The 349,196-nt window shown below is 35.0% G+C and carries 281 protein-coding genes, 6 tRNA genes, 3 rRNA genes and 2 pseudogenes (1 of these 292 only partly in view); 133 read left to right on the forward strand and 159 right to left on the reverse strand.

Features of this window, described 5'->3' with window-relative positions:
• Together M9897_09870 and M9897_09875 are read right to left on the reverse strand one after the other, a co-directional pair.
• Nucleotides 1–924 carry the 5' portion of an FAD-binding dehydrogenase gene (locus M9897_09870; protein MCO5269189.1) on the reverse strand. Its footprint begins 708 nt before the window's first position, so only the first 924 of its 1,632 coding nucleotides appear in the window; its start codon is at nucleotides 922–924; its stop codon lies off the left edge, out of view.
• A gap of 57 nt (nucleotides 925–981) precedes the next feature.
• Entirely contained in the window at nucleotides 982–1,341 is a 360-nt protein-coding gene (locus M9897_09875; GenBank protein MCO5269190.1) for a YraN family protein, read from the reverse strand.
• A 97-nt stretch (nucleotides 1,342–1,438) separates the two neighbouring features.
• Here M9897_09875 and M9897_09880 point away from each other — a divergent pair, with 97 nt between their 5' ends.
• Together M9897_09880 and M9897_09885 are read left to right on the forward strand one after the other, a co-directional pair.
• On the forward strand, nucleotides 1,439–2,158 hold the full coding sequence (locus tag M9897_09880) for a 3'-5' exonuclease (protein ID MCO5269191.1): 720 nt from the start codon (nucleotides 1,439–1,441) through the stop codon (nucleotides 2,156–2,158).
• Nucleotides 2,121–2,600: a hypothetical protein gene (locus M9897_09885; protein MCO5269192.1), complete on the forward strand. Its 480-nt coding sequence runs from the start codon at nucleotides 2,121–2,123 to the stop codon at nucleotides 2,598–2,600. Before M9897_09880 ends, M9897_09885 begins: the two co-directional genes overlap by 38 nt.
• Nucleotides 2,601–2,604: 4 nt before the next feature.
• Here M9897_09885 and lnt read toward each other — a convergent pair whose 3' ends face one another.
• Nucleotides 2,605–4,212: an apolipoprotein N-acyltransferase gene (lnt, locus tag M9897_09890; GenBank protein MCO5269193.1), complete on the reverse strand. Its 1,608-nt coding sequence runs from the start codon at nucleotides 4,210–4,212 to the stop codon at nucleotides 2,605–2,607.
• Nucleotides 4,213–4,280: 68 nt separating this feature from the next.
• A complete protein-coding gene (locus M9897_09895; protein ID MCO5269194.1) occupies nucleotides 4,281–6,650 on the reverse strand; it encodes a choice-of-anchor L domain-containing protein in 2,370 nt (789 codons plus the stop codon).
• 169 nt (nucleotides 6,651–6,819) lie between these two features.
• On the opposite strand from M9897_09895, the gene M9897_09900 reads away from it, so the two are divergent.
• The 3 genes from M9897_09900 (at nucleotide 6,820) to M9897_09910 (ending at nucleotide 9,961) form a co-directional block, all read left to right on the forward strand.
• Nucleotides 6,820–7,686 (forward strand): M23 family metallopeptidase, encoded by an 867-nt coding sequence (locus M9897_09900; protein ID MCO5269195.1) that lies wholly within the window; start codon nucleotides 6,820–6,822, stop codon nucleotides 7,684–7,686.
• Nucleotides 7,687–7,738: 52 nt separating this feature from the next.
• The gene (locus M9897_09905; GenBank protein ID MCO5269196.1) at nucleotides 7,739–8,434 is read left to right on the forward strand and encodes an inorganic pyrophosphatase; all 696 of its coding nucleotides are present in this window, start codon (nucleotides 7,739–7,741) and stop codon (nucleotides 8,432–8,434) included.
• 72 nt (nucleotides 8,435–8,506) lie between these two features.
• Nucleotides 8,507–9,961 carry a VWA domain-containing protein gene (locus tag M9897_09910; GenBank protein ID MCO5269197.1) on the forward strand — a complete coding sequence of 485 codons (1,455 nt, stop codon included), beginning with the start codon at nucleotides 8,507–8,509 and terminating at the stop codon, nucleotides 9,959–9,961.
• 34 nt (nucleotides 9,962–9,995) lie between these two features.
• Here M9897_09910 and nadE read toward each other — a convergent pair whose 3' ends face one another.
• Both nadE and M9897_09920 read right to left on the reverse strand, forming a co-directional pair.
• Complete coding sequence (gene nadE, locus M9897_09915; GenBank protein MCO5269198.1) at nucleotides 9,996–10,778, reverse strand: NAD(+) synthase; 783 nt, start codon at nucleotides 10,776–10,778, stop codon at nucleotides 9,996–9,998.
• Nucleotides 10,779–10,781: 3 nt separating this feature from the next.
• On the reverse strand, nucleotides 10,782–11,591 hold the full coding sequence (locus tag M9897_09920; GenBank protein ID MCO5269199.1) for a PorT family protein: 810 nt from the start codon (nucleotides 11,589–11,591) through the stop codon (nucleotides 10,782–10,784).
• Nucleotides 11,592–11,643: 52 nt separating this feature from the next.
• On the opposite strand from M9897_09920, the gene M9897_09925 reads away from it, so the two are divergent.
• Nucleotides 11,644–12,645 (forward strand): hypothetical protein, encoded by a 1,002-nt coding sequence (locus tag M9897_09925; GenBank protein ID MCO5269200.1) that lies wholly within the window; start codon nucleotides 11,644–11,646, stop codon nucleotides 12,643–12,645.
• Nucleotides 12,646–12,647: 2 nt separating this feature from the next.
• Entirely contained in the window at nucleotides 12,648–12,995 is a 348-nt protein-coding gene (gldC, locus tag M9897_09930; GenBank protein MCO5269201.1) for a gliding motility protein GldC, read from the forward strand.
• 25 nt (nucleotides 12,996–13,020) lie between these two features.
• On the opposite strand, the gene M9897_09935 is transcribed toward gldC, so the two are convergent.
• Complete coding sequence (locus M9897_09935; protein ID MCO5269202.1) at nucleotides 13,021–13,635, reverse strand: sigma-70 family RNA polymerase sigma factor; 615 nt, start codon at nucleotides 13,633–13,635, stop codon at nucleotides 13,021–13,023.
• The gene (locus tag M9897_09940) at nucleotides 13,626–14,756 is read right to left on the reverse strand and encodes a glycosyltransferase (GenBank protein MCO5269203.1); all 1,131 of its coding nucleotides are present in this window, start codon (nucleotides 14,754–14,756) and stop codon (nucleotides 13,626–13,628) included. The genes M9897_09935 and M9897_09940 overlap by 10 nt, the downstream gene beginning before the upstream one ends.
• Nucleotides 14,757–14,832: 76 nt before the next feature.
• Here M9897_09940 and tgt point away from each other — a divergent pair, with 76 nt between their 5' ends.
• From tgt to M9897_09955, 3 genes are read left to right on the forward strand one after another with little or no spacing between them, the layout of a single operon-like run.
• Nucleotides 14,833–15,963: a tRNA guanosine(34) transglycosylase Tgt gene (gene tgt / locus M9897_09945; GenBank protein ID MCO5269204.1), complete on the forward strand. Its 1,131-nt coding sequence runs from the start codon at nucleotides 14,833–14,835 to the stop codon at nucleotides 15,961–15,963.
• Between the two features lie 49 nt (nucleotides 15,964–16,012).
• Entirely contained in the window at nucleotides 16,013–17,101 is a 1,089-nt protein-coding gene (locus tag M9897_09950; GenBank protein MCO5269205.1) for an LptF/LptG family permease, read from the forward strand.
• Nucleotides 17,102–17,151: 50 nt separating this feature from the next.
• Nucleotides 17,152–17,760, forward strand: a complete 609-nt coding sequence (locus M9897_09955; GenBank protein MCO5269206.1) for a hypothetical protein — start codon at nucleotides 17,152–17,154, stop codon at nucleotides 17,758–17,760.
• Between the two features lie 6 nt (nucleotides 17,761–17,766).
• Here the strand turns inward: M9897_09955 and M9897_09960 are convergent, their stop codons facing one another.
• Nucleotides 17,767–19,698, reverse strand: coding sequence for a hypothetical protein (locus M9897_09960; protein MCO5269207.1), 1,932 nt, complete (start codon nucleotides 19,696–19,698; stop codon nucleotides 17,767–17,769).
• Between the two features lie 136 nt (nucleotides 19,699–19,834).
• Here M9897_09960 and guaB point away from each other — a divergent pair, with 136 nt between their 5' ends.
• From guaB to M9897_10000, 8 genes are all read left to right on the forward strand, one after another.
• Nucleotides 19,835–21,307 (forward strand): IMP dehydrogenase, encoded by a 1,473-nt coding sequence (guaB, locus tag M9897_09965; protein MCO5269208.1) that lies wholly within the window; start codon nucleotides 19,835–19,837, stop codon nucleotides 21,305–21,307.
• A 16-nt stretch (nucleotides 21,308–21,323) separates the two neighbouring features.
• Nucleotides 21,324–23,279: a peptidylprolyl isomerase gene (locus M9897_09970; protein ID MCO5269209.1), complete on the forward strand. Its 1,956-nt coding sequence runs from the start codon at nucleotides 21,324–21,326 to the stop codon at nucleotides 23,277–23,279.
• On the forward strand, nucleotides 23,272–24,129 hold the full coding sequence (locus M9897_09975; GenBank protein ID MCO5269210.1) for a hypothetical protein: 858 nt from the start codon (nucleotides 23,272–23,274) through the stop codon (nucleotides 24,127–24,129). The genes M9897_09970 and M9897_09975 overlap by 8 nt, the downstream gene beginning before the upstream one ends.
• A complete protein-coding gene (locus M9897_09980; GenBank protein MCO5269211.1) occupies nucleotides 24,095–25,471 on the forward strand; it encodes a peptidylprolyl isomerase in 1,377 nt (458 codons plus the stop codon). The genes M9897_09975 and M9897_09980 overlap by 35 nt, the downstream gene beginning before the upstream one ends.
• A 24-nt stretch (nucleotides 25,472–25,495) precedes the next feature.
• The gene (locus M9897_09985; protein ID MCO5269212.1) at nucleotides 25,496–26,449 is read left to right on the forward strand and encodes a MoxR family ATPase; all 954 of its coding nucleotides are present in this window, start codon (nucleotides 25,496–25,498) and stop codon (nucleotides 26,447–26,449) included.
• A gap of 128 nt (nucleotides 26,450–26,577) precedes the next feature.
• Nucleotides 26,578–29,157, forward strand: coding sequence for a TonB-dependent receptor plug domain-containing protein (locus M9897_09990; protein ID MCO5269213.1), 2,580 nt, complete (start codon nucleotides 26,578–26,580; stop codon nucleotides 29,155–29,157).
• A gap of 202 nt (nucleotides 29,158–29,359) precedes the next feature.
• Entirely contained in the window at nucleotides 29,360–33,229 is a 3,870-nt protein-coding gene (locus M9897_09995; GenBank protein ID MCO5269214.1) for a choice-of-anchor L domain-containing protein, read from the forward strand.
• 130 nt (nucleotides 33,230–33,359) lie between these two features.
• Nucleotides 33,360–36,806 (forward strand): gliding motility-associated C-terminal domain-containing protein, encoded by a 3,447-nt coding sequence (locus tag M9897_10000; protein MCO5269215.1) that lies wholly within the window; start codon nucleotides 33,360–33,362, stop codon nucleotides 36,804–36,806.
• Nucleotides 36,807–36,902: 96 nt separating this feature from the next.
• Here M9897_10000 and M9897_10005 read toward each other — a convergent pair whose 3' ends face one another.
• From M9897_10005 to M9897_10020, 4 genes are read right to left on the reverse strand one after another with little or no spacing between them, the layout of a single operon-like run.
• The gene (locus M9897_10005; protein ID MCO5269216.1) at nucleotides 36,903–38,261 is read right to left on the reverse strand and encodes an aldehyde dehydrogenase family protein; all 1,359 of its coding nucleotides are present in this window, start codon (nucleotides 38,259–38,261) and stop codon (nucleotides 36,903–36,905) included.
• Nucleotides 38,262–38,292: 31 nt separating this feature from the next.
• Nucleotides 38,293–39,186, reverse strand: coding sequence for an alpha/beta hydrolase (locus tag M9897_10010; protein ID MCO5269217.1), 894 nt, complete (start codon nucleotides 39,184–39,186; stop codon nucleotides 38,293–38,295).
• Nucleotides 39,183–39,914 carry a hypothetical protein gene (locus tag M9897_10015; GenBank protein ID MCO5269218.1) on the reverse strand — a complete coding sequence of 244 codons (732 nt, stop codon included), beginning with the start codon at nucleotides 39,912–39,914 and terminating at the stop codon, nucleotides 39,183–39,185. Before M9897_10015 ends, M9897_10010 begins: the two co-directional genes overlap by 4 nt.
• A gap of 18 nt (nucleotides 39,915–39,932) precedes the next feature.
• Nucleotides 39,933–40,640 (reverse strand): hypothetical protein, encoded by a 708-nt coding sequence (locus M9897_10020; protein MCO5269219.1) that lies wholly within the window; start codon nucleotides 40,638–40,640, stop codon nucleotides 39,933–39,935.
• A gap of 515 nt (nucleotides 40,641–41,155) precedes the next feature.
• Between M9897_10020 and M9897_10025 the strand changes: the two genes are divergently transcribed.
• The 3 genes from M9897_10025 (at nucleotide 41,156) to M9897_10035 (ending at nucleotide 43,172) form a co-directional block, all read left to right on the forward strand.
• The gene (locus tag M9897_10025; protein ID MCO5269220.1) at nucleotides 41,156–41,431 is read left to right on the forward strand and encodes a hypothetical protein; all 276 of its coding nucleotides are present in this window, start codon (nucleotides 41,156–41,158) and stop codon (nucleotides 41,429–41,431) included.
• Nucleotides 41,407–41,688: a Txe/YoeB family addiction module toxin gene (locus tag M9897_10030; GenBank protein MCO5269221.1), complete on the forward strand. Its 282-nt coding sequence runs from the start codon at nucleotides 41,407–41,409 to the stop codon at nucleotides 41,686–41,688. The genes M9897_10025 and M9897_10030 overlap by 25 nt, the downstream gene beginning before the upstream one ends.
• 209 nt (nucleotides 41,689–41,897) lie before the next feature.
• On the forward strand, nucleotides 41,898–43,172 hold the full coding sequence (locus tag M9897_10035; GenBank protein MCO5269222.1) for an integrase core domain-containing protein: 1,275 nt from the start codon (nucleotides 41,898–41,900) through the stop codon (nucleotides 43,170–43,172).
• 669 nt (nucleotides 43,173–43,841) lie between these two features.
• Here the strand turns inward: M9897_10035 and M9897_10040 are convergent.
• From M9897_10040 to mutS, 4 genes are all read right to left on the reverse strand, one after another.
• Nucleotides 43,842–44,069, reverse strand: a complete 228-nt coding sequence (locus tag M9897_10040; GenBank protein ID MCO5269223.1) for a hypothetical protein — start codon at nucleotides 44,067–44,069, stop codon at nucleotides 43,842–43,844.
• A gap of 330 nt (nucleotides 44,070–44,399) precedes the next feature.
• The gene (locus tag M9897_10045) at nucleotides 44,400–44,816 is read right to left on the reverse strand and encodes a hypothetical protein (GenBank protein ID MCO5269224.1); all 417 of its coding nucleotides are present in this window, start codon (nucleotides 44,814–44,816) and stop codon (nucleotides 44,400–44,402) included.
• A 257-nt stretch (nucleotides 44,817–45,073) separates the two neighbouring features.
• Nucleotides 45,074–45,580, reverse strand: a complete 507-nt coding sequence (locus tag M9897_10050) for a hypothetical protein (GenBank protein MCO5269225.1) — start codon at nucleotides 45,578–45,580, stop codon at nucleotides 45,074–45,076.
• Nucleotides 45,581–45,621: 41 nt separating this feature from the next.
• Nucleotides 45,622–48,198 carry a DNA mismatch repair protein MutS gene (mutS, locus tag M9897_10055; GenBank protein ID MCO5269226.1) on the reverse strand — a complete coding sequence of 859 codons (2,577 nt, stop codon included), beginning with the start codon at nucleotides 48,196–48,198 and terminating at the stop codon, nucleotides 45,622–45,624.
• Between the two features lie 132 nt (nucleotides 48,199–48,330).
• Between mutS and M9897_10060 the strand changes: the two genes are divergently transcribed.
• Nucleotides 48,331–48,864 carry an RNA methyltransferase gene (locus M9897_10060; protein MCO5269227.1) on the forward strand — a complete coding sequence of 178 codons (534 nt, stop codon included), beginning with the start codon at nucleotides 48,331–48,333 and terminating at the stop codon, nucleotides 48,862–48,864.
• A gap of 54 nt (nucleotides 48,865–48,918) precedes the next feature.
• On the opposite strand, the gene M9897_10065 is transcribed toward M9897_10060, so the two are convergent.
• From M9897_10065 to M9897_10095, 7 genes are all read right to left on the reverse strand, one after another.
• A complete protein-coding gene (locus M9897_10065) occupies nucleotides 48,919–50,535 on the reverse strand; it encodes an FMN-binding glutamate synthase family protein (protein MCO5269228.1) in 1,617 nt (538 codons plus the stop codon).
• A 128-nt stretch (nucleotides 50,536–50,663) separates the two neighbouring features.
• Nucleotides 50,664–52,295 (reverse strand): M1 family metallopeptidase, encoded by a 1,632-nt coding sequence (locus M9897_10070; protein ID MCO5269229.1) that lies wholly within the window; start codon nucleotides 52,293–52,295, stop codon nucleotides 50,664–50,666.
• A complete protein-coding gene (locus tag M9897_10075) occupies nucleotides 52,296–53,237 on the reverse strand; it encodes a GSCFA domain-containing protein (GenBank protein MCO5269230.1) in 942 nt (313 codons plus the stop codon).
• Between the two features lies 1 nt (nucleotide 53,238).
• Nucleotides 53,239–54,507: a polysaccharide deacetylase family protein gene (locus tag M9897_10080; GenBank protein MCO5269231.1), complete on the reverse strand. Its 1,269-nt coding sequence runs from the start codon at nucleotides 54,505–54,507 to the stop codon at nucleotides 53,239–53,241.
• Entirely contained in the window at nucleotides 54,507–55,652 is a 1,146-nt protein-coding gene (gene wecB / locus M9897_10085; GenBank protein ID MCO5269232.1) for a UDP-N-acetylglucosamine 2-epimerase (non-hydrolyzing), read from the reverse strand. Before wecB ends, M9897_10080 begins: the two co-directional genes overlap by 1 nt.
• A 28-nt stretch (nucleotides 55,653–55,680) precedes the next feature.
• Nucleotides 55,681–56,613: a TerC family protein gene (locus tag M9897_10090; GenBank protein MCO5269233.1), complete on the reverse strand. Its 933-nt coding sequence runs from the start codon at nucleotides 56,611–56,613 to the stop codon at nucleotides 55,681–55,683.
• 124 nt (nucleotides 56,614–56,737) lie between these two features.
• On the reverse strand, nucleotides 56,738–56,884 hold the full coding sequence (locus M9897_10095) for a hypothetical protein (protein MCO5269234.1): 147 nt from the start codon (nucleotides 56,882–56,884) through the stop codon (nucleotides 56,738–56,740).
• 196 nt (nucleotides 56,885–57,080) lie between these two features.
• On the opposite strand from M9897_10095, the gene M9897_10100 reads away from it, so the two are divergent.
• The 6 genes from M9897_10100 (at nucleotide 57,081) to M9897_10125 (ending at nucleotide 59,125) form a co-directional block, all read left to right on the forward strand.
• On the forward strand, nucleotides 57,081–57,296 hold the full coding sequence (locus tag M9897_10100) for a DUF2892 domain-containing protein (GenBank protein ID MCO5269235.1): 216 nt from the start codon (nucleotides 57,081–57,083) through the stop codon (nucleotides 57,294–57,296).
• Entirely contained in the window at nucleotides 57,289–57,522 is a 234-nt protein-coding gene (locus M9897_10105) for a hypothetical protein (GenBank protein MCO5269236.1), read from the forward strand. Before M9897_10100 ends, M9897_10105 begins: the two co-directional genes overlap by 8 nt.
• A complete protein-coding gene (locus M9897_10110) occupies nucleotides 57,506–58,117 on the forward strand; it encodes a DUF3365 domain-containing protein (protein MCO5269237.1) in 612 nt (203 codons plus the stop codon). The genes M9897_10105 and M9897_10110 overlap by 17 nt, the downstream gene beginning before the upstream one ends.
• Nucleotides 58,118–58,124: 7 nt before the next feature.
• Entirely contained in the window at nucleotides 58,125–58,331 is a 207-nt protein-coding gene (locus M9897_10115; GenBank protein ID MCO5269238.1) for a DUF6132 family protein, read from the forward strand.
• Between the two features lie 86 nt (nucleotides 58,332–58,417).
• Nucleotides 58,418–58,804, forward strand: a complete 387-nt coding sequence (locus M9897_10120; protein ID MCO5269239.1) for a DUF302 domain-containing protein — start codon at nucleotides 58,418–58,420, stop codon at nucleotides 58,802–58,804.
• 6 nt (nucleotides 58,805–58,810) lie between these two features.
• Complete coding sequence (locus tag M9897_10125) at nucleotides 58,811–59,125, forward strand: rhodanese-like domain-containing protein (GenBank protein ID MCO5269240.1); 315 nt, start codon at nucleotides 58,811–58,813, stop codon at nucleotides 59,123–59,125.
• On the opposite strand, the gene M9897_10130 is transcribed toward M9897_10125, so the two are convergent.
• The 3 genes from M9897_10130 to M9897_10140 all read right to left on the reverse strand — a co-directional run bounded on the left by M9897_10130 (nucleotide 59,122) and on the right by M9897_10140 (nucleotide 62,407).
• The gene (locus tag M9897_10130; protein ID MCO5269241.1) at nucleotides 59,122–61,137 is read right to left on the reverse strand and encodes a TonB-dependent receptor; all 2,016 of its coding nucleotides are present in this window, start codon (nucleotides 61,135–61,137) and stop codon (nucleotides 59,122–59,124) included. The two genes, M9897_10125 and M9897_10130, sit on opposite strands and share 4 nt — an antisense overlap.
• Before the next feature lie 9 nt (nucleotides 61,138–61,146).
• Nucleotides 61,147–61,932: a FixH family protein gene (locus M9897_10135; protein MCO5269242.1), complete on the reverse strand. Its 786-nt coding sequence runs from the start codon at nucleotides 61,930–61,932 to the stop codon at nucleotides 61,147–61,149.
• Nucleotides 61,933–62,032: 100 nt separating this feature from the next.
• Nucleotides 62,033–62,407 (reverse strand): hypothetical protein, encoded by a 375-nt coding sequence (locus tag M9897_10140; protein MCO5269243.1) that lies wholly within the window; start codon nucleotides 62,405–62,407, stop codon nucleotides 62,033–62,035.
• 140 nt (nucleotides 62,408–62,547) lie between these two features.
• Here M9897_10140 and M9897_10145 point away from each other — a divergent pair, with 140 nt between their 5' ends.
• From M9897_10145 to M9897_10160, 4 genes are read left to right on the forward strand one after another with little or no spacing between them, the layout of a single operon-like run.
• Nucleotides 62,548–63,195: a TetR/AcrR family transcriptional regulator gene (locus M9897_10145; GenBank protein MCO5269244.1), complete on the forward strand. Its 648-nt coding sequence runs from the start codon at nucleotides 62,548–62,550 to the stop codon at nucleotides 63,193–63,195.
• Nucleotides 63,195–64,544 carry a TolC family protein gene (locus tag M9897_10150; protein ID MCO5269245.1) on the forward strand — a complete coding sequence of 450 codons (1,350 nt, stop codon included), beginning with the start codon at nucleotides 63,195–63,197 and terminating at the stop codon, nucleotides 64,542–64,544. Before M9897_10145 ends, M9897_10150 begins: the two co-directional genes overlap by 1 nt.
• Before the next feature lie 19 nt (nucleotides 64,545–64,563).
• Nucleotides 64,564–65,598 (forward strand): efflux RND transporter periplasmic adaptor subunit, encoded by a 1,035-nt coding sequence (locus tag M9897_10155; GenBank protein ID MCO5269246.1) that lies wholly within the window; start codon nucleotides 64,564–64,566, stop codon nucleotides 65,596–65,598.
• A 12-nt stretch (nucleotides 65,599–65,610) separates the two neighbouring features.
• Nucleotides 65,611–68,679 (forward strand): efflux RND transporter permease subunit, encoded by a 3,069-nt coding sequence (locus tag M9897_10160; protein ID MCO5269247.1) that lies wholly within the window; start codon nucleotides 65,611–65,613, stop codon nucleotides 68,677–68,679.
• 215 nt (nucleotides 68,680–68,894) lie between these two features.
• Here M9897_10160 and rrf read toward each other — a convergent pair.
• The 5 genes from rrf to M9897_10185 all read right to left on the reverse strand — a co-directional run bounded on the left by rrf (nucleotide 68,895) and on the right by M9897_10185 (nucleotide 73,921).
• Nucleotides 68,895–69,008: ribosomal RNA gene (gene rrf, locus M9897_10165) — 5S ribosomal RNA — on the reverse strand.
• Between the two features lie 68 nt (nucleotides 69,009–69,076).
• Nucleotides 69,077–71,949: ribosomal RNA gene (locus tag M9897_10170) — 23S ribosomal RNA — on the reverse strand.
• A gap of 174 nt (nucleotides 71,950–72,123) precedes the next feature.
• Nucleotides 72,124–72,197 (reverse strand) — tRNA-Ala (locus M9897_10175).
• 7 nt (nucleotides 72,198–72,204) lie between these two features.
• Nucleotides 72,205–72,278: transfer RNA gene (locus tag M9897_10180), tRNA-Ile, on the reverse strand.
• A gap of 116 nt (nucleotides 72,279–72,394) precedes the next feature.
• Nucleotides 72,395–73,921, reverse strand: a 16S ribosomal RNA gene (locus tag M9897_10185).
• The 16S, 23S and 5S rRNA genes sit together here with 2 tRNA genes alongside, the layout of an rRNA operon.
• 518 nt (nucleotides 73,922–74,439) lie before the next feature.
• Here M9897_10185 and M9897_10190 point away from each other — a divergent pair.
• The 5 genes from M9897_10190 to M9897_10210 all read left to right on the forward strand — a co-directional run bounded on the left by M9897_10190 (nucleotide 74,440) and on the right by M9897_10210 (nucleotide 79,553).
• Nucleotides 74,440–75,327 (forward strand): T9SS type A sorting domain-containing protein, encoded by an 888-nt coding sequence (locus M9897_10190; GenBank protein ID MCO5269248.1) that lies wholly within the window; start codon nucleotides 74,440–74,442, stop codon nucleotides 75,325–75,327.
• A gap of 66 nt (nucleotides 75,328–75,393) precedes the next feature.
• Nucleotides 75,394–76,866 carry a DUF5687 family protein gene (locus M9897_10195; protein ID MCO5269249.1) on the forward strand — a complete coding sequence of 491 codons (1,473 nt, stop codon included), beginning with the start codon at nucleotides 75,394–75,396 and terminating at the stop codon, nucleotides 76,864–76,866.
• Between the two features lie 10 nt (nucleotides 76,867–76,876).
• Entirely contained in the window at nucleotides 76,877–77,572 is a 696-nt protein-coding gene (locus tag M9897_10200) for an ABC transporter ATP-binding protein (GenBank protein MCO5269250.1), read from the forward strand.
• A 77-nt stretch (nucleotides 77,573–77,649) separates the two neighbouring features.
• Nucleotides 77,650–78,894: a DUF1015 domain-containing protein gene (locus M9897_10205; GenBank protein ID MCO5269251.1), complete on the forward strand. Its 1,245-nt coding sequence runs from the start codon at nucleotides 77,650–77,652 to the stop codon at nucleotides 78,892–78,894.
• Nucleotides 78,891–79,553 (forward strand): YggS family pyridoxal phosphate-dependent enzyme, encoded by a 663-nt coding sequence (locus M9897_10210; GenBank protein MCO5269252.1) that lies wholly within the window; start codon nucleotides 78,891–78,893, stop codon nucleotides 79,551–79,553. The genes M9897_10205 and M9897_10210 overlap by 4 nt, the downstream gene beginning before the upstream one ends.
• Before the next feature lie 5 nt (nucleotides 79,554–79,558).
• Here the strand turns inward: M9897_10210 and M9897_10215 are convergent, their stop codons facing one another.
• The 7 genes from M9897_10215 to lpxK all read right to left on the reverse strand — a co-directional run bounded on the left by M9897_10215 (nucleotide 79,559) and on the right by lpxK (nucleotide 87,248).
• Nucleotides 79,559–80,341: a UDP-2,3-diacylglucosamine diphosphatase gene (locus M9897_10215; protein MCO5269253.1), complete on the reverse strand. Its 783-nt coding sequence runs from the start codon at nucleotides 80,339–80,341 to the stop codon at nucleotides 79,559–79,561.
• 5 nt (nucleotides 80,342–80,346) lie between these two features.
• Complete coding sequence (locus M9897_10220; protein ID MCO5269254.1) at nucleotides 80,347–81,459, reverse strand: TlpA family protein disulfide reductase; 1,113 nt, start codon at nucleotides 81,457–81,459, stop codon at nucleotides 80,347–80,349.
• Nucleotides 81,460–81,594: 135 nt separating this feature from the next.
• Nucleotides 81,595–82,707, reverse strand: a complete 1,113-nt coding sequence (locus M9897_10225; protein MCO5269255.1) for a TlpA family protein disulfide reductase — start codon at nucleotides 82,705–82,707, stop codon at nucleotides 81,595–81,597.
• Nucleotides 82,708–82,713: 6 nt separating this feature from the next.
• A complete protein-coding gene (locus M9897_10230; GenBank protein ID MCO5269256.1) occupies nucleotides 82,714–83,937 on the reverse strand; it encodes a TlpA family protein disulfide reductase in 1,224 nt (407 codons plus the stop codon).
• A 4-nt stretch (nucleotides 83,938–83,941) separates the two neighbouring features.
• A complete protein-coding gene (gene gatB / locus M9897_10235) occupies nucleotides 83,942–85,402 on the reverse strand; it encodes an Asp-tRNA(Asn)/Glu-tRNA(Gln) amidotransferase subunit GatB (protein ID MCO5269257.1) in 1,461 nt (486 codons plus the stop codon).
• Nucleotides 85,403–85,414: 12 nt separating this feature from the next.
• Nucleotides 85,415–86,227 (reverse strand): purine-nucleoside phosphorylase, encoded by an 813-nt coding sequence (locus tag M9897_10240; protein MCO5269258.1) that lies wholly within the window; start codon nucleotides 86,225–86,227, stop codon nucleotides 85,415–85,417.
• Nucleotides 86,211–87,248, reverse strand: a complete 1,038-nt coding sequence (gene lpxK / locus M9897_10245; GenBank protein MCO5269259.1) for a tetraacyldisaccharide 4'-kinase — start codon at nucleotides 87,246–87,248, stop codon at nucleotides 86,211–86,213. Before lpxK ends, M9897_10240 begins: the two co-directional genes overlap by 17 nt.
• Nucleotides 87,249–87,528: 280 nt before the next feature.
• Between lpxK and M9897_10250 the strand changes: the two genes are divergently transcribed.
• The 4 genes from M9897_10250 (at nucleotide 87,529) to gcvT (ending at nucleotide 90,182) form a co-directional block, all read left to right on the forward strand.
• Nucleotides 87,529–87,936 carry a hypothetical protein gene (locus tag M9897_10250; GenBank protein ID MCO5269260.1) on the forward strand — a complete coding sequence of 136 codons (408 nt, stop codon included), beginning with the start codon at nucleotides 87,529–87,531 and terminating at the stop codon, nucleotides 87,934–87,936.
• 1 nt (nucleotide 87,937) lies between these two features.
• The gene (locus tag M9897_10255) at nucleotides 87,938–88,204 is read left to right on the forward strand and encodes a Txe/YoeB family addiction module toxin (GenBank protein MCO5269261.1); all 267 of its coding nucleotides are present in this window, start codon (nucleotides 87,938–87,940) and stop codon (nucleotides 88,202–88,204) included.
• 92 nt (nucleotides 88,205–88,296) lie between these two features.
• A complete protein-coding gene (locus tag M9897_10260; protein ID MCO5269262.1) occupies nucleotides 88,297–88,455 on the forward strand; it encodes a hypothetical protein in 159 nt (52 codons plus the stop codon).
• Nucleotides 88,456–89,096: 641 nt separating this feature from the next.
• Nucleotides 89,097–90,182 carry a glycine cleavage system aminomethyltransferase GcvT gene (gene gcvT / locus M9897_10265; protein MCO5269263.1) on the forward strand — a complete coding sequence of 362 codons (1,086 nt, stop codon included), beginning with the start codon at nucleotides 89,097–89,099 and terminating at the stop codon, nucleotides 90,180–90,182.
• 74 nt (nucleotides 90,183–90,256) lie between these two features.
• On the opposite strand, the gene M9897_10270 is transcribed toward gcvT, so the two are convergent.
• The 18 genes from M9897_10270 to M9897_10355 all read right to left on the reverse strand — a co-directional run bounded on the left by M9897_10270 (nucleotide 90,257) and on the right by M9897_10355 (nucleotide 109,489).
• Nucleotides 90,257–91,114 carry a hypothetical protein gene (locus M9897_10270; protein MCO5269264.1) on the reverse strand — a complete coding sequence of 286 codons (858 nt, stop codon included), beginning with the start codon at nucleotides 91,112–91,114 and terminating at the stop codon, nucleotides 90,257–90,259.
• 133 nt (nucleotides 91,115–91,247) lie between these two features.
• Entirely contained in the window at nucleotides 91,248–92,387 is a 1,140-nt protein-coding gene (locus tag M9897_10275) for a glycosyltransferase family 4 protein (protein ID MCO5269265.1), read from the reverse strand.
• Nucleotides 92,384–93,493 (reverse strand): glycosyltransferase, encoded by a 1,110-nt coding sequence (locus tag M9897_10280; GenBank protein MCO5269266.1) that lies wholly within the window; start codon nucleotides 93,491–93,493, stop codon nucleotides 92,384–92,386. The genes M9897_10275 and M9897_10280 overlap by 4 nt, the downstream gene beginning before the upstream one ends.
• A gap of 8 nt (nucleotides 93,494–93,501) precedes the next feature.
• Nucleotides 93,502–94,320, reverse strand: coding sequence for a glycosyltransferase family 2 protein (locus M9897_10285; GenBank protein MCO5269267.1), 819 nt, complete (start codon nucleotides 94,318–94,320; stop codon nucleotides 93,502–93,504).
• Nucleotides 94,321–94,327: 7 nt separating this feature from the next.
• Entirely contained in the window at nucleotides 94,328–95,383 is a 1,056-nt protein-coding gene (locus M9897_10290) for an iron-containing alcohol dehydrogenase family protein (GenBank protein MCO5269268.1), read from the reverse strand.
• Nucleotides 95,380–95,796 carry an FAD synthase gene (locus M9897_10295; GenBank protein MCO5269269.1) on the reverse strand — a complete coding sequence of 139 codons (417 nt, stop codon included), beginning with the start codon at nucleotides 95,794–95,796 and terminating at the stop codon, nucleotides 95,380–95,382. Before M9897_10295 ends, M9897_10290 begins: the two co-directional genes overlap by 4 nt.
• 5 nt (nucleotides 95,797–95,801) lie before the next feature.
• Nucleotides 95,802–96,941, reverse strand: coding sequence for a CDP-glycerol glycerophosphotransferase family protein (locus M9897_10300; GenBank protein ID MCO5269270.1), 1,140 nt, complete (start codon nucleotides 96,939–96,941; stop codon nucleotides 95,802–95,804).
• Nucleotides 96,942–97,032: 91 nt separating this feature from the next.
• Nucleotides 97,033–98,310 carry a CDP-glycerol glycerophosphotransferase family protein gene (locus M9897_10305; GenBank protein ID MCO5269271.1) on the reverse strand — a complete coding sequence of 426 codons (1,278 nt, stop codon included), beginning with the start codon at nucleotides 98,308–98,310 and terminating at the stop codon, nucleotides 97,033–97,035.
• Nucleotides 98,310–99,743, reverse strand: coding sequence for a lipopolysaccharide biosynthesis protein (locus tag M9897_10310; GenBank protein MCO5269272.1), 1,434 nt, complete (start codon nucleotides 99,741–99,743; stop codon nucleotides 98,310–98,312). Before M9897_10310 ends, M9897_10305 begins: the two co-directional genes overlap by 1 nt.
• Before the next feature lie 22 nt (nucleotides 99,744–99,765).
• Nucleotides 99,766–101,148, reverse strand: coding sequence for a nucleotide sugar dehydrogenase (locus tag M9897_10315; protein ID MCO5269273.1), 1,383 nt, complete (start codon nucleotides 101,146–101,148; stop codon nucleotides 99,766–99,768).
• Nucleotides 101,149–101,220: 72 nt separating this feature from the next.
• Entirely contained in the window at nucleotides 101,221–102,033 is an 813-nt protein-coding gene (locus M9897_10320; protein MCO5269274.1) for an SDR family oxidoreductase, read from the reverse strand.
• Nucleotides 102,034–102,120: 87 nt separating this feature from the next.
• Nucleotides 102,121–103,419 carry a hypothetical protein gene (locus tag M9897_10325; protein ID MCO5269275.1) on the reverse strand — a complete coding sequence of 433 codons (1,299 nt, stop codon included), beginning with the start codon at nucleotides 103,417–103,419 and terminating at the stop codon, nucleotides 102,121–102,123.
• Between the two features lie 61 nt (nucleotides 103,420–103,480).
• The gene (locus M9897_10330; protein MCO5269276.1) at nucleotides 103,481–105,556 is read right to left on the reverse strand and encodes a helix-hairpin-helix domain-containing protein; all 2,076 of its coding nucleotides are present in this window, start codon (nucleotides 105,554–105,556) and stop codon (nucleotides 103,481–103,483) included.
• Nucleotides 105,556–106,395 carry a hypothetical protein gene (locus M9897_10335; protein MCO5269277.1) on the reverse strand — a complete coding sequence of 280 codons (840 nt, stop codon included), beginning with the start codon at nucleotides 106,393–106,395 and terminating at the stop codon, nucleotides 105,556–105,558. The genes M9897_10330 and M9897_10335 overlap by 1 nt, the downstream gene beginning before the upstream one ends.
• A gap of 46 nt (nucleotides 106,396–106,441) precedes the next feature.
• Nucleotides 106,442–107,116: a hypothetical protein gene (locus M9897_10340; protein MCO5269278.1), complete on the reverse strand. Its 675-nt coding sequence runs from the start codon at nucleotides 107,114–107,116 to the stop codon at nucleotides 106,442–106,444.
• A 103-nt stretch (nucleotides 107,117–107,219) separates the two neighbouring features.
• Nucleotides 107,220–107,981 carry a hypothetical protein gene (locus tag M9897_10345; GenBank protein MCO5269279.1) on the reverse strand — a complete coding sequence of 254 codons (762 nt, stop codon included), beginning with the start codon at nucleotides 107,979–107,981 and terminating at the stop codon, nucleotides 107,220–107,222.
• Nucleotide 107,982: 1 nt separating this feature from the next.
• Complete coding sequence (locus M9897_10350; protein ID MCO5269280.1) at nucleotides 107,983–108,525, reverse strand: HAD-IIIA family hydrolase; 543 nt, start codon at nucleotides 108,523–108,525, stop codon at nucleotides 107,983–107,985.
• Nucleotide 108,526: 1 nt separating this feature from the next.
• Nucleotides 108,527–109,489: a glycosyltransferase family 2 protein gene (locus M9897_10355; protein ID MCO5269281.1), complete on the reverse strand. Its 963-nt coding sequence runs from the start codon at nucleotides 109,487–109,489 to the stop codon at nucleotides 108,527–108,529.
• Between the two features lie 194 nt (nucleotides 109,490–109,683).
• Here M9897_10355 and M9897_10360 point away from each other — a divergent pair, with 194 nt between their 5' ends.
• The 4 genes from M9897_10360 to M9897_10375 all read left to right on the forward strand — a co-directional run bounded on the left by M9897_10360 (nucleotide 109,684) and on the right by M9897_10375 (nucleotide 116,781).
• Nucleotides 109,684–111,645 carry a T9SS type A sorting domain-containing protein gene (locus tag M9897_10360; protein MCO5269282.1) on the forward strand — a complete coding sequence of 654 codons (1,962 nt, stop codon included), beginning with the start codon at nucleotides 109,684–109,686 and terminating at the stop codon, nucleotides 111,643–111,645.
• Nucleotides 111,646–111,971: 326 nt separating this feature from the next.
• A complete protein-coding gene (locus M9897_10365) occupies nucleotides 111,972–114,734 on the forward strand; it encodes a S8 family serine peptidase (protein MCO5269283.1) in 2,763 nt (920 codons plus the stop codon).
• A gap of 371 nt (nucleotides 114,735–115,105) precedes the next feature.
• Nucleotides 115,106–115,975, forward strand: a complete 870-nt coding sequence (gene sucD / locus M9897_10370) for a succinate--CoA ligase subunit alpha (GenBank protein MCO5269284.1) — start codon at nucleotides 115,106–115,108, stop codon at nucleotides 115,973–115,975.
• 224 nt (nucleotides 115,976–116,199) lie between these two features.
• Nucleotides 116,200–116,781, forward strand: a complete 582-nt coding sequence (locus M9897_10375; protein MCO5269285.1) for a thioredoxin family protein — start codon at nucleotides 116,200–116,202, stop codon at nucleotides 116,779–116,781.
• Nucleotides 116,782–116,815: 34 nt separating this feature from the next.
• On the opposite strand, the gene M9897_10380 is transcribed toward M9897_10375, so the two are convergent.
• The 10 genes from M9897_10380 to paaA form a co-directional block, all read right to left on the reverse strand.
• Nucleotides 116,816–118,705: a LysM peptidoglycan-binding domain-containing protein gene (locus M9897_10380; protein MCO5269286.1), complete on the reverse strand. Its 1,890-nt coding sequence runs from the start codon at nucleotides 118,703–118,705 to the stop codon at nucleotides 116,816–116,818.
• Entirely contained in the window at nucleotides 118,705–120,237 is a 1,533-nt protein-coding gene (gene guaA, locus M9897_10385) for a glutamine-hydrolyzing GMP synthase (protein MCO5269287.1), read from the reverse strand. Before guaA ends, M9897_10380 begins: the two co-directional genes overlap by 1 nt.
• Nucleotides 120,238–120,289: 52 nt before the next feature.
• The gene (locus M9897_10390) at nucleotides 120,290–125,281 is read right to left on the reverse strand and encodes a gliding motility-associated C-terminal domain-containing protein (GenBank protein ID MCO5269288.1); all 4,992 of its coding nucleotides are present in this window, start codon (nucleotides 125,279–125,281) and stop codon (nucleotides 120,290–120,292) included.
• A 16-nt stretch (nucleotides 125,282–125,297) separates the two neighbouring features.
• Nucleotides 125,298–125,642, reverse strand: coding sequence for a hypothetical protein (locus M9897_10395; GenBank protein ID MCO5269289.1), 345 nt, complete (start codon nucleotides 125,640–125,642; stop codon nucleotides 125,298–125,300).
• Nucleotides 125,643–125,767: 125 nt separating this feature from the next.
• The gene (locus M9897_10400; GenBank protein ID MCO5269290.1) at nucleotides 125,768–126,748 is read right to left on the reverse strand and encodes a pyruvate dehydrogenase complex E1 component subunit beta; all 981 of its coding nucleotides are present in this window, start codon (nucleotides 126,746–126,748) and stop codon (nucleotides 125,768–125,770) included.
• 167 nt (nucleotides 126,749–126,915) lie between these two features.
• Entirely contained in the window at nucleotides 126,916–127,125 is a 210-nt protein-coding gene (locus tag M9897_10405) for a hypothetical protein (protein MCO5269291.1), read from the reverse strand.
• Between the two features lie 37 nt (nucleotides 127,126–127,162).
• Entirely contained in the window at nucleotides 127,163–127,657 is a 495-nt protein-coding gene (gene paaJ / locus M9897_10410) for a phenylacetate-CoA oxygenase subunit PaaJ (GenBank protein MCO5269292.1), read from the reverse strand.
• Between the two features lie 10 nt (nucleotides 127,658–127,667).
• Complete coding sequence (gene paaC / locus M9897_10415; GenBank protein ID MCO5269293.1) at nucleotides 127,668–128,426, reverse strand: phenylacetate-CoA oxygenase subunit PaaC; 759 nt, start codon at nucleotides 128,424–128,426, stop codon at nucleotides 127,668–127,670.
• 9 nt (nucleotides 128,427–128,435) lie between these two features.
• A complete protein-coding gene (gene paaB / locus M9897_10420) occupies nucleotides 128,436–128,723 on the reverse strand; it encodes a 1,2-phenylacetyl-CoA epoxidase subunit B (GenBank protein ID MCO5269294.1) in 288 nt (95 codons plus the stop codon).
• Nucleotides 128,724–128,768: 45 nt separating this feature from the next.
• Nucleotides 128,769–129,722 carry a 1,2-phenylacetyl-CoA epoxidase subunit A gene (paaA, locus tag M9897_10425; GenBank protein ID MCO5269295.1) on the reverse strand — a complete coding sequence of 318 codons (954 nt, stop codon included), beginning with the start codon at nucleotides 129,720–129,722 and terminating at the stop codon, nucleotides 128,769–128,771.
• A 622-nt stretch (nucleotides 129,723–130,344) separates the two neighbouring features.
• Here paaA and paaK point away from each other — a divergent pair.
• The 5 genes from paaK (at nucleotide 130,345) to M9897_10450 (ending at nucleotide 136,083) form a co-directional block, all read left to right on the forward strand.
• On the forward strand, nucleotides 130,345–131,433 hold the full coding sequence (gene paaK / locus M9897_10430; protein MCO5269296.1) for a phenylacetate-CoA oxygenase/reductase subunit PaaK: 1,089 nt from the start codon (nucleotides 130,345–130,347) through the stop codon (nucleotides 131,431–131,433).
• 4 nt (nucleotides 131,434–131,437) lie between these two features.
• Nucleotides 131,438–132,532, forward strand: coding sequence for a 2Fe-2S iron-sulfur cluster-binding protein (locus M9897_10435; GenBank protein ID MCO5269297.1), 1,095 nt, complete (start codon nucleotides 131,438–131,440; stop codon nucleotides 132,530–132,532).
• Nucleotides 132,525–133,214: an SDR family oxidoreductase gene (locus M9897_10440; protein ID MCO5269298.1), complete on the forward strand. Its 690-nt coding sequence runs from the start codon at nucleotides 132,525–132,527 to the stop codon at nucleotides 133,212–133,214. The genes M9897_10435 and M9897_10440 overlap by 8 nt, the downstream gene beginning before the upstream one ends.
• Before the next feature lie 66 nt (nucleotides 133,215–133,280).
• Nucleotides 133,281–134,339, forward strand: a complete 1,059-nt coding sequence (gene aroB / locus M9897_10445; protein MCO5269299.1) for a 3-dehydroquinate synthase — start codon at nucleotides 133,281–133,283, stop codon at nucleotides 134,337–134,339.
• 175 nt (nucleotides 134,340–134,514) lie between these two features.
• Nucleotides 134,515–136,083 (forward strand): T9SS type A sorting domain-containing protein, encoded by a 1,569-nt coding sequence (locus M9897_10450; GenBank protein MCO5269300.1) that lies wholly within the window; start codon nucleotides 134,515–134,517, stop codon nucleotides 136,081–136,083.
• Between the two features lie 6 nt (nucleotides 136,084–136,089).
• Here the strand turns inward: M9897_10450 and M9897_10455 are convergent, their stop codons facing one another.
• The 5 genes from M9897_10455 to dnaK all read right to left on the reverse strand — a co-directional run bounded on the left by M9897_10455 (nucleotide 136,090) and on the right by dnaK (nucleotide 142,199).
• Nucleotides 136,090–137,073, reverse strand: a complete 984-nt coding sequence (locus M9897_10455; GenBank protein MCO5269301.1) for a DUF481 domain-containing protein — start codon at nucleotides 137,071–137,073, stop codon at nucleotides 136,090–136,092.
• A 36-nt stretch (nucleotides 137,074–137,109) separates the two neighbouring features.
• The gene (locus M9897_10460; protein ID MCO5269302.1) at nucleotides 137,110–137,988 is read right to left on the reverse strand and encodes a bifunctional 5,10-methylene-tetrahydrofolate dehydrogenase/5,10-methylene-tetrahydrofolate cyclohydrolase; all 879 of its coding nucleotides are present in this window, start codon (nucleotides 137,986–137,988) and stop codon (nucleotides 137,110–137,112) included.
• A gap of 151 nt (nucleotides 137,989–138,139) precedes the next feature.
• Complete coding sequence (locus M9897_10465) at nucleotides 138,140–139,216, reverse strand: hypothetical protein (protein MCO5269303.1); 1,077 nt, start codon at nucleotides 139,214–139,216, stop codon at nucleotides 138,140–138,142.
• A 34-nt stretch (nucleotides 139,217–139,250) separates the two neighbouring features.
• On the reverse strand, nucleotides 139,251–140,156 hold the full coding sequence (locus M9897_10470) for a hypothetical protein (protein MCO5269304.1): 906 nt from the start codon (nucleotides 140,154–140,156) through the stop codon (nucleotides 139,251–139,253).
• Nucleotides 140,157–140,285: 129 nt separating this feature from the next.
• Nucleotides 140,286–142,199 (reverse strand): molecular chaperone DnaK, encoded by a 1,914-nt coding sequence (gene dnaK, locus M9897_10475; protein MCO5269305.1) that lies wholly within the window; start codon nucleotides 142,197–142,199, stop codon nucleotides 140,286–140,288.
• 704 nt (nucleotides 142,200–142,903) lie between these two features.
• On the opposite strand from dnaK, the gene M9897_10480 reads away from it, so the two are divergent.
• Both M9897_10480 and M9897_10485 read left to right on the forward strand, forming a co-directional pair.
• Complete coding sequence (locus M9897_10480) at nucleotides 142,904–143,359, forward strand: leucine-rich repeat domain-containing protein (GenBank protein ID MCO5269306.1); 456 nt, start codon at nucleotides 142,904–142,906, stop codon at nucleotides 143,357–143,359.
• Nucleotides 143,360–147,979: 4,620 nt separating this feature from the next.
• The gene (locus tag M9897_10485; protein ID MCO5269307.1) at nucleotides 147,980–148,162 is read left to right on the forward strand and encodes a T9SS type A sorting domain-containing protein; all 183 of its coding nucleotides are present in this window, start codon (nucleotides 147,980–147,982) and stop codon (nucleotides 148,160–148,162) included.
• Between the two features lie 244 nt (nucleotides 148,163–148,406).
• Here the strand turns inward: M9897_10485 and M9897_10490 are convergent, their stop codons facing one another.
• Nucleotides 148,407–148,670, reverse strand: a complete 264-nt coding sequence (locus M9897_10490; GenBank protein MCO5269308.1) for a type II toxin-antitoxin system PemK/MazF family toxin — start codon at nucleotides 148,668–148,670, stop codon at nucleotides 148,407–148,409.
• A 50-nt stretch (nucleotides 148,671–148,720) separates the two neighbouring features.
• Nucleotides 148,721–148,969 carry an AbrB/MazE/SpoVT family DNA-binding domain-containing protein gene (locus M9897_10495; protein MCO5269309.1) on the reverse strand — a complete coding sequence of 83 codons (249 nt, stop codon included), beginning with the start codon at nucleotides 148,967–148,969 and terminating at the stop codon, nucleotides 148,721–148,723.
• A gap of 355 nt (nucleotides 148,970–149,324) precedes the next feature.
• Between M9897_10495 and M9897_10500 the strand changes: the two genes are divergently transcribed.
• From M9897_10500 to M9897_10510, 3 genes are read left to right on the forward strand one after another with little or no spacing between them, the layout of a single operon-like run.
• Complete coding sequence (locus tag M9897_10500) at nucleotides 149,325–152,903, forward strand: gliding motility-associated C-terminal domain-containing protein (protein ID MCO5269310.1); 3,579 nt, start codon at nucleotides 149,325–149,327, stop codon at nucleotides 152,901–152,903.
• Complete coding sequence (locus tag M9897_10505; GenBank protein MCO5269311.1) at nucleotides 152,904–153,902, forward strand: PorP/SprF family type IX secretion system membrane protein; 999 nt, start codon at nucleotides 152,904–152,906, stop codon at nucleotides 153,900–153,902.
• A gap of 47 nt (nucleotides 153,903–153,949) precedes the next feature.
• Nucleotides 153,950–156,139: a DUF1573 domain-containing protein gene (locus tag M9897_10510; protein MCO5269312.1), complete on the forward strand. Its 2,190-nt coding sequence runs from the start codon at nucleotides 153,950–153,952 to the stop codon at nucleotides 156,137–156,139.
• 363 nt (nucleotides 156,140–156,502) lie between these two features.
• On the opposite strand, the gene M9897_10515 is transcribed toward M9897_10510, so the two are convergent.
• Together M9897_10515 and M9897_10520 are read right to left on the reverse strand one after the other, a co-directional pair.
• Nucleotides 156,503–158,275: a hypothetical protein gene (locus M9897_10515; GenBank protein ID MCO5269313.1), complete on the reverse strand. Its 1,773-nt coding sequence runs from the start codon at nucleotides 158,273–158,275 to the stop codon at nucleotides 156,503–156,505.
• A 77-nt stretch (nucleotides 158,276–158,352) separates the two neighbouring features.
• On the reverse strand, nucleotides 158,353–158,952 hold the full coding sequence (locus M9897_10520) for a hypothetical protein (protein ID MCO5269314.1): 600 nt from the start codon (nucleotides 158,950–158,952) through the stop codon (nucleotides 158,353–158,355).
• Nucleotides 158,953–159,181: 229 nt separating this feature from the next.
• On the opposite strand from M9897_10520, the gene pfkA reads away from it, so the two are divergent.
• Nucleotides 159,182–160,162: a 6-phosphofructokinase gene (gene pfkA / locus M9897_10525; protein MCO5269315.1), complete on the forward strand. Its 981-nt coding sequence runs from the start codon at nucleotides 159,182–159,184 to the stop codon at nucleotides 160,160–160,162.
• 19 nt (nucleotides 160,163–160,181) lie between these two features.
• Here the strand turns inward: pfkA and rocD are convergent, their stop codons facing one another.
• Together rocD and M9897_10535 are read right to left on the reverse strand one after the other, a co-directional pair.
• Nucleotides 160,182–161,426 (reverse strand): ornithine--oxo-acid transaminase, encoded by a 1,245-nt coding sequence (gene rocD / locus M9897_10530; GenBank protein ID MCO5269316.1) that lies wholly within the window; start codon nucleotides 161,424–161,426, stop codon nucleotides 160,182–160,184.
• Nucleotides 161,427–161,547: 121 nt separating this feature from the next.
• Complete coding sequence (locus tag M9897_10535; protein MCO5269317.1) at nucleotides 161,548–162,063, reverse strand: GNAT family N-acetyltransferase; 516 nt, start codon at nucleotides 162,061–162,063, stop codon at nucleotides 161,548–161,550.
• 329 nt (nucleotides 162,064–162,392) lie between these two features.
• Here M9897_10535 and M9897_10540 point away from each other — a divergent pair, with 329 nt between their 5' ends.
• From M9897_10540 to M9897_10565, 6 genes are all read left to right on the forward strand, one after another.
• Nucleotides 162,393–164,036, forward strand: a complete 1,644-nt coding sequence (locus M9897_10540; protein MCO5269318.1) for an acyl-CoA carboxylase subunit beta — start codon at nucleotides 162,393–162,395, stop codon at nucleotides 164,034–164,036.
• A gap of 16 nt (nucleotides 164,037–164,052) precedes the next feature.
• Nucleotides 164,053–164,505, forward strand: coding sequence for a GNAT family N-acetyltransferase (locus tag M9897_10545; GenBank protein MCO5269319.1), 453 nt, complete (start codon nucleotides 164,053–164,055; stop codon nucleotides 164,503–164,505).
• A gap of 6 nt (nucleotides 164,506–164,511) precedes the next feature.
• Nucleotides 164,512–166,557: a M13 family metallopeptidase gene (locus tag M9897_10550; GenBank protein ID MCO5269320.1), complete on the forward strand. Its 2,046-nt coding sequence runs from the start codon at nucleotides 164,512–164,514 to the stop codon at nucleotides 166,555–166,557.
• Nucleotides 166,541–167,461, forward strand: a complete 921-nt coding sequence (gene miaA, locus M9897_10555) for a tRNA (adenosine(37)-N6)-dimethylallyltransferase MiaA (GenBank protein ID MCO5269321.1) — start codon at nucleotides 166,541–166,543, stop codon at nucleotides 167,459–167,461. The genes M9897_10550 and miaA overlap by 17 nt, the downstream gene beginning before the upstream one ends.
• Nucleotides 167,462–167,582: 121 nt before the next feature.
• Complete coding sequence (locus tag M9897_10560) at nucleotides 167,583–168,218, forward strand: metallophosphoesterase (protein MCO5269322.1); 636 nt, start codon at nucleotides 167,583–167,585, stop codon at nucleotides 168,216–168,218.
• 21 nt (nucleotides 168,219–168,239) lie between these two features.
• Nucleotides 168,240–168,869 (forward strand): carboxypeptidase-like regulatory domain-containing protein, encoded by a 630-nt coding sequence (locus tag M9897_10565; protein ID MCO5269323.1) that lies wholly within the window; start codon nucleotides 168,240–168,242, stop codon nucleotides 168,867–168,869.
• Nucleotides 168,870–168,957: 88 nt separating this feature from the next.
• On the opposite strand, the gene M9897_10570 is transcribed toward M9897_10565, so the two are convergent.
• The 5 genes from M9897_10570 to lpcA form a co-directional block, all read right to left on the reverse strand.
• Entirely contained in the window at nucleotides 168,958–170,496 is a 1,539-nt protein-coding gene (locus M9897_10570; GenBank protein ID MCO5269324.1) for a YifB family Mg chelatase-like AAA ATPase, read from the reverse strand.
• Between the two features lie 109 nt (nucleotides 170,497–170,605).
• Nucleotides 170,606–171,781, reverse strand: a complete 1,176-nt coding sequence (locus tag M9897_10575; GenBank protein MCO5269325.1) for a SpoIIE family protein phosphatase — start codon at nucleotides 171,779–171,781, stop codon at nucleotides 170,606–170,608.
• Nucleotides 171,782–172,051: 270 nt separating this feature from the next.
• Nucleotides 172,052–172,858, reverse strand: a complete 807-nt coding sequence (locus M9897_10580; GenBank protein ID MCO5269326.1) for a hypothetical protein — start codon at nucleotides 172,856–172,858, stop codon at nucleotides 172,052–172,054.
• A 4-nt stretch (nucleotides 172,859–172,862) separates the two neighbouring features.
• On the reverse strand, nucleotides 172,863–173,756 hold the full coding sequence (locus M9897_10585; protein ID MCO5269327.1) for an ATP-binding cassette domain-containing protein: 894 nt from the start codon (nucleotides 173,754–173,756) through the stop codon (nucleotides 172,863–172,865).
• Nucleotides 173,757–173,780: 24 nt separating this feature from the next.
• Entirely contained in the window at nucleotides 173,781–174,344 is a 564-nt protein-coding gene (gene lpcA / locus M9897_10590) for a D-sedoheptulose 7-phosphate isomerase (protein ID MCO5269328.1), read from the reverse strand.
• A gap of 100 nt (nucleotides 174,345–174,444) precedes the next feature.
• On the opposite strand from lpcA, the gene M9897_10595 reads away from it, so the two are divergent.
• From M9897_10595 to M9897_10605, 3 genes are all read left to right on the forward strand, one after another.
• On the forward strand, nucleotides 174,445–174,894 hold the full coding sequence (locus M9897_10595) for a hypothetical protein (GenBank protein ID MCO5269329.1): 450 nt from the start codon (nucleotides 174,445–174,447) through the stop codon (nucleotides 174,892–174,894).
• A gap of 90 nt (nucleotides 174,895–174,984) precedes the next feature.
• Nucleotides 174,985–175,416: a transposase gene (locus M9897_10600; protein ID MCO5269330.1), complete on the forward strand. Its 432-nt coding sequence runs from the start codon at nucleotides 174,985–174,987 to the stop codon at nucleotides 175,414–175,416.
• Nucleotides 175,417–175,430: 14 nt separating this feature from the next.
• The gene (locus M9897_10605; protein ID MCO5269331.1) at nucleotides 175,431–176,276 is read left to right on the forward strand and encodes an IS3 family transposase; all 846 of its coding nucleotides are present in this window, start codon (nucleotides 175,431–175,433) and stop codon (nucleotides 176,274–176,276) included.
• A gap of 26 nt (nucleotides 176,277–176,302) precedes the next feature.
• On the opposite strand, the gene M9897_10610 is transcribed toward M9897_10605, so the two are convergent.
• From M9897_10610 to M9897_10620, 3 genes are all read right to left on the reverse strand, one after another.
• Nucleotides 176,303–177,094: a S1/P1 nuclease gene (locus tag M9897_10610; protein ID MCO5269332.1), complete on the reverse strand. Its 792-nt coding sequence runs from the start codon at nucleotides 177,092–177,094 to the stop codon at nucleotides 176,303–176,305.
• 4 nt (nucleotides 177,095–177,098) lie between these two features.
• Nucleotides 177,099–177,785, reverse strand: coding sequence for a (d)CMP kinase (gene cmk / locus M9897_10615; protein MCO5269333.1), 687 nt, complete (start codon nucleotides 177,783–177,785; stop codon nucleotides 177,099–177,101).
• Nucleotides 177,786–177,870: 85 nt separating this feature from the next.
• Nucleotides 177,871–179,907: a T9SS type A sorting domain-containing protein gene (locus M9897_10620; protein ID MCO5269334.1), complete on the reverse strand. Its 2,037-nt coding sequence runs from the start codon at nucleotides 179,905–179,907 to the stop codon at nucleotides 177,871–177,873.
• A gap of 179 nt (nucleotides 179,908–180,086) precedes the next feature.
• Here M9897_10620 and ade point away from each other — a divergent pair, with 179 nt between their 5' ends.
• Both ade and M9897_10630 read left to right on the forward strand, forming a co-directional pair.
• Complete coding sequence (ade, locus tag M9897_10625; protein ID MCO5269335.1) at nucleotides 180,087–181,706, forward strand: adenine deaminase; 1,620 nt, start codon at nucleotides 180,087–180,089, stop codon at nucleotides 181,704–181,706.
• 3 nt (nucleotides 181,707–181,709) lie between these two features.
• Nucleotides 181,710–182,591, forward strand: a complete 882-nt coding sequence (locus M9897_10630; protein MCO5269336.1) for a cation diffusion facilitator family transporter — start codon at nucleotides 181,710–181,712, stop codon at nucleotides 182,589–182,591.
• Between the two features lie 16 nt (nucleotides 182,592–182,607).
• Here the strand turns inward: M9897_10630 and pyrF are convergent, their stop codons facing one another.
• The 4 genes from pyrF to M9897_10650 are packed head-to-tail and all read right to left on the reverse strand — an operon-like array spanning nucleotide 182,608 to nucleotide 186,377.
• Nucleotides 182,608–183,429 (reverse strand): orotidine-5'-phosphate decarboxylase, encoded by an 822-nt coding sequence (gene pyrF, locus M9897_10635; protein MCO5269337.1) that lies wholly within the window; start codon nucleotides 183,427–183,429, stop codon nucleotides 182,608–182,610.
• Between the two features lie 22 nt (nucleotides 183,430–183,451).
• The gene (prfA, locus tag M9897_10640) at nucleotides 183,452–184,540 is read right to left on the reverse strand and encodes a peptide chain release factor 1 (GenBank protein ID MCO5269338.1); all 1,089 of its coding nucleotides are present in this window, start codon (nucleotides 184,538–184,540) and stop codon (nucleotides 183,452–183,454) included.
• 7 nt (nucleotides 184,541–184,547) lie between these two features.
• On the reverse strand, nucleotides 184,548–185,714 hold the full coding sequence (locus M9897_10645; protein MCO5269339.1) for an AIR synthase-related protein: 1,167 nt from the start codon (nucleotides 185,712–185,714) through the stop codon (nucleotides 184,548–184,550).
• Between the two features lie 57 nt (nucleotides 185,715–185,771).
• Entirely contained in the window at nucleotides 185,772–186,377 is a 606-nt protein-coding gene (locus M9897_10650; GenBank protein ID MCO5269340.1) for a hypothetical protein, read from the reverse strand.
• A gap of 36 nt (nucleotides 186,378–186,413) precedes the next feature.
• On the opposite strand from M9897_10650, the gene M9897_10655 reads away from it, so the two are divergent.
• Nucleotides 186,414–188,531, forward strand: a complete 2,118-nt coding sequence (locus M9897_10655; protein MCO5269341.1) for a DNA mismatch repair protein MutS — start codon at nucleotides 186,414–186,416, stop codon at nucleotides 188,529–188,531.
• 159 nt (nucleotides 188,532–188,690) lie between these two features.
• On the opposite strand, the gene M9897_10660 is transcribed toward M9897_10655, so the two are convergent.
• From M9897_10660 to M9897_10680, 5 genes and pseudogenes are all read right to left on the reverse strand, one after another.
• Nucleotides 188,691–190,736: a M3 family metallopeptidase gene (locus M9897_10660; protein MCO5269342.1), complete on the reverse strand. Its 2,046-nt coding sequence runs from the start codon at nucleotides 190,734–190,736 to the stop codon at nucleotides 188,691–188,693.
• Between the two features lie 188 nt (nucleotides 190,737–190,924).
• Nucleotides 190,925–193,951, reverse strand: coding sequence for a PKD domain-containing protein (locus M9897_10665; protein ID MCO5269343.1), 3,027 nt, complete (start codon nucleotides 193,949–193,951; stop codon nucleotides 190,925–190,927).
• Between the two features lie 37 nt (nucleotides 193,952–193,988).
• Entirely contained in the window at nucleotides 193,989–194,423 is a 435-nt protein-coding gene (locus tag M9897_10670; protein ID MCO5269344.1) for a hypothetical protein, read from the reverse strand.
• A 272-nt stretch (nucleotides 194,424–194,695) separates the two neighbouring features.
• On the reverse strand, nucleotides 194,696–198,409 hold the full coding sequence (locus tag M9897_10675; GenBank protein MCO5269345.1) for a PKD domain-containing protein: 3,714 nt from the start codon (nucleotides 198,407–198,409) through the stop codon (nucleotides 194,696–194,698).
• Between the two features lie 24 nt (nucleotides 198,410–198,433).
• Nucleotides 198,434–200,689 (reverse strand): annotated as a pseudogene (locus M9897_10680) (PKD domain-containing protein).
• A 1,069-nt stretch (nucleotides 200,690–201,758) separates the two neighbouring features.
• Here M9897_10680 and M9897_10685 point away from each other — a divergent pair.
• The 3 genes from M9897_10685 to M9897_10695 are packed head-to-tail and all read left to right on the forward strand — an operon-like array spanning nucleotide 201,759 to nucleotide 203,509.
• The gene (locus M9897_10685; protein ID MCO5269346.1) at nucleotides 201,759–202,271 is read left to right on the forward strand and encodes a hypothetical protein; all 513 of its coding nucleotides are present in this window, start codon (nucleotides 201,759–201,761) and stop codon (nucleotides 202,269–202,271) included.
• Between the two features lie 46 nt (nucleotides 202,272–202,317).
• The gene (locus M9897_10690) at nucleotides 202,318–203,040 is read left to right on the forward strand and encodes a hypothetical protein (GenBank protein ID MCO5269347.1); all 723 of its coding nucleotides are present in this window, start codon (nucleotides 202,318–202,320) and stop codon (nucleotides 203,038–203,040) included.
• Between the two features lie 4 nt (nucleotides 203,041–203,044).
• Nucleotides 203,045–203,509, forward strand: a complete 465-nt coding sequence (locus tag M9897_10695; GenBank protein MCO5269348.1) for a DUF4268 domain-containing protein — start codon at nucleotides 203,045–203,047, stop codon at nucleotides 203,507–203,509.
• Between the two features lie 13 nt (nucleotides 203,510–203,522).
• On the opposite strand, the gene yaaA is transcribed toward M9897_10695, so the two are convergent.
• On the reverse strand, nucleotides 203,523–204,287 hold the full coding sequence (gene yaaA, locus M9897_10700; GenBank protein ID MCO5269349.1) for a peroxide stress protein YaaA: 765 nt from the start codon (nucleotides 204,285–204,287) through the stop codon (nucleotides 203,523–203,525).
• Between the two features lie 80 nt (nucleotides 204,288–204,367).
• Between yaaA and M9897_10705 the strand changes: the two genes are divergently transcribed.
• On the forward strand, nucleotides 204,368–205,675 hold the full coding sequence (locus tag M9897_10705; GenBank protein ID MCO5269350.1) for an NAD(P)/FAD-dependent oxidoreductase: 1,308 nt from the start codon (nucleotides 204,368–204,370) through the stop codon (nucleotides 205,673–205,675).
• Nucleotides 205,676–205,680: 5 nt separating this feature from the next.
• Here the strand turns inward: M9897_10705 and M9897_10710 are convergent, their stop codons facing one another.
• From M9897_10710 to M9897_10730, 5 genes are all read right to left on the reverse strand, one after another.
• Entirely contained in the window at nucleotides 205,681–206,154 is a 474-nt protein-coding gene (locus M9897_10710) for a hypothetical protein (GenBank protein MCO5269351.1), read from the reverse strand.
• A gap of 105 nt (nucleotides 206,155–206,259) precedes the next feature.
• Nucleotides 206,260–206,332: transfer RNA gene (locus M9897_10715), tRNA-Arg, on the reverse strand.
• A 9-nt stretch (nucleotides 206,333–206,341) separates the two neighbouring features.
• A complete protein-coding gene (locus tag M9897_10720) occupies nucleotides 206,342–207,964 on the reverse strand; it encodes an ATP-binding cassette domain-containing protein (protein MCO5269352.1) in 1,623 nt (540 codons plus the stop codon).
• 53 nt (nucleotides 207,965–208,017) lie between these two features.
• Nucleotides 208,018–209,529: a DEAD/DEAH box helicase family protein gene (locus tag M9897_10725; protein ID MCO5269353.1), complete on the reverse strand. Its 1,512-nt coding sequence runs from the start codon at nucleotides 209,527–209,529 to the stop codon at nucleotides 208,018–208,020.
• Between the two features lie 240 nt (nucleotides 209,530–209,769).
• Entirely contained in the window at nucleotides 209,770–210,150 is a 381-nt protein-coding gene (locus M9897_10730; GenBank protein ID MCO5269354.1) for a hypothetical protein, read from the reverse strand.
• Nucleotides 210,151–210,313: 163 nt separating this feature from the next.
• Between M9897_10730 and thyA the strand changes: the two genes are divergently transcribed.
• The 4 genes from thyA to M9897_10750 are packed head-to-tail and all read left to right on the forward strand — an operon-like array spanning nucleotide 210,314 to nucleotide 214,499.
• Nucleotides 210,314–211,195 carry a thymidylate synthase gene (thyA, locus tag M9897_10735; GenBank protein ID MCO5269355.1) on the forward strand — a complete coding sequence of 294 codons (882 nt, stop codon included), beginning with the start codon at nucleotides 210,314–210,316 and terminating at the stop codon, nucleotides 211,193–211,195.
• A 2-nt stretch (nucleotides 211,196–211,197) separates the two neighbouring features.
• On the forward strand, nucleotides 211,198–211,698 hold the full coding sequence (locus tag M9897_10740) for a dihydrofolate reductase (protein ID MCO5269356.1): 501 nt from the start codon (nucleotides 211,198–211,200) through the stop codon (nucleotides 211,696–211,698).
• A gap of 2 nt (nucleotides 211,699–211,700) precedes the next feature.
• Nucleotides 211,701–213,818 (forward strand): DNA topoisomerase 3, encoded by a 2,118-nt coding sequence (locus M9897_10745; GenBank protein ID MCO5269357.1) that lies wholly within the window; start codon nucleotides 211,701–211,703, stop codon nucleotides 213,816–213,818.
• Nucleotides 213,819–213,824: 6 nt separating this feature from the next.
• The gene (locus tag M9897_10750; GenBank protein MCO5269358.1) at nucleotides 213,825–214,499 is read left to right on the forward strand and encodes a hypothetical protein; all 675 of its coding nucleotides are present in this window, start codon (nucleotides 213,825–213,827) and stop codon (nucleotides 214,497–214,499) included.
• Between the two features lies 1 nt (nucleotide 214,500).
• Here the strand turns inward: M9897_10750 and M9897_10755 are convergent, their stop codons facing one another.
• The 3 genes from M9897_10755 to M9897_10765 all read right to left on the reverse strand — a co-directional run bounded on the left by M9897_10755 (nucleotide 214,501) and on the right by M9897_10765 (nucleotide 217,665).
• Complete coding sequence (locus M9897_10755; protein MCO5269359.1) at nucleotides 214,501–215,433, reverse strand: formylglycine-generating enzyme family protein; 933 nt, start codon at nucleotides 215,431–215,433, stop codon at nucleotides 214,501–214,503.
• Nucleotides 215,405–216,991 (reverse strand): sulfatase-like hydrolase/transferase, encoded by a 1,587-nt coding sequence (locus tag M9897_10760; protein ID MCO5269360.1) that lies wholly within the window; start codon nucleotides 216,989–216,991, stop codon nucleotides 215,405–215,407. The genes M9897_10755 and M9897_10760 overlap by 29 nt, the downstream gene beginning before the upstream one ends.
• Before the next feature lie 107 nt (nucleotides 216,992–217,098).
• The gene (locus M9897_10765; protein ID MCO5269361.1) at nucleotides 217,099–217,665 is read right to left on the reverse strand and encodes a caspase family protein; all 567 of its coding nucleotides are present in this window, start codon (nucleotides 217,663–217,665) and stop codon (nucleotides 217,099–217,101) included.
• A gap of 227 nt (nucleotides 217,666–217,892) precedes the next feature.
• On the opposite strand from M9897_10765, the gene M9897_10770 reads away from it, so the two are divergent.
• The gene (locus M9897_10770; GenBank protein MCO5269362.1) at nucleotides 217,893–218,051 is read left to right on the forward strand and encodes a T9SS type A sorting domain-containing protein; all 159 of its coding nucleotides are present in this window, start codon (nucleotides 217,893–217,895) and stop codon (nucleotides 218,049–218,051) included.
• Between the two features lie 213 nt (nucleotides 218,052–218,264).
• On the opposite strand, the gene M9897_10775 is transcribed toward M9897_10770, so the two are convergent.
• The 4 genes from M9897_10775 to M9897_10790 form a co-directional block, all read right to left on the reverse strand.
• Nucleotides 218,265–221,762 (reverse strand): WD40 repeat domain-containing protein, encoded by a 3,498-nt coding sequence (locus tag M9897_10775; GenBank protein ID MCO5269363.1) that lies wholly within the window; start codon nucleotides 221,760–221,762, stop codon nucleotides 218,265–218,267.
• A gap of 228 nt (nucleotides 221,763–221,990) precedes the next feature.
• Nucleotides 221,991–222,224 carry a hypothetical protein gene (locus tag M9897_10780; GenBank protein MCO5269364.1) on the reverse strand — a complete coding sequence of 78 codons (234 nt, stop codon included), beginning with the start codon at nucleotides 222,222–222,224 and terminating at the stop codon, nucleotides 221,991–221,993.
• A 26-nt stretch (nucleotides 222,225–222,250) separates the two neighbouring features.
• On the reverse strand, nucleotides 222,251–223,018 hold the full coding sequence (locus M9897_10785; GenBank protein MCO5269365.1) for a hypothetical protein: 768 nt from the start codon (nucleotides 223,016–223,018) through the stop codon (nucleotides 222,251–222,253).
• A gap of 207 nt (nucleotides 223,019–223,225) precedes the next feature.
• Complete coding sequence (locus M9897_10790) at nucleotides 223,226–227,212, reverse strand: CHAT domain-containing protein (protein MCO5269366.1); 3,987 nt, start codon at nucleotides 227,210–227,212, stop codon at nucleotides 223,226–223,228.
• 490 nt (nucleotides 227,213–227,702) lie between these two features.
• Here M9897_10790 and M9897_10795 point away from each other — a divergent pair, with 490 nt between their 5' ends.
• The gene (locus M9897_10795; GenBank protein ID MCO5269367.1) at nucleotides 227,703–228,869 is read left to right on the forward strand and encodes a phosphatidylserine decarboxylase; all 1,167 of its coding nucleotides are present in this window, start codon (nucleotides 227,703–227,705) and stop codon (nucleotides 228,867–228,869) included.
• Nucleotides 228,870–229,095: 226 nt separating this feature from the next.
• Here the strand turns inward: M9897_10795 and M9897_10800 are convergent, their stop codons facing one another.
• Nucleotides 229,096–231,147, reverse strand: a complete 2,052-nt coding sequence (locus tag M9897_10800; GenBank protein MCO5269368.1) for an acetate--CoA ligase family protein — start codon at nucleotides 231,145–231,147, stop codon at nucleotides 229,096–229,098.
• Nucleotides 231,148–231,351: 204 nt separating this feature from the next.
• Between M9897_10800 and M9897_10805 the strand changes: the two genes are divergently transcribed.
• The 4 genes from M9897_10805 (at nucleotide 231,352) to lpdA (ending at nucleotide 235,369) form a co-directional block, all read left to right on the forward strand.
• Complete coding sequence (locus M9897_10805) at nucleotides 231,352–232,293, forward strand: PhoH family protein (protein MCO5269369.1); 942 nt, start codon at nucleotides 231,352–231,354, stop codon at nucleotides 232,291–232,293.
• 37 nt (nucleotides 232,294–232,330) lie between these two features.
• Complete coding sequence (fabD, locus tag M9897_10810; protein MCO5269370.1) at nucleotides 232,331–233,218, forward strand: ACP S-malonyltransferase; 888 nt, start codon at nucleotides 232,331–232,333, stop codon at nucleotides 233,216–233,218.
• Between the two features lie 28 nt (nucleotides 233,219–233,246).
• Entirely contained in the window at nucleotides 233,247–233,813 is a 567-nt protein-coding gene (locus M9897_10815; GenBank protein MCO5269371.1) for a hypothetical protein, read from the forward strand.
• 164 nt (nucleotides 233,814–233,977) lie between these two features.
• A complete protein-coding gene (gene lpdA / locus M9897_10820) occupies nucleotides 233,978–235,369 on the forward strand; it encodes a dihydrolipoyl dehydrogenase (GenBank protein MCO5269372.1) in 1,392 nt (463 codons plus the stop codon).
• A 279-nt stretch (nucleotides 235,370–235,648) separates the two neighbouring features.
• On the opposite strand, the gene rpsT is transcribed toward lpdA, so the two are convergent.
• The 9 genes from rpsT to holA form a co-directional block, all read right to left on the reverse strand.
• Entirely contained in the window at nucleotides 235,649–235,900 is a 252-nt protein-coding gene (gene rpsT / locus M9897_10825; GenBank protein MCO5269373.1) for a 30S ribosomal protein S20, read from the reverse strand.
• A gap of 44 nt (nucleotides 235,901–235,944) precedes the next feature.
• Nucleotides 235,945–236,016: transfer RNA gene (locus tag M9897_10830), tRNA-Glu, on the reverse strand.
• A gap of 70 nt (nucleotides 236,017–236,086) precedes the next feature.
• Nucleotides 236,087–236,158, reverse strand: a tRNA-Glu gene (locus tag M9897_10835).
• 437 nt (nucleotides 236,159–236,595) lie between these two features.
• On the reverse strand, nucleotides 236,596–237,834 hold the full coding sequence (locus tag M9897_10840) for an IS4 family transposase (GenBank protein MCO5269374.1): 1,239 nt from the start codon (nucleotides 237,832–237,834) through the stop codon (nucleotides 236,596–236,598).
• A gap of 421 nt (nucleotides 237,835–238,255) precedes the next feature.
• Nucleotides 238,256–238,726 carry a hypothetical protein gene (locus tag M9897_10845; GenBank protein MCO5269375.1) on the reverse strand — a complete coding sequence of 157 codons (471 nt, stop codon included), beginning with the start codon at nucleotides 238,724–238,726 and terminating at the stop codon, nucleotides 238,256–238,258.
• A 175-nt stretch (nucleotides 238,727–238,901) separates the two neighbouring features.
• Entirely contained in the window at nucleotides 238,902–239,945 is a 1,044-nt protein-coding gene (locus tag M9897_10850) for a hypothetical protein (GenBank protein MCO5269376.1), read from the reverse strand.
• Nucleotides 239,942–240,601, reverse strand: coding sequence for a DUF4159 domain-containing protein (locus M9897_10855; GenBank protein ID MCO5269377.1), 660 nt, complete (start codon nucleotides 240,599–240,601; stop codon nucleotides 239,942–239,944). Before M9897_10855 ends, M9897_10850 begins: the two co-directional genes overlap by 4 nt.
• Nucleotides 240,594–241,328, reverse strand: a complete 735-nt coding sequence (locus M9897_10860) for a 16S rRNA (uracil(1498)-N(3))-methyltransferase (protein ID MCO5269378.1) — start codon at nucleotides 241,326–241,328, stop codon at nucleotides 240,594–240,596. Before M9897_10860 ends, M9897_10855 begins: the two co-directional genes overlap by 8 nt.
• Nucleotides 241,328–242,320: a DNA polymerase III subunit delta gene (holA, locus tag M9897_10865; GenBank protein MCO5269379.1), complete on the reverse strand. Its 993-nt coding sequence runs from the start codon at nucleotides 242,318–242,320 to the stop codon at nucleotides 241,328–241,330. The genes M9897_10860 and holA overlap by 1 nt, the downstream gene beginning before the upstream one ends.
• Before the next feature lie 330 nt (nucleotides 242,321–242,650).
• Here holA and prpB point away from each other — a divergent pair, with 330 nt between their 5' ends.
• Genes prpB through M9897_10880 form a run of 3 tightly spaced genes read left to right on the forward strand, consistent with a single transcriptional unit; the run spans nucleotide 242,651 to nucleotide 246,133 of the window.
• Complete coding sequence (gene prpB, locus M9897_10870; GenBank protein MCO5269380.1) at nucleotides 242,651–243,517, forward strand: methylisocitrate lyase; 867 nt, start codon at nucleotides 242,651–242,653, stop codon at nucleotides 243,515–243,517.
• Complete coding sequence (gene prpC, locus M9897_10875; protein MCO5269381.1) at nucleotides 243,501–244,655, forward strand: 2-methylcitrate synthase; 1,155 nt, start codon at nucleotides 243,501–243,503, stop codon at nucleotides 244,653–244,655. Before prpB ends, prpC begins: the two co-directional genes overlap by 17 nt.
• Nucleotides 244,656–244,681: 26 nt before the next feature.
• The gene (locus tag M9897_10880) at nucleotides 244,682–246,133 is read left to right on the forward strand and encodes a bifunctional 2-methylcitrate dehydratase/aconitate hydratase (GenBank protein ID MCO5269382.1); all 1,452 of its coding nucleotides are present in this window, start codon (nucleotides 244,682–244,684) and stop codon (nucleotides 246,131–246,133) included.
• A 50-nt stretch (nucleotides 246,134–246,183) separates the two neighbouring features.
• Here M9897_10880 and M9897_10885 read toward each other — a convergent pair whose 3' ends face one another.
• Nucleotides 246,184–247,029, reverse strand: coding sequence for an IS3 family transposase (locus tag M9897_10885; protein ID MCO5269383.1), 846 nt, complete (start codon nucleotides 247,027–247,029; stop codon nucleotides 246,184–246,186).
• A gap of 14 nt (nucleotides 247,030–247,043) precedes the next feature.
• On the reverse strand, nucleotides 247,044–247,475 hold the full coding sequence (locus M9897_10890) for a transposase (GenBank protein ID MCO5269384.1): 432 nt from the start codon (nucleotides 247,473–247,475) through the stop codon (nucleotides 247,044–247,046).
• A 192-nt stretch (nucleotides 247,476–247,667) separates the two neighbouring features.
• On the opposite strand from M9897_10890, the gene M9897_10895 reads away from it, so the two are divergent.
• The 21 genes from M9897_10895 (at nucleotide 247,668) to M9897_10995 (ending at nucleotide 275,961) form a co-directional block, all read left to right on the forward strand.
• Entirely contained in the window at nucleotides 247,668–248,021 is a 354-nt protein-coding gene (locus M9897_10895; protein ID MCO5269385.1) for a helix-turn-helix domain-containing protein, read from the forward strand.
• Entirely contained in the window at nucleotides 248,015–249,301 is a 1,287-nt protein-coding gene (locus M9897_10900; GenBank protein ID MCO5269386.1) for a type II toxin-antitoxin system HipA family toxin, read from the forward strand. Before M9897_10895 ends, M9897_10900 begins: the two co-directional genes overlap by 7 nt.
• 363 nt (nucleotides 249,302–249,664) lie before the next feature.
• Nucleotides 249,665–250,033, forward strand: coding sequence for a cation transporter (locus M9897_10905; GenBank protein ID MCO5269387.1), 369 nt, complete (start codon nucleotides 249,665–249,667; stop codon nucleotides 250,031–250,033).
• 102 nt (nucleotides 250,034–250,135) lie between these two features.
• On the forward strand, nucleotides 250,136–250,981 hold the full coding sequence (locus M9897_10910; GenBank protein MCO5269388.1) for a transketolase: 846 nt from the start codon (nucleotides 250,136–250,138) through the stop codon (nucleotides 250,979–250,981).
• A gap of 11 nt (nucleotides 250,982–250,992) precedes the next feature.
• Nucleotides 250,993–252,345 carry a VWA domain-containing protein gene (locus M9897_10915; protein MCO5269389.1) on the forward strand — a complete coding sequence of 451 codons (1,353 nt, stop codon included), beginning with the start codon at nucleotides 250,993–250,995 and terminating at the stop codon, nucleotides 252,343–252,345.
• A complete protein-coding gene (locus M9897_10920) occupies nucleotides 252,345–253,301 on the forward strand; it encodes a transketolase family protein (GenBank protein ID MCO5269390.1) in 957 nt (318 codons plus the stop codon). Before M9897_10915 ends, M9897_10920 begins: the two co-directional genes overlap by 1 nt.
• Nucleotides 253,302–253,313: 12 nt before the next feature.
• Nucleotides 253,314–254,501, forward strand: coding sequence for an aspartate aminotransferase family protein (locus tag M9897_10925; protein MCO5269391.1), 1,188 nt, complete (start codon nucleotides 253,314–253,316; stop codon nucleotides 254,499–254,501).
• A 123-nt stretch (nucleotides 254,502–254,624) separates the two neighbouring features.
• Entirely contained in the window at nucleotides 254,625–255,254 is a 630-nt protein-coding gene (locus M9897_10930; GenBank protein ID MCO5269392.1) for a response regulator transcription factor, read from the forward strand.
• Nucleotides 255,255–255,279: 25 nt separating this feature from the next.
• Complete coding sequence (locus M9897_10935) at nucleotides 255,280–257,307, forward strand: tetratricopeptide repeat protein (protein MCO5269393.1); 2,028 nt, start codon at nucleotides 255,280–255,282, stop codon at nucleotides 257,305–257,307.
• Between the two features lie 58 nt (nucleotides 257,308–257,365).
• Complete coding sequence (locus tag M9897_10940; GenBank protein ID MCO5269394.1) at nucleotides 257,366–257,761, forward strand: hypothetical protein; 396 nt, start codon at nucleotides 257,366–257,368, stop codon at nucleotides 257,759–257,761.
• A 75-nt stretch (nucleotides 257,762–257,836) separates the two neighbouring features.
• A complete protein-coding gene (locus M9897_10945; protein MCO5269395.1) occupies nucleotides 257,837–258,094 on the forward strand; it encodes a hypothetical protein in 258 nt (85 codons plus the stop codon).
• Nucleotides 258,095–258,114: 20 nt separating this feature from the next.
• Nucleotides 258,115–258,603, forward strand: a complete 489-nt coding sequence (locus tag M9897_10950; GenBank protein MCO5269396.1) for a YfbM family protein — start codon at nucleotides 258,115–258,117, stop codon at nucleotides 258,601–258,603.
• Between the two features lie 90 nt (nucleotides 258,604–258,693).
• Nucleotides 258,694–259,806, forward strand: a complete 1,113-nt coding sequence (locus M9897_10955) for a hypothetical protein (GenBank protein ID MCO5269397.1) — start codon at nucleotides 258,694–258,696, stop codon at nucleotides 259,804–259,806.
• 86 nt (nucleotides 259,807–259,892) lie between these two features.
• A complete protein-coding gene (locus tag M9897_10960) occupies nucleotides 259,893–260,453 on the forward strand; it encodes a hypothetical protein (GenBank protein ID MCO5269398.1) in 561 nt (186 codons plus the stop codon).
• 25 nt (nucleotides 260,454–260,478) lie between these two features.
• Nucleotides 260,479–261,324 (forward strand): hypothetical protein, encoded by an 846-nt coding sequence (locus M9897_10965; GenBank protein MCO5269399.1) that lies wholly within the window; start codon nucleotides 260,479–260,481, stop codon nucleotides 261,322–261,324.
• 70 nt (nucleotides 261,325–261,394) lie between these two features.
• The gene (locus tag M9897_10970; protein MCO5269400.1) at nucleotides 261,395–262,702 is read left to right on the forward strand and encodes a hypothetical protein; all 1,308 of its coding nucleotides are present in this window, start codon (nucleotides 261,395–261,397) and stop codon (nucleotides 262,700–262,702) included.
• Nucleotides 262,703–262,745: 43 nt separating this feature from the next.
• The gene (locus M9897_10975) at nucleotides 262,746–264,257 is read left to right on the forward strand and encodes a DUF4431 domain-containing protein (protein MCO5269401.1); all 1,512 of its coding nucleotides are present in this window, start codon (nucleotides 262,746–262,748) and stop codon (nucleotides 264,255–264,257) included.
• A 35-nt stretch (nucleotides 264,258–264,292) separates the two neighbouring features.
• Nucleotides 264,293–265,126 (forward strand): hypothetical protein, encoded by an 834-nt coding sequence (locus tag M9897_10980; GenBank protein MCO5269402.1) that lies wholly within the window; start codon nucleotides 264,293–264,295, stop codon nucleotides 265,124–265,126.
• Nucleotides 265,127–265,228: 102 nt separating this feature from the next.
• The gene (locus tag M9897_10985; GenBank protein ID MCO5269403.1) at nucleotides 265,229–266,944 is read left to right on the forward strand and encodes a hypothetical protein; all 1,716 of its coding nucleotides are present in this window, start codon (nucleotides 265,229–265,231) and stop codon (nucleotides 266,942–266,944) included.
• A gap of 10 nt (nucleotides 266,945–266,954) precedes the next feature.
• A complete protein-coding gene (locus M9897_10990; GenBank protein ID MCO5269404.1) occupies nucleotides 266,955–273,743 on the forward strand; it encodes a hypothetical protein in 6,789 nt (2,262 codons plus the stop codon).
• A 16-nt stretch (nucleotides 273,744–273,759) separates the two neighbouring features.
• Entirely contained in the window at nucleotides 273,760–275,961 is a 2,202-nt protein-coding gene (locus tag M9897_10995; GenBank protein MCO5269405.1) for a hypothetical protein, read from the forward strand.
• A 14-nt stretch (nucleotides 275,962–275,975) separates the two neighbouring features.
• Here M9897_10995 and M9897_11000 read toward each other — a convergent pair whose 3' ends face one another.
• The 5 genes from M9897_11000 to M9897_11020 all read right to left on the reverse strand — a co-directional run bounded on the left by M9897_11000 (nucleotide 275,976) and on the right by M9897_11020 (nucleotide 282,196).
• Nucleotides 275,976–276,578: a hypothetical protein gene (locus M9897_11000; GenBank protein MCO5269406.1), complete on the reverse strand. Its 603-nt coding sequence runs from the start codon at nucleotides 276,576–276,578 to the stop codon at nucleotides 275,976–275,978.
• A 423-nt stretch (nucleotides 276,579–277,001) separates the two neighbouring features.
• Nucleotides 277,002–277,694, reverse strand: a complete 693-nt coding sequence (locus tag M9897_11005) for a Crp/Fnr family transcriptional regulator (protein MCO5269407.1) — start codon at nucleotides 277,692–277,694, stop codon at nucleotides 277,002–277,004.
• Between the two features lie 159 nt (nucleotides 277,695–277,853).
• On the reverse strand, nucleotides 277,854–279,371 hold the full coding sequence (gpmI, locus tag M9897_11010; GenBank protein MCO5269408.1) for a 2,3-bisphosphoglycerate-independent phosphoglycerate mutase: 1,518 nt from the start codon (nucleotides 279,369–279,371) through the stop codon (nucleotides 277,854–277,856).
• Nucleotides 279,361–280,257, reverse strand: a complete 897-nt coding sequence (locus M9897_11015) for a HAMP domain-containing histidine kinase (GenBank protein ID MCO5269409.1) — start codon at nucleotides 280,255–280,257, stop codon at nucleotides 279,361–279,363. Before M9897_11015 ends, gpmI begins: the two co-directional genes overlap by 11 nt.
• Before the next feature lie 55 nt (nucleotides 280,258–280,312).
• Nucleotides 280,313–282,196, reverse strand: a complete 1,884-nt coding sequence (locus M9897_11020; GenBank protein MCO5269410.1) for an amidophosphoribosyltransferase — start codon at nucleotides 282,194–282,196, stop codon at nucleotides 280,313–280,315.
• 293 nt (nucleotides 282,197–282,489) lie between these two features.
• Between M9897_11020 and M9897_11025 the strand changes: the two genes are divergently transcribed.
• The 5 genes from M9897_11025 to rplI all read left to right on the forward strand — a co-directional run bounded on the left by M9897_11025 (nucleotide 282,490) and on the right by rplI (nucleotide 288,135).
• Nucleotides 282,490–286,362 carry a gliding motility-associated C-terminal domain-containing protein gene (locus M9897_11025; protein MCO5269411.1) on the forward strand — a complete coding sequence of 1,291 codons (3,873 nt, stop codon included), beginning with the start codon at nucleotides 282,490–282,492 and terminating at the stop codon, nucleotides 286,360–286,362.
• 3 nt (nucleotides 286,363–286,365) lie between these two features.
• The gene (locus tag M9897_11030) at nucleotides 286,366–286,938 is read left to right on the forward strand and encodes a pseudouridine synthase (protein ID MCO5269412.1); all 573 of its coding nucleotides are present in this window, start codon (nucleotides 286,366–286,368) and stop codon (nucleotides 286,936–286,938) included.
• A gap of 76 nt (nucleotides 286,939–287,014) precedes the next feature.
• Nucleotides 287,015–287,371, forward strand: a complete 357-nt coding sequence (gene rpsF, locus M9897_11035; protein ID MCO5269413.1) for a 30S ribosomal protein S6 — start codon at nucleotides 287,015–287,017, stop codon at nucleotides 287,369–287,371.
• A 25-nt stretch (nucleotides 287,372–287,396) separates the two neighbouring features.
• The gene (gene rpsR, locus M9897_11040) at nucleotides 287,397–287,657 is read left to right on the forward strand and encodes a 30S ribosomal protein S18 (GenBank protein ID MCO5269414.1); all 261 of its coding nucleotides are present in this window, start codon (nucleotides 287,397–287,399) and stop codon (nucleotides 287,655–287,657) included.
• 31 nt (nucleotides 287,658–287,688) lie between these two features.
• Nucleotides 287,689–288,135 carry a 50S ribosomal protein L9 gene (gene rplI / locus M9897_11045; protein ID MCO5269415.1) on the forward strand — a complete coding sequence of 149 codons (447 nt, stop codon included), beginning with the start codon at nucleotides 287,689–287,691 and terminating at the stop codon, nucleotides 288,133–288,135.
• 50 nt (nucleotides 288,136–288,185) lie between these two features.
• On the opposite strand, the gene xseB is transcribed toward rplI, so the two are convergent.
• Both xseB and xseA read right to left on the reverse strand, forming a co-directional pair.
• A complete protein-coding gene (xseB, locus tag M9897_11050; GenBank protein MCO5269416.1) occupies nucleotides 288,186–288,389 on the reverse strand; it encodes an exodeoxyribonuclease VII small subunit in 204 nt (67 codons plus the stop codon).
• Entirely contained in the window at nucleotides 288,376–289,764 is a 1,389-nt protein-coding gene (xseA, locus tag M9897_11055; protein ID MCO5269417.1) for an exodeoxyribonuclease VII large subunit, read from the reverse strand. The genes xseB and xseA overlap by 14 nt, the downstream gene beginning before the upstream one ends.
• A 367-nt stretch (nucleotides 289,765–290,131) precedes the next feature.
• Between xseA and mnmH the strand changes: the two genes are divergently transcribed.
• From mnmH to M9897_11070, 3 genes and pseudogenes are all read left to right on the forward strand, one after another.
• Entirely contained in the window at nucleotides 290,132–291,151 is a 1,020-nt protein-coding gene (gene mnmH, locus M9897_11060; GenBank protein ID MCO5269418.1) for a tRNA 2-selenouridine(34) synthase MnmH, read from the forward strand.
• A gap of 3 nt (nucleotides 291,152–291,154) precedes the next feature.
• Nucleotides 291,155–292,114: pseudogene (selD, locus tag M9897_11065) on the forward strand (selenide, water dikinase SelD).
• An 81-nt stretch (nucleotides 292,115–292,195) separates the two neighbouring features.
• Nucleotides 292,196–292,888 carry an SDR family NAD(P)-dependent oxidoreductase gene (locus M9897_11070; GenBank protein ID MCO5269419.1) on the forward strand — a complete coding sequence of 231 codons (693 nt, stop codon included), beginning with the start codon at nucleotides 292,196–292,198 and terminating at the stop codon, nucleotides 292,886–292,888.
• Here the strand turns inward: M9897_11070 and M9897_11075 are convergent.
• The 4 genes from M9897_11075 to M9897_11090 form a co-directional block, all read right to left on the reverse strand.
• On the reverse strand, nucleotides 292,885–293,856 hold the full coding sequence (locus M9897_11075) for a transglycosylase SLT domain-containing protein (protein ID MCO5269420.1): 972 nt from the start codon (nucleotides 293,854–293,856) through the stop codon (nucleotides 292,885–292,887). The two genes, M9897_11070 and M9897_11075, sit on opposite strands and share 4 nt — an antisense overlap.
• Before the next feature lie 140 nt (nucleotides 293,857–293,996).
• Nucleotides 293,997–295,034 carry a thiamine-phosphate kinase gene (gene thiL, locus M9897_11080; protein MCO5269421.1) on the reverse strand — a complete coding sequence of 346 codons (1,038 nt, stop codon included), beginning with the start codon at nucleotides 295,032–295,034 and terminating at the stop codon, nucleotides 293,997–293,999.
• A gap of 4 nt (nucleotides 295,035–295,038) precedes the next feature.
• Nucleotides 295,039–295,656 carry a polysaccharide deacetylase family protein gene (locus tag M9897_11085; protein ID MCO5269422.1) on the reverse strand — a complete coding sequence of 206 codons (618 nt, stop codon included), beginning with the start codon at nucleotides 295,654–295,656 and terminating at the stop codon, nucleotides 295,039–295,041.
• A gap of 3 nt (nucleotides 295,657–295,659) precedes the next feature.
• Nucleotides 295,660–299,646, reverse strand: a complete 3,987-nt coding sequence (locus M9897_11090) for a DUF2723 domain-containing protein (protein MCO5269423.1) — start codon at nucleotides 299,644–299,646, stop codon at nucleotides 295,660–295,662.
• A 203-nt stretch (nucleotides 299,647–299,849) separates the two neighbouring features.
• Between M9897_11090 and M9897_11095 the strand changes: the two genes are divergently transcribed.
• Nucleotides 299,850–299,922, forward strand: a tRNA-Gln gene (locus tag M9897_11095).
• A gap of 199 nt (nucleotides 299,923–300,121) precedes the next feature.
• Here the strand turns inward: M9897_11095 and M9897_11100 are convergent.
• From M9897_11100 to M9897_11120, 5 genes are all read right to left on the reverse strand, one after another.
• On the reverse strand, nucleotides 300,122–300,970 hold the full coding sequence (locus M9897_11100) for a hypothetical protein (protein ID MCO5269424.1): 849 nt from the start codon (nucleotides 300,968–300,970) through the stop codon (nucleotides 300,122–300,124).
• Between the two features lie 308 nt (nucleotides 300,971–301,278).
• The gene (locus M9897_11105; GenBank protein MCO5269425.1) at nucleotides 301,279–302,958 is read right to left on the reverse strand and encodes a PKD domain-containing protein; all 1,680 of its coding nucleotides are present in this window, start codon (nucleotides 302,956–302,958) and stop codon (nucleotides 301,279–301,281) included.
• Nucleotides 302,959–303,063: 105 nt separating this feature from the next.
• A complete protein-coding gene (locus tag M9897_11110) occupies nucleotides 303,064–303,273 on the reverse strand; it encodes a heavy-metal-associated domain-containing protein (GenBank protein ID MCO5269426.1) in 210 nt (69 codons plus the stop codon).
• A gap of 100 nt (nucleotides 303,274–303,373) precedes the next feature.
• Entirely contained in the window at nucleotides 303,374–304,429 is a 1,056-nt protein-coding gene (locus M9897_11115; GenBank protein ID MCO5269427.1) for an alpha/beta hydrolase, read from the reverse strand.
• A gap of 159 nt (nucleotides 304,430–304,588) precedes the next feature.
• A complete protein-coding gene (locus M9897_11120; protein MCO5269428.1) occupies nucleotides 304,589–305,524 on the reverse strand; it encodes a malate dehydrogenase in 936 nt (311 codons plus the stop codon).
• A 408-nt stretch (nucleotides 305,525–305,932) separates the two neighbouring features.
• On the opposite strand from M9897_11120, the gene M9897_11125 reads away from it, so the two are divergent.
• The 6 genes from M9897_11125 to M9897_11150 all read left to right on the forward strand — a co-directional run bounded on the left by M9897_11125 (nucleotide 305,933) and on the right by M9897_11150 (nucleotide 311,525).
• Nucleotides 305,933–306,241 (forward strand): helix-turn-helix domain-containing protein, encoded by a 309-nt coding sequence (locus M9897_11125; GenBank protein MCO5269429.1) that lies wholly within the window; start codon nucleotides 305,933–305,935, stop codon nucleotides 306,239–306,241.
• A 3-nt stretch (nucleotides 306,242–306,244) separates the two neighbouring features.
• Nucleotides 306,245–307,606, forward strand: coding sequence for a DNA (cytosine-5-)-methyltransferase (gene dcm / locus M9897_11130; protein ID MCO5269430.1), 1,362 nt, complete (start codon nucleotides 306,245–306,247; stop codon nucleotides 307,604–307,606).
• Nucleotides 307,607–307,608: 2 nt separating this feature from the next.
• The gene (locus M9897_11135; GenBank protein MCO5269431.1) at nucleotides 307,609–308,673 is read left to right on the forward strand and encodes a hypothetical protein; all 1,065 of its coding nucleotides are present in this window, start codon (nucleotides 307,609–307,611) and stop codon (nucleotides 308,671–308,673) included.
• Between the two features lie 51 nt (nucleotides 308,674–308,724).
• Entirely contained in the window at nucleotides 308,725–309,414 is a 690-nt protein-coding gene (locus M9897_11140; protein ID MCO5269432.1) for an HNH endonuclease, read from the forward strand.
• Between the two features lie 282 nt (nucleotides 309,415–309,696).
• A complete protein-coding gene (locus tag M9897_11145; protein ID MCO5269433.1) occupies nucleotides 309,697–310,668 on the forward strand; it encodes a tetratricopeptide repeat protein in 972 nt (323 codons plus the stop codon).
• A gap of 278 nt (nucleotides 310,669–310,946) precedes the next feature.
• Nucleotides 310,947–311,525 (forward strand): hypothetical protein, encoded by a 579-nt coding sequence (locus tag M9897_11150; GenBank protein MCO5269434.1) that lies wholly within the window; start codon nucleotides 310,947–310,949, stop codon nucleotides 311,523–311,525.
• Nucleotides 311,526–311,550: 25 nt separating this feature from the next.
• On the opposite strand, the gene M9897_11155 is transcribed toward M9897_11150, so the two are convergent.
• Genes M9897_11155 through M9897_11170 form a run of 4 tightly spaced genes read right to left on the reverse strand, consistent with a single transcriptional unit; the run spans nucleotide 311,551 to nucleotide 314,612 of the window.
• Entirely contained in the window at nucleotides 311,551–312,225 is a 675-nt protein-coding gene (locus tag M9897_11155) for an HAD-IIIA family hydrolase (GenBank protein MCO5269435.1), read from the reverse strand.
• A complete protein-coding gene (gene aroF / locus M9897_11160; GenBank protein MCO5269436.1) occupies nucleotides 312,225–313,223 on the reverse strand; it encodes a 3-deoxy-7-phosphoheptulonate synthase in 999 nt (332 codons plus the stop codon). Before aroF ends, M9897_11155 begins: the two co-directional genes overlap by 1 nt.
• A gap of 4 nt (nucleotides 313,224–313,227) precedes the next feature.
• Complete coding sequence (locus M9897_11165) at nucleotides 313,228–314,229, reverse strand: CBS domain-containing protein (protein MCO5269437.1); 1,002 nt, start codon at nucleotides 314,227–314,229, stop codon at nucleotides 313,228–313,230.
• Nucleotides 314,226–314,612: a hypothetical protein gene (locus tag M9897_11170; protein MCO5269438.1), complete on the reverse strand. Its 387-nt coding sequence runs from the start codon at nucleotides 314,610–314,612 to the stop codon at nucleotides 314,226–314,228. The genes M9897_11165 and M9897_11170 overlap by 4 nt, the downstream gene beginning before the upstream one ends.
• Nucleotides 314,613–314,817: 205 nt before the next feature.
• On the opposite strand from M9897_11170, the gene M9897_11175 reads away from it, so the two are divergent.
• On the forward strand, nucleotides 314,818–316,335 hold the full coding sequence (locus M9897_11175; GenBank protein ID MCO5269439.1) for a redoxin domain-containing protein: 1,518 nt from the start codon (nucleotides 314,818–314,820) through the stop codon (nucleotides 316,333–316,335).
• 111 nt (nucleotides 316,336–316,446) lie between these two features.
• Here M9897_11175 and dinB read toward each other — a convergent pair whose 3' ends face one another.
• The 3 genes from dinB to M9897_11190 form a co-directional block, all read right to left on the reverse strand.
• Nucleotides 316,447–317,517 carry a DNA polymerase IV gene (gene dinB / locus M9897_11180; GenBank protein MCO5269440.1) on the reverse strand — a complete coding sequence of 357 codons (1,071 nt, stop codon included), beginning with the start codon at nucleotides 317,515–317,517 and terminating at the stop codon, nucleotides 316,447–316,449.
• 188 nt (nucleotides 317,518–317,705) lie between these two features.
• A complete protein-coding gene (locus M9897_11185) occupies nucleotides 317,706–318,464 on the reverse strand; it encodes a DUF1295 domain-containing protein (protein ID MCO5269441.1) in 759 nt (252 codons plus the stop codon).
• A 13-nt stretch (nucleotides 318,465–318,477) separates the two neighbouring features.
• Nucleotides 318,478–319,449: an NAD-dependent epimerase/dehydratase family protein gene (locus tag M9897_11190; GenBank protein ID MCO5269442.1), complete on the reverse strand. Its 972-nt coding sequence runs from the start codon at nucleotides 319,447–319,449 to the stop codon at nucleotides 318,478–318,480.
• A gap of 93 nt (nucleotides 319,450–319,542) precedes the next feature.
• On the opposite strand from M9897_11190, the gene M9897_11195 reads away from it, so the two are divergent.
• Nucleotides 319,543–320,850, forward strand: a complete 1,308-nt coding sequence (locus M9897_11195; protein MCO5269443.1) for a glycosyltransferase — start codon at nucleotides 319,543–319,545, stop codon at nucleotides 320,848–320,850.
• On the opposite strand, the gene M9897_11200 is transcribed toward M9897_11195, so the two are convergent.
• From M9897_11200 to xerD, 5 genes are all read right to left on the reverse strand, one after another.
• Nucleotides 320,828–321,229 carry an OsmC family protein gene (locus M9897_11200; protein MCO5269444.1) on the reverse strand — a complete coding sequence of 134 codons (402 nt, stop codon included), beginning with the start codon at nucleotides 321,227–321,229 and terminating at the stop codon, nucleotides 320,828–320,830. The two genes, M9897_11195 and M9897_11200, sit on opposite strands and share 23 nt — an antisense overlap.
• Before the next feature lie 22 nt (nucleotides 321,230–321,251).
• Nucleotides 321,252–321,767: a hemerythrin domain-containing protein gene (locus M9897_11205; protein MCO5269445.1), complete on the reverse strand. Its 516-nt coding sequence runs from the start codon at nucleotides 321,765–321,767 to the stop codon at nucleotides 321,252–321,254.
• A 79-nt stretch (nucleotides 321,768–321,846) separates the two neighbouring features.
• Complete coding sequence (locus tag M9897_11210; protein MCO5269446.1) at nucleotides 321,847–322,305, reverse strand: gliding motility lipoprotein GldH; 459 nt, start codon at nucleotides 322,303–322,305, stop codon at nucleotides 321,847–321,849.
• Between the two features lie 9 nt (nucleotides 322,306–322,314).
• Nucleotides 322,315–323,526, reverse strand: a complete 1,212-nt coding sequence (locus M9897_11215; protein MCO5269447.1) for a hypothetical protein — start codon at nucleotides 323,524–323,526, stop codon at nucleotides 322,315–322,317.
• A 369-nt stretch (nucleotides 323,527–323,895) separates the two neighbouring features.
• Entirely contained in the window at nucleotides 323,896–324,798 is a 903-nt protein-coding gene (gene xerD, locus M9897_11220; protein ID MCO5269448.1) for a site-specific tyrosine recombinase XerD, read from the reverse strand.
• A gap of 80 nt (nucleotides 324,799–324,878) precedes the next feature.
• Between xerD and aroQ the strand changes: the two genes are divergently transcribed.
• Nucleotides 324,879–325,289, forward strand: a complete 411-nt coding sequence (gene aroQ / locus M9897_11225; GenBank protein MCO5269449.1) for a type II 3-dehydroquinate dehydratase — start codon at nucleotides 324,879–324,881, stop codon at nucleotides 325,287–325,289.
• A gap of 784 nt (nucleotides 325,290–326,073) precedes the next feature.
• Nucleotides 326,074–329,925: a gliding motility-associated C-terminal domain-containing protein gene (locus M9897_11230; GenBank protein MCO5269450.1), complete on the forward strand. Its 3,852-nt coding sequence runs from the start codon at nucleotides 326,074–326,076 to the stop codon at nucleotides 329,923–329,925.
• Nucleotides 329,926–329,984: 59 nt separating this feature from the next.
• On the opposite strand, the gene yidD is transcribed toward M9897_11230, so the two are convergent.
• The 5 genes from yidD to M9897_11255 form a co-directional block, all read right to left on the reverse strand.
• A complete protein-coding gene (gene yidD, locus M9897_11235; GenBank protein ID MCO5269451.1) occupies nucleotides 329,985–330,227 on the reverse strand; it encodes a membrane protein insertion efficiency factor YidD in 243 nt (80 codons plus the stop codon).
• A 27-nt stretch (nucleotides 330,228–330,254) separates the two neighbouring features.
• Entirely contained in the window at nucleotides 330,255–330,944 is a 690-nt protein-coding gene (locus tag M9897_11240; GenBank protein ID MCO5269452.1) for a glycerophosphodiester phosphodiesterase, read from the reverse strand.
• Between the two features lie 119 nt (nucleotides 330,945–331,063).
• Nucleotides 331,064–331,534: a hypothetical protein gene (locus M9897_11245; protein MCO5269453.1), complete on the reverse strand. Its 471-nt coding sequence runs from the start codon at nucleotides 331,532–331,534 to the stop codon at nucleotides 331,064–331,066.
• A 104-nt stretch (nucleotides 331,535–331,638) separates the two neighbouring features.
• Nucleotides 331,639–332,031, reverse strand: coding sequence for a hypothetical protein (locus tag M9897_11250; GenBank protein ID MCO5269454.1), 393 nt, complete (start codon nucleotides 332,029–332,031; stop codon nucleotides 331,639–331,641).
• Nucleotides 332,032–332,055: 24 nt separating this feature from the next.
• A complete protein-coding gene (locus tag M9897_11255; protein ID MCO5269455.1) occupies nucleotides 332,056–333,387 on the reverse strand; it encodes a PKD domain-containing protein in 1,332 nt (443 codons plus the stop codon).
• A gap of 213 nt (nucleotides 333,388–333,600) precedes the next feature.
• Between M9897_11255 and clpB the strand changes: the two genes are divergently transcribed.
• The 6 genes from clpB (at nucleotide 333,601) to M9897_11285 (ending at nucleotide 339,359) form a co-directional block, all read left to right on the forward strand.
• On the forward strand, nucleotides 333,601–336,225 hold the full coding sequence (clpB, locus tag M9897_11260) for an ATP-dependent chaperone ClpB (GenBank protein ID MCO5269456.1): 2,625 nt from the start codon (nucleotides 333,601–333,603) through the stop codon (nucleotides 336,223–336,225).
• 109 nt (nucleotides 336,226–336,334) lie between these two features.
• The gene (locus M9897_11265) at nucleotides 336,335–337,237 is read left to right on the forward strand and encodes a histone deacetylase (protein ID MCO5269457.1); all 903 of its coding nucleotides are present in this window, start codon (nucleotides 336,335–336,337) and stop codon (nucleotides 337,235–337,237) included.
• Nucleotides 337,238–337,346: 109 nt separating this feature from the next.
• On the forward strand, nucleotides 337,347–337,604 hold the full coding sequence (locus tag M9897_11270; protein MCO5269458.1) for a type B 50S ribosomal protein L31: 258 nt from the start codon (nucleotides 337,347–337,349) through the stop codon (nucleotides 337,602–337,604).
• 150 nt (nucleotides 337,605–337,754) lie between these two features.
• Nucleotides 337,755–338,246 (forward strand): thiol peroxidase, encoded by a 492-nt coding sequence (gene tpx / locus M9897_11275; protein MCO5269459.1) that lies wholly within the window; start codon nucleotides 337,755–337,757, stop codon nucleotides 338,244–338,246.
• A 38-nt stretch (nucleotides 338,247–338,284) separates the two neighbouring features.
• Nucleotides 338,285–338,872 carry a hypothetical protein gene (locus tag M9897_11280; GenBank protein MCO5269460.1) on the forward strand — a complete coding sequence of 196 codons (588 nt, stop codon included), beginning with the start codon at nucleotides 338,285–338,287 and terminating at the stop codon, nucleotides 338,870–338,872.
• A 10-nt stretch (nucleotides 338,873–338,882) separates the two neighbouring features.
• Nucleotides 338,883–339,359 (forward strand): hemerythrin domain-containing protein, encoded by a 477-nt coding sequence (locus M9897_11285; GenBank protein ID MCO5269461.1) that lies wholly within the window; start codon nucleotides 338,883–338,885, stop codon nucleotides 339,357–339,359.
• Nucleotides 339,360–339,363: 4 nt separating this feature from the next.
• Here M9897_11285 and M9897_11290 read toward each other — a convergent pair whose 3' ends face one another.
• From M9897_11290 to M9897_11300, 3 genes are all read right to left on the reverse strand, one after another.
• Nucleotides 339,364–340,749, reverse strand: a complete 1,386-nt coding sequence (locus M9897_11290) for an FAD-binding protein (GenBank protein ID MCO5269462.1) — start codon at nucleotides 340,747–340,749, stop codon at nucleotides 339,364–339,366.
• Nucleotides 340,750–340,817: 68 nt separating this feature from the next.
• Complete coding sequence (locus M9897_11295) at nucleotides 340,818–342,872, reverse strand: OmpA family protein (GenBank protein MCO5269463.1); 2,055 nt, start codon at nucleotides 342,870–342,872, stop codon at nucleotides 340,818–340,820.
• 36 nt (nucleotides 342,873–342,908) lie between these two features.
• Nucleotides 342,909–344,000 (reverse strand): tetratricopeptide repeat protein, encoded by a 1,092-nt coding sequence (locus tag M9897_11300; GenBank protein MCO5269464.1) that lies wholly within the window; start codon nucleotides 343,998–344,000, stop codon nucleotides 342,909–342,911.
• A 156-nt stretch (nucleotides 344,001–344,156) separates the two neighbouring features.
• Between M9897_11300 and M9897_11305 the strand changes: the two genes are divergently transcribed.
• Entirely contained in the window at nucleotides 344,157–345,377 is a 1,221-nt protein-coding gene (locus M9897_11305; protein MCO5269465.1) for an S-adenosylmethionine:tRNA ribosyltransferase-isomerase, read from the forward strand.
• Nucleotides 345,378–345,391: 14 nt separating this feature from the next.
• Here M9897_11305 and fabG read toward each other — a convergent pair whose 3' ends face one another.
• Together fabG and M9897_11315 are read right to left on the reverse strand one after the other, a co-directional pair.
• Nucleotides 345,392–346,138, reverse strand: coding sequence for a 3-oxoacyl-[acyl-carrier-protein] reductase (gene fabG / locus M9897_11310; protein ID MCO5269466.1), 747 nt, complete (start codon nucleotides 346,136–346,138; stop codon nucleotides 345,392–345,394).
• Nucleotides 346,139–346,187: 49 nt separating this feature from the next.
• Entirely contained in the window at nucleotides 346,188–347,228 is a 1,041-nt protein-coding gene (locus tag M9897_11315; protein ID MCO5269467.1) for an acyl-CoA reductase, read from the reverse strand.
• 97 nt (nucleotides 347,229–347,325) lie between these two features.
• Between M9897_11315 and M9897_11320 the strand changes: the two genes are divergently transcribed.
• The gene (locus tag M9897_11320) at nucleotides 347,326–347,679 is read left to right on the forward strand and encodes a 4Fe-4S dicluster domain-containing protein (GenBank protein ID MCO5269468.1); all 354 of its coding nucleotides are present in this window, start codon (nucleotides 347,326–347,328) and stop codon (nucleotides 347,677–347,679) included.
• Nucleotides 347,680–347,861: 182 nt separating this feature from the next.
• Here M9897_11320 and M9897_11325 read toward each other — a convergent pair whose 3' ends face one another.
• Nucleotides 347,862–349,100: an IS4 family transposase gene (locus M9897_11325; protein ID MCO5269469.1), complete on the reverse strand. Its 1,239-nt coding sequence runs from the start codon at nucleotides 349,098–349,100 to the stop codon at nucleotides 347,862–347,864.
• Nucleotides 349,101–349,196 lie beyond the last annotated feature (96 nt).

A 349,196-nucleotide genomic window follows, 5' to 3' on the forward strand; every position in this document is an offset into this window, starting at 1 on the left:
AAAAGCAGTGATTAATGGGATAGGTCCTATACGTTCTCCTGCATAATTCAACCATAAAGCGGAACGAGGTGGCACTAAACTTAATCCATCATCCTTTTGCGTCGGTCTTGGATGATGAACCCCAGCAGCATACGGCCATGTTTGATCCAAATGAGTTAATTTTCCTTTTACCTTCTCTACTGCAAAATGAACAGTTCCGTCTGCATAAGGATGTGCACCATTCAAAATGATTTCAGGGGCTGTCCCCCAGTCTTTATGCCAATTCTTTTTAACTTGTTCAATATCTCCTCCTAAACCTCCAGTTGCAACAATAGTATTGTCGGCAATTGCTTCAAAAGGTTCATTTTCTAATTCTATGATACCCGAAACACCGCTCACTTTACCTGCCTGTACCAAAATTGTTTCAACTTTATACCCAAAATGAATTTCAAGATGTGTTTTAGCTTTAGGATGATGTAACAGATGATATTTGATTCGTTCAGAAAGTTCATATCCTGTTCCCCACACCATGTGAAAACGAGGTAGAGAATTTCCTCTTTTAAACATTCCGCGTTCTACCCAATGAACTATCGGAAAGAAATCTACCTCCTTCCCTTTTAAATAGTGAAAAACGTGTTCAGTCGTATTCTCTACAAAAAGTTTTGCCCATCTTTTAGGGAGATTATCTTCCTCCCCAAATTCAGCTACTGATTGCCAGTCTTTCCAAGCAATATCAGGAGAATCTTTAATTCCTCTTTTACGTTGAATGGGCGAATCCACAAAGAACATCCCTCCAAAAGAAAGTTTAGCCAAACCTCCCATTTTACTTTCTATATCTCTATCTAAAAGTAATACTTTTTGTCCAGCATTCAATAATTCAATTGCTGTTACCATTCCAGCAATTCCAGCCCCAACAATAACGTGATCTGCTTGATAATTTTTCATAAGGTTAAATTTAATAATTTAGACATAGAAAAAAATTATCTAAGCTGTTTTTTCATATCATCTCATTGGATAAAATGCATCTTCTATATGCTCAATATTTGTTCCATAAGAATTATGTACAATGGAGATAATATCAAATTGAGCTTCCTCTTCCAAATCATGAGAGACTAGATATTCATGAGCGCATTTAATAATCTGTTTTTGTTTGCTTTTGGTTACAGCTTTCCAGGGAGGCCCAATCTCATTAGTTTGTCTAGTTTTCACTTCTACAAATACATACTTATCAGATAGTTTATAGATAATATCTACTTCATTGTGATGAAATCTATAATTGGTACACACTATTTCTAATCCTTTTTCTCTTAAAAATTGGATTGCGATTTTCTCTCCTAAATCGCCTAATTCTTTGGTGGTCATATTTTCTTTTTTAGGTTTATATGAAGTTCAGAATTATTTTCAGATTTTCAAAATTATTTTCAGAATTTCGTTTAACTTAGATGAAAATAAAATATATATGCTCGAAAAAGTAAACCTTGAAAAAGTCTTGTTTCTCGATATTGAGACAGTACCTCAATATTATACTTATAGTGAATTAGATGAAACTTCTGCCGCTCTTTTCAGTCACAAAACACAATCCCTTCAGAAGGAAAACTACACCGTAGAAAATGCCTATGCAGATAGAGCTGGAATTTTTGCGGAATTTGGAAAAATCATTTGTATCTCTGTTGGTTTTGTAAGGGAAACTCGTACAGACAAGGAGATACGTTTAAAGTCCTTCTATCACGATGATGAAGAAACATTACTCAAACAATTTGCAGGTTTACTCAACGAACACTACAACACACCATATCATATACTTTGTGGTCATAATGCGAAAGAATTTGATTTTCCTTACATAGCCAGAAGAATGCTTATTCATGGTATTAAATTGCCAAATGCATTAGATATTGCTGGAAAAAAACCTTGGGAAGTAGCACATTTAGACACCTTGGAATTATGGAAATTTGGAGATTATAAACACTTTACATCCTTAGCTTTGCTTTGTCATATTTTCCATATCCCTACACCAAAAGATGATATCTCTGGTGCAGATGTAGCGAAGGTGTATTATGAAGAACATGATTTGGAACGTATCAAAGTATATTGTGAAAAAGATGTAATAGCTTTGATTCAACTATTTTTAAAAATGAGAGGTGATGCATTGGTTCAAGAAGGGAATATTTTACATGCTTAGTGGTTTTTGGCTACTTTCAGGATGCGACAGCAATGACACCGTTGCTATCAAAGGAATTACTGAAACGAACGAGGTGGAAGCAAATATAGAAGAGATTACCTTAAATTCATTTTTTAGCTTCATCCAAGATGAATGGACCCCTGAGAATATTCAACAAATAGACAATGCTGGAATTAAGATCGCAGAAATTGAAAATGACATTTTTTTTCTCCCATATTCCAATGAATATGAACCTTCCACTTTTATTTTCTATACAAAAACACAGGAAGAGTTAAAGCTATTCGAAAATCACGAATTTTTAGGTCAACCTCTCCCTTCCAATAGCCCAGAATACAAAATATGGAGGAAAGAGAATATGGGGCAAAAAATATTAGATATTAGCATAGAACCTCATCCTATTTTAGGTTGGATATGTCAAATACGTTTGCGGGAAGGAGAATAACTATTTATTTCCCTAATAGTTTCTTTACTCTTCTCACTAGCATTAATACAGTTAAGAGCACAAAAACAAAAGCAGATAATCTACCAAACACATCCCCATAGGTTACATAAAATGTTGGCTTATCATTCAGTTGTATCGTTTCTCTAAAAGCGTCTTGAACCCAGTATTTAGTAGCCTTTACTACATCTCCTCTTTGATTAATTACACAAGAAATACCCGTATTAGCTGAACGAACAACATATCTACCAGTTTCAATGGCTCTAAGTCGTGCGAAACTTGCATGTTGTTTATGTCCTGCAGAATTTCCCCACCAGCCATCATTGGTTATTACAAAAATCACTTCTGCCCCCATTCTACACTGTGTAGCAATCATATCACCGTAAACGGATTCATAACAAATAATAGGTGCAAAAGTAAAACCATTTGTAGATAAAACTCGAGGTTCAGCTTCGACTCCCAGAGTTCCAGACGTACCTCCATTCTGAATGGATAGTTTTTCCAAAAATGGGAACCATTTAGTAAAAGGAATACGTTCTACACCTAAAACTAATTGTGATTTGTGTACAAACTGAGGAGGTTCTCCATTTTGCATAAGCATAGATGAATTATACGACTCATAATACATATCAGAATTATGTATTGGTCGTGCAGCAATTCCTGTATTATGATCAAAAATTTTATACGTAGATGCCCCCATAAACAAAGAGGTATTTCCCCAATTCTTGATATGATCAATCAAATAATTATACGCTTCATCTTCGTTATATTCCTCTTCATCAAAAGGTTGAGGTATCGCTGTTTCTGGAGCTAATACAACAGCTGTATTCGGAGTAATTAAGGCATCAGCTTTTTCTAAAAACTTATCTAATTGAGGAATTTCATCAAAATAAAATTTCTCATTATAAGGATCCACATTAGGCTGTGTAACAACAATCTCAATTGGATTTTTGTTTTCTTTAAATGAAAAGTAAGACCAAAGAGATAATAAAGAAGGAATAATTATTAATAGAAAGAATAAGATAAGCAAAGGTGTTTGCACCTTGAGTGTCTCTTTTTTCAGAAGTATATTAGCTACAATCTTAAAACCTAGCATATTCAGTAATAAGATCCAGAAAGCACCTCCCGATGTTCCTACATATGAATACCATTGTACAATTTGTGGAGTAATTGCGAATGTATTTCCTATACTTAGCCATGGCCAACTCAATTCCCAATGATAGTGCACATATTCAAATCCTATCCAAAAGAAAATCAGCCCAATATATCCTTCTTTCTGACCAACATATTTCTTTGTCCAATGAAAGAACATAAAAACAAGTGCCATAATAAATCCATTAAGAAGATATGCCAATATGGCTGCAACTTCTCCTCCAATAGAATAGTATACCCAGTAGGAGGCACCCGCATTATAAATCACAAAAGTGATATAGGCATGAAGTAAAACTTTAGAAGATCTATACTTTTCTAGATAAATAGTATGTTCAACCAACAGTAAAGGAATCCATGCTATGAAAACCAAAGGGAATAAACTACCTGTATGAGGGAAGGAAATCACCATAAGAAGTCCACTCAATATACTTAACAGGTAGCGATGTAAACGAGATAATTTCATAAACTCTAACTAATGTTTACAAAGATAGCATAGGAAAACAAAGAGAAGCGAGATAATCGAATTTTTTACTATCTCAGTAGATTTACGTGACCAACAATATGCTGGTCTTCTACATCATGAATAGATCGATAATCAATTTCCCATACATACGTTCCATCGCGAGACATCTTATTATCATATATTCCATCCCATTCAAAATTTACATCTTTAGCTTCAAACAAGAGCTCTCCCCAACGATTGAAAATTCGTATTTGAAAATCAACTACACCAATAGCACTAACTTTAAACGTATTATTAAATCGGTTACCATCAGGTGAAAATGAGTTTGGAATATAGAGATAAAATTCTTCCAAAATACGAATAGGCTTTGTAATAGTATCACGACAACCATTCACATCTTCTACAATTAAAGTTATGATATACGTTCCTGTATCTGTATATACATTATTTGGGTGTATATCACTAGATGTTGAACCATCACCAAAATCCCAATAATAGGTATTTCCACCTTCACTCATATTCTCAAAAGTAATAGGTAAATCTTCGAATTTTGGGTTTGTTAATATGGCAAAGTCAGCAGTAGGCTGAACCACAACAACCGTTGTATAAGTAGAAACTTGGAAAGTTTGACAATCATCCTTAACGATTACATTATAACGCGTTGTTTCAGTTGGATTAACCCAAACGCTAGCCGTTGTTTCCCCAGAATGAGGCCAGAAATAGTAATAATTACCAAAACCACCAGTAGGATAAACCGTTAATTGTACAGAATCTCCTGGGCAAATTTGTTGTTTTGGGGTAATATCTAATAACAGTGGTGGGCTCAAAATGGTAATTGTAACAGCTGCTGAATCCATTTCTCCACATTTATCCGTAACGTACACCATATAAGTGGTAGTCGTACCTGTTTTAACTGTTACAGACGGATCTATACTAAATTTCTTTCCATTTCCATCTATCCATAGATACGTATAATCACCTGCTCCGCCCATAGCTTCAACTACTAAATCATGCTCTATAAAAGGGCATTGTTCTGTTATGTCTGGAGTTAAATTAATTGTTAAAGGAGCTAAAACAGGAACTGTTACAGTAGCAGTTGCAGACACAGTCTGATTTAAACAATCATCTGTTACACTCACAGTATATGTTTGGGTGGAAGTAGGATTAACCGTGATTTCTGGAGTTGTTTCATTTGTGCTCCATTGATATGTATAGCTTCCTCCTCCACCAAGAGCATTAGCGGTTAAAATAACTTCATCATCTTTACACATTTTCTCAACATCATCTACAGTTACCGTTACAGGCTCTAATGGTTTTATAAATAATTCAACTGTCTGATATTCTTCATTACCACATGGATCTTCAATAAGGAATTTGAGAAGAATATTTACAGTACCCGTCAATCCAGGGTTACTTAAAGCATTAATCGTAAAAGAAACTGTTGTTTGACCTGGTGCGAAATAAATACTTGTCGGAATAGAAGAGTAATCTAATCCTTGAATAGCTGTTCCTGAGATATTTATGGGAATAGTGAGTGGTTGATTAATGTTATTTCCACTTCGAGTAACAGTAACAATAGCTGAAGAACATCCTTGGGCCATTGTAACACCATCTCCATAGGGATCTTCTACCAAATGATAGCTTACTTGCACAGGCTGAATACTATTTAAACTATTTTTCTCTAAGAATATTCCTGAATCATAAATAGCATCACCAACATCTGCAATTGCTATGACTAAGTGATATGTCTCCCCGCATTGAACTTTAGAAACTGCTTCTAAAGGTTTGGTAAATCCATCGTATTGGATATAATACGGATTTGAGTTGTAAGGAGCTGTATTTCCATCACCGTTATATTGGAAATAGGCTGTATTCTGCATGTGATTAACATTATTAATCGTAACAGGCAAACTCGTGCCTGGAATAATGGCCATATTTTTCATTCCACTTATACCTGGTCCGGAAATAAAAAAGGCAAACACATCATTAAACTGAGAGCCAACGTATTCGAGGTATTCTTCAGATGCAAAAACATATTTAAAACGAACTGTATCTGAATAAGGGATAAAGTCAAATTCCAATAAAGCTGCATTATATGTATTTGTTCCAACTAATTGACTCAGTTTAGAATATCCAGAAACATTATTATCTTTCCCAGCCTTCTCACTATTATTGGGTCCAAGAGGTCCTTGCGCATTGGAAGAAATCGTACCAGTTGTCATAATAATCCCTTCTGTGATACCCACATTCGCATTGGTTGAGTTAAACGTACCGATAGCCTGGGATGAACCTGAATAAGATACATTAAACACATCTACACCTTGCCCGAGCAACACATTCTGTACAAGTTGTGAGGCACTCATCCCTCCATTTGTCACTAACTGTGCAAATGAGGAAAAAGTCAACAGACTCAGAATGGATATCAGGAAAAATTTCATATTCACTTATAAAACGTAAAAATGTTAAAATAGTTGTGCTTAATGCAACATATTTATTACAAAATATAAGCCAAATTTATGGAAATCCAAAGAATTGGGTCTTATTTATTGTCATTTTTTAACATTCTAATCCAAGCAAATCCTAATTTTCAATTAAATTTGTAATTAGATGAAAAAGCCCAGAAAGAAAAAAAAGAGGAACTGGTTCAGAAAATCTATACGCATTGTAGGTATGAATCCCCATTCATTTGAGGAATGGTGGAGAATCAAAATTAATAATATTCAAATTATAAGTGTTTCTCTTATACTTTTTGTACTCCTTTTAATTTTGAGCTATGTCATATTCTCCTATACTCCTATTGGGTATCTTTTACCTGAGACAGTTAAAGATAAAGACAGAATAGAAATTGAATCTGCCGCTGTAAGAGTGAATGATTTAGAAATCAAATTAGCTTCTCAAGATAAATACATAACAAATCTTCAATTAATTATACTTGGAAAAATTCCAATTGATTCTATCTATACAAATGAGCCAAACGATTCTCTTTTTGATGAAGGAAATATTAAGTTCGATACAACCTCAACAGAAGCTGAGCGAGAATTAAATAGAAATATTAAATTGCAGATAGAAGCCAGAAAAAATCAGAAGCAAGATATTATCAGCCATCTTTTTCTGTTTGACCCTATCAGTGGAGAAATAAGTCAAAAATTCAAAAAGCCTGAACATATTGGTGTAGATGTAGTAGCTCCAAAAGATACTCAGATTAAATCATGCTCTAGTGGAACAGTCATCCACTCTTCATATGATACTAAAGATGGTTTCACCATTATCATCAGTCATGAAAACAATTTAATTTCTGTATATAAACACGCAAAGACAAGTTTTGCTAAAGTAGGCGATCATGTGAACACTGGAGAAGTTATTGGTATTATTGGTAATAGTGGAGAACGTTCTTCCGGTACACACCTACACTTTGAATTATGGAGTGATATGGGACCCGTTGATCCGCTGGAATATTTTTCATTTGGAAAATAAGAGCAATCCTGATAAATTTCCTATTTTTGCATCACTTTAAAAGACTAAAAACATGAAAGAAGAAATCAACAAATTGGCAAATGCCCTAAAAAATAGATTTGTATCACATCCTTGGCATGGAATCAATATTGGAGAGAAACAACCTGAAGTTGTAAATGCATTTGTAGAAATTATACCTTCTGATGCTATTAAATATGAAGTAGATAAGGCTAGTGGATACATCATTATTGATAGACCTCAAAAATTTTCAAATCATATGCCATGTATGTACGGTTTTATTCCTCAAACCTATTGTGATACTCAAATAGCTGAATTTTGTGCTTCAAAAACAGGGAAAACAGGAATCGTAGGAGATCACGATCCGCTAGATATATGTATTTTATCTGAAAGAGAAGTTGATAGAGGAAGCATCATCGCTGAATGTATTCCTGTTGGTGGTTTTAGAATGATTGATGGTGGAGAGGCTGATGATAAAATCATCGCTGTATTGAAAGATGATCAAGTTTATGGTGAAATGCGTTCTGTAAATGATATTCCTAAAAAAGTTTTAGACAGAGTAAAACATTTCTTTTTGACCTATAAAGATTTAGAAGGAAGTTCAAAGAATGTAGAAATTACACATACATATGATGCTGATGAGGCTAAAGAAGTAATTAAAAGAAGTTATAACGACTACATCAACAAATATGGTGATGCAGATCAACATCTTTTAGAGGCTTTGGCAAACCTTATTAAAGAGAATGCTTAATATTTGCATGATTTATGCGTTACAAAAAGGAAAGGGTATCTTTCCTTTTTTTGTTTATTTATAATATAAGTTATGCGATTTCTGATTATTTTATTGTTTCTATACTTAATTCCATGGAGTGGAATAAGTCAAATCGTATTTGATAAAACATCCTACGATTTTGGAGATATTTATGATAATGACACGCGTTATGTTGATTTTTACTTAAAAAATAAAACAGGTAAAGATGCTTTCATTTTGAGCGTAAAACGTCCTATGGATGTGGTTTATATTCAGAAATCCGCGCTTATTCTTCCAGACAGTTCAGGAATCATACGTTTCCAAATATCCAAGAATAGTAAAGGAAGTTTTTCATATACTATTCCTGTATTTACAAGCGATAAAAACGAGCCTACCAATATTACGTTAAAGGGAAAGATTGTAAGTTTACCTACACAAGACGTACTCACTGCGTGTCCAGACTTCAATCAACGTCCTGGAGAAGGGAATCCATTGGATTTTATCCTAACTGTAGAAACTATTGATAAAGAAACCCGTGAACCTATTGGGAAATCGGATGTAGCCATACTCCAAAATGGAAAAGCCTTAGGCAAATGGCAAACTAATTCAAAAGGAACTTTAAAGGTGAAAGTGCCCCTAGGTATCGCATATTTTTATGGAAGTCACGAAGGTTATTCACCGGATGAAAAAGGACTATACATCAATTTTAAGCAAAACCACGTGATTTTGGAGTTAGCCCGTGAGAAAGGAATTCCTCAAGAAGAACTTATAGTTGATAATCCTCCAATTAAGGAAGAATTTGAAGAACGCGTTATTGAAATTCCAAGCGACCCAATAAAAGAGGATAACATTGATTTAACCAGTATCTTCAAAAAAGATAAGGAAGATATTCCTATACAAACAACCGAAACTACAGATATTCCTATAGGTTTATCTGAGTTAGATGAAAATAACTTTGACGATACTTATTTCGATCCTATTAATGTTGTTTTTGTGATTGATGTATCTTCTTCTATGGCGCAAGGGAATCGTTTAGATTTGCTTAAATACTCCCTAAATCAACTAGTGGAAATGATACGTCCCCAAGATAAGATTGGATTAGTTTCTTATGCTGACAATGCGCAAATTCTTCTAGCGCCAACCAAAGGTGATCAAAAAGAAAAAATTATGGAGAGAGTAAAAGACTTAAAAGCATCAGGTTTTACTGCGGGTGAAGCAGGAATCAAATTAGGCTATAAACAAGTTTCAAAAGCCATGATTAAGAACGGAAGAAATCATGTAATCATTATTACTGATGGAGCATTCAATCGAAATTCTGGAAATTACAAAAAATTTATTGAGAAGAATTTTAAAAAGAAGGACATAACCTTAAGTGTTGTAGGAATCAAGAGTAATCCAAATGCCGAAGCGAATATGACAGAAGCTGCGCTACTTGGTAATGGGCGCTTCATCCTTATAAATGGATTAGAAGATGCTCAAAGAAAACTAAAACAAGAAATTCGAATTACTTCTTATAAATACAAATAGTTTATACCGACAAACTATTTTTTCAATACAACAATTATCTTTCTATCAAACAAATAGGAATAGGCTTCATCTTATGTTGATTAATTCTATGCATTCTATCATAAATAGCTTTAACCTCTCTTTGTCTTGCAGTAAGTTCAGATATATTCGTGTCAATTGAAAGATTCATAATAAATTCTAGCTCCTCATAACTAGCTCCTATTTGATCTTCATCCGATTTCTCATCTCCCCATAATCCATCTGTAGGTTTTGCATTTAGAATTTCAGGAATAATCCCTAGAAATTGGGCTAATTCAAACACTTCTGACTTATACAAGTCTCCAATTGGACTAATATCCACTCCCCCATCTCCATATTTGGTAAAAAATCCTATTCCGTAATCTTCAATTTTATTCCCTGTTCCTGTCACCAGCAATTGGTGTTCTTGTCCAACAGCATAGAGTGAAAGCATACGTAATCGAGAACGAGTATTCGCCATAGCTAATTGATTCACTCTTACATTTGAAGGGAAAACCATTTCCAATGCTGAGAATGGAGAATCCAAATTCAATTCCATCCCACGAACATTAGGATACATGTTTTCAATTGTTTCTATTTGCTTTTTGGCTCTATCATACTCAGAACTTGCTTGACGGATAGGCATATTTAACAAAATCACCTGTTGTCCTGTGCGAGCACAAAGCATAGCAACCAATGCCGAATCAACTCCTCCTGAAACTCCAACGATAAAACCATTTATAGAGGGAATATCGGCAATGTAGTGATTTAACCAATCTACGATATGATGTGCAACCCGACTGCAGTCAGATAAAGCCATAATTTAGAATAATACTGCTATTTTGAAAATTAATTGACCTTGTTTTAAGCTAGGAGCATAATATTCTCTCTCTCCCTTTTTATTATAATTATATAAAGACATTGCTTTTTCTTCATCACCAAAAACAGCTCCTTTTTGTTGGAATATTTCGGTAAATCCATAGTAATAACCTATCTCGCCAACAATAGTGGTTGTTCCTGACACATTATATTCCACACCTCCTGCCAAACCAACAGAACCTTTATAAAAATTCATTACTCCTTTGGAGCTCATAGCTTTTAATTCATTCTTATTATCTACCGCTCCATCTTTATCATATCCAATACCTTGATTGTCCATGCGGGTGCTTAATAATAAGCTATTTCTAATACCAAATTTCCCATAATATCTCATATAACCCATAAAATTAGTTTGGAACTTCAACATTACAGGAATTGACAGATAAATGCTTTTTGCTTTTCTTTCCTCTAACAAGAAACTTGCATAATCTTTACCATCCATATCTTTATAACGCAAGATATTTTTATCATTATAACTGAAATACACACTATCATTATACGTTGTTTTAAAGCTATTGAAATCAAATTCAATTCCTCCGGCTAATCCAACATTCTTTGAGAAACTCCAATCTAAAGCCATTCCTGCGATAAAATCACCACCTGGTTTAGCTTTAATAGTTGTTGTTTGCGGGATATTAAAATCCACAGCTCCACCTATAGTTATTCCAGCTAAAAATTTTTTATCTGCTGCCTCTTGGCTAAATCCCATCCAAGCAATACAAGATACAAAAACAAACGTTACTATTTTTTTCATACTTTTGAATTCTATTTTAAACAAAATTAAAAAGCAAAAATAAATATATTTTATGAGAAAGCATATCTCCTTGTGGTTAATTCTACTTCCTATCTTTTTTCTTTCTTGCCAGTCTAATCCAATTGATATTCCAATTCCAAAAAATGAGATTAATATTACGTACACTAACGTAGATCAAGTATTATCTAATGTAGGGTTGGAAGAAATTAAGAATGAAATCCCTACATTCGAAAACCAGTTAGGAGATTTGTTTTATTATGAACTAAGTCAGAATATTCAACAACAACTCAATGACTCTTCCTACATTGCTGTATATAATTTTTATCAGCAAGAGTATGTTAAGGATATAGAGATAGAAAAAAGCAAATTAGTCAAAACACTGCCCCAACACGAAGAGCAAATTAATAATGCCTTTCACTACTTTAAATATTATTTTAACTCCACTTCTATTCCCAACAACATATTCTATATCAATAAATTATTTAGCAAGATCAATTGTACAGATGCCGAAATATCTATTGGTTTAGAGAATTATATCTCACCAGAATCTTCTGTTATCAAAGCAATACCAGAAATGGAATTGCATAATTGGCAACGTCAGCGTATGGATATTCAATACCTTAAAAGAGATGTTCTTCTAAGTTGGATACAAGTTCAACTATTTGAAGAAATAGATGGAAATTTAGCCGAACATCTCATCCAAGCTGGTAAAATATTATATGTATTAAATGCCGTATTTCCGAAAGAATCCGAAGCATATATTTTGCGTTACAATGAGAAAGAATACAAATGGGCCATTGAAAACGAAGCGATGACATGGGATTACCTTGTGCGAGAAGAAATGTTATTTAGCAATAATCTACAAACAAAGATGAATTTCTTAAATGAGGGACCAAAAACTGTAGGATTACCAGATAGCTCTCCTGACCGAATCGGACAATTCATCGGTTATCGTATTGTAAAAAACTATATGCTTAAAAACAAATCATTATCTTTGCAGCAATTGTTAAAAACGAAATACAACAAAATATTACAAACATACGAGATTCAATAGTTATGAGTGATGATAAAATTGTAAAAACATCTGAGATATCTGTTAAGGTTGGAACAAATGTAAATAATGTTCCCTTGAGAATGATGTGGTCTGCCAGCGATGCAAATATTGAAAATAGCGAGGCTGGAGCTATGTTCTTATCTATTTGGGATCCAAAAGAAAAGAATACCTTGAAGGTGGACTTATGGACAAAAGATTTGACTGTAGATGAAATGAAACAATTTTTTCATCAAACACTCATGACAATGGCTGATACTTTTGAAAATGCAACTGGAGAGAAAAATATCACGGAAGATTTACGTGATTACTGCTTCCATTTTGCTGAAAAAATGGATTTACTTCCTGAATAGAAAGAAGATTTTTTCTAACAGATACTTAAATATTATCTTTTGTATTTTCCATAATGTTTGCGAGAAATTCGCGCGCACGGAAAAGTTGGGCTTTCACTGTTCCTAAAGGTAAATCAAGTTCTTCTGCTATTTCTTCATAAGACAATTCTAGGAAATAGCGTTTTACAATTAAATCTTTATAGCGTGGTTTCAATTTATCTACCACAGCCCTCATTGCTTTTACTTTTTGATTCTTAATATATTCTTCTTCTGGATCTGGAGTATCACCTGCAATATCAATTTGAACACTATCTCCGTCATGGTTAATATAAGCATTATCTATAGAAAGCAAATTGATTCTTTTTTTACGTATAAAATCAATACAATTATTAGATGCAATTTTAAATAACCATGTACTAAATGCATAATTAGGAGAATACTGATGAATACGATGAAAAGCCTTTCCAAATGCTTCTATTGTTAAGTCTTCTGCATCATTCGGATTCTTCACCATTTTCAAGAGCATAAAATAAACAGACTCGCGGTATCTACCCATTAATTCAGCAAAAGCCATTTGGTCACCTGCTTTTGCTCGATCAACTATAACGAGATCTTTTTTCCCTTTTTCGGATAGGTTATCTTCTGGTTCTGTTATTTCCATTTCTTTTTGGTAGTTTTATTTGCTTTAAAATAGATGATAGGGGCAAAAAAAGCGTAGAAAAAATCCCAAAATAAGATACTTCCCATAAATGATTTTTGCTCTAACCTTTTAAATGCCATTCCTAAAACAATCCATTTTACACTAATTAGTACACCTATTAAACCAATTGTAAACCAATTAAACCAGTTTAACACTAGCAAAGGAACAAAAGAAAGAAATAACAAAATCACTGAAAGTGGATATATTCCTAACAATAGTTTTTTAATAAGTGGATAACGAGGAGCTGTTGTAAGGTGTCTGCCTTTTTGACTCATCCAGTTTTCCCATGTGATTTCAGGCTCTGAATAACAGAATGAATCAGGCGATAAGGAAATTGTATAGTTTTTATTTTTAACTACTTCTTGGATAAATAAATCGTCATCTCCTGAAGCAATGGTATAATGCATTTTAAACCCACCATTTGTCATAAACAAATCCTTGGTATATGCTAAATTCCTCCCAACTCCCATATATGGAATTCCTGCCTTCGCATAAGAAAGATAATTTAGCGCAATAAAAGTAGTGTCTATTCGTATCCATTTATTTAAAAAACCTTCCTTCTTTTCATAAGGCGCATATCCTAGCACAATCGATTTCTGTTCTGAATACTTAGCAGCCATTTCTCGAATCCAGGAAGAAGAAGTTGGTCTGCAATCAGCATCTGTAAATAAAAGGTTTTCATATTTAGCCCCTTTTACTCCAAGGGTGATAGGCAATTTCTTTCCATACATTAAATGCGTACTATCCTGAATGTCAATAATTCTTAAATTAGGATAACGTTTTTCAAAATCTTTGAGAATGTATAATGTACTATCCCTCGATTGATGGTTAATTACAATTACTTCAAATTCGGGGTAATTTTGCTCTAAAATAGCTGGAAGAAATTCTTGCAAATTCTCTTCTTCATTTTTTGCTGCAATAATCACACTAATAGGAGGTAAAGTTTCATTATTTTTTTCTTTATGAATTACAATTCTCAAATAGAAGAAAAGCAACCAAAATAATTGCACAAATACTAACAACCACACCACGTAGTTCCCTACACTTTGATTTAAATCTGAAAAATCAGGAAAGATTTCCATTCGTTTACTTTTATACAAAGATGGGAACTTGATTAAATACAATTATCTTTGTGCCTTTCATTTTTTCAACATATTTATGCACTTTGAATTAATTCATCAAAATAAAGACACAAAAGCAAGAGCGGGAAAACTTGTAACAGATCACGGAGTGATTGAAACGCCAATCTTTATGCCAGTAGGAACAGTGGGGTCTGTAAAAGGCGTTCATCAATTTGAAGTAGAGAACGAAATTAAAGCTCAAATAATTTTAGGTAACACCTACCATTTGTTTTTGCGCCCCAGAACTGATATTTTAGAAGCAGCTGGAGGTTTACACCAATTTATAAACTGGAATAAGCCAATCTTAACAGATAGTGGTGGTTATCAAGTATATTCCATGTCTAGCAGTCGAAAAATCAACGAAGAAGGAGTGAAATTCCAATCCATTGTTGATGGTAGTTATCATTTTTTTACACCTGAAAGAGCCATTGACATTCAACGTTCTATTGGAGGCGATATTATCATGGCTTTTGATGAGTGTACTCCTTTCCCTTGTGACTATCAATACGCAAAAGATTCGATGAAAATGACACACCGTTGGTTAGATAGATGCGTGCAACGCATGAAAGAAACTGAACCTAAATATGGATATGAACAAACTCTTTTCCCTATCGTTCAAGGAAGTGTTTATAAAGATTTAAGAGAAGAATCTGCCAAGTATATAGCTGATACTGAAGCTATCGGAAATGCAATAGGAGGATTGTCTGTCGGTGAACCAGAAGAACAGATGTATGAATTTACCGAAATAGTGTGTGACATCCTTCCAAAAGAAAGACCTCGCTATCTAATGGGTGTAGGAACTCCAGTTAACTTATTAGAAGGAATCTCTCTTGGGATCGATATGTTTGATTGCGTGATGCCCACACGTAATGCGCGCCATGGCATGTTATTCACTTCCCAAGGTATCATTAATATCAAGAATAAAAAATGGGAAAAAGATTTCTCACCTTTAGATCCAAACGGAACTTCATTGGTTGATCAGTTTTATACTAAAGCCTATCTTCACCATTTGGTGAAAGCAAAAGAAAACTTAGCCATACAAATCGCCTCGATACATAATCTAGCATTCTATTTAGCTTTAGTTAAAGAAGCTAGGGAAAGAATATTAAATGATACATTTGGTGAGTGGAAAAAACAAAAAGTGAAGATTTTAGCGGAAAGATTGTAAATTTGGATATTAGATTTCTATATGCTATTGAAATGATTATGTAAAATAGATGCTCAAGATTTTAGATCGGTATATTATTAAAAAGTATTTAGTTACATTCTTCTTTATGTTGGGTGTAATTATGTTATTAGCTATGGTCTTTGATTTAGCAGAACGACTTACTGAATTTCTAGAGAAAGGCGCCTCAATCAAAGCGATAATTTTTGAATACTACCTCAATTTTGTCATTTATTTTGGAAATTTATTTTCTCCTCTTATTGTATTTGTTTCCGTAATCTGGTTTACTGCCAAATTAGCTCAGAACACCGAAATAATCCCCATGTTAAATAGTGGACGCCCTTTCAGAAGAATCTTGCGCCCCTACATGATTGGTGCTACCATTCTCATGTTAATTTCTCTCTTACTCAATCACTACGTATTACCCATTTCCAATAGAGCAAGATTGGCTTTCGAAGAAGATTATTATAGAAATATCCGAACTGTTAATGATTATTTTGCTGAGTATCCTGGGCATCAAATTGTTTATTTTGATTCCTATCGATCTGACATGAACAGAGCGTTAGGCTTTATTATTGAGCAACGTGATGAAAAGGATAATTTAATATCTATTTTAAAAGCAAGTGAAGCTATCAATACAGACAGCACAAATTCATGGAAATTAATCGGTTATCACATCCGATACATAGGGAATCCAAATGACAAACTAGTTTATCCTGAAATCTCTGGGCAAGAATTAGATACTGTATTTCCCTTTAAACTCAATGACATGGCTCAACGTGAATCTGTAGCTATGACGATGGGATATAAAGAACTTAAAGAATTTATTCGAAAAGAGAAACTAAAAGGATCTGCAGAAATCCCCTTCTATGAGATAGAACTTTATCAACGTACTTCCTTTCCTTTTGCCACGTATGTACTTACATTAATTGGCATGGCTGTCTCTTCCAAAAAGTCCAGAGGAGGAATAGGGGCAAATATTGCCGTAGGGCTATTCTTGGCTTTTACCTTTATTTTTGCAATGAAAGTGTTTACTGTTGCCGCAGAGAATGTTGGATTCCCTGCTTTCATTGCCGTCTGGATTCCTAATATCATTTTTGGCATACTCGGACTTTTCTTATATCGCTTGGCTCCAAAATAGTGTTTGTAACCTTTTCTTCACTCATCTCTCTAATTGTGAAAACAATTAATATGAAAACAACATTTACACTTCTGATTTTGCTTATTTCACTAACTTCAACTGGAATAAATGCACAATATAAATATGAAACCAATTATGATTTTCTTGTGAAGAAACAACAAATTGGAAAAAGCGGTATGATTGCATATACCTCTTGGTCTAGTGTTAATATGGCAGGAGGAATAGCCGCTTGGGCACTAGGCAAGGGAGAAGTTAAATATTTTGGTCAGATGAACGTGCTATGGAGCGCTATCAACATAGGAATAGCTATTCCTGGATTATTAGGTTCTTACAAAGCAGTAGATGCAAATGTTCCAACTGGAAAAATGATAAAGATGCAATATTCAAGTGAACAAACATTTCTTATCAACGGAGGACTTGACTTTTTATATGTTGGAACTGGGGCTTTTTTACGTGGAATAGCTAGTAAATATCCGAAACATCAAGATATGCTAAATGGTTATGGAGATTCATTTTTAATTAATGGAGCTTTTCTACTTTTCTTTGATTTTATTCAATATTTTCGCCATAGTCATCAACGAAAAAATGCCGATAATTTATTTTTAGATAAAATATCCTTAAGCGATACAGGAATAGGCTTAAAATACAGTTTCAACTAAAGAGTTCTATATTTTCTTACCAACAAACTGAATAATCAAATAAAGCATAAGTATTCCTATAGTTAAAGTAATCCAGACAGGGACACCTAAGGCAACAGGGATAATTCCTATAAATAAAGATATTAATCCAACGGTAATAGCATAAGGCATCTGTGTTTTTACATGCTGAATATGATTACAAGAACTAGCCATACTACTCAAAATAGTCGTGTCTGAGATAGGAGAACAATGGTCGCCCAACACCGAACCTGCTAAAACAGAAGCAATAGTTATATGTAAAATCATCATTTCTGAATAATTTGGATCATTCAATGCTACTGTATAAGACAATGGAATCACCAAAGGATACATCAGAGCCATAGTACTCCACGAAGAACCTGTCGAGAAAGAAATAAATCCAGATAGAATAAAAGTCAATGCTGGAATCACCCACGTATGCGAAAAATCAGCATCGAAGAAGGTTTGTAAATATTGAGCTGTAGAAAGTGCCTCAGTTGTACCTGCTAAAGACCATGCTAAAATTAAAATAATCATAGTAGATAGCATAGAATTAAATCCAACAACTACCGTTTCCATTGTGTCCTTTAGAGTCATTATTCGTGGAATCACAGTAAGTAAAATAGCTACACCTAAACCTGTTAAAGAAGCCCATAGCAAAGCTACAAATGAATTAGAATTACCTATAACCAATCCTAATTTGGTGAAAAAACTAGCGTACGAACCATCAGCCATCGTAATAGCGCTCCATGTTCCTTTACTAACATCCACCCCATTTGCAAGCATTTCTGTGTGCATAGATGACATTCCAGTATATAGCAAACCTACTAAAGTTCCAAATACAATGATAGCAATAGGAATAATTGCATTATATGATTTTGGTTTAACAGAATCTGCTGGCTCTAATTTTTGTAACTCAGAGCTTGATATAGTTTCTTCATTAATCCCTTCCTCTTTAGCTTTTACCTCAGCTTTATACATAGAGCCATAATCTCGCTGTCTATATATTAAAATAAACATAAATACAAGAGTAAATATTGAATAGAAAGCATATGGTAATGAGTTCATAAAAATACTATATGCACTTTCTACGAATTTAACTCCCTTAGCAGCTTCTATTTCTTTTACTCCATCAGAAATATACGTTAGCTCAGCTCCAATCCATGTAGTAATAAAGGCAGTAGCAGCCACAGGAGCAGCTGTAGAATCTACGATATAGGCTAATTTTTCACGTGATATTTTTAGTTTATCTGTAATAGGTCTCATCGTATTACCGACAACTAATGTGTTTGCATAATCGTCAAAGAATATGGCAATACCTAAGATATAAGCAGTCATCGATCCTGATCGGCGAGTTTTAGCAAACTTAGCCAAGTGACTCACCACTCCTCTCATACCACCATTTTTAGATATAACAGCTACAATAGAGCCAATGAGCATAGAGAATAAAATAACTGCTAAATGTTCTTCATTAAAAAGCGCATTCAAAATATAAGTATCCAACACAGATAGAAAAGCTGTAAAAAAGCCCGATGCTCCATCTGCATATACACCGATAATTGCAGCACCAACGAAAATACCTATAAATAATGAGGATATAACTTCTTTAAAAATGAGTGCCAACGCAATTGCAATTAAAGGAGGCAAAACAGATAACCATCCAGGTATTAAAAGTGGATAATTATAGGAAGTAGAACTATCTTTAAACTGAATCTTATCGTCTTTTAGCGTTATAGTTCCTTTATAGAAACCATCTCTTTCTATTAACGGTATTATTTCATTATTTAAGGTAATAACCTCCAATGTATCTTCCGTATAAACCCGAATATCTGTTGGGACATTTTTTAATACAACCTGTGGGAACTCAACTTGTGTAGCATAGACTGGACTATTAAAAACAAGCACCATTACAGTGATTAGTAGTAAAAAGTAATTTTTCATTGACACTAATTTCAGGTTTCGAATATAAGAATTATCACAATTTAACAGATTTTATCAATAGAAAATATTTGTAATAAGCACATAAGAATTTAATTTTTGTATTTTTGCACGAATTTATTCATTAAAATAAGTTCAAATGGCATTTCGAGACATAAACAGCATAAGAGAAGCACTAACATTTGACGATATCCTACTCGTCCCAGCTCATTCTGAGGTATTACCAAAAGATGTATCTTTGAAAAGCAGAATCTCCAAAAACATTACAGTAAATACGCCTATTCTTTCTTCAGCAATGGACACGGTTACAGAATCAGCCATGGCAATAGCTATAGCTCAAAATGGTGGAATTGGTGTAATTCATAAAAACATGAGCATCGAAGAACAAGCTTTTGAAGTTAGAAAAGTAAAACGTTCTGAGAGCGGAATGATTATAGATCCTATTACTTTAGATGAAAAAGCATTGGTAAAAGATGCTTTGGCTTTAATGAAAGAATATAAAATTGGAGGAATTCCTGTAGTAAACGAAAGTAAAAAGTTAATTGGAATCGTTACTAACAGAGATTTACGTTTTGAAAAAGCAAAAGAACGCCCAATTATTGAAGTAATGACAAAAGATCGATTGATTGTAACTACAGATTCAACCGATTTACATACGGCAGAAGAAATTCTCCAAGAACATAAGATTGAGAAATTACCTGTTGTAGATAAGGATTATAAGTTAATAGGCCTTATCACATACAGAGATATTATCAAAGTAAAAGAGCATCCAAATTCTTGTAAAGATGACTTAGGTCGCTTACGCGTTGCAGCAGCCGTTGGGGTTACAACTGATACCATGGAAAGAGTAGATGCCTTAGTAGCTGCTGGTGTAGATGCTATTGTGATTGACACCGCTCATGGGCATACGCAAGGCGTTGTTGAGAAATTAAAAGCAGTAAAAGCTAAACATAAAAATATCGACGTTATTGTAGGTAATATCGCTACTGGTGAGGCCGCTAAATTTTTAGTAGATGCTGGTGCTGACGCCGTGAAAGTAGGGATCGGACCTGGTTCTATTTGTACAACACGCGTAATTGCAGGTGTAGGTGTACCTCAAATTACAGCAATCAATGATGTAGCGAAAGCTCTACTTGGTACTAATATTCCAATTCTCGCTGACGGAGGTATTCGCTATACAGGAGATATTGTAAAAGCTATTGCTGCTGGAGCTGATGCTGTTATGCTAGGTTCTATGTTCGCTGGAACAGATGAATCTCCAGGAGATACTATTATATATCAAGGAAGAAAATTCAAAACATACAGAGGTATGGGATCTTTAGAAGCCATGGAAAAAGGGTCAAAAGACCGTTATTTTCAGGCAGATCAAGCTGATTCAAAAAAACTAGTTCCAGAAGGAATTTCAGGAAGGGTTCCATACAAAGGAAACGTAGAAGAAGTAGTATATCAAATCATTGGAGGATTACGTGCCGGAATGGGATACTGTGGAGCTAAAAATATCGAACATTTAAAAGGCGCAGAATTTGTAAGAATCACCAACGCCGGTATGGTTGAGTCGCATCCACACGATGTATCAATCACTAGAGAAGCACCTAATTATAGTATTAAATAACATTATCAAATCAATTATGTATTTTAAATTATTATTTTTTATTGCAGCTGGATTTATCTCCTTCCATGCGTTTACTCAAAAAGTAAAAGAACCTATTGTAATGACTATCGACGGAAATTCAATCACTAAAGAAGAATTTCTTCGAGTTTATCTTAAAAATAACGAGCACCCTAAATACGACCAAGCTTCTTTGGATGAATATATGGAGTTATTTAAAAACTTTAAACTAAAAGTAGCAGAGGCTGAAGCTTTAGGTTACGATACTCTACCTGCATTAGTTAAAGAATTAAAAGGGTACGATGAGCAGCTAGCAAAACCATACTTAATTGATTCTTCTAAAACTAATGATTTGGTCAAAGAAGCATACAACCGTATGAAATATGAAATCCGCGCTTCACATATTTTAATAAAAGTAGCTCCAAACGCATCTCCTGCCGATACATTAAAGGCATATAACAAGGCGATAGAATTAAGAAATAAAATTTTAAAAGGAGAAAATTTTGGAGATGTTGCAGCTCGCTTTTCTGAAGATCCTTCTGCAAAGGATAACAAAGGAGATTTAGGATTCTTTACAGTTTTTCAAATGGTATATCCTTTTGAATCTGCAGCTTACAGTCTAAAACAAGGAGAAATTTCTATGCCTATACGTTCTAGTTATGGATATCACTTAATACAATCAACTGACAAAAGAGATGCTAGAGGAACTATAACTGCCGCTCATATTATGATTGCTTTTACTAAGAATCCAGAAAGATCTGAAATAGAGCAGGCAAAAGCAAAAATCGACGAAGTCTATCAAAAACTTAAAGAAGGAGAACCTTTTGAGAAACTAGCTAGATTATACTCAGATGATCAGGGAAGTAAAAATAGTGGCGGACAATTGCCAGCATTTGGAACAGGTACTACCCAACGTATGATTGGAGTATTTGAAGACGCTGCTTTCGCCCTTAAAAATGACGGAGATTATTCAGAACCTTTCCAAACAGATTTCGGCTTTCACATTGTAAAACGTATAGAATATAAACCTTTAGATAGCTTTGAAAATTTACAAGCAGATATCTTACAAAAAGTAAAAAAAGGTGACCGTGGAAAATTGTCTGAAGAAGCATTCATTTCAAACCTAAAAAAAGCAAATAAGTTTAAAGACAATAGCAAAAAGAACTTAACTTGGTTCTATAACAACATTGACAGTACCATATTTACAAAAGGATGGAATGCTCCTACCCTATCAAAAAACAGCTGGTTATTCCAATACAATAAAAAGAAATATGATATGCAATCATTCTTAGATTATTTAGCAAATGGAACATACCGCAATAAAATGCCTATCCACTCCTTTGTAGATTACTATTATGAACAATGGCAATCTCAACAAATCATGAATGATGAAAAGGATAAATTAGTTGAAAAATATCCAAGTTACAAAGCTTTATTACAAGAATATCATGATGGTGTACTATTATATGAAATAATGAAAGACAAAGTTTGGGATAAAGCCATTAAGGACACCACAGGCTTGCAAGAGTTTTATAACAAAAATATCAGTAAATACCAATGGCCACAACGTGTGAAAGCTATTATTTATTCGTCTGATAAAAAAAGTATGGTTGAAGAAGCTAATAAACTAAGTGCTATAGATACTCTGACTATGAGCGATATCAAGAATCAAATCAACACCGATTCACAGTTAAATATTGCTGCAGAAGAAGGGAAGTATATCCAAAACAACAATAGTATTCTCTCTTCTGTAACATTAAAAGAAGGTGCTAATGAGATTTTCCAATCAGGGGATAAATACTACTTTATTATGGTAGAGGAAATTATACCCGCGGGACCAAAACAATTGAATGAAGCAAAAGGTGAAATTATTCAAGATTATCAAAAATATTTGGAAGATTCTTGGTTAAAAGAACTAAATCAAAAACATAGTGTTACAATTAATAAAGATGTTCTTTACAGTATAGGTGAATAATCTTTTACCATATCGATCTTTAAAGGTTGCTTTTTTAGGCAGCCTTTTTCTGTTTTTTACTTCTTGTACAAACGGAAATGATTATCCTATCTGCAAAATTGGTAATTCAGTTCTAACCATATCAGAATTAAATAAACGTATAGAACTTTATTACCCTAATCTAGAAGAAAATGAAGCTCAAAAATTGGCAATTGAGCAATGGGCAAATCAACAGCGAATTTTACTCGAGATGGAGGATAATATGCCTAAAGAACTCATGGAACAGAAAGTGAAATTAGATGAAGACCTTTTACAATTGAATCTATACACGCTTGAAAACAAATATATTAGCGAAAATCTAGATACTGTTATCTCAGAAAAGGCCATTCAAAACTATTATGATCAGCACCGAGACAATTACAAAAGAGAAAGCTATATAGTTCGTGCTCTTTACATGAAAATTCCAGATACCATCGCTAAAATCATTAATGCTGATAAATATTACCTTTTAAAAGATAGCAAAGACTTTAATGAAATTAATAAAATTGGTAATTTATATGCTACCAGTTTTTACCTTGAGCAAAACAGATGGATTTATTTTGAAGATTTGATGCGAGAAATCCCTATCTCAACTAGCCAAAAAGAAGATCTTATCCGCAATCAACGTCATGCCATCTTTTTTGAAAATGGAGAAACTCACTATGTAAATATTTTGGATTATAAAACAAAGAGTATTACTTCACCGTTACAAGTTGAGCGTGCAAAGATTAAACAACATATTTTAACAATACGTTCCAATCAATTACGAGAAGAAGCTAAAGTAATAATATTAAATAATGTCAGAAAAAAGTATCCTATTGATTTTTATTAGTCTTATTTCTATTCAGTTAGGAAAGACTCAAATTATTGATGACAACACTTCCAAAGGAGGTAGTGTAATTGATAAAGTTATTGCCCAGGTGGGCAATCAACCTATCTATCTTTCAGAAATTGAAGCAGAAAAGATTCAACTAAAAAATGAAGGTCAAACAATAAATGAAAACTCTAATTGTACAATATTAGAAGAGAATTTATACCAAAAACTGCTGCTTAATCAATCTAAGATTGATAGTATTAAGATCACTGATGAGCAGGTAAATGCAGAGATGGAGAATAGATTAAGAACCATTGAGCATCAAATTGGAGGTCGTGAAAAATTAGAAAAATTTTATGGTAAAAGTTATACACAAATAAAGGATGAATTTAGAGAAGATATTCGGAATAGAATGCTTGCTCAAGAAATGGAACGACAAGTAGTAGAGCATGTAGAAGTGAGCCCAAAAGAAGTTGAAGAGTTTTTTAATAAAATACCTGAAGACAGTCTCCCATTCATAAACGAAAACATTTCTATTCAACAAATTGTGATTTACCCTAAAATTTCACAAACTAGTATTGATGCTGTAATTACAAAGCTTAGAAAATGGAGAGAGGAGGTGATTTCTGGTGAAAAGTCTTTTGCAACGCTTGCAACTGTTTATTCCGAAGATCTAGGTAGTGCTCGAGATGGAGGAAAGATTGAAGCAACTCGTGGAATGATGGTAAAACCTTTTGAAGCAGCCGCATTTGCTCTTAATCCAGGAGAAGTATCAGATGTCGTTCAAACTCAATATGGATACCACTTGATACAATTGCTTGAACGCAAAGGTGATGATTATACTGTTCGTCATATTCTGCTATCTCCTGAAATTGGAAGAAAAGAATTAGGTGATGCTGCTACATTACTGGATGAATGTCATGCTAAATTAATGAAACATGAAATCACATGGGATCAAGCTGTAGCAGAATATTCTGAAGATGAAGAAACAAAACAAAACCAAGGAATCATAACTAATCCATATACGGGTGAACAGTTTTGGGACGTTGCTAATATCAACCAAATAGACCCTCAAATTTTTGAAATAACAAACGGACTAAATGTTGGACAAATTTCTAACCCTGCATTATTCACAGATATGATGAATCGAAAAGAAGGAGTTAGAATTGTACGAATTAAAAACAGAACAAACCCTCACAGAGCAAATCTTCTGGACGATTATAGCTTCATCAAAAAAGCAGCCGAAAATCAAAAGAAAACTACCACAATTACTGATTGGGTGAACAAGAAGATTAAAAAAACATATATTCGTATTGATAAAAACTATGTGGATTGTGATTTTATTTACAATTGGAAATAAATAATAAACTATAATTCTTATACCATGTCTGATGTTGAAAAATTGAATCAATTAATTGCAAAATCAAAAGAACTTAAAACAGAAGTTCATAAAATCATCGTAGGTCAGGAAGAAGTAGTTGACCAAGTGCTTATTTCTATATTCTCACGAGGACACTGTTTATTAGTTGGTGTTCCTGGACTTGCGAAAACTTTATTAGTAAACACCATAGCGCAATCTCTTGGCTTAAGTTTTAACCGTATCCAATTTACTCCAGATTTAATGCCTTCTGACATTATTGGTTCTGAGATTTTAAATGAAAACAGAGCATTTCAATTTGTGAAAGGACCTTTATTTAGTAATATTATTTTGGCGGATGAGATTAACCGTACTCCTCCTAAAACACAATCGGCATTATTAGAAGCCATGCAAGAAAGAAAAGTAACAGCAGCTGGTAAAACCTATCCGCTTCCTCAACCTTTCTTTGTATTAGCTACTCAAAATCCAATCGAACAAGAAGGTACTTATCCATTACCAGAGGCTCAGCTTGACCGATTTATGTTTAATATTTGGGTAGATTATCCCACTTTTGAAGAAGAAATTCAAATTGTAAAAGGAACCACACAAGATAAACATATTGAAATTAAACAAATCATGAGTGGAGAGGAAATTATGCAATTACAATCTCTCATCCGAGAAATCCCAGTTGCCGATAATGTATTGGAATATGCAGTTCGCTTAGTCGCTAAAACACGTGTTAACGATGCTTCTTCTCCTAAAATAACCAAAGACTTTATCTCATGGGGTGCAGGACCCAGAGCTTCTCAATATCTAATTATTGGGGCTAAGTGCCATGCTGCTCTAAACGGAAAATATGCACCTGATATTGAAGATGTAAAAGCTGTTGCAAAGCCTATATTAAGACATCGAATAGTCCGTAATTACAAAGCAGAGGCAGAAGGGTATTCTATGGATAGAATTATTGAAGAACTTTTATAATTCATGTACATACCATTTTTGACTTCTCAACGTTAATTGGATAAACTCAACTCTACATGCGGGGATTTGGAATAGTTATTTTATTTACATTTTTCACAGTATTTAGCTTTGCTCAGATGGGCACTGTTATGGGGAAAATTGTAGATAAAACGAATAAAGGTTTCCCCAATATTCAAGTTACAATCATTACACAAGACAATAGTAAACACCAAACTACAACCAACATAGAAGGAGATTTCTCACTCAAAGTTCCTCCAGGCAAACATCAATTAATCTATAAAGAAGATGAGAGCAATAAACTTATAGATATTGAAGTTCAAGAAGGTCAAATTCTAAAGCTTGATAAAATCAAATTAAATATACAATACCTTGAAGGAGTTGATGTCTCAGGTAAAAGCAAAGATTTATCCATAAATGAATTGCCTGTTATTGAAATACACCAAATTCCTGGCCCCACAAATAGTGTTGAAAAGTATATTACTTATACAACAGCAGCATCTTCAAACAATGAATTAACAAGTAATTACAATGTTCGTGGAGGTAGTTATGACGAAAATCTTATCTATGTAAATGGTTTTGAAATTTATCGACCATTTTTAACCCGTAGCGGAGAGCAAGAAGGAATGAGTTTTATCAATCCAAACTTAGTTGAAAGTATTGCATTTAGTGCTGGTGGATTTACAGCTAATTATGGAGACAGATTAAGTTCTGTACTAGATATTACTTACCGCTCTCCTACTGCATTTCATGGCTCTTTTGACGCATCAATGCTCGGTGTAAGTGCGCACGTTGAAGACAAGGTAGGAGCTCGTTTTAATTTTTTAGCAGGTGGTAGATACCAGAATAAAGGGTATTTGCTTAATGCACTTCCCATTAAAGGAACTTACAAACCTGTTTTTTATGATTTTCAATTACTTACTAATTTCTATATTAAAGAAAATTTGGTTTGGAGTGTATTAGGTCATTTCTCTTCCAACAATTATAATTTTGCTCCCGAAACACAGGAAACCAAACTAGGAACAATAAATAATCCCTTGAGTTTTAAAGTTTATTTTGAAGGGCAAGAAAGAACAAAATTCCAAACAATCACAGGAGCTACCTCATTAAAATGGCAGGCTAATAAAAGAACCAATATTGCTTTATATGCTCAGATATTCAACACAGATGAACGTGAAAATTTTGATATCTTAGGTGAATATTATATCAATGAACTTGAAAAAGATCCTGCTAAAGAAGAATACGGAGATTCTATAGGAACGCTTGGTGTTGGAGCTTATCTCAACCATGCTAGAAACCAATTAAAAGCTACCATTTATTCTCTCCGCTTAGAAGGTGGGTACCAATTCTTAAAGATTAGCGAAGATGGACTAGATCATGATAAAAAAGGAAAAATAGACTGGGGAATAAATGGACAATATGAGGACTTTAAAGATGTTATAAGTGAATGGGGACTTATAGATTCAGCAGGATATAGTTTACCACAAACTAATCCTTATGAAGTTACTCTAAAAGATGTGATTAAAGCAAACAATACTCTATCAACATTCAGAACTAGTGGATTTATACAATACAGTCAAACTTTTGATAAAGTCAAAGAATTATATCCTATCTCAATCAAGGTCAAGAAGAAAGATGAATCAGGTACCAAAGTAAAATATACATTTAAAGACACTGTTGAAAATTCTCGTTCTCAATTTGCATTCAACACAGGTGTACGTATGGGATATACTGCTTTTAACCATGAATTTTATGTAACTCCTCGAGCCATGGTAAGTTATTTTCCAAGAGTTTATTATTTAGATAAAGAAGAAACATTAAAGAAAAGATATATCCGAATCTATGCAGGAACTGGATTATATTACCAACCTCCTTTTTATCGTGAATTACGTCGTTTTAATGGTGAATTATATACTGACACTAAAAGTCAAAAATCCTTCCATTTTGTAGCTGGTACAGAGTTTACCTTTAACATGTGGGACAGAAAAACTCCATTTAAACTTACGAGTGAATTGTTTTACAAATATATGTGGGATGTGAATCCATATTACATTGATAATGTGCGTTTACGCTACTTCGCTGAAAATAATGCTATTGGGCATGCATACGGTATGGATTTTCAATTAAACGGTGAATTTATTGATGGTGTACAATCCTTCTTCAAATTAGGTCTATTAAGAAGCATAGAAGATCTTAATAATGATGATTATTATACCTATTATAATTCTGATGGTGAAAAAATTATCCCCGGATACACTTTTAACAATGTACCCACTGATAGTATATTAAATTCTCCTGGATTTATTCCTAAACCAACTGATCAATGGGTAACATTTGCTACCCTATTTCAAGATAGAATGCCTAAACTCGAACAATTAACCGCTCAGTTAGGGCTACATTTTGGATCTAAATTACCGTATGGTCCCCCTGGTCATGAACGCTACAAAGATGTTCTACGTCAGAAAGCTTATTTTCGTGTAGATATAGGTTTTGGATGGGATTTTCTTTATAAGAAACCAAATCGGGAAACAAGAAAAAAAATGTTTCGCCCTTTTACCGATATACGACTTAATTTTGAAATTTTTAATCTTCTCGGATTTAAAAATGTACTTTCTCAACAATGGGTACAAGATACAGAAGGAAGATATATTGCTATCCCTAATTATCTTACGCAAAGAAGGTTTAATTTAAAATTAATAATTCGTTGGTAACAATCTAAAGCCAATTAAAAATAAAATATCCCATTTACCCTTCTATTTAGCCTTTCATCAATTTGTGATTTTAAAATCTTATTAACTACATTCAAAATCATATATTTAGAATAATTTTTAAACGAAAAAATAAATAAAATTGACCCACCATTTGGGCAACCAATTAGAATGAATTTCGTTTTAAGAATATATTACTAAAACCATGAGAAAAACTATAAACTATTACATTATACTTATTTTATTTTGTATAAGCACACTCACACATGGACAAACCATTACTCTCACTAACACTTCTCCAACTAACGCTATTCAAAATGTATTGCTAGGAGGGGGATTAACTGCTACCAATGTCACTTATAATGGTTCTGCACCAAACGCTAATATAAATCAAGATCCGGTTAAAATATTTGATGCTACTAGTACATCTTTTCCTATGAGCAATGGAGTCTTAATACGTACAAAGAATGCCCCATCTATCAATGATCCAGATTTAGTTGCTATTGGAGGGGACCCAACAAATGGAGTTATCATAGAATTTGATTTTATTCCTACGGGAGCCACACTAACATTTAATTATATTTTTGGTTCTTCAGAGTATAATCTTTATACTTGCTCAGACTTTAATGATGTATTTGGATTCTTCTTATCTGGACCTGGTATTTCTGGCCCTTATTCTAATAATGCCATTAACTTAGCTGTTGTTCCTGGTTCTCCCAATATTCCTGTTGGAATTAATACAGTTAACTCTGGTAATGCTGGATGGAACGATCCGAACTACTGTTCAAATATGGATCCAAATTGGCAAGCAAATTCAGTTTATTTTACGACTGCTTATAATACTCTCTTTACCAATTCTCAAATTGTTGGTGAATTACTTTTCGGCATGCCTATTTTAGATGATTTGAATGGATGTACTGTTGTCCTACCAGCAAATGCACCCTTACAATGTAATCAAACCTATCATATTAAAATTGCTATTTGTAATTCAGTTGATACCGGTATGGATTCTGCCGTATTCCTACAAGCTGATTCTTTTGAATCTGATCCAGATGATGTTCAAGTAAATCCTGCCGCTTCTACAATTTGTACAGGTGGATCGGTTAACTTGACTGCTAGTAGTGGTAGTGGAAATTACGACTGGTCACAATCTCCTAATGCAGCTGACATTTCCCCGCAAACAGGTGCTAATGTTACAGTTACTCCACCAGCAACACCTGGTACATACATGTATGTTGTCACGGATGTAAATAGCTGTGGATATGTATCAAAAGATACTGCCTATGTTACTGTACAAAGTTGTCAATCTTGTCTAATTAACAACTTCGAAGCAAACATCGCTGCTTGCGATGGTCCAACCAATACATTCACTATATCAGGTATAGTGGAATTTACGGATGCTCCAACAACAGGACAACTTATTGTGTCTGATTGTAACGGTCACCAACAAACATTCAACGCACCATTTACTAGTCCAATCAGTTATTCTATCTCTGGAATTCCCGCAGATGGTGCGAACTGTAGCATCACCGCTCAATTTTCTGCTGATCCTACTTGTACATCAACTATTTCCTATACCAATCCTTCCGATTGTTCTTGTATTGTTAATATCGGAACCTTTGATATTAACTTAATTGGTGATGGCCAACAAAATTATAAGCTTTGCTATGGAGATATCTTAACCATTGATCCTAATGGTGGATTTGTTCCTTCGGCAGATTTAGGAGGAGATCCTATGCTGCCTGCTGTATATCTTCCGGGTGTTGGTTATATGGTATATTCTTGTCCTCCAACTGTCTTTCCTCCTGCTGATTTGCTTACAGATCCATGTTTTGTGGGGTGGGTTGCTTCCAGTGGCGGAAATGCCGGAGACCCTGGAATCTTTATTCCAAACCAAAATGGTACACCACCTAATTTTGGTACTCCTTTTACTAATAACACACTTTATATAGTTCCTATTACCATGTATGATACCTTAAATGGATGGTATTCATACACAAACAGTGGAGATAACTGTTACGATATGGGAGCTGCTATTGCTATTCAATATTTGCCACAAGTGATTAGCTCTAACCCGGTTGAAGATTGTGCCGCTGGTACTTTCTCTGTTTCTGTTTCTGGTGGATTACCTCAAATAGACGGCTCAAACTTCACAGCAAGCAACTTATTACCAGCAACAGCATCATTTAGTACAGCTACTTGTGCTAATGGAGGAACAATTACCGTAACTGGACTACAAAATGGGGATATGTATAGTTTTGAAATAACAGATGATAACGGATGCCCTATTACCATTTCAGGTGGACCTTTTGTAGGTGGGCCAACAGCAGATGCTGGTTCTGATGCAACTGCAGCATGTGGAGTGATGACATATACATTAGCAGGAAGCATGAGCGCTGGAGCAACAGGTACGTGGACTGGACCAAGTGGGGTAACATTTAGCAACGCTAGTTCTCCAACTTCTACAATAACGGCATCGGCAGCAGGAACATACACATTAACCTGGACAGTATCAAACGGCTCTGGTTGTAATACGGTAAAAACGGTAACGATTACTTTTATTGAAAACCCAACATATACGACTAACAATACAGGTTCTACTTGTGGTAATTCGGATGGTAGTTTAGTAATTACTGCAAGTAGTGGCGTGGCTCCCTACACATATTCTATTGATAATGGTAGCTCTTCACAAGGGAATGGAACTTTCTCCAATCTAGCTGCAGGGATATACAATATTTTAGTAACTGATGCTAATGGTTGTTCAGCCTCTGGTACAGAATCTATTAGTAATAGCAATGGTCCTGTAATAAATAGTGTTACACCCACTAATCCTTCATGTTTTGGTATGTGTGATGGTAATATTACTGCAAACGTATCTAGTGGTGTAGCACCTTACACTTATCAATGGACGACAAATGGAAATCCAACTGGTTCCAATAGTGACAACATTTCAGGGTTATGTGCTGGAACATACAACTTAAAGGTAACTGATGTAAACGGATGTGATGTATCCTACAACGATATTGTACTTACACAACCAGCGGATATCAATCCTTCTTTTGCTCTTACTGATTTTTGTGAAGGTGCAATAAATAGTGCGAGCAATATTGCAACCCCTGGAGGTGTGTTTACTTTTAATCCTTCTGTAAGTGATGGGGCGACTATCAATGCTTCTACAGGAAGTATTTCAAATGGTGTAGGAGGCACTACATATACAGTTGAATACACTGCGACAGTAAACGGATGTTCAAAATCATCTACACAAACTGTAAAAGTAAACGCCAATCCTCAGCCTAATTTTGTTGGAGATGATTTAATGGGATGTGAACCTCACACAGTTACATTTACAAATACGGGTACAGGAAATAATGGGACTTGCACATGGAACTTTGGTGATGGATCAACAGTAAATGACTGCGGCACTACCGTTTCCCATACATATAATTCAGCTGGTACATATAGTGTTTCATTAAATGTTACCTCCGCACAAGGTTGTACCGGTTCCTTCTCTATTGCAGACTATATTTCAGTTACCCAACGACCTATAGCTGATTTTTCAGCAACACCAATGGTTACAAACATAACCGAAACAGAAATTACATTCACTAATCACAGCATTGGTGCAACAGATTATATATGGGATTTTGGTGATGCATCTCCCTACACTTTCGATATAAATGCTGTTCATACATATCCAGAAGTCCCTGCAAATTATACGGTAACCTTAATTGCATCCAATGGGCAAGATTGTGCTGATACTGCTCGTTTAGTTATAATTATTCGTGACGAATTGATTTACTACGTACCAAACACATTTACACCAGATGCAGATGGATTTAACGATGAATTCAAACCAATATTCACCAGTGGTTTTGACCCACAAGTTTATACTTTATCGATTTATGATAGATGGGGAGAAATTCTGTTTGAATCACATAATGCTGAAGTAGGATGGAATGGTACTTATGGTGGAAAAGTTGTAAGAGATGGGACTTATATTTGGAAAATTGAATTCAAGGAAACCATGTCCGACCAACATCATACAGAGGTAGGACATGTGAATGTTTTAAGGTAATTATCTGACTATCATACAAATATTAAACTATTAAACAAGCTTCTTTTGAAGCTTATTTTTTTTTATACAGAAATGAGATGTAGTAGATAAATTATTTTTGTACTTTTGACGTGTTAAACACAGCTATATTATGAACTATAAAATAAAACTATTTTATATTACCTTATTGGTAATTATACCCATTCATATATTTTCTCAAAACCTAGTTGTAAATCCTAGTTTTGAAATTACAAATACAAATTGTAGCCAAATGGGAGGAGAATCTTTCCGTCAAGATTTGGATCCTAGTTGGGATAATGCAAACTCTAATATTCCAGGAGACAGTTGTAGTTCTTCCGACTTATTCTCTGCTTGTAACGTGATTCCAATACTCAATACTCCTGCCCCCACTCACATGCCAAATTCTGTATTAGGTTGGCAAATGTCACGAACAGGAACGCGACACGCTGGTATTATTCTTTATGATGCTCCTTTTGGAATATCAAGTAATTATAGAGAATATCTACAAGGGCATACAACAAGTCCATTAGTAGCTGGTCAAACTTATTGTGTATCTTTTTATATCAGTCTAGCAAATGAGGTCGCTTATGCTACAGAAAATATTGGCGTATATTTTACCAACACCCATTATTTACGAGATGCTTGTGCTCAAGGCTCTCGTATTAATGTCACTCCCCAACTGACAAATACTTGTGGTATCATAACTGATACGATGGGCTGGAAGAGATTACAATGGGACTATACTGCAACAGGAGGAGAACAGTATTTCATTATTGGAAATTTTGACAATGATGCGAATACTAACCAAATAACTTTTGGATCAGGTCAAAGTGCCTTCATGAATCCATACGCCTATTATTATATAGATGATGTTAGTATTATAGAAAACTCATGCTGTTATGCCGAAATTAATCCTGCTCCGTCTCCATGTGTTAATGATGCACCATTTAATTTATCTGCTGGTTCTAATACACAATGTGCCAATACTATAATTGGGACATGGAGTGGACCTGGAATTACAAATGCTACATTAGGAACATTTGACCCCAGTGTTGCGGGTGAAGGAACACATTCTATTTCGTTTACACTTGATTGTGGATATATTGCCAAAATCGATATTACAGTTAAGGCTTGTAACTTAAATGTATGCGAGGATAATGGTCAGTTGACTGTTTCAGGTGGGACTGGACCTTATACCTGGAGTGAATGGGTTTCTGGGTCAACGATTCCTATTACAGACCAAGCATCATGTGTACAATGCGGTGGAACTTGGACATTTGGAACTTGTTTAGGCGGAGGCCTTCCTCCTATGCCTATAACATCTTGCTCTACCCCTCCTGGTTATGATGTTTTTGCTACTGGAACAACAGTAACACCACCAAGCAATCTACCAATCATTGTAGTAGATGCTTTAGGTGATACACTCACAATAAATTCATTGGCAGGTATTCCTCAATGTACAGGCTGTAACACAAATAATGCTACCGTTGCTAATATCACTGAATCATCCTGTAATAGCCCAATCAATTTATCAAATGCGGTATCAAATGCAAGCGGATTTACAATTACATACTACGGCACACAAGCAGATGCTAACAATGCCACAAATGCTATTTCTTCAAGTGTTTCAACTCCTGGTACCTATTGGGTAAGAATAGAAGATCCAAATGATCCTACTTGTTTTAGTGTTCAACAAATCCAAGTTACTATATCTACACTAACCCATACTTCCTCATTTACAGATGAAAATTGTAATGCAGGAGATGGTTCTATCACTCTTACTGCTTCAGGTGGAGTTTCTCCTTATCAATATTCTATAGATGGTGGAAACACGCTACAAAGTAATGGTGGTTTTCAAAATCTAGGAGCTGGGACTTATTCAGTATATATTGTAGATTCTAAAGGATGTGAAAGTACAGAAACAATAACTATTAGTAATATAGGAGGACCTGTAATTGATAATGTAATTACGACTAATCCATCTTGTAATGGCATGTGTGATGGTGAAATTGAAATCACAGTTTCAGGTGGAAACCCTCCTTACACCTATATATGGAAAGACGGTAATGGGAATGTTGTAGGAGGAAATACTTCTACGCTATCTAATATATGTGATGGCAATTATTCCGTAGAAGTAATTAATGCTGGAGGCGGAAGTGGAGGAACTGGTACAACTACCTCTCTATTCTATGAAGATTTTAACTCTGGAGCAACTAACTGGAATCTCAATGTTTCGTTAGCACCAGAAGGATCAGACGCAAATTTCTTCACCGTAAGTGATGCAGAAGGCGGTGTTTCACCTGGTGGTTGTGGTGTTGCTAATAACGGAGACGCTACACTTCATATAACCAGTGTATTTATGCCTAATGGGGGTGCTGCATATGATGCGGGCGGTTTATGTGGAATTCTATTCTGCCCTGAAACACATCGTAGAGCTGAATCTCCACTAATTAATACGGTTGGATACACTGGACTCTCACTAAACTTTGATTACATAGCTAATGGTGCTATACCGAACGATCAGGCTACCGTTTGGTATAATGATGGTAATGGCTGGACGCAGCTAGGTAACGCTCTTAATTCAGGGACATGCCCTAACACTCAAGGTTTATGGTCTGCTTATTCACAAGCATTACCTGTCTCTTGTGAAAACATCAACAACCTTCAAATTGCTATTCGCTGGGATAACAATGATGATGGTGTGGGAACAGATCCATCTGTAGCTATTAATAATTTAGAAATTATCTCTTCAACTGGAGGTGGAGGAGCTCCATGTAGCGCTAGTCAGACTTTTACTTTGACTACCAATACACCCGACGCTTCTTTTACAGGATTGAATAACGATTACTGTAAGAGTGATACAAGCATCATATTAGTTCCAACGCAAGCCAACGGTACTTTCTCAGGTCCAGGAGTAAATGGCAATACATTTAATCCTCAGATTGCTGGTAATGGAACCCATACGATTACTTATATTGTTTCATACGGTGCAAATTGCGCTGATACAGTAACAAAAACCGTAATTATTTCAGGGCCAAACGTATCATTCACTGCAGACCCAACACAAACTGATCTAGATAATACAGTCATTAATTTTACAAACACATCTACGGATGCTGTAAATTATATCTGGGATTTTGGCGATACAACTTCAAATGAATTTACCACCAATGCGACCCATACTTATTCTGACTCAGAGTCTGGAACTTACACCGTAACATTGGTAGGATATGATGCAAATGGTTGTATGGATATTGCTCAACTTGTAATCACCATCCTAGAGCCAGAATCTCGTTTTGATGTTCCAAATGTTTTCACTCCAAACGGAGATAATGACAATGATTTCTTCAAATTAATTTATGCAGAAAACATTAAAAGTTTAAACATATTTATTGTAAACAGATGGAATAATACAGTATTTGAAAGTGATGAAGTTCAATTTGCTTGGAATGGAAAGGTAAACAATGTGGGTGCAGATTGTAGTGAAGGAGTCTATTTTTATGTTATAAAAGTCACCTCCTTTAGTGGAAATGAGATTGAAAGAAATGGATATATTCATTTGGTAAGAGGGAAATAGTTTGTCCCATATTCATTCCTTTAAAAACTCACTGGACACTTAACTAGAATTATCAGGTTTTTAACCGCGAAGGATACTATGCTTTGCGGTTAGAAACTATCTAACCAATAATTTCCCCTCTAAATAATCCATCATCGCGTAGCGAACCCCTTCCCTACCAAATCCTGAAGCTTTAATTCCTCCATAAGGCATATCATCTACTCTAAAAGTTGTGGATTTATTATGGATTACAGCTCCTACTTTCAATTCGTTAAATGTTTTATCGCGAATCGATATACTATTCGTAAAAATAGCCGCCTGTAAGCCCCAATCTGAATCATTCACTTGTGTAATAGCTTCATCAATTTGGGAATATTTCTCGATGACTACTACAGGACCAAAAACTTCTTCATCTCTTACCTTTTGTCCCTTAGCAACATGGGTCAAAATAGTTGGCGGATAAAATGCTCCTTCCCGTTTACCTTCTAACAAACTTTTTGCCCCAGCTTGAATCGCTTCGTTTACCCAAGACTCGATACGAATAGCATTATCTTCATTAATTAGCACACCAAATTCTGTAGTTTCATTCTTAGGATCACCAATATTTAATGCTTGCACCTTCTGTATATATTTTTGAGTGAATGAATCAAACAATGAAGCATGTACGTAAATACGTTGCGTATGAATACACACCTGTCCCGAATAGGCAAAACCTCCTACTAACAACTCCTCAATTGCCAAATCCAACTCGGCATCTTGGTGAACAATGGCAGCTGCATTTCCTCCTAGTTCCAACACTACTTGCTTTCTACCTGCTGCAGCTTTAATATCCCATCCGACTTTCGCAGAACCTGTAAATGAAACTAGCTGTATATCCTTATTTTGTACTAAGGTTTGTGTCACTTCATTCTTACAGTGCAATACTTGAAAAGCTCCTTGAGGTAATTTCGTTTTAGCTATTATTTTCGCAAGTAATTCAGCCGTTAAAGGAGTTTTCTCGGAAGGTTTAAGAATAATTGGACAAGCTGTAGCTATAGCGGGTGCTACTTTATGAGCTACCAAATTAAGAGGAAAATTAAAAGGAGAAATTCCAAGAACCACTCCTTTAGGGAAATATACATATTCTCCTTTCAATCCTTTTCCTTTAGCTGTTGCGTCTAAATCAAATAATTCATGTGGTAAACGTTTACTCTCTTCCGAAGCAATAGTAAATGTTTGTATCGCTCTAAGTACTTCGCCTTTCGCGTATTTATATGGTTTCCCACTTTCTTTAACAATGGTATTTACAAAATCATCAAAATGAACAGTTATTCCATCCACTATGTCTTTCAAAATTTCAGCACGTTCCCCTGAAGTTAAATTAGCACAGATAGGTTGAGCTTTTACAGCATTTGCTACTATTACATCTGCTTCTTTCTGAGAAGACAAAGAGATTTCTCCTACTTCTTTTTGGGTGTATGGATTATAAATTTTCATAAGCGAAAGTTATGAAAATGCCTATCCAAAATCAATCTTTTGTTATAAAATCTTGAATCTTTTGCTTATAGTTGTTCAAACCCATAAAGGTTGGCACTGTGGTATGATTAGCACCTGCTACCTCACTACTTTGCTTCCAGCTATGCGTATGGTTTTTATAAACAATTCTTCCATGAGTTTCTATGGACAAAAAGTCATCATCAATTCCATGTAACCAATAGAGTGGCACTTCACATTTCTTCATTTGTTCTGCGTTCTCAATTTTCAAATCTACAAAGAAAGACGAAGGCATGGTTAATGCGGAGCCATCTTGTACCATCACAGCTGAACTAGCAAAAGGAGCTTCTAATATCACCTTACTTGGCTGTAGTACAAACGATTTGTCTCCTACCGATTTAGAAGCTGGCGCACTTCCCATAGAATAACCATATATAATTAAACGATCATTTGTTAAACCATTATTTTTCAGCCATTTCATAGCCCCATTTGTTGCCTCATACATATTATCTTCTGTGGGTTTTCCTTGCGACATTCCATAACCTGGATAATCAAACATCAATACCCCATAACGACCAAAACCTCCAACATAACTTAGCAACTTCTGACGAGGCCAATAATGATCCATGTGGTCTTTATTACCGTGGCAATATAGAATAATGGTATCTGTTTGAATTTGTGCAATATCACCTACATAAATTGCGTACATTTTCAAATTCTCTCCTTTATCATTAATAGTATAACTAAATAAGTGAATCTTGTTTGAGGGAACATAATAGCTTTGCGGTAAATCTAAAGCTAATTCACCTCCATACTCATCTAATTTATAGGAAGTTAATTCACTATTATTAAACAGAAAACTATCTAATCGCTTTCTACATCCAGTTATTACAACTACTATAATTATTAAAAATAATATCTTTTTCATCGCTTAAATCTATACATAAATCCTAAATACACACCCGTTGCTCCCGTTTTTCCCGTGATACTTTTATACTCAACAACAATATCTTTATTGGAAGTAAAAGGAGCAATCAATCTCAACTCCAATTTAAACGTCCAACGTTTCCAATTCAAATCATGACCAATATCAAAAGATGGGATTACTATATTTTTCTGTTTTTCACCATGTGCTTTAATTCGCCCTAATTCATACCAAGTAGAGAAACCAACATAAAACAAATTAGCCCTTTTAGAACCATTGGTGAGTAATTCATCCTGTGTTTGCTGTTTAAAATTATATTTTAAATAATAATGCGCATTTAGTTGAGGCCAGAATTTAAAGCTCTTTGTTTCATATACATCTAAAGCGGTATTAAAACCCAACATACCTGAAAAGCCGTGTTTTTCATCTTTACTTTTCCAAAAGCCATAGGTAGCTCCTAGATCAATTTGAGCAATTCCAAAAACTGAGGCGGTAGAATACCAACTACCATGGAGCGTTAAATCATTTGTAATTCCTCGTCCATACATAATAGAAGTAAAAGGAAGAGGTGCTGTAATAGAACCTGGTATTTTAATTAAAGGTCCTCCCAACTCAACCGCAATGGCATTCTCATTTTTTCGAAGCGGCTCAACTAATTTAGAAGAACCACAAGACGAAAAAATCAATCCCAATACAAAAAGAATGATTACGTTATATTTTTTATTTTTCATAGTTCAAAGTGCTAATATTTATTTTTCACAAGGTAATTTAGAATCCCAGTAAAAATCTTTAAAGGTAATTCGGTATTTATAAATGATGGTTTCTGCATCAACATGTAAGGTATCATTTTGAGTAAATGATACACGGAGAGAAGCTTTTGTTAACATCAAATTACTATGAGAAAAATCTACCTTTCCTGTTTTTCTTAAGTCATTTAAAATATGATTTGGGTAAGTATCTGCCAAACCGCTTGCCTTACACATTGTATATTCAGAATTATCAATATATACCAAAGAAGAATCAGAAGGGAAATGCACCATCTTTCCCCATCCCTTAAGTTGTTTGTATGCGGATGCTTTCTCTCCTTCTTTTAATGGGTGAACAATGCTTATGTAACTATCCTCATATAAAGAAAACTGTACTCTCTTACGGGTATTTCCATCAGTTAGTTCTAGCACATATGCCTTAGGATATACCGTAGGTTTTTTTACACTTTCACTAAAAAGGATTTTACCGTGAGTGATTATATCAGAAATATTTTCACCCGATATACCCATAGCATTTAGCGCATCGAGTTGATCCTCCGGAAAAACAATCACTTTACCTAAGATGTCTTCTTTGATTCTATGGCCTGGAAGCCAAGAACATGCCCTATCACCAAAAACGACTAAAACGAAGATAGTTCCTAAAACTAAACCAATTGAGAAATAGCGGAATTTTGCCCAGAATTTTTTCATATTCTAAATATTAGGGCAAAGATAGTGTTTTTAAAAAGTAAATAGTACGTTAACTCATTGTGCATTTACAAAAAATTATGGAATCGTATGGCAACTATCCGTAGGGACGTATGACAACCCTTTAGTTTCATACTCCCCCTTTGGAGGGGGCTGGGGGGAGGAGGACTAGGCTACTCAAAAAAGTATCGGAAAATTATTCTTTCCTTACTTTTTTCTTGTCAAAAAAGTAGCAAAAAGACAAGACAAAAAAATGCTACCTCCCCGCTCTGGCAAATGCCCGTAGGGACGTACGGCCGTACGTATCTACGGGTATTTACCGTACGACCCATACGGGCATTTGCCATTCACGCGCGCTGCTTCCCGCTTTTTTGTCTGGCCTGCACGCTTTGAGATGGCTTTTCATGAGGAGATTGGGGAACTTTAATAAAATTATAACTCTTATTTTATAAATAACTAATAAACAACTCTTTCTATCTCATACTTCATTGGATTGAAGGCTTTTATTTACTTTCACCTTGCAAAAACAACTTTTCTCAACGAAATACGTTATCTTTGAAGAAACAATAGGGATTATGGAGACGATTACATTAAAAATCAATACAAACAGTAAAGCAGGAAAAGCTTTAAAGGCAATGCTTGAAATATTTTCTAAACAACCTGGAGTAGAAATAGTGGAAGAAAAAAGTCCTTATAACCCTGAATTCATAAAAAAAATACAGCACGCAGAAAAAAGAGGCGATTACAAAGAAATTAATCCAGACGATATATGGGGAAGTTTAGGGTTAAAGTAGAAAAATTAGCTGAAAATGATATTAAAAAACATTTAAAGTCTGGTAATAAATCTTCTATCAAGAAGATCGAAACCTTTCTCCTTGAACTTTCAGAACATCCATATACAGGAGCTGGACAACCCGAACCACTTAAATATGAATTACAAGGAAAATGGGCGCGTAGGATTAATTCAAAAGATAGATTAATTTATAAAGTAGATGAAAAAGTAGGTACTGTTTTCGTAATTTCTGCTATGGGTCATTATTTAGATAAATAACTCGACGTACTTTAAACTGACCTTCAACAAACGATAATCCCAAAGTAACGCATACATTTAAAGCTTAGTTTTACCAATTCCGTCTTCAAACTTTAGTTACCTCAAAAAACAAGCTATATACAATTTACTACTGAGTAAAATACATTTACTTCAAACAATAAACCTATATTTGAAGCCTTAATGTGTTGAAAACATAAAAAGCTACTACTATGAAACGAAAGAAATATGATTCTTTCCTGATTTGGCTGTACAACCAAAATAAAGAGTACTTAATTCCTGAAAATATTAGAAAAAACATTCCTTATTCAACCATATCTACATGGAGAAATTTAGACTACTCCTGCTATGTGGGTCATCAAATAAGCGCGATACAAAAAGAAGCCATCGAACAGTTTGAAGTTTTTCAAGAATATCAAAAATTGAAGTTTATTGTTTTAAATATAATTCGTGTATGGAAAAAAACATCTAACTATTTTTTACCCATTATCAAAGAAAATAAAAAAATGAGATCGCTTATGATTGATTCAATGCAACTCCTATTTACCGCGATACCAAAAAAAATAGTACTCGATATTTATAAAATTTCTCCAACTACCTTTTATGCTTGGCTAACAAGCGAAAAGGTAAATTGCGGTATCTCTCCACTAAGTCTCTGTTTTAAAAGACATCCCTTCCAACTTGCTAAAAAAGAAGTAGAAACGATAAAAAATCTATTTAGAAATCCATCCTTTATTTGCTTGCCTGCTTCTTCTATTTATTATTATGCATTAAGGAATAATATGCTCTCGATTTCTTTAAGCACATTCTATAAATATGCTAACTTACTTGGATTGAAAAGAAAATTTAAGAAAATCGATATCGAAAACTATCATCCACTAAAAACATCAAAACCAAACGAGGTAATTCATATCGACACTACATTTTGGGAATTAACTATCGGAATAAAAGCTGCAATTATTTTAATTTGTGATAATTTCTCAAAAATGATCATAGGGTGGAATATTGATTTACGAAAAAATGGAGAAAATGCTAAAAAAGCATTAAAAAAAGCCTGGGAAACAATACGTTATTATCATCCTCATCTTAAAAGGACAACCCTGATTACCGATGGCGGTGCAGAAAACAACAATCTCATTATCCAAAACTTTATTGAAAAATCTAAAATGCCTGAACTCAATAAACTCTTGGCGTTAAAAGATGTAAGGTTTTCTAACTCCACGATTGAAGCAGTTAATAAAATAATAAAAAGATACCTTAGAGTAAAAAGACCTACAAATTTAATAGAATTAAATCAGTGCTTAAAAGACATTATTTATGATTATAATGCCGTACGACCACACACCTCTTTAAATGGATGTACTCCTCTTGAGGTATATACACAACAAAAAATAAATCTCGATTTTTCTAAACAAAAAGCAAACGCGAAGAAAATAAGAATTGCACAAAATAAAGAGATTAACTGCTGTATTGACTATGAACTCTAACCTACCTCCCTGTAAATCGAAGTCAAATGAATTACTTAAATAACTCCTGAAAACTATAACCGTGGAGCATCTTGTTTCCATTCACTAAAATAGAAAGCCAGCAAAAGAACTCATTCTATCTTGCCATTGTAGTTACATAATGAAACTCTTAAAAGCCTTAGACTTTTTATTTTGTAAAAGACTATCAAACAACTCATTATATCTTATACTTCGTTGTAACGAAGGTTTTTATTCGCTTTTACTTCCCGTTGGTCAGTGAGCTTCGCTTTGCTACGGTTGTCTCGGAAGTAGCGGGTGAGCTTTGCTTTGCTTCGGTTGTCTCAGGAATTGCCTGTCAAAACATAAAAAAATCCGTACAACAATGCACGGGTGGGTAAATATTTTTTTGAAGGCTATTTGGTTAGTTTTTTCTTTACTCGTTTGGAAGGAACAAAATACATGACTTGTAACTCTTCCTTTTGCAAATCGATTCTAAAGAAAATTGTATGTTTCTCAATGATGAAGCGTTGTAAGTTTTTGGAGTTCCGGTAGTGTACTTTTTGTGAGAAGTGTTTTTTGTTAATTTGTATTTCCTTTAATTCCCCATTTATTCGATCAATAATACTTTTTGCATGTTCAATATCTTTCAGATTTTTTGATTTAAAAACAAAATAACTAATTACAGCTTTTTCAAAGGACAGGCTTGGCTTTAACCTTAGTGGTTTTGTTGTACTCTTTAATAATTTCATTTTTAAGATGTTTGCAATAATTATCGGTTTCTAATAAATAAGGATGTACTTCCTTTTTAGAATAAACCTTGCTCGGTTCTGATTTCACAACTTCAGCACCGATTTTTTTTATAAAAGCATTAATTTGCTTTAATTGTTCTGGCGTTGCCTGTATTCTTATTGTTCTCATGACGTTCCCTATTATTGATTTTGATAAATATAAACAAATCTTTCTACAAAGATAACGTATTTCACTTTAAAAAGTTGTGTAAAAAGTCAAAACTGGTAACTATTAGTAATAATTGGCAAGAAGAGTAGTCTATTTCATTTCCAACATTCATCCAGGGCTTCGTTTAGATAACCTGCACCGCTTAGGTTGTTAATCATTTTAGAACCAAACAAAACCAAAACAAAACCAACAGGCTTCACATTCCCTTTGTCAATTTTAATATCAGTGCCGTTGACGGTTTAAAGGTTTTAGAACTTGGTAATATTTCAGAAATAACCGTTTGTTTATACTTCATTTTACCATCTTTTCACTCTCGTTTTCACTGCTATCACTTGTTTTTAAGCTGTTAACAAAACTGTACGCAGTGTTTTCAATCTGTTTGCCATCCAGCGGTGCACCAAATGGAGAGTAGTCAAATACATGGGAAATACCAGTTTGATAACTCGTTATCGTTCCGTTATCCTCTAGCGGATATTTGATGTCATTAATCACCGTTTGCACGTTCCCTCTGTGGTCTGAAAGCTCATAGTTTCTATTTCCTAAAATACCGTAGCTTGGTAATAAACTAGGGTTTTGCATATTTACTGCCTCTTTCGTTGCTCCAAGTCTGGAACTTCCATAGATGTTCCACACCAAAAACTCTTTTTGATAGGGTTTTCCCATCGGAGAAAAAGTATCGAGTATGTGATTTTGAAGTGTGCGTTTCATAATCGAAAGATACAAATTTTAATTTATTTCCTTACTTTTTTCTTGTCAAAAAAGTAGGCAAAAAGACAAGACAAAAAAATGCTGCCTCCCCGCTCTGGCAAATACCCGTAGAGACGTACGGCCGTACGTCTCTACGGGCATTTACCGTACGTCCCACGGGCATTTGCCATTCACGCGCGCTGCTTCCCGCTTTTTTGTCTGGCTGACGCGCTTTGGGTTGGCTTTTCAAGAGGAGATTGGGGAATGTTGATAAAATCTTATTCGCTTGGGACTCGGAGGTAGAGAACCCATTTACAGGGTTTTATATATTTCTCAATTTCAGCTTCTTCAGTTTCTATATCGGATGTTGTCCGTTTGCAAATATTCGTATATAGAAATTTTCCTACCTGCTCTCCTTTGCTATAATATTTATTTTCCCAATTTGCATACACGATATATTCCTTTCCCTTCTCAAACCTAAAGCCACAATCCCCGTTACCTATCCCTGTTATAATAACAACTTCCTGTTCATGATGTTTTTTCTTCCCTTTGTAAATACTTTGTACTTTGAATTTGTATTTCGTGTTGTAAACGTAACGGTCTCCAAATAGTGTATCAATTACAAAAGTAGAATCCTCTATAACCGTCCCCCGAAAAACAAAATCAGATGACTTTAGTTCTTGTTTAGTAGTTGCTTTACCAATACAGCTACAAGCATAGGAACTATTCCAAATAAAAAGGGAACAGTACACTAAGAAAAGTATATTTATTATATTATTCTTCATCTTTTTACTTCTTTGATTTTAATCTTTTGATATCGTATCCACTACCCCTTCCCTACTTTTCGTTGTATCTCATTTAGTTTAAATAAAGCTTCAACTGGGGTTAGCGTGTTTATATCAATATTTTTGACTTCTTCACGGATTTCTTCTAGGATAGGATCATCTAACTGGAAAAAGCTTAACTGCATATCGGGACTGTTAGCGGCTTCTTTTACTTTCTCTTTGTCTGTAGTTCGATTAGATGATTCCAGTTCTTTTAACATCTTTTCTGCGCGAGAAACAACCATACTAGGCATACCTGCAAGTTTGGCAACATGAATTCCAAAACTATGCTCACTTCCTCCGGGCACTAGCTTGCGCAGGAATAAAATCTTATTGTCAATTTCCTTAACAGAGACTGTATAGTTTTTAATGCGTGAGAATTTATTGGTCATTTCATTCAACTCATGATAATGTGTTGCAAACAAGGTTTTGCATTTAGCTTGGGGAGATTCATGTAGATATTCTGCGATAGCCCACGCTATAGAAATACCGTCATAAGTACTGGTTCCTCGACCTATTTCATCTAATAAAACCAGGCTTCTGGCAGATAAATTATTCAGAATACTTGCTGTTTCATTCATCTCGACCATAAAAGTAGATTCACCTGATGAAATATTATCTGAAGCGCCAACACGTGTGAAAATCTTATCAACTACACCTAATTTAGCATGAGTAGCAGGAACAAAACAACCTATTTGTGCCATTAATGAAATAAGAGCTGTCTGTCGCAGAATTGCACTTTTACCTGACATGTTAGGTCCGGTAATCATAATGATTTGCTGAGATTCATTATCAAGAAAAATATCATTTGGAATATACTCTTCACCAATACCCATACATTTTTCAATCACTGGATGACGCCCTCCTTTGATGTCTATCTCAAAATGCTCATCAAGCATTGGCTTATTGTAATTATTTTCTTTGGAAACTACAGCAAATGAAGCTAAACAATCTAATTGTCCGATAAGAAAAGCATTTAATTGAATGGTTTGGATATAGTCGGCAATAGATAGAATTAATTCTGTAAATAATCTTCGTTCTATTATTTCAATTTTCTCTTCTGCCCCTAAGATTTTACTCTCATATTCTTTGAGTTCTTGGGTAATATAACGTTCGGCATTAACCAGCGTTTGCTTACGAATCCAATCATCAGGGACTTTATCTTTATGTGTGTTTCTAACTTCAATATAATAGCCAAAGACATTGTTAAAAGAAACTTTTAGACTAGGAATACCAGTACGATCAGCTTCTCTTTGTTGCAACTCCTCCAAGAATTGTTTTCCAGAAGAAGACAAGGCTCTCAATTCATCTAATTCCGAATTAAATCCATCTGCTATTACCTTTCCCTTTCCAACTTGTATAGCCGCGTCCTCATCTAACTGTTCTTTGATCGTTTTAATTAAATCTACACATGGATTTATCCTATCCACAATTCCTTGTAATGACTTTGCTTTTGATTTTTTGAGTAAATCCTGGATAGCTTGTAATTCTTCCAATGTAATCTTTAATTGATTCACTTCTTTAGGATTTACTTTCCCTACCGCTATTTTGGAAGCCAATCGCTCTAAGTCGTATACTCCTCCTAAACGCTGGCGCAACTCATAGGTTAAATCATCTTGTTCAATTAAATTTTCAACTCCTTCCAAACGCTGTTCAATGGCTTTTAAATCTTTCAAAGGAAGTACTAACCAACGTTTCATCAAACGCCCTCCCATTGGTGTTAGAGTTTTATCTAGGACAGACAATAAAGTTGTACCATTTTCATGGGGAGAATGAATCAATTCTAGATTTCTAGCAGTAAAACGGTCGAGCCAGACGAATTTATCTTCTTCTATCCTGCTAATTTTTAGAATATGCCCTAACTTATCATGATGGGTTTCAGACACATAATGTAGGATAGATCCTGCTGCTATAAGCCCTTCTGTTAGCTCCTCAATTCCAAATCCTTTTAGGTTTTTAGTTTGGAAATGCTTATTTAAAATTTCTGTTCCAAAATCTTCTGTATATACCCAATCTTCTAAACGAAAAGAATAGTATTGTGTCCCAAAAAGTTCCTGAAACTTACTTTCTTGTGTTCTACAATATAGCACTTCACTAGGTTCAAAACCTTGCATGAGTTTATCTATATAATTGTAATTTCCTTGAGCTAGTAAAAATTCACCTGTAGAAATATCTAAGAATGAAACTCCAATCAGTTTCTTACCGATAAACACAGAAGCTAAAAAGTTATTTTTCTTTTGTTCTAATACTTGATCGTTTAATGCTACTCCTGGAGTAACTAACTCTGTTACACCTCTTTTGACAATGGTTTTAGTCATTTTAGGATCTTCCAATTGATCGCAAATAGCCACACGTTGACCTGCTCTCACCAATTTTGGAAGATATACATCCAATGAATGATGTGGAAAGCCAGCTAACTCCATATCACCGGCTGCACCATTTTTTCTTTTAGTTAAAACTATCCCTAATATCTTGGATGTCTTCACTGCATCTTCTCCAAAAGTTTCATAAAAATCTCCCACTCGAAACAATAGCAAAGCAGAAGGATGTTTTGCCTTGATATTATTGTATTGCTTCATAAGTGGAGTTTCTCCAATCTTTTTCTCGTTATCCGTCGCCAAAATGAAATAGTTTGTGTTATTTTGCAAACGATAAACTTAAGGTTTACCTCCGAATTTACAAGGTGAATTTTCAATCAATTATCAAAATTTATGAACAGAAAACTAAAATTATGGGAATTACAACGACCTAGCGTTGAAGAGTTCAAACAGGCAGATAAATTTCCATTAGTAGTCGTTTTGGACAATATACGTAGTCTAGCAAATGTGGGAACCTTTTTCCGTACAGCTGATGCTTTTAATGTCTCTAAAATAATTTTAGGAGGGATTACCGCCCAACCGCCTCATAGAGAGATACAAAAAACTGCTTTAGGAGCTACAGAGTCTATAGATTGGGAATATTATGAAAATTTAAAGGAGGCTATCCAGAAATATAAAACAGAAGGTTATATCGTTTATGCAGTTGAACAAACCGAGCATACTACTTTCTTGCAGAATTTAAAAATGGATACTACTGGTAAGCATTTACTCATTTTTGGAAATGAAGTAGATGGAGTACAACAAGAATTGGTAGATATTGCTGATGTTGTTCTAGAAATCCCTCAATTTGGAACGAAGCATAGTTTGAATGTATCCGTATGTGCTGGAGTCACATTATGGGAATTCGTTCGTGTTCTTGCAAAATAGCACACAAAAAAAGGACGCATAGAAACGTCCTTTATCTATATTAGTTTACATCATTTATTCAGGTAATTTACACCCATTTGGATGAATACCCCATGCATGTATATTGGCATTTTCGAAATCTTCTTTATATCGGTCTGGAATATTTCCATCCAACATACAACCTACCTTATACGTAGGGAATAATTCTTCATAAGTTATCATTTCATTCAATGAAATTCTACGATAAATATGTGATCGTGTTAATTCTCTAGCATCATCCAGACCTGCAGCACCAATCAGTTCTACAAAGCTTTTTACTGTTTCTCTATGGTAATTAGCAACACGCACTTTTTTATCTTCTACAACAAGTCCTTTAGTTAATTTAGGATCCTGTGTAGTGATACCAGTAGGGCATTTATTTGTGTTACATAATAAAGCCTGAATACAACCTAAAGAGATTTTGAAAGAACGAGCAGCATAACATGCGTCAGCACCTAAAGCAATTGCTCGTGCTATATGAAATCCATGAGATATATGGCCAGAAGCAAAAAGTTTAATGTGCTTTCTAATTCCAAGACCTCTCAAGATATTATTGACAAAATCTAACCCATCAATCATTGGTGCTCCTACATAATTTGTAAATTCGGGAGGCGCTGCACCTGTTCCCCCTTCTCCTCCATCAACAGAAATATAATCAGGATAAGTATCTAATTCTATCATTGCTTTACAAATCGAAATAAATTCACTCTTCAAGCCGATACACAACTTGAATCCCACAGGCTTTCCTCCTGATAAATCTCTTAATTTTTTTATGAATTGAACCATTTCATAAGGAGTATTAAAGGCTGTATGATATGGTGGTGAATCAATTTTTGTGTGAGGCTCTACGTGACGAATTCGTGCGATTTCCTCTGTATTTTTTGCAGCTGGAAGAATTCCTCCATGCCCAGGTTTGGCACCTTGAGAAATTTTCAATTCAATCATTTTTACATTAGGATGCTGTGATTTTTCTGCAAATAATTCAGGGTTAAAATTCCCATCTTTATCGCGACACCCAAAGTATCCTGTTCCAACTTGCCAAATTAAATCTCCTCCGTGTTTTAAATGGTAATCACTTAAACCACCTTCTCCTGTATTGTGTGCAAAATTATCCAATTTAGCTCCAATATTTAATGCTTCAACTGCATTCGCACTTAATGCACCAAAACTCATAGCTGAAATATTCAAAATACTACAAGAATAAGGCTGTTTACAATCTTTATTTCCCACCATAACGCGTGGATCTTGGTCCATATCATCATGTCTTTTAGGAGAAATGGAATGACTTATCCATTCATATCCTTCTGCATACACATCGTATTGAGTTCCAAAAGGTATAGTATCTCGCACTTTCTTCGCACGTTGATAAATTGTAGATCTATCAATACGGTTGAAAGGTCTTCCATCAATATCAGATTCAACAAAATACTGATACATCTTAGGTCTTAACTCCTCTAATACATACCTAAGTCTTCCAAATAGTGGGTAGTTTCTTCGGATTGTATGATGTGTTTGAACCATATCAATATACCCCATAACCGTGAAAACAAGCACTGCCGCAAAAAGCACATACCAACTAGACCCTAAATAATAACCTAATCCGAAGGTTCCAAGCATTACCAAGGTCGAAATAATTACAAAAATCTTGCGCATATCTACTTCCAATAATTATAAATACAAAGATAAAAGTATTCAATATATTATGAAAGAAAAGCTGTTTTTGATTTTATTTTTATTAAGACAAAAGTGTTTATTATTTTGAATAGGTTAAAGTAGCTGATTTACAAATTATAATAAAAATATTTTTGATTAAAAATAACTTTCATCATGTCAGTTACTTCCACCTTAGTATCTTTCCACCGTCTAGTAATTGATTCTATCCTAAATTCTCTGTTATTCGCCTTAAATATTACAGGCATTTCAAATCCTTTAACAACTTTATCCCATTTTAAATACAAATTGTGTTTCTTCACTTTGTATTTTAATACAGGAACATCTATCCTAGTTATGTATTGATTAAAAACGGAGGTTAAATCTCGTTTTAAAAAGGTATTAAAAAAGTTTATAACCTGTTCTTTATTTATGGTTTGATAAGAAAATTGTTTCACAAAAGATCGAATTGCCTCCCACCACAATTCATCATCATTGACGATAAAGCGAATCGTATTCCACATATTAGAACCTTTGTAATACATATCGCCAGAGCCTTCTCTATTGGTTCCATAAACTCCTTGCATAGGAGCGTCATTTTCAATTTCAGCGCGTATGCCGACGATATAATCTAAAGCTTCTTCTTTGCCATATTGACATTCCACAAAAACAGCTTCTGAATAGGAGGTAAAACTCTCATGTATCCACATATCAGCAATATCAGCTGTAGAAATACTGTTTCCAAACCATTCATGACCAGATTCATGAATGATAATAAAATCCCACTTCAGTCCTATGCCTGTGCCAGACAAATCAGTACCTAAATACCCATTCATGAATTTGTTTCCATAAGCTACAGCACTCTGATGTTCCATTCCTAAATAAGGAGCTTCAACTAATTTATAGCCATCTCTCGCAAAAGGATATGGACCAAACTTTTCTTCAAAACATTGCAACATAGGTTTTACTTGTTGGAATTGCTCTTTTGCAGCCTCAAGATGATCTTCCAAAACGTAATAATCAATAGAATATGCATTGTTAGGTTCATTGAAATGCACATAATCCCCGATATAGAATGTAATATTATAACTGTTAATAGGGTAAGTTACTTGCCAAGTGTAAGCTTTATAATTATTCTCAAGTGGTTCTTCTTGTATCAATTTACCATTTGACACTCCTATTAAGTTATCCGGAATTTGCATTCTAAAATACACATTCTCTACCTCATCAGCTGGGTGATCTTTACACGGAAACCATAAACTAGCCCCGTCACCTTGCACAGCCACAGCTACCCAATCAATTCCATTATTATCCGTACTATATACAAAACCACCCTGCCAAGGAGGATTGGTGGCAACATGAGGTTCTCCCGAAAACTTCATACGCAAAGCTAAAGTATCTTTACTCTTAGTTAATTCAGTAGGGAAGTCAATAAAAACAGCATTATACTCTCTTCTAAATGGGAGTTGTTTGTTATGAAAAAACACAGCATCCATCTGCATATTCTCATACAAATCGACTTGGATTTCTTTCGTATTCTCAACAACTACAAACTTCATCGTATTCGTTCCAACAATCCTATGATTTATAATATCAAAACGCACATCTAAATAATAGCTCTTTACATCATAACACGTACGTTGAGGGCGCAAGGCTCCCATTAAAATATCAGCCCTGTTGGGTTTTCCTCCTTTTAACAACTGAGCATTCAAGAAAGTATGCAAAAACAAAACAAATACTATGATTATACTCCATTTCATCATTTACCAACTAGGTTTAATTGTAAGGTGTTTTTCCTGGAAATCTTTCCATTTTTGATTTCTCTGTTCAATGAAATTTATAGATTCTTTAGATTCAGGATGTTGTAAACGATGTGTAAATAGTCCTTTTATTCTAAGATAATCTTGATTAATTTTCTTCGTGTCTTCTGTGAAATAATTTTCTTTAAATCTATCCCAAATAATATCCACAGCCAATTCATTTGGATGTAACCCATCTCTATCATAATAGGCATAGTCACGCAACTCATCTAACATAATCTCATACGCTGGAAAGTAATGAATCTGTGGGAGTTGTTCTTTCAGTTTTGAAATTAATTCAATGAGTCTTCCTTTGCTACGTGTATTTTCTATTAATCCATCTTTTACATGTCTAACAGGGCTCACAGTAAAAATTATTTCTATATTTTTATTAATTGAATAGATCTTTTGCTCTAAAATGTTTTTCCAAAGTATAAGCATTTCATCAATAGAAAGCATCTTCCGATTAAATTCATTTTGATTGATTTTATGGCAATTCCCTACTACTTCTTGTATATCTTTTTTTTCATATACCCAAGAGGTTCCAAAAGTTATACATAGTATCTTGCTAGTCTTTAATCTTTCAAGGAACTCCTCTCGTAATTGAATTAAACGTTGTACAAACACATCTCTCTCATAACCAAAACACGTACTATTTGCAAACCAAGAAAGACATACCCCACTTCGTTCAAATACTGATTTATCCAATTCATTATCTGATTTAGTAAATAAATGAGCCAGAGATACCGGATTAAAAAGTACACCGAAAGGATTGGAAAACATCTGAAATCCTTCTTCTTCCATTTTTTGAGAAATATTTTCAGAAAAACAGCTACCTAAGAATAAGTAATCTGACTGATAATCAATACATGGAGATGGGTTAATATGTACCGGTGTCTTTTTCATTTTAGTTTTGTAAACTTACATCCAGTACTTCCCTCCATCCTTTCCATTTACCGTAATCACCTATAGTTTCATTATGCCACAATGGAATAAATTCACCACCATACTTTTGAACTTCTTGTTTGAGGTCTAAAACAATTTTCTGTGCATCTTCAATACTTAATCCTAAATATTCATTCAGTGTTCCATCCATATATGAAATTGAGTGTATAGTTAAGTTTGAAACCTTATTTTCTTTTAAATTAAACCATTTAAAAGGTCGAGCTATTCCCGCACGGAAACCATAAACATCAGCATATCCTAATGAATAATCATCGGTGAACTCTAGTTTTTCTAATCTTTCATAAGTAGTGGGTAAATGTACTTTAAGAAAATGTTGTCGTGATATATTTACTTGTTCTGACAGAATGTTTTGCAATCTATTTTTTTGTACTTGCAGTTTCTTTATACTCTCATTTGAAGCATAGCTTGGATGTAAACCTATATCTGCGTATGAAACAGCATCTTGTATTAATTTTTGCTGATAGATATTATCATACGGTAAATTTGTATCATACTTTCCATAATCACCCAATAACCAAAATAGTTTAATATTCCAGTTACTAGCGTATTCCTTTATTCGATCAAAAGTATCGTAAGGGTCTTTTGTTTTCTCAGCTAAAACGGCTTGTCTTTCTTTTAATCGTTTACCATTTTGAAAAACTGTATCCTTGGCAATACTTAAAAAATTTCTCCATCTGCTTTTATACTTATAAGCGTAAGCGTGGTCAATATCAAATGTAGGAATAATTTCAAAGGGTATTGGTGTTGGATTAAGTTTGCAATCACTGACTCTCTCTACATACTGGATAAATGCCTCTGACCATCTCTCAACAACGAGTGTATTCAGCCAACCGAATTTATAGAGTAAAGAGTGTTTTCCTTCATTGCGTTGATGAACGTCTAATCTATTTTGCAAATAATCATCATAGAGAGATATTACATAAAAGATACTCCCTAACACATCCTGAATACCATCAAAACGAAGTATTTCAACTCCCTCCCATTCAATTTTATCTATGTGATATTTTTTTATTTTATCATCAAATAAAATCATAGAGGCGTTGAAAGAGGTTTCATCTGAAGAATTTCCATATAATATCTTTGGTTCTGGTGCTTCTTTATATTGTTCAAAATCATCTGTCAATGCATAGGCTATTTTTCTATCATCAAATAGGATAGATAAAGTATATTTTAATCGTTCTGTTATTTTTTCAGAATATACAAGCAGCATTAGCAGTGTTTTAAAATTTCAGAAGCAATAAATTCAGCAGCATGACCATCACCATATAATGGAGGGAACTCTATTTGCTTATTTTCTAATTCATGTACTCCTTGCAAAATTTTGTTTGTATCAGCGTTCACAATTAGTGCTGCACCTTGCTCTACAATTTCCAGCCATTCTGTTTCCGTTCTTAAAATCAAACAAGGTTTTTGGAAGAAATAAGCTTCTTTTTGTAATCCACCACTATCTGTTAGAATCAAACTGCAATTTTTTTCTAAGGCAATAACTTCTAAAAAAGAAACAGGAGGAATAATGAGCAAACGTTTTTCCTGTGCAATTTCATCTAGTAATTCTTTGCTAAGATTAGATTGCATACATCCTTTTGTACGCGGATGTAGTGGTAAAACAATTGATAAATCACCATCTTGCTTTAAGAGTTGTAAAAATGCTTTAAATATGGATGATAAATTTTCTGAATCATCCGTATTTGCAGGACGATGAACTGTAGCTAAATAAAAATGTTTATTTTCTAGTCCTAACTGCTGTATAATCGTAGTTTTTTGTTCTGCTATCTTTGAGAAATGCAAACTATTATCATACATAATATCTCCACAATGATATACCATGGGATTATCAATAGAATAAGGGCTTTGGTTAGCTAGTTTAAATCCTTCTTTTTGTAAATTTTCAACACCTATTTTCGTAGGTGAAAAGAGCAAAGTCGATACATGGTCGCACGTAATACGATTTATCTCTTCAGGCATTTGTTTATTATAACTACGTAAACCTGCTTCAATATGAACTACATCAATTTGCATTTTAGAAGCAGCAATTGAGGCAGCCAACGTTGAATTAGTATCTCCATAAACAACAACAGCATTTGGGTTCTCTTTTTGAAGAATTTGCTCAATTCCTTCTATCATTTGTGCCGTTTGAACACCGTGTGAATGAGAACCTATATTTAAGTTATAATCTGGTTGTGGTAATCCTAATTCATCAAAAAAAACAGAAGACATCTCTTTATCATAATGTTGACCTGTATGGACAATCACCTCTTTAAGTTGTGAAGAGAAATGATTTTGAATAGCACGAGATAATGCTGCCGATTTAATAATCTGAGGTCTTGCTCCTATGATAGTGAGTATCTTTTTCATCGGAGCGAAAATACAAATTTATAATGAGTTATTTACTAGCTTTCCATTTTGAAAATAAAACTCCTCCTAAAAGCGCTAAAATAATCACAGCTAGAGATGCTAATGAAGGAATGTGATATATTTCAGCTATAAGCATCTTAACTCCAACAAAGGCTAAAATAACAGCCAAACTATATTTGATATAATGAAATTTTTCTAAAGCTCCTATAATCAAGAAGAACATAGATCTTAAACCTAAGATAGCCAAGATATTAGAACTAAATACAATGAACTCATCTTGTGTGATTGCTAAAATAGCAGGAATGCTATCCAATGCAAACAATATATCCGTAAACTCTATAATTACCAACGCTACTAATAGCGGTGTAGCATACGTTTTATGATCTTTTTTAATGATAAAATCATGTCCATGTATCTCACTAGTTATCGGTAGTATCTTAGAAACCAAACGATAAAACCAAGTATCATGTGGATCTTTATCACTATCTTTTTTCAACATACCTGCTGCTGAAATCAATAAAAAGGCACCAAAAACGAAAATCATCCATTCAAATTTGGTGATAAGTGCAACACCGAAAACAATCATAACTGCACGGAAAATAATAGCTCCCAAAATCCCCCAGTACAAAACCCTATGACGATATTCAGGTGGAATCTTAAAGGAATTAAAAATGATAGCTATTACAAAGACATTATCAATACTTAGTGATAATTCCATTAAATACCCTGTAATATAATCTAACACGGCTGCTCCAGGTGTTAAATTGGTATGATTATTAACTAAGCCTTCTTTAAATAACCACCAAATTACACCCGAAAACAAAAGTGCTAGTGACACCCAGAAGGCAGTTAGTTTTCCTGCTTCTTTCGTTGAAATAACATGATCCTCCTTGTTAAATACTTTTAGGTCAAGTACTAAACAAAGTAAAATAAAAATTATAAAAGAAGTCCAAACCAACATATGAGGAATTTAAAATACAAATGTATTTAATTTTATCAGAAGACTTCTCTAAAAAAAAATATTAATCTAAATGAACAACGAGTAAATGTTAAATAAAAAAGCCCTTTTTCAAGGGCTCGTTTATTTAGTTTAAGTGAATCAATAAAGATTCTTTTTTAATTTTTTTTGCTTCAACACTTTTTGAATAATTAAGAAGAAATTGAAGTACTTTAATGGATGGTTCTACTTTATCCTCTTGAACCTTGGGAGCTATTTTTGTAAAATTTGCCATAAGCATCTGATTTGGAGTTCTTCTTTAAAAACGTAGATTAAAAAGGATTATTTTATTTGTGTAAAAATAAATGACTTGACATACAAAAACTCTTGAAAGTAAAGCAATGAGTGCTTCATTTTTTTCAATGTAACATTTGTTACGCATTATTTATTTTGTTTTATCGATATTTGTAATCATCAGAAAACAAATTATCATGAAATTAAAAAATTTAGGAACAACTGATAAAATCATTCGTGTAAGCTTAGCCATCATCATAGCTGTATTATACTTTACCAATGTAATCTCCGGTACATTGGCTATCGCCTTAGGAGTATTAGCATTAATATTTATAGTAACTTCGTCTATTAGTTTTTGCCCATTGTATTTTCCTTTTAAAATCAGTACACTAAAAAAACAAAAAGATGAATAAATTAGTCACAGGCTGGAATTTTATGCGAGTATTCCGTCTATTATTGGGAATATTCATTCTCATTGAAGGGATACGTTCACAAGAAAATGCAGTCCTATTATTTGGAGGCTTATTTACTCTCATGCCTTTATTTAATATTGGCTGTTGCGGTCCAGCAGGTTGTAGTACACCTATCTCAAAAGATAGCAACTTAAACAAAGAAATAGAATATGAAGAAATTAAGTAAAGTGTGGGGGATATTTGTACTACTAACCTTTGTAGGTCTATCTTTCCTTTCTTGCACGGAAAACACACACGAAGAAGAAACGCTGATAAGCGAACAAACAGAAACATTATCTCAAGACGAGATTAAACATTATCTTCATCTTGGAGACAGCATCTCAACTCACATGCAAAAAACCTTGCTTGAAAATGTATCTCAAGCAATGCAAAAAGGCGGTTCAGATTACGCAGTGGAATTCTGTAATATTCAAGCAATCCCTTTAACTGATTCGATTTCGAATATGCACCACGTCAGCATCCAACGTTTAAGCGATAAGAATAGAAACCCAAACAATGTACTGGCACTTGAAGAAGATTTATCCGCTTTTGAAAAACTCAAAGACTCTACTTTACCTGTTGATTTTATTCAGAACAATATGGGTGAAATCACCTACTATAAATCGATTAAGCTAGGCATGCCAACCTGCTTAAAATGTCATGGTGGAAAAGAAGATATTTCAGAAAGCACATTGGCAATCATTCAAGACAAATACCCTAACGATAAAGCGATTGAATATCAGATTGGAGAATTAAGAGGAATGTGGAAGATTAAATTTTAATAAATTTATGAAGGCACTTTTAACTAAATATAAACTAGAGATTATCGGAGGAATAGTTGGTGCTATCGCTGGATTTCTTTATTGGAAATTTGTCGGGTGCAGCTCAGGAACTTGTGCTATTACCTCTAAGCCATTTAACAGTACTTTATACGGAATTTTGATGGGAGGATTATTATTCTCTATGTTCAAAAAAGAGAAAACAACAAGTAAATAAATGCTATGTAACAAAAGTAGCTAATAATGATTTCAATCTGAATTACTTTTGAAATCAAGATTTTTAAAACATCAAAATTTAACATTATGAGTTATTATTTTTCAAAAACAATATCAGGTGATTTCGATACAGCAGTTGAAAAAGTTACCGAGAAACTAAAAGAAAACGGATTCGGAGTTTTAACTGAAATAGACATGCAAACCACGCTTAAGAAGAAACTAGATGTGGATATCAGAAAATATAAAATATTAGGAGCTTGCAATCCTCCTTTTGCATATAAAGCTTTTCAATCTGAAGAACACATTGGGTTAATGCTTCCTTGCAATGTATTGGTGCAAGAAAATGACAAAGATGAAATAGTTGTTTCGGCCATTGATCCAGTTGCTTCCATGATGGCTATCAAAAATGATGAATTAGGTACTGTAGCTAATGAAGTAAGAGAAAAATTAAAAACAACTATTGAAAATTTATAAAGAAATATGTTTGATTCATTTAAGAAATTATTGGGACTAGGTCCTAAAAAGAGTTATAAAGAGATGTGTCAAGAAGGCGCTATCATTCTAGATGTTAGAAGTAAAGGAGAATTTTCATCTGGTTGTATCAAGAAATCCGTCAATATTCCTGTAGAACAACTCGAAAATAATCTATCCAAATTAAAAAATAAAGATCAAGTTATCATTTGCTGTTGTGCTTCTGGAATGAGAAGTGGAATGGCGAAAAGAATCTTAAAGTCGCACGGCTATCAGAATGTATATAACGGTGGAGGTTGGATGTCATTAAGAGGAAAGATTTAAAACTCCCAAGTTACTCGCATAACCGCATTAAATCCTTGTCGCTGGATTTTCATTACATCCAAATGCTCATAATACGGAGTATCAAAGATATTCTCAAATTCTAAACGAGCGTGGATACCTTGATTATTTTTAAGCTCAAAATGCTTATGGAATGATATATTGAATAAGCTATACCCCGGAGTTCGAGTTTCTCCATAACGTTTTTCACTTACATTATTTTGTGCTAAAGCCCCAACATATTCTACCGTGATGTGATAACCTTTTAAATCATACTCCAATGAGTTTCTACTTCTAAATGGAGGAATTGTAGGTAAATAATTATTCTCAAAATCGATTCCATAGACATAACTATTAATTGTTTGAAAATGAAGTTGTTCAATGATTTTCCATTGGAACACAAACTCTCCACCTGTTAGTAATGCACTTTGAATATTTTGATATTGTTTCACTCCACTTGATCCAAAAGCCATTCCTGAATATCCTTCCATAAAGATACCGGTTATATAATCTGATAAATGATTTACAAATCCTTCTAAAGAAATAGACACTTTTTTATACCTCCATGTAGCCCCAATATTCCCTCCTACTGATTTTTCATTCAGGTTATTAGGATTTCCGATATAATCGTAATTATCCATACGATTAAACAAATAAAACCCATACAATTCCTGTAAGGAAGGAGGTCGTTGGGCATAATTACTTTCCAAATAGAAGCTTACATTCTTATTTAATTGATAATCTACTTTAACAGAAACATTCCCTGATAATCGTGTTTTATTAGCTTCGCCTTCATAAAAACTGGTTAAGGTTTGTCTCCCGAGCTCTGTTGTTATTTGAGAGTTATTTGTTTCTATTCTTCCCCCAACTGTCAACTTCCACTTTTGAGAAATTCTCCAGACATCATTAATGCTCACACCAAGCGTTTGACGTTGTGCATCCGGAATAGTCAACATAAACATTTCACTCCCTTTGTCGGGATACATCGTCATTTCAGCATGTAGGAAATTTTGAAACGTATTCACTTTGGCATTCAACATGTGCTTTTCTCCAAGAACAAATAATGCATTGCTATACATCCCAAAGGTGCGAGAGATTCCCGGCATATCCATGTGCATAGGCACCTCTTCTTTGGGACGCTTGGTGTCATCCATCGTATGATCAATATAATTAAAGAAGAATTTAGTCTCCACCTTTCTCATGATTCTATTCGAATTTGAATATACATGTGTTAGTGCAGACACATAAGCCTTTGCATAGCCAACATCCATTGTTAGAGCGGGATAACCAATGTTGTAGCCTTCATCCTGAAGATAATCCAAATATAACAAGTGATTTTCATTTAATTGAAAACTCAGGCTTGCTCGGGCATTCCACTTTTCAAATTGAGAATACTTAATTTCCTTTCGACGCGCAGCATAATAGTTGTCTGCCTTCTTATAAACACCATTTACCAAGAATGCCCATCTTTTACCACTGTATTGAAGAGCCCCAAGACCTTGAAATAATTGTGCATTTGTTTCATATCCTACTCCTACTCTCCCACTCCACTTTCTATCTGCTCCTATTTTAGCTTTTAGCATAGAGAAATTAATCCCACCTCCTGTAGAACTTCCCGTTTGCTTACTATCAGAAGCTGAACTTAGTTGTATCTCTTCTAAGTTTGTTGGTTCTACATACGAACTGATAGGATCCATTCTGTCGGTACACGCACCAAACATTTGCATCCCATCAATCGTAGTAGTAATTTGTCCAGCCTGCATTCCCCGAATAGTTGGTTCCAAAGCATAATTTCCTCTTTTAATAAGGCTTAGCTTTGGTATTGCATTCATCAAATTATCCGTAGATTCTTGTATGATCAAGGAAGGTTCCACTTTTTGTTGTCTTGCTCCTTGGATGGTCACCGAATTCAACTCTTGAATAGTAGACAGACTATCCGGCTCTTGAGAATTTACAAAAAAGGGAATAATAAGGATTGCTATACCCCAAACTATATGTAACAAGGACTTTGGCATCTATTTCCTTTAGAATTTAATATCTAAATAAGCATTAACAATAGTGTCATTATTTTTAACTAAATCGAGATTCAATCTCCAATCTCCTGTCATAGTAAAATTCACATTTCCTTTATAAGAACCATTTCCTGTGCTTACAGGAGAGACATTATTTGGAGAACCATGTCCCATAGAAGTCATTTGAGGATTTAAAACCACTTCAAAATCATCAACAGGAGGGAAAGATATGTCTGATTGTTTCCTATGTACCATGATAGAGAAATCATTCATTCCTTGTTTCCATTTAACAGGTTTCACAAGAGATACAATATACTTCTGACCATCAGTCCCAGAGTAAGAACCAATGTATTTGAGTCCTGAAGATACAGGCTGAACAGTTATTGGAATATGCACTTCCTCACCAGCAACAGCCACAACAAAATCCCATTCTCCAGCCATCGTAAACATGGATATACCGTGATACATTTTTGTAGATGTTTTATATGTAGGTTGAATGACTGGACAAGCATGTTGCATACTTCCCATATCCATAATTGGACGGAACTCAAGCGCTAAATCTTTAATTTCTTTGCCATTAAAATCTTTAATCTTAACAAACAAATGGGTGTATTCATTATAAATCACATTAGATTCCGCATAAAGAGAAACCACCCGATCATCAGAGATAGTATCTGTATGCATCAATTTATATTCAACAACATTTTGATTGTCTTCTGATTTAATTTCTATTTCATCTTTTTTACAAGATGTAAATATTACAAGTCCTAGTATGGACACTAAAAATATCTTTTTCATAACTTATTTAATTTTTTTTTAATTCATGCTTTGGGAAAACACCATAGCATGAGGAATATATAATTACTCAATGAGTACGAATCCCGAGAGGATACAGAAATTAAATAAGTTGCCGAGGAGGCGGATAGGTAGCATCTACATTCTCATTTGAAAAGAAGCCTTTATAGAGATAAGTATGTTTTATTACCTCATTAATATTGGGATTACTAAAGAGTTCAATTGGAGAATCTTCTACAAAAAGATTGATTTCGGGCATGATTTGTAAATCTTTATTCTCTTTTTGTTTTTCTTGTTGAGCTAATTCTTTTACGAGGTGGCATTTTCCATTACAGTGAAGCGTAGGCTTATCTTTATTTACACAAAACTGTTCTGTATATCCTTTGATGTCTTTCACATAATTAAAAAAAATTCCAATCTGGAAAAAGGAATAGTAGAGGATAACTGACAAAAGTAATATGCTAATAATTCTCTTCATTCTTTAATTATTGGTACAAAGATAAGGTATGAATAAAGAAATGCAAATGATATTTATCAGGAAAGAATATGAATTTTACTAAAAATTTAATTTCTTTATTTATTTACTTAACAGTGTTAAGTTTTTATTAAATTTGCATTATGAAAGAGGTAAAAACAAAAGTAAAACACAAGGAAGATATTAAACTTTCCATTTTGAACGCTGCAAAAACACTATTTACAGAAAAAGGGTTTGAAGCAACATCCATTCGTAATATAGCATCTGAAATCGGATATAGTCCAACAACTATCTACTTATATTACAAGGACAAAAATGACATTATATATACGCTCCATCAGGAGGGGTTTGATATTTTAAGAAACAAATTAACAGTGTTAGCTTTTGTAGAAAATCCTTTTGAGCGATTAAAAGCTTTAGGAAAAGCATACTTGAAATTTGCTAAAGAACATCGTGATTATTACGAACTTATGTTTATCCAAAAAGAGCCTATGAATTTTCTGGATCAGGATCCAAACAAAGAAATTTGGGAAGGTGGGAGACAAATCTTTTCATTTATAGTTGGAACAATTTCAGAATGTCAAAACATGGGATATTTCAATGAAGATAGTCCAAATGATATCGCCTTGCACTCTTGGGGCTTTGTTCATGGGCTCTGTTCCTTATACCTAACTACACGATTGGAAAAGGTAGCTTGTGAAAATTTCTCTACTGAACCAGCAGAGGTCTTATTAGATAGCGCCTTTAACGCATATATCCGATTTGTTGAACAAGCTAAAAGAGATATTTAATGAAAAACAGTATTTTATATATTTTACTTTTCTTCTTCCCTATAGCAATGCTTGCACAAAACAGTGTTTTAGATAACTATATTAAAGAAGGTTTAGAGAGCAATCTAGCTATCAAGCAACGAAATCTCTCCTTAGAAAATGCTATTTATGCACTTAAATCAGCACGCCGTAATTATATTCCTACATTAAACTTTGAAGGGATATACACAACAGCAGAAGGGGGGAGAAGTTATGAAATCCCGGTTGGAGATTATTTGAATCCACTACTAAATACAGTAAATCAATTCTTGAGTACTCCCATTCCAAACTTAGATAATGAAAAAATCAATTTCTTACCAAAAGATTATTACGATGCAAAAGTACGTTTGGCTGTTCCTATTTTAAACATGGATATTATCCACAACAATGAAATAAGACAGCAACAAGCTAAATTATCAGAAAATGATGTAATCATATTTGAACGTGAATTGGTTAAAGAAATCAAAATCACATATTACAATTATTTAAGTGCAAAAAAAGCTGTTGAAATCTATCAAAATGTAATTGATTTAGCAGAAGAAAGTAAACGTATGAATGAACGTTTAATGGAAGCTGGAAAAAGTGTATACGCATATACACTTCGTGCTGAAACTGAAATTGAGCAAGCAAAAACTAAACTAAAGAATGCTGAATATCAAGCTCATTCTGTACAGCTATATTTCAATGCACTATTAAATAGAGAGTCTAATGAGAATATAGTGATAGAAGAGAGTGTTCAGAATATTCCATTAATTGATCGTAATGAAGTTAGTGTAGCTAACCGAGAGGAGATGACCTCTCTAGAAAATCTAATCTCATTACGCGAGTCCATTCTCAAAATGAACAAACAAACTTTTATCCCAAAATTAAGTGGATTCGCTGACGCAGGTGCTCAAGCAGAAAAAATGCGTTTTAATAAAGAAGCGCTATATTATATGGTAGGACTCCAATTAACTTTTCCAATTTTTAATGGAACAAAAAATAATTTAGCTATCAAAGTTGCAAAAAATGATATTGAGATAGCAAAATATCAGAAACAAGAAATTGAGCAAAAATTAAATCTATCCGTTCAAGTGGCATATAATAATGTGTTGACAGAACAAGCAAATTATGAGGCTGCTTTAAAACAACTTGAACTTGCCGAAACCTATCACAGATTAATCAACAAAGGATATGATTCGGGTATAAACACTTACATTGAAACAGTTGATGCAAGAACTCAATTGTCTTCTGCAAAAATAGCTACTAATGTTAGCTATTATCAACTTTTAATTGCCCAAGCAAAACTAGAACGTGAAACTGCAAGTTATTCACTACCCAATAAAAATTAATATGAAAAAATTAAATTCCATGAAATACATATACCTCTTTTTTATTAGTATTCTCTTAGTTTTTTCCTCTTGTAAAGGAAAAGAGAAAAATGATGCACACATTGGAAATACTATTCCGGTAACTATTTTACCGCTAGAGAAAAGCAAAGAAAAAACAACTATAGAAGCTACGGGACTATTCTCAACAGATGACGAAACGCTTCTTTCATTTAAAAATGGAGGAATTATTGAACGCATTTATGTTAAAGAAGGTGATTTTGTAAAGAAAGGGCAATTACTTGCCTCATTAAACATGACGGAATTAATGGCCAAAGCAGAACAAGTAAAGGCTGCTATACAGAAAGCTGAGCGAGATTATAATCGAGCTGAAAAATTATACAAAGATAGTGTTGCGACGCTAGAACAATTTCAAAATGCGAAAACACAACTAGATGTCATTGAACAAGATTGGAATACACTTCAATTCAACTTGCGTTATTCTGAAATCAGAGCTAATTCGGATGGGTATATACTTATAAAATTAGCCAATGAAGGACAAATCATCGGCCCCGGAATGCCTGTTTTTCAGATGAATGGTGCAGGAGCCGGAAACTGGCTAGTAAAAGTAGGTGTATCTGACTATCAATGGGCAAATATTCATTTAAAGGATTCGGCAACAATCAGTACAGATGCATTTCCTGATATATTGATAGCTAGTGTGATACGAAAAGCAGAAGGACTAGACTATCAATCAGGAACATTTACGGTACATGTGCAACCAACTAAAAAACCAACTGTTCCATTGGCTTCAGGAATGTTTGCGAAAGTTAAAATTTACGGCGAAACAAATGAAACTTGGAAAATACCTTACAGCGCTTTAATCGATGGAGACAGAGATAAAGGTTATGTATTTATAACAGAAGATAAAAAGACAGTTTCTAAAGTTGAAGTTAAAATTGCATCTCTTCAAGCAGAATATGCGCTTATTAGTTCAGGTCTCGAGAATCATAAATTTTTAGTGGTTTCGGGTAGTCCATATTTACGAGCCAACTCAATGATTGAAGTAAAAGAATAAAATTTTCCTCCTATGAATCTCATTAAATACCCTATAAAGAATTACCAATTCACCTTTATCATTTTACTAATGATTATGATACTAGGTGGTAGTTTAATTTTTACTATGCCTCGTGCAGAAGATCCTGATATGGTCGCTCCATACTTTCCCATTGTTGTCATTTATCCCGGTGCTAGTCCAAAAGACATGGAACAATTGGTCGCTAAACCATTGGAAGCACGTTTTGGTGGACTTGACAATATCAAAAGATTAAAAGTAAAGATAGATAATGGTTTAGTTCTAATGGTGGTTGAATATGAGTATTCATCCAATTACGATTCTAAATATCAGGAAGTCATACGAGAATTAGGTGCAGCTCAACAGGAAGATTTACCTGAAGGTATTTATAGAGCGCAAGTAATTGAAATCAATCCTACTAATGTTAGCATACTACAAGCTGCACTTGTATCAGAAAATGCATCTAAGAATACTATGAAAAAGCTTTCTGATGAATTAAAGGCCGAGCTTGGTAAGGTTAAGGCTATTAAAGATGTTACGATACATGGACTCACAGACCCTTTGATTCGAGTAGATGTGCATCCGGGAAGACTAGCACAATTAAATATTCCCATTAAACAAGTAATGGATGCCATTGGGAGTGAAGCTATGAACATTCCAGGTGGTAGTGTTCATGCTGGAGAGAAAACTTTTAGTGTTAAAACCAGTGGGAATTTCCAAAGCATAGACGAAATCAAAAAAACCATTATTTCAAGCGCAGACGGAAAGAACATAACCTTAGAAGATGTAGCCGACGTTTATCAGGATTTTGCGCCAGAAACACATATAACACGACTTAATGGATATAAAGGAATAATTATTACCGCCACCCAGAAGAAAGGAATAAATATTAGTGATACCCAACAAGAATATCAGAAAGTTATTGAAGAATTCAAAGCAAAACTACCAGCCAATGTCGATTTAGTTGTCAACTTTGAACAAGCAGATAACGTTCAAGGAAGATTAAGTAGTTTAGGAATAGATTTTTTAATAGCTATTGGCTTAGTCTTAATTACTTTACTACCATTGGGATATCGTGCTTCTTTCGTTGTCATGATTGCTATTCCACTATCACTTGCTATTGGAATTATCATTTTAAATGCTGCCGGTCTATCGCTCAATCAGCTAAGTATTGTTGGGTTTGTTGTGGCACTTGGTTTAGTAGTCGATGATAGTATTGTTGTTGTGGAAAATATTGAACGTTGGATTCGAGAAGGGTATACTAAACATGAGGCGGCTATAAAAGGAACGAAACAAATTCTATATGCTGTTATTGGCTGCACAGCTACTTTAATAGTAGCCTTTCTTCCCTTAATGTTTTTACCAGAAATGGCTGGACAATTTATCAGGAGTCTACCTGTTGCTGTAATTGGGTCTGTTGTTGGGTCTATGTTTGTTGCTCTTCTTGTGGTACCACTCTTAGCAAAAAAAATTTTAAAACATGAAAAAGGAGAAGGAGGAAATTTTATCTTAAAAGGCTTACAGAAAGTTATTCATCTAACCTACGCAGTGTGGTTGGATAAAGCATTAAAAAAGCCTGTCATGACTGTTATAATAGCAGCGATTATCTTTGGAGGAGCTTTATTAATGATTCCAAAATTAGGTTTTCAGTTATTCCCGTCATCTGAAAAACCAATGTTTATGGTGGAAATAACCCCTCCGCCACAATCCAATATTTATCATTCAGATTCTATCTCTAAAATTATTGAGAAAGATTTGTCTGAAGTAGACGAAATTAAATATTATACTACAAATGTTGGTAAGGGAAATCCACGTATCTATTATAACATTGACCAAGCAAGTGAAAAAGAAGATTTCGCACAGATTTTTGTACAACTACAAGATAATGTGAAGGCTAGCGAAAAACTTAAGATCATGGAAGAATTGCGTTTGAAATGGCTAAATTTTATGGGAGCTCGTGTGGAAGTAAGGAATTTTGAGCAAGGTGTACCTATTTTATCTCCTGTAGAAGTTCGTTTATTTGGCGATAACATAGATACACTCCAGATGCTTGCTGAAAGAGTTGAAAAACTGTTAGAAAATACAGAAGGGACACAAGATGTTAACAACCGATCTCGCTTTACCAAAATGGATTTAAAAGTAGATGTAAACCGCTATAAAGCTTTAGCTTTTGGTGTTCCAACTGCTTTAATTGACAGAACCATACGCATGGCAATATCAGGGTTAGATGTAGCTTCTTTTTCAAACCCAGAAGCTGGCGGGGAAGACTTGCCTATTCGAGTGAGTGTTCCTCGTGGCGATTATGCTGATTTACACATATTAGATAACATTTTTGTAGATAATGTTAAAGGTATGAGTTTCCCCATTAATCAGTTTGTCACATTAAATCTAGAAGCATCTCCTGCCTCTATAAACAGGATAGATCAACAACGTGTGGTTTATGTAAATTCATTTGTACAGAAAAATTATTCAAATAGTACTGTCATCAATGATGTAGAAAAACAAATGCAAAAGATGAATATGCCTCATGGGTACCATTTTGAAATGGGAGGAGAAGTAGAGAGCAAACAAGAATCATTTGGAGGATTTGGAACCATTGTAATCATCACAGCCTTTTTATTTATCGCTATATTAGTATTAGAATTTAAAACTTTAAAAAGTACACTAATTGTCTTATCTGTAATTCCATTAGGAATTGTTGGGGCTGTTGTGGCTTTATGGATTACAGGTCACCCTCTCTCATTCGTTTCAACTATTGGATTAGTTGCACTTGCGGGAATTGAAGTCAAGAACACCATACTTTTGGTGGATTTTACGAATCAACTCCGAGAAGAAGGTATGGATATTACAGAGGCTGCTGAAAAAGCATCTGAAATACGCTTTTTGCCCATAATTTTAACCACATTAACAGCAATCGGAGGTTTGTTGCCCATAGCTTGGTCTAGCAACCCCATGATTTCTCCTCTAGCTGTAGTAATCATAGGGGGGTTAATTAGTTCTACTTTATTGTCAAGAATCGTGACTCCTGTTGTATATAAACTGATACCACCAAAGATTGAGAAAAAAACAGAGATATATGAATAAATAGGCTATGTTCCTATTCACTTTCATACTTTAATAAGTATACAGAGTATCAGTAGCAGGAAATGAGTTATAATACTTGTCATGATTAATAGGGAGGTATTAAACCTAAATAAATATAACCTGTTGTGCATTTAGAATAAATATATCTTTGAATAAATTTTTGAGGGTATTAAACAAAAAAAATCCTCTTGAGTATTTCAAGAGGATTTTAAAAAAAGTGGCGTCAACTTACTCTCCCACCGGTGAGCCGGCAGTACCATCAGCGCGGGCAGTCTTAACTTCTCTGTTCGGGATGGGAAGAGGTGGACCCTGCCGCAATAGACACCGAAAATCATAAATGTTTTTTGGTCTATGCAAAATATTGGAATATTGGGCGATTGAAGTAGTAACAACAGAATACTATAAGTTTACGGGTAATTAGTACTACTCGGCTTTGATGTTACCATCTTTACACCTGTAGCCTATCAACGTGGTAGTCTTCCACGGCCCTTAAAAGATTTCTCATCTTGAGGTGAGTTTCGTGCTTAGATGCTTTCAGCGCTTATCTCATCCATACTTAGCTACCCTGCAATGCAGCTGGCGCCACAACAGGTACACCAGAGGTATGTCCTCCCCGGTCCTCTCGTACTAGAGGAAGGTCCTCTCAAAAATCTAACGCCCACAACAGATAGGGACCGAACTGTCTCACGACGTTCTGAACCCAGCTCGCGTGCCACTTTAATGGGCGAACAGCCCAACCCTTGGGACCTTCTCCAGCCCCAGGATGTGACGAGCCGACATCGAGGTGCCAAACCACTCCGTCGATATGAGCTCTTGGGAGTGATAAGCCTGTTATCCCCGGAGTACCTTTTATCCTTTGAGCGATGGCCCTTCCATGCGGAACCACCGGATCACTATGCTCTAGTTTCCTACCTGGTCGACTTGTCGGTCTCTCAGTCAAGCACCCTTATGCCATTACACTCTACGCACGGTTACCAAGCGTGCTGAGGGTACCTTTAGGAGCCTCCGTTACTCTTTTGGAGGCGACCACCCCAGTCAAACTACCCACCACACACTGTCTCCCGATTAAGGGGTTAGACATCAGACAATTTAAGGGTGGTATTTCAACAACGACTAATCTACGCCTAGCGACGCAGCCTCAAAGTCTCCCACCTATCCTACACATAAAGTGTCCAATGTCAATGTGAAGCTATAGTAAAGGTTCACGGGGTCTTTCCGTCCCGTTGCGGGTAATCGGCATCTTCACCGATACTACAATTTCACCGAGCCCATGGCTGAGACAGTGCCCAGATCGTTACACCATTCGTGCAGGTCGGAACTTACCCGACAAGGAATTTCGCTACCTTAGGACCGTTATAGTTACGGCCGCCGTTTACTGGGGCTTCAATTCAATGCTTCGCCGAAACTAACATCTCCTCTTAACCTTCCAGCACCGGGCAGGTGTCAGGCCTTATACTTCAACTTACGTTTTCGCAAAGCCATGTGTTTTTGATAAACAGTCGCCTGGGCCTATTCACTGCGGCCCCGATTGCTCGGGGCGTCTCTTTTTCCGAAGTTACGAGACAATTTTGCCTAGTTCCTTAGCCATGATTCACTCGAGCACCTTAGGATTCTCTCCCCAACTACCTGTGTCGGTTTGCGGTACGAGTAATTATAACCTGAAGCTTAGAGGATTTTCTTGGGAGCCCTTAGGGTCATTATCCACGCATCCGTAGACTTGTGGTACTATCACCTTGGCCATTCAGTACGGATTTACCTATACCGAATATAGCTACCAGCTTTAACGTACTATTCCGTCAGTACGCAGACCTTTCATCACTCCGTCTCCCCATCGCAGTTATAATTAGTACTGGAATATTAACCAGTTTGCCATCCACTACCCCCTTCGGGTTCGCGTTAGGTCCCGACTAACCCTGAGCCGATTAGCGTCGCTCAGGAAACCTTAGTCTTTCGGTGTGCAGGTTTCTCGCCTGCATTATCGTTACTCATTCCTACATTTGCTTTTCTATGCGCTCCAGCATACCTCAAAGTACACCTTCTACGCCCATAGAATGCTCCCCTACCAGTCCATATTACTATGAAATCCACAGCTTCGGTAATATGCTTATGCCCGATTATCATCCACGCTCGATCGCTCGACTAGTGAGCTGTTACGCACTCTTTAAATGAATGGCTGCTTCCAAGCCAACATCCTAGCTGTCTATGCAATCAAACCACGTTATACCAACTTAGCATATATTTTGGGACCTTAGCCGATGGTCTGGGTTCTTTCCCTTTCGGACATGGACCTTAGCACCCATGCCCTCACTGCCGAGTATATTTTATAGCATTCGGAGTTTGTCTGGGTTTGGTAGGCGATGAAGCCCCCTTACCCAATCAGTAGCTCTACCTCTATAAAACTTAACCTCGACGCTGCACCTAAATGCATTTCGGGGAGTACGAGCTATTTCCCAGTTTGATTGGCCTTTCACCCCTACCCACAGCTCATCCAAAAACTTTTCAACGTTTACTGGTTCGGTCCTCCATTTTGTGTTACCAAAACTTCAACCTGGCCATGGGTAGATCACAAGGTTTCGCGTCTACCACCACTGACTATACGCCCTATTCAGACTCGCTTTCGCTTCGGCTCCGGACCTGAAGCCCTTAACCTTGCCAGTGACGGTAACTCGTAGGATCATTATGCAAAAGGCACGCCGTCACCCGTAGGCTCCGACCGCTTGTAGGCACACAGTTTCAGGTTCTATTTCACTCCTTTATTCAAGGTTCTTTTCACCTTTCCTTCACAGTACTAGTTCACTATCGGTATTTGAGGAGTATTTAGCCTTACCAGATGGTTCTGGCAGATTCAGACAGGATTTCACATGTCCCGCCCTACTCAGGATACTACTAGGTATAAACGCCATTTTAAATACGGGACTATCACCCCCTATGGTCAAGCTTTCCAACTTGGTTCTTCTATAACGTTTAAGTCCACATTGTAGTCCTACAACCCCGGCCTTGCCGAAACAAAACCGGTTTGGGCTATTTCGGGTTCGCTCGCCGCTACTACCAAAATCACTTTTGTTTTCTCTTCCTCGGGGTACTTAGATGTTTCAGTTCGCCCGGTTAGCTCTCTTTCGAGTGTTATGTCTTCAACATAACGGGTTGCCCCATTCAGAAATCTACGGATCACTAGATATGTGCTCCTCCCCGTAGCTTATCGCAGCTTATCACGTCTTTCTTCGCCTCTCAAATCCAAGGCATCCCCTGTGTGCCCTTAGTAACTTATTAGTTTTCTTACTCTTTATTACTACTTCAATCAATTTCCAATATTTCAAAGAACATTATTGCTAAGAATAGATATTCAATCTATCCCCCTTTCTTTTTTTTTGTGGAGAATATCGGTCCCGATTGCTATCGGGACGAACCGATGACGTTTCATCTGTTCTCCTTTCAATTTTTTTGTGGAGAATATCGGAGTCGAACCGATGACCTCCTGCGTGCAAGGCAGGCGCTCTAGCCAGCTGAGCTAATCCCCCAAACATGTAGTCCCGAGCAGATTTGAACTGCTGACCCCTACATTATCAGTGTAGTGCTCTAACCAACTGAGCTACGGGACTATTTGTCTTTCATCCCTCCTCTCTCTCTGCTTAGTCTCCCTCTCAATTGGGAGAGATTAATAATGTTTTAAATTAAGAAAATAGAAACAGCCTTAAACAAAATCGGAGCACTCTAGAAAAGAGATATTCCAGCCGCACCTTCCGGTACGGCTACCTTGTTACGACTTAGCCCCAGTTACCGGTTTTACCCTAGGCAGCTCCTTGCGGTTACCGACTTCAGGTACCCCCAGCTTCCATGGCTTGACGGGCGGTGTGTACAAGGCCCGGGAACGTATTCACCGCGCCATGGCTGATGCGCGATTACTAGCGATTCCAGCTTCATGGAGTCGAGTTGCAGACTCCAATCCGAACTGAGATCGGCTTTCGAGATTCGCATCCCCTCGCGGGGTAGCTGCCCTCTGTACCGACCATTGTAGCACGTGTGTGGCCCAGGACGTAAGGGCCGTGATGACTTGACGTCGTCCCCTCCTTCCTCTCAGCTTGCGCTGGCAGTTTCTCTAGAGTCCTCAGCTTTACCTGCTAGCAACTAAAGATAGGGGTTGCGCTCGTTGCGGGACTTAACCCAACACCTCACGGCACGAGCTGACGACAGCCATGCAGCACCTTGTAATCTGTCCGAAGAAAATTCTGTTTCCAAAACTGTCAGACTACATTTAAGCCCTGGTAAGGTTCCTCGCGTATCATCGAATTAAACCACATGCTCCACCGCTTGTGCGGGCCCCCGTCAATTCCTTTGAGTTTCAACCTTGCGATCGTACTCCCCAGGTGGATTACTTATCACTTTCGCTTAGACACCAACTGTATATCGCTGATATCGAGTAATCATCGTTTACGGCGTGGACTACCAGGGTATCTAATCCTGTTTGATCCCCACGCTTTCGTCCATGAGCGTCAATTTAAGCCTAGTGAGCTGCCTTCGCTATCGGTGTTCTGTGTCATATCTATGCATTTCACCGCTACATGACACATTCCGCCCACTTCGACTAAATTCAAGACCTGTAGTTTCAAAGGCAGTTCGACAGTTAAGCTGCCGGCTTTCACCCCTGACTTACAAGTCCGCCTGCGGACCCTTTAAACCCAATGATTCCGGATAACGCTTGGACCCTCCGTATTACCGCGGCTGCTGGCACGGAGTTAGCCGGTCCTTATTCATTTAGTACCGTCAGCCCTCTACACGTAGAGGGGTTTCTTCCCAAATAAAAGCAGTTTACAACCCATAGGGCATTCTTCCTGCACGCGGCATGGCTGGTTCAGAGTTGCCTCCATTGACCAATATTCCTCACTGCTGCCTCCCGTAGGAGTCTGGTCCGTGTCTCAGTACCAGTGTGGGGGATCACCCTCTCAGGCCCCCTACCTATCGCTGTCTTGGTAAGCCGTTACCTTACCAACTAACTAATAGGACGCATGCCCATCTTCTACCGCCGTAGCTTTCTTCTCTAAAACTTGTGTTTAAAAGACCGTATGGGATATTAATCCGAATTTCTCCGAGCTATCTCCCTGTAGAAGGCAGGTTGCATACGCGTTACTCACCCATTCGCCGGTCGCCACCAAAATAGCAAGCTATCTTTGTGCTGCCCCTCGACTTGCATGTGTTAGGCCTGCCGCTAGCGTTCATCCTGAGCCAGGATCAAACTCTCCATTGTATAAAGACGTTGAATTGTTTATGTGACTCTTCTTTTATTTACGCTGTTTCCTTATTTTCTCAATCTTTCAAAGAACTTCTTATGCTATATAAATCGATACCATCGCTTTATATCCTATCCCTTCCAAATTACCCCCTCTTTTTATTCGCCGTTGCGTTTTCGGGAGGGCAAAGATAATCATTATTTTTACTTTCCAAATGTTTTTTCATTTATTTTTAAAATATTTTCTGAACTATTCTAAAGTAAATACCGCTCGTTTGCGGCGGGCAAAGGTAATATATTTATTTTCGTATTACATTACTTTTTTGAAATTATTTTTGAAAATTCTTCAAAACAGATGTTTTCTTGTATCAATCTTATTAATTCATAGACGAATTTTACAGGATTAGTTAATGGAATAAATGACTCTTCTATAATATAACGACAATACATATAATATACATCTGCTAAAAATTTAACAAATATTTTTAGTATCTTTAAAAGATATCTCATATTTTAGCGAATTAAACAAATATCTTATGAAAAAAATATACTATACAATCTTAAGCGTTCTACTAATAAATGGAGCTGCTGCTCAAATGAATAATTCAAGTTTTGAAAATTGGACGGGAAATAATCCAAACGGATGGAGTACAAACAATAACTCAGTAAATGTGGCTACGGTAAAAGATGACGGAGGAAACGCTGTTGTTCCTGTTGCTAAAGTTTCTTCTGGAGCTATACATGGTTCAAGTTATGCTAAATTAACTACACATAATATTACAAATTCAACTATTCCTGCTGTTGTAAATGGTGATCATGGCGCAACATTAGAACAAAATTTCCCTACTACCACCCAATATGATAGCGTTGTATATTATGTGAAGTATAACATCAAAACAGGTGATCAGGCTGTTGTTAGTTTAACTTCTATGCCTTCTTCAGGATATACTCCTTCTGCAAGTGCTTATAAATATTATAGTGGAACACAGGGTTCATGGAAAAAGGAAGTTGTTCCTTTAACCTATACAGGAGCTTCTGCTTCGTTTACTTTCTTATCAGCAAGTAGTGAAAAAGAAATTAATCCTATAACCGGGAGTGATATTAAACTTGGTTCATCTATATCTATAGACAATATTCAGTTCTATAAAAATGGGGCGACGGCTTCTTTAGATCAAATCATTGCAAAAAATCTTAAAGTTTATCCAAATCCAGCAAAGAATACGATACATTTTGATGTTAGCTTTTTAGAGAATGGTTCAATCAGTATTTGTTCTATACTTGGACAAGAAATTATTTCATCTCCTATTTCCAATGGCTTAAATACAGTTTACCTTGATAAATTAACAAATGGAGTATATATTTATATCTTGAAGAATAACAATGGAGAAACTATAAAAACAGATAAATTCATTGTTAATAAATGAATGACTCACAATTTCATTTATCCATACTTTAATTATATAATACCATATTGATATATCTTATTTAATATGATAAGAAAATTTATTTATCTTGAATGGAAGCAGTTTTTCCGTTCTGCTAATTTTAGTCAGAGTCTAGCTGTTAAGATATTCACCATTATCGGGGTGCTCTATTTCTCCGCTTTATTTACACTAATGGGAATATCTACCTTTTTTATCATTCAAGAGGAATTACCCAATGAAGATCCTTTTATCTTAGTAAATAACTATTTGATCTATTGGTTTCTCATTGATCTAACATATCGTTTCTTCTTTCAAAAGATGCCTACGGTTCGTATAATACCATTAATGACGCTACCTATTTCAAAAAAGAAGATAATACATTACTTACTTGGGAAAACAATTTTCTCTGTATTCAATATTCTACCTGTAATGTTTTTTCTACCTTTTATTGTTGTTCTAATCATTATGGATTATCCAGCCATTCACGTTATTCCTTGGTTTTTTGCCATCATGATTATGGAGGCATGTATTAATTTTATTAATTTCTTAATTGATAAATCCACTGTTTGGTTTGCTTCTTTTATAGTGGTATTAGCATTACTGATAGGTTTTCAGAAGTTTGAAATTATAGATTTTACAGAATATTTTGGAACTATTTTTTATACAATCTACCTATATCCCTATCTCTTGATATTGATGCTGGGGTTATTATATTTTATTTACCATTTGAATTATACATTCATTCGAAGAGATTTTTATATCGATACGCGTCTATCTCATAAGAAAAAAGCTATTAGCACACACACTCTAAGTTGGTTAGACAGATTTGGAACCATGTCTATCTTCTTAAAGAATGATATTCGTTTAATCTGGAGAAATAAAAGGCCTCAACAGGTATTACTTATTGCCGTGTTTATGCTTTTTTATGGGCTTATTTTCTTTACGAACGAAACTTATGATGACTCCACTTTAATGAAAGTATTTGTTGCACTCATAACAACAGGTGGCTTCTTGTTTTCATTTGGGCAATATGTTCCTTCTTGGGATAGTGAATATTATAAATTATTAATGAGTCAGAATATTCTTTATCGAAAATACATTGAATCTAAATGGTGGTTAATGATTGTTTCTGTGATTTTATCGCTTATCTTGACTACTCCATATATTTATTTCGGATGGGATATATATTACCTATTTATAGCTTGCGCATTCTTCAATATGGGAGTTAACTCCTACATAACCATTTTAGGAGGAGTATATAATAGAATTCCAGTAAAACTCAACGTGAAAGCCAAAGCATTTGAGAACATGAAAGGATTTAGTTTTATCCAATTGTTTATAGGTTTACCTAAACTCATTGCTCCATTAATTATCTTTTATCCGTTTTACATTTTTGTAAGTTTTAATGCAGGTATATTTGCATTAATAGTAGTAGGAATTATTGGACTCTTGCTAAAAAATATATTGCTAGATCAAATAGTAAAGATTTATCAGGAAGAAAAATACGATACTATCCAAGCTTATAGTGAAAATTCATAAAAAATCATGTATGATACAAGTTCAAAATCTTACAAAAGTTTATAACGAAACTACTGTTTTAAATATCGAAGAACTATCCATTTCAAAAGGTCAAAGTTTTGGATTAGTTGGAAATAATGGTGCTGGAAAAACTACTTTATTTAGTTTATTGCTAGACTTAATTGAGGCAACAACTGGACAGATCCAAATAGATAATCATATTGTTAGCGAGAATGAATCATGGAAGCCAGTAACATCTTCTTTTATTGACGAGAGTTTTTTAATTGGATATTTAACCCCTGAAGAATACTTCTATTTCATTGGTGACTTGCGGGGACAACAAAAGGCAGAAGTTGATGCATTTGTGGCTCAATTCGAAGACTTCTTTCATGGAGAGATTTTAAATCAAAAAAAATACTTGCGTGATTTATCCAAAGGGAACCAGAAAAAGGCTGGAATCATAGGTGCATTAATAGGAAACCCAGAACTTATTATTTTAGATGAGCCTTTTGCAAATTTGGATCCTACAACACAAATAAGACTTAAAAAATTACTAAAACAATTAGCCGAAGAACAAAAAGTGACTATTCTGATTTCAAGCCACGATTTAAACCATGTAACAGAAGTATGTGGTCGAATCGTAGTGCTAGAGAAAGGCGTACTCGTTAAGGATATTCAAACCAACGAAAGCACCTTAAAAGAATTAGAAGCATATTTTGCTGGATAAAAAAATAGTCCTTCTAATTAATCAAACAAATTTCTATCTTTGTTCTCTTGTATTTTCATTCGTGAATTGCTAATACCATGACAGAAATTAAAGCATTTAAGGCTATACGTCCAACTCGTGACAAAGCACATTTGGTAGCTTCCAGAGCAGTTGCTACCTACAAACAATCTGTTTTAGATGCAAAATTAGAATCTAACCCATATACGTTCATTCATATTATCCATCCAGAATATTTTGAAGACGACAATAATCGTACTGCTCCTAACACAAGAGAGCGATTTCTAAAGGTTCGAGCTAAATACGACGAATTTAAAGAAAAAGGATATTTATTTCAAGATAAACAAGATGCATTATATATCTATCGTCAATCCTCTTCCCTACACTCCTATTTAGGTATAATTGGTGGCGCTAGCGTTCAGGAGTATAAAGAAAATAAGATAAAAAAACACGAAGCAACTTTAACTTCTCGTGAAAATATGTTTACTAATTATTTAAATATAGTTGGATTTAATGCAGAACCTGTATTGCTTTGTCATCAAAAGAGTGAAGAATTAGATGCCATCTTATCAAAAATAATACAGACACGACCAGAATATGAATTTGCTACAACAGACGAAATGACTCATGAATTATGGGTTGCAACTCCAGAGGAAGTAAAAACTATTCAAACAGCTTTTGGCCATATTCCTGCTTGTTATATTGCAGATGGGCATCATCGATCCGCATCTTCAGTGCGTTTACATGATTTAAAACAACAAGAAGGGAATTATGATACGCAAAAAAATTACAACTTTTTCCTGAGCTTTTTTATTGATTATGAACGCTTAAACATATTGCCTTTTCACCGCGTTTGTAAATCTTTGAATGGCTTATCACACAACGAATTAATTGCACAGATTTCTACTCATTTTGAAGTATTCCCCTTGAAAAAAGAAGCTTACCCTCAACAACTACATGATTTCCACATGTATGTAGATTCAAAATGGTATCTATTACGTTTAAAAGATGATGTCAACATTTCTCAAAATGCTGTAAGTTCGATAGATGCTGAAATTTTGACAAAATACATTCTCTCACCTGTATTAGGCATTCATGATTTAACCACAGATGAAAACATTTCCTTTATTGGAGGAGAAAACAAATTACCTGCCGTAAAACATTCTATAGATGCAGGTGTTAATAAAATAGGATTTGTGTTATATCCTGTAACAACCAAGCAATTAATTGCTGTTTCCGATGAAGGAGCAACCATGCCTCCCAAATCGACTTGGATAGAACCCAAAATGCGTAGTGGATTAACAATTTACAATATTGAAGAATGATTCAGGAGAATTTAGCAAAAATCAAAGCTACCTTACCTAAAGGTGTCGAACTTGTTGCTGTTTCTAAAACAAAACCTAATGAAATGATTTTAGAAGCATATCATGCAGGGCAACGTATCTTTGGAGAAAATAGGGTGCAGGAATTAGTTCCAAAATACGAAGAACTCCCAAAAGATATTCAGTGGCACATGATTGGGCACTTACAAACTAACAAAGTCAAATTCATTGTTCCTTTTGTATCGCTTATTCACGGAGTTCACAAATGGGAATTACTTAAAGAAATTAATAAAGAAGCGGCAAAAATCAATCGTGTAGTTGAAGTTTTAATTCAATTTCATATTGCTGAGGAAGAAACTAAATTTGGTTTTGACTTTGAAGAAGCAAAGGAAATGCTAGAAAGCGAGGAATTTCACGATTTACAACATATCCAAATTCGAGGTGTAATGGGAATGGCTACATTTACAGAGGATATTGATAAGGTAAGAGATGAATTCCGAACTTTACATAATTATTTTCAAGTTTTTAAAAGTCATTTCTTCAAGTTTAATGACCAATTCAATATTATTTCCATGGGAATGAGCGGTGATTATCAAATTGCTATTGAAGAGGGGAGCAATATGGTTAGAGTAGGAAGCGCTATTTTTGGCACAAGAGGATAGTGTTATTATTTACACTTGTATTCCTCGTTTGATGGATAGGTCTTTAGATGGAATTCACCATTATCTAATACTCCGTATGTATAGTATCTCAACCAATCTCCCAAATTATAATAGCGACTACTATCAGACAAAGCAATATTAATTGGTAAATGGCGATGACCAAATACAAAGTAATCAAAATGCTCTTTTTGCAAGATTTCTTTAGAATAAATAGCTAGCCATTCATTCTCATCTCCCAAATATTTTTCATCTATCGTACCTGTAGCCGCTCTGCTTGATCGCGAAAAATAATTGGCTATTCCAATACCAAAGTTAGGATGTAAGCGCGCAAAACACCACTGAAAAAATCGATTTGCAAAAATTTTCTTAATCATTTTATAACCCTTGTCGCCTGGTCCTAATCCATCTCCGTGACCAATATAAAGTTTCTTTCCTTGGGCTTCAAAAGTTATAGGTTCACGATGCATAGTAATCCCTAATTCTTTCTCATGATATCCAAACATCCACATATCGTGATTACCCGTAAAGAAATGAATTTGAATCCCTTTATCTGTAAGTTCAGCTATTTTCCCTTGTAAGCGTACGAATCCTTTGGGAATAGCATGTTTGTATTCGAACCAAAAATCAAAAATATCGCCTATCAAGAAGATAGTCTCAGCATCTTTACTTACCTCATTGAGCCATTGTACTAATAGATCTTCCCTTTTTCGACTTTCTTCGTACGAAGGAACTCCTAAGTGGAAATCAGATGCAAAATATATTTTCTTCGAGTTAGATTCCAATTTTATTTTTCCTATTTAAAAATTTCTTTCAATGTATTTTCTAAATCCTCTCCCCTCAAATCTGTCGCTATGATAATTCCATTTTTATCAATTAAGAAAGAAGCTGGGATGCCTTCTACTTGATAATCTTTTGCTGCTTGAGACTGCCAATATTGTAAATCAGACACGTGAGTTTTCCAAGTTAAACCATCTTTCTTAATCGCTTTTACCCAATCTTCTTTATTTTTATCCAAAGATACAGAAAAAACAATAAAACCTTTCTTTTTATATTTCTCGTAAGCCGCTACAACATTCGGATTCTCGTGGCGACAAGGTCCACACCAAGAAGCCCAGAAATCCAATAAAACAACTTGCCCTCTATAATCTGATAATTTTAAAATTTTCCCGTCAGGATTTGGAAGTTCAATTTCTATAGCTTCATCTCCTATTTTAGGTACTGAATTTAGTTTATTGAAAGCATTCTCAATAAATTGATTATATGATTCAACAATACGTTGGATAGTTGGACTCTCATTAAAACAAGAATCTAATTCCAAGATAACACGTTGTAAAACATCCCATTCTTCATCTGAATCTATAGATGCAAAAGTTCCTATTAAAGCAGGTGTAAACTTATTATCTTCAAGAAATTGATCTCTTTTAGTGATAAATTCTCCGTATATCTCATTAAAATAAGCCACAATTTCATCTTGGTTTTCTGGGTGAAGCTGCAATTCTTTACCCAATGAATCCACCTGACTATCTAAGGCATTACTCAATCTTTGAAAGTCTAATATTTTCATGGAATTATCTGAACCATGTATTACAGCCGTATTTATCAAATCATTAGCATCACCAAAAATCTCAATCGTTTGAGAGCCTTCAACTACAACATCTAAAGAGATAGAATCATTTAAAAAGAAAACATAATAATCTTTATAAACTAGGGAAATATCTTGGGCAAACTCTCCTTGGGAATTTATTTTTATATTCTCAATTATTGGTTTCAGTTCTCCATCAGTTCGTTGCCACAATTCTATATTTCCATCTTTGGCATTAGTTAATTTTCCTTTTAAGGTAAGTTCAATTTGGGCATTCACAGTAAATGTACATAGTAAAAGGAGGAAGGTTATTGACTTTTTCATAACATATATTTTAGGATTTATAACAGCATTACGTTATCTTCTTATAACTCTTTTTATTAGACAAAAAATAAGCCAATAATTTCTAGATGGCTAAAAATACTATTTTCTATAGAAAAAAGAAGGAAAAGAAAAATATTAATCTAATAACTCGTGTAATTTCTGAGCCAATGCTTCTCCTCTCAGATTGGAAGCGATAATTTTCCCATCTTTATCAATAAGGACTGTAGTAGGAATAGAATTTACATTATACGCTTTAGCTGCAATAGATTGCCAGTATGCTAAATCAGAAACATGTCCTTTCCATACCAAACCATCTTGTTGAATCGCTCCTATCCAGGCGTCTTTTGATTTATCTAAAGAAACTGAGAATATTTCAAATCCTTTATCCTTGTATTGTTGATAAAGTTTAACAACATTTGGGTTTTCTCTACGACAAGGTCCACACCAAGAAGCCCAAAAGTCAATTAAAACTATTTTTCCTTTATAATCTGACAAACGTAAAGTATCTCCCTGCGGATTCGGTAGTGAAATTTCCTTAGCTTGATTACCTGGCATTAGAGGAGTTCTAGCCATCATTATTTGTTTATTATTCTCAAATTCTTTTACCAAACGCTGAACAGTAGGACTTTCACTAAAACATCCTTTTAGTTCATTAATGATTTGCTCATACGTACTCCATTCTCCATCCAAATTCAAATTAGAGATAGCACCAATTAAGGCAGGAGAGTAATTATTACTACGGATAAATTGTTGTCGTTGCCCTACATAATTTTGATATACCGGTGAAAAATCTTGTTGTATCTGTTTTTGCTGACTTAAATTTTGTTGTAAATATTGGTTGGCAGAATCTAATTTTCGATTATACACTGCTTGGATTCTCAAAAAATCTAATAATGCGACTGTTTCTGGAGAACCTATTACATTAGTAAATTGAAAGAAATTCTTACCATCTCCATAAATTTTAAGTGTATCGTTAGTTCGGATAATGATAGTGATACTTTGATTATCTTTCAAGGTTAATGTATAATAATCTTTATCCCTTAACTCTACCTTTTGTGAAAAAAAACCTTTTTTATCTAATGGAATTTGAGCTAGTGTTTTAACTGCTGTTCCGTCGTTCTGTTGTAAACTTAATACTTCATTTTGTGTATTGAAAATTTGTCCTTTTAGCACAACAGAAAACTTTTCTTGCGCAAACATCGTTGACCATAGCGTCACACAGATTATTAAAACAAAACTCTTTCTCATATTCATTTATTTTCCAAAAATCTCCTTTAATTTATTCTCCAAAGCTAAACCACGCAAATCTTCTGCAATAATCTTACCATTTGGGTCAATCAAGACTGTATGTGGGATAGAATTGAAATGATATTGCTGAGTTAAGGGTGTTTGCCAATACATCAAATCGCTTACATGATACTTCCATCTTAATCCATCAGCAGCTATTGCTTCTATCCATTTTTGTTTGTCTTTATCTAAAGAAACACTAAAAATTTCAAATTTTTCTTTCTCATATTTATCATATAATTTAACCACATTCGGATTTTCCATACGGCAAGGAGCACACCAAGATGCCCAAAAATCAATCAACACATATTTTCCACGTAATGAAGAAAGCTTCATTTTTGTTCCTTGTGGATTGGGTAATTCAATTTCTGGAGCGATTCCTTTTTGTTTAAAATCAGTATATTCTTTCACTTCTTTGGCTAACTGAACCACTTGCATTTCTAGTTCTTTCGTGGCAATATTATCTGGATATTTCTCTTTGTATGCGGTCAACATCTTATTTAATACATCTACATTCTTAGGATCATAATGATCTAACCCCATCAAAGGCATAATATTCGTCATCATCAAAATATTGGCAGGATTTCCTGGGTCTTTATTGATATTATCTACAATAAATTTATCCATAGGTGCTTTATTTTTCAGTATCATATCCAACAAAACATCTTGCTGATAAGCTTGTGGGTTAGTAATCGTTTTTTGCCATTCTATGAATTTATTCAACTCATGCATGTAACCATTCATCGTTGCGGACCACTCTGTTCCATTATAAACAGGAGTATAATTGAAATTGCTTGCATCTAATTCTAATTGAAGATGATCTCCAGGCACCAAAGTCATAGGAATTATTTTTGGGTCACTCGATTGCTTATCATCCAAATGTAGCTGATACAAACCCATATCTAAAATAGCTCCTTCTAATGCGAACTTACCTTCTTTATCAGAAATTGCTTTAGCAATAATCATAGGGCCTTTATCTGTATTGGCTTCCAAAACTAATGTAGCTCCCTCACCTCCTTTAATCACACCTTCAAGAATCACATTGGGATCTAAGTCTTGATTCATATACATTTCTGTATTAGTAGTATCGTTTACTTCAACATCCTTATCTATCACTGGTTCTTCCTCTGATGAACTACATGAAAACAACACTAAACTAAGCATCAACAACAGATATAAACTCTTCTTCATTATATTATTTTTCTAAATATTCTCTTAACAAACCACTAGCAGATTTAGGATCTGCTTTCCCTTTTGATGCTTTCATCAAGGCTCCCATAAAGAAACCTGTCAATTGTTTTTCACCGTCTTTATAACGTTGTACTTCCGCTGGATGTTGCTTCAACACTTCCTCTATCACAGAAAGAATTGCATTTTCATCGCTCACTTGCACCAAATTCATATCTTCTGCCAATTTTTTAGGGGAAACTGTCGGTTGCTCCAGTAAAGCAGGAAATATTTTTTGAGCTGCCACCGTATTTGAAACCACATTTTCATGAATGATATCTACCAACTCTGCCAAGATCTTTGGGGAGATTGGAAATTCTTCAATAGTTTTTCCGTGATGGTTTAAATACGAACGAACTTCACCATTCATCCAGTTAGAAGCTGCTTTGTACTGATTCGTATACTGAATCATTTCTTCAAAATAATTAGCAAAAGCCTTCGAAGAGATCAGGTTATTCGCATCGTAATCCGATAATTGGAATGTTTGTGTGTATTTCTCGTATAAAGCCTTAGGCAAAACTGGCATCATCTGTCGGACCTTCTCCACATACTCTTTTGTTACCACTAAAGGCTGTAAATCTGGTTCTGGGAAATAACGATAATCATTTGCATTTTCTTTTGCTCTCATAGAAATTGTACGCATATTAGCTGCATCAAAAGTTCGAGTCTCTTGTGTTACCTGTTGACCATTTTCAATCAACTCAATATGTCTATCAATCTCATAGTTAATAGCTTTTTGCACGTGACGCATAGAGTTCATATTCTTCACCTCTACCCTTCTCCCATACTCTGTAGCTCCTTTTTTACGTACTGAAACATTGGCATCACACCGTAGGTTTCCTTCTTCCATGTTCCCATCACAGATATCGAGATACCTAACTAAACGTCGGATTTCATTCAAATAAGCATACGCTTCATCACCACTTCTAAAATCGGGATCAGTTACGATTTCCAACAAAGGTGTTCCAGCTCTATTCAGGTCAACAAGAGTATCATAAACATCTACATCGTGAATACTTTTCCCCGTATCTTCCTCCATGTGAATTCGTTGAATTCGAATGGTTTTAACTACTCCATTCTCCATATTCAATTCTATCTTTCCTTGTGAACAGATTGGAGTTTCATCCTGAGTTATCTGATACCCTTTTGGAAGGTCAGGATAGAAATAATTCTTTCTATCAAAATGTTGTTTTTCTGCTATTTTGCAATCCAAAGCCAAACCTAACTTAATCGCATATTCGATGGTTTTTTTATTCATCATTGGCAGCGTGCCAGGTAGTCCAAGCGTAATTGCACTCACATTTGTATTTGGACGTGCACCATATTCATTCGGATCACTTGAATATGCTTTAGTTTTTGTCAACATTTGCGCATGGACTTCAAGTCCAATGACAGCTTCATACGTTGCTTTAATTTCTTCTGATACCATTCAATTATTCAATTATACACGTGCAATCAATTCTCTAATAATTTGAGTCATTTTTGGCTCTTGTTGGTTGGCTACATCAATAACATCCTGAGCAGAAACTTCTACAATTCTTCCTTCTACACCTATATCTGTAATGATAGAAACTGCAAAGCATGGAATATCCATGTGTCGTGCAACAATAACTTCAGGTACGGTTGACATACCCACCGCGTCTGCTCCTAAAATACGAACCATTTTATATTCAGCAGGTGTTTCTAAGGTTGGACCTGTCAAACCAAGATAAACTCCTTTAGCGATTTTAATATTTAACTCTTTTGCTATTTCTTCAGCCAATGCAATCATACCGTGATCATACGTTTCACTCATATCAGGGAAACGGGGTCCTAATTCATCATAGTTTTTCCCAATCAAAGGATTTGTTCCAAAGAAATTAATATGATCTGAAAGTACCATTATTTCACCAATTTCATAATCAGGATTCACTCCTCCCGAAGCATTACTCACAACCAAACGCTTAATTCCTAGGGCTTTCATAACACGAACAGGAAAAGTTACTTGTTGCATTGTATATCCTTCATAGAAATGAAATCTACCTTGCATTGCCATCACGTGCTTTCCGCCTAACATTCCAAAAATTAATTTCCCAGAGTGTCCTTTAACCGTAGAAACTGGAAAATTAGGAATTGATTCATAAGGGATTTCATTGATGATATCAATTTCATTAACCAAACCACCTAAGCCAGTACCCAAAATAATTCCAACCTCTGGTTGAAGTGATATTTTAGATTTCAAATAATCTGCTGATTCCTTAATTTGAGCTAACATATTTTCCTATTTTTTCTTTAAATTCTTCTTTCTTATCTATTTCAACTTCCATAGTTTGATAATACCATGGATACTTTTCTACATAACTTTTAAGACTTGAATTCAGTAATCTTACTGCATCTTTCTCTGTCGTTACTATCACTTTATCTTGACCTGCAAAGGTATCAAATAAATTATGAATTTTATCTATATCTTCTTTCGTATAATGATGGTGGTCACCGAATTTAACAATTTTTACATCCGAAAAGGCTTTTAGATAATTTTGTAAAGGTTCCGGATTCCCAATTCCAGTGACCAACAGAACAGATTTTGGTATTTCAATTACCTCATCGCTTTGGATATTTCTTAAAGCTCCATATCGAATCGTAGAGAAATAAACAGGAGTTTCTTTTTGTAATTGAAGTTTTTTGGTGAAATCAGATTTTTGTGTTTCAGATAAATCAGTTGGACATTTGGTCACAATGACTATATCCGCACGTTTTTTCCCTGCTTTAAATTCTCTTAGTTTACCTGAAGGCATTACCCAATCATTAAAAAATGGGGCTTTATATTCTGTCAATAAAATATTGCAATCACGGTGAAGATAGCGGTTTTGATAGGCATCATCTAGGACTATTAGCTCCAGAGAGGGGTTACTTTCTAACAGTTTTTTAGCACCCTCGACTCTATCTTCAGAAACAGCCACATCCACATTTTGGTGAAATTTGCGTGCATAGGAAAGCGCTTCATCTCCCACTAAATTAACAGCTATATTTGGAGTGACTTTCACAAATCCTTTCGATTTCCGTCCGTAGCCACGAAGTAGAATAGCTGTTTTATATTGTTCTTTCAATAATTCTACGATATAAATGACATGGGGAGTTTTTCCGGTGCCACCTACAGATAAATTTCCAACAGAAATAACTGGTACGCTTACTTTTGAAACTGGTAGAATTCCAATAGTAAACAACATATTTCGCATAGAAAGAATCACCCCATACAAGAGTGACAATGGAAATAGTATGATGCGGACTATCTGCATGGTTCAAAAATACAGAAAAATGTGGAAGGGAAGGTAGGGGTAGGAATAATTAATTGAAAATTGAGTATCGATAGGAAAATGGGGTTCCATACTCCCCCATTGGAGGGGGCTGGGGGGAGGACTACACTACTCAAAAAAGTAGGCAAAAAGACAAGACAAAAAAATGCTGCCTCCCCGCTCTGGTAAATACCCGTAGGGACGTACGATCGTACGACCCTACGGATATTTGCCATTCACGCGCGCTGCTTCTCGCTTTTTTGTCTGGCCGACGCACTTGGCGATGGCTTTTCAGGATGGGGATGGGGGAATGTTGATAGTTTTTGTTTGCTTGTGCTTACTGTTGGTCAGTGAGCTTCGCTTTGCTACGGTTGTCTCGGAAGTAGCGGGTCTCAACTTAAGAGGTGAAAACAATTTTTGGAGAATAATTATATTCTCATTATATTTGAGTAAAATAATTTTCATGTCTGAAAGAAAAAACATAATTACTATAGAGCAACCAAAAGATAATGAAAAGTGGGCTGCTTTAGAAGCTTTCTTGAAAGCTCTTAAAATTAATTTCAATATTAGTAATGATGAAAGCTATAGTCCTAAGTTTGTTGAAAAAATCGAAACGAGCAGAAAACAAGCTAAAGAAGGAAAATCAACGAGAGTAAAAAAAGAGGATTTAAAAGAGTTTCTAGGATTATAGCATGTCTTACTACATAGAATTTACTGATCTAGCAAAACAAGATATTATATTTCATCAAAAGTCTGGAAATAAAGCTGTCCTCAATAAATTACTTTCTTTGTTGGAAGATATTTCTGAACATCCTTTTTCTGGAACTGGCAAACCAGAACCACTTAAATATAGTCTATCAGGGACCTGGTCTAGGAGGATCAACAAAGAACATAGGTTAGTTTATGAAGTAAAAGAAAATGTTGTATTTATTCTTTCTGTCAAAGGACATTATCTATAGAGAAAACAGTTAACACATGTAATCCTAAAACTAAATTTAAAGCCAATAAAAGAAAAAGTGTTCCAATGGAGATGATTAATTAAAAGAATACGGTGACAACAAAGGATAAAGAAAAACAACTGAAAGAATTAGAAAATAAGATTCTAAAGGGTCTTAAACTCACCTATAAACGCTTGCTTCAATTTAAAAAGGAAAAAAATAGTGAACTTGTGGTGATGCGAGGCGACAAAATTGTACGAATTAAACCGTAATAGTTTTCGGTCTTTAAGTCTTCTATCTTCACTAAAACAGAAGCCCCCCGAAAAAACTCATTCACTTTTTTTGTTGTAGTTACAAAATTAAACCTCAAAAAGATTATAATCCTTATTTCATAAATAACTAATAGACAACTCTTTACACATCATACTTCGTTGGATCGAAGGTTTTTATTCGCTTTTACTTCCCGTTGGTCAGTGAGCTTCGCTACGGTTGTCTCGGAAGTAGCGTTGTGGTTTTGAAGTGTGCGTTTCATAATCGAAATATACAAAAAATTAATTCTTCCTTACTTTTTTCTTGTCAAAATAGCAAGGCAAAAAAAATGCTGCCTCCTCGCTCTGGCAAATACCCGTAGAGACGTACGACCGTACGTCTCTACGGGCATTTACCGTACGTCTCTACGGGTATTTGCCGTACGTCCCCACGGGCATTTGCCATACTACATTTATCGAACAAAAAACCCTTTATATCTCACGACATGTTGGATTGAAAGTTTTTATTTGCTTGTATTTCGGCTGGTCAGTGAGATTCGTTTTGCTATGAATGAATTTTGCCCATTTATGACATTTAAAAATTCGTGTTAACTAATTTTGAAAGATTAAAATATTAAGTTTGTAAAAAATAACTAAATAGAGACATGAAAGAAACAGCATTAACAGCGGTACATGTACAATTGGGTGCCAAGATGGTTCCTTATGCAGGATATAATATGCCTGTTCAATATGCAGGATTAAGACACGAGCACGAAGTAGTTCGTAATGGAGTAGGCGTTTTTGATGTGTCCCACATGGGAGAATTTTACATTAAAGGCGATAATGCAGAAGCTTTATTACAAAAAGTAGTAAGTAATGATGTAAGTAAACTTGTTATTGGCAAAGCTATGTATTGTTATTTCCCTAATAATACAGGCGGAATTGTAGATGACTTAATCATTTATAAAATTTCAGATACCCATTTTATGATGGTAGTGAATGCTTCTAACATTGAAAAAGACTGGGAATGGATGAATAAGCATAATGACTTAGGAGTAGAACTTATCAATGCTTCTGACAATATTGGTTTATTAGCTATTCAAGGCCCAAAAGCTGCAGAAGCTATGCAATCATTAACTTCCGTTGATTTAACAAACATGCCTTACTACAGTTTTCAAATTGCCGAATTTGCAGGAATTAAAGATGTTTTCATATCTGCTACAGGATATACTGGTAGTGGCGGCTTTGAAGTGTATGTGAAAAACGAAAATCTAAAACAACTATGGGATAAGGTTTTTGAAGCAGGAAAAAACTATGGAATTGAACCTATTGGTCTAGGAGCAAGAGACACACTTCGTTTAGAAATGGGATTCTGCTTATACGGAAATGATATTGATGAAACTACTTCTCCGATGGAAGCTGGATTGGGTTGGGTAACAAAATTCACAAAAGAATTTGTAAATAGCAAAGCACTTCAAGCTGAAAAAGAAGCAGGAGTTAAAAATAAATTAGTCGGATTTAAGCTAATCGACAAAGGTATTCCTCGTCATGAATACACTATTCAAGATGCAAATGGAAACAAGATTGGGTATGTAACTTCTGGTACTATGTCACCATCACTAGATGAAGCCATCGGAATGGGATATGTTCCTGTTGAATATGCACAAGAAGGAAGCAAGATTTACATCGAAGTAAGAAATAAACCTTTATTAGCGGAAGTGGTTAAGACTCCTTTCTACAAGAAGAATTAAACGGAATTATAAAAGCATATAGAAACAAAAAGGCGGTTTAAAAAAACCGCCTTCTTTAATGAGTACATATTTTCTTAATAGTTAATGGTATAAGTATGCCCATCAACTGTTACTGTAAATTGACTATCACATGCTCCCGTTCCATAATCAACTGTACGAGTTGAATATCCTTCTGGAGTATAATCAAATGTTCCTTTCGTGATATAAGGACAAAGTACTTTCACATGAAGAGGTGATGTAATAATCGCTGTATATTTTTGGGAACCTACAATCTCTGCATCTGCTGTTCCTGTAATGTCATATTCATCATCCAAGAAATTAAGTTGTGTATTATATCCGTTTGTGAAAGTTCTCACTCTATCTGAAGTATAGTTAACTACCTCTCCTGAAGTAAAGGTAGCTGTACCATCGACATTTACATTGTAAAACGGTTGTCCATTTGAATTATTCCCCATGTTTTCTACAGTCATAACTCCCTCAACCTTAATATCATTTACATAATAATCTACGGGCACATGTTTGATGATAGAACCTTGTGCATAATAAGAACCTGTCCAAGTTGTGATAATTTTTCCTCGACGTTTATTTCCATCATTACATGTACAATTAGTAGAGCCCCAATCTACAATCAACGTATTTACAGACCCTACTGTATCAATCGTAATCACAACATTACAATTTGATTTATCCATCATGTATGCAGAAGAAGCAGATTCATAACGAACAGTAACTTGATCCATTCCATACACGGGCAAACTTCCATCCTTAGCTTGGTTAGAGATATTGGACATATCGCTATACGTTCTTTCAATAATAGAATTGAAAATAAGAGCTTGGCGATCAGCATCCCATTTATTATCATCTTTTTTACAACTATTTATAGCAAAAACAATTACAATAGCTGATACTGTTAAAAAGGTTATTCTTTTCATAATTTAGAGTTTTACAGATTTACATCTAGTTTATATATTTAGCAACGTTAAAATTATTGAAATTATTTTAAAAGACAATAAAGTCTTTAAAAATCCTATGTTTTTGAAGTATATTTTTTGCCTGAAATATCAGCTAATCTGAATACAAATCTTGATATTCCTGCGCTACCTTACTCCATGCATGATTCACTGCTATTTGGGTAACATCTATATAATAATCAGCATATTTTGTATAAAGTAGTTTTAATTTTTGGGCAATTTCCTCCTTTGTTCCATATACAACCTTCTCACCTACACTATCCTCATAAATTCCATCAATTCCCTCATTCTGTGTATATAAAATAGGTAAACCTTGCAACAAAGCCTCTACATACACTAATCCAAAAGTCTCCTTCATAGAAGGCATAGCAAAAACGGCACATTGTGCAAAGATTGCTTGAAGTTTTTCTTTTTCATAAATAGCTCCGTGAAATTTGCATATTTCGGGGTGTTGGTTCATAAATGCTTTGACTCGTTTATCATCTCTTCCTCCTCCACCTACGACATGTAGAAATGCAGGGATTTGATATGCTTCATTCAATTCTTCAACTGCTTGAAGTAGCGCATAAACATTCTTTCCTTTGGCAAATTTACCGATATATAACAGATTAAATTGAGAATCTATACGCATATCCTTCTTCTTTGAAGCGGCATTTTCAATCCAAAAATCATCTACTCCACTCAATATTACTTGGAGTTTTTGCTGTATCTCTGAATAATGTTTTTTGATTCCTTGCAAGTTCAATACACGCTGTTGATAAGCAGTTGACATCAATACAATCTTTCGAGCATGTAAAAGAATGGATAGCCCAAATGGACGTGCATAAATAAGGTATTTATGAAAAAAATTAATGTCGGTATTTTGTATGGTAATATAGTAGGGAATTTTATACTTCTTAGATAATTGATAGGCTGCTCCTCCATCACTATACCATGTATGAGCGTGAATAACATCTATTTCACCTACATCAACTTTATTCTCAATATCGTGTATAATCTTCTTTATTTTAGCTGGATAAAGAATTCTATCCGTAGTAACATTTAAGATAGGCGCATAAATTATCTTAGAAGAAGAGTTTTTGAATTCAAATTGGTTTTTCCCTATTCTCTTTTTATCGCGGATGGGATGATAAATAATTTGTGTATATCCCAACTCGTCCAAGCCTTTACATAAGTTCATGTAAATAGTTGAACCCGAGTAATCATTCATAATATGGAGAATTGTTTTACTCATACTTGAAATAAATAATTATAGTATTCAGGTTCAATTTTTTTCACAGAAAATTCAACAGCACGTTGCTTCAAAAAATTGGAATCTACTGTTTCTTGTAAAGAAGATAATATGGCTTGGGATAATTGCAAAGAATCTCCAACTGGAACAAGCTTTCCATATTCTCCATCTTTTAAAATTTCTCTGGGTCCACTTGGACAATCTGTAGAAACCACAGGCACTCCCACATCTAACGATTCGACAATGACTGCAGCAAACCCTTCCCATTTTGAGCTCAACACAAATAGCTTAGCAAATTGTATGTAAAACGAGGGAATTTCGACATATCCCATTAAAAATATCGATTCTTCTAAGTTTAACTCTTTGATTTGTTGTTCTAAACTTGCTCTCAAATGCCCTTCTCCTAATATAACTAATACAGCATCTGTTTTTGCTCTTACCATGCCAAAAGCATGTATCAATGTAGAGAAATCTTTCGCTTCAGTAAGTCGCCCGGCAGAAATAATGATTTGCTTTTTCTCTTCTACTAGTTTTTCAAAAACAGGATGTACCTGAACTGGCTTTGTTCCCTGATATGTTGGAATAGGATTATAAATAACTTGGATCTTTTCAAGTTTTACTCCTGTTCGTTTGGAAAAATCTTCTTTAACACCTTGCGACACAGCAATAAACTTTTGAGGAATCCTATACATCAATTTTGAAAGAAATGGATACATCTTACTTGCATTACTTTTACTTTCTATTTCCATCGACAAATGAGTGTGTACTGTAATTACAGGCTTGGTTCTCAAAAAGGTCAAAAGGCAGCATAAAATATTGATGATATCTAAACGTTGTCGTGTAGATAAAGAAAACATAGGTTTTTCCTTCCACAAATATGCTGTATATGCGAATAGTCTTTTGATCGGATTTCCGGTAGAGACAAACACACGGGCTTCTTTTGGAACTTCTTTCAAATATTCTCCCCCTTCTTTTAACAAAAACAAATCAATGCTTATATCATCCCGTTGGATAAGTTCAGGAATTAAATTCATGTACACACGTGATATTCCTCCAAATTCAAGAGAGCCAATAAAAAAACATATTTTATGTTTACCTGTAGTGTTCATACTTTGTTTTAGTAACGCAGCAAATAAAATCCAAATTTACTTATTAAATACATACTGTTTTTAAGCTCTTTTCTCACCAAGAAAAATTTCAACTGATGCCAAATCCAGTAACGGTAAAACTTCTTCTCTTCTATAGTTTTCATTTGTCTAAACTGAATAAACTTCAGAAATGATTTTTCCATATTATAAGTTCCGATATCACTTCTATTTTCAGCATTCAAACGATAAGTTGCAGTAATTGCACAACTTTTTACAATACTTGTTTTTTGAGTGATACGCGCCCATAAATCCAAGTCTTCTCCAATTGCTATTTTCGGGTTAAAGCCTCCAATCTGGAGCAATAAATCTTTATCGGCTACAATCGTAATCGTGCATAAAAGATTTGGGAAAGTTAAATATCGTTTGAAATATTCGTTAACACCTAATGTGAAAACAGTTGAGGGTTCCATTCCTCCATTCATTTGTCGTCCATTAGTTTCTTCAAAAGAAGATGCAAACACTTTCTCACTTGGATAAGTATCAATTAATTGCTTCATCAAGCTCAGATGATTTGGCTTCCACAAATCATCTCCATCTAAAAAGGCTATCCATGAATAGTTAGCAGCTTTAATTCCTGAGTTCCTAGCTGCTGAAACACCTTGATTTTCTTGTTGAATAACTCGAATTCGTGCATCTGTAAATTCTTGCACTTTACGTAAACTAGCATCGATAGAACCATCATCTACCACAATCACTTCAAATTCATTATAATCCTGATTAAATACAGAATGTAGCGTGTCCGTGATACTATTTTCTTTGTTATATAGAGGAATAACTACTGAAAACATTTCTGAATCATTTAATGGCTATAAACTGTTTAAACGCCAATAATTTTCTATAAATCTCAGGAGTAGAAAAACAATCAAGAACGGTAAAACGTCCAGGGCGCATTTCGCGAGCTGTATCTATCAATTTGCAAAACAAATTTTCCGATAAATCAATTGTTAAGTCTGTAAAATCAAGAGGTATTTCTGATTTCTTGGCATAAATAATATGTTTTTCTTCTAATTTATCTTGAAGGTAAAGCGTAAACAAACTGATAGAAGCTACCTGAGTGCCGTGTAGCGTATTTTTGCCATAGTCCAAATGATCGATAGCATGGCTAATTAAGTGCTCACTTCCCGAACACGGTCTGGAAGTTCCTGCCAAAGACATGGCAATACCCGAATTGATTTGCCCTTGTACCACTAATCGAAGAAATGGCTTTGATTTCAAGTTGATTTCATCAAAATGAATCAAAGAATTTGCTGCACTCTTAGACAAATGAAACGCAATATCATTCATTTTTTCTTTGTTATTTTGAAAAGCTAATATCCAATCATTCGTAGCTGAAACATTAGAAAGAATATCTCCGGCTGCAGAACGAATAAATTTAATTGGAGAATCTTTGATAATATCTATATCTATCACTACCCCCATCGGCATCATACCAGGTAAACTGTCAGTTTTTCCAAATTTATTTTTAATCACTGAAATAGGTGAAATCAAACCATCATTGGAAATAATAGTTGGAACAGCTAAATTATTCACCTGAATGAGTAAACTCACACGTTTGACCGCATCAATTACTTTCCCTCCTCCCACGCTGACAAATAATTCGATATTTTCTTGAATAGCTTTCTGCTTTAGTTGTTCTATATCTGCTTCTGTATTATCTGCCAACTCATATAACTGCCATTGATTTCGTCGTGCAATTTCCTCAGCATATTTCTTAGAGAATGATTTTCCAGATACCACCAAAACTTTGTTAAACAACAACATATTTCTTTTCAGGTATTCACTTATATCATAAATAATACCCTCATCCACTTGGAAAATTATAGGCAAATAGGATTGTTGTCTATATATCATGCTTCTTTAATCTTTTTAATTAAATCAGAAGTACTAACCCCTTTCGTGTAAGGTAACAACACCAACTTACAGTTGTTTTGTTTCAAAAAATCCGGAGTAACGCAAATTTGGTTCATATAACTATTTTCTTCCCAATCATCGCCATGCACAATTTGTGTAATCTTATACTTTTGAATATACTCTTTATTATCATATTCTCGGATAATAAAGGCTTCATCTACATACTTACAAGATTGAATAATCTTAAGTCTATCCTCCTCCTGAAAGAATGGTCTTCTTTTATATGAGGCTACCATATCATCTCCATTAATTGCAACTATTAATTTATCACCTAATTCTTTGGCTCTTCTTAAAAGCTCAACGTGACCAGCATGAAATAAATCAAAAACTCCAATAACATAAATGTTCTCCATATCTTTTAACTCTCACTAAATTGCTTAATCATATCCCAAATTCGTTCAGACGACTTTGCATCTTGATAGGTATTAAAATTATTTCTAAAAGTATGATAACTTTCGATATAAATAGCATCTTTCATCCAAGAATCATTCTTTATCCTTTCTAAAAGTTCCCATTCGTCAGCTATAAACGGTTTGGGCAGTATCTCTTCTAGTTTGTAATAAATACTTCTACAAGTTGAAATATAAGCATCTAAATCATAGGTATAAGCCAATATTGGTTTTCCCGTTAACACAAAATCTGTAAATACAGAGCTATAATCTGAAATCAACAAATCAGTTATCATAAATAACTCCTGAGGAAAAATAGAATGAGTAACATCCTTGATATGGCTATAATTATTTGGGATTTCGATATATTCGTCCCAAGGATGCTTTTTAACGAGAAACAAACTATTCGTTTTGATTAAAAATTCATTTAATGATGCCCAAAATTGCTGGGAGAAAGGTTGTTGTGTAGGTTGATCTCTAAAAGTAGGAACATAAGATATGATCCGTTTATACTCTGAAAATTCAAATTCTTTCTGGGTATTTTCTTTGAAATCTTCCCACCTAACAAGTTTATCATTGCGAGGATAACCAGTAATTTGAGTAGAAGTTATACCAAAAGATTTATTTTGTTTTTCCACATCCATCGGACAAGTAGAGGCAACCAATTTATAACTTCGATAATGCTTTTTCAATTCTTTTATTTCAGCAGGAGAAGTGGTTTCATTTAATAAACCTACATTTTTAAAACCTACACCATGCCACAGTTGAACTATGGCATAATTCCCCCTATACTTTGGCGCAGAAGCATCTAATATTATGATTTCGGCACGTAATTCAGACCACAACGCTGAAAAAACACCCCGAACAGTATGTTTTATATTGCTTTGTATAGCTTGTTTTTCGAATATTGGATGCATTGTTATCAAACGATACGAAACCTCTGGTTGGTTGTCAATCAAATAACGTAAAAAGGCTTTTAGATTACCACTTAATCTTTGTGGATTGTGTATAGGAACAAATACTAACAAGCCTTTCTTTTTGGGAACAATATAAGACAAGGCATTACGCAGATGATTAATGAATCTGTGTTTTAGTTTTTCTTTAGACATGGCGGGAAGTTTCTGCACATGTCACAAATCTAACAAAAAAGAAGAATTTTCACAAGTATGATTAGAAGGAATAGTAACAGAATGGGAGATTTTACCCCTTCAATTCTTCACAGAGAATCTGATAAATATTTTCAGATGCCAAACGCGTGTTTCCGGGTGCCAGCACTTCACGCTGAAATTTGCGCCGTTTCAACATAAATTCATCATTCCCTTGAACAACAACATGCTCTATAAAATGAATGATATCTTCTTGATTATACCCTAAATACATATTCTGTAAAGCTTCTTTACCCAATTGGTTAAACTGTTGGAACGACTTTTCATTATTTACCAAAAACATAACTGGTTTTTCCGTTGCAAAATATTCCAACACAAAAGAACCACTATCATGTATCATGGCATCAGATCCCAAGAATAAGTCGATGTAATCTCCCTCATTGAGTTGAGTATTCTCTCCTTCTTCCCATTGTTTAAAATAGGAATCCGTTTTTTCTTTCCCCCACACTTCAGGTTTATTTAATTTTACACGTAAATTAGGATGTGGTTTAAAGCAAAACTGCACCTCATCTTTGAATTTCTCTGTCAATTCCCAAAACAAATCAGCATAGGTCAAGAATGTTGCATAATCTAACATATTATCTTTCTCCGGCAAGGTATGATGCGGAGCCCAGATAATATGCTTTTTAAGTTTGGTTTGGGGTTTCCAAACTTGCTGGGGAACATAACTTTTATCTATCAAGTTGTCTATTCCAGGAAAACCTGTCACCACCGTATTATCTCCTTTCCGCAGTGAATATTTGCGTGCTAATTGTTGATGAAAATCTGTTTCTACAAAGTATTTCCAGCAGAAATTTTGCATATCTTCGTTGTAATGCGTTTGATATAAATCACAGGAATTAAATCCATACGGCACATAGCAAGAAAGTGTATCAAGATAATGATGAATATAGTATTGATTTAAAGAGATTTTCCAAGGACTTGTGAAGAAAACGATATCAGGTTGAAACGATTCTTTCACATCTAACCAACTTCCATTTTTAAGTTGTGTAGTTTGTACTTCATACCCTTTTTGAATGAAAGACTCATAGGCTCTTTTCATTTCAATTTGCATATTTTCTTCGCCATAAGTTACAAAAGGGCATACAAAAACAATAGGCTGAAAACGAGAATCATTTTTCAGTAAGAAATAAAGGTGTTCATATTTCCAAATAGATTCTAAAACTAAGAAGAATGCTACTTTAATAGGTTGATGCGTGCGAACAGAAATTAAAGCATTTGCATGTGCATTTTTTACCTTCTTGATTTGTATTTGAATCTGGAAAGCTTTTAATTTTCTTTTGATGCTCAATGGAATAAATCGCTTCAACATTATCTCTGAATCACTTTTTTCAATAATTGAATTGTCTGCTTCTCAAACAAATATATCAATATTAGGTATAAAATGCTATACAAAAGTGCAATTGCCACCAAGATAAGAAAGGCACTATCTGTCCATAAAACAAGTTGTTGATGAAAGAAATATGTCACCGTTAAGCAAATAATTCCAATAATATAAATACCTACCAAATCTTTAAGTTGGTCCCAGATATAATATTTAATATATCGACCACTAAAGATCATGTTAATAAACATAAATGTATGTCCCACAACAAAATAGGTATAAATCAAAACATCCATTCCAAAATAAACAGAGGTGAAAACAGCAATAAAGCCAATACTTTTCTTAATAAATTCTACAATTAAAACCATATCACTCCTCCCCTTCACTTTCAAAATATTCAGATTATACGCACTTAAAGGAGCTGTAATAGAAATAAAAGCCAAAACTTGGAAGAAAGGAACAGCAGGAAGCCATTTTTCTCCGAATAAGAATACAAATAATTCCTTCCCTCCCACAATCAAAATCATCATCATAGGAACAACGGCAAAGAAAACGAGTTTCATTGTAGTGCGATAAGCATTTTTTAGCGCGATATCTCCTTCAAGATTAGCAAATAAGGGATAGGTTACCTTTTGCATAACGGCAGATAATTGTTCTACAGGGAATTTACGCATGGTTTCAGCTTGGTTAAAATAACCTACAAGTGTAGGGGAAAAGAATTTTCCTACTACAACATTATAAATATTGACATAAGCTGTGTCTATAAAACTTGCCAAAGTCATTTTATAACCAAAAGTAAAATGGAATTTAAAACGTGTTTTATCAAAAGAAAAAGTAGGTTTCCATTTTAACATAGTCCAGCATTGGATAGTATAAACCGTTGTTTGTGTAAGATTTAACCACACTAAACTCCAAACTCCATAACCTAAATAAGCGGTAAGTACTCCAACGATTCCTCCTACTATCACTGAAGGCATCTGGAGTTTCATTTGTGTTTTAAAATCCATTTCCTTGGTGAGTCGCGCAATATGTACCGCAATAAATGAACTAATCACAAACGCCAACGCATACACACGGAGTATATTTTTTAATACTTCTTGTCCATAAAAATCAGCAACATAAGGTGCGCCAAGATAAACCAATCCATACACAAGAATACTCACAAGAAAATTGGTGACAAAAACGGTAGAATAATCTAAGTGATCTGGTTTTTTAGTTCGAATCAAGGAAGAAGTCATACCTCCATCCATCAACATTTGTCCCACATCAATAAAAATACGGAGCATGGCTATCAATCCAAAAGCTTCCGGCAATAAAAGTCGTGCAAGAACAATCTGAACACCAAAATTGATTAGTTGTACACTAAACTTTTGGGCAAATGACCATATAACGCCGTCAATAGCTTGTTTTTTCAGACTCATTTGTCCTTACATTACAACACTACTATTCTCCAATAGCATAATAATCGAAACCAAGTTCCCGCATAGTAGTACGATTCAATAATTTCCTACCATCAAACACAAATGCAGGCTTATTCATATTTTCTTTCACTTTCTTCCAGTCGTACTCTTTAAACTCATCCCACTCAGTAAGTATTGCCACAGCATGTGCTTTATCCATTGCTTCATAAGGAGTTTGGGCAACTTTCACCCATTTTCTATTTAATTCCGGAGAGCGTGTTCCTAAATAATCCAAGTCGGCATAGATCTGCGCTGCTGTTACTTTGGGATCATACACTACAATTTCGGCTTCCTCTTCCAATAAATAATCTGCCACATAAATAGCAGCTGATTCACGTGTATCGTTGGTATCTTTCTTAAAAGCCCAACCCAAAATTGCAATTTTTTTGCTGTTGACTGTGTTGTACATCGTTTTGATGATACGTTCAGCAAAACGTTCTCTTTGGTGATTATTCATTATGATAACTTGTTCCCAATAATCTGCAACCTCATGTAAATTATAGGAACGTGCAATATATACCAAATTTAAAATATCCTTTTGAAAACAAGAACCTCCAAAACCAACTGAAGCTTTTAAGAATTTTGAACCAATACGGCTATCTCTTCCAATGGCATGAGCCACCTCATTCACATCTGCACCAGTAACTTCACATAATTCCGAAATAGCATTAATGGAAGAAACACGTTGTGCTAAAAAAGCATTAGCTACCAATTTAGATAATTCGGAAGACCATAAATTAGTTGTTATAATCCTATCTTTTGGTACCCAAGCGCTGTAAATATCAACCAATTTTTGAATTGCTTCTTCATTTTCCCCGCCTATCAACACTCTGTCGGGGTTATGTAAATCTTGTATTGCAGTACCTTCTGCTAAAAATTCAGGATTTGAGAGTACTTGAAAATTCACCCCATTTCCTGTATGCTTTAAAATACTTTTAATAGCGGCTGCTGTACGCACTGGTAAAGTAGATTTTTCTACAATAATTTTATCATCTTTAGATATCTCCGCAATTTGGCGAGCACATAATTCTATATACTTTAAGTCAGCTGCCTGCCCTTTACCTCTTCCATAGTTTTTAGTTGGTGTGTTTACAGAGATAAAAATCATGTCTGCCTCATCAATAGCTTTTTCGATATCTGTAGAAAAGAACAAATTTCGACCTCTAGCTTCTGCTACTACGTTATCCAATCCTGGCTCAAAAATGGGCAACTTACTCAAATCAGTATGATTCCATAAGTCAATACGTTTTGCATTCAAATCCACGACTGTCACCTGAATTTGTGGATTTTTTTGGGCTATAACAGACATTGTAGGACCTCCTACATATCCCGCTCCAATACATGTTATTTTCTTAATTTCTCTCATTCTGTCTTCTGCCTTTAATAAAGGAAAAAGGACACTTTATGCAAGCGTCCTTTTAAAAATTCAATTTTTAAATTATTCTGTAAACTTATCAATTACTTCTTGGGTTACTCCCGTAGAACTAAATCCTCCATCATGGAAGAGATTTTGCATCGTTACATACTTCGTATAATCTGAGAACATCGCAATACAGTATTTTGCGCAAGCCTCTGCCGAAGCGTTACCTAGCGGACTCATTTTATCGCTGAATGAAACAAACTCATTAAACCCTTTAATTCCCTCACCTGCTGTAGTGGGAGTTGGCGATTGAGATATAGTATTGATTCTCACCTTCTTTTTAATTCCATAATGGTAACCAAAGCTTCTAGAGATAGACTCTAATAATGATTTAGCATCTGCCATGTCATTATAATCTGGGAAAATACGTTGTGCTGCAATATAGCTTAAAGCTAATACAGAACCCCACTCGTTTATAGCATCCTTTTTCATAGCAGTTGCCAATACCTTATGTAAAGAAGCAGCAGAAATGTCTAAGGTTTTATCATAAAATGCGTAATTAATATCTGTATAATGGAAGCCCTTACGAACGTTTGGAGACATTCCTATGGAGTGTAAAATAAAATCGATTTTCCCACCTAATATCTCCATAGATTGGTCAATTAAATTGCTCAAATCTTCTTCACTCGTAGCATCTGCACCAATAATCTGACTTCCTGTTTGGGCAGCTAATTCATTGATTTCTCCCATGCGTAATGCAACTGGTGCATTTGTTAATACAAAAGTAGCTCCTTCTTCATGAGCCAACTCAGCTACTTTCCAAGCGATTGACTTATTATTTAAAGCTCCAAAAATGATTCCTCTTTTTCCTTTTAACAAATTATTTCCCATATTCATAGATTTGATTACAAATTTATAATTTTAATTGGATTTTGAAGTAGTAAGGTAATTATTTCACATGGATAGAGCTAAAATTCCCTATGGAACAAAAATGCGTGTTATTTCCATAGTTGTTTGATTTTGAACATAAAAGAATCCTTGCTTATCAAAATATACATCATCACTTGCTTCCAGCACTTTACTTCCTTGCAGTGAATATACAACATATTGTTCATTAGTTGGCAGTAATAACATCTTCGATGCAATGTGATATCTCACATCCTGTCTATCAATTAGCAAAGAGATGATATTAAATTCTTCTTCCTTTCCATCAAAATCAACTTGTTTCAATTTAAAATAATGCACTCCATTCCCTCGAAGTTTATATTGAAAATCATATCTATTTTCCTCCAAAGAATTTCCTGCACCTTGTATGGTATCAATAGGAATGAATGAACTATTATAGGCATGGTAAAGTACGAAATAATCACAGTTATGTTCAGATTCTGTAACCCAACTTATATGAGAAAATTCTTCTTCTTGAACAACTGAAAATGAGACTAGCTCTACTGGTAAAACTGTTTGACATACTAGACTTGCACTTCGAACGGAATCTATCCATAACTGATTATTTGCATTATTAGCCTGACCCGGAGTATCACTCGTGTAGCTGCCAATTGACCAGTTAGTTATATCTCTAAAATTTCCTGCAGAAAAGTATCCATTCTTATTTGCCATAGTACTTCCTGATAATTTAGTATTGTCAGGTCCTACCGTCATCGCGCTCCCATAAGAAACTCCGAAATAATAACTCCCATCCGGATACCTGCTTTGAACAGCATCATTCACATTTGCAAGAGCTATGGTTCCCCAACGATCTTGAGCTCCCGAAAAAGGGACACGAACATTATATAAAGGGTTAGAAGTAGAAGGTTGTGTACTATATACCTTAAGTAAATTAGAAGTTATAGGACTTGATGCTTTTCCTAGTGGCAATACATAAAGACTATCCGTAATTATAAGTGCATCATTGGATACTAATCCAGCATTATTAGTAAATAAGGTACTTATAGCATCATTCACGTCATTGTTGTTATAAATAACGATGATACTCCCTAGTTTTACATTACTCCAAGTGCTAATACTATCTAACATCACAAAACCAGATGCTATCCCCACTCCTGTTCCCGTCCCAAATTCTCCATTATTATCATCCATAATCCATCCACGAACATCTACTCTCTCACAGTCACACGGACCTCCTACTATATACTCAAAATACTCTTTACTACCACTAGCTCCATTTGAGAACTCATTAAGTATTAGAGTCCCTACACATTGAGAGCATGAAATATTTAAAATAAATAAGAAGAATATGGTTGTTAAAGTTTTGTACATAAAACAAGAATGATTTCTATGAATAAAAGTAAACTAAAAAAAATGGAATTGAAAAATTTTTCTAAAATTTAAATCTCAGTTGTGCTCCAAATTCACTTTTTACATTTCCGTTAATTTTTTCGGAACCACTACTAATATAACCTGGTCCGTCATATACAAATACGGCATAACGTAACCACACATCAAAATGATCTTTAAAGAAGCTATATCGCAATAAGATATAAGCCCTACTACCCTTTCCGTAATATGTTGGAATACTAAAAACATTTTGTAAGTTATACTCATAGGCATAAATACGAGTATCGTAGCTATCTGTGCTAAAAATAGCATATCTTAAAGAAATTTCAATGGGTAATTTATTTGGTCTATATAAGATATCTTGAGATAATGCAAATCCTTTTTGTAATCCTTTGCTTGGACGATTATCTGTTACAAAATCAATACGCGATTTCCACCACCAACCTCCAGATAGTTTAACAGATAAGCCCCATTGGTATTTCATTTGTCGATATGTTTCTATTGGGCGTATATTCCCTACGTATTCACTCGCATTTTGCATCTTATTCTTTTGGCGAACTCTAAGATATGTTTCAAAACGTGTGTTAGGTTTATATTTCAATTGAGCAAAGACTTCATTCCCTTTACTTGGGCCATCAACACGATACTTTAACCAAGGAGAACTGAATAAATCCATATAAGCATTTAATATCCATGCTTTATGTAATCTAAAGGTTCCCCCAAAATAAAATCCTGACTCATTTATCGTGTTTCCTCCATCTCCAAAACCGGTAGAATAGAATGTATGGTAATCTTTAGGGTAATTTCTGTACAAAGCAGAAAGAGTTATACCTCTTCCCACTGCTAAGTCCATCCCTTGCAACACTGCTAATTTGCGTGTATCAGCACTCATAGCAACCTCTCCAAATAAACTCAAATTACGAATTATCACAGAATAGTCAGCGCTTAAATTGAGTAGGTTTTTGCCCTCAAATTGATATTTATTTATCAAACTTTCCTCTCGTTTGAAATACGTGTTATAGCTTTGCTGAATTGCATTTAAACCTATATGGAACACACGTGTTTGATATTTAGCAACAGCTCCATAAATCAATTCGTGCATACTATTTTTACGTGCTAATTCTGAAGTTGTTCGGTGATACCCAGATTGATTGATTGAGGAAGCCAAACGAGCTTCTTCATTTTCCAATGTATCTAAACTCTGGATGGAACCATCGACCCCTTTATAAGAAACAAAGGAAGTAAAAGAAAAATTTCGATATCCCAACTCTAAACCTGCCCCACGAAGAAAACGTGCTTCGTCTGTAGAATTATAGGGTTTAATACCACCTGCATTTTTTTTAACCGTAGATGCATCAGCAGTTTTGCTAAATCCATAACCTGTCCAAAAAGCCAAGCCTTGCCCTATTTGTAACTGATAATCACCTAATACTGCTTTACGTATTATTTTTCCTCCTCCATAATACGCATGGGCACTATAAAAATCAAAGCCATAAGGTTGTGTTTTACCAAACAGTTGTTCTCCCGGGTCTTTCTCCATAGTCACCCCAACACTTAGATCTTTTTTATGCGTATAGCGAAAACGAGAATATATTTTACTCGGGTCTCCCCAATAATATTTATTGCTTGCCTCTTTTTCTTCGTCAGAAACACGTTGATACCCATCTTTACGCTCAATGTTTTGGATGTAACGCATATACCCTTCTATTTTTCCTTCTTTAAGATATTCTTTAAAATTGCGTTTTTGCTTTTCTTTTACTTCTGAAACCCGTACAAACGGCATTATTTGTTCTAAAGTGAGTAAATCCCAATAATCTATTTCAGTAAGTTCATATAAAGTTTTAAACAAACCCTTTTCATCTCTCCATTTCAGTAGGGATTTAATTTGAAAATCATTTAATAGCATCAAGGATTGCATTTCTTCTTGAGTGGCTGTATTCAAGTTCAACGGATGATCATAGTAATCATTGAGCACTTCAAAGATATCCTCCATAGAAATATCTTCCACCTCCATTTCTTGAGCTAAAAACTCTATTCTTTCTTGAATGATTTCTGCTTTACTTTGTGCGTACATCTGGAAACAAACACCCACTAACAATATGGAGAGCAACCATTTCATTATTCCTTTGGAGAAGATTTAGGTTTGTAAAAATTAACAACCAAAGATACCACTGGTGACCAACCAAGGCGTTGATTATATTGTGATGAAAGGTCAATCTTAACACGCCCAAACACCAAACCAAATCCAAAAGCAAAATCCAAAGGTGCACCTTGCACACCAGCGCGGATAAATAACAGAGGAATGGGAGCATATTCAATCCCTAAACGCAAACGAGTAGGTTTGGAGATTTCTTGTTCTACTTCTCCTGTCAACATCAGATTATCTAAGATGTAATAAGCAGCACCTAATCGCAAAATGGTACCATATCTATCATCTTGATATGAAGACAACTTTGTTCGTGTTATATTCGATGCGGAAACCCCTAAAGAAATCTTATTATTCAATCTAGCTAAAATCCCTAATTCTGCACTTACTGTATTTTTTCTGCCATAATATGTATTCCCGAGACTCATTCCTAAATAATTAATCTGAACTCCAGCAGAAATATTTTCGGCTAATTTGATACTATACCCTACGCCTGCTCGCGTAGTGCGATAAGAATCATATCCATAAAACTGACCTCCAGCAGAAATTACGCCTACTTTTAAAGGCACCGCTAAAGCAATACTTTGTTGCTGTAATTCTTTTAGTGCATATTTTGCCTCATACGATAATCCAACCAAGCCTTCTTTTAAATACCCCAATGCTCCTGGGTTATGGTGATAGGAATAAATATCAATGAGTGCAACTCCACTATTTGCTAATGCACTGCTACGTGCTCCTTGAGACAACCAACCTTGTGAAAAACCAGTACAGGTTGTACAAAGAATTATAAGAATAGAATGTAGTGTCTTCATGAGTACAAAACTAAGATTCTGCTATAAACAATCATAAAAAAAGAACTTATTCTTTTCCATAATCTATTAACAGATAATGGAGTTCTGTTCCTTTTCTAATATTGAGTGTATCAAAATTATTAATAGCTAAATCCTTAAAGCTTCTTTTCACTAATCCAACTTCTTTGGCATATACTTCTGAACTTTTTTGATAATCTACCAAAGTAAAATAGTCTTTATAAAATACTTTGGAAGTCGCATCAAATGAAAAATTATTGATAATGCGTGCTTTATCTTTATCCGCATAACTAATTTCAAGCGTAGGATCTGTATTATACGCATTCAAATCCCATTTTTTTCCTGTTCGGACAGCGAAAACCATTCGAATTTTACGTTGATTTTCTTCAATCACTTCTCCCTTCCCTTGGTCAATAAGAGTGGTCCAAACACGTCTTTCCAGAGTGTCTCCCGTTACAACATTCGTATATGTAAGATATAATTTATGTGCTTTTCTACCTATATTATCAATATATTCCTCTCCTATTTGACGCTTAAGAATATATGTAATTGTATCGTGTTGAGGAATCAAATCTTTATCGTGAAAAATTTCTTGTACTCTATACGTGACATAAGTCCCTTCGGTTAGTGGGAAATAATCATATCCCATATCCATTTCCTGGTCATCTTTTTTACAAGCACTTAGAAATAGTAATAACACACTGAATATCACAAAGAATTTCATCCGTTTTCTTTAGAACAAGTCAAAGATAAGAAATAATTATGATTTGTTAGTGGAAAGTTGAATACACAACAAATTAAGAAACTCTAATAAATATATGTGTATCTTAATTATTGGGATTTACTCCTTTTGCCTTACATTCTTGCAGATACTTATCTAGCTCTTCCCCTTCTAATTCTTGGCCTTTCAGGTAGAATTTTTTTCCGAGTAAAGTTCCATTTATATCGTAGGTTTCCCACCAACCATGTTTATTACGATATTTCCAACGTTCGCGAATCATAACCTTACCATTGGGGTGATTGCGGACAACCGTACCGTTTAATCTACCATTCAGATAATTCCCTTCTGCGCGAATCACACCGTCCGGAAAGTATTCAACAAAAGGTCCATTCAACTGGTCGTTTTTATAATTTTCTTTACGTAAAATAATAAGTGTTTTTCCATCCTCGGAAACTTCTTCCCCGTAATAGGTAATGCGCTCCCCTTCTAGTTTGCCATTATTAAAAGTTTCTTTGGTAGAAGGCCATCCAGACGGCAAGAAATTCACCCATACACTATCCTTATTTTCTCCACGATAAATACCAACAGAAGCTAAAGTATCATTTTCAAAATAGTAAAATGCTTTGGACCTATCTCCCACTTTATCATGTGTGATAATTGCTCTTACTTTACCTGAAGGATAATAATATATAAATTTCCCTATAGGTTTATCATCTTTAAACTCTCCTTCATAACGTTTATCTTTAGAATTGGCATAATACCTAATCCATTTCCCTTGCTTCTTTCCTTTCGCATCCGTTTGATTAACCTGCCCGAACAATGAAGCGCTCAATCCCATAAGGAAGATAAGCAAAAAGCTTCGACACATATTATATTTGAATTTCATTAGCTAATTCTATAAGGTTATTAACGTATAAATCTGAATTATGTAACACTCTTTCTTCAGATTTTATCAATACGGTTTTCATACCAAGTTTTGTTCCAAATTCTATATCTGAATCTGTATCACCTACCATAATGGATTTTCGAAAATCTATTTCAGGGAAGTCTAATTTTGCTTCTATCCCCATCTTAGAATGAGGCTTTCTTCGGTCATTGATATCTCCTTTCAGATTGGTTGCCACATAAATTTGGTCGATATGAATTCCATTTTTTTCAAATTCAAGCAACATATATTGATGAATAGCATCCAATTGTTCCAAAGAATAAACGCCTTTTGCAATACCTTGCTGATTCGTGACTATAATAATACGTGCAAACATTGGGCGAAGTCTTTTTAATCCCGAAATAACATGTGGTAAGAATTCAAATTCTTCGATGGATTCAATATACCCTCCCATTTTCCTATGATTAAGTACACCGTCCCTATCTAAAAACAATGTCCAAGTTGAATCTATATGAAACACTGGCATATTATATTTCCTGTTCAATTAAATAAACATTACGCGTAGAGGAGTTCCTACCTATCAACTCAGCTAAAAAACCAGCTAAAAAGAATTGACTCCCTAAAATCATAGAGGTCAATGCTATATAAAATTCAGCGCGTGTAGCCAACAAAGGTGCTCTATGCGTTGAGTATAGACTGATAAATTTATCAATTCCTAAGTAAAGTGCAAAACCAAAGCCAATAACAAACATAATAGCTCCAATGGTTCCAAAAAGGTGCATTGGTTTTTTGCTAAATTTTCCCATGAAAGCTACAGACAGTAAATCAAGGGGTCCATGTACGAAACGATTCAATCCAAATTTAGAAACGCCATATTTACGAGCTTGGTGCTGTACCACTTTCTCTCCTATCTTATGAAAACCAGCATATTTTGCTAAAGGTGGAATATAGCGATGCATATCTCCATAAATTTCAACACTTTTCACTACCACTAATTTGTATGCTTTTAAACCGCAATTAAAATCATGTAAATATATCCCTGTCATCCTACGCACAGTCCAGTTATATAATTTCGTTGGAATAGTTTTGGAAATTGGATCAAAACGCTTCTTCTTCCATCCAGAAACCAAATCATAACCATCCTCTTCAAGCATACGCACCATTTCGGGAATTTCTTCTGGAGAATCTTGTAAGTCGGCATCCATCGTAATCACGAATTTACCTTTAACTACCTCAAAACCTTTTTGTAAAGCAGCTGATTTTCCATAATTCCGTTGAAATTTAATTCCCCGAATATTTGTATCTATTTGTTGTAACTCTTCAATCTTATTCCACGAACCATCTGTACTTCCATCATCTACAAAAACTATCTCATACGTATAATTGTGTTCCTTCATCACTTTAATTATCCATTGATGAAGTTCAGGAAGTGACTCTACCTCATTAAACAAAGGAATAACAATAGATATTTTTAGTTCGTTTTCTTTCATGTCAAGCAAATATAAAAATTCTTTTGTTTGTGTGGTAGTTGCTTAACCATTTTTAAAAAAATAGCTGTTATTTGTTTATAATTGATATTTTATTTTAAATGCACAACGGGTTTTTCTACAAAATTCATAAAATTCCTTTGTATTTTTTCAATCTTTCTCAAATTCATTTATCTTTATGCAAAATAAACTATACCATGAAAAACTATGTTTTAAGTTTTCTTGCTTCAGTAGGAATGTTTACCTCTTTTGCTCAAGAATATTCTTGTCAACATGCAAAATCCACACAATCAAATGTATATAATAAGTCTGGATTGCTTTCACCGCACGAAATAAATCTTACTGAAAAATATGATGTTTATTATTATAAATTAGATGTAAATGTAGAACGCACTTCGGAAGATATAGATGGAACGGTAGAGATGCGTGCTAAAGTTAGAAACAGCTCCATGGACACAATTTTATTTGAGCTTCATCCTTTTTTAACAATTACAGATATACGACTCAATGGAAGTACAATTGCATTTGATAGAGTAAATACAGCAGTCATCGTAAAAACTAATCTGGCTGCTGGAACTGATTTTAAATTAGAAATTGACTATGGAGGTACTCCTCCAAATAGTGGTACAGACCCAAATTCTGGCGGAGCTATGTCAAATGAAACATCACCATATTGGGGTGGACAAGTAACTTGGACCCTCAGTGAACCTTTTTATGCGTATGAATGGTTTCCTTGTAAACAATCTTTACGTGATAAAATTGATTCGGTAGATATTTGGGTTACGACAGACATCAGCAACAAAGTAGGATCAAATGGATTATTAGCAAACATCACCGACATGGGCAATGGGAAACATAGATATGAATGGAAAAATAGATATCCCATCGATTATTATTTAATTTCTATAGCTGTTTCTGATTATCAGGAATACTCCTACTATGTTCATTGGCCAGAAGACTATAACGATTCTATGCTAGTTCAAAATTACTTATATAACAATCAATATATTTTAAATTTCTACAAAACAAAAATTGACAACACAGGAAATTATATTTTAGCTCTTTCACAAAAATTTGGAAAATATCCATTCTGGAATGAAAAATACGGTCATGCCATGGGTGAATTTGGTGGTGGTATGGAACATCAAACAATGACTACTCTCATTGATTTTGGCAAATCTTTAGTGGTGCATGAATTAGCTCACCAATGGTTTGGAGATTTAGTAACTTGTTCTTCATGGGCTGATATTTGGGTAAACGAAGGGTTTGCAGCATACGCAGAATACCTAATGGAAGAGGGAAATCCAACTAATGCAGCAAGTTTACTAACTGATTTACATGATGCAGTCATGCAACAACCAGGTGGTAGTGTTTGGGTAGAAGATTCATTAAATATGTCCCGGATTTTTAGTGGACGTTTAACATATAACAAAGGAGGTGCTATCATCCATACTATGCGTCATATCATCAACAACGATTCTTTGTTCTATGCAGGATTACAAAATTATTTAGACACCTATAAATATGGAACTGCGTCTGGGTTAGAATTACAAGCTATTATGGAGACAACAAGTGGTGTATCTTTGACAAACTTCATGCAAGAATGGTATTTTGGAGAAGGGTATCCTACCTATTCTGCAAGATGGAATCAAATTAATGATCAGCTTTTTATAGAATTATCACAAACAACATCTACTCCAAGTGTTACTCCACTATTTACCACTCCCGTAGAGTTTCAATTCACGCGTGATTTAGGTGACACGATTATCAGAATGAATATAAATAACAGTACACAATTTCTACAAATTCCTATCCAAGGCGTAGTTACTAATTTAAGTAAAATAGATCCTAAAAACTACATTATTAATGATATTGGAACTATCACTCATGATCCTTCACTTAGTGTGGCTTCTGAAGTTAAAACAGATTCTGAAATAAAAATTTACCCAAATCCAACGGATGGCCCTTTGAATATCGAATTTCCAACTTCAGGCAATTATACAATAAAAGTAGTTAATGCTGAAGGAAAACTAGTAGAAACATACACGCTAAACAATACCAACAAGGCCTTTATACAATTAGTTGATAAAGGATGGTGCATGCTACAAATTGAAGATGTAGATCAAAGAATTATTACTCGTAAGATTATAAAGCGATAATCTTAATTTAAACCCGTTGTACATTTAGAATAAAATACCGATTATAATCATAGACCCCGACATTCCTTCGTCTGTCGGGGTGACAATACAAAGAGAGGGTAAGGCGGTCGGCAAAATCGACCGATAGTAGTCCCTCACAATTGTCACCCCGAGAGCCTTGGTTTCTCGGGGTCTGTTTTTTTTTTGATAAATCCAATTTCTTACATCTCTACAATTCAATACAATCCATAATACAGTAGAAATTATTAATTATATTTATTTTTATAAATGCGTAACAGGTTATTTTGATTTTTTTTTGTATTTTTCGGATATTAAACCAAGAAATTATGAAACTAATTAAAATAATATTTTTAGTGCTTAACTTATTGATATCATATATTTCAATAGGTCAACTTGCCAAAACAGAGCCACCTCGTTCAGTAAAAGGAGATGTCATAATTCGTATGGAAAAAGGAGGAAATCCATACACTTTGGTAACACGTATGCCTGCATATCTGGATTTCAAAGTAACTCAATCTCTTGCTGAAAAATCTGACATTTGGTTGCTTCACTTCAATGAAGATAATTCTACAAAAGAAAATGCAATTAATTTATTGTTACGGGACAGAACCGTTCGCATTGCACAGCCCAATAGATTTGTGGAATTAAGAGCCATTCCTAACGATCCAAATTATGGAAATCAATGGCAACACACCAAAATAAATTCTCCGGGGGCTTGGGATATTACCACTGGGGGAAAAACCACTAATGGGCATGATATCGTGGTTGCTTTAATGGAAAGTGCTGATGTTATTAACCATAATGACTTAAAGGATAATCGTTGGATTAACACGGCAGAAATACCGGGAAATGGCATAGATGATGATGGAAATGGTTTTGTAGATGATTATAACGGTTGGAATTCTTCATCAAATAACGACAATATCGGAACTGGAAGTCACGGAACAAGTTGCGCTGGAATGATAGGAGCGAAAGGAAATAATAGCTTAGGCGTTGCAGGTATTAATTGGGATGTAAAAATCATGGTAATTAATTTGTCATCTGGCACAGAGGCTGGTGTTATTGCTGGCTATAACTATGCTTTACAGCAACGACTCCTTTGGAATCAAACCAACGGGGCAAGTGGCGCTTTTGTAGTTGCTTCAAGTGCTTCTTGGGGTTATGATGGTGCCAATCCAAATGATTATCCTATTTGGTGTGGTTTCTACGATGATTTAGGTCAAGCCGGAATTTTAAATGTAGGAGCAACCACAAACCAAAATTGGAATGTGGACCAAACAGGAGATGTGCCTACTGCCTGCCCAAGTGATTACATGGTTTCTGTGACTGCAACAAATTCAAGTGATATTATTGATTTTGCTGGATATGGTTTAACCACAATTGACATAGCTGCTCCTGGATCATCTATTTATACAACTGCCCCTAACAATGGATATACTAGCACCTCAGGCACTTCTTTTGCTTGTCCACTAACCGCAGGGTTAATAGCACTGATGTATAGTTCTCCATGTGAAAGTATTGAATCATTAGCTATGTCAGACCCGCAAGGAACTGCCGACATTGTACGCAAAGCATTATTTGATGGAGTAGATAAAACTACTTATCTTCAAGGAAAGGTTAAATATGGCGGCAGAATCAATGCGAAAAAATCCATTGATACCTTAATGGCAGTAATTTGTAATTCGTGTTTACCTCCACTCAATATTCAAACGGCAAATATCCAAGAAAATACAGCTGAAGTTACATTTGATGGAGATGGAGATAATTACACTATTTACTATCAGGCATCTGGAGACATAAATTGGCTGACTTCAACTTCCAGTACTACCTCCTTCTCTCTTGCTGGATTAAATAGCTGTACAGAATATGCCTATTATATTAAATCTGAATGTAGCGGTGAAGATAGTAATCCAACAGCTATTAAAACATTCACTACGAGCGGATGCGGAAATTGTGTGGATTTAAATTACTGCACAACAGGTACTAACGACCCTGCAACTCGCCTTATTGTTCACAATCCCGCATCCATTGCTGGAACTTATGCGTACGAAGCAGCAGGATTTGGAGGAAACGTTGGAAATGGGTATGTCTATGGCGAATTAGTATTGGTAGATGACGGAAGTGCGAATCCAACTGAAGGTTGTAACACACTTATAAATTCAGCCCAACTTAATGGCAACATTGCCGTTGTAAGAAGAGGTACATGCCCCTTCACACAGAAAGCTATCAATGCACAAAATGCAGGTGCCAAAGCTATTATTGTAGTAAACAATGTTGCCGGAGCTCCAATATCCATGGGCGGAACAGATCCCAATGTGACAATCCCAGCAATTATGATTTCTCAGGCAAATGGAAATACGCTTATAAATGCTATTAATAACAATGATCATCCAATGGCTTTATTAGGAGCGCAAAAGGAATGGATAGAATCTATTACCCTAAATGGTAATGTTCATAGCACGGGAAATAACAATGGATATTATTTCGGCAGTGCATCTACGGCTATTGAAAGAGGAGCTCCCTATAGTTTGAAGATACAACCGGGTTTCGCAGGAGATACTCTACTAGAATATTCAAGAGTATGGATAGATGTAAATCAAGACGGTGTCTTTGACGCAAGTGAAATTGTATTTGATCAAAGTAACGCTAGCTTTGGAGTGGTAAATGGTAACTTTACGCTTCCATTATCTACTCCATTAGGAAGTACACGTATGCGAGTACAGATGGCTTACCAAGGGTACGGTTCATCCGCTTTACCTGCAGTTTGTGGCACTTATACAAGTGGAGAAATAGAAGACTATTGTATAGAGATAATTGAACAAGGTACATCAGGAATAGAGTCAGCCATATTAAATGCTGTTACGCTATATCCAAATCCAGCAAATACGCAACTTACTATCTCAAATAAGAATTTCGATCCAGTTTTAGTAGATATCTATAGTTCAAATGGTCAGCTTTTACAATCTCTTTCTACACAAAGTGAAAACACCATAATTTCTACTGAAAATTGGGCAACTGGAATTTACCTCATCAGAATCTCAGATTCAAAAGCATTCTCAGTAACTAAGAAAATTACGATTATTCATTAAAAATTTCTCAACTATAGAAAAGCCTCCAAATTGAGGCTTTTTTTATTTTAATTTTGCATTAAAAAGAAAAAGAGGGATAAATGCTAGACACTTATTCCTCTTTTGCTAAACCATGCTAAAACTATAAAACCGATTATTTACTAATACCTAACAAAAATAATCTGGTACAAAGGTATAGTATTTATTTAAATATAAAAATAATTTTTATTTTTTTTTGAAAATATTTTCATCTTTAAAATAAAAAGAAGAGTTAAATACCCTATTAGTCTTTCTAGGGAACAAGAACTTTTTAAAAACATTTTAGATTTTCCTTGTCAATCAATCTTGAAAAAGTTACTTTTGGCAAGTTATTAAAGAAACAAACTGCAAATATGAGTGTATTAGTAAATAAAAATTCAAAGATTATTGTACAAGGAATCACAGGAGGTGAAGGTACTTTCCATGCTGGTCAAATGATTGAATACGGAACAAACGTAGTAGGAGGTGTAACTCCGGGAAAAGGAGGAACAACTCATTTAGACAAACCCGTATTTAATACTGTACAAGATGCAGTGAAACAAACAGGAGCCGATGTTTCCATCATTTTTGTACCTCCAGTTGGAGCTGCAGATGCTATTATGGAAGCTGCTAATGCAGGAATTAAAGTTATTATCTGTATTACAGAAGGTATTCCAGTAAAAGACATGATTAAAGCAAAAGAATATATCTCAAATTATAATTGTAGATTAATTGGGCCAAACTGTCCAGGTGTCATTACAGCCGATGAGGCAAAAGTAGGTATTATGCCTGGCTTTGTGTTCAAAAAAGGAAAAATTGGTATTGTTTCAAAATCTGGAACATTAACATACGAAGCAGCTGACCAAGTTGTGAAAGCTGGTCTAGGTATTACCACTGCTATAGGTATCGGTGGAGATCCAATAATCGGAACAACAACCAGAGAAGCTGTAGAATTATTGATGAATGATCCTGAAACAAAAGGTATCGTGATGATTGGAGAAATTGGAGGAAACCTAGAAGCTAATGCAGCTCGTTGGATAAAAGAAAATGGAACGAAACCTGTGGTTGGCTTTATTGCTGGTGAAACTGCACCTGCAGGAAGAACTATGGGACATGCCGGAGCAATCGTTGGTGGTTCAGAAGATACCGCTCAAGCCAAAAAACAAATTTTAAGAGATTGTGGTATTCATGTAGTTGATTCTCCTGCCAAAATTGGGGAAACTATGGCAAAATTGCTTTCATAACACATCCGAAGGTATTTTAACAGATAAGAAGGTAGGGGCTCACTCCTACCTTTTTTATTTCTATCTTTTTATCTTATTATCCTCAATGTAACAAATGTTGCATTTGGTTTCAATACATGTCGTATCTTTGCATTGCAAAATAAAATACAAAAAAGTCTTTTATGTCATTTACTGAAAACTTTTTAAAAAAATATTTGTAATAACAGTATAAAAAAGAACGCAAAATGGAAAAAGAAGTAAGCCTTGAAAACATGACTACTTGGAATGGACTCCTAGATAGATTTGATGAAATAGTAAGCAATCCAACACCTGAAACTCCTTATGATGATCAGACCTATTTAGAATATACCAAACTAAATAGAAGCAGAGTAAAACGTTGGATAAAGACTGCACAAATCAATCCAAAACTCATTCAAGTATTAAATAATATTCAAGAAAAACAAACGTGGAATTTAATTTTAGAGCCTTGGTGTGGAGATGCTGCTCATATTGCGCCATTTATACATTTGATGGCAGAAGTTAATCCTAATATCACACTTAACATTGTATGGAGAGATACTGCTCCTTTTATGATTGATGATTATTTAACCAATGGAGGAAAGTCAATTCCAAAACTAGTGATTAGAGATAAAGAAGGAAAGGATTTATATGTGTGGGGTCCTAGACCAAAGAAATGTCAAGATTTCTTTTTAGGACTAAAAGAAAAAGGAATGGATCACGATCAAACCAAATTAGAACTCCAAGAATGGTACAACAAAGACAAGGGCGTTGCCATTCAAGAAGAATTCATTCAAATGCTAGGTTAGTCCTAGCATTTTTTATTACTTTTAATAAAATAGATTATTCAGCAGATTGAATTTCTGCTTCCATCATTGGGATACTCTTTTCTTTAGTCTCAATTTCCATTAACAGCAAATCGAAATCTTTTTGAGCAGAAATAAATACACTAGAATTTTCTTTCCCGTGACTATTTCCTACACTATCCATACTGAAATAACTAATCAAACCTTTATTTCTATCCATTCCTAGCATAATAGAAGCAACTTGGGACAATACTACATCAAATCCATGGAAAGAATATTTAGAAGGATCTGAACCATAACGAGTACGATAATTTACGGTGAAATCAATGATATTATTCAAATCATAATTCAAATAAGAAGTAGATGGGAAATGGAAATTAAAACGATTTTTATAATATGCATTAAGTGCAATAAAATCATTCCATTCTCTCAAGCCAACCATCACAATTTCAGCATTATTATATTTAGGAGAAGTATTTTTGGCAGCGTTCAATGCATTCACAAAACGCATAACTTGCTGCACATTATCTGAAAGATATACAATGTAATTCTTCTTATTCAAATCAATATATCCTAACAAAGTTTTACCACTTGCATCGCCAATTGTTCCCATACGGATAGATCCAGATTTACCCGTAGGAATATGCTTCTCAAACATATTCTTAAAATGTGTATTTTTTGAAGTTAATGCCGTATTATCTCCTTGAATCATAACAATATTGTCTGTTGCATGATTAATAGCAAGATATTTAGCCATTCCTCCTATAAGTGTAAGGTCTGAAGGCACTACAGATAGCGCATACGGATTGTTTTCCAAAGTTTTAGTTGCTACCTTGGTCACTGCTATTACAGGCACCTTATTATTTTTACCCCATTCCGCAGCATATTCATACAAATTTGGATAGAATGGTCCAATTATCATGTCCCATTTTGCGCTATTCTCTGTTCCTAAAAACTTTTTAAAAGCTTCAAAATCCGATTTGGTGTCAAAAAATTCAACATCTGCTCTTAGTCCTAATTTTTCTAATGAATCTAAGGCCATTTGAGCTCCCATTAGGAATTCTACAGACAACTCTGTCAGATTATTCAGATGTGTATTCTGAGTAAACATACCAGACAACACATCAGGATTTGATTCTACTTTTAAGGGTAAAGCAATTAAAATTTTATATTTTTCTTTAGAACTTGTATAATTTACTTCCTGTGTTCTTATCCTATCTGATGGTCTATCTATATCTTTCATTTCAGCAGAAGTTGCTTGTTCTTTTTTCAATGGAATTTGAATCACTTGCCCTTCTTGGATACTATTTGACTTCAACTTATTCACTGCTATTAACGTTTCAACAGAGACCATGAACCTTTTTGAAATTGAATAAATAGTTTCTCCTTTCTGAACAGTATAAGAAACAATACTATCTTCAACTAACGTTTTTGTATTTAAGTCAATAGTTGCTTGAGGAACAGTTTCCGTAGGAGTCTCTGTTTTTGCACCTGTTGATTTAGCACCATCTTTAGAAGGTATCTTTATAGTTTGCCCTGCTTGAAGCCCATCTTCTACACCTGGATTTAATTGAATTAATTCTTCTACAGTACAACCATATTTTCGGGAAATACCATATAAAGTTTCCTTTTTATCCACCTCATGTACAATATAATTTTGTTGATTAGGATTTTCTTCAGATGAAGTTTCTTTTATTGGAATATATAGTTTTTGTCCTGTTTGCAAGCCTTTTTCAGCACTAGGGTTCGCCTTTATGATATCTTCTACGCTAACACCATATTCCTTTTGAAGGCTATACAGCGTATTTCCAGCTTTCACTACATATATCTTATATGTTATACCATCTCTAACTTCTTCTCCAATTTCTTGTGAAAAAGACAGGAAAGAAATCCCCCATAAAAGCAAAAAAACTATACTCAATCTCATTATTCCCATTCTATTGTTGCAGGTGGCTTAGAGCTGATATCGTAAGTCACACGATTTATACCTTTTACTTCATTGATAATTCGATTAGAAACTTTTCCTAAGATTTCATAAGGAATATGACACCAATCAGCAGTCATTCCATCAATAGAAGAAACAGCTCTGAGTGCAACAGCATTCTCGTAAGTTCTTTCATCCCCCATAACACCTACGGTATTTACAGGCAATAAAATAGCTCCAGCCTGCCAAATTTTGTCATACCAACCAGAAGCTCTTAATTCACTAATATATACAGCATCTGCTTCCTGAAGTACTTTTACTCTCTCAGGCGTAATCTCACCCAAAATACGAATTCCCAACCCTGGTCCAGGGAAAGGATGTCTTCCTAATATATTTTGAGGCACTCCCATTGATTTTCCTACTCTTCTAACTTCATCTTTGAACAACATCTTTAGTGGTTCTACAACTTTAAGTTTCATGTAATCAGGTAAACCTCCTACATTATGGTGTGATTTAATCGTTTTAGACGGACCTCCCGTTGTACTCACTGATTCAATCACATCCGGATAGATAGTACCCTGACCTAACCATTTTGCATTTTCCACTAGTTTTGATTCTTGGTCGAACACATCAACAAATATCTTGCCGATTGTCTTTCTTTTATGTTCCGGGTCTGTTATTCCCTTCAAAGCATTATAAAATTGTTGAGAAGCATCCACTCCTTTTACATTCAATCCCATATGCTCATAGCTTTCTAAAACTTCATTAAATTCGTTCTTTCTCAATAAGCCATGATTCACAAAAATACAGTAAAGATTATCTCCAATAGCTTTTTGAAGAATAGCGGCCGTTACAGAAGAATCCACTCCTCCTGACAAAGCTAGTATTACACGATCATCACCAAGTTGTGCTTTTAATTCTTGAACAGATTTATCTACAAAAACATCTGGAGTCCAATTTTGTGGACATTTAGCAATTTTTGTGATGAAATTAGAAATGATAGTTCCTCCATCTAATGAATGAAAAACCTCTGGATGAAATTGTAAACCATACGTTTCTTCTCCTTGGATAAAAAAGGCAGCATTAGATATATTTTCTGTTCCTGCAATATTTTTAAACCCAGCTGGTAAACTCTCAATAGTATCTCCATGAGACATCCATACTTGAGAACCAGATTTCACACCTTCTAAAAGAACATTATTGCTATCCACATTTGCAAGATTCGCTTTTCCATACTCTCTTTTCTCAGCATTGGAAACAACACCGCCATTTTTGTATGCGATATATTGAGCACCAAAACAAATTCCCAACAAAGGAACTTTACGTTGAATTCCAGAAAGGTCAAATTGAGGAGAATTCTCATCTTTAACCGAAAAAGGACTTCCTGATAGAATCACTCCTTTTACATTTTCAGTAATTTCAGGGCATTTATCCCATGGATAAATTTCACAATAGGTGCTGTGTTCACGTACTCTACGCGCGATTAATTGCGTGTATTGTGAACCAAAATCAATAATTAATATCATATCTCGCATGCTGCAAAGATAATAATCAATTTTTCTGTAGATAATATGTGAGAATAATTATTTATCTTTTTATATAAACAAATCCTTTAAATAGCTCTCCTGCCTTGGGAGTTTCTTTCTCTCCACCTAGTTTTACTAAATAATAATAGGTTCCTTCCGGCAAAGCTTCTTTACCTACATTTAAATTGCTTTGCGAAGTGCCGTCCCAATCATTTTGATAATCTTCATCATGGTACACTTGTAATCCCCAACGTGTATAAATCCATACTTCCGTATTTGGATATGCTTCTAGATTCTCAATATGAAAGAATTCATTGACACCATCTCCATTTGGTGAGAAGGACTCTACGATAATTATATCACACACCTTAATTGTTAAATCAATAGTAGCCGCTAACGCTGAACATCCAAAACCATTTTCAGCATATACATAATATGTTCCTGTATGATTTGTAGTTCCTTTATCAATCTGATAAGTAGTCCCCTGACCTACCACTTCATTATCATAATACCATGTATAATTTAATGCGTTAGGGTTGCTAATTGATAACAACACTGGTGTACCACTACAATAACTTTCTTGACTATATGTAGAATCTACTATCGGAAGCGGATTAACAAAAATTGCCAATGAACCATTTCCTATACATCCATCTTCTGTAGTAACTGTAACATTATACATACCATCATTAATCGATTGAGCATTTATCACAGAAGGGTTTTGTTCAGTGCTCGTAAAGCCATTTGGTCCTGTCCATTGATAACTAGGATTATTACCCACATTATTCATACCTAACACTATGGTAATATCTTCCCCTTCACACAAAGCTGCATCTTGCGGCGAAATGATAAATGGGGTAGGATTAATAACAATACCAACTGTATCAGCAGCAGAAATACAACCTTGATCTGTTGTTGCCACAACCGTATATACACCTTCATTATTTTGTGTAGCTGATGTTATAGTAGGGTTTTGCGAAGTACTAGTATATCCGTTAGGACCAGACCAAGAATAAGTGGTAGTAGTTCCTCCATTGGTAGTTGATGCATTCAATTGAATCACATCCCATTCGCACACACCATTTTGTAAAGCAGAGCCTATTACTTCCGGTGCTGCATTTATAAAGGTGATAGTTACTGATTGACTAATAGAACAACCAGCATCATCTGTTACAACCACTGTGTAAGAGCCTGCAGTTAAATTTGTGGCAGTTGCATTTGTTCCTCCTGATGGGGTCCAAGCATACGTATAATTTCCAGAACCACCCGATGCACTCACATTTGCACTACCGTCAGTACCATTTTCACAGGTAACATCTGTAACACCATTAATAGTTGCACTTGGCGCTGCTGGGTTACTAACTACCACTGTTGCTGATTCTGAACATCCTTTAATATCCGTTACAGAAACATGATAAGTTCCTGCACCTAGACTAATAGCAGTTGAACCACTTTGACCGTTTGAATCATCCCATTGGTATGAGTATCCTCCATTTCCACCTGTAACCCCCACTGATGCTGTACCATTATTAGCGGAACAATCTGAATTAGTAGAACTTGGTGTTAAAACAATAGCTGCCGGCTCAGTAATAACAACACTTTGCGTATTTTGACACATATTAGCATCAGTTACTGTAACCGTATAAGAATTAGGGCCTAAATTAGATGCAGTTGCTGCATTTCCTCCAGAAGGACTCCATGAATAACTAAAAGGACCTGATCCAGATGCTGATACAGATGCTGCTCCATTATTATATCCATTACATAACACATCTGTTTTAGAAGATAGACTAACGGATGGTAAGGCGTTTACCGTAACATTCACACTACCTTGTGCAGAAGGACAAGAACCTGCTCCTGTTACAGTTACTGTATATATACCACTTGCTGCTGTACCTGCATTAGAAACATTTGGATTAGCAGAAGTGCTATTAAATCCATTTGGCCCATTCCATGTATAAATCGGATTTGTTCCTCCATCTATTGCATTTGCGTGTAACTGAATGTTACTACCTGCACATAAAGTTATTGCATCAGCTGTAGGAGCTACCGTTGGAGTTGGGTTTAATTCTGTAACAGTATATGTTTCCAAACTTGAACAACCAGCACCATCAGTCACCTTTACCGTATAAGAGCCTGCGGCTAAACTAGTAACACTTGCGCCCGAGCCAACATTAGGTGTCCATTGGTATGTATATGATCCTGATCCACCCGAAGCATTAACCGCAATGCTTCCTGTACTATTTCCTGCACAATTCACATTTTGAAGGTTATTCAAAGTAATGGAAGGACTAGCTAAGTTACTCACATTTGCTGTAGCAGTTTTGGTACAACCCTTACTATCTGTAACGGTAACCGTATAAGTATTTGCTCCTAAATTAGTAGCCGTTTGTGTAGTTTGTCCACTAGGATTCCAAGAGTATGTATATCCCCCATTTCCTCCCGAAGGGTTTGCTGTAACAGTACCCGTATTTGATGTACAAGATGACTGAGTAGCACTTGTTGTAACAGCTAATACAGTAGGTTGAGAAATAACCACACTCGAAGTATTTATACAGCCATTTCCGTCCGTTACCGAAACTGTATAAGTGCCTGGGGCTAAACCACTAGCTATAGCTCCATTCCCACCTGAAGGACTCCAAGTGTATGAAAAAGGTCCATTTCCAGAGGCTGTGGCTGTTGCTGTACCATTATTTGCGCCATTACATGTAACATCTGCTTTTGTTCCAATATTTACAGTAGGTTTGGCATTTACGGTTACATTCACTGATGCAGTATTTGTACATCCATTTTGACTACCCGTTACTGTATATGTCTGATTGCTAGCAGGAGTAACTGTAACAGAAGGATTAGATCCCAAACCACCGCTCCAAGTATAACTAGTAGCGCCACTAGCAGTAATGGTAACAGATTGACCAGTACAAATCGCAGTATTATTTCCAGTAGATAGCGTAATAGATGGTTTTTGTTTCACAACAACTTGAACCGTTAAACTCTGTTTATGATCACACAAACCAGTTACCACACAAGTATAAGTTGTCGTAGATGACGGTGTAACAGTAACACTTTGAGTAGTTTCCCCACTATGTTGCCATTCGTAACTAGTTGCTCCTGGAGGTGCTGTTAGCACAACGCTTCCCCCTTGACAAATAGGAGAAACTGGATTTATAGATGGAAACTGAACTCCTGAATTAGCACTAATTGTATAATTACAAATATCCCCCGCAAAGCCATCAATCATTAAAATATAATCATTTCCGACGGTCAATCCATTGGCTGTAAGTGTAAATTGGCTCGCACTTTCTTTAAATTCAGAAACCGGAGTAAAACTTGCGCAATTATTTGCAGCAAAAACTTGCATTTGAATTCCCTTTCCTCTATAACAATCGCCAATATTCACATTTAAGACAGCAGTAGTTGCAGCTGCTGTAAATCGTATCCAAGAGTTATTATCAATTTGAACATCAAGATTTGGAGATTTGTACAATGGATTAGTCCAAAGTCCAAAAATACCTCCTTGGTCAACTCCAGGTGTATATGTATAAGTTGGTGGATTATTAGTTTCGCAGTTTCCTCTCATATTTCCAGGTCTATCAGCCGTATAATATGCACCTGTTGTTCCTTTATATCCATTAATATCGCAGATATAAAGTGCATCCGAACAATTATCATTCGTGGCATCGGTAACACATAGTCCAAATTGTCCTTTACTAGACGAACCCCAATTCCAAAAACGAATATAAACTGTTGAACCCGGAGTTAATCCTGATTTTGTAATAAAAGGCATTAATTTAGAATTGGGAGAAGCCAGAGATGTTGGGTAACAAGAATGGTCATTAGAATATGCAATTTGGGTCAAACTAGAACAAGTTCCTGTATATAACGCCATTACTCCATCGGTAGCAGCTCCTGTCCCAATATTCGGTTCCATAGTAACATGAATAGTTCCAGAAGGAGGCACAACAACTTTAAACCAAACGTCACCAGCATTAGTTGTATATCCTGTTGTAGAACCTGTCTCACATCCTGGGTCTGTAGGTGTATGAGTAGGTGTAGGTGCATTTCCTACAGGTGTTTGCGTTGCCCCAACATTTGTAAATCTTGAATAATTACATGCAGAAGTTACCGTCGGTAAACTAATTGCATTACACGGTTCATCGTTGGTAGGTGCAGGCGAGGCTGCTCCCGTAATACAAATACGAAATGCATCTGTCCAATTTGTATAATAATCATAGACACGGATATAATATACTTGACCAGGTATCAAACCAACGGCATTAATAACCTCTTGATCACCAAACCATCCATTATCAGAACAAATAATCGTATTTAATGTCGTACAACTACCACTAAACAACTCAACTACAGGATCCATTAAACCTGTTCCAACACCAGAAGGGTCTACCGTGATAGTCTGAACAGAGTTTGTAGCTGTAAATTTAAACCACACATCGTCGTCAGCAGTTCCAGCACATCCCGGATAGGATTGTGTAGCCCAATCATTATTAAAGGTGGAATAGCTACAGCTCGTGTTTACATTTAAATTTATTGCATTTCCGCAAATATCATTTGCTGGTGCTGTAGGAGCTTGGGTAACACATATTGTAAATGTTCCTGAACCTGAACCAGCTAAGTAATGATACACACGGACTCTATAAACTTGACCTACCACGAAATTTGTTCCGTTATAAATTTCAGTACCTCCACTCATGGTATTATCCACACACCCCATGCTTGCTAGAGTAGAGCAAGAACCTGAAAAAACCTGTAGTACAGCATCGAATCCAGCACTTCCCACCACTTTAATTTGTTGTGATGTAGATGTGGCAGTAAACTGATACCACACGTCATCGTCAGCATTTCCTACACATCCGGGTATATTTTGAGAGGCTCCAGTAGTATTTCCTGAAGTATTGACACAGTTGTTATACGAATTAACATTCAATGTTTGGGCATACGAACAATTATCATTAGATGGCTGCGCAAATGAGTTAACTGAAAAAACAAATACGGATAATAAAGCTATAAATAATTTATACACTAATCGTTTCATAAGAAGGTTGTTCATTTTATTTAATACGTCTAAGGTCTTTAGGTTCTAAATTGTTTCTGATTAACAAATTCTTTAAATCAGCAACATTGAAAGGGTCTTTTAAATCTTCTCTACCTATAATTTCTTCATAATTAACATAAATCATGATAAAACCTTCTCCTTTTTCTTTTTTGTAAAATCCTTTGGTTTTAGTTATACCATCGAGTTGTGCCACCTGATCGGCAATACTCGTAACCAAAGCCGAATCAATATCTGCCACAAAACTATACCCATAGACACGTTCCTCAACGGTTATATCTTGTTTTTGAGCAATTAATATAGTAGGAAGAAGAAGTAATAGTATCACACAATATTTTCTCATATTGTAGTAGTTTAAAATTTATTCCTACAAAGTAACAGAATAAATTTAAAATCACAAATTTTATTTAACAAAAATGGCGAAAATATTCAATCTCCGCCATTTAATATTCTCAAAATTATTTGCGTTTAATTTCTATATAGCGTTGCTTTTACAGCTTTCACAATTCTATCCACATTCGGTAATGCTTCTGCCATTAAAGAGGGAGAAAATGGGAATGAAGTATCAGATTGTGTAACTCTCATTACCGGGGCATCTAAATAATCAAATGCATAACGTTGTAAATGGTACGCAATTTCAGAAGATATAGACGCTAATGGCCATGCTTCTTCAACGACAACACATCTATTAGTTTTCTTCACAGATTCAACTACTGCTGGATAATCTATTGGACGAAGAGAACGAAGGTCTATAATTTCACAATCAATCCCTTCATTTTTCAAAACTTCCGCAGCTTTATGCGCTTCTTTGATGATTTTTCCAAAAGAAACAATAGTCACATCTCTTCCTGGTCTTTTAACATCTGCTACTCCAATAGGAATCAAATATTCCCCTTCAGGAATCTCTCCTTTATCACCATACATTTTTTCAGATTCCATTACCAATACTGGATCATCATCACGTATAGCCGATTTAAGCAAACCTTTAGCATCAGCCGGTGTGGAAGGTGTCACCACTTTTAATCCTGGCACATGTGCATAAAAAGATTCAAAAGCTTGAGAGTGAGTTGCTGCCAATTGTCCAGCTTGACCATTTCCTCCTCTAAATACAATAGGAACGTGATATTGACCACCTGACATTTGTAGCATTTTAGCAGCACTATTAATAATCTGATCTGATGCTAATAAGGCAAAATTCCACGTCATAAATTCAACAATAGGTCTCAATCCATTCATTGCGGCTCCAACACCAATCGCTGAAAATCCTAATTCCGCAATGGGAGTATCAATAACTCTTTCAGGTCCAAACTCATCCAACATTCCTTTGGAAACTTTATATGCTCCATTGTAATTAGCAACCTCCTCACCCATTAAGAAAACATTCTTATCGCGACGCATTTCTTCAGTCATCGCTTCATTTAGTGCCTCTCTAAATTGAACTACTCTCATTGTTTACAATATTTTAAAATAGGAAAAATTATTTCCAAGGGGTAAAACTATTAATTTTTGTTATTAAATAAAAGAAAGAAGAGATTTTTCTTATTCCAACAAACCGAATAGGCACAAAAAAATCGGAGTAAAAAATTTACTCCGATTTAAAGTCATTTTGTAAAAGATTATTTCTCTACTTTTTCTAAGTCCATACCACATACAGGGCATTGACCTACCTCGGTATATGTTTTACCATCTTCGCAATCCATTGGACAAGCCCAAGTTTCTGCTACCACTTCTTCTTTTACTTCAGCTTCTTTGTTACCAGAACAACTTGTAAATGTACCTGCTAAACAAAATACTGATAATACTACTAATGTCTTTGCTATTTTCATAATTCAAATTTTATACAAAGTTAAGTATTTTTTTGAATTATCTGTGACATTTAAAGTATTCAAAAGGCTCATGACAGCTATTACATTTATACATGGACTTACAAGCAGTAGCTCCAAATTGAGAAACAAGCTCAGTATCAACAGATTTACATTTAGGACAAGGTACTTCCGGTCCTTTTCCAAAAAGTGCATATTGATCTCCACCTTCTTGAGGAGGAGCTATGCCATATTCTTCTAATTTCCTACGACCTTCTTGAGTCATCCAATCTGTTGTCCAAGCAGGCGCCAACACGGTTATCACCTCTGCTTGAACTCCTTTCTCTTTGAGCTTCATACGAGTGTTTAGCTCCATGATATTCATCGCAGGGCAACCAGTATAAGTTGGAGTCATGGTGACTTTCCATGTACCATCTCCTTTTTTTTCGACTTTACGAATAACCCCTAAATCCACCAAAGAGAGTACAGGAATTTCAGGATCTATAACTTCCTCAAGTATTTCCCAGATATAATCTTCTGTTAATTCTTTAACCATTCTTATTTTTCTACCACTTTAATCCTGGATAAGTTCTTTGCATATACTGTAATTCAGTGAGCAAATACCCTAAATGTTCAGTATGTGTACCTTTTCTTCCAATACCAAACTTCCATGAACCTTTGTTCCAAGTCAAAGTAGCTTCGTCTAAGATACCTTTCACATTTGCATCATACGCTGTACGAAGTTTAGAAACATCTGGAACGATTCCCTCTTTTATCAATAATTCATCTACCTCATCCATATAGAATAATTCATCCACAAAGCGAGCTAATTCATCTAAAGAAGTCTGAACACGTTGATGAGACTCTTCAGTTCCATCTCCTAAACGTATCATCCACTCTGCAGAATGTTTAGCATGGTATTTTATCTCCATGAGTGTTTTAGCAGCAATAGCAGCAACTTGGGCATCAGAACTTTTAGTCAATTCTTCATATAACAATAATTCGAATTGATCAAAGAAAAACTGGCGAACAATAGTTTTTCCAAAATCGCCATTAGTTTGTTCGACAAGTAATACATTTTTATATTCGATCTCTCTTCGTAGATATGCAAAATCATCTTCCGTTCTACCTCTATTCTCAACCTGGGCTGCATATTTATACAGCTCAGTTGCTTGTCCAATTAAGTCTAAGGCTAAATTTGATAGTGCAATATCTTCTTCCAAAATCGGTCCATGTCCGCACCATTCTGAAAGACGGTGTCCTAAGACAAGACTATCATCAGCCTTTCTTAGTAAATATTCAATTAAAGCTTCTTGTTTTGTCATCGCGCAAGTTTACATGTTTTTAACTCCTTCTGGAACTTCATAGAAAGTAGGGTGACGGTAGATTTTTGTTTCTGCCGGATCAAATAGAGGTCCTGACTCAGCTGGATCTGTTGCAAAAACATTTTTAGATTCTACCACCCAGATGCTAATACCTTCATTTCTTCTAGTATATACATCACGTGCGTTATTAACAGCCATTTCAGCATCAGGAGCACGTAAACTTCCTGCATGCTTATGGTTTAAACCTTGTTTACTTTGGATAAATACCTCCCATAGAGGCCATTCATTATTACTCATTTTAGTATGTTTTAAATTTTATAAATCAATTTTATTTTTTGTTCATTATGATACCATCACTTTGCGAGCTGATTTCTTCTTAGCATAAGCTAGCGCAGCATCTCTCACCCACGCTCCATCTTCTTTTGCTTTGGTACGAGCTGCTATTCTTTCTGCATTACAAGGTCCATTACCGGAAATAACTTCTTTAAATTCTTCCCAATTAATAGGTCCATATTCATAATTACCTGTTTGCTCGTTGTATTTCATATCCTTATCCGGAACAGTTAAACCAGCATATTCAATTTGTGGAACCACATTATTAATAAATTGCTGTCTTAACTCGTCATTGGAGTGGCGCTTAATCTTCCACTTCATAGATTGTTCTGAATGTTTAGAGTCTTTATCTGATGGGCCAAACATCATAATAGAAGGCCAAAACCATCTATTTAACGCATCTTGAGCCATCTCCTTCTGCTCAGGAGAACCTTTAGCTAAACCTAAAATAATTTCATAACCTTGTCTTTGGTGAAAAGACTCTTCCTTACAAATCCGAATCATCGCTCTGGAATAAGGTCCATAAGAAGTACGACATAAAGGAACTTGATTGACAATTGCAGCTCCATCAACTAACCATCCAATTGCTCCCATATCTGCCCAAGATAAAGCCGGGTAGTTAAAGATACTGGAATATTTAGCTGTACCTGCGTGTAATTTATCAATTTCATCTTCGCGGCTTGCTCCTAAAGTTTCCATGGCACTATAAAGATAAAGTCCATGTCCAGCCTCATCTTGTATTTTTGCCAATAATGTAACTTTACGCAACAAACTAGGAGCTCTAGTTACCCAATTTGCTTCAGGTAGCTGCCCTACAGTTTCAGAGTGAGCGTGCTGAGATATCTGACGGATAAGCGTTTTTCTATACGCTTCCGGCATAAAATCCCTTGGCTCAATTTTGATTTCTTGATCGATCTTTTCTTGGAAACTCTTCTCTAGAGCTTCTAGATCTTTCGGATCCATGCTTGTTTTCTCCATTATTAGTAAAGGGTTTTAAGTTTTTTTAAATTCTGTCGTAACAAAAATAGACAATTTTATCTTTTTTTTTATAAAAAATTTAAAAAATGTTTGCGATTTAATTTTAACATTCTGATTATCTATGACTTATGAGACAATTCATTCAAGTAGGAGTAAACCCTTTAAAAGACTTAACTGGAATATCAGAATAGCCAAGTGTGTCATAACCCGTTGTGCATTTACAAAAACTAATAAAATCAATAATCTCTATTATATCTGGATTGTTTTTAATCTGCGATGATGTAAGAAAATAGAAATTATTAAAAAAAAATAGACCCCGAGCAACCAAGGTTCTCGGGGTGACAATTGTTGGGGGCTACTATCGGTCGGCAAAGCCGACCGCCTTACCCTCTCTATGTATTGTCACCCCGACGGACGAAGGAGTGTCGGGGTCTAATACTATTAATTTATATTTTCTTCTAAATGCACAACGGGTGTCATAAACTATTTTCTTCTAACCATTCAAGCACAAATTTGTCCTCTTTATCCTTATAATTGTTTTATTATCGAATTATAGACTAAATTCAGGCAGATTTTATTATTTTTGCGGTCAAAATTTACAAAGAACATGAACCCAAGATTCCATACTTTAAAAATTAAGGATATACGAAGAGAGACAAATGATGCTGTATCATTTTCAATAGAAATCCCTAGTGAATTAAAAGCAGATTTTCACTACAAACCAGGGCAACATCTTACTTTTAAAAGAATTTTAAACGATGTGGATGTAAGACGTTCTTATTCTATTTGTTCTGCTGAATATGAAAATGAATTACGTGTGGCTGTAAAGAAAATTCCAAATGGAAAGTTCTCTTCTTTTGTAAATGACCAACTAGCCGTGGGAGATGAAATTGAAGTAATGAACCCTATGGGAAACTTCACTACTGAAATCAATGCAAATACAACTAAAAATTTTGTGTTTTTTGCTGGTGGTAGCGGTATTACTCCAATTATGGCTTTAACCAAAACTATTTTACATACGGCTAAAAATAGCACTGTCTCTTTAATTTATGGGAATAGAGGATTTAGTCATATTATCTTTAGAGAAGAAATTGATGCGTTGAAGAATATGTATATGGATCGATTGAGTGTAATGCATATCTTCAGTGATGAAAAAATTGGGAATGAATTACAAGAAGGACTTTTAAACAAAGAGAAAGTCACAGAATTATACAATGCAATCCTCGAAGGAGATCAGGTAGATGAGGTATTTGTATGCGGTCCACAACCTATGATTATGGCGGTGAAAGAAGTTTTTGAAGAAAAAGGTATGAATCACCATCAAATTCATTTTGAACTATTTACAAATCCTGATCAAGAAGCTAAAGAAGCAGCACAACATCCTACCGCAGCACAACATATTGGTGAGAGAGTAACGGCACAAGTTTCAGCGATTATTGATGGTGAAATGATGACCGTAGAACTTTCCACTGATGGAAAATCTATCTTAGATGCTGTCAACGACGCAGGTGGCGATGCCCCATATTCTTGTAAAGGAGGTGTTTGTAGTACTTGTAAAGCAAAAGTATTGGAAGGAAAAGTATTCATGGATAAGAACTACGCCTTGGAAGAGGATGAAGTAGAAGCAGGTTATATATTAACTTGCCAATCTCACCCACTTACTGAAAAAGTTACAGTTTCTTACGACGAGTGGTAACATCATGGGGTTATTCAATAAACTATTTGGAAAGGACAAAGCTGTACCTAAGAAAAAGGAAACATCTACAGCTCTGTTGAAAATAAAAGAAATTCAACGACTTACATCAGATGCTGTAAAAGTTATTTTTGATATTCCGACAACATTAAATGATTCTTTCCAATTCATTCCAGGGCAATATCTTACGCTTATTTTAAAGATAAATGGCAAGGAAGAACACCGCTCCTACTCTATCTGTAGCGGAATAAATGAAGATTTAGCCATAGGAATCAAGCAAATTCCAAATGGAATAGTTTCAACGTATTTTAACACACAAGCCAAAGCTGGAGATGAAATCGAAGTTGTTTTCCCTACCGGGAGATTTACTTTAACAAACTCCGAAGGAAATTATATAGCAATTGCCGGTGGAAGTGGTATTACCCCCATTTTATCTATTGCAAAATCTATCCATAATTCTTTGAGTGGTAAACTCCATATTTTATATGGAAATAGAGATGAGACTTCTATCATGTTTGCAGAAGAAATAAATCAATTAGACACTTCAAAAGTTAGTGTTACTCATATTTTTTCTGAACAAGAAAAGGACGGGATATTATTCGGAATGCTTACAGAAGAAAACATTACTTCTTTCTTCAGAAACAACTTAGCTTTATTAAAAGCGGATGGCTTCTATATTTGTGGTCCTGAACAAGTGATTCTCAATACACAAAATGCTCTTAAAACATTTGGTGTCTCTGAAGATAAGTTACATTATGAATTATTTACCACTCCTGTAAATCTAAAATCAACAACTGCAACAACTCCTTCTGATTTTCAAGGAATTGCTCAAGTAACAATCATTTTAGACGAAGAAAAGGAGACATTTGAATTAGCCTCAGACGGTAGTTCCATTCTAAGTGAGGCGGAAAGTTATGGCATGGATGCTCCTTACTCTTGCCGAGGAGGTGTGTGTAGTACCTGCAAAGCCAAAGTTCTTGAAGGTTCTGCTAGCATGGATAAGAATTTTACCCTAACTGATAAAGAAGTGGCTGAAGGTTATATATTAACTTGCCAGGCACATCCTAGCAGTCCAAAAATAATAGTTAGCTACGATGAATAAAATTATTGTTGTCATAGGAGCCAGTCGCGGAATTGGAAAAGAAATGGTATTACAGTTTGCAAAAGAAACAGAAAATACAGTCATTGCCTTAGCTCGCAACGTGGAAATCATGCAACAAACATTTACTGCTCCAAATATTCATGCAGGTTATATCGATTTGAGTTCAGAAGATTTACACGCGCAATTGGATAACGTGCTACATGCTTATCCAAGAATAGATATTGTTATCAATAACGCAGGAACTATAGTTAATAAGCCATTCATTGAATTAACCCGCACTGAAATCAACTCGTGTTATCAAGTGAATTCTATTGGAATTATGCACGCTACGCAGTATATGGTTCCTAAGATGCTAGCAAATGGGGGACATATCGTAAATATCTCAACAATGGGAGCTTTTCAAGGGAGTGTAAAATTTCCAGGCTTAGCTGCCTATTCTAGTTCCAAATCTGGGATTGTTACATTTACAGAGCTTTTTGCAGAAGAATACAAAGAAACGTCAATCAAGATGAATTGCCTTTGTTTGGGAGCTGTACAAACTGAAATGTTGGAAGAAGCATTTCCAGGCTATAAAGCACCTCTAACACCCGAACAAATGGCTAATTACATAGTAGATTTTGCATATAATGGCCATCTGTTTTATAATGGAAAAGTGCTACCAGTGAGTAGTTCTACTCCATAAGATAGTATATCATTCTTAGCGATATTCTAAAAATTAATGATAGATTTGTGAGAAGAATTTAACCCTATGACTCTGCAAATTCACAATACGTTCAACGCTATTTCTATTGGAGATATTACCCAATCTGAATTTGCAAATATCTTAAAAAGTTACAAAAACGCCCAAAAAGTTGTCATCACTGATGAAAACACTCACGAATTGTCTTGGCCGTATATTTTAACAAGCTTTGAAGAACTCAATACAGCCGAAGTGATTGTTTTACCTAGCGGAGAGGAAAATAAAGATATAGAAATTTGTGAACAGGTATGGGATACACTGTTAGATTATGATATTCAACGCAGCGATTTGATTATTAATTTAGGAGGTGGAGTGATTACCGATTTAGGTGGGTTTATTGCTTCCGTTTATAAAAGAGGTATTCGCTTTATCAATATCCCTACATCTTTACTTGCTATGGTGGACGCTTCAGTTGGTGGAAAAACTGGGGTGAATTTCCGAGGATTTAAGAATCAACTTGGAGTTTTTGCATTGCCTCAAGCTGTCTTTTGTGACCCTATTTTTCTGAAAACTCTCCCTGAAAATGAAGTTTTGTCAGGAAAAGCAGAAATACTAAAACATGGCTTGATTGCTTCTGCTCCTTTATGGAAAGAAATGTTGAAGTTTAAAGAGAATCTTCCTGACAAACAACTCTTACACAAAGCTATACTCATTAAATCAGACATTGTAGAACAAGATTTTAATGAAAAAAATGAACGTAAGAAGTTGAATTTCGGTCACACCATTGGACATGCATTAGAAAGTCATTTGTTGAACAAAGATAATCCTACAACACATGGAGAATGCGTTGCATGGGGAATGCTAGTCGAATCTTATCTGTCGGTAAAACACAATCATCTTTCTGAATCAGAGTTTGAAATGGTGAAAGATCTCATCTCTTCTTGGTATGCACCACTACCCATTTCCAAGGATGATTTCCCCGTACTTCTTCAACTCATGAAGCAGGACAAAAAAAATAAAGGAGATTTGATCAATTTTACCTTATTAAAAGAGATTGGCAACGCTGAAATTAATAAGGAATTGAAAGAGGATGAAATTGAGAAGGGGTTACAATATATTTTTGGATAAGGGATAAAGCACTGAAATCTTTTAATGAAAGAAAGCTCAATTTGCGGTGAATAAGACATTATTAACCGCAAATTATGCGGAGATTAATTTGTTTTTGCGGCGAATATGATGTATAATTTCTTCCAACTCTTTAAACTATCTCATCGTTTGTTATATTAACCACAAACAAAAAATGATGAGAATTACTATATTATTCATATTGATATGCTATCAGTTATTTGGTCAGGTTAAATCTACTCAAATTGATTACAATAACGTTTCTGCTTTTATATCTGGCGAAGGAACATTCTTCTATGATTTTGAAAATCAAGTAAAAGGGTATGAAGTGCCTAAAGGATTGGGAGTGCATGCATTAAAAGACATGCAATTTTGGTTTGCGGCTAAGGATATGAATGGAGAAATTTATTTTTCTCAGGGAGGAACTCCATTAGAAAAAGATGTTTTTAATGGTCCTATTTCTAATTTAAGTGTTTACAACACTCAAGCTTATTTAAACAGTTGGGAGAAGCCAATTTATATTATCAATCAAGCAACTATTGATAAATACCTATCAAATTACAACTGTAGTCAAGATCCAGATTGCGTTGATAATTATCCCATCTCAAATGAAGAAATAGATCAAATAAATAACTGGCCAGCACATGGCGATATTTCAATGGGACAAGCTTTTAATTTAGCACCTTTTCTTGATAATCAAGAAGATGGAATTTATGGCCCAACACAAGGAGATGTTCCACTAATAAAGGGATGCTACGCAGCTTATCTTATTCAGAATGATGAAGCAATGCCGCATACCCTAACCAATACAAATCCGATTGGTATCGAACTACGGATTATGTTTTATCAGTATCATACTTCCGATTATTTGAATAACACATTATTGGTAGATGTAGAAGCTATTAATAGGAGTAACATAGATTATCCCGAATTTATGCATAGTGTTGCTATCAATGGAGCATTAGGAAATGAAACGGATGATTTTCTTGGTTGTGATTCTTTATCCAATATCATATACTTCTATAATTCTGACAATATAGATGAAGAAAGTTCTTCTTCTAGTGGATATGGAGAAAATCCACCAGCTATTGGAATAGTTGGTTTACATCAAAAATCAAGTTCATGTGTTCCTTTTTCTGGGAATGAAACAGTAGAAGAAAAATGGAATTTGATGAAGGGATATCAAAGTAATGGTGATTCTTGGATACATCCAAATGGTTACGAAACAAAGTATGTATATTCTGGAAATCCAAACAATCCAGCCGAATGGAGTCAGTTAAGTCAAGGCAATACACCTGGAAACGTCAACGGTTTACTTTCTATGGATTTTGGAATGTTTCATAAAGGTGATACCTTACGTCAATCCTATGCGATTATTTTCACACAAGATGGAAATCATTTAGAGAATGTTGAGTCTTTGATTGAAAATGCGATGGAGCTTAAAAATACACTTGATAATGAAGGTACTATTCTCTGCACGGATGAAGTATTGAATATAGTTGAAGATGATAAGTTAGACGTTGAAATCTTTCCAAATCCCTCATCAGGAATTTTCCAAATTAAAAATCCAATTGATCATATACATACAATTTTAATATCTGATTCTCAAGGAAGAATTGTGAAAGAAGAGTCAATACAAAATAACGAAATGATAGAGATCGATTTACGTGGAAAGCAAGCAGGTATATATTTTGTGCAAGTTACATCGAATAATGCGATGATGGTAAAAAAGATTCTAATTCATTAAACATCCCTATTCCCGAATTATCTCAAATTCATCTGCCTTTTGCTGCTCATGCATTTTCTCTTCTTCTTGTAGTTTTCGAATCATTTCCTTATATCTTTCTTCGTCAATCTTGAAGTTATCGAGTTTATAGACAAAACCAACACGCACTGACCAAGTGTCACGAGTAACCGTTTCTGGCGGCATGGAGTCGAAGAAATGAGAATAGCTAATGCGTATGCTAAAAGGATTTGACACTCTAAATAATACCGAATATTCACCAGAATACCTTACATCTTTAAAACGCATAAGATTCGGTTGAAAATAAGTGGTAGAAGTTAACTCAAATTGCTTGAAATTGAGGTAAGTTGATATATAGCTACTCCATCTGAACGCATTTTCAAATCCCATAGGTCTGTCACTATAATTGATCTCTTCGTATTCGTAGAATACTGAACTTCCTGCGAACATTCGTATTTGACGATTTATATATTGTCCTTCTTTTGGTTTTATATCAAAAATACCTACACGTAATCCAGTACCTAAAATATAACGTACTTTCTGCAATAACAATTTATTGTACTGAATTTGGGAGTAAGACTCCCATTCCCAGACAGAATGAGCAATGCGGTACGAATAACGCAAATGTGACATTCCAAAATCTGAATATTTAACTCCTTTTGCTGCGGTATAAGTTAAATCGTTAATCAATAAAAGAAGGTGTTTGTATTCCTTCTCATTTTTCACTTGTGAAGCATCCTTTTGCAAAGAGTCTTTACTGTTGGAAGTTTCGGAACTATTCTTTTTTTCTCGCCAATTAAACTTATATTGAATCATTGGTTTGAAATTCAACGACATCAATACGTCTTTTTGTTTTTGTGCTGAAAATGATAAATCTAAGGCCCCACTGAACCCATAAGAGCCATCACCTAATCTTCTATTTTCAATGTTTACAACCTGTGTAAATATGAAAAATGGTAAAAAGATAAAATATAGAATTAATCGGCTTTTCATAGTCAGATTAATGAGGGTATATTTGAAATGATTGGCTTACTTCCCTCTTAATTCTAAGGATTTCAACGTATTGATCATTAAAGAAGCAATGGTCATAGGACCTACACCGCCCGGAACAGGAGTAATATATGAGGTTTTAGGAGCAACGTGTTCAAACTCCACATCACCAACCAATCTCCATCCTCTTTCACGTGTTGCATCTTCCACTCTGGTTGTTCCTACATCAATAACAACTGCACCTTCTTTAACCATTTCTGCTGTGATAAAATTCGGGCGACCTATTGCTGCGATAATAATATCAGCATTTAGACAAACCTCTTTTAGATTTTTTGTTTTACTATGAGCTAAAGTAACTGTACAATTTCCAGGATATGTATTTTTAGATAATAAAATACTCATGGGTGAGCCTACAATGTTGGAACGTCCAACTACTACGCAATTTTTACCCGATGTTTCAATTTCATAATGCTTTAGAAGTTCTAAAATCCCTGCAGGTGTAGCAGACACAAAACTAGGTAAACCTAGAGTCATTTTCCCTACATTCTCAGGATGAAACCCATCTACATCTTTAGCAGGGTCAACAGCCATTAAGATTTTATCTTCATCAATATGTTTCGGTAATGGTAATTGAACAATATATCCATCTATTTCAGGATTATTATTAAGTTCTATCACTTTATCTAGCAATGTTTTTTCAGTAACATCTTCCTCAAATTGAATCAATGTACTTTTAAAACCACATTCTTCACAAGCTTTGATTTTATTAGCGACATAAGTAAGAGATCCACCATCTTTTCCTACAATTACAGCAGCTAAATGAGGGATTTTCTTTCCTTGAGAGACTCTCTCTACTACTGCTTTTGCAATTTCTTCTTTTACTTTTTTAGCTGTAGCCTTTCCGTCTAATAATATCATGATAAAAATTTTGTTACAAAGATAACATTGTAAGTGTAAAGAGAGAAATGAAAAGTAAATTTTCAGGGTTGTTATAAGCCAGAATTAACCGCAAACCGCAAAGTGTTTTCGCAGAGGTCGCAAAGCTTTGTATACTTTGCGGTTAAAAAATCTATTCTACAACTCTTGAGTCAGTGAATATAACACCAGTAGAGGTGCAGAGATAAACTCTCTTCCCATCAGGGGAGAAGTAAATAGCATTAAATTTTGCGTTTTTTCCGTCATATTGACGCTTATTGAAATCGGTAATGGTTTTATCGGCTCCTACATCAATAAACTTTTTACCAGCATCTTTACTAAAGAAAACTTTAGAACCTGCACCCCCTGCAAGCCCAAAATTCGGATTGCTGATTCCCCAAATTTCTGATGGATTCGTAGGATTGTACTTAATGTCTCTATCTATATTTGATCCTGTTGAAGATGGATTCCAAGTTTCACCGCCATCGGTACTCATAAACACCCCTCTTAAATTTGCTGCTAATAGAATCACATTAGGTTGTGCTGGGTTTATAGTTATACCGAGTACATTAGGCATTTGAGAAAGATTCTCATCTTTACTTGGTTTTTTACTTCTCCATGTTAATCCCCCATCATTTGATTTTTCCATATTTCCTGTATTGGTTCCTGCATACATCATTCTAAAGTCAGTTGGATCCACATCGACTGCTTGAACAGTTCTATTTTTTAATTTCTGCTCCCATGTTTCACCACCATCTTTACTGATATACACACCTCCCGATCCTCCTGCTTGTGCGCTTCCGGCAACGAGTTCCTTCTTATTGTTTGGATTCATATATAAATTACATATCCCTGGTGCTACTTTCTTTTTGTCCCATGTTTTACCTCCATCTTTACTTATTGAAACTCCCATAAGGTGCCCTAAATAAATAATATCAGAATCATCTGGGTCTATTATGATTGGTAATTTATTCATCCAACCCATATATTTTCCCGCTTTTTCATTCATGACTACCCACGTTTTACCATCATCTGTACTTTTATAAAATACAGTCTTGCTAATCGCATAATGGATGTTAGGGTCTTTTGTGCTAATTGCATAACCATGAGCAGGTGTAGCTTTTTGATTGTCCAAATAAACCACTTGCCAAGTAATTGTATTATTCTGTGCTACTGATAGATTTCCTAGTAGAAAAAATACAGAGAAAAAAAGAATCATTTTTATTTTCATAGATATTGATTTTATTTGATTAGTAAAATTTTAATTAAGGTTCTGTTTTTATTTCTTTACCAAAGCCATTGCAGAAACCACATTCCATTTTATAGGTAACTGTCCCATCTCCACAAATTCCGTCAAAGCCAGTACATTTTGCATATCCATTCTTACAACCAGGACAAGTTGTTTTACCTTCTCTATCACAGAGGTGACAGTCGAGTTTTCCAGATTTACAATGCAGTGTTGGACAAGGCCCTGTATATCCTGCTCCATCACAGGAACGGCAAGGATCTTTAACTTTCTTGTATCCATTACATGAACGACAAGTAGCTTTCCCAGTACTATTGCATACTTTGCATTTCTTTTCTCTTCCTGTTCCTGCACAATAGCGACATGAGGCGCGTTCTATTTGTGGTGAAACAAGATTCTCATTTCGAGGTTCATGTCCACTTCCTCTGCAATGAGAACAAGTTATTATTATAGAATTACTACACTTATAACAATTAACTTTCCCAGTTGCTAGACATTCCTTACAATCTTTCACAAAGTATCCTTTACTTTTGCAATTTGAACAAGCTTTTTTCCCAGTGCCTAAACAAACTGGATCATCGTATACATGCATCCTATTACACTGTGGGCAAGTTATTTTAGCTGAACCTGAACAAACATTATGTTTTACAGTTCCAGCTCCTCTACAGCGCTTGCAGCTCGAACTCACCATGTAATAAAGTGTACCTTCACATTTATTACATACTTGAATATATTGAGGAGAAGCTGTTTGAATACTGTCTAATAACTTTTCTAGTTTTTTGACTCTTTTCTTATCTGTGCTATTTAGGATAACATCATATCTATCCTTTAATCGTAAAGATTTATTAGCGTCAAATGTTTGAGCCACTATTAATTTTGGCAATACAGATACCATGATTATGAGTAGAATAGGTTTAAGATTCATTTGCCTTTTTTTGTGCTTGTAAATGCAAAAAAAAAATGATAAAAAACGAAAAGTCAATGGATTATGATTGAATTAAATATAAAAAAAGCCCTAACAAATTGTCAGGGCTTTCTCATTCTTTTATGAAGTTTATTTATTATCTGTCACTTCTTCAAAGTCAACATCCGTTACTTCATCTGAGTTGTTTCCTTGAGCCTGATCTGCACCTGCTCCAGCACCTGCGTCTGGTCCAGCAGCGCCTCCTCCATTTTGATACATCTCTTGAGAAGCAGCTTGGAATACATTATTTAATTTCTCAGAAGCAGCATTGATACCATCAATATTTTTAGCCTCAAATGCTGATTTTAGCTCAGCTAAAGCATCCTCGATAGGTTGCTTTTTATCAGCTGGGATTTTATCTCCGTATTCTTTTAGCTGACGTTCTGTTTGGAAGATTAAAGAATCTGCTTTATTAATGGCTTCAACCTCATCTCTTTTTTTCTTATCTGCATCTTCGTTTGCTTTTGCCTCATTTTTCATTCTTTCGATTTCAGCATCGCTTAATCCTGAAGAAGCTTCAATTTTGATAGATTGTTCTTTACCAGTTCCTTTATCTTTTGCAGAGATATTCATGATACCATTAGCATCGATGTCAAAAGTTACTTCAATTTGAGGAACTCCTCTCGGTGCAGGTGGAATATCTGTCAACTGGAATCTTCCTAAGGTCTTGTTATCAGCAGCCATTGAGCGCTCACCTTGTATTACGTGGATATCCACAGAAGGTTGGTTGTCAGAAGCTGTTGAGAACACTTGTGATTTCTTAGTTGGAATCGTTGTGTTTGCATCAATTAACTTGGTCATTACACCTCCCATTGTTTCAATACCTAAAGAAAGTGGAGTTACGTCTAATAAAAGTACATCTTTTACTTCTCCTGTTAACACACCTCCTTGGATAGCAGCTCCAATTGCAACTACTTCATCTGGGTTTACACCTTTTGAAGGAGCTTTTCCAAAGTAATTTTGTACCGCATCTTGGATGATTGGAATACGTGTAGAACCTCCTACTAGGATTACTTCATCAATATCTGAAGTTGATAATCCTGCATTTTTCATTGCCTTTTTACAAGGGGCAATAGTTCTTTCTACGATATCACTAATCAACTGCTCGAACTTAGAACGCTGTAAAGTACGTACCAAGTGTTTTGGAACGCCATCTACCGGCATGATGTAAGGTAAGTTGATTTCTGTTTGTGAAGAAGAGGAAAGCTCAATCTTTGCTTTTTCTGCAGCTTCTTTCAAACGTTGCAATGCCATAGGATCTTTTCTTAAATCCAAACCTTCATCATTCTTAAATTCATCTGCTAACCAGTTGATGATTTTATTATCCACATCATCTCCTCCAAGGTGAGTGTCTCCATCTGTTGATAACACTTCAAAAACACCATCTCCTAATTCTAGGATAGACACGTCGAAAGTACCACCACCAAAGTCGAAAACAACAACCTTTTGGTCCACATTCTTTTTATCCAAACCGTAAGCTAATGCAGCAGCGGTTGGTTCGTTAATAATACGTTTCACTGTTAATCCTGCGATTTCTCCAGCTTCTTTTGTAGCTTGACGTTGTGCATCGTTAAAATATGCAGGTACAGTAATAACTGCCTCAGAAACATCTTGTCCAAGATAATCCTCAGCCGTTTTCTTCATTTTTTGAAGAATCATGGCAGAAATCTCTTGTGGCGTATATGTTCTGTCGTCAATTTTTACACGAGGTGTATTATTGTCCCCTTTTACAATTTCGTAAGCCATTCTCTCTTCATCATCATGCATTTCGTCGAAAGATGTACCCATAAATCTCTTAATAGAGTAAATCGTTTTGTGCGGATTGGTGATTGCCTGACGTTTTGCAGGATCTCCCACTTTTCGCTCTCCTCCTTCTACAAAAGCTACAATAGAAGGCGTAGTACGCTTTCCTTCAGCATTTGTAATTACTACCGGCTCATTACCTTCCATTACTGATACGCAAGAGTTGGTAGTTCCTAAGTCAATTCCAATTATTTTTCCCATATCACTTTAATTTTCTGTTTTAATTCAAAATTTGATAGTCATTTGTCAATTCCTATGCCAGCCGAAAAAAGGCAGAATTTTAGTTTTTTTTGTCAGAATTCTCTGACTTTTGATGAATCTAAACTGACAAGCTGGCAGAAAACTAGATGAATTGGCTTCAAAAAGTGGGATACTGATAGCGAACGGAATTTAATTTTTCTAATAGATAGCTATTGCCATAAATAGGCTGTAAATTCCGTTCGCTGGAGGCTAACAATCACCGTTACGGAATAGGAGGTTAGATTCCGTTCGCTGCGCTCCGGAATGACAACCATCAACGTAGTTAGAGGGAGAGGGGGCGGCGAAGCCGCCCCCTCTCCTTTATTATTATAGGCTTAAGTGTCATTCCGGAGCGCAGCGATCGGAATCTGTTTTTCATCCATAATTATCGTTTGTAGCATACACAAAGCGAATGGAATCTGTTCTTCAACCGCAATTCGATAATCAGAGTATAGCGAACGGAATCTAAAAATTCTCAATTTTCACACCGATAGCTATGGTACTCACCTAATTATTAGTTTAAGTAAGTGACAAAGGGGTTGTTTTATCTATTTCAACTCACAGCAAATAAATAGTTAAAAAAAATATTCCAATTTATTATTTTGTATTACATTTGTACTAGTAACAATTGTTACTAGCAAAAAAAAACGTTTATCATAGTACTTATGAAACTTCATGCAATTTTATTATTTGTAGGATTCTGTATGTATCTTACAGTTGGATTTTCTCAACAATCTGGCACTCAAAGAGATATGAGTTATCAGAAACAAGCACCTGCAAATGAAAAAGGAGTTCAGTTGGCTTATCTAGATGATTCAACTGTAAAGGAATTCAAGAATTTGAATGAACTTTTGCCTATCAAAAACAAAATAGTAGGAATTTCTATTCAAAACAAAGATTTAACTGCTGTACCTGCAGAATTAAAGAATTTCTCGCATTTAACTACGATTGATTTATCTCATAACAAGATTACACATTTGCAAACGAATGATTTTTCGAAATTTCCTAAGTTACAAAAACTATACTTGAACGATAACCCTATCTCAAAGAGTGAAATTGAAAAGTACCGCAAAGAAAACCAGAAACACGAAGTTTACTTTGATAAAAACCAATTCCAATAAGTACTACTAAAAAATTAGATTATGAAGAAGATTTTAACACTTGCAGTACTTATTGCAGGATTAACGTATAGTTTTTCCCAAAACGTATTCTACGAAATAGATGTAGATCAGTTGTATTATTCAGAACCAGGTTGTGGAGACCAATTTGGTGGACCTGACCCGGTTTGGAAACCTCGTTTCAATACAAATGGTTCTCAATATGATTGGACAAAGGCTTTAAGTGACATAACTTCTTGTGGATGGCAAGCTGGAACAAACAATTATTCTATGACTCCCACCATTTATGGTAGTGCTACAAATAATATCGTTTTTTCTTTTGATGGTTATGAAGATGATGGTTGGTTTCCAGATGACGCAAAATGTAATGGATATGCCGTTCTTAGAACTATTCCTAATATTTGTGATTATCCTCCCTATATTTGGAATTACTTTACTGATTCGAGAAATTGTACAAGTGATGGAACAACTGGAACCTATCAGGTTAAATGGAGTTACTACTGGGGATATAATCAAGCACCGACTATCGTAACGCAACCTGTTGCAAACACAGTTGTCTGTAACGGAAGTAGTGTTACACTTACAGTAGAAGCTGGCACCGATGCTTGTGGCAGAAATATGGGTTTACACTATCAATGGGAATACAGTAACAATACAAGTTGCATAGGAGCTACCAACTGGCAACCCGTTCCATCTTCCGATAATGCAACATTGACAATTCCTCCGGGATCATTCACGGGCACGCGAGTTTATAGAGTTTTGGTAACCAGTAATAATACTGCATCTTTCACAACAAATACAACGATTTCTAATTGCGTGGTAGTTACCATTAATCCGATGGCAATTCCACCTTCTATCATCAGTGCTATTTGTGGAGGAACAGTTTTACCGGGTGGAACATATCCATTAGGAACCTTACAACCACCTGCAGTAGGTGCGGTAACTAACATTGATAATTATAGTTGGACAGCAACTGGAGGAACTTTCTCTCCAGCCTCATCAGGAGCAAACTTAACCAATGTTTCTTGGACAGCTCCATCAACTCCAGGGAGTTATACCGTTACAGTTGAGTATCAGGATAACTGTGGAAATGTATCTTCGGCAGATTGCCAAATTAACGTAGCAGAAAGCAATTGTGATTTTACGTATGTGTCTCCCAGCGGTACTGATAATCCAGGTTGTGGTGGGCCTGGCAACCCCTGTAAAACTTTAACAGGAACGGATGGCGCCCTAGCAAAAGGCGGCAAATACATACGTATGGAAAATGGAAGTTATACAGAATCCAAAATTGCAGATATCACTGAAGATATGATAATTGAGGGACGTTATGTAAAAACAGGAAGTACCTGGGTAAAAAATTCAAATACAGCTTCTACAACCTCACTCACCTTTAGCGGAGAGGAAAGTCCTGCAGGTGTACGCCACCGCATGGGACTGAAAGCAGATGGTGTAAACAATTGGAAATTAATTGATCTAGATATTACCACAACTAATATTACCGGACAAGATGCTAATCACCGAGGAGCATCCAACTATGGAGTTTGGATTAACAACAGTTCCAATTACGAGATTTCAAGATGTAAGATTACAAGCGGAAATGCGGGAGATGGACAAGGAAGGAATAACGCAAGTGGGTTTGATGGAAGTAATGGAGGAAATGGCAGCAAAGGAAGTGTAGGAACTGCTGGAGGTTCCTCTTGTGGTTATGATTCAGGTGGGAATGGAGGGGCCGGAGGCACTGGAGGATCTGGAGGTGCGAATGCAACTGTAATGGGAGGAAGTGCATCAAACGGATCAAATGGGGGATCAGGGGGGCATGGTACTAATGATAATGGTAATACAGGTTCTGCAGGAGCAGGTAGGACTGGTACTTGTTCAGGTGGCGGTGGTGCTATCGGACCAGCTGATAATGGAAATAATGATACTCCTTACGGTTACGATGGCGCTAGTTGTACAACAAATGGAGCGAATGGAACAAATGGTACAACAAACGTAGCTTCCTATTCTGTAAACGATTATTATACACCAGGTGATGGAACTAATGGAACCGCTGGTCAAGGTGGCGGTGGTGGAGCTGGCGGTGGTGGAGGCGCAAATGATGAAGGAGGTTGTTACTCTGGAGGTAGCGGTGGATCAGGTGGTAGTGGCGGCGGCGGTGGCGGTGGAGCTGGTGCCGGTGGTAAAGGTGGTGGTGCCTCTTTTGCTATATTTATCAAAAGCAATGGGAGCGGCTCAAATATTTATGACACTGAATTAAATTCTGGTGCAAAAGGATTAAAAGGAATTGGTGGTAATGGAGGTGTTGGCGGAAATGGTGGTGCTGTTTCTGATAGAGGTCCTACTTCTGGTGACGGTCAATCGAACAGAGGTGGTTTAGGAGGTGCAGGATCAAAAGGTGGTAATGGTGGAAAAGGAGGTGATGGGTCTGATGGAGTTAATTATGCAATTGTAAATATTTCATCCACAGGAAATTTAACTCTAACAAATGTACCTAATATTAGCCCGGCTATTTCTGTAAATTCTGTGGCTTCCGGAGGTTCTATCCCCAACTCTCCTATCGTACAAATCAACTACAAGAACACAAAGATTTGTTCCAACTCAGTAGTGGAGATTGAAAAGAACACAGGAAACTGGTCAATTACAAATCCATGGAGCTTTGTAAAGTATGAGAATACAGTATTAGCTTCCCAATATACAAATGCAAGTAGCCCGGCTGAGATTTACACGACCAACACAAGTGGTAGTTCAAATTTAGTGACAGATGGTGCAACCTATCATTCATACTTGACAGTATTAGAGAACAGACCTGCTCCAGTTATTACAATTAAAGCTCATGACGGCTCTACATTAACGCCTGCTGCTACTATCTGTGATGGAGGTACCGTACAATTAACGGCATCTTCCTATGGTAACGAGATTGAATTCCAGTGGGACGTATATGCAGGAACTAAAGCAGATCAGAAAGGAGCTGCTTCTACAGCTATTTTTAGTTCACAACAACAAGCACCTGTAACTACAGGACTTCCTCAGGGAACATATTTTGTACGTTATCAAGTGCGTGAGCAATGTTGTGGATGGAGTATTCCTGTATTTGCTACTATTACAGTGAATCCACAGCCAACTCCTCCAACAAATTTCAACTTAACGGCAGGACCGGTTTGTGTGGGAACAACTATTAATGCTTCTAATGCAGTTGGTGGAACTGGAGGTGTGCCAAGTTATACCTACGAATGGGATTACGAAACCAATTTACATCCATTTAGTAGTTTCTCTACTACTCCACCTAGCTTCCCGGCAGAAGAAGGAGCGAATGTTGTTGTAGTGCGCATTGCCGCAGACGGTATCAAAGGATGTAATGCAAGTGATACTATCCAGAAAATCGTAATTGGAGAAAATGGATCAACTAGTGTTGCTTCCGTTACAGCTGATAGCCCAACTTATTGTGTAGGAAATAATGTTACACTAACTGCAAATGGAGGTATGTTAGGAACCAATGCTGTGTATAATTGGTATGCAGGTGCAACTTGTACAGGTACACCATTAGCCTCAGGAACATCTAATATTTATACCACGACAGCACAACCAGGTTCAACAACCTATTCTGTGACGATTAGTTCCAATGCATGTGGAGCTACAGCTTGTGAGTCGATTATCATTAATAATCAAGCACCAAGTAACACCTTGGCTATTAACCTAGATGTGGCTACTTGTCCTGTAAACAATAACAACTGGATACATTTCTACAACAATAATGGTCGTTTATTGGTGTCCGTTAATTCTCACGGTCAGGATTTAGGAAATGTTTCGGCTACATGTTATGCACAAACTCCTCCTATCAATGTAAGCTCATGTGACGGTTCTATTTTTACAGATGTATTAGGACGACGTTGGGTAATTACACCGGAATACCAGCCAACTGGAAGTGTAGATGTACGTTTATACTATGACGAACCAGAATATCAGGCACTCGTTCCAGTTGCCAACTCAAATGCCAACATGTACGATGATGTAAGTGGTTATAGTAGTTTACAGTTGACTAAATTTACTGAAAATACTGCCGGTCACGAAAACGGAAGTTTCACCGACGATTGTGGATTTGGTAGCTTTACCTTATATAATCCTGTAGCTGTACCTACTCATGTGATTGCAACAGATATTCCTGATTTAAGCTTGTTTGCACCTAATGGCAGATATTCTCAGTTTGCAATTGGCAGTTTCTCTGAATTTTGGTTACATGGTTCATCTGAGAACTCTCCACTACCAATAGAACTAACTTCCTACTCTGTAGAATGTTTGGATAAAGGTATTTCACTCACCTGGAAAACACTAACAGAAACTAATGTTAGTCATTTCGAGATTCTACGCTCTCGAGATGGAAATACGTGGGATTTTATGAAAAAGATAAACGCTGCAGGTAATTCAACTTCACCAAAAGCATATTCTTACCTTGATGCAAACATCAACGGTTTATTGTATTATAAATTAGTATCAGTTGACTTCGACGGTGAGCGCAATGAATATGGACCAATTTCGTCAAACTGTATGCCTACAGAGCCTTATTGGAACATTAAGCCTATACCAGTAGTTGATAATGCAACCATTACAATTGTTTCCATGGAAGAAATGCAAGATGTAATGGAAATCTATGATGCTACAGGAAGAATCGTAAAATCTCAAAAAGTTCAATTAACAGTAGGAGAAAACTTATTCCAAATGGATTTAAGCCATCTGAATACAGGAACGTATGTGATTCGTCTAAAAGATTACAAAAACATATACAAACCAATACGATTTGTGAAGTTTTAATTGCATGGAATGCTGATAGTCCCATTGATATAAAAGGAAGTTAGATTCCGTTCGCTTGGGGCTGAGAATAACAGTTACGGAAAAGGGTAAGATTCCGTTCGCTGCGCTCCGGAATGACAACTGCAAAAAAAAATATAGTAAGAGGGAGGGTGGCAAAGCCACCCTCCCTCTTATCCTTTTAAAAGGATAATGTGTCATTCCTGAGCGAACGGAATCTGTTATACATCCACAAAAGGCGGTGGTTTTATTCTACTAAAGTTTCATTAATTACTAATTTAACTTGTTTGATTTCTTTATCTGTTAGTCTGTCAAATCTTTTAACAATCCTTCTTCTATCTATTGTTCTAATTTGATCAATAACAATCCATCCTTTTTGTTGATTATGATTTACTTCAATTCTTGTAGGATAAGGTTTTGAACTACTAGTCATGGGGGCGATGATTATGGTTTGTAGGTATCTATTCATCTCATTTGGAGATAACACAACACAAGGTCGAGTTTTCTTCATTTCGCTACCAATCGCGGGTTCTAGATTAACCAATACAATTTCATATTGATTTATTTGCTCCATTCTTCAAAGTTTTCATCATCAAATACATCATCTATAAAAAGCTGGTCATCACCATTTTCACTCATCTTTTTAAATGCTTTATCCCAACCACTTCTGGGTTCTGCTTTAGGTTTTAAAATAATGAATCCTTTTTCAAAAACTAATTCAATTTTATCGGTAATACTATAACGCTCAAGAATTGTCTTAGGGAGTCTGATTCCTTTCGAATTTCCAATATTTATCACAGATATTTCCATTTTATCATTTTTTGTTATTACAAAGTAATTACATTTTAAAATAATAACCAAATAAAAGTGAAACTTTTTATTTTAGAGAGTATTTTGCTAGAGTTATTACTAATACGGTAAACAGAGCGTAGCGAACGGAATCTAAAACACTTTCAAATGTCAATATTTGTTTGCGAAAGGAGCTTTCCTGATTGTTTTGAGAGTATTATACCATTTTTTTTTTAGTGTCCTCCCCCCACCCCCCCTCCAAAGGGGGAGTTGGGTAATCCTGTACTTTGAAACCAACAGCTATCGGTATTTCATTTTCAACTTTTATTTTATCCATAGCAATCCTTTTATCTCTAAAATTCGTTATCTTTATATCATGTACCGAATTTTATTTATATTTTCTATACTGATAGTACTACTTCCTATTCATGCGCAAGAAGTAATACACGAGCACAATTCCTTTTATTCTTTCATTGAAAATAAAGGGCAATGGCCTGACCGCGTATTTTTTAAAAGTAAATTTGAAGGAGGAAATATGTGGGTTGAACAAGACCGGATTTTGTTTCATTTACAAGATTATTCAAATATTGAAGCCGCCCACTTTGGAAATAAGGAAGTTACAGAACCATTCTCCTTTCGTGAAAAAGTAGTAGAACTTAAATTTTTAAATACACAAAAAGTTGTTCGTACAGAGAAAAGTGGCAAGACTTCTCATTATTACAATTATTTTATCGGTAAGGACCCAAGTAAATGGGCAAGCGATGTGCACGGATATGCTGAATTTACTTTACAAGAATTATATCCGGGAATTGATATGCGTTTTATTGAAAAATTACAAGAAATCAAATATGAATTTTTGGTAAAAGCTGGTACAAATCCTCAACAGATAGCCCTGCAATATAATTATCAGCAAAAATTAACTATTGATGAAAAAGGAAATTTAGTGATAGATACTGAATTAGGGAAAATCATCGAACAAGCACCTTATGCTTACCAGATAGTTAATGGGAAAATAGTAGATATCCCTTGCTCTTACCAACTAAATGAAAACATCCTCACCTTCCAATTAGGTGAATACAATAAACGTGTGGACTTAGTAATCGATCCAACGTTAGTTTTTGCTACTTACGATGGTGCTTTATCTGATAATTTTGGAATGACCGCCACTTATGCCTACGACGGTTCAGCGTTTACTGCCGGAACAGTTTATGGAAATTCCTATCCAATGCCCGATCCGAATACATACGACGTTACCTCCAACTTAACAGTAATTAATGTTAATGTGGCAACCACAGATGCTTTTCTTACAAAATATTCTCCTGATGGCACCACTATGTTATGGGCAACTTTCTTTGGCGGAGGAGATAATTATCAAGGAACAGATGTGACCCATTCTTTAATTTGCGACAACAACAATAATATTTATGTCTTTGGAACTACTTCTTCTACAGATTTCCCAATTGTAAATGGTTTTCAGTCCTCATTTGGTGGTGGGTCGAGTATTGCTATCAACTACAATGGGACAAACTTTGGTACAACGGGAACAGATATGTATGCTGCTAAATTTAGTGCAAATGGACACAATTTATTAGGTTCTACATATATTGGAGGAAGTCAGAACGACGGAATCAACTATATCTTAAGTGCGGGGAACTACAATACAGCAGCAGCTTATGACAGTTTAACTACAAACTATGGTGATCAGTTTCGGGGTGAAATCATGCTCGATAAAAACAATAATATTTTGATAGGTTCATGTACACGTTCTCCTGATTTCCCTACAGTAAATGCTTTTCAACCTACAATAGGGGGGCAACAAGATGGTGTTATCTTTAAGATTAAAGATGATTTCTCCTCTCTCCTATTCTCAAGTTATTTTGGAGGCTCAAAAGCTGATGCAATCTATTCTGTTAAGATAGATTCGAGCTATAATATTGTTTTTGGTGGTGGCACCACTTCATTGGATTTGAATATTACACCGGGAGCTTATCAGTCAACAAATGCAGGAGGACAAGCAGAAGGTTTTATAGGTAAATTATCAACAGATGGTTTAACTCTTTTGAATACTACATATTTAGGTACTTCCAACTATGATCAAATATTCTTTATTGAGATTGATAGAAATGATAAGATTTTTGCATTGGGTCAAAGTAATGGAGGTGCCTTCCCTGTAATTAACGCTCCTTACTCTAACCCGAATTCTGGGCAGTTTATCGCTCGTTTAGATGAAAACTTATCTACCATAGAAGCATCTACCGTATTTGGGCGAGGTATCCCTAAATTTGATATTTCACCATCGGCTTTCTTGGTAGATATCTGCGGTAATATGTATGTTTCCGGATGGGGAGGAAGTGTATTGGCAGGCGGAACTCCCCTGAATGGAATGCCTATAACACCAGGAGCGTTTCAATCCACTCCACCGAATGGTTTTGATTTTTATTTGATTGTACTAGAAAGAGAATTTGGGGGCTTACTCTATGGCTCTTATTTAGGAGGTGGAATTTCAAAAGAACACGTGGACGGCGGAACTAGTCGTTTTGACAAAAACGGAGTGGTATATCAGGCAGTATGCTGTGGTTGCGGTGGAAATAGCGATTTTCCAACATCCGCCAATGCTTGGTCTGGATTAAACTTATCTACAAACTGCAATGCACTGACATTCAAATTTGACTTCAACTTAATTCCACATGCAGAATTTACAGTCAATCAATCTATTGGCTGCACACCCTTTGAAGTGCATTTCACCAATTTCTCTTCCCAATCAGATAAATACGTATGGGACTTTGGCAATGGCAACTTGGATTCCACCACTTTTGAACCCGTTATTACATACACTACTCCCGGTTCATACGACGTATGGTTATTTGTAACAGACTCTGTATGTTTAATTACAGATTCTGCGTTATTGACTATTCAAGTTTACCCAGATATTGTACTGGATCCAATTGCTAACATTGACTTATGTGTTCCTGTTCCTATTAGCATGACTGCGTTCACACATGGAACAGCAAGCTCTTTTATATGGTCAACAAACTCAAATTTTTCAGATACCCTCAATACAAGTATAGCTGATTCTGTAGTGAATATCAGTAATCCAACAGGTGGTTATTACTACATCAAAGTTTCCAACAACGGATGTAGTGTCATAGATAGTGTCTTAGTTGAATTTACTAGCGGAAATCTAGATTTGACTGGTACCAACAACCTTTGTATAGGAGATAAAACAGTTATATCCGCCACTAGTACAAATCCAAATATCACATTTAGTAATTATGATTGGGAGGCTGATTCTATTATCGTATCGGGTGATGGCAGCGCTTCAGTGACAGTTCAACCAACAACCACACAATATCTTTATGTAACCGCCTCTGCTAGCAATGGATGTACTGTAACTGATTCTATTTTGATTGCCGTAAGTAATATTGATGCAAGTCTGGTAACTGCGTCAGTTTCTGACAACCAAGCTCCCGTAGGCAGTGAAATCACTTTGACTGCAGAGCCTTCTGGATATTCATATTCGTGGACTCCAGCGGATAACTTAGCAGATCCAAACGCACAAGAAACCACAGCTCTCATCAATGAGTCAACCACTTATACCGTTTCTGTTTCAGACGGAATTTGCACCAAATCTTCTTCTGTTTCCGTTTCTGTTTTTCCATATAAATGTGCTGAACCATATATCTACGTTCCAAATGCATTTACACCAAACGGAGATGGAGACAACGATATGGTATTTGTGCGTAGCAAGGTGATTTCTTCAGAAATAGAGCTCACATTCCGTATTTACGACCGTTGGGGAGAAAAAGTATTTGAAGGACATACGACTCATGATGGATGGGATGGAACTTTCAGAGGAAAACCACTCAAACCGGATGTATATGATTATTACCTCGAAGGCGAGTGTATCAACAACGAAAAATTTATTATCAAAGGAAACATTACACTGATTCGCTAATTGAAGAAACTAGGACATATATTCGTTTGGCTTTTGGTGTGTAGTGCAACCTATGCACAAGACATACATTGGTCTCAATTTGACTATAATCCGGTGTTTCAAAACCCAGCCAATGTAGGTCGTTTCAACGGAGATTATCGTTTCTTTGCTAACTACAGAGACCAATGGAGAAGTGTTACAAAAGCATTTTCAACGATTTCTGTTTCTGTAGAGGCAAAAAATCTCTATAAAGGAATCAGTGTAGGAGCCTTCTTTTTTCATGATGTAGAAGGAGATGGAAAGATGAGAACTATAGAATTTCAACCATCAGTTTCCTATACCTTGAAATTATCAGCAGATTCGACTCATTTATTTAGACCCGGACTCCAACTAGGAATCAATAATCGTTCGTTAGACCCCACTAAATTCTATTATGACAATCAGTGGGATGGAACTAAGTTTGATCAAAATTTACCTAATAATGAGGTATATCAAACGCGCAAAAGAACAAATTTCACCATTGGCATAGGTGCTGCTTATGAATTTCAAAAAAGTAAACGAGAACGCATCAATGTAGGAATAGGTGTATTCAACTTAAATCGACCCAATCAAGGTTTTTTTGGTCAAAAAATGAATCGGGAAATACGTTTGAATGTATTCGCTCAAGCTGAATACAAAATTGGATATGATTGGGATATTTTACCTAGTTTACAAATGAATTTTCAAGGAAAATACAGAGAATTTATTTTAGGCTCCCAAGTTAGATACATTCTAAAAGACCGATTAGGCGAATATATGACAGTAATGGGAGGATTGTATTATCGTGCACAAGATGCTCTATATTTATTAGTAGGCATGGAATACCAAAGTTGGTGGGCTGGAGTTTCGTATGATATCAATGCGTCTTCTTTAGTTCCGGCAAGTACAGCCCGAGGTGGTATCGAATTAAGTGTGCGTTATATTTTCTTTAATTTTAAACCAAAAAAGATTTTTCACAGAGCATGTCCAGATTATATATAGGTTTCATATTGTGCTTTATTTCCTTTGCTTCATTTTCCCAACAGGACTTGAAACGCTACCTCGATTTTGCGCGTGAAAAATATAAGCAAGGAGATTATGTATATTCCTTGGAATATTATCAAAAAGCAATGCAGTTGGACTCCAATACAGTAAACACCTTGTGGGAATATGCGGAAGTGCTCAGAGCCTACAAGGATTACCGAAAAGCAGCGTATTATTATGGAGAAGTATATTCTCGAGAAGAAGGTGAAATGTACCCAAACAGCTTACTTTATTATGGCCTTATGACCAAACAAACAGGGGATTATGAAAAAGCAATTGAAATATTTAAAAAAGCAAAAAAACTTTACCGAAGACTAGACGCCCGAGGTTATGCATATAAAAAGAGTCGAGTAGAATTAGAATCATGTATTTGGGCAAAGGCAAATCAAGGAGATTTCTCCGATTTGATTATGGAACCTCTACCCGATTATATCAATACCAAAAATGCCGAATTTGCACATCGTGTCGAAGGAAATACCTTATATTTTTCTTCACTCCGTGCTGATTCTATCAGTGCAGCCGAAGAGGTATATTCAACCACCTATAAAACTCAAATCTATTCGTCAGAAATAAAAGAACAATATGGAAAAGATGAGTTGGTAGATGGCGTGAATTGGGATCATAGTAACAGTGGGAATGGTACTTTTAGTTTAGATAAAAAACGCTTCTACTTTAGTCATTGTAGAGAAAATGGACACAATTACCAATGCAAGATTTTGGTAGCATACGTTGACAAAGGAAAATTTGTAGATATAGATACTTTAGGTGAAATCATTAATTATCCAGGAGCTAACACAACCATGCCTTTTATTGGTGAGTGGGATGGAGAAGAAGTACTTTTTTATGCCTCTGACCGAATTGGGGGAAAAGGAGGAATGGATATTTGGTATAGCTTTATTAAAAATGGGAACTCTTTTAAGAAACCAATCAACATCAAAATGCTTAACTCAGAAGACAATGAATTATCCCCTTTTTGGGATTCAGCAGAAAAGACATTGTATTTCAGTAGTTCTTGGTATGATGGCTTTGGCGGATACGATGTATTTAAATCTACTTATACATCAGCTTTTGGTGAACCTGAAAACCTTTTGGAGCCGATTAATTCTCCAGCTAACGACTTGTATTATTTTAAAACTTCTACTAAAGATTCCGCGTATGTCAGTTCAAACCGATTGGGAAGTAATTACAGTAAAAACCCAACTTGTTGCAGTGATATCTATTTATTCCGGAAAGAAATACAACCAGAACCTCCTACGATAGAAGAAACTTTAGAAGATTTGAATAAACGCTTACCCGTAACACTCTATTTTCATAACGACATACCAAATCCACGGTCTTGGGATACAACTACTACTGTAAACTACATTGATAGTTACAATGATTATATTGGAATGCTAGACCAATATAAAAAAGAATATTCTGCAGGTTTGAAAGCAGAAAAAGCCGAAGATGCAAAAGAAGATATTGAGGATTTCTTTATTGAATATGTAGAACAAGGCGTGAAAGACCTTAATCAGTTTATCAAATTACTTACTGTAGAACTAGAAAAAGGTCATAAAATTGAAATGACAGTAAAAGGGTTTGCCAGTCCCTTAGCAAAAACCGACTATAACGTTAACCTTGCTAAACGAAGAATCACTTCCTTAAAAAATTACTTACGCAATTACCAAGATGGTTTGTATATTCAATATCTCGACAAAACTGCTCCTAACGGAGCGGAACTCAGAATTAAAGAAATTCCTTACGGAGAATATGTAGCCAATCAATTAACTAGTGATAATCCCAATGATGTGAAAAATTCAGTATTCTCACGTGCTGCTGCAATTGAGAGAAAAATTGAAATTCAAAGTGTAGATATTATACGTCAGGAAGATACATTAATAACATTATTATCATCCGACAACATGATTCATGTTGCCGGAAAACAAAAAGAAGGAACCGAAATTGAAACATTTTTCACTATCAAAAATGAAGGTGAAACTCCCATACAAATGACAGATTTTATAATCACAGATAATAACCCCAATGTAATTGTATCCTATTCTACCACCCATTTAGAACCGGGAGAGAGTATCCCTATCAAATTATCTTTTGACACAACAGGTTTTAAAGGACACCAAATTGCAGAGGTAGAAATCCGCTACAATGGTGTGGAAAAAGGATTAAAGCTTGCTATAGTAGCAGAGATTGAATAATGTAGGGAAGTTGAAGATGTTATAGATTCTGCCTGCTTTATACCATTACATCTAACTTTATAAAAGGGTATAAGATTCCGTTCGCTATCATAGTCAACATAGAATTCATAAAAGGAGGTTAGATTCCGTTCGCTGCACTCCGGAATGACACTTAATTCTTGAATAATAAAGGAGAGGGGGCGGCTTCGCCGCCCCCTCTCCCTCTAACCACGTTGTCGGTTGTCATTCCTGAGCGCAGCGAACGGAATCTAAAAAAACTCTCAACTGTCAATATTTGTTTGAGTAGAGAAATTCTTTAATTCTCCTTCAAGTGTTTTGTAGAGTCTTTCCCTTAGTTGTTATGAACTGTGCTAATCCTCCCTTCTACACAAACAGTTCCATTTGTCCGCTTTTCATTGGTATCATTTCGTTTATGAAGTCGCTCCATAAGTCTAAAGTTAAATCGAAATTGTATGTCTCATTTATATAAATCAACTCTCTTTGTAACTCCGATTTGTCAATGAGGCAAGCCAATTTTAAAAGGTCAATACGCATTAAAACGTCTTTGGTAAAAGTCCGTTTTGCGTCTGAAAAAGTTATTGATTGCAGAAACTGCATTGTCATTTCAGCATTTAAAAGTATCAACGAATAGACCGTAAATTCTAATTTGTCAAAGCCCAACATATAGCAAGTGTCGTCAAGCATTACAGGTTTTTCATTTTGTGGAAGAACAAGCGTAAAATGAAAAGTCTTGTAAAGTCCTGAAATAGCAACTTTATAAGGTTTGAATGAATAATCGCCTATGCCAAAGATAGAAAATGGTGGTTTGTTCTTGTAAATACTAGATTTTCTCGCATTAAAAATGTCTTGATGTTGACTTAAATACTTGTAGGTTTTCGGGAAATTGTATTTTATATAATTGGTTTCCTGTCCAACTTTTTTTTGTGTTACAATGGTGTGTTTTCTCGTTTCTCTTATAACTGAATTTTTCAAGTCAGAACTTTTTAGAATGCCATAAACCAAATCATCTTCCAATTTGATATCTTCTTTAAATCCGTTTACAAAATGTCCGTTTACTTTATCTAATTCCATAATGGATGAACAATCGTGCTTTATGCCTTGTCGCCATTTAAAAGGGCATTTTCCATCAATTTGTTTGGCATTGGAATAAGTGTCTATATTTGAAACAAATTTGTCGGTTAACCAACCAAATTTTAGTCTTGCGTTTGAATTATTGTAAAAATCAAATTCTGCACAATTAAACGCCGAATTTGAGTTTAAGCGACAATAAAACAGCGAAGCCTCAACAGAAACATTAAACTCCTTTTTGCTGTCTATACAATGTTTTTCAATATCAGAAATTCTATATTTTTTTGAGAGCTGGGCAAAGACAATATTTTTAATTACGCTGTTTTTAACCAATAAAGCAATGTTGCCTTTTTGATGTTGAAAGGTTTCAATCATCATCAAAGTAATGTATTCAGCAATGTCAAAATTACCTTTTCCCGTCATTGCCTCTAATCCATTATGATTTTTGAAGTTTGTTTTCTTAGGAAGATTAGACGAATTTAAACTGCCTAATTTTGAGTTAGTAACCCAAGGTGGGTTGCCTATAATTAAAATTTCTTTTGTACCACTTTCTTTGGCAATAGGTTTAAAATCAAAGTCAAAAACGCTATTGTGAATGATTGAAATTTCGGGTTTGTTATTGGTCGGATTGCTCAAATAAAAATCAATGATATTGAATTTACTTTCCCAGACATAAGGTTTGTATATTTCAATACCGAAAATTTTTTTTATACCTGTAAATTGTTTCAAAGAAGCAACAATAAAATTGCCTTTTCCACAAGTTGGCTCAATGACAATTTCTGGCGAAACGGTTTTTGTTGTTAGATGAAAAACAACTTTGTTTGCTAACTCTTTATTAGTTTGAAAATCGCCATATTCGGCTCTATCAGGTTCTGAAAGGATATTTTGAGAAATAAAAATTGTTTCTTTAAGTATTTGCAAATTTTCCGAATTATCAAAAAAATGTATGAAGCCAAAGGCTTCATACATTTTTTGATTAGCCTTTTCAACAGACATCACATCTTTCAGATTATCCCTCAAATAATCCGAAACCTGATGAGTGATATTTGCTTCAAATACTTTCATCATTTTTTCCTTTTCTGAACAATTTTGGTAATTCCTTTAACCGTTTCACTCAAATCAACAATTCGTTGATACTGTAACCTCTATTGCAATGCGTTTGAGATAGTTAAATAACCTTGTTTAGGTGGACTTTTTAAAATTTGTTTAGCTAATAGAGAAAGCGTAATTTCATCAGCAGGAATATTTTTATCCTGCAAATAAGCAATGATATCTGTTTCATTTGCTTTATCCTTAACCATTTCACGCAAGCGGAAAGTTGTTGTATAATCGGATGTTCGTTCTTTGTCAATAAACGAGCAACTAACAAAATTTAAGGTTGTTGTTTTAGTTTTTGGGTCATCCGTTTTGTCGTAAACGAAAACTAAAAGATTGTATCCAAGTCCAAAAATCTTTTGTTTAGCATCTTTGAAAGGACAAGATGATTGCGGTTGCTTTATTGATGTTACTTTGATGTCAGTTTTAATATCTTCAGAAGGTAAATCAATACCACTGGCAGAAGAGCCAATTTTTAGAGTATATTTGCTATCTAAATGCTTTTGAAATTTATGCTCAATGTGAGTTCCAACAGCTTTTCCATCAGTTATGCCATAAAGTTCCTTGTTTTTATGTTTCGACTCTGAAATACAAAAATTGTTAGCTTCTTCTATAAGCCTTTTTATAGTTAATTTTTCTTTTCCTGCCATTCTGTAAATTTACAATTTTATTTTGTTATTTGGCTATACATTGCCTAATTTAATTCGTTTGTGATGGTTTGAATAATCGCTCGTAGCATTGTGCATAACTTGGTAATCATAGTATAATGAATAGGATATACATTCCACTTTCCCTACCGAGGACTGATATCATAATCTGTAAGTTATTCTACCAATACAATAAAGAATCTTCCTTATCTTTGTCTTTCAATATTACACCATGAAAAAAATCGGTTTACTCACATCCGGAGGAGATGCACCGGGAATGAATGCTGCCATACGGGCTATCACGAAAAGTGCTATGCATTACGGTATTCAAGCAATTGGAATTAAGGATGGTTTTGAAGGACTTATGAACGGCACCTTCATAAACATGAAATATACGGATGTAGACAATATCATTCAGCGAGGAGGAACAATTTTAGGTTCTCCACGTTCTCAACGATTTAGAGAAATTGAAGGAAGAAAAGAGGCCGCTCAAAAAATCAAAGATGCTGAAATAGATGGTTTGGTAGTTATTGGAGGTGATGGTTCGCTTAGAGGTGCTTTAGCGCTTCAGGAAGTTATTGATATTCCAATTATTGGTATTCCTGCAACTATTGATAATGACTTATATGGAACAGAAGCAACTATTGGATATGATACGGCATTAAATACAATCGTTTCAGCAGTTGATAATATTCGCGATACAGCATCTTCCCAAAATAGTATTTTCCTTGTAGAAGTAATGGGGCGAAACTCGGGTTTTTTAGCTTTAAACTCAGCCATTGCATGTGGCGCAGAATCTGTCCTTATTCCTGAATCTATTTCTGATATCAATGGTTTAGCAGATCAGATACGCACTCAAAACAAAGGGAGAAGAAGTAGTATCATCATTGTTGCTGAAGGCGACGAAGAAGGTGGAGCGATTGAAATCAAACGGAAACTACAACCTTTATTAGAAGGATACAACCTAAAAACTACCATTTTGGGACACATACAACGAGGTGGCTCTCCCTCATATTTTGACAGAGCTTTGGCAACACGATCTGGTGTTCTTGCTGTTGAATTGCTTCTGCAAGGCGTTTCCAATCAAATGATAGGAATTCAAAATGATGCATTAACGACTTTAGACATCTCAAATGCAGTCACCAAAAAGGCTATCCCTGACCTAGATAAGGAAGAATTATTAAAGAAATTATTGACACACCGTTCGTTATAAGTTATCCTATCTATTCAACTTATTTGCGGAATTCTAATATTGTCTTTTCAATAATGGCTACACACTCCATCAATTGATCCTCTGTCATTACTAACGGAGGTGCAAAACGTATAATATTTCCATGTGTTGGCTTGGCTATCAACCCGTTCTCTTTCATTGCAACACATAAATCCCAAGCTGTTGAACTTTCAGGGGTATCATTAATCAAAATGGCATTTAGCAATCCTTTTCCACGTACCTTGGTCACCAAATCTGATTTTTCAATAATTCGGTTCATTTCTTTACGGAAAAGTTGTCCCATTTTTTCTGCATTTTCAACCAAATTCTCGTTTTCTATTACCTCTAAAGCCGCTATAGACACACGTGCTGCTAATGGATTTCCTCCAAAAGTAGAACCATGTTGACCCGGTTTAATAACCAACATAATGTCATCATCAGCTAAAATAGCAGAAACGGGATATGCTCCGCCAGAGAGTGCTTTTCCTAAAATCAAAATATCAGGACGTACATTTTCATGATCACATGCTAACATTCTACCAGTTCGTGCAATTCCTGTTTGTACCTCATCTGCGATAAAAGTCACATCATATTTAGTACATAATTCACGTACCTTAGCTAAATATCCTTCATCAGGTACGTAAACACCAGCTTCTCCTTGAATAGGTTCTACAAGAAATCCTGCCACATTTTTTTGTTGCAATGCTTGTTCTAATGCTGCTGTATCATTATAAGGAATTTTAATAAATCCTGGGGTATAAGGGCCGTATCCCTGACGTGCATCTGGGTCGTTTGAAAAGGAAATAATGGTAGTTGTTCTTCCATGAAAATTATTCTCACAAATAATGATTTTAGCTTCTCCCTCCGGGATACCCTTTTTATCATACGCATGTTTACGGCACACCTTAATAGCTGTTTCAACAGCTTCTGCACCTGAATTCATTGCCAATACCTTATCGTACCCAAAAACACTGGTTACTTTTTTCTCAAAAACACCAAGTACATTATTGTAAAAAGCACGAGAAGTTAAGGTTAAAGTTTCGGCTTGCTCTTTTAACGCTCCAATAATATGAGGATGGCAATGCCCTTGATTTACAGCAGAATATGCCGACAAAAAATCATAATAATGTTTTCCTTCTACATCCCATACGTGTACCCCTTCACCTCTTGCCAATACCACTGGCAGTGGATGATAGTTATGTGCTCCATATTTTCCTTCTAAATCTATATAATTTTGTGATGTCTTTTTTTCCATTGTTGCACTCATATTATTATTTTTTAAGTCTGATTTATATCTAATTACTGGATAGACTACAAATATAGTCTTTTTTGATGGATAATGTATAATTCATTATGGACAATCTGTGTTTAAATTAACTACTTTTAACCTACCGACCATCGTCTTTTAATTCTTTGAGCATCCATACTGTACAAGCAAAATGGCCAGAATTACCTAAAGCCTTTGGCATGTATCTATATCCAAGTTTTTCATACAAATGAATGGCTTCTTTTAAACTTGGAAAGGACTCTAAATACAGGTGTGAATAGCCATTTTTTCGAGCAAATTCTTCCGCTTTTTGATACAGAAGTTTCCCTATACCTTTTCCTCGAAATTCCGGTTTAAGATAAATCTTTACTAATTCAGCGTACTTGTCAGGCAAACCTATAGTAGGATATATACCACTCCCTCCTATCACTTCACTTTTGTATTCTGCAATGAAATATTGACTTTTAGGAACATCATGAAAAGATTCATAAATAAGATTAGTTGTAGGATCTGTATAAACCGTTCCTTCTTTGTTTTCTCCATATTCCTCTAAAGTAGATTTTATCACTTGAGCAATAGCAGAATTATCTTCTTTGCGGATTGCACGAATTTGTAATTTTTCAATATCCAAACACATTGTGTGATTTTGCTACAAATATACTCACTTTAGAAGGAAGAGAAAAATTACTTACTGATTTTCATTTTCCCTATTGAGTGATTTTTAGATGGTATTTGTACGAGTGGAGGAGTTATTAAGTCCTCCCACCAAATTAGTTTGTAGTGTCCTTCCCTAAAAAAAATGGTTTGAAGTGTCCTCCCCCCTGCCCCCTCCAGAGGGGGAGTTGGGAACCCCACAGTTTTCTATCAATAACTTTCCATTTTCATCCTAGTAAACCAAAAAAAACATGCATTTAAAATATTATTCAGACTAAATCTATTAACTTTATCGCACAATAATTTGTAACCATGGCAATAAAAAAAGAAGATTTAGAATTTAACAAAAATGATGACGCAATGCGTCTTAAGATTTCACAATTAGAACGCGAATTAGCTCAAATATATTTAGGTGGTGGAAAATCAAAAATTGTAAAACACCACGAAAAAGGAAAACTTACCGCCCGTGAACGTATTGATTTACTTTTTGACAAAGACACATATAGTTTTGAAGTAGCTGCTTTTGCTGGAAAAGATATGTACAAAGAGCATGGTGGTTGCCCATCAGGGGGAGTAGTAGTAAAGATTGGTTATGTTTCAGGAAGACAATGCATTGTTGTTGCAAACGATGCTACTGTGAAAGCTGGCGCATGGTTTCCAATAACAGGTAAGAAAAATCTGAGAGCACAAGAAATTGCAATGGAAAACCATTTACCTATTATTTATTTAGTGGACTCAGCTGGAGTGTATTTACCTATGCAAGACGAAATCTTTCCAGATAAAGAAAATTTCGGTAGAATCTTTCGTAACAATGCGATTATGAGTTCAATGGGCATTCCACAAATTGCTGCTGTAATGGGTAGCTGCGTAGCAGGTGGAGCGTATCTTCCTATTATGTCTGACGAAAGTTTAATTGTCAACAAAACAGGAACCATCTTTTTAGCAGGGTCTTATCTTGTTAAAGCTGCCATAGGTGAATCTATTGATAACGAAACATTGGGTGGAGCCACGACGCATACTTCTATTTCGGGAGTCTGCGATTATAAATCTGAAAATGACGAAGAATGTATCTCAACTATTCGTGATTTAATGGATCGAATTGGAAAAGTAGAATCGGCAGGATTTGACAAAATAGAAGCAATAGAACCAAAAGAGGATACCAAAAAAATATATGGCATTATGCCCAAAGATCGTACAAAACCTTATGATGTACGTGATATTATTAAATGTATCGTTGACGAATCTAAATTCACAGAATACAAAAAAGAATATGGGCAAACTATCGTTACAGCATACGCAAGAATCAAAGGATGGAGTGTTGGTATCGTTGCTAATCAACGTGTTGTCGTGAAAAGTGGGAAAGGAGAAATGCAATTTGGTGGAGTGATATATTCTGATTCCGCAGACAAAGCATCCCGATTTATTATGAACTGTAATCAGAAAAACATTCCACTTGTATTTTTACAAGACGTTTCAGGATTTATGGTAGGTTCCAAAAGTGAGCAAGGAGGAATTATTAAAGATGGTGCGAAAATGGTAAATGCCATGGCTAACTCAGTAGTTCCTAAATTCACAGTAATTATGGGTAACTCATACGGCGCTGGAAATTACGCCATGTGTGGAAAAGCGTATGATCCTCGTTTAATCGTTTCATGGCCTACCGGAGAATTAGCTGTAATGAGCGGTGCTTCTGCGGCTAAAACTTTACTTCAAATTGAAGTAGCTTCCCTAAAAGCTAAGGGAGAAAAAATCTCGGAAGAAAAAGAGCAAGAATTATACAATATGATTAAGAATAGATACGATGAACAAATAAGTCCATACTATGCGGCAGCTAGAATATGGACGGATGCTATTATCGATCCGGCTGAAACTAGAAATGTTTTAGCCCTTGGAATTGAAATGGCAAATCATAATAAATCGGACAAAAGATATAATGTGGGAGTAATTCAAGCATAAACTTTAATTATTACGTATGTTAAATTGGCAATTCAAACATTTTAATGATTTATCACTGAGTGAGTTTCATGATATCATTTCTCTCAGAATCAAAGTTTTTGTAGTGGAGCAAAACTGTCCCTATCAAGAATTAGATGGAAAAGACAAAAAGAGTTACCACTTAATTTGTAGAAATGGTTCTGGTGAATTAGTAGGAACTATGAGAATAATGCCTGAAGGTGTTTCTTTTGAGCATGTAGGAATCGGTCGAATCGTGTTAGAAGAACAAGAAAGAGGAGCACACGAGGGAGATCAAATGATGGTGGAAGCTCTTAATTTCTGCCAAGCTGAATTTGGAAATGTTCCTATCTGCTTATCAGGCCAAAAACATTTAGAAAAATTTTACAATAAACATGGCTTTATTTCAACTGGGAAGGAGTACTTGGAAGATAATATACCACATGTTGAAATGTGTCGAAAATCTAAATAATAATTTATGAAAACTTTAAACAAAGCTCTATTGTTATCTGTTGCTGTCTTTACGGTAGCTTGTAATAATGAAAAAAATAAAGACATGAAAGAAGATTCAAATACTGAGAAATATACAATAAATTCAGCTTGGATGGATACAACAGTCTCTCCAGCTACTGATTTTTACCAATATGCAAACGGAATTTGGTTGGCTGAAAATCCAGTTCCAGCTAGTGATGCCAATTGGGGTAGTTTTAACATCTTGGATAAAGAAAATAAGAAGAAATTAACTTCTATTCTAGATGAATCTATTGCTTCCGAAAATGAAAAAGGAAGTTCACGCCAATATATTGGTGATTACTACAAAGCCATGAAAGACATGGAAACACGTAATCAAGAAAGTGAGGCCCATATTCAAGCTATCAAAGAAGAAATTGCATCCATAGACAATAAAGACAAGATTGCAGATGCCATTCGCAAGATGAATACAAAAGGAATTAAAGCATTCTACAACATATATGTTGAGCAAGATATGAAGGATGTTCAAAAGTATGTTTTGTATTTGAGTCAAGGTGGACTCGGATTACCTAACCGCGATTACTATTTTGATGCTGAAAAAGAAGATATTCGTAAGGCATACAAAGCATATATGGAGAAGGTGTTTAAAATGTTCGGATATTCTAATGCTAATCAAATGGTTGAGTCTGCTTATACTATTGAAGAAACAATGGCTAAAACCATGATGAAGCCAGCCGAATTAAGACAACCAGAAAACACTTATCATCCTACTCCTGTTGCCGAAGTAAGCAATCTAAAGAACTTTGTAAATATTCAAGGATATATCGCTGACTTCGGAGATGCAACCACTCAAATCGTGGTAGTAGAACAACCTGAGCACCTAGCAACTGTTTCTAAAATGATTGAAACAACTGATTTTCAAACTCTACAAAACTACATTGCATGGAAATATCTTAACAAATATTCTACCGCACTAAGCGAAGATTTACTTCAAGCTAGTTTTGATTTCTACGGAAAAACGCTTTCTGGAAAGACTGAAATGAAACCTATCAATGAAAGAGCTATTGACGAAATGACTGGAAACCCAGTAAATGTAGCTTTAGGTCAAGAATTTGTAGCTCACTATTTCCCTATAGAAGCCAAAGAGAAAATCAATCAGTTGGTAGATAATTTATTTATTGTTTATAAGGAAAGAATCGGAAAACTCACATGGATGAGCGAGGACACTAAGAAAATGGCATTAACTAAATTGTCTGCTATTACCCGAAAATTAGCCTATCCAGACAAATGGAAAGATATATCCTCATTAACAATCGTTCCAAACGATTACATGGCTAATATAGATGCATGTAATACTTTTGATTACAATGAAAACATGTCGCGCTTAACCAAACCTTTAGATCGAGATAATTGGGAAATGCCTGCGCATCTTGTGAATGCTTATTATCATCCATTATTGAATGAAATCGTGTTCCCAGCTGGAATTATGCAAGCTCCATTTTTTGACATCCATGCCGAAGATGCTTTAAATTATGCAGGAATTGGAATGGTAATAGGTCATGAATTAACACATGGATTTGACGATGAAGGAAGTAAATTTGCAGCAGATGGGACTTTCCAAAACTGGTGGAGTGAAGATGATAGAGCTAATTTTGAACTTAGAACGAAAAAATTAGGAGCTACTTTCGCATCCTTCTGCCCTTTCGATGGACTTTGTGTAAATCCAGATTTAACTATGGGTGAAAATATTGCCGACTTAGGTGGTATCCGCATGGCATATTACGCATATACTTTGACGGATGAATTTAAAAAAGGAGAAGTTAGAAATGGTTTTACTCCTGCACAACGTTTCTTTATTGCGTATGCTCAATTATGGAAAATAAACTATAAAGAAGCTGAATTGAAAAAACGCCTGGCAACAGATCCTCATAGTCCAGGAAAATACAGAGTAAATGGACCTCTTATGAATACTCCGGAATTTATTCAAGCATTTGGATTAAAAGAGGGAGATTACATGCGAAAAAGCGAGAAAGAAATTGCTGAAATCTGGTAATCCCATAGGAAACAAAAAAATTATTGTCATTGCAGGACCAACAGCGAGTGGAAAAACTTCACTCGCTGTTTCACTTGCAACCCATTTGAAGTGTTCCATTATTTCTGCTGATAGTCGCCAGTTTTATAAAGAACTCTCCATTGGCACTGCCAAACCTACCTCTGATGAAATGCAAGGAATTCCTCATTATTTCGTCAACTCCCATAGTGTAGAAAAGCCACTTAGTTCTGGGCAATTTGAAATTGAGGGTAGAAAACTCGTTGCTCAATTATTTGAAAAGGAAGATGTGCTTATTGTTGTGGGAGGTTCGGGAATGTTTATTGACGCTCTTTTATATGGTACAGATCAAATTCCACACAGTCCGAAGGCACGTGCTCATTGGAATCAAGAATTTGAGCTTCACGGGATTGCAAAATTGCAAGAACACTTACAAACTATCGACCCCGATTTTTATAAGGAAGTGGATATTTACAACCCTGCCCGACTAATTCGTGCCATTGAAGTGTTTGAATCTACAGGTATTCCTTTTTCATTTTGGCGGAAAAATACAGAAAAAAAAGCACTCTACCCTTTGTTTTACTTTGTTATCGATTTACCCAGAGAAGTGCTTTATAATCGAATTAACCAACGCGTAGATGAAATGATACAAAAAGGCTTACTTGAAGAAGTAAAAGAGAATATGAAGTTTCGCCATTTACAATCTCTCAACACAGTTGGCTACAAAGAATTATTCGATTATTTGGACAACAAAAAGACATTAGAAGAAGCAATTAATCTAATCAAACAAAATACGCGTAATTACGCTAAGAGACAGCTTACCTGGTTCAGAAAGAATAAAGATGCTATTTATTTAAACGCTACATCAACAGATGAACAGTTGAGAACTATTTTAACTAGTATCTAGCTATTTATTAGACTCATATACTTTTACATCATAATGGAATCAAACTCATCCTTACACCATTCTCAATGTTGTAGATGAAAATTACAAGCTAATTATTGCAAGTGACATACACGTTGGTGCAATCAATACAAATGATAACTTTACTCAATTATTAAACCGAGGAAAACAAGGTGACATAACTGCTATGGCTTTCCTTGGAGATCTCGGTACAGCGCACAAATATGATCTTGAAACATTTAAAGAAATGATTTCAGATAGCGCTTTACCTACTAGCTTTTCAATCATGGGAAATCACGACTTATTTTTTGATAGCTGGTCAGCCTTTAAAGATATATTTGGTACTGCTGTCTATTGCTTTGTTGTCAAAACTCCTACTAAAAAGGATTTGTATCTCTGTTTAGATTCTGCAAGTGGAACTTTTGGAGATGACCAAATTGAATGGCTTAAGAACATGCTTAAAAATGCCCGAAGCAAGTATGATAAATGCATTGTGATGACACATAGTAATTTCTCCCGAATACATCATACAGCCTCTACTAGTCCGTTAACGGAAGAATTACTGGAAGTAATGGATCTATTTACAGAATACAATGTCAATTTGGTTATCACCGGACATGATCACAGAAATAATGTAAGTTATTTAGGCAATACTGATTACATCATATTAGATGCGGTAAGAGACGACGAAAAACAAACTTCATATTTGCTTCTTCAAAAAGACGGTTCAAATTTGAAATATGATTTTATAAAGTTTTAACTTTGTATAAACATAGATACAATGAAATTAACTGGGTTATGTCTATTTATCTGCCTGTTAGGTATAGCTTCTTGTAAGAAAAAAGAACTCTCTTTTACCTTCAAAGGAAAGGTTACAGCTGCTTATACAAATCAAGGGTTGGAAGGAGTACAGATTTATATCTATGCTTCTAATTTGGCTAATAACACCAGTAAATCTGCTACTGCTTACACCAATGCAAATGGAGAATATGAAATAGTATTAGAGCGTTTGAAATTTGATAAAGTAAGTATAGAAGCTAGTAAAAATCTTCATTTTTCTGAAAAAAAACTGATAAAATTTGACGATTTAAGTACCCAAAACGATAACATAGTCAACTTTACTATGAATGCAAAAGCATGGGCACGCATCACTGCTCAAAACCTTAACGATCCACAACCTGGAGATAAATTTAAAATCCTAAAACTTGGAGGAAAAGTTGACTGTGAGGAATGTAGCCCAAATGGGAAATATACATTTTGGTACGATGCCTTTAACTCTTCTTATATCTTCATCAACGATGGACAAACCTATTTCAAATACTACTATTGGTATAATGACACAGTTGTTCATGGATTAGATAGTATTCTCACAACTCCTTTTGATACCATTACCAAAACTTATACGTTTTAGTGGATAGTTGAAAGTAGAAAATTGAAAGTTGGTTAGCAGTATGTCACTTTCAATTTTCAACTTTCAATTTTCAACTTTCAACTTTCAATTACTTCGCCCAATTATCTCTATCTAGACTCCTAAAATTAATCGCTTCAGAGATATGATGTACTTGGATATTTTCTGATTTTTCTAAATCAGCAATTGTCCGTGCCACTTTAATGATTCGGTCATACGCTCTCGCTGATAATCCTAACTTATCCATTGCTTGTTTTAAAACAGCATTACAATCCTCACCAATTTTACAATATTTTCGCAATTCTTTGCTCGACATCTGTGCATTGCAATGCGTTATTTCTGATTCTTTGAAGCGTTCTTGCTGTATAAGACGCGCTTCTACAACTCTTTTACGGATATCCACACTACTTTCTTCGGGTTGATGATACGCTAATTCATCAAAACTAACGGGTGTCACTTCCACATGTAAATCGATCCTATCCAACAAAGGTCCACTAATCTTATTGAGATAATTTTGGACTACTCCAGGAGCACATACACATTCTTTATCTGGGTGATTATAATATCCGCACGGACAAGGGTTCATGGCAGCTACTAACATAAAACTAGCAGGATATTCAACTGTAAAACGAGCCCTAGATATCGTTACGACTCTATCTTCTAAAGGTTGTCTCATAACCTCCAATACCGTACGTTTATATTCTGGTAATTCATCTAAAAATAGTACGCCGTTGTGAGCCAAAGATATTTCTCCTGGTTGCGGGTAACCTCCTCCACCTACGAGCGCTACGTCGGAAATTGTGTGATGCGGTTTTCGAAATGGTCTTTCTGTAACTAAACCTGCACCAGCATGTACTTTCCCTGCTACAGAATGAATTTTAGTTGTTTCCAATGACTCTTGAATACTCATGGGAGGAAGAATAGTAGAAAGACGTTTGGCTAACATAGATTTCCCTGCACCTGGAGGTCCAATAAGTACTACGTTATGTCCACCAGAAGCAGCAATTTCAAAGGCACGTTTGATGTTTTGCTGACCTTTAACATCCTTAAAATCAACCTCTAACTCGTTAAGTTTATCATAAAATTCTTGATGAATATCTATACGGGTAGGCTCTATTTTTCTTTCATTATTTAAGAATTGTACGACTTCCATAATTGTATTTGCCCCATACACCTCTAATCCATCTACTATAGCTGCTTCACGCACATTTTCTTGCGGTAAAATAATTCCTTTAAATCCTTCTTCTTTCGCTTTTAAGGCAATAGGAAGTACTCCTTTAAAAGGTTTCAAACTCCCATCTAAGGACAATTCTCCTAACAGAATATAATCTCCAAGGCAATCCATTTTTATCTGTTCGCTGGCTGCCATAATACCTATCCCAATGGGTAAATCAAAGGTAGAGCCTTCTTTGCGGATATCAGCTGGTGCCATATTAATAGTAATTTCCTTCAAAGGATATTTATACCCATTGTTGCTTAATGCAGCTTTAATACGCTGTTGACTTTCTTTGACTGCATTATCTGGTAAACCAACTAAAATAAAGTTGACTCCCTTGTCAATATTGACCTCAATAGTGATGGTGGTGGCTTCAATACCGAACACGGCAGAGCCATAAGTTTTGACTAACATTTGATTTAAGTTTTTAAGTTATTACCCTTAAGTTAGTAAAATAATTGATTTAAAAAAAGAAAAATAAAAAAATTAGGGCAGCTACTCATTGCAACCCTAATTCTATTTCTCATATTTTAATCCCAATGACCAAAATATCATCTAATTGAGGTTCATCTTGTTTCCAGTTATTAAACACATATTGTAAATACGCCTCTTGTTCTTCTATTTCCATATCCTGAACTAGCAATAGCAACTCTTTAAACTGTCGCTTATTGAATTTTTTGCTTTTTCCAGTACTCTCTTCCCTTCCCCCAAACTGATCGATATATCCATCTGAAAAGAGATAAACCGTATCATTGGGTTGTATCGTGATTGACTGTGTTGTAAACTTCTTTCGAACATCTCCATATTGACCAATTGGAAAACGATTTGGAGCAAACTCAATCAACTCATTATGGCGAATTAAAATAGCTGGTCGAAAAGCTCCCGAATATGAAAAAACTTGATTTTCAAAATCGAAAACAGTCATAGCCACATCCATCCCATCTGAAGAAGTGATTTGATTTTCTTTTTTCTGCAATACTAACTTTAATTCCTCATCAAGCGCATATAAAATTTCTGAAGGCTCCTCTATTCCTCTCTTAACAATTACTTCCTTAAATAAACTGTTTGCTATAAAACTCATCAAAGCGCCTGGCACACCATGCCCCGTACAGTCAATACCTGCCACAAATGTTTTATTTCCTCTTTCAAAGAAGAAATAAAAATCACCGCTCACCACATCTTTCGGTTGGTAATAAACAAAAGCATCTTGGAACGCATTTTTTATTTTCTTTACATCTGGCAATAAGGCTTCTTGTATTCTACTTGCATACTGTATGCTATCTAATATATCTTTGTTCTGTTGAGCTAATTCTGTATTCTTTTCTATTAGTTTTAATTCAACTTTCTTTCTATCAGTAATATCATGTCCAATGCCCACCAATCTATTATCCGGACCTTTGGAAGTATTCCATAACACCCAACGTTCACCACCTGTTGCTGTTTTCAGTAAACGTTCTTGCGGAACAGTTTCTATCATAGAATCCTGTTTAATTTGCTGGCATATCAAATCCCTATTAGCTAAACCTTCTACTTTATCCATAAAAGTTAAATCCCACCAAGCATTTCCTAATAAATGAGTGGGTTCAAAGCCTAAAATTCGTTTTACAGAAGGACTCACATATTCAACCTTTCCTACAGGGTTTACTACTACGATTAAGCTATTTAACTTTTCTAATATTGCATCATTAATTAATGACATAACTAAGGTTTTAAAAATAAAAATTGAAAAAATTGGAGGTTGCTTCTAAGAAGCGGCGACTTTAATTATCTACAAATAGTCGCAAGATGGAAATGCATTCGCATCATAGAATATGAAGGGCACCAATAGGATTTGGCGTCCATTAAAACTTTACTATTTTTTGAAGTTTTATTCATATCTCGTTAAAGTGTGGCAAATCTAGTACTATTTTGAAAGAATCAAAATAAATTTTTATTTTTTTAAAAAATTTAAAGGAGCAATCGTAAAGAACTATAAGTCTCTTTTCTTTAGTACCCAGCCAGAGATAAAAGCAAATAGTCCAATATATAAAAGGGCCATAATATACACACTCCAACTCATAGAAGAAATTTTAAAGGCACTTTGCCCCATTACAAAATCTACTATTTCAAAATCAGGAAAAGGAATCAATCTCCCTGAAATAGACAAGGGAAGATAGTCCGAAAAAACAAATTCAGCTTTAATTAATAACTTATCAATACTCGAAAGTATTCCTTCAATTATCCAGTAGGCAATCAAGCCTAAGAAGGCATAAGAGGTTTTTCGTAAGAGAATAGAGAAAGTCGAACAAATGGTAAAGAAAAGAATCATCTTTATAAAGTAAGCTAATATATAGTTCATTCCACTATAAAAGGTTGTATCAGATTGGGAGAAAGTAAAACCTAAAACCAGTGCAATTATCCAAACGACAGCAGTTGAAATAACAGCTAAAACAATATTGCTCATTAATTTCGAAACTAGGAATTCTTGTTTAGTTAATCCATCAATCAAATTTTGTTTAATCGTAGAATTCTCATATTCAATTGTAATATTAGAAATAATGATTACGGCTAAAAATATCTTAGCAATAGCTAATACATACGCCACATTCTGCCATACCACTGGGAAATCAAACATTCCTAATTGAACTAAATTTAATTTTAGACCTCCAACTTCTGGTTTTATCATTGCCATAATAGCACCTATAACTAGTAAAATCAGAAAATAAATAATCGTGAAATTCCGTGTTGTCTTATTATAAAACAATTTGCTCCACTCTATCGCTAATAACCTTTTCATATTTCTAATTCTGTTTTATAATATGTAAAAATTTATCCTCCAAACTTTCTTTCCCTTTGATGAGGTGATTGGCTACAATTCCTTTTTCAAATAACAGCTTATTTAATACCTCTGGTTGTGCTTCTTGTTTAAGAATTGCCTTGAAATAAGTAGGATACTCTACCACCTTTTCTATGAATTCGATTTCATTCAGAATGGTTTTCAATTGCGTCATATCTGCTGCACCTACTTCAAAGTAGCCAAAACTAGCATTCATGGCATCTACTGCACCATTGTATAGCGTTTTTCCTTTTTCAAGGATAATTACATGGGAACATACTTTTTCCACCTCATCTAATAAGTGACTCGCAATAATAATGGTCGTTCCGGATGCAGCTATTTCTCGAATAATCTCTCGAATTTGGATAATACCTTGTGGATCTAAACCGTTGGTTGGTTCATCTAGAATCAATATTTCGGGATCATTTAGCATAGCAGAAGCAATTGCCAAACGCTGCTTCATTCCTAAAGAAAATGTGCTGAATTTATCATTCTTTCGTTCAAAGAGTCCAACCAACTTAAGTTTTTCATCTATTTTATTTTCGGCTACTCCTTTTATTTGTGCTACAATCTTTAGATTCTTTTCTGCACTTAAAAACGGATAAAAATTAGGATGTTCTATAATTGCTCCTATTCGCTTTAAGGAGTGAGAAGAATGCGTTTCATCAAACCATTTCCAGTCTCCTGATGTTGGATTAATTACATTCAAAATCATACCTAATGTAGTTGACTTCCCACTCCCATTAGGACCTAACAATCCATAAATATTACCTTTTTCAACTGTTAAATTCAGATCATTTACAGCAGTTAAATTCCCAAAACGTTTGGTCAGGTGATTTATCTCTAACACATTTGACATACAATAAAATAGTTTATTCTTTCATTAAATATTTCGCTCAATGAAATCTATCATAGTATGGATTACTTTGATATGAATTTCTTGTACACGATCAGACCAAGTGGATTTGGGTGCTCTGATTTCCACATCACATAAAGCAGCCATTTTTCCACCGTCCTTTCCAGTAAGTCCAATTACTTTCATTCCCTTTTGACGAGCAGCCTCTATAGCATTCAGCACATTTTGAGAGTTTCCACTTGTTGAAATAGCTAATAACACATCTCCTTTTCTAGCACATCCTTCAATATATCTAGAAAACACATAATCGAATCCATAATCATTACTCACGCATGACATGTGAGCCGGATCCGAAATAGCAGTTGCGCCAAGTGCTTTACGATTTTCACGGAAACGACCTGTAAGTTCTTCTGCAAAATGCATAGCATCGCTCATAGAACCTCCGTTTCCACAGCTAAAAATCCGTCCTTCACTTTTCAAGCTTTCCACCATGATTTTACCAGCAGATTCAATACGTTTGAAATTATCTTCTGTATTAAATGCCTTTAAAATTTCTAATGCCTCAATAAATTGGTCTGCTATTTGTTTCATCCGAGATTAAATTTGAATAACAAATCTAAAAAATAAACTGCAATATAACTTGAGAATAAAAGCAATTTATTATATTTGGGATTCTGCTAAAATGAAAAGGATGAGAAAAGTTTTACTACTAATGATGGCAAGCGCATTAATCTTGGGAACAGGAAACAGTTTTGCGCAGAATAATAAAAAGGAATTAAATTGCTTTGAAAAATACGAACAAGCATTTAAAGAAAGAGGTGCTTATACCATTTCTGACAATATATATAGGAACGTTATGATTTCTTTCTTTGAAGGAAATGAAGTTTACTGTATTCGTGGAAAAGTAAGAGTAGAAGGTGGATATATCACTTCAATATTCTATTACTATGATGATAACACCGAAGAATTATATGATAAAAAATTCTATGCAACAGCTACTGGTGAGCCACCTGCAATAAAGAATGGAATTTCCGATTTAATCACAAATGCTGATAGAGAAAAACTACGAATTGTTTTTATTGATCAATTAAGACCGAAGAAAAAACAGCTTCAAAAGATGAGTGTTCCAGATGACTTATAAAATTAAAAAGGGCAATTAAAAATTGCCCTTTTTTTTATCCGTAAATTTTGTCTTGTCCTAACATAGCGTTACACTAAAAAAAGTAATGTTATGGATAAATCTAAAAATCAGTACATTAAACGTACACAAAAAGATTACAGCATGTCTTTTAAATTAGCTGTAGTTAAAGAAGTTGAAAGCGGAGAAATTAGTACCGAAGCAGTAATGCGAAAGTACGGTATACAATCTCATAGTACAATTTTAAATTGGAGAAGGAAATTTGGTATCTTTGATTTAAAAAACAGTTCTAATTCTATATTTATGAAAACACCACAACAAAGAATCCAAGAGTTAGAGCAGAAATTACGGTTATTGGAATCAAAGAATGATTTCTTAGAGGAACAATTAATGAAAGCCGAGGATAAAGCTTATATTTTGGATAAGCTTATAGACATAGCAGAAAAAGAATATATGCTTCCTGTAAGAAAAAACTCCTTCCCCGATCAATCAAAGAAACAAACAAAGAAAGGCAAAGGTCAATAGGCTATCTTTGTGGATTGGTCGGGATAAATAGACAATACTATTATCGTAGTTTCTGGCTTATAAATGAAAAACGAGAAGTCGCTAGCCAAGTTATTGAAATGGTTAATAATGTACGTATAAAAATGCCTAGAATAGGTACTAAGAAGCTTTATTTTCTTTTAAAAGAAGAATTAAAAGGTCTTCATGTGGGTAGAGATAAACTTTTTGATATTCTTAGAGCAAATCATATGTTAGTAATTCCAAGGAAAAACTATCATATCACAACTAATTCTCATCATCGATTTCATAAATATAAAAATATTGTAGAGAATTTAGAAATAACAAAACCAGAACAAGTATGGGTATCAGATATAACTTATATTGAAGGAAGAGGTAATGGTTATTTAGCTCTAGTAACGGATGCTTATTCAAAGAGGATAATGGGGTATGATTTATCAAATAGCCTTGCAACAGAAGGTGCTTTAAGAGCTCTTAAAATGGCCTGTAAAAATCGTATATATAAGAATCATCCTTTGATTCATCATTCTGATAGAGGAATACAATATTGTAGTAATAAATATCAAGAATGTCTTAAAAGGAAAAATATTCGACCTAGTATGACTGAAAGCTATGATCCGTATGCAAACGCGGTAGCTGAAAGAGTAAATGGAATATTAAAGGATGAGTTTTTATTGGAAAATTATAAAGCTGATATTCAAACAATGAAAAAAATTGTAAAAGAATCTATTGAAATCTATAATAACCAAAGACCACATCTGTCATGTGAATTGTTAACACCAAGTAAAATGCATATGCAAAGAACTATAAAAAGAAAAACTTATAAAAAAACTTCTGTGAAGCTAGCTTCACAGAAGTTTTAATTATTTTTGTTTAAAATATGTAACGCTTATTTAGGACGATACATTTCGTTTAGAATACCTGCTAACCGAACCCCTCCTTTTTCTAATTGTAGTTTCATTGCTTCCCAATTCAGGTAAGTATAAGCATATTCCCAATACTTAACATTTACATCAAAGGTATATATGTTTTTTCGTAAAGCTACATTTTCCTGAACCCATGTATCAATAGAGTCTTGCTGCCATTTTACCACCTGCTCAGTTGTAGCGCAACAATTCACAATGCTTGTAAGTTCGGTATAGCTATACTTCTTATGATCTAATATATCGCTATCCCAAATGGTATGAAGATTCGTCTTTTTACCAAACCAAGTAGCTGAGATAGTGTTTCCTCCTCTATCCTCACCTACACCCACATGTAAAGGTTGATGAATATCACCTAAAAAATGGATAAGCATTTTTAGATAAATCACTTCCATTTCAGGAGTCAATTTTCCACTTTTTAATTTCTGTATAGCTATCGAAATTCCTTTAATCACGTCTCCTTTTGGGTTTTTATTAGATTCCTCATACGTCAGCCCGGTTGGAATAGTAACATAATGATACGCACTTAAGGTATCCCAATCTGGGTTTGGATCTGATTTAATATCATCCATCCAATTAGCAATCTCAGCCATTGGGTGTCCTCCTAAGATTTGATTGATTCGAGCTTGCGCCTTATCATTTAAATGTTGTTGTGCTACTTCTGCCACCACTCTGTGTCCGGTTACTCCCCATGCAAAAGTATAGGAAGATGCTATTATGATGCAGTTTATAAGTAATATAAGAAAGGATTTTTTCATGAGATTATTTTGTCAAATTTCTTACTAATTGGAGAGCCAGTTCCAACTGTTCTTCTTGTGTCAAATTGGAGTTATCAATTACAATGGCATCTTCCGTTTGGATAAGGGGACTTTCTTCACGTGTAGCATCCATTTCGTCGCGTTGCTGAAGATTTTCGCGCACCTCTTCTATGGTAATTCGCTCACCTTTATCGAATAATTCCTTATACCTACGCTGTGCTCTAACCTCAGGGTCTGCTGTTATAAACAACTTAAGTTCTGCATGAGGAAAGACAACTGAACCAATATCTCTTCCATCCATAACCACTCCTCCAAGTTTACCCATGAGGCGTTGTTGTGCCACTAAAAATTGTCTAACCTCTCTAATTTTAGCAATTGAACTTACAACATTGGAAACTTCCATAGCACGAATTTCAGCCTCTACATTTTCTCCATTCAAGAGTAAATCTGCTTTCCCATTTTCATTCTGTGAAAACGACACTGTAATATTGGTAAGTTCTTGGATGATTTGCTCTATATCCACATGGGAAGTTGAAACTAATCCTTTGCGCAACATATACAAGGTAACACCTCTATACATAGCTCCTGAATCTACATACACATAGTGAAGTTCTCTTGCTAATGCTTTGGCGAGTGTACTTTTTCCACATGAAGACCAGCCATCAATGGCAATGGTAATATTCTTACCCATGTTGTTGGTTTTGTTAATGCTTCCCAAAAATACAAAAAAAGCCCTCCAAATGGAAGGCTTTTCATTTTAATTCAAAATTTATAGATTATTCGACAATCAATCTCTTAGAAACTAGTTGATTATTAATGCGAACATTTACTAAATAAATTCCAGCATCTAAACCTAAAGTAGGTAAAGTTATTTGCTGACCACCATCAAGCATACCATAATCTCTAGATCCAATAACTTTTCCTGTCATATCAACTAAATCTACCTGTACATTTTGTTGACCCTTTAAGTTTAATACAATGTTAGTAAAGTTTTGTGCAGGGTTTGGATAGATTTTAACAGCAGCATCTACTTGCTCCATTATATTGCTTTCAACAGATGCAGGTGTTCCATCATTAAAACCGTTAGCAATAGCTTCAGAAAGTGTAGCAGTACCTGCATTTTCAATTCTATTATTTGGTGCTTTTAATAAACCTATAATATGTATTTTATTTTCATTCCATTCAGCAGGAAGAGTCAAAGTGAAACTCAATACATGGCTCTCCCCAGCATTTGCTCCACTTGGGTAAGAATTTGCATCTCCGGCAAAAGATGGTAATATTGTTCTTGCAACGTGATCATATACCATCATAGATGCTGGTACAGGATTCGGTAAAGATTCATATCCTCCCATCACTCCGTTACTTCCGCCTGCATAGGAATTTATTTGTGCATATCCAGAAGTTGTTCCAGTAACACCATCTTCAGCAATAACGAGGGATATCTTATACCCATTCGTTATATTAGCGATGATATCACTTGTAATAGAAACTTTTAACTCTCTTGTAGTAGCATTCCATTCAGCCCCTGGTGTTAGAACCGCTTTAGGAGCCACGCTCAATCTGGTCATGATATCACTTTCAATAGCTGAAGGATCTTTACCGGCGCCTCTATCTACTTTTGCATTCGGAAATGAAGTAAATCCCATACCTGTATCATACGCAGGTACCACCATTGGATCTCCGTTATGCACTGCTATAGGAGCAATAGCCCCTGCGTATTTTTTTGAAAATTCATCCATAAATACAGCTCCTCTAGGACACCATGTACACCATGTTCCTGTTCCTTCTTCTACAGCCACCACTTTTCCAAAAGCTGGAGTAATTGTAGTTACCATCCAATTTTTAGTATCATTTGCAGTATTATCATCCGCACCAGCTCCATTTACATTAGAAATAGTAGCAGAATATGGTTCAGTGGTTGTAGCCAAAACAAGAGAATCTGTAAAAGTAACTGTATATTCAGCCATTGTTGCTATATTAACTCCTGTAACTGATTTATTGAAATTCATACCATTATAACTAGTGGCTAAATCAAAAGAAGTAATTGCTGAATTTCCAATATTTCTAACTGTCACAGAAGAATTATGTTTTGAACCTGCAATCACACCATTTATGTTGTATTTAGTTACTGCTAAATCTTTTGCTAAAGGAACAAATGGAGTATAAGTATATGTAAAATCATCTATATAATAACCAGCTTGATTTGGTGCTACAGAATTGTATGGGAAAATATCCATACCCCAAACTTGATTATCTGCCACTGAGAAACTACCTTTAGATGTTCCATCAATTAAAACCTCCCAATCATTTATAGTTAAATCAATATTCAGATTAAATTTAAACCATGTACCTGTTGGGTAAGTTCCAGCCAATAAAGTACCATCAGTAGTATTACTAATTTCAAAAGTTCCATCTGAATTCCAGTAATATTCAAAAACAAACATATCTCCAATAGGTGCCTTTCCTTGTATATTAAAGTAAGCTCCTTTATTAGATTCTATCTTCATCCACATTTCAAGATTAAAATTACCTGTTTGGTAAGTTCCTCCGAATTGTTTAACTAAATCGGTTGGTCCACCATTAGCAGAATTACTTGATAAATAGATAGAATTTGGAGACGAATGTGAATCTGCATTAGATACCTTCACATCTTCTGTTGTTCCTGGCGCATTTCCCCAAGTAGTCCATGCACTAGACTGTTGAGCCAAATAAGCACCTGCAGTATAAGTATCAAAATTATCTGTAAATGTTTGTGCATTAGTTAGACCTATAGATAAACAAAGTCCAAGCACTAAAGAATAAATATGTTTCATGTTTTATAATTTTAGGATGTTCAAATATAAAATTAAATTGAATAATAGTATAATTAACTGTCGTCATTTTTAATTTATTATTGTATTCCTAATTATTCTATCTAACTCTTTGAGTTTTTATGAATAAATAAGTTTGAGTAGATAGTGAGATTCTTTATTTTTACATCAAATATTTACTCATGCAATATAAAGGAAATATAATAGACATTGTAAATCGCAAAATATTTGCCGGTGAAGTAATAGTGGATAAAGGAGAAATTATCGCAATTAATCCTTGTAAAGATGTCCCCTCACACTATATTATTCCTGGATTTATTGATGCCCACATACATGTTGAAAGTTCAATGCTTGTTCCTACTGAGTTTGCACGAATGGCTGTTCGTCAAGGAACCGTAGCTACGATTTCAGATCCTCATGAAATTGCCAATGTACTAGGTAAAAAAGGTGTTGAGTTTATGGTAGAGAATGGTTTACAAACTCCATTCAAGTTCTATTTTGGCGTTCCTTCATGCGTCCCAGCAACTAATTTTGAGACTGCTGGTGGAGAAATTGATTTAGTTGATATAGAAAAATTATTCCAGCTACCAAACGTTAATTATCTTGCTGAAATGATGAATTATCCAGGTGTTTTATCAAGAGACCCACTTGTTATGGATAAGATTCAGTTGGCACTGAAAATGGGGAAAAGAGTGGATGGTCATTCGCCCGGATTGCGCGGGGAAGATGCTAAAAGATATATTGAGGCAGGCATTGAAACAGACCATGAGTGTTTTACAAAAGAAGAAGCATTAGATAAACTTAAATATGGCATGAAGATTCTAATCCGAGAAGGAAGTGCTGCTAAGAATTTTGAAGCTCTCTGGACCTTAATCGATGAGTTTCCAAACCAAGTAATGCTTTGCTCCGATGATAAACACCCCAATGATTTTGTGCATGGGCATATCAATAAACTCGTAGCCCGCGCTATAGCTAAAGGATGTGATTTGTATAACACTTTACAAGCTGCCTGCATTAATCCAATTGCTCATTACAACATGCAAGTAGGACAACTACAAGTAGGAGATTCAGCTGATTTCTGTATCGTTGATAATCTGACAGATTTCAATGTGCAGGAAACTATCATTCAAGGGAAAAGTGTATTCAAAAATGGAGAAGTATTATTCTCCCGAGTCAAAGCGGATACTCCAAATAATTTCAATAGAACTCCTATAACGTTAGCTGAATTGAAGATTCCAGCAAATAAGCAAAAAGTATGCGTTATTGTCGTCGAAGATGGACAGCTAGTAACCAAAGAAACGGAAGCGATTTTAGAAGAGATAAATGGAGAATTAAAATCAGATATCACTAATGATATTCTCAAATTAGTGGTAGTTAATCGCTATGACAACTCTCCTATAGCAATTGCATATATAAAGAACTTTGGATTAAAACAAGGTGCGATTGCCTCCTGCGTAGCTCATGATAGTCACAACATCATTGCAGTTGGTGTAAATGATAAAGATATACAATTAGCTATCAATTTAATCATTCAAGAAAAAGGAGGTATTTCACTAGCTCAAAATGGAATAGGAGAAGTATTAGCGCTACCTGTTGCTGGAATCATGAGCAATGAAAACGGAGAGGTAGTAGCTGAACGATACGAAGCAATGGATAAAAAGGCCAAAGAATTAGGTTCTACCCTCACAGCTCCTTACATGACCTTATCTTTTTGTGCTTTATTGGTAATTCCTCAATTAAAATTATCGGATAAAGGGCTTTTTGATGGAAATACATTTAATTTTGTTTCACTCTACAAATAGAATATGGGGCATCATCACCATCATCATGAGCATACTTCTACCAAAAACTTAAAACTTGCTTTTTGGGTTAACTTTCTATTCGCTATTTTTGAAATATTCGGTGGGTTATATGTTAACAGTGTGGCTATAATCTCTGATGCTATTCATGATTTAGGAGATAGTTTTTCATTAGGTGGCGCCTATTTTTTAGAAAAATTTTCAAAAAAGAAAGCAGACAAACGCTATTCATTTGGATATGGACGTTATTCTCTTTTAAGTGCACTTTTGAATAGTGTTATACTGGTAACGGGCTCCGTATTTGTAGTGTATGAGTCCATTTTAAGAATCATACATCCTGAATCATCTGATGCCCTAGGAATGGTTGTGTTTGCTTTTTTCGGAATAGCCATAAATGGAATAGTCATGCTTCGTTTACATTCTTCTCGCACATTAAATGAAAAGGTAGTGTATTGGCACATGATGGAAGATGTATTAGGTTGGGTCGCCGTTTTAATTGCAGCTCTCATTATGTTGGTATATCCCAGTCCGTATATAGATCCTATTCTTTCATTGCTAATTACCTCTTATATACTCTATGGAGTGATAAAGAGATTAAAGGAAACATTATATTTTTTCTTACAAGGAGTACCTGAAGAATTAGATTTAGATGGCTTAAAAGAAGAAATTTTAGCTGTGCCTTGTATTGCATCCATACATGATGTGCACGTATGGACATTAGATGGAGATCATCATGTATATACCGCACATATCACCTTAAAAAACATTGATTCATTTGACCAAATCTGTGAAACGAAAAATAAGGTAAAAACTATTTTAGAGGAACATCACTTTAAATACTACACCATAGAGACAGAACTAGATAATGAACGATGTACGTTCCGCTAGTTTGCTAGAAACTGACTTATATAAATCCTTTTTCTTCTAATATTTTTTGCATTTTATCTTGGATTTCTTTTGCTTTTTCTCTCGCTTTTTCTGCAAAGTCATCTCCTTGGGAAGCATAAATAATACCACGAGAGGAATTTACTAATAAACCACAATCTTTATTCCATCCATATTGAGCAGTTTCTTCTAAACTACCACCTTGAGCTCCTATACCTGGTACTAAAAAGAAATGATCTGGAACAAGGTTTCGGACAGTGGCAATACCTTCTGCACGCGTAGCACCAACCACATACATTATGTTTTCAGGAGAGCCCCAAGAAGACGTTTTCTTTAAAACTCTTTCATACAGCTTTTCCCCCTGAATATTAGTCATGAACTGAAAATCTAAAGCCCCTTTATTAGATGTTAATACCAATATAATAGCCCATTTATTTGTGTGTTCTAAGAAAGGAGTTACTGAATCTTCACCCATATATGGTGCAATTGTAACGGCATCACAATTTAGGTATTCATAAAAAGTTTTTGCGTAATATTTTGAGGTATTCCCGATATCACCACGTTTCGCATCTGCTATGATAAATCTGTTCTCAGGAATATAGTCAATTGTTTTCTTTAGAGACTCCCATCCTTTTGGACCCAAACATTCATAAAATGCGATATTAGGTTTAAAGGCTACGCAGAAATCTTTTGTAGCATCAATAATTGCTTTATTAAATTCAAAGATGGGGTCTTCCAATTTCAATAAATGGGATGGAATCTTCTCCAAATCTGTATCTAATCCTACACATAAGAAGGATTTAGTAGATTTAATCTCTTGTATCAACTGCGCTCTATTCATACTCATTTACTTCTTAGGAAAGTTACACATTTGCTTCTTGCCCTTTTAGCTTTTCCGCATTTTCCGCCATTTTTAACGCATCAATCATCTCTTGGATGTCTCCATTCATAAAATTCACCAAATTATAAATAGTTTTATTGATACGATGATCGGTAATCCTACCTTGTGGATAGTTATAAGTTCTAATCTTAGCCGAACGATCACCAGTTGACACCAAAGTTTTTCGCTGTGCTGCTCTTTCTTCGTGCGCCTTATCCAATTCGATTTGGTACAAACGAGAACGCAATACCTGAATTGCTTTTTCTAAATTTTTATGTTGAGAACGACCATCCTGACACTCAACTACCATTCCCGATGGTATATGTGTCAAACGAATAGCCGAAGACGTTTTATTGATGTGCTGACCACCCGCACCAGATGCTCTAAAAGTATCTTTACGTACGTCGTTCATATCCAATTTGAAATCCACTTCCTCCGCCTCAGGCAAAACGGCTACAGTGATAGCGGAAGTGTGCACACGTCCCTGTGATTCTGTTTCTGGCACACGCTGTACGCGGTGTACACCCGATTCAAATTTCAAAGTACCATATACACCATCCCCTTCAATCTCTAATGCAATCTCTTTAAACCCTTTTGTGCCACCTTCGTGAGAGTTTAAAACATCTACCTTCCACCCTTTTTCTTTGAAAAACATAGTGTACATTCTATAGATATCTTCCACAAAGATACAAGCCTCATCACCTCCTGTTCCTGCCCTTAATTCCAAGATAGCATTCTTATCATCTTCCGGGTCTTTTGGAATTAAGAGATATTTGATTTCATCTTCTAATTCGGGTAATTTATCTTGTAATTCTTCCAATTCCATTTTAGCCATCTCCTTCATTTCAGGATCTTTTTCTTCGGCCAAAATTTCTTTGGAGGATTCGATGTTTTCCAATACGTTTTTATAGTCTTTGTAAACTCTATCCAACTCCTCTAAGTCTTTGTATTCTTTATTCAACTTCACATAGCGATCCATATCGGCAATAATATCCGGGTCAACTATCAATTTTCCTACTTCTATAAAGCGATAATGAATCGCTTCTAGCTTTCCTAATAACGAATTATCCATAAATTAGCTAATATTCGAATGTTCCAAATTCTGACTGAATAGTCAATCTTTTTTGAGCGCTTTCCTCTACTCTACCTACTATTTGAGCATCCACATGAAAGGATTTTGAGATGGCAATAATATCTTCCGCAATAGACTCAGGAACGTATAATTCCATACGATGTCCCATATTGAAAACTTTATACATTTCTTTCCAATCTGTTCCTGATTCTTCATGAATTACCTTAAACAAAGGTGGAACTGGGAATAAATTATCTTTAATAATATGTAAGTTATCCACAAAATGTAGCACCTTAGTTTGTGCCCCACCACTACAGTGTACCATTCCATGAATAGATGCTCTGTGCTTATCTAAAATTTTCTTAATGATAGGTGCATACGTTCTGGTTGGAGAAAGAACTAATTTCCCTGCATCTAACGGACTTCCTTCAACAGGATCAGTTAAGCGATAATTTCCACTATATGCTAATTCTTCTGGAATACTTGCATCAAAACTTTCTGGGTATTTCTCTTTCAGATACTTATGAAATACATCATGACGTGCAGATGTTAGTCCATTTGAGCCCATTCCTCCATTGTATTCCTTTTCATAAGAAGCTTGACCCGAAGAAGATAACCCTACAATGACATCGCCTGCTTGAATAGTATGGTTGGAAATTACGTCCGAACGTTTCATTCTACACACTACTGTAGAATCCACTATAATTGTACGCACTAAATCACCCACATCTGCGGTTTCGCCTCCTGTAGAATAAATTCCAACTCCCATCTCTCTTAACTCTGCTAATAATTCTTCCGTTCCATTGATAATGGCCGCAATCACTTCTCCTGTAACCAAATTCTTATTTCTGCCTATAGTTGAAGAAAGCAAAATATTATCTGTAGCTCCGACACAAAGTAAATCATCTACATTCATAATTAAAGCATCTTGTGAAATCCCCTTCCACACAGAGATATCCCCTGTTTCCTTCCAGTACATATAGGCTAAAGAAGATTTAGTGCCTGCGCCATCAGCATGCATCACTACGCAATAATCTTCATCTCCGGCTAAGAAATCAGGAATAATTTTACAGAATGCTTTGGGAAAAATACCTTTATCGATATTTGCAATAGCATTGTGTACGTCCTCCTTTCCCGCGGAAACTCCTCTTTGATTATAACGATTATCTGACATGAACTGCTTTAATTGAAGGTGCAAAGATAGGAAAAAAATACGATTTATAGGTATCTTTTAATTCTTTCTCCAATCAAAAAGGTAAATCGGTTTTCCTCTAGGAATACGATGCTGTATAGTATTACTTCCTTGCTTTTCACTTAGGTTTCTACCTTCTAAAATAAAATAATAGTCTTTCTTCCCATCTGTATGCAGCATTTCCTCAAAATCATACACCATAAATTGATAATCCCCTACACTTATATGTTTAACACCTCTAAATTTTGTTTTAACACCATCTGAAAAATGAAGTGTTAATTCATCTTTGATTTTATTATATTCACCATTCTTTAATTGGATAGATTGAATAATTTTATCTGTAGAAATTAAATAGATATTTCCTCTCAAGGATTCTAATTTCATGCAGAAATCTGCTGGTTTTACTAATATTTTTCCTAATTCTATTGACGGATAATGCAGGATGTTGTCCTTTCTCTTCTGATTAACTTGAAATTTTGAGATACGCGTAAAAACCAACATAGCAAGCAATAGCCCAATCATCACGATAAACACATTCAGAATCACTATCGGTGTGGATCCGAAATGACGATATAAAACCCAAGTAAGTCCAACAAAAAGACTTAACACCAGAAATCCCGCAAGTAAACCTATGATTTTTTTCATAGCACAAATGTAATGATTTCTTAGCTTTGCAAACACATGTTAACATGCGATCGACAAACATATCAGGATTTAAGTTTTGACAAAGTTCAATCTTTGTTAGAAGAATTTTGTATAGGTCCTACTGCCAAGAAATTAGCTCTGCAGCTAAAACCAGTTGGCAAGCGTGATGAATTGCTTAAGTTTCTGAATCAAACAAATGAATTAACTCAAATAAAGAGGATAGGACTTCCTTTCCCACAACTAGAGTTTGAAGAACTAGAAAAAGAAATCCGTTTATTATCTATCAAAAATGCCAGTTTACCTGAAGCAAGTTTTAGCAAAATTCGCTTAGCATCTGGCATGAGCAATGATATCTTACATTTCCTTGAGAAACACGCTAACAACTATCCCCAACTCAAAGAATTATTTACAAACGTTAAGATTACAAAAGAAATCATACAACTTATAGATGAAGTATTTGATTTACACAATCAGATACGTGATAAGGCCTCACCTACTTTATTTGAAATACGTCAAAACTTAACACACGTTCACAAACAAATCAATACAAGTTTTGACAGATGTGTACGTAAATACTTAAAGAAAGGAGTGCTTAATGAAATTAAGGAGAGTTTTATAGACGAACGCCGTGTATTAGCAGTAATCTCATCCTATAAGAAGGAAGTAAACGGACGTATTTTAGGGAATTCAAAAACTGGAAATATTACGTTTATTGAACCGGGAGAGGTGCTACCACATAATAAAGAATTAGAGCAATTAAAGGATGATGAACAGAAGGAAATATTTATTATTCTTCAACAATTAACCAAGAAATTATCGAACCACCTTCCATTGATTAAAGAATATCAGCACGTGCTCACTAAACTGGATTTTATCCATGCAAAAAGTCGCCTTGCTTTACTTATGAAGGCCAATTTACCGGCTATTCTGAAAGAACAAAGGATGGATTTAATTGATGCTTACCACCCCCTATTAAGACTCAACAACGATCTTATTAAGAAAGAAACAATTCCACAACATATTGCAATGCATAAAGGAGCTAGAATGCTTGTTATTTCAGGTCCTAATGCAGGAGGGAAAAGTATCACACTCAAAACTGTAGGAATACTTCAACTGATGCTACAATGTGGATTATTAGTTTCTGTTCATCCAAATAGCAAGATGTGTCTTTTTGATATTTTGCTTACGGATATTGGAGACAACCAATCAATTGCAGATGAATTGAGCACGTATTCTTATCGCTTGAAAAGAATGAAACATTTTCTAAATGTTTCCAATAATAAAACCCTTTTGTTGATGGATGAATTTGGAACAGGTTCTGATCCTGAACTAGGTGGTGCATTAGCTGAAGTGTTTTTTGAAACACTTTATCATAAGGGCTGTTTTAGTGTTATTACAACACACTACAATAATATCAAATTCAAGGCAGATGAATTACCAGAAGCTACGAATGGATCTATGTTGTTTAATACGGAAAACCTACAGCCACTTTTTAAACTATCTATTGGTCAACCTGGAAGTTCCTTCACTTTTGAAGTTGCACAAATAAATGGAATTTCTAAAGATTTAATAGCTAAAGCAAAGACTAAATTAGATAAAAAGAAGGTTAAATTTGACCAATTACTGCACGAATTGCAGAAAGAGAAATCGTACTTAACACGGTTAACCCAAGAGCATATCACCTCACAATTTAAAGCAGAAGAAAGAAGAGAATTCTACGAACAATCACGAGATAAATACGAAGAGAAATTAGCACAATTACGAAAGAATGCAGAAGAGGCTAATAAATTTGTAAATCTTGGCAAAAAGATGCAACAATTCATAGATGCATATACCGCACGTTCTCGCAAGAAGGATGTAAATCAAGCTTTATTAGAAGAGGTTAAAAAATTTATAGCCGTAGAAAAAGCAAAAATAGAATCTGTAAAGAATGAAATTCGCTTAAAAAACAAAGAGAAGCGTTCTAATAAAGCACCTACTAAACAAGAGGAATCATATGCTCAAGACAGAATTAAAGTAGGAAGTAAAGTTAAACTCATCTCCACCAAGCAAGTGGGAGAAGTAGAAGAAATAAAAGGAAAGGATGTGGTAATTTCCTTTGGCTTTGCACGCATGAAAGTAAAACTCCAGCAGCTTAGTTGGGTCAAGGATTAGTTTAATACATCCATTATGTATAAAAAAATAGGTCAGCCTCTCTAAAGTTAACTGGGAAAGGTTACAAATTTGTTTGGGTAAGGAAGTCCCCATCATTATTTTACAGGGTCCTCCCCCCAGCCCCCTCCAAAGGGGGAGTTGGGAAGTCCTATTTTTTTTTTATTTCAATCCTCTTGCTTTTAGCAGAAACTCAGGAGAAGGAGCTTTTCCTCTCCAGCGTTCATACATTTCTTCATAGGATTGTGTATTACCTTTAGAAAGAATCATCTCTCTTAAACGTTGACCATTAGCACGCGTCATACCTCCGTTCTCAACAAACCAGCCATAAGCATCGTGATCTAACATTTCTGTCCAGGAATACGCATAATATCCAGCTCCATATCCACCACTAAAAATATGAGCAAAATAGGTAGATCTATAACGAACCTTAACTGCATTGACTTTCCCTAATCCGACTTTTAGGATAGCCTCATTCTCAAAAGTGGACACATCATCCTTAGTAATTATTTTTGAAGCTGGAATCATATGCCAAGCCATATCTAAATTAGCTGCTGTAATATTTTCAGATAGTGAATACCCTTGATTAAACGTCTGTGAAGCTTCAATCTTATCCAACAATTCTTGTGGCATAGGTTCACCTGTTTGGTAGTGTTTTGCATAATTCTTAAACACTTCTGGATAAGTAGCCCAATTTTCATTAAACTGAGATGGAAACTCTACAAAATCTCGTGCGGTATTTGTACCAGATATACTCTCATATTTCTGCGATGCAAAGAAACCATGTAATGCATGACCAAATTCGTGGAACATAGTAATTACATTATCAAATGACAGTAAAGCTGGTTCTCCTTTAGCAGGTTTTGGAAAATTGCATACGTTATAAATCACAGGTTTTGTTTTATTGAGATAAGATTGCTCAATAAAATTCCCCATCCATGCACCTCCACTTTTACTGTCTCGCTCAAAGTAATCAACATAAAACAAACCTAATTCCGTTCCATCTTCCTCAAATAATTCATACACTAACACATCCTCATGATATACCGGAATATCTTTTCTTTCTTTAAAGGTAATACCATACAACTTGTTGGCAGCATAGAACACTCCATTCTGTAGAACAGACATCATATCGAAGTAAGGCTTAATTTCTTCTTCATTTAAATCGTAATCTCTCTTTCGGACTAATTCTGCATAATAATTCCAATCCCATGCTTCTAAATTTCCTTGAACGCCTTTACTATGCATCATATCTTCAATTACTTTGCTTTCTTTAGCAGCTTTATCCATTGCGGCAGGGATGAGGCCATCAAAGAAAGTGCGGACATTCTGACTATTGCCCGCCATCGTTTTTTGCAAACTCCAATCTGCATAGTTATCAAAGCCTAACAGTTGTGCTTTTTTAGCTCGTAAATTCACGATATCAGCAACTAAGTCTTTGGTGTCAAACGCAGTACCATCAGCTCTCATCCATGCATTTTCAAACACTTTTTTACGCATTTCTCGATTATTCAATAACTGGAGTACATCTTGCTGCGTATAGTTATTCATTGGAATCTTATAATTCCCATCTTCAGTTTTAATGGAATTTAAATAAGAATCACTTAGTCCGTCTAATTGTGCTACATCATTTTTATCAATAACTAGCGCACCATCTTTCATAGCCTTTAAAACCTTTTTCCCAAATTGAGTTGTCAAGGTTGCCAATTGAGAATTAATTTCTTTTAATTGATCTTTTTCTTTTCCCTCTAGTTTAGCCCCTGCTATCACAAAATCAGTATAATACTCTTCTAATAATTTTAAATCTTCAGCATCTAACTTCAGATCTTCTTTCTGATCATAAAGAGCTTCTATTCTTTCAAATAACTTTGAATTCAAATACATTTCATCTTCTAGCGCAGCCATGAGAGGTGCAAATTCCTCCTCTAATGCTTGCAATGTATCATTTGTATGAGCGGATGATAGCGCATAAAACACACTAGTTGCTTTTGACAATTGATTTCCACTTTGTTCCAATGCGATAATTGTATTCTCAAAAGTAGGCACTTCGATAGAATTTGCTATTGCATTAACAATTTCTTTTTTAACACGAATACCCTCTATGATAGCAGGCTTAAAATGCTCTGTCTTAATTTTAGAGAAATCAGGTGCAGAATATGGTAATGCACTTTCTTGCACAAGCGGGTTAGAAGCTAATTCATCTTTCATCTTATCATTCTTTGAATTCTTTTCTCCCTGACATCCAAACAATAAAACTGAGGAAGCCAAAAGAAGTATATTAATTTTTTTCATAAATAGATTTTTGAGTGCAAGGTACTAATTCTTGCTAAAGATATTATACTTATAAAACAAAAAAGAGAGGGTCTCCCCTCTCCTTATCATATAAACTTAAAAAATTATCTTAACAAATTCACATGTCCCATTTTGGTGTAATGCTTATCTGACATCGTTTCTTTATAATCCACTTTCCATAAATAGGTGCCATCAAGTTCAACTTTTCCTCCATAGGTTCCATCCCAGCCTATATTTGTATCATGAGACTCAAATAGGACCTCACCCCAACGGTTATAGATAGTCAATGTGTACATCATTGGGTCAAATCCTGAAGTAAATACGGGTTTAAATGTATCATTAAATCCATCATGATCAGGAGTAAATGTATTTGGAATATAATATATCAAGATATCTTGGATTCTAATTACTGCTCTCATAGTATCTTGACAATTTTGATCACTTGATACAATCAAAGTTACAATATAATCTCCTGGTTCATCATTTGGATAAATATGCATTGGATGTTCTGTTGTATCAACAGGAGACTCATCTCCAAAATACCAAGCATATTGTGTTCCAAATTTGGATTGATTCACAAAATACACCTCTGGATCACTAATACTAGTTACCATAGGGGTAACTTGGAAATCAGCGATTGGGCTAGGAATCACATGGATATAATCTAATTTAGTTGTTTTACCCTCGCAGCCTTCTGGTGTTTTAATAGTAAGTGTAACTGTATAAGTGCCACTGGTTAAATAATTGTGGGTTACATCTCCACAAACATTGCTAGTTTGACCATCACCAAATGCCCAAGTACAATCGCTTCCTGTAGGAGTCGTAGTATTATTCACAAATGTTACTGCCAATGGTTTACAACCCTGGAATTTATTTGCATCAAAATCAGGAGTAGGAGTTGAAATCACTCTAACATCCACTTGATCTGTTGCACTACAACTTCCAACAGTAGCTATTACGGTATAGGTAGTATTACCCACATTCGCAGGAACAAATGGTACTGTGTTCGTTACTCCATTATCCCAAACAATTTGTGCTCCTGAAGGTGCATTTGCAGTTAGAGTTACTGGTAATCCTTGGCAAATCACTATATCATCAGGTGCTTGAACAAAAACAGGAGCTGGTTCTGTCAACACAATATTATTTTGAGTTGCCATACAGTTATTAGCATCAGCTACTTCAATAGAATATGTACCATCACACAATCCTGTGATTTGATCTGTTGAGCCAACCGCGTTTCCATTTTTCTTCCATGTATATGTATATGGTAACGTACCTCCTGTTGCAGTTACTGCAAGTTCTCCGTCACAAACACCATTACAAGAAGGGTTTTGTGGTGTGACCTGTGTAATAGTTGGACCACCAATACTTCCTACAGTTTCAGTTCCTGTAATTTGACAACCTGAACCATCCTTAATCACGATATTATATGTTCCAGAAGTAAGTCCAGTAAAGTTACCACTAGATTGGAAGGTTCCTCCATTATTAGTTGAATAAGTGATAGGAGCTACTCCTCCATTTAATGTTAATGAAATAGTACCATCACTTGCTCCACAAATCTCATCTGTGGTTGTACCAGTATAAGTTAATGTAGTAACATTTACTGTAATTTGGTAAGTGCTATAACAAGTAGGGTCATTAGTTTTTGCAGCCCTTACCCAATATGTTCCTGATGCATTAACAAGATTGCTAATTGCATTAGTTGCAGCATCCGCATCTGCTTGAGAGTTATAGAAAGTATTCGTAGATGGATCGGAAGGAGTTCCAATTGCACTATTTAAATCAACTCCTGTTGCACTACATACATTGATTGGATTAATCGTTAATACAGGAGGCACACATGAACAGTTGGAAGGGTTTGTATAAGAAGCTGATATTTTCTTACACAATGGTTCATCAGAGAAGTAAGCTGTAATTTCGCAAGTCTGTCCGTTTGTTGGAATATTCGGAATCGTGTATGATATTGGACTCACAAATGGTGCAGGAATACTTACTGAATTCCCATTACAATCTTCAATGATTAAGTTACCAGTTGTTGGTTGGTCAGAAAATTCGACTGTTCCAGTTACTGAAAAAGTATTTGTTTGGTCATCGCAAGAAGATGGGGTAGCTGTCAATGAGGTAATGTCACATGGCACTAAAATAGAGCAGTCAGTCGATCCCGTACCTGCGGTTTGGTTTAAGCTAATATTTCCTTGAGCCCCATTATAGTTAGTCATGACAACTATATAATATTCACCCGCTTGAGCCATGGGTGGAGTGCTTTGTCCTGTGCTATATCCTCCAGTCATTCCTATACCAATCGTTTCAGTAGCAGATGCAGAATAACTACATTGTAGAGGAGATGCACCTCCCATTACTGTGTTACAACCAACAGATAAATTATTAAATGGCCCCCACATCGCAAAGTCAATATCAATTCCTGATCCTCCTGTATTGGTTTGTGACAATCCCAACTGGATAGGTCCAGATTGTGCAATCTTTAAGTAATACCAGATTGCATTAGGTTGAGAATATAAACATCCATAATTTGGGCCTGATGGAGCATCATTAGAGTTTCCAAAATTATTTGGAAAGAAATAACTTTGATCTGAGCAAAAAGGAACAGCCTCAAAACAATTATCTCCTGTTTCAGGTGTTGGTGGCTCTGTACAAGTGATGTTAGCTGTCCAGCCAATTCCTCCAGGGTTACTAGAACAACCCAATCCTCCTTTATTTTCTCGTATAAACTCAAATGTTAAACACCCTGATGATCCTTCTATGATACTTCCTGCCGAATTTAAATCTGTTCCAGTAAAAGTTCCAATTAAAGGAGAAGCTGTGCTCGGTCCATTATATATTTTTAATTTATCAATAGAGGCTCCCCATACACAGCTGTTTTTCCATAAGTTAAACTGTGTAAACACAGCCCAAATTGGACCAGTACCCGAGTTACAAATCGTATGAACAACTGTTTGTCCATTAGAAGAAGGAGCAGGATAATTCCCTGTACCACCTATATCGTAGAATGTAGCATCACAAGTAGAGTTGTTCCCTCCATTCGTCATGGTTATAGGGGTCTGTGCACTTACTATAGCAGACATCCATAATAATACAGCTGATCCAGCAATAATTTTTCCTATATTTCTCATAAATATCATATACATCTATTTAATCAACTTAATAAGTTTATAATTTATTAATTTTTAGAACCACATTTGTATTGTAAATTCTAAAATAGCGATCTGTATTATTATAATAGTCAAAACGGTATTTAAGAATATTGAATTTTGTTTCATCAAAAACAGAAATATTATCATGCACAATCACATTTGGGTTATATTTTTCCAAAAGTTCTAAAATAGAAATATTATCAATCCCTTCAGGGGCATTATCTATAGATAAATACTCACATCGTTTATAGAAATTACTATAAAATTCTAGTTGATCTGGTTTACCCTCGATATACATGGAGTAATATTCTCCAAAAACCTCTTTGAGTTGTAAATCAACTTTTTGATTAATCTCCTGTGAAGTCATATTTTTGGGTGATGTTTGAGCAAAGGACAGCATGCTCAACACAGATATTAACATGGATAAAAAAGTGATTTTCAATAACTTCATGGTTTTATTTTTTTTAATATCTTGCAAAGATACTTAATTATTAGCTAGACGAGTCTTATTCTAATAAAGTTGCCTTTTAAATTTATTTTTTTATAGAAAAGTTAACAGGGCAATTATGGGAATTAATAACCTCGTTTTATAGTGCCAAAGACTCTAAATAGATTATGACATTACAAAAATATAAGTTCTAAAACTCTTTGGTTTCTATGCAAATTTGACAACAATCGTGAAAACTGTGGCGCAACAATACTATAATCAACGTTTTTTTTTAGCTATCTAATTAAATTTACATGACCAGTAAAGATATTACGTTTATCTGACATTGTTTCCATGAATTCTACCTTCCACACGTACGTACCTTCTGGTGCTTCTTTTCCTAATCCTCTTATACGGCCATCCCATCCTTCATGAACGTCATTAGTCTCAAAAACTAACTCTCCCCATCGATTAAAAATCAACAAATTATAGTCAGAAGCCTCAAATCCACTTGTAAAAATAGGGTGAAAAACTTCATTGTACACATTACCATCTGGTGTGAATGTATTGGGAATATATAGAATTAATTCATCTTTGATTGTAATCAATTTTCTAATTGTATCAACACAATCATTATTTGTCTTTGCTATCAGTGTAATAATATATGTTTCAGGTAAAGGTGGAAACTCATGTGTGAAACTAATATCATTTGTTGTACTTGAATCATAAAACCAAGTAAAGTCATTACTATAGATAGAAGTATTCAAGAAGGAAACAACTGGATCTAATACAGTTGGTTCTTCCGGTAAGAAGTAAAAATCAACTATCGGATTATGATAAACAGAAACATACTGATTCTTTATCATTGTATCTTTACACCCATGATCTGTTGTAACAATAAGTGTTACATCAAAATATTGATCTTGTCCACTATTATTTTCAAAACAATCACCAATAGAGGGACTTGCATTTTGATAATAACTTCCATCGCTAATTTCCCAATAATAATTAGTTACCTGTGAGTTCCCACTTACCGTAGATATTGAACTAATTTCCGAACAAAATGGTGAGCATCCTTCTAAATTTAACCCAATGAAATCTGCATGAGGTAATGGATATATTGTAACGGATTTATTGATAGAATTCTCACAACCACGATTTGAAATAATTGTTAGGACAACGTTGAATACTCCGTCCTGATTATACAAATAAGTTGGGTTTTCTTCGGTAGAAAATGATCCATCACCAAAGTCCCAATTCCATTGTGCAATAGAATTTATTGTATTCGCATTACTAATAGACAAATTATTTGTAAAAACCGTTTCCAAATTCAAACACCCATCTGAAAAAGAAAAATCAACTTCAGGAAGAGGATAAACTTCAACAGATTTTATCATAGTATCTTTACAGCCATAATTTGTTGTTACAATTAATTGTGTATTATAAATACCCTCAACCCCATAAGATATTATTGGATTTTGTAGATTAGATTGGGTATTATTTCCAAAACTCCACGCATAATTTGTAATATAATCTCCATCTACAGGAGTAATTGTGGATAAATCTGTAAATTCAGTTGACTCATCTTCACATACTTGAGTTGCAGAAAAATCAGTAAGAGGCAAAGCATATACTGTAACCTGATGTGAAACTGTATCTTTACATCCATTCGCATCTTCAACCATGTGATTTACTACATAGAAACCATCATTAGGGAATATATGTGATACCGTGTTACCCATCTGTTCAATAACTCCATCTGCATTAAAATCCCATCCATAATTAGTAAATCCATTTGCAGAGGTTGTTGCAGTAGTATTCATAGTTATAGGACTATTATCACAAGCATTTACAAAATTAAAATCGGCGACAGGTAATGCAAATATTTCTACTTGATCCGTACTGTAACAAATAGTATAGAAAGATATATCATCTACTATGAAGTCATGACCACCACACGCACCTGTATATTCGCGTAAACAGATATCAGCGGTGGAATTAGTTCCTGAATTCCAGATATACGCTAATTCTTCATAAACACATCCAGGCGAAGTAACATTAAGTGTTGTTAAATTAACTCCATTAATTTCTAAAGTTACATTCGGAGGAACACCACCTATTCCTGCATCTGCTATAAAAGCTGAAAAATAATAATCTGTATTGGGCAGAATCGGAACGGTCTGACACCAAAATTTATAACCAACGCTTCCTGTTTGTCCAGTAAGACAATCAGCATCAATAATCATCATATTTCCACTTCCACTTGTATGATCTCCACATCCTGCAAACCAACCATTGGAGCTATAGGTATTAACTAAATAGGTTCCTTGTCCTGTACAAGCATCTCCAGGTGGATTATAATATTGAGTTGTAAACCCGGTATTCCCCAATTCAAAATCACCATTAAAAATCAAATTATCTCCTAATTTACCAACAGTACAAGAATACACTCCCGGTTGATTAACTTGGAAAGTCTGATTAGTAGAACCATCTTGCCATTCGTAGAAATCAAAAATATTTCCGGCATTTAATACAATATTATCTTCATAACATCGATCGATGCCTAAGTTAACTGTATCATAATTTTGAATAACGAAAGTTCCCTGAACACTATCTGTAAAGCAATTATAATCTAACAACACTTTCACATCATACGAACCTGGTGAAAGATTTTCAAAAAAATTGTCATTTAAAGAATTTGGTGTACTTGAAAATGGATTTCCACTTGTTGTAACAAACCATGACTGACCATATAAATCATCATAATTAGATAAATTAAAATGAGCATCAAAAGAATTACATAATTGAGAGAACATTATTTCTTTTGGCTCTTTTAGAAAGAAATTCGGAAATGAAGGAAGCCCTAAAATAACAGATGTATTCAATCCATTATGAATATTAACTCCTCCAATATTCACTGCATAATCTATATAATTTGCTGCAATTCCATTCAAATTAGGCTGGTCTATAACCCCTAAGTAGGTTGTTGAAATTAAAGCTAAATATATTTTTCCGTTTGGTGCCAATTGTAAAGCTCCTAATCTATAGTTATGATTCGTGTTTGCGGTAGCACCTATAATTACTCGAGAATTTATAAAATCAGTTTGATTAGTTGCATTCAAATCTAATTGATATATATTGGGATCACTTAAACGAACAAAATATATAAACCTCCCATTAGGAGAATATTCAAGTGAATAATGCCCTACTCCTAAGGTTTGATCTGAATATTTACTAGTTAATTGCCCCGTAGTTCTATTAAAATTAAATACTTGAAGCCCTGTATAATGATTTACCATAGAAATCAACTCACTATTCGGAGAAGCTTTGATATATCCATACGTTGGAGGGGTAATACTCCCAACAGTACTAACAACAGGAGTTGCTCCAACCCCTGCGGATGTTACTGGAAACACCTTCCAAACAGCATTATTTTGTTCTTTAGTAATTAACCAATAATCACAACCATTATCATGAACGGCAAAGTTGGCAGCCTCTACTGTTCTTGTATCAATAAGATGTGTGTTTTTAGTCGCTACTACAATATCCCCAAAACCCCCATTTAAAGACATATCAACTTCTGACCAACGCACTCCATTTGGTCCTCCTTCATAATCAATTGTGCAGATGATATAAGCCCCATAACTTCCTGCGCTTGCAATCCAAGTTCCAGGTTTAGGGCAAACAACAGAAGACATCGCAGAACTAGAATGTCCTAACAATCCCATTCCATTAGGCATTACATTATGGTTTCTATCATAGACAGTCATTCCATCCGTATAAAAAAGGAGATTTCCTTGCCTATCCGAAACACTAGAACATCCCTCACCTGTTATAAGTTTTCCATCATAAGCCGGAACAGGAGATCCTGACGTGAAATCTAGTCCAGCATAAGAACCAAAATACCAATGAGCACCTTCCAATTGTGCATTTAAAGTAGTGCTATTAGATAAAAATAGCATTGCTGCAAGAAGCAAGCTCTTGCAGCAATAGTGGTTTACATAATTCATTTTTTATTCCAACGTTTTTTTTTACTATCTAATTATATTCACATGACCAGTATATGTATGATGCTTATCTGTCATGGTTTCTTTAAACTCGATTTTCCAAAGGTAAGTTCCATCTCTCACCAACTTCTTAGAATCAACTCCATACGTTCCATCCCAACCTTTATCTACATTATGTGATTCAAAAAGTAATTCTCCCCATCTATTAAAAATATATAAGGTATATGTTTGAGGGTCAAAACCATTTGCGAATTTAGGAGTAAACACTTCATTAAAATCATCATGATCAGGTGTAAATGTATTTGGCACATAGAATATTACTCGATCGGATATATTTACAATTCCCCTAATAGTATCAGTACATCCCATGTTGGTATAAGCTATTAATTCAACAGGGTATTTTCTAGGTTCAAATGGAAATGTAATTGTTGGATTCACATCCATAGTGGGCGCATAGTATCCTATATTCCATAAGTAAGAATCTGCATATAAACTTGTGTTGTGAAAGAAAACTTCTGGGTCCATTACATTCGGGTCTTCCGGAGTCATAAAGAAATCAGCTATAGGATTATGATATACTGTGATATAATTATTTGCAGTATAATCACTCACACACCCCATATTAGAAATAACTTTAAGGTTTAAACCATAGGTTATATCATTTCCTGTTAGATTATCATAACAATCCATAAATGAACTTCCTGTATAAGTTCTACCATCTGAAAGCGTCCAAATAAATTGATCTAATGTGGATGGAGAATTTATGGTAGAAGTAGATGTTATTGTAGGGCAAACTGGAGCACAACCTTCTAAATTTTGTCCAACAAAACTAACCACAGGAAGCGGATGTACTGTAACCACAATGGTCTTGCTACTTACGCATCCATGATTGGTTGTAACAGTCAATATGGAATTATACGTTCCATCCGCACCGTAGGTGTGAGTCGGATTTTGTAGAGTAGATGTGGTTCCATCCGCAAAATCCCATGCCCAAGCTACTTTTGAATTTGTTGTATGCGCATTGCTTACTGTTGTCTGATCTTGGAATTGAGTCACAAAATTCAAACACACATCTGTTGGAGTAAAACTCACATCTGGCAAAGGATACACTTCTACAGGGTGAGAAATTGAATCTTTACATCCATAGTTGGTAGTTATAACCAATTTTGCGTTATAAACATTTTCTGTCCCATACGCATGAGTTGGATTTTGTTGATTGGATGTATTTCCGTTGCCGAAACTCCAAGCATACGTGGTTACATTATCATTATCTACTGGATTGATACTTGAAGTATTCGTAAAAGCAGTCGTTGCGTCTTCACATACAGAGGTTGATGTAAAATTTGCATGAGGAAGTGCATATACGGTAATTTGTTGTTCAACCGTATCTCTACAACCATGTAAATCTTCTACGATATGACGTACAGTTTTAAAACCATCATTTGGAAATACATAACTCGCAGGATTACCTGTATAATCTACTACGTTATTCACATCATAATCCCAATAATAAGCATTAAATCCACCTGCAGGAGAAGTAGCAGTACTTGTCATAACAATTGGCTCATTATCACATGCATTTACTTGTGTAAAACTAGCTACAGGCAAATCATAAACTGTAACAGCCAAAGTTGCTTGATTTGAACATCCATTGTTTGAAGTAACTAACAAAGTTGTATTATAGACACCTGCTGAAGTATAAGTATGAGCTGGATTCTGTAGAGTAGATGTAGTTCCATCATCAAAATCCCAATCCCACTGGACATTCGAATTGGTTGTATAGGCATTACTAACAGTGGATAAATCCGTAAAGTTAGTCGGGAAATTCAAGCAAACAGTTGTTGGTGTGAAATTCACAACCGGCAATGGATAAATCATCACATCATGATTTACAGAATTTGAACAACCATTGTTAGATGTAACTGTCAAAGAAATATTAAAAGCACCTTCGGCAGGGTAAGATGGGTTTGAGGAAGGGGTTTGTCCAGTAGCTGTCTGACCATTGCCATAATCCCAATTCCAAGAAGAAATCACGTTTCCATCGACGTTATTGATGGTAGATTGATCGGTAACTCCAACGGGGGTTCCCGAACATACCGAAGCAGTAGTAAAATCTGCAACCGGCATAGGAGATATTTGTATAGGACCTGTCAAGACGTTATCACAACCATTGGAAGATGTAACTGTTAGCGATACGGTATATGTTCCTGGACTTGCATAACTATGTGTAAGACCAGATCCGCTCGAAGAAGTTGTTCCATCTCCTAAATCCCAGGCCCAGCTGACTATACTCTCGCCAGGGGTTGCTGAAGAATTATCCGTGACGACGACGGGTTGTGCATCAAAACAAATTGAACTACCATTCATCCCTGGTGCTGTAAAAGCAGCGGTTGGTGCGGGTCTAATAATAATTTGGAAGGTTGTCGTTCCACAAGAATTGGACATAGTAATAGTTGCAGTTTGCGTTAAATTGCTTGCAGGTGGAGTAAATGCAGGAATATTCCCATTTCCACTAGCTGGCAAACCAATTCCAGGATTACTATTTACCCAATGATTGTCAACTGGAGCTGTTACTGCAGGAACAGTATATCCAGGACCTCCACAGCTAATCACATCTGGATAAGAAGGTGGATCTGGAATAATAATAACACCAGTAGAAGCGGGGTACATACCACATCCATCTTCAGTAAAAACAGTATTTCCAGAAAGAATCGTAATAGTAATAGGTACGTTAGCAGGCATGGAAGGAAAGTCATAAGCTACCCAATCATTATACGTGTTTGCCTGCCCAGGACAAGATGCAAATATAGTGATTGGATTGGTACAGCCTGGTAAATTTTGTCTCGGTGTATTCATTACAGAACTCGTTGGCGATCCTGTATGATTTGTAGTATTCCCTGCTACCGTTACAGACAATGTCATAGTCGTTGTACTTGGATCCTCTGCTCCATGCCAATGCTCTACCCATATTCGTAAGTCTCCATTACAATTAAAACAATAGCCAACCTGAACAGAGTGTGCTAATGCTTTTGATCCCCACCAACAGGAGATAATTCCGACAATTAATAATAATTTCCAAGCTTTCATAGTCTATTAGTTTGTATTCTTAATTTAAGCAACAATAAAGTCTCTCTATTTTTAAAACGCTCCATCTTTTTATATGGTTGCTATTTTTCAAAAAAATATAATTTTGATTTTTTATATAGTAAGTAAGCCTATAAGCTAATAAATTTGTTATATATTTATAATAGTAGTAATTGATCATGGCATGAAAATACAAATTAAAATCCTAATGTGCACTACAATTTTATCATTTTCTTATTTATTCACTGGATGTCAGTCAAATAAAGTAATGAAAGAAGAGGAAATATATACTTTTCTTGAAACATGCTTCGAGAATTATTATAAAAATTACGATATTAATATCCACCAAATACTGCATGATTTTGAAAAAGAACTCATTGCAGAAGGACATTTAAAAGATACTTCAGGACAAGCATATAAAGATCTATTGGCGTATCTCAATGAAAATCTATATTTTCAAACTCCTTTAAAGAAAGGAGATTTTAATAATGTAGTTTTATACAAGAATCCTACTCAGGTTTATGATTGTGCATTAGATATATTTTCTCTCGACTCAACCTCCATCATGGATACTCACTTTGCGAAAATTCAGAGAGAAATTCAACAGACAATCACTTCTCAACCTGAAGTTTCTATTCATTATTTTTTTGATTTATACACATCACGTTTAACCAATGAAGAGTTGGAGAGTCCTTACATCAAACAAACAATACAATTACTCCTTTACCGTTGGTACTTTAAGAGTAAATACGATCGTGAAATACCGATTGATCAAGAATAGAATAGGCATTTCATTCTTTTAAGAATAAATTAATCTTTTTATCTTTGTGAAAAATAGTATTATGAGACTCGTCCAAATATCCCGGAAATTAGATATACAACCCAGTTATATTGCTAAATATTTAATCGATACAGGCGATGCAAGTATAAATTTCGGTCCAAATACAAAAATTTCGGAGGAACAGGTTACGCAAATTATATCCCATTTTAGTCATTTAAACCCAGAAAACGATCCAAAATCTACTAATTTAAATGACCTTGAAACTAAAAAAATAGATTATAGTTATTTTGAAACCCAATTGGATCCTGAGCTGGAAACTATTAAAGCTCCAAAAGTTGATTTACAAGGTATCACAGTTATTGGAAAAATAGATTTACCTCAAAAGAAACAAGCAGCACCTTCCGAACAAACGGAGGAAACTTCTTCTGAAAAAGAGAATACAACAAATAATGAAAAGAAAGTAACTAGAGTACATAAAAAGCATACTAAAAAACAACATCATAAAAAAATACTTTCTTATGAAGAACAGCTAAAACAAGAACAAGAGTCTTATCAGAAATCTCAAGAAAAAAAGAAGAAACAGGAAAAACATAAAAAGAAGGAGTATTATAATACTATAGTAAAAACTCAACAAGCCAAACCTACAACACCTAAGAAAAAAACAAAAGCCCAAATCAGAAAAATTGAAATTCAACAAATAAAACGTAAGGAAGAAGAAAATAAACCTACAACACTATGGGGTAAATTCATGAAGTGGTTGAACACCTAAGGTTATGCTTACCAAAGAAGAACGAAAGGAAATTAATACGGAATTTTGGGCAAATTTCAAGGCGTTTTCCAAAAAACACAAAGGAATTCGTACCAAACAGATTAACTGGATTAACTACCCTACCTATGTGAAACAACTATACATACGTTTAACTTGTGATACTGAATCGGCACGATTTGCTATAGAAATACAGGATAAAGACGAAGGTATTCGCGATTTAATTTGGGATCAACTCGAAGAACTCAAAAAGGTGCTTGAAAAAGAGATGATAGAACCAGGAGTTTGGGAGAAAAAAGCATTTAATATAGCAGGACATTCTATTTCACGAATTTCATGGACGTTACCAGGTGTTAGCTATCTCTCTAAAAAAGATGAAGAAAAAATATTCCCTTTCTTTATGCAGTATTTAGTGCGTTTTGACAAATTCTATTCCGAATACGACGAAATTTTAATTTCCCTAACACATTAGCAAATTAAGTCTTTTACCTTATAAATACCCATTCATTCTCTGTGGATGCTTTTTCATCAAATGAATATTGGTCCATATTATACCCTTTTAAATCTTGAACTTTATTTATTTTATGCTGAATAATATAGCGAGTCATAGCTCCACGCGCATGCTTTGCATACATCATTACCACCTTAAACTCTCCATTTTTATATTCTTTAAAAACAGGAGTGATAATTGGGTTATCTATCTGTTTTGTATTTAAGACTTTAAAATATTCACTAGATGCTAGATTAACAATTACCTCATCTTTTTGTAGATCTTTCTTCAGATAAGTTGTGAGAGTATCACTCCAATAACTATATAAGTTTTTATGTTCTGCAGAAATTTTCCATTTGGTTCCCATTTCCAATCGATAAGGGTACATCAAATCTAAGGGCTTTAATATTCCATATAACCCCGATAGAATTCGAACGGACTCTTGTGCTCTTTTGAAATCATCTGAAGAAAATGTTTTGACATCCAGTCCCTTATAAACTTCTCCATCAAAAACAGTAAGCGCAGGTTTTGATTCTTCTCCATAGTGCAAAGGCGTTTTCCATTGCTGATAGCGTTGGTAATTCAAATCAACTAAATTCTCAGAAATTCCAAATAACTTTTTTAATTCCGATTTAGGGAGCGATTTAATTTTCTTCACTAATGACTCTGTTTCCTTTAAGAAATGAATCTGTGTATATTCCGGCACTTTGATTTCTTTAGAAAAATCTAACATTTTAGCGGGAGACAGTAGAATTTTCATCGTTTTAAATTTATATTCAAAAATAGTGAAAATTTAAACAAATAGTTATCAATTTTGTTGTATTAATAGATACAAAACAAATGGAAACAAATAAAATTAGAATTCCGGAGAGTAACTATAAAAAAGTGGTAGTTATAGGAGGTGGATTTGCAGGTTTAAACTTGGCTAAAAAATTAAAAAACAAGCCTATTCAAGTAATCTTTCTAGACAGAAATAATTTCCATCAATTTCAACCTTTATTGTATCAAGTGGCAACTAGCGGTATTGTTCCTGACAGTATTACATTCCCATTTCGTAAGGAATTTAATCATTTTAAAAATATTTTCTTTCGCATGGCAAATGTACTAAACATAGATACCCAAATTCAAACTGTATTTTCTGATATTGGTTCTATTGAATACGACTATTTAGTCATCGCAACAGGTAGTGATACAAACTTCTTTGGTATGGAGAATGTGGAACGAAACAGTTTTGGAATGAAATCCATACAAGAAGCGTTAGACATTCGCAGTCTTATTTTAGAACACTTGGAAAGAGCCGTTGTTACCACAGATCTTATCGAACGGAAAGCACTTATGAATTTTACTATTATCGGGGGAGGTCCAGCTGGTGTCGAAACCGCAGGAGCTTTAGCTGAATTTAAACGATTCATCTTGCCGAAAGATTATCCTGATTTAGATGCTTCCAATATGTCTATACACATTGTTGAAGCTAGTGATAAATTATTAGGAACCATGTCTAAGACAGCTTCTGAAAAATCTCAAAAATACCTAGAAGAATTAGGGGTTAACATTTATCTCAACACAGCCGTTACTTCCTACGATGGATTTAATATTGAGACAAATGGAGTGGTTGGGTTAAAATCAAAAAGTGTTATTTGGACTGCTGGAGTAAAGGGTAGTTCTCCAGAAGGTCTCACTTCCGAACAGTACACAAGAGGTAATCGGATCTTGGTAAATGAATTTTCTCAAATTAAAAACTTAGAAAATGTATTTGCAATCGGTGATGTTGCATGCATGATAACAGAATCTACACCCAAAGGACACCCTATGTTGGCTCAAGTAGCTATACAACAGGGAAGATTACTTGGTGAAAATCTACTGCGTAAGATAAATGGAAAAGAAATGCAACCCTTCACATATAAAGACAAAGGATCTATGGCAACTGTTGGGAAAAGAAGAGCTGTAGCAGATTTAGGTCGTTTTAAATTTGGTGGATATTTTGCTTGGCTTTTATGGTCTGGGGTGCACTTAATTTCTATCAGTGGATTTAAAAATAAGTTACTCGTAGGAATTAGCTGGGTATGGAGTTATTTCACTTTTGATAAAGGAAACAGATTAATTATCAGAAGATATCAAAAGAAGAAAGTAGAAGAACTTATTGATTAGCAACTTTATTTACCCTGAGGTATTATAAGTGTATTAATCATGATAAGATTATTATCTTCCTCTACCTTATAGATAGAGAGAAATTTCATATTATCCGAATATTTGAAATATATCGATACTGTATTTTCAAGAATTTCTTTCGCTTGTGCTTTACTAGTATTCATGTCATCCTGAGGCTGTAATGGATGTTGGATTATAATTGTATCTATCACTTGGTCATTTTCATCCAACACAAAACATACGAAATCATTTTGTTTCCATCCTGATTTGGCTCTATCTATTTGAACTCTAGTTTTTACGACAGACCAATTCACATATTTTACTTCGTATTTATCATTCGATTTAACGATATGAAGTGAAACAGAGGCATATTGTTTATCTAAATTCTTGGAATAATTGAATGCAATATCTTGAGATTCTTGTGCATATACAAATATTGCAACGCACCATACTAATAGGGATAGAAGTATGTTTTTCATAGTAAATCATGTAATTAGTTGATGCTAAATTACATTCTTTCTGACTATTATCAAAAAAAATTAATAAAAAAAGAAGTGAAATAATAGATTTTTCTAATCTAATTGTGACCCCAGCAGGACTCGAACCTGCATCTTCAGTTTAGGAAACTGAAGCTCTATCCCGTTGAGCTATGGGACCAAATAAGATTTAAGCATATAATGCTTCTTGTTGTTGGATTATTTTCTCATCATTAAGGTAATCATCATAAGACATTAATTTATCGATAATTCCATTTGGAGTTAATTCAATAATACGGTTAGCTACTGTGTTTACCAACTCGTGGTCATGTGATGTGAACAAAATAATTCCTTGAAAATCTTTCATACCGTTGTTTAAGGCTGTAATAGATTCCAAATCCAAGTGATTGGTAGGTTCGTCCATCATCAATAAATTAGCTCTCATCATCATTTGTCGAGACAACATACATCTCACCTTCTCTCCTCCAGACAGTACAGTTGCACTTTTTAAAGCTTCTTCACCAGAGAACAACATTCTTCCTAAGAAACCACGTAAGTTCACTTCTTCTCTTTCTTCATCTGTTTTTGCATATTGACGTAACCAATCCATCAAGTTAATTTTCTCTTGAAAGAAAGTACTATTATCTGTTGGTAAATAAGAAGTAGTAATCGTTGTTCCAAAAGTAAAGTTACCCGTTTTAGGTTTTACATGCCCATTTAGAACTTCGAATAAACCAGTAATTGCCTTAGAGTTCTTAGAAAGAAATACAATTTTATCATTTCTTCCAACATTGATATTTACATCAGAAAACAACAATTCCCCATCTTGTTCGTAAGATAAATTGTTGATATGTAAAACTTGGTCACCAGCATCTCTCTCTTGTTCAAAAAAGATTCCTGGATATCTTCTAGAAGAAGGTTGAATCTCATCCAAATCCAATTTTTCTAATAACTTTCTTCTACTGGTAGCTTGTTTTGACTTGGAGGCGTTCGCTGAGAAACGAGAAATAAAATCTTGCAATTCTTTTTTCTTATCTTCTGATTTCTTCTTTTTATCGGCTAACTGACGTGCTGCTAACTGAGAGGACTGATACCAGAAAGTATAATTTCCCGTAAATAGCTTAATTTTAGAATAATCTATATCACAAATATGTGTACACACAGTATCTAAAAAGTGACGGTCGTGAGACACTACAATCACCGTATTTTTAAAATCCAATAAGAAATCTTCTAACCAATCTATGGTCTTAATATCTAAGTCGTTGGTAGGCTCATCCAAGATAAGTAAATCGGGGTTACCAAACAAAGCTTGTGCTAATAAAACACGAACCTTCTGGTCATTTGGCATATCCTTCATCAATGTATAATGCTTAGATTCATCAATTCCAAGATTAGAAAGCATGGTTGCAGCATCTGCTTCTGCATTCCAGCCTTCCATATCCGCAAATTCAGCTTCTAATTCTGAAGCTCGGATACCATCTTCCTCTGAAAAGTCAGGTTTTGCATACAAAGCATCCTTTTCTTGCATGATTTCAAATAAGCGATGATGACCTTTAATCACAGTCATAAGTACTTCAAAATCGTCAAATGCATGGTGATCTTGTTGAAGCACAGCCATTCGTTTTCCAGGTTCAAGTTCCACCTTTCCTTTGGTCGGATCCTGATCACCGGTTAAGATTTTCAAGAATGTTGATTTACCTGCGCCATTTGCACCAATCACACCATAACAGTTTCCATGAAGAAATTTTAAATTTACCTCATCAAACAAAATACGTTTCCCAAATTGCAGGGTTAAATTATTGACTGTAATCATATTAATCTAAAATTTTGGCAAAGATAGTTCTTTTATTTGTATTATTAGGATGGTTATTCGTCATCAAGGGACATCCGTAATTTTTGTCTCAATTGTCTGTTATAAGATTCTAATAAATACGCAAAGTAATTCTTCGTGCTTTTTGCTATACACTTTGTGTATTGTTTCAATCGGTGTTCTATATGTTCTTGGATAGCCTCTTGTAATTCTAAACCATCATAAAAGTTGGTACATTTAGAACAGATGGCATGAAAGTGATTATCTACAGAGTCATCAATAGCTAATTTTCCCTTTTCTCCTTTTTCAATATAATTCTCATATACTTCTTTCATACTAAATTGAGACAGAATTTCCATATCAATTTTATCTTGTATATGTCGAGGTAATTCATAGTCCGTTTCAAACAACAGGTCTTCTTGTTCAGAGATACGTGATTCCAAGAATCTATCCGGATACATAAAAGCATCTTGCCAGTTAATGTAATCTTGCCAGATTCCAAAACGACGTACATTGTTTCCTAGGTCAATTAATTTAAAAGTATCTTTATTAGGCAATCTTCTAGAACCCCTACCAATCATTTGATGATATAGCGTTAAAGAACGAGTTGCTCTATTTAAAATAATTGTCTCAACTGTTGGTTCATCAAATCCTGTAGTTAAGATTCCAACAGAAGTCAAAATAGCATCTGGAGTTTCCTTAAACCAAGCGAGTACATCTTTTCTATCTCTATCGGAGAATGTACTATCTAAATGTTTGATTTTAAACCCTCTCTTTTGGAACGTTTCAGCAACACGTAAACTCGTTTCAATTCCAGAATTAAAAATAAGTGTTTTCGTTTTCACGGCAACTTCTTCATAGGCAAACAAAAGTTTTTCCTGCATAAAAAAGTTACCATAGACCATTTCCGAACTACTTACCGTAAAATCTCCGTTAGATCCAATTTTTAACCCATGCAGATTCACATCATACGTGTAGGTTTCCGCATTTGATAAATATCCTTTTTCTATAAGTGAAGAAATACTTTCCCCAATTTTTAGTTTATTGTAATGATCGTTTAGGGGCAAAGCTTTATTAGAACTCAAGGGAGTAGCGGTAACACCCAAAATATTAGCTTCTTTATAATATTGAAATATCTTTCTAAAACTATTGTAGTGTGCTTCATCTACAATAACTAATCCCACCCCATCAATGAAATTCTGATTATCCTGAAGACGATTATTCAGGGTTTCAACCATAGCTATAAAACATTCAAATTCTCCTTGATCTTCAAGTGATTTTACATCGCTATTTATAATCTTGTTTTTTACACCAATAGCATGTAATTGTTTAGACGTCTGAACAGAAAGTTCAATCCTGTGAGTGAGAATTAATATTTTCTTTTTCCATATTTCAATATATTTTTTGGCTATCTCAGAAAAAATAACTGTTTTACCACCTCCTGTAGGGAGTTGATATAATAAATTAAAGTCAGGATTCTTTCCTTTAAATTCTTCAATAATCTCCTCTACTGTCTCTTTTTGAAATGGATATAATTTCTTAGGTTCAAAAAGGGCTTCGTCTATCATACTTCTATTCTTCAAAATTGGGCAACAAAAGTACGCTCTTTTTAATGAAAAAAAAAATATTCTGTAATTTAATTAAAAAACCCGTTGGAAAGTTGAAAGTGGAAAGTGGATAGTGGAAAGTGGAAAGTTGAAAGTGGAAAGTTGAATGCTGATAGCTATCGATAGGAAAGTTGAAAATTTTTATTTCAAATCAAACTCTATATAACCTAACTTTCCATTCTCCACTAAAAAGTATGTGTATTACTTCTTTTTCAAGAAAATTATGCTCGGTTCTGGTTTGATGGGTTCTCGAATAAGGCGAGTCCCTTTTTTCCACAGTTTCCAATCTTCGGTAATTCCATTATCTAATTTCACTTTCAGGGAAAGATACATTTTAGTTTCCGCCACAATATCATACGTTCCAGATATTTTTTGTTGTTGCGTGGTGAGCCACAATTTACCATTATCCAACAATAGTTCATAGGTGGATTTTTTTACTTCAACGGTAACTCCATTTGCAGTAATATCATATGATTCTTGCGTTCCCTCATAATTTCCAAGGTATTTTTTAGGGATAAGACCTTTACTATTTCCACACGCATAGCCTAGTAGAATAAGTATTATAAATATGATATTTTTCACAGCAAAATAATTTTGATACGAAGATAGTGCTTTTTTATGAGTATGCTTTATACCCTGCGAAAAGAGATCTTCTAACTTTTCAAAAGTTATCCACTTTTGATATTTCGTCTTTATTATCTCCTAAAAAAGCCGTAATTTAGCGCTCCGAACAACAAAAAAAAACATGGAACAATATCACAAACTTTTACAACATATACTCGATAATGGAGTGGATAGAGGCGATAGAACAGGAACGGGTACTCGCTCTGTTTTTGGATATCAAATGCGATTTGATTTAAGTAAGGGATTCCCCATGATGACCACCAAGAAATTACACCTTAAATCAATCATACATGAGCTTTTATGGTTTATTGCAGGTGACACTAATATACAATATTTAACTCAAAATCAAGTGCGCATCTGGGATGAATGGCCTTTTGAAATTTACAAGAAAAGTACTGAATATCAAGGTGAAAGTATTCGTGAATTTGCAGAAAGAGTTGCCAATGACACTGCTTTTGCAAAGAAATGGGGAAATTTAGGTCCTGTATATGGACACCAATGGCGCTCTTGGCCAGATGGCAATGGTGGTACTATTGACCAAATCACACAGTTGGTTCATGGAATCAAAAATAATCCAAATTCAAGAAGACATATTGTAAGTGCCTGGAATGTAGCTGATGTCGATAAAATGGCTCTTCCTCCATGTCACTGTTTGTTTCAGTTTTTTGTTGCCGAAGGTAAATTGAGTTGCCAACTTTATCAACGTTCTGCGGATACTTTCTTAGGTGTTCCGTTTAATATTGCGAGTTATGCCGTATTTACCATGATGTTAGCTCAAGTATGTGGCCTCGAACCAGGTGATTTTGTACATACTTTTGGAGATGTTCACTTGTATTCAAATCATTTTGAGCAAGCTAAATTACAATTGACACGTACTCCACGCACTTTACCAACTATGAAAATCAATCCGAATGTAAAGGATATTTTTTCCTTTAAATTTGAAGATTTTGAATTGGTAAATTATGATCCTTATCCACATATTAAAGCAGAAGTAGCAGTATAAATATGAAGTATATAATCATTGTGGCTATTGGTCAACATAGAGAAATTGGGAAAGACAATAACCTACCTTGGCATTTACCGAGGGACATGCAGTTCTTTAAGGAAACGACTAGCGGACATGTCGTAATGATGGGACGAAAAAATTGGGAATCTATCCCCGAAAAATTCCGACCACTTCCTAATCGAAAAAATATAGTTCTTACCCGAAATAAAGCATATCAAGCAGAGGGAGTTGTAGTTATCCATGACTGGAGTGAACTGGACCAATACCTAGAAGAAGATAAAATCTGTTTTATTACAGGGGGAGCAGAAATATTTAAACAAGCACTAGACTTAGGAAAAGTGGACGAAATGTACATCACACACATAGATGCTACCTTTGAAGGATCTGACGTATTCTTCCCTTTTGTAAATTGGGAGGATTGGAATGAAGAAGAAATTTTAACTTATACTAAAGACGAAAGAAACGCGTATTCGTTTACCATTAAAAAGTATGCGAAATAACTATGAAAGTTTGTATTGCGGAGAAACCAAGTGTTGCCGGAGATATTGCTAAAATAATTGGTGCTAATCAACGGAAAGATGGCTATTACGAAGGTAATGGCTATCAAGTCACATGGACCTTTGGGCATTTATGCACTCTGAAAGAGCCACACGATTATCTGGATAAATGGAAATACTGGGATTTAAGGGAGCTCCCCATGATTCCTTCTAAATTTGGAATTAAACTCATCGCAAATCAAGGAGTTGAAAAACAATTCAGAGTCATAGAACGATTACTACATTCTGCTGATGAAATCATAAATTGTGGGGATGCCGGGCAAGAGGGAGAAGTTATACAGCGTTGGGTATATCACAAAGCAAAGGCAACTGCTCCTACCAAACGTTTGTGGATTAGCTCCTTGACAGAAGAGGCAATCAAAGAAGGTTTTAACAACTTAAAAGATGCCTCTAAATACGACAATTTATATGCCGCTGGAAGTACGCGTGCTATTGGTGATTGGATTCTGGGAATGAACGCCACACGTCTATTTACAAAAAAATTCGCACAACAAAAACAAGTATTATCTATTGGTCGGGTACAAACTCCTACCCTAGCCATGATCGTCAACAGACAATTAGAAATAGACAACTTCAAACCAGAAGATTACTGGGAGTTGAGAACCATATACCGAGAAACAGAATTTAATAGTGTACTTGGAAAGATACAAAAGAAGGAGAAAGCTGAGTATGCACTTAGCAAAATAAAAGAAGAGGAATTTGAAATTACTTCTTTTGAACAAAAGGAAGGAACAGAAAAACCCCCACATCTCTTTGATTTAACTTCTTTACAAGTTAATGCCAACCGGAAATATGGCTTTTCAGCAGACATGACGCTAAAATTGATTCAAGGTTTATACGAGAAAAAATTGGTTACTTACCCACGTGTGGACACTACTTATTTGCCTGATGATATGTACCCGAAGATTCCGGATATTCTAAAAAACTTGGATTACTATCAGGAATTGACACAGCCGCTTTTAGCAGAAAAAATCAAAAAGAGCAATCAAGTATTCAATAATAAGAAAGTAACCGACCACCATGCCATAATTCCTACAGGTGTAAAAATGAGTGGGGTAAGTCCAGATGAACAGAAGATATATGACATGGTGGTACGACAGTTCTTGGCAGCTTTTTACCCTGATTGCAAAGTGAGTAACACCACTGTTTTGGGAGAAGTGCTGAAATTAGAATTTAAAGCCACTGGAAAGCAAATTCTATCACCTGGTTGGCGTGTGGTTTTTCCTAAGACTAAATCCAGTGAAGAGGAAAAGAAAGAGGGAGAAGAAAATATTATGCCTGTGTTTGTGAAAGGTGAAAAAGGAAAACATGAACCTCGTGTGGATCAGAAACAAACTACTCCACCCAAACCTTATACAGAAGCGACTTTGTTACGAGCCATGGAAACCGCTGGAAAACAAGTAAAAGATGAAGAGACTCGTGAATTGATGAAAGATAATGGCATCGGGCGACCATCTACGAGAGCCAACATCATTGAAACGCTTTTCCGAAGAAAATATATTCAACGAAAGGGAAAATCTATTGAGGCAACTGAGACTGGTATCGATTTGATACGTGTAATAGAAAATGAAACTTTGAAATCTCCCGAATTAACAGGAGATTGGGAGCGTAAATTACGACTTATCGAAAAAGGTGAGTACCAACCTGAACAGTTTAAAAAGGAATTAATTGAAATGGTAGTGGATTTAACCAATGAAGTATTGTTTAATTCACATCATAAAAATGTTCGGATTATTGAAGATAAGCCAAAAGAAGAAAAAGCCAAAAAAACAACTAAGAAGCAAGAATTGGATTTAAATTCAATCACGTGTCCAAGTTGCAAAAATACAGGGTTTATCAAAGGAAAGTCAGCTTATGGTTGTGCTAATTATAAAAACGGTTGCAAACTGATTATTCCGTTTGAATTCTTAGGAAAGAAGCTTACTGATAAACAATTATCTGACTTATTAATCAAAAATGAAACATCTGTTATCAAAGGGTTCATCATACTGGGAAGCAATGAAAAAAAGGATGGAAAACTTACTCTGACTCCAGATTTTAATATAACTTTAACTGAGAAATAAAAAAATATGAAACGCTTTATCCCACTTCTGATTTCCATTTCCATTTTAGCTGGATTAATATACTACCACAAAGATATCGTGTACTGGTGTATCAACGCCAAGCTTTCTTTTTCTATGTCTATGATGCTACCTTATTCACTTGAATTAGCCGCCATTGTAGCTATTGTAGTAAGCATAAATAGATTGTTTTTAAAAAATGTAAGTCACAACATCCGTCGCTTGGTGAGTTTAGCTGTTTTGCTCATAGCCGGCGGGATTGCTTTTGCTATGCATCCCATCTATGATGGTGATTTTAACAACACATACCGAAAAATTTATTACTCAGGTGAGTACGAAAATGAATTTAGAAAAGGATTAAATATGGTGGTTTTACCCGGCTGCCCTTTTTGCCACATGCGCTTAAATGAAATGAATAAGCTGAAAGAATTATATCCTGCTTTACCAATAACCGTGTTAGTTGTGCATGAAGATACTTTGGCGTTACAAGATTATAAGGAAAATAGCGGTGCGGGAATTGAAGTAAACTTCTTATCTCAAGATGTTGTAAGAATTCTTCATATTGATAGTTATCCTACGATTTTTTATAAAGAAGAAGTAGGAGACAAAGATATGAAGATGTGGGACAACAATGGTTTTGGTAGTGCCGCTTGGGATTATGTATTGGATGAAGAAGATTTATAAACTATTTCTTCCCTTTTACACACCGAAATCCGATATGAGAAAAAGTCATCTCAACAGAGGAACGCATACGCATTCCTAATGCATAACCGCGACACGAATTCTCTGCACATAAGAAAGAACCTCCACGAATAACCTTTGTTTCCTCGTTTTGAAAATAGGGATCAAAACCTGTTGGAACTAGCGGTTTATAAGATAGAATTTTAGACTCACTCGCATAGTGATACGCATGTGCATGGTAGGAATCTAAACACCACTCCCATACATTTCCTTGCATATCATAAAGTCCAAGTTTGCCCGCAGGGTAATTACCTACAGGTGCTGCCTCCATAAAACCATCTGATAAAGTATTTTCGTACGGGAAATTCCCTTGCCAATTATTAAATTGCGTAACTTCTCCATTTTGTCGAGCCGCATATTCCCACTCCACCTCCGTTGGCAAACGCATCTCCAACCACGCACAATAAGCACACGCATCTTCGTATGCGATATGTATGGCAGGATAATTTTCTTTTCCTTGAATAGAAGAATTTGCTCCTTGTGGATGCTTCCAATTCGCTCCTCCCGTAAATTCCCACCAAGGTGAATTTTCCAGTTCGGTCGAATCTTTTGGAAAATCTAGTTGAAAAACAAAAGAACCTCCATTTTTCTCCGCTAAGGTTTGATAATTCGTTGCAGCTACAAATTGAGCAAACTGTGCGTTGGTAACTTCATTTTTTTGTATTTGAAAACTATAAACCTTTACTTGCAACAAAGGTTGTGCATCTTCAAAATTGGCATTACCTATTGTGGTTTTCCCTCCTTTAATTTTTACTAATTCTCCGAGATTATCTAAAGGAGTATATGTTTGACCATAAAAATCATACGATATTAAAAAACATACACCTATGAAAATGATACGAAACATATTATACGGCCCAACGATAGATTTTACCATTAATTTCTACCTCATAATTCATGATACGAGGCCAATACATACGAGGCATTAAATTTTTCCAAGTTGTTAACTGAGCTTTTAATTTTTCAATTTCCTCCTGATTATTCGATAGGTTATTTTTCTCGTAAGGATCTGTTTTGAGATTATATAAGTCAACTGTATTGTCCAAATCGTTAATGATTAACTTGTAATTTCCCACGCGAATAGCAGAATTATAATCCGAATACCAATAGATAGCTTCTCGCTGTCTTTCCAATTCTATCGAATCCCCTAAAAAACAATTACTCAATGAAACCCCATCATACTCCCGATCTGTAGGCATCTTAGAATGTGTAAAATCTGCTATGGTTGGAAAAATATCTAACAAACTGACCGGTTGACTAATTTCTAAATGTTCTTTGATGGCACTCGGACAAGACATCATAAACGGAATATTAACTCCTCCTTCAAATAAGGTGAATTTACCCGCATTAAGAGGTTCATTATTCACCGTACCCGAGTACAAAGCCGCGCCATTGTCACTTGTGAAAATGATAAGCGTGTTTTCATATTGATTGGTTCTTTTTAGATAATCAACTAAATCACCAATAGCATTGTCCAGTGCAACAATCATCGCATAATACACACGCTTATTATGCTCAGATATATGGTCTAGTTTATCATAAATATCCTTTGGAGCTTGATAGGGAGTATGCGGCGCATTTACAGGTAAAAACACAAAGAATGGTTGTTCATTCTTTTCGCCAATAAATTCTTTAGCTTTTCGGAAGAAAGCATAAGTCAAATATTCTTTTTCTTCCACCTCTACTCCATTTTCAAAGATGGCACATGCACCTTTTCTTCCACCTTTCCAAATCACTTTATCCGTAAATTCTTTGATGCGTGCATTGACAATAGTTGGATCTTTCGGATCTGCAAATAAAGAATAGGCCTCATTAAAGCCATAGCGATAGTCAAAGCCAAAATATTCAGGTAACAAAGGTGCATTGTAGCCCAAATGCCATTTTCCACAAAGTGCCGTGCGATATCCATTCATCTTTAGCATTTCGGCGATCGTAATTTCAGATTGGGGTAAACCCATCTTTGATTTATTCTCTTTATTGGGATATTTCGCCCAGCCTTCCGGATGTAAGGAATTAGTATTAATTAAATTACGGAATGCCCATAACTCAAACTTATTCTTTGGATAGCGTTGATGAGGTTGTACGTGAAAGCCAAAACGCTGTTGATACCTCCCTGTAATAAATCCAGCACGCGACGGACTACAAACAGCTGCCGTTGCATAACCAGCATTAAATAAAATCCCACTTTGAGCAATGGCATCAATATTTGGCGTCTGGATGTACGGATTACCGTATATAGAAAGGTCAAATTTACCCATATCGTCCGCGACAATCAGGATTACATTTTTTTGAGCTGTATTTGTTTTATTTTCTACAGTCAAATAATACTGCTTCCCCTCATATAAAGCAGAATCAAAGGGCACTGGTGGGTAATATTTTTGAGCAGAACTCATTTCTACTAAAAACAAGAATAGGATAAGTAGTTTCCAATGCATACGGCAAATGTAATAGAAAATGATTTTGAAAAGTCGAAATTAACTCACTAATTTTTGACAGAGAATAAGCCTAATTACTTTGCTCTTTCATAAACTTAGAAAGCTTCTTATTCTTTGATAATACGTGCAATATCAAAAGAGCGACAAGCATCAATGATTAACAGTACTTGTACCCCATTCTGGTACATAGGTGCAATAAAATTTCGTTTTACTTGTAACATTGGAATACCACCCGACATAAAAATATTGGCCGTATTAAACTCCTGAATAGTATTATAGGAAAGTAAATATGCATCATTATTTCCAACTGATATTCCATGTCCTGCAAAGTAGATAATCGCTCTATCTCCTGGTTTTACTTTATCGTATAACCAAGTCATTCCATTTTCTAGGATATCTCCATTCTTAGCATGGTTATTTAACAGTAAACGAATGTTCTCTTTTGGAATATTTGCGCCCCATTCTCCCGATAAGAAGTCTTCCATTGCCAAGGCATCTTGATCAGCAAATTGAAGAGATTGTAAGTTTTCATAATCAGAAATCCCAATGATGAGTGCATAGGTATTCTTAATTTCATCTTCATGAGTAGGCACAGCCCGCGAGCCTCTATCCCCCTGTGCAAACGTCAGAACTGCAATTGTGCAAAAAACAATAAATAGGAGAAAATTTCTCATGTAAGACTGCATTAATTATCCAAATTTACAAAATTTCAGGGAAGTGCTTGCATAAATAATGCCTAAGAAAGTAAATCGTAGATAGTTAGAAGATTTGATAACAGTTTAGAGGATGCTTTAGAGTCTCTCGTCTTTTTAAATTTAGGCATTTAGAATGTTAAAAAGGGAAAGATTTATAAGATAAATTAAATATTCATGTAGAAAATCAAAAAGTTCAGAGTATTGAATTGATAAACACTTTAGGGGAGGTTATTACAAATGAACTTCCAACTCCATCTTCAGATAATAATTATGTGATTGACGTGAGAGATTATGAGAAAGGTATTTATTGGTTAAGAGTTCAAACTGAGAGTGAGAACTTTACTCAAAAAATAATAATAAATTAATTGTAGATTAAAAAAATAAATTTATTAAGGGTGTTTGAATTTCAAACACCTTTTTTTATAGATATTGCTTTATTATATTAATGTATTCTAGTTCAGCGATTTTATATTGAGATGAGGCTATTTCTCTTTCAACTCCAACTTATTACCACCACTTATTTCAAAAGGAGTATAGCTATCACCACATTTATTCTTTACTTTTTTCTAACATCATTCCTACCACACCCTCCAATCAAACTCCAAGTTCTCGTTTCTACTCGTCGGTTTTTGCAAGCCTTTGGTTAATTCCAATACCTTTTCTCCAACTTTTTCTTTCAGTTCTCCAACATGAATAGCATCTTTTGTATCCATTAAGGAAATAATGCTATGTGTAAAAACGCCATTCTTTACTCCCTCATTCTCATAGGCAAACTGCGTTCCTCCGGCAGCGGAAATTACAGTTGCTCCCGTTCCTCTTCCCACATTTACAAAAATCTCCTGCATCAGTTCAAAGCTGTTTTTCAATCCCAAACCAGAGCCTTTATACTCAACCGGTTCAATCCCTTTGATTCCAGATTGCTTATTAACTTCCTGGATAGCTACCAAATCCTCCTTATCCACCTCTCCACTATTACAAGCATCAATAAGCAGTAGTTTTTTGCGAGCAGGAATACTGTCTAATAAATCTTCCAATGCTTCATACGGCAATCCTTTCTCTTTGGGGTTGTTAAAGTCAATTTCATGTGTGGATAGGTAGTAATCAAACTCATCGTCTAATAGTCCGTGACCAGAAAAGGAAACAATCACTTTGTCATTAACCGTGCTATTCATTAATTTCTTTTTGAGATTAGCCACACTTTCTTTGGTAACTTCTTCATCTAAAAGCGTAATGATTTCACAGTTGTCACCATATTTCGCTTTTAGGGCTTGCGATAAATCTTGGATGTCTTTCACCGAATATTTTAAATTGTAGTTTGATTGCTCATATTTATCCACCCCAATTCCTACATAATACAGCTTTTCTTTGGCTGGGGTTTTAGGTTCGTAGCGCACATAAAGTGGCTGGCGATAACTCTCGATACCATTGACGTTCAGAATAGATATTTCTATTTTATTTTCTCCATCGGAAAGGGTGATAGCAACCGTTTCATTGATTTCATTTAAATTTTGATTTCGAATGTTCACTCCTCTATCTCCATAGACAGGCACGCCATTTACCCAAACGTTGTAACGATCGAGCTTATAATCGTTGTCTTTTCCCCAAATGTTGAGGGTGAGTTGATTGGAATTTTGGTCGTAGTTGATATTATTTCTGTTTTTAAAATCACCTTCAGGCACAGAGTAACCACTATCGAAACTGGAGGTGTCTATTCCGAGCTTTTTGATGCGTTTGAGGTAGGCATTTTTGTAGGATTTAATTAATTCTTCGTCAGGATTTCCGAAGGCATCTCCAAGATCTTGAAGAACTTTGTCAGGACGATTGTATTTGATGTCTAATTGTTCAAAACCGATGATTTTATCATTGTCTTTGATGTAATAGAGAAGTTTTGCGGCTTTAGGAGATGCCATGTAATAACCGTTGGGTAAAAGGGTGAGAGGTTTGTCATTATCAAAGAAAAATTGACGGATGATTTGTTGGCCGGTTTTGGTGTCCCAGATGATGAAACTACCATCACGGGATGCTGTCAACACTTTTGTACCGTCTGAACTGAATACAGATGACGACATCTCGTTAGTATGCCCTTCAAAATTCCGTATCAATTCCCCACTTTCAGCATCCCAAAGTTTGGCAATTTTATCCCAAGAACTCGTCAACACTCCCCTACCATCTGGACTAAAAACAGCTGAATTCACAAGTAATTTATGCCCTTCAAAGCTATGGATTAATTTTCCACTTGCGACATCCCAAAGTTTAGCAGTTTCATCAGAAGATCTCGTCAATATCTTTATACCATCTGGACTAAAAATAGCTGAAATGACAACCCTAGCATGTCCTTCAAAACTATGGATTAATTTCCCACTTTCTACATCCCAAAGTTTAGCGGTTTTATCCGAAAATGTCGCTAATACTTTAGTACCATCCGGATTAAAAATACCTGAAGTAACCTCAGCTGTACTTACTTCAAAACTATGAATTAATTTTCCACTTCCCACATCCCAAAGTTTGGCGGTATTATCCTTAGATATTGTCAATACTTTGGTGTTATCAGGACTAAAAACAGCAGATCTTAGCCACTTGGTATGTCCTTCCAAACTATGAAGCAATTTTCCATTTTCCACATCCCAAAGTTTGGCGGTTTTATCACTAGATGCTGTCAACGCTTTCGTACCATCCGGACTGAAAACAGCTGAATTAACTTGATCGGTATGCCTTTCAAAACTATATATCAGTTTTCCACTTTCAACATCCCAAAGTTTGGCAGTTTTATCGTCTGATGCAGTCAACACTTTTGTACCATCTGGACTATAAACAGCTGAGTTGACATAATCTGTATGTCCTTTTAAATTTCGTGTTAAACTTCCATGTTGAACATCCCAAAGTTTAATGGTGTTGCTATTCCCTGATCTCGTCAATACTTTAGTATCGTCTGGATTAAAAACAGCAAAAAGGATTTCATCGGTATATCCTTCAAAATTTTGCAATAACTTGCCGCTTTGTGCATCCCACAATTTGGCAGTTTTATCACTTGACGCTGTTAAGACTTTTTTGCCATCTGGACTAAAAACAGCTAAGTTGACATACTCTGTATGTCCTTCAAAACTATTTAATAATTTTCCGCTTTTGACATCCCAGAGCTTAACTGTTTTGTCTTTCCCTGACCTCGTCAATATTTTTGTACCATTTGGACTAAAAACAGCTGAATTGACTGCACCCATATGACCTTCAAAACTATGAAGCAATTTTCCGCTTTTGACATCCCAGAGTTTTGCAGTTTTATCAAACGATGCCGTTACTATTTTTGTGCCGTCTGGACTCACAATAGCTGAAACAACATCATCAGTATGTCCTACAAAATTTAATATTAAATTTCCACTTTGAGCATCCCATAACTTGGCGGTTTTGTCATCTGATGTTATTAACACTTTTGTGGCATCTGGACTAAAAACAGCTGAGTTGACAGAATTATTTTGTCCTCCAAAACTATGGATTAATTTTCCGCTTTGGGTATCCCAGAGCTTAACAGTTTTGTCAAAAGAAGATCTAGTTAACACTTTTGTGCCGTCTGGGCTAAAAACAGCCGAATTGACTTCATCTGTATGCCCCTCAAAAGTTTGTACTATTTTTTTACTTTCAATATCCCATAGCTTGACAGTTTTGTCAAAAGATGTTATTATTAATACTTTGGTGCCATCTGGACTAAAAAGGGCTGAACGTACCTCATTATTATTCCCTTCAAAACTACGTACTAACTCTCCACTGTAAACATTCCATAATTTAACAGTTTCGTCATCTGATGCTGTCAACACCCTGGTACCATCTGGACTGAAAACTGCTGAATTGACCCCACTAGAATGTCCCTCAAAACTATGGATTAATTTACCGCTTTTAGCATCCCAGAATTTAACAGTATTGTCATAAGATATCGTCAATATCTTAGTGCCATCTGGACTGAAAATCGCTGACTGGACATTCCTGGTATGCCCCACAGGCAAGCCTAAGCGTATTGAATTCTGTTGGGCGTTGGCATTCCACCCCAAGCAAAGCAGTAAGATAAAAAGCACAATCTTTTTCATATCAGGTAATTACGGTTTATAAATATAATAAAATCACCTCACCAACAAAAAAAACCACCCAATTCTATAATCATTGAGCGGCTTTATAACTTTTGTAAAAATGGCATAAGTCTAATATTATGCACTCAGATAAAGAGTTATTCTCTGTTCACAAGATTTCTTATACGTAGAAATTGGGATATATCAGCTAAAAGTAGTTAACCGTATGCATCCTTTCCACATTAGAATTTAATCATTGATTTTTGCTGTACAAAACATATCATTGTTTTTGTTCAGCTTGCTATTGCATTTTTCTACTGCTTCATTATTGTTATCAGCAAAAACAGTTGCAGAGGTTTCTTTTGAACCATTTAGAACCACACCGTTTGAACAATGACAAATCCACGACTTTTTACATGAGGAGAAGGTAAAGGTCATAAGGAATAGACCTGCAACTAGGATGATTTTTTGTTTTGTATGCATACTATTTTGATTTTTATGTTAAGTTATTAAAAAGTAAAGTTTTGTTCTGTCAACATTTCTTCTAATGTTTGTACGTAAATGTCTATGATAGTTGTGATAGGAACTCCAGAGTAGATTTTTGTCTCCCATATTGAATTCATCAATTCGTCATAGTGCTTGCTTTTTATAGTGATTTTATCAACTTTACTGAATTTCTTTGTATGCTTATACGTATTAATTTTCTTACCATTTCTGTCATATAGCGTAAGTGTAATCTTGCAAGTAGGTTTAACGAAATTCTCTAAAATCTCAACCTCTGAATCCATAATTATTCCAACGGATTCATCGTATGTTAAAAAACTTTTCTTAGTCCAATATGGGAAGTTATCAAATCCATCTTTTCCATCTCCAAATAGCATCGTGTTGGTAGCTGGACTCATTCCTAATTTATTTTGGACAAAATCTGGATCTGCAACTATTACCGTTTTACCTGTTTTTTCAGATAAGATTTCTTCCGTAATTTTAAAAACAGAATACTTAGCATAATATGATAAACTAACCTTACCTGAAACGCTTGAAAGAACCTTGCTATCTCTTTCACTTTCGAATCCTGTAGCGTAGCTTTGAGGTATTGCAAACTTAAACTTAAAAATACTTGCATCACGTGTTTTAAAGTTGTCCCACTCTTTACGTATTTCCGTTTGATCGTCTGCATAAGAAACGTCAATTAATGCATTATTTTGGGCATAGCTATGGGAGACAAATACTAGTGCTATACTTAAAATTCCTCCTAAAATTTGTAGTTTTCTTTTCATCGGTTGTTTTTTATAATCATTTTTTTAGTTGCCAATTTTAACAAGCTTTATACCAAATGAATATATCAGGATAAAAGTTTTTGTTTTCAATCTATCTTTTACAGTTGAATAAGTTCCTTTGGTAGTAATTCCTATACTGTTTTGAAGAAGTTTAACAAATAAGAAATAGAAATGTTCATGGATAGTATATCTAACAGAACTTAAAGACTACCTCACCAACACAAACGCCGCCCACTTATACGGCTCCTCCGCATACTTCCCTTTCATATACTCCTGCGTAGCTTTATAACTCGCTTCAATATCGTTATTTTCAAACAATTTACCATAAAAATACTCCATAAATTCCGCTGTTTCTTTATCCGGTACTTGCCACAGACTCATCAAGAGATATTTTGCTCCTGCCATCTTAAACGAACGTTGTAATCCATACACTCCTTCACTCCCTTTGATGTCGCCCAATCCTGTTTCACAGGCTGAAAGTACAACCAATTTCGTGTTGGGTAAGGCTACGTTTGAGGCTTCGTAAGCAGTCAAAATTCCATCTTCCAAACCTTCGGGAATAGCTTCTCCTTTCCAGGTGTGGTTTGCTCCAGCAAATAATAATCCCGAACGGTTGAGTGGATTATCAGAGAGTTTAAACATGTTTTGTTGCTCTCCTATGCGTTGCATTCTTTCTAGGTCTTCTTTTTTAGTTTCAGGATCTGGGAAGAAAAAACCGTGGGTAGCAATGTGCAAGATTTGTGGGGAGTTTTTACCGTTTAGTGCTTTAAATTGCTCTTCTGTTGCCTTATTTCCTGTATAATAATTCACTTTTGCTTGACCCTTTTGAGCTACAGTTTGGATGCGTTCTACTTCGGTAAGTGTCCCTTGAAGATAACTCCATGTCTCCCCACCTCGGTTTAAATCTTCGCTTAATGAACGTGAAACAAAATCATCTTTTCCTGCTATATTTTGAACAGACTGGGCAATTGTTTTACTATCTTCATCGTAGTTAACACCTCCGAATAAAGCAATGTCTGTAAACTTCTCCGTAGAGGTTTCTTCTAACAATTTAGCTGTGGTACTAACTTGGTGTAAATCGTATATATCCGAAAGATATTTACCATCGGGAGTGGTAATGGCCGAAAAGGCAATTTGGTTAAGCGTACCGCTTGGTGCAAAGTAGATGGTTTCGCCTTCTTTCAGGTATTGCGCCATTGGTTTCCAAACGAGGTCGTACATTTTAGCTAAATCGGGACCCGTAGCAACTTCGGAGATTCCACGGTAGAGATTGGAGACTTGGTTGACTCCTTTACCGGAATTTGCTAAAAGTTCATCCATTTCTGCTTGGGTAAAGAGAGGAACAAGTTGTGGTTGTGGGGCGTTTTTGCGGAGAATGAGTGCCGTATATTGGGTGGTGTCTGTCCATCTGCTCCCTGTAAAAACGCGAAAATTTGAAAATTCAATGGCTACTTCGTTGGGTTTTAGTTTCTGCTGAACATCTTGCCAAGTGGTTTTACCCACTTGGAAGAGCAAACCTGAATTTTTCGTGAGTTGAATCAATTTTTTTTCTAAATTTTCAGCTTCCAATTCCCATTCTTTCAAGTGTTCGCTTCGATTTACAATAGGTAAAGAATATTGTTTAGCTAGGGTAGCCTTTTTTTGTGACCATTCTTCAAATTTTTGCAACACTTCAGGATTATCACTATTCTCGATGTTATTACGCATATTTTGGCTAGAAGCTAGTATCAAACCTTTGGTTAACAATTCCATGTCAAAAGCAGGTTTAGCGGTTGAATTATCTCGGGCATAATAAATTGAAAAACCACTCTGATATCCTCTAATGTAGGGACTTATGGATTGTATAAATTTTTCCTTTTCATCTTCAGACAAAAAACTAAAATTTTGATTGATTTGACTTTTAATATTCTCTAGAGATTCAGTAATATATGGATACGCTTTTTCAAATTCATCTTGTTTTAAGTAAAAAGAAGTAATATTACTAAGTTGTAATCCATAATTAGAATGTTCGACTCCCAACGTATTTTTAAAACCTTCAAGTGCTTCTTTGTATAATGAAATAGCCTTGTCATTTTCTCCGATATCGCTATATAACAAGGCTAAATTCCCAATAAACAACATATAATCTGGATTGTCTTTTCCATGATACGTAAGCACATTTAGAATAGCCTCCTGAATCAAAGGAAGTGCCTTATCATATTGTTCTATCAGAAGATACATCGTTCCAGCATTATTCAAAATCATATTATAAGAGGATTGTTGTTTTTCCAAACTCTTACGGGCGCTTTCCAATACTTCTTCTATTACTTCCAATGCTTTATCGTATTGGCGTAAATTCTTATAGATTATAGATAGATTATTCAAATATTGTATATAAGAAGGGTGATTTTCCCCCAAAATTTTCTTTGTCTTGGCCACAGCTTCTAATTCCATTTCTAGTGCTTTCTCATTTTGACCAAAACTTTGATAAATCGTAGCTAAATTATTCAATACTAAACTATATCCCGGATGGTCTTTACCAAAAGTTTTTTCTACATTCTCTAAGGCTTGCTCACAATATTGCACCGCCTTATCGTATTTACCCATCTTATTATACAAATCCGATAAATTGGAAAGTAAAGTGTTATAAGTTTGATTAACTACATGATTTTCTTCTAATATTTCTTTGAGTTCTAAATACCGTTGCTGTGCTTTTTCATACTCACCAAACTTGGCATAAGCTAAGGCTTGATTATTAACTATTTTGAAATAAGGGTCATTTATTTTACCTGAATTAGTTTCTATGTTTATAAGGGCTTTATCATAATACTCAAAAGCGGCGTCAAATTCACCCAAACTCACATACTGGTCTGCAACATTACCTAAATAAATACCATTATAAGGATGATTTTCTCCCAAGAGGCGTGCAACATTAGAAAGTACTTCCAATTGAATATTCAACGCTTTTCTATTCTCTCCTTTATCCGCATACAGAATACTCAAATTATTCAGTAATTGATAATAATCAGGGTTGTCTTTACCGTATCTCTGAGAAGCAACTTCAAGCATTTCATTATAAGTATCCTCCGACTCTTGATATTTTCCTAAGCAACGATAAACATCTGCTAGAATGCTTAATTGTAGCGGATAGTTTGCAAAACAAGTAGTTAAATTTCTATTGGTTAATTCAATAGCTTCTTGAATATACATTAAAGTCATCTTATAGTTCTCTATATCTCTATATACTCCTGCTAAATTACTTACGATTGTGTTGTAATTAAAATTGTCCTTCCCATACAGAAGTTCCGTAGAATCTTTGACATTAAAGAAAATTGACAATGCCTTTTCATAATCTCCCAAAAATCGGTAGGTCATCGCTATATTACTTTGGATAAGGAAATAGTTTGGGCTTTGATTCCCCAATGTTTTGCGTGTATATGCTAGAGATGTTATATAAACAGGAATTGCTTTTTGATATTCTCCTAAACTTCGGTATGTTTCAGCAAGATTTCCGAGATAGATACCATAATTTATATCCTGATCGGCATTTCCTTGTGTATTTTCCACAGCTTGTAAGAATAATTCTTGTGCATCTTTATACAATCCTTCTCCTTGATATAACATACCTAAATTATTAACCAATAGATTATAACTAGGATCTTCTACCCCAAGGTTTTCACCAAGAAATTCAATACGTGTCAACAGCACTTGTTCGGCCTCTTGCAGAAGTCCTAAAGATTTATACATATTAGTAACCGCAACAATGTTGGAAGCATATCTAGGGTGAGTTGCTCCAAAATATTTCTCCGAATTTACAATCACATCAGAATACACAGAATCCGCTTCTTCATAGCGTTCTAATTCAGCATACTCATTAGCCAAGAAAGCTTGATATAATATAAAATCCTCATCATCTTCTCCTAAAACGGGTTTTAGAATTTTGATAGCTTCTTCAAATAAAGGAAGGGCTTCTGTATGATCTCCTAAGGTATGTTTGATATTGGCTACGTTAAATAGAGAAATCCCATAGTTGCCTGATTTCACACCAAACTCTTTTTTAGCTGCTTTCACGGACTCTTGTGCATAGGTTAATGCTTCTACATAGTTACCCTGTTGAAAAGAAGAAACAACTTTGTCATTTAATTCTTCAAAATTCTGACTATACAAAAGGGTTGTAGCGAGAAGAAATAAAAAGGTAAGAAAAGAAGATTTCATCCTAATAAGATTTTGGGTTACACAAGAATACAAAAAATATTCCTCTTTTATTTGCGTAAATTCTTTAAATAAAAAAAGCTTCCTTAATAGAAAGCTTTTTATTAAAATCGATTAACAAATACTATCCATTATTTAGGTATAAGTGAAACCATGGAATAATTTTGACTTTCTTAACACGATTATTCAAGTTTTTTAATACATTTACTTATTGTGTATATATAAAAGGCTAATAAATTCATGATTACCTATGTATTTGGCTTGTAATAGCTTAAAAAATAGAAAACAATTTATAAATAGACCCCGAGCAACCAAGGTTCTCGAGGTGACAATTGTGAGGGGAAGCTATCGGTCGGCTTCGCCGACCGCCCTGTCCGCTCTATGTATTGTCACCCCGACGGACGAAGGAGGGTCGGGGTCTAGCACTACATTTTATACTAAAAATACAACGAATTACATTTATCTTTAATTAAAAAGTGTTTAAACTCCAACCATGAAACCATACTACGGAAAAACCACCCAAGCACTCATCGCTCTTGTTGAGGGGAATTCTATCATCAAGAATTTACTTATTCAATCGATTGAGCAAGCTCGAAAAATAAATTCTGATAGAAATACTAATCCAGCCCAAAATCTGGAGGAATATTATGATTTTATTACTTGGGCAGAAAAAGCTCTTCCATGGAACGTTTTACCCAATGTTAAGATAAGTACAATGTATGAACAGATTGATCAATGCTTGTGCTATTTCTATTTTATCAACGATCAACCACTTCGTGAAATAAACGATCAAAGTTTGTATAATAACTCTCTTCAATACATGGGGCCTTATACTTCTTGGATGGTAGAATTCAACAAAACATTAGGAGCCTTTCTAGACACAGAGGAATCTTGGAAAGAAGAATATTATCATTTGTTATATGACGATAAACGATTTGGATTAAACAAAGATTGGTACGAGCATCCTTCCAACTGGAAAACATTTAATCAGTTTTTTAGCCGTTATTTAAAATCTCCAAGCAAACGACCCATCTTTGAGATGGAAAATGATTCTGTAATCGTATCTCCAGCTGACGCTGTTCCTCAAGGCGTATGGGAAATAGATGAAAATGGATATATCATACAACAAAATGAAACCATTTTTATTAAATCAGCAAAGCTGAATTCAATTGAAAGTCTCATTGGTGAAGGGAGTGCTTATCAAACTGCTTTTAAAAAAGGAATATTCACGCATGCCTATTTAGGTGTATCTGATTATCATCGCTATCATTTTCCTATCAGTGGAATCGTCAGAGAAATACGCATCATTCCTGCTCAATGTGCTGCCGGATGTTATATTACATGGGATGCACAACAGCAGAAATACGTGTATGATGCCTCCATTCCTGGATGGCAATCTGTTGAAACACGGGCTTGTGTTATAGTCGAGAATGAACATCTGGGTCTAGTAGCGTTATTACCTGTAGGTATGTCACAAGTTTGCTCTGTCAATTTTGAAAAAGAGATTCAGGTGGGTCACTCTTTCAAGAAAGGAGACATGTTGGGGTACTTCCTCTTTGGGGGATCAGATTTCATCCTCATTTTTCAAGAAGGTGTTAAATTTGAATTAACAAGTACAGAACACTTATTAATGGGAGAAGAATACGGAAGAATCAGATAATCTCTTACCCATTGTGCATTTGCAAAAATAAATAAGCTTTATAATTCACTAATAGACCCCGAGCAACCAAGGTTCTCGGGGTGACAATTGTGAGGGGAGACTATCGGTCGGCAAAGCCGACCGCCTAGCCCTGTCAGTCCTCGATATTATTTTTCTGCGAAAAATAATATCGAGGACTGACACCATAATTTACATTTTATTCTAAATGCACAACGAGTTATCTCTTCTACTTTTCGATACAAATTCGTGCATCTACCACACTTAATTCCTTTCCTTTTGCCTTCAATGGGTTCAAGTCTAATTCACTGATTTCAGGAGCAATATGCACCAAGGCTCCAATACGCTGAACAGTATCAATAAATTTTTCTTTGTTAAGGCCTTTCTTATTGCGATATCCTTCTATCAATGGGTAACCTTTGAGTGATTCCACCATAGCTTGCACTTCTTCGTACGACATAGGAGCTAATGCTGAAGATGTATCATTCAACAATTCCAAAAAGACACCTCCTAAGCCACAAAGAACTACGTGCCCAAAATCGCCGTGTTTTACTGCACCACAATACAATTCTTCTCCTTCTACCATTTGTTGAATTAACACAGCATTTGCACCTTTAATCTTCATCAAATCTTTGAAGGTTTCATGTACTTGCTTTTGATTAATGATATTCAAACGAACACCATCCACATCTGATTTATGAATAGGTCCAATGACTTTCATAACAACTGGAAATTCTAATTTATCAGCAATAACATCCAACTGAGTTTCTTCATAAATAGTCCATTGACTAGCTGACTCAATACCTGCAGCATCTAACAACTCTTTAGTCATCTCTGTATTCAAATATCCATCTGTTGCTGCATTCACAATTTCACGAATAGCAACAATATCCATTTCGGGTAGTTTTACCTTTTCAAAATTGTATTTTTTAGAAGTATAAACATGTGACAACGCTTTTCCAAGGTTCACCTCATCTGGAAAATTCACACGTCCTCCTGCCAAGAACACTTTAATTTCGTCCGCCGCATTAATTACGGAAGGTAAAACAGGGTAGATTGGAATTTTACAAGTTTTCATCTTTGCCTCTAGCACTTCATATACATCTTTTACATTAAAGAGTCCTGAACTACCGAACACAACACACATACCGTCAATTCCTTCATATTTTTCGCAAAAATCAATGATTTCTCCCAACTGCTCTGCTGTTCCTGTTGCCAAAAAGTCAATGGGGTTAGCCGCAGATGATCCTGGGTGTAATTTCTTTAATAATTCCTTTGTTTTAGATGGATCTAGAGGAGGAACAGAAAGTCCGTTTGAAGTCAATGCATCAGTCAACATAACAGCAGATCCACCTGCGTGCGTGATAATAGCAATGTTACTTCCTTTCAATTCTTTCGTTTGTAACACACCTGCAACCGCAATCAATTCATCACGACTACTACAATATACAATTCCAGCTTTTTTAAATAAAGCACGGATAACTACATCCGATGTAGCTAAAGCTCCTGTATGTGAAGAAGCCGCTCTACCTCCAGCTTCGGAGAATCCAGATTTAATAGCTGCAATTTGACATCCTTTTTGGATGAGAGAGGTAGCGTGTTTTAAAAACTTAAATGGATTTTTAACTTGTTCTAAATAGAGTAGTTTTACTTTGGGACTCTTTCCTTCAACATAAGTTACATCTAAGTATTCTAGAATTTCTTCTACTCCAGTTTGTGCTGCATTTCCAATCGAATAAATAGAGGAGAACTTCAGTCCTATCAACATAGCAGCCTCCATGATAAATACAGCTGTTGCTCCCGAACTAGAGATCATTTCGCATCCCATAGGGTCATACGCAGGTACAGGAGTAGTAAATACACCTTTATAATTACCATTGATGATTCCGATACAATTTGGTCCAATTAAAGTTGCATTATGCGCATTAATCAGAGAAACCATTTCTTTTTCAAGCTTAATTCCCTCCTCGCCCGCTTCAGAGAAACCTGCAGAGAATAAAATAAATGCCTTGGTCCCTTTTCCTAACAAAGTTCTAATTGCTTCCAAACAAAAATTAGAGGGGATTGAAATAATAGCCAAATCAACTTCTTCAATTTCTTCCACACTAGCTACAGGCGTAACACCTTTAATATTTATCCCTTTTGGATTCACTCCATAAATTGTCCCCTTAAATTTTCCGTCTATTAAATTTTGAATCACCATTCCTCCTGGTTTATTCTTGTGCTCTGATGCTCCAACGACAGCAATACTTTTAGGGTTTATTAATTGAGAATTAATCATTTCTTATTCGATTTTGCAGTAAATATAATAGGTATTTAACTAATTTAGGACTAAACTATCTTTTAAACATGTAAAAAATGACAAAAGTCAACTCACTTATAAAAATAATCAACCACTACAGGAAGTTATTAACAGCTATTGTTTTTTACACTGAATTATATATACATTTACTTTTCATAACATTACAACTAAAAAAATAGCGTATTGCAAGAACTGAGATTAGAAATTCAAGATGTTGATCCAGTAGAATTATTAGGGATTAACAATGTAAAACTTAACTTATTAAAAAAGTATTTTCCCGATTTACAAATCTCCTCTCGAGGGAATATTGTTACGGTTCAAGGTGAAGAAGAGATTATTTCTCAATTTGAATTAAAATGGCAGCGTTTACTAGCTTTTATTAAAAAGTATGGGCAGTTGCATGAAAACAATATTGACAATATTATGACGGAAGATCCCTCCGATTTATTGTCAGGAAATGGCGATGAAACCATACTTTTTGGAGTTGGTGGCGCAATTATTAAAGGGCGCACCTACAACCAACGTAAAATGGTTGAAGTTGTGGGAAAAAAGAATATGGTTTTTGCCGTGGGTCCAGCAGGTACAGGTAAAACCTATACCGCTGTCGCCTTAGCTGTTCGTGCTTTAAAGAACAAAGAAGTAAAGCGAATCATCTTAACACGCCCTGCAGTTGAAGCTGGTGAAAATTTAGGTTTCTTACCGGGAGACTTAAAAGAAAAGTTAGATCCATACATGATGCCTTTATACGATGCCCTACGCGACATGATTCCAGCAGAAAAACTCTTAAACTATATAGAAGTAGGAACGATTGAGATTGCTCCGTTAGCATTTATGAGGGGAAGGACTTTGGATAAGGCATTCGTTATTTTGGATGAAGCTCAAAATACAACAGTGAGCCAAATGCGTATGTTCCTTACGCGTATGGGACGCGATGCCACTTTCGTAATTACGGGAGATGTATCACAAATTGACCTTCCTTCTAAACAAAAATCCGGACTCATATATGCCGTAGATGTGTTAAAAAACATCGATGATATCGGTATCATCCAATTGAATAAGAATGATGTCATTCGTCATAAACTCGTTAAACAGATTATAGAAGCATTTGACGAGCATCCTGAATAGATTTTATGTTATTTTTGCACCACAAACAAAAGAGAATATGAAAGCATACGTTTTTCCGGGACAAGGAGCCCAATTTCCAGGAATGGGAAAAGAATTATACGACAACTCACCCATCGCCAAAGAGTTATTCCATAAAGCAAATGATATTTTAGGGTTTGACATTACCAACATCATGTTCAATGGAACGGAAGATGAATTAAGACAAACCAAAGTAACTCAACCTGCAATCTTTTTACACTCTGTAATTTTAGCTAAAGTTTTAGGTGACCAGTTCAAGCCCGATATGGTGGCTGGGCATTCCTTAGGGGAACTTTCTGCTATGGTGGCTATAGGAATTCTTTCCTTCGAAGATGGATTAAAATTAGTTTCTGAGCGTGCATTGGCTATGCAAGCTGCTTGTGAAACTGAACCTTCTACTATGGCTGCTATTCTTGGGTTAGAAGACAATGTAATCGAAGAAATTTGTACTAATATTGATGAAGTGGTTGTTGCAGCAAACTACAATTGTCCGGGTCAATTAGTGATTTCTGGCTCTAATAAAGGAATTGAAATTGCTTGTGAAAAAGCCATTGCTGCAGGTGCAAAACGTGCTTTGCCGCTATCTGTTGGTGGTGCTTTCCACTCTCCCTTGATGGAACCTGCTCGTGAAAGACTTGCGAAAGCTATAGAGAATTCAGCTTTCTCTCAAGGGATATGCCCTGTTTATCAAAATGTAACAGCAAAAGGAGAAACAGATACTGAACTAATTAAGAAAAACTTAATTGCACAATTAACTGCTCCTGTGAAATGGACACAAATCATGCAACAAATGATTAGTGATGGCTGTACTGAAGTGATTGAAGTTGGTCCGGGCAAAGTACTTCAAGGACTTTTCAAAAAGATAGACAGAGCTTTCCCTACTTCCAGTGCGGAAATGAATGCATAAGAAATATCGTCTCGCTAAATAATACAGTATGCATGCCATTGAACCATATTATAACTGGCGAGATTACTATATTTCTTCAGAAGATGATCGTTCTCCTTTTTACGAACGTGAATACAGTGAATTTGAATTCTCCGAACAGATTTATAACTTCCTGATTCATCCTCAATGGGACAACTTTGGGTCTCCTACCCTCTTCATGAAAATTCTTTATACAGATTATGAGGAAGGATATACCATCATTGAGCTTATTGGGGAATGGAATGATGCTATTAATAATGACATTATGTTTCTCAAACGAGAAATTGTTGAACACATGTTGGGAGAAGGAATTAATAAATTTATTCTCATCGGTGAAAATGTGCTCAACTTTCATTATTCCGACGATTGTTATTATGAAGAATGGTTTGATGAAGTGGATGATGGATATATAGCGCTTGTGAATTTTCATCCACATGTTGTGAAGGAATTCGGTTATATCAATATCGATCAATATTTTGTGATGGGAGGAGATTTAGAAGAAGTTTCTTGGAGAACATATACGCCCGAACAGTTTTTTGAAATTATTGATGGGTATGTGATGAAAAGAATTGGTTAATTAACTAAATCTTTTAACCTCTAAGCAAGTTAAGGTTTGATACAAAGGTCGATTAGCTTAGTGTACTTTGTGAAAAAAACTTTGCAACCTTTGCGGTTAAACTTGCGGTTAAATCAAATAAAAATCCTTAATTTCGTCCAGAATTTGATAGAAAATATACAATTATGAATTACGATATTATTGTTCTTGGTAGTGGTCCTGGTGGATATGTTACCGCTATACGTGCCTCACAACTTGGTTTAAAAACTGCAGTTATCGAAAAAGAAGCATTGGGTGGAATCTGTTTAAACTGGGGGTGTATTCCTACTAAAGCTTTATTGAAAAGTGCACAGGTATTTGAATATTTAAACCATGCTGAAGAATATGGTATCAGCGTAAAAGGTGGTACTGCTAATTTTGATGAAATTATCAAAAGAAGTCGCGGCGTAGCTGAAGGCATGAGCAAAGGAGTTCAATTTCTTATGAAAAAGAACAAAATTGATGTGATTATGGGAACAGGTAAATTACTGGCTGGAAAGAAAGTAGAAGTTACCGATAAAGACGGAAAGAAAACTACTTATGCAGCGGATAAAGGTATAATCATCGCTACAGGAGCTCGTTCTAGAGAATTACCTAATTTAAAACAAGACGGTAAAAACGTGATTGGATACCGTGAAGCAATGTCTTTACCTAAACAACCAAAGAAAATGGTGGTTGTTGGTTCAGGTGCAATTGGAGTGGAATTTTCATATTTCTACAATGCAATCGGAACTGAAGTAACCATTGTTGAATTCATGGATAGAATTGTTCCTGTAGAGGATAAAGATGTTTCTAAAGAATTTGAAAAAGCGATTAAAAAACAAGGCATTAAGGTGATGACTAGCTCTTCTGTTGAGAAGGTGGATGTAAAAGCTGGAGCTTGTACCGTACATATTAAAACCGACAAAGGAATGGAAACTATCGAATGTGATGTTGTTCTTTCTGCTGTTGGTATAGAAGCAAATATTCAAGGAATCGGATTGGAAGAAGTAGGAATCGCTACAGATAAAGGAAAAATCATGGTAAATGATTTCTATCAAACAAACATCCCAGGATATTTTGCAATTGGTGACTGTGTACCAGGACAAGCCTTAGCTCACGTTGCTAGTGCTGAAGGTATCACTTGTGTTGAGAAAATTGCTGGACACAATCCTTCACCAATTGATTATAACAACATTCCAGGTTGTACCTATGCTTCTCCAGAAATTGCTTCAGTTGGATATACAGAAGAAAAAGCAAAAGAAGCTGGATACGATGTTAAAGTTGGTAAATTCCCATTCTCCGCTTCTGGTAAAGCAAGTGCTGCCGGAGCTAAAGATGGTTTTGTAAAATTAATTTTCGATGCTAAATACGGTGAACTATTAGGTGGTCACATGATTGGTTACAACGTAACTGAAATGATTGCCGAAATCGTTGCTATTCGCAAATTAGAAACTACCGGAGAAGAGCTGATTAAAACTGTTCACCCTCACCCAACTATGTCAGAAGCTGTAATGGAAGCAGCTGCAGCAGCATACGGAGAGGTTATCCATCTATAATAGATACGCTAATTTCCATTTTTTGGAATTCGAACCATTAAAGAGACAGCAAAACTGTCTCTTTTTTTTTGATCTTCTGTTCAATAAATGTTTTGGTGCAGGAAGATTGTGGGGATTACGTCTAGGCAATATAAATTAAACCCAATAGCGAATTCAAAGAGAATCTACAAATACACCAAGTACCTCCTAAATGGCAAATATCTTCCTTTTACACAAGCATAAAACCAAAAAAGGGGATACGTTTCCGCATCCCCTACATTTCTTCTCAAAACAGTTTACTTATAATTTAGCAATATGAACTGCTAAACCAGACTTAAGGTTTGCTGCCTTGTTTTTGTGAATAATATTTTTCTTAGCAATCTTATCAATCATGGAAGAAACTACAGTAAATTGCTTTTCTGCTTCTTTTTTATCAGTAGTTGCACGTAAATCTCTAATCGCATTACGTGTAGTTTTATGCTGATACTTGTTTAAAATTCTCTTAGCCTCGTCTGAACGAGTTCTTTTAATTGTTGACTTATGATTTGCCATACTTCTTTAATTCTAAATTAATTCTTTACTTTCAATAAAATAAGTAGCCCATAGGAGAATCGAACTCCTGTTACCAGGATGAAAACCTGATGTCCTAACCACTAGACGAATGGGCCGCGTTTTAAATAATTCAATTTAATCATTCTCGTTTGAATGATAGAAGGTGAATTTTCCTTCAAATTTTAGTAGCCCATAGGAGAATCGAACTCCTGTTACCAGGATGAAAACCTGATGTCCTAACCACTAGACGAATGGGCCAAAATTTCAATACCTCAAAAATCGGAGTGCAAATATATACACTTTTGGGATAAAAACAAACTATTTCAAGTTTTTTTTAAGTACATAAACTACTGAAATTTGCCGAACTTTAAAGAAATACTATGTTCTTATAAAAGTATTTGTTTTAATATCCTGAAAGCGAACTATATTACACCAATCTCAAAGAGATGCATGGTGCTATCTAAAAAGTGCGAGAGGGAAAAACAGGCGTTCTTCCCTCTCGCTAATCAACCTAACCTAACCACCTAAATCATTACAAATATAAACATAGTTTCTTATATCTACTAAAAAAAAAATGTTAAAAATGAGGTTTAATCACATTCATCCGAAAGTTTTTTAAAATTTGATACAAAACATCCTGTATCGTCCTATTTGTAATAGTCAATAATCATAATGTGAGAAAAAAAGTCAAACAGTTAAAACATTTGGAGTTGTACCGTTGTCCACAAATCATCTTCTGGAGGAGGTTTCTCTGCTTTTTGGACAATCGGTCGGATAGTATTTATAACATAATCTAAGGAAAGATAGAATGGCAGACAAATTCTTATTTTTTCTACAAAGTTTGAAAAAGCCGTTTTCCCTGACACCCCAACTCTTCGTAAAAGTTCAAGTAGTAAATAGGTAATTAATGCAATAAATATTTGTGATTTTACTGCATTTTCAGAAGTTCCTATAAAAGTTTTGACATTGAGATTTTGTTTTAAAAGCTTGAAGAAAGTTTCTATATCCCAACGCCTTCTGTATAGTTCTGCAATTGTTGAAGCTTTCCAAGAAAGATTATTAGTTATAATTTCTATCGTTGTATTTTTCTCTTCATGGTAGGCTACAACCTTTCTGAATTTCATTTGATTTATCCCAACTTCTTTTGCTTTTTGTCCTGTCAAATAAATAATCTCGTCTATTAAAATATGTTGATCCTCATTTTCTGGAAGATCTAATTCTTCAGCTACTTCATAAACAGTGTTTTCTTTTATTCTTGTAACAAAAACATTTTGGGACAACACCCTAGCTTTAATGATGTTAAAATCCCAATATCCTTTATCTTCAACAATAATCGTATCCTTTGGGAAAACAATTTCTTCAAATCCTTTTCTGTCATGAATAGATGCATTAGTGATATTCACAAGGTTAGGCATCATCATCGCCTCATCCCATTGCGTATGGATTTTAATTCCTCCTTTTGCTGTCCGAAACTTTGCCCAATCAAAAAGCCCTAGACACACGCTAACTGTACTGCTATCACGAAGAAGAATAGTTTGATTTTTAACTTCTTCTACTACTTTTCGATGAGTATGTCTTTTCAATAAATTACCGTAGTAGCTTAACAAACTCATATACAGACTCTCAAAGACTTTGTGGCTACGTTTTTTATTCCCATCACTCATCGTTGATTTTGCAGGACTTTGTTTTAAGTCTAAGTCCCGAATAAAGGTTTTCGACACACCAATACCAACAGAAATATCCTCTAAAGTACTACATCGAGACAGCTGTCCGAACAAATTTGCAACAAGTTGGTCATAAGTCTTGTATTTATGGCATCCCTTGTCAGAATTATGCTGTTGAATAACTCTTGCTAATAAATGTTGAGGAATTAAGTCAATAATTTGACGAATTACAGGCTTATTGTTATTTTTGTTCCTACGAAACAGTCCCATTTCATTTGAATTTTGTCGTGATTTTCAAATTTAAGAAGACTGTTTCGGTTTTTTAATTTTTAATATGATTTTCTGAAAAAGTTTCGGATAGTTATGAGGTTTAATTTAAATTTATTTACACTAAAAAAGTCAATCCACACCAAATCAACTCTTTACTAAGAAAAAGTATAACCCATAAGTCGGATATTAAATTCAAATCATCAATCTTCTCTAAAGAAAACCTGCCATTCAATCAATGCCCACACAAACAAAAAAGCAATCTGTATCTTATTGGCATCAAAATGCAGTAAGTTGATAAACAAAAAATGGAAAATCAAATAAATCGCAACAGGATAAACTATTCTTACAATGAACTTGGGGGTCTTCCCTAGACCCACCACCCTTTTACGAAGTGAAGAAAACATAGAAAAAAGGGAAATTATTATTTACGCTGATAAGAATCAATAATATCCTTCTCAGAGTTCTTTAAAACTAAACTCTTATCATCGATCGTTTGGATAACATACGATTCTACGTTGTTAGAATCTGTCAAACTATAACGTAAAACTAATTCGTCATCGTTGTACACCTCCCATTGACCTGAAGAACGTTTCTCCATTTTTTCTTTTTCAGAGGCATTTGTCTTAATCATATCATAGATTGAAAAATAACCGTTGTTTTCAAAGTGCGTAACAATAGATGGTGTTTCTAAACTATAATTTACACTTTTACTTCCATCAGCATTCGTTCTTTTAACTAAAATCCATTGCCCTGAAAGTTGGTATAAAATATTGCTAGAATCAATAGCAGTTACTGCTCCTGAATCATTGTCTTTTTCTTCTGTTACTTCAGAATTATTTGAGGTACAGGCGAATAAAAACAAGATAGTGATGATAGAACAAATTATTTTCATTATAAAAATTTTTACAAAGATAGGGAAAATAGTTGATAATAAATCGTGTTGAATAGAAAGTTTTTTCTGATTTTAATAAATATCCTTAAATCAAACTATTTCTTCTTTATGAAGTGTATTTAGTATGATTTCTTACCATATTAGTACAACCAATCTTAAGTATCCTTTCTATAGATTATTTCTTTTTCGTCTTTAAAAAGAAAAGGATACACATAAGAATTATAAAAATCCCCATAAGGAACAGTAGATTTCCATCTAACCACGGAATAAAATCTTTTTTCTTTATTTCTTTTGCTTCTTTAGGCTTTTGAGTTTTATTATTTTCTCTTGCCTCATATTCAATATAATGATCATGAAAATCATAGCGATTTTTTACAACTTTCCCAAAAAGCCCTTTAAAACTTATCTGTAAGTAATCTCTTTCACGCATGATATAGATAGACTTATTGTATTTATCTCCAAGTTGTTTGTCTGAAATATTATAATGTCTCCCAGCTGAGTAATAAAAATAGGCATTGGTTATATAGAGGTATTCCTTCTGAAAGTCTCCCATCTCTTCAAAAGCATCTCCCAAAACAATATCACGCGAATCATTAAACATAGCATATTGACGTAAAGCTGAATCAATGGCAACAGAAACTAAAGCATATTCATTTTTATTGGGAGCAGCACTTTTTCGTGCCTTCTTAATACGTTCGCTTTTTAAAATCGTAAAGATATTTGTAGAATCTGTATAAAAAACACCTTTCTTTTTAGCTATATAGGCATTATTTAAGTCAGTAAAGGCATCATATAAACTATAAATAAGATTTGTATCCTTAGGAAGAGTACGTTCATTATATTGCTGCAATGCTTTGAATCTACCTACTTTATGCATAGTTAGTCGATATAACCCTTGCGCAACAGGATGCCTTACAGAATCCATATTAAGGCGAGAAAAAATACTATAAGCTAGCTCATATTTTTGAAGATAAACACTTTCATAAGCATAGAACAAACTATCATGCGGTGTCCATTCATTCATGGGATTATTATGAATTTGCATAATACGTATCTTCATATAATGAGGGGGTTCTGGTTGTCGTTGATATTTTCGTATGCTAAACAAATATGTGTTTTCATACTTCGGTGGTGCCTGCCCTCCCATATCTTGCGCCATAACTAATGAAAACGATAGCATTAGATAAACAATACCATATATAAAAAAACGCACTATCATTCAATCCCTCCTTTAATCAATATAAACTGTAAAATATTAGCGCCCATCTTTAGTGCTGCTTCTCGCTTTTCTGGAGGATCATTATGCACTCCTTGATCTTCCCAACCATCTCCTAAATCAGTTTCATGAGTATAAAGCAACACTAACCTTCCTTCTATAATAATTCCAAAAGCTTGTGGACGTTGATTATCATGTTCATGTATTTTTGGTAATCCATTATTAAAATTATACTTCTGATGAAAAATAGGATGAGAAAAAGGTAATTCTACTAATTTCTCATTAGGAAAAAGCTTTTGAATTTCAGGTCGTATGAATTCGTCCATCCCATAGTTATCATCTATATGCAAAAAACCTCCTCCTAAAAGGTAGGTGCGTAAATTTTCTCGTTCCGAATTAGAAAAAACAACGTTTCCATGACCTGTCATGTGTACAAATGGATATGAAAATAGAGCAGGACTCCCCACATCTACATACGGAACTTCTAAATCTATATTTGCTTTCAAGAAATCGTTGGCAAATTTCACTAAATTAGGAACGGATGTTGGATTAGCATAATAGTCTCCCCCACCGTTATACTTCAATACAGCCACCTGAAAATTTTGTCCCCATGAAAGGCAACAAAATGAAAGGCTTACTATTATCCATAAATTACGCATTGTTCTCTTCTAAAAATAATTTGCAACTAGCGCAGGCAAATACTCCAGCTGTTTCCGTCCGCAAACGAGTTTTTCCCAAAGTTACAAATTGATATCCATTTTGAGTTGCTTTTTGCACTTCATTTTGACTAAAATCGCCTTCTGGGCCGATTAAAATCGGGGTGTTTTGAACTAACCAACGTTGGCTATTTTTCATAATCTCCTTTGAGATAGTCGTATTTTTTGAACTATCCTCATAGCAATGCGCCAAGAGTCCATTTGGGTTATTCTTTAAAAACACATCCAATTTAGTCAAGTCATTCAATTTCGGCAAAAAGAGTCGTTTAGATTGCTTTACTGCCGATACCAAAATTTTCTCAAACCGATCCTTATTGATGACTTTACGCTCTGAATTATCGCAAAGCAACGGGGTTATTTCATGTATTCCTAGTTCTGTTGCTTTTTCTAAAAACCATTCAAAACGATCATTATTTTTAGTAGGTGCTATAGCAATATGAATATGATAATCATCTTTGGGTTGCACAAGGTGTTCTTTACGTTGAATCATCATTCTTTTATGTGCATTATCCAATATCTCTCCCAGAAAAAGTTCTCCTTTTCCATTTATCACCTCTACGCTATCTCCATTTTGCAGGCGTAAAACCTTGGCAGCATGCTTTGACTCTTCCTCTGAAAGAGTGAGTATATCATTGTCTAAGCTATCTAGTTCAAGGAAAAATCGATTCATCAGTGCATTAATAAAAAGATGAGTTCACGCAAAAGGTCAGAGTCTGTTCCCGGCCCGGGATTAATCCCTTTGCTCTTTAAATCGTATTCCTGTAGAATAGCAATATTGGTAGCTATTTTTTTAGGATTATATATTTGTTTAGCTTTCATTACCTCTTGTGCTGCGGGGTAACTCATCTTTAACTTAGACATCAATTCATTTACTGAATTTGCTTGAGAAAAATGGGCACGCATCAAGCGGTCGTGAAAATTAAAAATCATTGGAATTAGTGCCGTAATATGTGTTGCTTTTGGATTTTGTTCAAAATAATGTATGATTTTATTTGCCTTAATAATATTACGTGACGCTATGGCATTTGTTAATTCAAAAGCATTGTAATCCTTAGATATTCCAATATTTTCTTCTATATGGTTTGGTGTAATCTGAGTTCCCTTTGGAAGTATGATAGCTAATTTATCAAGCTCATTCACTATTTTCCCTAAGTCTGTCCCTAAAAATTCCACTAACAACAAGGCAGCTTTTGGCTCTATCGTATATCCTTTACTTTTAATGTATTCGTTTAACCAATTCTCTACTTGATTTTCATAGAGTGGTTTACTTTCAAATACAACCCCATGCTTACTTACGTTCTTAAAAAATTTGGTGCGAGAATCTGCCTTTTTATGTTTATGTGCAATAATTAATACAGTAGTAGATACAGGGTTGGAAAAATAGGACTCCATAATATCCCAAGACTTAATATCCTGCGCTTCTTTTACTATCACCACTTGTCTTTCAGCCATCATCGGATATTGCTTCACTTGTTCTTGCAACTGATCCATGTTAACATCCTTCCCATAAACAACAGTCAGATTGAAGTCCTTTTCATGCTCGTCCAACAGAAAATCCTCTGCTGCTTGAGTAATTCGGTCAATATAATAAGCTTCTTCCCCATGTAAAAGGTAAATGGGTTTGGGAGTTCTATTCTTAAATTGAGCTATGATGTCTTTCATATCGGATTTCAAAAATAAGAAATTAACTGAAAGATAAACTGAAAAGAGCAATAGATTTTATACTAAAAGCAAAGGGAAATGATATAATAACCTATTGCTCATTTAGAATGAAATACAACAAATAATTATATAAAAAAGGAAAATCTTTTACCTCATTCCAAACAAACAAATCTCCATCCATCCTTCTTTTCTTGACTTTTGTCATTTATCCCTATCTATTTCATTTTCTACTTTTATATTTACGGATTAATTCGTTTATTTGTAATCCATTAAAAAATAGTTGAAATAGTGTCAAATTATATCTCTCCCGGTGCAAAATTTCGGGAAGCAATGAAAAAGGAAAGTCCACTACAAATTGTAGGGGCTATCAACGCAAATCACGCTTTATTAGCGCAACAAGCAGGTTTTAATGCCATTTATCTCTCAGGAGGAGGAGTAGCCGCTGGTTCTTTAGGGATTCCAGATTTAGGAATTACGAATTTAGAGGACGTACTCATAGATGTGAGAAGAATCACACGTGTATGTGACTTACCTTTATTGGTAGATATTGACACTGGTTTTGGAGCTTCAAATTTCAATATTGAAAGAACTATCAAAGATTTAATTAGAGCAGGAGCTGCAGCTATTCATATTGAAGATCAAGTGGGAGCTAAACGTTGTGGACACCGTCCAAACAAGGAATTGGTAAGCCTCGAAGAAATGGCTGACCGCGTGTACGCTGCGAATGATGCTCGAAACCAAGTTGACAAGGATTTTGTGATTGGTGCTCGAACAGATGCGTTTGCAAATGAAGGATTAGACGGAGCATTAAAAAGAGCCATAGCATATAAGGAGGCTGGTGCTGACTTTATCTTTGCTGAGGCTGTTCCAGATATTTCTTATTACAAAGAATTCGTACAAGCTACAGGAATACCTGTACTAGCAAATATTACCGAATTTGGAAAAATTGACATGTACACCGTAGAGGAGTTAAAAGCAGCTGAAGTAGAATTAATTTTATATCCACTTTCTGCTTTCCGTGCTGCTAATAAAGCTGCTCAGGTGGTATATGAACATATACGCCAAGAAGGAACACAGAAAAATGTTTTAGACACTATGCAATCTCGAACCGAATTATACGAAAGTATTGGCTACTATGATTATGAACAAAAATTAGATAACCTTTTTAAACAACAAAAACATGGAAACTCAAAATAACCCTATGCCAGTTAAAAAGAAAAGCGTTGCTTTATCTGGTGTTGCCGCTGGTAATACCGCACTTTGCACCGTTGGAAAATCTGGAAACGACCTTCATTACAGAGGTTACGATATTTATGATTTAGCTGCTAAAGCTCAATTTGAAGAAGTAGCTTATCTTTTAATTTACGGTAAATTACCTACTCAAGCTGAATTAGATAGCTATAAAGCAAGATTAAAAACACTGAGAGGTCTTCCGAAAGGAATTAAAGAAATATTAAAGCAAATTCCTGGTGAAGCACATCCTATGAACGTATTACAAGTATATGCTGCTTCATTGGGAACAATTACTCCAGAAAAAGAACCTTATACAAAGGAAGGTGCGCAAGCAATTGCAGATAAATTAATGGCTTCATTTAGCTCTGCTCTATTATTTTGGCATCATTATACTGTAAACAACAAAGAGATTGAAGTAGAAACTAACGATGATTCAGTGGGTGGACATTTCTTACATCTTTTACATGGAAAAGCACCTTCTGCTTCTTGGGAACATGCAATGAATGTTTCTTTAATTTTATATGCAGAGCATGAATTCAACGCTTCCACTTTCACAGGTCGTGTAATCGCAGGAACTGGTTCTGACATCTACGCTTCTATTGCTGGTGCTATTGGTGCTTTACGTGGACCAAAACACGGAGGTGCAAATGAAGTAGCGTATGAGATTCAATCTCGTTACAGCTCTGCAGATGAAGCTGAAAAAGATATCTTAGTACGCTTAGAACAAAAGGAAAAAATCATTGGATTTGGTCACCCAGTATATACAGTTACCGATCCTCGTAACGTAATTATCAAGAAAATTGCAGAAGATCTTTCAAAAGAAGATGGAGATATGCTATTGTACGATGTTGCCGAAAGATTGGAGACAGCCATGTGGGATAACAAAAAAATGTTCCCTAACCTAGATTGGTTCTCAGCTGTATCTTACAATAAGATGGGTGTTCCAACTGCTATGTTTACTCCTCTATTTGTTGTGAGTCGTGTTACAGGTTGGGCTGCACATATCATCGAGCAAAGAGAAGACGGAAAGATTATTCGTCCAAGCGCGAACTATATCGGACCAGATGATTTAACATGGGTAGATATTAAGGACAGAAAATAAGTATAAACTATTAATATAAAATATAAATGTCAGCAAGAATTAGTAATGAAAGACCGCAACCGGATAAAGTGTTGGTAGATATTGCGGATTATGTACTGAATTATGAAATTAAAAACGAGTTAGCTTGGAAGACAGCTCACTATTGTTTGTTAGACACATTAGGATGTGGATTAGAAGCCCTAACATATCCTGCTTGTACTAAAATGTTAGGACCTATCGTACCAGGAACAGTAGTTCCAAATGGTGCTAAAGTTCCAGGAACATCTTTCCAATTAGATCCCGTTCAAGCGGCATTTAATATCGGAGCAATTATCCGTTGGTTAGACTTTAACGATACTTGGTTGGCAGCAGAATGGGGACACCCTTCAGACAACTTAGGTGGTATCTTAGCTACAGCAGATTGGATTTCAAGAAATAATATCGCTGAAGGTAAAAAACCTTTAACTATGAAAAGTGTACTTGAAGGGATGATCAAAGCACATGAAATTCAAGGTGTAATCGCATTGGAAAATTCTTTCAATAAAGTTGGTTTAGACCACGTAATGTTGGTTAAACTAGCTACTACAGCTGTAGTTGCTAAGATGTTAGGTTTATCTAGAGATGAAGTAATCAACGCGGTTTCTTTAGCTTTTGTAGATGGACAATCATTGAGAACATATCGTCATGCACCAAACACAGGAAGTAGAAAATCTTGGGCAGCTGGTGATGCAACATCTAGAGGTGTTAGATTAGCTTTAATCGCTAAAACAGGTGAAATGGGTTACCCTTCTGTATTAACTGCTCCAGTTTGGGGATTCTATGACGTTTCTTTCAAAGGAAATGAATTCAAGTTTCAAAGAGATTACGGTTCTTACGTAATGGAGAATGTATTATTCAAGATTTCTTTCCCTGCTGAGTTCCACTCACAAACTGCAGTTGAAGCTGCTATGACCTTACATGGTAAATTAAAAGCAATGGGTAAAACTTCTGATGATATTAAGAAAGTAACTATTCGTACACACGAAGCTTGTATTCGTATCATCGACAAAAAAGGTCCTTTAGCGAATCCTGCCGACCGTGACCACTGTATCCAGTACATGGTAGCTGTTCCATTAATTCACGGACGTTTAACTGCTGCTGATTATGAGGACAACATCGCTTCTGACCCAAGAATTGATGCCTTAAGAGATAAGATTTCTTGTGTGGAAGATCCACAATACACGAAAGATTATCACGATCCAGAAATGCGTTCTATTTCTAATGCATTAACTGTTGAATTAAACGACGGAACTGTATTAGACGAGATTGAAGTAGAATATCCAATCGGACACAAGCGCAGAAGAGATGAAGGTATTCCTGAGTTAATCAAAAAATACAAAGTTAACTTAGCTCGTGTGTTTGCTGAAAAACAACAAAATCAAGTATTGAATCAATCACTAGATTTTGATACCTTAGTAAATACACCAGTAAACGAATACGTTGATTTATATATGAAATAGAAAAATTTGTATCGTCCTAAATAAGCGTTACATATTTTAAACAAAAATAATTAAAACTTCTGTGAAGCTAGCTTCACAGAAGTTTTTTTATAAGTTTTTCTTTTTATAGTTCTTTGCATATGCATTTTACTTGGTGTTAACAATTCACATGACAGATGTGGTCTTTGGTTATTATAGATTTCAATAGATTCTTTTACAATTTTTTTCATTGTTTGAATATCAGCTTTATAATTTTCCAATAAAAACTCATCCTTTAATATTCCATTTACTCTTTCAGCTACCGCGTTTGCATACGGATCATAGCTTTCAGTCATACTAGGTCGAATATTTTTCCTTTTAAGACATTCTTGATATTTATTACTACAATATTGTATTCCTCTATCAGAATGATGAATCAAAGGATGATTCTTATATATACGATTTTTACAGGCCATTTTAAGAGCTCTTAAAGCACCTTCTGTTGCAAGGCTATTTGATAAATCATACCCCATTATCCTCTTTGAATAAGCATCCGTTACTAGAGCTAAATAACCATTACCTCTTCCTTCAATATAAGTTATATCTGATACCCATACTTGTTCTGGTTTTGTTATTTCTAAATTCTCTACAATATTTTTATATTTATGAAATCGATGATGAGAATTAGTTGTGATATGATAGTTTTTCCTTGGAATTACTAACATATGATTTGCTCTAAGAATATCAAAAAGTTTATCTCTACCCACATGAAGACCTTTTAATTCTTCTTTTAAAAGAAAATAAAGCTTCTTAGTACCTATTCTAGGCATTTTTATACGTACATTATTAACCATTTCAATAACTTGGCTAGCGACTTCTCGTTTTTCATTTATAAGCCAGAAACTACGATAATAGTATTGTCTATTTATCCCGACCAATCCACAAAGATAGCCTATTGACCTTTGCCTTTCTTTGTTTGTTTCTTTGATTGATCGGGGAAGGAGTTTTTTCTTACAGGAAGCATATATTCTTTTTCTGCTATGTCTATAAGCTTATCCAAAATATAAGCTTTATCCTCGGCTTTCATTAATTGTTCCTCTAAGAAATCATTCTTTGATTCCAATAACCGTAATTTCTGCTCTAACTCTTGGATTCTTTGTTGTGGTGTTTTCATAAATATAGAATTAGAACTGTTTTTTAAATCAAAGATACCAAATTTCCTTCTCCAATTTAAAATTGTACTATGAGATTGTATACCGTACTTTCGCATTACTGCTTCGGTACTAATTTCTCCGCTTTCAACTTCTTTAACTACAGCTAATTTAAAAGACATGCTGTAATCTTTTTGTGTACGTTTAATGTACTGATTTTTAGATTTATCCATAACATTACTTTTTTTAGTGTAACGCTATGTTAGGACAAGACAATTTGAATATATAAGCAAGGGAGGTCGATGATCTCCCTTTTTTTATTCTAAATATCTAAGGGGCTAATATTCCTAATAATATTTTATTATTTTAGAAAAAATTATTATATTTGAGTAATATTTCAGTCGTTAAATTAAAATAAACATATAATGAGTGATATTTCAAACATTTTTCTTTATAGTGATAAATCTATCCTACAAGAGATTGGCAAGTTCATTCAATCCAAACGTATTGAAAAACGTCTCACCCAAGATGAGTTAGCAGAGAAGGCCACTATGAGTCGTTCTACGATTAGTCTCATAGAAAGAGGTGAAGGAAGCACTTTAGCAAACCTCATCAAGTTGCTGCGTATCTTAGATGCATTGTATGTGCTACAGGGATTTGAAGTTATTCCCAAAATCAGTCCTATGCAACTTGCCATGGAGGCTCAAGCAGAATACAAACGCGTACGAAAAAGAAAAGGGGAACAACCTTCCTCTTCAGACGAAGATTTTGAATGGTAACAACTGCCTTCATATACATTTGGGGTAAACGCGTGGGGGCAGTTGCCTGGGATTCTACACAAGGTGTAGCCAACTTTGAATTTGACACTCATTTTGATAGTGAAAAATGGCAACTTGCACCGTTTACGATGCCACAAAAAGGGGTTATTTATTCTTTTCCTGCACTACGAGATTCAGATACTTTTAAAGGTTTACCTGGTTTATTAGCTGATTCATTACCTGATCGCTACGGAAAAGAGTTGATTGATGTTTGGCTCGCTCAACAAGGCCGCCCTTCCAACTCACTCAACCCTGTGGAACTACTTTGTTTCATTGGCAAACGAGGAATGGGAGCATTGGAATTCCAACCCAGTCTAAAAACAGAGGACACCTCAACTCCTCTAGAATTAACGAGCTTAGTTGAATATACGCGACAACTTTTATCACACAAAGAAAAAATAAAAGTACACACCAATGAGGAACTCAAAGATGTGATGCTCGATATTTTAAAAATGGGCACATCAGCGGGAGGCGCACGCCCCAAAGCCATTATTGCTTACAATGAAAAAACTGGAGAAATACGCTCTGGTCAATCCGAAACAACAACTGATTTTGAACATTGGTTAATCAAATTTGACGGAGTGAATGATACACAATTTGGCAGCTCTCATGGATATGGACGTGTTGAAATGACCTATTATAAAATGGCTACTGATTTTGGGATACAAATGACGGAATGCAGACTCATCGAAGAAGAAGATAGAGCGCATTTTATGACCAAACGCTTTGATAGAAAAAAAGGAAATCAAAAACTACATACGCAAACATTCTGTGCACTTCAACACTTTGATTATAACAATATAATGAGTTATAGCTATGAACAACTTTTTCAAACTATGCGACAACTCAAATTAAGCTATTCAGAAGCAGAAGAAATGTATCGCAGAATGGTTTTTAACGTGCTTGCACGAAATTGCGATGATCACACCAAAAATTTCTCCTTCCTCATGGACACAGATGGGGTATGGAAGTTAGCTCCCGCATACGATATTTGCTTTGCATACCACCCAGAGAATAAATGGGTGAAACAACATAATCTGAGCATCAATGGGAAACGTAGCGACATTAACAAGCAGGACTTACTCATAATCGCTTCAGAAAACTCCATACGAAATCCAGAAGCTATCATTAATCATTGTCTGGAAATTATTCAAAATTGGAAAAAATATGCAAAGCAATATAAGGTACCTAAGGAGTTAAGCCAGAAAATAGATGCTTTATTGATCAAAGATATCAAATAAATTATAGATATATGAATCAATAATCATTCGTTATACGTTAAAATAATCATTAATGAATGATTTTTCATACTTTTTTCAATATTTATTTATTAAGCTAAAATGCAAATATGACATTAGACCCCGACACTCCTTCGTCCGTCGGGGTGACAATGCAAAGAGAGGATAGGGCGGTGGGCAAAGCCGACCGACAATCCTCCCCCACTATTGTCACCCAAAGAACTTGGTTACTCAGCCCTACTTGTGAATTATTTATTTCTGGAGATGCACAACGGGAATATTAAAAAAGTGTGAGCACAATAAATAATGAATAATTTCAAGCATCAAATCACGTTATTTCTTAATATCTTTGTGTAAACTTGTAAGATGAAAAAAATTATTTTCATACCTCTTATTTTATTAGTTGCTTGTCAGAACAGCACTGAAAAAGAGCAAATTGCGACAGAGCAATCGATAGAAATGATAGCGCCTGAATCCAAAGTGATTCCGAATCAGATAGCTACCTTCGATGTATCTGGAATGATGTGTGAAAAAGGATGTGGTGCTAGTATTCGAAAAGGACTTTACGATGCAGGGGGTGTTTCCCAAGTAGATGTTCGATTTGATGAATTACACAGTGAGATTTCAGTTCATTTTGACGATCAGCAAACTTCTGTTGAAGAAATAATCGAAACTATTGCAGCTCTTCCCAAGATAGCATACACCGCAACTCTAAAAGAAATTCATCCGATATAAGAAAACTTATTAACAATCTAGCATCTTACTAACAATCTGGAGTTTTGTCATCTTTTTTTTGCTTTAAATTGATAACTTTGTTGTCATATAAAAGTTGAAAAAATGGATATTGAAACACTGAAAAAATACGCTTCACAAACACGAAGAGACATTTTGAGAATGGTAGCCGATGTAAATTCGGGCCACCCAGGCGGTTCACTAGGTTGCGCAGATTACTTTACTGTTTTATACCATCGCGTTTTAAAGCACAATCCACAGCAATTTACCATGGATGGCAAGGGAGAAGATTTATTTTTCCTTTCAAACGGACATATTTCTCCGGTTTGGTATAGCACATTGGCTCATGCAGGGTATTTCCCAGTCAATGAACTTTCAACTTTTAGAAAATTAGGAACGCGTTTACAAGGACACCCAAGTATTGATAAAGGGCTACCTGGAATTAGAGCAGCATCTGGTTCATTAGGACAAGGTCTTTCTATGGCTTTGGGTGCTGCAGAATCTAAAAAATTAAATGGAGATTCCAATCTAGTATACGTACTAATGGGTGACGGTGAGTTACAAGAAGGACAAGTTTGGGAAGCCGCTATTTACGGTGCTGCAAAAGGAATTGACAATGTGATTGCTACTGTAGATTACAATGGACGTCAAATTGATGGCGATGTTGAAGATGTGATGTCACTCGGAAACTTAAAGCATAAATGGCAGGCTTTTGGCTGGGAAACCATTGAAATGAATGGAAATGATATGGATTCATTAATCAAAGGGTTTGAACAAGCTAAATCACTTACAGGAAAAGGAAAGCCAGTTATGATATTGATGACTACCGAAATGGGACAAGGCGTTGATTTTATGATGGGAACTCATGCTTGGCATGGAAAAGCACCAAATGCGGAACAACTAACTAACGCACTCGGTCAGCTGGAAGAAACCTTAGGCGATTACGCATAAGATTAGATATTATGAAAAGAATACTTATTGCTTTATTATTAATTGTTTCGTTTAACACCTTCTCACAAGGTGAATTAACGCGTATTCTTTTCGTGTTGGATGCTTCCAATTCTATGAATGAAAAATGGGGGACTCAATCTCGTATCTTAACTGCTAAAAAGATACTTTCAAATGCAGTAGATAGCTTAAGGGGTGTTCCAAATCTGGAACTCGCCCTAAGAATATATGGTCACCAATCTCCAATTACTCCGACATTTCAAGACTGCAATGATACTAAATTAGAAATTCCATTTGGTAAAAATAACCATCAAGCAATTCTAGATAAAGTTAAAACAACGCAAGCTAAAGGAACAACCCCTATTGCATTATCACTCGAACAAGCTGCTGATGATTTTCCAGATAGAATTGCTAAGAATGTAATTATTTTAATTACCGATGGGATTGAAGCCTGCGATGGAGATCCATGCCGAATCGCAACCAAGTTGAAAGAAAAGGGAATTACAATTAGTCCCTTCGTAATTGGACTAGGTATGGACATGTCTTATCTCTCGCATTTTAACTGCTATGGTAATTACAAATCAGCAGAAGACCCTATTGCTTTCAGAGAAGTCCTTAAAGACATTATCAATAAAGTATTAGTGAATACTACCGTTCAAATTAATTTAAACACAATAGATAAAAGACCTTTAGAAACAAATGTAACCATGTTCCTTTATAAAGCAGGAACTAAAGAATTGAAGTACACTTTTACCCACACCATGAATATAAAAGGCGTGCCTGACACCTTAATTCTAAACCCAGATATCACCTATGATTTATATGTTAAAACATTACCTGCTGTTGAAAAGAAGAATATAAAAATCATTAGAAACACACACAACATTATCGAAGTAGATGCGCCACAGGGTAGATTAAAAGTAGGATTTGCTCAAAGCACTAAGTATGGAAATGTAGAAGTGAGAGTAATGGAAAAAGGAAAATCTAAAACATTGAATGTGCAGAAGTTTGATGAAATTCAAGAATATATTGTCGGAGAGTATGATTTAGAAATTCTCACTTTACCTCGACGTTATCAAACTATTAAGGTAGATCAAAGCGCCACAACTAACATCACCATCCCTTCTCCGGGTGTCATTACATTAAATTCCTACAAACCTGTAACAGGGCAAGTGTTTGAGATCGTAGGAGAAAATCAATATGAATGGGTGTGTGATTTGAATGAAATGAAATCAAACAATGAATTAATTTTGCAACCAGGCAAATACATGGTGGCATATCGTCAGAAAGATATAAAAGAAGTAAGCTATTCAAGAACCAAGGTTTTTGATGTATTTTCAAATAGAACTTTAACAATTAATTTATAATGGAAAAGGAAATTACAGTTTTAGGAAAAAAGGACACACGTTCCGGATTTGGTGCCGGGTTACACGAAGCAGGAAAGAACAACCCCGATGTTGTTGCATTGTGTGCTGACCTGACAGGCTCATTGAAAATGGATGATTTTAAAGATGAGTTTCCTACACGTTTCTTTCAAATGGGTATCTCTGAAGCAAACATGATGAGTGTGGCTGCGGGAATGACTATTGGAGGTAAAATTCCTTATACTGGAACCTTTGCTAATTTCTCCACTGGGCGTGTATATGATCAAATCCGTCAATCCATTGCATATTCTAAGAAAAATGTAAAAATATGTGCTTCTCATGCTGGGTTAACTCTCGGAGAAGATGGAGCTACTCACCAAATATTAGAAGACATAGGCATGATGCGTATGCTTCCAGGCATGACTGTAATTGTTCCTGCTGATTATAACCAGACAAAATTAGCCACTATGGCTATCGCTGATGTTGAAGGACCTGTTTACTTACGTTTTGGCCGTCCATCTGTTCCTATCTTTACAACAGAGGATGCTAAATTCACAATTGGAAAAGCAGATACTATTTTCGAAGGAAAAGATGTTTCAATTATCGCATGTGGGCATCTCGTTTGGAAAGCAATTGAAGCTGCTCAGGAATTAGCCAAAGAAGGAATTGATGCAGAAGTTATCAATATGCACACCATTAAACCTTTGGATGAAGAGGCTATTTTAAGAACCGCTAAGAAAACCGGTTGTATTGTTACAGCTGAAGAACATATGTTACATGGAGGTCTTGGTGACGCTGTTGCTCAAGTTCTTGCAAGAAATCTTCCAACTCCTCAAGAATATGTAGGGGTAAACGATACTTTTGGTGAAAGTGGAACTCCTGATGAGTTAATGACTAAGTATCACATCGATACACCAGATGTAATTGCAGCTTGCAAAAAGGCAATTGCAAGAAAATAAAAAGACAAGTTCATGTCATCACAGGCTGATAAATTCAAGAGACTTCAAGGACAAACTAGCCCTTATCCTCTATTGATTGAGGTTGACTATGCCAAAGGAAGTTATATCTACGACAAAAATGGCAAGGCTTATTTAGACATGATTGCTGGGATAGCAGTTTGTAATTTTGGTCATAATCATCCTGATATTGTACACGCTATCAAAAAGCAAGTTGATAGACACCTTCATGTCATGGTATATGGTGAATTCATCCAAGATGCTGAGATTGAAATGGCAGAGCGTTTAACTGCGATGCTTCCTAGCAATCTGAATCAAGTATATCCTGTGAATTCGGGGACTGAAGCCAATGAAGCGGCGATTAAATTAGCCAAACGAGTAACTGGAAGACAAGAAATTATATCTTGTTACGGTGGATATCATGGGAACACCAACGGAAGCTTAAGTTTGTCTAGTAACAAAGTAAAAACTGAGCCGTTTGAACCTTTGCTTCCTCATGTTAATTTTATCCACCACAATTCGTTAGAAGATATCTCAAAAATCACTGAAAATACAGCTGGTGTATTTATCGAAACGATACAAGGAGACGCTGGAGTTCGTGTTTCAACAAAAGAATTTTTAACAGCAGTTAGAAAACGCTGTGATGAAGTAGGTGCCCTACTCATTTTCGATGAGATACAATGTGGAATGGGAAGAACCGGTAAAAACTTTGCTTTCGAACATACTGGTGTCGTTCCGGATGTACTCACTTTAGGAAAAGCGCTTGGTGGTGGAATGCCTATAGGTGCTATCATTAGTAGTAGAGAGAATTTAGAGTTATTTAGTCACAATCCTATTTTAGGGCACATCACTACTTTTGGTGGACACCCTGTTGTTTGTGCCGCTGCAGCTGCTGGGCTAAAAATTTTATCAGAAATTGATTATAAGGAAATTGAAAGATTAGGCAAAAAAATAGAAGATGCTCTGCTTACGCATCCTTTAGTAAAAGAAGTTCGCCGATTAGGACTGATGTTCGCTATTGACATGCCTTCTGCTGAGATTGTAAATCAAGTGGTACAAGGATGTATTTCAAATGGACTACTCTCTTACTGGTTTTTATCTCATCCTGATAGTTTTAGATTAAGTCCTCCCCTTACTATGAGTGAAGCTGATGCTCAAAAAGCAATTGAAATTATGTTGTCAGTTATGAATAGCATCTCATAAGACATTAATTATCAATTTATTATATAATTTAACACAAAAAAGGACTTCTTTCCTTGATTTTCACTACATTTGGAGTCTTCTATAATGATTAATTATAGCTATTGACATTAATTGAAACTTACTATGCCCATTAAAATATTATTATTTGAAGACAATCAAGATTTAAGGGAGAGCATATCTACTTTTATATCTTTTTGTGAAGGAATGGAACTAGTATCTGCTTTTGAAAATTGCAGTAACATTCTTAATCACATTGATTCGTATCAACCTGATTTATTATTAATGGATATAGATATGCCTATTGTCAATGGAATAGAAGGTTTAAAAGCGGTACGTAGCAAACATCCTGATCTTCCCGTTATTATGTTGACAATTTTTGAAGATGATGAGCATATTATTGAAGCCATTCAAGAAGGGGCTAACGGTTATATTCTTAAACAGCATGTGACAACTAAACTAGAAGAGGGTATTCATGAGGTTTTAGATGGAGGAGCACCCATGTCTCCCATTGCTGCTAAAATTGTATTAAATCATATTTCTAAAGTTTCTGCTAAGAAAGATTATCAACTCACACAAAGAGAAAAAGAGACTTTACAATCATTAACTGAGGGGAATAGTTATAAAATGATTGCTGCTAACTTTAACATCTCTCGAGAAACTGTATGTTCTCATATCAAAAAGATTTATGAAAAGTTGGGAGTTCATTCACAAGCAGAAGCTGTAAGCAAAGCTCTCAAAGAAAGGATAGTATAAAACAACACATTATAGGAAGATAATAATGAAGGCGCTTGGAATTTTTATAGGTATACTGATTTTTAGTTTTTCTACAGCTCTCGCTCAATCTCCTAAAATCTTAGATAGCCTTTTACAACTAGAAAAGTCTTTACCTATAGGAAGCCAAAAAGTTAAAGTAATTCGTGATATCGGTGTATATTATAGCACCAAAAACTCAACAAAAGCTATTGAATATTTTAACAAAGCCATACAAGTAGGAAAAGAAATAAATGAGCAATTTTATACGACTAGCACATATTCTCAGCTTGCTATACTATATAATAATATTGGCAATATCAGTAAAGCCGATGATTATCTTGACATACTCAAAGAGATAAGTTTAAAATCCAAAAAAGATTCTATACAAGCATCTTACTACCATGCTGCTGGACTTATCAATAAGAAGCGAGGAAAAAATGAAGAGGCACTTGTTTTCTTTAAAAAGAATTTAGAATCATTAAAAAAGCAAAAATCAAATGAAGAGAATATTGCAGGAGCTTATTTAAATGTCGCTAACACATATATGGTATTAGCAAAGTATAAACTTGCTATTGAAAATTTATATAATGCACTTGAAATATTTGAGAAAATAAACAACAAAAGAGGTATGTCATTTTGTTACAATAACCTGGGCAACATTTACCATCTAACAAAAGAGTATCAGAAATCTATTGAGATGGCTGAGAAATCTATAGTGATTAAAAAGGAACTCGAAGATGAAAATGGACTCTACAACTCCAGAATACTAATTGCAGACAATTACATAAGTCTTAATAGGATTCCTGAAGCAATTGACATCCTTGAAAACTGCACTTATTATTACATTCGAATGGAGCTCGTTTATAATTTAGTGAATACCTATCACCTTATGGCTAGAGGGTACGGAATGCTGAATGACACTTTAAAGGCTATACTCTATTATGACTTTGCTATTAACAATTCTAAACGTCTTGATTCTCCCAAATTGTTTCTAGAATTTACGCAAGAAAAGGAAAGCTTTCTAGGTTTTATCCACACAGATCAAAATAATATATCTGCAGTCAGTGAACATTTAAAGCTAGCTCGTGAACAGAAAGATTCACTTGGTATTGTTAATGACCTGAAACTCTTACGCAATTATCATTATAGTCAAGAAAATTACAAAGAGGCCTATATATACAATCAAGAATATCAAGAAATTTACAATCGTTTGTTCAGAGACAATTTACTTAGAGAATTAGAAGAGAAGGAGGCGCTTTATGAAATTGAAAAGAAAGACAATGCGATAAGCTTGCTTCAAAAAGATAAAGAAATTAACCAAGCAAAACTAAAACAGCAACAATACGTGCTATTCTCAAGTATTATCTTGGCAATATTGGTAGCTATTTCTGCATATCTATTCATCAATCGTAATAAGATTCGTCAGGAGATGAAACGAAGAGAAGAGATGGAAAAGATTAGAAATCAGATTGCACAAGATTTACACGATGATGTTGGCTCTACTTTATCCAGTATTCAAATCATTAGCAGTTTACTTAAAAAGCAATCTCCAGATAATTCTAAATTAAGTGAAGGAGTGGACAAGATTGAAGGTTTATCCACTAATGTAGCTAATAGTATCCGAGAGATTATTTGGTCAACAAACCCTGCCAATGATAAGATAGACTCTATTCTTACACAGCTTAAAAAGATTGCGCATGAGATTCTAACCCCTTCCCAAATTGAGTTTGTTTTCAAGGAAGAAATAGCAAATGGAGAGCTCATCATTGATCCGAAAACACGAAAGAATCTTTTAATGATCTTTAGAGAAACTATCAATAATGCTCGCAAATATAGTATGAGTCCAAACGTTGATATTTCTATTTCTCAACATGGACATACATTACAATTAATAATCAAAGACTTTGGAATTGGTTTTGATGAGAATGAAATCACACATGGAAATGGTCTATACAATCTACAAAAACGAGCAAAAGAGATGAATGGGAAATTAGATTTCTCATCTGAAAAAGGAAAGGGCACAACTCTAAATCTGACAATCAACATCACCTAATTTAGGGATTGACACAAAGTTCAATTTAGCTGATCTTTGTTAAAAATTGATTGTAGGAATGGAAAAAAATAAGAGGGTATTTCTATATACAGAAAGCGCACATTTAAAAGAAAGTCTTTCGGAGTTTATACAATCATTTGGAGGATATGAAATATTGGATGTTGATACCTCCCTGAAGGAGCTATATTATCACCTCAATTATCTTCAGCCAGAAATCATAATTATAGATACTAAAACACATTTGCTTAACATTTCAGAATTCACTTCTAAACTCAACACTTTTGATTCTAAAACACCCATATTATTTTTATCTAATCGCGAGAATGACCAATTAAACGACTATTTAAACAGCTATAGAAATAGCTCATATCTCCTAAAGAAAGACATCGTTAATCAACTAGAAAACAAACTCAATTATACTGAAAAACTAGCACAAATAATTATTCACGACTAAACTTATATCCCTCATTTTAGGGATTTTATTTGAAGAAGAAGTCTTTAACTTTGTATTATAATTTAAATATGTATTATGAAAACAACTTTATTTTTAAAAATGAAAAAAGGTCTATTATTTATCACAGCAATCGTGTTGAGCACACTTTCGCTTACAGCGTTTTCGCAAAACTATACGATTGAATTAGTAAAAAACATCAATCCAAGCGGTGATTCGAACCCAATTTATTTCGGTACCTATAATGGAAAACTATATTTTCATGTTAATGATGGCATAAATGGATTTGTTAGTTGCAACCTTAACACAACAACACACTTAAAAATAACAACTTAAAAAATATTTGAATTATGAGCATGATAGGAAATTTACTTCGAGTGACAAAATCTGAACTTGAAGATTATTTAAAAGACAGTTTTTTATTGGAAGATAAAATCTATGACGACGAAACAGAAAATGGAAATTTAGTAGATATTGGTAAATCTTGGGATGGAATAATATTTTTACTTACAGGAGAAAGTTTCGTAACCGCAGAACATAATCTTGCAAGAATTTTATTTAGCGGACAACTAATTGATGAGGAACAAGATTTAGGTTATGGGCCAGCCCACTACTTGACACCTGAGCAAGTTGCCGAATTAAACAATGAAATCTCGATAATTACTATTTCAGACTTAAAGCAAAATTTCAATCCTGAAAAAATGAACGAATTGGAGGTTTATCCGACACCTCGGAACAAAGGTGATGATGTATTTGATTTTGTTGCTGACGATTTTTTAACTGTACAAAATATTTTTGCTGAGGCAACAAAAAATGGAGAAGCGATAATTACATTTTTGAACTAACCGACAAAAAAAAGATACGCCCCCTCATTTCATCAAAATAACAAGAAACAGTGACATAACTTTGTCATCAAATAATAAAAACAAATAATTATGAAAACAATCACTAAAAACACATTTAACATACTTCTATTAAGCATACTCTTAAGTATGAACTTTACTGTAAAGGCTAATTCAACTGCCACTACTGGAGAACCCCAAATTTCAACTGGATATTTCTGTGCATTCTATATCGATAACAAAGGAACTTTATGGGCTTGGGGAAAAAACAATCAAAGTCAAATCGGAGTTGCTAGTTCTTCTCCTAAATATACCCCAGTAAAAATCATGGATAATGTACTCAAAGTATCGTCAGGAGAGGAGCATACCATGATATTAAAAAATGACCATACACTATGGACTGTAGGGTATAATTCTTATGGAAGATTGGGTACAGGAAAGGATTTTTCAGAGTCAACTCCGCAAAAAATCACAGATAAAGTGATTGATATTGCTGCAGGAAAAGATTTTAGTCTTTTTGTTAAAGAAGATAACACACTCTGGTCTATGGGTGTAAATAATTGGGGACAATTAGTAAATGGAAACCAAGATTATCAAATTATACCAGCTAAAGTATTGGATGACGTACTAGCTGTTTCAGGAGGTGCAAACCATACACTAATCTTAAAAACAGATCATACGCTTTGGGGTGTGGGACACAACAATAATCATCAATTAGGAGAAACAAAGGGAAAACCAGTATTCTCTCCTATCAAAATTGCAAGTGATGTGATTCAAATGTCTGCAGGAGTTCAATTCACACTATTTATTAAATCAGATGGTTCACTTTGGGGTACTGGAGTTAATGGATATGGACAAATAAAAGATAACGGTGGATATAGCATTCACAATCCAGAAAAATTGATGACCGATGTTTCGTACGCTTCTGCGGGGAAAGAACAGAGTGTAGTTGTAAAAAAAGATGGAACACTTTGGGGCGCTGGAAGAAATGAAATGGGTGAGTTAGGCCTTGGAAATACCACCAATAAAGCTGGCTTTGTAAAAATCATGGATGATGTAGTGATGGCTGAAACATCAAACAGCTTTACTATTGCCTTGAAAAAGGACGGAACAGTTTGGTCAACAGGAAGTAATGGATCTGGTCAGCAAGGAAGAGGAACAGGATTCCAAAATAGTAAAGTATTTGAGCAGATTACATTCAAATAAAGATGATAAATTAAATCCCACATATTGGGGATTGTGAGAACTACAACTCTACTTTAAATTTGTAGAAACAATTAAAACTTAATACTATGAACGGTATTTTATCACAAATAATATCATTTTTTACTAATCTATTTATGCAAAAACAAGCTCAAAAAACTCAGGAAGCTGCTATGCAACAAGCACAGCAGTCCATGGCAAATGCTCAACAAATGATGAACAATGCTATGCAAAATCCATACGCTCAACAAGCTATGGCAAATCAATCTCAGCCCAATATGAACTTCGGAGCTTTTCCGGGAGCAAATATGGGAAATCCTTATGCAGGAACTTCTGCACAAGTAGTTAATGGAGACGTTGCCTCTAAAGTACAAGCGCATGCTTTACTTCTTGGAGAACTATTCCAAAATGGCGCAGATGCAAAAGCTACTATATTATCTAAAAATGTTTTAGCTGCAAATTATAATGGGATGGGTGACGTGTGCGAGTTACAAGTACAAGTTACACCAGAAGGACAAGCTCCATTTAATGCTACTATTTCGAATGTTTTTACTTCTCAAATTATGCCTAAAATAGAAGTAAATAACATGATATCCGTGAAATACGATAATAATAATCCACAACGCGTATGTTTTGTGGGGGCACTTTAATTGCTAACCCTAAAATTTAACTAACATGAATTCTTTTATAAAAAAATTTGCAATTGTTTTTGTAGCTGTATTTATAGCATCCTTCTTTATGGTAAAATTAGGAGCTATAGGCGTGGTTTTGTTTATTGTAGTCCTTCTTGGAGGAATGTTTTGGATATTCAAATCTATGGGAGGAGGTATGTCGAATTTATTGAAAGGGGAAGATATTCCTAACGGAGTCCCTGCTACAGCAACAGTAATCAGCTCACGCCAAGGAAACATGCGTATATCAATGGGAGTGCAACAATCATTTCAATTGATCATTGAAGTAAACGTAACTAATGGCCAAGAAACTTGGCCTGCAACTATCAAAGCAATGATTCCTTTAACGCAAGTAGGTGTTTTCCAGCCAGGAGTATCTTTCTCAGTAAAATATGATCCGAATAATAGAAGTAGAGTGATTATAGATCAGTCCGCAGGACAACAGCAGCAACAACATACCACGCATGTACCTGGAGTAGGAGATTATACTACAGCAATGAGACAACAAGGAATGGCAGCTGCCCCTATTGAAATAAGTACAAAATTAGCTGAACAATCTACATTAATAAATGAATTATCGGCAAGTCCAAGTGCGATTAAATGTACTGCAACAATCATATCAAGCATCAAATTATATACGAATATTATGCCTGGAGCAAATGTATATAATTTGAAAGTAAAAGTAAACGGAAACACATCTTTTGATGGTGAAATTACCTGTTCTATTGCTGCTGTATCTGAGTATAAAATCGCGAATGGCAAAAACATCTATGTCATATATGACGGAAATAATCCACGACGTTTAGGTCTAACTGGTCTTGATCAGCCTAATTCAGCATACCAAGTTTAATAATCAAGATTTTTAAAATATTTAGTGGGATAAATTCATATATTTATCCCACTAACCAAAAATAAGTACCATGGAAATGCCTTCATTTAATTTAGATTCTACAACTATACAATGGATAGTTATAGCTGTAGTTGCTGTTATAGGTTTTCTAGTTTACCGAAAGTTTAAAGGAAAATCTGACACCAATACAAATCATTTTGATTCTTCTTTTGACGGAAGGAGTACTTCTAATCCTAATCAGGGAGCAACTCAGGGACAAGGCGATCCTTATCAGCAATATTTCAACCAAGCTCAAAAAGGGGGAGGAATGCCTAACATGGGTAACATGATAATAAAGAGAGCTATACTCCTTATAATCCCTATATTTCTTATAATGGGAATTTCCATGTATTTTTCTTTTAGTAAATCTGGATTGAATATTAAATCATTTTTTACTGACAATGGAGACTCCATGGTTCAAGGTAAAGAATTACAAAGTGGTTTCTTTTCAAAAGATGGAAAGTATTTCATTTACACTTCTCAAACCATAGGAATGCGTGGTATATCAGGATATATACAAGCAATTGATTTAAGCACCTCTCAAAAAACTCTCAAGAAAGATTATAAATCTAATGAGATGTTTACTGTTATCCAAGCGGATGAAGAAGGAGCATGGATACGATGTTTTAATTCCGGGGATAATAGATCGACTCCAGCACTATTTGATTATAAAAATGGGAAAATGATATTTTCTCCAGAAGACATCATCAAATTAAATCCTTCTATCTCGCTAACAAATACCTTGAGTTTTCAAAAAAACACAACCACAAAGTCAGGCGTTATCACTGAATCTGAAGATGGATATTATTATTTAATCAACTCTAAAACAGGGAAAGCAGAAAAAATAGATGGGAATTTTGAAAATTTATACCTAGGGGATAGCGATCTTCATCTTTTGATTGGGAATACGCGTGACTACAGCTACAGTGGACAGGGGCAACGAAATAACATTACTATTAATGATAAAAGAACAGGTACCCCCCTAATTACATCTGCAGACAGCTTTATAGATCCAAAAGTTCTAACTTCGGATATTACTGATGATGAGGATGATTATAACTTCAAACCTCTAGAATATAAATCAAATATTTTTGTTCTATCTAATAATGCTACTGATAATAAAGGGCGAATAAAATCAGTCTCCATGTTAGATGCAAAAACATTGGATACAAAATGGACCGTCCTACTCGATCAAATTCAAAACAGAATGGATGCTTGGTATGATAAAGAACGTTTTCACCTAGAAGGGAATATCCTTTATTTTACAAACACAAGTTATTTGTACAAAATCAACATGGATAATGGAGAAGTAGAAGCCCAAATAAGTCTGACAGAATAGGGTTCATCTCGAATATTTAAACAATCATAATATACTGAATAATATGCAAGTAAAACTAGGCATGTTAATACTTCTTATGTCCTTTTCTTTAGCTTCAACAGGACAGAAAGCCCCTAAGGAATTAAAGCGATTTATTCCACGAGGATATACATTTGTTGAAGCAATAGGGGATTTACACACTAATTTTGAAGATATTATTCTACGTTTAAATAAGAAAGGTGAGAATGAGGAAGAAGTTAAACTTTTAATGCTACGCAGAATTAATAAAGAAATCATTCAAATATTTGAGAATTCTCACATCTTATTCCAGGATAGTTACTATGGCGATGCTGGTGCTACAGGAATTTTCTTCTCCCATGATACCTTGACTGTATCAACTATCACGGGTAGTATCAGTTATAAGGAATTTGTTTGGGTTACGTTCGTAAAAAGACCAAACTCTGAATATTATTTTGATTCATATACAACTATCAGTCAGAATTATGGTTTGGAAAACCTTTTTGAAAGATTCAACTATAGCGTAGAAGATATATATGAACTTCATTTTGATGACGCAGATGAAGCAAGTATTAAAGCTATCATACCTAAGTATCAAATAGATATCTCTAATGCTGCAAACGGAATTAAGACTGAAGAAGAAATTACTATTCCCGAAGAGATAACAAACATAATTGATGATAATTGGAGCATTCGGGTATCAGCCAAAGGCGATTTGAATAAAGATATGTATAAGCAGGACTACATACTTCTTCTTCAAAATGACACATTTCCTACCCAAACTGTTATACAGCTTTATCTCCAGCAAAAAGACAATTCGTACAAAAAAGGTCCAGTAAATTCACATCTTTACGATTTTTCGATTTTAAATGACTACCTCTCTCCCCTATTCAGCCATTTGCGTGAAATAAACTTTGAGAATATAAAAATTGATATCCACGAAGGGTCATTTGATATTCATCAACGAGTTCCTGATTTTGATGATTCAGATTTTCAATTGAACGTCGATGAGTCATTCTCATTCATTCCCAACTATACAGACCAAAATTTATCATTTAAATATGATGCTGCCACCAAAGATTGGTATAGCAACAATTATTATTATGAGAACTTCAGCTATTTTGATCCTGCAAACGCATGGGAAAATTGGGAAGAGGGCATAATTGGAAAAAACACATTCGCAGATGTATGTAATTTCCCTAATTATACATTTTATGGTGGTAAAGAAACCATGCTATATGGCACTCTTACAGAAAAAATCTTTTATGGTGAACCAGGTTATGGTGAAACGCCTAAAATAGATCAGAAAATAAAAGTGTTAGTATTGGAAACTGATCATTATGTAAATACCTATCCTATTGCCTATAATGATGACCCAGAAGTTGGTCTGTCCATCAGTCGAGACAATGCAGAATTCCAATTATATTCTGAAAAGAATATTGATTTCAAAAAATACCTTGGAAAGAAAGTTGCTCTTACTGGGCATTTATATCCACAGGTAAATGCACATCAATTTACACCTGTGATTATGGTTGTAGATAAAGTGAAATTAAAATAGAAAATAAAGGTACACAGTCACATATGAAAAATCAAATGAAAAAAATGTTCACAAAACTACCTTGGATGCTAGTCGGTAGCTTACTATTAATTACTTGTGCTCACAATGATAATATTTCTGAAAATGAAAATTTACTTGACACACTTGTAACAGGAACAACTGATAATATTGAGGAATTTATTGATTTCCCCTCGAACATTAGGATGATACTTCCCACACAATATCGCAAAGAAGGTACAGGGTATCCTAGAGATGTCGAAGGAAACTCTTGGTTAGAATTCTACAAGGACAAAAAATCAAAACAATGGAAGATAGGGGAAGCCAAACTGAATACCTCATACGGTTTTGATGAATGTGTAGGGTTAGATATAATGATTATTAAATCACAGCATGAAAACGCCATCTTCTTCTTTACACCATTTTCCGGATTAAGTGAGGAATTAGTTACGCTCATTGAAGATAAAAACTTATATCCTACCCAGCAATTAGATATCCTACTAAATGGGCAAAAATTTGAATTCTCAGCACAAGGAAATGTTCTCAATGAAGAAACAGGAAAACCATTCACACAGGATGAAATTAAAGAGAGGTCAGAGGCTGATTGGGTTGGCTCCACTATTCAAGAATATAGTATCCAATATACCACAAACGAAGGTGTTTTTTCTTTAGTCAAAATTCCACTTCTGGAAGGTTCTGATCCTAACATTGTATGGATTGGAGATATGAATGGAGATGGTATTCCAGATCTCATTCTTAACGCCCCTTCATTCTATGAAGGAGAACATACTTACTTCTTCCTTTCAGATCCAACTGACAAGGATGAGCCAATTAAAATGGTGAGTGAGGCAGAAGTAATGAATGACTGCTAAAAAATTTTGAGCCATCCCCTATTTTGGGGGTTTACATTTTTGTAATGACTATTTACTTTTGTTTTGAAATATTACATATAAACTAACATAATTGACATACTATTGAAAGCACACTTTATTTATATCATACTTACCTCATTATTACTACTTCCTGTCTCTACTTTTGCACAAGATTTAGAGAATATAAAAAATGAGAAATCTTTTGAAATTCATGGAACAGTAGGAGCTGGAACTACAGTTTTCACTTCCAACTCTCCTTATCAATATCGAGATCCGTTTGCATGGAATGCCTATGCTGGACTTACCATGAAGATTTACGGAATTGAGCTTCCATTTTCCTTCTCCATTTCTCAATTCAGTAAAAGTTATAGTCAACCTTTCACTCAATTTGGGTTGAGTCCTACTTATAAATGGGTTACACTGCACTTAGGATATAGAAGCATGACATTTTCTCGACTTATTTTTGATGGACAGAACTTCTTAGGAGGAGGAATAGAACTCAAACCCAAATGGTTTCGTTTTGGTGCTTTTGTCGGGCGTTTAAATAAAGCCATCAATGAAGATATAAGTTTAGATCATCATGTTCAACCACAATACTCTCGATTGGGTTATGGTGTGAAAATCGGCTTTGAAGAGAAATTTGGTTCTATAAACATTAACTACTTCCATGCACAAGATAAAACAAGTTCAATCAAAGAAATTAAAGACACTTTGAATCGTATTTTCCCACAAGAGAACACAGCTCTAGGGATGAATTGGTCATTTCGAATTATTAAAGTCATCTCCTTTAAAGGAGATTTTGCGTTTAGCGTACTCAACAGAAATGTATTTTACAACCCACTAGGAACAGTTAATGAATATGAAATTCCAAAATTTCTGACTGCTTTCCAAAAAGTGAATGCAACTACTGTTTTAGGATATGCAGGTAATGCCTCATTGGGCGTAAATCTAAAATGGTTTGGACTTACTTTCGGGTACCGTAGAATTCAACCCGAATATATGTCCTTAGGAACTCCTTATCGTGTTACAGATATAGAAGCATTTTCTGTGATTGGGAATACTTCCTTTTTCAAAAGAAAGGTCTCTCTAAATGCCTCATTTAACGGGCAGCACAACAACCTCAACAAAGTTCTCTTATCTTCAATTCACTCGAAAGTAGGAAATCTAAACATTCAGATTAATGCCACTAATCACTGGAACATTGCTATGGGGACTAACTTTGCACATGTCATCCAAAAAGATGGTTTAGTAAAATTATCTGACAGTATCCGCATGAATCAATTGATGGTTGCCGCTATGATTGCTCCTAGCTACAACATCACATCTGGAACACTCCAACATTCCGTCTCCTCTTCTGTTGGCTACACTAATCTATTCGACTATAATCCTGCTACTTCTAATGATGTTCAAGGAGATAACATCAATGCCTCAGCAAATTATGGAATTCAGTTTTTACGTAAATACTTTGGTTTAAATGTCGGGCTATCTTATAACGTTTATGGTCAAAAGGCTTATCGCTATAACTCTATTGGAACAACGATTGGCGCAAGCACACAATTATTAAAGACACACACACTCAGTTTAGGAGGGAACTTTGGGTATTTCTTCAATAAATCCAACGGGGTGAAAGCAGGAAACAACTTTATGTTTTCAATCAACAGTGGCTATAGTGTAAAGAAACACACCTTTGGTTTGTACGCCAGTTACCTTATATCACCACCTGTCTTACTAAATCCAATGGACAAGATTGATATTGTTCCACATTACGTAAATACTACTAATTTTTCAGCCGGGGTAAACTATAGCTTCAGCTTTTAAAAAAGACATTATGAAAAAGATATTAAATTCAATCAACATGATACAGCGAATTACTCATCTAGCATTAGTATATATATTACTTTCTGCGATTTCTTTAGGATACAGTCAGAGCATCCAAATTACAACTACAGTTATACCTCCCATTTCACCTTATTTGCCGGAATTAACCGCAAAAATGCAAGGAGGTGGTGGAAATCTATCGATTACCGATAAGTTGATCGTGACTGTGAGAAATACAACAAATGCTTATCAAGAAATTAAGATAAATGGGGCAATTGAACGTCAATATCCAGACATGGCTTCTATAAAACTACGCCCGGATTATCATCCTACGATGTCTATAAAGTTATTTCCACAACAACAAATCACATTAACTAAAAAACAACTAGAAGAAGCTTTTGGTCAATTCTACGAAAGTGAATTACTTTTTGATAACATTGACCTCCAAAAAATGAGACTAGACGGTGCAAATTACAAACTTCCAGAAGGAGGATATAGAATTTGTTTTACAGCTTACGATATAGATGATAATATTAGTGCTCAACCTCTCTCCACATCTTTTGGTTCAAACTGCGCTATGTTTAATGTTTGTTATTCTATTGCTGCCTCCCAGTTCACATCTCCTTGGACTTCTTATGTAGATGACGCATATTTTCAGGATTTCACTCCTTTTACGAATCAAATCAGGTTCGATTGGAGTACTCCTGCAACCACTTGTAATTTTGCAACTGGCTTAGTTAACTATCATTTTGAGATTCGCAAATTAATGCCCGGACAAGCTATAAGCGACTATAACTATGCGCCTATTGTTTATCAAACAGATCCTTATGGTCCAGAATCTTATCCAAACTACACAATTATCAATATGGATTTACATCCTAATGTACTCGAGAATGGACAAAAATATATGGCGCGGGTAAAAGCAACTCTAAACATACCACCAAACAGTCCTGTCGAAATTGTAAACAATGGATATAGTGAAATTCTTACTTTCACTTATAGAACAAGCAATGATGAGACACCTGGAGAAGTTGCTCCTCCCACTCCACTTCCTATGACAATTGATGTTTCCAATGTATGTCCCGATATCCCAGGAATTAACGACGCCTCTCCTATTTTTTCGGGAAATTTAGTTGAAGGTGATGAAGTTAGAATAGGAGCATTTACTATGATTGTGAAAAGTGCCACTAAGAATGGAGATAAATACACAGGAAAAGGAGAAATAAAATGGAAACCTTATGGTGCTCAACTTTTACTCGCAGTTAACTTTACTGATATAAAGATTAACCAAGATAAAGAATTAATAGAAGGTTCTGCATTAACCACATGGGATAAATCACTTCCCGGTGATGAGAAATTCTTAAATATGGATTTAGGTGGTTTCATGAATAATATGGGAAATCTTCAAGAAGACTATTTTGATCCTATCAATCAAAAAATAAATCAAGTTGGTCATTATTTACACCAATTAACAGGAAGCGCTCCGGTTGATTTTCCACTAGGACTAAACAATCAAGAATTGGGGAACTCAAATATGACATTAGCCATCATGGGAATTGCCTTTACCAAGGAAGGAACTGATATGCGCATGCTGTTTAATCTTAATATGCCTGATGCTGGTGTTGCCAATCAATGGTTGTCTTTAGCTGGTGCCAAATTCTGTATCAAACCTGATGGTTTCTCTTTCTCAAATGGATTATTGTTTTTACCATCAGACCGTACTATTAATCTAGGAGGGGAAACATTTACCTTACATGGAGCTCAAAGCTCAGATAATACGTTCGAATCTATAGATACTACGGCTACAACTTACCTAAAATGGACAGCAAGCAATGGATTGGACAAGATTTTTGTCAAAGCAGATGTTACGTTACCAAACGAATTGAAGGCTGTAGATCCCGACACACATGAACCAACAGGTGAAAAAGTGAAATTAGTTGCTACTTTCTCTTTTAAGAAATGGGACAATTGGATAGCTAGTTTAAGCACGAATGCTCCATTTGAGATCGATGGATTAGATGGTTTTATAATTAATCCTACTAAAGGAATTTATTATGACCACTCTGCAACTACTAATCCTGCACCAATTAATAATCTCAGCAGCTCAAGTGATAAATGGCCAACAAATGATGCTACACATACTTTTAAGGGTAAAAACAACACTTATCAAGGGTTCTACATGGAAGAATTAGTAATGACTCTCCCTAATACTTTAGTCAAACCAGAATCTGGGACTATGCCAACTATATCTTTCAACAATCTATTCATCAATGGAGAAAATGGGTTATGGGCTTCTATTCAAGCGAATAATCTTTTGAAAAAAGGATATATTGGAGATGATAAAAATAGTGGCTGGGGGGCATCTATAGATGTTATCTCTATTCCAATAAAGAACTCCCTGCCTCAATCAGCTACTATGACAGGGAAATTAAAATTACCAGTTAGCAAGGATGAACTTGGATATACTTGTAATTTAAGTATCTCTTCCGAAGGAGTTGGATTTGAATTTGCCGTTGGTACTACTACAGATTATAACATTAAAATGTGGGCTGCAAGTTTAAAACTTCAGCCTAATACCAATATCAGCATTTCGAAGCAACCAGGAAAAAGTACTGTCTTAGCTGCAAATATTAGTGCTAAAATGGACATTACTGTAAGCGAGCAATCACCTCGATTAGCATTTACAGCATTGACTATTGAGAATATGGTAATCGCCAATAGAAATCCAACTACCAATGAAAATAAATTCTATTTTGATCCAGGAAATATTCAATTTGGTTTATTGAATGCTCTTCCTCCTTCCACTTCAACAGGTTATTTCAATCCATACTATGAAGAAGAAAGGGATTTTAATAATGCTGCACCTGAGTATTTGCTTGCTAGTGGTCCTTCTGCTCCGGCATACTTCCCTGCAGGAGGTGGAGGTAGTACAAGCTCCGAGCCTGTTGCAGGTTCAAACATATCAGGATTTGGAGTGCTCTTGAAAAATTTTGCTCCAGTCATAGATATGCTTGACGATAGAAAAATTGGCTTCAAGTTTACTGTGGGACTTAACTTAGGATTTGGGCCTGTTAAATTAAATAATGAAACAACTCTTGCTATTTACGGTCAATTAAAGGATTTAAAAAATCCTCCTACAAATTTCGAATTAGATGTTAAGAAAATTACTATAGATGGAGATTTTGGACCTGTTAAAGTAAAAGGTGAACTTGAATTCCGAAAGAAAGATGCAACATGGGGAGACGGTATTCTTGGAAATTGTAAAGTAGCCTTTCCTCCCGGGATTAACATCGATGCAGACATTGTTTTCGGACAAGTAAACAATTATTCATATTATGGGTTTGGGGCAAGTGTTTATAGTGCAGCTGGTTTAATTCCTATCGGACCTGTAGTAATTACTGGTTTTGGAGGTGGTTTTTACAATAACATAAAATTAACTACTACCGAGGCATCTGGAACAACTCCTGGAAAAGTCACTATGACGCCAGAATCTGGAGCAATGACTTTCAAAGCTTCTGTTTCATTGTCATATTTAAGTGCCACTGTAATGAAAGCCACTGCCACTTTAACTACTTCAATTTCAGGAAGTGGAGGGATCTCTATGATGCAGATTAAAGGAAATGCTGATTTTATATCTGCTGGAGGTAAAGATGATGAAGGGATTGTCAATGCTAAAATCGATATGACGTATGATTTTGAGCATGATGTATTTGATTTATATGCAAAAGTCACAGCTGGGGTAGGCTCAGTCAAAAGTGGAACAGAAGATGGATTATCTATGGCTGGACCTTCCATGTCTATCCCTATTTGGATGCATGCTGGGTACAATCAAGGTGTAAAACCTGCAAATGAGACATTAGAACAACAAAAAGCAAGACAAAATAATAAAAAGAATTTCGATTTCTGGCTATATGTTGGAAGACCCGACAAAGGTGCAGATACAAAAGGAAATCCTTTTGAAAAGATTGAGGTAACACTCATGAAATTGAATACGCCTTTCCTAAAAGTAGATATTGGTGGTAGTGCATACTTCTGTATAGGATCTGAGCTCCCTCCTTTCCCTGCCTTACCTAGTGTGGTCACAAATGCATTACAAATGAATAACAATAAAGACACATATAACAACTCTGTACTGAGTAAAATAAAAAATGGCGCTGGGTTTATGTTTGGTGCTGAAATCCATGGAAGCATTAATGCTAGTATCGCAATCTTTTACTTGGATATTGCAGCAACATTAGGATTTGACGTTGCCTTAAAGCATTACACGAGCAATCCATGTGGCAATACTCCTATCGGATTAGAAGGATGGTATGCAAATGGTCAGTTATATGCATATTTCTCAGCTGATGCAGGTTTTGAAATAGATTTATGGTTTTGGTCTGGGAAAGTATCTCTCGTTAAGTTAAGTCTTGGAGCTGTCTTACAAGCTGGACTACCTAACCCAACATGGGCTGAAGGAAGAATTCGAATCACGGGGGAAGTATTAGGTGGATTGATTCGTATCAATACGGGATGTGACTTTGCGATAAACAAGGAACAGAAATGTGAGGTAAAAGGAAATCCCCTAGATGATATCGAAATGATTACAGAAGTAGGTCCCGCTGGAGATGAAGTAGATATTTTTGCATATCCGTACGTGGTTTTCTCTATGCCAATGATGCCGGCTGAAAGTATTTCTACCCCAAGTAAAATTGTAAAACTAGAAGTAGATGAACACACAACACGATCTTATAAATTCTTTATTAAAGAAACTTCTGTAAGATATGCGAGTGGTTCAAAATATGAAAAAGAAGTACCTGGTATAACAACTTCCTTAAGTCCTGATGGATATACTTTAACTTTAATCAAAACTAAAGCATTTGATAAGAAAACTAAATTTAATATCTATGTTAAATGCGGTGCATTAGAATTAAAGAATGGACAATGGAAAACACCTACAGGCTTTACTAATACGACTAAATATCCTGAAGGATTTGTTCAAGACTCCTTATTGACTATAATGAGTGGTAATGCGCCTGATAGTATTTCAGAAAAAAATATTGCATATTCCTATCCTGTATTAGGCCAACGTTACTTACTAAAGAATGAATTCAACCGAAAAGGAGTTGTTCGTATCTTCCAATGGGTTGATGATTATTTTGAACTAGAAGGAAAAACACCTAAATATATGGTTGATTATGTTTCAATGGATGGAACTTCTACCTTTAGTACACCGTTTACCCCAAATATTGTAAATGGAACTATGGACTTCACGATACCGTCAGGTCTCCAAAATGGAAAACAATATATGGTATATTTTACAGTACAAGATGCTAATTATGCATCAACATCTGGAACAAAAACCACTAAAACAAGGGATATTGATTTATTAAAAAAATCTTCTATATCACCAGGGGATTTAAGTAGCGGAGTAAAAATACCTATAGGTCCACTTTATCCTAAAATGCCAACCTCTGGTTTTAGTACACAAGTTGATAATGTAACTAAAGAACAAGATTCCATCATGTTACTTGGTCATGCATCATCTACCTTCCAGCCCACAAGTGGCCGTATTATATATATGACTACATTTGGTGTAAGTCAGTACAATACTTTTAAAGCTAAAATGGAATCTTACGGAAATACTTGCTATACGTCAGAGGGTACTAAATACACCTCTTCGGTAAGAAAATTTGATATCTCAAAATTTGAGGATAATGGCAAAAAATATACAGGAAATATTTGGGCGCCATATCAAGATTTTTCATATTATGATTATAACATAGATTTAGACCAAGGTCCTGAAGGTTTTGACATATTCGAGGTGCGCGGTCAAGAGAGAGTATTGGTAGGAGGAGTACACTATATTGTTCCGCCTTTATTCCAAGCTGGAATCAAAAAAGAGGAAAGTTTAACAAATGACTTACAGATGAAGAAGTCTATTTATAATCCTATAAAGTCAACATTCCAATACACATATTATGACAATTATGCTAATTTTGGCTATCCACAAAATCGAGAGGACATCTCTAACGGACAGTGGCCTAAATATGCATTTACATTTGAGAAAACTATCATTAATCAACCTTATTCCTTAAAGAATTCTAGTTATAGTTCTAATTCTAGTTCTAATTCTAATATTTATTTATTCTTACCATTTGAAACTAAGAATCTGGTAATGACGTTTACACGAGATAAGATGTACGCTGAAGATTACGCTTTATTGAAAAAAGCAGCATGGTGTTTTTATTTTTTAAAACCTGACATAGATTTGATAAATACTTTACATCAAACTTTTGATTTAGGATTCTGGTTTAACTATTATTACAACCTTAAGGGGGTGCCACTAAGTGATGCAGTGGATCTTGCTTTCTTAAAAGTACAGAAACAAGATTTAGAGTTTCAACAAATGTTAAATGACTGGAGAGTTCTAGCAACTGGAAATGGTGGTGCTTCATTTAAAATACCGGCAGGTAAAGAAATGGCTTTCTGGGGACTTGATAGCAACTTCAAGACTTACTATGAAAACATAGCAATTAGAATGAGAGGATTTGCTACTATGTTTTTCACTCCATTTAATACTGCACAAAACAGAACGATTGAGTTTACGTATGGCTATAATAGCCTTGATACTCGTTGGTTTAACAATGGGCTATATCCAAATGGAGAATTTAAAAGCACATTATATCCTATCGTAGATTTATACAAAGTGAAAGTAACGAAACCAATGAAAAAAAATCTTCAAATTGTTGGACTAGATGCTCCCCCTAATGCAGGAAATCAATCAGGAACGTTCCATCCCATTATTATTGGGTTTTAAATAAAAATAAAAAATTATGCATTTAAATAGACAGAACATAAAACAAAGTAATAGAGTCCTTATTATTCTAATTAACTTTTTACTTGGAATTTTTACAAGCTATGCACAAGAAAAGCAAGAGACTAATAATAAAGATCAACTTATATTCAATATTGCTGTAACAGCAAAAACATACGAAGATTCTATTGTCTTACGTTGGGGACCTTCCGATCCTATTGCTTGGCGTATGGGTATGGGAAAAGGTTATCAAATTATTCGAGTAGCTTACCTTCAAGGAGGGAAAACCGATACAACAATCTTAACAACTACGGCTATTCTTCCTCAAACTTTGGAGCAGATGAAAGCCACAGCACGTAAGGATGATAAATACATGGCAATTGCAGCACAAGCAATGTATAGCGATCAGTTTAGATTATCGAATGATGCTCCTGAATCAGGAAGTCTAATGGATAAAATCCGTCAAGGAAGTGATATGTTCATGTTGAAATATTATTTTGCGATGCAAACTGCAGATTTATCCAAGGAGGCAGCCAATGCACTCGGATTAAGGTTTGTCGATAAAGATGTAAAAAAAGATGGAGCCTACCAATATATTGTTCTGACAGATACCATTAGTGCTTCATACGCAATTCTACCAGGTACTACGCTAGTTACCAAGAATCAAAAGTTGGATGGGTTTTATCCAGAAGGTTTAGTAGGATTTGGTGGCGACCACAAAGTAGAATTACATTGGTATCGGGAACAAATGATGGGATACACCGCCTACTATGTAGAACGAAGTGATGATGGAGGGGCAACATATCACCGTCTATATGAAGACCCCTTTTACTCTTCCTACGATCCATTAACTGAAACACAAGATAGTACAGGTAATGCTAAAATATATAACTCCATTTTAAAAGATAATCAGATGTTATTTGACAGTATTCCTGAAAACTATAAGGATTATTACTATCGTATTGCCGGTATTGATGCTTTTGCTGATGTTAGTGCTTACTCTCCTCCTATTATAATTCATGGGGTGGATAAGATGCCTCCTGAACCAGTAGTTATTGATTCAGTAGTAAACTTCTATAAAAACCATATCTATTTAAAATGGGTAGAACAAGAAAATGCACCTGATTTACTTGGATATTATGTTGCTCGTGGAAGTGAACCAAAGGGGCCATTCGTTCCATTACATGACGAGCTTTTGGATAAAAATATAAAAAGCTATATTGATACTACCGCCAATGCTTTGGAAAAAATATACTATGTAGTTGTTTCTGTAGATACAGCAAAAAATTTAAGTTATTCCTTACCTCACGTAGGTATTCTGGTAGATAGTATTGCTCCAAATGCTCCACTTAACCTCAGTGGAGCAATGGACACTTTAGGTCACGTTTTATTACGTTGGGACATCAATAAAGAGCCTGACTTAGCTGGATATCGCGTATATACTTCATATAATCCTAACAATGATTTCTCTATTATTACTTCCTATCTCGTGACAGATAATTACTATTTGGATAGTATCTCTACGAGATCTTTAGATCGAAGAGTGTACTATAAAGTCGTGGCTGTAGATCGAAACGGAAATCATTCGACATTTTCAAAAAGTGTAACTGTTGAGAAACCTATTCTTATAGCTCCAACAGCTCCTGTTTCTTCATCTATTTCAACTCAAGAAGAGGGTATCTTCATTACTTGGAACGGTAGCTCTAGTGAAGGAGTGTGGGGATACGAAATTTACCGACGTGACACCGATTCCCATACATTTGATACGATCGCCCACATTCAACGCAAAAGTATTGAAGAGCCTAACTTTAGTTATTTAGACACTTCTGCTTTAGGGAATATTTACTACTTGTATAGTGCTTCCAGTATAGATAGTACAGGACTTCGTTCAAATAAATCTAAGGAAGTCAAAGGATATTTACGCAAAGTGAACACATTCAAGAATATAACTTCATTCACAGCAGAATACGATAAGAAACAAGGCGTAGTAAACTTATCTTGGGTAGCTCCAACACAAAAGGGAAATTATTATTTTGTTATATACCGAGCAGAAGGAGACAAAGCATTAGAATCTATCCGATCTTTAGGAAAAGAGGCTACTTCATACTCAGACACTATGTTGAACAAGAATGTAAACTATCGCTATGCAATTGAGATACGAGAAGAAAATGGGCCGGGAAAATCTCCAGAGAAAAAAGAAGCGAAGGTGAGTATAGATTAAAAGGGTAAGGGCTTTTAGTTAGTAATAGTAATTTTAGGTAGTTTAAACCCAGCTACTGTATTAACTAATTCAAATTTGAAGGCCATATTAGCTGTATAAAATTTTTCAGCTTCGTCCCCATAAGCTCTATCAGAAACAGCAAAAAGCACAAGTGCTTTCACATTATCTTCGAGCATAATGCTTCGATACATATATACATTTCTCTCAGCTACTTTTTCTGAAGTTTCATTAAAAGAATCACTTACAATAATAAAATCCAAAATAAGATCTCCATTTTGTTCTAGTACTTCGTACTGAACTCTAGGATTACTCTCTTGTAGCTTTTTTAATTCTATTATTTTCCCTCCCATTCCATATTCAGGTGGATAGCCTCCCACCAAGACATCTAATGTAATCAAACGATCAAAGTGACTAAGTGATTCGCCTTTCTTTATATATTCCTGCTTATAATAATTCGCTCTTGGGTGAGATGAAAAAGCCAATTCATAAAGCGTATTGCTTAACAAGATAGGTTCTGAAAATCCGAAATAATTAATTGGAGTTTGTTCTTCCTGCGCATAGAACGTCAAAGTAAATAAGCCCAAAAATATCCAAGTAATAATCGTTTGTTTTTTCATTTTATCCGAGTTTAGCAATTCGAATATACACAAAAGAAACGTAAATTAACTTCGGAAAATAAAAAAGGCCTCATTGAAACAACAAGACCTCAGAATCTAGGGGTTAAGTAATTATTTACATATTTTAAAAATTCTATAGCGATTCCTTTTACATAAATAGAGTATGTATAGAAAGAAAAAGTTACAAGTAGTCAGATATTAAAAATCTAGAAGGATTCATCCTTAGAGCTCCAACTGTTCTAGTTTAAAATCCCCTAAATTAGGGATATAACATTCCACATCAATATTTTATATTTGTAACATAGAATGAAGATATAAAACATTTTCATAAGTAATAGTTTCATAAGAAAAGGCAGAGATAATCTGCCTTTTTTCTATACGGAGGATATTAGTAATCCTTATTTTTAATAACTTATATTTATTTTAATCTAACAAATTCATTTCATGAATTAAAATAGAGTTACGTTCAAGATGTATTAATCCTTCTTGTTTTAATTCGTTCAATATTGTAGTTACTTTTTGACGTGAAATACCAGTTATATCAGCAATTTCTTGATGTGTTAGGTTATGTTTAATCAGCATCTCATATCCAATAGGCTTTCCTATTTCATGAGCTAATTCTTTAATAAAATCAATGATTCTATCTCGTGATTTCTTCAACACAACAGAACCCAAACGCTGATCCAATTGCTTGTATTTAAACATCGCATTTAATACTAATTTATGTATGCCTTTTCTATCCTCTTTACAGATTCTTTCCATTACCTCATAAGGAAATGCATAGACAATTGTATCATTATCCATAGCTCTTACAGAATTAGTAAATTGGATATAGGTTTCAGGAGCAATAATCCCAAACTCGCCAAAAACATCTCCAGGTTGTAGAATATGCTTAATACTTTCTTTTCCTTCTTCTTGTTTACAAATCCTAACTCTTCCCGTCCGAACAATATATAAATGATTCATAAGGGTACCTTCTTTCACAATTAATTCATTTTTGTGAAATTTCTGTTCTTTCAAAGCGGCATGCATATCCATTTTATGGTCAACGGAAAGATCAGAAAATAAAGGTACGTTATTAAACACCCAACAGTGAATATTTTCAGAAATAATCATATAATCTCATTTAATTGTGTAACAATCCATTATCAAAAAAGAAACAAATCTTTTATAAATTGGTTCTAAAGATAAATAATTATTTTTATTTAGTCTAAATAAGGAGTGAAAATAATTACAATTTACTTTAATTAAAGACCAGACAAAAAAATGAAAAGATTATTTCACGAGGGACTTACCTGTCATCACAGTAGGTTGTTCAATCCCCATACGTGCTAAAATGGTAGGCGCCACATCAGCAAGAATTCCATTATTTAACTGAATATTCTCATTTGTAACTAGAACTACAGGAACCGGGTTCAAGGAATGTTGTGTATTAGGAGTTCCATCTGCATTAACGGCATAATCTGCATTTCCATGATCTGCAATAACAATCAGTTCATAGTTGTTAGACACTGCCGTCTCCACTACTCTACCCAAACACGAATCGACGGTTTCAACGGCTTTTACAATTGCATCATAAACACCGGTATGTCCTACCATATCAGGATTAGCAAAATTCAAACAAAAGAAATCGGGAGTATTTGTAATCAGTTCTTCCGTAATCTTATTTGTTACTTCGACAGCGCTCATCTCCGGCTGTAAATCGTATGTTGCCACCTTTGGTGAATTTACTAATATTCGTTTTTCTCCAGGAAATTCAACTTCATTTCCTCCTGAGAAGAAGAAAGTAACATGCGGATATTTCTCTGTTTCAGCAATTCTTACTTGAGTTTTTCCTGCTTCCGACACAACTTGTCCTAGGGTTTGATTCAAATTATCTTTTTCAAAAATCACATCAATTCCTTTGAACGTATCATCGTAACGCGTCATGGTCAATATATCCAATGGAATAGGTTGCATATTATATCCATCAATAGCATGTTGAGTTAAAACAGTGATAATTTCGCGAGGTCGATCTGTCCTAAAATTAAAGCAAATCACCAAATCTCCTTCTTCAATAAAAGAATCTGTTATATCACAATTTACCACAGATGGCTCAATAAATTCATCCGTAATTCCTTTACTATACCAATAATCAAAAACATCATCCACCGCTCGAAAACGTTCTCCTTCTTTTTTAGTCAAGAGGTTATATGCCTTCTGGATACGTTCCCAACGCTTATCTCTATCCATTGCATAGTATCTACCAATCACACTAGCAATTTGAATACGACTTCCCTCAATATGCTTTTGTAAATTCTGTAAAAACCCCTTTCCACTTTTAGGATCACAATCTCTCCCATCTGTAAATGCATGAATAAAGACACTACGTAAATCATATTCCTTAGCCATATCACACAAAGCATGCAAATGATTCTGGGCGCTATGAACACCTCCTTCCGAAACTAAACCAATGAAATGAACTTTCTGATCTCCTAATTTTGCGTTGGTAAAAGCTCGCTTTAAAACAGGGTTTTGAAAAAAATCACCTTCGCGAATAGATTTATTAATTCGGGTAAGTTCTTGATAAACGATTCTTCCTGCACCAATATTCATGTGTCCCACTTCTGAATTTCCCATTTGACCATCAGGTAATCCAACATTTTCTCCCGATGTTAATAATTGTGCATTTGGATATTTCGCAAGAAGTCCATCCATTACTGGAGTATTTGCATGATAAATCGCATCCGAATGGGAATGATCTCCAATTCCCCATCCATCCAAGATCAATAAACCTACTTTCTTATTTGTCATTTCGCAATGTTATTTTAAAATCTGCACCTTTTGGTATATTGTCTAAACAAACAATAGTTCCGCCATAATGTGCAATCATCTTTTTTACTATATACAAACCTAAACCCGTACCCTTTTGGTCACGAATCTCTTCGTTTCCAATACGTACAAATTTGTTGAAAATTTCTATTTTATATTCCTCAGGAATACCATTCCCATTATCCTTTACACCAAAAACAACGCATCCATCATCTTGTTTTAAATATACTTCAATTTCAGGTTCTTTTCCTACATATTTAAAGGAATTTTCTAATAAATTATGTAAAATAGTCTTTAAGATAAATACATCCATTTTGGCATAAATATCTGGTTCTATATTCATTTGGATAGCAACTCTCTTTCCTTGCCAAGCATCTACTATTCTATAAAATTCTTCGCTTAAATGAATACGCTCATCACTAAGATTTAATTCTTCTCCATCAATACGTGTAGCGATAAGAATATTCTCAATCATATCTTCTAACCGTTTATTCTCCTGTATGGCTTGTTGAATGATATCTATCTGTTGTTCGGTTGATAATTCTTTTCGTTTTAGTAGAGTCTGTAATAAAAGTTTAACAGATGCTAATGGAGTCTTTAACTCATGTGTTACAGAGAGTAAAAAGTTATTTTGCTGCTTGGAAATTTTAATTTCTTTCTGAATAGCACTACGAATTCGGAACAAACCTAAAAGAAGAATAAGGAAGAATACAATTCCCTCCCCCACTATCATCAAAATCCTTTTCTCTACAATATCGGGAGTTTCAGCTAAAGACGATAATTCATACAGATAAAATGCCCACCAAGAGAACTGAAGAATTATATAAATACTCAGTACATAAAATAAAATTACTGTTTGCCTTTTCACTATAAGCTAAATTTACGCTACCTTATCTTAATTTCCAAAAATTAGAAACAAGGGATTAACCCTCAATGTAATTTAAGAATGCTTTATTGACCATTTTATTTCCTCCATGAGTTGGGTAATCTCCTGAAAAATACCAATCGCCATTATTATTTGGACAAGACTTATGCAATCCTTCTATAGTTTGATAAACAAGTTTTAGTTCAGCTTTCATTCCAACAGGAGTCAACATTTGAGCTATTTTTACTGAAATTTCTTTATCCGTAAAAGGAGCATAAATTTCTTTTACATAATTCTTAATTTGCTCTTTAGGATAGGATTCTTGCTCCTTACACTTTTTATAAACCTCATCTATAATGAATCCACGACCAGTTTCTTTCAACAACTCAATAGCAGCTTCAAAAGCAATAAATTCAGTCATTTTTACCATATCAATTCCATAACAATCCGGATATCTAACCTGAGGAGCAGAAGAAACCACAACAATGCTTTTGGGTTCTAATCTATCCAACATTCGTAAGATACTTTGCTTTAAGGTTGTACCACGAACAATAGAGTCATCAATTACAACTAAATTGTCTTTCTGAGGATTAACAGTGCCGTAGGTAACATCATACACATGAGCCACCATATCATCGCGATCACTTTTTTGTGTAATAAACGTTCTCAATTTCACATCCTTTATAGCTATTTTTTCAAATTTTGCTCTTCTATCTAAAATTTCAGAAAGATTTTTCTCATTTAACTTGCTACCTAAGGCTAGGATATCTGCTTTTTTCTTTTCATTTACATAATCTTCTAATCCTTTCATCATACCATAGAAAGACATTTCTGCCGTGTTTGGGATAAAAGAGAAAACTGTATTATCCAAATCCCCCTCAACACTTTCAATAATATGTGGCACTAGAAGTTGACCTAGCATTTTCCTTTCTTGATAGATATCGTTATCATTTCCTCTAGAGAAATAAATACGTTCAAAGGAACAAGCAGCACGTTGTTTTGGCTCACTAATCTTAACCTCACTTATTTGTCCATTTTTCTTAATAATTAAGGCATATCCTGGGGTTAATTCTTTAATCTTATCTTTCCTTAAATTGAATGCTGTTTGTATTACTGGTCGTTCAGATGTAACCACACACACCTCATCATCTTCATACCAAAAAGCGGGTCTAATACCATTTGGATCTCGTAAAACAAAAGCATCTCCATGTCCTAATAAACCAGCCATAGTATAACCTCCATCCCAATCTGAAGACGCTTTTTGTAGAATTGATTGTAAATTGAGACTTTCTCCTATTTTAGCAGAAATCTCTTTATTATTATATCCTTGCTTTTTATATAGTCGGAATAATTCTTCATTTTCAACATCAAGGTAATGTCCGATTTTTTCGAGTACAGTAACAGCATCTGATTTTTCTTTCGGATGTTGACCTAGACTTAACAAAACATCAAACAACTCATCAACATTCGTCAGATTAAAGTTTCCAGCGATAACCAAGTTACGAGTCATCCAGTTATTTTGGCGTAAAAAGGGATGACAACTTTCAATGTTTTGGGTTCCAGAGGCACCATATCTCAAGTGTCCCAGAAAAAGTTCTCCTGTAAATCCAGCATTCTTTTTCAAATAATTCACATCTCTCAGCTTACTCGGATCTTGTTCTTGGATTTCTTCAAATCGCTGGTTGATTTTACTAAAAATCTCTTGAATAGGTTTACCGCTGATAGAGCGACTTCTAGAAATATAGCGTTCTCCTGGTGTAACATCAAATTTAATATTTGCCAAACCTGCACCGTCTTGCCCACGATTGTGTTGTTTTTCCATCAACAAATACATCTTAGCTAAACCATAAAATGCTGTGTTGTATTTGTCTAAATAATATTCTAAAGGTTTTTTTAATCGGAGGAGTGCAATCCCACACTCGTGCTTTATTGAGTCGCTCATTGAATTGATGTTTTTGCTTATGCAAAAATAACAGCTATTTTTTTAGTATGTCATGAAATTTAATATTAAATTACAATTTATTTGTTGTGTATTTAAGATAACAATCTCTATATATTAAAAAAATAATTGATTTTATCATTTTTCATAACTTACACACTTCAAACTAAAAAATGAGTTTCCCTACTCATAAAGCAACTTTTCAATTGAAAATCAGTTATACACATGAGATAACTTTTAAGTAAGTTTAACGTATAATTTTATTATTTAATTCTGAAGTGTCATATATTTGATTAATGAATAGATACCTAAGTATATTATTTTTGTTTATTCTTTCTATATCTACTGCTATTACTCAGGAGAATGATGTTTGGTTTCAACCAAACAGAGGACAATGGGATAGTCAAATTCTATATAGAGTATCTTTAAATCAAGGAGATTTCTTTATTGAAAAAGATAAATTCACTTTTGCATTAAACAATCTAGGTGAAATCTACCATCATGCGCATGAAAACAATGAAGATATAGATCTAATTTCCCACCATACAGTGTTCGCACATTTTAAGAATTCCTCATGGGAGGGAGAGGTGATAGAATCAGATTCTTCTACTTTCTATAACAATTATATCTTGGGAAATGACCAGAATCAATGGAAATCAAAATTATATTCCTACCACAAGCTAAAATTTTTAAATTATTACCCTGGCATTCATCTCATTTTAGAAACAACTCCTTTAGCTATCAAATATTCTTTTGAAGTAGAACCGGGTGTTGACCCTTCTATCATACAAATATTTTATGAAGGAATGGATAAGCTATCACTGAGTCAAAATGAATTATCTATTCTAACACGGTTTGGTGCTATTAAAGAGTATGGTTTGAAAGCATGGTCGGATTCTGAAAATTCAATTCCTATTAAATACGCACTTCAAGCAAATACTATCTCATTTTTATTTCCAAATGGATATAATCAGACGGAAACATTAATCATTGACCCCTACCTTACTTTTTCAACCTTTACAGGTGCCACTTCAGACAATTGGGGTTTCACTGCAACTCCAGACAATCAAGGGAATTTATACGCAGGTGGAATTGTCTTTGGCCCCGGATATCCTACTTCCCCTGGAGCATACGACAATAGCTACAACAGTGGATATGGTAACTATAAAATTGATATTGGAATTTCCAAATTTTCTAGTGATGGCACCCAATTAATGTACTCTACATTCCTAGGAGGAAATGGAAATGAAACTCCAAACTCTATTATAACCAACGACCAAAATGAATTGTATATTCTGGGTGTTTCCACATCTACCAATTTCCCTACCTCTCCAGGGGCATACCAAACAATCAACAATGGAGGAACCGTAACTACTCAAATAGCTATTAAATTTGATGGAACTGACATTATTGTATCTAAATTAAGCGCAGACGGTACCACCCTATTAGCAAGCACCTATCTAGGAGGAACTAGTAATGACGGATTAAATATCAGTAATTTAAATTATAATTATGGGGACGTTTTTCGAGGTGATATAACTATTGATCAAGATGGGAATATTGTGATTGCAAGCTCTACACTATCAAGTGACTTTCCTATTGTTAATGGCTCTAATACCATTTTGGGAGGGAATCAAGATGCTGTTGTCGCAAAACTAAACCCAAACCTAACATCACTGATTTGGTCAACTTACCTAGGAGGTTCTGGAGATGATGCTGGGTTTTCAATTCAAGTAAATTCTTCCAACAATCTACTAGTGACTGGTGGTACAAAATCTACTAATCTCCCATTCTCAGGAGGTTATCTTCCGACTTACCAAGGAGGAACTTCTGATGGATACGTAGCTGAATTAGATGGGAATACCAATTCCATTATCAGAGGAACATATATTGGAACAAGTAGTTATGACCAATCATTTTTTGTGCAATTAGACAATGCTGATAGAGTATATGTTTTTGGTCAGTCCTTAGGAAACATTCCCGTTAGCTCAGGTGTTTATAGCAAACCAAATTCGGGTCAGTTCATTCAACAATACGCTGCTGATTTAACGACATTAAATTGGTCCACCCGTGTTGGCGGAGGGAATGGAGTAGTTGAAATTTCTCCTACCGCTTTTTTAGTAACCAATTGCAATGAAATTTATTATACCGGGTGGGGAGGCTCTGTAAACTCAAGTAATTCCCAAGCTGTTGGTAGTACCACTTTTGGTTTTCCAACCACATCAGATGCCTACCAAAGCAATACCAACGGTAGTAATTTTTACATTGGGGTATTAACAGCTGATGCAACTGCTTTAAGCTATGGAACTTTTATGGGAGGAATGAACAGTAGTTATAATCACGTAGATGGAGGTACGAGTCGTTTTGACAAACATGGTCGTATTTATCATGCTGTATGTGGTGCATGCGCAGGAAATCCAAATGGTTTTACAACCACTCCTGGTGCATATTCAACTACCAATAACAGCTCAAACTGCAATATGGCTGCTTGGAAATTTGATTTGTACGCAATTAATTCTGCACTGTCTGTTCCGAATGCTTTAATATGCTTGCCAGATTCTGTACATTTTACAAATACTTCACAGAATGGAGATACATATCATTGGGATTTTGGTGATGGGCATACTAGTACTCAATACGCACCTAACCATTTCTATCCCAATACTGGCACATATGAAGTTGAATTAATTGTAAGTGATAGCCAAGGCTGTTTTGAACCCGACACTAGTGTAATAACTATTTATATAGGTGATTTTCATGGAGGAATCACACAACCTGCCACAAAAGTTTGTCCAGGAACTCCTTTCCAATTAGAAGCTTCAGGAGGAAGTACATACAGCTGGACTCCTGCACAGTATTTGGATGACCCAACAAGTCCCACTCCTTTAGCCACCATTGATGTAACAACTGAATTTACTGTTGTTGTCTCTGATTCTTGTGGAGTCGATACTTTAAAAGTAACTTTAGAAACATATACCCCTACAGCTGATGCTATTGATGATCAAACTATGTGTAAAGGAGATGTGATAACACTTTGGGCAGATGGAGGAGGAACTTATACTTGGACAACAAATGACATGTCTTCCATATTAAGTAATACGACAACATCTACTATTTCAATTTCTCCAACCGTAACTAGTGATTATACTGCAACTATCATCACCCCGGATGGATGTGAATTAAAAAAATACATTCATGTAACAGTATTCCAAGACAAACCTCATCCGGAACTATTAGATTCCCTAGTTATATGCAAAGGAGATAGTAAAACTGTAACAGCTACTGGCGGAGACTCTATTACATGGTATCCAAATACAGAAATCATGGCTACATCTGACACAAGTGTAGTTATTTTTGCTAGTTCAAGTAGATGGTATTATGTCGATTTTTCTAACCCATGTGGAACTGTAACGGACAGTATTTACGTGGAAGTAAAGCAAGTATTCCCAGCCATTTGTCCAGATACTACTGTTTGTCCGGGAGATCCCATTGTTTTATGGGCGACAGGTGGTATAAGTTATGTATGGACTCCAGATGATTATTTAGCTCATCCACATGATTCAATAACTACAGGTTACTCTATGCACCCAGATACCTATTACGTTCAAGTTACCGATGAAAATGGATGTTCAGAAATTGCACAAACTAAGGTTTTTCATTATCCTGAGCCAAAGGTTTATGTAGGTTCAGATTATATAGGTTTTGCAGGCGATGAAGTGCCTCTTTCAGCACAAGGCAATAGTATGGGTAGTTATATGTGGTCTCCAACTGAATATTTATCCTGCGTCAATTGTCAAGATCCTATAGCAACTCCGCCTAGCTCCATGACATACGTAGTGACATTTATAGATGAAAATGGTTGTAAAGCTAAAAACCAAGTCAAAATTGAATATAAAGCTATAATTTATGTTCCAAACACCTTTACTCCAGATGGAAATGGATTTAACGATAAATTCTTTGTAGTTGGAGGAAATGTAAAAGATTTTCATTTAACAATATTCAACCGTTGGGGCGAGTTGATATTTGAAACCAATAATATGAATTCATATTGGGATGGAACTTATAACGGTCAGAAATGCAAAGACGGAACGTATGTTTGGAAAATCACCTATACAGGGATTGATAATTTCAAAGAAGAATTAGTTGGCCACATTAATTTATTGAGGTAATTCATGTCTTTCCATTATTATGCCATCTACAAACCTTATGACATGCTTTCCCAATTCACAGGAGAAGATGGAGTAAGTGCCTTAGGAGACCTATACCACTTCCCTAAAGATGTGTACCCGATTGGACGTTTAGATAAAGATAGTGAGGGACTTTTACTTTTAACAAATGATAATGTCTTCAAAAATAAAGTTCTTGATCCAACGAATAAGCTAGCCAAAACATATTGGGCACAGGTGGATAATGACATTACAGAAGAAGCTTGTAGAAAATTAGAATCAGGAACTATCAGTATTAAGCATAACAAAAAGAAACATATAGTAGCACCTGCTCTGTGCAAGAAAATAGAAAATCCAGAGCTACCTGAGCGGAGTGTACCCATACGTTTTCGAAAGGATATACCAACAAGCTGGATTGCACTCACTATTCATGAAGGGAAAAATAGACAAGTTCGAAAGATGACTGCTGCTGTTGGCTTCCCCACCTTAAGATTAGTTCGCACAGCAATAGGGAAGTTACATCTGAACCAGATGAAACCCGGCGAAGTGATAAAAATCCATCCAAAAGATGTAATTTAGAGAAAAAAAACACCTAAGCCCATTGATTTATAATATAATTATCTATCTTTGCACTCCAATTTATAAAAATAAATATATGACTAGTTACGAGACTGTTTTCATTTTAACTCCCGTTTTGTCTGAAGATCAGGCAAAGGAAGCAGTAAAAAAGTACGAAGGAGAAATTAAATCCTTCAAAGGAAAAATCAAACATTCTGAAGCATGGGGTTTGAAAAAATTAGCTTACTCTATTCAGAAAAAAACTACTGGATTCTATTTTCTAATTGAATTCGAAGGAGAAGGTGATATCATTGCTAATCTAGAATTATCTCTAAAAAGAGATGAAAGAGTATTGCGCTTCTTAACCGTGAAAATGGACAAGCACCACACTGAATGGGCTGAGAAGAGAAGAGCTAGAATGGGTAACGCTTCAACTAAAGAAGTAGAAGCTTAATTATTAACTACAAAAATTTTAGAACATGGCACAAGATGTAAGATATCTATCACCAGTAAACATTGATATAGTAAAAAATAAATATTGTCGTTTTAAGAAAAGCGGAATCAAATTCGTAGATTATAAGGATGCTGATTTCTTATTAAAACTTTTAAACGAACAAGGTAAAATTTTGCCTAGAAGAATCACTGGTACTTCTGCAAAATTCCAAAAGAAAGTAAACAAAGCTGTTAAACGTGCTCGTCACTTAGCTATTTTACCATACGTTGGAGACCAATTAAGATAAACCTATTTATTAACACATTAATAAGAAGAAAATGGAAATCATATTAAAGAAAAATGTAGATAAACTAGGTTATAGAGACGAAATCGTAGTAGTAAAACCTGGTTATGCTAATAACTTCTTAATCCCTCAGGGTTACGGAATAATAGCTACCCCTTCTGCAAAAAAAGCACATAGCGAAACTTTAAAGCAACGTGCACATAAAGAAGAGAAAGTAAAAGAAGAAGCTCAAGAATTAGCTGCTAAATTTGAAGGAATAGAAATCAAAGTTGGTGCTAAAGTTGGTGAGAAAGGTCATATCTTTGGATCTGTTAATACTATCCAATTATCTGAAACTTTAAAAGCTGCTGGAATTGATGTAGATAGAAAATCTATCAAAATCATTAATGAACCTATTAAAGAAGTAGGTACTTATACAGCTGTTGCAAACTTACACAAAGAAGTTTCTGTAGAATTTAATTTTGAAGTAGTAGGAGAATAAGTTATTCTCACAAAATACTCAAGCCGTTATTCAGTGAATAGCGGCTTTTTTTATTCCTCATCCGGAGAAATAATGCGCTTAATATCCTCTTCTGTTTTATCAAGCTTCTTACGACATAAGTCAACTAATTCTTTTGCCTCCGTTACCGTCTCCGAAAGCTTATCTATTTTAATCTCTTTATTTTCTAATGCTGAAACGATTTCTTTTAAACGTTGCAACGCTTTCTCATAAGAGGTTTCTTCAATTATTCCCATGATCTAATTCTGTTTTTGATATTATTTTACTTACTAATAATGAATTGGAAGCTAATGTTCTCATCTCATCCCCTATCTGTACATCTACATCCCTCACATCTTGATCTCCAATTGTTGAGATAGTAAAGCCAGCAGATAAAATTTTTAATGGATTCAACAGCGCCAACAACTCTTCTTGATTACTCAGATTTATTCTTTCTCTTTCCAGCTGATTCAAACTTAAATTAAATATACGTTCTTGTTGCAACTCTAATCCACTTACTTCTCGATGCAACAAACGCTGAAGCTCTGTTGTTAAGTCATGACTAAGGTCCATTAAATCAGATTTCTCACTATATACATATTCTCTTGATTTTTCTGAAATCTCAAAGCCAAATTCTCTAAAAGTCTGCTTCCAATATTGGATGAGTTCTCTTACATAATGAGTCAGATAATTGTTATAATGTAAGAATTCTTCTCTCGCTCCCCCTAAGTCTTGTAGAGAAAGTTGTATAGTCTTATCATATAATTCACGCATTATTTTTTGGAACGATTGAACTCCATACTGAATAAATTGGCCAACCGCTGTGGGCGTTATAAAGTGTTGCCTTGCCACTAAGTCCGATACAACCTCATCGGTTTCGTGACCTATCCCTGTAAGTACAGGCAAACGAGATAAACAAATTTCCTTCGCTATCCGATAATCATCAAACAAAGCTAAATCCATTTTACTCCCTCCTCCTCTCAAAATTGCGATCACATCCACGTCATAACAATTAGCTTCTTTGATTGCATCTACAATTCCAGGTATAGCAGTTTCCCCTTGAACACTCACCGGGAATATCTTAACCTTAAATTTATTAAAGTCATAATTGACAAATAATTCGTTTTGGAAGTCACGAAATCCAGATGTTTCTGGAGAACCTATCAAAGCAATACGCTTAATGATAGTAGGCAAACGGATATCTTGCTGATTTAAAAAAATGCCTTCATTTTGAAGTTTTTTAATCACTTCCTGTCGCTTCCTTTCAATCTCCCCATAAGAATATGATGGATCAATGGCACGAATATTAATCTTTAGTCCATAAATCGAATGATATTCCAACTTAACATTCAACAAAGCCTTATTTCCAGGTTGCAAAATGCCTAGTACTTCTTTTAAACCTATTTTTTCAACAACAGAAGCATAAGTTGTGGCCCAAATAACGGCAGAACTAATTGCTGTTGTTTTATCATTCATACTGTCTGCTAACTCCAAATAAAAATGCCCACTTTTCTGATTTACTTTTACAATCTCAGCAGTAATCCAATAATCCTGAGATCCAAAATGCTTCATCACATGCCTTTCAAAGGCTTGATTCAATTGGGTTAATGTATATATTTTTCGTTCAGACAAGAATAGTATATTTAATTTCTAAGTTAATCATTTTTCACAAGAAACACTCAAAATATTTTCTATTTTTGCTTGAAAATATGGCAACAGATACCCTTATATACTCCTTTGCATTTGCGCTTATATTGGGCAGTCTAAATAGCTGGTACTGGTACACCAAAGGTTATCGCGGTGGCAAACTTTTCTTTCTCGGTACAATTGCATTTTGGGGAATTATCATGCTTGTTATGAAGTTATTTTAGTACCCAAAAGCAAGAAAGACATTCTAAAATTAGCATCATTTCGTCTTCCAACAGTTACTTTATCTTAGTTTTTTCTTCATCTCCTTTCAATATTCTTCCTTTCTCCGTATTTTTGCAAGCAATTAATTATGGTAAAGGAACTCGATATTGAAGCATTTCTACAGTTGAATCAGGGCTATGTTCTGTTAGATACACGTACTCCGGCCGAATATGAAAAGGCTCATGTTCCCGGTGCTAAGAATTTACCTTTACTGGATAATGAGGAGCGTGCAATCATCGGGACCACCTATAAGCAAAAAGGTCGTGAAGAAGCTATCTTACAAGGATTCGAGCTTACGGGAAGCAAATGGCGTAATTTCATTGAGAAAGCACTTGAATTAGCACCCGATAAAAAGATTGCGGTGTATTGCTGGCGAGGTGGAATGAGAAGTGGAATCATGTCATGGATCCTAGATTTATACGGATTCAAAACAATTAAGATTACAGGAGGCTACAAAAGTTACCGCAATTGGGTTTTACAACAATTTGAAAAAGAATATCCAATCATTGTGCTAGGCGGAATGACAGGTTCACACAAAACTGAAATTCTTACCGAATTAAAAAAGCAGGGCGAACAGACAATAGACTTGGAGGAATTAGCACAACACTTAGGTTCTTCTTATGGAACATTGAATAAACTCGTACAACCTTCACAAGAACAATTTGAAAATTTGCTAGCGAAAGAACTTTTTCAACTTGATTTAAACAGACACATTTGGATGGAGGATGAAAGTCGAAATATCGGAAAACGCACACTTCCCGAACATATCTTTGAACAGATTAGAGCACATCAATTGATTCTGCTTGATATTGAAAAAGAAAAACGCATTGATTTTCTAGTAGAGGAATATGGTTCTTTAGATAAAGAATTTCTTATCGAAGCCACCGAAAGAATTAGCAAACGCTTAGGGCCACAACATGCTAAAAATGCAATCGAAACTATTAGAAGTAACGATATGCGACAATTTATTGAGATTGTTCTAACCTATTATGATAAAACATACACCCGAGGATTATCCAAGAGAAATAGTGAAATGATAAAAAAAGTAACTATTTGCTTTGAAAATCCGCATCAATGCGCAGAAGAAATTCTCCTAAAAATAAAATAAGAGATGGAAAAAGAATCAGTACGATTAACTCAATATTCTCATGGGGCCGGATGTGGTTGTAAAATCAGCCCAGCTACTTTAGATACAATCATTAAAAGCACAGCCACATTTAAGAAGAATAGTAAACTTCTAGTAGGAAATGACAACAAAGACGATGCGGCTGTTTATGATTTAGGAAATGGAACTGCTCTAATTTCTACGACTGACTTTTTTATGCCTATCGTAGATAATCCTTTTGATTTTGGAAGAATAGCTGCTGCTAACGCTATCAGTGACGTATATGCTATGGGAGGTAAACCTATTCTTTCAATAGCAATTCTTGGGTGGCCTATTAATAAAATTGCTCCTGAAGTTGCCCAAGAAGTAATCGAAGGTGCGAGAACTATTTGTGAAGAGGCAGGGATTACTATTGCTGGGGGACATAGTATTGATGCTCCTGAACCTATCTTTGGTTTAGCTGTAAATGGACTGGTAGAAATCACTCATCTCAAACAAAATTCTCAAGCTACTCCTAATTGTAAATTATATCTAACAAAACCTTTGGGTGTTGGATCTCTTTCTACCGCTCAAAAGAAAGGGCTTCTCAAATCAGAAGATGCAGAAATTATGCTAAAAAGCATGACAACATTAAATAGCATTGGCGCTGTATTTAGTAAACTAAAAGGAGTGAAAACCATGACGGATGTTACGGGATTTGGATTACTCGGACACCTTTCCGAAATATGTGAAGGAAGTAATATTTCTGCAACTATAGTGTATGATAACGTTCCAACTATTTCCTCCCTACATTCATATTTAGACCAACAATGCATTCCAGGAGGAACTCAACGTAATTGGGACAGCTATGGTAGTAAAATAGGGGCTATTACGCAAAGGCAAAAAGAAGTATTGGCGGATCCACAAACCAGTGGCGGCTTATTAGTAATTGTAGAAAATGAATACACTAAAGAATTTGAAGGAATAGCCTTAGAACACGGATATAATTTAAGTTCTATTGGTTTTACCACAGAAAAAAAAGATGTATTAATTGAAATTATCTAAGTTATGGAAAATAAAACAGTTATCGTAACCGGTGCACATGGTAATTTGGGAAGTGCGGTTGTACAAGAATTTTTGAAACAAGGTCAAAAAGTTGTTGGATTTGCTCGAGGAAATCACGAAGAAAGTGAAAATCCATTTTATCAAACTTTAGAAACAGATTTATTAAAAGAAGATGAATCTGCCAAGTCTGTAGCCATTGCAATCAATCGCGTTGGAGAGATTGACACAGCAGTGCTTACAGCTGGAGGATTTACTTTAGGAACCATTGCTTCTACAACTGCGCCTGACTTAGAAAAGTTATTTATGCTCAATTTCGAAACAGCCTACAATGTAGCAAAACCTATATTAAAACACATGTCTGAAAATGGAAAAGGTAAAATCTTCTTCATCGGCTCAGGTGTGGGTATGGATACTCGCAAAGGAAATGGAACAGTTGCATATAGTCTTTCTAAATCATTATTATTTCAATTGGCTAACATCATCAATGCAGATATAGACAAAACAGGAGTGCAGGCTCACGTCATTGTACCTGGCACCATAGATACACCTCAAAACCGAGAATCTATGCCAAATGCCGATTTTAGTCAGTGGGAAAAACCAGAAGATATTGCACGTATTATCTATGACTATAGTCAAAAGACAAATAATATAGATGAAACGATATTGCTTATAAAAGAAATATTAACAAAAAACTAGCATCCCCAGAGGATTTCATCAAGAATTAGTGTCGCAGCTAAAGCTAATTGAGAATAATTTTGAGAAGCATTCCCAAATTTAGCTGCTTTGGTGGTCCACATCTGTTGAATCAGCTCCATTCCGCCATCTTCTGGTCCAATTTCACGAACAACGGCTGCTACATTTGCAGCACCAGCATGATACACATGCAAAACAAAAAGTCTAAACCACAAATCTGTTTCTTTGTAGCAAATTCCTCTGTCATCCAAAATCTTTTTTGCTTCTGGAATACAAATTCTCGCAATTAATCTACTTGATCCAATAGCTGATTTTGTAAAATCCTTACGATCATCCTGATATTTATTGACTGTCAGCCCCATATTACGCGCAACTCCAGGCATCAATTGAAAAGGTCCATACGCCCCCACCGATGATTTGGCAAGCTTTCCCGGACTCTCAATCATCAATATCGCTTGTGCATACCAAGGATCTACACCTTCATCATGAAATACTTTAGTTCCTTGACTAATATCCATTAGGATATTATCGTATGTATAGAAATTCTTTTTTCCGATAGTCATAAAAATACGCGTAGAAGCATCTAAATTTCTTGAATTTCTGATTGAATCTCGGTATTTATCCTTTTGGTCATCTGTCTTTTTATTCCATTCCTTAACTGCAAAATATGCTATGATTTCTCGAGTGTTTCCTATATTAATCACACATGAATCTTCAGATAATCTCATAATAGTTTTCCAAAATAATGGCTTGGCTAAGTCGTACCAACCCTCCTCAAATATCTGTCCATAATCCACATAAGATATAATCAAAGAATCATCTATCAGATGTTCTTTTAACAAACTGTTTTCATCCAATTCTACATGATCTTCATAAGTAGGCAAAGAAGGTGTAACACCAATATCTTTAGAATATAGGAATACGATAACACCTAAAAGGCAAAATAAGGTTATGACTATCTTTTTCAGCATAATTTCACAATGGATTCAGTAAATAAAACGATTATTATTGAATTACGTTACTTAAAATACAAGAAATTTGCCAAAAGGAAATTGTTGATAAGGAAAAGAAAAGCGATAATTTAATGCAAAATATATTACTCTTATCGCATTTATTTAAAATGATCCCACCCTTGCGCTTTTAATTCAAAAGCAGCATTTTGCTTATCTATAAGATAAAGACCTTCATCTTTGTTTGTGAAATGACCTATGACCGTCATGTGAGGATTTCCTTTAATTTTATCAAAATCTTCTTGTTTGATGGAGAACAATAGTTCGTAATCTTCTCCGCCATTCAACGCACAAGTAGTTGGTGAAATATTAAAATCAATTGCCGTAGTAGAAACCGTTGAATCAATTGGCAATTTCTCATCGTATATTCTCACGCCAACACTAGACTGTCTGCTTAAGTGAAATAATTCCGATGCCAAGCCATCCGAAATATCCATCATAGCAGTTGGTTTCACTCCTAACTCTTTCAGGTATTGGATAATATCTCTTCTAGCCTCTGGTTTTAATTGTCTTTCTAACACATAATCAAAGCCATCTAAGTCAGGTTGAATTTCTGGGTTACTTTTCCAAACCTCTTTTTCTCTTTCTAATACTTGCAATCCCATATAGGCACCGCCTAAATCTCCTGAAACTACAATAAGATCATTTGGTTTCCCACCATTTCTATATACTACATCATCTTTTTTTGCAACACCTATAGCAGTTATTGATAAAATCAAACCAGATTGAGAAGACGTGGTATCTCCTCCCACTAAATCCACATCGTAAGTCTTACATGCAGCATAAATCCCTTCATAAATCTCTTCTACTGCTTCTTTAGGGAAGCGACTTGATATTCCAATAGAAACAGTAATTTGCTCTGCTTCTCCATTCATAGCGTAGATATCTGAAAGATTTACTACTACAGCTTTATAACCAAGGTGTTTTAAAGGAGTGTACATCAAATTAAAATGTATGCCTTCTACTAACATATCTGTTGCCACAAGAGTTACTGTTTTTTCATCTCGTTCAAGCACAGCAGCATCATCCCCTACTCCATACAAGGTTGAAGATCGTTGTTTCACAAAGTCTTTAGTTAATTCGTGAATCAATCCAAACTCTCCAATACTATCTATAGAAGTTCTTTTTTCGTCGCTCATACTTTTAAATTTTATCTATCGTATCAAATGTAAGCCCTTTCTTTTGAATAATATGAATGAAAGTCGGGATAATTTCTTTCATACGTTCAACTGTTTTATCATTCTCATGGAAGACAATAATATCGCAACTCTTAACATATTTCTTCACATTCAGTAGGATAGTTTCATTTGTAAGAGTCTGATCAAAATCGTAAGCCATCCAACTCCACATAATAAGTTTTCCTCTTTCCAAAACGTATTGTGCTTGTTTTGATTTAAGCGAACCATAAGGAGGACGAAAATATGCGTCTGGAGCCAATGCAGCAGAGCGATCAAAATTATTTTTAAACTCCTCCCATGACAATTTACTCCCTGCAACATGTTCATATCCATGATGTCCAACTATATGCCCTTCTTCCTTAGCCCGTAAAACCAATTCAGGGTATTTTTCCGTATTCATACCACTCCAAAAGAAATTGACTCTTATCTTTTGCTCTTTTAAGAAATCCAACAACCACGGAGTAATCTCTGGATGTGGCCCATCATCAAATGTGAGATATACTTTACCCTCAGCCCCATACCAAATGCGGCGTGGATAAAACCACGCCACATATTTAGGTATTCGATAAATCTTTTGATTCATTTATTATTCTCCCTCTCCAAATCCGTTTTCTTCCAATAAAGCATTATATGTTTCAGCAAACTCAATAGCTTCTTTTTCCATAGAACGGGTTCTTACTTTTCCTCGAACAGATTCGTTGATTTGTCTTGATTTCAAGTCGTTCATAACACCTTTTACTACTTCGTTGGTTAACTTATTCTCCAACTCTTGTCCATATTGCGCTGCACCACTCTTTGGAGATGAAACAAATACTTGCGCATACGTACGTAAGAAATTCATTGAAAGAGAAATGAAATCTTTTTTATTGTTATATGCAATCATTGCATCACTATGAGAGAAATAGTTCATCATCGACTCCAATTGTTTCATATATTCAATAGCTAATTGGTCAGCTTTATCAGTCTTTCCAATCTCATAGATTAAGCGAATATATTCAGGCAAAATACCGTCTGTATAGATGCTCTCTCCATTAGACAATTGATGTCCAATAGCACGTGGTTCACCCATATCAAACACCTTTGCAATAGGCAGTTGTTCTAACCCGAATGTTAAAATCGTATCAATCTTACCCACTAAGAAATCAATATCTTTTTGAGCAGTTGCTGTAGAATCCAACATCAAACGCTGTTTAGCAATTTGTAGATCATTATAATATTTAGATGCTAAATCAAGGAAATTATTTCTGTATTGGTCTGTATGACGGCGAACATAATAATCAACTAATACTTTATCTCCGTTTAGATTTCCGTAATCAAATTTCTTCACAATATTTGAATACATCTCATCGCGAGCAAATTTATCAGCAGCATCACTCTTCAATGGAGTTAAACCATGAATCTGTCCTAAATTTTTCAATGCTCCTATAGCATATAATGATTTAGCTACATCAGAACCTCCAGGGCTTGAGAAATAAATTCCTCGTGTCCATTCAAAGTTGGCAAGGATATCTAACATAACCATTTCTTCTCTACTTAATCCACGAATATCAGAACGGAATAGGCCTCCTTTTCTAAAATTGAAACGGATTTCGTCCACTGTTTTATCTTTCAACTCTTTAGGTATAATTCCAGCTTTAACAGCATTATCAGCATTTACCTTCAAAATAAATCCAGAAGATGGGAAGAAACGTAGCTTTCTACCTGGTTGCTCTAACATATTTTTGTCATCTCGTACAAATTCCATGATATATTCCACAGGAAGGAAATCCCATGAAGCAGTCCAAGACTCTGCAGCGCTCTGCAATTGAGTTGCCATATCTCCACTTGGAGTTACCGCTTTACTATTAATATCCGTTAACACTTTACGAATAAACGTATTTGTTCTATCATACTCCTTTATTCCAGGATTTTCTACATCTTGAACCAATTCTTCAAACATTTTATTTAAATCCTCCTGTGCTTTAGGAGTATTTCCTTTAGAAGTTTGGATAGTAGCAGCTAAACCTCTTCTAATATTTGTCAAAGCTTCTCTGAATTGTTTTGGATTACTCTCTATTTTCTTTTCAATTATCTCTTTAGCTTTCTCAGGAGACAACATGTTTTTATAAATCTCATAGTCCACAAACAAGACGTAGTCAGTATTTCCTGCTCCCATTAAAATTTGGTCTTCTCTAAATTTAATTGGAAGTGGATCAGATTCATACGCTCTCATTTTCATTTGTTCAGTGTACCAATCTGTTTGCATCAACGAAAGGTTTGCAACGCGTACGTCTGTACGAATTCCTTCCACCTCTTGTAGATACCAAAGTGGGAAAGTATCATTATCTCCATTAGTATATAAAATAGCATTCGGAGAACAACCTACTAAGTAATTATATGCTAATGCACGAGCAGGAGTTCTATTACTTCTATCGTGTCCCTCCCAATTTTGCATTCCCATTAAAATAGGTGCAATAATAGCCATAACAACAGCTAATGAAGCAGCACCGCTTGTAGGTAAATTAATTTTTCGAAGAGCAGTCATGAGTACCATAGCACCACCTCCAATTCCACCCATAATCAAGATGGACATTGTAGCAGGTAATCCACGAGGAGCGCTCAGATCAGCTATAAAGCACAGCAATAATAAGGCTCCAAAGCTAATTCCTAATTTCTTATATTCTTCTTTACCAAAAGAACTAAAAGCTTCATATAATCCATATACGCCAAGGCCTATCCATATAGCAAATGCGTAAAATGAAGCTGCATAAGCATAATCACGTTCTCTCGGTTCAAATGGTTTTTGATTTAAATAAATAACAATCGCCAAACCAGTTAACAAGAATAACATTCCAACAACAAGTGCGTCTTTAGGTGCTTTCAAGAAATGAAAGAACATTCCAATAAGTCCTAAAATAAGAGGTAGATAATAAAACTTGTAATGACTTGAGTTTTGAGAAGTATAAAACGGTGCATTTTCTCCCTGATCTCCTAAACGAGCATTATCTACAATACTATATCCTGAAATCCAGTTCCCTCTCATCTCATCTCCATGACCTTGAATATCATTCTGTCTTCCGGCAAAATTCCACATAAAATAACGCCAATACATCCATCCAATTTGATAATTAATTAGGTAGGAAATATTCTCTCCAAACGTTGGAATAGGTCTTCCATCTGCTCCAGTTTCAGCCGCAGGAACCTTCCTATTTGGATCGTATCCAGACCAATTTTTATATCCTTCTATTTTAGTTGGATCAGATTGATCGAACATTCTAGGGAAAATTGTATTTTGTAAATATGTCGGCATTTGATTCAAACGAATATTTTCATTTGTTACAAAATATTTCTCATCTAAATTGTAATTAGCACCACTATTTTGAATGTACTCTTCGGCAGACTTTTTGTCCTTAAAAGAAGTGATTGCAGAACCTGATTTTGTCTGCACTACCCATCTTCTATCATACGTAGGAGAACGATCTTCATATTGATTCTGGGGTGCTAATTTAGAGTTGAAATAAGGTCCATACATCAATGGCCAAGTACCATATTGTTCACGTTTTAGATACGCATGTAGAGTTACTAGATTTTCTGGATTATTCTCATCCAATGGCGTATTCGCATTTGAACGAATAACAATAGTTGCAAAAGAACCATAACCAATCAAGAAAACAATCAAACTTAAGACGATGGTATTCCCTAAAACATATCCTTTCTTTTTAGTGTAAAATAAACCGCCAACCAAGATTCCAATTAACAAAATAAAGAAAAAGATAGCGCCTGAGTTAAAAGGCAATCCAAAACTATCTACAAAAATAATTTCCATTTTTGAGGCAATGGCAATGGTACCGGGAATGATACCATTTTGTATAAATCCAAGAACTAAAACTCCAACTATTCCTGTAATGAGAAATAATTTAATTTCACTTTTTGTATCTGTATGTAATTGATAGGCTACAATATAGGCAATAGCAGGAATAACCAAGATACCTAATAAGTGAACCCCAATAGCTAGACCCAACAAGAACATAATCAACACCATCCAGCGCAATGGATGTGCGTCCATAGTTAATTCTCCTCTGCGGATTAAAGTCATTTCTTCATCCCATTTTAGTGCCGCCCAAAATACAACAGCAGTAAATAAGGATGCCATAGCATACACCTCTCCTTCAACTGCTGAGAACCAAAATGATTCGGTAAATGTATATACCATAGATCCTACAAAAGCAGACCCTAAAATTGCAATTTTCTGTCCTGATGACATGATGTTATCTCCTTTCTCAGCAACCTTTTTACCAAGTAAGGTAATGGTCCAGAACAAGAACACTATAGTTAATGAACTACTGAGTGCCGACATGATATTGACCCAGTGAGCAACCTCAGCCGGACTACCAGCAAATAGAGCGAACACTCTTCCAATTAACATAAAGAAAGGCGCTCCTGGTGGGTGCCCTACCTCCAATTTATAGATAGAAGTGATAAACTCACCGCAATCCCACAAAGAAGCAGTTTCTTCTGCAGTAGCTATAAAAACATAGGATGCAATAAGAAAAGTAAGCCATCCCAGTATAATGTTTATTTTTTTGTAGTTCATATACTTGTTTTGAATTGCCGAATTTATAAATAATAGACAAGGTAGCGACAACAAACCTTTTATTTTTTTAATACAGCCTCTAACTTTAATGATTTTTAACAAAAAAAAGAAAATTTCCGAGACGGTGGTTGGTCATTTAAAAAAATATATTACATTTGCACCTCGAATTACAAAGACGCTTGTAGTTCTTTTTTTTGAAAGATTGTCCCATGGTGTAACTGGCAACACGTCTGATTTTGGTTCAGAAGAGTCTAGGTTCGAGCCCTAGTGGGACAACAAATATAAAACGCAATTATCTATTGATTAGGTGATTGCGTTTTTTTATTATTGCAATTCTAGGGCGAGAAGCAAGGGGATACCGTAGAATCGCACGGTCGTGCGATTCTACGGTATCCCCTTGTGATTCCACGATATCCCCTTGTGATTTTACGATATCCCCACGCGATTCCACAATATCCTCACACTGTTCTACGAATTATTCATTATTATTCAATGAATCATCTTTCCAAGATTTTGGGTTATTGATTATATACCATTTTATGCGTTGATATTCGAATCCATCTCGAATGATATGGTCATGGAAATTGATTTGAAAAAAATGATTTTTCTTATTGTATTTTGGAATACCCAATTGTTTTTCATCAATATAATCATCAATTTTTGAATTAATCGCAGATTTGAACCCTGCAATAAATGATGATATCGATTTTGATTTACGTGGCGGAATATTTCGTTTTATTTTTAATAATTCATTGATTGAATTTTCATCTGGAATAGGATTATCGGCGGGGATTGGATTGTCGGTGGGATAACGATTTTCAACGGGATATTGATTTTCGACGGAATATTGATTTTCAACGGAATATTGTAGAACCGCACGGCCGTGCGGTTCTACAATATCCGCGTAATTCCCAATATCCCCGCAATTCCCAATATCCCCATGGTTATCAATTTTATTGGAATCATCATTATCCCCATCGTTAATATCCCCACAATCATCGTTATCCATACGATTACCATCATTCATTGATTTTTGAACGACTACATTTTTAACGATTTCCACAATACAATGAATATGATTTGGCATGATAACATATTCATGTAAAAATAATTCCCCACGAATTTCAAACGATTTGCACCATTCCTTTTCGACGATTTTTCCGAAATCGGATAAAATTATTTCAGCATTTTCAATTTTTCCGAGATTACATTCACGATTTTGGGTAACAATTGTTAGAAAATATAAACCATCGGATGAATAATCCCACCCCTTTAATCGACGTGAACCACCTCTATATTTACCTTTGAATTTATCGTTGCCCATTTTGTTTTATTTGATATTTTTTTTTGTGAATTAGTATTTAGGTTTGGTTTCATTAAAACTTCCTAAATATTGCGGTGGCTTTATTTGTTCATTCTTATATTTTTAGATGGAAATCTAATTTAAGATAAGAAATTATTTTGAAAACACAAAAAAAGCTTGACTTTAATTAAGCCAAGCTAAGGATAAATAAAAGGGATAAAATTAGTTTTATATGGGAGTTAATTTACCCGAAAAATTAACTATTTGATTTTCATCTTCCAAAAATATAGAGCGAAATTTATATTTTCTCACTCTTCAGTATTTTATTGTTAACCTTTAACGATTCGTCTTATTTGGGTATTTCCAGCTGATGAAACTTTTATCAAGTAAACACCATTTACTATATTTCCTAGGTCAATATATGTATCTTTCTGATAAGCATTGTGTGATTGTAGCCTTTTACCGTCTAACGAATAAACTTCAATCAATTCAATTATCTGATTGCTTTTTACATGCATAATTCCTGATGTTGGGTTCGGAAATATTACGAGGTCTGAGATCATATCATTTTCTAAACCTAAATATCCATACGAATTAATATTGTAGGTTGTATTTGTAATAATTGCATCATTCACATCAAAATAGATATACGCTGTATTTGAAATTGAGGTGCCTACACTATTCGAAGCATTTTCCTTGATTTTAAAGGTAACAAAACCTTGACTCCCAAGTAGGTCTGTTGTACTGTCCGGCAACCATATTTGATTAAAAGCAAACTCCACTACACCATTACCTAAGACATTTACATGTACCGCATGTGAACTCTTTACAAATGCAAAGGTTGACCAATCTAGACTCGTATCCAAAGTGTCTATAATCGAGATATCTTGCGCAGGGGCTGTTCCTGTATTCTGAAAATAGATAGTATATTCCAGCTCATCTTGTATATCTGGGTTTATTTCAATGGGTTTATTCACTATTTTAGCATTTGGGTCATAAGAATTACCAACTAACATATACAATTCAGAAAGATTCCCACATTCCCCATCTTCTCTTTCCATAAACATACTGTATGTATGAAGTGTGCTATCAGGTATTCCAAACGGCATGTAAAATTCAATTATATCATAATATGAGCTATTAGGAGGCAGGGTCATATCGAGTAAAATCTGATTTCCTGAAACAACCCACGGATAATTAAAGCCATAATACGTATCGAAAGCCGGTGTTACCGTATTCGGGAATGTTATAGCTATTTGTACATTTTGAGCATTAGTATTATTATTCCCCCATTGAAACATAATCTGATTATCAAAATTCTGATAATATCCTGATACTGGATTCATCGTATTATACAAATTATAACATGCAGAAGTATCTACCCCATTACCATTCCCAGAGGTATCACAATAAACCTGAATCCATGTGAAATAAGTATCCGTACACATTCCATTTTGAACATGAAGCGTAACTAAATAATCATCCTCCATTCCGAAGGTATGTTGTTCCATAGAGTTTATATTAGAATTATATGTGATTATAGTCCCATCTCCAAAATCCCAAGTGAGCGTGTCATCTGGTGAAACTTGTGAAAACTGAGAGAAATTATACGTATAGCAATCTATAGCTTGATAAACAAAAGATGCATCATAATCATCACAAACACCAGGTAAACACTCCGTAACAATCACAGATATGGTTGCTGTATAGCTACAAAGCCCATCATCTATTGTCAAAGAGATTGTATAGGTCCCCTCAGCGTTATAATAATGTTCAACAGGAATGGTGTCATAATAACTAACATAGGTATTACCATCACCAAAATCCCAGTTATATGTTGCATTCATCTCATCTAAATCAACTATATCAATGGGATTGACCTTAATTAATTGACAAGAATTATAACTAATATTGATAGAAAAACCAGAATTATCACACTGAGCAAAAGCAGTAGTATTAAAAATAAAAATAGCTAGGAATGCTAGTAAATTGTAGTAAGAGTTCTTCATATAATAAAGATTAAAGCAAGTAAATGCTTGGTATTAACATCAAATATAAAGAATAGACGAATCTCCTACAAAGAAAGTTGCATCCTTTCTTTAAACACTTATAGCTTATAGAATCACCTCGTAATGCCCTGCCACCTGGATTGCATTGATCAAAACAGCATCACTAATTTCATTTTTTAAATGAACAGTCACTTGGGGTTCTTCAAACTGAACCAAAATATTTTCGACATCTTCCACTTTCCCTAGTGATGTTTGAATATGCGTAACGCAATTCGGGCAACACATCCCCGACACTTTAAATTCTTTTTTAATCATGGATATCAGTTTTTTTTTTACAAAGATAGTTAAAAACTCAATAGAAAGAGCACACTAAAAAGTATGCTCTCTATTACTCAAATATATATGAAAACTATAACTACTGCTCTTCTCTCTTATAAATTTCGTTATTAACAGAAGTATGATAACTTGGTTGGGTAGTATCTCTCACCGACTGAACACTCACATCTTCTTGTCCTTCTGAAAGAATATTTGCTAAAAAGATAGTCATGTCATTGATGGTTGTATCCATGTACTCTGGAAATTTAGAGTGAGGAACATGCCCTGCGCCATATTCAGGAACAAACGTATTTGCAATTCCAAGTTCGTCTGCTTTTTGGTGAATAGTTGCGCTACCATCAATCTTCATAATCTTAAAGATTAGTATAGATATATTCCCTGTTCCAAATGGCACTGTTTTATCTTGATCTCCATGAAAACTTAATACAGGAGTCGTATTATTTTCCATCCATGTCACATCTCCAATTGCTCCTGAAATATTAATAATTGCCTTTACTTTTGAAGAATATCCAGGGTTCCCAGAATTACCTTCCAAACCTCCTTGCAAAGAAGCAGAATTCAAATCCATGTAATCTGGAATTTCAGAATCTTTGTCTAAATATGCTAAATGCAATGATATAAAACCACCAGCAGAACTACCTCCCATAAAGATATTAGCGGTATCAATTCCATAAGGGTTCCCTTGTTCAACAAAAGATTTTCTAAAGAATCTCACAGCAGCTTTTGCGTCTTGTGTTCCACGCATTACAGCACTTGACATCTCTGTTTTAGTTGGCTTTGTATATTTATCTTTAATTCCTAATCTGTATTCGATAGAAGCTGTTACATATCCTTTTTTAGCAAAAGCTTCAGCTAAAGGTTTTACATCTCCCCCATCTTTTGAACCACCTACGAAGGAACCTCCATGTACTAAAATGATTACAGGTCTAGCTGTTTCAGTATCATCCTTAGGTTGGTAAATATCCATTAACAAATCTTGTGGCTCATCGTTATATTTCAAATTATGTCCGTATTGCACATCGGTAGTAACTTCAATATCAGTAAAAATATCATCCGTATATCTTTGACTATTTTGAGCCTTGCTAAAAGTAAATGTAGTCAAGAAAGCAAGTGTTGTTATAATTGTTGTTTTCATTTTTTCTTTCTTTAATCGTTTCTATCCAATTGGAGGAGATGATAAAAAGAAAGGTTACAAATCATAAATAAATTGTTCGCTAAAAACGAAAATTAAAACATAAAAAAAACCGAAGAGAAAATTTCTACTTCGGCTTTTAGTTTTATATGATATAAGATACTAAGCTAAAACAGCAGCTAAATCACCATTTACAACACGAACTGCATCAGCAGCCGTATTTAATTTAGCTTTTTCAGCATCGTTTAATGCAACTTCAACAATTTTCTCAACACCATTTTTTCCTAAAATAACTGGAGCTCCTAAGCATATATCTTTTTGCCCATATTCTCCGTTTAACATTACAGAACAAGGAATCATTTTCTTTTGATCACAAGCAATTGCTTGAACGATACTAGAAACAGCAGCTCCTGGAGCATACCAAGCGCTAGTACCTAGGAAAGATGTCAAAGTAGCTCCTCCCACTCTGGTAGCTTGTTCAATTTCAGCCAATTTCTCATCAGATAAGAATTGAGATACTGGAACTCCTCTTCTAGTAGCCAAACGAGTTAATGGCAACATACCAGTATCACTGTGCGCAGCGATTACCATACCATCTACGTCAGAAGCAGCACAATTTAATGCTTCACTCAAACGATAATTGAAACGAGCGCTATCCAAAGCTCCACCCATACCAATAATTTTGCTAGCTGGATGTCCAGTTGCTTTATGTACTAAATAAGCCATGGTATCCATTGGGTTACTTACTACAATTAAAATCACATTAGGTGAATGTTTAATTAAGTTTTCTGCAACAGTTTTTACAATTCCTGCATTGATTCCGATCAACTCCTCTCTTGTCATTCCAGGTTTACGAGGAATACCACTTGTAATAACGGCAACATGACTACCCGCTGTTTTAGAATAATCATTTGTGCTACCCACAATTTTAGTATCAAAACGGTTTAATGACGCACATTGCATCAAGTCCATTGCTTTTCCTTCAGCAAAGTTTTCTTTAATGTCAACCAACACCACTTCGGATGCAAAATTTTTAATAGCAATGTACTCTGCGCAACTCGCACCTACAGCACCTGCTCCAACAACTGTTACTTTCATGATTTATATATTTTTATTTAATTATAATTGAAATAATATGCGGTAAAATTAGTATATTATCCGTGGATTATCAACAAAATAATGAGATTATTTTGAAGCTACGATATAACAGGAATCATTTCTATTCAGTCAACTATAATCAGAGTACTTTTGATGTGTTATAAGGAGACCAAATTGGATTTTTTTTGTTAAATAATAATATTATATTTGAAAGAAAAATAACGATACAATCGTATAGAGTTAGGTGCAACCCTACCCAACGACCGTGCAGACATCAACTGACGGACAAAATCCAAACAAACCAAGCCCACCCGCCACCCCCAAATTTTTATAAATTATCCTAAAATATTTGCACAATCCAAATTGACAACTTAAATTTGACACTTTATGTCAAGTTAAAATATTCATATGGAAACAGTCGGACAAATTATAAGAACAAAACGAGAAAATTTAGGCTTACTGCTTCGACAAGTAGCATCGTATCTCGACATTGACCAAGCGATATTGAGCAAAATTGAACGAAACGAACGTAAACCTACAAAGGACAACATTATAAAACTTGCCGAAATTCTTAAACTCGACAAAGAAGATTTGTTGGTGCAATTTATGAGCGAAAGAATTGCTTATGAAATTGCAGACGAAGATTGTGCAAGCAAAGTTTTGAAAGTGGCGGAACAAAAAGTAAAATACATTAAGTCTAACCTTGTAAAACACTAAACTATGCGGACATATATAGAAGAAGCGGAAATCAGCGTAGTACAAGAACCACAATTAGACATTTTGTACTATCCGAAAACTGAAAGAAAGTTAATAACAGAAAAACAGAAAGAAACACTAAATGTGCTTTCTCTTTTTTCGGGTTGTGGTGGTATGGACTTGGGTTTTGAGGGTGGATTTTCTGTTTTACAGCAGTCAATCAACGAAGTTTTGACACCAAATTTCATTGACAAGAAATTAAAAAATGGATTTGTACAACTCAAAAAAACTAAATTCAAAACCGTTTTTGCCAACGATATTTTGACCGATGCGAGAAATGCTTGGGTAAATTATTTTTCAAAACGAGGACATAATGCGGAAGATTTTTACAAGGAAAGTATTGTTGATTTGGTAAAAATGTATCGAAATGGCGTTAATGTTTTTCCCGAAGATGTGGACATAGTAACAGGCGGATTTCCTTGTCAAGATTTTAGTGTAGCAGGAAAACGAAACGGATTTAATTCGCATAAAAACCACAAAGGCGAACTTATTGAAGGTAAAACAGCTTCCGTTGAAACTCGCGGACAACTTTATATGTGGATGAAAGAAGTAATTGAAATTACGCAACCAAAAATTTTCATTGCCGAAAATGTAAAAGGCTTGGTAAATCTTGGCGATGTAAAATCAATCATTCAAAATGACTTTTCATCAGCCAACGGAAACGGTTATATCGTTCTCGACCCACAAGTTTTACATTCCGCAGATTTTGGTGTTCCGCAATCGAGAGAAAGAGTAATTTTTATCGGTATCAAAAAATCGGCTTTGAAAAAATCGGTTTTAGCAGAATTGGAAAAAGAAACGATTTCTGAACGATACAATCCTTATCCAACCCCGACACATTGCTACACAGTTGAGAGCGATGATCTAAAGCATTTTGTTCAGCTTAAAGATGTTTTTAAACATTTGGAAGAACCCGAAGATACAGCAGATTTATCCCAGAAGTTTTACTCAAAAGCAAAATTTATGGGTAAGCATTGTCAAGGACAAACTGAAATAAAATTGGATAGTATTTCGCCTACAATTCGTTCTGAACATCACGGAAATATTGAGTTTAGACGACTTTCAAAAGAAAATGGCGGACAGATTGAAAGTGAATTAAAAAAAGGTTTGAAAGAAAGAAGATTGACTGTAAGAGAATGTGCTTTAATACAGACTTTTCCGCCCGATTATGATTTCGTAATTGAAAATAAAAGCGGACGAAAAGGCTCATTTTTGGTTAGTCCATCACAAGCATATAAAATAATTGGTAACGCAGTTCCACCGCTTTTGGCTTATAATTTAGCCAAGAGAATTGAAGAAGTTTGGGACTTATATTTTAAGAAGTAACGATGATAATTTCAGTAAATTCAGACCCAAATAGAAACGAATTTGATACTTTGCTCGGCTCAACAATTGATGAGCTGAATGTTCACGCCCAAAAATCATCAAAGAAAGTGGCAACACTTTTAGGTAGAAATCTTGAGCCGTATGTAAGAGATGTAATGACAGATTTGGCGGTCGGAACGCCATTTGAAAATTCTATTGAATTGATTGGCGGACAAAAGTTTCCCGATATTGTCGCAAAGAAATATTACGGCATCGAAGTAAAAACGACAACTCAAAATCATTGGAAAACTACGGGAAATAGCGTTTTAGAAAGCACAAGAGTTGATGATGTTGAACGAATTTTTATGTTGTTTGCGAAGTTGGCAAGTCCGATAGAATTTCGTTGTCGTCCTTACGAAGAAGTTTTGTCAGAAGTTGTAGTAACACATTCGCCACGTTATTTGATTGATATGAATTTGGAGCAAGGCAAAACCATTTTTGACAAAATCAAAATGCCTTACGACACTTTACGCAAAAAGGAAAACCCGATAAGACCGATTGTTGATTATTACAAAAGTAAGTTAAAACCGGGCGAAGAACTTTGGTGGATGGATGCTGAAAATAACAGCAAAGCAAGTAATATCGTTATCAGAATTTGGAACAACCTTTCTTTGCGAGAAAAGCAAGAATTGAAAAATCGGGCAATGGTTTATTTCCCCGAACTCTTTGGTAACAGTAGCGATAAATTTGGAAGATTAGCCATTTGGTTGGTAACTCGTGAAGCTGTTGTTTGTCCAAACGTTCGTGATTTATTTACAGCAGGAGGCAAAAACGATTATGCGATTGGTAGAAAAGTTTATCAAAAAGTTCCGAGAATATTTTTAAACTTGTTTGACAATGTTCCAGACATTGTTGAAGCTATTATGCAGACATCAGCTTTTGAACTTTCGGAATATTGGGAAACTAAAACAACCGAAAAGACAAAACTGTTTGATTGGATAGACTTGGTTGCTAATCACGCAAAGAAAATTCAAGACGCAAAACATTTAAACATCAAAGAGATTTTGACAGAATTGGTATTGAAATAGCTAATGCTTTGTGTACAAATTAATTAATAAAATTTTCATATTAAAAAGTAAGTGGAAAAGAAAAAGCGAACTGCAATCCCTCAAACAACTAAGGTACGTGCCAATCTTCAAAAAGAAATTGGCTCAGTTTGTCCATTTTGTAACAATGATGACGTTGGGCATTTTGAAATTCATCACATTGACGAAAACCCCTCTAATAATGAAATTGGGAATTTACTATTGCTCTGTCCGATTTGTCATTCAAAAATTACGAAAGGCGACATATCTAATATTGATGTTTACAAAAAGAAAATCTTACTTGTTACTAATCTAACAACAACCAAGTCTAATTCAAAGACTGTAAACTTCAACAGCAAAGTTGGAAATGCTGTTGTTGGAGATAACAACACAATTTCAATAAATCAACCTAAAAAAACGGTAAAACAAAAATATCCTGAAGGTTGCATAGGCTTTGACACTGTAAAAGCCAACTATATTGGACATCTAATAAAGCGATACAACGAATATAAAGAGTATGAAGTTGGTAAGGGACAAGTAAAATATGCTGTTTTTGCAGGACATCTCAAAAAGCATTTTAAAATTGCACCGACAAGAACACTGTACAATCTGCATATTGACAAATTTGAGGAACTATCAACCTATATTCAAAGCCGAATTGACGGAACAAAACTTGCTAAGGTTAAAGGACGAGAACACAAAAATTATTCAACATTTGAAGATTTTGCAAAAGAACAACAATAAGGGTATGCACCTAAGATCGTTCGGCCGCCAGCCGGATTAGTCGCATCGTTTTACTATCTTTCGTAAAGAAAAAGTATTATCTTCGTATCTAAGTTTAATGTAAAAAACGGTCGGACGCCGAGCGTCCAAACCGTTATAAGCCATTTTAAAAGAAATAACAGAATGACAACAAAAATCAAAATAATCGGACTACTTCTGTTTATAACAGTAGGACAAATTGTTTACGGGTAGGCAACCAACAAAGAGAAAGCTCTTGACAAGGGAAAAGAGGCTATCCAACTTATGGACAACGGACAACTTGACAAAAGTATTAAACTGCTTGAAGAAGCTCAAAAACTTGATCCTGACGACATCAACTATCCTTATGAACTTGCTTATGCTTACTATGTGAAAAAAGATTACAAAAAAGCGACAAAATATCTTGAAGGTATTTTAAATCATAAAGACATCAATGATAGAGTTTACCAGTTACTCGGCAACTCATATGATAATCTTGGTAAAAGCGACAAAGCAATAGAAACCTACAAAGCAGGTCTAAAACAATTTCCCAATTCAGGCAATTTGTATTTAGAAATGGGTGTAATGCAAATGGGAAAGAAAGATTACTACAAAGCACTTGACTACTACGAAAAAGGTATTGAAGTCGAACCAAAATTCTCTTCGAACTATTATTGGGCTAGTAAAATTTATTGTTCATCCACAGAAGAAGTTTGGGGAATGATTTACGGAGAAATTTTTATGAATTTGGAACGTAACAGCAGAAGAACAGCGGAAATAAGTAAACTCCTTTATGACACATACAAAAGTGAAATTAAGTTTATAAGCGACACATCATTTTCGGTGAGTTTTAGCAAAAATGCTTCAATCAACATTAGCAACTTGACAGACTCAAGTAAAATGAAGTTGCCCTTTGGTATTGGAGTTTATGAGCCAACTTTAATGTTATCAATGCTTTCCGTAAAGACAATTGATATCAACTCACTTGACGATATAAGAAGTACCTTCGTTGATAACTATTTTACAAACGGACACGACGAAACATATCCCAACGTTTTATTCAGTTACCAAAAACAAGTTAAGGAAGCTGGGCATATAGAAGCCTATAATCATTGGATTTTAATGAAAGGAGACGAAGACGGATTTGGCAAATGGCATTCGGAAAACAAAGACAAATGGGATAATTTTGTAAATTGGTTCGGTGAAAATGGACTTAAAATTAACGACAAAAATAAGTTTTACAGCGGACAATATTAAACCATTGAACGACAGAAACACGGCTTATAACAAGTCATCAAAAGCAAGCCGAGATAATTGCTCCGATTTAGTTTTTTTGCTTAAATTTATATTTGTGCTTCTAGCTTAGGTTTTGGCAGAAAAGTTGACCAGCTTTTAGCGCCCAAAACGTCACCCGAAATATAGAAAAAAACATAGACAATAAAGAACAATATATCGAGCCATTAATTAAAGTTATCGAGCTGAATAAAGATAAGTCATGGCTGAAGGCTTTTAAGGAACTGAGGACAGGCGGTTATTTGCCAGGAGGTGGAGCTGGTTCTTTGAATGACTGGAGACCTTCTTATTCAGACAAAATTAAAAACGCATGGTATTCAGAACTGTATGATATTTTACGATATCTTTTTGACAATAATTTACAAGCTGAACACATCAACGAAGTCAAATCAATTAGATTAAACAATAATATCGAAGTAATTAGATGTTTAAATTGTAATAAAAGTTACCAGCACCCTAAAAAATTTGAATCTCATATAGCTTTAGATTTTTATCGTAAAAACTTCATTGAACTTGCAGAAAAAGGTATGTTATTGAATTTATTTATTCCAGAACTTACTTATGAAAATCAAAAGGTAAAAGATTATAGAAACTGGTTAAATGAACAATATCAAGTAAACAACATAAAAATATATGACTTTGTAAATAACAAATATATTTGCCCTCATTGTGGAAAAGATCACGGAGAAACAGAACATGACTTATTCCTTGTTGAAAATGAAAGGATTGATAAAATGGAATTTCAGAGAATAAAACTAAATGCAGATTGGGAAGACTTTGAAAGAATACCAGCAGATAACAGAAAAAAATGGCAAGAGTGACAGAAACGTCTTCAATAAAACAAAATCACCTCGTTAGTGGCTTCTCCAACAAATAACAATCAATCATCTCACGTACACAGCCATTACCTCCTTTTGTTCTTAACACTACATCTACTTGTTTTTTTACCACTGGTACAGCATCGGCAGGGCAAGCAGTAAACCCAATATTACGCATAATCTCTAAGTCATTGATATCATCTCCAATCATAGCCACGTTTCTTAAATCAATACCTAAATCTTTACACCATTGTTTCAAGATCTCCAGTTTAGGTTCCATACCCACATATACGTGATTGATTTTAAGCAATTCCGCTCTATCCAATACAGCTTGTTTCTTAAAAGAAGACGAAATAATTCCCGTTTGAATTCCTATTTTGGGAAGGTTAATGATTCCCATTCCATCTTTGGTATTATACCGCTTAAATTGGTCTCCACTTTCAGTATAATACATTCCACCATTCGTCAAAACACCATCTACATCTAAAATGAGTAATTTAATTTCTGGCATCTTTGCTCTGTCAAAAGCCAAGTTATAACACACCAGATTCTCTAAAGATATTCCCTCTTTATAGCAAAATAATTCTAAAGTACTTATCGTTAAATCCTGTACTTTTGAAATTTTATTCTCTTGAAGAAAATGAGCTAATTCAATTCCTTTAGCAGATAGAACAGTTTGTAGGTTTGCGGCTAATCTTTCCATTATACAATATTATATCCAACACTTTTGGCTACGGTTTCAACCGAAGATTTCAACTCTTTAAACTGAGGATGTGTTAACTGTTGAGAAGCATCTGACTTAGCTACAGATGGGTCTGGATGCGCTTCTATTAATAAACCATCAACTCCCATAGCCACACATGCTCTTGCTAACTTTTCCACTCCATATCTATACCCTAACGCATGACTTGGGTCTAGAATCACTGGTAAATTTGTGTATTCTTGCAAATAGGCCACTCCACATAAATCCAAGGTAAATCGGGTTTTAGTTTCAAACGTTCGTATTCCTCTTTCACATAAAACAACCTGATTATTTCCTCCTGAAAGAATAAATTCAGCTGCTTGCACAAATTCTTGTAAAGTAGAACCAAACCCTCTTTTCAATAAAACAGGTTTATTTGTTTTGGCACATGCCCTCAAAATCCCTTGATCATACATAGCTTTAGCGCCAATTTGGATAATGTCAGAATAGGCAATTACCTCATCAATTTGGGTGGCATCTCTTACTTCTGTAATTACTTTTAAACCAAACTCATCACGCATCTGAGCTAATAATTTCAATCCTTCTAAGCCCATACCCTGAAAGCTATACGGACTCGTTCTCGGTTTATAACAACCGCCTCGAAGTGTCTTTAAACCCAAAGACGAAATTAATTGGGCACTTTCTCTAATTTGTTCCAAAGATTCCACAGAACAAGGTCCTCCAATTAAGATTGTATTCTTAGTATCACCTCCTATGGTAATATCACCAAAATGCACTTCTCGTGTTTTCTTTTGAAAAGTGCGTGAAGCCAACTGTATATCATCATTGAAAACCCAACTCTCTTCTACGCTATCGCTTAACCCTACAGGAACTTCCTTTACTGAAGAGGAAGTAATCAAATAGTTATGCCCTAAATAATTTATTGAAAAAGCTTGGTGTTTTTCACCTAATTCACTTGCTAATTGCTGATTAATGCTTTGTTTTAATTTTAAAATCATGTTCTTAAATTTCTCCTTTTATTAAATTGAAAAATGATACAATTCCTACTACTTTTTCGTTTTCATCCAATACGGGAAGATACATAATAGGGAATTTATATTTGCGTACTAAATGAAGCATATCATTCACCGTATTTTCTGCATGAATAGTGATTGGATCAGGGTTAATCATCTGATATACACTCATGTTTTTCCAATCTTCAAAATTATTCAATATACCTCTCCTAACATCTGCATTGGAGATAATACCTTTAAAAATTCCATTTTGTTCTAAAAGCGTACAGCCTTGTTTTCCACGTTCTATACTTTCCAATACTTTCATAAAAGTCAAATTATCATACGGAATAACTGGACTTTCTTCCAAAGGAATCATAAAATCTTTTATCTTAAAATGTGACTCCAAGTTGCGTTTGGTTAAATCCATTAATGCCTGACCTACACTTGCGCCTTTAAATAGAAAACTCCCTGAAACCGAAGAATGCACTCCCATATTTCGCAAGATAAAAGATACTTCTCCATTTACTCCTCCATCAACATGCACATTCTTTTGCGGATATTTTGATTTGAATTCACGAATCTTGATAAAATTTTGAGCATCAAATACGCCTCCACTTTGCCCAGGTGTTGTAGCCATAATCAAGATAAAATCAAAATCGGCATATTCATCGAATGCAGCTATAGACGTAGGGGTCACAATCGCCAAACCTTTTTGTCCTTTAATATCAGCAGGGATCTCCAATTTTTTCTGAAGGGGTTCATACTGGAAAGTCACATACTCCACAGGATGTTTTCTTAAGAAATCAAAATATTTTTCTGGGGTTTCTGTGATAATATGTAAATCAATAGGAGTGTCGCACCAAGTTCGTATATGAGAAATATCATCAAAAACACGTACATCATCGTTACAATCCACATGTAGTAAATCTACCTGATGAGCTACTAAATCCAACACAGTATCTTTTAACGCTCTGTTCTTATCTGAATATATAGAACCTGATATCTTCATATATTTCTCTTCATTATCGGTTGAAAGGTGTTATCTGTAATTACAATTGTCACCTCTTTATTAAAAATTTCTTGTTTGAGAGTTCGTTCTAAATCTTGCAACATCACCTCTTCATCAATAGAAATTGGTTCATCACTATAGACTTCTCTCTCAATCAATTTTACAAAGATGACGTTATTTTCACTATCTAACTGTATCGTTTGTTTATTTTCTCCCACAAAACCATTATCTCTCCAATATTTGGCAAAAGCAATCGCCTTCTCTTTCGTAATTCCATCCAAGTAATATACGCTTAAATTATGGCTATCTATACGGTTTCCCATAGGAACACCACAAGCGCTCATTAGTATAATTAGAATAAAAAGAAAAATAGATTTCTTCATAAAGTCAAAAATAAAAAAAATCAGAGGAAATTAGACAGATAGAGAGGTTTTTTATATAACAAGGAGATTATGTTAGGCATATATTTTGTAATTATCCCTCCAACAGGAGATGTTTCGTTAAAAAAATGTTAAAGAAGACACCTCTTGAAAATTTTGAACGTCTTATTTAACAAATTCGAATTATATTCGCACTAAACAATAGATTATGACAAAGTATTTTAAAGTTTTGGTTCTCACCTTATTCATAGGAAACCTAAGTTATTCTCAAAATATCACATTAAAGGTTATAGGAATTAAAGACACAACTGTTAATTTGATTAAATATGTTGGAAACAAACTCTACTATGCCGATACAGCTGAATTAAAGGGAGGAAAGGTGACTTTTGATGGAAGCAAACAAGAGCCAGGGATTATGGGACTTTTACTTCCAGGCCAGAAATATTTTGAGTTTGTATTCAATAAGGAAGAAGTAAACATCGAAGTAAAATCACCAAATTATGTGGAAACGATGGTTATCAACAAATCCAACGAAAATAAAATCTTCCTATCCTACATGAAGTACATTAAAGAACAGCGCGAAAAAGCAGATCAACTTCGAGAAGGGCAGAAGGAAATTACGGATGAGGCTAAGAAAAAAGAAATAGACGAACAGATACGTCAGATTGGAGATGAAGTATTGGCTTATCAGGAAAAGGTTGTTAAAGAAAATCCTACAACTCTTGTGTCTAAAATCATTAGCATGTCTTCTGATATCAAAATCCCTGAGGCACCTCTCAAGGAAGATGGAACAAAAGATGAAAATTTCGGGTATTTCTACATGCGTGATCACTATTTTGACAATATTGACTTAACAGATGATCGATTGGTAAATACACCTATTTTACAAAATAAATTAGAGTATTACTACTCCAAGAACATGCTATTGCAACATCCGGACACCTTGATTAAATATATCAAACCTGTTATGGATAAAATTCCTGAAGGAAGTATGATGTATCGTTTCTTTGTTACAAACATCACTTCTGCTTTTGAGAAATCTAAAATCATGGGAATGGATAAGGTTATGAATTTTATGATTTGGAATTACTATTGCTCTCTCGACAAGAATGGAAACTACAAAGGATATTGGATGGAACAAGACAAATTGGAAGATTTGTGTAAAGACACCAAATTCAGAATCCGCCTGATGATTGGGGAAGTTCCACCAAACATTATTTTACCCGACTCTACCAATCAGAAATGGTATAACCTATATAAAGAAGAAGCCGATTATACTATCTTATACTTCTGGGATCCAGATTGTGGGCACTGCAAAAAAGTTACTCCACAACTACAAAAATTATATGCTCAAAAATTGCAAGGCAGAAATGTAAAAGTATTTGCCGTAGGCAAGGCGACTGGTGATGATTTCGAGCATTGGAAGAAATTCATTAAGAAAGAAGGTCTTACATTTATCAATGTAGGTGTAACACGTGATTTATACAATAAAGCAAAAGAAGATCCTTATTCTGTGATACCTTCCAAAACAACACTAGAATCTATCAATTATCAAGAAACTTATGATATTTATTCTACTCCTCGCATGTGGGTACTAGATAAGGATAAAAAGATTATAGCAAAATCATTAAGTATTGCACAGGTAGAGCGTTTCTTAGATGAATTACAGGGACATAAAGATGACCCCAAAATCTTTGACCTAGAAGAAACTGAGGATATTAAATAATTTGAAAGAATCTCCTTGTCGTACTGACACATCTTTCTGAGTGAAAATCTTGGTGTGACAAGGAGAAAATTCTTATAAGGAAAAATTCGATGTACCAAACATTGGCACATTCTACCATAATGTTAGTTGACAAAATTCTGGATTATTTTCTTTTTCTAGACTACTAATTGATACTCCTAATAAACGTATAGGACTCTCAAAATCAATTGCTTTCTCTAATAACTGCACAAAAATTTTTCTAGCTTTTTGTTTGTCTATCACATATTTTTTTTCAGTTTGAGAACGTGTAATCGTTTCAAAGTCTTTATTACGCACCTTAATGGTTAGTGATTTTCCTTTCTTTCCAACTTTTTGGTAGCGTGTCCACCATGTCTCAAAAATGAGTGAAAATTCCTCATTAATTCTATCCCAACCTATAATATCATCAGAAAAAGTGTTTTCTACACCAACACTTTTTCTTTCTCTTTCAGGTTGAACGAGTCTGTTGTCAATTCCACGTACCACATCATATAAGAAGCCACCATGTTTGCCAAATAACTGCTGTAATTCCCAACGAGAATATGGTAATACGTCTGCTCCTTTAAAGATATTATGAGATTTTAATTTTTCAGCTGTTACTTTGCCAACACCAAAGAATTTTTCAATAGGTAAGGTTTTCATAAATTCGGCTCCCTGTTCAGGTGTAATCACAAATAAGCCGTCGGGTTTATCTTGATCGGAAGCTATCTTAGCTAAAAATTTATTATACGATACCCCAGCCGAAGCGATTAAATTCAATTCATTCTGAATATCTTCCTTAATTCTTTTAGCCAAAATAGTAGCGGAAGGAACTTCAAATCGAGCATAAGTAACATCCAAGTATGCCTCATCTAGAGATAATGGTTCTATAATATCCGTATAGCGACCAAATATTTCACGTATCTGAAGCGAAACTTGATTGTATTTTTGAAAGTCTGGTAAAACAACCCGTAAAATGGGGCATCTTCGGTGTGCTTCCCGCATCGACATAGCTGAATGAACGCCATATTTCCGAGCCTCATAACTCGCAGTAGCCACCACTCCTCTCCCACCTATTCCACCAACAGCTAAAGGCAAACCTTGTAACTCTGGATGATCACGCTGCTCAACTGATGCGTAAAAAGCATCCATATCGATATGAATAATTTTTCGAGTCTCTTCCACGATGGAAAATTAATCAAAAAAGTTATTGTGGTAAAAATTATTGTGTCTCAATAAAACTATTATTCAACTTGTTGTGTATATAGCATGAAATACAGATTATAATCTTAGACCTCAAAGGAGTGTCGGGATATTTTTTTAATTACTCCTATTTCTCACATCTTTACAAATACACAACGGGTTATTATTCATTAAAAAAGAAATGGAATAACCGCTTTTCTTTCTTTAGGATAATCTTCAAACTTTGAAAGGTACCATTTGTGATGTGATAGCGCACGTGGGATTAAATTCGCCGAGGTCCATAAGAAAAAAGCTAAACCTGGCAAGCTCCATGTAAGGATAGCAAATCCTAACCACTCAATCACTTCACCCATTAAATTAGGACAACTTACATATTTAAAGAAACGACCTTGTGGTATCTTATACCCAGTTTCTCCTGGCTTTCTGAGATTAATTAAAACAGTATCGGATTGCCAATTTATTACCACCCCAAAAATAAAGATAAGTGAGCCAATTATAAATTGAGGTGTAATTAACCAATCTATGCTATACACTCTGAAATTCCCTAAATAATACCCAAATAGAAAGCCATTTGCTAAATTAAAGAACATCCCCATAAGCATAATTATGACAGGCATTTTCTTGCCTTTCGTTCTTAATCGAAAAGGAAAAACAAGACTTCTATTTAAATAATGGAAGCTAATTAATCCAATGATAATCCAATTAACCGTTGATTGAATATTGCTTCCATCAAATACAAAATAATAAAGAACAAGTAATAGGAAAACCTCCATTAACACCCAACCTAGATTATTATTAATCAAGGGTCCCCATGTTGACTTTGTATGTCTGCCGTAAGGTGCTGTAATAAATAGCAGAATTAAAAAGATAAGTGTTGCAATAGCAATCCATATCCAAGCAAAAGAAACATAATGTGCGTACGTAATCATTCAAATAGTAGTTTTAATTGTCCATAAACCAATTGATTGCATCAAATATAGTAGTTTTTAGAGGACGTGGATTGAAATTCAATTCCTTTTTAGATTTTTCAGATGAAATCTGAGTATTTCCATCATTTAATATATCAAGGTACAGCTTATCATATATGGGTTCTGTCTTGGTTAACTTTGCATACATCTTTACAAGAGGTACTCCTAAATAAGCTAATGCAATAGGAACTGTACGTAATCTTTTTTTCTTTCCTTTGGCCTCCAAAACTAAATCTGCCATTTGTTTAATAGTAGCATATTCACCTCCTAGAATATATGTCTCTCCACTTCTTCCAAGAGAAATAGCACTAACAACAGCTTGAGCCACATCTCTTACATCCACAAAATTAAATCCGCCTTTTACTACAGCTGGCACTTTTCCATTGGCTATATCTAAAATTCCCTTTCCTGCTTTAGAAGGTAAAAAATCAGGTGGTCCAATAACAGATGTAGGGCATAATACAACTGTTTCTAGTTTTCCTTCTTTCGCTAATTTAATACATAGCTCATGTCCTTCTTTTTTCGTTTGGTCGTAATACACTGAGTTTTGAAATACAAATTCGCGCTTTTCATTCAACTCTTCATGATATGGATGTTGTTTATAAACATGAATAGAACTTAAATACAATACTCTCCGAACATTCGCCTTTTGAGCCATCTCTAGTAAGTTAAATGTCCCTTTTACGTTGATATCGTATAATTGCTGGTCAAATCCATAACATAACTTAATAATACCAGCTGCATGGATAATCACTTCACATTGCTCTACAAAAGGAATAAGGGTGGAAGAATCTAAAATATTTCCCTTTATTTTTTTTATCGGTAATTCAGCAATTTCAGGCTTTTCATCATAGATAAGTGCAATCACCTCATAGTTTTGTTTTAACAACTCAACACAAATCGAATAACCTATATATCCCGTTGCACCTGTTACACCTACTATCATAAATAAATTGTGTTTATGGCAAATATCGAAATATTTCTAAGATTAGCTCAATTAGTAGATTTCAATTCTTATTTTTGATTCTGCAATTGTGGTATGCCAACAGAGAAAAAAGAAAAAATATTAGTAATTACCTATTACTGGCCTCCTAGCGGTGGAGCGGGTGTTCAACGTTGGTTAAAACTCACTAAATACCTCTCAAAATTAAATTTTGAAACACATGTTTTAACTGTTGATCCAGAAAAGGCTAGCTACTTCCAACGAGATGAATCTCTTTTAAAAGATATAGATCCATCTGTTAGTGTACATCATACAAATTCTTTTGAACCTTTAAACATTTATGGAAGTATCGTAGGAAAAAAGAAAGTACCTACTGCTGGTTTTTCAAATATAGACGTACAAACATGGAAATCAAGATTAGTAGCTAAAATCAGAAGTAACCTATTTATTCCTGATCCTCGAATTGGTTGGAAAAAATATGCAATTAAACGCGCACTAAATATAATCAAACAAGAAAATATCACCCATATCATAACCACCTCTCCTCCACATTCAGTACAAGTGATTGGACTCGAATTAAAAAGAAAATTAGGAGAAAGCATCAATTGGATTGTTGATTTTAGAGACCCATGGACAGACATCTATTATTACCATCTACTCCAAAACTCTAACTATTCTCATAAGAAAAATATGCAGTTAGAAAAAGAAGTCCTAGAAACAGCTGACCAGATTATCACTGTAAGTGAAGGTTTTAAATCTCTTTTTCTAAAGAAGACAGATTCAATTTCAGTAGATAAAATTAACGTGATTTCCAATGCTTATGATTCTGATGATTTTGAGGAAACTAAGAATGACCAGCCTTCTGATTCTTTCTTAATTTCTTACATTGGTACTGTGGCAGATAATTACAATGTGGAAATGCTATTCAACGCTCTTTCACGCTTAATTACAGCAAACCCAAATGCTCCAATACAATTCAAAGCTACAGGAATAATTTCAGATAATTTAAAACAGATTATAATCGAGAAATTAGGTAAAGAGCATGTCACTTTTCACGCTCCTGTTCCTCATCAATTTGCTATAAGAGCAATGCGAGAAGCTCATATTCTTCTCTTGCTAATACCTCCTAAAACGGGTATAGTTCCCGGGAAAACATTTGAATATATGGCTTCAGGCAGACGTATTATTTGCTTAGGAAAGGAAGACAGTGCTCATATAATAGAAACTTGCCAAGCAGGTGCCTCCTTTGATAGAAATGAAGAGGACAAGTTAGTAGCATATTTACAAAATTCCCTAGATGATTTCAAACAGCAAATCCCTTTCAAGAATAATACTGCTGAAGTGGTAAAATACGCATGGGACTATAAAGCAAAGCAGATTACTACCCTACTAAAGCAGAAGTAATCTGAATTTCATGAGTCAACAATTTATGTATAGGGCATTTATTCGCTATTTCTAATAAACGGGCTTTTTGCTCTTCATCTAAATTTCCAACCAATACAATATCTCGTTCTATAGTTGGCAAGATTCCAGGCTTTTCTCCATGAATAATGCGAATATCCGTTCTAACCCCTTGTAAATCCCATTCTTTACGTTGTGCATACATCTTAAGGGTAGCAGATGTGCATCCTGCTAGTGCTGCGATGATATGCTCATCTGGCGACATCCCTTTGTTCTTTCCACCTATACTTTCAGGTTCATCTATAATAAGTACATGTCCAGATCCAGATTTAACTTCTGTTTCGTAGTTCTCTCTTTTAGTTACTGATGTGATTGTATTCATAGGTTTATTTTTAAAAATTATCTTATTTTATATCATTTACTATCTTATCATAATCAAAGCCAGCTCTTGCTAATGATCGTTTTGCTGCTTCCCACGCAAAAGCAATATTCTTTGTAGGATGGACTGGAACTAAGGATATATTTTTGAATTCCTCTAACAAATTTTCAGTTTGAGCATACGTCAAATGCTGACATATCTCATACATACCTCCCTCTTTTTCTTCTTTTTCATCGTGTTTATCCAACACATATTTTAGCACTTTTATCATCTCTGGAGTGGGCGGAAGAACCATCAAGGAAGTTATTGCTCCATGTTCCAAACGTAGTTGAGCTTGTAAATCAAGAGGTTGATTATTATTTCCTTTTTGTGCTAATGGAAATAGTATTTTTTCCTCCATTTTAATATGGGTCAATAAAGCAATTCTAAATTCGGTATATAAATCCTCATCCACCAAATGAATATTCTCAATGGCCCTTTCAAGAATATCCTCTATTCTTCGATGATCTTGAACGAGAAAATTATATACAGTTTCTTGCATAACAACATTTTCTTAGAAACCATTCAAACAAGTATTTGTTTGTCAGTAATTAGATAAATTCTAAAAATCAGTCAACACCTTACTCTATACGAAGTCCAACATCAAGAACATCAGAAATCGAGGCTTCTTGTGTGGCGTTGGTAATTTTAAAGATATACTTCCCTTTGAGTGGAAAAACTTTAGAATCAAAATAAATCTCATTTGTCACTAAAGTACCCGAAACTTTTCCTATCCAAGATCCATCTGGATTGGCAATGGGTAATTTTTCAGCTACTTTTGAGACAGATCCATCAGGGGAAGTTATCTCTATATATACCCACAAATTGCTGTATAAATATTCCTTAGTTGTACGTAATGATAACAAAAAGTTATGCTGCTTAATTGTATCTTCTATATCCACATGGAAAACAGCTGTATCCTCCTTATCCCAAGATTTATCACCAAAATCATATACCTGATCATAAATAGCTCTTTTGCCGCAACTTTGCAACACTATTATCATCAAGCCAAGCGCTATGAAGGATACAACCTTTTTCATACATCATTCTTATTTATTGGAAGAAGGACCTCCTTTTTGTTGTCCATTTTGAGGTTTTCTTTTCTTCTTCTTCTTTTTCTTTTTAAATTTATCGTCAAAACGATGCAAATCATCTTGCCCAACAATATTGGTATAATCCGATTCTTCTACATCAATTTCTACTTCTTTAAATCCAGCTAGACTTTCAGGTTTTTGCCCATTCTTATTAAGTTCTATAATTTCCTTTACCTTTCCAGGAGAAAGAGAAACCATAGAAGGAGCTACCTCTCTATTTTCTGGTTGGTGTATATACCACATTAAACCTTTGAACACATCCGTTTTTATATGAATTCCTGTTCCTGTTTGAGTACGCAGTTTAACCTCAGTAGAAGGAAAATCTTTCAATGCTTCAATATACATATCTAACTCAAAATTAAGGCAGCATTTTAGTTTACCGCACTGCCCTGCTAATTTCTGAGGATTAATTGATAATTGCTGATATCTTGCAGCCGTTGTACTTACCGTCCTAAAATCAGTTAACCACGTTGAGCAACACAATTCTCGTCCACAGGGACCAATCCCGCCGAGACGAGAAGCTTCCTGACGACTTCCAATTTGTTTCATCTCAATACGGATACGAAATTCATCGGCTAAATCCTTAATCAGTTGTCTAAAATCTACACGACCTTCTGCTGTATAATAGAAAATTGCTTTTGAATTATCTCCCTGAAACTCTACGTCAGATATCTTCATCTCCAGTTTCAACTGAATAGCTAGTTCGCGTGCCTTAAACATAGTTTCATCTTCACGTTTTCTAGCAATAACCCATTTATCTATATCCGCTTGTGAAGCATGTCTCATGATTTGTCTTGCCTCATTCTTTTTAAAATTCGGCTCTTTTTTTTGTAACTGTAATCTGGATAATTCTCCAACAGCTGAAACAATACCTACATCATAACCAGGACTAGCTTCTACAACTACAACGTCACCAACAGTCACGTCAATATCCTTCATATTTCGATAGAAAGCCTTACGACTATTCTTAAAACGCATTTCAACTATATCAAATTGAGTTTTTCCAGTTGGTAGTTGCATATTTGCTAACCAATCAAAAGTACCCAATCGTGTACAACCTCCAGAACTACAGGTACCATTATTACGACACCCTCTCGGCATTCCATTTTCATCCAGTTGTTTTCCTGAATGGGAATCCTCTTCGGTATCACATCCTGTACATCCCATAGTTTTATCTTTTATTTGTACAAAAATAATAAATAAGTTGACCCGTTGTGCATTTAGAATAAAATACCAATTATAATCTTAGACCCCGACACTCCTTCGTCTGTCGGGGTGACAATACAAAAAGGGGGGGGGCAAGGCGGTCGGCAAAGCCGACCGATAGTAACTCCTCACAATTGTCACCCCAAGCAACCAAAGTGCTCGGGGTCTATTTTTTTATATAATTTCTATTTCTGACATCTTTACAAATTCAATTCAGTCCATGTATAGTAGAAATTATCGATTTTATTTATATTTTGTAATGCACAACGGGTTAAATAAGTTGGTAATATTTCATAGTGATTCAGAAAGTTGATCTTAATTAAAGTAAATCTATTTACGGTTTCTTGGATGGTAACTGATGATAGCTTCCCGCATAAAAGATTGATCTAAATGGGTATATATCTCCGTTGTTGTAATCGATTCGTGACCCAACATTTCTTGAATTGCACGCAGGTTCGCACCTCCCTCAATCAAATGAGTCGCAAAGGAATGGCGAAAAGTGTGGGGACTAATATTTTTCTTTAAACCAATTTGTGCAGCTAAATCTTTAATAATTGTAAAAATCATCACACGGGTCAGCTTCTTTCCTCTACGATTCAAAAATACAAAATCTTCATTCCCCTTCTGAATAGTCATGAAATTGCGTGTTCCCTTCACATACAAAGTAATTTCCTTCTCTACGGATTCACTTACAGGGACTAATCTTTCTTTATTCCCTTTTCCTATCACTCGTATAAAACCTTTATCAAAAAATATAGATGAAAATTTTAAATCAATTAATTCACTCACACGTAAACCACAACTATAAAGGGTTTCCAGAATGGCTTTATTACGATGACCTTCTGGTTTACTCAAATCAATTGCTGATTGCAATGAATCTATTTCTTCAATGGTTAAATAAACTGGTAATTTCCTTCCAATTTTAGGTAATTCCAATAAGGCACTTGGATCATCCTTTAAAGCATCTTCAAGAATTAGAAAATCAAAAAACTGTTTTATTCCGCTAATTACACGCGCTTGTGAACGTGCTGACAAACCCAAATCAAATAAATCAGCTACAAAGTTTTTCAAAATAGCCAAATCAACTTGTAGAGGAGAAATAGAACGGGCCTCACAATAAGTGATTAATTTATCCAAATCATTCTGATAGGCAAGAATTGTATTTTCTGACATACCTCGTTCAATATGAAGATAATTTACAAAACCCCTAAAATATGTTTGCCATTGATTCATACATTCAAAGTAAGTTAATCTTCAAAAATAGCTGTTTTTTCATGGATATTTTGTAATATCGTAATCAAAATAACAGAAATATGCATCTTCATATTATTAATGGGCCGAATTTAAATCTTTTAGGAACTCGAAATCCAGAACAATATGGTACTATGAGCTTTGAGGATTTTCTAGATTCCTTAAATTATGAAGATATAAAAATCACCTATTTTCAAAGTAATATTGAAGGAGAAATCATTAATGAACTTCACACCTCAAAAGCTAATGGAATTATCTTAAATGCAGGTGGATACACACATACTTCTGTTGCCATTCGTGATGCAGTTGAAGCGATTACAATCCCCGTAGTTGAAGTCCATATTTCCAATATAACTAAGAGAGAGCGTTTTCGTCATGAAAGCTTAATTTCTCCAGTTGCCATAGGTTGCATCTTTGGATTCGGGATTAAAGGGTATCAATTAGCAATTGAATATTTTCAAAGACATCTATAGAAAAACTAGCCCATTTTATTTCAATTTTAATAAATAAAGTGTATATTTACCGTGCTCTTTCATCTGAAAACAGAGCTAATGTGCTATACTATAAAAACTTACGATTATGAAACTAAAACTATTTACTTTACTAAATACACTATTTTTTATATTTTTAGCTGAAACCAGTTTTTCTCAAACAACAGAAACATTTACCACAATAGGAACAACGACTTGGACAGTACCGCCATGTGTTACCGAGATTACTGTTAAAGTATGGGGAGCTGGAGGAGGTGGTGGTGGGACATCTTCTCATCAAACAGGCTCTGGAGATCCGTATGAAGCTTGCACCGGCGGTGGTGGCGGTGGTGGCGGTGGCTATGCCCAAAGAACCTATAATGTTACGCCAGGAGATGTATACTCAATCGTAGTTGGAGCTGGAGGAACAATAGGAATCGGAACAAATAATAATGGCCCTGCTGGAAACGGAGGAACAGGAGGAACTAGTACATTTTCGGGTCCCGCAACAGCAATTCCTGGAGTTCTAACTGCTACTGGTGGAACGGGTGGCGGTGGTGCCACCGCTGACAATACAGGAGGAAATGGCCATATTGGTGATAATGGAGCTGGTGGAGCAGGTGGTGTGGGCTCAAATGGAAGCTTGAATGCAAGTGGTGGAAGTGGATCTGGCGGATCAAATTCTGGATCTTGCCATGACTTAAGTGGAGCTGGAGGAGCAGCAGGAAGCTCAGGCGGAAATGGTGCTAATGGTCAATTCATAGGTCCATGTCCTCATACATCAGCTATGGCTGGAGGCGCTGGAAACAACGGCGGAGGAAGTGGTGGTAATGGTATCCAAGGAAATATTAATGCTAGTCGACACGTTGTAAATGGGAATGCAGGTTCAAATTATGGCGGTGGTGGTGGCGGTGGAAATATCCACCTCAATAGCTGGCCTAACAGTTGGCAAAGATCAAATGGAGGTGCGGGAGCACAAGGTGTAGTTATCATCGAATATACCGATAACAAACCAGCTCCACCCATTGTAACTTCTAGTCCAGCAACTTGTACAAAAGATGGATCCTCAACTATTGTAGGATATACAGGAAATCCAGGTGATTACACTTTCAATCCTGCAGCAACTATAGGTACCGGTGGAGTTGTTATTGGAACAGCAGGAACTACTTACACGGTTACATACACATCAAGCCCTGGTTGTTCTTCTGACCCAACTACATTTACAATACCTGCTCAATTACCCATTCCAACAGACCCAACTATCAATGTTGCTGCTCCGACTTGTTCTTCTAATGGAACTGCAACTATTGCTGGATATTCAGGAAATCCATCCAACTACACCATTACACCATCTGCTGGGGTATCCATAGGTGCCGGTGGAGTAATAAACGGATTAACTCCTGGTACATCATATACCATTTCTGCGACAAATGGATCTTGTAGCTCAGGAGATGTATCATTTATAGTTGATCCTAAATATGATGCTCCGGATGTACCAACTGTCCAAATTACAGACTCAGACTGTGATAATGATGGTAGTGGGCGTTTAACAAATCATTCAGGAAGTAATACTTATACATTCAATCCAAACCACACGATAACATTCGGCATTAATGGGGAAATTAATGGTGCGACACCTGGAACCTCATACACAATAACTGCGACCAACTCAAACGGTTGTACTTCTAGTAGCAGTTTTACAATTCCAACAAAAAAACCTACCCCTCCTGCCCCTGTTATTTCTATTACAGCTGCAGATTGTGGAACTCCAGGTTCTGCTCAGATTACAAACTATAGTGGTAGTAATTCTTATAGTTTCAATCCTGGTGGCCCATCTATTGCTTTTGGACTTGGATCTACACGCAATATAAACAGTGCAACTCCAGGTACTTTATATACAATTATTGCTACAAGAGATGGATGTTCATCTTCTTCAACTTTTACAGTACCTCCAGCTAAAACTGTACCTGTTAGTCCTAATCCTGTAATTACTGCTCCTACTTGTAGCAGCAATGGAACAGGATACATTCAAAATTATAGTACGGGTGTAACATACGTAGTCAATCCTTCTACTGCAAGTATTGACATAGCAGGAAATATAATTAATGCTACATACGGACAATCTTATACAGTTACAGCTGTCGATAACGGCTCAGGCTGTCCATCTACACCTGCCACATTTACAATTAATGGTCAACTTGATAACCCTACAGTGACTTTATCTGCTGAAAACAATGAAATATGTAATGGATCCTCTGTCTTATTAACTGCTGGAGGTAGTGCAACTTCTTTTACATGGACCCCTGGAGGATCAACCGGATCAACTTTAAGTGTGTCTCCTACATCTAATACGACATATTCAGTTACAGGCTCTCTATCCAATGGATGTTCAGATACAAAATATGTTACCATTACTGTAAACCCAACGCCAGTAATCAATGGTACACCAAATATATCTCCTGCTGATTGTAATGCTAGTAACGGTTCTATTACTGGGCTATCCGCAAGTGGAGGTACTCCTGGCTACACATACTCTTGGATTGATGGAGGAGGGACCCCTTCTGGTTCTAATGCAAATTTAACAAATGTACCTGCAGGAGCTTATACTTTAACTATTACAGATAGTAAAGGATGTACAGATGTCATAGGGCCAATTAACATTACTAATCCTAATGCACCAAATGATCCAAATGTTAGCACTATTTCAGCAGATTGTGACAACAATGGAACAGCAACAATAAGCAACTATGATCCAAATAACACTTATACATTCTCTGATCCTAATATCACAGTTAATAGTAGTGGAGTTATATCAGGATATAGCTATGAAACAAATTACTCTGTTACTGCAACTTTTGCTGGATGTACATCTGGCACTGAGTTTTTCCTAGTAGAGGAACAGTTAGCAAACCCAATTGTTACTATTACCGCTTCAGAATCAGAAATATGTGAAGGCACACAAGTTACGTTAACAGCAAGTGGCGCTGATTCCTATTCGTGGGATACTGGTTCTTCTGATCTTTCTATTACTGTTAACCCAAGTACTACCACAACTTACAATCTTACAGGTACATTAAGCAATACATGTACAGATAACACTTCCATTACTATCACAGTAAATCCGAATCCTTCCATTACAGGTACGGCTATAAGCTTAGACTCTGACTGTGATATTGACAATGGTAGTATTAGTGGTCTTGCCAGCTCTGGTGGTACAGGTTCACTCTCATATTCTTGGGAAAATACAAGTGGAACTGTTGTGGGTACTTCTGCTGATTTAAATGGAGTACCTGCAGGAAATTATACCTTAACTGTTACTGACAGTAAAGGCTGTTCAGATACGTATGGACCTGTTACGATCATAAATCCAAATGCACCGGATGAACCTATAATTGATATTTCAAGTGCAACTTGTGATAATGATGGGTCAGCTACTATTGATAATTATGATGCAAATAATACCTATTCATTCTCAGATCCTTCTGTAACAATAGATGCTTCTGGTGCAATCTCAGGAATTACTGCCGGAACAACATATACAGTAACATCTACTGAATCAGGTTGTACTTCAACAATAGCAACATTCTCTATTGATGCTCAATATCCACATCCAACAGTAAATCTAACAGCTGATATAACTGAGATTTGCTTAGGAGAAGATGTAACATTAACTGCAAGTGGTGCCGATGATTATTCATGGAACGAAGGACTAAATGACGATGAATCTCACATTGTTTCACCTACGGGTAATACAACTTATACCGTAACAGGTACTGAAAACATAAATGGTTGTTCAAGTGATGCTTCCATAACTATCATCATTAAACCTGAACCAAGTATAGAAGCTTGGGCTTCATCAATTGAGGTTTGTGAAGGTGATGCAATTCATTTATTTGCTGATACAATTAACCCTAGTTCAGATGTTACATATTCTTGGACAGGACCTAATGGATTTACAAGTACAGACCAGAATCCAACTATAACTCCATCAGAAAATGATAATGATGGAACATATTATATTACCGGAACTGCAACTAATGGATGCGGGATTGCTATTGATAGTGTAACTATAATTGTTCATCCTGTACCAAATTCAGGAAGCTTAACTGAATCAGAAATCAACTCTTGTGCTGGATCTGATTTAACGCTAACAATCACAAATCCTGATGCAGGAACTAACTATGTTTGGTCGTACGATGGTGATATTATCGGTAGTGGTAATAGTTATGATATATCTTCTCCTGGAACATCAAACAGTGGTACATATACTGTATACGCAGAAAACGAATTTGGTTGTCATGGTCTTGTAGAAACTATTGAGGTAGAAATCACAGTTTGTGATCTCGAAATCGTTGAGGCTTTCTCACCAAATGGCGATGGAGTAAACGAATATTTCACCATTAGCAATTTAGAAGCTTATCCTAATACAGAAATTTGGATTTATACTCGTTGGGGATTAGAAGTTTATCACAGTGAAGATTATAAAAATGACTGGGATGGAAAATCTCAAAATAGCTTGAATTTGGGAGACGATATACTACCTGAAGGAACCTATTACTACCTGATTAAGTTAGGTGGTGAAGAGAATACTCCTAAATCAGGTGAAGAAATCAAAGGTTTTGTTTATTTGAAACGATAATAATAAATTATTAAAAGAAAAAGAGGCTGCTCAAATTTAGTTTAGAGACAGCCTCTTTTTTATTTCTTCTCTTTCTTCTTAGGAACAGGATCATAACCCGATCCTCCCCAAGGGTGACAAGAACTGATTCGTTTAATGGCTAACCAACTCCCCTTTATTATCCCCCATTCTTTAAGCGCATCTATTGCATAGTGAGAACAAGTGGGATTATATCTACAATTTGCAGGGAGCAAAGGACTAATTACCCATTGATATAACTTTATCAATATTAAAAAGGGAACTATTAAAATCTTTCGAAGGATTTTCATAAAACAAAAGTAATAAGTAAATTATTCTTTTCCTATGAGTAGAAGCAGCTTATCAGTAGTTATAAAATCAATTCCCATTGCTGATAACTTCTGTGCAATTTCTAGATCATTCACTGTCCATGCATTTGTAATCAACTGATGCTTTTTTGCCTCAAGTAATAATTCAGGAGCATTCATATAATCAACGTACTCAACATCCAACCCGTTTATTCCTTCCTGTAATAGAACATCAACCGTAGCATCTGAACCTAAATATAAACATGGTAAAACAGTATGTTTTTGCAATTCTTTTAAAATAAGTAAATCGAAACTTATAAAATAGATATTAGTGAGTCTATCCCCTATAGTTTGAATCACTTTCTGAACAAATTTTACTTTTTGTTTATCATTTAACCCAGATGGCTTTAGTTCTATCCATAGAGATTTCTCTCCTTCCCAATATTTCATTATCTTCTTAAAAGACAATACAGATTCCTTAGTCAACACCTGTAAACCTTTTAATTGCAGATAATGCTTCTGATAAATCATACGCCCTCGATATTCATCATCATGATGGACGATTATTTTTCCATCCTTAGTATATTGCAAATCAAATTCTATTCCTCCAATAGGTAACTCCTGAGCCTTCAAGAATGCTTGAATAGAATTCTGAGGAAGATTAAAATCCTTCCATGCACCTCGATGTGCTACAATCTTCTCTGGCTCTATCATAGAATAAAGGTAAGGACTTTGTCAATACAAAGTCAAAATCATGTTACTTTTTAAAAAGTTAGGACAAAAAAATAAGTGGCTATCAAGAGATAACCACTTATTCCAGTAAGTTAATCGTTTTATTTAATAAACTCTTTATATATGTTTATCCATTTATTTCCAAGCATTAACTCTCCACTAATTCTTCCTCCATCACGCTCATCAAATAGAATAAAACTTTGTGTATCCAATTTTTTATCTCTAGGATAAAAGCAAATTTCAAGCAAACTAGTTGACAGTTCTTCACCTGTTTTAGAGTTATCTCTAATCACATTACAAGAAGAAAAATCCCTCAGCTTAACATGCGATGTTTTCACTTCATTTCCTTGCTTTAATCCCCAAAAGGCAATATGATTTCCCTCATCTATTCCCAAGATAAGGGTATTATCCACCTCCCATCTATCTAGACTAAATCCGTTATCAATTGCATGTTTCTTTAAATTATTAATTAACTCATTTTGTTTTCTTTTATTCTTAATATAAGCATAAACAAAAGGTGATATTAATGCTATCACTGATAGCACTGAAACTACCGTATTTCCAATATTCATTTTAATTATTTTAATCGATTATTTAATGATTTCTATAGTTTAGACCATAGAAAAATACCTTGATTAATGCAAAGCACAATCAAATCACATATAAATAATGAATTTTACCAGAAATAATGAAATGGAAAAATAATATCCTGTATAGGTAGGGAAAGCTCTATTATTTGAGATTCCCTAACATAATTAGTCAGTAATTGATGAAATATCTGTCCAAGGAAAACGGAAACTGTAGCCGCATTATCAAGATCCTTCTCAGTTTTTGGAAGCATTTGTGAGATGGAAACATTTTCATGACTAGTGTTTATTGTTTGTGGAAAAATTAATTTAGAAATCTCTCCTAAATATATTTGCTGAGAATGATGTTGTTGTACAAATTCATTGGAAACCTGTACTCCAGACGTCCCCATAATAGAGACTCCATAAAAAAAAATTGAAATGACTATAACTGTTAGTTTAGTCATTTCAATTCTTCTAATTTTTCTTTGCTTATCTTCCATTACCAATCAATGAAAAGGAAAGTATTATTTAACAAGTATCAGCTTCTTAGTCACAAGTCCTTTATCAGTATATATCTTCACGAAATATGTACCGTTAGACAATGAGGAAGCATTCATATGATAAGTGTTTTCGCTGAAACTAGTTTTCAATTGAATAATATTTCCTAATATATCCATAAAGACAACTCTTTCAGCAACTACATTTAATCCTAAAGTTATCTTAAAATCAGATTTAACTGGATTTGGATATACTTGGATTAAGTTCTCTAACGCTTGTGTACTTAAGCCAGCTTCAACTGTATTTACAGACTTAGAAAGCACTTTATTTCCACAATTATTTTCTAAGATACAAAGAACGTTGTAAGTACCATTATTAGCATAAGTATGAGTAACTGTTGCTCCCGTACCATTTGTCCCATCTCCAAAATTCCAGGAGTAAGTACCTACATCAGTTGCCCCATTTACTGAAAACTCATACTCCAAATTACCTAGAGAATTTACATTTATATCAACCGCATTTGGAACATTCTGTACACTAACATTAATTGAGCCATCAGTCTCACAAGCACCACCTGTAACATGAACGGTATAAAGACCTGGTGTTGTTACACTAATCGTAGAGGTTGTTGCTCCAGTACTCCATAAATAAGAAGTTGAACCAGGAATAGCTGCATTTAAAATAATGGCAGCATTTGAACAGATAACTGTATCTGCGCCTAAATTAACAATAAAATTATCACAATTTGTAGCCCCAGGCTCTGATATTGTAATTGTGTAATCATGTACCTCTCCTGATATACCTGTCATAGGATCTACTGCAAAGTCTGGACAAGAAACTACATTGTCCGAACCTGGAGGCATCCCCATAACACTAATTCCTAATCCAACAACAACTCGCATTCTATGATTACCTGTTGCAGCAGCAGCTGGGATAGAAATTGTAAAAGTAGTATTGCTGGTTTGAATAAAACCTGGAGTCTCTCCTACTTTATCCGCAACATCAAAAATGCCATCATCACCAAAATCAATCCATACCACTCCTACTACTCCTGCTTCATATATTGGAAAATCAGGGTCTGCTTCAGGTGCCTTATCCGTAGAGACAGTCACAGTATAATTCGCACCTTGATACAATTGAATTGGCGCTAAACTCGTCCTATCATCATAACCTCCACTAAAACATCCCGTATTCTGATCGTCTATCTGAGTTCCATTTTCACCAACTAAAGTAAAGGTATTTATGTCAGATCCATCTGAACAACCATCAAAATAACTAGGTACACAATAGGTCTGCGCATTTAAATAACTAAATGAAACAAAAATTCCTGTTAAAATTAAAAGTAAATTAAATTTCATATTATTATTAAACATATATGTTAAATACAAATATAAATAAAATAATTCTAGTCACACTCTCGGATATACAAATAAAACTAAGAATACAAAACACCAATTTTATGTCATAATGTCGTGTATTTTAATTAGGCTAAGTCAATTTGTCGTGAAAAATGATGTTTTTTGATTTGGTTAAAAAATTGATTTACGGAGAACAGTAAAATTTAAAAAGAAATGGATACAAATCAATGGACAACAAAGACACAAATGGCAGTAATGGAAGCCCAGAAAATTGCCACCGAAAATAGTCAACAGGCTATCGAAACGGGACACGTGTTGCGTGGAATGATAACCGTTGATGATAGCGTTATACCTTTTATTTTCCAAGAGGTTAAAAAGGATTTAAACACATTTACCAAAACGTTAAATGCTATTATTCAATCTTATCCAAAAGTACAAGGCGGAAGTCAACTTTATCTGAGCAACACCCTTCAAAAGGTACTAAACAATGGAATGAATGAAATGCGTAATTTTAAAGATGAATTCCTTTCGTTAGAAATTCTTCTTTATGCTTTACTCGATGGAAATGATAGTATTTCCAAATTACTAAACGACAATGGAATAACAAAAGACACACTAAAAAAAGCAATTATGAATTTAAGAGATGGAGAAACAGTTAATTCTCAAGGCAAAGATGGTACATACAAATCCCTTGATAAATTTGCTAATAATTTAAATGAATTAGCAAAAACAGGGAAATTAGACCCAATCATAGGGCGAGATGAAGAAATTCGACGAGTGCTACAGATACTAACTCGTAGAACTAAGAATAATCCTATTATGATAGGTGAACCCGGAGTTGGTAAAACTGCAATTGCTGAAGGAATTGCACAACGTATTGTTTCACAAGACGTACCAGAAAATCTAAAAAGCAAGGTGGTTTATGCACTCGATATGGGAGCCTTAGTTGCTGGTGCAAAATACAAAGGAGAATTCGAAGAACGCTTAAAAGCCGTAATCAACGAGGTTATTAAATCGGATGGAGAGATTATCCTTTTCATAGATGAGATTCATACACTTGTTGGTGCCGGAGGCGGTGGTGAAGGTGCTATGGATGCAGCCAATATTTTAAAACCAGCCTTAGCAAGAGGCGAGTTGAGAGCGGTTGGAGCTACAACCCTCGATGAATATCAAAAGTATTTTGAAAAGGACAAAGCCTTGGTACGTCGTTTCCAAACAGTGTTAATTGATGAGCCCTCTCCTGAAGATGCGATTTCAATTCTGAGAGGTATCAAAGAGAAATACGAAAATCATCACAAGGTATTGATTAAAGATGATGCAATAATTACAGCAGTGGAACTCTCTCAGCGTTATATTACAGACAGACAATTACCAGACAAAGCAATTGACTTAATTGATGAAGCAGCATCCAAACTGAGAATGGAAATTAATTCAAAACCAGAAGAACTGGATGAAATTGAACGTAAAATCATGCAACTTGAGATTGAGCGAGAAGCAATTAAACGTGAAAATGATGAGCAAAAATTGGCTGACTTGAAAGCTGAATTAGCAAATCTTACCGAAAAGAGGGATGAACTAATGGCTAAATGGAAAGCTGAAAAAGATGTATTAGATCAAATTCAAATCTCAAAAGAAGAAATTGAAATTATTAAGTTACAAGCTGAACAAGCTGAACGTGAAGGTAACTATGAAAAAGTTGCTGAATTACGTTATGGAAAAATCAAGGAATTAGAAGATAAGGTGGAGCAAGGAAAAGGAAAATTGGCCGAACTACAATCAGCTGGTAAAATGATTAAAGAAGAAGTTGATGCCGAAGAAGTTGCTGACGTGGTTTCAAAATGGACTGGAATCCCTGTTTCTAAAATGCTGGAAAGTGAACGCGCAAAACTCCTTCGTTTAGAAGATGAATTACGTCACCGTGTTGTTGGACAAGAGGAAGCCATTGAAGCTGTTTCAGATGCCGTACGTAGGAATCGTGCAGGATTACAGAATCCAAGTCGTCCGATTGGCTCTTTCTTATTCATGGGTACAACTGGTGTCGGTAAAACTGAACTTGCAAAAGCTTTAGCTGAATATTTATTTAACGACGAAAATGCCATGACTCGTATTGATATGAGCGAATATCAAGAAAAGCATAGTGTTAGTCGATTAATCGGAGCGCCTCCGGGATACGTTGGATATGATGAAGGTGGTCAGTTGACAGAAGCTGTTAGACGACGCCCCTACTCTATCATTTTACTAGATGAGATTGAAAAGGCACATCACGACGTTTTTAATATCTTATTACAGGTTTTAGACGACGGAAGACTTACTGATAACAAAGGGCGAGTGGTTAACTTTAAAAACACGTTGATAATTATGACCACCAATATGGGAGCAGACATTATACAAAGTAATTTTGAGGGAGCAAAACCCAAAGATCTCCAACTTATTGAAGAAAAAACAAAAAAGGAATTACTGGAGTTTCTCAAACAACAAATCCGCCCAGAATTTTTGAATAGAATCGATGAACAGATATTATTCACGCCTTTGACAGAAACAGATATCCGCCAAATTGTTGAAATACAATTAACTGGATTAAAGAAACAACTCAAAGAAAATAATATCTCCTTAGTTATAAAAGATGATGTTGTAAAATGGATTTCTGAAGTAGGTTTTGACCCTCACTTTGGTGCACGACCAGTAAAACGAGTCATTCAAAAAAACATCTTAAATGAATTGTCGAAAGAGCTGCTTGCACAAACTATTGATATTAATCAAAATGTGGTGGTAGATTTATTCGATGGAAAAGTGGTGTTTAGAAAACCAATTAATGAAGAAGAGGAACATTTGGTGTAAATAAAAAAACAAAGTAATAATTAGAGGAAAGCATAAAACAAATTAGCTTTCCTCTTTTTTGTTGTTACCAATTGGAATAAGTAATATTGGATTTTGATTTAATTTTCAAATGCTAAAGATAGCTTTCCATAATGCGTTTATTCAACCTTTACCAGAAGGACACCGTTTTCCTATGATAAAATATGAGTTACTACCACAACAATTATTATTGGAAGGAACGATTGAACAGGACAACCTATTTCAACCAGGTTTGATCGCTAAGAAAGATGTTTTAGCTGTGCATCAAGAGCAATACTTTGACAACTTATTACAGCTCAAAATCACCCCTAAAGAACAACGTATTTCAGGCTTCCCTCACGATGAAAAACTAATAATCCGTGAACAATTAATCATGGAAGGAACACGCAAATGTGCTGAATACGCCTTACAATACGGTATTTCCATGAATATTGCAGGTGGCACTCATCACGCTTACACGGACCACGGCGAGGGATTTTGCTTATTGAATGATCAAGCTATTGCTATTCAATGGCTACTAAATCAACAATTAGCAAAAAATGTTCTAGTCATAGATTTAGATGTTCATCAAGGAAATGGAACTGCAGAGATTTTTCAAAATACGCCAGAAGTATTTACCTTTAGCATGCATGGAAAAAACAACTATCCACTCAAAAAAGAAGTTTCTGATTTAGACATCCCATTAGTTGATGGCATTAAAGACAAAGATTATCTTTACACATTAGAAAAATCGTTAGATCAAATTCTAACTCATTTTTCACCTGATTTTATATTCTTTCAATCAGGAGTAGATATTCTAGAGACTGATAAATTAGGTCGATTAGCCGTAACACAAGATGGTTGTAAACAAAGGGACCATATTGTATTGAATTTAGCTAAAGAATTAAACGTCCCAATCGTAGTCAGCATGGGAGGAGGATACTCCAAAGAGATCAAACACATCGTAGAGGCCCATGCAAATACTTACAGATTGGCACAAGAAATATACTTTTAGCAATTCATTGAATGAATTATTTAAAAAAACTTTTTCATTTGTAATTGTAAGAATGAAATTTAATTATTATATTTGCCGTCCGATTTAGAAAAAAGAAATTTATATTATAATGAAAAAAGATATACATCCAGAAAATTACCGTGTAGTTGTTTTTAAAGACATGACCAACGATTTTATGTTTTTATCACGTTCTTGTGCTGAATCTAACGAGACAGTGAAATGGGAAGACGGAAACGAGTATCCAATGGTAAAATTGGATATTTCTTACAAATCACATCCTTATTTTACAGGAGTTCAACAATTTGTTGATACAGCTGGTCGTATTGATAAATTCAAGAATAGATATGCAAAACATTTAAAAAAGTAATTGCTTTTTGATATAGTTATGACAAGGGAGAGTTTTTACTCTCCTTTTTTTTATTTCATTTGTCTTATTTAGAATTATTCTTAATTTTGTTAAACAAGTTAGTGTTTTATTGGTTTCTTAATAAAGAATGTATTATTAAAATTTAAAAAAATGAATATAAAATTTCACGGAGACGCCATCACAACAAATGGCAATTACCCAAAAAAAGGTGACAAATTACCAGAAATGAAATTGGTAAAATCAGATTTATCTGAAATTAACACAAACGATTTAAAAGGCAAAAAGATAGTTTTTAACACAATTCCTAGTGTGGACACAGGTGTATGCGCTATGCATTTAACCAAATTTGCTGAAAAATTAAAAGGAAGAGATGATGTAATGCTCGTATTTACTTCTATGGACTTACCTTTTGCACAATCTCGTTTTTGTTCAACTAAAGGAATTGACAACGCCATCACAACTTCTGATTTCAGATATCATGATGCTCAAAAACTTGGTTCTATCATGGAAAGCGGGCCTCTAAAAGGTTTACATGCACGTGGAGTTATCATTACAGATGAAAATCTAAATGTGATTTACTCTGAAATGGTGGATGAAGTTACGGACGAGCCAAATTATGATGAGGCTTTAAAATTCATTTAATTTGAAGGGGAATTTATTCCCCTTTTTTATATATCAATATGAAACACATCATATCCATTTTAATCATTATTACTGGAAGCTTTGCTTTTACGCAAGAAAAGGTTGTTATTTTAAATAAAGAGACTCAAATTAAAATGGCTCTGCAATTCCTCACCGATGAGGAACAAAACCATGCAAAAGTTTTGGGCTATAATGAGAAAAATGAACTTGTCGTTTTAAAAGATTCAGATGGCTATCTTACTTGCGTGGCTGATGATCCTCAAAAGAATGGAATAGAAGTTTCTTGTTACCACAAGGATTTAGATGATTATATGCAACGAGGAAGAGATCTTAGAAGCGCTGGAAAAAATGGAAAAGAAATAGCTGAGATTAGAACTAAAGAAGTTGAATCTGGAAAATTAAAATATCCTAAAGGAGAAAGTATCCTTTATGTTTTTACTGGTATTGACGATAATTTAGATAAAAACACAGGCATTTTAAAAGACGGTAAACTACGTTATGTGGTTTATACTCCTTATGCCACTCAGGAAACAACTGGACTTCCAACCAAACCTACAAAACCGGGAATGCCTTGGTTAATGGATGCGGGAACTTATCACGCACATATTATGATAACACCACAATAATTGTAGCAATATGGAAAATAAGACCAAACCAATTAAACGTCACGAATCTCTTAAGCCTTTTAGTCGTGAACACCACCATAGTTTATTATTAGGATGGAAAATTAGACGTGGATTTGGAAATGGAATTCCTGTTGAACGCATTAAGAAATATACAGACTGGTTTTTTGTTAATTTTATTGAGCCACACTTCAGAGGGGAAGAAAAGTATATGTTTCCTATCTTGGGAGAAGATCATGAATTAATTAAGAAAGCAATGAGTGAACACCGCCGTTTAACTCGTCTTTTTAACGACACTAAAGACATTGAAAAATCTCTCCATCACATTGAGGAGGAATTAGAAAGGCATGTACGCTTTGAAGAGCGCGAACTCTTTATGATCATTCAAAAACACGCAACTGAAGAACAATTAGCCAAAATTGATGAATTCCATAAAGAACTTATGTTTGAAGAAAACACAGAAGATGAATTCTGGGAGGAAGATAAATAATATCTTAATCAAATATTTTTCTCGGATTCATAATACCATTCGGATCAAAAATCTTTTTAATTCCTCTCATTAAATCAAGAGACACTGGAGAAAAAGGAATATCCATATATGATTTTTGCACCCATCCAATTCCGTGCTCTCCTGAAATTGTACCACCTAATTTAACAACTAAATGAAAGATCTCACGAATAGCTTTGGTTAATTCTCTATCCCATTGCTCATCTGTTAAGTCCCCCTTAATAATATTTACATGTAAATTCCCATCCCCCACATGTCCATAGCACACAGATTTAAAACCATATTTCAATCCAATACGTTTTACGCCTTCCAAAAGTTTAGGAAGTTCATATCTGGGAACAACGGTATCTTCTTCTTTGTATATTGAATTTGATTTTACTGCTTCAGCAACCTTTCTTCGTACCTCCCAAAGCTTATCCTTTTGTGCTTGTGAATCTGCAAAAAGGATTTCTCCTATTTCAAACTGCTCTAATACAGATCCAATTTGTTCACATTCTTTCATCAATTTATCTTCATCAAAGCCATCCACTTCTATCAATAGATGCGCTTCATGTAGTTCATCCACCTCCATCTGAATAGATGGTATTTTATCAAGTGTCCAAGCTATAGCATCTCGTTCCATAAATTCTAATCCACTTGGAGTAATTCCATTTTTCATAATTTCAACAACAGCTTGACAAGCATCTTTAGCATGGAAAAAAGGAACTAACATCAACATATCATGAGTAGGATGAGGAATTAGTCGCAATACAATTTTAGTAACAACAGCCAAAGTTCCTTCACTCCCCACTATCAATTGGGTCAAATTATATCCCGTAGCATTTTTGAGTGTATTAGCTCCTGTCCATATCACTTCTCCTGAAGGCAAAACTACTTCTAAATTCAACACATAATCAGCAGTAACACCATATTTTACAGCTTTGGGTCCACCACTATTTTCTGAGATATTACCCCCAATAAAACAACTCCCTTTAGAGGCAGGATCTGGTGGATAAAAGAGTCCTTTTGTCTTTACCGCCTCTTGTAATTCTTGCGTAATGACACCTGGTTGGGTAATTACTTGATGATTATTTTCATCAATCTCTAAAATCTTATTCATCCTTTCCAAACTCAAAGCCACTCCCCCATTTACAGGTAAAGCACCTCCACTCAAGCCCGTTCTGGCTCCTGATGGAGTTACAGGAATCTGATGAGTGTTACAATATTTTAGAATAGCAGCTACTTCAGCAGTTGTGCTAGGCTTTACTACAATATGAGGAGGAAAAGATAAGTCCTCAGTTTCATCATGGCTATACTTTTGAAGAGACTCTTCGTCAATAAAAGTAATCGCCTTAAACTTATTTAAGAAATATTCAATATGCTGACTTGTCATATTTTTTTTATCAAAATAAGCCCACGAAATAAATCGTAGGCTTTCTTTTTATTAATTAATGCTATTTATTAGTTACCTATAATTTCAAACTCTGTTCTACGGTTTTCTTGCTTACCTTGTGGAGTAGCATTGCTGGCTATTGGACGATTAGAACCATATCCTTTAGCTGTTAAACGATTTGCCGCAATCCCTTTTGTTTTTAAGTAATTCACTACTGCATCTGCTCTGTCTTGAGACAATTGATCATTAATACTTGCCGAGCCTGTATTATCCGTATGTCCTGAAATTTCTACTTTTAAACTTGGTACATCTTTCAATAACTTTACCAGACGGTCTAACTCTGCATTAGATTCCGGCCTTAAAGTAGATTTTCCCGTATCAAAAAAGATATTACGTAAAGCAATTTTACTTCCTATCTTAATATTCTTTAATCGAATAGTTTTATCTACCAAATTATAATCACTATTATCTGGAATATCAAAGTTCTCCGAGTGGAATAAATATCCATTTGCTTTCACCGCAATACCATAGTTTTTACCAGCTGTTAATGACAATAAAAATTTACCAGTTGCACTATTAGTCGTAAATTGTTCTATTATACTTCCCGTTTTATTATCAATGATATCAATTTGTGCTTCTACTGGCTTCTCTGTCATGTCATCGATAGTTTTTCCTTTAAACACTGTTAAGGATATTTTATTTACATCCACCACATCCTCAATTTTTGGATCCTTAATTGGTTTTGCAATAGATGCAAGCAAGTAATCTTCCATATCTAAAATAGGTTTTTTAGGTGCTCCCCAGAAAGTAACCTTATAGATATCAAACCCTCCTTTACCTCCAGGTCGATTAGATGAAATGTATGCAAACTTTCCATTGGCTGTAGCTGCAAAGAAGAAATCATCATAAGCTGTATTAATTGGATACCCCATATTCACTGGTTTTGTCCAGCTACCTTGTACCTTTTTAGAAATAAAAATATCATATCCCCCTAAAGATTCATGTCCTTGTGATGCTATATACATTGTTTTTCCATCGATATGGAGATAAACTGGTCCATCATTAAACAATGAACTTACCTCACCAACTAATACAGCGGTGCCATAATTCTTTTGCATTTTACTTTGCATTCCAGAAGTCATAATGCTTGTCCCTTTTTCATTTGTTCTATTCCCTCTAGCAAAGTAGATATTATATCCATCATGATTGTATGAACCATACATATCATCTGCTTTGGATGAACTAATCTGAATAGGCATAATTACTGGTGTGCCCCAATTAGCGCCTTTTAGCTCTGATTCATAGATATCTGTCTGACCTCCATTATCCTTATGTAGCAATAATCTAGTTCCATCGTATGATAAATTATTCACAATATCATCTAAAGAGGAATTCACAGAGCCCGGAAGTAGTTTAGCCTTCTCCCATTTTCCATCATCGTTGTAAGAAATATAAATATCATAATCATAATCTCCCACCTCATTCGGCTTATTACTGTTAGGTCTGTTGGAGCTAAATATAATTTCAGATGCATCTGTTACAATAGTTGGTGCTATTTCATCAAATTCAGAGTTAATTTCTTCTACATTATCTATCCAGCATCTTACAGGATCAGCCATCATTTTCTTTGCATAGTCACATTCTTTTTTGTGTTGTGAAGTAAATTTATTAAAGTTATCTGCCTTCTTATATCCATCTTCAAATTTCTTATATGCTTCTAATGCTTCACTAAATTTCCCTTGTAATTGCATGGCATATCCAAAGTAATAGCTCATAAATGGGTCACATGCTGGGTTTAACTGATTTGCTTTTTCAATATAGGGAATTCCTTTGTAAGGTGAAGTTGAATACAAATAGCAAACTCCAATTCTAAAGTTATTTTGCGCATTATCAGGGTTGAATTTTTGGGCAATTTCAAATTTCTGGAGTGCCTTCTTAAAGTTTAATCCTGGGTCTTTAACTTCAAAAATAGCTTGAGAACCTGCTGTAAAAAATGGTTCAGCTTCTTTAATAGCATCCACTGCGGTTTTAAAAGCAGCATCATCTCCATCTTTAAAATTCTTCTTCTTAAATTCAACATCTTGCCCAAAAGAAACAGCTCCTACAAGAAGGGCAATTATCATTATATATATGTTTATTATTTTCATAGTTGTTCAATATTAAAATCCACAATTTTGAGAAATATATTTTCCCGCTACTTCAGAACCTAGTTGCTGTGCTCTTTCCCAATCTTCACATGCACCTCCCATGTCACGCAACATTTCTTTAATCATTCCTCTATTCACTAGTGCTGAAGCATAATCTTTATCTAACTGTATGGCTTTATCTGCTGATTGCTTTGCGCCTTGATAGTCTTCCTTTTTGAACTTTACTGCTGCAATGTTTGCATAAGCTGGAGCATAATCACTCTTTATAGCAATACATTTTTCAAAATCAGACAGTGCTTCATCTAATTTCCCTCTTTCCATTTGTACAGCTCCTCTATTATTAAATGCTAGATGAAATTTGCTATCAATAGAAATTGCACGATTAAATGCATCCATAGCTCCATCATAATTTTTCATCTTGAATTTGGTGGTGCCAATATTATTCAAAACAAATGCTAAACTCGGATTTTTACGAGCTGCTTCTTCATAATCAGCAATAGCTTTAGAATACTCTCCTTTCATTCGATAACAGCTACCTCTATCATTAAACGCGTAGGCTAAATTTCCTTTTAAATCAATTGTAGAAGTAAAGGACTTAATTGCCCCATCGTAATCTTGTTGTAGAAACTGAAGTGTTCCATAATTATAATGAATTTCTGGATTCTTTGGATCTGCTTTCAAAGCTTGTTTATAATCTGCCTCTGCTTTGGAGAAATCCCCAACGCCTTGGTAAGCAATAGCTCTTTGTGGTAAAGCTCTTGTATAAGTTGGGTCCTTTTCCAATAATTGTGTAAAAGTTGTTACAGCAGCCGCATAAGAATAAGCCTCATTTTCTGCAACCCCTTTATTATAATAGGCTGCTTTAAAGTTGGGATCTAAACTGATTGATTTTTCAAATTCCTTAATTGCTTGAACATATTGTTTCTTTCGAAACAACTCAATTCCTCTGTTATAAGCTTCCTGACTCTCTGCAGTCGTCGCATTTTCCTGATTGACAGCTGCTATCGAATCCTGATAGGCTTTTTCTTTGTCGGTTAAATCTTGAGAAAAGAGGGCTCCTGTTATAAATAGGCCCAATCCCACAAGTAATAGTCTTCTCATCATAATTTTATAGTTTTGTTTTCTGGACTGACTAAAATAGAAATTTATTTTCTATTTGAAAATGAAAGTTATCCACAATTATGCCAAATGATGAACAGTTAAGAGGAAAAGAAGCTGTTTAGCATATCATCTAGGCAATTAAATTTATACCTTCGCAACATGCATCCGAAAGATTTAAAGATAGAAGATTTTACCTACGAGTTACCCGATGAAAACATCGCCTACAAGCCTGTCGAACCACGTGATAGTTCTAAACTATTGATTTATAAGAATCATAAAATTTCAGATGATATCTACCGAAATTTAAAGCAACATTTACCTCAAGATGCAGTACTTGTTTTTAATGACACACGTGTTATTAAATCCAGAATTAAATTCCAACGTCAGACTGGTGCTATAATTGAAATATTCTGTCTAGAACCAAATGAAGAGTTTGTTGATTATGCCGTTCACTTTCAAAAAACGGAAAAAGATCAATGGCGTTGCTTAGTGGGTAATATAGCAAAATGGAAAGAACCTTTTCTTGAAAAGACAATTTCCGTTCAAAATCAAGAGGTGCTGCTTACAGCAAAATTAATCGATAGACTACCCGATTCTAATGTTGTTGAATTTTCTTGGACTCCAAAAGAAATTTCAGTGGGTGAAATTATTGAAAATGCAGGACTTACTCCACTTCCACCTTATATCAAACGAGAAGCAAAGAAAGAAGATGAAAGTACATACCAAACAGTTTATTCTTCTCATGAAGGCTCCGTTGCAGCACCAACCGCTGGACTCCATTTTTCTCAAGAGATGCTACAAGGATTTAAAGAAAAACATATCCCTACTTTATTCACTACACTCCATGTGGGAGCAGGGACATTTAAACCTGTAAGTTCTGAAAAGATGGCGGATCATGTTATGCATAATGAATGGATGGATATTTCTATTGATTTCTTAAAACAACTTGAATCACAGCTAAATAAAACAATTATCAGTGTTGGAACTACTTCAACAAGAACTTTGGAAAGTATTTATTGGATGGGAAATAAAATCTGTAACAACCCTGATATTTCAATTGAAGAACTTTGTATTACACAATGGGAACCTTACGAAGATATAACTTTGCATTCTTCTGAAAGCGCAGTATCAACACTTATTCAATGGATGAAAGAGCGACACATGCAACACCTTATCATTGAAACAGGCATTATCATAGCTCCTAGTTATAAGTTTAAAATTATCAAAGGCTTGATTACTAATTTCCACCAGCCAAAATCTACGCTCTTACTCTTGGTCGCAGCATTAGTTGGTAAGAACTGGAAAGACATATATACCTATGCTTTGCAAAATAACTTTCGATTTCTCAGTTATGGAGACGGCAGTTTGCTTATGAGATAAACTTTGCCTTATAATTACATCAACATTCCTCCACACACGTGAAGTGTTTGTCCTGTAACGTAAGCCGACATGTCAGAAGCTAAATAAACAACCGCATTTGCAACATCTTCTGGAGTTCCTCCTCGTTTTAAAGGAATATTATTTCTCCATTCTTCTACAACTTTAGGATCTAATACAGCTGTCATCTCAGTTTCGATAAATCCAGGCGCAATCGCGTTACAACGAATATTTCGAGAGCCTAATTCTTGTGCTATTGATTTGGTAAATCCAATCATGCCCGCTTTAGAGGCTGCATAATTAGATTGTCCAGCATTTCCAGAAACACCCACAACCGATGACATATTAATGATAGAACCACTTCTAGCTTTCAACATAGGACGTTGAACGGCTTTGGTTAAGTTAAATACAGATTTTAAGTTGGTATTCATTACTTCATCCCACATCTCCTCAGTCATGCGCATCAATAAGTTATCACGCGTAATTCCTGCATTATTCACTAATACATCGATTGTTCCAAAAGAAGCAACCACATCATCAACCAATTTTTGAGCAGACTCAAAATTAGAAGCGTCAGATTTAAAACCTTTTACTTCTCCTCCATTTTTAGTCAATTCTTGAATTAAAGCATTGGCTTTCTCTTCGGAAGATAAATACGTAAAGGCTACCTTAGCACCTTCTTCTACACATTTCTGAGCGATAGCTTTACCAATTCCTCTGGAAGCTCCTGTAATTAAAACAACTTTATCTTTTAGTAAGCCCATTTTCTTAGATTCTATTTTTAACAAATATAGAAGAAATTTTTATCTACTTCTATAAATGAGTTAAGAATTCCATTGTATCTACATTATCTGCGTAATCACATAGTCCTGGTGACTGTGTTTGTCCAAAAGAAGTGTATCCGTGGCCTACTATAACTTGTATTTTCTGCTCATGTTCAGACAGATACACATCCACCTCTTCTTTTGATTCGTAAAAATGATAGTGAAGTACAGCAACTGGTGCAAATAAATCCTTTGTTTCTCGGGTTAATAAAAAACCATTTTCCAGTATGGGTTCTTGATTCATCAAGAAAATAGCACGATAATAATCATAATTATTACCGTATTTATTATGATTTATAACATCTCCATAATCTACAATAGCTCCAAAGAATTTATTTAGATCATATCCTTTTGGCAAAATCAAATGAGAAACATTGCGACAGCCTAATCCGAAATAAGCAAAAATATCTTTTCCTAATAATCGAAGTTCTTCTGTTGTTTCATTCCCTGATAGTACAGCTACGGAAGTTCTGTTTTTTCTAATAATTCGAGGTAAATGACCAAAATACTTTTCAAAATAGAGCGAAGTATTATCACTACCTGTAGCTATCACTGCTTCAATCCTATTTAATTTTTCAACTATTTCATAATGCTCCTCAATCTCTGGATAAATCGTTACCGCAATTTCTAATAAAAGTGGTAACAAAAATTTATCATCACGAGACAATTTAATCATTGCTCTATTTCCTGAAAAAATGGTAGAAAGTATATCATGAAAACCAACTAGTGGAATATTTCCAGCAAGAATAAGACCTACATCTTTAGGCTCTTTGACAAGGACATAAGTATTCACCCAAGCTCCCAAGTTATTCTTAGTCAGGATATTCCCAAAGTTTAAGAAACTTTCATTAACCGCTTCTTTCGTAAACCATTTATTATGAATCTCTGCTAACTCGATGTTTGCTAACATTTTATCATAAAAACGCTCTTGAACTATAGGATGAAAAAGAGCCTTATCACCTCCTGTACTCCATTTAGATAAGGAATCACCTACTACTAAGAAAGCTTCAATTATTTTATTTGTATCCATTGGACAATACTACATTTTATTCTATTATTCCACTATTTCCTTTTCAAAGGTTTTGTATATTTGCAAATGTAAGGAAGAAACATTAAAAAAAGGAGAAATGGCAATAGTGATTACTGACGAATGTATTAATTGTGGAGCTTGTGAACCAGAATGTCCAAATAATGCAATTTACGAAGGTGGCGCTCAATGGGCTTGGTCAGATGGCACTTCCTTAAAAGGGATGATTACAACACTCAATGGAATATCTACAGATGCTGATCAACGCAATGAAGCCATCGAAGAAGATATATATTACATTGTTCCTGATAAATGCACAGAATGTCAAGGTTTCCATGACGAGCCACAATGTGCTGCTGTTTGTCCTGTTGACTGTTGTGTAGATGATCCAAATTACCGAGAAACAGAGGAACAACTTCTAAAAAAGAAGGATTTCATGCATTTGGGAGAATAAAATTAGACAACCTATATTCATCAAATCTTCGATAACTTTCTAAAGTCTTATTTTTTTATTCATATTTGTATTTATAAATTATCACATTCATCCGAAAGTTTTTTAAAATTTGATACAAAACATCCTGTATCGTCCTATTTGTAATAGTCAATAATCATAATGTGAGAAAAAAAGTCAAACAGTTAAAACATTTGGAGTTGTACCGTTGTCCACAAATCATCTTCTGGAGGAGGTTTCTCTGCTTTTTGGACAATCGGTCGGATAGTATTTATAACATAATCTAAGGAAAGATAGAATGGCAGACAAATTCTTATTTTTTCTACAAAGTTTGAAAAAGCCGTTTTCCCTGACACCCCAACTCTTCGTAAAAGTTCAAGTAGTAAATAGGTAATTAATGCAATAAATATTTGTGATTTTACTGCATTTTCAGAAGTTCCTATAAAAGTTTTGACATTGAGATTTTGTTTTAAAAGCTTGAAGAAAGTTTCTATATCCCAACGCCTTCTGTATAGTTCTGCAATTGTTGAAGCTTTCCAAGAAAGATTATTAGTTATAATTTCTATCGTTGTATTTTTCTCTTCATGGTAGGCTACAACCTTTCTGAATTTCATTTGATTTATCCCAACTTCTTTTGCTTTTTGTCCTGTCAAATAAATAATCTCGTCTATTAAAATATGTTGATCCTCATTTTCTGGAAGATCTAATTCTTCAGCTACTTCATAAACAGTGTTTTCTTTTATTCTTGTAACAAAAACATTTTGGGACAACACCCTAGCTTTAATGATGTTAAAATCCCAATATCCTTTATCTTCAACAATAATCGTATCCTTTGGGAAAACAATTTCTTCAAATCCTTTTCTGTCATGAATAGATGCATTAGTGATATTCACAAGGTTAGGCATCATCATCGCCTCATCCCATTGCGTATGGATTTTAATTCCTCCTTTTGCTGTCCGAAACTTTGCCCAATCAAAAAGCCCTAGACACACGCTAACTGTACTGCTATCACGAAGAAGAATAGTTTGATTTTTAACTTCTTCTACTACTTTTCGATGAGTATGTCTTTTCAATAAATTACCGTAGTAGCTTAACAAACTCATATACAGACTCTCAAAGACTTTGTGGCTACGTTTTTTATTCCCATCACTCATCGTTGATTTTGCAGGACTTTGTTTTAAGTCTAAGTCCCGAATAAAGGTTTTCGACACACCAATACCAACAGAAATATCCTCTAAAGTACTACATCGAGACAGCTGTCCGAACAAATTTGCAACAAGTTGGTCATAAGTCTTGTATTTATGGCATCCCTTGTCAGAATTATGCTGTTGAATAACTCTTGCTAATAAATGTTGAGGAATTAAGTCAATAATTTGACGAATTACAGGCTTATTGTTATTTTTGTTCCTACGAAACAGTCCCATTTCATTTGAATTTTGTCGTGATTTTCAAATTTAAGAAGACTGTTTCGGTTTTTTAATTTTTAATATGATTTTCTGAAAAAGTTTCGGATAGTTATG

The sequence above is a fragment of the Brumimicrobium sp. genome (genome assembly GCA_023957385.1).
In the GTDB taxonomy this organism is placed as follows: domain Bacteria; phylum Bacteroidota; class Bacteroidia; order Flavobacteriales_D; family Crocinitomicaceae; genus Brumimicrobium.

Excerpts from the sequence above, each read along its gene's own strand:
- M9897_09875 (MCO5269190.1), bottom strand. The coding sequence starts at position 1,341 with ATGACCACCAAAGAATTAGGCGATTTAGGAGAGAAAATCGCAATCCAA.
- M9897_09880 (MCO5269191.1), top strand. The coding sequence starts at position 1,439 with ATGCTCGAAAAAGTAAACCTTGAAAAAGTCTTGTTTCTCGATATTGAG.
- M9897_09885 (MCO5269192.1), top strand. The coding sequence starts at position 2,121 with ATGCATTGGTTCAAGAAGGGAATATTTTACATGCTTAGTGGTTTTTGG.
- lnt (MCO5269193.1), bottom strand. The coding sequence starts at position 4,212 with ATGAAATTATCTCGTTTACATCGCTACCTGTTAAGTATATTGAGTGGA.
- M9897_09895 (MCO5269194.1), bottom strand. The coding sequence starts at position 6,650 with ATGAAATTTTTCCTGATATCCATTCTGAGTCTGTTGACTTTTTCCTCA.
- M9897_09900 (MCO5269195.1), top strand. The coding sequence starts at position 6,820 with ATGAAAAAGCCCAGAAAGAAAAAAAAGAGGAACTGGTTCAGAAAATCT.
- M9897_09905 (MCO5269196.1), top strand. The coding sequence starts at position 7,739 with ATGAAAGAAGAAATCAACAAATTGGCAAATGCCCTAAAAAATAGATTT.
- M9897_09910 (MCO5269197.1), top strand. The coding sequence starts at position 8,507 with ATGCGATTTCTGATTATTTTATTGTTTCTATACTTAATTCCATGGAGT.
- nadE (MCO5269198.1), bottom strand. The coding sequence starts at position 10,778 with ATGGCTTTATCTGACTGCAGTCGGGTTGCACATCATATCGTAGATTGG.
- M9897_09920 (MCO5269199.1), bottom strand. The coding sequence starts at position 11,591 with ATGAAAAAAATAGTAACGTTTGTTTTTGTATCTTGTATTGCTTGGATG.
- M9897_09925 (MCO5269200.1), top strand. The coding sequence starts at position 11,644 with ATGAGAAAGCATATCTCCTTGTGGTTAATTCTACTTCCTATCTTTTTT.
- gldC (MCO5269201.1), top strand. The coding sequence starts at position 12,648 with ATGAGTGATGATAAAATTGTAAAAACATCTGAGATATCTGTTAAGGTT.
- M9897_09935 (MCO5269202.1), bottom strand. The coding sequence starts at position 13,635 with ATGGAAATAACAGAACCAGAAGATAACCTATCCGAAAAAGGGAAAAAA.
- M9897_09940 (MCO5269203.1), bottom strand. The coding sequence starts at position 14,756 with ATGGAAATCTTTCCTGATTTTTCAGATTTAAATCAAAGTGTAGGGAAC.
- tgt (MCO5269204.1), top strand. The coding sequence starts at position 14,833 with ATGCACTTTGAATTAATTCATCAAAATAAAGACACAAAAGCAAGAGCG.
- M9897_09950 (MCO5269205.1), top strand. The coding sequence starts at position 16,013 with ATGCTCAAGATTTTAGATCGGTATATTATTAAAAAGTATTTAGTTACA.
- M9897_09955 (MCO5269206.1), top strand. The coding sequence starts at position 17,152 with ATGAAAACAACATTTACACTTCTGATTTTGCTTATTTCACTAACTTCA.
- M9897_09960 (MCO5269207.1), bottom strand. The coding sequence starts at position 19,698 with ATGAAAAATTACTTTTTACTACTAATCACTGTAATGGTGCTTGTTTTT.
- guaB (MCO5269208.1), top strand. The coding sequence starts at position 19,835 with ATGGCATTTCGAGACATAAACAGCATAAGAGAAGCACTAACATTTGAC.
- M9897_09970 (MCO5269209.1), top strand. The coding sequence starts at position 21,324 with ATGTATTTTAAATTATTATTTTTTATTGCAGCTGGATTTATCTCCTTC.
- M9897_09980 (MCO5269211.1), top strand. The coding sequence starts at position 24,095 with ATGTCAGAAAAAAGTATCCTATTGATTTTTATTAGTCTTATTTCTATT.
- M9897_09985 (MCO5269212.1), top strand. The coding sequence starts at position 25,496 with ATGTCTGATGTTGAAAAATTGAATCAATTAATTGCAAAATCAAAAGAA.
- M9897_09990 (MCO5269213.1), top strand. The coding sequence starts at position 26,578 with ATGGGGAAAATTGTAGATAAAACGAATAAAGGTTTCCCCAATATTCAA.
- M9897_09995 (MCO5269214.1), top strand. The coding sequence starts at position 29,360 with ATGAGAAAAACTATAAACTATTACATTATACTTATTTTATTTTGTATA.
- M9897_10000 (MCO5269215.1), top strand. The coding sequence starts at position 33,360 with ATGAACTATAAAATAAAACTATTTTATATTACCTTATTGGTAATTATA.
- M9897_10005 (MCO5269216.1), bottom strand. The coding sequence starts at position 38,261 with ATGAAAATTTATAATCCATACACCCAAAAAGAAGTAGGAGAAATCTCT.
- M9897_10010 (MCO5269217.1), bottom strand. The coding sequence starts at position 39,186 with ATGAAAAAGATATTATTTTTAATAATTATAGTAGTTGTAATAACTGGA.
- M9897_10015 (MCO5269218.1), bottom strand. The coding sequence starts at position 39,914 with ATGAAAAATAAAAAATATAACGTAATCATTCTTTTTGTATTGGGATTG.
- M9897_10020 (MCO5269219.1), bottom strand. The coding sequence starts at position 40,640 with ATGAAAAAATTCTGGGCAAAATTCCGCTATTTCTCAATTGGTTTAGTT.
- M9897_10030 (MCO5269221.1), top strand. The coding sequence starts at position 41,407 with ATGGGGAAGTTTAGGGTTAAAGTAGAAAAATTAGCTGAAAATGATATT.
- M9897_10035 (MCO5269222.1), top strand. The coding sequence starts at position 41,898 with ATGAAACGAAAGAAATATGATTCTTTCCTGATTTGGCTGTACAACCAA.
- M9897_10040 (MCO5269223.1), bottom strand. The coding sequence starts at position 44,069 with ATGAGAACAATAAGAATACAGGCAACGCCAGAACAATTAAAGCAAATT.
- M9897_10045 (MCO5269224.1), bottom strand. The coding sequence starts at position 44,816 with ATGAAACGCACACTTCAAAATCACATACTCGATACTTTTTCTCCGATG.
- M9897_10050 (MCO5269225.1), bottom strand. The coding sequence starts at position 45,580 with ATGAAGAATAATATAATAAATATACTTTTCTTAGTGTACTGTTCCCTT.
- mutS (MCO5269226.1), bottom strand. The coding sequence starts at position 48,198 with ATGAAGCAATACAATAATATCAAGGCAAAACATCCTTCTGCTTTGCTA.
- M9897_10060 (MCO5269227.1), top strand. The coding sequence starts at position 48,331 with ATGAACAGAAAACTAAAATTATGGGAATTACAACGACCTAGCGTTGAA.
- M9897_10065 (MCO5269228.1), bottom strand. The coding sequence starts at position 50,535 with ATGCGCAAGATTTTTGTAATTATTTCGACCTTGGTAATGCTTGGAACC.
- M9897_10070 (MCO5269229.1), bottom strand. The coding sequence starts at position 52,295 with ATGATGAAATGGAGTATAATCATAGTATTTGTTTTGTTTTTGCATACT.
- M9897_10075 (MCO5269230.1), bottom strand. The coding sequence starts at position 53,237 with ATGAAAAAGACACCGGTACATATTAACCCATCTCCATGTATTGATTAT.
- M9897_10080 (MCO5269231.1), bottom strand. The coding sequence starts at position 54,507 with ATGCTGCTTGTATATTCTGAAAAAATAACAGAACGATTAAAATATACT.
- wecB (MCO5269232.1), bottom strand. The coding sequence starts at position 55,652 with ATGAAAAAGATACTCACTATCATAGGAGCAAGACCTCAGATTATTAAA.
- M9897_10090 (MCO5269233.1), bottom strand. The coding sequence starts at position 56,613 with ATGTTGGTTTGGACTTCTTTTATAATTTTTATTTTACTTTGTTTAGTA.
- M9897_10095 (MCO5269234.1), bottom strand. The coding sequence starts at position 56,884 with ATGGCAAATTTTACAAAAATAGCTCCCAAGGTTCAAGAGGATAAAGTA.
- M9897_10100 (MCO5269235.1), top strand. The coding sequence starts at position 57,081 with ATGAAATTAAAAAATTTAGGAACAACTGATAAAATCATTCGTGTAAGC.
- M9897_10105 (MCO5269236.1), top strand. The coding sequence starts at position 57,289 with ATGAATAAATTAGTCACAGGCTGGAATTTTATGCGAGTATTCCGTCTA.
- M9897_10110 (MCO5269237.1), top strand. The coding sequence starts at position 57,506 with ATGAAGAAATTAAGTAAAGTGTGGGGGATATTTGTACTACTAACCTTT.
- M9897_10115 (MCO5269238.1), top strand. The coding sequence starts at position 58,125 with ATGAAGGCACTTTTAACTAAATATAAACTAGAGATTATCGGAGGAATA.
- M9897_10120 (MCO5269239.1), top strand. The coding sequence starts at position 58,418 with ATGAGTTATTATTTTTCAAAAACAATATCAGGTGATTTCGATACAGCA.
- M9897_10125 (MCO5269240.1), top strand. The coding sequence starts at position 58,811 with ATGTTTGATTCATTTAAGAAATTATTGGGACTAGGTCCTAAAAAGAGT.
- M9897_10130 (MCO5269241.1), bottom strand. The coding sequence starts at position 61,137 with ATGCCAAAGTCCTTGTTACATATAGTTTGGGGTATAGCAATCCTTATT.
- M9897_10135 (MCO5269242.1), bottom strand. The coding sequence starts at position 61,932 with ATGAAAAAGATATTTTTAGTGTCCATACTAGGACTTGTAATATTTACA.
- M9897_10140 (MCO5269243.1), bottom strand. The coding sequence starts at position 62,407 with ATGAAGAGAATTATTAGCATATTACTTTTGTCAGTTATCCTCTACTAT.
- M9897_10145 (MCO5269244.1), top strand. The coding sequence starts at position 62,548 with ATGAAAGAGGTAAAAACAAAAGTAAAACACAAGGAAGATATTAAACTT.
- M9897_10150 (MCO5269245.1), top strand. The coding sequence starts at position 63,195 with ATGAAAAACAGTATTTTATATATTTTACTTTTCTTCTTCCCTATAGCA.
- M9897_10155 (MCO5269246.1), top strand. The coding sequence starts at position 64,564 with ATGAAATACATATACCTCTTTTTTATTAGTATTCTCTTAGTTTTTTCC.
- M9897_10160 (MCO5269247.1), top strand. The coding sequence starts at position 65,611 with ATGAATCTCATTAAATACCCTATAAAGAATTACCAATTCACCTTTATC.
- M9897_10190 (MCO5269248.1), top strand. The coding sequence starts at position 74,440 with ATGAAAAAAATATACTATACAATCTTAAGCGTTCTACTAATAAATGGA.
- M9897_10195 (MCO5269249.1), top strand. The coding sequence starts at position 75,394 with ATGATAAGAAAATTTATTTATCTTGAATGGAAGCAGTTTTTCCGTTCT.
- M9897_10200 (MCO5269250.1), top strand. The coding sequence starts at position 76,877 with ATGATACAAGTTCAAAATCTTACAAAAGTTTATAACGAAACTACTGTT.
- M9897_10205 (MCO5269251.1), top strand. The coding sequence starts at position 77,650 with ATGACAGAAATTAAAGCATTTAAGGCTATACGTCCAACTCGTGACAAA.
- M9897_10210 (MCO5269252.1), top strand. The coding sequence starts at position 78,891 with ATGATTCAGGAGAATTTAGCAAAAATCAAAGCTACCTTACCTAAAGGT.
- M9897_10220 (MCO5269254.1), bottom strand. The coding sequence starts at position 81,459 with ATGAAAAAGTCAATAACCTTCCTCCTTTTACTATGTACATTTACTGTG.
- M9897_10225 (MCO5269255.1), bottom strand. The coding sequence starts at position 82,707 with ATGAGAAAGAGTTTTGTTTTAATAATCTGTGTGACGCTATGGTCAACG.
- M9897_10230 (MCO5269256.1), bottom strand. The coding sequence starts at position 83,937 with ATGAAGAAGAGTTTATATCTGTTGTTGATGCTTAGTTTAGTGTTGTTT.
- gatB (MCO5269257.1), bottom strand. The coding sequence starts at position 85,402 with ATGGTATCAGAAGAAATTAAAGCAACGTATGAAGCTGTCATTGGACTT.
- M9897_10240 (MCO5269258.1), bottom strand. The coding sequence starts at position 86,227 with ATGTTAGCTCAAATTAAGGAATCAGCAGATTATTTGAAATCTAAAATA.
- lpxK (MCO5269259.1), bottom strand. The coding sequence starts at position 87,248 with ATGCAGATAGTCCGCATCATACTATTTCCATTGTCACTCTTGTATGGG.
- M9897_10250 (MCO5269260.1), top strand. The coding sequence starts at position 87,529 with ATGGCTTTTCAGGATGGGGATGGGGGAATGTTGATAGTTTTTGTTTGC.
- M9897_10255 (MCO5269261.1), top strand. The coding sequence starts at position 87,938 with ATGTCTTACTACATAGAATTTACTGATCTAGCAAAACAAGATATTATA.
- gcvT (MCO5269263.1), top strand. The coding sequence starts at position 89,097 with ATGAAAGAAACAGCATTAACAGCGGTACATGTACAATTGGGTGCCAAG.
- M9897_10270 (MCO5269264.1), bottom strand. The coding sequence starts at position 91,114 with ATGAAAAGAATAACCTTTTTAACAGTATCAGCTATTGTAATTGTTTTT.
- M9897_10275 (MCO5269265.1), bottom strand. The coding sequence starts at position 92,387 with ATGAGTAAAACAATTCTCCATATTATGAATGATTACTCGGGTTCAACT.
- M9897_10280 (MCO5269266.1), bottom strand. The coding sequence starts at position 93,493 with ATGAACACTACAGGTAAACATAAAATATGTTTTTTTATTGGCTCTCTT.
- M9897_10285 (MCO5269267.1), bottom strand. The coding sequence starts at position 94,320 with ATGTTTTCAGTAGTTATTCCTCTATATAACAAAGAAAATAGTATCACG.
- M9897_10290 (MCO5269268.1), bottom strand. The coding sequence starts at position 95,383 with ATGATATATAGACAACAATCCTATTTGCCTATAATTTTCCAAGTGGAT.
- M9897_10295 (MCO5269269.1), bottom strand. The coding sequence starts at position 95,796 with ATGGAGAACATTTATGTTATTGGAGTTTTTGATTTATTTCATGCTGGT.
- M9897_10300 (MCO5269270.1), bottom strand. The coding sequence starts at position 96,941 with ATGTCTAAAGAAAAACTAAAACACAGATTCATTAATCATCTGCGTAAT.
- M9897_10305 (MCO5269271.1), bottom strand. The coding sequence starts at position 98,310 with ATGTTGAAGCGATTTATTCCATTGAGCATCAAAAGAAAATTAAAAGCT.
- M9897_10310 (MCO5269272.1), bottom strand. The coding sequence starts at position 99,743 with ATGAGTCTGAAAAAACAAGCTATTGACGGCGTTATATGGTCATTTGCC.
- M9897_10315 (MCO5269273.1), bottom strand. The coding sequence starts at position 101,148 with ATGAGAGAAATTAAGAAAATAACATGTATTGGAGCGGGATATGTAGGA.
- M9897_10320 (MCO5269274.1), bottom strand. The coding sequence starts at position 102,033 with ATGGGAAATAATTTGTTAAAAGGAAAAAGAGGAATCATTTTTGGAGCT.
- M9897_10325 (MCO5269275.1), bottom strand. The coding sequence starts at position 103,419 with ATGTACAAAACTTTAACAACCATATTCTTCTTATTTATTTTAAATATT.
- M9897_10330 (MCO5269276.1), bottom strand. The coding sequence starts at position 105,556 with ATGAAATGGTTGCTCTCCATATTGTTAGTGGGTGTTTGTTTCCAGATG.
- M9897_10335 (MCO5269277.1), bottom strand. The coding sequence starts at position 106,395 with ATGAAGACACTACATTCTATTCTTATAATTCTTTGTACAACCTGTACT.
- M9897_10340 (MCO5269278.1), bottom strand. The coding sequence starts at position 107,116 with ATGAAATTCTTTGTGATATTCAGTGTGTTATTACTATTTCTAAGTGCT.
- M9897_10345 (MCO5269279.1), bottom strand. The coding sequence starts at position 107,981 with ATGTGTCGAAGCTTTTTGCTTATCTTCCTTATGGGATTGAGCGCTTCA.
- M9897_10350 (MCO5269280.1), bottom strand. The coding sequence starts at position 108,525 with ATGCCAGTGTTTCATATAGATTCAACTTGGACATTGTTTTTAGATAGG.
- M9897_10355 (MCO5269281.1), bottom strand. The coding sequence starts at position 109,489 with ATGAAAGAAAACGAACTAAAAATATCTATTGTTATTCCTTTGTTTAAT.
- M9897_10360 (MCO5269282.1), top strand. The coding sequence starts at position 109,684 with ATGAAAAACTATGTTTTAAGTTTTCTTGCTTCAGTAGGAATGTTTACC.
- M9897_10365 (MCO5269283.1), top strand. The coding sequence starts at position 111,972 with ATGAAACTAATTAAAATAATATTTTTAGTGCTTAACTTATTGATATCA.
- sucD (MCO5269284.1), top strand. The coding sequence starts at position 115,106 with ATGAGTGTATTAGTAAATAAAAATTCAAAGATTATTGTACAAGGAATC.
- M9897_10375 (MCO5269285.1), top strand. The coding sequence starts at position 116,200 with ATGGAAAAAGAAGTAAGCCTTGAAAACATGACTACTTGGAATGGACTC.
- M9897_10380 (MCO5269286.1), bottom strand. The coding sequence starts at position 118,705 with ATGAGATTGAGTATAGTTTTTTTGCTTTTATGGGGGATTTCTTTCCTG.
- guaA (MCO5269287.1), bottom strand. The coding sequence starts at position 120,237 with ATGCGAGATATGATATTAATTATTGATTTTGGTTCACAATACACGCAA.
- M9897_10390 (MCO5269288.1), bottom strand. The coding sequence starts at position 125,281 with ATGAAACGATTAGTGTATAAATTATTTATAGCTTTATTATCCGTATTT.
- M9897_10395 (MCO5269289.1), bottom strand. The coding sequence starts at position 125,642 with ATGAGAAAATATTGTGTGATACTATTACTTCTTCTTCCTACTATATTA.
- M9897_10400 (MCO5269290.1), bottom strand. The coding sequence starts at position 126,748 with ATGAGAGTAGTTCAATTTAGAGAGGCACTAAATGAAGCGATGACTGAA.
- M9897_10405 (MCO5269291.1), bottom strand. The coding sequence starts at position 127,125 with ATGAAAATAGCAAAGACATTAGTAGTATTATCAGTATTTTGTTTAGCA.
- paaJ (MCO5269292.1), bottom strand. The coding sequence starts at position 127,657 with ATGGTTAAAGAATTAACAGAAGATTATATCTGGGAAATACTTGAGGAA.
- paaC (MCO5269293.1), bottom strand. The coding sequence starts at position 128,426 with ATGACAAAACAAGAAGCTTTAATTGAATATTTACTAAGAAAGGCTGAT.
- paaB (MCO5269294.1), bottom strand. The coding sequence starts at position 128,723 with ATGAGTAATAATGAATGGCCTCTATGGGAGGTATTTATCCAAAGTAAA.
- paaA (MCO5269295.1), bottom strand. The coding sequence starts at position 129,722 with ATGGATCCGAAAGATCTAGAAGCTCTAGAGAAGAGTTTCCAAGAAAAG.
- paaK (MCO5269296.1), top strand. The coding sequence starts at position 130,345 with ATGAACCCAAGATTCCATACTTTAAAAATTAAGGATATACGAAGAGAG.
- M9897_10435 (MCO5269297.1), top strand. The coding sequence starts at position 131,438 with ATGGGGTTATTCAATAAACTATTTGGAAAGGACAAAGCTGTACCTAAG.
- M9897_10440 (MCO5269298.1), top strand. The coding sequence starts at position 132,525 with ATGAATAAAATTATTGTTGTCATAGGAGCCAGTCGCGGAATTGGAAAA.
- aroB (MCO5269299.1), top strand. The coding sequence starts at position 133,281 with ATGACTCTGCAAATTCACAATACGTTCAACGCTATTTCTATTGGAGAT.
- M9897_10450 (MCO5269300.1), top strand. The coding sequence starts at position 134,515 with ATGAGAATTACTATATTATTCATATTGATATGCTATCAGTTATTTGGT.
- M9897_10455 (MCO5269301.1), bottom strand. The coding sequence starts at position 137,073 with ATGAAAAGCCGATTAATTCTATATTTTATCTTTTTACCATTTTTCATA.
- M9897_10460 (MCO5269302.1), bottom strand. The coding sequence starts at position 137,988 with ATGATATTATTAGACGGAAAGGCTACAGCTAAAAAAGTAAAAGAAGAA.
- M9897_10465 (MCO5269303.1), bottom strand. The coding sequence starts at position 139,216 with ATGAAAATAAAAATGATTCTTTTTTTCTCTGTATTTTTTCTACTAGGA.
- M9897_10470 (MCO5269304.1), bottom strand. The coding sequence starts at position 140,156 with ATGAATCTTAAACCTATTCTACTCATAATCATGGTATCTGTATTGCCA.
- dnaK (MCO5269305.1), bottom strand. The coding sequence starts at position 142,199 with ATGGGAAAAATAATTGGAATTGACTTAGGAACTACCAACTCTTGCGTA.
- M9897_10480 (MCO5269306.1), top strand. The coding sequence starts at position 142,904 with ATGAAACTTCATGCAATTTTATTATTTGTAGGATTCTGTATGTATCTT.
- M9897_10485 (MCO5269307.1), top strand. The coding sequence starts at position 147,980 with ATGCAAGATGTAATGGAAATCTATGATGCTACAGGAAGAATCGTAAAA.
- M9897_10490 (MCO5269308.1), bottom strand. The coding sequence starts at position 148,670 with ATGAAGAAAACTCGACCTTGTGTTGTGTTATCTCCAAATGAGATGAAT.
- M9897_10495 (MCO5269309.1), bottom strand. The coding sequence starts at position 148,969 with ATGGAAATATCTGTGATAAATATTGGAAATTCGAAAGGAATCAGACTC.
- M9897_10500 (MCO5269310.1), top strand. The coding sequence starts at position 149,325 with ATGTACCGAATTTTATTTATATTTTCTATACTGATAGTACTACTTCCT.
- M9897_10515 (MCO5269313.1), bottom strand. The coding sequence starts at position 158,275 with ATGATGAAAGTATTTGAAGCAAATATCACTCATCAGGTTTCGGATTAT.
- M9897_10520 (MCO5269314.1), bottom strand. The coding sequence starts at position 158,952 with ATGGCAGGAAAAGAAAAATTAACTATAAAAAGGCTTATAGAAGAAGCT.
- pfkA (MCO5269315.1), top strand. The coding sequence starts at position 159,182 with ATGAAAAAAATCGGTTTACTCACATCCGGAGGAGATGCACCGGGAATG.
- rocD (MCO5269316.1), bottom strand. The coding sequence starts at position 161,426 with ATGAGTGCAACAATGGAAAAAAAGACATCACAAAATTATATAGATTTA.
- M9897_10535 (MCO5269317.1), bottom strand. The coding sequence starts at position 162,063 with ATGTGTTTGGATATTGAAAAATTACAAATTCGTGCAATCCGCAAAGAA.
- M9897_10540 (MCO5269318.1), top strand. The coding sequence starts at position 162,393 with ATGGCAATAAAAAAAGAAGATTTAGAATTTAACAAAAATGATGACGCA.
- M9897_10545 (MCO5269319.1), top strand. The coding sequence starts at position 164,053 with ATGTTAAATTGGCAATTCAAACATTTTAATGATTTATCACTGAGTGAG.
- M9897_10550 (MCO5269320.1), top strand. The coding sequence starts at position 164,512 with ATGAAAACTTTAAACAAAGCTCTATTGTTATCTGTTGCTGTCTTTACG.
- M9897_10565 (MCO5269323.1), top strand. The coding sequence starts at position 168,240 with ATGAAATTAACTGGGTTATGTCTATTTATCTGCCTGTTAGGTATAGCT.
- M9897_10570 (MCO5269324.1), bottom strand. The coding sequence starts at position 170,496 with ATGTTAGTCAAAACTTATGGCTCTGCCGTGTTCGGTATTGAAGCCACC.
- M9897_10575 (MCO5269325.1), bottom strand. The coding sequence starts at position 171,781 with ATGTCATTAATTAATGATGCAATATTAGAAAAGTTAAATAGCTTAATC.
- M9897_10580 (MCO5269326.1), bottom strand. The coding sequence starts at position 172,858 with ATGAAAAGGTTATTAGCGATAGAGTGGAGCAAATTGTTTTATAATAAG.
- M9897_10585 (MCO5269327.1), bottom strand. The coding sequence starts at position 173,756 with ATGTCAAATGTGTTAGAGATAAATCACCTGACCAAACGTTTTGGGAAT.
- lpcA (MCO5269328.1), bottom strand. The coding sequence starts at position 174,344 with ATGAAACAAATAGCAGACCAATTTATTGAGGCATTAGAAATTTTAAAG.
- M9897_10595 (MCO5269329.1), top strand. The coding sequence starts at position 174,445 with ATGAGAAAAGTTTTACTACTAATGATGGCAAGCGCATTAATCTTGGGA.
- M9897_10600 (MCO5269330.1), top strand. The coding sequence starts at position 174,985 with ATGGATAAATCTAAAAATCAGTACATTAAACGTACACAAAAAGATTAC.
- M9897_10610 (MCO5269332.1), bottom strand. The coding sequence starts at position 177,094 with ATGAAAAAATCCTTTCTTATATTACTTATAAACTGCATCATAATAGCA.
- cmk (MCO5269333.1), bottom strand. The coding sequence starts at position 177,785 with ATGGGTAAGAATATTACCATTGCCATTGATGGCTGGTCTTCATGTGGA.
- M9897_10620 (MCO5269334.1), bottom strand. The coding sequence starts at position 179,907 with ATGAAACATATTTATTCTTTAGTGCTTGGACTTTGTTTATCTATAGGT.
- ade (MCO5269335.1), top strand. The coding sequence starts at position 180,087 with ATGCAATATAAAGGAAATATAATAGACATTGTAAATCGCAAAATATTT.
- M9897_10630 (MCO5269336.1), top strand. The coding sequence starts at position 181,710 with ATGGGGCATCATCACCATCATCATGAGCATACTTCTACCAAAAACTTA.
- pyrF (MCO5269337.1), bottom strand. The coding sequence starts at position 183,429 with ATGAATAGAGCGCAGTTGATACAAGAGATTAAATCTACTAAATCCTTC.
- prfA (MCO5269338.1), bottom strand. The coding sequence starts at position 184,540 with ATGGATAATTCGTTATTAGGAAAGCTAGAAGCGATTCATTATCGCTTT.
- M9897_10645 (MCO5269339.1), bottom strand. The coding sequence starts at position 185,714 with ATGTCAGATAATCGTTATAATCAAAGAGGAGTTTCCGCGGGAAAGGAG.
- M9897_10650 (MCO5269340.1), bottom strand. The coding sequence starts at position 186,377 with ATGAAAAAAATCATAGGTTTACTTGCGGGATTTCTGGTGTTAAGTCTT.
- M9897_10655 (MCO5269341.1), top strand. The coding sequence starts at position 186,414 with ATGTTAACATGCGATCGACAAACATATCAGGATTTAAGTTTTGACAAA.
- M9897_10660 (MCO5269342.1), bottom strand. The coding sequence starts at position 190,736 with ATGAAAGATGAATTAGCTTCTAACCCGCTTGTGCAAGAAAGTGCATTA.
- M9897_10665 (MCO5269343.1), bottom strand. The coding sequence starts at position 193,951 with ATGAGAAATATAGGAAAAATTATTGCTGGATCAGCTGTATTATTATGG.
- M9897_10670 (MCO5269344.1), bottom strand. The coding sequence starts at position 194,423 with ATGAAGTTATTGAAAATCACTTTTTTATCCATGTTAATATCTGTGTTG.
- M9897_10675 (MCO5269345.1), bottom strand. The coding sequence starts at position 198,409 with ATGAATTATGTAAACCACTATTGCTGCAAGAGCTTGCTTCTTGCAGCA.
- M9897_10685 (MCO5269346.1), top strand. The coding sequence starts at position 201,759 with ATGAAAGAAGAGGAAATATATACTTTTCTTGAAACATGCTTCGAGAAT.
- M9897_10695 (MCO5269348.1), top strand. The coding sequence starts at position 203,045 with ATGCTTACCAAAGAAGAACGAAAGGAAATTAATACGGAATTTTGGGCA.
- yaaA (MCO5269349.1), bottom strand. The coding sequence starts at position 204,287 with ATGAAAATTCTACTGTCTCCCGCTAAAATGTTAGATTTTTCTAAAGAA.
- M9897_10705 (MCO5269350.1), top strand. The coding sequence starts at position 204,368 with ATGGAAACAAATAAAATTAGAATTCCGGAGAGTAACTATAAAAAAGTG.
- M9897_10710 (MCO5269351.1), bottom strand. The coding sequence starts at position 206,154 with ATGAAAAACATACTTCTATCCCTATTAGTATGGTGCGTTGCAATATTT.
- M9897_10720 (MCO5269352.1), bottom strand. The coding sequence starts at position 207,964 with ATGATTACAGTCAATAATTTAACCCTGCAATTTGGGAAACGTATTTTG.
- M9897_10725 (MCO5269353.1), bottom strand. The coding sequence starts at position 209,529 with ATGATAGACGAAGCCCTTTTTGAACCTAAGAAATTATATCCATTTCAA.
- thyA (MCO5269355.1), top strand. The coding sequence starts at position 210,314 with ATGGAACAATATCACAAACTTTTACAACATATACTCGATAATGGAGTG.
- M9897_10740 (MCO5269356.1), top strand. The coding sequence starts at position 211,198 with ATGAAGTATATAATCATTGTGGCTATTGGTCAACATAGAGAAATTGGG.
- M9897_10745 (MCO5269357.1), top strand. The coding sequence starts at position 211,701 with ATGAAAGTTTGTATTGCGGAGAAACCAAGTGTTGCCGGAGATATTGCT.
- M9897_10750 (MCO5269358.1), top strand. The coding sequence starts at position 213,825 with ATGAAACGCTTTATCCCACTTCTGATTTCCATTTCCATTTTAGCTGGA.
- M9897_10755 (MCO5269359.1), bottom strand. The coding sequence starts at position 215,433 with ATGGTAAAATCTATCGTTGGGCCGTATAATATGTTTCGTATCATTTTC.
- M9897_10760 (MCO5269360.1), bottom strand. The coding sequence starts at position 216,991 with ATGCATTGGAAACTACTTATCCTATTCTTGTTTTTAGTAGAAATGAGT.
- M9897_10765 (MCO5269361.1), bottom strand. The coding sequence starts at position 217,665 with ATGAGAAATTTTCTCCTATTTATTGTTTTTTGCACAATTGCAGTTCTG.
- M9897_10775 (MCO5269363.1), bottom strand. The coding sequence starts at position 221,762 with ATGAAAAAGATTGTGCTTTTTATCTTACTGCTTTGCTTGGGGTGGAAT.
- M9897_10780 (MCO5269364.1), bottom strand. The coding sequence starts at position 222,224 with ATGCATACAAAACAAAAAATCATCCTAGTTGCAGGTCTATTCCTTATG.
- M9897_10785 (MCO5269365.1), bottom strand. The coding sequence starts at position 223,018 with ATGAAAAGAAAACTACAAATTTTAGGAGGAATTTTAAGTATAGCACTA.
- M9897_10790 (MCO5269366.1), bottom strand. The coding sequence starts at position 227,212 with ATGAAATCTTCTTTTCTTACCTTTTTATTTCTTCTCGCTACAACCCTT.
- M9897_10795 (MCO5269367.1), top strand. The coding sequence starts at position 227,703 with ATGAAACCATACTACGGAAAAACCACCCAAGCACTCATCGCTCTTGTT.
- M9897_10800 (MCO5269368.1), bottom strand. The coding sequence starts at position 231,147 with ATGATTAATTCTCAATTAATAAACCCTAAAAGTATTGCTGTCGTTGGA.
- fabD (MCO5269370.1), top strand. The coding sequence starts at position 232,331 with ATGAAAGCATACGTTTTTCCGGGACAAGGAGCCCAATTTCCAGGAATG.
- M9897_10815 (MCO5269371.1), top strand. The coding sequence starts at position 233,247 with ATGCATGCCATTGAACCATATTATAACTGGCGAGATTACTATATTTCT.
- lpdA (MCO5269372.1), top strand. The coding sequence starts at position 233,978 with ATGAATTACGATATTATTGTTCTTGGTAGTGGTCCTGGTGGATATGTT.
- rpsT (MCO5269373.1), bottom strand. The coding sequence starts at position 235,900 with ATGGCAAATCATAAGTCAACAATTAAAAGAACTCGTTCAGACGAGGCT.
- M9897_10840 (MCO5269374.1), bottom strand. The coding sequence starts at position 237,834 with ATGGGACTGTTTCGTAGGAACAAAAATAACAATAAGCCTGTAATTCGT.
- M9897_10845 (MCO5269375.1), bottom strand. The coding sequence starts at position 238,726 with ATGAAAATAATTTGTTCTATCATCACTATCTTGTTTTTATTCGCCTGT.
- M9897_10850 (MCO5269376.1), bottom strand. The coding sequence starts at position 239,945 with ATGATAGTGCGTTTTTTTATATATGGTATTGTTTATCTAATGCTATCG.
- M9897_10855 (MCO5269377.1), bottom strand. The coding sequence starts at position 240,601 with ATGCGTAATTTATGGATAATAGTAAGCCTTTCATTTTGTTGCCTTTCA.
- M9897_10860 (MCO5269378.1), bottom strand. The coding sequence starts at position 241,328 with ATGAATCGATTTTTCCTTGAACTAGATAGCTTAGACAATGATATACTC.
- holA (MCO5269379.1), bottom strand. The coding sequence starts at position 242,320 with ATGAAAGACATCATAGCTCAATTTAAGAATAGAACTCCCAAACCCATT.
- prpB (MCO5269380.1), top strand. The coding sequence starts at position 242,651 with ATGAAAAAGGAAAGTCCACTACAAATTGTAGGGGCTATCAACGCAAAT.
- prpC (MCO5269381.1), top strand. The coding sequence starts at position 243,501 with ATGGAAACTCAAAATAACCCTATGCCAGTTAAAAAGAAAAGCGTTGCT.
- M9897_10880 (MCO5269382.1), top strand. The coding sequence starts at position 244,682 with ATGTCAGCAAGAATTAGTAATGAAAGACCGCAACCGGATAAAGTGTTG.
- M9897_10890 (MCO5269384.1), bottom strand. The coding sequence starts at position 247,475 with ATGGATAAATCTAAAAATCAGTACATTAAACGTACACAAAAAGATTAC.
- M9897_10895 (MCO5269385.1), top strand. The coding sequence starts at position 247,668 with ATGAGTGATATTTCAAACATTTTTCTTTATAGTGATAAATCTATCCTA.
- M9897_10900 (MCO5269386.1), top strand. The coding sequence starts at position 248,015 with ATGGTAACAACTGCCTTCATATACATTTGGGGTAAACGCGTGGGGGCA.
- M9897_10905 (MCO5269387.1), top strand. The coding sequence starts at position 249,665 with ATGAAAAAAATTATTTTCATACCTCTTATTTTATTAGTTGCTTGTCAG.
- M9897_10910 (MCO5269388.1), top strand. The coding sequence starts at position 250,136 with ATGGATATTGAAACACTGAAAAAATACGCTTCACAAACACGAAGAGAC.
- M9897_10915 (MCO5269389.1), top strand. The coding sequence starts at position 250,993 with ATGAAAAGAATACTTATTGCTTTATTATTAATTGTTTCGTTTAACACC.
- M9897_10920 (MCO5269390.1), top strand. The coding sequence starts at position 252,345 with ATGGAAAAGGAAATTACAGTTTTAGGAAAAAAGGACACACGTTCCGGA.
- M9897_10925 (MCO5269391.1), top strand. The coding sequence starts at position 253,314 with ATGTCATCACAGGCTGATAAATTCAAGAGACTTCAAGGACAAACTAGC.
- M9897_10930 (MCO5269392.1), top strand. The coding sequence starts at position 254,625 with ATGCCCATTAAAATATTATTATTTGAAGACAATCAAGATTTAAGGGAG.
- M9897_10935 (MCO5269393.1), top strand. The coding sequence starts at position 255,280 with ATGAAGGCGCTTGGAATTTTTATAGGTATACTGATTTTTAGTTTTTCT.
- M9897_10940 (MCO5269394.1), top strand. The coding sequence starts at position 257,366 with ATGGAAAAAAATAAGAGGGTATTTCTATATACAGAAAGCGCACATTTA.
- M9897_10945 (MCO5269395.1), top strand. The coding sequence starts at position 257,837 with ATGAAAACAACTTTATTTTTAAAAATGAAAAAAGGTCTATTATTTATC.
- M9897_10950 (MCO5269396.1), top strand. The coding sequence starts at position 258,115 with ATGATAGGAAATTTACTTCGAGTGACAAAATCTGAACTTGAAGATTAT.
- M9897_10955 (MCO5269397.1), top strand. The coding sequence starts at position 258,694 with ATGAAAACAATCACTAAAAACACATTTAACATACTTCTATTAAGCATA.
- M9897_10960 (MCO5269398.1), top strand. The coding sequence starts at position 259,893 with ATGAACGGTATTTTATCACAAATAATATCATTTTTTACTAATCTATTT.
- M9897_10965 (MCO5269399.1), top strand. The coding sequence starts at position 260,479 with ATGAATTCTTTTATAAAAAAATTTGCAATTGTTTTTGTAGCTGTATTT.
- M9897_10970 (MCO5269400.1), top strand. The coding sequence starts at position 261,395 with ATGGAAATGCCTTCATTTAATTTAGATTCTACAACTATACAATGGATA.
- M9897_10975 (MCO5269401.1), top strand. The coding sequence starts at position 262,746 with ATGCAAGTAAAACTAGGCATGTTAATACTTCTTATGTCCTTTTCTTTA.
- M9897_10980 (MCO5269402.1), top strand. The coding sequence starts at position 264,293 with ATGAAAAAAATGTTCACAAAACTACCTTGGATGCTAGTCGGTAGCTTA.
- M9897_10990 (MCO5269404.1), top strand. The coding sequence starts at position 266,955 with ATGAAAAAGATATTAAATTCAATCAACATGATACAGCGAATTACTCAT.
- M9897_10995 (MCO5269405.1), top strand. The coding sequence starts at position 273,760 with ATGCATTTAAATAGACAGAACATAAAACAAAGTAATAGAGTCCTTATT.
- M9897_11000 (MCO5269406.1), bottom strand. The coding sequence starts at position 276,578 with ATGAAAAAACAAACGATTATTACTTGGATATTTTTGGGCTTATTTACT.
- M9897_11005 (MCO5269407.1), bottom strand. The coding sequence starts at position 277,694 with ATGATTATTTCTGAAAATATTCACTGTTGGGTGTTTAATAACGTACCT.
- gpmI (MCO5269408.1), bottom strand. The coding sequence starts at position 279,371 with ATGACAAATAAGAAAGTAGGTTTATTGATCTTGGATGGATGGGGAATT.
- M9897_11020 (MCO5269410.1), bottom strand. The coding sequence starts at position 282,196 with ATGAGCGACTCAATAAAGCACGAGTGTGGGATTGCACTCCTCCGATTA.
- M9897_11025 (MCO5269411.1), top strand. The coding sequence starts at position 282,490 with ATGAATAGATACCTAAGTATATTATTTTTGTTTATTCTTTCTATATCT.
- M9897_11030 (MCO5269412.1), top strand. The coding sequence starts at position 286,366 with ATGTCTTTCCATTATTATGCCATCTACAAACCTTATGACATGCTTTCC.
- rpsF (MCO5269413.1), top strand. The coding sequence starts at position 287,015 with ATGACTAGTTACGAGACTGTTTTCATTTTAACTCCCGTTTTGTCTGAA.
- rpsR (MCO5269414.1), top strand. The coding sequence starts at position 287,397 with ATGGCACAAGATGTAAGATATCTATCACCAGTAAACATTGATATAGTA.
- rplI (MCO5269415.1), top strand. The coding sequence starts at position 287,689 with ATGGAAATCATATTAAAGAAAAATGTAGATAAACTAGGTTATAGAGAC.
- xseB (MCO5269416.1), bottom strand. The coding sequence starts at position 288,389 with ATGGGAATAATTGAAGAAACCTCTTATGAGAAAGCGTTGCAACGTTTA.
- mnmH (MCO5269418.1), top strand. The coding sequence starts at position 290,132 with ATGGTAAAGGAACTCGATATTGAAGCATTTCTACAGTTGAATCAGGGC.
- M9897_11070 (MCO5269419.1), top strand. The coding sequence starts at position 292,196 with ATGGAAAATAAAACAGTTATCGTAACCGGTGCACATGGTAATTTGGGA.
- M9897_11075 (MCO5269420.1), bottom strand. The coding sequence starts at position 293,856 with ATGCTGAAAAAGATAGTCATAACCTTATTTTGCCTTTTAGGTGTTATC.
- thiL (MCO5269421.1), bottom strand. The coding sequence starts at position 295,034 with ATGAGCGACGAAAAAAGAACTTCTATAGATAGTATTGGAGAGTTTGGA.
- M9897_11085 (MCO5269422.1), bottom strand. The coding sequence starts at position 295,656 with ATGAATCAAAAGATTTATCGAATACCTAAATATGTGGCGTGGTTTTAT.
- M9897_11090 (MCO5269423.1), bottom strand. The coding sequence starts at position 299,646 with ATGAACTACAAAAAAATAAACATTATACTGGGATGGCTTACTTTTCTT.
- M9897_11100 (MCO5269424.1), bottom strand. The coding sequence starts at position 300,970 with ATGGGCAACGATAAATTCAAAGGTAAATATAGAGGTGGTTCACGTCGA.
- M9897_11105 (MCO5269425.1), bottom strand. The coding sequence starts at position 302,958 with ATGAAGAACTCTTACTACAATTTACTAGCATTCCTAGCTATTTTTATT.
- M9897_11110 (MCO5269426.1), bottom strand. The coding sequence starts at position 303,273 with ATGATTAAAAAAGAATTTAAAGTGTCGGGGATGTGTTGCCCGAATTGC.
- M9897_11115 (MCO5269427.1), bottom strand. The coding sequence starts at position 304,429 with ATGAAAACAACAATTATAACAACACTTGCTTTCTTGACTACATTTACT.
- M9897_11120 (MCO5269428.1), bottom strand. The coding sequence starts at position 305,524 with ATGAAAGTAACAGTTGTTGGAGCAGGTGCTGTAGGTGCGAGTTGCGCA.
- M9897_11125 (MCO5269429.1), top strand. The coding sequence starts at position 305,933 with ATGGAAACAGTCGGACAAATTATAAGAACAAAACGAGAAAATTTAGGC.
- dcm (MCO5269430.1), top strand. The coding sequence starts at position 306,245 with ATGCGGACATATATAGAAGAAGCGGAAATCAGCGTAGTACAAGAACCA.
- M9897_11135 (MCO5269431.1), top strand. The coding sequence starts at position 307,609 with ATGATAATTTCAGTAAATTCAGACCCAAATAGAAACGAATTTGATACT.
- M9897_11145 (MCO5269433.1), top strand. The coding sequence starts at position 309,697 with ATGGACAACGGACAACTTGACAAAAGTATTAAACTGCTTGAAGAAGCT.
- M9897_11155 (MCO5269435.1), bottom strand. The coding sequence starts at position 312,225 with ATGGAAAGATTAGCCGCAAACCTACAAACTGTTCTATCTGCTAAAGGA.
- aroF (MCO5269436.1), bottom strand. The coding sequence starts at position 313,223 with ATGATTTTAAAATTAAAACAAAGCATTAATCAGCAATTAGCAAGTGAA.
- M9897_11165 (MCO5269437.1), bottom strand. The coding sequence starts at position 314,229 with ATGAAGATATCAGGTTCTATATATTCAGATAAGAACAGAGCGTTAAAA.
- M9897_11170 (MCO5269438.1), bottom strand. The coding sequence starts at position 314,612 with ATGAAGAAATCTATTTTTCTTTTTATTCTAATTATACTAATGAGCGCT.
- M9897_11175 (MCO5269439.1), top strand. The coding sequence starts at position 314,818 with ATGACAAAGTATTTTAAAGTTTTGGTTCTCACCTTATTCATAGGAAAC.
- M9897_11185 (MCO5269441.1), bottom strand. The coding sequence starts at position 318,464 with ATGATTACGTACGCACATTATGTTTCTTTTGCTTGGATATGGATTGCT.
- M9897_11190 (MCO5269442.1), bottom strand. The coding sequence starts at position 319,449 with ATGATAGTAGGTGTAACAGGTGCAACGGGATATATAGGTTATTCGATT.
- M9897_11195 (MCO5269443.1), top strand. The coding sequence starts at position 319,543 with ATGCCAACAGAGAAAAAAGAAAAAATATTAGTAATTACCTATTACTGG.
- M9897_11200 (MCO5269444.1), bottom strand. The coding sequence starts at position 321,229 with ATGAATACAATCACATCAGTAACTAAAAGAGAGAACTACGAAACAGAA.
- M9897_11205 (MCO5269445.1), bottom strand. The coding sequence starts at position 321,767 with ATGCAAGAAACTGTATATAATTTTCTCGTTCAAGATCATCGAAGAATA.
- M9897_11210 (MCO5269446.1), bottom strand. The coding sequence starts at position 322,305 with ATGAAAAAGGTTGTATCCTTCATAGCGCTTGGCTTGATGATAATAGTG.
- M9897_11215 (MCO5269447.1), bottom strand. The coding sequence starts at position 323,526 with ATGGGATGTACAGGATGTGATACCGAAGAGGATTCCCATTCAGGAAAA.
- xerD (MCO5269448.1), bottom strand. The coding sequence starts at position 324,798 with ATGAATCAATGGCAAACATATTTTAGGGGTTTTGTAAATTATCTTCAT.
- aroQ (MCO5269449.1), top strand. The coding sequence starts at position 324,879 with ATGCATCTTCATATTATTAATGGGCCGAATTTAAATCTTTTAGGAACT.
- M9897_11230 (MCO5269450.1), top strand. The coding sequence starts at position 326,074 with ATGGCTGGAGGCGCTGGAAACAACGGCGGAGGAAGTGGTGGTAATGGT.
- M9897_11240 (MCO5269452.1), bottom strand. The coding sequence starts at position 330,944 with ATGATAGAGCCAGAGAAGATTGTAGCACATCGAGGTGCATGGAAGGAT.
- M9897_11245 (MCO5269453.1), bottom strand. The coding sequence starts at position 331,534 with ATGAATATTGGAAATACGGTAGTTTCAGTGCTATCAGTGATAGCATTA.
- M9897_11250 (MCO5269454.1), bottom strand. The coding sequence starts at position 332,031 with ATGGAAGATAAGCAAAGAAAAATTAGAAGAATTGAAATGACTAAACTA.
- M9897_11255 (MCO5269455.1), bottom strand. The coding sequence starts at position 333,387 with ATGAAATTTAATTTACTTTTAATTTTAACAGGAATTTTTGTTTCATTT.
- clpB (MCO5269456.1), top strand. The coding sequence starts at position 333,601 with ATGGATACAAATCAATGGACAACAAAGACACAAATGGCAGTAATGGAA.
- M9897_11265 (MCO5269457.1), top strand. The coding sequence starts at position 336,335 with ATGCTAAAGATAGCTTTCCATAATGCGTTTATTCAACCTTTACCAGAA.
- M9897_11270 (MCO5269458.1), top strand. The coding sequence starts at position 337,347 with ATGAAAAAAGATATACATCCAGAAAATTACCGTGTAGTTGTTTTTAAA.
- tpx (MCO5269459.1), top strand. The coding sequence starts at position 337,755 with ATGAATATAAAATTTCACGGAGACGCCATCACAACAAATGGCAATTAC.
- M9897_11280 (MCO5269460.1), top strand. The coding sequence starts at position 338,285 with ATGAAACACATCATATCCATTTTAATCATTATTACTGGAAGCTTTGCT.
- M9897_11285 (MCO5269461.1), top strand. The coding sequence starts at position 338,883 with ATGGAAAATAAGACCAAACCAATTAAACGTCACGAATCTCTTAAGCCT.
- M9897_11290 (MCO5269462.1), bottom strand. The coding sequence starts at position 340,749 with ATGACAAGTCAGCATATTGAATATTTCTTAAATAAGTTTAAGGCGATT.
- M9897_11295 (MCO5269463.1), bottom strand. The coding sequence starts at position 342,872 with ATGATAATTGCCCTTCTTGTAGGAGCTGTTTCTTTTGGGCAAGATGTT.
- M9897_11300 (MCO5269464.1), bottom strand. The coding sequence starts at position 344,000 with ATGATGAGAAGACTATTACTTGTGGGATTGGGCCTATTTATAACAGGA.
- M9897_11305 (MCO5269465.1), top strand. The coding sequence starts at position 344,157 with ATGCATCCGAAAGATTTAAAGATAGAAGATTTTACCTACGAGTTACCC.
- fabG (MCO5269466.1), bottom strand. The coding sequence starts at position 346,138 with ATGGGCTTACTAAAAGATAAAGTTGTTTTAATTACAGGAGCTTCCAGA.
- M9897_11315 (MCO5269467.1), bottom strand. The coding sequence starts at position 347,228 with ATGGATACAAATAAAATAATTGAAGCTTTCTTAGTAGTAGGTGATTCC.
- M9897_11320 (MCO5269468.1), top strand. The coding sequence starts at position 347,326 with ATGGCAATAGTGATTACTGACGAATGTATTAATTGTGGAGCTTGTGAA.
- M9897_11325 (MCO5269469.1), bottom strand. The coding sequence starts at position 349,100 with ATGGGACTGTTTCGTAGGAACAAAAATAACAATAAGCCTGTAATTCGT.